The organism is Streptomyces sp. NPDC018045 (assembly GCF_044327445.1).
Lineage (GTDB): Bacteria > Actinomycetota > Actinomycetes > Streptomycetales > Streptomycetaceae > Streptomyces.
Genome location: NZ_JBIRFL010000006.1, coordinates 57,672 through 485,848, shown reverse-complemented (window position 1 = coordinate 485,848; position 428,177 = coordinate 57,672). Strand labels below are relative to the sequence as shown.

Annotated in this window: 304 protein-coding genes and 10 pseudogenes (1 of these 314 only partly in view); 141 read left to right on the top strand and 173 right to left on the bottom strand. The window is 73.2% G+C overall.

The window, feature by feature from the left end; genetic code table 11:
- Both ACH4EB_RS18015 and ACH4EB_RS18010 read right to left on the bottom strand, forming a co-directional pair.
- Nucleotides 1-182: pseudogene (locus ACH4EB_RS18015) on the bottom strand (DUF2236 domain-containing protein); the annotation flags it as partial.
- 288 nt (nt 183-470) lie between these two features.
- Nucleotides 471-1,700, bottom strand: a complete 1,230-nt coding sequence (locus tag ACH4EB_RS18010) for an oxygenase MpaB family protein (RefSeq protein WP_398348484.1) — start codon at nt 1,698-1,700, stop codon at nt 471-473.
- 138 nt (nt 1,701-1,838) lie between these two features.
- Between ACH4EB_RS18010 and ACH4EB_RS18005 the strand changes: the two genes are divergently transcribed.
- From ACH4EB_RS18005 to ACH4EB_RS17985, 5 genes and pseudogenes are all read left to right on the top strand, one after another.
- Nucleotides 1,839-2,522 (top strand): TetR/AcrR family transcriptional regulator, encoded by a 684-nt coding sequence (locus tag ACH4EB_RS18005; RefSeq protein ID WP_398348483.1) that lies wholly within the window; start codon nt 1,839-1,841, stop codon nt 2,520-2,522.
- A 335-nt stretch (nt 2,523-2,857) separates the two neighbouring features.
- A complete protein-coding gene (locus ACH4EB_RS18000; RefSeq protein WP_398348482.1) occupies nt 2,858-4,678 on the top strand; it encodes an AMP-dependent synthetase/ligase in 1,821 nt (606 codons plus the stop codon).
- Nucleotides 4,679-4,997: 319 nt separating this feature from the next.
- On the top strand, nt 4,998-5,618 hold the full coding sequence (locus tag ACH4EB_RS17995; RefSeq protein ID WP_398348481.1) for a TetR/AcrR family transcriptional regulator: 621 nt from the start codon (nt 4,998-5,000) through the stop codon (nt 5,616-5,618).
- A gap of 36 nt (nt 5,619-5,654) precedes the next feature.
- Nucleotides 5,655-6,250 (top strand): annotated as a pseudogene (locus ACH4EB_RS17990) (acyl-CoA dehydrogenase family protein).
- A 257-nt stretch (nt 6,251-6,507) separates the two neighbouring features.
- Nucleotides 6,508-6,628, top strand: a pseudogene (locus ACH4EB_RS17985) (VOC family protein); the annotation flags it as partial.
- A gap of 352 nt (nt 6,629-6,980) precedes the next feature.
- Here ACH4EB_RS17985 and ACH4EB_RS17980 read toward each other — a convergent pair.
- Nucleotides 6,981-8,405, bottom strand: a complete 1,425-nt coding sequence (locus tag ACH4EB_RS17980) for an amidase (protein ID WP_398348480.1) — start codon at nt 8,403-8,405, stop codon at nt 6,981-6,983.
- Nucleotides 8,406-8,625: 220 nt separating this feature from the next.
- Here ACH4EB_RS17980 and ACH4EB_RS17975 point away from each other — a divergent pair, with 220 nt between their 5' ends.
- Together ACH4EB_RS17975 and ACH4EB_RS17970 are read left to right on the top strand one after the other, a co-directional pair.
- Nucleotides 8,626-8,844 carry a hypothetical protein gene (locus ACH4EB_RS17975; protein ID WP_398348479.1) on the top strand — a complete coding sequence of 73 codons (219 nt, stop codon included), beginning with the start codon at nt 8,626-8,628 and terminating at the stop codon, nt 8,842-8,844.
- Between the two features lie 94 nt (nt 8,845-8,938).
- Entirely contained in the window at nt 8,939-9,478 is a 540-nt protein-coding gene (locus ACH4EB_RS17970) for a hypothetical protein (RefSeq protein WP_398348478.1), read from the top strand.
- Nucleotides 9,479-10,129: 651 nt separating this feature from the next.
- On the opposite strand, the pseudogene ACH4EB_RS17965 reads toward ACH4EB_RS17970, so the two are convergent.
- The 3 genes and pseudogenes from ACH4EB_RS17965 to ACH4EB_RS17955 form a co-directional block, all read right to left on the bottom strand.
- Nucleotides 10,130-10,879: pseudogene (locus ACH4EB_RS17965) on the bottom strand (MFS transporter); the annotation flags it as partial.
- 33 nt (nt 10,880-10,912) lie between these two features.
- A complete protein-coding gene (locus ACH4EB_RS17960; RefSeq protein ID WP_398348477.1) occupies nt 10,913-11,968 on the bottom strand; it encodes a YncE family protein in 1,056 nt (351 codons plus the stop codon).
- A complete protein-coding gene (locus ACH4EB_RS17955; protein WP_398348476.1) occupies nt 11,965-12,456 on the bottom strand; it encodes a VOC family protein in 492 nt (163 codons plus the stop codon). The genes ACH4EB_RS17960 and ACH4EB_RS17955 overlap by 4 nt, the downstream gene beginning before the upstream one ends.
- A gap of 107 nt (nt 12,457-12,563) precedes the next feature.
- On the opposite strand from ACH4EB_RS17955, the gene ACH4EB_RS17950 reads away from it, so the two are divergent.
- On the top strand, nt 12,564-13,469 hold the full coding sequence (locus ACH4EB_RS17950) for a LysR family transcriptional regulator (protein ID WP_398348475.1): 906 nt from the start codon (nt 12,564-12,566) through the stop codon (nt 13,467-13,469).
- A gap of 233 nt (nt 13,470-13,702) precedes the next feature.
- On the opposite strand, the pseudogene ACH4EB_RS17945 reads toward ACH4EB_RS17950, so the two are convergent.
- Together ACH4EB_RS17945 and ACH4EB_RS17940 are read right to left on the bottom strand one after the other, a co-directional pair.
- Nucleotides 13,703-14,119: pseudogene (locus tag ACH4EB_RS17945) on the bottom strand (SDR family NAD(P)-dependent oxidoreductase); the annotation flags it as partial.
- A gap of 77 nt (nt 14,120-14,196) precedes the next feature.
- On the bottom strand, nt 14,197-14,775 hold the full coding sequence (locus tag ACH4EB_RS17940; RefSeq protein WP_398348474.1) for a TetR/AcrR family transcriptional regulator: 579 nt from the start codon (nt 14,773-14,775) through the stop codon (nt 14,197-14,199).
- Nucleotides 14,776-15,075: 300 nt separating this feature from the next.
- Between ACH4EB_RS17940 and ACH4EB_RS17935 the strand changes: the two genes are divergently transcribed.
- The 4 genes from ACH4EB_RS17935 (at nt 15,076) to ACH4EB_RS17920 (ending at nt 21,229) form a co-directional block, all read left to right on the top strand.
- Nucleotides 15,076-17,139: a SpoIIE family protein phosphatase gene (locus ACH4EB_RS17935; RefSeq protein WP_398348473.1), complete on the top strand. Its 2,064-nt coding sequence runs from the start codon at nt 15,076-15,078 to the stop codon at nt 17,137-17,139.
- A gap of 162 nt (nt 17,140-17,301) precedes the next feature.
- Nucleotides 17,302-18,714: a glutamine synthetase family protein gene (locus ACH4EB_RS17930; protein ID WP_398348472.1), complete on the top strand. Its 1,413-nt coding sequence runs from the start codon at nt 17,302-17,304 to the stop codon at nt 18,712-18,714.
- Nucleotides 18,714-19,898 (top strand): amidohydrolase family protein, encoded by a 1,185-nt coding sequence (locus ACH4EB_RS17925; protein WP_398348471.1) that lies wholly within the window; start codon nt 18,714-18,716, stop codon nt 19,896-19,898. Before ACH4EB_RS17930 ends, ACH4EB_RS17925 begins: the two co-directional genes overlap by 1 nt.
- 50 nt (nt 19,899-19,948) lie before the next feature.
- Nucleotides 19,949-21,229 carry an MFS transporter gene (locus ACH4EB_RS17920; RefSeq protein WP_398348470.1) on the top strand — a complete coding sequence of 427 codons (1,281 nt, stop codon included), beginning with the start codon at nt 19,949-19,951 and terminating at the stop codon, nt 21,227-21,229.
- A gap of 46 nt (nt 21,230-21,275) precedes the next feature.
- On the opposite strand, the gene ACH4EB_RS17915 is transcribed toward ACH4EB_RS17920, so the two are convergent.
- From ACH4EB_RS17915 to ACH4EB_RS17905, 3 genes are all read right to left on the bottom strand, one after another.
- Nucleotides 21,276-23,654 (bottom strand): phosphoketolase, encoded by a 2,379-nt coding sequence (locus tag ACH4EB_RS17915; RefSeq protein WP_398348469.1) that lies wholly within the window; start codon nt 23,652-23,654, stop codon nt 21,276-21,278.
- 178 nt (nt 23,655-23,832) lie between these two features.
- Nucleotides 23,833-25,332 carry a M81 family metallopeptidase gene (locus tag ACH4EB_RS17910; protein WP_398348468.1) on the bottom strand — a complete coding sequence of 500 codons (1,500 nt, stop codon included), beginning with the start codon at nt 25,330-25,332 and terminating at the stop codon, nt 23,833-23,835.
- Nucleotides 25,333-25,440: 108 nt separating this feature from the next.
- Nucleotides 25,441-26,613 (bottom strand): ROK family protein, encoded by a 1,173-nt coding sequence (locus ACH4EB_RS17905; protein ID WP_398348467.1) that lies wholly within the window; start codon nt 26,611-26,613, stop codon nt 25,441-25,443.
- A gap of 268 nt (nt 26,614-26,881) precedes the next feature.
- Between ACH4EB_RS17905 and ACH4EB_RS17900 the strand changes: the two genes are divergently transcribed.
- From ACH4EB_RS17900 to ACH4EB_RS17885, 4 genes are read left to right on the top strand one after another with little or no spacing between them, the layout of a single operon-like run.
- Nucleotides 26,882-28,690 (top strand): peptide ABC transporter substrate-binding protein, encoded by a 1,809-nt coding sequence (locus ACH4EB_RS17900; RefSeq protein WP_398348466.1) that lies wholly within the window; start codon nt 26,882-26,884, stop codon nt 28,688-28,690.
- Nucleotides 28,687-29,637 carry an ABC transporter permease gene (locus tag ACH4EB_RS17895; protein WP_398348465.1) on the top strand — a complete coding sequence of 317 codons (951 nt, stop codon included), beginning with the start codon at nt 28,687-28,689 and terminating at the stop codon, nt 29,635-29,637. Before ACH4EB_RS17900 ends, ACH4EB_RS17895 begins: the two co-directional genes overlap by 4 nt.
- Entirely contained in the window at nt 29,634-30,560 is a 927-nt protein-coding gene (locus ACH4EB_RS17890) for an ABC transporter permease (protein ID WP_398348464.1), read from the top strand. Before ACH4EB_RS17895 ends, ACH4EB_RS17890 begins: the two co-directional genes overlap by 4 nt.
- 10 nt (nt 30,561-30,570) lie before the next feature.
- Nucleotides 30,571-32,862, top strand: coding sequence for a dipeptide ABC transporter ATP-binding protein (locus tag ACH4EB_RS17885; protein WP_398348463.1), 2,292 nt, complete (start codon nt 30,571-30,573; stop codon nt 32,860-32,862).
- On the opposite strand, the gene ACH4EB_RS17880 is transcribed toward ACH4EB_RS17885, so the two are convergent.
- Nucleotides 32,856-33,596, bottom strand: a complete 741-nt coding sequence (locus ACH4EB_RS17880) for a L,D-transpeptidase (protein WP_398348462.1) — start codon at nt 33,594-33,596, stop codon at nt 32,856-32,858. The two genes, ACH4EB_RS17885 and ACH4EB_RS17880, sit on opposite strands and share 7 nt — an antisense overlap.
- Before the next feature lie 683 nt (nt 33,597-34,279).
- Between ACH4EB_RS17880 and ACH4EB_RS17875 the strand changes: the two genes are divergently transcribed.
- Complete coding sequence (locus tag ACH4EB_RS17875) at nt 34,280-35,671, top strand: NADP-dependent succinic semialdehyde dehydrogenase (RefSeq protein ID WP_398348461.1); 1,392 nt, start codon at nt 34,280-34,282, stop codon at nt 35,669-35,671.
- A gap of 112 nt (nt 35,672-35,783) precedes the next feature.
- Here ACH4EB_RS17875 and ACH4EB_RS17870 read toward each other — a convergent pair whose 3' ends face one another.
- From ACH4EB_RS17870 to ACH4EB_RS17845, 6 genes are all read right to left on the bottom strand, one after another.
- On the bottom strand, nt 35,784-37,946 hold the full coding sequence (locus ACH4EB_RS17870; RefSeq protein WP_398348460.1) for a SpoIIE family protein phosphatase: 2,163 nt from the start codon (nt 37,944-37,946) through the stop codon (nt 35,784-35,786).
- A gap of 324 nt (nt 37,947-38,270) precedes the next feature.
- On the bottom strand, nt 38,271-39,515 hold the full coding sequence (locus tag ACH4EB_RS17865; protein WP_398348459.1) for a metallophosphoesterase: 1,245 nt from the start codon (nt 39,513-39,515) through the stop codon (nt 38,271-38,273).
- A gap of 102 nt (nt 39,516-39,617) precedes the next feature.
- A complete protein-coding gene (locus tag ACH4EB_RS17860) occupies nt 39,618-40,145 on the bottom strand; it encodes a DUF1990 family protein (RefSeq protein ID WP_398348458.1) in 528 nt (175 codons plus the stop codon).
- Nucleotides 40,142-41,041 carry a YndJ family protein gene (locus tag ACH4EB_RS17855; protein ID WP_398348457.1) on the bottom strand — a complete coding sequence of 300 codons (900 nt, stop codon included), beginning with the start codon at nt 41,039-41,041 and terminating at the stop codon, nt 40,142-40,144. The genes ACH4EB_RS17860 and ACH4EB_RS17855 overlap by 4 nt, the downstream gene beginning before the upstream one ends.
- A gap of 233 nt (nt 41,042-41,274) precedes the next feature.
- Nucleotides 41,275-42,069 (bottom strand): crotonase/enoyl-CoA hydratase family protein, encoded by a 795-nt coding sequence (locus ACH4EB_RS17850; protein ID WP_398348456.1) that lies wholly within the window; start codon nt 42,067-42,069, stop codon nt 41,275-41,277.
- A complete protein-coding gene (locus ACH4EB_RS17845) occupies nt 42,066-43,721 on the bottom strand; it encodes an acyl-CoA dehydrogenase family protein (protein WP_398348455.1) in 1,656 nt (551 codons plus the stop codon). Before ACH4EB_RS17845 ends, ACH4EB_RS17850 begins: the two co-directional genes overlap by 4 nt.
- A gap of 202 nt (nt 43,722-43,923) precedes the next feature.
- On the opposite strand from ACH4EB_RS17845, the pseudogene lspA reads away from it, so the two are divergent.
- Together lspA and ACH4EB_RS17835 are read left to right on the top strand one after the other, a co-directional pair.
- Nucleotides 43,924-44,457, top strand: a pseudogene (gene lspA, locus ACH4EB_RS17840) (signal peptidase II); the annotation flags it as partial.
- Between the two features lie 226 nt (nt 44,458-44,683).
- Nucleotides 44,684-45,475, top strand: coding sequence for a PaaX family transcriptional regulator C-terminal domain-containing protein (locus tag ACH4EB_RS17835; RefSeq protein ID WP_398348454.1), 792 nt, complete (start codon nt 44,684-44,686; stop codon nt 45,473-45,475).
- A 4-nt stretch (nt 45,476-45,479) separates the two neighbouring features.
- Here ACH4EB_RS17835 and ACH4EB_RS17830 read toward each other — a convergent pair whose 3' ends face one another.
- Nucleotides 45,480-46,343 (bottom strand): triphosphoribosyl-dephospho-CoA synthase, encoded by an 864-nt coding sequence (locus ACH4EB_RS17830; RefSeq protein WP_398348453.1) that lies wholly within the window; start codon nt 46,341-46,343, stop codon nt 45,480-45,482.
- A gap of 286 nt (nt 46,344-46,629) precedes the next feature.
- Between ACH4EB_RS17830 and ACH4EB_RS17825 the strand changes: the two genes are divergently transcribed.
- The 5 genes from ACH4EB_RS17825 to ACH4EB_RS17805 all read left to right on the top strand — a co-directional run bounded on the left by ACH4EB_RS17825 (nt 46,630) and on the right by ACH4EB_RS17805 (nt 52,641).
- Nucleotides 46,630-47,025, top strand: a complete 396-nt coding sequence (locus ACH4EB_RS17825) for a molybdopterin-binding protein (RefSeq protein WP_398348452.1) — start codon at nt 46,630-46,632, stop codon at nt 47,023-47,025.
- 38 nt (nt 47,026-47,063) lie between these two features.
- Entirely contained in the window at nt 47,064-47,852 is a 789-nt protein-coding gene (modA, locus tag ACH4EB_RS17820; RefSeq protein WP_398348451.1) for a molybdate ABC transporter substrate-binding protein, read from the top strand.
- 22 nt (nt 47,853-47,874) lie between these two features.
- A complete protein-coding gene (locus ACH4EB_RS17815; RefSeq protein ID WP_398348450.1) occupies nt 47,875-49,938 on the top strand; it encodes an ABC transporter permease in 2,064 nt (687 codons plus the stop codon).
- Between the two features lie 501 nt (nt 49,939-50,439).
- Nucleotides 50,440-51,189, top strand: coding sequence for a transglycosylase family protein (locus ACH4EB_RS17810; protein ID WP_398348449.1), 750 nt, complete (start codon nt 50,440-50,442; stop codon nt 51,187-51,189).
- Nucleotides 51,190-51,555: 366 nt separating this feature from the next.
- Complete coding sequence (locus ACH4EB_RS17805; protein WP_398348546.1) at nt 51,556-52,641, top strand: tetratricopeptide repeat protein; 1,086 nt, start codon at nt 51,556-51,558, stop codon at nt 52,639-52,641.
- Here ACH4EB_RS17805 and ACH4EB_RS17800 read toward each other — a convergent pair.
- Nucleotides 52,538-53,959 (bottom strand): lipase maturation factor family protein, encoded by a 1,422-nt coding sequence (locus ACH4EB_RS17800; RefSeq protein WP_398348448.1) that lies wholly within the window; start codon nt 53,957-53,959, stop codon nt 52,538-52,540. The genes ACH4EB_RS17805 and ACH4EB_RS17800 overlap by 104 nt on opposite strands.
- A 96-nt stretch (nt 53,960-54,055) precedes the next feature.
- Between ACH4EB_RS17800 and ACH4EB_RS17795 the strand changes: the two genes are divergently transcribed.
- Together ACH4EB_RS17795 and ACH4EB_RS17790 are read left to right on the top strand one after the other, a co-directional pair.
- Nucleotides 54,056-54,931, top strand: coding sequence for an Fpg/Nei family DNA glycosylase (locus ACH4EB_RS17795; RefSeq protein WP_398348447.1), 876 nt, complete (start codon nt 54,056-54,058; stop codon nt 54,929-54,931).
- Nucleotides 54,932-55,284: 353 nt separating this feature from the next.
- Nucleotides 55,285-55,455: a hypothetical protein gene (locus tag ACH4EB_RS17790; RefSeq protein ID WP_398348446.1), complete on the top strand. Its 171-nt coding sequence runs from the start codon at nt 55,285-55,287 to the stop codon at nt 55,453-55,455.
- A 90-nt stretch (nt 55,456-55,545) separates the two neighbouring features.
- On the opposite strand, the gene ACH4EB_RS17785 is transcribed toward ACH4EB_RS17790, so the two are convergent.
- Nucleotides 55,546-56,169 (bottom strand): TIGR03086 family metal-binding protein, encoded by a 624-nt coding sequence (locus ACH4EB_RS17785; RefSeq protein ID WP_398348445.1) that lies wholly within the window; start codon nt 56,167-56,169, stop codon nt 55,546-55,548.
- A 56-nt stretch (nt 56,170-56,225) separates the two neighbouring features.
- Nucleotides 56,226-58,088, bottom strand: a complete 1,863-nt coding sequence (locus tag ACH4EB_RS17780; RefSeq protein WP_398348444.1) for an alpha-L-fucosidase — start codon at nt 58,086-58,088, stop codon at nt 56,226-56,228.
- 382 nt (nt 58,089-58,470) lie between these two features.
- On the opposite strand from ACH4EB_RS17780, the gene ACH4EB_RS17775 reads away from it, so the two are divergent.
- Together ACH4EB_RS17775 and ACH4EB_RS17770 are read left to right on the top strand one after the other, a co-directional pair.
- Nucleotides 58,471-60,021, top strand: coding sequence for an AMP-binding protein (locus ACH4EB_RS17775; RefSeq protein WP_398348443.1), 1,551 nt, complete (start codon nt 58,471-58,473; stop codon nt 60,019-60,021).
- Nucleotides 60,022-60,191: 170 nt separating this feature from the next.
- Nucleotides 60,192-62,099, top strand: a complete 1,908-nt coding sequence (locus ACH4EB_RS17770; protein ID WP_398348442.1) for a protein-arginine deiminase domain-containing protein — start codon at nt 60,192-60,194, stop codon at nt 62,097-62,099.
- Nucleotides 62,100-62,427: 328 nt separating this feature from the next.
- Here ACH4EB_RS17770 and ACH4EB_RS17765 read toward each other — a convergent pair whose 3' ends face one another.
- From ACH4EB_RS17765 to ACH4EB_RS17750, 4 genes are all read right to left on the bottom strand, one after another.
- Complete coding sequence (locus ACH4EB_RS17765; RefSeq protein WP_398348441.1) at nt 62,428-63,441, bottom strand: zinc-dependent alcohol dehydrogenase family protein; 1,014 nt, start codon at nt 63,439-63,441, stop codon at nt 62,428-62,430.
- 71 nt (nt 63,442-63,512) lie between these two features.
- Complete coding sequence (locus ACH4EB_RS17760; protein WP_398348440.1) at nt 63,513-63,989, bottom strand: RpiB/LacA/LacB family sugar-phosphate isomerase; 477 nt, start codon at nt 63,987-63,989, stop codon at nt 63,513-63,515.
- A 10-nt stretch (nt 63,990-63,999) separates the two neighbouring features.
- Complete coding sequence (locus tag ACH4EB_RS17755) at nt 64,000-64,839, bottom strand: triose-phosphate isomerase family protein (protein WP_398348439.1); 840 nt, start codon at nt 64,837-64,839, stop codon at nt 64,000-64,002.
- A 121-nt stretch (nt 64,840-64,960) separates the two neighbouring features.
- On the bottom strand, nt 64,961-66,280 hold the full coding sequence (locus ACH4EB_RS17750) for an aldehyde dehydrogenase family protein (protein WP_398348438.1): 1,320 nt from the start codon (nt 66,278-66,280) through the stop codon (nt 64,961-64,963).
- 144 nt (nt 66,281-66,424) lie between these two features.
- Between ACH4EB_RS17750 and ACH4EB_RS17745 the strand changes: the two genes are divergently transcribed.
- The 3 genes from ACH4EB_RS17745 to ACH4EB_RS17735 all read left to right on the top strand — a co-directional run bounded on the left by ACH4EB_RS17745 (nt 66,425) and on the right by ACH4EB_RS17735 (nt 69,487).
- A complete protein-coding gene (locus ACH4EB_RS17745) occupies nt 66,425-66,853 on the top strand; it encodes a MarR family winged helix-turn-helix transcriptional regulator (RefSeq protein ID WP_398348437.1) in 429 nt (142 codons plus the stop codon).
- A 161-nt stretch (nt 66,854-67,014) separates the two neighbouring features.
- Entirely contained in the window at nt 67,015-69,138 is a 2,124-nt protein-coding gene (locus ACH4EB_RS17740; RefSeq protein WP_398348436.1) for a restriction endonuclease, read from the top strand.
- A 55-nt stretch (nt 69,139-69,193) separates the two neighbouring features.
- Nucleotides 69,194-69,487: a hypothetical protein gene (locus ACH4EB_RS17735; RefSeq protein WP_398348435.1), complete on the top strand. Its 294-nt coding sequence runs from the start codon at nt 69,194-69,196 to the stop codon at nt 69,485-69,487.
- A 3-nt stretch (nt 69,488-69,490) separates the two neighbouring features.
- On the opposite strand, the gene ACH4EB_RS17730 is transcribed toward ACH4EB_RS17735, so the two are convergent.
- The gene (locus ACH4EB_RS17730; RefSeq protein ID WP_398348434.1) at nt 69,491-70,438 is read right to left on the bottom strand and encodes an aminoglycoside phosphotransferase family protein; all 948 of its coding nucleotides are present in this window, start codon (nt 70,436-70,438) and stop codon (nt 69,491-69,493) included.
- Between the two features lie 163 nt (nt 70,439-70,601).
- Between ACH4EB_RS17730 and ACH4EB_RS17725 the strand changes: the two genes are divergently transcribed.
- From ACH4EB_RS17725 to ACH4EB_RS17690, 8 genes are all read left to right on the top strand, one after another.
- Nucleotides 70,602-71,780, top strand: coding sequence for a CapA family protein (locus ACH4EB_RS17725; protein ID WP_398348433.1), 1,179 nt, complete (start codon nt 70,602-70,604; stop codon nt 71,778-71,780).
- 187 nt (nt 71,781-71,967) lie between these two features.
- Nucleotides 71,968-72,621 (top strand): TetR/AcrR family transcriptional regulator, encoded by a 654-nt coding sequence (locus ACH4EB_RS17720; RefSeq protein ID WP_398348432.1) that lies wholly within the window; start codon nt 71,968-71,970, stop codon nt 72,619-72,621.
- Nucleotides 72,622-72,802: 181 nt separating this feature from the next.
- Entirely contained in the window at nt 72,803-74,044 is a 1,242-nt protein-coding gene (locus ACH4EB_RS17715; protein ID WP_398348431.1) for a cytochrome P450, read from the top strand.
- 43 nt (nt 74,045-74,087) lie between these two features.
- A complete protein-coding gene (locus tag ACH4EB_RS17710) occupies nt 74,088-74,282 on the top strand; it encodes a ferredoxin (RefSeq protein WP_030022493.1) in 195 nt (64 codons plus the stop codon).
- Nucleotides 74,279-75,556 carry an NAD(P)/FAD-dependent oxidoreductase gene (locus ACH4EB_RS17705; protein WP_398348430.1) on the top strand — a complete coding sequence of 426 codons (1,278 nt, stop codon included), beginning with the start codon at nt 74,279-74,281 and terminating at the stop codon, nt 75,554-75,556. Before ACH4EB_RS17710 ends, ACH4EB_RS17705 begins: the two co-directional genes overlap by 4 nt.
- 89 nt (nt 75,557-75,645) lie before the next feature.
- The gene (uvrA, locus tag ACH4EB_RS17700) at nt 75,646-78,072 is read left to right on the top strand and encodes an excinuclease ABC subunit UvrA (RefSeq protein ID WP_398348429.1); all 2,427 of its coding nucleotides are present in this window, start codon (nt 75,646-75,648) and stop codon (nt 78,070-78,072) included.
- 122 nt (nt 78,073-78,194) lie between these two features.
- Nucleotides 78,195-78,407, top strand: coding sequence for an EF-hand domain-containing protein (locus ACH4EB_RS17695; protein ID WP_398348428.1), 213 nt, complete (start codon nt 78,195-78,197; stop codon nt 78,405-78,407).
- A 585-nt stretch (nt 78,408-78,992) separates the two neighbouring features.
- Nucleotides 78,993-79,676: a transglycosylase SLT domain-containing protein gene (locus ACH4EB_RS17690; RefSeq protein WP_398348427.1), complete on the top strand. Its 684-nt coding sequence runs from the start codon at nt 78,993-78,995 to the stop codon at nt 79,674-79,676.
- A 142-nt stretch (nt 79,677-79,818) separates the two neighbouring features.
- Here the strand turns inward: ACH4EB_RS17690 and ACH4EB_RS17685 are convergent, their stop codons facing one another.
- Complete coding sequence (locus tag ACH4EB_RS17685; RefSeq protein WP_398348426.1) at nt 79,819-81,264, bottom strand: amino acid permease; 1,446 nt, start codon at nt 81,262-81,264, stop codon at nt 79,819-79,821.
- 189 nt (nt 81,265-81,453) lie between these two features.
- Here ACH4EB_RS17685 and ACH4EB_RS17680 point away from each other — a divergent pair, with 189 nt between their 5' ends.
- Nucleotides 81,454-81,675 (top strand): dodecin, encoded by a 222-nt coding sequence (locus tag ACH4EB_RS17680; protein WP_398348425.1) that lies wholly within the window; start codon nt 81,454-81,456, stop codon nt 81,673-81,675.
- A gap of 96 nt (nt 81,676-81,771) precedes the next feature.
- Here ACH4EB_RS17680 and ACH4EB_RS17675 read toward each other — a convergent pair whose 3' ends face one another.
- The 9 genes from ACH4EB_RS17675 to ACH4EB_RS17635 all read right to left on the bottom strand — a co-directional run bounded on the left by ACH4EB_RS17675 (nt 81,772) and on the right by ACH4EB_RS17635 (nt 92,389).
- Entirely contained in the window at nt 81,772-82,644 is an 873-nt protein-coding gene (locus tag ACH4EB_RS17675) for an ABC transporter permease (protein ID WP_398348424.1), read from the bottom strand.
- The gene (locus ACH4EB_RS17670) at nt 82,641-83,417 is read right to left on the bottom strand and encodes an ABC transporter ATP-binding protein (RefSeq protein ID WP_398348423.1); all 777 of its coding nucleotides are present in this window, start codon (nt 83,415-83,417) and stop codon (nt 82,641-82,643) included. The genes ACH4EB_RS17675 and ACH4EB_RS17670 overlap by 4 nt, the downstream gene beginning before the upstream one ends.
- Nucleotides 83,414-84,172 (bottom strand): PIG-L deacetylase family protein, encoded by a 759-nt coding sequence (locus tag ACH4EB_RS17665; protein ID WP_398348422.1) that lies wholly within the window; start codon nt 84,170-84,172, stop codon nt 83,414-83,416. The genes ACH4EB_RS17670 and ACH4EB_RS17665 overlap by 4 nt, the downstream gene beginning before the upstream one ends.
- Before the next feature lie 9 nt (nt 84,173-84,181).
- The gene (locus ACH4EB_RS17660; RefSeq protein WP_398348545.1) at nt 84,182-84,847 is read right to left on the bottom strand and encodes a papain-like cysteine peptidase; all 666 of its coding nucleotides are present in this window, start codon (nt 84,845-84,847) and stop codon (nt 84,182-84,184) included.
- Between the two features lie 89 nt (nt 84,848-84,936).
- The gene (locus ACH4EB_RS17655) at nt 84,937-86,454 is read right to left on the bottom strand and encodes a glycoside hydrolase family 3 protein (protein WP_398348421.1); all 1,518 of its coding nucleotides are present in this window, start codon (nt 86,452-86,454) and stop codon (nt 84,937-84,939) included.
- Between the two features lie 148 nt (nt 86,455-86,602).
- A complete protein-coding gene (locus tag ACH4EB_RS17650) occupies nt 86,603-87,811 on the bottom strand; it encodes a hypothetical protein (protein ID WP_398348420.1) in 1,209 nt (402 codons plus the stop codon).
- Nucleotides 87,812-88,151: 340 nt separating this feature from the next.
- Entirely contained in the window at nt 88,152-88,613 is a 462-nt protein-coding gene (locus ACH4EB_RS17645; RefSeq protein ID WP_398348419.1) for a universal stress protein, read from the bottom strand.
- 101 nt (nt 88,614-88,714) lie between these two features.
- Entirely contained in the window at nt 88,715-91,576 is a 2,862-nt protein-coding gene (locus ACH4EB_RS17640; RefSeq protein WP_398348418.1) for a peroxidase family protein, read from the bottom strand.
- Between the two features lie 129 nt (nt 91,577-91,705).
- Nucleotides 91,706-92,389 (bottom strand): PAS domain-containing protein, encoded by a 684-nt coding sequence (locus ACH4EB_RS17635; protein WP_398348417.1) that lies wholly within the window; start codon nt 92,387-92,389, stop codon nt 91,706-91,708.
- A gap of 105 nt (nt 92,390-92,494) precedes the next feature.
- On the opposite strand from ACH4EB_RS17635, the gene ACH4EB_RS17630 reads away from it, so the two are divergent.
- The gene (locus ACH4EB_RS17630) at nt 92,495-95,701 is read left to right on the top strand and encodes a bifunctional cytochrome P450/NADPH--P450 reductase (protein ID WP_398348416.1); all 3,207 of its coding nucleotides are present in this window, start codon (nt 92,495-92,497) and stop codon (nt 95,699-95,701) included.
- Between the two features lie 133 nt (nt 95,702-95,834).
- Nucleotides 95,835-97,010: an FAD-dependent monooxygenase gene (locus ACH4EB_RS17625; RefSeq protein ID WP_398348415.1), complete on the top strand. Its 1,176-nt coding sequence runs from the start codon at nt 95,835-95,837 to the stop codon at nt 97,008-97,010.
- Between the two features lie 90 nt (nt 97,011-97,100).
- On the opposite strand, the gene ACH4EB_RS17620 is transcribed toward ACH4EB_RS17625, so the two are convergent.
- The 8 genes from ACH4EB_RS17620 to ACH4EB_RS17585 form a co-directional block, all read right to left on the bottom strand.
- Complete coding sequence (locus ACH4EB_RS17620; RefSeq protein ID WP_398348414.1) at nt 97,101-97,841, bottom strand: SDR family oxidoreductase; 741 nt, start codon at nt 97,839-97,841, stop codon at nt 97,101-97,103.
- Between the two features lie 233 nt (nt 97,842-98,074).
- Nucleotides 98,075-98,842 carry an endonuclease/exonuclease/phosphatase family protein gene (locus ACH4EB_RS17615; protein WP_398348413.1) on the bottom strand — a complete coding sequence of 256 codons (768 nt, stop codon included), beginning with the start codon at nt 98,840-98,842 and terminating at the stop codon, nt 98,075-98,077.
- Nucleotides 98,843-99,081: 239 nt separating this feature from the next.
- Nucleotides 99,082-99,594, bottom strand: a complete 513-nt coding sequence (locus ACH4EB_RS17610) for a DUF2165 domain-containing protein (protein ID WP_398348412.1) — start codon at nt 99,592-99,594, stop codon at nt 99,082-99,084.
- Nucleotides 99,595-99,650: 56 nt separating this feature from the next.
- On the bottom strand, nt 99,651-101,510 hold the full coding sequence (gene glgX / locus ACH4EB_RS17605; RefSeq protein ID WP_398348411.1) for a glycogen debranching protein GlgX: 1,860 nt from the start codon (nt 101,508-101,510) through the stop codon (nt 99,651-99,653).
- A 151-nt stretch (nt 101,511-101,661) separates the two neighbouring features.
- Nucleotides 101,662-102,915 (bottom strand): hypothetical protein, encoded by a 1,254-nt coding sequence (locus ACH4EB_RS17600; RefSeq protein WP_398348410.1) that lies wholly within the window; start codon nt 102,913-102,915, stop codon nt 101,662-101,664.
- A 12-nt stretch (nt 102,916-102,927) separates the two neighbouring features.
- Nucleotides 102,928-104,058, bottom strand: a complete 1,131-nt coding sequence (locus ACH4EB_RS17595; RefSeq protein ID WP_398348409.1) for a cupin domain-containing protein — start codon at nt 104,056-104,058, stop codon at nt 102,928-102,930.
- Between the two features lies 1 nt (nt 104,059).
- On the bottom strand, nt 104,060-105,868 hold the full coding sequence (locus ACH4EB_RS17590) for a GMC oxidoreductase (RefSeq protein WP_398348408.1): 1,809 nt from the start codon (nt 105,866-105,868) through the stop codon (nt 104,060-104,062).
- 12 nt (nt 105,869-105,880) lie between these two features.
- Nucleotides 105,881-106,984, bottom strand: coding sequence for a gluconate 2-dehydrogenase subunit 3 family protein (locus ACH4EB_RS17585; RefSeq protein ID WP_398348407.1), 1,104 nt, complete (start codon nt 106,982-106,984; stop codon nt 105,881-105,883).
- Nucleotides 106,985-107,235: 251 nt separating this feature from the next.
- Here ACH4EB_RS17585 and ACH4EB_RS17580 point away from each other — a divergent pair, with 251 nt between their 5' ends.
- Nucleotides 107,236-108,831 carry an NAD(P)/FAD-dependent oxidoreductase gene (locus ACH4EB_RS17580; protein WP_398348406.1) on the top strand — a complete coding sequence of 532 codons (1,596 nt, stop codon included), beginning with the start codon at nt 107,236-107,238 and terminating at the stop codon, nt 108,829-108,831.
- Nucleotides 108,831-110,699: a transketolase gene (locus tag ACH4EB_RS17575; RefSeq protein WP_398348405.1), complete on the top strand. Its 1,869-nt coding sequence runs from the start codon at nt 108,831-108,833 to the stop codon at nt 110,697-110,699. Before ACH4EB_RS17580 ends, ACH4EB_RS17575 begins: the two co-directional genes overlap by 1 nt.
- A gap of 67 nt (nt 110,700-110,766) precedes the next feature.
- Here ACH4EB_RS17575 and ACH4EB_RS17570 read toward each other — a convergent pair whose 3' ends face one another.
- Nucleotides 110,767-111,411, bottom strand: a complete 645-nt coding sequence (locus ACH4EB_RS17570; protein ID WP_398348404.1) for an endonuclease — start codon at nt 111,409-111,411, stop codon at nt 110,767-110,769.
- A 233-nt stretch (nt 111,412-111,644) separates the two neighbouring features.
- On the opposite strand from ACH4EB_RS17570, the gene ACH4EB_RS17565 reads away from it, so the two are divergent.
- Complete coding sequence (locus tag ACH4EB_RS17565; RefSeq protein WP_398348403.1) at nt 111,645-112,679, top strand: phosphatidylinositol-specific phospholipase C domain-containing protein; 1,035 nt, start codon at nt 111,645-111,647, stop codon at nt 112,677-112,679.
- Here ACH4EB_RS17565 and ACH4EB_RS17560 read toward each other — a convergent pair.
- The 5 genes from ACH4EB_RS17560 to ACH4EB_RS17540 all read right to left on the bottom strand — a co-directional run bounded on the left by ACH4EB_RS17560 (nt 112,651) and on the right by ACH4EB_RS17540 (nt 117,937).
- Nucleotides 112,651-113,712 carry a trypsin-like serine peptidase gene (locus ACH4EB_RS17560; RefSeq protein ID WP_398348402.1) on the bottom strand — a complete coding sequence of 354 codons (1,062 nt, stop codon included), beginning with the start codon at nt 113,710-113,712 and terminating at the stop codon, nt 112,651-112,653. The two genes, ACH4EB_RS17565 and ACH4EB_RS17560, sit on opposite strands and share 29 nt — an antisense overlap.
- A 150-nt stretch (nt 113,713-113,862) precedes the next feature.
- Complete coding sequence (locus tag ACH4EB_RS17555) at nt 113,863-114,954, bottom strand: alpha/beta hydrolase (RefSeq protein ID WP_398348401.1); 1,092 nt, start codon at nt 114,952-114,954, stop codon at nt 113,863-113,865.
- Between the two features lie 59 nt (nt 114,955-115,013).
- Nucleotides 115,014-115,934 (bottom strand): phosphatidylinositol-specific phospholipase C domain-containing protein, encoded by a 921-nt coding sequence (locus tag ACH4EB_RS17550; protein WP_398348400.1) that lies wholly within the window; start codon nt 115,932-115,934, stop codon nt 115,014-115,016.
- 128 nt (nt 115,935-116,062) lie between these two features.
- Entirely contained in the window at nt 116,063-117,106 is a 1,044-nt protein-coding gene (locus ACH4EB_RS17545) for a phosphotransferase family protein (RefSeq protein WP_398348399.1), read from the bottom strand.
- 72 nt (nt 117,107-117,178) lie between these two features.
- On the bottom strand, nt 117,179-117,937 hold the full coding sequence (locus ACH4EB_RS17540; RefSeq protein WP_398348398.1) for a hypothetical protein: 759 nt from the start codon (nt 117,935-117,937) through the stop codon (nt 117,179-117,181).
- 1 nt (nt 117,938) lies between these two features.
- Here ACH4EB_RS17540 and ACH4EB_RS17535 point away from each other — a divergent pair, with 1 nt between their 5' ends.
- The 9 genes from ACH4EB_RS17535 (at nt 117,939) to ACH4EB_RS17495 (ending at nt 129,739) form a co-directional block, all read left to right on the top strand.
- The gene (locus tag ACH4EB_RS17535) at nt 117,939-118,094 is read left to right on the top strand and encodes a hypothetical protein (protein WP_398348397.1); all 156 of its coding nucleotides are present in this window, start codon (nt 117,939-117,941) and stop codon (nt 118,092-118,094) included.
- 610 nt (nt 118,095-118,704) lie between these two features.
- Nucleotides 118,705-120,009 carry a cytochrome P450 gene (locus tag ACH4EB_RS17530; RefSeq protein WP_398348396.1) on the top strand — a complete coding sequence of 435 codons (1,305 nt, stop codon included), beginning with the start codon at nt 118,705-118,707 and terminating at the stop codon, nt 120,007-120,009.
- 92 nt (nt 120,010-120,101) lie between these two features.
- Nucleotides 120,102-120,401, top strand: a complete 300-nt coding sequence (locus tag ACH4EB_RS17525; RefSeq protein ID WP_398348395.1) for an acyl-CoA thioesterase domain-containing protein — start codon at nt 120,102-120,104, stop codon at nt 120,399-120,401.
- Nucleotides 120,402-120,796: 395 nt separating this feature from the next.
- A complete protein-coding gene (locus ACH4EB_RS17520) occupies nt 120,797-122,392 on the top strand; it encodes an AbfB domain-containing protein (protein WP_398348394.1) in 1,596 nt (531 codons plus the stop codon).
- 65 nt (nt 122,393-122,457) lie between these two features.
- Nucleotides 122,458-123,003 (top strand): RICIN domain-containing protein, encoded by a 546-nt coding sequence (locus tag ACH4EB_RS17515; RefSeq protein ID WP_398348393.1) that lies wholly within the window; start codon nt 122,458-122,460, stop codon nt 123,001-123,003.
- Between the two features lie 64 nt (nt 123,004-123,067).
- On the top strand, nt 123,068-123,607 hold the full coding sequence (locus tag ACH4EB_RS17510; protein ID WP_398348392.1) for an RICIN domain-containing protein: 540 nt from the start codon (nt 123,068-123,070) through the stop codon (nt 123,605-123,607).
- Nucleotides 123,608-123,770: 163 nt separating this feature from the next.
- Nucleotides 123,771-124,883, top strand: coding sequence for an ALF repeat-containing protein (locus ACH4EB_RS17505; protein ID WP_398348391.1), 1,113 nt, complete (start codon nt 123,771-123,773; stop codon nt 124,881-124,883).
- 181 nt (nt 124,884-125,064) lie between these two features.
- Nucleotides 125,065-129,339: a polymorphic toxin-type HINT domain-containing protein gene (locus ACH4EB_RS17500; protein ID WP_398348390.1), complete on the top strand. Its 4,275-nt coding sequence runs from the start codon at nt 125,065-125,067 to the stop codon at nt 129,337-129,339.
- Between the two features lies 1 nt (nt 129,340).
- Nucleotides 129,341-129,739, top strand: a complete 399-nt coding sequence (locus tag ACH4EB_RS17495) for a hypothetical protein (RefSeq protein ID WP_398348389.1) — start codon at nt 129,341-129,343, stop codon at nt 129,737-129,739.
- A 197-nt stretch (nt 129,740-129,936) separates the two neighbouring features.
- Here ACH4EB_RS17495 and egtD read toward each other — a convergent pair whose 3' ends face one another.
- From egtD to egtA, 4 genes are all read right to left on the bottom strand, one after another.
- Nucleotides 129,937-130,899 (bottom strand): L-histidine N(alpha)-methyltransferase, encoded by a 963-nt coding sequence (gene egtD, locus ACH4EB_RS17490; RefSeq protein ID WP_398348388.1) that lies wholly within the window; start codon nt 130,897-130,899, stop codon nt 129,937-129,939.
- The gene (gene egtC, locus ACH4EB_RS17485; protein WP_398348387.1) at nt 130,896-131,651 is read right to left on the bottom strand and encodes an ergothioneine biosynthesis protein EgtC; all 756 of its coding nucleotides are present in this window, start codon (nt 131,649-131,651) and stop codon (nt 130,896-130,898) included. The genes egtD and egtC overlap by 4 nt, the downstream gene beginning before the upstream one ends.
- 61 nt (nt 131,652-131,712) lie before the next feature.
- Nucleotides 131,713-133,044, bottom strand: a complete 1,332-nt coding sequence (gene egtB / locus ACH4EB_RS17480) for an ergothioneine biosynthesis protein EgtB (protein ID WP_398348386.1) — start codon at nt 133,042-133,044, stop codon at nt 131,713-131,715.
- Nucleotides 133,041-134,438, bottom strand: coding sequence for an ergothioneine biosynthesis glutamate--cysteine ligase EgtA (gene egtA / locus ACH4EB_RS17475; RefSeq protein ID WP_398348385.1), 1,398 nt, complete (start codon nt 134,436-134,438; stop codon nt 133,041-133,043). The genes egtB and egtA overlap by 4 nt, the downstream gene beginning before the upstream one ends.
- Before the next feature lie 526 nt (nt 134,439-134,964).
- On the opposite strand from egtA, the gene ACH4EB_RS17470 reads away from it, so the two are divergent.
- Nucleotides 134,965-135,477 (top strand): hypothetical protein, encoded by a 513-nt coding sequence (locus tag ACH4EB_RS17470; protein WP_398348384.1) that lies wholly within the window; start codon nt 134,965-134,967, stop codon nt 135,475-135,477.
- 136 nt (nt 135,478-135,613) lie between these two features.
- Here the strand turns inward: ACH4EB_RS17470 and ACH4EB_RS17465 are convergent, their stop codons facing one another.
- A complete protein-coding gene (locus ACH4EB_RS17465; protein WP_398348383.1) occupies nt 135,614-136,222 on the bottom strand; it encodes a CGNR zinc finger domain-containing protein in 609 nt (202 codons plus the stop codon).
- 102 nt (nt 136,223-136,324) lie between these two features.
- Between ACH4EB_RS17465 and ACH4EB_RS17460 the strand changes: the two genes are divergently transcribed.
- Nucleotides 136,325-137,194 carry an alpha/beta fold hydrolase gene (locus ACH4EB_RS17460; protein WP_398348382.1) on the top strand — a complete coding sequence of 290 codons (870 nt, stop codon included), beginning with the start codon at nt 136,325-136,327 and terminating at the stop codon, nt 137,192-137,194.
- Between the two features lie 193 nt (nt 137,195-137,387).
- Here ACH4EB_RS17460 and ACH4EB_RS17455 read toward each other — a convergent pair whose 3' ends face one another.
- Nucleotides 137,388-138,167 (bottom strand): class I SAM-dependent methyltransferase, encoded by a 780-nt coding sequence (locus ACH4EB_RS17455; protein ID WP_398348381.1) that lies wholly within the window; start codon nt 138,165-138,167, stop codon nt 137,388-137,390.
- Nucleotides 138,168-138,554: 387 nt separating this feature from the next.
- On the opposite strand from ACH4EB_RS17455, the gene ACH4EB_RS17450 reads away from it, so the two are divergent.
- Nucleotides 138,555-139,682, top strand: a complete 1,128-nt coding sequence (locus ACH4EB_RS17450) for a selina-4(15),7(11)-diene synthase (RefSeq protein ID WP_398348380.1) — start codon at nt 138,555-138,557, stop codon at nt 139,680-139,682.
- A 4-nt stretch (nt 139,683-139,686) separates the two neighbouring features.
- Here ACH4EB_RS17450 and ACH4EB_RS17445 read toward each other — a convergent pair whose 3' ends face one another.
- Nucleotides 139,687-141,324: a phytoene desaturase family protein gene (locus ACH4EB_RS17445; protein ID WP_398348379.1), complete on the bottom strand. Its 1,638-nt coding sequence runs from the start codon at nt 141,322-141,324 to the stop codon at nt 139,687-139,689.
- Nucleotides 141,325-141,376: 52 nt separating this feature from the next.
- Complete coding sequence (locus ACH4EB_RS17440) at nt 141,377-141,832, bottom strand: SRPBCC family protein (RefSeq protein WP_398348378.1); 456 nt, start codon at nt 141,830-141,832, stop codon at nt 141,377-141,379.
- A gap of 208 nt (nt 141,833-142,040) precedes the next feature.
- Here ACH4EB_RS17440 and ACH4EB_RS17435 point away from each other — a divergent pair, with 208 nt between their 5' ends.
- Together ACH4EB_RS17435 and ACH4EB_RS17430 are read left to right on the top strand one after the other, a co-directional pair.
- Nucleotides 142,041-142,925, top strand: a complete 885-nt coding sequence (locus ACH4EB_RS17435) for a short-chain dehydrogenase/reductase (RefSeq protein WP_398348377.1) — start codon at nt 142,041-142,043, stop codon at nt 142,923-142,925.
- A 133-nt stretch (nt 142,926-143,058) separates the two neighbouring features.
- Nucleotides 143,059-144,231, top strand: coding sequence for a glycosyl hydrolase family 18 protein (locus tag ACH4EB_RS17430; RefSeq protein WP_398348376.1), 1,173 nt, complete (start codon nt 143,059-143,061; stop codon nt 144,229-144,231).
- Here the strand turns inward: ACH4EB_RS17430 and ACH4EB_RS17425 are convergent.
- Nucleotides 144,181-144,768: pseudogene (locus tag ACH4EB_RS17425) on the bottom strand (helix-turn-helix domain-containing protein); the annotation flags it as partial. The gene ACH4EB_RS17430 and the pseudogene ACH4EB_RS17425 overlap by 51 nt on opposite strands.
- 187 nt (nt 144,769-144,955) lie before the next feature.
- Between ACH4EB_RS17425 and ACH4EB_RS17420 the strand changes: the two are divergent.
- From ACH4EB_RS17420 to ACH4EB_RS17410, 3 genes are read left to right on the top strand one after another with little or no spacing between them, the layout of a single operon-like run.
- Nucleotides 144,956-145,951 (top strand): NADPH:quinone oxidoreductase family protein, encoded by a 996-nt coding sequence (locus ACH4EB_RS17420; RefSeq protein WP_398348375.1) that lies wholly within the window; start codon nt 144,956-144,958, stop codon nt 145,949-145,951.
- On the top strand, nt 145,951-147,165 hold the full coding sequence (locus ACH4EB_RS17415) for an acyl-CoA dehydrogenase family protein (protein WP_398348374.1): 1,215 nt from the start codon (nt 145,951-145,953) through the stop codon (nt 147,163-147,165). The genes ACH4EB_RS17420 and ACH4EB_RS17415 overlap by 1 nt, the downstream gene beginning before the upstream one ends.
- Nucleotides 147,162-148,325 (top strand): acyl-CoA dehydrogenase family protein, encoded by a 1,164-nt coding sequence (locus ACH4EB_RS17410; protein WP_398348373.1) that lies wholly within the window; start codon nt 147,162-147,164, stop codon nt 148,323-148,325. The genes ACH4EB_RS17415 and ACH4EB_RS17410 overlap by 4 nt, the downstream gene beginning before the upstream one ends.
- Before the next feature lie 196 nt (nt 148,326-148,521).
- Here ACH4EB_RS17410 and ACH4EB_RS17405 read toward each other — a convergent pair whose 3' ends face one another.
- Nucleotides 148,522-148,920 (bottom strand): hypothetical protein, encoded by a 399-nt coding sequence (locus tag ACH4EB_RS17405; RefSeq protein ID WP_398348372.1) that lies wholly within the window; start codon nt 148,918-148,920, stop codon nt 148,522-148,524.
- 243 nt (nt 148,921-149,163) lie between these two features.
- Here ACH4EB_RS17405 and ACH4EB_RS17400 point away from each other — a divergent pair, with 243 nt between their 5' ends.
- The 6 genes from ACH4EB_RS17400 (at nt 149,164) to ACH4EB_RS17375 (ending at nt 156,107) form a co-directional block, all read left to right on the top strand.
- The gene (locus ACH4EB_RS17400; RefSeq protein WP_398348371.1) at nt 149,164-150,546 is read left to right on the top strand and encodes a hypothetical protein; all 1,383 of its coding nucleotides are present in this window, start codon (nt 149,164-149,166) and stop codon (nt 150,544-150,546) included.
- Between the two features lie 230 nt (nt 150,547-150,776).
- Nucleotides 150,777-152,378 carry an ABC transporter substrate-binding protein gene (locus ACH4EB_RS17395; protein ID WP_398348370.1) on the top strand — a complete coding sequence of 534 codons (1,602 nt, stop codon included), beginning with the start codon at nt 150,777-150,779 and terminating at the stop codon, nt 152,376-152,378.
- Between the two features lie 29 nt (nt 152,379-152,407).
- Nucleotides 152,408-153,373: an ABC transporter permease gene (locus ACH4EB_RS17390; protein ID WP_398348369.1), complete on the top strand. Its 966-nt coding sequence runs from the start codon at nt 152,408-152,410 to the stop codon at nt 153,371-153,373.
- Nucleotides 153,366-154,352, top strand: coding sequence for an ABC transporter permease (locus ACH4EB_RS17385; protein WP_398348368.1), 987 nt, complete (start codon nt 153,366-153,368; stop codon nt 154,350-154,352). The genes ACH4EB_RS17390 and ACH4EB_RS17385 overlap by 8 nt, the downstream gene beginning before the upstream one ends.
- 110 nt (nt 154,353-154,462) lie before the next feature.
- Nucleotides 154,463-155,425 (top strand): ABC transporter ATP-binding protein, encoded by a 963-nt coding sequence (locus tag ACH4EB_RS17380; RefSeq protein ID WP_398348544.1) that lies wholly within the window; start codon nt 154,463-154,465, stop codon nt 155,423-155,425.
- Nucleotides 155,418-156,107 carry an ABC transporter ATP-binding protein gene (locus ACH4EB_RS17375; RefSeq protein ID WP_398348367.1) on the top strand — a complete coding sequence of 230 codons (690 nt, stop codon included), beginning with the start codon at nt 155,418-155,420 and terminating at the stop codon, nt 156,105-156,107. The genes ACH4EB_RS17380 and ACH4EB_RS17375 overlap by 8 nt, the downstream gene beginning before the upstream one ends.
- On the opposite strand, the gene ACH4EB_RS17370 is transcribed toward ACH4EB_RS17375, so the two are convergent.
- Nucleotides 156,092-157,633 carry a long-chain fatty acid--CoA ligase gene (locus ACH4EB_RS17370; RefSeq protein ID WP_398348543.1) on the bottom strand — a complete coding sequence of 514 codons (1,542 nt, stop codon included), beginning with the start codon at nt 157,631-157,633 and terminating at the stop codon, nt 156,092-156,094. The genes ACH4EB_RS17375 and ACH4EB_RS17370 overlap by 16 nt on opposite strands.
- Nucleotides 157,634-157,782: 149 nt before the next feature.
- Between ACH4EB_RS17370 and ACH4EB_RS17365 the strand changes: the two genes are divergently transcribed.
- From ACH4EB_RS17365 to ACH4EB_RS17350, 4 genes are all read left to right on the top strand, one after another.
- A complete protein-coding gene (locus ACH4EB_RS17365; protein ID WP_398348366.1) occupies nt 157,783-159,042 on the top strand; it encodes a cytochrome P450 in 1,260 nt (419 codons plus the stop codon).
- Nucleotides 159,042-160,106: a beta-ketoacyl-[acyl-carrier-protein] synthase family protein gene (locus ACH4EB_RS17360; protein ID WP_398348365.1), complete on the top strand. Its 1,065-nt coding sequence runs from the start codon at nt 159,042-159,044 to the stop codon at nt 160,104-160,106. Before ACH4EB_RS17365 ends, ACH4EB_RS17360 begins: the two co-directional genes overlap by 1 nt.
- 52 nt (nt 160,107-160,158) lie before the next feature.
- Entirely contained in the window at nt 160,159-160,704 is a 546-nt protein-coding gene (locus tag ACH4EB_RS17355; protein WP_398348364.1) for a hypothetical protein, read from the top strand.
- 109 nt (nt 160,705-160,813) lie between these two features.
- Nucleotides 160,814-162,301, top strand: a complete 1,488-nt coding sequence (locus tag ACH4EB_RS17350; protein WP_398348363.1) for an aromatic amino acid ammonia-lyase — start codon at nt 160,814-160,816, stop codon at nt 162,299-162,301.
- 63 nt (nt 162,302-162,364) lie between these two features.
- Here ACH4EB_RS17350 and ACH4EB_RS17345 read toward each other — a convergent pair whose 3' ends face one another.
- Nucleotides 162,365-163,144 carry a DeoR/GlpR family DNA-binding transcription regulator gene (locus ACH4EB_RS17345; RefSeq protein ID WP_398348542.1) on the bottom strand — a complete coding sequence of 260 codons (780 nt, stop codon included), beginning with the start codon at nt 163,142-163,144 and terminating at the stop codon, nt 162,365-162,367.
- A 276-nt stretch (nt 163,145-163,420) separates the two neighbouring features.
- On the opposite strand from ACH4EB_RS17345, the gene ACH4EB_RS17340 reads away from it, so the two are divergent.
- From ACH4EB_RS17340 to ACH4EB_RS17320, 5 genes are all read left to right on the top strand, one after another.
- Nucleotides 163,421-164,743, top strand: a complete 1,323-nt coding sequence (locus tag ACH4EB_RS17340) for an MFS transporter (RefSeq protein WP_398348362.1) — start codon at nt 163,421-163,423, stop codon at nt 164,741-164,743.
- A gap of 13 nt (nt 164,744-164,756) precedes the next feature.
- On the top strand, nt 164,757-166,358 hold the full coding sequence (locus tag ACH4EB_RS17335) for an FGGY family carbohydrate kinase (protein WP_398348361.1): 1,602 nt from the start codon (nt 164,757-164,759) through the stop codon (nt 166,356-166,358).
- Nucleotides 166,351-167,856 (top strand): FGGY-family carbohydrate kinase, encoded by a 1,506-nt coding sequence (locus ACH4EB_RS17330; protein WP_398348360.1) that lies wholly within the window; start codon nt 166,351-166,353, stop codon nt 167,854-167,856. The genes ACH4EB_RS17335 and ACH4EB_RS17330 overlap by 8 nt, the downstream gene beginning before the upstream one ends.
- The gene (locus tag ACH4EB_RS17325; protein ID WP_398348359.1) at nt 167,853-168,485 is read left to right on the top strand and encodes a histidine phosphatase family protein; all 633 of its coding nucleotides are present in this window, start codon (nt 167,853-167,855) and stop codon (nt 168,483-168,485) included. The genes ACH4EB_RS17330 and ACH4EB_RS17325 overlap by 4 nt, the downstream gene beginning before the upstream one ends.
- A 64-nt stretch (nt 168,486-168,549) precedes the next feature.
- On the top strand, nt 168,550-169,599 hold the full coding sequence (locus tag ACH4EB_RS17320) for a 2-hydroxyacid dehydrogenase (protein ID WP_398348358.1): 1,050 nt from the start codon (nt 168,550-168,552) through the stop codon (nt 169,597-169,599).
- A 75-nt stretch (nt 169,600-169,674) separates the two neighbouring features.
- Here the strand turns inward: ACH4EB_RS17320 and lysX are convergent, their stop codons facing one another.
- Nucleotides 169,675-172,992, bottom strand: coding sequence for a bifunctional lysylphosphatidylglycerol synthetase/lysine--tRNA ligase LysX (gene lysX / locus ACH4EB_RS17315; protein ID WP_398348357.1), 3,318 nt, complete (start codon nt 172,990-172,992; stop codon nt 169,675-169,677).
- The gene (locus tag ACH4EB_RS17310) at nt 172,989-174,230 is read right to left on the bottom strand and encodes an Ig-like domain-containing protein (RefSeq protein WP_398348356.1); all 1,242 of its coding nucleotides are present in this window, start codon (nt 174,228-174,230) and stop codon (nt 172,989-172,991) included. The genes lysX and ACH4EB_RS17310 overlap by 4 nt, the downstream gene beginning before the upstream one ends.
- A gap of 234 nt (nt 174,231-174,464) precedes the next feature.
- Here ACH4EB_RS17310 and ACH4EB_RS17305 point away from each other — a divergent pair, with 234 nt between their 5' ends.
- The 4 genes from ACH4EB_RS17305 to ACH4EB_RS17290 are packed head-to-tail and all read left to right on the top strand — an operon-like array spanning nt 174,465 to nt 177,835.
- Nucleotides 174,465-175,427 carry an ABC transporter substrate-binding protein gene (locus ACH4EB_RS17305; RefSeq protein WP_398348355.1) on the top strand — a complete coding sequence of 321 codons (963 nt, stop codon included), beginning with the start codon at nt 174,465-174,467 and terminating at the stop codon, nt 175,425-175,427.
- A gap of 29 nt (nt 175,428-175,456) precedes the next feature.
- Nucleotides 175,457-176,233 carry an ABC transporter permease gene (locus tag ACH4EB_RS17300; protein ID WP_398348541.1) on the top strand — a complete coding sequence of 259 codons (777 nt, stop codon included), beginning with the start codon at nt 175,457-175,459 and terminating at the stop codon, nt 176,231-176,233.
- Nucleotides 176,230-177,042 (top strand): ABC transporter permease, encoded by an 813-nt coding sequence (locus ACH4EB_RS17295; protein WP_398348354.1) that lies wholly within the window; start codon nt 176,230-176,232, stop codon nt 177,040-177,042. Before ACH4EB_RS17300 ends, ACH4EB_RS17295 begins: the two co-directional genes overlap by 4 nt.
- On the top strand, nt 177,035-177,835 hold the full coding sequence (locus tag ACH4EB_RS17290; RefSeq protein WP_398348353.1) for an ABC transporter ATP-binding protein: 801 nt from the start codon (nt 177,035-177,037) through the stop codon (nt 177,833-177,835). Before ACH4EB_RS17295 ends, ACH4EB_RS17290 begins: the two co-directional genes overlap by 8 nt.
- Nucleotides 177,836-177,902: 67 nt before the next feature.
- On the opposite strand, the gene ACH4EB_RS17285 is transcribed toward ACH4EB_RS17290, so the two are convergent.
- Nucleotides 177,903-178,652 carry a YwiC-like family protein gene (locus ACH4EB_RS17285; protein WP_398348352.1) on the bottom strand — a complete coding sequence of 250 codons (750 nt, stop codon included), beginning with the start codon at nt 178,650-178,652 and terminating at the stop codon, nt 177,903-177,905.
- A 282-nt stretch (nt 178,653-178,934) separates the two neighbouring features.
- On the opposite strand from ACH4EB_RS17285, the gene ACH4EB_RS17280 reads away from it, so the two are divergent.
- Nucleotides 178,935-179,129 carry a hypothetical protein gene (locus tag ACH4EB_RS17280; RefSeq protein WP_398348351.1) on the top strand — a complete coding sequence of 65 codons (195 nt, stop codon included), beginning with the start codon at nt 178,935-178,937 and terminating at the stop codon, nt 179,127-179,129.
- A 21-nt stretch (nt 179,130-179,150) separates the two neighbouring features.
- On the opposite strand, the gene ACH4EB_RS17275 is transcribed toward ACH4EB_RS17280, so the two are convergent.
- From ACH4EB_RS17275 to xylB, 6 genes are all read right to left on the bottom strand, one after another.
- Nucleotides 179,151-180,386 (bottom strand): phosphodiester glycosidase family protein, encoded by a 1,236-nt coding sequence (locus ACH4EB_RS17275; protein ID WP_398348350.1) that lies wholly within the window; start codon nt 180,384-180,386, stop codon nt 179,151-179,153.
- Between the two features lie 304 nt (nt 180,387-180,690).
- A complete protein-coding gene (locus ACH4EB_RS17270) occupies nt 180,691-181,233 on the bottom strand; it encodes a hypothetical protein (RefSeq protein ID WP_398348349.1) in 543 nt (180 codons plus the stop codon).
- A 708-nt stretch (nt 181,234-181,941) separates the two neighbouring features.
- Nucleotides 181,942-183,360 carry a family 2B encapsulin nanocompartment shell protein gene (locus tag ACH4EB_RS17265; RefSeq protein ID WP_398348348.1) on the bottom strand — a complete coding sequence of 473 codons (1,419 nt, stop codon included), beginning with the start codon at nt 183,358-183,360 and terminating at the stop codon, nt 181,942-181,944.
- 96 nt (nt 183,361-183,456) lie between these two features.
- Nucleotides 183,457-184,845: a family 2B encapsulin nanocompartment shell protein gene (locus ACH4EB_RS17260; RefSeq protein WP_398348347.1), complete on the bottom strand. Its 1,389-nt coding sequence runs from the start codon at nt 184,843-184,845 to the stop codon at nt 183,457-183,459.
- 397 nt (nt 184,846-185,242) lie between these two features.
- Nucleotides 185,243-185,554 carry a hypothetical protein gene (locus ACH4EB_RS17255; protein WP_398348346.1) on the bottom strand — a complete coding sequence of 104 codons (312 nt, stop codon included), beginning with the start codon at nt 185,552-185,554 and terminating at the stop codon, nt 185,243-185,245.
- Between the two features lie 196 nt (nt 185,555-185,750).
- The gene (xylB, locus tag ACH4EB_RS17250; RefSeq protein WP_398348345.1) at nt 185,751-187,214 is read right to left on the bottom strand and encodes a xylulokinase; all 1,464 of its coding nucleotides are present in this window, start codon (nt 187,212-187,214) and stop codon (nt 185,751-185,753) included.
- 146 nt (nt 187,215-187,360) lie between these two features.
- Between xylB and xylA the strand changes: the two genes are divergently transcribed.
- Nucleotides 187,361-188,524 (top strand): xylose isomerase, encoded by a 1,164-nt coding sequence (gene xylA, locus ACH4EB_RS17245; protein WP_398348344.1) that lies wholly within the window; start codon nt 187,361-187,363, stop codon nt 188,522-188,524.
- A gap of 52 nt (nt 188,525-188,576) precedes the next feature.
- Here xylA and ACH4EB_RS17240 read toward each other — a convergent pair whose 3' ends face one another.
- From ACH4EB_RS17240 to ACH4EB_RS17215, 6 genes are all read right to left on the bottom strand, one after another.
- Nucleotides 188,577-189,413 carry an amino acid ABC transporter ATP-binding protein gene (locus ACH4EB_RS17240; protein WP_398348343.1) on the bottom strand — a complete coding sequence of 279 codons (837 nt, stop codon included), beginning with the start codon at nt 189,411-189,413 and terminating at the stop codon, nt 188,577-188,579.
- Entirely contained in the window at nt 189,410-190,195 is a 786-nt protein-coding gene (locus tag ACH4EB_RS17235; RefSeq protein WP_398348342.1) for an amino acid ABC transporter permease, read from the bottom strand. The genes ACH4EB_RS17240 and ACH4EB_RS17235 overlap by 4 nt, the downstream gene beginning before the upstream one ends.
- Nucleotides 190,196-190,225: 30 nt before the next feature.
- Nucleotides 190,226-191,023 carry an ABC transporter substrate-binding protein gene (locus tag ACH4EB_RS17230; RefSeq protein WP_398348540.1) on the bottom strand — a complete coding sequence of 266 codons (798 nt, stop codon included), beginning with the start codon at nt 191,021-191,023 and terminating at the stop codon, nt 190,226-190,228.
- 175 nt (nt 191,024-191,198) lie between these two features.
- Entirely contained in the window at nt 191,199-192,122 is a 924-nt protein-coding gene (gene mmuM / locus ACH4EB_RS17225; protein WP_398348341.1) for a homocysteine S-methyltransferase, read from the bottom strand.
- Nucleotides 192,123-192,180: 58 nt separating this feature from the next.
- Entirely contained in the window at nt 192,181-193,059 is an 879-nt protein-coding gene (locus ACH4EB_RS17220) for a YceI family protein (protein ID WP_398348340.1), read from the bottom strand.
- Between the two features lie 110 nt (nt 193,060-193,169).
- Nucleotides 193,170-196,067, bottom strand: a complete 2,898-nt coding sequence (locus ACH4EB_RS17215) for a glycoside hydrolase family 2 TIM barrel-domain containing protein (RefSeq protein ID WP_398348539.1) — start codon at nt 196,065-196,067, stop codon at nt 193,170-193,172.
- 370 nt (nt 196,068-196,437) lie between these two features.
- On the opposite strand from ACH4EB_RS17215, the gene ACH4EB_RS17210 reads away from it, so the two are divergent.
- Nucleotides 196,438-196,671 carry a DUF6480 family protein gene (locus ACH4EB_RS17210; protein ID WP_398348339.1) on the top strand — a complete coding sequence of 78 codons (234 nt, stop codon included), beginning with the start codon at nt 196,438-196,440 and terminating at the stop codon, nt 196,669-196,671.
- 27 nt (nt 196,672-196,698) lie between these two features.
- Here the strand turns inward: ACH4EB_RS17210 and ACH4EB_RS17205 are convergent, their stop codons facing one another.
- The 3 genes from ACH4EB_RS17205 to ACH4EB_RS17195 form a co-directional block, all read right to left on the bottom strand.
- A complete protein-coding gene (locus ACH4EB_RS17205) occupies nt 196,699-197,076 on the bottom strand; it encodes a nuclear transport factor 2 family protein (RefSeq protein WP_398348338.1) in 378 nt (125 codons plus the stop codon).
- A gap of 154 nt (nt 197,077-197,230) precedes the next feature.
- Nucleotides 197,231-198,577, bottom strand: coding sequence for an SWF or SNF family helicase (locus ACH4EB_RS17200; RefSeq protein WP_398348538.1), 1,347 nt, complete (start codon nt 198,575-198,577; stop codon nt 197,231-197,233).
- Between the two features lie 14 nt (nt 198,578-198,591).
- Nucleotides 198,592-201,822 carry a DEAD/DEAH box helicase gene (locus ACH4EB_RS17195; protein WP_398348337.1) on the bottom strand — a complete coding sequence of 1,077 codons (3,231 nt, stop codon included), beginning with the start codon at nt 201,820-201,822 and terminating at the stop codon, nt 198,592-198,594.
- A 210-nt stretch (nt 201,823-202,032) separates the two neighbouring features.
- Here ACH4EB_RS17195 and ACH4EB_RS17190 point away from each other — a divergent pair, with 210 nt between their 5' ends.
- Entirely contained in the window at nt 202,033-202,215 is a 183-nt protein-coding gene (locus ACH4EB_RS17190) for a hypothetical protein (protein WP_398348336.1), read from the top strand.
- A gap of 124 nt (nt 202,216-202,339) precedes the next feature.
- Here ACH4EB_RS17190 and ACH4EB_RS17185 read toward each other — a convergent pair whose 3' ends face one another.
- Nucleotides 202,340-203,167 carry a hypothetical protein gene (locus ACH4EB_RS17185; RefSeq protein ID WP_398348335.1) on the bottom strand — a complete coding sequence of 276 codons (828 nt, stop codon included), beginning with the start codon at nt 203,165-203,167 and terminating at the stop codon, nt 202,340-202,342.
- Nucleotides 203,168-203,503: 336 nt separating this feature from the next.
- Nucleotides 203,504-203,848: a hypothetical protein gene (locus ACH4EB_RS17180; protein WP_398348334.1), complete on the bottom strand. Its 345-nt coding sequence runs from the start codon at nt 203,846-203,848 to the stop codon at nt 203,504-203,506.
- 92 nt (nt 203,849-203,940) lie between these two features.
- Here ACH4EB_RS17180 and ACH4EB_RS17175 point away from each other — a divergent pair, with 92 nt between their 5' ends.
- Nucleotides 203,941-204,816: an oxygenase MpaB family protein gene (locus ACH4EB_RS17175; RefSeq protein ID WP_398348333.1), complete on the top strand. Its 876-nt coding sequence runs from the start codon at nt 203,941-203,943 to the stop codon at nt 204,814-204,816.
- A 90-nt stretch (nt 204,817-204,906) separates the two neighbouring features.
- Here the strand turns inward: ACH4EB_RS17175 and ACH4EB_RS17170 are convergent, their stop codons facing one another.
- Nucleotides 204,907-205,539, bottom strand: a complete 633-nt coding sequence (locus ACH4EB_RS17170) for a methyltransferase domain-containing protein (RefSeq protein WP_398348332.1) — start codon at nt 205,537-205,539, stop codon at nt 204,907-204,909.
- A 64-nt stretch (nt 205,540-205,603) separates the two neighbouring features.
- Here ACH4EB_RS17170 and ACH4EB_RS17165 point away from each other — a divergent pair, with 64 nt between their 5' ends.
- Complete coding sequence (locus tag ACH4EB_RS17165) at nt 205,604-206,851, top strand: NosD domain-containing protein (protein ID WP_398348331.1); 1,248 nt, start codon at nt 205,604-205,606, stop codon at nt 206,849-206,851.
- 78 nt (nt 206,852-206,929) lie between these two features.
- Here ACH4EB_RS17165 and ACH4EB_RS17160 read toward each other — a convergent pair whose 3' ends face one another.
- Nucleotides 206,930-207,598: an O-methyltransferase gene (locus ACH4EB_RS17160; RefSeq protein WP_398348330.1), complete on the bottom strand. Its 669-nt coding sequence runs from the start codon at nt 207,596-207,598 to the stop codon at nt 206,930-206,932.
- Nucleotides 207,599-207,748: 150 nt separating this feature from the next.
- The gene (locus tag ACH4EB_RS17155; RefSeq protein WP_398348329.1) at nt 207,749-207,994 is read right to left on the bottom strand and encodes a hypothetical protein; all 246 of its coding nucleotides are present in this window, start codon (nt 207,992-207,994) and stop codon (nt 207,749-207,751) included.
- A 245-nt stretch (nt 207,995-208,239) separates the two neighbouring features.
- Between ACH4EB_RS17155 and ACH4EB_RS17150 the strand changes: the two genes are divergently transcribed.
- The gene (locus tag ACH4EB_RS17150) at nt 208,240-208,800 is read left to right on the top strand and encodes a GTP-binding protein (protein WP_398348537.1); all 561 of its coding nucleotides are present in this window, start codon (nt 208,240-208,242) and stop codon (nt 208,798-208,800) included.
- A gap of 61 nt (nt 208,801-208,861) precedes the next feature.
- On the opposite strand, the gene ACH4EB_RS17145 is transcribed toward ACH4EB_RS17150, so the two are convergent.
- On the bottom strand, nt 208,862-209,290 hold the full coding sequence (locus ACH4EB_RS17145) for a PPOX class F420-dependent oxidoreductase (protein ID WP_398348328.1): 429 nt from the start codon (nt 209,288-209,290) through the stop codon (nt 208,862-208,864).
- 142 nt (nt 209,291-209,432) lie between these two features.
- Between ACH4EB_RS17145 and ACH4EB_RS17140 the strand changes: the two genes are divergently transcribed.
- Entirely contained in the window at nt 209,433-209,840 is a 408-nt protein-coding gene (locus ACH4EB_RS17140) for a roadblock/LC7 domain-containing protein (RefSeq protein WP_398348327.1), read from the top strand.
- A gap of 114 nt (nt 209,841-209,954) precedes the next feature.
- Nucleotides 209,955-211,040: a DUF6397 family protein gene (locus ACH4EB_RS17135; protein WP_398348326.1), complete on the top strand. Its 1,086-nt coding sequence runs from the start codon at nt 209,955-209,957 to the stop codon at nt 211,038-211,040.
- 39 nt (nt 211,041-211,079) lie between these two features.
- On the opposite strand, the gene ACH4EB_RS17130 is transcribed toward ACH4EB_RS17135, so the two are convergent.
- Together ACH4EB_RS17130 and ACH4EB_RS17125 are read right to left on the bottom strand one after the other, a co-directional pair.
- Nucleotides 211,080-211,991 carry an acyl-CoA thioesterase gene (locus ACH4EB_RS17130; protein ID WP_398348325.1) on the bottom strand — a complete coding sequence of 304 codons (912 nt, stop codon included), beginning with the start codon at nt 211,989-211,991 and terminating at the stop codon, nt 211,080-211,082.
- A 73-nt stretch (nt 211,992-212,064) separates the two neighbouring features.
- A complete protein-coding gene (locus ACH4EB_RS17125) occupies nt 212,065-214,578 on the bottom strand; it encodes a DEAD/DEAH box helicase (protein WP_398348324.1) in 2,514 nt (837 codons plus the stop codon).
- A gap of 172 nt (nt 214,579-214,750) precedes the next feature.
- On the opposite strand from ACH4EB_RS17125, the gene ACH4EB_RS17120 reads away from it, so the two are divergent.
- Together ACH4EB_RS17120 and ACH4EB_RS17115 are read left to right on the top strand one after the other, a co-directional pair.
- Complete coding sequence (locus ACH4EB_RS17120; protein ID WP_398348323.1) at nt 214,751-215,542, top strand: metal-dependent hydrolase; 792 nt, start codon at nt 214,751-214,753, stop codon at nt 215,540-215,542.
- Between the two features lie 1,203 nt (nt 215,543-216,745).
- Nucleotides 216,746-218,290, top strand: coding sequence for an FG-GAP-like repeat-containing protein (locus ACH4EB_RS17115; RefSeq protein ID WP_398348322.1), 1,545 nt, complete (start codon nt 216,746-216,748; stop codon nt 218,288-218,290).
- Between the two features lie 300 nt (nt 218,291-218,590).
- Here ACH4EB_RS17115 and ACH4EB_RS17110 read toward each other — a convergent pair whose 3' ends face one another.
- Both ACH4EB_RS17110 and ACH4EB_RS17105 read right to left on the bottom strand, forming a co-directional pair.
- Nucleotides 218,591-220,372 (bottom strand): ABC transporter ATP-binding protein, encoded by a 1,782-nt coding sequence (locus ACH4EB_RS17110; RefSeq protein ID WP_398348321.1) that lies wholly within the window; start codon nt 220,370-220,372, stop codon nt 218,591-218,593.
- Nucleotides 220,369-222,207 carry an ABC transporter transmembrane domain-containing protein gene (locus ACH4EB_RS17105; protein ID WP_398348320.1) on the bottom strand — a complete coding sequence of 613 codons (1,839 nt, stop codon included), beginning with the start codon at nt 222,205-222,207 and terminating at the stop codon, nt 220,369-220,371. Before ACH4EB_RS17105 ends, ACH4EB_RS17110 begins: the two co-directional genes overlap by 4 nt.
- A 319-nt stretch (nt 222,208-222,526) precedes the next feature.
- Here ACH4EB_RS17105 and ACH4EB_RS17100 point away from each other — a divergent pair, with 319 nt between their 5' ends.
- The gene (locus ACH4EB_RS17100; RefSeq protein ID WP_398348319.1) at nt 222,527-223,207 is read left to right on the top strand and encodes a L,D-transpeptidase family protein; all 681 of its coding nucleotides are present in this window, start codon (nt 222,527-222,529) and stop codon (nt 223,205-223,207) included.
- A 189-nt stretch (nt 223,208-223,396) separates the two neighbouring features.
- Here ACH4EB_RS17100 and ACH4EB_RS17095 read toward each other — a convergent pair whose 3' ends face one another.
- The 3 genes from ACH4EB_RS17095 to ACH4EB_RS17085 form a co-directional block, all read right to left on the bottom strand.
- Nucleotides 223,397-224,872 carry a Gfo/Idh/MocA family protein gene (locus ACH4EB_RS17095; protein WP_398348318.1) on the bottom strand — a complete coding sequence of 492 codons (1,476 nt, stop codon included), beginning with the start codon at nt 224,870-224,872 and terminating at the stop codon, nt 223,397-223,399.
- A 255-nt stretch (nt 224,873-225,127) separates the two neighbouring features.
- The gene (locus tag ACH4EB_RS17090) at nt 225,128-228,085 is read right to left on the bottom strand and encodes an FAD-binding and (Fe-S)-binding domain-containing protein (protein WP_398348317.1); all 2,958 of its coding nucleotides are present in this window, start codon (nt 228,083-228,085) and stop codon (nt 225,128-225,130) included.
- A gap of 76 nt (nt 228,086-228,161) precedes the next feature.
- Entirely contained in the window at nt 228,162-228,623 is a 462-nt protein-coding gene (locus ACH4EB_RS17085; RefSeq protein WP_398348315.1) for a MarR family winged helix-turn-helix transcriptional regulator, read from the bottom strand.
- Between the two features lie 94 nt (nt 228,624-228,717).
- On the opposite strand from ACH4EB_RS17085, the gene ACH4EB_RS17080 reads away from it, so the two are divergent.
- The 4 genes from ACH4EB_RS17080 to ACH4EB_RS17065 all read left to right on the top strand — a co-directional run bounded on the left by ACH4EB_RS17080 (nt 228,718) and on the right by ACH4EB_RS17065 (nt 232,825).
- Complete coding sequence (locus ACH4EB_RS17080; protein ID WP_398348314.1) at nt 228,718-230,574, top strand: ABC transporter ATP-binding protein; 1,857 nt, start codon at nt 228,718-228,720, stop codon at nt 230,572-230,574.
- Nucleotides 230,575-230,615: 41 nt separating this feature from the next.
- On the top strand, nt 230,616-231,020 hold the full coding sequence (locus tag ACH4EB_RS17075) for a hypothetical protein (RefSeq protein WP_398348313.1): 405 nt from the start codon (nt 230,616-230,618) through the stop codon (nt 231,018-231,020).
- Between the two features lie 43 nt (nt 231,021-231,063).
- Nucleotides 231,064-231,486 carry an ASCH domain-containing protein gene (locus ACH4EB_RS17070; RefSeq protein ID WP_398348312.1) on the top strand — a complete coding sequence of 141 codons (423 nt, stop codon included), beginning with the start codon at nt 231,064-231,066 and terminating at the stop codon, nt 231,484-231,486.
- Nucleotides 231,487-231,835: 349 nt separating this feature from the next.
- Nucleotides 231,836-232,825 (top strand): hypothetical protein, encoded by a 990-nt coding sequence (locus ACH4EB_RS17065; protein WP_398348310.1) that lies wholly within the window; start codon nt 231,836-231,838, stop codon nt 232,823-232,825.
- Between the two features lie 31 nt (nt 232,826-232,856).
- On the opposite strand, the gene ACH4EB_RS17060 is transcribed toward ACH4EB_RS17065, so the two are convergent.
- The 4 genes from ACH4EB_RS17060 to ACH4EB_RS17045 all read right to left on the bottom strand — a co-directional run bounded on the left by ACH4EB_RS17060 (nt 232,857) and on the right by ACH4EB_RS17045 (nt 239,056).
- Nucleotides 232,857-236,039, bottom strand: coding sequence for a glycoside hydrolase family 2 TIM barrel-domain containing protein (locus ACH4EB_RS17060; protein ID WP_398348309.1), 3,183 nt, complete (start codon nt 236,037-236,039; stop codon nt 232,857-232,859).
- A 109-nt stretch (nt 236,040-236,148) separates the two neighbouring features.
- Complete coding sequence (locus ACH4EB_RS17055) at nt 236,149-236,793, bottom strand: lactate utilization protein C (protein ID WP_398348308.1); 645 nt, start codon at nt 236,791-236,793, stop codon at nt 236,149-236,151.
- The gene (locus tag ACH4EB_RS17050) at nt 236,790-238,265 is read right to left on the bottom strand and encodes a lactate utilization protein B (protein WP_398348307.1); all 1,476 of its coding nucleotides are present in this window, start codon (nt 238,263-238,265) and stop codon (nt 236,790-236,792) included. The genes ACH4EB_RS17055 and ACH4EB_RS17050 overlap by 4 nt, the downstream gene beginning before the upstream one ends.
- Complete coding sequence (locus ACH4EB_RS17045) at nt 238,262-239,056, bottom strand: (Fe-S)-binding protein (RefSeq protein WP_398348306.1); 795 nt, start codon at nt 239,054-239,056, stop codon at nt 238,262-238,264. Before ACH4EB_RS17045 ends, ACH4EB_RS17050 begins: the two co-directional genes overlap by 4 nt.
- A gap of 122 nt (nt 239,057-239,178) precedes the next feature.
- Between ACH4EB_RS17045 and ACH4EB_RS17040 the strand changes: the two genes are divergently transcribed.
- On the top strand, nt 239,179-240,495 hold the full coding sequence (locus tag ACH4EB_RS17040) for an MFS transporter (RefSeq protein ID WP_398348304.1): 1,317 nt from the start codon (nt 239,179-239,181) through the stop codon (nt 240,493-240,495).
- 66 nt (nt 240,496-240,561) lie between these two features.
- On the opposite strand, the gene ACH4EB_RS17035 is transcribed toward ACH4EB_RS17040, so the two are convergent.
- The 4 genes from ACH4EB_RS17035 to ACH4EB_RS17020 form a co-directional block, all read right to left on the bottom strand.
- Complete coding sequence (locus tag ACH4EB_RS17035; RefSeq protein WP_398348302.1) at nt 240,562-241,605, bottom strand: methyltransferase; 1,044 nt, start codon at nt 241,603-241,605, stop codon at nt 240,562-240,564.
- A gap of 205 nt (nt 241,606-241,810) precedes the next feature.
- The gene (locus ACH4EB_RS17030) at nt 241,811-242,266 is read right to left on the bottom strand and encodes a hypothetical protein (RefSeq protein ID WP_398348300.1); all 456 of its coding nucleotides are present in this window, start codon (nt 242,264-242,266) and stop codon (nt 241,811-241,813) included.
- 17 nt (nt 242,267-242,283) lie between these two features.
- Nucleotides 242,284-243,714: a DUF1996 domain-containing protein gene (locus ACH4EB_RS17025; protein ID WP_398348299.1), complete on the bottom strand. Its 1,431-nt coding sequence runs from the start codon at nt 243,712-243,714 to the stop codon at nt 242,284-242,286.
- 26 nt (nt 243,715-243,740) lie between these two features.
- On the bottom strand, nt 243,741-244,478 hold the full coding sequence (locus ACH4EB_RS17020) for a DUF4142 domain-containing protein (RefSeq protein ID WP_398348298.1): 738 nt from the start codon (nt 244,476-244,478) through the stop codon (nt 243,741-243,743).
- A 337-nt stretch (nt 244,479-244,815) separates the two neighbouring features.
- Between ACH4EB_RS17020 and ACH4EB_RS17015 the strand changes: the two genes are divergently transcribed.
- The gene (locus tag ACH4EB_RS17015) at nt 244,816-245,499 is read left to right on the top strand and encodes a hypothetical protein (protein ID WP_398348297.1); all 684 of its coding nucleotides are present in this window, start codon (nt 244,816-244,818) and stop codon (nt 245,497-245,499) included.
- Nucleotides 245,500-245,556: 57 nt separating this feature from the next.
- Here the strand turns inward: ACH4EB_RS17015 and ACH4EB_RS17010 are convergent, their stop codons facing one another.
- Nucleotides 245,557-246,900, bottom strand: coding sequence for a glutamate--cysteine ligase (locus ACH4EB_RS17010; protein ID WP_398348296.1), 1,344 nt, complete (start codon nt 246,898-246,900; stop codon nt 245,557-245,559).
- Between the two features lie 152 nt (nt 246,901-247,052).
- Between ACH4EB_RS17010 and ACH4EB_RS17005 the strand changes: the two genes are divergently transcribed.
- Nucleotides 247,053-248,660, top strand: a complete 1,608-nt coding sequence (locus ACH4EB_RS17005) for an amidase (RefSeq protein WP_398348294.1) — start codon at nt 247,053-247,055, stop codon at nt 248,658-248,660.
- A 340-nt stretch (nt 248,661-249,000) separates the two neighbouring features.
- Nucleotides 249,001-250,584: a hypothetical protein gene (locus ACH4EB_RS17000; RefSeq protein ID WP_398348293.1), complete on the top strand. Its 1,584-nt coding sequence runs from the start codon at nt 249,001-249,003 to the stop codon at nt 250,582-250,584.
- 66 nt (nt 250,585-250,650) lie between these two features.
- Here the strand turns inward: ACH4EB_RS17000 and ACH4EB_RS16995 are convergent, their stop codons facing one another.
- The 7 genes from ACH4EB_RS16995 to ACH4EB_RS16965 all read right to left on the bottom strand — a co-directional run bounded on the left by ACH4EB_RS16995 (nt 250,651) and on the right by ACH4EB_RS16965 (nt 259,856).
- Entirely contained in the window at nt 250,651-253,887 is a 3,237-nt protein-coding gene (locus ACH4EB_RS16995; protein WP_398348292.1) for an ATP-binding protein, read from the bottom strand.
- A 185-nt stretch (nt 253,888-254,072) separates the two neighbouring features.
- Nucleotides 254,073-255,158, bottom strand: a complete 1,086-nt coding sequence (locus ACH4EB_RS16990) for an NAD(P)-binding domain-containing protein (RefSeq protein WP_398348291.1) — start codon at nt 255,156-255,158, stop codon at nt 254,073-254,075.
- 53 nt (nt 255,159-255,211) lie between these two features.
- Nucleotides 255,212-256,417, bottom strand: coding sequence for an LLM class flavin-dependent oxidoreductase (locus ACH4EB_RS16985; protein WP_398348290.1), 1,206 nt, complete (start codon nt 256,415-256,417; stop codon nt 255,212-255,214).
- 5 nt (nt 256,418-256,422) lie between these two features.
- Nucleotides 256,423-257,535, bottom strand: coding sequence for an ABC transporter substrate-binding protein (locus ACH4EB_RS16980; protein WP_398348288.1), 1,113 nt, complete (start codon nt 257,533-257,535; stop codon nt 256,423-256,425).
- A 105-nt stretch (nt 257,536-257,640) separates the two neighbouring features.
- Nucleotides 257,641-258,336, bottom strand: a complete 696-nt coding sequence (locus ACH4EB_RS16975) for an ABC transporter ATP-binding protein (protein WP_398348536.1) — start codon at nt 258,334-258,336, stop codon at nt 257,641-257,643.
- Between the two features lie 209 nt (nt 258,337-258,545).
- Nucleotides 258,546-259,427, bottom strand: coding sequence for an ABC transporter permease (locus ACH4EB_RS16970; RefSeq protein ID WP_398348287.1), 882 nt, complete (start codon nt 259,425-259,427; stop codon nt 258,546-258,548).
- A gap of 345 nt (nt 259,428-259,772) precedes the next feature.
- Entirely contained in the window at nt 259,773-259,856 is an 84-nt protein-coding gene (locus ACH4EB_RS16965) for a putative leader peptide (RefSeq protein WP_398348535.1), read from the bottom strand.
- A gap of 136 nt (nt 259,857-259,992) precedes the next feature.
- Here ACH4EB_RS16965 and ACH4EB_RS16960 point away from each other — a divergent pair, with 136 nt between their 5' ends.
- A complete protein-coding gene (locus ACH4EB_RS16960; RefSeq protein WP_398348286.1) occupies nt 259,993-260,415 on the top strand; it encodes a secondary thiamine-phosphate synthase enzyme YjbQ in 423 nt (140 codons plus the stop codon).
- Between the two features lie 526 nt (nt 260,416-260,941).
- On the opposite strand, the gene ACH4EB_RS16955 is transcribed toward ACH4EB_RS16960, so the two are convergent.
- A complete protein-coding gene (locus ACH4EB_RS16955; RefSeq protein WP_398348285.1) occupies nt 260,942-261,484 on the bottom strand; it encodes an NUDIX hydrolase in 543 nt (180 codons plus the stop codon).
- Nucleotides 261,485-261,930: 446 nt separating this feature from the next.
- Here ACH4EB_RS16955 and ACH4EB_RS16950 point away from each other — a divergent pair, with 446 nt between their 5' ends.
- Complete coding sequence (locus ACH4EB_RS16950; protein WP_398348284.1) at nt 261,931-262,515, top strand: hypothetical protein; 585 nt, start codon at nt 261,931-261,933, stop codon at nt 262,513-262,515.
- A 46-nt stretch (nt 262,516-262,561) separates the two neighbouring features.
- On the opposite strand, the gene ACH4EB_RS16945 is transcribed toward ACH4EB_RS16950, so the two are convergent.
- Genes ACH4EB_RS16945 through ACH4EB_RS16935 form a run of 3 tightly spaced genes read right to left on the bottom strand, consistent with a single transcriptional unit; the run spans nt 262,562 to nt 267,452 of the window.
- Entirely contained in the window at nt 262,562-263,995 is a 1,434-nt protein-coding gene (locus tag ACH4EB_RS16945; RefSeq protein ID WP_398348283.1) for an MFS transporter, read from the bottom strand.
- Nucleotides 263,992-266,004 (bottom strand): PEP/pyruvate-binding domain-containing protein, encoded by a 2,013-nt coding sequence (locus tag ACH4EB_RS16940; protein WP_398348282.1) that lies wholly within the window; start codon nt 266,002-266,004, stop codon nt 263,992-263,994. The genes ACH4EB_RS16945 and ACH4EB_RS16940 overlap by 4 nt, the downstream gene beginning before the upstream one ends.
- Nucleotides 266,001-267,452, bottom strand: a complete 1,452-nt coding sequence (locus ACH4EB_RS16935) for an acetyl-CoA carboxylase biotin carboxylase subunit family protein (protein WP_398348281.1) — start codon at nt 267,450-267,452, stop codon at nt 266,001-266,003. The genes ACH4EB_RS16940 and ACH4EB_RS16935 overlap by 4 nt, the downstream gene beginning before the upstream one ends.
- Before the next feature lie 379 nt (nt 267,453-267,831).
- Between ACH4EB_RS16935 and ACH4EB_RS16930 the strand changes: the two genes are divergently transcribed.
- The 3 genes from ACH4EB_RS16930 (at nt 267,832) to ACH4EB_RS16920 (ending at nt 275,525) form a co-directional block, all read left to right on the top strand.
- The gene (locus tag ACH4EB_RS16930; protein ID WP_398348280.1) at nt 267,832-269,145 is read left to right on the top strand and encodes a PAS domain-containing protein; all 1,314 of its coding nucleotides are present in this window, start codon (nt 267,832-267,834) and stop codon (nt 269,143-269,145) included.
- A gap of 243 nt (nt 269,146-269,388) precedes the next feature.
- The gene (locus tag ACH4EB_RS16925) at nt 269,389-274,644 is read left to right on the top strand and encodes a caspase family protein (RefSeq protein ID WP_398348279.1); all 5,256 of its coding nucleotides are present in this window, start codon (nt 269,389-269,391) and stop codon (nt 274,642-274,644) included.
- Nucleotides 274,641-275,525, top strand: coding sequence for a hypothetical protein (locus tag ACH4EB_RS16920; protein WP_398348278.1), 885 nt, complete (start codon nt 274,641-274,643; stop codon nt 275,523-275,525). The genes ACH4EB_RS16925 and ACH4EB_RS16920 overlap by 4 nt, the downstream gene beginning before the upstream one ends.
- Nucleotides 275,526-275,546: 21 nt before the next feature.
- Here the strand turns inward: ACH4EB_RS16920 and ACH4EB_RS16915 are convergent, their stop codons facing one another.
- Nucleotides 275,547-277,892 (bottom strand): FUSC family protein, encoded by a 2,346-nt coding sequence (locus tag ACH4EB_RS16915; RefSeq protein ID WP_398348277.1) that lies wholly within the window; start codon nt 277,890-277,892, stop codon nt 275,547-275,549.
- A gap of 140 nt (nt 277,893-278,032) precedes the next feature.
- Between ACH4EB_RS16915 and ACH4EB_RS16910 the strand changes: the two genes are divergently transcribed.
- Entirely contained in the window at nt 278,033-278,827 is a 795-nt protein-coding gene (locus ACH4EB_RS16910; protein WP_398348276.1) for a SpcZ, read from the top strand.
- A gap of 58 nt (nt 278,828-278,885) precedes the next feature.
- Here ACH4EB_RS16910 and ACH4EB_RS16905 read toward each other — a convergent pair whose 3' ends face one another.
- From ACH4EB_RS16905 to ACH4EB_RS16885, 5 genes are all read right to left on the bottom strand, one after another.
- Nucleotides 278,886-279,758 carry a TauD/TfdA dioxygenase family protein gene (locus ACH4EB_RS16905; protein ID WP_398348275.1) on the bottom strand — a complete coding sequence of 291 codons (873 nt, stop codon included), beginning with the start codon at nt 279,756-279,758 and terminating at the stop codon, nt 278,886-278,888.
- A 97-nt stretch (nt 279,759-279,855) separates the two neighbouring features.
- Nucleotides 279,856-280,575 carry a hypothetical protein gene (locus ACH4EB_RS16900; RefSeq protein ID WP_398348273.1) on the bottom strand — a complete coding sequence of 240 codons (720 nt, stop codon included), beginning with the start codon at nt 280,573-280,575 and terminating at the stop codon, nt 279,856-279,858.
- Nucleotides 280,538-281,587, bottom strand: a complete 1,050-nt coding sequence (locus ACH4EB_RS16895; protein WP_398348272.1) for a GSCFA domain-containing protein — start codon at nt 281,585-281,587, stop codon at nt 280,538-280,540. Before ACH4EB_RS16895 ends, ACH4EB_RS16900 begins: the two co-directional genes overlap by 38 nt.
- A gap of 188 nt (nt 281,588-281,775) precedes the next feature.
- A complete protein-coding gene (locus ACH4EB_RS16890) occupies nt 281,776-291,192 on the bottom strand; it encodes an amino acid adenylation domain-containing protein (RefSeq protein ID WP_398348271.1) in 9,417 nt (3,138 codons plus the stop codon).
- Nucleotides 291,192-295,247: an amino acid adenylation domain-containing protein gene (locus ACH4EB_RS16885; protein WP_398348270.1), complete on the bottom strand. Its 4,056-nt coding sequence runs from the start codon at nt 295,245-295,247 to the stop codon at nt 291,192-291,194. Before ACH4EB_RS16885 ends, ACH4EB_RS16890 begins: the two co-directional genes overlap by 1 nt.
- A 744-nt stretch (nt 295,248-295,991) precedes the next feature.
- Between ACH4EB_RS16885 and ACH4EB_RS16880 the strand changes: the two genes are divergently transcribed.
- Entirely contained in the window at nt 295,992-299,030 is a 3,039-nt protein-coding gene (locus ACH4EB_RS16880; protein ID WP_398348269.1) for an amino acid adenylation domain-containing protein, read from the top strand.
- Nucleotides 299,031-299,041: 11 nt separating this feature from the next.
- Here the strand turns inward: ACH4EB_RS16880 and ACH4EB_RS16875 are convergent, their stop codons facing one another.
- Complete coding sequence (locus tag ACH4EB_RS16875) at nt 299,042-300,103, bottom strand: ATP-dependent DNA ligase (protein ID WP_398348268.1); 1,062 nt, start codon at nt 300,101-300,103, stop codon at nt 299,042-299,044.
- Between the two features lie 89 nt (nt 300,104-300,192).
- Here ACH4EB_RS16875 and ligD point away from each other — a divergent pair, with 89 nt between their 5' ends.
- Nucleotides 300,193-301,197, top strand: coding sequence for a non-homologous end-joining DNA ligase (gene ligD / locus ACH4EB_RS16870; protein WP_398348267.1), 1,005 nt, complete (start codon nt 300,193-300,195; stop codon nt 301,195-301,197).
- Between the two features lie 17 nt (nt 301,198-301,214).
- Here the strand turns inward: ligD and ACH4EB_RS16865 are convergent, their stop codons facing one another.
- The gene (locus ACH4EB_RS16865) at nt 301,215-302,084 is read right to left on the bottom strand and encodes an SDR family oxidoreductase (protein WP_398348266.1); all 870 of its coding nucleotides are present in this window, start codon (nt 302,082-302,084) and stop codon (nt 301,215-301,217) included.
- A gap of 637 nt (nt 302,085-302,721) precedes the next feature.
- Nucleotides 302,722-303,287 (bottom strand): annotated as a pseudogene (locus ACH4EB_RS16860) (AMP-binding protein); the annotation flags it as partial.
- 33 nt (nt 303,288-303,320) lie between these two features.
- On the opposite strand from ACH4EB_RS16860, the gene ACH4EB_RS16855 reads away from it, so the two are divergent.
- Nucleotides 303,321-303,695 (top strand): hypothetical protein, encoded by a 375-nt coding sequence (locus ACH4EB_RS16855; RefSeq protein ID WP_398348264.1) that lies wholly within the window; start codon nt 303,321-303,323, stop codon nt 303,693-303,695.
- On the opposite strand, the gene ACH4EB_RS16850 is transcribed toward ACH4EB_RS16855, so the two are convergent.
- The 4 genes from ACH4EB_RS16850 to ACH4EB_RS16835 all read right to left on the bottom strand — a co-directional run bounded on the left by ACH4EB_RS16850 (nt 303,646) and on the right by ACH4EB_RS16835 (nt 307,114).
- Nucleotides 303,646-304,305 (bottom strand): FadR/GntR family transcriptional regulator, encoded by a 660-nt coding sequence (locus tag ACH4EB_RS16850; protein WP_398348263.1) that lies wholly within the window; start codon nt 304,303-304,305, stop codon nt 303,646-303,648. The genes ACH4EB_RS16855 and ACH4EB_RS16850 overlap by 50 nt on opposite strands.
- Nucleotides 304,306-304,452: 147 nt before the next feature.
- On the bottom strand, nt 304,453-305,226 hold the full coding sequence (locus ACH4EB_RS16845; protein ID WP_398348261.1) for an HAD family hydrolase: 774 nt from the start codon (nt 305,224-305,226) through the stop codon (nt 304,453-304,455).
- Nucleotides 305,227-305,250: 24 nt separating this feature from the next.
- Nucleotides 305,251-305,730, bottom strand: coding sequence for an Lrp/AsnC family transcriptional regulator (locus ACH4EB_RS16840; RefSeq protein WP_398348260.1), 480 nt, complete (start codon nt 305,728-305,730; stop codon nt 305,251-305,253).
- 91 nt (nt 305,731-305,821) lie between these two features.
- Nucleotides 305,822-307,114 (bottom strand): YeeE/YedE family protein, encoded by a 1,293-nt coding sequence (locus tag ACH4EB_RS16835; RefSeq protein WP_398348258.1) that lies wholly within the window; start codon nt 307,112-307,114, stop codon nt 305,822-305,824.
- Between the two features lie 608 nt (nt 307,115-307,722).
- Here ACH4EB_RS16835 and ACH4EB_RS16830 point away from each other — a divergent pair.
- Nucleotides 307,723-309,234: an FUSC family protein gene (locus ACH4EB_RS16830; protein ID WP_398348534.1), complete on the top strand. Its 1,512-nt coding sequence runs from the start codon at nt 307,723-307,725 to the stop codon at nt 309,232-309,234.
- Nucleotides 309,235-309,397: 163 nt separating this feature from the next.
- Nucleotides 309,398-310,441, top strand: a complete 1,044-nt coding sequence (locus ACH4EB_RS16825) for a lactonase family protein (RefSeq protein ID WP_398348257.1) — start codon at nt 309,398-309,400, stop codon at nt 310,439-310,441.
- Between the two features lie 157 nt (nt 310,442-310,598).
- On the opposite strand, the gene ACH4EB_RS16820 is transcribed toward ACH4EB_RS16825, so the two are convergent.
- The 6 genes from ACH4EB_RS16820 to ACH4EB_RS16795 form a co-directional block, all read right to left on the bottom strand.
- Nucleotides 310,599-311,468 (bottom strand): sirohydrochlorin chelatase, encoded by an 870-nt coding sequence (locus tag ACH4EB_RS16820; protein WP_398348256.1) that lies wholly within the window; start codon nt 311,466-311,468, stop codon nt 310,599-310,601.
- Between the two features lie 632 nt (nt 311,469-312,100).
- Nucleotides 312,101-313,111: an N-acetylglucosamine kinase gene (locus tag ACH4EB_RS16815; RefSeq protein WP_398348255.1), complete on the bottom strand. Its 1,011-nt coding sequence runs from the start codon at nt 313,109-313,111 to the stop codon at nt 312,101-312,103.
- A complete protein-coding gene (locus ACH4EB_RS16810; protein ID WP_398348254.1) occupies nt 313,104-314,195 on the bottom strand; it encodes a phospholipid scramblase-related protein in 1,092 nt (363 codons plus the stop codon). The genes ACH4EB_RS16815 and ACH4EB_RS16810 overlap by 8 nt, the downstream gene beginning before the upstream one ends.
- 22 nt (nt 314,196-314,217) lie before the next feature.
- A complete protein-coding gene (locus tag ACH4EB_RS16805) occupies nt 314,218-314,895 on the bottom strand; it encodes a uracil-DNA glycosylase (RefSeq protein WP_398348253.1) in 678 nt (225 codons plus the stop codon).
- Nucleotides 314,896-315,109: 214 nt separating this feature from the next.
- Nucleotides 315,110-316,207, bottom strand: a complete 1,098-nt coding sequence (locus tag ACH4EB_RS16800; RefSeq protein WP_398348252.1) for a WD40/YVTN/BNR-like repeat-containing protein — start codon at nt 316,205-316,207, stop codon at nt 315,110-315,112.
- 256 nt (nt 316,208-316,463) lie between these two features.
- Nucleotides 316,464-316,733: a GlsB/YeaQ/YmgE family stress response membrane protein gene (locus tag ACH4EB_RS16795; protein ID WP_030019131.1), complete on the bottom strand. Its 270-nt coding sequence runs from the start codon at nt 316,731-316,733 to the stop codon at nt 316,464-316,466.
- A gap of 744 nt (nt 316,734-317,477) precedes the next feature.
- On the opposite strand from ACH4EB_RS16795, the gene ACH4EB_RS16790 reads away from it, so the two are divergent.
- Nucleotides 317,478-318,578 (top strand): NADH:flavin oxidoreductase/NADH oxidase, encoded by a 1,101-nt coding sequence (locus tag ACH4EB_RS16790; RefSeq protein ID WP_398348251.1) that lies wholly within the window; start codon nt 317,478-317,480, stop codon nt 318,576-318,578.
- Nucleotides 318,579-318,870: 292 nt separating this feature from the next.
- Nucleotides 318,871-320,316 carry a glyceraldehyde-3-phosphate dehydrogenase gene (locus ACH4EB_RS16785; RefSeq protein WP_398348250.1) on the top strand — a complete coding sequence of 482 codons (1,446 nt, stop codon included), beginning with the start codon at nt 318,871-318,873 and terminating at the stop codon, nt 320,314-320,316.
- 270 nt (nt 320,317-320,586) lie between these two features.
- Here ACH4EB_RS16785 and ACH4EB_RS16780 read toward each other — a convergent pair whose 3' ends face one another.
- The 4 genes from ACH4EB_RS16780 to ACH4EB_RS16765 all read right to left on the bottom strand — a co-directional run bounded on the left by ACH4EB_RS16780 (nt 320,587) and on the right by ACH4EB_RS16765 (nt 324,785).
- Complete coding sequence (locus tag ACH4EB_RS16780; protein ID WP_398348249.1) at nt 320,587-322,101, bottom strand: hypothetical protein; 1,515 nt, start codon at nt 322,099-322,101, stop codon at nt 320,587-320,589.
- Nucleotides 322,102-322,201: 100 nt separating this feature from the next.
- Nucleotides 322,202-323,581, bottom strand: a complete 1,380-nt coding sequence (locus ACH4EB_RS16775) for a hypothetical protein (protein ID WP_398348248.1) — start codon at nt 323,579-323,581, stop codon at nt 322,202-322,204.
- 31 nt (nt 323,582-323,612) lie between these two features.
- The gene (locus ACH4EB_RS16770; RefSeq protein ID WP_398348247.1) at nt 323,613-324,227 is read right to left on the bottom strand and encodes a hypothetical protein; all 615 of its coding nucleotides are present in this window, start codon (nt 324,225-324,227) and stop codon (nt 323,613-323,615) included.
- A gap of 399 nt (nt 324,228-324,626) precedes the next feature.
- Nucleotides 324,627-324,785, bottom strand: a complete 159-nt coding sequence (locus ACH4EB_RS16765) for a hypothetical protein (protein WP_398348246.1) — start codon at nt 324,783-324,785, stop codon at nt 324,627-324,629.
- 678 nt (nt 324,786-325,463) lie between these two features.
- Between ACH4EB_RS16765 and ACH4EB_RS16760 the strand changes: the two genes are divergently transcribed.
- Together ACH4EB_RS16760 and ACH4EB_RS16755 are read left to right on the top strand one after the other, a co-directional pair.
- Nucleotides 325,464-326,555, top strand: coding sequence for a glutamate--cysteine ligase (locus ACH4EB_RS16760; RefSeq protein ID WP_398348245.1), 1,092 nt, complete (start codon nt 325,464-325,466; stop codon nt 326,553-326,555).
- A 108-nt stretch (nt 326,556-326,663) separates the two neighbouring features.
- Nucleotides 326,664-327,266 (top strand): chemotaxis protein CheB, encoded by a 603-nt coding sequence (locus ACH4EB_RS16755; protein ID WP_398348244.1) that lies wholly within the window; start codon nt 326,664-326,666, stop codon nt 327,264-327,266.
- Nucleotides 327,267-327,473: 207 nt separating this feature from the next.
- On the opposite strand, the gene ACH4EB_RS16750 is transcribed toward ACH4EB_RS16755, so the two are convergent.
- From ACH4EB_RS16750 to ACH4EB_RS16730, 5 genes and pseudogenes are all read right to left on the bottom strand, one after another.
- Nucleotides 327,474-327,713 (bottom strand): chaplin, encoded by a 240-nt coding sequence (locus ACH4EB_RS16750; RefSeq protein ID WP_398348243.1) that lies wholly within the window; start codon nt 327,711-327,713, stop codon nt 327,474-327,476.
- Nucleotides 327,714-327,961: 248 nt separating this feature from the next.
- Nucleotides 327,962-328,999 carry a hypothetical protein gene (locus ACH4EB_RS16745; RefSeq protein ID WP_398348242.1) on the bottom strand — a complete coding sequence of 346 codons (1,038 nt, stop codon included), beginning with the start codon at nt 328,997-328,999 and terminating at the stop codon, nt 327,962-327,964.
- A 336-nt stretch (nt 329,000-329,335) separates the two neighbouring features.
- Nucleotides 329,336-331,003: pseudogene (locus ACH4EB_RS16740) on the bottom strand (glycosyl hydrolase); the annotation flags it as partial.
- A 1,022-nt stretch (nt 331,004-332,025) separates the two neighbouring features.
- Nucleotides 332,026-332,442: a cysteine/serine endopeptidase inhibitor gene (locus ACH4EB_RS16735; RefSeq protein ID WP_398348241.1), complete on the bottom strand. Its 417-nt coding sequence runs from the start codon at nt 332,440-332,442 to the stop codon at nt 332,026-332,028.
- A 494-nt stretch (nt 332,443-332,936) separates the two neighbouring features.
- Nucleotides 332,937-336,398, bottom strand: a complete 3,462-nt coding sequence (locus ACH4EB_RS16730; protein ID WP_398348240.1) for an ATP-binding protein — start codon at nt 336,396-336,398, stop codon at nt 332,937-332,939.
- A 442-nt stretch (nt 336,399-336,840) separates the two neighbouring features.
- On the opposite strand from ACH4EB_RS16730, the gene ACH4EB_RS16725 reads away from it, so the two are divergent.
- The 6 genes from ACH4EB_RS16725 (at nt 336,841) to ACH4EB_RS16700 (ending at nt 362,549) form a co-directional block, all read left to right on the top strand.
- The gene (locus tag ACH4EB_RS16725) at nt 336,841-337,719 is read left to right on the top strand and encodes an ACP S-malonyltransferase (RefSeq protein WP_398348239.1); all 879 of its coding nucleotides are present in this window, start codon (nt 336,841-336,843) and stop codon (nt 337,717-337,719) included.
- A 3-nt stretch (nt 337,720-337,722) separates the two neighbouring features.
- Nucleotides 337,723-338,013 (top strand): acyl carrier protein, encoded by a 291-nt coding sequence (locus ACH4EB_RS16720; protein ID WP_398348238.1) that lies wholly within the window; start codon nt 337,723-337,725, stop codon nt 338,011-338,013.
- Nucleotides 338,001-339,992 carry an asparagine synthase (glutamine-hydrolyzing) gene (gene asnB, locus ACH4EB_RS16715; protein WP_398348237.1) on the top strand — a complete coding sequence of 664 codons (1,992 nt, stop codon included), beginning with the start codon at nt 338,001-338,003 and terminating at the stop codon, nt 339,990-339,992. Before ACH4EB_RS16720 ends, asnB begins: the two co-directional genes overlap by 13 nt.
- The gene (locus ACH4EB_RS16710; protein WP_398348236.1) at nt 339,989-360,247 is read left to right on the top strand and encodes an SDR family NAD(P)-dependent oxidoreductase; all 20,259 of its coding nucleotides are present in this window, start codon (nt 339,989-339,991) and stop codon (nt 360,245-360,247) included. Before asnB ends, ACH4EB_RS16710 begins: the two co-directional genes overlap by 4 nt.
- Before the next feature lie 92 nt (nt 360,248-360,339).
- The gene (locus tag ACH4EB_RS16705; protein WP_398348235.1) at nt 360,340-361,008 is read left to right on the top strand and encodes a non-oxidative hydroxyarylic acid decarboxylases subunit B; all 669 of its coding nucleotides are present in this window, start codon (nt 360,340-360,342) and stop codon (nt 361,006-361,008) included.
- A gap of 71 nt (nt 361,009-361,079) precedes the next feature.
- Nucleotides 361,080-362,549 (top strand): UbiD family decarboxylase, encoded by a 1,470-nt coding sequence (locus ACH4EB_RS16700; protein ID WP_398348234.1) that lies wholly within the window; start codon nt 361,080-361,082, stop codon nt 362,547-362,549.
- A gap of 139 nt (nt 362,550-362,688) precedes the next feature.
- Here the strand turns inward: ACH4EB_RS16700 and ACH4EB_RS16695 are convergent, their stop codons facing one another.
- Nucleotides 362,689-366,006 carry an amino acid adenylation domain-containing protein gene (locus ACH4EB_RS16695; protein WP_398348232.1) on the bottom strand — a complete coding sequence of 1,106 codons (3,318 nt, stop codon included), beginning with the start codon at nt 366,004-366,006 and terminating at the stop codon, nt 362,689-362,691.
- 501 nt (nt 366,007-366,507) lie between these two features.
- Complete coding sequence (locus tag ACH4EB_RS16690) at nt 366,508-368,040, bottom strand: MFS transporter (protein ID WP_398348231.1); 1,533 nt, start codon at nt 368,038-368,040, stop codon at nt 366,508-366,510.
- Between the two features lie 140 nt (nt 368,041-368,180).
- Between ACH4EB_RS16690 and ACH4EB_RS16685 the strand changes: the two genes are divergently transcribed.
- Both ACH4EB_RS16685 and ACH4EB_RS16680 read left to right on the top strand, forming a co-directional pair.
- Nucleotides 368,181-369,041, top strand: coding sequence for a helix-turn-helix transcriptional regulator (locus tag ACH4EB_RS16685; RefSeq protein WP_398348230.1), 861 nt, complete (start codon nt 368,181-368,183; stop codon nt 369,039-369,041).
- Between the two features lie 95 nt (nt 369,042-369,136).
- Nucleotides 369,137-369,355 (top strand): hypothetical protein, encoded by a 219-nt coding sequence (locus tag ACH4EB_RS16680; RefSeq protein WP_398348229.1) that lies wholly within the window; start codon nt 369,137-369,139, stop codon nt 369,353-369,355.
- A 135-nt stretch (nt 369,356-369,490) separates the two neighbouring features.
- Here ACH4EB_RS16680 and ACH4EB_RS16675 read toward each other — a convergent pair whose 3' ends face one another.
- Both ACH4EB_RS16675 and ACH4EB_RS16670 read right to left on the bottom strand, forming a co-directional pair.
- Nucleotides 369,491-370,567, bottom strand: a complete 1,077-nt coding sequence (locus tag ACH4EB_RS16675) for a glutamate--cysteine ligase (protein WP_398348228.1) — start codon at nt 370,565-370,567, stop codon at nt 369,491-369,493.
- Between the two features lie 232 nt (nt 370,568-370,799).
- The gene (locus ACH4EB_RS16670; RefSeq protein WP_398348226.1) at nt 370,800-371,378 is read right to left on the bottom strand and encodes a hypothetical protein; all 579 of its coding nucleotides are present in this window, start codon (nt 371,376-371,378) and stop codon (nt 370,800-370,802) included.
- Between the two features lie 678 nt (nt 371,379-372,056).
- Here ACH4EB_RS16670 and ACH4EB_RS16665 point away from each other — a divergent pair.
- Nucleotides 372,057-372,869: an alpha/beta fold hydrolase gene (locus tag ACH4EB_RS16665; RefSeq protein WP_398348225.1), complete on the top strand. Its 813-nt coding sequence runs from the start codon at nt 372,057-372,059 to the stop codon at nt 372,867-372,869.
- Between the two features lie 246 nt (nt 372,870-373,115).
- Here the strand turns inward: ACH4EB_RS16665 and ACH4EB_RS16660 are convergent, their stop codons facing one another.
- From ACH4EB_RS16660 to ACH4EB_RS16625, 8 genes are all read right to left on the bottom strand, one after another.
- Complete coding sequence (locus ACH4EB_RS16660) at nt 373,116-374,675, bottom strand: AMP-binding protein (RefSeq protein ID WP_398348224.1); 1,560 nt, start codon at nt 374,673-374,675, stop codon at nt 373,116-373,118.
- A gap of 217 nt (nt 374,676-374,892) precedes the next feature.
- On the bottom strand, nt 374,893-375,591 hold the full coding sequence (locus ACH4EB_RS16655; protein WP_398348222.1) for a DUF305 domain-containing protein: 699 nt from the start codon (nt 375,589-375,591) through the stop codon (nt 374,893-374,895).
- A 192-nt stretch (nt 375,592-375,783) separates the two neighbouring features.
- A complete protein-coding gene (locus ACH4EB_RS16650; protein WP_398348221.1) occupies nt 375,784-376,458 on the bottom strand; it encodes a CBS domain-containing protein in 675 nt (224 codons plus the stop codon).
- 180 nt (nt 376,459-376,638) lie between these two features.
- A complete protein-coding gene (locus tag ACH4EB_RS16645; protein WP_398348533.1) occupies nt 376,639-377,037 on the bottom strand; it encodes a cyclic nucleotide-binding domain-containing protein in 399 nt (132 codons plus the stop codon).
- Nucleotides 377,038-377,275: 238 nt separating this feature from the next.
- The gene (locus tag ACH4EB_RS16640) at nt 377,276-378,871 is read right to left on the bottom strand and encodes an ABC transporter ATP-binding protein (RefSeq protein WP_398348219.1); all 1,596 of its coding nucleotides are present in this window, start codon (nt 378,869-378,871) and stop codon (nt 377,276-377,278) included.
- Nucleotides 378,872-378,930: 59 nt separating this feature from the next.
- Nucleotides 378,931-379,779, bottom strand: coding sequence for an ABC transporter permease (locus ACH4EB_RS16635; RefSeq protein ID WP_398348218.1), 849 nt, complete (start codon nt 379,777-379,779; stop codon nt 378,931-378,933).
- On the bottom strand, nt 379,776-380,786 hold the full coding sequence (locus ACH4EB_RS16630; protein ID WP_398348217.1) for an ABC transporter permease: 1,011 nt from the start codon (nt 380,784-380,786) through the stop codon (nt 379,776-379,778). Before ACH4EB_RS16630 ends, ACH4EB_RS16635 begins: the two co-directional genes overlap by 4 nt.
- Nucleotides 380,783-382,324, bottom strand: coding sequence for an ABC transporter substrate-binding protein (locus tag ACH4EB_RS16625; protein ID WP_398348216.1), 1,542 nt, complete (start codon nt 382,322-382,324; stop codon nt 380,783-380,785). The genes ACH4EB_RS16630 and ACH4EB_RS16625 overlap by 4 nt, the downstream gene beginning before the upstream one ends.
- Nucleotides 382,325-382,658: 334 nt before the next feature.
- Between ACH4EB_RS16625 and ACH4EB_RS16620 the strand changes: the two genes are divergently transcribed.
- The 5 genes from ACH4EB_RS16620 to ACH4EB_RS16600 all read left to right on the top strand — a co-directional run bounded on the left by ACH4EB_RS16620 (nt 382,659) and on the right by ACH4EB_RS16600 (nt 388,606).
- Nucleotides 382,659-383,654 (top strand): TauD/TfdA family dioxygenase, encoded by a 996-nt coding sequence (locus ACH4EB_RS16620; RefSeq protein ID WP_398348215.1) that lies wholly within the window; start codon nt 382,659-382,661, stop codon nt 383,652-383,654.
- 26 nt (nt 383,655-383,680) lie between these two features.
- Entirely contained in the window at nt 383,681-384,706 is a 1,026-nt protein-coding gene (locus tag ACH4EB_RS16615) for an ornithine cyclodeaminase family protein (RefSeq protein WP_398348214.1), read from the top strand.
- Nucleotides 384,697-386,079 (top strand): Y4yA family PLP-dependent enzyme, encoded by a 1,383-nt coding sequence (locus ACH4EB_RS16610; RefSeq protein ID WP_398348213.1) that lies wholly within the window; start codon nt 384,697-384,699, stop codon nt 386,077-386,079. The genes ACH4EB_RS16615 and ACH4EB_RS16610 overlap by 10 nt, the downstream gene beginning before the upstream one ends.
- A gap of 74 nt (nt 386,080-386,153) precedes the next feature.
- Nucleotides 386,154-387,182: a cysteine synthase family protein gene (locus tag ACH4EB_RS16605; protein ID WP_398348212.1), complete on the top strand. Its 1,029-nt coding sequence runs from the start codon at nt 386,154-386,156 to the stop codon at nt 387,180-387,182.
- An 8-nt stretch (nt 387,183-387,190) separates the two neighbouring features.
- The gene (locus tag ACH4EB_RS16600; RefSeq protein ID WP_398348211.1) at nt 387,191-388,606 is read left to right on the top strand and encodes an MATE family efflux transporter; all 1,416 of its coding nucleotides are present in this window, start codon (nt 387,191-387,193) and stop codon (nt 388,604-388,606) included.
- Between the two features lie 42 nt (nt 388,607-388,648).
- Here ACH4EB_RS16600 and ACH4EB_RS16595 read toward each other — a convergent pair whose 3' ends face one another.
- The 8 genes from ACH4EB_RS16595 to ACH4EB_RS16560 all read right to left on the bottom strand — a co-directional run bounded on the left by ACH4EB_RS16595 (nt 388,649) and on the right by ACH4EB_RS16560 (nt 402,819).
- Complete coding sequence (locus ACH4EB_RS16595) at nt 388,649-390,160, bottom strand: ABC transporter substrate-binding protein (RefSeq protein ID WP_398348209.1); 1,512 nt, start codon at nt 390,158-390,160, stop codon at nt 388,649-388,651.
- Nucleotides 390,161-390,167: 7 nt separating this feature from the next.
- Complete coding sequence (locus ACH4EB_RS16590) at nt 390,168-392,201, bottom strand: ATP-binding protein (protein WP_398348208.1); 2,034 nt, start codon at nt 392,199-392,201, stop codon at nt 390,168-390,170.
- Between the two features lie 221 nt (nt 392,202-392,422).
- The gene (locus ACH4EB_RS16585; protein ID WP_398348207.1) at nt 392,423-393,595 is read right to left on the bottom strand and encodes an FAD-dependent monooxygenase; all 1,173 of its coding nucleotides are present in this window, start codon (nt 393,593-393,595) and stop codon (nt 392,423-392,425) included.
- A gap of 9 nt (nt 393,596-393,604) precedes the next feature.
- Nucleotides 393,605-394,945, bottom strand: coding sequence for a class I adenylate-forming enzyme family protein (locus tag ACH4EB_RS16580; protein WP_398348206.1), 1,341 nt, complete (start codon nt 394,943-394,945; stop codon nt 393,605-393,607).
- Between the two features lie 70 nt (nt 394,946-395,015).
- A complete protein-coding gene (locus ACH4EB_RS16575; RefSeq protein WP_398348205.1) occupies nt 395,016-396,482 on the bottom strand; it encodes a 3-deoxy-7-phosphoheptulonate synthase in 1,467 nt (488 codons plus the stop codon).
- A 2-nt stretch (nt 396,483-396,484) separates the two neighbouring features.
- Nucleotides 396,485-397,678 carry a 3-deoxy-7-phosphoheptulonate synthase gene (locus ACH4EB_RS16570; protein ID WP_398348203.1) on the bottom strand — a complete coding sequence of 398 codons (1,194 nt, stop codon included), beginning with the start codon at nt 397,676-397,678 and terminating at the stop codon, nt 396,485-396,487.
- Between the two features lie 59 nt (nt 397,679-397,737).
- A complete protein-coding gene (locus ACH4EB_RS16565; protein WP_398348202.1) occupies nt 397,738-399,693 on the bottom strand; it encodes a multicopper oxidase family protein in 1,956 nt (651 codons plus the stop codon).
- 123 nt (nt 399,694-399,816) lie between these two features.
- Nucleotides 399,817-402,819, bottom strand: coding sequence for a helix-turn-helix transcriptional regulator (locus tag ACH4EB_RS16560; RefSeq protein WP_398348201.1), 3,003 nt, complete (start codon nt 402,817-402,819; stop codon nt 399,817-399,819).
- Between the two features lie 139 nt (nt 402,820-402,958).
- Between ACH4EB_RS16560 and ACH4EB_RS16555 the strand changes: the two genes are divergently transcribed.
- A complete protein-coding gene (locus ACH4EB_RS16555) occupies nt 402,959-404,071 on the top strand; it encodes an alpha/beta hydrolase (protein ID WP_398348200.1) in 1,113 nt (370 codons plus the stop codon).
- Nucleotides 404,072-404,131: 60 nt separating this feature from the next.
- Here ACH4EB_RS16555 and ACH4EB_RS16550 read toward each other — a convergent pair whose 3' ends face one another.
- A complete protein-coding gene (locus ACH4EB_RS16550; RefSeq protein ID WP_398348199.1) occupies nt 404,132-406,414 on the bottom strand; it encodes a GMC oxidoreductase in 2,283 nt (760 codons plus the stop codon).
- Between the two features lie 384 nt (nt 406,415-406,798).
- On the opposite strand from ACH4EB_RS16550, the gene ACH4EB_RS16545 reads away from it, so the two are divergent.
- The 4 genes from ACH4EB_RS16545 to ACH4EB_RS16530 all read left to right on the top strand — a co-directional run bounded on the left by ACH4EB_RS16545 (nt 406,799) and on the right by ACH4EB_RS16530 (nt 410,178).
- On the top strand, nt 406,799-407,215 hold the full coding sequence (locus tag ACH4EB_RS16545) for a CBS domain-containing protein (RefSeq protein ID WP_398348198.1): 417 nt from the start codon (nt 406,799-406,801) through the stop codon (nt 407,213-407,215).
- Between the two features lie 173 nt (nt 407,216-407,388).
- Nucleotides 407,389-407,871, top strand: a complete 483-nt coding sequence (locus ACH4EB_RS16540) for a VOC family protein (protein ID WP_398348196.1) — start codon at nt 407,389-407,391, stop codon at nt 407,869-407,871.
- Between the two features lie 201 nt (nt 407,872-408,072).
- Nucleotides 408,073-408,456 carry a DUF6479 family protein gene (locus ACH4EB_RS16535; RefSeq protein WP_398348195.1) on the top strand — a complete coding sequence of 128 codons (384 nt, stop codon included), beginning with the start codon at nt 408,073-408,075 and terminating at the stop codon, nt 408,454-408,456.
- Nucleotides 408,457-408,468: 12 nt separating this feature from the next.
- On the top strand, nt 408,469-410,178 hold the full coding sequence (locus tag ACH4EB_RS16530) for a cytochrome bc complex cytochrome b subunit (protein ID WP_398348194.1): 1,710 nt from the start codon (nt 408,469-408,471) through the stop codon (nt 410,176-410,178).
- A 118-nt stretch (nt 410,179-410,296) separates the two neighbouring features.
- Here the strand turns inward: ACH4EB_RS16530 and ACH4EB_RS16525 are convergent, their stop codons facing one another.
- The 4 genes from ACH4EB_RS16525 to ACH4EB_RS16510 form a co-directional block, all read right to left on the bottom strand.
- Nucleotides 410,297-410,683, bottom strand: a complete 387-nt coding sequence (locus ACH4EB_RS16525; protein ID WP_398348193.1) for a cytochrome c oxidase subunit 4 — start codon at nt 410,681-410,683, stop codon at nt 410,297-410,299.
- A complete protein-coding gene (gene ctaD, locus ACH4EB_RS16520; RefSeq protein WP_398348192.1) occupies nt 410,680-412,392 on the bottom strand; it encodes a cytochrome c oxidase subunit I in 1,713 nt (570 codons plus the stop codon). The genes ACH4EB_RS16525 and ctaD overlap by 4 nt, the downstream gene beginning before the upstream one ends.
- Before the next feature lie 251 nt (nt 412,393-412,643).
- Nucleotides 412,644-413,093, bottom strand: coding sequence for a hypothetical protein (locus ACH4EB_RS16515; protein WP_398348191.1), 450 nt, complete (start codon nt 413,091-413,093; stop codon nt 412,644-412,646).
- 70 nt (nt 413,094-413,163) lie between these two features.
- Nucleotides 413,164-413,526 (bottom strand): hypothetical protein, encoded by a 363-nt coding sequence (locus ACH4EB_RS16510; RefSeq protein ID WP_398348190.1) that lies wholly within the window; start codon nt 413,524-413,526, stop codon nt 413,164-413,166.
- A gap of 98 nt (nt 413,527-413,624) precedes the next feature.
- Here ACH4EB_RS16510 and ACH4EB_RS16505 point away from each other — a divergent pair, with 98 nt between their 5' ends.
- Together ACH4EB_RS16505 and ACH4EB_RS16500 are read left to right on the top strand one after the other, a co-directional pair.
- Nucleotides 413,625-414,449 (top strand): SDR family oxidoreductase, encoded by an 825-nt coding sequence (locus tag ACH4EB_RS16505; RefSeq protein WP_398348189.1) that lies wholly within the window; start codon nt 413,625-413,627, stop codon nt 414,447-414,449.
- A gap of 72 nt (nt 414,450-414,521) precedes the next feature.
- Entirely contained in the window at nt 414,522-415,874 is a 1,353-nt protein-coding gene (locus ACH4EB_RS16500) for a cytochrome P450 (RefSeq protein ID WP_398348188.1), read from the top strand.
- 9 nt (nt 415,875-415,883) lie between these two features.
- Here the strand turns inward: ACH4EB_RS16500 and ACH4EB_RS16495 are convergent, their stop codons facing one another.
- Both ACH4EB_RS16495 and ACH4EB_RS16490 read right to left on the bottom strand, forming a co-directional pair.
- Entirely contained in the window at nt 415,884-416,213 is a 330-nt protein-coding gene (locus ACH4EB_RS16495; protein ID WP_398348187.1) for a DUF6233 domain-containing protein, read from the bottom strand.
- 64 nt (nt 416,214-416,277) lie between these two features.
- Nucleotides 416,278-417,066 carry a hypothetical protein gene (locus tag ACH4EB_RS16490; protein ID WP_398348186.1) on the bottom strand — a complete coding sequence of 263 codons (789 nt, stop codon included), beginning with the start codon at nt 417,064-417,066 and terminating at the stop codon, nt 416,278-416,280.
- 385 nt (nt 417,067-417,451) lie between these two features.
- Here ACH4EB_RS16490 and ACH4EB_RS16485 point away from each other — a divergent pair, with 385 nt between their 5' ends.
- Nucleotides 417,452-417,820, top strand: coding sequence for an ArsR/SmtB family transcription factor (locus ACH4EB_RS16485; RefSeq protein ID WP_398348185.1), 369 nt, complete (start codon nt 417,452-417,454; stop codon nt 417,818-417,820).
- Between the two features lie 27 nt (nt 417,821-417,847).
- On the opposite strand, the gene ACH4EB_RS16480 is transcribed toward ACH4EB_RS16485, so the two are convergent.
- The 4 genes from ACH4EB_RS16480 to ACH4EB_RS16465 all read right to left on the bottom strand — a co-directional run bounded on the left by ACH4EB_RS16480 (nt 417,848) and on the right by ACH4EB_RS16465 (nt 425,026).
- Nucleotides 417,848-419,260: an FAD-dependent oxidoreductase gene (locus tag ACH4EB_RS16480; RefSeq protein ID WP_398348183.1), complete on the bottom strand. Its 1,413-nt coding sequence runs from the start codon at nt 419,258-419,260 to the stop codon at nt 417,848-417,850.
- 290 nt (nt 419,261-419,550) lie between these two features.
- A complete protein-coding gene (locus tag ACH4EB_RS16475; protein WP_398348182.1) occupies nt 419,551-420,240 on the bottom strand; it encodes a TetR/AcrR family transcriptional regulator in 690 nt (229 codons plus the stop codon).
- Between the two features lie 558 nt (nt 420,241-420,798).
- Nucleotides 420,799-423,705, bottom strand: a complete 2,907-nt coding sequence (locus ACH4EB_RS16470) for a hypothetical protein (protein WP_398348181.1) — start codon at nt 423,703-423,705, stop codon at nt 420,799-420,801.
- Nucleotides 423,611-425,026 carry a hypothetical protein gene (locus tag ACH4EB_RS16465; RefSeq protein WP_398348180.1) on the bottom strand — a complete coding sequence of 472 codons (1,416 nt, stop codon included), beginning with the start codon at nt 425,024-425,026 and terminating at the stop codon, nt 423,611-423,613. The genes ACH4EB_RS16470 and ACH4EB_RS16465 overlap by 95 nt, the downstream gene beginning before the upstream one ends.
- A gap of 2,263 nt (nt 425,027-427,289) precedes the next feature.
- On the opposite strand from ACH4EB_RS16465, the gene ACH4EB_RS16460 reads away from it, so the two are divergent.
- From ACH4EB_RS16460 to ACH4EB_RS16450, 3 genes and pseudogenes are all read left to right on the top strand, one after another.
- Nucleotides 427,290-427,661, top strand: a complete 372-nt coding sequence (locus ACH4EB_RS16460; protein WP_398348179.1) for a hypothetical protein — start codon at nt 427,290-427,292, stop codon at nt 427,659-427,661.
- Nucleotides 427,646-428,056: a hypothetical protein gene (locus ACH4EB_RS16455; RefSeq protein WP_398348178.1), complete on the top strand. Its 411-nt coding sequence runs from the start codon at nt 427,646-427,648 to the stop codon at nt 428,054-428,056. Before ACH4EB_RS16460 ends, ACH4EB_RS16455 begins: the two co-directional genes overlap by 16 nt.
- A gap of 15 nt (nt 428,057-428,071) precedes the next feature.
- Nucleotides 428,072-428,177 (top strand): annotated as a pseudogene (locus ACH4EB_RS16450) (TerD family protein) (its annotated part continues 269 nt past the right edge of the window); the annotation flags it as partial.

Sequence of the window (428,177 nt, the reverse complement as noted above, 5' to 3'; positions counted from 1 at the left end):
GGGTCGGCCTCCTCGTCCCAGACCCAGTCGGGGTCGAGGCCCGCTCCCTTGCCCGCCACCGAACCACTCGGCGCCCACGTCCACAGGGACCGAGCCTGAGCGGGCGATGCCGCTGCGAGTACTCCGAGCGCTCCCAGCGCTCCTCCCGCGGTCAACAGTCCGCGTCTGCTGAGTTCGTCCATTGCTCTGATCCTCCTTGAGTCCTGGTGGTGCGCACGGTTGGGAGGGCGGGAGAGCCGTGCCCATGGTCCGGCGGGGGTACGTGGGGAAGGCCTGGGGGCGAGGGCCGTCCCGCGGGCCTGCCGCGAGCGGTTCGTATGGCGGCAGGGCGGGGGCGATTCGCTGCCGGGTCCGGGACCGTACGGTTGGGCCATGCGTCGTCATGCCCCATGGCTCGCTCGACGTCGGTGCGCGCATCGCGTACGCCGGCCGACTGCCGGTGCGACAACGTTGCACGCGGGTGCTGCCCCTCAGGTGGGCCGGTTGGTCTCGGGAATCTCGATGTGCGTTCCCCGGCCCTTGGTGAGGTGGAACAGGATGTACTGGCGGGCCGCCTCGTCGATCACCCAGGCCAGCGGCGGTACGAGCGGCAGCGGTATCAGCTTCTCGCGGAAGGCGACCAGCTTCGGCCATGCGGTCGCGATCGCCTTTTCCCAGTACGGCTCGTGGGGGATGCCGTCCCAGTCGGCGACCTGGTCACCGACCAGGTACCGGGCGAGTGCGTTGACCAGAGGGCGATCGACACCGCCGGGGCTGGTCTGCTCGGCGAGCTGACGCAGCAGGACGTCGGTCAGTTCGACCCCTTCGGCGGTGGGGGCGAGGACGGGGTCGAGGACCTGCCGGGACTGGGCCTCGGCCTCGTCCCAGGTGGCGGGGGTGTACTCGTCGCGGATACCGAGCAGGTGAGCGGTCACCTGCCACAGGTGGAGGTAGCCCGTCGACTCGGCCGCCGTGATGGGTATCTTCCACTCCAGCATCTTCCGCATGGCGTAGGTGGGCAGACTGTGCCAGGTGACCAGCATGTCCGCCTGGCTGATGGGGATCGTCTGGCCGCCGCTGGTCTGGGACCAGGCCGGAGACCGCGGCAGCAGATGCCGTACGGCCGCGTGGACCAGGCGGGTCTTGACGGCCTGCACGATGACATCGCCGTCGGGCCGGTACGCGTTCAGGGCTCCGACGGCGAATCCCAGCAGACTCGTCTTGGCGACCCGGTCCTCCATGTCGGCGCCGCCCTTGGAGTGGTAGACGGCACGCGCTTCACGGGGAATGGCGGTGCTCAGCATGCCGCCGCCCACACCGTTGAGGAGGTTGAGGTAGATGCCCCTGGACTTGTTGAACCCGGCCGCGGTCTCCAGCTTGCGCCGGTCCGCCCAGGGCGGCAGTTGGCGTGCCTTCTCCATGAAGTCGCGCAGGTCCGCGGGGAGTCCGGGCGGCAGGGGCTGGTTGTTGCGGGTCCATTTCCGCAGTGCCTCGTTGACCTTGGGCACGTCGCCGCGTTGGATCACTGCGGCGAGCACCGGGTCGGCCTCCTCGTCCCAGACCCAGTCGGGGTCGAGGCCCGCTCCCTTGCCCGCCACCGAACCACTCGGCGCCCACGTCCACAGGGACCGAGCGCGGGCCGGTGACGCCAGACTCAGCGCCCCGAACGCCCCCAGAGCCCCACTCGCGCCCAGCACCCTGCGCCTGCTGAGTCCGTCCATCGCTTCGAACTCCTCTTCACGTCCGGTGGCCCCGCTGCCTCGGTTGGTACGATGAAACACCCGCTGCATCCTTGTTTCACCAGGGGAGCACACACGCGACGTGAACGCCAGGGGCTTCACGGAATCAGGGAGGCGATCGTGGAACCCGTCCTGTCGGCCCTCATGGGGCCAGCCGGCGCTCCGTCGGTGCTGGAGGTTGCTTTCACCGAGGCCGTCGAGGGTGCGGAGGGGGGCGACGAGGTGTCGGCGCGGCTGCTCGACGCCGCCTACGAGCAGTTCTGCCGCATGGGCATCAAGCGCTCGACCATGACGGACGTGGCGCGGCTGGCCGGTGTCTCCCGGATTACCGCCTACCGCCGGTTCGCCACCAAGGACCAGTTGGTCGAGCAGGTCGTACGGCGCGAGTTCCGGCGATACTTCGATCGCTTCATCGAGGACATCCGGGACGCCGAGACCATCGCCGACCGGGTCGTCCTGGGCTTCGCGACATCGTTGCGGACCATCCGCGACAACCGCCTCATCGGCGGTCTCCTGGCCGCCGAACCGGACGCCGTCGTGCCGTCCATGACCAGTGACGGGGGCCGCACACTGAGCGTGGTGCAGCAGTTCGTCGCCTCGCGACTGCGCCAGGAGCAGCGTGCCGGCACCATCGCCGCCCACGTGGAGGTGGACCTGGTGGCCGAGATGATGGTCCGTGTCTCCGCGTCCTTCCTGGTGATCCCCAGCCATGTGATCGACCTCGACGACGATGAGCAGGTGCGTACGGTGGCCCGGCGGTTTCTCGTACCGATGCTCGAACCGCCGCATCCACCTCACTCGTGACGGTCGCCCCTCCCCGGGCCCGGGTGTGGCGACGCGGCTCGTCGATCGGGTCCGGCACCCACCACTGGACCGGCTTGCCCGGTGCAGTGGTGGGTGCCGTGGAGGCATGCCTCGGTCACTGTCATGGGGACCAGTGAGAATCTTTATTGGCTATACGTCAACAGTGCCCAATACGGGCCATGGCGCTTGGGGCGCAGGCGAGTTGGGCAGCGGGGGCGGGCTCAGCGGCCACACCACACCACTCGCCGCGGCACCTATTGACCTGGAGCCAAGAGCGGTTCACTGTGGGGGCCGCTCAGGAATCCACTCACGGTTCGCGAGGAAGGGAGCCCGCCGTGGCCCCAGCAGAGCGGCTGCACGCGTCCGTCCAAGGGCTGACGATCGCCTCACTACTGCGCCGTAATGCCCGGCATCACGCTGACCGTCCGGCGCTGACCACGGGCATCGGTCCGGACGCCGGGACACTGTCCTGGGCGCAGCTCCGTGCGGAGGTGGCCGCGCTCACTCGCGGCCTTACAGCTCTCGGACTGAACCGGGGCGATCGCATGCTCATGGCGATGTCCGCGCGCGCGGAGCACTGGATCGCCGACTTGGCCGCCATTCATGTCGGTGCCCTGGCCTGCAGCACGTACGACACGCTGAGCACCGACCAGATCGGTGCCGTGGCCCGGCACAGCGCGGCTACCGTCCTCGTCCTGGAGGGCGAGGAGCAGGTGCGGCGCTGGCGGCCGGTACTGGACGGCCTGCCGAACCTGCGCGCCGTCGTCGTCCTCGACTGGGATGCCGCGCCCGCCGGCGACCCGCGTTTCGTCAGCTACACGGCCGTGCGCGGCGCGGCACCACCCGACGGCGCCCGGTTCGAGGAGCTGACGGATGCCGTCACCACCGACCAGCCGCTGACCCTCACCTACACCTCCGGCACCACCGGCGCCCCCAAGGGCGTGGTGCTGTCCCACCGCAACGTGATCCACGAATGCCTGATGCAGGACCAGCTCGTGACGCTCCCGGACCACCCGCGGTCGGTCGCGTACCTGCCACTGGCCCACGTGGCCGAGCGGGTCCTCGGCATCTACATGCCCATCTGCAACGCGGGCCACGTCACGATCTGTCCGCGGCCCGACCAACTCCTGCCCACACTCCTCGCGGTGCGCCCGCACGGCTTCTTCGGGGTGCCCCGGGTGTGGGAGAAACTCGCCGCCGGCCTGCGGGCGAGGCTCGCGGCACTGCCCGAAGACCAGGCCGCGGCCATGGCGCAGGCCCGGAAGACGGCTCTGGAGGTGTACCGGCTCCGCTCCGACGGCAAGGACATCCCGGCGGAACTGGCCGAGCCGCTGGCACAACTCGACGCGCACGTATTGCGTCCCCTCCGGGCCGCCGTCGGACTCGACGCATGCCGCCGGGTCTTCAGCGGCGCGGCACCGATCCCGACCGGCGTCCTGGAGTTCCTGGCCGGCGTGGGACTGCCGGTGTACGAGGTGTGGGGCCTGAGCGAGACCACCGGCGCCGCAACCGTCAGCACCCCTGAGGCGTTCGCGCTCGGCTCGGTCGGCCGGCCGGGGCCGGACATCGAGGTCAAGGAAGCCGACGACGGTGAATTGCTCGTCAGGGGACCGGTCGTGTTCCCCGGCTACCTGCAGGACGACGGCCGCATCGAGCCTGCGACCGACGCGGAAGGCTGGCTGCCCACCGGGGACATCGGGAGGGTCGATTCGCGGGGCCTCGTCACCGTCACCGACCGCAAGAAGGAGATCATCATCACCGACGGCGGGAAGAACATCGCTCCCACCAAGATCGAATCCCTGCTGCGGGCGCACCCCCTGGTCGCCCACGCCGTCGCCATCGGGGACCGGCGGCGCTACGTCACCGCCCTCCTGGTACTGGACGAAGACGGGGCCCCGCTGTGGGCGCGGGCGAACGGCATCACCGACGCCGCCGGCCTGGACGCGCTGGCCCGTCACCCGAAGGTGCTCGCTGCCCTCGACCAGGCCGTCGCCGAGGCGAACACGCTGCTCTCTCGCGCGGAGCAGGTCAAGAAGCACCGCGTCCTGGCGGGCCCGTGGACCGCCGAGACCGGTGAGCTGACACCGAAGCTGAGCCTTCGCCGCCGTGCCATAGACGCGGCGCACGCCGACACCATCGCGTCGATGTACACCTAGGCCCTGTCGTCGAGCTCCCGCCTGCCCCGCGACTCCCCAGCTACCGCTGGGGCGACCCCCAGCACGTACGTTCTCCCCCACGCCTGAACGGCGCGGGGGATCCCCACCGTTGTCGGGATCGTCCACGTAGACCCACTTCGAGGACGATCCTCCGCCGTGCGATCGGCTCGGCTTCCGGAGGACAGACGCAAAGAGCCGAGACGTAGCGAAGCGGAGTGCACCGGACACCGCGAGGCCTGCCCTCCGGGCCAGCGGCGGGAGGGTGACGACCGGGCCCGGGCCCGGTGGCCCGCCGCGATCACGGAAGGACGACCACCACATGCGCGTTCAGCGCCAAGCCCCGCGCCGCCGGATGGAGCCGAACGCCCGGCGGGCCGAGATTCTCGGTGTCGCACGGAGGCTGTTCGGGGCCAAGAGCTACAGCACGGTGTCCATCGCGGACATCGCGGCCGAGGCCGGCGTGGCCCGTGCCCTGATCAGCCACTATTTCGGCGGGAAGCGGCAGCTATACCTGGAGGTGGTCCGGCAGATGATGGTCGTGCCGGCGTCCGTCTCCGCGCGGCTGCCTCCGACCACCGCGGAGGAACGGGTGTCGATCTGCGTCGACCGGTGGCTCGAAGTCGTGGAGAGCAACCGCGAGATGTGGCTGTCGGCGATCGGCCTGGAAGCACTCGGCAACGATCCCGAAATCGACCGGATCATGCTCGAAGCCGACGAGATCGCCACCGATCGGGTCCTTGCGGCCGCCATGATGGCCGACGTCACCGACAGCCGGGAAAAACTCCGGGCGATGATCCGCGCGCACAGCAGCATGCTGAAGGCCGCCTCCCGCGAATGGCTGGTACGCGGCACCCTCAGCCGCAGCGACCTGCACGTCATGCTCACACGTACCGTGCTCCACCTGGTCGACACCGTATTTCCCGCCGTGCGGGACAAGTGACAACGCCGTCACTGCCCTTGCCGAGGAGGGAATTCCATGCCACGAGTCCTGCCGGACGAGCGCCGCGACCTGGCCAAGGCAATCGCCGACTTCTGCCGCCGCGAATGCGGGACCAAGGAACAGCGCGACAAGCTGACCGCCAACGGACAGGAACAGCACCACCAGAAGCTGTACGAGAAAATGGCAGAGCTGGGCTGGCTCGGCATCGCGATCCCGGAGGAATGCGGAGGCGCCGGACAAGGGATGACCGACCTCTGCCTGTTCCTTCAGAAGACCTCGTACGGGCCGGCGCCCACCAGCGGCTTCGGCACCTGTAGATCCGGGGCATCGACACCATGGGCGGCAAGGACGTGAACGACCTCTACTTCACCGACTGCTTCGTACCCGACTCCGCGGTCGTCGGCGTGCCCGGACAAGGCCGCGTGTTCGCCCGCGAAGCATCCATGGCCAAGCTCAAGTGCACCGAACTCGCCAAGCACGTCACCCTGGACGGCATGCAGATGATGGGCGGCTACGGGTACGCCACGGAATACGGAAGGGAAGCCCTGCTCCGTGAGACCGTCGTCTCCACGGTGTACGGCGGAACGAGCGAGATCCAGCGGGACATCATCGGCAAGACGTGGGGGCTGTAGGGGAGCGCGGTGCCGCCCTCACTCAGGCGACACTCTTGGCGCTCGTCGAGGAGAGGCGCCGTTCGCGGGCCGTCGGCGGGTCACGTCCTCGCTCGGGAGGGGCATTCTCCGTAGGTGCGGCCCCGGGGCGGCAGGCCGCCTGGGGAGACGAGGGCCGTGGCCGATGGCCTGTCCCTGATGAAGGGCAATTCCTCGGGACACCGGCATCGGTGGCCCACCTGGAAGTGAGCAGCCGAGCCCCCTGCTGTGGTGTGCCGATGTCAGCAATCAAGCATTTCCAAGTCACCTTCGACTGCGCGGAACCCCATCGCGTCGCTCTCTTTTGGTGCGAGGTGTCGGGGGTACGTCGTACCGCCGCCGGAGGGATTCGCTACGTGGGCCCACCCCCGGAAGAACGCCGGTCGGCACGGCAAACGCACGCGGCGCGAACTCTCTTTCCGTGGCCGGCGAGCAAGCCGCGTATTCCGATGAGCGGTTACGAGCGCCACGGGTTCCGGCATGAGGCGTCACGAGTTCCGGGCGGCCACACCCCCCGAGGCGCCCAACGGCCACACGCTGACTGCCATACCCATGCACCCCGATCCCACCGATCCTGCACATGACCGGTGCGAGCCCGCGGCACAACGGGGGACGAACCCAAAACTGTTCCTCGCTGTTTCTTCACCACCCGTTGCAGGTCCTGGGGGTCGGAGCCTGCCGTGCGCGGCCTGGCGGATCCGGGTGGGGTGGATCAGATGAGGTCGGGGCCGCGGCCACGTACGGGACTGGTCGTTTCGAGGGTGCCGGCCAGGTGCAGGAGGGTGGCTTCGTCGTACCAGCGGCTGACGAGCTGTACGCCGACCGGCAGGCCGGCGTGCGTGGTGCCGAACGGCAGGGCCAGCGCGGGCAGCCCGGTGAGATTGAAGGGAACGGTTGCCCGCATGATGCCGCGTGCCGCCACGGTCACACCGCCCGCCTCGAAGGTGCTTTGGGCGTGCGGTGGGGCGGGGATGGGGCATACGGGGCACAGCAGCGCGTCGTAGCGTTCGAAGTAGGCGCTGAACATCGCGCGAAGCCGTCGGACCTCCTGCTGCGCCGCGATCTGGTCGGCCGCTTCCACTTCCGGTGCGGCGAGCACGCGCTGCATGACGGTGCCCAGTTGGGCGGTGCGCCCGCCGACGGCACGGCGGAAGTACGGCACGATCTCGCCGGTGAAGAGCACCGCGCTCAGCAGGGTCGCGTCAAGGTCTTCCAGGCCGGCGGGCGCGGCCGGTTCCACGGCGCAGCCCAGGTCGCGCAATGCGTCGGCCGCGGCCGCCACGACGGCGGTCACCTGCCCGTCCACCGGGCCGAAGGCAGGCGAACTGGCCCAGCCCACCCGCAGTCCCGCGAGGCCTTGTGGCGTGCCGGTCGGGGCCGGCCGGGGAGGCGGTGTGGTGCGCCGGAGGTGACCGTCGATGCCATCGGGGCCGGCGAGCACCGTGAAGGCGGCGGCGATGTCGCGCACGCTGCGGGCCATGGGGCCCACATGCCAGTACCGGCGGGGCACTTCGGGCCAGTGGCCGGTGATGGGGACGTGGCCCCGGGTCGCTTTGAGCGCCACGATGCCGGTGTCATGAGCCGGGCCCCGCACCGAGATGGCGATGTCGCTGCCCAGCCCGAGCGGGGACATCGCCGCGGCGATCGCGGCGGACTCACCGCCGCTCGATCCGCCCGGCGTCCGGGCGGGGTCCCAGGGGTTGCGGGTGATGCCGACCAGCGGGTTGTCCGTCTCGGTCCAGTACGAGAACTCCGGCAGGTTGGTCTTGGCCAACGGGATGCCCCCGGCGGCCCGAAGCCGCGCCACCGCGGTCGCGTCCGCGTCCGCGACATGATCCTTGAACAGGACCGAGCCGCGGGTGCTCACCGCACCGGCCACGTCCAGCGAGTCCTTGACGGTGAACGGCACGCCGTGGAACGGCCCGAGGACCTCACCGGCGGCCACGGCCGCGTCCGCTGCTTCTGCCGCGGCGAGCGCCTGGTCGGCGAGTACCGTCACCATGGCGTTGACCTCCGGGTTGACGGCCTCGATCCGGCGCAGGTGCGCCTCGGCCACCTCGGCGGCGGACACCTGCCGGCTGCCGATCAGCTCGGCCAGCCCGGTCGCGTCCCACGTGCGGAGCTCGTTCTCGTCCATGGCTCCTCCTGGGGTGTCTTGCGTCGGCCGGGCGGGGCCGACCATCCGGCGGAATCCAGCCGACCTTACCGGGCAGCCTTGGCCGGCACGGCCGCCGCCCTTCCGCAGGAAGCCCCGCCCTCCCCCGGGCAGGCAGCGGAAAGGGCCCGAGGCCCGCGGCCGAAGCCCGCCCGGCCGGGCCATGCCCTCCCCACCGGAAGACCTCGGCGACCGGGACGCCGTGCTGATCGTGGTCGACACCGGCCCGGATTCAGGCGAGACGGCGTTCACGGCTCTGTACTATTCCTGGGCCAATGTGCCCGGTGTGGACGGCACCGCGCTCACGGTCCCGGCCTGCGGCCACATCGCCGGCGTCTGGGCCCGCACCGACGCCGAGCGCGGCGTCTTCAAAGTTGTGGGCCACGCTCCGCCACAGCATCATCGGTTTCCCCACCGGTGACCAGTTGGTGGGGAGCTGACTGACCGCCACAGACCACGGTCAGTGACCGACTTGCGGGCTGTGTGACTCGACCTGAATGGCAGACTCTTCGACTATGGCGGACAGCGGACTGTGGGTCGGCACCCTCACCGCGTTGACCGCGCTCGGAGCCGGCTACCTCACCGCGCGGGCGACCTTGCGCGCAGCGCTGGCCCAAGCCCGGACAACCACACGGGCGGAGGCCCTCCGTGAGCAGCGGGACCGGCGCCGGGCCGCCTATCGGGAGATGATGAGCTGCGCGCACGCGTTCTCAGCGGTCACGTGGCAGATCGATGACGTCGACGCGGCGCGCGACCGTCAGAGCAAGGATCGCCTCCTGACGCAGATGTACGAGCGCATCGGCCCGGCCATCGGGGACATGAACAGGGCCATGCATGAGGTCCGGCTCGACGGCCCTGCCGAGGTCGCCGCCGCGGCGGATCGCGTACGGAATACGGCCCGTCGCGTGCAACCCCTGCTCAAGGCACTCATCGGGGACGACGGTTCCGAGCGACGGGACGAATACGACGCTGCCTACCGGAATTTCCGGGAAGCCTACGTCACCTTCATCGGCCTGGCGCGGGAAGCGCTGGAGGTCAAGACTGAGGGCGGATAGCCCCCTCCTCCGCCGATCGGATGTGCGCGAGCCGAGCGAATCTCTGTCTGCCGCCAGTGCCGGCGCTGAGCGTGCGGAGGCCCAGAAGATGGAACGTTCGGTACGTACGCGGAGTGACACCGTAACTGGCCGTACGTGGGGCCGAAGTGGCCGCTGTCACCCAGATGGCGATGTCCAAGTCTCGCCTCTCCTGGCACGTTCGGACTGAGCTTTGGCCTGGGTGAGGCGAGGGGAGTGGGTGTGCGGTCGCGATGAGGTTGCCGCCGAAGGCCCGGTTTCCGCATCGGCAGGTAGCCGCGTCGGCGCAGTTCCTCCACTACGTGCTGCTTCAGCTTGCGCACGTCGGCTGTCGTCAGGTCGTCCGGCGCGGAGACCGCGGCGACTTGGACCGCTTCCTCGATGCCCCGTTGGAACACCTCCGGGTCGACCGAGCAGGGTGCCCCGTGCTCGGGTGACGTCGTGACCACGGGCGTCCCACTTGCCCCGGCGAGAACGTCCCGGCAGGCGCCGGGAACCCAGCCGAGCACGGGTTCGACCTTCCCGTACGTGGTGTCCCGGACGGGCCGGGCCAGCACCCCCGACCGCCCCGGCCACTCGTCGCGCCCCGTGGGGGCCTGGCATCCGACGTGTGTGACCCTTTCGGGGAAGGTGTCACAACAAGTCGGGTGCACTCTCCTGAACGGAATCCTCGGATGCCGGGTGATCCGGACCGCCGGCCGGGGCGGCGGCGTGCAGTGCCGCTTCGACTCGGCGGTTGCTGGTCATGGATGCCGTGACGGCCGTCATCGCCAGGAGAAGGACGGCGGCGGCGTAGAGCGGGGTACGGATGTCGTAGGTGGTGGCCAGCCAGCCGCCGAGGAAGGCCCCGAGGGGGGCGGCGCACATGGCCAGCATGCGGGAGGTGGAGGCGACCCGGCCCATGAGGTGGGGCGGGACGATCGCCTGCCGGAGGGAGGGGCCGAGCACCATCGTGGCGCCCATGCCGGCCCCGCAGACGGCGAGCGCCAGCCCGGCCACGTACGGGTTCGGGGCAGCGGCCAGGCCCAGGATGGCAAGCCCTTCGACGGCGGCTGTGCAGGTCAGTGCGGTGCCGGTGCCGAGTCTTCGGCCAAGGTAGGAGGCGATGCCCGCACCGAGCAGGCCCCCGGTGGCCTCCGCGGTGAGGAGCAGGCCGAAGCCGTAGGTGTCGATGCCGAGGCGGTCGTGCACGAAGAGGGCGAGGACGGTCTCCACAGCGAGGAAGGCGACGTTCCCGACCGCCGGGCGGAGCGCGAGCCCGAGCAGCAACCGGTCCCGGAAGACGTACGAGGCCCCGGCCCGCGCCTGCCGAAGCAGCGACTCGCGGACCTCTGGCGCGGGCCGGGGCATGCCGGGAAGCGACCGTACGAGCAGTGCGGAAAGCAGGTGAACCCACCATCGTGACCGGCCTGGACACTACGTTCGCCTGGGTGGGAGGTAGGCGATGCCGTGGGCGCCCTGCACATGCGCGGGGTCGCCGGGGTCGATGTCCAGGCGCCGCATGTGGGCGCCGGTGGCGAGGTCGACGATGTCGAGCGTTCCGTCGCGCAGGTTCGCGACGAACGCACGCGAGCTGTCGGGGGTGGTGCGGATGGTGAGCGGCACCTTGCCGACCTCGGTGGTGAAGCGGTGGCTGAGCACGCCGGGCTCGGTGCCTGGCTGGAAGACCTTGAGCAGGCCGCCGGCGGGAACGCCGGGTGCGCTGAAGCGGACGAGGCCGGTCAGGACCCGGCCGTCGGCTGTGACGTGCACCGGTGAGGCGGGGTGGTCCAGGGGCACCGTGTGCACGACCAGGTCGTGCGCGGTCTCGACCGCCTTCAGACAGGCCGGGTGCTGGTCGCCGTCCCCGCCGGTGTAGTTGACCATCGCGGCGGCCACGTAGACGAAGCGCCCGTCCGGGGAGAGGGCCAGTTCCTCCGTCCCGTACGGCATCGGGATCTGCCGGATGAGCTGTCCGCGTTCCAGTTCGATGACGGAGACGAACGGTGCCTCCTTGCCGGTGGTGTACGCCTTGGTCCCGTCCGGGGTGACGACAACCCAGTGGGGGCCCCTGGTGCCGACCTCGATCCGGCGGACCGGTTTGCGGGTGGCGGTGTCGATCCCGACGAGCGCGCCGCCACCGGCCGGACCGGCCTCGACGGTGACGTACAGGAGGCCGCCCCGGTGGTCCAGGGCGAGACCGTGCGGGGCCTGTTCGGGGTCGAGGGCGATGACGTCGACCAGGTCGCGGCGGTACGGGTCGATGACGGAGATCTCGTGAGCCTTGGTGCCGGGGGCGGTGTAGACGCCGGAGCGGTAGGTGTGCGAGACGTACAGCAGACCGCGTTCGGGGTCGGCGGCGATCTCGTGCGGCTGCGCGGCCACGGACAGGTCGCCGAGCGGCTCGTAGGTGTGGCCGTCGAAGAACCGCAGGGCCTGTCCGGTGGACGTCACCACCGCCAGCACCGGACGCCGGGGCGCGGCGGCACTCACTGGTTCTCCCCGGGGAAGTCGGCGCGGCGGAGGAACTCGATGACCTCGCCGTCCAGGCCGTAGACAAAGGCCATGCGGATCGTGACGTCGGGGCTTCCGTTCAGGCCGGTCTGGCGCAGGTCGGCGGGGGCCTGCATCTCGCGGGCGCCGTGCTGGAGGGCGTGGGCGTATGCCTTGTCCACGTCATCGGTGCGCAGGCAGATGTGCAGCAGCGCGTTGTGCGCGGCCCGCTGCTCATCCGTGGGAGCCGGGGCGGCGTGCGCGTGCCGGTCGGGGCCGCCGGGGACGGTGTCGGCCGGGGCGAACAGCTCCAGGAACGTGCCGTTGCCGGAGTCGAGGAACGCCGAGCGGGACACCACGCCGGGGGAGGTCCATTCGTAGGCGACGGTGAAGCCGAGCGCCTCACGGTAGAAGCGGACGGTGGCTTCGAAGTCGTGGGCGCGGATCGCGAAGTGGTCGAAGCCCCAGTGCAGGCGGGAGGTGCTCATGGCGGGGGTGGTTCCTTCCGGGGTTCGTTTCGGTGCGCCCTCCACGCTAGAAACACTCCGGACATAGGGCAAAGACGAAAACTCACACGAACCCATAGGCTCGACCTATGTCAGCGACTCTTCGGCAACTCGAATACCTCCTGGCCGTCGTCGAGACCGGCTCCATCACCGAGGCCGCCGCCCACCTGCACATCAGCCAGCCCACCCTGTCCCAGCAGCTCAAGGCCCTGGAAAAAACCGTCGGTACCCCGCTGCTCGAGCGCACCCCGCGCGGCGCCCACCTCACCCCCGCAGGCCGCGCGTTCCTGCCCGGTGCCCGTCACGCCCTCGCGGGAGCCGACCGCGCCACGGGGGCCGCACGGGCCGTCGCCGGAATGGTCCACGGCCAGTTGCACCTGGCCACGGTCCTGTCCGTCGCGATCGGCGTGGTCCCCTCCGTCCTGGCCGCCTGGCACAGGACACACCCACACGTCGATGTCGTCCTGCACGAGTACGGCGACCTCGACTCGTTCGCCGCGTCCCTCACCGGCGCCACCGCCGACGTCGCCCTCGGCCCCCTGCCCGACGGCTGGGACGGACCCCACTGCCCGCTGGGCGCCGAGGAGTTCGTGGCCATCGTCCCGCCCGGCGACCGGCTGGCCGGACGCCGCACCGTCCGCCTCACCGAATTCGCCGACCGCCGCTGGGTGCTGTACGGACCGTCACACGGCCTGTCCGCAGTCGTCAGCCAACTGTGCGCCGAGGCCGCCTTCACCCCGAGCGCCGCGATCCGCAGCACCCAGACCGCCGCCCTCCCCCGTCTCGTCGCCGCCGGGCTGGGCGTTGCCGTCGTTCCCGCCAACATCCTCACCCCCGACTTCCCCGGCACGGTGCTACGCCTGAACCCGCGCTACCGGCGCCCCTTGGATGTGTTTTCCCGCCCCGCCCCGCACCCGCTCATCAGCGAGTTCCTGACCATCGCCCAACACAGCGCGCGCCTGCACCCCGAGCACCTGGCAGAACCGCTCACCTGACACAGCCGCCGGCATCCCCGACATGGCGCCAGCGGTCGTCCCCCACGCGCCCGGCGCGGACTGCACAGTAGCGCCGGCTTCTTCCGGGTCGCACTGCTCTACCCCCCAGAGGCGGGGCCGGGGCGGTGCCTTCGTGCAGGAGATGGCCGCGGGGCAGCCGCGTATGGGGTGCGAGCCGGCTGCCACTGAGTTCCGCTCCCGGCTCAGAGCGTCTTGACCGTGCCGCCGTCGATGACGTGGTCGGCGCCCGTGATGTTGCCGGCGCGGCGTTCGATCAGGCTGGGCAGGGCAGCGCGGCTGGTGCGGACCGCGCTGAGCAGGTTGAGGTCGAAGATCCGGGTCCATTGGTTGTCGTCGGTGTCGAGGAAGCCGACGGGGTGCACGTCGTCCCCTGCGCCGACGTTGTTCACCAGCAGGTCGATACCGCCCAGCTCGGCGAAGGCGCTGTCCATGAGGGTGGTGATGCCTTCCGCGGTGCTCAGGTCGGCCGACACCGCGTGCGCGCCCGTTTCCTTCAGCTCGGGTGTGATCGTGCGGGCGACGCCGACGACCCGGACGCCTTCGTCCATGAGGGTCCTGACGGTGGCCAGTCCGATCCCTCGGCTGGCACCCGTGACGACAGCCGTCCTGGAGGTGAGCTTGAGGTCCACGACGCTCCTTTTTCTTGAACTTGAAGTACAAAATATGGGCAGCAAACACTTCCGGCAGGGCGCGTGCCGCGTTCCGGTCAGAGAGAATCGAGCGTCGCGTCGATCACGCGCGTGAGCCGATCCGGACCTTCTGAGACGCGCGCCATGAGCCGCAGCCCCACGACCGTGTTGAGGAGCAGGCTCCCCAAGGCCGCGGGATCGCGCTCGGACGGGATCTCCCCCGAGCGCTGCCCTTCCTCGATCAGCGCGCGGAAGGCCGCCTCGGTGCGGTCGAACATGCGCTGGACGAGTTCGGTCGCCGGCTCATCGACTCCGGCACGTTCCGCCGCCGTATTCACAGCCAGGCAACCCCGACGACTCGGATCGGCGAGGTCCGTCTCGGCGAGAAACGCCAGCGCCCTGCGCAGACGCGCCTTGACCGGGCCGGACTCCTCCAGCATCTCGATCAGAGCGAGGGCCTGACTGTCGCGATAGCGCCGGAGTGCCCGCTCGAACAGGGCGTGCTTGCTGCCGAAGGTGTTGTAGAGACTGCCCTTGCCGATACCGAGTGCCTCGACGAGATCTTGCGGGGTGGTTCCGGCGTACCCCTTCTGCCAGAACACCTCCATGGCCTGCTCGACGGCGACGTCCGGATCGAACTGCTTGGGCCTTCCCATGACCCCGACGCTAACATCATTTTTGACCTTGAGGTCAAGATTTGCCATCGGGACGCTGCGGAAACACCCCTCCGAGGCCCTCGTCATCCGAACCGCTCACGCCTACCAACAACCAACAACGCACCAGGTCACCCCCCGGGTGCACCAACAAGCGGGGTGGCGGGGGAGAGGTCGCCGAGTTCATGGGGTCGTGGTGCTGTGTCGGGTGCCGGCTGATGCGTGAGTCGGGTCCTGTCGGACCGCTCGGGCCCGGCCTCGCGGATCACCCGCGGGCCGGACAAATGTGGCAAAGTTGCGAGCATGGCTGACCGGGGCGCGAAGCGGCCGACCGTGTCGGTGCCGGACGACTGGCCCGCTCATCCGGACCTGACGCTGGCCCTCAACGGCATGGGCGGCTTCGACTGGGACCTCGACAGCGGCCGTATGCACATGGACGGATCCGCTCTGGAGGTCTTCGACCTGCCGCCGGAGGAGTACGACTCCGACCCGGCCACCCTGGCCTGCCGTCTGCCGCCCGACGAGGCGGCCCGCCTGGACAGCGTCGTCTCCCGGGCGCTGAGGGACGGCAGCGACTCCTACGGTGCCTACTTCCGCGTCCGGCTGCGGGACGGCACGGTGCGCTGGACCCACACCCAGGCCAGTATCCGCCGGGACGCGACCGGCAAGCCGCACCGCGTCATCGGCATCGTCCGGGACGCCGGCCAGGAGTACGCCCAGGCGGCGGAGCGGGCCCAGGCGCACGCGCGCAAGCTGCGCAACACCGGCCTCGTCGAGCGGACCACGGCGGCGCTGGCGCACGCCAGGACCGTCCGCGACGTGATCGGCGTGCTCGGCGACGACCAGGCCCTGACCCGGCTGGGCGCGCAGAACGTCATCGTCGGCCTGGTCGAGGCGGGCCGCATCCGGGTGATCCACGAAGGGCTGGAGGGCAGCTTCGTACCGCAGCACGAGGTGCTGCGGATCGAGGAGGAGTTCCCGATGAGCGAGGCGGTGCGCACCCTCCAGCCGTGTTTCATCCGCTCCCGCGCCGAGTTCGCCGAGCGCTACCCGGCGCTCTGGCCGCACCTCGAACGGATGGACTTCGGCTCCGCCGCGTATCTGCCGCTCATCGCGCAGGCCCGGCCGATCGGTGTGGTGGGGCTGTTCTACCGCTCGGAGAACCCGTTCGGCGTACAGGAGCGCAACCTGCTGCTGGCGCTCGGCTCCAGCGTCGCGCAGAGCCTGGCCCGCGCCATGCTCTACGACCAGGAGCACGACCTCGCCGAGGGGCTCCAGCAGGCCATGCTGCCGCGCCGCATTCCCGGCATCCCGGGCGCCCAGATCGCCGTTCGCTACCGTGCCGCCCGGATCGGCCGGGACATCGGCGGTGACTGGTACGACGTGATCCCGCTGCCCGAAGGCCGGGTCGCCGCGGTCATCGGCGACGTCCAGGGGCACGACACCCACGCCGCGACCGTCATGGGCCAACTGCGCATCGTGCTGCGCGCCTACGCCGCCGAGGGGCACCCGCCCGCCACCGTCATGGCCCGCGCCTCCGCCTTCCTCGGCGAACTGGACACCGACCGCTTCGCCACCTGCACGTACGCGGACGCCGACCTGGCCACCGGGACGGTACGGCTGGTGCGCGCCGGGCACATGGACCCGCTGCTGCGGCACGCCGAGGGCCTGTGCCGGCGGCTGGAGGTGGCCGGCGGCCTCCCGCTGGGCATAGCCACCGGCTTCCGCGACCTGGACTACCCCGTCACCACCGCCCACCTGGGCATCGGGGAGACCCTGGTGCTGTACACCGACGGGCTGGTGGAGCAGCCGGGCGTCGACATCGAGGACGGCGTACGGCACCTGGCCAGAGTGGTGCGCGACGGCCCGCAGGACGTCCAGCAACTGGCCGACCGGCTCTGCGACCTGGCCGCCGAGCAGAGCGGCGAGGACGACATGGCGATGCTGATCCTGCGGCGCGGCGGGGAGCCCGCCGCGCCGGCCGCCGGGCGGCTCCAGCAGCACGTCGCGCCCGACGACGCCCGGGGCCTGTCCGCCGCCCGCCACATGATCCGCGCCGCGGTACGGGCCTGGGGCGCCCGGGAGCGCGCCGAAGAGATCGAACTGGCCGCCGACGAGCTGATCACCAACGCGCTGCTGCACACCGACGGCGCGGCGGTGGTGACCGTACGGATGCCGCACGGCACCGACCGGCGGCTGCGGCTGGAGGTGGCCGACCGCTCCAGCGCGCTGCCGCGGCGCCGCGATGCCGACGAGTCCGCGATGTCGGGCCGCGGACTGCTCCTGGTGGAGAGGCTGTCGGATGTCTGGGGTGTGGAGCCGCGTGGCAACGGAAAGTGCGTATGGTGCGAGTTCGACTGTCCGTGACGGCAGGTCCGGCCCCCAGGGGCGGGACGGCCGTGCCCCGCTGACCGGCGGGGCCCATGGAACAACCGGCCCTCCATGGGGGCGCCGTGGCGCGGGCAGCGGGCAGGGGCACAGTTCGATCGGCCGCCGCGTGAGCGGCCTGGCGGAATGGGGACACGCGCTATGGAACCGGGGCCTGCGCAGCAGTGGGGCGACGCCCGCCGGACGGCGGCACGGCTGGACGCGGAGCATGTCCGCGCCATCGCCCTGACCTGGGTGGACAACGCGGGCATCGCCCGTACCAAGACCGTGCCGACGGCCCGGCTGGCGCCCGCCGTACAGCGCGGCGTCGGCATGTCACCGGTCTTCGACGTCTTCACCTCGGACGACGCGATCACCGCGTCCGCCCACCTGGGCGGGCCCGACGGAGACCTGCGGCTCTTCCCCGACTTGGAGCGGGTCACCGTGCTCGCCGCGCAGCCCGGCTGGGCCTGGGCGCCGGTCGACCGCTACGACCAGCTCGGCACGCCGCACCCCGGCTGCCAGCGGCGGTTCGCCCGCCGCATGGTGGACCGCGCCGCCGACGCCGGGCTGGTCCTGCGGATGGGCTTCGAGACGGAATGGGTGGTCACCCGCGCGCCGGGGGCCGACGGCGGCGGGCGCCCCGGCGGGCCGGCGGGCGCCCGCGAGGCCCTGGAGTACCCCTGCGCGGGCCCCGCCTACAGCATGACCCGGGTCGTGGAACTCTCCGACTACCTCCGGGACGTGGCCGAGGCGCTGGCCCTCCAGGACATCGACGTCCTCCAGATCCACCCCGAGTACGCGCCGGGACAGTTCGAGGTGTCCACCGCGTCGGCCGACCCGTTGCGCGCCGCCGACGACCTGATCCTCGTCCGCGAGACCGTACGGGCCGTCTCGCAGCGGCACGGCCTGCGGGCCAGCTTCGCGCCCTCGGTCGTCGCCGGCCAGGTCGGCAACGGCTGCCACCTCCACCTCAGCCTGCACCGCGGCGAACGCAGCCTGCACCGGGCGCCGGACGCCGAATGGGGCCTGGACCCCGACGCCGTACGGTTCCTCGGCGGCGTCCTGGAGGCGATGCCCGCCCTGCTCGCCGTCGGCTGCCCCTCGCCCGCGAGCTACCTGCGGCTGGGGCCGTCCGTGTGGGCCGGGGCCTACCGGTGCTGGGGCGTGGAGAACCGGGAGGCCGCGCTGCGGCTGGTCACCGGCGCCCCCGGTGACCCGGACGGCGGCCACGCCGAGATCAAGCCCTTCGACGCCGCCGCCAACCCGTACCTGGCGGTCGGCGCGGTGATCGCCGCCGGGCTGCACGGCCTGTCCACCGGCGCCGAACTGCCCCCGCCGGTCTCCGGCGACCCGGGGGTCCTGGGCGTCCGCGAGCGTGCCCGGCGCGGCATCGTCCGGCTGCCCTCCTCGCTGACCGAGGCCACCGACCGGCTGGCGGAGTCGACGGTGCTGCGGGAGGCGATGGGTGAGGTGCTGTACGGCGCCGTGGTCGCCGTACGCCGGGCCGAGGCGGCGCACTTCGCCGACAGCGAGCCCGACGAGATCGCCGCGGCGACCCGCTGGAGGTACTGATGGCCACGCCCCTCCCCGGCGACGACCCGGCCCTGGACCTGCCGCCGCTGGTCGACCAGCACTGCCACGGCGTGCTGCGCGGCGACCTGTCGGCCGCCGAGTTCGAGTCGTACCTGACCGAGTCGGACCGGCCCGCCGCCGCGGGCACCACCTTCTTCGACACCCAGACGGGCTTCGCCGTCCGCCGCTGGTGCCCGCCGCTGCTCGGCCTCGCGCCGCACTGCCCGCCCGGCGAGTACCTCGCCCGGCGGCGCGAACTGGGCGCGGCCGAGGTCCGGCGCCTGCTGCTGGGCGGCACCGGCATCGGCACGTACCTGGTGGACACCGGCCTGCCCGGCGACCTCACCGGGGCGCACGAGACGGCCGAGGCGGGCGGCGGCACCGGACACGAGATCGTCCGCCTGGAGACGCTGGCGGAACGGGTCGCGACAGGCGCACGGGCGGCGGGGGAGGCGGCGGGCGCGGCCGCCGAGGTGTTCGCGGCCGGGCTCTCCGACGCCGTACGGGACGCGGCCCGCACGGCCGCGGGCTTCAAGTCCGTCGCCGCCTATCGCCACGGGCTGGCCCTCGCCCCCGAACCGCCGCGGGAGGGCGAGGTGCTGGCCGCCGCCCGCGCCTGGCTCGCCACCGGCACCCGCCGGCTGACCGACCCCGTCCTGCTGCGCCACCTGCTGTGGCTCGCCACCGGCACCGGCCGCCCCCTGCAACTGCACACCGGCTTCGGCGACCCCGACCTGCGCCTGCACCACGCCGACCCGGCCCTGCTCACCGACTTCGCCCACGCCACCGCGGGCACCGGCACCGACCTGGTCCTGCTGCACTGCTACCCGTACCACCGCCAGGCCGCCTACCTGGCCCACGCCTTCCCGCACGTCCACGCCGACGTCGGCCTGGCCCTGGGGCACACCGGGCCGCGCGCGGCGGCCGTGCTGGCCGGGTTCCTGGAACTGGCCCCCTTCGGCAAACTCCTGTTCTCCACCGACGCCTACGGCCTGCCGGAGCTGTACACCGTCGGCAGCGCCGCCTTCCGTACGGCACTGGCGGAGGTGCTGACCGGCTGGGTCCGCTCGGGCGCCTGGTCGGCGCCGGACGCCGGCCGTGTCGCGGCGCTGATCGCGGCCGGCAACGCCCGCCGGGTCTACGGGCTTTCGGGCGGCCGACGGCCCCCCGGAGCAGCGTCCTGATCACGCCACCCCGGTAAGTGGTACGACCACCGATCGTGCTTTACTGCCCCGTGCCTCCTGCCATATCCGACCCCACGTCCCGCCCCCCGCTGTACGCCCGCGTCTTCGCCGACATCACCCCGCTGCGCACCTCCGCGCACTACCGCCGTCTGTGGTGCGGCAACACCGTCTCCTGGGTCGGCCAGCAGATGACCGCCCTCGCGGTCTCCCTCCAGGTGTACGCGCTGACCGGCTCCACCTTCGCGGTCGGCGTGGTCGGCCTGTGCTCCCTGGTCCCGCTGGTCGTCTTCGGGCTGTACGGCGGCGTCATCGCCGACACCGTCGACCGGCGCAAACTCGGCCTGTTCAGCGCGGTGGGCGCCACCGTGCTCTCCGTCGCGCTGGCCACCGCCGCGCTCCTGGACGTACGGCAGGTCTGGGTGCTCTACACGGTCGTCGCCCTCCAGGCGGTCTGCTTCGCGATGAACGCGCCGGCCCGCTCGTCGATGATCCCGCGCCTGCTGCCGCCCGAGCAGTTGCCCGCCGCCAACGCCCTCAGCTCGCTCACCAGCAACCTCGGGATGATGGGCGGCCCGATGCTCGGCGGCGTCTTCGTCGGCCTGTGGGGCTACCAGGCCGCCTACCTGATCGACGTCGGCTGCTTCACGGCCGCGCTGTACGCCATGTGGCGGCTGCCCGCCATGCGCCCCGACCACGACGACGACGGGCAGGCGCCGCGCCGGCCTTCCGTCCTGGAAGGGCTGCGCTTCCTGGCCACCCGGCCCAACCTGCGGATGACCTTCTTCGCCGACCTGGCGGCCATGGTGCTCGCCCAGCCCCGCGCGCTGTTCCCCGCCGTCGCCGTGCTCTGGTTCGGCGGCGACGCGAAGACGGTGGGGCTGCTCGTCGCGGCGCCCGCGGTCGGCGCGGTGCTCGGCGCGCTGTTCTCCGGGTGGCTCGGCGCGGTACGCCGGCACGGCCTGGCGATTCTCGTCTCGGTCGCCGCCTGGGGAGCGGCCGTCGCCTGCTTCGGCCTCACCCGCCACCTGTGGCTCGGCCTGTTCTTCCTCGCCGTCGCCGGCTGCGCCGACACCGTCTCGATGGTCTTCCGCGGCACCATGCTCCAGGCTGCCGCGCCGGACCGGATGCGCGGCCGCCTCCAGGGCGTGTTCATCGTCGTGGTCGCGGGCGGCCCCCGGCTCGGCGACTTCCTGGCCGGCTCGGCGGCCGACCTCGCCTCACCGGCCGTGGCGGTCGTCGGCGGGGGGCTCGCCTGTGTCGTGACGGTGCTGCTCCTGGCCCTGTGGCGGCGTGACTTCGCCCATTACGACGCCCGCGACCCGCGGCCCTGACGGGCGGGACCGGGGCGCGGACGGCCGCGCCCCGGACGGGCCCCCGCTACCGCCCGTCGCCCGGCCAGCTCCACTCCTCGACCTCCGGCAGGTCCGTGCCGTGCGCCCGGATCCAGGCGTGGTGGCGCTGCCGTACGTCCGCCATCGCCTGCCGTACCCCGGCGGCCCGTACGGCCAGCCCCGGCACCCGGTCGATGACGTCCATCACCAGTCGGTAGCGGTCCAGGTCGTTGGTGACCACCATGTCGAACGGCGTGGTCGTGGTGCCCATCTCCTTGTAGCCGCGCACGTGCAGGTTGGGGTGGACGGCCCGGCGGTAGGTGAGCCGGTGCACCAGCCACGGGTAGCCGTGGTACGCGAAGACCACCGGCACGTCGTGCGGCAGCAGCGCCTCGAACTCCCGGTCCGTCATGCCGTGCGGATGCTCCTCGTGGGGCTGCAGCCGGGTCATGTCGACGACGTTGACGACCCGTACGGCCAGCCCCGGCAGGTGGGTGCGCAGCAGGGACGCGGCGGCCAGCGTCTCCTGCGTCGGCACGTCACCCGCGCAGGCGAGCACCACGTCGGGGCGGGCGCCGGGCTGCTCGGTGCCCGCCCACTCCCAGATCCCGGCGCCGCGCGCGCAGTGCGACCGCGCCTGCTCGAAGTCCAGCCAGTCGAAGCACGGCTGCTTGCCCGCCACCACCACGTTGACCACGTCGCGGGTGCGCAGCACGTGGTCGGCCACGCACAGCAGGCTGTTGGCGTCCGGCGGGAGGTAGACCCGTACGGTGTGCGGATCCTTGTTGAGGATGTGGTCGACGAAGCCGGGGTCCTGGTGCGAGAAGCCGTTGTGGTCCTGGCGCCAGACGTGCGAGGTCAGCAGGTAGTTCAGGCCCGCGACGGAGCGCCGCCAGGGGATGTCGCGGGCCGACTGGAGCCATTTGACGTGCTGTGAGGCCATGCTCGACACGATGTGCGCGAACGCCTCGTACGAGGAGAACAGGCCGTGCCGGCCGGAGAGCACGTAGCCTTCCAGCCAGCCCTGGCACAGGTGCTCCGAGAGCACCTCCATCACGCGTCCGTGCCGTCCCAGATGCTCGTCGGTGGGTTCGGTTCTGGCCTGCCACGCCTTGTCGGTGGCGTCGTACACGTCCTGGAGGCGGTTGGAGGCCGTCTCGTCCGGGCCGAACAGCCGGAAGTCGCGGCTCCCGGCGGTCCGCTCCATCAGGTCGCGGAGCAGGCCGCCGAGGACGCGGGTCGGTTCGTGCATCCGGGTGCCGGGCCGGTCGACGGGCACCGCGTACTGCCCGGGGTCGGGCAGCGGCAGCGTACGCACGAGGCGGCCGCCGTTGGCGTGCGGGGAGGAGCCGAGCCGCCGGTCGCCGTGCGGCACGCAGGCCAGCACCCGCTCCACCGGCCGCCCCTCGCCGTCGAACAGCTCGTCCGGCGCGTACGACCGCAGCCAGCCTTCGAGCTGGCGCAGGTGGTCCGGGTTGTCCCGGACGCCGGAGAGCGGGACCTGGTGGGCGCGCCAGGTGCCCTCGACGGGCGCGCCGTCCACCTCGGCGGGCCCGGTCCAGCCCTTGGGGGTGCGCAGCACGATCATCGGCCAGCGGGGCCGGGACCGCTCTCCCGTGCCGCGGGCGGCGCGCTGGGCCCGGTGGATGCGGTGCAGCGCGGTGTCCATGGCGGCGGCCATGTCCCGGTGCACCTGCGCGGGGTCGGAGCCGGTGACGTACAGCGGCTCGTGTCCGTAGCCGCGCAGCAGCGCGTCCAGCTCGTCGTCGTCCAGCCGGGCGAGGACCGTCGGGTTGGCGATCTTGTAGCCGTTCAGGTGCAGGACCGGCAGGACGGCGCCGTCGTGCGCCGGGTCCAGGAACTTGTTGGCGTGCCAGGACGCGGCCAGCGGCCCGGTCTCCGCCTCGCCGTCCCCGATCACGCAGGTCACCAGCAGATCCGGGTTGTCCAGTGCGGCGCCGTAGGCGTGTGCGAGGGAGTAGCCCAGCTCGCCGCCCTCGTGGAACGAGCCCGGCACGTTCGGCGCCGCGTGGCTCGGCACCCCGCCGGGGAACGAGAACTGCGCGAACAGCCGGGCCATTCCGGCCGCGTCCCGCCCGACGTCCGGGTTCAGCTCCCCGTAGGTCCCCTCCAGCCAGGCCCCGGCGAAGACCGAGGGCCCGCCGTGCCCCGGGCCCCACACGCACACCGTTTCCTGCCCGTGGGTACTGATGACCCGGTTGACGTGGGTGTAGACGAGGTTGAGGCCGGGGCAGGTGCCCCAGTGGCCGAGCAGTCGCGGCTTGATGTGCTCGGGGCGCAGTTCCTCGGTGAGCAGCGGGTTGCCGGTCAGGTAGATCTGGCCGGCGGCGAGGTAGTTCAGCGCTCGCCAGTGGGCGTCGAGATCGAGCAGGTCGCTCTCGGTCAGCGGGGTCGGCGACTCCATCGGGGCCCTCCGTCGGGAAAGGTGATCAGGGAGCGCCTCTCCACCGTACGGGTCGTCATGCACCGGCGCCGCGCATATCGGCCGTACCGGTCAGTCGCGGTGCCCGTGCCGTCGCCGCCCGCCCGGGGGCCGGGCGCAGGCGCAACCGGAGGGGCCGTCCGGCCGCGCCGGGGCCCGCTCAGAGCAGGACCGGTGCCAGGCCGGGGTCCTCGAAGCCCTCGTCGTCGAACGGGTAGAGCGGGCGGGCCACCCGGTGGTGGCCCAGGCGCGGCAGGTCCTGGTCCACGCCGCCGGGGGTGAGGGCGAGCAGCCAGTCCGCGGCCAGGTCGTACAGCTCCGGCTCCAGGTAGCCGATCTTCACCACGACGATGTCGTACCCGGCCGGGTCGAGCGTGCCGAAGTCGGCACGGGTGTGGAAGGGCTTGCGCCGCTCGGTGAGGACGGCCGTCACACCGCCCCGGGTGACGGCGGCGGTACGGCCGCCACCGTCGTACGCCGGGTTGCCGCGCGGGGCCCCGGCGCCGGGCGCGTCCGGGTCTTCCAGGGCGGTCACCGTGCCGGTCAGCTCGTACGGCTCGGCGTGCGGTCCGGTACCGGCGCTGACGTGGCCACCGACCTTCAGGGTCACGCGCGCGCCCACCCCGGCGTCGAAGCAGGCGGCCACCGCCGCCGGGTCGGTGATGCCGGGGTGCAGCGCGGTGACCTTGCCGCTCGCCAGCTCCTCGTGCGCGAGCAGCCGGCCCAGCAGGTGGGCGAGGTCGCCCGCGCCGCCCGCGGTGGGATTGTCGCCGGAGTCGCTGATCAGGAAGGGGCGGGCGGTGGACGCGACGGCGCGGGCCACGCAGTCGTCGGCGTCACCGGTGGGGCCGGCGAAGACGAAGTCGCGGCGCATGTCCCAGTACTCCTGGGCCAGGCTCCGGGCCTGCTCCAGCGCCAGGTCCGGGTCGTCGCCGGTCACCACGACCGCGGCCCGGCAGCGCGGCTCGTCGGCCCAGGCGTAACCCACCCAGACCGCCGCGTCCACGATGCCGTCCAGCGCCTCGACCGAAGCGAGCCTGCCGTAGAGGGACTTGGCCGGTTCCAGGCGGGTGCTGGTCTTCTCCCCGGGCAGCAGGACCGGCACCTGCACCCAGGCGCGATGCGGACGGCCCTTGCCGGCGGCCAGCCGCCCGACCAGCTTGCGGGCGGCCCGCTCGCGCGTCTCCCAGGCGTCCTCGTGCGGGGCGAGCCGGTGCGCGGTGAGCAGGTCGAGGCGGTCGGCGAAGCGGCGGGAGACGTTGCCGTGCAGGTCCATGGCGGCGGAGACGAGGACGTCGGGGCCGAGCGCGGCCCGTACGGCGTCGGCGAGGTCCGCCTCGGCGTCGTCCAGGCCGACGACGCTCATGGCGCCGTGGATGTCGAGGACCATGCCGTCCAGCGGCCCGGCTTCCCGTATCCGGGTGACGAGTTCGGACATGATCCGGTCGTACGTCTCGCGCTCGACGGGCCCGCCGGGCAGCGCCACGGCGTGCACCAGGGGCACCCACTCCACCCCGTCCGCGAGGTCAGCGCCCGGCTGTGTCCAGGTGTAGCGGTCCAGCAGCGCGGCACCGCGGGTGACGCGGAAGTCGTCGTACACCGAGCGGTGCGGGCAGAACTGGCTGGACTCGATGGCCATACCGCCGATGGCGATGCGCATGTCGGTGGTGCACCTTCTTCCGTTGGGGATTCGCCGTACGGACGACGGGTGGGGGCCGGCGTACGGACGACGGGCGGGCGTTGGCGTACGGAACGACGGGGGAGCACGTCACGTACGGACGACGGGCAGGGCCGGCAGCCCCCCGTCGGCGGCCAGTTCGCGCAGCGCTGCGTGGCCGGCGCCGAGCAGTCCCGCGTCGGGGCCCCGGCTCGCGGCGACGATGGACAGCTCGCTGGTCGCCATCGGCAGACAGCGCTCGTACAGCATGCCGCGCACCGCCGCCACCAGGGGTTCCGCCGCGGCGAGCGCCCCGCCCAGCACCACGGCCTCCGGGTTGAAGAAGTTCACCACGACGGCCAGCACCGCGCCGATGTGCCGCCCGGCCTGCCGCACCAGAGTCGTCGTGTGCGGTTCGCCGTCCTCGACGAGACGCAGAATGTCGGTGGTGGAGTCCGCCTCGACGCCCCGGCCGCGCAGCGCGGCGGCGATCGCGGCGCCGCTGGCCACGGACTCCAGGCAGCCGATGTTGCCGCAGGAGCAGGGCCGGTCGGCGGCGGCGTCGACCCGTACGTGGCTGATGTCCCCGGCGCAGCCGCGGGCGCCCCGGTAGAGCCGGCCGTGGCTGATCACGCCGGAGCCGATGCCGCGGCCCGCCTTGACCACCACGAGGTGCCGCAGTCCCGGGTGGGCCGCCCGGTACTCGCCCAGGGCCAGCACGTTGGCGTCGTTGTCGACCAGGACGGGCAGGCCGGTCAGCTCGGCGAGCCGGTCGCGCAGCTCGTACAGATGCCAGCCCGGCATCCGGGACGGCGCGATCACCCGGCCCGACGCGGGGTCGACGGGGCCGGGAAAGCCGATGCCGGCACCGCACACGGTGCGCCCGGCCGCGCGCTGCCGGTCGGCCAGCGCGGTCAGCCGCTCGGCGAGCAGGCCGACGGCCGGTTCCGGGCCGGTCGTCAGGTCGAGGGCGCACTCGTCGATGTCGAAGCCGGTGCCGGTCAGGCCCACCGCGCCGGTACGGATGTGGTGGCTGCCCAGGTCGGCGGCGAGCGCCACGGTGCCGCCGTCCGGGACGCGCAGCAGCCGCGGGCGGCGCCCGCCGCGCGAGGCGCCCTCGCCGGACTCCGCCAGCAGCCCGGCGTCGACCAGCTCCTGGACGCGTGCGGAGACGGTGGAGGCGGCGAGTCCCAGCTCCCGTACGAGGTCGGCGCGTGAGCGGGCGGTGCCGGTCGCGACGAGTTCGAGGACGTGCGCGGCGGAGCCGGGCTCGGTGGCGGTCATGGCGGGGCCTCGGTGGCGGTCATGGCGGTGCCCTTCGGCGGTGAACGGCGGTGAACGGCGGTGAACGGCGGTGAACGGCGGTGAACAGGGTACGGCGGCAAGGCTGCGGGCGACTTCCCTTCTTTCTTCGCTCACCGAAGGAAGAAGGGGAACCAAGTGGCCCCCAGTCCACACCACTTGCCGACGTTCCGCCAGACCCTTGACTTCTTTTCGCGGCCGTCCGTACTTTTCTCGCACTCTTCACCGGCCGACCCTTTCCGGAGGCAGCATGGGCCCGCGCAGTACCCGCCGACGCGGGCCCGTGCACACCCTGCTCGGCGCGGTGACCGCGCTGCTGCTCGGGATGGCCACGCTCACCGCGTGCGGCCCGGCGGACGGCGCCGTCACCGAGGTCGGCCCCACCGGCGGCACCCGCGTCGAAGGCGGTACGGCCACCATGGCGCTGCCGCCCGCCGCCACCCCCAACTGGATCTTCCCGATCGGCACGGCCGGCTATCTGGCCTCGTACAACAACGCCGTACAGGGCCTGCTCTACCCACCGCTCTACACCCCCGGGAAGAAGGGCGCCGGGCTGACCATGGACAGCCCGCGCAACCTCGCCGAGCAGCCGCGCTACGGCGACGGCAACACCACCGTCACCGTCACGCTCAAGAAGGGCTACCGCTGGTCCGACGGCACGCCCGTCACCAGCCGCGACGTGCGGTTCTGGTACGACCTGATCAAGCACGACAAGGAGGAGTGGGCGGGCTGGTCGCCGGGTCTGCTGCCCGACAACGTCAAGACGTTCGAGACGCTGGACGATCACACCTTCCGGCTGCGCCTGGACCGCGCGTACAACCCCGTCTGGTTCACCGGCAACCAGCTCAAAGACTTCACCCCGCTGCCCAAACACGCCTGGGACCCGCACGACGAAGCCCCGAAAAAGGTCTTCGCGCGGCTGCTCCGACACGCCAAGCGGCTCTCGGAGTTCGCCACCGACCCGCTCTGGAAGACCGTCAGCGGACCCTGGCGCATCGAGAAGTGGACCACCTCGGGACAGGTCTCCCTGGTCCCCAACAAGCAGTACGGCGGCCCCGACACACCCCACCTCGACCGCGTCGTCCTCAAGCCCTTCACCACCGCCGACTCCGAATTCAACGTGCTGCGCGCCGGCGGTGTCGACTACGGCTACATCCCGCCGTCGGTCATGGAACGGTCGGCGCGCTTCAAGGAGCTGGGCTACCGCATCGACCCGTGGGAAGGCTGGGCGATCACTTACATCGTCCTCAACCTCAACCACCCCACCGCCGGGCCGCTCCTCCGCCAGACCTACCTGCGCCGCGCCCTTCAGCACCTCATCGACCAGAAAGCGATCTCCGACGTCGTCTGGCACGGCAGCGCGACACCCACCCGCGGCCCGGTGCCCGCCGGACAGATGGACCGCGACCCGTTCCCGTACGACCCGAAGAAGGCGGCAGCGCTGCTCGCCGCGCACGGCTGGCAGCGCACCGACGGCAGGCTGCGCTGCGCCCGCCCCGGCACCGGCCCGGACCGGTGCGGCAAGGACATTCCCGGCGGGCAGCCGCTGCGTCTGGAACTGCTCTCCCAGTCCGGCTCCACCGAGACGTCCAACACCATGCAGGAGGTCAAGTCCGCCATGGACAAGGCCGGCATCACCCTGGACATCCGGCAGCAACCGCTGAACACCGTCCTCGGCACCACCGTCCCCTGCGAGCGGACCGAACCGGTGTGCTCCGCCTGGCAGCTCGGCTTCTTCGGCACGCAGGGGAGCTGGTACTTCCCGACCGTGGCCAGCGGCGAGACGCTCTTCGCCACGGGGGCGCCCTCCAACATGGGCAACTGGTCCGACCCCGAGGCCGACCGGCTGATCAAGGCGACCGAGTACTCCGACGACCCCACCGCGCTGCGCGACTACGCCCGCTACACGGCCGGCCAGGTGCCCGTCCTGTGGACACCCAACCCGGCCTACCAGATCTCCGTCATCCGCAACGACCTGCGCGGCATCGACCAGAACCCCACCCTCAGCCTCGCGCCCCAGGACTGGTACTTCGTCAAGAAGGACGGAGCCGGCCGGTGATCCGCTTCCTGGTCACACGCGTCGCGCAGGCCGCCGTCGTCCTGCTGCTGGTCTCCGTCATCGTCTTCGTGCTGCTGCACCTGCTGCCCGGCGGACCGGCCCGCGCCATCCTCGGCGTCAAGGCCACCCCCGAAGCCATCACCCACTTCAACCACCAGCAGGGCTACGACCGTTCGCTGCCGCAGCAGTACGTGATGTACCTGGGGCGGCTGCTCACCGGCGACCTCGGCGAGTCCTACAAGCTCAACCGGACCGTCGCCGCCCTGCTCGGCGAACGCCTCCCGAAGACCGCGCTGCTGGCGGGCCTGTCGATCGCGCTCGCCGCCGTCCTGGCCGTACCGCTCGGCATCCTCCAGGCCGTACGCCGCGGCAAGGCCGCCGACCACCTGCTCACCGGCGCCGCCTTGCTCGCCTACGCCACCCCGGTCTTCTTCCTCGGCCTGGTCCTGGTCCTCCTCTTCAGCCAGCAGCTCCAGATCTTCCCGGCCGAGGCGCCGCAGGCCGACACGGTCGGCGGCCTGCTCGCCGACGCCCCGGCGCTCGTCCTGCCCGTGGTGACCACCGCGCTCGGCACCGTCGCCGCGTTCAGCCGCTACATGCGCTCGGCCGTACTGGACAACCTCGAAGAGGACTACGTACGCACCGCACGCGCCAAGGGCCAGTCGAACGCCCGCGTCATGGCCCGGCACGTGCTGCGCAACGCGCTGATCCCGCTCACCACCCTCCTCGGGCTCTACCTGCCCACCCTCTTCAGCGGCACCCTCGTCGTCGAGTCGATGTTCAACTACCCCGGCATGGGCCTGCTGTTCTGGAACGCCGCCCAGGGCTCGGACTTCCCCGTGCTGCTCGGCGTCACCCTGGTCGTCGGCGTGGCCACCGTGCTCGGCTCCCTGGTCACCGACATCGCCTACGCCGTACTCGATCCCCGCATCAGGAGCGTTACGTGACCGCACCCTCCTTGGGCGCGCCGGCGGGCGGCCCGGCGACCGCGGACGCCACGGGGCCCCGGACGGCGCCCGCTGCCGGCCCCGCCCGCCGTGTCCTCGCCGCCTTCGCCCGCGGCAAACTCGCCGTCACCGGCGCCGCCGTCCTCCTCGGCCTGCTGGCGCTGTGCTACCTCGGCCCACTGCTGTACCCCACCGACCAGACGCACACCGACCTGTCGCGGGCGAGCCTGCCGCCCGGCAGCCCCGGACACCTCCTCGGCACCACCGACCTCGGCCACGACATGCTCGGCAGGCTGATGTACGGCGGGCAGACCTCCCTCGAAGTCGGCCTCGCCGCCGGCCTGCTGGCCACCCTCTTCGGCACCGTGTACGGCGCGGTCGCGGGCTACTTCGGCGGCTGGGCGGACGCGGCCATGATGCGCGTCACCGACGCCGCGCTCGCCATCCCCGCACTGTTCCTGCTGGTCGTGGTCGCCGCCATCGTCACACCCAGCAAACCCGTACTCATCCTGATCATCGCCTCGGTCGCCTGGCTCTCCCCGGCCCGCCTCATCCGCGGCGAGGCGCTCGCCCTGCGCAGCCGCGACTACGTCCACGCCATGCGGCTGATGGGCGGCGGCGGGGGCCGGGCCGTCTTCCGGCACATCCTGCCCGGCGCCGTCGGCACCGTCATCGTCAACGCCACCTTCCAGATCGCCGACGCCATCCTCTACGTCGCCTACCTCTCCTTCCTGGGCCTGTCCATCCCGCCGCCGGCCGCCGACTGGGGCTCCATGCTGTCCGCCGGCATCACCTACACCCAGGTCGGCCACTGGTGGCTGATCTTCCCGCCCGGCCTCGCCATCGTCCTCGTCGTCGCCGCGTTCAACTGCGTCGGGGACGGCCTGCGGGACGCCTTCGACGTGCGCCTCCAGAAGAGCTGAGGAAGGGCCCATGACCGCCGACCCCCTGTCCGCGACCGCCCGCCCGCCGTCCCGGGCCGCCGCGCCGCTGCTCAGCGTCGAGGACCTGCACGTCGAGATCGGCGGCCGCGGCCGCACCGTGCACGCCCTGGACGGCGTGCACCTCGACCTGGCCCCCGGGGAGGCCCTCGGCATCGTGGGCGAATCCGGCTGCGGCAAGACCATGACGGCGCTGTCCGTCCTCGGACTGCTGCCGAAAGGCGGCCGCGTCACCGGGGGGCGCATCCTCTTCCGGGGCGGCGGGAGCGGCGGGAGTGACGGGAGCGGGGACGGCACCACCGATCTGGCCGCCGCGCCCGAACCCGTCCTGCGGGACGTCCGGGGCAACACCGTCGGCATGGTCTTCCAGGACCCGCTGACCTCTCTCAACCCGACCATGACCATCGGCGCCCAGGTCGCCGAACCCCTGCTGCTCCACCGCAAGACGACCCGGCGGGACGCGTGGGCGAAGGCCGAGGAGACCCTGCGGCTGGTCGGGATGCCGCAGCCCGCCGAGCGGATGAAGAACCACCCGCACCAGCTCAGCGGCGGGATGCGGCAGCGCGTCGCGATCGCCATGGCTTTGGTGTGCGAGCCCAGACTGCTGATCGCCGATGAACCGACCACCGCCCTCGACGTCACCACCCAGCACCAGATCCTGGAACTCATCGACGACCTGCGCGCCCGCCTCGGCATGGCCATGATCCTGGTCACCCATGACCTCGGCGTCATCGCCAAGCGGGTGGACCGGGTCGCGGTGATGTACGGCGGCAGGATCGCCGAACGCGCCGGCGCGCACCGCCTCTTCGCCGCCCCGCGGCACCGCTACACCCAGGCCCTGCTCGCCGCCCTCCCCGAACGCGCCACGGGCGAGCGGGCCACGCTCGCCACCATCCCGGGCCTGCCGCCCGCGCTCGTCACCCGCCCCACCGGCTGCCGCTTCGCGCCGCGCTGCGCCTTCGCGACCGACCGGTGCCGTACGGAGGAACCGTCCCTGCCGGGGGACGCGGCACACGCGTACGCGTGCTTCCACCCGGCGGGCGAGACGGCGGAGGAACGGGCGGACGGCCTCGCGCCCGGCACCACGGCGCCCGTGTCCGCCGCCGCGTCCGACAGGGCCGGCACCGCGTCCGATGGGCCTTCTCTCGCTCCCGCCGCCGTGCCCGGCGGGCCTGCCTTCGCTTCCGCTTCCGCACCCCACGGGACCGCCCCCACACCCGACGGGGCTGCCCCCGCCCCACCCGCCGACCGGGAAACCCTCCTCGACCTCACCGGTGTCACCAAGCACTACGCCCTGCGGGCCGGCCCCTTCGCCCGGCGCAAGAGGGCCGGGGAGGTCGGCGCCGTCGTCGGTGTCAGCCTCACCGTCACCCGGGGCGAGACCTTCGGCATCGTCGGTGAGTCCGGCTGCGGCAAGTCCACCCTGGGGCGGCTGGTCGTCGGCCTGGAACCGCCGACCGCCGGCACCATCCGCTTCGCGGGCCGCGACATCGCCACCCTGACCCGCCGCGGACTGCGCGCCCACCGCCGGGACGTGCAGTTGATGTTCCAGGACTCCTACGCCTCCATGGACCCCAGGATGCGCGTCGGCGCCATCCTGCGGGAGCCGCTGGCCATCCAGGGCATCGGCGACCGTGCCGCGCAACAGCGGCGCGTCGCCGCCCTGCTCGACGAGGTGGGCCTGCCGCGCGGCGCCGTGGACCGCCACCCGCACGAGTTCTCCGGCGGCCAGCGCCAGCGCCTCGGACTGGCCCGCGCGCTCGCCCTCGCCCCGTCCCTCGTCGTCGCCGACGAACCGGTCTCCGCGCTCGACGTCTCCGTACAGGCCCAGATCCTCAACCTGATGCGCGACCTGCAACGCGACAAGGGGCTGACGTACCTCTTCATCTCCCACGACCTGGCGGTGGTACGGCACCTCGCGGACACCGTCGGCGTCATGTACCTGGGCGAACTCGTGGAGACCGGGCCGGCCCGGGACGTCTTCGAACGCCCCCTGCACCCGTACACCCGGGGCCTCCTCGCCACCGTCAACGCGCCCGACCCGGCGGCCCCCGCCGCCGGCGCCCCGCTCACCGGCGAGACGCCCTCGGCCGTCGCCCCGCCGTCCGGCTGCCGCTTCCGCACCCGCTGCCCGGCGGCCCGCGCGCGCTGCGCGGAGCGTGCGCCCGAACCCACCGCGCCGGCCGGCCCCGGGCACCGGGTGGCCTGCCACTTCCCCCTCGTGGCAGCCCCCGGCCAGGCCCGGTCACCGGCGGGTGACGGCCGGGACACGGGCTCTCAGTAGCGGGTGAGGGCCGTACGGCCGGAATCCGTGCCGATCGCGATGTGCGGACGGGCGGCGGGCCGCACCCAGGACACGATGCGGCCCATCGCACGGGCCGGTACGGACACACAGCCCGCCGTCGCTCCCCGGCCGTTGACGTGCAGGAAGATGCCCGCGCCACGGCCCCGTACCGGGCGGTGGTAGTTGAAGCCGATGACGAGCGCCCGGCTGTACTGCACCGGATAGTCGGCGAGCCGTTCGGCCTCCTTCGCCGCGCAGTCCCGCGGGCGCGGCTCCACCCAGCGGTTGTAGGCGGACGAGCCGTTGTCCTGGCACCACCAGGAGGTGTCCCGTACCGGCCGGTACGGGACCTCCGTGCCGGGCGGGGCCTTGGCGAGGCCGAAGGCGAACGGCAGGTCGTACAGGCCGGTGGGGGTCGTCGCGGTGCCCTGCTCGCGCGAGTCGCCCTCGGCCAGCCCGTTCGCCCCGAAGCGCGCGGGCGCCGTACCCACCCGGTGCCAGCGGCTGCCGTGCCGCTGCCACCAGCTCACCGTGCCGGTCGTGGAGCGCGGATCGGCGGCCCGGGCCGTGATGAGCTGACTGCCGCCGCCGGTGTCGGCCAGCCGGGTGGGCAGCGGCTGCCCGGCCGCCGGGGCAGCGGCGGGGGAGCGGGACGCGGCCGGGGCGGAGGCGGGCAGCGTCAGCGCGAGCGCGGCCGCGCAGGCCACGGTCGCCAGGGTCCTCGCGGAGGTCATGAGCGCAATGTAGAGGGCCGGAGGCGGCGCGGCGCCGAACGAACCGGACAGCCACCCGAAGGAACGCGCCGGGGCGTGAGGCGGACGCGGCCGGCCTGCTCCGGTCGGTCCCGGCCCGGCGCGCCCGGGGTGGTGCCCGGCTGGTGACCGGCCGCGCGCCGGGTGACCGGTACGGCGGCCGGCCCGTGCGGCTCCGACCGGGGCGACCTCGGCCGCAATCCACCGCGCGGCAGTGCGATAGACCGGCGAAACCCGGGTACCGGGGCCGGAGAACCACATGCCGTCCGACCCAGGAGGTCTGCTGTGGAGCGGCAACCGACATCGCACCGTACGCGCGAGCCCGGGCAGGAGAACGAGCCCGTGCCGCCGACGCCCACGCCGTCCCCGGGGCCCGGCGGACCCGAGCCGGGGCCCGGCCCCGCGCCGGGGCCGACCCCCGGGCCGCCGGTGCCCGGGCCGCCCGACCCCACACCGCCGCCGCCCGCGCCGCAGCCGCCGACGCCCAGCCCCGACCCCATACCGCGGCCGCCGGGCCCCGACCCCGTCCCGGAGCCGTCACCGGCCCCCGGGCCGCTCACCTAGCCCGCTCGCCCGACCCGCGGCCGGCCCCGGCCACCGGGCCCGGCCGCCCGGCCCCGCCCCTTCGCCACGCCCGCCCATCACCCCACGGGAGGTGCATCCCCATGGCCATCGCCACGGTCGACCCGGCCACCGGTGAGACGCTGAAGACCTTCGACGCGCTCGACGCGAGCGGGATCGAGGACCGGCTCGCCCGGGCCGCGCGGGCCTTCCGCGACTACCGGACGACGACCTTCGCCGAACGCGGTGAACTGCTGCGCAACGCCGCCGGCCTGCTGGAGGCGGGCCGGGACGGCATCGCCCGCACCATGACCACCGAGATGGGCAAGCCGCTGGCGGCGGCCCGCGCGGAAGCCGCCAAATGCGCGAAGACGATGCGCTGGTACGCCGACCACGCCGAGGAACTCCTCGCCGACGAGAAGCCGGACGCCGGCGACGTCGAGGACGCGGGCGCGAGCCGCGCCTACGTCCGCTACCGGCCCCTGGGCACCGTGCTCGCCGTCATGCCGTGGAACTTCCCCCTCTGGCAGGTGATCCGCTTCGCCGCGCCCGCGCTGATGGCCGGCAACACCTGTCTGCTCAAGCACGCCTCCAACGTGCCGCAGACCGCGCTGTACGTGGAGGACCTGCTGCGCCGGGCCGGCTTCCCCGACGGCTGCTTCCAGACCCTGCTGATCGGTTCCGGCGCCATCGAGGACATCCTGCGCGACCGCCGGGTCGCCGCCGCGACGCTCACCGGCAGCGAGCCGGCCGGCCGCTCGGTGGCGGCCATCGCCGGTGACGAGATCAAGAAGACGGTGCTGGAACTGGGCGGCAGCGACCCGTACATCGTGCTGCCGTCCGCCGACCTCGACGCGGCCGTACGCACCGCCGTCACCGCCCGGGTGCAGAACAACGGGCAGTCCTGCATCGCCGCCAAACGCTTCATCGTGCACACCGACGTCTACGACGAGTTCGCGGTGCGCTTCACCGAGCGGATGGCCGCGCTGACCGTCGGCGACCCGATGGCGGAGACCACCGACGTCGGCCCGCTGGCCAGCGAACAGGGCCGCTCCGATCTGGAAGAACTGGTCGACGACGCGGTACGCCGGGGCGCCGCCGCGCTGTGCGGCGGCAAGCGCCCGGAGAAGCTGACCGCCGGCTGGTTCTACGAGCCGACCGTGCTGGCCGGGATCACCCCCGAGATGCGCATCCACAAGGAGGAGGCGTTCGGACCGGTCGCCACGCTCTACCGGGTCAACGACCTCGACGAGGCCATCGCCACCGCCAACGACACACCGTTCGGCCTCAGCTCCAACGCGTGGACCCGCGACGCGGCCGAACAGGACCGCCTCGTCCGCGACGTCGAAGCCGGCGGCCTCTTCTTCAACGGCATGACCGCCTCCCACCCCGCCCTCCCCTTCGGCGGCGTCAAACGCTCCGGCTACGGCCGCGAACTGGCCGGCCACGGCATCCGCGAATTCTGCAACGCGACCACGGTCTGGCACGGGGCGTAGGCCCCTTCGGGCCCGGCTTCCGCGCAGGCGTGGCGCGCGGCGACGTGGGTGGGGCGTGCGCGGCACCGCGGTCCGTACCGCCGGGGCACTCCGCACGGGGCGCGCCCCGTCGTCACTCCTCGCCCGGCAGGGCGAACTCGCACCAGAGGGCCTTGCCGCTGCCTCGCGGCTCCGCGCCCCAGGAGTCGGAGAGGGCTTCGACCATCATCAGGCCGCGGCCGGAGGTGGCGGTCTCGCCGGGGGTGCGGCGGCGGGGCCAGCGGCTGGAGCGGTCCTCGACCTCCAGCCGGACGCGGCGCCGGGCGCGGCCCCGCGCGCCGCTGGGCAGGAGTTCCACCGTCACCAGGGCCCCGCTGTCCGTGTGGGTCAGCGCGTTGGTGATGAGTTCGGTGGCGGCCACCTCGATGTCGTACGCGATCGAGCCCGCCCGCCACTGGTCCATCGTGCGCCGCAGCATCGCCCGTACCTCCGAGGCGCCGGACGGGTCCGCCTGGTGGACGTGGAGCCGGAAGCGCGGGGTGATGGTGGTGGTTCCGGCGGACGGGGCGCGGTGCAGCAGCACCAGGGCCATGTCGTCGTCGGATCCGGGGCGCGCCCACAGTTGGTCCGAGAGCTGGTCGGCCAGTGCCTCCAGTTCGGCGGGGCCGTTGCGCACCGCCGCGGCGAGTGCGTCGATTCCGGCCGTGATGTCCTGTCCGGGCTGCTCGACGAGGCCGTCGGTGCAGAGCAGGAGGGTGGAGTCGGGTTCCAGGAAGAGCTGGGTCTCGGGGAAGTGGTCCTGGCCGAACGCGGTGGCCAGCCCGAGCGGCAGCCCGCCGCGTACCGGATGCCAGTCGGTGTGGCCGGCCGCGTCCCAGACGAGCGGGCCCAGGTGCCCGGCCCGTGCCACGTGCAGCGCGCCGGATTCCAGGTCGGCCTGGACGTACGTACATGTCGCGAACCGTTCGGTCTCCAGCTCGGCGAGGAAGCGGGAGGCCCGGACGAGTACCGTTTCCGGGGAGTGCCCCTCGGTGGCGTAGGCGCGCAGCGCGATGCGGAGCTGGCCCATGACCGCCGCGGCGTGCGTGTCGTGGCCCTGGACGTCGCCCACGACGAGCCCGGTCCGGCCCTGGGGCAGCGGGATGACGTCGTACCAGTCGCCGCCGATGTCCCGCCCGGTGCTCGCCGCGTGGTAGCGGACGGTGACCTCGCCGCCGGCGATGTCGGGGACCCGGCGCGGCAGCATCGTGGCCTGCAGCCCGGTCGCGAACTCGCGTTCCTGGTCGAAGAGCATGGCCCGCTGGAGGGACTGGGCCACGACGCCGGCCAGCGCCAGGGCGAGGTTGCGGTCCTCCGCCGAGTGCTGCTTGGGCTCGGCGTTGAACAGGCCGAGCGCCGCGATGGCGCGGTCCTGCGCGACCAGCGGCAGGAAGACGGCGCTGCCCGAGGGGATCCGGTCCAGGTACGGGCGCAGCCGCGGGTAGCGGGCCATCAGTTCGCCGCGGGAGGACAGGAACGTGGCGCGGCGGGACAGCGCGGCGTCCGACAGCGGCAGGGTGTCGTCGAGCCGGGAGGCCATCATGTCCTCGGGTGTGGTGCCCGGCAGGCCGGTGATGGCGATGACCTCGAAGCGGTCGTTGTCGACCAGTCCGAGGATCAGCGCGTCGGCGCCGAAGCGCCGGGCGCCGCCCGTCCCGGTCAGGACCCGGGTCACGTCCGCGACCGACAGGGCCCGGGAGAGCGCCGCGGTGGTCTGCTGCACCATCGCGGTCTGCCGCTGGCGGTTCTCCTGGAGGGACCGCAGCAGCACGGAGTCGGCCATCTCCGTGCCGGCTTCCCGGACGAGACCGGCGACCCGGTACGGCCGGCCGTCCGCGTTCCGCAGGATGTGGCCCTGGGTGTGGGTCCACCGGGGCGTGCCGTCGCGGCAGTGGACACGGAAGTACGCGCCGTACGAGGGCGCCCCGTCCTGGACGGCCTGGGAGACGGCCGCGTCCAGCCGGTAGGCCTCCTCGGGCGGCAGCCGGGCGGCGAGCGTCGCGGGCTGCCCGTCGTACTCGTCCGGCCGCAGGTCGAAGACGTCCAGTGCGCACGGGTCCAGTGCCAGCGTGGCGCGGTCCAGGTCCCAGTCGAAGGTGCCGGTCCGGTTGAGGGCGAGCCGTTCGCGCAGGTCGAGGGGGTCGAGCGGGGCCGCCGAGGGGGCGCTGTCCGCCTCGGGGTCCGGTCCGGCGGCCGGGGGCGGTACGCCGCGGCGCGGGTCGTAGCGGCCGGGCGGCGTGGTGTTCCGTCCGGTCATGACCTGCCACGCTCCTGCCCCGGGACGGGAGCGGGATCACGGCTGCCGGACGGGACGGCGGGGCGGGGGCCGGGTGCCGATGGCGCGCCGGTCCCGGCTGCCCGCCAGGCAGTCGGGACCGGCGGCGCCGGGGCCACCACGCCCGCCGCTTCCCTTCGCGGCCCGCCGAAGGGGGACCATCGCAACCGGGAAGCGGCCATGCGCCCACAGTAGGACGGAGGTCCGGACCGCGCACTTTCAGTGGGGTGTGGGGAGTACGCGGACGGGGGCACGCGGAGCGTCGCCACGGCTTCGGCAGGCCGAGCCCGTCCTGCGGGAAGTGCGCTAACGTGCCCCTGCCGGCACCGCCGCCCCCACCGGCCGTGTCGTCCGTGTCCGGTGGGCGAGGCGGGCCTTTTGCGCCGCGATGTCCACCGTGTACGCGTCGATGGTCAGCGCCCCGGCCGAGACCTTCAGGACCATGAAGCCGTGCCGGGAGAAGTCCTGCCAGGCGGCCGGATGGGTGAAGTGGGCCGTGCCGTCGCCCGTCTTGGAGGCGGCGCCGCAGACGAGCTGCCGGGTGCCGCGGGTGCGGTCGGTGGGTTCCAGGATCTGGAGGGTGTGGTCGTGGCCCGACATGATCAGGTCGGCGCGGCCGCACACCACCTCCTCGTACAGCTCCTTGAGATGGACGCCGCTGGTGTAGTTCCCGATCACGAAGCCGTCGTACGCGCCGGCGCTGCCGTGCTTGCCGTTGTTCAGGTACGGGTGGTGGCCCAGGACGACCTTCCAGCGGGCGCGTGAGGTCCGCAGCGCGTCGTCCAGCCAGCGGCGCTGGTCGCGCATGTACGGGCCGTTCCACCAGTAGTGCGGGTCGGTCTGCGCGACGTAGGAGGCGACCGGGTTGGTGTCGAGCGCGAAGAACTCGACGAGCGGCTCGCCCCGGGCGCCGTCCGCCGGGAGAGCGACGCGGTAGTAGCGGCTCGGCATGTACCAGCGGCGGGACGTGGCGGCGTACGCGACCTCGCGGTCACCGCGCGACGGGTCGCCGCCGCTGCCGGGGATCAGCCCCGAGCAGTCATGGTTGCCCAGCACCATCAGCCACGGCACGTCGATTCCCGTGTTGGGCCGCTCGAACTTCTCCTGGAACTCCGAGTCGTCGGCGGACTCGGGGCCGTTCTCGTAGAGGTTGTCGCCGAGGCCGACCGCCAGCCCGGCGTGCTCGGCGCGGCAGATCTCCCGGGCCGCCGCCGCGACCGCGTACTGCTCCGCCTTGCCCGTCCCCGCGTCGCCGGTGACCAGGACGGCGTACTCGCCGGACGGGCCCGGCGCGGAGGGCAGTGGGAAGCGGTCCGCCCGGCCCGCCCGCGCGGCGGCGACGGCGGGCTGCGGCGCCCCGAACGGCAGCGCGGCCAGCGCCGCGCCCGCCACCGCTCCGCCCAGCAGCGTCCGCCGGGGCACCCCGCGGGCCGGGGCCGCGTCCGGCGTGTCGTCCGGTACGGCGGGGTCGGCGAGGCCGGGGCCGGCCGTCCGCGTCCACTGGTCCTCGGTCAGATCCGCCCGCGGCGGGATCAGCTCGTCGTCGCACATGGCTGGTTTCTCTCATGGGCGGCGGGGCAACTGGTGGCGGCGGGATGAACGACCCGTGGATTTATGGGGATGGCGGGGTGGCGGGGCCGCCGCGGGGCCGCGTCAGCGGCTCTCGTTCGCGAGCCGGCGCAGGACCCGCCCGCAGTGGCGCGCGTAGACCCGCTGGAACAGCGGCACGAGCGGGCCCGCCAGCCGCGTGTACCAGCGGCCCGGCCGGCTGAAGGCCGTCATGGTGAACCACACCGCGCCGTCGTCGCGCATCTCGACCACGAACGACTCCTCGCCGCGCTGCGGGTGGCCGGCCAGCGTGCCGTACGCGAAGCCGATGCGCTCGCTGTCGTACTCGCTCCACACCACCCGGCACGGTGCGAGCACCCGGGCCGGTCCGAGGCCCAGGGCGCATTCCACCAGCACGCCGGGCGCGGCTTCGGGGGCCGAGGCCCGGACCCGGACGCCCGCCGCGCGGTGCATCCGGAAGGTGGTGACCGCCTCACCCGCGGCTTCGAGGACGGCCCGGCCGTGCCCGAGGTGGGTTGCCTCGTGCAGATGGCCGTAGCCGGTGGGCAGCGGGTGGCGCCGGGTCGCGCCTTCCTGCGCGTAGTTGAAGGGGGCGGGGGTGGCGGGTGTCATGCCGGGGTGCCTGCTTCCTTGGTGGTGGGTGCGGGGGTGTGGGCGGGTGCGAGGTGGAGGGCGGGCGTACGGGGCGCGGCGGGTGGGCCGTCGAGGCGGCGCCAGGCGAGCAGCGCGCACAGGGCGAAACCGAGCGCGTTGCCCAGGCCGTGGGTGGCCGCCATCCATGCCAGTGTGGGGTGCGGGACGCCGGTTGCCTCGCCGAGCGCCCAGCTCAGGGCGAGCAGCATGGTGGCGACGAGGACGGCGGACGAGACGCCGAGCAGGGCCCGGGCGGTCCGGTCCGGCGTGGCGGTACGGACATCCCGCCAGGTGACCAGGGCGACCAGCCACATGCCGGTGGTCAGGACCACCGCGCCGGCCAGTTCGGCCCAGTCGTCGACGAAGTAGCCCGCCAGGACGAACAGCGTCCCGACGGGCACGCTGAGCGCGGCGAGCGGTCCCGCCCGGCCGGGGCGCGCGGCCCGGCAGACCAGCCCGGCGACCAGGGCGGCGGCGAACCCGGCGAAGTGGAAGTGCGGCACGGTCAGCGACAGGATTTGGAGGTCGAAGCCGAACAGCTCGTGGCCCGAGCGCTCGGCGACCAGGGCGGTCCCGGCGACGGCCGGGGTGACCAGGGCCGTCAGCGCCGCGATCTCACCCGGCGCGAGGCTGCGGGTGCGGGCCAGCCGGCGCGGTGCGTACAGCGCGAGGGCGAGGGTGGCCAGGGCATAGACGGTGGCCGGTGCCGTGGCGGCGAACCCGCGCGGCAGCCACAGTGCCGTCGCGCCCGCCGCTGCCGCCACCGGCCAGCAGCGCCGCAGCCACCGGGTCCCCGGTTCGTCGAGCAGCGCGAGCCCGGTCGGCACCACGACGAACATGCCGAGCGTGACGATGAGATGGACCAGTGCGGTCATGAGTCCCCCAGATCCGGCAGGCAGCCGGTTTGAACGCGTTCAACCCGTCACGCCAGACAGTACGTGACGGGTTGAACGTGTTCAACAAGCCCCTCGGGGAAGAGCGGGCGGCAGTCCACGGAGCCGTCCCCGGGGTCGGGTGTCGCCGTCACCGGGCGCGTCCGCGTACGGCACCGGAGGTGAAGTCCGCCGGGTCAGGGCGCGCGGCCCGGACGCAGCGCACCTCCCGCGCTCTACGGGTCCACCGACCCATGCCGCCCCGCCCCGGAAGCGAACCGCGCCGCGCCCTCCACCGCGTCGGTCAGCACACCCTGCCCGCACCGGAGTTCCGCGGCCATGGCGGCTTCTTCCGGCAGCCCTTCCTGGGCCAGGAGGGAGGCGCGGTCGCTGCGCAGGCACGCCTGCGGGAAGCGGGCGATGGCGGCGGCCAGCTCCTCGGCCTCGGCGCGGGCCCGGCCGGGTGGGACGACGCGGTTGGCCAGGCCCATGCCGAGGGCCTCGGCGGCGCCGACCGGCCGCCCGGTCAGCACCATGTCCAGGGCCCGGCCGGTGCCGACGACGCGGGGTAGCCGTACCGTACCGCCGTCGATCAGCGGTACGCCCCAGCGGCGGCAGAACACCCCGAAGACCGCGTCCTCCTCGGCGATCCGCAGGTCGCACCAGAGGGCCAGTTCCAGGCCGCCCGCCACCGCGTGGCCGCTGACCGCGGCGATCACCGGTTTGTCCAGTCGCATCCGGGTGGGGCCCATCGGCCCGTCGCCGTCCGCCGCGACCCGGTTGCCGCGTTCGGTGCCGACCGCCTTGAGGTCGGCGCCCGCACAGAACGTGCCGCCCTCGCCCCACAGGACCGCCGCGTACGCGTCGCCGTCCGCCGCGAAGGCACGGAAGGCGTCGGCCAGTTGGCGCGCCGTGGAGCCGTCCACGGCGTTGCGCGCCTCGGGCCGGCAGAGGATGACCGTGGTCACCGGGCCGGCGTGCTCGACGCGTACCGTGCGGGCCGGACCGCCGTCCGGGTCCCGGCCGGTCATCCGGCGGTCTCCGGGAGCACGGGCCGGGCCCGGTCGAGGATCGCCGTCAGGTCGGCGGTGGCGGGCAGCGTCCCGAAGGCGTTCCCCCACTCCCCGTCGAGCCGCGAGGCGCAGAACGCGTCCGCCACCGCCGGGTGGCCGTGCCGTACGAGCAGCGCGCCCTGGAAGGCGAGCGCCATCCGTTCGGCCAGCGTCCGGGCGGCGCGCTGGGCCCGCTCCGGATCGTCGAGCGTGCCGAGCATCTTGCGGATGCCCGCGACGGCGGCGTCCAGCCACCGGTCGGCGCCCGCGGACGCGTCCACCTCGGCGAAGTAGGCCTCCAGCGCGGCCGGTTCCTTGGCGAGGGCGCGCAGCACGTCCAGCGCGGCGACGTTGCCCGAGCCCTCCCAGATCGACAGCAGCGGCGCCTCCCGGTAGAGCCGCGGCATCCCCGACTCCTCCACGTACCCGTTGCCGCCCAGGCACTCCAGGGCCTCCGCCGCGTGCGCGCTGCCCCGCTTGCACACCCAGTACTTGCCGACGGCCAGTCCGAGCCGGCGCAGCGCGGCCTCGCCCGCGTCCCCGGTCTGTGCCCGGTCGACGGCGGTCGCCAGCCGCATCGCCAGTGTCGTCGCCGCCTCGGACTCGATCGCCAGGTCCGCCAGCACCGCCCGCATGAGCGGCTGTTCGGACAGCGCGCGGCCGAAGGCGTGGCGGTGCGCGGTGTGGTGCAGCGCCTGCCGCAGCCCGGCGCGCATTCCGGCCGCCGTGCCGATCACGCAGTCCAGCCGTGTCATGTTCACCATCTCGACGATGGTCCGCACGCCGCGCCCGGGTTCGCCGACCGGCCAGGCCACCGCCTCGTCGTACTCGATCTCGGAGGACGCGTTGGAGCGGTTGCCCAGCTTGTCCTTCAGGCGCATCAGCCGCATCCCGTTGCGGGCGCCGTCGGGCAGCACCCGCGGCAGCAGGAAGCAGCTCACCCCCTCGGGCGTCCGCGCCAGCGTCAGGAACACATCGCTCATCGGCGCCGAGGTGAACCACTTGTGACCGGTGAGGCGGTACGTGCCGTCGTCCGCCGGCACCGCCCGGGTCGTGTTGGCCCGGACGTCGGAGCCGCCCTGCTTCTCCGTCATCGACATGCCGGCGATCAGGCCCGCCTTGGACAGCGGGGGCCGCAGTCCGTAGTCGTACGTGCGGGCGGCCAGCAGCGGTTCGTACTGCTCCGCCAGCGCCGGTGCGGAGCGCAGCGCCGGGACGGCGGCGTACGTCATGGAGATCGGGCAGCCGTGCCCCGGCTCGGCCTGCGACCAGACGTAGAACTTGGCCGCGCGCACGAGGTGGGCACCGGGCCGGGCCTCGGCCCACGGGGCGGCGTGCAGCCCGTGCTTCACCGCCACGGCCATCAGCCGGTGCCAGGCGGGGTGGAACTCCACCTCGTCGATCCGGTGGCCGAAGCGGTCGTGGGTGCGCAGCCGGGGCGGCTGCTCCTCGGCCATCCTGGCCTGCTCCTGCACCGCTTCCGTCCCGGCGAGCGCGCCCAGCTCGCACACGTCCGGCGCGCCCCACCCGGCGTCCGCGCGGCGCAGCGCCTCCAGCAGGGCCGGGTCGTCCGCCGTGCTGAACCCGGTCAGCGGCGGCGCCTGATTCACGACTTCATGGGTGACGGTCATACCGTGGACGTTACAGAAGCCCGACAGGCGTGGGAAGAGTGTAATGGGGTGGGGGCGCGTGATCACCCTGGTCGGCCCCGGCGCCCGGCCCGCATAAGGTGGAGTGCCCGGACCGGGCGGGCGGGGGAACGGCCCGCGGCCGCGTCCGACGGGCACAGCGGGCCGGGGTGCGACCGGCCGACGGACTTCGAGGGGACAGCACGTGAGGGAACGGGGCCGGGCCACAGCGGCGCGCGGTGCGGACCACGAGGCGGGAGCCAGGGGCAGTCGGCGGGTGCCGCTGCTCCTGGCGGTGGCGTGCGCCGCCTACCTGATCGACCTGTGCAGCAAGCTGGCCGTGGTCGCGGAACTGGAGCACCGCGCCCCCGTCAAGGTGCTCGGCGACTGGCTGGAGCTGCGGGTGATGCGCAACTCCGGCGCGGCGTTCGGCATCGGCGAGGCGGCCACCATCGTGTTCACGGTCATCGCCGTGGCCGTCGCCGTGGTGATCGTCCGCCTGGCGCGCAGGCTCTACAGCGTCCCCTGGGCGATCGCGCTCGGCCTGCTGCTCGGCGGTGGGCTCGGCAACCTGACCGACCGCCTCTTCCGCACCCCCGGCCACTTCCGGGGCGCGGTGGTCGACTTCCTCCACGTACGCGGCTTCAGCGTCATGAACTTCGCCGACTGCGCGATCGTCTGCGGCGGCGTCCTGATCGTGCTGCTCTCCTTCCTCGGACGGGAGCTGGACAACAAGGACGAGCTGGAGACGGAGGACCGGGCCCGGGCCGAAGACAGGACCGGGGCCGAAGACGAGGCCGGGGCCGAGGGCATGACGGGGGAAGCGGCGGACGGCGAAGGCGTGGTGGCCCCGGCGGACCGTCCCGGTACGGCGCGCGACGGCATACCCCGGTGAGGGCCGCCCGCCCCGCCCGGCAGCAGGCGGCCGTCCCCGGCCCGCCGGGCACCTCCTAGGATTCCGGCCGATGGACCACGACACTTCCGTACGCGACGACACGCGGCACCTCGGACTGCGGCCGCTCACCGCCCGCTCCATCGTGCTCAGCACCCTCCTCGGTCACCACCCGCCCCGCCTCCCGGCACGCGCCCTGGTGCGCGTCGGCGAACTCTTCGGCATCGCCGAGGGCACCGTCCGCGTCGCGCTGTCCCGGATGGTCGCGGCCGGCGACCTCCAGCAGGACGACGGTACGTACGGACTCACCGCGCGGCTGCTGGAACGGCAGGCGCGCCAGGACGAGAGCCGCACGCCCCGCACCCGGCGCTGGGACGGCGGCTGGGAGATCGCCGTGGTCACCGCCGAAGCCCGCCCGGCCGCCGAACGCACCGCGCTGCGCCAGGCCATGGCGGAACTGCGCCTCGCCGCACTGCGCGAAGGCACCTGGCTGCGTCCCGGCAACCTGGAGCGCGCCCGCCCGGCGGTGGCCGCCCGGCAGTGCACCTGGCTGACCGGCGCCCCGGACGGCGACCCGGCGGAGCTGGCGCGCGGGCTGTGGGATCTGGACGGCTGGGCGGCGCGGGCCCGCGCGCTGCTGGCCGCGCTGGCCGGCGCCACGTCACCGGCCGGGCGCTTCACGGTCTCGGCCGCCGTGCTGCGGCACCTCCTCGCGGACCCGCTGCTGCCGGACGCCCTGCTGCCCACGGACTGGCCGGGCGCCGCACTGCGCCGCCGCTACGACTCCTTCGAGGCCGAGCTGCGCGATCTGCTGCGGCAGTACGTGACACCCGGCGGCGCGGCCCGAGGACCGGCGGTCTCCTGAGGCCTCAGCGGCCCTCGAAGAGGAAGTCCAGGAAGAGCGTCGCCGACAGCAGTGCCGCGCTGCCGCCCGCCGTGAGCCCGTTACGGGTCATCCGCGCGTCGAGCCGGACGAACGCCTTGCGCCCGCGCGAGGTGCCGAAACCGCCCGACGACAGCACGTCGCGCGCGTCCATCTGCACCGACAGCAGGCCCTGCGAGCCGCCGCGCTGCAGCAGCGTCGTGTCGTCGACCGTGGACAGCAGCGCGAGCAGCGCGTCCATCCGGGCCGTCACCTCGGAGGCGCCGGCCGCGCGGGACTGGCGCAGCGCGGGCAGGGCCACGCCCAGCACGTTCGGGAAGCCGGAGCGGGCCTGGCCGACGGCGCCGGGCACGCCGTAATACTGCCGGGCCCGGCCGCCGGGCGACCGGCTGGCCGCCGGGGCACCGCCGTCCGGCAGGCGGGCCAGGGTGGCCGCCGCCTCGCAGGTCTCCACGTCGGAACGACAGTTCGTCGCGGCGGCGCCGGCCACCAGCAGCCCCACGGACCACAGCGCGCCCCGCTTGCCGGGCGCGCCCGCCTGGAGGGCGCGCTGCTCACCGGCCCGGCCCAGCCGCCCGAGCTGTTCGCGCAGCCGCCGGTCCAGCGGCCGGCCGATGGCGGCCTCGGCCATGGAGGCGAAGGGGGCGTGCAGCAGCTCGGCGGCGTGCAGCGCGAGCGGGTCAGGCTTCGGGGCCAGCACCGTCTGCGCCGTGCAGGCGGCGACGGCGAGGTCGGCGAGCCGCAGGGGGAGGGGGCGGTCCGGCGAGGGATGCGGAACCGTGTGCAGCACGGGGCGCTCGTACGCCGGCGGCAGGTCGCCGCGCGCGGCCTCCGGTCGCAGCCTCTTCATGAGCGACCGGCCGCGGACCGCGGAACGGACTGAAGAAGTAGGAGTACCCATCGGTTCGCGCTCCCTCCGTGTTACGCAACGCCCTCCCGAACCCTCCCAGAAGAGTACGGCTTCACCCGTACGGCCGACGCTCCGCCCCCTGGTGTGTCCGGTCCGCGCCCGGCGCGCCGCGGGTCACCCGCGCCCCGGTCGGCCTTGGCGCTTCCTCCAACGCCCCTCGCACTTGCCAGGTGCTTTCTCACAGAGTTATTGCAGATGAGAGAGCATTTGCCATACGGTGCCGCACATGCAGTCCTACACGATCGGCCAGGCCGCACGCCTGCTCGGCGTCAGCCCCGACACGGCCCGCCGCTGGGCCGACGCCGGCAAGGTCCCCACCCACCGGGACGCATCCGGCCGCCGGCTGATCGACGGCCGTGACCTGGCCGCGTTCTCCACCGAACTCGCCAAGAACGGCAGCACGGAGGAGGGCACCTCCCACACCTCGGTCCGCAACGCCTTCCCCGGCATCGTCACGGCGATCAAGCTGGGCGACGTGGCGGCGCAGGTGGAGATCCAGGCCGGTCCGCACCGGCTGGTCTCCCTCCTGACCCGGGAAGCGGTGGAGGAACTCGGACTGGAGGTCGGCATGCGGGCCACCGCCCGCGTGAAGTCGACCAATGTCCATATCGACCGCGCCTGACGCGCGGCGTACCCCGCGTCCCCAAGGAGCCGATCCCGATGTCCCGCACCTTCGGCGTCACCCGCCGCCGTGCCGTCGCCGCGGCGCTGACCGTCGCCGTGCTCGCCCCGCTCGCCGCCGCCTGCGGCAGCGGTGACGACGCGTCCGAGGCGGGCGGGAAGACCACGCTCAAGGTCCTCGCCGCCGCGTCCCTGACCAACGTCTTCGCCAAGGCCGCCGACGCGTACCACAAGGAACACCCCGACGTGACGGTCACGTTCTCCTTCGCGGGCTCCCAGCAGCTCGCGGCCCAGGTCAACCAGGACTTCCCGGCCGACGCCCTGGTCACCGCGGACACCAGGACCATGGACGGGCTGCGCGGCAAGACCGGCACGCCGCAGGTCATCGCGAAGAACCGCCTGGTCATCGCCACCGCCGAGGGAAACCCCCGGCACATCACGGGGCTGCGGGACCTGGCCTCCACCAACAAGCTCAAGGTCGTGCTCGCCGCGCCCGCCGTACCCGTCGGCCGCTACAGCAAGAAGGTCCTGGACCGGCAGGACATCACGGTCCAGCCGGTCTCCCAGGAGCAGGACGTACGCGGCGTGCTGAGCAAGGTCGAGCTGGGCGAGGCGGACGCGGGCATCGTCTACGCCACCGACGCGATGACCGCGCCCGACAAGGTGGACGCCGTCCAGGTGCCGGACGAGCAGAACGCCATCGCCGAGTACCCGGCCGCCACGCTCAAGGTCTCGCGGCACGCCGAGGAGTCCGCTGCGTTCGTGAAGTGGCTCGGCGGCGCGCAGGCGCAGCGGATCCTGCGCGACGCGGGCTTCCAGAAGCCGTGACCGGACCACGACCCGGCACCTCATGAAGCGCGACCACCGCGACCACCGCGGCCTCCGGGCACCCCTGACCCTCGCGCTGCCCGCCGTCCTGGCGGTGGCGTTCCTGCTGGTGCCCATGGCGGGCATCCTCACCCGTACGTCCTGGCACGACCTCGGCACCCACCTGACCTCCGCCGACGTCACCGAGGCCCTGCGGATCTCCCTGGTGGTCTCCTTCTGGTCGCTGGGCCTGTCCCTGCTGCTCGGTGTGCCGCTCGCCTGGCTGCTGGCGCGCGTCGACTTCCCCGGCAAGGCCGTGGTGCGCTCCCTGGTGCTGCTGCCCATGGTGCTGCCGCCGACCGTCGGCGGTGTGGCGCTGCTCCTCGGCTTCGGGCGGCGCGGCCTGCTGGGCGGATGGCTGGAGAGCTGGTTCGGCGTACAACTGCCGTTCCACACCGCGGGCGCGGTGGTCGCCGCGACGTTCGTGTCGATGCCGTTCCTGGTCATCAGCCTCGAAGGCGCGCTGGCCGGGCTGCACCCGCGCTACGAGGAGACGGCCGCCTCGCTCGGCGCCGGGCCGCTGCGCGTCTTCGCTACCGTCACCCTCCCCATGGTCGCCCCCGGACTCGCCGCCGGAGCGGCCCTGACCTGGGCACGGGCGCTCGGCGAGTTCGGCGCGACGATCACCTTCGCGGGCAACCTGCCCGGCGCCACCCAGACCCTGCCCCTCCAGGTCTACCTGCTCCTCCAGGACAGCCCCGAGGCCGCCACCTCCGTCTCCCTCCTCCTGCTCGTCATCGCGACGGCCGTCCTGGTCGCACTGCGCGGCAGATGGGCGGGCGGGGGCGGCACGGTCCGGGGGCGCACGAGCGGCGCGGTGACGCGTACGGACGCGGACGGCGACGGAGCGCCGGATGCCGGCGGCACGTGGCCGGACCACATGACCGGCGCACCCACCGCCTCCGGCTCACCCGCCTCCCCGGGCCCGCCCACCGCCACCACCGCGTACGCCGAGGGCGCCGACGCGGCCCCCACCGCCCCCGACGGCCCCGACGACGGCTCCGGCCCCGCCCGGTGGCCGCTGCACGCGGACGTCACGGGCTTCAACCGGCTCACCCTCGACGCCGCCCCGGGCACCACCGTCGCCGTCGTCGGCCCCAACGGCGCGGGCAAGACCACCCTGTTGCGCGCCCTGCTCGGCCTCACCCCCCGGGCGCACGCCGTCCTGACGCTCGGAGCGCGGAACGTCACGGCCCTGCCGCCGCACCGCCGCGACGTCGCCTGGGTCCCGCAGGACGGGGCGCTCTTCCCCCACCTGACGGCCCTCGGCAACACGGCGTACGGGCTGCGCGCCCACGGCACCGGCCGTGCCGAGGCCCGCCGCGCGGCCCAGGTGTGGCTGGACCGGCTCGACGTCGGCCACCTCGCGCACCGCCGCCCCGCCCAGCTCTCCGGCGGCCAGGCCGGGCGGGTCGCCCTGGCCCGCGCGCTGGCCGCCCGCCCCCGCCTGCTGCTGCTCGACGAGCCGCTGGCCGCCCTCGACCAGAGCACCCGCGCGCACGTCCGGCACACCCTGCGCCGGCACCTGGCCGGCTTCGGCGGCGTCTGCCTGATGGTCACCCACGACCCGGTCGAAGCGGTCTCGCTCGCCGACCGCGTCCTGGTCCTGGAGGACGGGCGCGCGATCCAGGACGCCGCCCCCGTCGAGGTGACCCGGCACCCGCGCTCGCCGTGGGTGGCCCGGATGCTGGGCCGCAACGCGTGGCCGGGCACCGCCACCGGCGACGGGCTGCGGCTCGCGGGCGCCGGACGATTGGTGGCCGCCGACCCGCTGCCCGAGGGCACCGGTGCGCTGGCGGTCATCGGTCCCGAAGCGGTCTCCGTGCACCGGGCGCGCCCCTCCGGCAGCCCGCGCAACGTCTGGCCGGGGCGGGTACGGGAGATCACCGCGCTCGGCAGCCGGCTGCGGGTCCTGGTCGGGTCGCCGGAGGTACCCGACCTGGTCGGGGAGATCACCCCGCAGGCCGCGGCGGAACTCGGCCTGGCGGAGGGCAGCGAGGTCTGGGTGAGCGTGAAGGCGACCGAGGTGACCCTCGTCCCGATGTGAGCCCCGGGGCGCGGCCGCCGCCCTCCGTGCCGGCCCAAACCCGCCGTACGGATGGTGGCGTTGCGCCGCCCCTGGGGGTCCGTGCGCGGTGCGTGCGGACCCCCGCCGCGCGTGCCCCGGACCCCCCGAACGCGCTCCGACGGCACCCCCGGCTCGGACAAGCGCTCGATACGCCCGGGCAGGCCATGCGCTCCGTCCCCGGGGGTGCGCCCCTACCCGGCAGACGGGGGCGCCATGCGGAGCCGTCGGCCCCCGCTCCGGCGGTGCGGAGGCAGGCCGTACCGTCGAGGCGCTCCCGCGCGCTCTGCCGATGCCGTCCGTGACCGTGGTTGTCTCTTACTCGTCGAATTCATGACGGCTCGGAAAACGCACCGCAGGCACTCGGCGAAATCGCGGGGGAAAACCCCACGGAAAAGCCGGGAAGAGGCGGGCGCGAACGGAACGTCATGCATCCCCATGGCCGCCGGGAAACCGCGCGGTGAGCGACGGGAGCACAGGTCCATGGAATTTCCTCAGGGATCGGGAACGAGCGGACGCACAGAGGTCCGGGGGCGCGGGGCCCGGGGGGCGACGGCGGCAGCGGTCCTGCTGGCGGCCGGCGCGATGAACATGGCGGCAGAGGGGCCGGCCGAGGCCCGCAGCGGTGCCACGTGGGACCGCCTGGCCCAGTGCGAGAGCGGCGGCAACTGGCACGCCGACACGGGGAACGGGTACTCGGGCGGGCTGCAGTTCGCCCACTCCACCTGGCGTTCCTTCGGGGGCGGCAGGTACGCGACCCGGGCGGCGCGGGCGTCCAGGGTCCAGCAGATCAGGGTGGCGGAGCGGGTGCTGGCCCGCCAGGGCTGGGGCGCCTGGCCCGCCTGTTCCGCCCGGCTGGGCCTGCGCTCGTCCGGCGCGCGGCACGGCGCGCCGCAGACCGGAGCCCGGCAGCCGGCGCCGCGCGCCGAGGCACCGGCCCGCGCGAACGGCTCCGGCCGGTACCGCGAGCGGCCGCGCAGCCCCCGCTACCGCGACCAGCAGTACGGCAGCCGGTACGGCCACCACAAGCCGTACAAGCAGCGCGTCACCCGGCCGCAGCGGAAATCCGGCGGCCATGTCGTCAGGCCCGGGGAGACGGTCAGCGGGATCGCGGCCGCCCACGGCTGGGGCTGGCAGGAGTTCTACCGCCTGAACCGGCAGGTGATCGGCGGTAATCCGAACCTCATTCACCCGGGAATGCGGCTCGACGTCCGCCGGTCCGGCACCGGCTGACCGTACGGAACCGGGTCGGGTAATTCCTTCCCACCCTCCCGGGAATTCTCCGTGACGGAATTCCCATGGCACGGCGGTCCGGCTGGGGGCGGGCGGACCGCCGCGGGAAGCGGTGGGCACCGGCAGGCCGTCCGTGGCGCCGCGGACGGCCTGCGCCCGTGCGGGGCCGGGCGCTTCACGTGGCGTGCGTCCGGGCGGCCGGGTCCGCCGAAGGCCGGACCGCCCGTACACCGCGATGATGACGCGTCCCCCTCGCGTAGGACCGGAGGCATACGGCACGACCAATCCGTGGACGGATTCGCCGCACCCCCCTCCTTCCGTAGCTTCGTGATCAAGCACAGGCGCGACCAGGAGGCCACGGAAAACATGTACGGCAAGGCATTCGCCCCCGAGTACCAAGGCGAGCTGGGCGCGGCCCTGAACGTGAACTCGTCCTACGAGGACGTGCTCGCCACGGCCCGCCGCGCCCGGCGCGACGCCCGCACGGACCTGGAGCGCGCCCGGGCCGCACTCGCCGTCGCCGAGGCCGGCCGGCGCCTGGGGCGGGTGGACGACGCCCGCACGGCCTGGCGCGACAGTTACCGCAGCGCCCGCGCCGCCGGGGACCGCGGCGCGATGTCCTGGGCCCTGTGGAGCGGCGGCACGCTCGCCCGGCAGTGCGGCGCCCTCGCGCTGGCCCGCAGGCTGCTGGCCCTGGCCGTCACTCTCGCCGACGAGGGCGGCGACCGCCTCGCGCACGGCTACGCCCTCGCCGGACTCGCCGAGACCGGCCGGATACAGGGCGACTACGCCGCCGTCGCCGACCTGCACGAGCAACTCCTCGAACAGGCACGGGCGCACGGCGAGACCCGCCACATGGTGTGGGCGATGTCCGGCATCGCCCAGATGCACCGCAACACGGGCGGGTACGCCAAGGCCCTGGAGCTGTTCGAGGAGTCCGCGCGGATCGCCGCCGACGGCGACGACGCACGGGGCCGCGCCTGGTCGCTGCGCGGCGTGGCCGACGTGCTGTCCGTACAGGGCGCGACGGAGCGCGCCCTGGCCCTGCTCACCGAGGCCGAGACGATCTGCCGCACCATGGACCTCGCGAGCGCCCTCGCCTACAACCACAAGATGCGCGGCAACGTCCTCTTCCGGGCCGGGCGTTACGCCGAGGCCCGCGCGGTCTACGCCGGGGCGCTGCGCGAGTTCGAGGCCATGCGCGAGCCGCGCGGCACCGCCCTGTCCCGCCTCGGACTGGTCAAGTCGCGCTCCCGGCTCGGCGCCTCGCAGGACCGGACGCTCGCCGCACTGGACGAGCTGGAGCGCGACTTCGCACGGATCGGGCTGCGGCACGCCCGGGACATGGTCATCGCCTTCCGCGCGGAGCTGCTCCCGTCGGCGGCAGGAAGTCCCGCAGCTCCGTACGGTGCCACCACGCTCCGGTCTCCCGCAGTTCCCGCCACGTCGTGAAGCGGTACTGGAACAGCCGGGCCCGCACCAGCGCGGGCGGCGCGTCCGGGAACGGGTTGCGGCGCAGCAGCCGCAGCGTGTCGGGATCGTTCTCCAGCAGCCGCTCCACGAACGGCCCGAACCAGCTCCGCGCGTAGCCGGGGGAGAGCGCCGCGAACCACATCAGCCAATCGAGACGCAGGTGGTACGGCGCGTACTGGCGCGGCAGCCGCCGCACCCCGCCCGGCTTGCCCCGGAACTCGTACTCCCGCCACACCGTGTCCGGCGAGGCCACCGCCGAGTCCGTGCCCTCGATCACGATCTCCCGGCGTACGCGGGTGACGCTGCCGAAGGCCCCGTAGGAGTTGACCAGGTGCAGCGGGTCGAAGGAGGTGTTCATGAGCTGCTGCCGGGACAGCAGGTTGCGGACCGGACGGTAGCTGCGGAAGGCGACGAAGACCGTGAGGGCCACGGTCAGCACCGCGAACCAGACCGGGGGAGCGGCGGACGCGGACGCGCCGGTGCTCCGGGGGACGTCCACGGCGGACAGGGCCAGGGCGACGGTCAGCCAGTTCAGCCAGGCGAAGTTCCCGGACAGCACGAGCCACAGTTGCGTCACGGCGATGCCCAGCGCGGCCCAGGTGGCCACCGGCTGGGGCGTGAACAGCAGCACCGGCAGGCCCAGTTGCGCGACGTGGTTGGCGGCCGTCTCCACCCGGTGCAGCGGCTTGGGCAGCCGGTGGAAGAACCAGCTCAGCGGGCCCGGCATCGGCTGCGTCTCGTGGTGGTAGTACAGACAGGTCAGATCGCGCCAGCAGCGGTCTCCCCGCATCTTGATCAGACCGGCCCCGAACTCCACCCGGAACAGCAGCCAGCGCAGCAGCCACATCACGAGCACCGGCGGCGCCGTGTCGTCGTTGCCGAGGAAGACGGCCAGGAAGCCGGTCTCCAGCAGCAGCGACTCCCAGCCGAAGCTGTACCAGGTCTGTCCGACGTTGACGATCGAGAGGTACATCGCCCACAGCACCGCCCACATCGCCATCGCCGCCCCCAGCGGCACCGCGTCCGCCGCCCCGGCGGCCACGGCCGCGGCCAGCAGGGCCCCCGCCCAGGACCACAGGGCGAAGAACCGGTCCGAGTAGCGCCAGTGGAACACCGAGGGCGCCTTGCGGAACGGCGCCCGGCGCAGGAAGTCCGGCACCGGCGTCATCCCGCGCTCGCCCATCAGCGCCCGGAACTGCCGCGCCGCCGCCACGAACGCCACCAGATACAGCACGGCCAGCATCCGCTGGAACACCAGCCGCCCCAGCCATGCGTCGCTCTCCGTGAACCAGTCCACAGGACCATTGCTAGCACCGCGGGGGCACCCGGCCGCCCGTCCGGCACGCGGCGCGCACGAGATGTACCGGACCGCCGCACCGTGCAGGCTGGAGCCATGCCCGAACTGCCGGAAGTCGAAGCCCTGCGGGAATTCCTCGACGGGCACGCCGTCGGCCGCGTCCTGGCCGGCGCCCAGCCGACCGCCGTCAACGTGCTCAAGACGTACGACCCGCCGCTGACCGCCCTCGAAGGCGGTGCGGTCACGGCGGTGGCCCGGCACGGGAAGTTCCTGGACCTCACCGTCGGCGGGCTGCACCTGGTGATCCACCTGGCCCGCGCCGGCTGGCTGCGCTGGCAGGACGCCCTGCCCGACGCCCCGCCGCGCCCCGGCAAGGGCCCGCTGGCGCTGCGCGTCCGCCTGAGCGCGGAAGGGGCCGGGCCGGCGCCCGGCTTCGACCTCACGGAGGCCGGTACGCAAAAGCGGCTGGCCGTCTACTGCGTGACCGACCCCGCACAGGTCCCCGGCGTCGCCCGGCTCGGTCCCGACCCGCTCGCCGCGGACTTCACGGAGGAGGCCCTGGCGGCCCTGCTCAAGGGGGAGCGGCGGCAGATCAAGGGCGTACTGCGGGACCAGAGTGTGCTGGCCGGTATCGGCAACGCCTATTCCGACGAGATCCTGCACGTGGCCCGCATGTCCCCTTTCAAGGCCGCCGCCCGGCTCGGCCCCGAGGACACGGCCCGGCTCCACGCCGCCGTACGGGACACGCTGCGGGAGGCGGTGGAACGGTCCAGAGGAGTGGCGGCCGGGCAGCTCAAGAAGGAGAAGAAGAGCGGGCTGCGGGTGCACGGCCGGACCGGGCAGCCGTGCCCGGTCTGCGGTGACACCGTCCGCGAGGTCTCTTTCAGCGACTCGTCCCTCCAGTACTGCCCCACCTGCCAGACCGGGGGCAAGCTGCTGGCGGACCGGCGGATGTCCCGGCTGCTGAAGTAGCGGGACCCGGCCTCTGTAGGGCAGCGTGTACGGCAACCGGGTGAACGGCGGGCGGCAACCGGAAGGCGCCGGCCGGTGGGCGGGCGGGGCCGCGGGGCCCGCCGGAGGCGGTGCGGTGACCGGCCCGCGGGGCGAGCCGGAATCTAGGCATTCTCCCCGACTTGACTTCATATCCGGTAAATGTCGAGCGCGCGCCGGTCGCGGTCGCTAATCTGGTGAACGACGGACGACCTGTTCGGTAGATGCCAACACCCTTGGCCCGTCGCGGGAAGCGCCGCACACCCTGGCCGACATCCCGGTTTGTGCGAAGGCGCCACCGCGTCGGAAGTGTTCCCTCGATGAAGGAGTGCGTGGTGGCATTGGAAAACGCGCAACGCAAGCAGCCGCGGCCCAAGCCGGGCGAGCGGCCGGGTCGGATCAAGGAAGTCCGCAATCTGGAGGTCTGGGACCGCTGCGTCCCGGTCAGAATCGCCGGCTGCGACGACGACCCCACCGAGACCCACATCTTCCGCGGCATCGACTGACCGGGCCCGCCGTACCGGCCGACCGGTCCGCGGACCGCACCCGGCCCGCGGTCTCCGGCCGGCCGGCGCCGGGTCCGGCGTCGGCGGGCCTCACGGCCGGCGGCCCAGCAGGCACAGCAGCCGGGTGAGGTCGTCGGCGCCGGGAGGCGGCGGCAGCGGGTCGGCGAACATCGAGGTGCCGGCGAGTTCGTCCGCGTACGGCTCGACCTCCCGCAGTGCGGCGGCGGCCAGCTCCTGCGGCAGGTGCTCGTCGGCGCGGATCGCCCGTGACAGGTCCCAGGAGTGGACCACCGCGTCCAGCATCATCTGCGAGCAGTACGCGGCAGCCGTGCCGGGCCCTGACGACAGGTGCACCGTACGGTCCAGCGCGCCGGGTTCGGAGAACGCCGCGACCGCGGCCACCGCCGCCCGGTCCCAGGCGCCGGCCGGGTCGGCGCCGAGCTGGTCGCCGTCGTACGCGTCCCCGACCTCCTCGATCGTGGCACCGTCCCGCACCAGCCGGGGCACCCACAACTGCTCCACGGTCAGATGCCCGACCAGATCGCGTACCGACCACGCCTCGCACGGTGTCGGGTCGTCCCACTGGTCGTCGCGCACCCGGCGGACCCGGCTGCCGAACAGCGCGATGGCCTCGCCGTGCCGGCGCAGGATCTCGGCGTGATCAGCGGCCCCTTCCGTACCGGGACCGTTCCTGTCCTTTTCGTGTTGGCTCATGCTCACCGAGGATAGGAGCGGATACGGCGGCCACCCGGCGCGACGCACGGTCGCCCTCACGACGGATACAGCGCGCCGCGCGGCACGATCTGCTGTTCCTGGCCCGGACCGGACCACAGCAGCTTCATGTACGCCTCGCCGGTCCGCTCGGTGTGCTCGACGCGGAGCGCGTGCCGGTGCCCGGCGGTCAGGGCGACCGCCGCCCGGTCGGTGCGCGGCCCGTGCGGGCGGCTGCCGTCGATGACGAGCCGCCCGTCCACCCACACCCGTACGGTGTCGTCGGAGACGGTGGTGAGGGTGTACGTCTGGCTGTGGAGCGGCCGGATCGTGCCGGTCCAGCGGGTGCCGAAGTGGTCCGCCGGGATGCTCGCGGCGGGAGAGCCGTCGAAGCGGTAGGCCACGTTGACCACCGGGGCGATGGTGGTCACCGCGGGCGGGCCGGAGAAGCGGTCGTTCGCCCAGCTTTGCGCCGTCAGCCCGGTGCCGTGACCGGCGGGGGCGGCGGCCGGTGGCCGGACGGCGAGCCGGATGACGGTCGCCTCGGGTCCGGTGGGCGGGCCGGAGGGCGTGAGGTCGAAGCCGTCGCCCGCCGGGGTGACGGTGACCTTCCGTGAACTGCCCAGGACGCGCGCGGACATGATGCGCAATGGGGCCTTGGCGGTCAGGTGCAGGGACGTCCCGGCGGCGGGCCAGGCGGTGACGGACGCGTACAGGGCGTCGCCCTTGCGGGAGACCGTGCCCCACGACGGCTCGCCGACCAGCCCGGTGTGCCCGGCGCCGTACACGGCGTCGCCCTGCCCGTGAGCGGCCAGCCAGCGGCCCGTGGCGCGGAGCCGGTCCACGGACGGCTGCGGGATGCGGCCGTGCCGGTCCGGGCCCACGTTGAGGAGGTAGTTGCCGCCGCGCCCGGCGACGGCGAGGAGGTTGCGGACGACGGTGGCGGTGGACTTCCAGTGGGTGTCGTACCGGGCGTGGCCCCAGTGGTCGTTGAGCGTCATGCAGCTCTCCCAGAGCCGGCCCGCCACGGGCTCCGCGGGGATCTCCTGCTCGGGTGTGCCGTAGTCGCCGTCCACGACGCGCTTCTTGCCGACCCGATTGTTGACGATCAGGCCGGGGTCGAGGCGGTGCAGATACGCCTGGAGGTCGGCGCCGTCCCGCGGCGACCAGCGGTTGACGGGGCGGTCCGCGTCCCACTCGCCGTCGAACCACAGCAGCGCCGGGTCGTATCCGTCCACCAACTCCTTGAGCTGGGCGTACATCCGCTTCTTGTAGCGCGGGAAGGTCGCCGGGGAGGGGAAGTCGGGGTCGTGCCAGTCCCAGATCGAGTAGTAGAAGCCCAGCTTGACGCCCGCCGCGTCGGCGGCTTCCTTCAGCTCGGCCAGGATGTCGCGGTGCGGGTCGAAGGCGGAGTGGTCGCGCAGGTTCCACCGGTTCTGCCGGGTCGGCCACATCGCGTACCCGTCGTGGTGCTTGGCCGTGATGACGAGGTAGCGCTGGCCCGCCTCCTTGGCGGTCCTGACCACCGCTCTCGCGTCGAACGCCGCCGGGTCGAAGGTCGCGGCCTGCCGCTCGTACACATCGGTGGGGACGGCGCACTGCCGCTTGATCCACTCGGCGTTGCGGCAGACGGTGCCGTCGGGCCGGGTGTACTCGCCCTCCAGGTTCGAGTACGCGCCGAAGTGGATGAACATGCCGAAGCGGTCGTGGCGCCACCACGAGGTGCGCTCGGAGACGAAGGGGTCGTCGACGGCGTGGTTCGTGCCCGGCCCGCCGGCCTGGTGCCGGGCGGCGGGGCCGGGCCCGGGGGCCGCGGCGGCCGTGGCCGGGGTGCCGGCGCCGGTCAGCAGGGCGCCGAGCAGCGCGGTGGCCGCGCCCAGGGTGCCGAGGAGCCGGGCCGGTCCGGTGGTGCGGCTGCGCATCACATGCTCCTTTTCGGTCGGTCACCGGCCGGCCGGCCGCCCGCTCCAGCCGGACAGGTGCATGCCTGGTGTGCCATCCCGCATGGTGCAGCCGCCGCGGCCCCGCCGGAAGCCCTGCGACGGGCCGGACATCGGAGCTTCGCCCGGGAAACCCCGGCCGGATACGGAGGGTTGGCGGCTGTGCGGGCGGTATACCTCGGACCTCACACCGCCGGTGATCACCCGGCGGCGCGCCTCCGCTCTCCCGTGTGCCCCTTCCGCACCCCGCCGGATCCGCCCCCGCCGCCCTGTCCCGATTCCGTGCTGACAACCCGTCAGCACCCTGGCGGGCTGCCGGAACCGCCTGTTCAATGGGCGCGAGCCGCAACTGTCTGGAGGCTACATGGACGACGCCGTCCCGCCGCCCGCCATCCGCTGTGCCGGAGTGGAGCACAGCTACCCCGTGTTCCACGAACGGGCCGCCCGCATCGCCGCCGGGCTGCGCGCCCTGGGCGTCGAACCCGGGGAGCGGATCGCGATCGTGCTGCGCAACGAGCCCGCGCACCTGGAGATCGCCGCCGGGGCGGCCCGGCTGGGCGCCTCGGCCGTCCCCGTCAACTGGCACTTCCGGCACGACGAGCTGCGCCATGTGCTCGGCGACAGCGACAGCAAGGTCGTCTTCGCCCACACCGACCTGCTGCCGGGCGTCGCCGCCGCCCTGCCGGACCGGGCCCGCCTCATCGAGGTGCCGGTGCCCGCCGGCACCGCCGCCGCCTGCGGCTTCCCGCCCCCGCCGGTGACCGGCGAGCATCCCCTCCTGGACACCTGGCTGGCCGGCCACCCGCCGCTCGCCGGGGAAGCCGCCCGCCGGCCGTCCACCGTCATCTACAGCTCGGGCACCACCGGCAGGCCCAAGGGCGTACTGCGCGACCCGGTCGGCGAGGAGCAGCTCGCCGAGGCGGTGGCGAAGTTCTTCGAGTACTTCGCCGTGGAGCCCGGCGGCCGCACCCTGATCCCCGCACCGCTCTACCACGCCTCACCCAGCCAGCACGCCGTCCTCGCCCTCGCCGGCGGCCTGGACATCACCCTGATGCCGCGCTTCGACGCCGAGGAGTTCCTGCGGCTGGTCGAACGCCACCGCATCCAGCAGGCACAGGTGGTGCCGACGATGTTCGTACGGCTGCTGCGGCTGCCCAAGGAGGTCCGCGAGCGCTACGACCTGTCCTCGCTCACCTCGGTCGTGCACGCCGCCGCACCCTGCCCGCCGCACATCAAGCACGCCATGATCGACTGGCTGGGCCCGGTGCTGCGCGAGTACTACGGCGGCAGTGAAACCGGCGCCGTGACCTGGTGCGACAGTCAGGAATGGCTGGCGCACCCCGGCACGGTCGGCCGGGCCGAAGGGACCTGCTCGGTGGTGATCGTGGGCCCCGACGGCACCGAACTGCCCACCGGCCGGACCGGCGAGGTCTACATCAAGCCGTCCGACACCTGGCCGCAGTTCACCTATCTCGGCGACCCCGCCAAGCGCGCGGCGATGGACGCCGAGCGGATGCCCGGCTACGTCACGATCGGCGACATCGGCCACCTCGACGCCGACGGCTACCTCTACCTCAGCGACCGCCGCAACGACATGGTGATATCCGGCGGCGTCAACATCTACCCGGCGGAGATCGAGGGCTGTCTGCTCGTCCTCGACGGGCTGCGCGACGTGGCCGTCTTCGGCATCCCCGACGAGGAGTTCGGCGAAGTGCTCGCCGCGCACGTCGAGCGGGAGCCGGGCGCCGGGCTGACCGCCGAGGACGTACGCGCCCACGTCGCCGACCGGCTCGCCTCGTACAAGGTGCCCAAGGTCGTGGTCTTCGAGGACAGCCTGCCGCGCGACGAGTCGGGCAAGCTGTTCAAACGGCGGCTGCGCGCGCCGTACTGGGCCGGGCACGACCGCCCCATCTGACCTGCGCCGCGTCACGTCGCCGGCGGCGTCGCCGGGCCCCGGAACCGTACGCCGGTCCCGGACCCGGCCGCCTTGCCGCGATGGCCGAAAAGATCGCCACAGCGCAGGCAACCCGTGGCTCACGTGCGCCCTCTTCCCGGACAACCGGTCGGACCGAGAAGGGACGTAAGGTGAGTACGAGATCCAGACGCACCGCCGTGGCCGTGGCGCTGGTGGGTACGGTGCTCCTCCCCGCGGTGCCCGTCGCGGCGCAACCCGTCCCCGTACGAGCGGACTTACGGGCCGACGTCGACCGTGACGGCGTGGTCGACGTCACCGGCCTGTCGGACGAAGCCGGCGAGGAACGGTGGACACCGGACCGCGGAGCGGTGTTCCTGCCCAACATCGACGACGACGCCGAGCGGTGCCGCACCATCGGCCCCGACGGGAAGCCGCTGCCCGAAGCACAGCTCGACCGCTGCAACGACGCCTCGGACGAGAAGGTCGACGGCAAAGAGGACGAGAAGGACCTGGCGCGGCTGCGCACGGTTCCCGTGCCGAACGCCGCCGACGGGGCGACGGGCACCGTCCGCGTCACCTCGGGGGCACGCCAGGTGCGCCTGTTCCTCAAGCGCCCGGCGGGCTGGGAACCGGTCACCCCCGCCACCCGGCTGTCCGCCGCCGAACTCCGCGCGGGAGTCGAGCTGGGCCTGGAGGGCAAGGACGTCGTACGGGACCGCGCCCGGTGGGACGGCACCGCGCACGTCGACCTCACCGTCACGTCCGGCGGCACCCGCAGCAGCGACCGGGTGGCGCTCCGTGTGGCCCCGTTGCTGACCCACCATCACCTTCAGCGCGCACAAAGGCTGCTGGTGACGCGGTTGTCCGGAGGCGGCGCGTACGCGGCTGCGCAGCGCGAGTTCGTCCGGCAACTGGACGCGGAGGCCGCGCGGGCGGGCATCACCGAGCCGCCGGTGATGTTCACGAAGTATCCCGACGTCTGGGCCCAGGACTTCGTCGAGCCCGCGTACGCGAGCATGCCGGGACCCGGCGGCAGGCCGCGGTCCCTGCGCATCATGCTGCGCTCGGCCCAGGACCTCCGCGAAGCGGGCCGGCAGTTGTTCGAGAAGATGCGCGGCCCCGGCGTCGGCGTGGTGCAACTGTGGGGCGCCGAGCCCTCCGCGGACCCGTCGCTGGACTCCATGGGCAACCTGGAGACCATCCCTCCCTACACCCACCAGGGCAGGTCGTTCCCCGCCGGGCGCGTCATCATGGGCGAGCGGCAGGACAGCGGGGCCAAGCCGGCCGCGGCGATGCGCGAGCTGCTGGAGGCACAGGGCGCGCAGAGCCCGCTGCTGCTCGACACCTCGTGGCTGGCCGTGGGCCACGTCGACGAGTTCGTACAGTTCCTGCCCGCCGCCACCGGGCGCGGCTGGACGATCGGGGTCGCCGACCCCGAGGCGGGGATGAAGATCCTCCGGGCCGCCGCGGCCGCGGGCCACGGCGCGGAGCGGGTCTTCTCCGCACCCGACGCCCCCCGGTCGCCCGCGCCGAAGGAGACCATCGCGCAGGCGCTGGCGTCCGCGACGCTGCGGGCCGACAACGCCCTGGCCACCCGGCGCATCAAGGCCAACCTGGAGATCCTGCGGCGGGCCACCGGGGTGACCGACGCGGAGGTGGTGCGCGTCCCGGCCCTGTTCACCCGCGGCAGCGCGACCGACCAGGAAGGCGTACGGGTGCCGCGGCTCCAGCGGATGGGCGGCACGGACGCGCCACCGGCGGCAGCGCGCCACGGTCAGCGCCAGGGCCTCGGGGCCACGGCACGGAGCGCCGTGGAGACCGGCGCGTACCTTCCCGGCGCCGTCAACGGCGTGCTGCTGGGTCCGGACCGTTACCTCGCCCCCCGGCAGTGGGGCCCGGTCATCGACGGCAAGGACGTGTTCGCCGAAGCGGTGACGCGCGCCTACCGGCGTGCCGGGCTGCGGATCTCCTACATCGACGACTTCCACACGTACCACGCGGGCGGCGGCGAAGTGCACTGCGGGACCAACACCCTGCGCGACACCTCCCGCCCTTGGTGGACACCTCCGGCCGGCTGAGAACGGCGGTGGCGGGTCCTGCCCCCGGCCCGGACCCGCCACCGCGTGCCGTCACAGCCCACCGCATTTCGGCTTCCTCGCCGGCCTGGTGTCGGTCGACAACCCCACGTCGAGCGCCCTGCCCCGCGACCTGCTGGACCGGGACCCCGCAGGCCCGACCCTCCCTCAGGACCTCGCAGTGGGCGACTACTTCAGCGGGCGGACGAGCATCTTCCGAGGGGAGGCACGCCGAACGGGGGCCGGGGCCGGGGTTGGGGTTGGGGCCGTGTGAAGCGTGGCCGCCCGGAGACGTACGTCGGTGCCGCGGCGGTACTGGAGCGCTGCCCGCTCAGTCCACCGGCCCGTTCGGGACGATCTGGAGCTTGCGGCCGGTGCCCCGCTCGAAGGTCTTCAGCGCCTGGGCGTACTGGTCCAGCCCGAAGCGGTGCGTGATCATGGTTTCGCAGTCGATCACGCCCTTGCCCAGCATCTCGACCGCCCGGCCGTACGTGTGCAGGATCGCCATGCTGCCGACGACGCGGATCTCGTCGTTGTAGATCCGGAACGGCGAGAACCGTGCCATCTCCTGGTCGGGCGCGCAGCCGAACTGCTGGAACGTACCGCCGCGGATCGGCCGGGTCAGGCCGTCCTCGATGGCCCGTACGTTGCCGGTGCAGTCGGTGACCACCTGCCAGCCGAGCGGATGGCCGGCGGCCAGGTCGTCCGCGCTGGTGGCGACGGCGTCGGCGCCCAGTTGACGGGCGACCGCCAGCCGGTCCTCGTTGATGTCCACCACCGAGACCGAGGCGGCGCCGGCGCGCTGGGCGACCTGGAGGTAGAGCAGGCCCATGGTGCCCGCGCCGTAGATCAGGAAGTGGTCGCCCAGCTTGGGGCCGACGATGTCGAAGCCCCGCAGGATGGTGGAGAGCGGCTCGATCAGCGGGGCGTGCTCCAGCGCGACGCTCTCCGGCAGGCGGTGGCAGTTGCCGGCCGGGACCCTGACGTACTCGGCGGCGGCCCCGTCCATGGTGATGCCGATGGTGCCCCACTTCTCGCAGAGGTTGCCGTGGCCGATGGAACAGAAGTGGCACGTACCGCAGTAGACCGCCGGGTCCGCGGCGACGGCGTCGCCCTCGGCGAGACCGGTCACCGCCGCGCCCACCGCCACGACCTCGCCGGAGAACTCGTGCCCGGGGACGACCGGGTACCGCGTCGGCCCGAACTCGCCTGCCAGCATGTGCACATCGGTGCCGCACAGCCCGGCGGCGGTCACCTTGACGACCACGTCGTCCGGGCCGGGCACCGGGCCGGGGACCCGGTTGACGGACAGTTTGCCCGGCTCCTCGATGACAACTGCGCGCATGGTCGTGACCGCCTTTCGGAGGGGGAGGGGAGAGGGCGGAGGGCGCCCGGCCCGGGGTGCGGCACCGGCTCTCAGGCCGCGGGCACGCCCGGGGACGTCAGGTTGCGTGACTCGACCTGCTTGATCTTCTCCACCTTGGGCGCGGAACCGCCCCCGGCGAAGTCGGAGACCAGCCAGTGCTCCAGGCACACCAGCGCGGCCTCGATGCCCATGGTGCGGCTGCCGAAGCAGGCGATCTGCGCGTCGTTGGACTTGCGGGCGCGCTCCGCGCTGTAGCTGTCCGGGATCTGGGCGGCCCGTATGCCGGGCACCTTGTTGGCGGCGATGGCCATGCCGATGCCGGTGCCGCAGACCAGGACGGCGCGCTCGTGTTCGCCGCGCGCGACGCCGCGTGCGACCCGCTCCGCGACGTCCGGGTAGTCCTCGCCGTCGGCGGCACTCAGGTCGGTGACCCGGTGGCCGCGTTCGATGAGGTACGCGGCCATCGCGTCCTTCATGGCGGTCGCGGCGTCGTCGGCGCCGAGGGCGATGCGGTACGTGTCCTGCACGGTGAACTCCCTAGGGGCGAAGGTCGAGCGGGGCGGGCGCGGTGGCCGTGGCGACTTCTTCGAGGACCTGGCGCAGCCGGCCGGTGTCGTGCGCGAGCCGGCCCAGGAACAGGCCGTCGACGCTGCCGGCCAGCGGGCCGAAGGTGCCGGGCCCGGCGGCTCCGCCGTAGACGACCCGGCCCCGCACGCCGTGGTCGCGCAGACAGGTGCCGATGGCCGAGGCCACCGTCCGTACGTGCTGCGCGGGCGCCGGTTCGCGGGCGCCGATCGCCCGGACCGGCTCGTACGCGACGATCACCTCGCTGCCCGGCCCCGCGCCGCCGAGGGCGGCCCGTACCTGGATCAGTGTCTCCTCGACGGCGCGGGCGGGGCCGCCGTCGTGTCGCTCGCCCGCACAGATGACGGGCACCAGACCGGCCCGGACGGCGGCGCCGGTCTTGGCGGCCACGGTCTCGTCCGTCTCGCCGAAGTGGCGGCGCCGCTCCGCGTGCCCGACCTCGACGTACCGGGCGCCCGCTTCGACGAGCATGCCCGCGGAGACCTCACCGGTCCACGCGCCGGTCTCGGCCCAGTGCACGTCCTGGGCGCCGTACCCCACGCCGGTTCCGGCCAGCAGCTCCCGGGCGTCGGCGAGGGCGGGGAAGGCCGGCAGGACGAACAGGTCGACGGGCCGGGGCAGCGCCGCCAGGGCGCCCCGGAGGGCGGCCACGTCCGCGAGCCACTTCCGGGTCGCGGCCAGCCCGAAGTAGAGCTTCAGCGATACACCGACGACCGGGCGGCGGCCCGCTGCCGGGGGCCCGAAGGCCCCGGAGGACCGGGCCGCCATCGGCGTCGAGTTCTCAGGGATCACGTCGTTCATGATGCTTCAAACAAAAGCACATGTGAAGTTCTCAGATCAAGACGTTATGTTTCCCAGTCTCGCGAGATTTTTCTGGGGGCAGGTGGGGAGAGGTGGGGCTGGGGTGCGCCGGTCAGGCCAGGGGCTTGGACAGGACGGCCTTGCGGTGGCTGAACGTCTCGATCGAGTACCGGCCGTGGTAGCGGCCCATCCCGCTCTCACCGACGCCGCCGAACGGCAGGTCGGACACGGTCAGATGGGCGACCGGCAGGCCGAAGCCGAGGCCGCCCGAGGAGGTCTCCTCGGTCAACCGCCGCCGGGTCTCGGCGGATCGGGTGAACGCGTACAGCGCCAGCGGCTTGTCCCGGTCGTTGACGAAGGCGATGGCCGCGTCCAGGTCCTCGACCTCGACGATGGGCAGGATCGGCCCGAAGATCTCCTCCCGCATCACCGGGGCGTCGGGTGCCACACCGCCGAGCACGGTCGGCGCGATGTACTTGCGGCTCCGGTCGTGCGTACCGCCCACGACGGTGCGCCCCGAGCCGAGCAGGCCGGCCAGCCGGTCGAAGTGCCGCTCGTTGACGATACGGCTGTAGTTCGGCGCGGTGGCCGGGTCGTCGCCGTAGTGGGCGGTGACGGCGCGGGCGAGGGCGGGCTCCAGGCGGGCCGCCGTCCGCGGGTCGGTCAGGACGTAGTCCGGCGCCACGCAGGTCTGGCCCGCGTTGAGGAACTTGCCGGCCACCAGCCGTGCCGCGACCGCGTCGGCGTCCGTGTCCCGGTCCACGAAGGCGGGCGACTTGCCGCCCAGCTCCAGGGTGACCGGGGTCAGGTGCCTGGCCGCCGCGCCCATCACGATGCGGCCGACGGTGCCGTTGCCCGTGTAGAAGATGTGGTCGAAGCGCTGCTCCAGCAGGGCCGTCGTCTCCGGGACGGCGCCCTCGACCACCGCGACGGCGTCCGCGTCCAGGAAGCGGGGCAGCAGACGGGCCACGGCGGCGGAGGTGGCGGGCGCCAGCTCGCTGGGCTTGGCGACCACGCAGTTGCCGGACGCCAGGGCGCCCACCATGGGCGCGAGCAGGAGCTGCAGGGGGTAGTTCCAGGGCGCGATGACCAGGACGACGCCCAGCGGGTCGTACACCGTCCACGCCTCCGCGCCGCTCAGGTGGGGCGGTACCGGCGCGGGCTCGGGCCGCAGCCACTGCGCCAGGTGGTCGAGGGTGTGGTCGATCTCGCGCAGCGTGAAGTCGATCTCGGTGCGGTACGCCTCGGCCTCGCCCTTGCCCAGGTCCTCGTACAGGGCCGCGGCCAGGTCGGCGCCGTGCTCGGTGAGCAGGGCGCGCAGCCGCCGTAGCTGGTCGGCGCGCCACTCCGGGGAAGCGGTGCGGCCGGTGCGGAAGGTGGCGCGCAGTCGCGCGACCACGGCGTCCGGCTGCTCGGGGGTGCTGCTGGTCATGGTGTCTCCGATGCGTACGGGGTGGAGCGGGCCGGGTGGCGGGTGGTGAGGCCGCGCCCGGAGCTGGTCGCTTGACAAGGTCAAGCACTGTTCCATGTAAATACCAACGATTGCGTAAGTCAAGTAACCGGTTATCCTGGCCGCGTGTCCGACACCACCCGGCCCACCCCCGACGACCTCCTCCCGCCGTTCGCCCGCACGGTCCGCGGCTACTACGACGACCTCGCCGCCGCCGCGCTGCGGCACGGCCTGAGCACCGCGCAGGCCCGCGCGCTCATCGCCCTGGAGGAGCCGCTCTCGATGAGCGCGCTCGCCGGTCACCTCGTCTGCGACGCCTCGAACGCGACCCGGCTCATCGCCCGCATGCAGGAGCGCGGGCTCGTACGGCGCGAGGCCGCCCCCCGGGATCGCCGGAGCAAGGTGGTCACCGCCACCGAGGAGGGCCGGGCGCTCGCTCTGAGGGTGCGCGCCGACATGCACGCCGTGCGCGGCGCCCTCGAAGCGCTCACGCCCGAGGAACGCACCGCCCTGCTGCCCCTGCTGGAACGCCTGGGCGCGCTCCTCGGCCGCTGAGGTCCGGCACGTTGGGCAGTCCCGCCCCGGCGGGGGACGGCCCGTCGGGATCCCGCTAAAGTCGGATGAATACCCGCTGGTGGATGGGCCGGTGCGGGCTGTTCGGGGTGGGCTGCCGCAGGACGCGGGTCCGTGCGCCCCAGGGGAGGACGTAGATCCACATGAGTCGCCGCTCCAACGGATTGGTGGCCGTCTGGGCCGAGGCGCAGCGCCAGCAGCAGCGCCGCCAGGAGGCGCAGCGGCGGGCCGGCGAGCAGGCCCGCCGCGACCAGGAGCGGCAACAGCGCGACACCGAGCGCGCCATGGCCCGGATACAGCGCGAACGGCAGACCGCGTACCGGCAGCAGCGCGAGGCCGACGCCCGCCGCCGCACCGAGGAACTGGACGCGCGCATGGCCGAGTTGTCCGGCCTGCTGGCCGACGGCTGCCGGGCCCCGGCCTTCACCGCCGACGCGCTGCGCCGTCCCGAGTACGTCGAGGCGTTCGCGCCCGGCCGCCTCGCCGTGCCCGTACCGATGCCCGACCCGGCCGCCTACCAGCCGCAGGCCGCCGGCTGGAGCCTCGGCGGCGCCCGCCGCGCGCAGGCTCAGGAAGAGGCCCGGGCCCGCTACGAGCACGACTGGCACGCCGCCCGGGCGGCGGAGGCGCAGCGCCTGCGTCAACTGGAGGAGTACCGGCTCCAGTACGATCAGTGGGCCGCCGGTCGGCTGGCGGAGATCAGGAGCCACAACGCCGCGGTCGAGGAACTGCTGACGGGGTTGCGCGGCGGCGATCCCGGCGCGGTGGTGGAGTACTTCTCCGCCGCGCTGTACGCCGCCACCGGCCGCCCGGAGGGGTTCCCGCGCCGCCTGCACGCCGCGTACGACGCGGCGGCCCGCCGGCTCGTACTGGACTGGGAGCTGCCCGGCTTCGACATCGTGCCCGCGGCCAGGTCGGTGCGCTACCTGTACGCCGCCGACCAGGACAAGGACGTCGCCCGGCCGGCGGCCCAGCGGCGGGCGGCCTACCGCGACGTGCTGGCCCAGTCCGTCCTGCTGGTGGTGCGCGACCTGTTCGCGGCGGACCCGTACCGCACGCTCGACTCGGTGGTGGTCAACGGATTCGTCGACGACGTGGACCCGGCCACCGGGCGCCCCGCGCAGGTGTGCCTGGCCACCGTCACCGCCCCCAGGGACGCCTTCGAGGAACTGCACCTGGCGCAGGTCAGCGCGGTGGACTGTCTCACCGACGGGCTGGGCGGCCGGCTGTCGGCGCGCCCCGACCAGCGGGCCGCGGTCCGGCCGGCCCGGCAGCCGGGCGATGTCGGCGGCGGCGTGGTGACGCACGGCGGTACGGCGGAGCCCGACCTGTTCACCATGGACCCGATCGCCTTCGAGGGGCTGGTCGCCGAGCTGTTCCGCGCGATGGGCATGCAGGCCGTCACGACGCGGCGCTCCGGGGACGGCGGGGTGGACGTGGACGCGCTGGACTCCGACCCCATCCGGGGCGGCAAGATCATCGTGCAGGTGAAGCGCTACCGCAACACCGTGCCGCCGACCGCCGTGCGCGACCTGTTCGGCACCGTCCAGTCCGAGGGCGCCAACAAGGGCGTCCTGGTGACCACGTCCCGCTTCGGGCCCGGCGCGCACGCCTTCGCCAACGGCAAACCGCTGACGCTCGTCAGCGGTCCCGAGCTGGTCGGGCTGCTGGCCCGCCACGGTCTGCGCGGACGCCTCGGTGACGCCCCGGCCCCGGCCCAGCGGCAGGCGCCCGCCGGGGAGCGCGCCGAGCGGGCGCCGCGGACTCCGGAGGAGGACGGCGCCGCGGGCAGCATCCTCGGCATGAACTGGTCCGGCCGCGTCGCCCTGGACGTCTGCGCACTGGTCTGCCAGGGCAACCGCGTCCTGAGCGACGACCACTTCGTCTTCTACAACAACCCGCGCACCCCCGACGGCACGGTCCGCATGCTCTCCGGTTTCGCCCCCGACCGGGCCGCGATGCAGGTGGACTTCGAGGCGCTGCCCGCCACCGCCGACCGGCTCGTCCTGGTCGCCGCCATCGACCCGGAGGCCGACCCGCACGCCGACCTGTCCGGCTTCACCGACGCGCGCATCCGCCTCGTCGACGAATCCGGCGCCGAACAGGGCCGGTTGGAGGTCTCGGACGGCCGCGCCGGCGAGACCGCGCTGGTCCTCGGCTCGTTCCGCCGCCGCGCCAACGGCGACTGGGACTTCGTCATCGGCGGCAAGGGCTATGAGGGCGGCCTGGAGGCGCTGGTGCAGGAGCACGGAATCGAGGTCGCCTGAGCCCCCGGCAGCCCGGCACCCCGGCGCCACGGCCGCGCACTGCGACCACCCGTCGTTGCTGATGTCCTTGCTGCCCGGCAGCGTGCGCGTGGACGAGGAGGAGGCGGCCCGGCGTACGCCGCTGCTGGCCCGCCAACTCCTCCGCGTCCACCGGGTGCGCGTCCCGGCCGGGGTCGAAAATCCGGCGGATCGCCTGTACTGGCGCGTCCTCGACGCGCTCGGGTTCGCTCCGGACGCCGGGAAGGTCGGGGGGCCGTGGCGGGAGCTGGGGCGGGACGAGCTGACTCCGGGCGTGTTGCAGAGCAGCCTGGAGGGCTGCCTCCAGGTACTGTTCCGCCACTTCGGTTGAGCCTCACAGCCCTGCCAGCGCGGCCAGCACCGCCGCCACCTCCAGCTCCTCCGCGCCGTCCTCGATGGCGTCGTGGGCGGCGCACCACAGGGCGTTCTCCACGGTGCGGGCCGCCGCCCACGCCAGCAGCCGGGCCGGGTCCTCGCCGAGGGCGTCGGCCACCAGCGTGAAGCGTTCGCGCAGGACCGGGCGCGGGTCGTCGTACTCGAAGGGGTCGTCGATCTGCTCCAGCAGCGGCCAGGGGTCGTAACCGGGGTCGCCGACCATGGACTTGGGGTCGATGGCCAGCCACGGACGGCGTTGCGCGGAGAGCAGGTTGCCGGGGTTGAAATCGCCGTGCACCACGACCTCGCGGGTGGCGGTGGCGGGCAGTTCGCGCAGCAGCCGGGCGCCGAGCCGGACGAGGCCGGGGTCGTAGCCGGGCCGGATCCGGGCCATCCGGTCCTCGATCGTGCCGGCCCATTCGGCGCACACGTCGGCGACCCGCTCCAGTGCGCCGTCGGGCGGTGCGGGCACGGTCCACAGCTCGCGCAGTACGCCGGCGGCCAGCAGCAGCCGTTCGGCCGGGGGCAGTGGACTGCCGCCCAGTTCCGCGCCCGGTGTGCAGCGTTCGACCAGCAGCGCGTACCGCTCCCGGTCGTGGCGCAGCAGCCGTACGGCGCCGCTGCCGTCCCAGGCGCGCAGGGCCGTCGCCTCCCCGGCGGCCTCGCGGTGCGGCCAGGTCACCTTGAGCACCGCGGTGTCTCCGTCGGGGAGCTGCACGGGGGCGACCCATGAGCAGCTACCGCCGTGCAGGGGCGCGCCGAGCCGCAGGCCCCACTGCTCCTGGACGGCCCGGACGGTGGCGGGCAGCCGGTCCAGCCACGCGCGCCCGTCCGGGGTGCGGCCCACGGTGGCGTACACGGGCAGGTCGGCGGGGAACAGGTCGTCGCTCAGCGGGGCTCGTGCCATCCGGGCACCTTAGCCGGGTGGCGCGCGCCGGCCCGAACGGATTATGCGGCCTGTGCCGGTCCGCGCGAGCCGGTGCGCACCGGTCGGGCGGTGGCGTGGGACCAGCGGTGTCGCCAGGGTATTAATCGGTTTATCGACATGTTTGGGCTGTTATGCGTGTGGCATGAACCAGTACCGACCGTACGGCGCCGCCCTGCTCCTGATATCGCTGACCGTGGGCTGCGCGGCCCAGGAGGGCACCGGACGGACCGCGCGCCCCGCCTCCGGCCCTGGTGGCCGCGCGTCCGCCTCCGCGCCCGGCGCGCCGCAGCACTCCGTCCACCGGGCCTCCGCGGGCTTCACCCTCGCCGCGTCCGGGGACGTCATCGCCTCGTACCCGTCCGTGCTGGAGACGGCGCGCCAGGACGCCGGCGGCGACGGCTACGACTACCGGCCCATCCTCGCCGGGGTGAAGCCGGTGATCGAGGGGGCGGACCTGGCGATCTGCCATCTGGAGACGCCCTTCGGCCCCGACGGCGGGCCGTTCACCGGCTACCCGGCCTTCAAGGCGCCGCCCCAGGTGGCCGACGCGCTCAAGGCCACCGGCTACGACTCCTGCTCCACGGCCTCCAACCACACCCTCGACGACGGCGCCGAAGGCGTCCGGCGCACCCTCGACACGCTGGACCGGGCCGGGATCAAGCACACCGGCTCGGCCCGGGACGCCGCCGAGGCCGGCCGGCCCGCGCTGCTGAAGGCGCCCGGCGGGGCGCGCGTGGCCCAGTTGTCGTACACGTACGGCACCAACGGCGTCCCGCAGCCGAAGGGCAGACCGTGGACCGTCGGCCTCCTCGACGCCGGGAAGATCGTCGCGGACGCGCGGGCCGCCCGCCGGGCCGGGGCCGACGTCGTCGTGGTCAGCCCGCACTGGGGCACCGAGTACCGGACCGAGCCCGACGCGCAGCAGATCGAGGTCGCCGAGGCGCTCACCCGGGCGCGCACCCGCGGCCGGCCCGACATCGACCTCGTCATCGGGACCCACGCCCACACCCCGCAGCCGTACGAGAAGCTGAACGGCACCTGGGTCGTCTACGGGATGGGCGACCAGATCGCCGGGATCATGGAGAGCCCGCGCGGCAACTGGGGCACCATCGCCCGCTTCCGCTTCGAGCCGCCCGCGAAGGACGGGGAGCGCTGGCGGGTCACCAAGGCCGAGTACATCCCCCAGCTCTCCGCCCACGGGCCCCCGCTGCGCATGGTCAACCTCGCCGCCACCGGGGACCGCGCCGACGTACGGGACGGCATCCGCGAGGCCGTCCTCAGCCGGGGAGCGGAGGGCGCCGGGCTGACGATGGGCCGGTGACGGGCGCGCGGCCGGGCGCGTCGGGGCGGCGCCCGGGTGACGGCCGGGTACGGGAGCCTTCCGCGATGTGAAACCCTGAAGACCGGCCCGGACCGGTCGTGAGCACCACGGACGCGGGCACACCGGGCGGCTGCCCCGCCCGGCGGACGGTGACAGCGGCGTGCGACGCGGAAGGGGCGTGACAGCGGTGGGTGAGAGTGCGGCCGTACGGTCCCGCAATCCGCGCGGGCAGGGCGAGCGCCTGCGGGAGGAGCTGCTGCGCGCCACCGAGCGCCTCCTCGAAGAGGTCGGCAGCGAGGACGCCCTGTCGCTGCGCGCGGTGGCCCGCGCGGCGGGCGTCGCCGCCCCCAGCATCTACCGGCACTTCTCCGACAAGACCGAGCTGGTGTGGGCCGCGCTGGAGGTCAGCTACGAGCGGCTGCGGGCGGCGATGGCGGAGGCGTCGGCGGCGGCGGACACCGACGATCCGGTGGATCTGCTCCGCGCCCAACTGCGCGCGTACTGCCGCTACGCCGTCGACCACCCCGCCAAGTACCGCCTCCTGTACGAGACCCGGCAGACCCCGGTCGAACCGGAGCGGCTGGCCGGGCACCCGGCGGGGCGCCTGGTGCGGGGCCTGCACGACGCCCTCGCCGCGTGCGAGGCCGCCGGGTGGCGGGTGCGCGGCACCCGCGAGGAGGCGCCGTACGTGCTGTGGGCCGCGGTGCACGGCCGGGTCATGCTGTGGCAGGTCATGCCCAGCCGCAAGGACGCCGAGCGGCTGTACCGCTACGTGGACGAGATCCTGCACCTGCTGATGGAGCGGGACGGGCCGGCACCCGGAGCGGGCGAGAGCGTCTGAACCGGGCGCTTCGGGAGCGCCCCGGTCAATTCCGGCACCCCGTCGACGCGGCGTGCCGCACCCCGGACATCACCCCACCCCCACCGTCGCACCCGTGCATTACGCATGTAAGTTTACGGGCGTTAGGTGAACGTCCGACCCAGGGCGCACGCCCCTGCCCGCGTGCTCCCCAAGGAGCGACATGCCCCCCTCTCCCGCTTCTCCCGCCCCCGCCCCCGCGCCGGCCGCCGCGCCCCCGCTGCCCGTGCAGCCGCCGCAGGGCTGCCCGTTCGACCCGCCCGCCGAGTTCACGCGACTGCGCACCGAGGCACCGCTGTCGAAGATCTCGCTGCCGGACGGCACCGAAGCCTGGCTGGCCACCCGGTACGCCGACATCCGCGCCATCCTCGGCGACACCCGCTTCAGCTCCGACACCACCCGCCCCGGCTACCCGCTCAGCGGCATGACCGGCGGCGTCACCACCGAGCACCGCGGCTTCATCCGCATGGACCCGCCCGAGCACACCCGGCTGCGCCGCATGGTCACCCGGGAGTTCATGGTCAAGCGCGTCGAGGCGATGCGCCCCGAGATCCAGCGCCTGACCGACGAGCTGTGCGACGCCATGGAGCGGCGCGCGGGCCAGGACGTGGACCTCGTCGAGGCGCTGGCGCTGCCGGTGCCCTCCCTGGTCATCAGCCTGCTGCTCGGCGTCCCCTACGACGACCACGAGCTGTTCCAGCGGCTCACCGGCACCCTGCTGTCCCGTACGGTCGGCGACGCCGAGCGGGAGAGCGCGCGGCAGGAGCTGCGCACCTACCTGCACCAGCTCGTGAGCGCCAAGGAGGCGGCGCCCGGCGACGACATCCTCGGCCGCCTGATCACCGAGCAGCAGGTACCGGGCGAGATCACCCACGACGACGTGGTGGCCTTCGCCGCCCTGCTGCTCATCGCGGGCCACGAGACCACCGCCAACATGATCGGCCTGAGCGCGCTGACCCTGATGCGCGACCGGGAGACCGCGGACCGGCTGCGGGCCGAGCCGGGCCTGATCCGGGGCGCCGTCGAGGAGCTGCTGCGCTTCCACAGCATCATCCGCAACGGCCCGCGCCGCGCCGCCACCGAGGACATCGAGATCGGCGGGCAGCTCATCCGGGCCGGCGAGGGCGTCGTGGTGGCCGTACCGTCCGCCAACCGCGACCCGGAGGTCTTCGAGGACCCCGACGCGCTCGACGTGTGCCGCCCCAACGCCCAGCACCACGTCGCCTTCGGCTACGGCATCCACCAGTGCCTCGGCCAGGCCCTGGCCCGCGTCGAGCTCCAGGTCGTCATAGGCACTCTGCTGCGCCGCTTCCCCGGCCTGCGACCCGCGGTCCCGGTCGACGAGATCCCGTTCCGCAGCGACATGGCGATCTACGGATGCCACACCCTGCCCGTCACCTGGTGACCCCCCTTCTCCCCGCCCCACCTGCCCTCAGGAGCCACCTGCCATGAACATCACCCTCGACGCCGACAAGTGCTGCGCCGCCGGACAGTGCGTGCTGATCGCCCCCGACGTCTTCGACCAGCGTGACGAGGACGGCGTGGTCGTCCTCCTGGACGCCGCGCCGCCCGCCGACCAGCACGACATGGTCCGCGAGGCCGCCGCCATCTGCCCGGCCGCCGTGATCCAGGTGCACGAGTGAGCCCGCGCCGCATCGCCGTCGTGGGCGCCTCGGCGGCGGGCCTCGCCGCCGCCGAGGCCCTGCGCCGCTTCGGCTGGACCGGCACCCTGACCCTCGTCGGGGACGAGCCGCACCCGCCGTACGACCGGCCCCCGCTGTCCAAGCAGCTCCTCCAGGGCGCCTGGCAGCCCGACAAGCTGCACCTGCGCGCCGCCGAACAGCTCGACGCCCTCGGCCTCGACCTGCGGCTGGGCACCCGGGCGACCGGCCTGGACACCGCGGCCCGCACCCTCACCCTGGCCGGCGGCGAGCGGCTGGCCTGCGACGGCGTGATCGTCGCGACGGGCGTCGCCGCCCGCACCCTGCCGGCGGCGGCCGGTCTCGACGGTGTGCACACCCTGCGCACCCTGGACGACGCGCTCGCCCTCAAGGAGCGGCTGTCCGGCACGGGCCGGCGCCTCGTGGTCGTCGGCAACGGCGTACTGGGCTGCGAGGCCGCGGCCGTGGCACGCGAGCTGGGCCACGACGTCACGCTCGTCGGGCGCGAGGCGCTGCCGATGGCCCGCACCGTCGGGCCGCGGATCGGCGAACTGCTGGCGGCCGAGCACCGGGAGCGCGGCGTCGAGCTGCGCACCGCGGCCGTCGGCGGCTTCGAGGCGGACGGGGACGGGCCCGCGCGGCACGTGACCGCCGTACGGCTGGCCGACGGCACCCGGCTGCCCGCCGACACCGTCCTCGTCGCCATCGGCTCGGAACCCGCCGTCGGCTGGCTGCACGGCGCCCCGGACCTGGACACCACCGACGGGCTGCGCTGCGACGCGTACTGCGCGGCCGCGCCCGGCGTCTACGCCGCAGGTGACGTGGCCCGCTGGCAGCACCCGGTGCACGGGCGCCACCTGCGCGTCGAGCACCGCATGAACGCCACCGAGCAGGGCATGGCCGCCGCCCGCAATCTCCTCGCCGAGCTGGCGGAGACCCTGCCGGACGACGGGACCCTGGCGCCCGCCGCCGGCCGGGAGCGCCGCCCCTTCACACCGGTGCCGTACTTCTGGTCCGACCAGTACGGCCTGAAGCTCCAGGCGTACGGCGTGCTGCACGGCGCCGACCGGTCCGAGGCCACCGTCCTGGACCCGGACGCCAGGAAGGCCGTGGCCCTCTACGGGCGCGACGGACAGGCCACCGGCGTCCTGGCGATCGGAGTGCCGCCCCGCCAGGTCAGGGGCCTGCGGGCGCTGATCGCCACGCCCGCGCCCTGGGAAGAGGCCCGCGAAGGCGTACGGAACGCCCTCGCGTGACGGCCGCCGCGGGCCCGTCCCCGACCCCGACCCCGACCGTGGGGACGGGCCCGCGCGCCGCCGCCCGGCGGTGACCGATCATGGAAGGCATGACCGACTCGTACGTACGGGTGCGCGGCGCCCGTGAACACAACCTCCGCGGTGTCGACGTGGACATCCCGAGGGACACCGTCACGGTGTTCACCGGAGTGTCCGGCAGCGGCAAGTCCTCGCTCGCCTTCGGCACCGTCTACGCCGAGGCGCAGCGCCGCTACTTCGAGTCGGTGGCCCCCTACGCCCGCCGCCTGATCCACCAGGTCGGCGCCCCCAAGGTCGAGGACATCACCGGACTGCCGCCCGCCGTCGCCCTGGAGCAGCGGCGCTCGGCCCCCACCTCCCGCTCCTCCGTCGGCACCGTCACCACCCTCTCGAACACCCTGCGGATGCTGTTCTCGCGCGCCGGCACCTATCCCGAGGACGCGCCGGAGCGGCTGGACTCCGACGCCTTCTCGCCGAACACCGCGGCCGGCGCCTGCCCGGAGTGTCACGGGCTGGGCCGCGTCCACCGGGTCACCGAGGAGTCGCTGGTACCGGACCCGTCGCTGTCCGTACGCGACGGCGCCGTCGCCGCCTGGCCCGGCGCCTGGCAGGGCAAGAACCTGCGGGACGTGCTGGCCGCGCTCGGGTACGACATCGACAAGCCGTGGCGGGACCTGCCGGCCGCCGACCGGGACTGGATCCTGTTCACCGACGAGCAGCCCGTCGTCACCGTGCACCCGGTACGCGAGGCGGGCCGCATCCACCGCCCCTACCAGGGCCGGTACATGAGCGCCCGGCGCTACGTACTCCACACCTTCGCCGACTCCAAGAGCGAGACGCTGCGCCGGCGCGTCCAGCGCCATCTGGTCTCCGCGCCCTGCCCCGCCTGCGGCGGGCGGCGGCTGCGGGCGCGGGCGCTGGCCGTCACCTTCGCCGGCCACGACATCGCGGAGCTGTCCGGAATGCCGCTGAGCGGCCTGGCCCGGGTGCTGCGGCCCACGGCGGAGGCCGCGGACGACGGGGTGGCGCCGACCCTGGCCCGGGACCTCGTCGCCCGGATCGACGTCCTCACCGAGCTGGGCCTGGGCTACCTCGGCCTGGACCGGCCCGCCCCCACCCTGTCCTCCGGCGAACTCCAGCGGCTGCGGCTGGCCACCCAGCTCCGCTCCGGCCTCTTCGGCGTCGTGTATGTCCTGGACGAGCCCTCGGCGGGCCTCCACCCGGCGGACACCGAGGCGCTGCGCACCGTCCTCGGCCGCCTGAAGGAAGCGGGCAACACCCTCTTCGTCGTCGAACACGACATGGACGTGGTGCGGCACGCGGACTGGATCGTGGACGTCGGGCCCCGGGCGGGGGAGCACGGCGGGCGGGTCCTGCACAGCGGGCCCGTCGCGGACCTCGCCCAGGTCACCGAGTCCGCCACCCGCCGCTTCCTCTTCGACGACGCGCCGCCGGCCACGCGCCCGCCCCGCGAGCCCGTCGGGCAGCTCTCCCTGCACGGCGTCACCCTGCACAACCTGCGCGCGGTGGACGCCACCTTCCCGCTCGGCGTCTTCACGGCCGTCACCGGCGTCTCCGGGTCCGGCAAGTCCACGCTGGTCACCCGGGTCCTCGCGGACGCCGTCACGGACCACCTCGGCGCCGGCCCCGACGACGAGGACGAGGGGACCGGCGCGCGGGCACGGCTCGCCGGGGCCGCCGGCCTGGAGGCGGTCGGCCGGCTCGTCCGCGTCGACCAGAAGCCCATCGGCCGCACCCCGCGCTCCAACCTCGCCACCTACACCGGCCTCTTCGACGCCGTACGCAAGGTCTTCGCCGCCACCGACGAGGCCCGCGCCCGCGGCTACACGGCGGGCCGCTTCTCCTTCAACGTGGCGAGCGGACGCTGCGCGACCTGCCAGGGCGAGGGTTTCGTCGCCGTCGAGCTGCTCTTCCTGCCCGGTACGTACGCGCCCTGCACCGCCTGCCACGGCGCCCGCTACAACCCCGAGACCCTGGAGATCACCTACCGCGGCCGTACCGTCGCCGACGTGCTCGGCATGACGGTGGACGCCGCGGCGGACTTCCTCGGCGACGTACCGGCCGCCGCCCGCAGCCTGCGCACCCTCCAGGAGGTCGGCCTCGGCTACCTGCGCCTGGGGCAGCCCGCCACCGAGCTGTCCGGGGGCGAGGCCCAGCGCATCAAGCTGGCCACGGAACTCCAGCGCGCCCACCGCGGCCACACCCTCTACCTGCTGGACGAGCCCACCACCGGCCTGCACCCGGCCGACACCGAGGTGCTGCTGCGGCAACTGCACGGGCTGGTGGACGCGGGCAACACCGTCGTGGTCGTCGAGCACGACATGGGGGTGGTGGCGGGCGCCGACCACGTCATCGACCTGGGGCCGGGCGGCGGCGCGGCCGGCGGCCGCATCGTGGCCACCGGCACCCCGGCCGAGGTGGCGGCGGCGCCGGGCAGCCGTACGGCGACCTATTTGGCGCGCCGCACCGGGCGCTGAGCCGGACGCGAGGGCCCGGCGGGCTGGACGGGGCGGGCCGGGGCGGAGTCAACCCGATGGTGACAGTCGGTTAATGTACCCAGGTCAACTCAGTGGTACAGCGACTTCAAGGGGGCACTCCCGTGGCAGACATCGAGGCGGCCAAGGCGGCGTTCAACCGGTTCGACGCGGACGGGGACGGCCTGATCACCGTGGACGAGTACAAGCGGGCGATGGCGGAGATGGGGGACCCCTTCGTCACCGGGCCGGTCGCCGAGGCCCTCATCGCCTCCAAGGACGCCGACGCGGACGGCAGGCTCTCCTTCGAGGAGTTCCACTCGTCGCTGCGGGGCTGACCCTCCCGGGCGCCCGACGCCCGCACGGGCCGCACACGCGGCCGGCCGACCGGCCGGCCGCGTTTTTGATTCCGGAACACCTATTGCGCTCATAGATTTCCCCGATCAATCCCTTTTCCGGGTGACCGGCGCCACCTTCATGCGCGGTGCGCCGGTAAATGGTGACGGGGGCCACAAGGGTTTCCGTGCATGGACTGAAAAACGGGTTCCAGGGCCATTTCAAGCGGTTTTCGCCGAGGGGTCCGCCGGGCCCCGAACGTGACGCGCAGCACGGGACTTCGGTCCCTTACGGCCTTTCTTAGTAAACCGCCGCCGTGCCGCCGTGCCCCGCGCTCATGGACTGACCGGCGCCGAAAGACCTTCGCTACGTAAAGGGGCCGTAGCCGGGACCCGGTGAGCGACTATTGCTTTCCGATTTGAGCGTCGCTAATCATTGCTAAGGCGCCGGGTTGAAGCGTCGCGTAAATGCCTCAGGGCGGACGCGGACAAGAACTCGGTTCTGTGCCGCCAGTGGCTTCCTGCTCGTACCTCCCCGCCAATGGCTGCCGCCCGCCCATTTCAGTGATTGGAAGAGGATTTCCCCGCATGACCGCTCACACCCTGCTCCGCTCCGTCCGCATGAACAAGACCCACAAGCTCTCCGTAGCCGTGCTGGCCGCCGCCGGCGCGACCGCGGCCCTGACGGTCCCCGCCGCGACCGGTGACGCGCACGCCGCCACCGCCGCCGCCCCGGCCGCCGTCAAGCCGGTCTCCGCGAACGGTCAGCCCGCGGGTGCGAAGACCAAGGCCGCCGAGAAGCAGGCCGACGCCGCCAAGGGTGCGACGGGCACCGCCACCCTCGCCGACTCGGTGAAGGTCACCGCCGTGGCCGCCCAGGGCCACACGGCCAAGGAGGCCGCGAGCCGCGCCGCCGACCGCAAGCCGGTCGAGGCCCCCAAGCCGAAGTACGCCGACAACCTGGACGGCTGGATCAAGGAATCCCTGGCCATCATGAAGGAGAAGGGCATCCCCGGCAGCTACGAGGGCCTGCACCGCAACATCATGCGGGAGTCCAGCGGTAACCCGAACGTCGTCAACGACTGGGACATCAACGCCAAGAACGGCATCCCGTCCAAGGGCCTGCTCCAGGTCATCCAGCCGACGTTCGACCGCTACCACGTCGAGGGCACGGCCAACAACCTGACCGACCCGGTCGCCAACATCACGGCCGCCGCCAACTACGCCGCCCATCGCTACGGCTCCATGGACAACGTCAACTCGGCGTACTGAGCCCGATGAGCAGGCAGCCGCGGCGCACGGACCGCACTGCCCGGGACCACCCTCCCGGGCCGCGCGGGCCCCGGCCGCACGCTGACACGAGAGCGCCCCAGGACCACGGTCCCGGGGCGCTCCGTCGTGTCCGGGGCAGCGGTCACCGCCGCTCGTCGCGGCCCTCCGGCCCGGTGCTCTCCCGCTCCGCCCGCGCCAGCTCGGAGCGCCGGCAGGAGTACGCGAAGTAGATGACCAGGCCGACCAGGAGCCACACCGCGAAGCGCAGCCACGTCCGCCACTCCAGGAACGTGATCAGCCAGAGCGAGAAGACCACCCCGATCGCGGGCACCACCGGCATCCCCGGGGTACGGAACGTGCGCGGCAGGTCGGGCCGCTTGTACCGCAGCACGATCACCGAGACGCACACCACCACGAACGCCAGCAGGATGCCGATGTTGGTCAGCTCGGCGGCCTCCCCGATGGGCAGGAGGCCCGCGATGGCGGCCGAGGCGGCCCCCACGATCCAGGTCACCCGGGTCGGCACCTGCCGCCGCGGATGGGTCCTGGCGAACCACTTCGGCAGCAGCCCGTCGCGGCTCATCGAGAACCACACCCGCGTCGCACCCAGCATGAACGTGAACATCACGGTGAGGATGCCGATGATCGCGCCCACCGCGATCACATCGGCCAGGCCGCTCAGCCCCACCGACTTGAACGCCGTCGAGAAGCCGCTCTCCGGGTCGATGTCCCGGTGGTCCTGCATCCCGGTGAGCACCAGGCAGGCCAGCACGTACAGCACCATCGAGATCAGCAGCGAGTACAGGATCGCCTTCGGCATGTGGCGCTGGGCGTCCTTGGACTCCTCCGCCGCGGTGCTCATCGCGTCGTAGCCGAACACCGCGAAGAAGACCGTGGCCGCGCCCGTGAAGGCACCGCCGACACCGAAGGGGAAGAACGGCGTGTAGTTCCCCGTCTCGACATGGAAGAAGCCCACGCCGATGACCAGCAGCACGACCAGCACCTTCAGGCCCACGACGATCGTCTCGAAGCGTGCCGCGTTCCTGATGCCCAGCGTCAGCAGGTACGCGATCAGCAGGCACAGCGCCGCCGCGAACAGGTCCACCCGGTGCCCCGCCCCGGTCCCCGGCGCCCCCAGCATCCAGGCGGGCAGCCCCACCCCCAGCTCGCCGAGCAGGAAGCCGAAGTAGCCGGAGATGCCGATCGCGACCACCGCCACGATCGCCGTGTACTCCAGCAGCAGGTCCCAGCCGATGAACCAGCCCGCCAGCTCGCCCAGCACCGCGTAACCGTACGTGTACGCCGAGCCCGCCTTCGGGATGAGCCCCGCGAACTCGGCGTAGGAGAACGCGGCCGCCGCGCTGGCCACGCCCGCGACGAGGAACGACAGCAGCACCGCCGGCCCCGCCTTGCCGTTCGCGACGGTCCCGGCGAGCGTGAAGATGCCCGCCCCGATGATGCCGCCGACGCCGATGGCCGTCAGTTGCCACAGTCCCAGCGCCCGGTTGAGCTGCTCGCCCGACCCGCCTTCCGCCTCCCGGATGAGCCCGATCGGTTTACGCCGCCATACTCCCTGCCCCGCGCGCATCACCGCACCCCTTCCGCTCGTCGTCGCCCGACGGCCGGTCATCATGGCCCCTCGGAGGCGGCAGGGGAAGGCGACTGTCCGGCGGGGCGGAGTGGAACCGGTGAATCCGGGCACCCGGGCGTGCGGCGGTCCGTACGAGGCCGCGTACGGGCAGCCGGCACGGACACCGGCAGGACGAAGGGAGCGGACATGTCGAATCACACGTACCGGGTCACGGAGATCGTGGGCACCTCCCCGGAGGGCGTGGACGCCGCGATCCGCAACGGCGTCAAGCGGGCGGCACGCACGCTGCGCGGCCTTGACTGGTTCGAGGTCACACAGGTACGCGGCCACATCGTCGACGGGGAGATCGAGCACTACCAGGTCGGGCTGAAGGTCGGGTTCCGGCTGGAGGACTCCGAGGAGGGCTGACAGAACCTTGAGCGGCCGGGTGGGGGCCCACAGAGCCTGAGCGGCTGGGAGGGGCCCCGAATGGCGCGCCGTGGCGTGCCACCCGGGGCCCCGCCCTCAGGAGTACCGGGTCACCAGCCCGCGCCGCCGGAAGGCCGCCACCATACGGCCCAGGAAGAACAGGGCCAGGAGCAGCAGCGTCACGGTGCCCAGCGTGGCCACGGCCAGCTCGTGCCACGGCGTGGGCCCGCCCCCGGCCAGGGCCCGCCCGGCCGCGAAGACGTGGGTGGTGGGCAGCGCCTCGGCGACCGGCCGGAGCGCCGACGGCAGCGTCGAGACGGGGTAGAACACGCCGGACAGCGGCATCACCACCGAGAGCCCGCCCCAGACCAGTGCCTCCGCGCCGCTGCCGAAGCGCAGCACCAGACCCACCACCGCCAGGGCCACCGCCCAGCCGCACAGCAGGAGCAGCGCCGCGACGGGGATCAGCCCCAGGCCCAGGGACGTCACGTCGAAGGCGTACGCGCCGAAGGCCAGCGCGGCCACCGCGAGCGTGCTCAGCGCCGTACGGACCAGGGCGAACAGCCCCACCCCGGCCAGGTACTCCCAGCCCCGCAGCGGCGTGCTGAGCAGCCCGACCACATTGCGTGACCAGGTCTCCTCCAGAAAGCCGGTGGCCAGCGAGATCTGCGCCTGATGGACCAGATGCCACAGGACCGTGCCGCTGAGCAGGAAGACCGCGAAGGTGGGCGCGGCGCCCAGGTCCGCGCCGGTGTCCGCGCCCGGCTGCGTCCCGCCGCCCGTCGCCTTCGCGGCGAACAGGCCGATGGAGCCGTACAGCAGCGTGTCGACGACCGGCCACACCAGCACGTCGAAGATCCGGTGCGGGCTGCGGCGCAGCACCAGCCAGTGCCGGCGGGCGACGGCGCCGACCCGGTGCGCACTGGCCGCGGCGGGGCCGCGCAGGCCGGGTGTCTCGACGGCGCTCACGCGGCACCGGCCCCTTCCCGCTCCCGGTCGCGCTCCTCCGCGAGATGCAGGAAGACCCCTTCCAGGTCGTCCTGGGCGAACTGCCGCGCCACCTCCCGGGGCGTGCCGTCCGCGGTCACCCGTCCGGCCGCCAGGAAGACCACCCGTTCGCACAGCCGCTCCACCTCGACCATGTCGTGGCTCGTCACCAGCAGCGCGGTGCCGTGCCGGGCGCACAGGTCCAGCAGCCCGGTGCGGACCCGCAGGGCGATGTCCGGGTCCAGGGCCGCGGTGGGCTCGTCGAGGATCAGCAGCCGGGGGGTGTGCAGGGACGCCTTGGCGATGCCGACCAGGGTCCGCTGGCCGCTGGAGAGTTCGGTGCCGATCGCGGTGGCCAGATGGCCGATGCCGAAGTGGTCCAGGGCGCCCTCCACCGCCGCGCGCGGGGCGCGCAGCCCGTACAGGTCCGCGTACAACCGCAGGTACTCGCGCACCCGCAGGCGGTCGGGGAGCGGCAGATAACCGGCCGCGAAGCCGACGCCGCGCATGGCGGCCGGGCGTCCGGCGGGCAGCCGGTGGCCGAGGACGTGCACACTGCCGCCGTCCGGCGCGACCGCTCCCAGGCACATCAGCAGGGTGGTGGTCTTGCCCGCGCCGTTGGGGCCGAGCAGCCCGACCCGCTCGCCCTCGCGCACGGTCAGCCGCACGCCGTCGACGACCCGGCCGCGGCGGTACTCCTTGACCAGGTCGTGCGCCTCCAGGACGGGCTGCGGCGCGGCGCCGCGCGCGGTCATGCGACGGCCCCGGCCGGCTGCGGGCGGCGTACCGGCGACCAGACGCGCTCGGCGCGCAGCGGCCCGCCCCGGGCCAGCAGGCTGCCGTGGTCGGCGGCGAGCGGGGCGAGCTGCGAGGCGTAGCAGAGCACCGCCTCCCGCTTGCGGGCCCACTCCGCGTCGGTGAGGACGAGGTCGTGCGCGAGGTCGAGCCGGTAGCAAGTCAGCAGGTCCTGGTAGGCGACCCCGTAGGCCTTGCTGCCGCCGAGGGCGCGGTCGGTGTCCGGGGCGCCCCACTCGGGCAGGTGGCCGGTGTAGGGGAGGTCGGCGTACAGCAGCGGCGGCGGCGCGCCCAGGTCGTCGAGGACGCGCAGGGCGCGGTCGCGTACCCGCTCGTGGTCGGGCTGGTTGGTGCCGAGGGGCAGGAGGACGAGCGGGAACGGGTTCGGCAGGGCGCTCAGGAAGGCGTCCAGGCCGGTCAGTTCGTCCCCTGCGCCGTAGGGGCCGTCGGGGTGGTCCAGTACGGTCCGGTCCACGCCGAGCAGCGCGGCGGCCCGCGCGTCCTCGGCGAGCCGGGCGCGGTACGCCTCGGCGGCGGTGGAGAAGCCGCAGGTGCTGTCCCACCAGGAGACGGCGTGGTGCGCGGCGGGCGCGCCGCCGAACACGGTCACCACGGTGACCGGGCCCGGGAGCCGGGGGATCAGGCCCGCCAGGGAGAGGGCGGCGTCGTCGAAGTGCGGGGAGAGGATGACGGTGCGCGGCGGGGGAGGCGTCATGCGGGTTCCTTAGTGCTGGGGCGGTGCGGCGGGGGGCCTGGGGCCGGGCCCGGACGGGTCGTGGGGAGGCATGAGGACGGGGGTGAGGGCGGCGTCCCAGGCGGCGTCGTCGCCCTCCCAGCGGCCGGGGGCCGCGGCGACGGTGCCCCAGGTGATGCCGGGGCCGAGCGCGGCGGCGTCGGGCGGGGCGGTGCGGCGCAGCCAGTGCAGGCCGAAGCGGTGGCCCGGATGCTGCGCCGCGATCACCGCGCGCAGCCGGCGCAGGTCGGCGGCGGTCAGCTCGTCCCAGGCGTCGTGGTGGACGTACAGGACCCGGGCGGTGGATCCGGCGAGGTCCCGCCAGCGCCCGGCCAGGGCGGCGAACTTGGCTCGTACGCGGGGGAGTTGGGCGTCTATGTCCTGCTGGGTGAGGGGCGTCCCGGCGCCGGCCGCGGGGCGGAACTCGTGGTAGAAGCGGATGTCGGAGCCCCGGTCCAGGGCACACCGGCCCTCGTCGAACGGCTCGACCAGCCCGGGGCGCAGCACGGTGCGGAAGTCCTCCGCCACGGCTTCGACGACCGATGCGAAGTCGAGGTCCAGCCAGTCGAAGAAGTGGGCGCGGGTGACACCGGTGACGCGCCGGATCTGGTACGTGGACTCGCAGTGGTAGCCGAGGCCCACGCAGTGGTCGTACATGCCGGCCGCTCCCGGTCCGTACCCGGTCGCCGCCCCCGGGGCCGGGGCTCGGGGCGGGCCCGCCGCCCCGGCGCGGGTCAGGCCGGAGCTCATCGGCGCAGCGGGCCGTGCCAGGCACGGCCGGTCAGGTACTCCGCCGCCGCGGTGGCGTTGGCCAGTCCGGCGCCGCGGGTGAACAGCGTCGCGGGGGCGTCGGCGGGCAGCGGGCCGGCCGGGGCCAGGCCCATCTCCACGGTGACCAGGTCCGGGCGCCGGGACCGCAGCGCCCGGAGCAGCGCGCGCTGCCAGGGGTCGCGCTCCGCGTCCCGTACGACGACCGCGAGCAGACCACCGTCGGCCGGGGGAGGGACGACCGTGTCCGGATCGGTGCCCGGTTCCACGTCGGCGGAGAAAGCCGGCGCACCGAGGTCCCGGAGCGGGGCCGCCAGGCCCCACGGCGCCTCACCCGCCGCCATGTTGCCCTCGGCGGCCAGGCGTACGGTGTGCAGGCGCCGGCCGCCGGCGGCCCGGGGGACGCGGTGCGCGAGCAGGGCCCGGCGGGCGGCGACCAGGCCGACGGGCGCGCGGTGCCTGTCGGGCACGGGCGGCCCGCCGTCCGGCGCCCCGGCGCGTCTGGCCGGGTCGGCCCAGGCCCGCAGCGACGCGACCCGGCAGGCCGCCTCCGCCACCCGCTCCAGGGTCAGCGTGCCCCGGTCCAGCGCCTCCTGCACGGCGTCGTGGATCTCGGGCAGCAGCTTCTCCCCGTCGGTCGCGCCGAGCACCACGAGGTCCGCGCCGGCTGCCAGCGCGGTGACCGCCGCGCCGCCGTACCCCCAGCGCCGTACGACCGGTGCCATCTCCAGCGCGTCGGTCAGCACCACGCCCCGGTAGCCGAGCCGTTCGCGCAGCAGGCCGGTGACGATCCGCCGGCTCAGGGTCGCGGGCAGGCCGTCCAGCCGGGAGAGCCGGATGTGACCGGTCATCACGGCCTTGGCGCCGGCCGCGATCCCGGCGCGGAACGGCGGCAGGTCCACCGCGTCGAGGGACGCCGCGTCGCGGTCGATGTCCGGCAGTTCGGAGTGCGAGTCGGTACGGGTGTCGCCGTGCCCGGGGAAGTGTTTGACGGTGGCGGCGACGCCGCGCCCCTGCATCCCCTCGACGTACGCCGCGGTGTGCCGCGCCACGAGGTCCGGGCGGTCGCCGAAGGAGCGGACGCCGATGATGGGGTTGTCCGGGCGGGAGTTGACGTCCGCGCACGGGGCCAGGCAGAGGTTGACGCCCTCGGCCCGCAGGTCGCGGGCGATCGCCGCGCCCACCTCCCGCGTGAGCCCGGTGTCGTCGACCGCGCCGAGGGCGTGGCCGCCCGGGTAGACGCTGCCGCGGCGGTAGTCGAGCCGGGTCACGTCACCGCCCTCCTCGTCCAGCGCGATGAGCAGGTCCGGGCGGACCGCGCGGAGTGGGTCGGTGACCTCGTCGCGCAACGACCCGGCGCCTGCCGGGAAGTTGGTCCCGAACAGGCCGACGCCCGCCAGGCCCTCGTCCGCCGCGCGCAGGATCCAGTCGGCGGGCGAGCGGCCCGCGTAGGCGGGGAGCAGGCAGGCGTTGACCAGGGAGATGTCGGCGCGCATGGGGGCCTTCCGGTACGGGGAAAGGGGAATGCGGCGGCCCGGCGGACGGCCGGGCCGCGGCGGGTGGCGGCGCGGCGGGGAGCGAACGGCGAGCGGGGGCCGCCGGAGAAGGCGCGGCGGGCGGGCCCGCCGGAGAAGGTGTGGCGGGTCAGCCGCCGGTCCGGCGCAGGGCGAGCCCGACGCTGCCGCGCTTGCTCAGGTAGGCGCGGCCGCCGCAGACCGGCTCCACCCGGGGGGTGACGAGCGGGGTCTCCTCCACGGCCCGCCACACCGCGGACGCGGCGAGCCACGGCCGCAGCCGGGTCTCCAGGGCCTCCGGTTCCAGGGCGAGGAAGAGCAGGTCGGTGGGCAGGTCGTCGAGCAGTGCGAGGTCCTGGCCGTAGTAGAGCATTTCGATCAGCAGGTACGCGGCGCCCTCCGGACCTTCCTTGGCCAGCCCGGCGAGGTCTTCGGCGCCGACTTGTACGGTGCCGGTGTCCCACGGCGCGGCGTCGAGCCGGGCCCGGAAGCGCGGGTTGGGTTCGGTGGCGTACACGCAGAAGCCGTCCGCCGCGAGCCGGGACGTCAACGCGCCTTCACACGCGCCGACTTCCACCAGCGGTTTCCCGCCGGGCGGGCAGTGCCGCCGCACCCAGGCGGCGGTCGCGTCCAGGCGCCGGGCCTCGTACGGGGAGGTGGCGAACTCCCACGGGTCGGCGACGGCGGCGGCCTCGTCGCCCAGGCTGGCGAGCAGGGCGAAGAGCCGTTCGCGTTCGGTGGGGTCGGCGGCGAAGAACCGCTCGGCCGCCGGGATGCGGGGCGTCTGCACCATGAACTCGGGCGACGAGGTGGTGAGCAGCCCGGGGGCCGAGCGGTTGACGAAGTCCAGTTTGGCCGCGATCCGTTCGCGGTCGAGCGGGCGGTCGAGGTCGCTGACGAACTGGAGGTAAGGGGAGTACCCGACGGCGTGCCGCACGGTCAGCACCGGCGCGGCGGTGTCGCCGGCGGTGTCGCCGGTGGTGTCCGCCGGACCGGCACAGGCGATGGCGGTGTCCCGGCCGACGCGGCCCCGGCTGCGCCGGTTGTCGGCGGGGGAGTGGGTCCACACGCGGGCGGAGTGGCCGTCGGCGGCCCGGCGCACCAGGTCGGCGAGGGCGGCGGGGCCGGGCGAGGCGGCGTCCTCCTCGGCCGGCCGTACGTACGGCGCGAGCAGGGCGAGCCGTTCGGCCGGCGGCGTACCGGCGGGCAGCCGGAGGATGTCGCCGCGGTCGGCGAGGACCACGGCGGCCGGGCCGCCGCCGGGGTCGGGGTCGGTGAGGACGGAGAGGAAGTCGAGGACGGCGTCCTCGACCCGGAGTACGACCACGATTTCGATCATGGACCGGTCCCAGGGGCAGAGCTGGCGGGGGTGGCGAAGCGGGGTGCCGGCGCGGCGCGGTCCGCGCCGGAGCGCGCCGGACCGGACCGGCGGGGCGGTGCTGTGAGCAGGGCGGTGCGGGGTCCGTACGGCCGGTGCGCCGTACGGGAAGGACCCTAACCGCCCCCACCTTCGTGGTCCAGACCAATCTGGTTGACCCGTACATTCCGGCCAGCGTGGTGGCCGGAAAGCGCCGCTCTCCGGTGCGCGTGTACCCCTGAGCCACCACCCGGTCACGGCACGACCATCAGGCAGGCCACCTCCCGGCTACGGCGCAACCGTCAAGCGCGCCACCGCCCGCCTACGGCACGACCGTCACCGGCCAGCGCCCGGCCTTGACCAGCCGTACCGCCACCGAACCCATGATCCGGTGCCCGGCGGACTCCGACGCCCCCACCACCACGGCGTCGGCCGTCAGCTCGTCGGCCATCCGCACCATGCCCGTGTACGGGTCGCCGCGCAGCGTGTGGAACTCCCAGCGCAGGTCGTACGTGCCCTGCACCCGCTCCGTCGCCGCACGGATCTCCGCCATCAGCTCGTCGGCGACCTCGTCCGTCGCGTCCACGACCGGCGCCCCCATGGCCGCCCCGGCCGGCAGCACCGGCTGGACGTACACCAGGGCCAGCTTGGACCCCTGCCGGCGGGCCAGCCCCGCCGCGTAGGCGGCGGCGCGCCACGACGAGTCCGACCCGTCGACGCCGACGACGATGACCTTCGGGCCGTCCGTACCGCGCTCGAAGGGCGCGGGCGTGTTCTCCTCCACGTGAGGAGGTTATCGGGCGCCCTCCCGGCGCTTCCGGCAGGGCTGCGCGGGGCCTGCGCCGGGCCCCGCGCCCCACCGAGGACGCGGCGCGGCCGCGTCCCTCACGAACCCGCGCCGCCGTCGCGCCCCGGGAGCACCGGCCGCCACGGTGCGAAGGCGCTCGCCCCGCGCGGCAGCATCGCGGCCAGCTCCGGGCAGTGCCGCAGGATGACCGAGTTCATACCGCCGCGGGCGATCCAGTCCATGCCGAGCGGCGTGTACAGCTCCGGCCGGAAATCGACGGTCAGGAACCGGTCCGACTGGATGCGGCGGGTCGCCATCAGGATGAAGATCCGGAAGGCGGTGTCGCTGAAGCCGAAGCCCTTCGGCGGGTTCTCGGCGAACAGCCCCACCATCGTGTCGACCTCGTCGACGTTCCGGTAGACCTCCTTGAGCTGCGCGACGGTCTCCGGATCGGAGCTGATGTCCTCGAAGCGGCGCACCCGCGGCTTGCGCAGCCCGGCGCGGAAGTCGTTGTAGCGGGGCACCCCGCGCCTTCGGGTCCGTACGAGATCGACCACCGACAGGTCGATGATCTCGCCGTCCCGCTCGAAGCGGGTCAGCGCCTGCGGGTAGTTGTGCAGCGTGATCGCGCCCGGGTGGGCGATGCCGAGGGAGTACAGCGTGTCGGTCAGCCCGGTCTTGCGGGCCACCGCCTCGGCCGCCGTGCCCTGGATGTCGTCGAACGTAACGGTCTCCAGGCGCTGCCCGAAGCGGTGCTCGCGCAGTTCGTAGTCGTCCGGGATCAGCGGGTGCATCCGGTAGACGGTGACGAAGTCCTCGGTCAGGGAGTACGGCACCTTGTGGTGGTCCGGCAGCGTCTCGGGGATGCCGCGCAGGGCGTGCGCCTCGACCAGCCACAGCCCCAGCTTGCTCAGCCACTTGGCCGGCGGGCCCTGCCAGTTCGTCTTCAGGCCGATGTCGATGGCCTCGGTGGCCAGGATCGCCGGCGTCCACTCCACGGTGTGGATCTTCGCGATGAGTGCGGAGACGATCAGCCGGGCGGTGTGGTGGACCCGGTCCTGGCTCATGCCGGGATATTCGGCGTGCAGCGCGTCGCACAGCGCGTTGTGCTCCCGGGCGAAGAGCGTGTGCATCACGCTCAGGCCCAGCCACCAGTTCTCGCTGAAGCCGGTCAGCGGGATGCCGCCGGTGCCGACCGGCAGATGCCCGTCCTCCAGCCGCAGCTTGGCACCGTCCGGCTCGCGCAGGGAACGCGCGGTGGCCTCGTCGCCGCCGTACACCTCCGAGCCGTCCCACCACGGCGAGGTGGTGTTGGTGAACAGCAGCGGCGGCTCACCCGGTCGCTGCACGCCGATGTTCTCGGCGAACCGCATCACGTCCTCGGGCGGCCCGCCGGGCGTGTTGGTCCAGGCGCTGCCGGGCGGCATCGGGATCTCCACCGACCGCTCACCGGTCGGATACCGCCGGTGGTTGACCCAGTCGTGCACCTGGAACTGGATCCACGCCGCGGCGAGGACGTTCAGCGAGGACGCCGGCTGGAACGCCGTACGGTGCAGCAGCCGGCGCGCTGTCGTGACCGGGTTCGGGACGTGGTCCAGGTCCGGCCGGTACACCGGCCGCAGGTTGCGGCCGAAGGCGGAACCGATCGCGCCCATCCGGGGCTCCGACAGATCGGTGGACGAACCGTCGTACGTACGGGCCGTCCGCGCGCCCTCGTCCACCGTCTCCGGCACCGGCACGGCCCGCGGTGGTGCCTCCGGGACCTCGGTGTCGATGAGGTTGTGGCGGCGCAGCGCCTGCCGCAGCGCCACCAGGTTGAGCAGACTCAGGTTCAGCGGCAGCCGGTGCCAGGGCACGTACCGGTTCACGGCCCGGAAGGCGGCCCGCACAGGCCCGCCGATCACGGTGTTGCGCAGCGGCTCCTCCGTACGGAACCGGGTGCCGAGCCGGTGTCCGGCGCTCGCCCGGTACGCGGCCTTGCGCGCCCGGTTCAGATTGCCCAGCGGGCGGAACTCGTCCGTCGTGTGCCACGGGTTGAAGGCCAGTGCCTCCACCCGGCGGGCCGCGGAGCGGGCCTCGGCGGTGGTCACGTCCTGCCGCGGGATCGTCAGCCGCCCGACCGGGACGACCGGCGCGTCCGCCTCCCGCCACTGCGCGGCCCCGTCCTCGACGGGCGTGCGCTCCTCGCTCACATACCGCTGCACGCACAGCTCGAACTCGACGTCGGCCAGCGCCAGCCGCCCCGCCAGTTCGTGCCGCAGCAGGTCGGGGTCGTGCCGGTCGGGCCGCGGCGCGGGGGCGCCGCCCGGCGCGGGCCGCAGTTGGTAGCGGACCGGGCCCGCGTCGCCCCACATGACCGCGCCCCGGCTCCAGTACGTCTCCCGTGCCAGCGAACCGACCACGTGCCGGGTGGCGGCCCGCACGTTGCGGCGCATCCGTGCCGCCGTACCCCAGCCCACCGCCAGCGGCAGCTTCACCAGCAGCCCGAACGCCTTCTGCAAGGTGCTCCCGGCGCCCGCCATCGCCTTGGCGAAGGCCACGAACTCCCGCGCGTCCCGCGCGTGCGAGACCGGGAAGTTGGTCGCGAGGAGATCGTGGGTCTCCGCCGCCGAAACCTCCACCCGGACCGCGATGCCCCGCAGATCGGGCGTGATGTCCGGCTGCGCCGTACCGCTCGCGTTCGACAGCCGCACCACCGCGGGGTACTGCGCGCCCGGCTGCACGAACCCGGACGCCAGCGCGGCGGGCAGCTCCGCGTCGAACCGCAGCCGGGCGTTCTCCACCCCCAGCACCGCCTTGGCGTGGAAGGCCCGCTCGACACCGGGCGCCCTGCCGCTCCTGCGGTTCGCGAGCTGCACCCGCATCAGTTGCCGCGCCAGCTCCTCGAAGACCACCCGTTCCGCCTCCGGGCTGCCGCCCTCGTACCTCTCGTACTGCGTGTGACTCACGGTGTCGGCCATGGCAGGACACCCTCCGTACGGAAGAAGGGCGCCCGACGCTACTCGCCTCCCCGGCGGCCCGACAGGGTTCGTTCCGGGCGGATTCGTGGATCTTTGCGGCCTGATGCGGCCGGGTGCGGCCGGGCGGTCTCAGCCCTCCGGAGGCTCCGGCTCCGGCGCCTGCGCGGGCGCCGGCGGCCAGACGCCCGGAGCCAGGACGCCCAGGACGTACGCCTTGGCGACCAGGGCGGTGCGGCCCTGGACGCGCCAGCGGCGGGAGAGGCGGGTGAGGTGGTAGTTGACGCCGTCGACGGTGAGGCCCAGGTGGCTGCCGATGGCGGCAGTGGTGGCGCCCGAGGCGGCCAGCGCGAGGATGCGGGTCTCGACGGGGCCGGCCGCGCCACGGGCCGGGGCCGGGGCGGGCGGCGTGTCCGCGTGGACGCGGAGCAGCGCCAGCAGGGCGGGCGGCCGCACCGACGGGTCGCCGACCGGATCGACCGTCAACTCGCCCTCCCGCTCCATGCCGTCCGCGCCGGCCCGCCAGCGCACGCCGACCGGGTACCGGGACCGGCGGCCCAGGCGCAGCGCGTCGACCAGGCGGTCTATCTGCGCCTGGGAGCGGGGCCGGAAGAGGTCCAGCAGATTGCGGCCGCGCAGTTGTCCGGGCGCCGCGCCCCACTCGGCGGCCATCGCCGGGTTGGCGATCAGTACCTCGCCGTGCGCCTTGCACACCGCGATCGGCACCGGGATGCGGTCCAGCAGGATCAGGAAGTAGTTCCGCCACGGGCCCGCCTCGTACGGGCCCGCCGGGCCGTCCGCCGTCGCCTCGTCCATTGCTCCTTCTCCGGTCCGGCCGCAAGAGCGGACAGCGAAAAACCACTGCACAATCATGCAGTTACCCGGCGTCGCACGGTACACCGGGCGGGTCACGCTTGAGTCATGACCGAGACGATCCCGTTCGATACAGCCGACGGCGCGGTGCGCCCGACCGAGGAGGTGCCGGTCGTCGACCTGTCGGCCACCGGCCTCAGCTCCACCCCCCTCCAGCAGGCCATGGACCTGGCCCGCGAGCACGGCCCGGTGTACCGGCGGCGGCTGCACGGCCACGAGGCGATGTTCGTCTCCTCTCTGGAGCTGGTCACCGAGCTGGCCGACGAGGAGCGCTTCGCCAAGGGCGTCTCGGTCGCCCTGGAGAACGTCCGCGAGTTCGCCGGGGACGGCCTGTTCACCGCGTACAACGACGAACCGAACTGGGCCAAGGCGCACGACATCCTGATGCCGGCGTTCGCGCTCGGCTCGATGCGGACCTACCACCCGGCGATGCTGAAGGTGGCCCGCCGGGTCATCGGGAGCTGGGACCGGCGGGCGGCCGACGGGACGCCCGTGGACGTCCCCGACGACATGACCCGGATGACGCTGGACACCATCGGCCTGGCGGGCTTCGGCTTCGACTTCGAGTCGTTCTCCCGCGACACGCCGCACCCCTTCGTCGAGGCGATGGTCCGCTGCCTGGAGTGGAGCATGACCCGCCTGGGCCGCGAGCCGGACGGCGACCACGCCGAGCAGGACGCGGCCTTCCGGGCCGACGCCGACTACCTCGCGTCGGTCGTGGACGAGGTCATCGCCACCCGTACGGGCGAGGGCGGCGGCGCGGACGGGGCCGGCGACGACCTGCTCGCACTGATGCTCGGCGCTCCCCACCCCGCCGACGGCACCACGCTCGACCTGGCCAACATCCGCAACCAGGTCATCACCTTCCTCATCGCCGGCCACGAGACGACCTCCGGCGCCCTCTCCTTCGCCCTCCACCACCTGCTCAAGGACCCGGCCGCGCTGCGCCTGGCCCAGCGCGAGGCGGACGAGCTGTGGGGCGACGCGACCGACCCCGACCCGTCCTTCGAGGACATCGGGCGGCTGCCCTTCACCCGGCAGATCCTCAACGAGGCGCTGCGGCTGTGGCCCACCGCCGCCGCCTTCAGCCGCCAGGCCCGCACCGACACCCTCCTCGGCGGCCGCTACCCGGTGCGGGCGGGCCAGTTGGTCACCGTCCTGACCCCGATGCTGCACCGCGACCCGGTCTGGGGCGACAACCCGGAACTGTTCGACCCCACACGGTTCGCGCCGGAGGCCGAGGCGGCCCGCTCCCCGCATGCGTACAAGCCCTTCGGTACGGGCGAACGCGCCTGCATCGGGCGGCAGTTCGCGCTGCACGAGGCGACGATGCTGCTCGCCATGCTGGTGCACCGCTACCGCCTCGTCGACCACGCGGACTACCGGCTGCGCATCAAGGAGACCCTGACCCTCAAGCCGGACGGGTTCACACTCACCCTCGGCAGGCGCACGCCCGCCGACCGGGCGGCCCTGCGCGCCGCGCTCGCCGTACTGCCCGGCGGCGCGGCGGAACCGGACGGCACCGGGCCCGGTGCCGACGACGGCCTGCCCACGCGGGCCCGGCAGGGCACCGGCCTGCTGCTCCTGCACGGCACCAACTACGGCACCTGCCGCGACTTCGCCGAGCGCATCGCCGACGAGGCCACCGGCCTCGGCTTCACCACCGAGGTGGCCCCGCTGGACGCCGCGGCCGGCGCCCTCCCCACGGACCGCCCGGTCGTGTTCGTCACCGCCTCCTACAACGGCCGGCCGACGGACGACGCGGCGCGCTTCTTCGCCTGGCTCGACAGCGAGGAAGCCCGGGCCGAAGGCGTGCCGTACGCCGTCCTCGGCGTCGGCGACCGCAACTGGGCCGCCACCTACCAGCGCGTACCGACCCTGCTCGACGAGCGTCTCGCCGCCCTGGGCGCCGAGCGGCTGCTCCCGCGCGGCGAGGCCGACGCCTCGGGTGACCTGAACGGCGCCGTCAAGGCGTTCACGGCCGCGCTGCGCACCGAACTGCTGGTGCGCCACGGCGACCCGGCGAGCATCGGTGCCGATGCGGCGGGCGACGACACGGCCGCGTCGGACGCGTACACCGTCCGCGAGGTCACCGGCGGCCCCCTGGACGCGCTCGCCGACCGCCACGGCCTCCGGCCGATGACCGTCACCGAGGCCCGCGACCTCACCGCCCCCGGCCACCCCCGCGTCAAGCGCTTCCTGCGCCTCGCCCTGCCCGAGGGCGTCACCTACCGCACCGCCGACCACCTCGCCGTACTCCCCGCCAACGGCCCCGCGGCGGTCGACCGCGCGGCACGGGTCCTGGGCGTCGACCCCGACACCGTCCTCGACATCCGCGCGGGCGCGGGCCGCGCGGGCCGGGACACCCTCCCCGTCGACCGCCCCCTGACCGTACGGAACCTCCTCACCCATCACCTGGAACTCGGCGCCCGGCCCACCCCGGACCAGCGCGCCACGCTCGCCGCCCACAACCCCTGCCCGCCCGAGCGCGCCGCCCTCCAGGCGCTCACCGACGGCGACCCGCGCACCACCCTGGACCTCATCGAGGAGCACCCGGCGCTGCGCGGCGCACTGCCCTGGCCGGTGCTCCTGGACCTGCTGCCGGCCCTGCGCATCCGCCACTACTCCGTGTCGTCCTCGCCCGCCGCCGACCCGCGCCACGCCGACCTGATGGTGTCGCTGCTCCCCGGCGGCACCGGCTCCGGGCACCTGCACACGCTCCGGGCCGGTGACACCGTCCTGGCCCGCGTCCAGCCCTGCCGCGAGGCGTTCCGCCTCGACCCGGCCGACCCGGCGCCGGTGATCCTGGTCGCGGCCGGCACCGGCCTGGCCCCCTTCCGCGGCGCCGTCGCCGACCGGGTGGCCGCCGCCTCGGACGGCCGGCTCGCCCCCGCCCTCCTCTACTTCGGCTGTGACGACCCCGACGCCGACTACCTGCACGCCGACGAACTACGGGCCGCCGAGGCCTCCGGCGCGGTATCCCTGCGCCCGGCGTTCAGCACCCGGCCGGTGAACGACTGCCGCTACGTCCAGCACCGTATCGCCGCCGAGGCGGAGGAGGTGGGCGCCCTCCTGGACGCCGGGGCCCGGGTATACGTCTGCGGCGACGGCAACCGGATGGCACCAGGCGTACGGGCCGCCTTCCGCGACCTGTACGCGGCCCGTACCGGCGCCACGGACGACCAGGCCGAGCACTGGCTGCGCGACCTGACGGCGGCCGGGCGCTACGTGGAGGACGTGTACGTGGCGGGGTGACGCCCGGCGCCACGGCACCCGGCGGGAGCCGGCCCCGCGTCCGGGGTCTGGCTCCCGCCGCCGGCCGGCGGCAAGGTGGACGGAGGCGGGGCGGGTCTCCGCGCCGCGGCCGGCGATTCACCTGGGGAGCGCCATGACCAAGGCCCTGATCATCGGTGGTGGCATCGCGGGAGCGGTGACCGCGATGGCCCTGCGCGAAGCGGACATCGAGGCGGAGGTCTTCGAGGCGTACGAGGAAGGCGCCGACGACGTCGGCGCCTTCCTCGTCGTCTTCGCCAACGGCCTGGAGGCGCTGCGCGTCATCGGCGCCCACGGCCCGGTCGTGGCCCACTCCTTCCCCGCCGAGCGGCTGGAGTTCCTCAGCGGCACGGGCAAGCGGCTCGGCGGCAGCGCGCTCGCGGGCGCCGCCGGCGGGACGGACACGGGCCCCCGCACCCTCACCCGCGCCACCCTCTACCGCGTGCTGCACGACGAGGCGCGCCGCCGCGGGATCCACGTCCGGCACGGCAAGCGGCTGGTCGCCGCCGAGACCGTCGGCGACCGCCGGGTGGTGGCCGTCTTTGCGGACGGCAGCCGGGCCGAGGGCGACCTGCTGATCGGGGCGGACGGCATCCACTCGGTGGTCCGCAAGATGATCGACCCGGCGGCGCCCCGCCCCCGCTACACCGGCCAGTACACCGTCTGCGGCTACACCCGGGACGTGCGGCCGCCGTGCGCGCCCGCCACCTACACCATGATCTACGGCCGGCGGGCGTTCTTCGGCTGCACGGCGGCACCGGACGGCGAGGTGTGGTGGTTCGCCAACGTGCCGGGCCCCGAGCGGTCCCGGCGGGACCTGGCCGCCGTCACGGCCGGCCAGTGGCGGCAGCGCGTCACCGCGCTCCTCGACGGTGACCGCACCCCGGCCGCGGACATCGTCCGCGCCACCGGCGACCACATCGTCGGCTCCCACGCCTACGACCTCGCCACCACCCCGCGGTGGTACTCCGACACCATGGTGATCATCGGCGACGCGGCGCACGCCGCCGCGCCCAACGCCGCCCAGGGCGCCTCGATGGCCGTCGAGGACGGCGTCGTGCTCGCCACATGCCTGCGCGACCGGCACGAACCGCGGCGGGCCTTTGCCGCGTACGAGGAACTGCGCCGCGCCCGCGTGGAACGGGTGGTCGCCCACAGCGCGCGGATGGCCCGCCGGTCGGCGCCCGGGGCACTGCGGCGGGTGGTACGCGACGTGATGCTGCCGCGCAGCGTCGCCCGCGGCGGCGACGGCGCCGACACGTGGCTGACGGGTTACCGTGTCGAGTGGTGAGCGGGCGTGTCCGGCACGTGCGAGCCGGTCCGTGGTCACGGGTGCGGGCCAGGAGGCCTTTTCCCGTAGCGGGGACGGCGGTGTGCGCCTTCACCGCAGTGCGTACCCGCCGTCCGGATAGAGAGTCGAGCCCGTGGTGTAGCCGTTCGAGAAGAGGAAGAGCACCGCCTCGGCGATCTCGCCCTCCGTGCCGGCGCGCTGGAGCAGGTTCGCCTCGCGCCACGTGGCGGCGGCCGGTTCGCGGACCTCGGCCGGGCGCTGCGACCAGAGGTTGCCGTCGACCATGCCGGGCGAGACCACGTTGACGCGTACGGGGGCCAGTTCGACGGCGAGGCCGCGGCCGAGGCCCTCGATCGCGGCGTTGCAGGCGACGTAGGAAGGGGCGGCGCCGACGGGGCGGACGCTCGCGGCGCCGGACATCAGAACCACGGAGGCGTCGGGGGCCAGCAGCGGCGCGGCGTGTTTGACCGCGTAGTACTGGCCCCAGAACTTGGACTCGAACGCGCTCTCCGCGTCCTCGTCGCTCAACTCCAGCATGGGGCCGGTGCGGTAGGAGGCGGCCGGGGTGAAGAGGTGGTGTACCCGGTCCACGCCGTCGAAGTCGGTGAGGCCGGCGAAGAAGGCGATCAGGGACGCCTGGTCGGTGGTGTCCACCCGCCGCCAGTGTGCCGCGTCCCCCAGCTCCCCGGCGGCCGCGGCGAGTTTCTCCTCGCCGCGGCCGCCGAGGACGACGCGGGCTCCGGCGGCCACGACACGGCGGGCCACCTCCAGGCCGATGCCGGAGCCGCCGCCGAGGACGACGACGGTGCGGTCGGTGAAGTCGTGAGGCATGCTGGTGCTGGTCCTTTCGCGAACTGATCACGAAGCGTGATCAGTTGCGCCAACCGGCCGCCGGACGGGATCATTCCCGCGTCGTCCGCCTTTCTTCGGACGCCGCGCCCCGGGCGTCGCCGGTCACCGGGCCCCGGGCGTCGCCGGTCACCGGGCCCCGGGCGTCGCCGGTCACCGGGCCCCGGTCACCCGGGAGGGGCGCGCGGCCCGACGTCACTTGGGCCCGGGGCCGCTCACCACTGCACCGCCCAGTGGTCACTGCCCTTGTTCACCAGCACCTTGGCCTTCCACTTGGTGGTGACGACGTCGGAGACCAGGTAGTCCAGGATGCCGCCGCTCTGCTGGGTGGCCCTGTTCGGGGCGTAGACGCGAGCGGTGGAGGGGAGGGCGGAGTCCTGCTTCAGCTTGTCGGGGGCGCGGTTGTAGTCGCCGAGGACCGCCCAGGACCTGGCCTGGTTCTGCGAGGCGTACGCGGCGGCGTACTTCACGAGAGTCGCGGCGTCCCCGCCGCCCTTGGCGCTGGCGTGCAGGGAGCACAGCAGGGCGGCGTTGCCGGTGTCCTTCACACACAGCAGCGGCCGGTACTTGCCGGGGATCTCCACGACGCTGCCGGGGGCCGGGGCCCAGTCGGTGACCAGGCCCAGGTTCTTGGAGGTGTGCTTGAGGATGAAGAGGTGGCGGTACCTGGGGCGCGACTTGCTGCCCACGTTCCACTTGTACCCGGAGAGGTTGGGGCCGAGCTTCTGTTCGCGGCCCACGTTGGCGGGCGGCCGGGCGGAGACTTCCTGGAGCGCGACCACATTGCGGTTCTCGGCCAGGGTGCCCACGGCCGCCCACCGGGCGGCGGAACCCTGCACGTTCCACGTCGCCAGGGTGCGGTCCTCCGTCGCCGCCCGGGCCGGTTCCGGCAGCGCCACCAGCGCCGCCGCTGCCAGCATCGCGGCGGTCCCGGTCACCACCGCTCTTCTGCTCGGGTTCCGCTGTCCGACAGCACGGTTCATCGCCGTTTCCCTTTCCCGTCCCAGGGGCACCGGCGGCCGACGCGCGCCCGTGCCCCACCCGTATGCGTATCCGTACCGGCGCCCGGTGGCCGCGAAGGTCCCGGTCGCCCACGCAATGGATCGCCTGCGGCAGGGCTCCGTATGCCGCGCGGGCGACGGAATCATTCGAAAGGGTGTACGGAAATGGCGTCCCTACAGCATCACGCTCCCCCTGGCACGCGGAGGGGCGGTCCGCGTCCCTACCGCTCGTCCGGGCCCCGCAGTTGCACCACCACCAGCGCCACCCCTGCCGGCACGAAGTTGCGCGTGGCGGCCTCCAGGCCGTTCCAGCTCTTCGACTGCCACATGGCGAACCACTCGCCGCCGATCGCCATGAATCCGGCGCCGAAGAGCGACAGCACCATCAGCAGCCCGATGGTGCTCAGGCGTCGGCCGCCGGCGTACCCGGCGCCCCGGCGCAGCTCGCGCGCCCACAGCGCGGTCGCCGCGACCAGTACCAGTGCCGCGAGCGTCTCCCAGACGATGATCAGGACGTACGCGATGTTCTGGAGCGTGGGCGACTCGACGGCCCGCCACATCAGGTCCGGGTCCTTGAAGGTGGTGTCCATGGCCAGGACGTGCTGAACGAACGCCTGGTTGGTGCCGAAGTCGGTGATGTTGCCGAACGCGACGAGCGCCATGAGGAGCGCGACCGTGCCGGTGAGGACGGCCGCCGCGAGCGGCAGGGACGGGATCGGTCTGGTGGTGGGCATCCCCGGCCTCCCTGGCCTGCGGTGGAGTGCTGTCCCGGGGAACTCTACGGGCGTCGTCAACTGCCGGGCGGTTCCGCCGTCGCGACCAGGACGGTGCGCGCGGGCACGGTGCACACGTCACCCGTCCTCAGCGTGGCCGAGTGCGCCGGAGCGCCGTCCGGTGCCGTGGTGTCCAACACCACCGCGTAGACCGCGCCCGGCCGCCCCGGCACCGGGAAGTGCACCGCGTCCGCGCCGGAGTTGAGCAGCGCCAGGAGGTCGGTGTCCGGTGCCGCCGCGCGGTCCCCGGCGAGGAGGAAGGCCAGGAAGCGGGTGGCCGGGTCCTCCCAGCGCGCCGCGGTCATCGGGCGGCCGTCGCGGTCGTACCAGGCGATGTCGGGGGGCTCGCCCGCGCCGGTCAGGAAGCCGGTGCGCCGGAGCACCGGGTGCTCGCGCTGGAGAGCCACCGCGCGGCGTACGAAGTCGGTGAGCGGGGTGGGGGCCGACCAGTCGTACCAGCTCGTCGCGTTGTCCTGGCAGTAGGCGTTGTTGTTGCCGCCTTGGGTACGGCCGAGTTCATCGCCGCCGTACAGCATCGTGCAGCCCTGGGAGAGAAGCAGGGTGGCGAGCATGTTGCGGCGCTGGCGTTCGCGGACGGTGGTGATGGCCGGGTCGTCGGTCGGGCCCTCCATGCCGTGGTTGGCCGAACGGTTGTCGTCCGTGCCGTCCCGGTTGTTCTCGCCGTTGGCCTCGTTGTGCTTGCGCTCGTACGTCACCAGGTCCGTCAGCGTCATGCCGTCGTGGCAGGTGACGAAGTTGATGGAGGCGTCCGGGCCGCGCCGTTCGGGGGCGTACAGGTCGGCGGAGCCGGCGATCCGGCTCGCCAGGTCGCCGACGGCCGGGCGGCCCCGCCAGAAGTCGCGCACGGTGTCGCGGCAACGGTCGTTCCACTCGTTCCAGCCGGGCGGGAAGCGGCCCACCTGATAGCTGTCGGGCGCGCCGACGTCCCACGGCTCGGCGATGAGTTTGACGCGGCCGACGACCGGGTCCTGGTAGAGCAGGTCGAAGAAGGCGGCGAGGCGGTCGACGTAGCCGTACTGGCGGGCCAGGGTCGCGGCCAGGTCGAAGCGGAAGCCGTCCACGCGCATCTCGGTGACCCAGTAGCGCAGCGAGTCCATGATCAGGCGCAGCACCTCGGGCCGGCCCGCGTTGAGGGTGTTGCGGGTGCCGGTGGTGTCGACGTAGCGGGCCGGGTCGGCCGGGTCCAGGCGGTAGTAGATCTCGTTGGCCAGCCCGCGGAAGCACAGGGCCGGGTCGTCCGGCGGGCCTTCGGCGGTGTGGTTGTAGACGACGTCGAGGACGACTTCCAGGCCGGCCGCGTGCAGGGCCTTCACCATCGCCTTGAACTCGGTGAGCTGACCGCCTTCGTGGCCCGTCGAACTGTACGCGGCGTGCGGTGCGAAGAAGCCGATGGTGGAGTAGCCCCAGTAGTTGGTCAGGCCGCGGTCCAGGAGAAACGGTTCGGGCAGGAAGTGGTGCACCGGCATCAGTTCGACCGCGGTCACGCCGAGGCGGCTGAGATGTCCGGTGACGGCGGGGTGCGCCAGACCGGCGTAGGTGCCCCGGAGCGGCGGCGGCACGTCCGGGTGCCGTGCGGTCAGGCCCTTGACGTGTGTCTCGTACAGGATCGTTTGCGACCACGGGTGGCGCGGCGCCCGGTCGGCGCCCCAGTCGAACGCCGTGTCGGCGACCAGCGGCAGCAGCGTGCGCGCGCCCGTCGGCTCCAGGACCTTCGCGTACGGGTCCAGCAGCAGCCGGGACGGGTCGAAGCGCAGGCCGCGTCCGGGCGCGTACGGGCCGTGCGCGCGGTAGCCGTAGCCCTGGCCCGGCCGTACGCCCGGTACGTAGGTGTGCCAGATGTCGCAGTCCACGGCCATCGGACCCGCCGCTCGCCGCCCTCGTCGAGCAGGCACAGTTCCACGGAGCCGCCGTACGCGCCCGCCGAGGAGTACACGGCGAAGAAGGTTCCCGCGCCGTCCCAGTGGGCGCCGGGGCGGTACGGGTCACCGGGTGCCGGGGAAGTGGCCATCAGTCGTAACCGCCGAACATGAAGAGGGACGCCCGCTGGTCCGCGGGGTTCACCAGCCCGTGCAGATTGCCGCCCTTGAGCAGGGTGAGGTGGCCGGCGGGCAGCCGGCGGACCTCGAAGGAGCGCACCCGGCTGCCGGAGTCGGCCCAGTCGCCGACCACCATCAGCCCGTCGCCCTCCAGCATCAGGAAGACTTCCTGGTTGTCGCGGTGCCGGTGCAGGCCGATGCCGCAGGCCGGGTCGAGGACGTGCAGGTCCATGTAGGTGACGGCGAGGAACGGCTCCACGTCACCGCTCGCGTGGCCCTTGTTCCCGTACGCGTCGAAGTTGTACGGCTCCAGGGCGCGCCGCAGGTCGTTGCTGCCCGCCCAGCGGCCGTACTCGCTGAAGAGGGTGCGGTATTCGAGGAAGCCGACGCCGCCGTGCGGGTGGGGGCTGGTGCCGACGCCGAGGTAGTGGTTCCAGCCGCGGACCTTCATCTCGAAGCCCAGCCGCGCCGACCCGGACGGCGGGTCGGCCGCGCCGGCGCCGTCCGGGCTCGCGGTCCAGCGGATGTCGAGGTGGCAGGGCAGGACGGGGTGCATGGCGTGCCGCGGGGCTACCAGCCGCAGGTCCTGGTTGGTCATCTGGTCGCGGTGGAAGTCCTGGCCGAGGCCGGTGACGAGGTCCGGGCGCGGTTGCAGCAGCCCGGAGTCGAGGGCGGCGGTGCCGCGCGGGCCCAGCAGGTCGCGCAGTCCCTCACCGACCCGGCCCCACAGCTCGACGGTGTAGAAGTCGGTTTCCTCGTCGTACGGCACCCGGACCGGCTCCGGCCGGCTGCCCTGGACGGACAGCACACAGCCGATGGTGTCACCGAGCCGGCCCGCCTCGCGCCACAGCGCGGAGTCCGGACCGCCCCGGTAGGAGAGCTGGAGGAACGGACCGCGCCAGTCGCCGACCTCGGCCCAGCCGCGCACCGCCCGGGTGTCGGCGAGCGTGAAGTCGCGGACGTTCTGCTTCTGGAAGTCGCTCTTGTCGTCCTGCCGCACCGGGTCGAGCTGGTCCTGGTCGGGCGAGGCGGGCCCGTAGAGCTGGAGCGTGCGCAGCGGGAACAGGTGCTGGAGCGAGGCCGGTTCGTACAGTTCGCGTTCGGCGGCGAACCGGGTGCGCTCGACCAGGCCCAGCAGCTTCAGCAGCGGGTTGGCCTCCGCGTAGTCCGGCGGTTTGACCGGGTCGACGCGGAAGACCGAGTCGGTGTGCACGATCTTGGGCATCGCGGGACCGCCTCAGGTGGTGTGGTAGAGGAATGCGACGAACGTCAGCGGCTCGGTACCGGGGTTGCGGATGCCGTGTACGCCCCCGCTCTTGGTGTAGAGCACGCTGCCCGGCCGGACCGGCAGCTCACGGCACTTGACGGTGCCGATGCCGAAGACGGGCCGCTCGACCAGCGGATAGGCGCCGGTCGTCGGATCGTCGCCGTCGCTCAGGTACGCGGTTCCGGTGCCGGAGACGACGTAGTACAGCTCCTCCGAGCCGATGTGCCGGTGGGCGCCCTCCACCGCGCCCGGCGGCACCGTCACCTCGTGGAAGTACACCAGGTCACCGCCGAGTTCCCGCTGGAACAGCCAGCGGATCCGCACGATGTTGTCGTCCCGCCGGTCGGGGTCGCCCTCGTCGGTCATGGCGTTGCGGTAGGCGACCGGCTGGATCTGTGACGCGTCCGGGATGAAGAAGCCGCGCCGGAAGTCCAGCAGGTAGTTGCTGTCCGCGACGGTGTTGCGCGGGTCGCTGGGCTCCTGCGTACGCGGCTCCTGGTGGGAGCGGAGATACGCGTTGTCCCACTGCGGATTGCCCAGCCGCTGGCCCGTCGGGTACAGCACGCCGTCCTCGCGGAAGGCCATCGCGACCTCGGAGACCGAACCGAGCAGCGGGGAGAGCTGCGGCACCCGGGTGATCGGCGCGTCGCGGCCCATCAGCGGCAGCACCCGGTGGTCGTGCGCGGTGCCGTCCGGCGGCTCCAGCGTCTCCCAGATCTCCGCCGCGTACGCGCCGATCACCGGGTCCCAGTACAGGGTGACGAGCGCCTCGGCGGAGTCCGCCGGTTCCTCGCCGGTGACCTTCAGCCACGCCTTCGTCCGGGGGCCGAGCCGCCGGTTGAACTCCCTGGCCTGTTCCACGAGGCGGCTGCCGGAGTACTCGATGCGCAGCATCGGGCACAGCTTGGTGCCCCCGAGGAAGACGTCGCCCTTGATGGCGGTGCCGTCCGCCGAGCCGCGCACCTCGGCGACGTAGTAGCGGTAGCGGGAGGAGCGGGTGGCGTTGAGGTAGCGGGCGTGGTAGACCCGGTCCGGGTGGAAGACGACGCGGAAGATCTCGTTCTCGGGGTGGGTGTGGACCTCGTCGAAGCGGCTGTCCATGTCACGGCCTCCCGACCCTGTCCAGCAGCACGTCACCGACGCGGAAGGAGTTGGCCTCGATGGTCAGCGTCGGGTTGGCGCTCCCGGAGGTCGGCATGAACGCCCCGTCGGTGACGTAGAGGTTGTCGAAGTTCCAGGCCCGGCAGTCGGGGTCGAGCACCGAGTCCGCCGCGTCGGCGCCGAACCGGGCGCCCCCCAGCACGTGGTTGGCGATGCGTACCACCGAACCGCCCACCGACCCGGAGCTGACGTCGCGTACGTCCCCGCCGCGCACGAGGATCTGCCGGCACTGCTCGGCGAGGGTGTCCATCAGCGCCCGGTCGTGCGGATGCCAGGTCTTGATGATGTACGCGACCGGGCGGCCCCACTTGTCCTTGACGCTCGGGTGCAACTCGATGCGGTTCTCCCGCTGCGGCACCTGGTTGGCCATGAACGCCACGGACAGGCGCCGCCCGAAGTTGTCCTCCAGGTAGTCCTCGAAGCCGTTGCCGACGATGCCGGTGTCGTAGAGGTAGCCCTTCCACATGCCGTCCATGTCCATCGCGTGCCAGGTGCGGGCGAGGGAGAGGGGCAGGGCGCCGTCGGAGGTGTTGTTGTAGATCACGCCGCCCGCCCACAGGCCGTTGGCGCGAAACCACTCGGGCCGGGCGCAGTGGTCGGTGGCCCAGTCCGAGTCCAGCGTCCTGGACTTGTCCGCGCGGTCCGGGACGATGCCCTGCGCGCCGCCGAAGCAGTGCGTCAGGAAGTACCGTCCCAGCAGGCCGTTGGCGTTGACGCGCCGGTCGAAGGCCGGGTCGAGCAGCCCGGAGAGCTGGAGCAGCCGTACGGACTCGACCGCCGAGCAGGCCACGACGACGGTGCCGGCGGTGATGGCGCGCGGCCGGCCGCCGGGGTCGCGGTAGTGCACCTTCGTCACGCGCGGGCCGTCCGCCTCCAGGTGCGTGACGGTGCAGTTGGCCCGCAGGTCCAGCCCGCCGCTGCCCCGGGTGTCGCGCAATGGCGCCAGCAGCGAGACCCAGGTGTTGGACTTCAGGCCCAGCGGGTCGCCGTAGCGGTTGACGAAAGCGGTCTTGACGGTGTCGGTGTCGGCGGGCACCGTACGGCCGCTGGGCGCGTGGTCGCGGGTGATGACGGCGAGCGGCGTGCGGTAGCGGCGCATGCCGAGCGCGTCCATGCCGGCGGCCGCGTACGCGCTGAGGGGGCTGGGCTCCAGCGGCGGCTGGTAGTGGTCCCGGGACGGGACCTTGGCCTGGCCGTCCCAGGTCCCGTTGATCCCGACGAGTTCCTCGGCCCTGGTGTAGTACGGCTCCAGCTCGGCGTGGTCCAGCGGCCAGTCGCGGGCCTCCCGGCGCACGTCGCCGCCCGGGTCGTCGCGCAGGTCGTCGCGCGCGGCGTTGAGGGTGGCCAGCCGCAGGTCCTCGGGCGTGAAGCGGGGGGACACCCCGCCGTACAACTGGGTACCGCCGCCCACCACTTGGGCCGTGTAGCCCTCGATGGTGACCCGGTCCCGCCCGTCGCTGCCGCGGTAGACGTGCGGCTCGTCGTTCAGGTCCGGCTCCACATGGCTGGAGAAGTACGACTCACCGGTGTTGGCCACGCCCTGGACGGTGATGCGTTTCTCCGAGCCGGTGGCGAAGGACTCGTCGCGCTTGAAGTCCGACAGGCCGGTGGGGCTCTGCGCCTGGGTGCGCAGCAGCGGCCCCTTCTCCAGTACGACCACCCGGTGACCGGCCCGTACGAGCGTATGGGTGAGCGGCGCGCCGCCCGCGCCGCTGCCGATGACGACGACTTCGGCGCTCTCCCCGGCCATGCCGTCCTCCCCTCAGCCGCGGTAGTCGGCGCTGTGGCCCAGCGGCGGCTCCAGCGCCCGCCGCCAGTCGAAGAGTGTGGCGTCCCGCGCGTCCCGGAACCGGCTCTCCAGATACATCCAGCCCGCCGCACCGGAATTCCCGCCGTGTTTCGGGTGCGCGAACGCACCGGTTATCGCGTGCCGCCGCAGGAGCAGCAGGAAGAACCGCGGACTTCCGTAACGGGAGTAGTCCCAGCCGTCCACCTTTTCGGTTTCCATCTGCCGGTAGAGATCCGCGTACAGATCCGTGGGCGCGGCCGCCGGGTCGAGTCCGCCGAAACGGGACCGTACGATTTCCCCGATGATGGTGAGGCAGGTGTGGTAATCATCGGCATGGTGCTGTTCCTGGCGGGCGATCAGTTTGTCGATGTAGTTGACCGTGCCCACCTCGTCGTCCAGCACATAGGCCAGCGGGAATTCCTCGTCCCGGCGCGCGCGGTCCAGCGACTCGTACACCCCGCGGATCAGCCGCCGGTTCTCGTCGAGCCGGAAGGGCAGCAGATGGCACACCAGCCGGCCCAGCAGCTCGCGCTCGGCGCGGCTCAGCGACAGCGGCACCGTGCAGGCGTCGGTGAAGAAGCGGGACCACGGCTCGCCGTTGTCCAGGACGGTGCGCTGCGGGTTGACCGGGTCGAGCACATACGCCCCGTCCACCGCGAACTTGTACGTGTGGACCTGCCCCTTCGGGACGCGCACGGTGGTGGCGAAGAAGCCGGTCGGCTCGCCCGCGAACATCAGCGCACGCAGCGGCACCGGCGAGTGCAGCGGCCCGAAGGTGCCCAGTACGGCCACCGAGGAAGGGGAGGCGCGGCGGCCGTCGTAGACGAAGGTCACGTCGTTGTACGGATATGAACCGGCCGCCGACGCCCCGTCCCAGTGCGCGTCGACGACCGGGAAACGCCATGCCTCGCAGATCGCCGCCCGGCCGTCACCCGGCGCGTACTGCCCGAAATCATGACGCGCGTCCCGGCTTTCCCTGGCGAGGTATTTGGTGCAGTGATTGAGAATGTACTGATCGTCTTTCTCGATGACCTCGGTCTTCACCGCGCACACCCCCGAGACGTCTTGAGGTGCCATTGAACGTATTGCGCGCGACGGGGGTTGTCCACGCCGTCGGCAGCCACCCCGCACGGAGCCGTCGGACACCCGGGGACGCCGGGCCGGGCGCTGCCCGCCCTGCCGGACCGGGCGGTCCCGGTACATCTCCGGTATGCGATGGCCGAACGATCACCGGTACGCCGCCACTGGGCCGTACGGCGTACATACCCGCGCGGAATGCGGGCACCCGGGCCGATCAGGGCAGGACCCCGAGGTGAGAGGAGACGCAGATGGTGGCGGAGAGCCGGAACGGGCGACGGCCGCGCGTGGTGATCGTGGGGGCGGGCTTCGCCGGGTACGAATGCGCCCGCACGCTCGCGAAGAAGGCCCGCGGTGCCGCCGAGATCGTGCTGATCAACCCCAACGACTACTTCCTCTACCTGCCGTTGCTGCCCGAGGTCTCCGCCGGGATCCTGGAGCCGCGCCGGGTCTCGGTGTCGCTGACCGGCACCCTGCCGGACGTCCGCCTGGTCCTCGGCCAGGTCGGCGGCGTCGACCTGGCCGGCCGCCGGGTGGAGTACACCGACCCGGAGGGCCGCACCGGATCGCTCGGCTACGACCGCCTCGTCCTGACCGTCGGCAGCGTCAACAAGCTGCTGCCCATCCCGGGCGTCGCCGAGCACGCGCACGGCTTCCGCGGCATGCCCGAGGCGCTGTACCTGCGGGACCACATGACGCGCCAGATCGAGCTGGCGGGCGCCGCCGAGGACCCGGCCGAGCGGGCGGCCCGGATGACCTTCGTCGTGGTCGGCGCCGGTTACACCGGCACCGAAGTCGCCGCGCACGGCGTGACATTCACCCGGTCACTGGCGCACCGCAACGCCGGACTGCGCGGCGAGCCGCAGCCCCGCTGGATCCTGCTGGACCTGGCCGACCGGGTGCTGCCCGAACTGGATCACCGGCTGTCGCGCACCGCGCACCGGGTGCTCGGCAAACGCGGCGTCGAGATCCGTACCAAGACCTCCGTCAAGGAGGCCACCTCCGAGGGGGTGCTCCTGGACGACGGCACGTCCGTCGACACCCGGTCGCTGATCTGGTGTGTCGGCGTGCGGCCGGACCCGCTGGTCGAGTCGCTGGGCCTGCCCACCGAAAGGGGCCGGCTGTGCGTGGACGAGTTCCTCGCCGTACCCGGCCACCCGGAGGTGCTGGCCTGCGGCGACGCCGCCGCCGTACCGGACCTGACCCGGCCGGGCGAGACGACGCCGATGACCGCCCAGCACGCGCAGCGCCAGGGCAAGGTCGCGGCCCGCAACGTCGCCGCCTCCTACGGGCAGGGCGAGCCGCGCGCCTACAAGCACCACGACCTGGGCTTCATGGTCGACCTCGGCGGGGTGCAGGCCGCCGCCAACCCGCTGCACATCCCGCTGTCCGGCCCCGTCGCCAACGCCGTGACCCGCGGCTACCACCTGATGGCGATGCCCGGCAACCGCGTCCGGGTCGCCGCCGACTGGCTGCTGGACGCGGCACTGCCGCGCCAGGGCGTCCAGCTCGGCCTGGTGCGCTCCTGGTCGGTGCCGCTGGACACGGCGGCCCCCGAACTGGCCCGCGTGCCGGCCGACGGGCGTGCGGGGGAGCCCACGCGGGACGCGTCGGCGCGGCGGACGGCACCGGAGGAGACGGGAAAGCCGGGCAGGGCGGGCGGGACGGGCGGGACGGGCAAGAAGGGGAAGGCGGAAGGGACGAAAAAGCCGGGCAGGGCGGGGAAACCGGAAAAATCCGGGGAACCGGGGGGAACGGGGGGAGCGGGGGAGAAGACCGGCCCCGGGGACCGGCCCGAGGAGGCCGGGGAGCAGCCCGAGGGGCCCCGAAAAGCGGAAGGAACCTGATGACCACGCAGAACGCCCCGGACGCCGACGCCCGGTACGACCGGCTGCGCGAGCTGGCACAGCAGTTGCGCGTCGACTCCGTACGGGCCGCCGACGCCGCCGGCTCCGGCCACCCGACCTCCTCGATGTCCGCGGCCGACCTGGCCGCCGTCCTGCTCGACGCGCACCTGCGCTACGACTTCGACGACCCCGAGAACCCCGGCAACGACCACCTCGTATTCTCCAAGGGCCACGCCTCGCCCCTGGTGTACGCCATGGGCAAGGCGGCCGGGGCCCTCACCGACGAGCAGCTCCTGACCTTCCGCAAGAACGGCAGCCTCCTGGAGGGGCACCCCACCCCGCGTATCCCGTGGGTGGACGTGGCCACCGGCTCGCTCGGCCAGGGCCTGCCCATCGGCGTCGGCCTGGCCCTGGCGGGCCGCGACCTGGACCGGGTCCCGTACCGCGTGTGGGTGGTGTGCGGCGACAGCGAGATGGCCGAGGGCTCGATGTGGGAGGCGTTCGAGCACGCCGGGTACGAGAAGCTGGCGAACCTCACCGCGATCATCGACGTCAACCGGCTCGGTCAGCGCGGGGCCACCCGGCACGGCTGGGACCTGGACGCCTACGCGCGCCGCATCCGGTCCTTCGACTGGCACACCATCGAGGTGGACGGCCACGACGTGGCGGCCGTGGACCGCGCGTACGCCGAGGCGGCCGCCACCACCGGCCGGCCCACCGCGATCATCGCGAAGACCCGCAAGGGCCAGGGCGTGCGGGCCGTGGCCGACCAGGAAGGCAAGCACGGCAAGCCGCTGAAGGACGCCGCGGAGGCGGTCGAGGAACTGGGCGGCCTCCGTGACCTGCGGGTGACGGTGCGCCCACCGCGCGAGGCCGCGCCGCGCCCGCGGGCCGGCGGCGGCGCGCCCGAGCTGCCGGACTACAAGGTCGGCGACGCGGTCGCCACCCGCAACGCCTTCGGCGAGGCGCTCGCCGCGCTCGGCGCGGCCCGCGGCGACGTGGTCGCGCTGGACGGCGAGGTCGGCGACTCCACCCGCGCCCAGATGTTCGGCGACGCCCACCCCGACCGGTACTTCCAGTGCTACATCGCCGAGCAGCAGATGGTGGCCGCCGCGGTCGGCATGCAGGTACGCGGCTGGGTACCGTACGCCACCACCTTCGCCGCCTTCCTCAGCCGCGCCTACGACTTCGTGCGGATGGCCGCCGTCAGCCGGGCGGACCTCAACCTCGTCGGGTCGCACGCGGGCGTCGCCATCGGCGAGGACGGCCCCTCACAGATGGGCCTGGAGGACCTGGCCGCCTTCCGCGCGGTGCACGGCAGCACCGTGCTGTACCCCTGCGACGCCAACCAGGCGGCCCGTCTGACCGCCGCCATGGCCGACGCGAGCGGCATCCGCTACCTGCGGACGTCCCGCGGCGAGAGCCCCGTCATCTACGGGCCGGGGGAGGACTTCCCGATCGGCGGCAGCAAGACGCTGCGGGCCACTCCCGAGGACCGGGTCACCATCGTGGCAGCCGGGGTCACCGTCCACGAGGCGCTGACCGCCGCCGACACCCTGGCCGAGGAGGGCGTGCCCGCCCGCGTCATCGACCTGTACTCCCTCAAGCCGGTGGACCTGCCCACCCTGCGGGAGGCCGCCGAGGTCACCGGGCGGATCATCACCGTGGAGGACCACCACCCCGAGGGCGGCCTCGGCGACGCGGTGCTGGACGCCTTCACCGACGGCCGCCCGGTGCCGCGCCTGGCCCGGCTCGCGGTCCGCACCATGCCCGGGTCGGCGCCCCCGGCGGACCAGTTGCGGGCCGCCGGCATCGACGCCCAGGCCATCGCGGCGACGGCCCGGGGGCTGCTCACCGGGACGCCGTAGCACCCGGGCGGACACCGACGGCCCCGGTCCCGCCGCCGGACCGGGGCCGCGATGGCCTGGGCGTCGCTCATCCGGCCCCGCGGATCTCCTCCGCGCCCTTCTTGTCGAGCGCCGCGCGCACCAGCGCCGCCGCCAGTACGGCGGGCTCCGTCTTTCCCGCGGCCTTGAGCAGCGTGTCGGCCGAGGCCGGCAGCCCGACGCGCTCCGCGCCCTGGAGCGCCTTGGCGTCCAGATGCGGGGCGAGGCCGGGCCACACGGCCTGGGCCTCCCGCAGGAAGATGTCGACGCCGGCCGGCCCGAGACCGGGGATCTCGCGCAGCAGCTTGCGCAGCCGGTCCGTGTCGCCGTCCGCCGCGTCCCGTATCCGGCGCAGGTCGCCGCCGTAGGTGTCGAGCAACAGCTCGGCGCCGTTCCCCAGTTGGGTCGCGGTGCGTTCGTCGTAGCGGCGGTAGCCGCCCTCGCCGAGGGCGTCCACGCGCTGCTGCCAGGTCGCGTCCTTCATCCGCCGCGCGGTCCGCATCCCCGCCTTCGACAGCGCGCGGCTCGCCGCCACCGCGATACCGGCCTGGATGCGGGCGCTGAGCAGGCAGGAGAGGACCAGGAGCCGGTACAGCGGCTGCGGGGTGTCCTTCAGGCGGATGCCGGCCTCGTCGGCGTAGGTCCGGCCGTAGGTGTCCAGGAGCGCCCGGATCCGGGCGCGGTCGCCGCTCATGACCGCCCCCGGAACGCTGTGTCGTGCAGAGGTGTGTCCACGGTGTCCACGATGCCGTACATCTTCCTCACGTCCTGGTTTGCCGGTGCGGCGTGGCGTTTCCCGGCCCGCGTACCCACCCGGTGGCCGGACCACCCGTCAACTCCCGTACGCTGCTCCTTCGACCGGAGGGGCCGGTGATTCCGGAGCCACAGGGGGCGTCCGGGGGCCGGCGGAGGGAAAGCGGGGGACCGATGAGCAGGACACGGTGTGCGGGTACGGCGGCGGTCGCCGCCGCGCTGGTGCTGGCGGCGGGCGGCCCGGCCGGCGCGGCGCAGCCCGCCGGGTCGTACGGCGCCACCACGTCCGTCGGCGTCCACAACGCCTACGAGAAGGCCAAGTACCCTTACTTCGCCGACGCGTTGGACTCCGGAGCGGGCCTCCTCGAACTGGACGTGTGGACCAACGCGCTCGGCAAGTCCTGGCGGGTCTCGCACAGCAACCCGTTCGGCAACAACAGCAACTGCGTCAACGCCACCACCGCGGGCGAGCTGCGGACCAAGAAGCGTGACCAGGACCTCGGCGGCTGCCTCGCCGACATGAAGGCGTGGCACGACGCCCACCCCGGCCACCGGCCGGTCACGGTCAAGGTCGAGCTGAAGGACGGCTTCAACGACAAGGGCGGCCGGGGCCCGGCCGCCTTCGACGCGCTGGTCCGCTCCCGGCTGGGCGACGCGGTGTACGGGCCCGGCGACCTGGCCGCCGGCCACCGCGACCTCGACGAGGCCGTACGGGCCAACGGCTGGCCGGCCCGGTCCGCGCTGAACGGCACGTTCCTCTTCGAGCTCATACCGGGCACGGTCGAGGAGAACAACCCGCTCGACAAGCTGTGGACCGACCGCGAATACGCCACCCACCTGAAGAACCTCGCCGCCGAAGGCAGACTCGCGCGGTCCACCGCCTTCCCCGCGGTGCACGGCGCGGCGGCGGGCGACCCACGCACCCGGTATGGCGACGCGGCGCTGCGCCCGTGGTTCGTGGTCTTCGACGGTGACGCCGCGACGTACCTGAAGGACGGTATCGACACCGCCTGGTACGACAGCCGCCACTACCTGCTGATCATGACCGACGCGCACCGGGTGCCCCCGGTCATCGACGGCACCCGGCCCACCGAGGCCCAAGCGCGCGCCCGGGTGAACCAGCTCGCCGCCGTGCACGGCAGCATCGCGACCGCCGACTGGTACCCGCTGCCGCAGATCCTCAAGACCGTGGTGCCGCGCGGCGCGTAAGACGGACCGCGCCGCCTCGGACCGGTTCCCCGGCGGCGCGGCGGTAGAGGGCTGCGGTGTCCGGGCCGAACCAACTGCTGTACGAGGTCTCGTCGTCGCCGCCCTCGTCCAGGCCGCCGATGACGCCGGTCACCGTACCGAGGCCGGTGTCCGGGTCGACGCCGGTGAGCATCGGGCCGCCGCTGGTCCCGTTGGGAAAGCCGGCGCAGTCGAACCGAAGCTGGCCGGGGACCGCGGTCGTGGTGTTCCGGCAGCTCACCGGCGTCTCGCGGTCGTCGGGATAGCCGACGGCCCGGGTCGGCAGACCGGCCGGTGGCGAGAACCGGATCCGCTCGGCGCCGGTCAGCTCCTCGACGCGCCCGGTGCCGGACCCGGCGCCCTGCGGGCGGCGCACCCGCAGGAACGCCACGTCATGACCGTCGTCGCGGTCCTCGGCCCAGCGCGGGTCGATGTCGATACGGGACGGTACCCACACGCCGTACGGCAGGACACCGTCGTGGTAGCCGGGCGCGAAGACGAGGTTCGTGCGGAAGCCGCCGTCGTAGACGCAGTGCGCCGCGGTGACGACCAGGTCGCCGGCCGCGGAGTGCACCACACTCGCGGTGCAGTGGTGGTCGGCGTCGCCGTCGGCGCCGGGGGAGAAGAGCGGACCGATGGCGGGGGAGGCGGCTGCCGGGGCGGCCCGGAGGGGCCGCGAGACGGGCGGCTCGGCGGTCTTCCCGCGCTCGGTCGCGTCCGGGTGCGCTGTCGTGCGCACGGTGGCGCGCGGCGGTGCGGGGCGTTCGGTGTACGGGCCGGACAGCAGCGCGCCGGCAGCCGCGGCACCGTCGGCGGCCTCCTCGGTGTACGAGCCCGTGCCGGGATCGCCGGGGGCCAGATATCCGCCGTGCGCGAAGGCCCGCACGGCGAGCACCGTACCGGCGCAGGTCAGAGCGAGCGCGGCACACAGGCCGAGAGCGGTGGCCCGGCGGCGGACGCGCCGCCCGGTCGCTGCCGGCGGCAGCGGGGCGCCGTCGCGTTCGGTCGTTCTCACCTGCGGTGCGGCCCGTCCGTAGTGCGGCGTCACCGCGAGCACGGGGCCGGGGAGCCGGGGTGGATGTTCTGTCTCCGCGCGGGGAGCGCGAGGAGCACGCGGACAAATCATACGGGGCGGGCGAGAGCCGCGTTCGCCCGTGGCCCCGGCTCAGGCGCCGAGCGCGCTCATCAGCATCGGGAACGACGCCACCAGCTCACGCTCCCAGTACGGCCAGGTGTGCCCGCCCGCGGAGGCGCACACGGCCGCCGGGATGCCCAGCCGCGCCAGCTTGCCGCGCAGCTCCTGGTTCATCCCGTACACGGCACGCTCGACCGGGTCCTGGGTGCCGTGCACGGGCGGGTCGGTGCAGCGTGCGGGGGACGGTGGGGGCGGGCGGTCGCCGTCGCCCCACGACCAGCCCGGCCCGCCGTCGGTCGTCCCGTCCCCGTACGAGAGGTACAGCGGGGTGCCGCGCAGGGAGGCGGCCTGTTCCAGTGGGCTGTTGTGCTTCCACAGCCACTGCTGCCGCAGGTCGGCCGGGTCCTGGGTGCCGAAGGGGTAGCCGGGCTCGCCCCAGACCCGTTTCCAGTCGACGAGGCAGGTCAGCGCGCCCAGCTTGACGCCGTCCGGGCCGGAGAGGCCGCCGTCCGTCGACCGGTACAACGGGTGGACGGCGCCGCTGTACGAGGCGGCGGCGCGGAACAACCCGGGGCGCGCCGCGGTGAACTTCAGCGCGCCCAGCCCGCCCATCGACAGGCCCGCGACGGCGCGTGCCGTGCCCGCGCGGTAGTCACGCTCCAGCAGCGGCCGCAGCTCGTCGAGAAGGTAGGTCTCCCAGGCCGGGGAGCCCCACTTCCCGCCGTTGTACCAGTTGCTGTAACTGCTGCAACCGCTGGTCTCCGGCATGACGACGAGCACGTCGCGGGCGGCGGCCAACTGCTCGACATGGGTGTTGGCGGTCCAGTCCTTGTGGTTGCCGCCACCGCCGTGCAGCAGCCACAGCACCGGCCACGTACGGGAGGCGGTCTTCGACCAGCCCTTCGGCAGCAGCAGCCGCACCCACTTGACCGGCGCGTCGGTCTCGGGGGACGAGACCCCGAGGTCGAGCATGCGGTCGCCGACCGGCACCTCGGCCACGACGCGTGCCGGATCGCCCGCCGGGGCGGTGACCGGCCCGCCTGCCGCGTACGCGGGCCGGCCTGTCGCCGGAACGGTGAGCAGTGGCAGCAACAGGGCGAGCACCAGGCCCGCCCAGCCCACGCGCCGTGGCCGGCGGATGCGTGGGGAGCAGGGACGTGAGGTTCTTCGCGTCCGCATGGTCACCCGCCCGTGTTGTGCCGGATCAGCGTCTCGGCCAGGCCCGCCTCGTTGGGGAAGTCCATCGGGACGATGCCCAGCCCCGTCCAGTCGCGCGCCTCGGCGCCGTTCAGGAAGGCCTTCACCTTCGGGTTGAGCCGGTCCGCGTTGGAGCGCGGCGGCAGCAGGGCCGCGGTGCTCACATAGTTGATGAACAGCTTGCCCGGCTCCTTGACGGCCTTGCGGAACTGCCCTTCGACCAGCGGGTACTTGCGCAGCGGCTCGGCCATGTAGTCGTCCTGGACGTCGAAGACACCCGGATCGGCGTACCGCACTCCCGGCAGCCCGCCGGAATCGGCCAGCAGCACGACCTTCCCCCGGGCCTGCCCGAGAGTGGGCAGTGTGCCGTCCAGCCGGAACAGCGACCGCCAGCCCTTGCCGTCCAGATAGAGGTCGAAGATCCGCCGGAACTCCGCCGCGCTCTCCTCCGAGTACTCCTGCTTGACACGCATCAGCACGGTCTCCGACGGATGCGCCCGGAGGAACGCCCGGCACGCCACCAGCACGTCGCCGAACATCAGGTTCTGGTAGAAGGCGCCGTGGTGGATGGCGAAGGCCGAGTCGATGGCGCGGCAGCGTACGTCCAGGAAGCGGATGCCGCTGTCCAACTGCTGGGCGACGGTGGTGTTCTGGCAGGCGACCCAGGGGCCGCCGTACCGGGCCCCGGAATCGTGCGTGCCCGGTATGGAGAGCCGCCGCATCGGCGCGCTGTCCGGGAGGGCCGCCATCCAGTCCTGTACGGAGACGGCGCGCCGGGTGCGTGCGGCCGTGCGCCCGGCGGGCGCGGCACGCACCGCCGCGGCGGACGGCCCGCTCCCCACCCCTGCCAGCACTCCAGCGGCCGACACCGCTGCCGTCCCTTTCAGGAACCCCCGCCGGTCCATCCGCCCACCCCGCTCTCTCTGCTGTTCCGCCGCCTCTTGCGAACAGGTGATCGCAGCATCGAAGCACAGGACGCGCACGGTGAACAGGCGATGGCGGCAACGCGCGACGACTGCTGCCCGTACGGCCGTCAATCGTCCCGGGGGCGCTCGCGCGGCGGTGGCGCCAGGGCAGGCCAGCGGCTGAGCATCCGGGTGCGCATCGCCCCGGCGAGGCGGCCGAGGCCGTGCAGGTCGGCACGGCCGGCGGTGAGGCCGGCGACGACACCGAGCCGGTGCACGAGCCGCTGCCGCGCGGTGACCGTGCCCCACTCCCAGTCCTCCTCCGGGAGCCGGGCGAGGTGGTCGGCGGCCCCACGGTGCGCGCGCTGGACCAGCGCGTCGCCCCGGAGCAGCCAGCCCGCGCACGCGTCGACGAGATCGCCGGGCGGCGCGCCGCCGGTCGCCGCCTCCCAGGCCGCCCCGTACGCGGCTTCCGCCTCGCGCAGCAGCGTCCGGGGCGTGTCCGTGACGCACCAGCAGGTCGGGAACCCCATGCGCAGATAGGCGAGTTCGGTGAGGCCGTTGCCCAGGCAGGACTGCTCGAAGTCGATGAACCGGATGCCGTCCGGGGCGTGCAGGTCGTTGCCGGGGCAGGGGTCGCCGTGCAGCAGCGCGCCGCCGGGCGCGGTGCCGAGCCGCCGCGACAGGGCTTCCAGCTCGGCGCCCGTACCGTCCGGCACCGGCACCGCGAAGCGGCGGGCGAGGGCGAGGAAGGAGGCGATGTCCGCGTGGCCCGGGCCCGACCAGGCGGGCAGGGCCACGCCGTCCGCCGGTTCGGACGCGGTGGCCGCGTGCAGGCGGGCCAGCGCCGCCGCGTAGCCGACCACCCAGTCCGGCGCCGGCCGCCGGTGGGTGACGTGCTCCAGCACCAGCACGCGCGCACCCGGATCGGTGCCGAGCAGCCGCGGCACCACCGGCGGTGTCACCCGCGAGGCCAGCCGCAGCGCGGCCACCTCACGGGCGTACCGCTCATCGGCGTCCGCGCTCGCCACGGCCTGTTTGACCACCGCGGACGTACCGCCCAGGTCGACCCGCCACACCCGCGAGCGCGGACTGCTGCCCAGCCGCACCGCGTGGCGGGCCGGGCCGAGCCGGTTCCGCAGGGCTTGCGTGAACGGCAGTTCCATCGGCATGCGCGCATCGTCGCACGCGATGATCGCCGCCGTCACCGGATCAACGCACCGTACGCGGGCCGCCCGCCCCCCTCACAACCGTGGGAAGAGGTCCGTGAACGGTTCGGCGGAGGTGGTGATGCCCCGGCTGAACGGCGCGTCGAAGTCCCAGACCAGGAAGAGCAGAAAGGCGATCAGCGCGCTGAAGACGGCGGCCATCAGCAACTCACGGCCCGACCGGCGGATCTGGAGCGTGAAGATCAGCCCGATGGTGATCACGGCCCCGGTGATGAGCCCGAACCAGACCACCGGCGGCAGGGTCGCCTCGATGCTGTCCGCCCGCGCGTTACGGGCGTCGTCCGCCGCCGCGACCTGGTCCAGCAGCGGCTGGTACGACTGTTCCTCGTAACTGTCGCGCGGCCGGTAGTCGGTCACGTCGGCCCGCACCGTGCCCAGCAGCCGGGTGCCCCGCTCGGTGACCTGCCCCTGCTCGGCCATGGCCGGCCACTCCTTGTGGACGACGTGCGCGACATAGGCGCCGACATCCGCGCGGATGCGCTCCCGCGTGGCCTCCGGGTAGGCCCGGGCCCGCTCGCTGACCTCGTGCAGGGCCTGCGCCTCGGTCCGTACGGTGTCCTCGGCGGTGCCGCGGGCCTCCCAGACCCCGGCGATCGCGAGACCCAGGACGATCGCGTACACCACACCCACCATCATCGTCATGTACTCGATGACGTCCGGCGTCTCGGACGGGTCGTCGTCCTCGCCGATGCGGCGGTGCTTGAGGACCGTGATGGTCAGGACGACGGCGCAGACGGCGCCCATCGCGATGGTCAGTGCCAGCCATTCCGACACGGTGGCCTCCTACGAAGAACGGCGCCCGGAAGTACCGGACGAGCGGGACGAACGGGGACGCAGCGCGGCGGCCGCCAGTACGGCGGGCGCGGTGATCAGCAGCATGGTGGTGACGACCGAACGGCTGCTGTGCTGCTTGCGGGCCGACGGGACGTAGGAGCGCGGCAGATCGACCGACGGGCTCGGCGTCGGCGTGGATGTCGGCGTGGGCGTCGGCGTGGGACGCGGCGACGCGGGACGGCTGGACGGCGGAGGCGGCGCGGGCGCCGAAGGGTCGCTGCGGACCGGCTGGGCCGCGGCCTGTGTCGGTCCGGGCACGGCGGGAGCGGGCGGCCGGGGCTGAGGACGCGTCGGGGGGCGGGTAGGCGTGGGCCGGTGGGCCGGCGGCGGGGTGTATGTGGGCGTGGGGAACGGCGGCGTGGGGGAAGGCGGTGTGGGAGTGGGCCGGGGCGGCCTGGTGGGGCTGGGAGTGGGAGTCGGGGTGGGCGTGGTGCAGGGCCAGTGCCAGTCCGGCGGCATCGGCCAGCCGGTCGGCCCGTGCACCGGCTCGCGCACCCCCGCGCTCGCGCACGCGTCGGCGGGCCGCGCCGCGGCCGCGGGCGGCCGGGCCTGCGCGGAGCGCGGTGCGAGGAGCACCGCGAGGATCACCAACAGTGGTATCAAAAGCGCAGGTTGGACACTGCGGAAACGTTGCGAACCCTTCACGCCGTGATGGTGCGCAACGTGGGCCGCCATCAGCCGCCGAACGGGCCCGATTCCCCCGAACGATGGAATACCGTACGGTCGCCTGCGTGAGAACAGCCGAGGTGTTCACACCGCGGACGTACGCCACCGCGGTCCCGTACGACTTGTTCCGTCGGCTGCGGGCCAACCGGCCGGTGTGCTGGGTCGAGGAGCCCCCGGTCGGCGACTGGCCCGCCGGACCCGGCTACTGGGCCGTGCTGCGCCACGCCGACGTCAAACACGTCCTGCGCACTCCCGGGACCTACTCCTCGTACCTGGGCGCCACCCAGATCCGCGACCCCGACACCGAGGACGACCTCGCCTTCGTCCGGGCGATGATGCTCAACCAGGACCCGCCGGATCACGCGCGCATCCGGCGCGTCGTGGCCGCGGCCTTCACCCCGCGCGCCGTACGGGAGCTGGAACAGGTCATCGACGCGCGGGCAGGACACCTGGTGGCGGAGGTGGCACGGGCGGGCGAGGCGGACTTCGTCACCGTGGCCGGCGACCTCCCGGTCTGGACACTGGCCCATGTCATGGGCGTCCCGGAAGAGGACCGGCAGCTCCTCTTCGACTGGTCGAACCGCGTCATCGGCTACCAGGACGCCGCGTACGCCACGTCCGGCACCGCCGACCCCGCCCGGCTCAGCCCGATGGGCCGGGCCGCGCTACGGGAACGTCCCGCCCCCGCGGCCCGCCCGGGCGGCCGCCCGGTCAATCCCCGCTCCCGCCGCGCACTGGCCGACATGTTCGCGTACGCCCACGCGCTGGCCGAGCACCCGCGCCCCGGCACCGTCATGGCACACCTGCGGGAAGGCGGCCTGACCCGCGCCGAGTTCGAGAACACGTTCTTCCTCTTCGCCGTGGCCGGCAACGAAACCCTGCGCAACGGCATCCCGGGCGGCCTGCTCACCCTCCTCCAGCACCCGGACCAATTCGCCCGCCTGCGCCGCGAACCGCACCTGACCGACAGCGCGGTCGAGGAAATCCTGCGCTACTGGCCCCCGGTCATCGACTTCCGCCGCACCGCCACCCGCGACACCGAACTCGGCGGACAGACCATCCGGCGCGGCGAAAAGGTCGTCGTCTACCACGCCTCCGCCAACCGCGACGAAACCGTCTTCCCCGACCCCGACCACTTCGACATCACCCGCGCCCCGAACGACCACGTCAGCTTCGGCTTCGGCCCGCACTTCTGCCTGGGCAGCCATCTCGCCCGGCTCCAGATGCGAGCCGTACTGCGCCACGTGCTGGAACAGCTACCCGGCCTGGAACTCGCGGGGGAGCCGGTGCGGTTGGTCTCCAACTTCCAGAATGGGCTGCGCAGTCTGCCGGTGAGGGTGCGGTGAGCGAACGTACCGCGCACACCGTTGGTGCAACGCGTGTCCACCATCCGTGAAGAGCCATCGCCCGGCACGGCGGATGCCGGGAGTCAGTCCCCATGAGTGATCTTCGGCCGACTGAGCCGGAAGAGGAAAACCAGGCGTTCCACCGGAACCTCGGCGACGGCCGCTACGACAGCAGCGCCGCCACCGCGGGACCGTGGAGCGCCGGGACCCAGCACGCCGGCCCGCCCTCGGCCCTGCTGGGCCGGGCACTGGAGGAGGGCGGGGCCCGCGAAGGATTCCGTATCACACGGGTCACCGTCGACCTGCCGCGCCCGGTACCGTCGCGGAACTGCACGTCCAAGTACGCACCCTCCGCTCCGGTGCGCGCACAGAGCTGGTCGAAGGCGAACTGACCTCCAACGGCGACACGGTCATGCCGGCCCGAGCATGGCGGACAACCGCCGCCCAAGCCGACACCCCACCCCTCTGCCCGACGAACGAACCCCCTCCCCGGCTCGCAGGCGCCGCGGACGGGCGGCTCTTCGATGGGGTGGGGGACTGTGGGTGCGTCTTGCAGACGCTTCTGATCGCCGGTCGCTGACTGCTTGCTTGGAACCCGTCGGGCGCCTTTTCTTCCCCGAAGACCTGACCCGAAAACGGGTCAGGTTGTCTGGAACCGGCGAAAGCAGACAACTTTGGAAAGACTGATTTGACTCTTTTTAAGACAACATTAAGACTTCTCTGGCGTTCGTCGTGTACACATCCAGGTCGCCCATACGGGGGGCTAGAGGGGTTCTTGATCACAAAGATGCATAAGAGCGACACAAGCCTCACGCGTGCCGGTTCCGCCCGTGCCCGGCGCCTCGTCACGCACGGCATCATCACCGCCACGGCCCTGGCCGCCGTCACCGGCCTCGCCGCTCCGGCCGGCGCCTTCGCCGCTCCTTCGGGTGCGGTGAGGGCGGCGGATGTCATCCGCACCAGCGAGAAGGAGCGGGTCAACGCGGGATACAAGCTCGGTTTCGAGGTCACCACGGAGCAGCTCGGAATGAGCGACCGCGACTTCATCATCGTGCTGTGGGAGAAGGCCAAGGATGCCGGTGAGAAGCTGAGCGCCGTGCGCCAGGCCGCCGAGGAGGCCATGGCCAGCACCTCTGCCGACGACCACGCCTACTTCATCACCACCGGCATCGGTCAGGCACGCGAGGTCGACCGGAAGCGGGAGGAGGAGCGGGCGGCCGCCGACCGGATGGCGCGGACGATCAAGTCCCAAGCCCTGATCGCGGTCGGCATCCCCAATAGTCCCGACCTGCTTGCGCTCAGCGACGACAACTTCATCCGCGCGGTCATGAAGCACGACGCCGCCACGCCGGAGGTCAAGAAGGCCGCCTCCCTCGCTCTGGGCGAGAAGGACCCGGCCGTCTGGCACGAGTTCATCACCAACGGCGCTCGTGAGGCCCACGACCGCGACATGGAGAATGAGCGCAAGGAGCTGGAGCAGAAGAACCGGGAGGAGGCCCAGCGCCGCAAGGAGCTGAACGCCCGCAACAGTGCCGCCTCCCTGTTCAACATCGTGCCTTCTGAGGCCATGCTGAGCCTCAGCGACGACAACTTCATCCGTGAACTGATCCGCCTGACACCGGTCGACGCCCAGCGTTCCGAGCTCTTCGCCGCGGCCCAGAAGGCACTGAACAGCTCCGACGCGGCGGACTGGCAGGCATTCATCCACTCCGGCGCCGCCCACGCCTACAAGCGTGACGCGGACATCTACGCCAAGAAGATCGCCGAAAGGGAGCGCAACGAGGCCCTCGCGATCCAGGCCCGGGCCGCGAAGACCGGCGTGCGCCCCAACCTCGTCGCCGCGGCGGAGAAGGCGCTGCAGGGCAGCCCCGAGGACGTCTCCCGCTTCCTCTTGGAAGGCCAGTTCCGGGCCCTGCGGCAGTCCTTCCAGTCCGGCAGCTCGAAGCTGAGCGGCTGGTACATCCGCCAGTCCAGCGTCGACGGCGGCGACAGCTTCCTGACCCCGGTGAGCGCAAAGGGCAAGGAAGCCGACCGCGAGGACGCCACCTGGGTGGTCAAGGACGCGCTGGCCGGCGGGCCCGGCTGCTACTCTTTCGAGTCCGTGCGCAAGCCCGGTTTCTACCTGTCGTTGAAGGACGCCCGGGCGCGGATCGCTCCGAACGACGGCACCTCGCAGTTCGCCAAGGACGCTAGCTGGTGCGCGCGTAAGGGCCTGGCCAATTCCGGCACATCCTTCGAGTCCGTGTCCAACAAGGGGCACATGCTGCGGCAGTACAAGGGAGACATCTACGCGGCCGTCAAGGGCGGTAAGCGTGGTTTCGAGGCGGCCAAGGACTTCGAGCAGGACGCCACCTGGAACATCTCCACGCCGCTCGCGGGCTGACCGGCCCACCTGAACCATCCGACGTCACCGACGTCAACACTTTGCAAAGAAGAACGGAACACACGATGTCTCGGCCCATCCGCGCCGCGCTGGCCACGGCCGCCTGTCTCACCGCGCTCGTCGGCGGCGCGACCACCGCACACGCCGCCCCGGCCACGTCCGCCTCCGCCCCGGCCGCGGTGAAGCTCCAGGTCGCACACAGCGGCAAGTGCCTCACCATCGCCAACGGCAGCTTCCGCAACGGAGCCAACGCCGAGCAGTCGACCTGCGTCGACGGCCTCGACAACCAGGTCTTCGAGCTCGCTCCCGCCGGTGACGGAACCTTCGAGGTGCGGGCGAAGCACAGCGGCAAGTGCCTCGAAGTACGGGGTGGCGGCACCAAGGCGGGCGACAACGTCTGGCAGTGGTGGTGCGGCGAGGGCGATCACCAGCGCTGGCGGTTCCGCCTGGTCGAGGTCGCCAAGGAACTGTTCGAGCTGCGCCCCGAGCACGCGCCGAACCTCTGCCTGGAGGTCAAGCACAGCGAGATGGCCGACGGTATCAACGTCGCGCAGTGGAACTGTCACGGCGGCGACAACCAGCGCTGGCGCATCCTGCCGGTGACCGGCTGACGCGTCGCCTGCCGACCACATTCCCCTGAATGACGACAACACTGTGAAGAAAGAGAACCACACGATGGCACGGATCACCCGAGCCGCGCTGGCCACGGCCGGCATGGTCGCCGCGCTGGCCGGCGGCACGACGACCGCCCACGCGGCAGGCGCCGCTCCCGCCCCGGTCGTGGAGACCGTCCAGTTCCAGCTCGCCGCCACCGGCAAGTGCCTGGACGCCTCCCCTTACACGGCGGGGGACCAGATGAAGGTGCAGCAGCTTTCCTGCAACGGTGCCGACGCCCAGAAGTGGCGCGTCGTGCCCGCCGCGGAGTCCACCTTCGAGCTGCGCAACGTGGTGAGCGGACGCTGCCTCGAAGTGCGCCGGTCGCAGACCCAGTCCGGGGCCGAGGTCTGGCAGTGGCCCTGCAACGGCGGCAAGCAGCAGCGCTGGACGTTCGGTCTCCTGGACCCGATCAACAAGCTGTACGAGATCCGACCCACCCACACCGGCGACCAGTGCCTGGACATCGGCCACGCCCAGGACACCGAAGGTGCCGCGATCTGGCAGTGGAAGTGCAACCAGGGCATCGCCCAGCAGTGGCGCATCCTGCCGGTCAAGTGACCGACTGAGCCGTGCCGTTCGGGGCACGGCTGACACGGGCCGTGAAGGGGCAGCGCCGTGCCGGTCTGGCGGGGCGGTGCTGCCCTCACGTCCGCACTTTTTCACGTAACCGGCTGCAGCCGTGCCGCGCTGTCTGCCGCAATTCTTCTCCGAGGGGACTTGAGTGAGACGTCAGTGGTGGATCGCCCAGGCGTTGACGTGCAGCGTACTGGCCGGCGCGAGCGCCGTCGCGGGGACGGCATCGGCGTGGGCCGACGGCCCGGGCGGTGTTCCGGCAGCCCGGAGCGGGACCTTCGCTCAGGCCTCCGACGCGACCGCGCTCATGACCGCCGAGGCGGCTGAGAACGCCCGCAAGGAAGTGCGCCGTCTCGCGACGTCGCACCCGCTCGCGGAAGTCCGTGTGTCGGCCTGGAACGCCCTGCGGAGTGAAGATCCGGAGGCGATCGCGAAGTGGTTCGCCCCCGATGGCGGTTACGAATACGCCCGTGGCCGGGCTCGGACCACCAGGGCCCGCAACAAGGCATTCATCGAGCGGGTCATCCGTACGCACACCAAGAGCTATTCGCCCGAGGTGCGGGCCGCTGCGGAGCGGGCGCTGAAGGGCACCCCCGCCGAGCAGGCGACATTCGTCCGTACGGGATACGCCGAGGCCCAGAAGCACGACCGTGCCCAGCGCGAGGCTGACACCCAGCACAAGCAGGAAGTCGCCGAGGCCGAGCGTGAGGTCGTGCGCCGTCTCGCCGAGGACGACCCGGGCGAGCAGGTACGGACGGCGGCGCAGTGGGCGCTGCGGGCCGGTGCCACGGACGAGGACGTCGCGGAGTTCTTCGGCTACGGCTGGGTGTCCGGCGCCGCGCTGGACCTGGAGAGCCGCCGGTCGCGGATCGCGGACGCGGAAACGGTCCGCCACCACACCCTGACCCGTCTGATCCAGGAGGCCGCGGCGGCCGAGGAAGCCGTCAAGGGCGCCTCCGACGCGGCGAAGGCCAGGGCAGAAGCCGAACGGGCCTGGCAGGCTGTGGCCGAGCACGCCGACGCCGCACGCAAGGCGTGGCAGGCCGAGCGGGCTGCCGCCGAGACCCAGTCGGCGAACTGGCAGACCGTCGCCGAGCGGGCCAAGAACTCTGCCGACGGCATCTGGAAGAACATCAACGAGTCGGCCAAGTCCAACTGCGAAGCCTGGTCCAAGGAGCAGGCGGACGCCGCCGAATCGGCCGCCTTCTGGCAGAACATGTTCGACCGTGCCAAGGAAGGCGAGAGTCGAGCCAAGGGCTGACCGTCTTTTCCGCTTTTCTGTGCCGTCATCTCCGACTTTCCTGCTCCTGCCCTGCCCGGACGCCTCTTGCGTGTGGGCAGGGCAGGGCCCATTTCTGTATCCATTGACTAAGGGGGGTCTTCCCTTGATAGCCAGATTCCGGCCCAGAGCCGGACGGTCACGCATGGGCGTGACCGGAACCATGAGCAAGGCCGTTTCCGCGGTCGTCGCCATGGCGGTGCTGGGCACGACGGCGACCGAAGCCGTCGCCGCCATGCCCGCCAAACCCGCCGAGAAATCGTCGTTCGCCCAGGCGATGGCGACGCTCGACGCGGCTGCCGCATCGCTGCCGAAGCCCGGCGCCACGACGAAGGCGCCCGCGAATTCCGAGCTGGACCGGCTCAGCGCGGATCGCGACCGGCAACTCGTCGAAGACTTCGCGGAGTTCGACGAAGAAGAGGAAGTCCGCGAGGCCGCCAAGAAAGCCCTGGAGAGCGACGACCCGAACGCGATCCGGGAGTTCCTGGAGCACGGTGAGGCCGAGGCCCGCAAGCGTGCCAAGGACGAGAAGACCGATAACGACGCCGAGAACCGCAAGAAGATCGAGGCGATGCGCGGCACCGGCGGGCCGCACTTCAACGCCGAGGTCGAACGCGTCCTGGGCGCCAAGGCCACCGCCACGGACCGCGCGAACTTCCTGGCGTTCGGGGCGCAGATCGCGCGGGACCAGGACGCGAAGGACGAGAAGACCGCCAAGGAGCGCGCGGCCGAACTCCGTCGGCGCGTGGAGATGCTGGCCGACGCCGGCGGCCCGGAGGTGAAGGCGGCGGCCAAGGCCGCGCTCGCCACCGGCGACGACGCGGCCATCGCGGAGTTCCTGGACAAGGGCTACCTGGTCGCCGCGCGGAAGGACGCCGACAACCAGGCAGCCCACGAGAAGGCTCTGAAGGAGGCCCAGGAGGCTGCCGAAAAGCTCCGGGACCTGGCCCGCAAGGCCGCTCGCGCGGCCGAGGCCCGCACCAAGCTGATCGGCCACCACGGGGAAGCCCTCAAGGCCCTCAAGGACGCGTCCAACGCCATGACGTCGGCCGCCGCGGCCGCACGTGAGGCCGACCGGATGCTCTCGGCCGACCGTGCCGGCAAGCGCCTGTCCTCGTATGACAAGGTCAAGACCGAGGCGGCCCGCCAGGTGGAGTACGCCACCCACGCGGCCAAGGCCGCCCAGGTCGCGGCCGCCCAGGCCAAGATCCAGGCCGACGAGCTGGTGGACACCGGGCTGACCCACGGCACCGAGTGGTCCGAGGTCGCCTCCGGCATGGCGGCCGCCGCCGACGCGGCGGTCAAGGCGAGCGAGACCGCCCAGCACGCCGTGGACGCCACGGCCGCCGACGCCGCGGCGCTCAACTCCAAGAACGCGGCCGAGGCGCACGAGCAGCAGGCCAAGCAGTGGCGCGCCAACGCCGAGCAGCACGCCAAGGCGGCGGCTGCGATGGCCACGGCCGCCGAGAAGCAGGCCAAGGTCGCGGCCGACGCGGCCGCCCGGGCCAAGACGGCCCGTGTCGAGGCGGAGAAGGCCGAGGCGGAGGCGTGGGAGCACGCCAAGAAGACCCGTGCGGCCCGCCTCGAAGCCGAGCGGCAGGCGAAGATCGCTGCCGAGCAGCGTCAGATCGCCGAGCGCGAGCGGAAGCTGGCCGCCGAGGCCCGCGCCCGCGCCGAGAGCGAGCGCAACGCCGCCGCCGCGGCACGGGCTCGCGCGGAAGCCGAGGCCCGTACCGCCTCGGCACTGCGGGCACAGGCCCAGTCGGCCGCCGCCACCGCCGCCTCGGCGCGCGCGAGCGCGGCCGAGAAGGAAGGCATCGCCGCCAAGGCGGACGAGCGGGCCCGGGGTGATGAGCGGGCAGCTCACGAGGCCCGGGACAAGGCGTACCAGGCGGAGCAGAACCACCGGGCCAAGGAGGCCAAGGCCAAGGCCACCGAGGCGATCGCCGCCTCCGGCCGTGGCACCCTCAACGCCGCTGAAGCTCGGGCCGCTGCGGACGGCGCCCGCCAGGACGCCAACACCGCGGGCGCGGCTGCCGGTCAGGCACGCAGCGCCGCCGACGGCGCCAGCGGTGCGGCCGTACGTTCCCGTGCTGCCGCCACCGAAGCCGCCGGACACGCCGCCCGGGCCCGCGCCGCCGCTGCCGAGGCCGGGGCGCACGCCGCCAAGGCCAACGCCGCCGCCAACAAGGCCGAAGCCGCTGCCGCTGCCGCCAACGCCGCAGCCAACAAGGCCGAGTCCGAAGCCGCCCTCACGCACGCTGCGGCGCAGCGCGCCAACGCGGCGGCGGCCGAAGCCACTGCCCAGGAAGCTCGCGCGGGCATCGCTGCCCACGAGTCTGCCCGCCTGGCCGGGCTGGCCGCGATGGAGGCCAACAACGCCCTCCAGGCAGCCAACCGCACCAAGGAAGAGGCCGAAGGCGCGGTCCGCGAGGCTGCGATGGCCAGGCTCCAGGCCACCACCGCGGTGCACGCCTCCACAGCCGCCCGCTCCACCGCCGCCGGCATCGCCGACCCGGCCAACACCGCCATCGAGATGACCGCGCCCTTCACCGGCTCGGACGTCGACGCGGACTTCGCCACGCAGGTGGCCAAGGCCGCCCTGGAGACCGGCCAGGAGCAGGTCGAATCGGCCGAGGCCAAGGCCGTCGAGGCGCTCAAGGCCGCCAAGGCCGCCGAGGACGCCGCCAAGCGCGCCAACGCCCAGGTCGCACCGGCCTTCAAGGCCGCCGCCGACGCGGCGACTTCCGCGGCGAACGCCGCACGCTCGTCCGCCAACGCCATGAAGTCCGCCGCCCAGGCGGCAGACGACGGCGCCAAGGCCCGTGCCGCGGCAGCCAGCGCCAACAAGGCCGACGCCCAGGCCCAGGCCGACGCGAAGGCCGCCCGCCAGGCCGCCAACCAGGCCTACGCGGACGCCAAGGCAGCCCGCGACGCGGCCAACGCCGCCGAGGCCGAAGCAGCCCGCGCCCGCGGCGCCGCAGCCGAGGCCACGCAGCACGCCAACGCCGCTGCCGCCGCCGCTTCCAAGGCCGAACACGAGGCCTCGGTCGCCCAGAGCGCCGCCACCCAGGCCGAGAACGACGCAGCAGCCGCCAGCAAGCTGGCCGACTCCGCCGAACAGCACGCCAAGTCGGCAGAAGCGTCAGCTAAGAAGGCCAACCAGTACGCCCAAGAGGCGAAGGAATCCGCCGAGAAGGCGGAGGCTTACGAGCGCGAGCAGGAGCGCAAACGGCGCGAGGAGTCGCTGAAGGAGGAGAGCGCCAAGGGCGATGCCGAGAAGCTCACCGCGGGTGAGGAGGCAGCTCTCAAGGCTGCCGGCATCACGCCCGAAGAGCTCGCGGCAGCTCGTGAACTCGACGACAAGGGATTCCTCGGCTTCCTCAAGGAACACGGCGCCGAAATCCTGGTCTCCCTTCTTGGCCTCGACGACGTCAAGGCATGCTTCACCAAGGGAGACATCGAGGCCTGCGTCTGGACTCTCATCGGTGCGCTTCCCTGGAGCAAGGCTTTCCAGGCCATCAAGGAAGCCCCGGCGATCGGCAAGGCCATCTACCGGACCATCACGGGCATCGGCAAGTTCATTGAGGAGTCCGAAAAGGCGAAGAAGCTGATCCGCAAGAGCAAGGAGATCATCGAGAGGTTCCGTAAGGCGCCTTGTGTAAAGAAAAACAGTTTTACGCCGGAAACCCCTGTGGTGATGGCCGACGGCTCACGTAAGCAGATCAAGGACGTTCAGGCCGGCCAACAGGTTATCGCCACTGACCCGACAGTCGGCCGGACTGAGGCGCGAGCGGTCACTGATGTGATCGTCGGTGACGGCCGGAAGAACTTGGTCGAGGTGACTATCGAGACTGGCGGAGTGAAGGACTCCTTGGGAGTGGTCGATGCCACCGAGGGGCATCCGTTCTGGGTAGCCAGCCGGAGTCGCTGGATGGATGCCAAGAACCTCAAGGTGGGCGACCGGCTCCGTACCACTCACGGTGAACTCAAGAAGGTTGTGAGCGTCCGTACGTGGACCGAGCACCGTAGGGTCTACAATCTTTCCGTCGCGGGCATCCATACCTACTACGTGATGGCGGGCGGGACTTCCGTCCTCGTTCACAACAGTAGCTGTGGTCCCGAGGTTTACATCAATGATGCGCAGTTCGGCAAGAAGTGGGGTAAGCACGCTCAGGACTACAAGCTCAATCCCGGTGATCCTGCGGCCCGTCAGTGGTTCCGTGACAAGATCGCGGACGTCCGTAATGCCGCGGACGAGGTGCGGCAAGGTCCCTGGAACCCTGAGAGCGGAGGTGGGAATGACTACCTCTTCTATCGAAAGGGTAAAGACCTCCTGCTGGCGAAGAGTGATGGGGAGTTTGTCACCATGTTTCCCATGGAAGAGAAGCTGAACCGCTGGTTTGCGGAGGCGAAGCCCTATCAAGGGGGAGCTTGACATGAACCAGCCCCTGAGGGTCGGACAGAAGGTAAGGTCCGCGTTCGCGCTCGAGTACTTGGCCGGGGAGGATAACGCTGGTTCGCCTGTCGAAGGCGTCGAGTTCTTGATGGCTTCAGAGGGGTCCGTCCTTCTCTTCAGCGGTACGGATTGGACGCTGAGAACCTCGGAAGGTGGGTGGCCGAAACTGCCTGACTGGTGCTGGCCTGCCGAGTTGTGGAAGCGCAGCACGATCGAAGGGGTGGGAAGCCTGGGGTTCGACGAGATCGTCGGAGTGTCTGAGGTGCTCAACTCCGTTGGGGAGCTTAGTGGCCTTCGTCTGGAATTTCCCATGGCGTACCTGACGGTCAGGTCGGGTGAAGTGATGACATGGGACATCTCTCGTAAGGAACCGCGCTAGCGCGCATGACGTGATCAGCACATGGCAGAAGCCCTGGCGGAACATTTCCGGCAGGGCTTCTGCGTTATCACTGCTTGGTGCGCGTCCCGAATGGAAATTGACTGTGTCGGACGCTTGCGTTCTGATAGGCGTGCTTGTCGAGCAAGCGTGCATATGCGAGACGGTGCGCGCTGCACCGCCCTATACGCCTCCGCCACTTACCCTCGCACAGCCAACGAAACTCCGAACCTCCCCTCCCCATCAGTCCACCACCGGCTCATCTCAAACCCCGCAACCCCCAGTTCCTCCCGCACCCCTGCCTCCCGGAACTTCGCCGAGACTTCCGTCCGGATTTCCTCGCCCTCGGCGAACGGCACGGCCAAATCCAGCGCCGGGACCTTCACCGTCAGCTCCTTCCTCGCCCGCAGCCGCATCTCGATCCACTCGCGCTCCGCATTCCACAGCGCCACGTGTTGGAAGTCCTCCGGGTTGAAGTCGGCCCCCAGTTCGCGGTTGATGACGTTGAGGACGTTCTTGTTGAAGTCGGCGGTGACGCCGGTCGCGTCGTCGTAGGCGGCCACCAGCGTCGCCTCGTCCTTGACCAGGTCGGTGCCCAGGAGTATGGCGTCGCCGGGGGAGAGGAGGGCGTGGGCGGAGCGGAGGAAGGTGGTGCGTTCTTCTGGGAGGAGGTTGCCGATGGTGCCGCCCAGGAAGGCGAGTAGGCGGGGGCCTGGGGTGCCGGGGAGGGTGATGCCCTGTTGGAAGTCGGCTACGAGAGCGTGGACGGTCAGGGTCGGGTGGAGGGTCAGGAGGGTTTCGGCGGCGGAGGTGAGGGCGGATTCGCTGACATCGACCGGGACGTAGGTGTGCAGGTCGGTCAGGGCTTCGATGAGGTGGCGGGTTTTGTCGGAGGAGCCGGAGCCGAGTTCGATGAGGGTGCGGGCGCCGGTGGCCGTGGCGATGTCGGTGGAGTGGTTGATCAGGATTTCGCGTTCGGCGCGGGTGGGGTAGTAGTCCGGCAGGGTGGTGATCTCGTCGAAGAGTTCGCTGCCTCGGGCGTCGTAGAACCATTTGGGCGGGAGTTGCTTGGGGGTGCGAGTGAGGCCGTGGGCGACGTCGGCGCGGAGCGCGGCGGTGGTGGCGTCGGCGGGCAGGGTGCGGGTGACGGTGAGGGGACTCACGCGGCAGGCTCCTTGAGCGGGGTGAGGAGGACGTCGGTGGGCGTGGCCGCGAGCAGGGTGTACGGCGGGACCTCGGTCCAGTGGGGGGAGGCGTCGTACGGCTCGGAGGCGACGGTGGTGCTGCGGCCGGGTTCGGCGAGGTAATAGAGGGAGTCGCCCCAGGTGGTCGCGGCGATGGTGGCGCCGTCGGTGAGGAGCAGGTTCAGCCGGGCGCCGGGCGCGGCGGCGGACACCGCCGTGACGGTGTCGGCCAGTGCCTCGGCGGGGTCCATGCCGGCGCCGAGCCGGTAATGCACCAGTGCCCAGAGGAAGGCTGAGTCGCAGCGGGCCGGGAGGGAGAGGAGTCGTTGTGGGGGCAGGTCGGCGGCCAGGTTCGCCAGGGAGCCGGGCCAGCCCGGGACCGCGCCGTTGTGGCTGAAGAGCCAGGGGCCGTCGGCGAAGGGCGCGGCAGCCGCCTCCGCGTCCGCGCCGGCGAAGGTGGCGTCCCGTACCGCGGCGAGCAGCGCGGTGGTGCGCACCACCCGGCCCAGGTCCAGGATGCCGGGGTCGGCCCAGATGGGGCCGGCCCTGCGGTACCGGGCGGGCACCGGGTCGCCGGGTGCGTACCAGCCGACGCCGAAGCCGTCCGCGTTGACCGTGCCGCTGACTTGGCGGCGCGGTTCCCACGATTGCCGGTACAGGCTGTGCGGCGGCGCGGTGATCAGGGCGCTCAGAGGGACCTCCGGGCCCAGGTAGGCGAGGTGGCGGCACATCAGGGTCGCCTCCAGGAGGTGATGGGTCGCGCTGTCGGGGGCGGTGGAGGAGTCGGGGCCCTCATGCGCCCGCCGGGTCCGCGTCGCGGGCGGTGCGGAAGCCGGCGAAGATCTGGCGCCGTACCGGCAGGTCCCAGTTGCGGAAGGTGCCGCGGCAGGCGACCGGGTCGACGGCGAAGGAGCCGCCGCGCAGCACCTTGTACGGCCCGCCGAAGAAGACCTCCGAGTACTCGCGGTACGGGAACGCGGCGAAGCCGGGGTACGGGAGGAAGTCGCTCGACGTCCACTCCCAGACGTCGCCGATCAGTTGGCGTACGCCGAGGGGGGACCGGCCGTCCGGATAGCTGCCGACCGGAGCGGGGCGCAGGTGGCGTTGGCCCAGGTTGGCGTGGGTGGGGCCGGGGTCCTCGTCGCCCCACGGGTAGCGCCGGGAGCGGCCGCCGGCCGGGTCGTGCCGGGCGGCCTTCTCCCACTCCTCCTCGGTGGGCAGCCGCCGGCCCGCCCACCGCGCGTACGCGTCGGCCTCGTACCAGCTCACGTGCAGGACCGGTTCGTCCGGCGGCACCGGCTCGGTGACGCCGAAGCGGCGCCGCAGCCACTGCCCGCCCTCGCGCCGCCAGAACAGCGGCGCGTGCAGGCGGTGTCCGCGTACGTGGTCCCAGCCCTCGGCGGTCCACCAGTGCGGTTCGTCGTAGCCGCCGTCCTCGATGAAGTCGAGGTACGCGCCGTTGCTCACCGGGGTGGTGTCGATGTGGAAGGACGGCAGGAGGCGCCGGTGGGCGGGGCGTTCGTTGTCCAGGGCCCATGGCTCGGTGGAGGTGCCCATCGTGAACGGGCCGGCCGGTACGAGGACATCGGCGGGCAGGCTGTCGCCGGAGGTCACCGGCGGTTCGGGGGCCGTGAGCGCGGCCGGGCCGTGCCGCAGTTGGTGCGTGATGAGCATGGTCTCGTCGTGCTGCTGCTCGTGCTGCGCGATCATGCCGAACGCGAAGCCGGAGTCGAGCAGCGGTTCGCCGCGCAGCGGGCTGCGCTCCAGCACGTCCAGGACCCGGCTGCGTACGTCCGCCACGTAGCCGTGTGCTTCGGCGGGCGGCAGCAGGGGCAGGGACGGGCGCTCGGCACGCGGGTGCTCGAAGGCGTCGTACACGGAGTCGATGTCCGGGCGCAGCGCGTCCCGCTTGCCGACCGCGCGCAGCAGCCACTGCTCCTCCTGGTTGCCGATGTGCGCCAGGTCCCAGACCAGCGGCGACATCAGCGGGGAGTGCTGGGCGGTGAGGTCACGGTCGTCGACGCAGGTGGTCAGCAGGCGGGTCCGGTCACGCGCGGCGAGCAGGGCGCGCGCCGCGCGTTCCCGGAGCGACTCGGGGTCGCGGGACTCGGGAGCGTGGGTCACAGGCTGTCCTTCCCGGGAGTGAGCTGGTTCTCGTACGCGCCGTCCGCGATGGGTGCCGTACGCGCCGTGCCGCCGGGTGGCGCGGCTTCCGGCGGTGATCCGTCGGCGGGTTCAGGGGACGCGGTGACCGCCGTCCCGGCCGTCGCGAACTCCGCCGCGTAGGCCCCGTCGAGCAGGTCGTCCGCCGGGCAGCGGCCCCGGGCCACATAGCGTTCGGTGAACCGGGCGACCGCGTCGGTCACCGCGGCCGGGGCGCCCAGCCGGGGCAGCGCCTCCTGCGCGATGGTGAAGCAGGCCAGCGCGGCGGCCCGCAGCTCCGGGTCGGTCAGGGCGCCCCGGGTGGCGTGCCGCCACAGCGGGTTGCGCGGGGCCGGTCGCGAACCGGCCGTCTCGGCGAGGGGCTTGACCACGCGGTATGCGCTCTCGGCGGCCTCCGGGTCGTCGAAGAGCGCGGCCGTGACGGCCAGCGGCACGATCCAGCCGCCGTCCCCCGGCTGCGCGTCGATCATGCGCAGCTCCAGGTGCCCGCGCGGCCGCACGGGCGGGAAGAGCGTGGTGACGTGGTAGTCGAGGTCCTCCTCGGTGGGCGGGCGCGGTGTGCCCGTACGGACCCAGTCGCGGAAGGTCAGCCCTTCGGGCGCGTCCCACGGGCCGTCGTCGCTGCGGACGCACATCACGGGCGCGTCCAGGACGTAGTCGGCCCAGGCGGCCCGCGGGTCCGGGCCGTCGGGCGGGGCGAGGGTGCGGGCCGGGTCCATCTGGGACCACACCACCTGGCGGGTGGAGCGGTAGCCGGTCGGGCAGCCCTCGCTGACGGGCGAGTTGGCGAAGGCGGCGACCAGTACCGCGCCCAGCAGATGGGCCAGCCGCCAGCGGCGGCCGATCCCCAGTGGGCCGGGCTCCTCGTGCCCGGCGTCCAGGCAGACCTGCACGGACGCGGTGCCGCACATCATGGATCTGCCCGCGTGGCCCCAGCGGTCGAAGTACGCCTCCATGGCGTCGTAGCGGGGTTCGGTGAGTACCCGCCGTGGGGGGTGCCAGGGGTTGTGGCCGTGGCCCGCCATGCCGAGGCCCAGCTCCCGCACCGCGGGGCGTACCAGGGCCAGGTCGGCCGAGACGGCCTCGATGCACGCGGTGAGGGAGGTGGCGGGCAGCGAGCTGAGCTCTAGCTGTCCGCCGGGTTCGAAGGTGAGGGCCGAGCGCAGGGGGAGGGCGCGCAGTGCGGCGGCCGCTTCGCGGTGTCGTGCGGGGGCGACGGGACATCGGGGGTTGCGGGCGTCGTGGACGAGCCACTCGATCTCGACGCCGATGCGGCGGGGTGGTCCGGTCTTGAAGCAGATGCCACGCAGGTGGGCCTCCAGCTCCGCCTCCGTGACCGCCGGCCGTGCGGGCATGGGCTCCAACTCCTTCGGAATCGGGACGGGGGCGCCGTCCGACTGCGGAATTGCCGCCCCCCACCTAAGCGGGTGCGGGCGGTGCGCTCAAGGGCACATTCTCGTCGCCCCGGTGCCGGCGCGCGAGGGCACCGGCCGGGGGTGACGCGGGCCCGGTGCCGGTGCACCCGTTCCTGCCTGGGATTTTCCGGTGGTGCCCGCGATACGGAGGGTTCGTTTCTTTGTGCGAATTTGGTGGAAGGGTAGGTGAAGGGGGCGCCGGACGCGCCCGGGCCGGACGGCCCGGACCGCCGTTCCGGGCCGCGTGGGGTCGTCCGTGCGCGCCCATGCGGTGTCGGGGCGCGTCGTGGCCCGGCGCTCGGTGCCGTACGGCGCCGGACGGGCTCACGTACGATCCTCGGGGCCGCCCCCGGGCAACGCCGCCCCCGGGCAACGCCGCCCCCGGGCAACGCCGCCCACAGCGACGGCGGTCGGGCACCCACGGGACGAGGGGCGAGGGGGCAGGACGAGGGGACGGGAGCACGCGATGACAGGTTCGGGAAGCGGCGGCCGTGGCAAGGCGGCCCGGCCCCTGGCGGTCTTCGACCTGGACGGCACCCTCGCCGACACCGGACACCGCCAGCACTTCCTGGAGCGCCGGCCGCGCGACTGGAAGGGCTTCTTCGCCGCGGCACCGGACGACCCGCCGCTGGCGCCCGGCGTGGCACTGGCCCGGGAGAGCGCCGGGGAGTGCGAGATCGTCTACCTGACCGGCCGCCCCGAACGCTGCCGCCGCGACACGCTGGCCTGGCTCTCCCGGCACGCCCTGCCCGAGGGACGGCTGTACATGCGGCCGAACGAGGACCGGCGCCCCGCCCGGTACACCAAGCTGGAACTGCTGCGCCGCCTGGCGGGCGGCCGCGAGGTGCGCCACGTCGTCGACGACGACGAACTGGTCTGCGCCGCCTGCGAGCAAGCGGGCTATCCGGTCGTACGGGCCCGCTGGGCGGCCCCCTCCGCCGACCTGAGGGACGCCCAGGAGCGCGAGGGCCGCACCTGACGCATGCCGGTGGGCGGGGCGGAGCTGCTCATCCCGTCTACACCCCGCCCCTTCACCCCGCGAACCGGGCGCGCCGGGCCGCCTGGGCGCCGCGTTCGTCGCAGTCCGGTGCGGGCCACCACGGGAGCCCGCGCCGTCACCCACCGCCGTCCCGCCGGGGTGAACGCCCCGTCCGTGCCTGGTGGCGGCGGGCTTTCACGCGGTTGCCGCACCGTTCCATGGAGCACCAACGGCGGTTGTGCGCGGGCGAACGGTCGACGAAGCGCAGGGCACAGCCGTCCGCGCCGCAGACGCGTACCCGTAGCACGTCGGGCGACGGCAGCAGCGTCACCGCGTCCTGGGCGACCGGAGCGAGGCTCGCGGCCAGGTCGGCGGGTGCCGGGGCGGCCGCCATCGACATCACGAGCTTGCCGCCCACCACGTCCAGTTGAGGCGCGGGGGGTGGGAGAGCCGCTGCCGTCCTGTTGAGGAGACTCAGGTCGGCCGGGGCAGGGAGCGAGCCGCCCGCCGCCGCGAGCACCGCCCGGTCCACCGCGTCCCGCAGCCCTCGCGCCAGGGCGAGCGCCTCGGCGTCCTCCGACGCCGGACGGGCCGGTACGGACAGCCCGGCCCACTCCAGCCATCGCCGCAGGTCACTCGGTACGAGCAGGGTCTCGCGCGGGGTGCGCTGCCGGTCCCGCAGGGTGTTGACGAAGTCCAGGCATATCCGCCCGCCGTACCGGAGCCACGCGTCCTCGCTCGACATGCTTGCCAGCGTACTAACCCCCTGAGAGGGTTGGTACCGGCGCGGGCCGTACAGCGGTCCTGCCCGGAGACGGCTCGTGAACGGCGTGGAAGGGAACGGACGGTGGACGGTACGACCACGGGCGTGGCCCAGGTGGACGGCTTACGGCTGCACTACACCCGGGCGGGCTCCGGCCCGCTGGTGGTGCTGCTGCACGGCTGGCCGCAGACCTCCCGGTGCTGGTGGCCGGTCCTCGGCGAACTGGCCCGTGACCACACCGTCGTCGCGCCCGACCTGCGCGGCTACGGCCGCAGCGACAAGCCCACGACCGGCTACGACAAGCGGCGGATGGCCGCCGACATGGCAGGTCTCGTCGAGTCGCTGGGCTTTGAACGGGTTGCCGTCGTCGGGCACGACCGAGGCGCGCGGGTGGCCCACCGCTGGGCCCTGGACCGGCCCGAGCAGGTGGAGCGGATCGCCCTCCTGGACATCGTGCCGACGCGCGAGATGCTCCGCCGGATGGACGCCACGATCGCCGCCGGGTACTGGCACTGGTTCTTCCACCTCCAGCCCGACCTGCCGGAACGGCTGGTCGGCCCGGACGTCCGCGGTTATCTGGAGTACTTCTTCGAGCGGTGGACGTACAACCGGCACGCGCTGTCCGAGGAGGCCGTGGACGCGTACGTGGCGGCGTTCTCCCGCCCTGGCGCGCTGCGCGCGGGCTTCGACGACTATCGGGCCACGGAGGCCGACACCGCGCTGGACGACGCCGACTTCGCGGCGGGGCGGCTGCTGACCGTGCCCGTACTGGCCCTGTGGGGGTCGGTCGGCCTGCCCGCGCGGTTGCCGACGCTGGACATCTGGCGGGACTACGCCGCCAGCCCGGAGCAGGTGACCGGTGCGGAGATCGCCGACTGCGGTCACTTCATCGCGGAGGAGGCGCCCGAAGCGCTGCTCGCCCACCTGCGCGACTTCCTGCCGAAACCCACCTGACGGGCCGGCACTCGCGGAGCGGCCGTTCGTGGGGTCGGGCCGGGCCCGAAGATCCCGGGCTGCCCACATGCGGGGAGCGGGCCCACGCGCCGCGGCTCACCGCCCAACCCCACGTGCCGTAGCCCACCGCCCGCTCCACCCGCTGCGGCCCGCCGTTCGCCCCACGCGCCGCGGCTCACCGCCCGCCCCAGCCTCACGCCCGCCCCCCCCCGGCCGGCAGCGCGGCGTGCGGCAGGGCCAGCACCCCGTCCGGCCCCGCGAACTCCGCGCACCGCGCGTCGTACCGGCGCCTCATCTCCGCGATGGTCGCGGGCGGTCGGCCCACCACGACCTGGCCGGCCGACGCCACCCCGGCGGCGGGCCCGCTCCACCACGCGTCGGCGGTGGCCCGGTGTTCCCAGGTGAGCGTCGCGCAGCGGACGTCCGCGAGTCCGGCGTCGCGCAGCAGGCGGGCGAAGCCCTTTTCGGTACGGGGGAAGTCGCCCCCAGGGGCAAGCAGGGGCAAGCAGGGGCAAGCGGGGGCAAGCAGGGGCAAGCAGGGGCAAGCGGGGGCAAGCAGGGGCGGATGGGCCGGGCGCGTGACGCCCGCGGCGTGGATCGCGCGCCCCAGCAGGGCCTGGCCGGGTGCCGGTGGGGCCGCCCAGATGGAGAGCGCGATCCGGGCGCCCGGGCGTGCGGCCCGGCGCAGTTCGGCGAGTGCCGCGCGGGGGTTTCCGACGTGATTGAGCACGAAATTGCCCAGCACGGCGCCGAACCGGCCGTCGCCGAAGGGCAGCCGGGGCAGGGCGGCGACGCACACGTCCGCGTCCGGGACGGCCGAGGACACGCGGGCGGCCATGCCGGGGTCGGTGTCCACGGCCGTCACCGCGGCGCCCCGCGCGCCGGCGGCGCGGGCCGTCGTGCCGGGGCCGGTCCCGGCGTCGAGCACGCGCAGGCCGTGACACACGCCCGCCGCGTCGAGCAGCGCGGGCACCGGATGGGCGCAGAGCGCGGCGTAGCTTCGTACGCCTACGCCGCTGCCCGGCCGGCCCAGGCGCGGCGTTCGGCGTCGTCGAAGGCGGTGGAGTGCGGCATGGTCACACATCCTTTCCCCGGCCGGTGGCCGACGCCCTGTCAGGGAGCCCGGAATACCCGGGCGTACCGGCATCCTGCCGCTCGCCGGTGGTGCGGCACACCGGCGTCCGGACAGTGGCGAAGAAAACGGACGGTACCCCTCCGAAACTTGTCACGGGCACGAGGAGGCTATTGGATCAGGGGGCCGAGGTGCGTACCATGCGCCATAGTTGATCAATCAAAGACCGGCATGTCTGTTTCCCTGCCCGACCGAATGTGCCATGACGCTGCTGAGAGGTGGTCAGGAGTGGGACCCGAGCTGACCGTTCCGCCGACCTACTCGCCCATCCCGCCCGCCCGTCACCCCCGGCACAGGGAGATCGAAGCCCGGACGACCGCTTGGGCGAATCGTTTTTCCATAGGCTCCGACGAGCTGCGCGGACGCCTGGTCACCCACGGGATCGGCGGCTTCGCCGCCCGCATCCTGCCCGACGGCCGCGAGGAGGTCGTCTCCCTCCTCGCCGACTTCGTCCTCTGGCTCTTCGGCGTCGACGACGGCTACTGCGAGGAGAGCGACCTCGGCCACGACCCGGGCGCGCTGACCGGCGTGCTGCACCGGCTGCTGCGGGTCGCGCAGAATCCCGAGGCCCCCGTCCTGCCCGGCGACAGCCTCGCCGAGGGCCTTCGCGACCTCCGCCACCGCGTCTCCCGCCACGGCACCGCGGGGCAGGCCGCCCGCTGGATCGACGCCCTGCGCGAGTACTTCTTCTCCGTGGTGTGGGAGGCGTCCTACCGGCGCTCGGGCGCCGTGCCGAGCCTGCCCGACTACACCCTGATGCGCCTGTACGACGGGGCGACCTCGGTCGTCCTGCCGATGCTGGAGATGGGGCACGGCTACGAACTCCAGCCGCACGAGCGCGAGCACACGTCCGTGCGCGCCGCGGCCGAGATGGCCTCCTTCATCATCACCTGGGACAACGACATCTTCTCCCACCACAAGGAGAGCCGGGGTCCGGGCTACTACCTCAACGTGCTGCGCGTCCTGCAGAACGAGTACGGCATATCCCAGGACGAGGCCCTGACCACGGCGATAGCCCAGCGGGACCGGGTGCTGACGCTGTTCATGCGCCTGCGCGCGCACCTGGCACAGCAGGCCAGCCCGCAACTGCGCCAGTACCTGCACAATCTGGGTACGTTCATCCGCGGGTCCCAGGACTGGGGCATCACCTCCCTGCGCTACACCACCCCGGACGACCCGGCCCGGCTGCCCTCGGCGCTGCGCTCCACGCCCACCGACGACAGCCACGTGCCGCTGGGCATCCCCGTCATCTCCTGGTGGTGGGGACTAGTCCCGGCTCCCCACGCCCAAGCGCACGAAGCAGCAGCGGACGGCGGGGCGCGCACGCACGCGTGGGCGGCGCAGCCCGCCGGCTGACCGGTCACTCCGCCGGGTCGTCCGGACGCTCGCCCAGCCGGTTGCGGGCGGTCAGCGACCGCTGGAGACGGGTGAGCGCGCCGCTCGGCGACCGCCTGCGCAGCGCGGCGCGCGCCGCGTTGGCGCCGGGCGCGCCGTGCACGCCGCCGCCCGGATGCGCCCCGGCCGAGGCCAGGAAGAGGCCCTTGACCGGCGTCTCCGGGCGGCCGGTGCCCGGCACCGGGCGGAAGACGAGCTGCTGGTGCATGGCGGTCGTACCGCCGTTGATGGCGCCGCCGTGCAGATTGGCGTCGAGCGCCTGGAGCGTGGGCGGCGCGAGGATGCGGCGGGCTCGGACACGGGTCCGGAAGCCCGGCGCGTACCGCTCCACCTGCTCCTCCAGCCGGTCCGCCATCGCCTCCCGCTCGCCGCGGCTCCAGGTGCCGGTGATGCCGGCGCCCCCGGCGTCCGCACGGATGTCGTGCGGTACGTGGGTGTACGCCCAGGCCGACTCGGTGCCGGCCGGTGACCGGGTGGCGTCGGAGGTGGTCATCTGCCCGAAGAGGGCGAACGGCCGGTCGGGTACCCGGCCCGCCGCGAGCTGCGCGGCGAACCGTGTCAGTTCGTCGACGCCGTCGGCCAGGTGCACGGTGCCGGCCGTCGCCGCCTCCCGGGCGGTCCACGGCACCGGGCCGTCCAGCGCCCAGTCGACCTTGAACGTCGCGAAGTCCCACTCGAAGCGGCGCAGGTCCGCCAGCAGCCGGGTGGGCAGATGGCGGCTGTCGACCAGGTCGCCGTAGAGGGACGGTACGGAGACGTCGGCCAGTACGGCGCGGCCCGCCGGCACCGACTCGCCGCCCGCGGTACGCACCGCCACGGCGCGGCCCGCCCGTACGACGACCTCGGTCACGCGCTCGCCGCAGCGCAGCACACCGCCGCGCGCCTCCAGCCGTCGTACCAGGGCCGTGGTCAGCGCGCCCGCGCCGCCGACCGGCACGGGAAAGCCGTACGACTGGCCGAGCATGGTCATCAGCCACCCGAAGCCCCCGCTGCCCGCGGCCTCCGGTGCCAGGTCGGCGTGCAGGGCGTTGCCCGCGAGCAGCAGCCGGCCGCCCTCGCCGCCGAACTCCTCCTCGCCCAGGCGCCGTACGGGCAGCACGAACGTGCGGGCCAGCCGCAGGCCGCCCGCGCTGTGCAGCCGGGCGGCTAGCCGGGCCGTGGCCCGTACCGGTGGGAACGGTGTGAACAGGGCGCTCAGGATGTCGGGCCCCACCCGGTCCCAGATCGCGCAGAGCCGCTGCCAGGCGTCGCCGTCGCCGGAGGCGAAGCGGTCCAGTCCGTCGGCGGTGGCCGGCCGCCGGCGTTCCAGCACCGCGCACCGGCCGTCGGCCAGCGGATGCGCGAGGACCCGGGGCGCGTGGCTCCACCGCAGCCCGTGGTCGTCGAGGCGGAGCGCGGCGAGTACGGGCGAGGCGGCGGCCAGCGGATAGAAGGAGCTGCACAGGTCGCTGACGAAGTCGGGGTGGACGCCGCGGTCGCTGCGGACCGCGCCGCCCGCCTCGGGCTGCGCCTCCAGCACCTCCACGCTCCAGCCCGCGTCGGCCAGCAGATTGGCGGCCACCAGCCCGTTCGGGCCGGCGCCGATCACCACCGCGTCCGGCATCGCCGCTCCCTCCCGTCCGGGCCCGGGGCCCGGATGCCCGTGTACTGCGCCATCAGACCGCCTCGCTCGGCTGCCGCGGGCAGCTCTCCACGACCTTGGCGAGCCGGCTCAGCATGCTGCGGTGCCTGATCTGGAACAGCGCGTCCAGGACGGTGTTGTGCAGCACTCCGCCGGGCCCCTGTAGGGGGTGTTCGTCCACGATGACCAGGCTGTGGTCGCCCCAGGGGCGGATCTCGATCGCGATCCGCGCGGTGCCCAGCGCGCCGCTGTCCACCTCCAGCTCCAGTTCCCGTGGGGCTTCGCAGCGTCGGACGACGGTCCGGCCGGAGAGCGTCCACGGGCCCAGGCGCACGCTGTAGGAGAGTGCCGCCCCCAGCTCCGGCCAGTCGCCCTCACACGGCTGCGACCGGTAAGGACCGACCACCCAGTCCTGATACCGGCGGCCGTCGGCGAGCACCGCCCACACCGCGTCGGGATGTCTCTTGATCAACTGATGTCTTGCCGCCATGCGGCCTCCAACGTCGGGGGAACCGGTCGCCGGCGCGCGGCCGGCCCGGGCCGGTCCCTTCGCTCCGGCCCCGGGACTCGTATGGGTGCCCGCGAAGGCGCCGGCCACACCGGCCCGGTGCGCCGGGTCGTGCCGCCGCCGCGGCGTTACGTTGGACGGGCCGTTTCCGTACCGCCCGGGCACCGCACACGGACCGTGGAGGACCGACATGAGCCGCGACCTACCCCTGCGCGGACGCACCGCCGTGGTCACCGGCGCCGCACGCGGCCTGGGCGCGCACATGGCGTGTTCACTCGTACGGCGGGGAGCCGACGTGGCGCTGCTCGGCCTGGAGGAGGACGAGTTGGAGCGGGTCGCGGCCGGACTGCCGGGGCACGCCGCCCACTGGCCGGTGGACGTCACCGACCAGGACGCGATGGACCGCGCCGCCGCGCTCGTGGAACGCCGCTTCGGCCCGCCGTCCGTCGTCGTCGCCAACGCCGGGGTGGTGGCGGGCGGCCCCTTCCTCGACACCGACCCGGCCGTCTGGCGCCGCGTCGTCGAGGTGAATCTGATCGGCAGCGCGGTGACCGCCCGCGCCTTCCTGCCCGCGCTCCTGCGCACCCGGGGCTACTTCCTCCAGGTCGCCTCCCTGGCGGCCATCGGACCGGCGCCGATGCTGTCCGCGTACTGCGCCTCGAAGTCCGGTGCGGAGACGTTCGCGCAGGTGCTGCGCGCCGAGCTGGCCCACCGCGGGGTGGGGGTCGGCACCGCCTACCTGAGCTGGGCGGACACCGACATGGTCCGGGCCGCCGACCGCCGGACGGCGATGCGGGAGCTGCGCGCCCACCTGCCGTGGCCCGCGTCGAAGACCTACGACGCCGGGCCGGTGGCCGACCGTATGGTCCGGGGCGTCGAACGGCGGGCCGCCACGGTCTACGCACAGCCGTGGCTGCGTGCGGGCCAGGTGGCGCGCGCCGTCCTGCCGGGGATCGTGGCCGAGGGCTCCCGCCGCGCGTTCCTGCGCCTGGCCGGACGCGCCGACCTGACGGCGACCGGCCTGCTCGGGGCGGGCGGCCGGGCGGCGGAGGCCGCCGGTGACTCCCACCGCTGAGGCGTTCGGGTACGGCTCCGGACCGTCCGCGTACGGCGAAGGGGGAGCGCCCGGCCCGCCGCCGGGCGTGTCACAGCGGCCGTTCGGCGCAACCGGCGCGGCGGGCGTGCCGCACCCGGGACAAGCTCGGGGCATGGACCAAGCATCGGCTCCCCGGGCGCGGCTCGGGCTCGTGTTCCTGTTGACGGCGGCCGGGATCGCGGCCGTCCTGACCCCCGGCGCCGCGGCCCAGGACCACAGGGGCACCGTGGTCGCGCACCGGGCCCCCGCCACCGCGCCGCCCGCCCCTGCCGACAGCGGCTTCGACGACGACGCCGAGGAGCCGGGCGCCAAGGCCCCCTCCGCGGGCTCCGGCCGTACGGCCTCCGCGTGGCTGCCCTATTGGGGCGACACCCAGGGCGCCTACCGCGACGCCCTCCAGCACGCCGCGCACCTGCACACCGTCAGCCCGTTCTGGTACCGGGCCGCCTCCGCCACCACCATCAAGAGCCAGCCGGGCGCCGGGGACCGGCGGATCATCGCGGGCCTGCACCAGGCCGGTGTCAAGGTGGTGCCGACCGTCAACGAGTCCATGGACGCCACCGCGATGGCCGCCCTGCTGCACGACCGGGCCCGCCGCGGCGCGCACGTCGCGGCCCTCCTGCGGCTGGTGGCCTCCCGCGCGTACGACGGCATCGACCTCGACTACGAGAAGATGGCGACCACCGGGACCGCCCGGACACGGGAGCGGGTGCGCACCGGCTACGCCCGGTTCGCCGACGAACTGTGCGCCAAGCTGCACGCCAAGGGCAAGAGCTGTGTCATCACGGTCATGGCCCGCACCGGCACCTCCGGCAAGGCGTACGACTACGCGCGCCTCGGCAAGGCCGCCGACCGCGTCCGGATCATGGGCTACGACCTGCACTGGGCCGAGGGCTCCCCGGGCCCGCTGTCCTCGCTCGCCTGGTACGAGGAGTTCCTGCGGTACGCCACCCGCACCGTGCCGCGCGACAAGCTCGAAGTGGCCTTCCCCGGTTACGGCTGGGACTGGACCCAGGGCGTCAAGGCCCGCGCCAAGCATCTGACCTGGAAGGAGGCGGAGGCGCTGCGCCGCCGCAAGGGCGTCGCCTACCGCTTCGACACCAAGTCCGGTACGCCCCACTTCACGTACAAGGAGGGCCGGGCCGTGCACCACGTCTGGTACCAGGACGCGCGCGGTGTCGCCGCGCACCTGCCGCTGCTGAGGAAGTACGGCGTACGGAACACCGGGCTGTGGGCGCTCGGGTTCGAGGACCCGCGGTTCTGGAACGCGCTGCGCGGCGAGTAGCCGCAGCGCGGCCCCGGACGGGCTGCCGGCCCGCGCGGTGAACGTCAGCAAGACCTGCCCGGAGCCGTCCGGTGCGTGCAGCATCTCGAAGTCCAGCTCCGTGGCGCCCACCAGCGGGTGGTGGAAGCTCTTGACGCCGAAGCCGCAGCGACTGACCACGTGCCGCGACCAGAGCGCAATGAACTCCGCGTTTTGCACGACCAGTTCACCGATCAGCTCGGCGAGCTGCTGGTCGTCCGGGTGCTGTCCGGCCGCCATGCGCAGCGCGGCGACGGCCCGCCGGCTCTCCGCCTCGCGGTCCGGGGACCGTCACAGGGCGCGGGCGGGCGCGTCGAGGACGCCGTCCGAGGCGTTGTGGCTCTGACCCTGTTCGAGGCGTGTAGTACGCGACGCTGACGCCCGCCGTGTGTGCCGGCTCCTCGCGGCGCAGGCCCGGTACGCGGCGCCGGGCGCCGTGGAGACCAGACCGACGTCCTCCGGCTGGAGGCGGGCGCGGCGGGTCTGGAGGAAGTTTCCCGACTCGGCGGGTGTATCCATGCGGCCAGTGTCGTCCACCGGGGCGTGGTGTGCCTGGCCCTGTCGGTGTCAGGCTGCGGGCGGCCGGCTGGTACCGGGCCGTGGGCGATCGGCTGTTCCCTCAGGGATACCGACCGCTTAGTATGCCGAGGGTCGCGGGGTCCGGCATCCCGCGCTCCCGGCGTACCCGAGGTCTGTGGAGGCACCAGTGAAGGCATGGCGCGTACACGAGAACGGCGAGCCTCGCGAGGTGATGCGGCTGGAAGAAGTGCCGGACCCGCGGCCCGGGCCGGGACAGTTGCTGCTGAGGGTGCGGGCCGCCAACGTCAACTTCCCCGACGCGCTGCTGTGCCGCGGGCAGTACCAGGTACGTCCGCCGTTCCCCTTCACACCGGGTGTGGAGATCTGCGGCGAGGTGCTCGCCGCAGGCGAGGGGGCGCCCGCCGGGACGGGCGCCCGGGTGCTGGCCCAACCCCCCGTGCCGGACGGTGGCTTCGCCGACCTGGCCGTGGTGGACGCGGCGACGGTCCGCCCCGCCCCGGACGCCCTGGACGACGCGGAGGCCGCCGCGCTGCACATCGGCTACCAGACCGGCTGGTTCGGCCTGCACCGCCGGGCCCGCCTCCAGCCCGGCGAGACGCTGCTCGTGCACGCCGCGGCGGGCGGGGTCGGCAGCGCCGCCGTACAGCTCGGCAAGGCCGCGGGGGCACGGGTCATCGGGGTGGTGGGCGGCTCCGGCAAGGCGGCCGTCGCCCGCGAACTGGGCTGCGACGTGGTGCTGGACCGGCGCACCGACGACCTCGTGGCCGCCGTCAAGGAGGCCACCGGCGGCCGGGGCGCGGACGTGGTCTACGACCCGGTGGGCGGCGACGCGTACGCCAAGTCCGTCAAGTGCGTGGCCTTCGAGGGCCGGATCGTGGTCGTCGGATTCGCCAGCGGGGCCGTGCCGGCCCCCGGCCTCAACCACGCGCTCGTGAAGAACTACACGATCCTCGGCCTGCACTGGGGCCTGTACAACACCAAGGACCCGGCCGCGGTCGACGCCTGTCACGAGGAACTGTCCAAGCTGGCCGCTCAGGGCGTCATCCGGCCGCTGATCGGCGGCCGCGTACCGCTGTCCGGCGCGGCCGAGGCGGTGCAGCGGGTCTTCGACGGCACCACCACCGGCCGCCTCGTCGTCGTGCCCGGCCTGGAGGACGCGTGATGACCGAAGTGACCACGGACGCCGGAAACCTCGACGCCGACGGGCTGCGCCGCCGCGCCGCCGCCCTGCTCGAAGCCCACCCGCCGGCCCGTACCGACCCGCTCGACTTCCTGCGGGCCCGCTTCGACGCCGGGCTGGCCTGGGTGCACTTCCCCCGGGGCCTCGGCGGGCTCGACGCGCCGCGCGCGTGGCAAGCCGTCGTGGACGCCGAGTTGGAGGCGGCGGGCGCGCCGGACAACGACCCGCGCCGCATCGGCATCGGCCTGGGCATGGCCGCCCCCACCATCCTCCGCTTCGGCACGGACGAGCAGAAGAAGCGCTTCCTGCGGCCGCTGTGGACCGGCGAAGAGGTGTGGTGCCAGTTGTTCAGCGAGCCCGGCGCCGGGTCGGACCTGGCCGCGCTCGCCACCCGTGCCGTACGCGACGGGAACGGCACCGACTGGGTGGTGGACGGCCAGAAGGTCTGGACGTCCAGCGCCCACCAGGCCCGCTGGGCGATCCTCATCGCCCGTACGGACCCCGGGCTGCCCAAGCACCGCGGCATCACCTATTTCGTGTGCGACATGACCGCCCCCGGCGTCGACGTACGGCCGCTGCGGCAGATCACCGGCGAGGCCGAGTTCAACGAGGTCTTCCTGACGGGCGTGCGGATTCCCGACGCGCACCGCCTCGGCGAGGTGGGGGACGGCTGGCAGGTCGCCCGCACCACCCTGATGAACGAGCGGGTGGCGATCGGCGGCGCCCGCCTGCCGCGCGAGGGCGGCATGATCGGCGTCGCCGCGCAGGCCTGGCGCGAGCGCCCCGAGGCGCGCACCCACGACCTCCACCAGCGGCTGCTCGGCCTGTGGGTGGACGCCGAGGTGGCCCGCCTGACGGGGGAGCGGCTGCGCCAGCAGCTCGCCAAGGGCGCGCCGGGCCCGGAAGGCAGCGGCATGAAGCTGGCGTTCGCCCGGCTGGCCCAGCAGATCAGTGGCTGGGAGGTGGAGTTCCTGGGCGAGGACGGACTGGAATACGACGACTGGACGCTGCGCCGCCCCGAGGGCGTGGACTTCACCGGACGCCAGGCCGGTTATCGCTACCTGCGGGCCAAGGGCAACTCCATCGAGGGCGGCACCTCCGAGGTGCTGCTGAACATCGTCGCCGAACGCGTCCTGGGGCTGCCGCCCGAGCCGCGTACCGACAAGGACGTCGCCTGGAAGGACCTCCCCCGATGACCGCTCCCACCGAACCGGCCCCCGCACAGCCCGCCGCCGCCCCCGATCTCCTCTACTCCGAGCCCGAGGACGACCTGCGCGCCGCCGTCCGCTCGCTGCTCGGCGACCGCGGCGGCCCGGTCGCCGTCCTCGCGGACCTGGAGAGCGGCCGGACGCACGACACCGGGCTGTGGCGCTCGCTGGCCACGGACATGGGCACGGCCGGGCTGCTGGTCCCGGAGAAGCTCGGCGGGCAGGGCGCGAGCGCCCGGGAGGCCGCCGTCGTCCTGGAGGAACTGGGCCGCTCGGTGGCTCCCGTGCCGTACCTGACCAGCGCGGTACTGGCCGTGACGGCGCTGCTCGGCTGCGCGACGGACCGCCCGGAAGTGGCCGCGCCGCTCGCCGCGCTCGCCGCAGGGCGGAGCGTCGGTGTGCTCGCCGTGCCCCTGCCGACGGCTCCCGGCGCGCTGCCGGAGCCGGCCGTGCGGGCCGACGCGGACGGCGCGCTGAGCGGCGTGGTGACCGGCGTCGCGGACGCCGCCGCGGCGGACGTGCTGCTCGTGCCGGCCGACGGCCCGCAGGGATACGCACTGTACGCCGTGGACGGGACGGCCGACGGCGTCCGGACCGAGCGCGCCACCCCGCTCGACCTGACCCGCGTCCCGGCCCGGATCACCTTCGACCGGGCCGCCGGGCGGCTGCTGGCCGGGCAGGACACGGCCCGTGCGGCGGTGGCCGGGGCACTGCTGGCGGGGGCGGGGCTGCTCGCCTCCGAACAGCTCGGCATCGCCGAATGGTGCCTGGCCGAAACGGTCGGATACACCGCACAGCGCACCCAGTTCGGCCGCCCCGTCGGCTCGTTCCAGGCGCTGAAGCACCGGATGGCCGCGCTCTGGCTGGAGGTCGCCTCGGCCCGTGCGGCGGCCCGCAACGCCGCCGACGCGCTGGCCACGGGAAGCCCGGACGCGCGGGTGGCGGTGGCGGTCGCGCAGGCGTACTGCGCGCCCGTCGCGGTGCGCGCGGCCGAGGAGTGCATCCAGTTGCACGGTGGCATCGGCATGACCTGGGAGCACCCCGCGCACCTGTTCCTCAAGCGCGCCAAGAGCGACGAGATCGCCCTGGGCACGCCGGGCCGGCACCGCGCGGCACTCGCGGAGCTGGTGGACATCCCGGCTCCGTAGCCGCGTCGGCGCCCGGGTTCCCCGCCCCGTACAGGCCGGTTCGTACCGGTCCGTACGGGGTGCCGTCGTGCGCGGCCGTGGCGGCTGGCCGGGCCCCGCCCGGTGGCACCCCTGCGTCTGCCCGAGGCGCCGTCGTGGCCCCGCCCCGGCCTTCCCCCGCCCATCCGTCGGCACCCGGCCGCACGCGGGCGGCCGTCTACCCGAGGAGGCTCAGGGGGCCGCTGACGTCGCTCTCCGTGCCGTCCTGGGTCGTCACCTCGATCGTGTACGCGGTGCCCGGCGGCACCGTGGGCAGCGTCGCCAGGGCCTCCCCGGCGCTCTTGCCGCCCGCCTTGGGCGCCACCAGCGACAGCCGGTCGTGCCCTCCGGACGGCGTGCGGGCGCTCAGCCAGACGTCCACCTCCTTGCCGGTCGTGTTCGACCACTGGACGAGGAGGCTCCCCGCCACTTTCGCGCTGGAGCCGGCGGCCGGGGTCGTGACCTTCACGGCCGGGCCGGCGGCGGACGGGGCGGTGGCCGGGCCGACCGCGAGGGCGGTCGCCGCGGCGGCGGTGGCGGCTCCGACGGCCATGCCCTTGGCCTTCGCCGTGCGCATGATGACCTCCGTGGTGTCGGGGGGTGGTCGGGCGAAGCCTCCCCGCGCGGCGAGATCGTCACCGGTGCCGGGGCGACGGCCACCTCACCGGGGGTCTCGGAGCGGACGGGGCGCCGCGGCTGTACGACACTGTGTCCGCGGTCCGCGCGGGGCGGTGCCCCGGTACGCGGATGCCGGGAGCACGCCCCGGCCCGTTACGCAACCGTTATGACTGGAAAGTGCGGTTCGGGTAGCGTCGTACTCATGAAGATCGCACCCCGTCGCCCCGCGGCCTCCGGGACGGCGCCCGGCCGGCGCCCGCAGGCCGGCCCGGCGTTCCTGCTGGCCGCCGTCCTCCTGGCGGTGCTCACCGCCGTGGCGCCCGGCGCGCGGGCCGCCGACGGGCTCGACGAGGCGGCGGACGCCCTGAAGAAGGGCCCGGTGTACGTGGACCCGCGGGCGTCCGGCGAGCTGTCGTCCGCCGACGCGGACGCCCTCGCCAAGAAGATCAAGGACTCCGGGAAGCCGGTCTTCGTCGCGGTGCTGCCCGAGGCCGCCGAGTACCGGCCCGGCACGCTCCTCAAGGACCTGCGGACCAAGACCGGCGTCAGCGGCGTCTACGCCGTCGAACTCGGCGACCGGTTCAACGCCGCCGCCGACAGCCGGGTGATGTCGTACAACTCCGTACGCAACCTCGTCGGCGCGGTCCAGCGCTCCGGCTACGGCACCACCAAGGAGCGCCTGAACAGCTTCGTGGACACCGCGACCCGGCAGGCGTCCGGCCACGAGCCCGCCTCCTGGGGCGGCGACGGCGCCGGTGTCAGCACCGGCGCGCTCGTCGGCCTGGGAGCGCTGGCGGTGGTCGGCGGCGGTGGCGCCTACGCGCTGCACCGCCGCAACAAGAAGCAGCGGGCCGAGGAGGAACGGGCCGCGCTGGAACAGCTCCGCGTCGTGGTGGACGAGGACATCACCGCCTTCGGCGAGGAACTGGACCGGCTCGACTTCAGCCCCGGCGAGCCCGGCGCCGACGACGCGATGCGCGCCGACTACAGCCACGCGCTGGACGCGTACGAGAACGCCAAGACGGCGATGGGCCGCGCCGAGCGCCCCGGCGACGTCGAGCAGGTCACCAAGGCCCTGGAGGACGGCCGGTTCGCGCTGGCCACCCTGGCCGCGCGGCGCGCGGGCGAGCCGCTGCCGGAACGCCGGGTGCCGTGCTTCTTCGACCCGCGGCACGGGCCGTCCGTCGCGGACGCTGAGTGGGCGCCGAACGGCGCGGCGCCGCGCACGGTCCCGGTCTGCGCCGCCGACCGGGCGCGCCTGGAGGACGGTCAGGAGCCGATGGCCCGCACGGTGCAGACCGAGTACGGGCAGCGTCCGTACTGGGACGCGGGGCCCGCGTACGGCCCCTGGGCGGGCGGCTACTTCGGCGGCGGCATGCTGCCGGGCCTCCTCGTGGGAACCATGCTCGGCAGCGTCCTGATGAGCCCGTCCGCCTACGCCTCCGACTTCGGCGGCCAGCAGGGGGCCGAGGGCGGTGACGTCTCCGGCGCGGACTTCAACCCGGACGACTTCTCCGGCGGCTTCGGCGGAGACGGCGGCGGGGGCTTCGACGGCGGCGGGGGCTTCGGCGGCGGGGACTGGTGACGGCGCCGGGGCGGGGCACGGTCACCGGCTGAGAGCATGGGCCCGGGACGCGGGCGCCCGGCCGGGGCGCGGGCATCGGCCCTGTCGGCTTCGGCTGCCCGCACCCGTTTCGCGCCCGAAGCGGCGCGGCATACGCGGGGAGCCGGGGCCGCCTTTCCTCCCGCGCTCTCTCATGTTGTTTAATTGCCTGCACTTTGCAACAACATACGGTCTTCAGTAGGGGAGTGGGCATGACGTCCCGGTCGATACGCTCAGCGGCCGCCGCGGCACTGGCGGGAACCATGGCGTTCGGGGTGGCGGCCTGCTCGACGCCCACCGGCGGCAAGGGCGGCGGCACGGCCGGTGCCGAGGACTCCGCCGTGGTCGGCATCGCCTACGAACCGGAGACACTGAGCCCGCTGCTCGGCTACGGCAAGGACGGCAACTCCAAGATCTTCGACGGGCTGCTCACCCACGACGCGGACATGGAGCTGAAGCCCGCGCTGGCCGCGAAGCTGCCCGAGGTCTCCGACGACGGCAAGACCTGGACCTACACGCTGCGCGACGGCGTCACCTTCAGCGACGGCAAGCCCTTCACCGCCGACGACGTGGTCTTCACCTACGAGACCATCCTCGACGAGAAGACCAACAACGCTTCCAAGGCCGAGCTGGACGCCCTGGAGAAGGTCGAGAAGAAGGACGCCCGCACCGTCGTCTTCCACCTCAAGTACCCGTACGCGCCGTTCGCCGAGCGCACCGTCCTGCCGATCGCCCCCCGGCACATCGCGGGCAAGCAGGACGTGAACACCGGGTCCTTCACCACGCACCCGGTCGGCACCGGCCCCTACATCCTCACCAACTGGTCCAAGGGCGAGAAGCTCTCCTTCAAGGCCAACCCGCACTACTGGGGCGGCGCGCCCAAGGTGAAGAACTTCACCATGGCGATCATCAAGGACGACGACGTCCGCGCCACCCGGCTGCGCTCCGGCGACCTCGACGGCGCCATCCTGCCGCCCAACCTCGCCGCCACCTTCAAGTCCGACCAGGACAAGAAGACCCTGTCGGCCAAGACCTTCGACTACCGCAACGTCACCCTCCCCACCGCCAACAAGGTCACCGGGGACCCGGCCGTACGCCGCGCCCTGGACGTCGCGGTGGACCGCAAGGCCATGGTCGACGGCATCCTCGACGGCGCCGGCAAGCCCGCCTACGGACCCGTACCGACCGACAGCCCCTGGTTCGCCAAGGGCACCGAGCGCACCCACGACCTGAAGAAGGCCGAGCGGATCCTCGACGACGCCGGCTGGAAGAAGGGCGACGGCGGCATCCGCGCCAAGGACGGACAGCCGGCCTCCTTCAAGCTCTGGTACCTCGCCGGCGACAAGCTGCGCCAGGAGCACGCGCTCGCCTTCGCCTCCGACGCCAAGAAGGCCGGCATCGAGGTGAAGGTCGAGTCCGGCCCCTGGGAGGCCATCGAGCCGAACATGAAGACCGACGCGGTCCTCGCCGGCGGCGGCAGCCCCGCCGACCCCGACTTCGACCAGTACCTGCTGCTGCACTCCTCGCTCGCCGGCGACGGTTTCAACAACATGTCGCGCTACGACAACCCCGAGGTCGACAAGGCGCTGGTGGACGCCCGCCGCACCGACGACAAGGCCGCGCGCAAGGCCGGCTACGACACCGTGCAGCGCGAACTCGCCGACGACCCGGCGTACATCTTCCTCACCCACATCGACCACCTCTACGTGGTCAAGGACCGGTGGAAGGACCTCACCACCCAGGTCGAGCCGCACGACCACGGCCTGGCCTCCGGCCCGTGGTGGAACGTAGAGGACTGGCAGCCCGCCAAGTGAGCCGCCGCGCACCGCTTCCCTGGGGGCCGATGGCGCGGATGACGGGACGGCGGGCCCTGTTCGCCGTGCCCGTCCTGCTCGCCGTCACCCTCGGCGTGTTCGCCGTCGCGGCCGCCGCGCCCTTCGACCCCGTCCGGGCGTACGCGGGCACCGCCGGGCTCACCGCCTCCCAGGAGAACCTGGACCAGATCCGGCACAACCTCGGTGTCGACCAGCCGCTGCTCGGCCGCTGGTGGCACTGGCTGACCGGCGCGCTCACCGGTGACCTCGGCGACTCCGCCACGCTGCGCGCGCCCGTCTCGCAGGTCATCGGCGAACGGATCGGCTGGTCGGTGCTGCTGTGCGCCCTGGCGTTCGTGCTCGCGATCCTGGCGGGCACGCTGCTGGGCGTGCTGGCGGCCCGGCGGCCCGGCTCGCTGCTCGACCGCGCCGTCACCTCCGCCGCGTACACCCTGGAGGCCGCCCCGCCGTTCTGGCTCGGGCTGCTGGCCGTCTGGCTGTTCGCGCTCCGGCTCGGCGTGCTGCCGGCCGGCGGGCTGACCGACACCGGCAGCGAGGTCGCCACGGCCGGGCAGGTCGCCCGGCACGTCGTCCTCCCGGCGCTGGTGCTCGCCGTCTCGCAGCTCCCGTGGTTCGTGCTGTACGTACGGCAGGGCGTCGGCGACGCCCTGGAGGAGGATCCGGTGCGCGGCGCGCGGGCGCGCGGCCTGAGCGAGCGCACCGTCCTGTTCCAGCACGCCCTGCGCTCCGGGCTGCTGCCGGTCCTCACCCTGGTCGGCTCCCGGGTACCGGAACTGATCACCGGGGCGCTGCTGGTGGAGTCCGTCTTCAGTTGGCCGGGCATCGCCGCCGCCACCGTCGACGCGGCGACGAGCGTGGACTTCCCGCTGCTGACCGCGCTCACGGTGCTCGCCACGATTGCCGTACTGATCGGCAACCTGCTCTCCGACCTGTTGTACGGACTCGCCGATCCGAGGGTGGGATTCGATGGCTGAGACGGTGAAGACACCACGGACGACGGGGGCTCCCGGGGCCGACCGGGCTTCCGGGCGCACCGGGGCGGCCCCCGGGGGCGCCGGACCCGCCGGGGGCCCGGACGCGGGTGGCCGGACCGGCTGGCACCAGCGCCCCGCGCGGCACGGCGGCCGCGGCACCCGCACTTTCCGCGTCCGCACCTCCGCCGTCCTGGTGGCGGTCATCATCCTCGCCGTCGTCGTCGTGCCCCTCCTGGTCCCGCTGGACCGGCAGGCCGTCGACCTCGCCGCCAAACTCCGGGCGCCTTCCCCCGCCCATCCCTTCGGCACCGACGAGGTGGGCCGCGACCTGCTGCTGCGCTGCGTGTACGGGCTGCGCGTCTCGCTGCTCGTCGGCGTGGTCGCGGCGCTCGCCGCCACCGTCATCGGCACCGCGGTCGGCGCCCTGGCCGGGGCGCTCGGCGGCTGGGCGGACCGCGGCGTGATGCGCGTGGTGGACCTGTTCTCCTCCGTGCCGCACCTGCTGCTCGGCATCTTCATCGTGGCGATGTTCCGGCCCGGCGTCTGGCCCGTGATCATCTCGGTGGCGCTGACCCACTGGCTGTCCACCGCCCGGATCGTGCGGGCCGAGGTGCTCTCCCTCCGCTCCCGCCCGTACATCGACGCGGCCGTCTCCGGCGGCGCGTCACGGCTGCGGGTCGCCGTCCGCCACCTGCTGCCGGGCGTGCTGCCGCAGGCCGGGCTCGCCGCCGTGCTGATGGTCCCGCACGCCATCTGGCACGAGTCCGCGCTGTCCTTCCTGGGCCTCGGACTGCCCGCCCACGAGGCGAGCCTCGGCAACATGGTCAACAGCGCGCGCAGCTCGCTGCTGGCGGGCGACTGGTGGCCGACCCTCTTCCCCGGCCTGTTCATCATCGTCCCGACGCTCGCCGTCGCGGGCCTGGCCGGTGCCTGGCGCGAACGCATCAACCCGCGCCGCCGATCGGAGCTGATGCTGTGACCCCGCCGCCCGCACCGTCCCCGCCGTCCACGGCGGCGGCACCGCCCGTGCCGGCCACCCGGGCCCCGGCCCCCGTCCTCTCCGTACAGGGCCTGTCCGTACGCTTCCGGATGCGCGGCGGACGGCACGTCGCCGCCGTCACCGACGCGTCCTTCGACCTCGCGCCCGGCCAGTGCCTCGCGCTCGTCGGCGAGAGCGGCTGCGGCAAGTCCGTTCTGGCCTCCGCGCTGCTCGGCCTCCTCCCCGGCAACGCGCAGACCGCCGGCACCGCACACCTCGACGGCGTCGAACTCCTCACCGCCTCCGAACGCGAACTGTCCCGCTCGGTACGCGGCCGCCGCATCGGCCTGGTTCCCCAGAGCCCCGCCGCCCACCTCACCCCCGTACGCACCGTACGGTCACAGCTCGAAGAGACCGTCCGCGAGCTCACGGACACCCCCAAGCGCGCCCTGCGGGCCGCCGCCGAGCGCGCCGCCGAACGCGCCGCCTTTCCCGTCGGCCACCTCGACCGGCACCCGCACGAACTCTCCGGCGGCCTCGCGCAGCGCGCCGCGACCGCCCTCGCGCTGGTCGGCGACGCCCCGCTGCTCCTCGCCGACGAACCGACGACCGGCCTGGACCGCGACCTGGTGGACCGTACGGTCGACGAACTGCGCCGCCACATCGACGCGCCGGACGACATCCGAGGCACCGGACGGGCCCTGCTGATGATCACCCACGACCTGGCGGCGGCCGAACGCATCGCCGACCGGGTGGCCGTCATGTACGCGGGCCGGATCGTGGAACTCGCCGACGCGACGGACTTCTTCGGCTCTCCCGGACCGCGGCACCCCTACGCCCGCGGCCTGCTCGACGCCCTCCCCGACCGCGCCTTCACCCCCATCCCCGGCATGCCGCCGGAACTGGGGGACCTCCCGCCGGGCTGCGCCTTCGCCGCCCGCTGCGACCGGGACACGGACCTCTGCACGACCACCGCGCCCGCACTCACCGACGGCACCGCCTGCCATCACCCACGGGAGGCCGCCGCGGCCGCCGGCCCCCAGGCCGCACCCGAGGGGGCAGCCGGTGCTTGAACTCCGCTCGATCACCGCGGGGTACGACCGCGCCCGGCCCGTCGTACGCGATGTCTGCCTGCGCATCGAGGCCGGTACGGCCGTGGGCCTGCTCGGCCCCAGCGGCTGCGGCAAGTCGACACTGGCCCGGGTGGCCGCACTCCTGCACCGCCCGGACTCCGGCACCGTCGTCCTCGACGGCGAGCCCGTCGGCGGCTACCGCCACCGGGCCACCCGCGCCCAGCGCACCGCGTACGGCGTCGTCTTCCAGCAGCCCCGTCTGTCCGCCGACCCCCGACTGCGCCTCGCCGACCTGATCACCGAGCCCCTGCGAGCCACCGGCCGCCGCACCGAGGCCCCCGGCCGGCTGGCCGAACTGGCCCCCACCGTCGGCCTGGGCCCCGACCTGCTGGCCCGGCGCCCCCACGAGGTCAGCGACGGCCAGCTCCAACGCGCCTGCCTGGCCCGCGCCCTGATCCTCCGCCCCCGCTGGCTCATCTGTGACGAGATGACCGCCATGCTCGACGCCTCCACGACAGCCGCGCTGGTGACCGTCGTGGAGGACTACCGTCGCGCGTCGGGCGCCGGACTGCTGGCGGTCGGCCATGACCGCGCCCTGCTGGAGCGGTGGTGCGACCGGACGGTGGGGTGGGAGGAGTTGGGGGACGGGGCCGCGGGGACGGCCGGTCAGGCTGAGCCGTAGCGGGCCTTGATGTGCCGGCGTGCGGTCTTGCCCGTGCCGGAGCGGGGGAGGTCCGGTGCGAGCACGGCGGAGCGGGGGATCTTGTAGCGGGCCAGGCGGCCGTTGAGGGAGGCGAGGACCTCGGCCGGGTCGAGGACCGCGCCCGGCGCCGCCACCAGGACCGCGCGGCCCACTTCGCCCCATTCGGGGTCGGGCACCGGGATCACGGCGCACTCGGCGACGCCCGGGTGGGCCAGCAGCGCGTGTTCGACCTCGGCCGGGTAGATGTTCTCACCGCCCGAGATGATCACTTCTTTGATGCGGTCGATGATGGTCACTCCGCCGTCGGCGTCGATGCGCGCGGCGTCGCCCGTGCGCAGCCAGCCGTCCGAGAGGGCTGCCGCGCTCTCGCGCGGCCGGTTCCAGTAGCCGGTCATGACATGCGGGCCGCGGACGAGGAGTTCGCCGGTTTCACCGGGGCCGGAGGCGGGGCCCGTCCCGGTGGGGCCGCCCGCGTCGGGGGGCACGACGCGCACGTCGGTGAACAGGTGCGGCACACCGGCGAATCCCGGCCCGCCGCCGGTGTGCCCCGGGTGCGTCAGCAGGACGCCCGGCGCCGCCTCCGTCAGGCCGTACCCCTGGCGCAGCGTGATCCCCCGCTGTTCGTACACGGCCGGCAGGTCCTCGGGCACCGGCGCGCCGCCGCACACCAGCGTGCGCAGGGACGACAGATCGGCATGCGGCCAGCGGGGGTGGGCGGCGATCCGGCGGTACATCGTGGGGACGCCGAAGAGGGAGGTGACGCGGTGTCGCTCGACGGCATCGAGCGCCGCGCCCGCGTCGAAGGTCTCCATCAGTACGCAGGTGCCGCCCTTCAGCAGCACCGGCAGGGCCTGCATGCCCAGCGCCGCGGCGTGGTGGAGCGGCGCGGCGACCAGGGCGACCTCATCGGCCGTCAGGTCCTCGTCGATCAGGACGTTGACGGCGTTCCACGTGAGGTTGGCGTGGGTGAGTACGGCGCCTTTGGGGTGGCCGGTGGTGCCGGAGGTGTAGAGGATGAGGCAGGGGTCGTCGGCCGCCACGGGCTCGTCGGCCGCCAGGGGCTCGTCGGCCGGCCCGGCCGAGGGGGTCGCGTGGTCCGCCGGGCGGGGCTCACGCAGGGGCGTCGGCTCGACGACGGGTACGCCGCCGACGTCTGCCGGAGCGCCGGGGGAGGGGCCGCAGCGCAGCAGTACCCGGGCGCCGCAGTCCGTCAGTTGGTAGGTCAGCTCGGGAGCGGTGAGCCGTACGCTGAACGGGACGAACACCGCGCCCAGCAGGCCGGCGGCGAACAGGGACGTGAGGAACTCGGGCCGGTTGGGGCCGAGGAAGCCGACCCGGTCGCCCTTGCGCACACCGTGCTGCCGCAGGGCGTGGGCGATGTGGGTGGCGTGTTCGTACAGACCGGCGTAGCTCAGGCGCCGCCCGTCGTCGTGGACCAGCGCCGTGCGGTGCGGTGTGCGCCGCGCCCGCCGCGCGGCCCAGGCGCCGATGCCTTCGTCATACATGTGCTGCTGCCCCTGTCCGGTGTCCGGTGTCCGGTCGGCCATGGTGTGCCTGGCGGTGCGTCACCCGTTCGAGGGGACGCGTAGTGCCATGTTATTACTACTGGTAATGTGTTTGTGACTGTTGGTAATCGACGTGTGGGGAGGCTGGGGTGGCCGCTGGTCCCGGTACGGCACTTCTGATGGACGCGCGGGTCCGCCACAGCCCCGAGGCCGAGCGCATCGACACCCGCGGCGAGCCCCCGGTGTGGCGCGCGGAGCTGCCCGACGGCTCCGCCGCCTGGGTCGCGAGCGGGTACGACGCCGCGCGCCGGGTGCTGACGGACACCGGCTTCGCCAAACCGGCCGTCCGGGGTGGCGAGCGCTGGACGCGCTACCTCGGCTTCACCGGACCGCAGGTCACCGACAGCATCGTCCGCAGCATGCTCAACACCGACGGCGACCTCCACCGTCGGCTGCGGGAGCTGGGCGCGTCGGCGTTCACACCCGAGCGCGTACGGGCCTGTGTCGACCGTGCCGAGGGCGTGGCGGAGGAGTTGCTGGACGCGATCGCCGGGCGCGGCCGGGCCGACCTGGTCCGCGAGTTCGCCCATCCGTTCGGCGTCCGGGCGATCACCGGCCTGCTGGGATATCCGGCCGACTTCGTCCGCCGAGCGCTGGAGCTCCGCCGCTGGGGGCCGTCCCCGCTGTTCGACCCCCCGGGTTCACCGGACCGCGAGCAGTACGCGGCCGACCGGGAAGCGATGAGCGAGCTGCTGCACGACCTCGTGGCCTTCCGGCGGGGCAGCCCCGGGGACGACCCCGTCAGCGCGATGATCGCGCACGCCGACGCCACCGGCCTCGACGAAGGGCAGCTCACCTCCACCCTCTTCCTGCTGCTCGTCTCCGCCTACGAGCCCGTCGCCGACTTCCTCACGTCGAGCCTCTACACGCTCTGGCACCGCCCCGACCTCCTCGCCGATCCCGCCCGGGTCGTCGAAGGTCTCGACGAACTGCTGCGCTACACCTCCCCGCTGGCGGCCACCATGCCGCGCTTCGCCCTGCGGCCCACCGAGCTGTACGGCGCGGAGCTGGAAACCGGCGACGCGGTGATCGTGCACATCGCCCTCGCCAACCGCGACCCGCGGCGGTTCGCCGACCCCAACCGCCTCGATCTGGCCCGGGACTCCGGCCAGGACCTCGTCTTCGCCCACGGCCCGCACTTCTGCCTGGGCAGCGGCTTCGCCCTCGGGCTGTGCCGCACCGCCCTCGGCGCCGTACTCCACCGGCTGCCCGGCCTCGCCGCCGCCCAGCCGCTCGACACACTGCCCTGGCAGCGCGGCTCGACCGGCGGCATCACCCACCTGCACGTCACCGCCGGCCTGACGGCGCTGCCCGTCACCTTCCAGCCCCGGCACGCGGTGGTGTCCTGATGGCCCGCGTCACCGGCCTGTCGGTGCTCACCGCGTACGGCCACGGCCCGGACGCCCTCTGGCAGGGCCTGACCTCCGGGATCCCGGCCACCTCCCCGGTCACCCGCTTCGACACCGCGCGCCACCGGGCCCGCCACGCCGCCACCCTCCCCGGCACACCCGATCTGTACGCCGAACTGGAACAGCTCATCGGTGAAGCGTGCGACCAGGCCGAACTGTCGCCCGCCGACCGGGCCGCCACGCCGCTCGTGCTCGCCCTGCACGCCGGCCCGGACACGGCTGCCCTGGCCGTGGAACTGGCGGGCGCCTGCGGCCTGCGTGAGGTGCTCACCGTCCACACCGCCGCCTGCGCCGCCTCCAACACCGCCGTCGCCGAGGCGGCCCACCTCATCGGGACCACCGCCGAGCGGCGGGCCGTCGTGGCCGGCGGCAGCTTCGTGGACGCGAGCATGTTCGCCGCCTTCGACAGTGCGGGCATCCTCGCCCCGGACGGCGTCTGCCGCCCCTTCAGCGCCGGCCGCGAGGGCCCGGTGCTGGGCGACGGCGCCGCCGCCGTGGTCCTCGAACGCACCGGCACCGCACCGCCGTGGGCGGCCGTCCGCGGCTGGGGCAACGCCGGCGAGGCCCACCATGTCTGCCGCCCCCACCCCGACGGCCGGGGCCCCGCGGCGGCCGTCGCCACCGCACTGCGCCGGGCCGAGGTCACCGGCGACCGGATCGGCTATGTCAACGCCCACGCGACCGCCACCCCCGCCTTCGACGCGGGCGAGGCCGCCGCCATCGTCAGCGCGCTCTCCCCGCACGGCGCGCGGGCCCCCGTCAGCTCCACCAAGGCCCTGCACGGCCACTGCCTGGAAGCCTCGGGACTGGTCGAACTGGCCGTCTGCGCCCTCGCCTTCCGCCACGGGGAACTGCCCGTCAACGCCAACCACCTCGCCCCGGACGAGGACTGCCCCCTCGACCTCGTGCTCGAACGGGGCCGCGCACCGGGATCCCGCTACGCGCTCAGCCTCAACAGCGGCTTCGGCGGCGTCTGCACGGCCCTCCTCCTGGCGATGCCGTAGCCGCCGCCTCAGCCATGCCGGAACCCCTGACCGCCCCGTACCGCACGACGTCATGAGTGCGGAAAAGCCTCATGAGGACGCCATGGAACTGATCGTCGAGACCCGCGCCCAATGGCCGCCGCCGGACGACCCGGCGGCCCGCCTGCCGGACGTTCCGCGCTTCGACACCTCCGCCTTCGCCCCCCTGCTCGTGGCCGTCGGCGAACGCTGTCTCACCGACCGGTACGGCTCACCGCCGCTGCCCCCGGCGCTCGGCCCGCGCACCGCGCTCGTCCTCGCGGCCACCCGCGGCGACGTGGTGACGCAGGCCGCCATCGACGCCGCGGTGGCCGGGCAGCGGCAGGTGCCCAAACCCCTGCTGTTCCAGAACGTGCCGTCCACGGCGCTCGGCCACCTGAGCACCGTATGGGGCCTGACCGGCCCCCTCATCGCCACGCTCGCCATCGGCGGCCTCCTGGACGCGGCCCGCACCACCGCCGCTCGGGTCATCGCCACGGGCGACGCCGACCAGGTCCTGGCCATCGCCGCCGACCCCGGCGACAGCCCGCAGGCGCCCGGCACGGCATGGGCCCACCTGTTCACGGCCGGGCGGCGCTGACCGCCCGTACCGGCCGCACCGGGACCGGCCGCCCGCCGTGCCCCGACCGTCACCGTGGCCGCGGCTCTCCCGCCCGCGCCTCCACCGTCACCCCCACTCAAGGAAAGCGATGCCCTCGAACTTGCGGCCCCCCACGGCCGAGCTGCGGTTCCCCTCGGTCCTGACCCCCGAGACGCTCGAATCCGCCGCCGGGCCCGTCACCGTACGGCTCGACGACGCCTCCCGCGCCGCCGTCGCCCGCTGCCACGACTACCTCCACACCTGCGTCGGCGAGGGACGCGAGGTCTACGGAACCACCACCGGTTTCGGCCCCCTCGTCGTCTACGCGGGCCAGGACGAGGGCGTCGACCAGTGCGAGAACGTGCTCTGCCACCTCGAAGTCGGCCAGGGCCCCGACCTGGACCCGCCGGTGGCCCGGGCCACCCTGCTCGCCCGCCTGTGGAGCCTGGCCAGGGGCCGCTCCGGCGTGGCGCCCGCCGCCGTGGACGCCCTGGTGGCGATGCTCGGCACGTCCTTCGCGCCGGTGATGCCCGAGTACGGGTCGGTCGGCGCCAGCGGTGACCTCGCGCCCCTGGCCCACGCCCTCAGGTCCCTCCAGGGGCGCGGTGACGCCTACATCGGCACCACCCGTATGCCCGCCGGCAAGGCCCTGGCCGAGGCCGGGCTGCAGCCCGTGGAGCTCACCGGCAGGGACGCGCTCGGCATGGTCAACGGCACCTCCGTGACCGCCGCCGGAGCCGGCCTCGCGCTCGCCCAACTGCACCGCTCGGTGGCCGCCGGCACCGCGCTGACCGCCCTGCTCGCCGGCGTCCTCGGCTGCCGCCCCGACTTCACCGCCCCCGAGATCTTCGAGGCCCTGGGCCACGAGGACACCGCCGAGCGCGCCGCCGACCTGCGCGAACGGCTCACCGGCCATGAACCGAGCGGCACCCGCGCCCTCCAGGAGCCCTACACCTTGCGCTGCGCGCCGCACATCCTCGGTGCCGCGGCGACCAGTCTGCGCCACGCCCGCCAGGTCGTCACCGACGACCTCAACGGCATCAGCGACAACCCCCTGTTCTTCCCCGAGCGTGATCTCGTCGCCCACGGCGGCAACTTCTTCGGCCAGCAGGTCGCCTTCGTCGCCGACCTGCTGTCCATCACCGCGGCCCAGCTCGCCAACCTCGCCGAACGCCAGCTCGACCTGCTGATCGACCCACGGCGTAACGGCGGCCTCAACCCGATGCTCGCCGAGGACCCGGGCCGCGACCACGGCGTGCAGGGCATCCAGCTCGCCGCGACATCCCTGGTGGTGGCGATGCGCCGGGCCGCCACCCCCGCCGCCATGCAGAGCGTCCCCACCAACTGGCACAACCAGGACATCGTCCCGTTCGGCACCCAGGCCGCGTTCACCGCGCTCCGGCAGGCCAGGACGCTGCGCCTGCTGCACGGCTCGCTCGCCGTCGCCCTGCGCCAGGCCGTCCGCGTCGGCACGCGGCGCCCCGCCGCCGACGCCTGCGTCCGGCTCCTGGACGCCCTGGAACCGACCGTGTCGCCGGACCGGCCATGGGCCGTGTCGGTCCGGGACGCCGCCGATGTGCTCGACCGCGCCTGTTGACCGACGCGGCAGCGGCCGCTCCCCGGCGGACCGCCGCCCCGGCAGGCCCGCCGGCCCGTGAGGTCAGGGCCGCGGCACCACCATCACCTCGGTGCCCCGCGCCCGCACGGCCCGGATCTCGGCCGCCGGCAGCCCGTCGTCCACGATCAGCAGGTCGAAGTCGGTCAGCGGCGCCAGCGCGTACAGCCCGCCCTTGGTGAACTTGGTGTGGTCGGCGACCAGCACCCGCCGCGCCGCGCTCTCCATCATCGCCCGCTTGACCTGAACCGTCTCCGGTGAGGTGTGGTAGCAGCGGCCGTTGGTGACGGCGGTGGTGGACAGGAAGAGCACATCGGCGCGGAAGGCCCGTGCCGCGTCCGCCGTGTGCAGGCCCATGAACGCGTCGTACGCCGGGAAGTAGGCGCCGCCCAGCGTGATCAGCGAGATGCCGGGCTCCTTGGCGAGCGTGGTGACGGCCGGCAGCGAGTTGGTGATGACGGTCAGCGGCGCGTGCCCGGCGAACCGGTGCGCCAGCAGCAGACAGGTGGTGCTGTCGTCGAGCATGACGGTCTGGCCGGGCACCAGCAGCGTCGCCGCGGCCCGCGCCAGGGCCTGCTTGACCGGTGCCATGACCGCCATCCGGTCGGCCACGCTCCCGTGGAACTGCGCCGACGGCAGGCCGGTGGCCCCGCCGCGCACCTTGCGCAGCCAGCCCTGCGCCTGGAGGGCGTCGAGGTCGCGGTGGGCGGTCATCAGGCTGACCCCGTACTCCTCGGCGAGGTCCGAGGTGCGCACGAAGCCGCGGGCGATGACGGTGTCCCGCACGCGGCGGCGCCGCTCCTCCTGGGCTTCGAGCCGGTCCATGGTGCTCACATCCTGTGCCGTACGGGCGCGCGTGGCGCGTGGCGCACACCGTACGCCGTGTGAATTCGCCGCGTTATGTTCGCACGGATTTCACGCGGCGCGCGCGGCGGACGCGGTCCCCTCCGGCAGCTCCGGCCGGACACAACACGGCAGGCCACCGGCCTGGTGCGAAGATTTCCGGCCACCATTGACGCTGGTTTCGGCCGGACTGTTGCATCGGCTCCGTCCACTCCGCAGGCCCTGCCGCCGCCTGCCGCCGTAGAAAGGGGAGATTCGATGACGAACCCTCTCCCGCGTTCGCCGATCACACGGGCGATCACCCGCCTGGGCATCCCGCCGACCCTTGCCCCGGGCTATCTGGGCCTGCTGCTGTTCATGATCGGGGACGGGGTCGAGTCCGGCTATCTCTCGCCGTACCTGACCGACCAGGGTGTCCCTCAGCCCCGGGTGGCGCTGCTGTTCACCGTCTACGGCGTCGCGGCCGGCCTCGCCGCCTGGCTCTCCGGCGTACTGTCCGAGCTGTGCGGCCCGCGCCGCGTCATGTGGGCCGGCCTCGCCATCTGGGGCGCCTTCCAGGTCGTCTTCCTCGCCGCGGCCCTCCCGCTGGGCAGCTACCCCCTGATGATGCTGGGCTACGGGCTGCGCGGCCTGGGCTATCCGCTGTTCGCGTACGGGTTCCTCGTCTGGATCGCCGGGGCCGTGCCGCGGGCCCGGCTCGGCACCGCCATGGGATGGTTCTGGTTCGCCTTCACCGGCGGCCTGCCCACCCTCGGTTCGCTCGTCGCGGGCGGCCTCATTCCGCACATCGGCGCGTACGCCACCCTGTGGGCCGCCCTCGGCCTGGTCGCCGCCGGGGGCCTGATCGCCCTGCTGCCGGTCCGCGACGACCGCGGCGGCAGGCGGCCGCGCAGCGAGGGCGACAGCCCGCTGGCCACCCTCACGGGCAGCGTCACGATCCTGTGGCGCAACCCCCGGGTCGGCACCGGCGCCCTCGTACGGACCATCAACACGGCCTCGCAGTTCGGGTTCTTCGTCATCCTGCCGGTGCACTTCACCCGGACCGTCGGCTTCACCCTCACCCAGTGGCTGCACCTGCTCAGCGCGATGTTCGCGACCAACATCGTCGCGAATCTGCTGTGCGGCATGATCGGTGACCGCTTCGGCTGGCGCCGCACCATCGCCTGGTGCGGCGGCGCGGGCTGCACGCTCAGCACCCTGCTGCTGTTCTACGTACCGCAGGCCGCGGGCGCCCACTTCGGCCTCGCCCTGGTGGTCGCCGCGTTCTACGGCGCTACGCTGGCAGGGTACGTCCCGATATCGGCGCTGATGCCCTCGTTGGAGCCGCGGCACCAGGGCCAGGCGCTGGCGGCGCTCAACCTGGGAGCCGGCGCCAGCACCTTCGTCGGACCGGCCGTCGTCGCGGTCTTCGCCGGGCCGCTCGGCGTCGAAGGGGTGGTCTGGATCTTCGCGGGAATGTACGCGGTCAGTACCGTGCTCACCGTCTTCCTGAAGCTGCCGGACGAGCCGGGCGCCGCGCCGGCGGGAGCGGCCGGCCCGGCGCCCGCGGCCGCCGCGCCGTCCGCCTCGGCCCCGGCGTGAGAGGACGCTCCTGATGTCCGTACTGACCATCGACGTCGGCACCACGATGATCAAGTCCGTGGTCTTCGACGACCGGGGAAGCGAGATCGCGGTCTCCCGGCTCGCCACCGAAGTGCTGCGCCCCCACCCGGGCCGGGCCGAACAGGACATGGACGCCGTCTGGAACGCCGTTGTCTTCACCGTCCGCAACGCCCTGTCCGAATTCGCCGGCCGCCCCGGCCCCGCCGACCCCGTCTGGCTGGTCTCCTTCACCGCCCAGGGCGACGGCGCCTGGCTCGTCGACGAGCGTGGCCGCCCCACCGGACCCGCGATCCTGTGGTCCGACGGCCGGGCGGGCGACCTCGTCGGCCGGTGGCAGCAAGACGGCGTCCTGGAAGCGGCCTTCCGCCGCAACGGCTCGCTGACCTGCGCCGGCATGCCCAACGCGATCTTCGCGTGGCTGGCCCGGCACGACCCGGACCGCCTCGCCCGCTCGCACACCTCGCTCACCGCAGCCGGCTGGCTCTTCCTGCGGCTGACCGGCGTCACAGCCGTCGACGAGTCGGACGCCTCGGCGCCCTTCCTCGACCACGCCACCGGCGCGTACGACCCGCACCTCCTCGACCTCTTCGGCCTCACCGGACTCGAACGGCTGCTGCCCACGGTGCTGGGCGAGCACGAGCGGATCGCCGAGATGACCTCCGAGGCGGCCGGTCAACTGGGGCTGCCCGCCGGCCTCCCGGTCGTGATGGCCCCGTACGACATCGCCGCCACCGCGCGCGGCGTCGGCGTGGTCAACCCCGGCCAGGCGTGCGGCATCCTCGGCACCACCCTGTGCACCGAGATCGTCCGTACGGCCGTGGACACCACCGGCGAACCGTCCGGCATCACCATCGCCTACCGCGGTCGGGAGCGCGTCCTGCGCGCCTTCCCGACCCTCAACGGCGCCGAGGTGCTCGGCTGGGCCGCGCGCACCCTGCACCTGTCCGGGCCGCCGGAACTGGCGCGGCTGGCCTTCGAGTCCGAGCCGGGGGCGCGCGGCCTGATGTTCCTGCCGTACCTCTCCCCGGCGGGCGAGCGGGCCCCGTTCCTCGACGCGCACGCCCGCGGCGGGTTCTGGGGCCTGTCCCTGGAACACACCCGCGCCGACATGGCCCGCGCGGTCTTCGACGGCCTCTCGCTCGTGCTGCGCGACTCGCTGACCGCCTCCCGCACCCACGTCAGCGAACTGCGGCTGTGCGGCGGCGGCGCCAACAGCGACGCGTGGTGCGCGCTCATCGCGGACGCGACGGGGGCGCCGACCGCCCGCTCCGGCGACACCGAACTCGGCGCCAAGGGCGCCTTCCTCACCGGCCTGGTGCTGTCCGGCGCCGAGTCCAGCATGCACAGCGCCGCCACCAAGTACGTCCGTATGCGCACCAGTTGGGAGCCGGACCCGGAGCGCACCGTCCAGTACGCGGAGCTGTACGAGGACTTCCTGCACTGGCGCGCCCTCGCCCGCGAGGCGGGCTGGCGCCCCGGGGCCGGCCGGAGCGCACACCGCGCCGCCCAGGTCACCGACCGGCCGCCGGCCCTGTCACACCCGATACCCGCACCCCCCGAGCCCCCCGCCCAAGGAGCCCCGCACCGTGTCTGACGCCCTGACCGCCGACGCCGTCTGGCTCGGTCTCGACCTCGGTACGCAGAGCGCCCGCTGTGTCGCCGTCGACGGGACCGGCCGGCTGCTCGCCGCCGCCTCCCGGCCGCTGACGAGCCACCGCGACGGCAGGCGCCACGAGCAGCGGCCCGAGCAGTGGTGGAGCGCGCTGTCCGCCGCCTGCCGCGAGGCCCTCGCCGGGACCGACCCGGCCCGGGTACGCGGGCTGGCCCTCGACGCCACCTCCGGCACGGTCCTGCTCGCCGACGCCGACGGCACCCCGCTCACCCCCGGCCTCATGTACGACGACGGACGCGCCGCCGAACAGGCCGAGGCCGTCAACGAGGCCGGGGGAGCGGTGTGGCAGGAACTCGGTTACCGCACCATGCAGCCCTCCTGGGCGCTGCCCAAACTGCTCTGGCTGCTCCGCCGGGACCCCGGCCGCGGCGACCGGGCCCGGCTGCTGCACCAGCCCGACCTCATCACCTGGCGGCTGACCGGCCACCAGGTCCCGTCCGACGCCAGCCACGCCCTCAAGACCGGCTACCACCTCGCCGACGAACGCTGGCCGTCCGCGGAACTCACCCGGCTCGGCGTGCCCGAGCGCGTCCTGCCGCAGGTCGTACGGCCCGGAACCGTCCTCGGCACGGTCTGCGCGGCCGCGGCCGAGGCCACCGGCATCCCCGAAGGCACCACCGTCGTCGCCGGGATGACCGACGGCTGCGCCGCCCAGATCGGCGCCGGCGCGCTCGCTCCCGGCGCCTGGAACACGGTGCTCGGCACCACCCTCGTCCTCAAGGGCACCAGCCCGCACCTGATCCGCGACCCGCACGGCGTCGTCTACTGCCACCGCGGACCGGACGGCAACTGGCTGCCCGGCGGCGCCTCCAGCTCCGGCGCGGGCATCATCGCCCGGCACTTCACCCCCGAGAACGGCGACGACCTCGACGCGCTCACCGCGCAGGCGGAACGCGACGGCCGGAACTGGGACGCGGTCACCTACCCCCTCGTCTCGTCGGGCGGTGAACGCTTCCCCTTCCGCGCGCCCGGCGCCGAGCCCTTCACCCTCGGCGACGTGCCCACCCGCGCCCAGGAGTTCCACGCCTGCCTGCTCGGCGTCGCCTGCGTCGAACGCCTCTGCTTCGACTACCTGGACCACCTCGGCGCCCCCGTCGACGGGCCGCTCACCTTCACCGGCGGCGGCGCCCGCAACGCCTACTGGTCACAGCTCCGCGCCGACCTGCTCGGACGCCCCGTCCACCTGCCCGAACAGGCCGAAGGCGCCCTCGGCATGGCCGTGCTCGCCGCCACCTCCGGCGGCGTCGCCCTCCAGGAGGCCGCCGCCGCCATGGTCCGCACCGGCGCGCCGGTCACCCCCGACCCGGCCCGTACCGCCCGCCTGCTCCCCGCCTACCTCCGCTTCCTCGACGAACTGACCCGCCGTGGCTGGCTCGACCAGACCGTGGCCGACCACGCCCGCAGGAGGGCCGCACCGTGACCGACTTCATCCTCGTACGCCACGGCGAGACCGAGTGGCACGCCGAGAACCGGTACGCCGGACTCACCGACGTGGCGCTGACCGGACGCGGTGAGGAACAGGCGGCGGCCCTCGCCGACTGGGCCGCCACCGCCCGCCTGGACGCCGTCTGGTGCTCCCCGCTGTCCCGCGCCCGCCGCACCGCCGCGCCCGCCGCCGCGGCCTGCGGCCTGACCCCGCACGTCGACGAACGCCTCTACGAGGTGGACTTCGGCCGCGGTGAGGGCCTGACCAGGGCCGAGATGCGCCGGCGCTTCCCGGAGGAGCTGGCGGCGTTCCTCGCCGACCCGGTCGGCCACCACCTGCCCGGCGGTGAGGACCCCCGCGCCGCCGCCCGGCGCGCCGCCGACTGTCTGGCCGGCATCGAACGCGCCCACCCGGACGGCCGGGTCCTGATCGTCGCCCACTCCACCCTCCTCCGGGTCCTGCTCTGCCATCTGCTGGGCATCCCGCTCGCCGACTACCGGCGGGTCTTCCCGCGGCTCCTCAACGGCGCGCTGACCGAAGTGCGCCTCCGCGACGGCCAGGCCGCGCTGCTGCGCCTCAACGCCCCGGCCACGCCCGCCCCGGCCACCGCACCCCGGCACTGACCCGCCCCGACGCCATACCCCCATGCCATACCCCGACGCCGTACACCTCAGGAGAAAGACCCCCATGAGCAGCCCCACCGTCCTCGCCGCCGGCAACCACTTCATCCTCCCGAGCCTGCTCACCGAGGCGGTCCGCGAGGCCACCGGCGGCGCGGTGACCGCCGCGGAGATCCGGGAGCTGCGACTGCCCTGGCCGCACACCCCGCTCGGCAAGGTCGCCGAGGTCGACGAGGCGTCCGGTACGGAGGACCAGCTCATCGAGGCGCTCCAGGGCGTCCGGATCTGCGTCACCGAACACGCGGCGCTCACCGAGCGCATCCTCGCCCACTGCCCCGACCTGGAACTGTTCTGCGTCGGCCGCGGCGGCCCGGTCAACGCCAACCTGGCAGCCGCCACCCGGCACGGCGTCGCCGTCTGCTACGCGCCCGGCCGCAACGCCACCGCCACCGCCGAACACACCCTCACCCTCCTCCTCGCGGCCGCCCGCGGCGTCGGCGACACCCACACCGACCTGCGCCAGGGTGTGTGGCGCGGCGACTACTACGACTACGACAAGTGCGGCATCGAGATCGAGGGCACCACGGTCGGCCTGATCGGGTACGGGGCGATCGGCAGCCGCGTCGCCAAGGTGCTGGCCGCCATGGGCGCGCACGTCCTCGTCCACGACCCGTACGCGGCCCCCGGGGCGTCGGCCGGCGTCGCCGAGCAGATCGGCCTGGACGAGCTGCTGAACCGCTCCCGCATCGTCTCCCTGCACGCCCGTCTCACCGAGGAGACCCGCGGCATGATCGGCCGCGCGCAGCTCGCCGCCATGCCGCCCGGCTCCGTACTGGTCAACTGCGCGCGCGGCGCCCTCGTGGACTACGACGCGGTCTGCGACGCGCTGGAGACCGGACAGCTCCGGGGGGCCGGCTTCGACGTCTTCCCCGAGGAGCCGGTCCCCTCGGGGTCCCGTCTGCTGTCCGCGCCCGGCGTCGTCCTCACCCCGCACATCGCGGGCGGCAGCCGCCAGGTCGCGCACAAGGCGGCCCGCACCGTCGCCGCCGAGACCGCCCGCTTCCTGCGCGGCGAGCCGCTCGCACACTGCGCCAACCCGGCGGTGCTGGGCGGCTGACCCGCGCCTTTCCGGTACGACGGAGGGCCGCCCCCGGCAGGGGACGGCCCTCTCGTGCGTGTCGGCGTGCTGCACCTACCGGCGCCGTACCAGCGGGAACGGCAGTGTCTCGCGGATCGACAGGCCGGTGAGGAACATGACGAGGCGGTCCACGCCGATGCCCAGGCCGCCGGTCGGCGGCATCGCGTATTCGAGGGCCTGGAGGAAGTCCTCGTCCAGCTCCATGGCCTCCGGGTCGCCGCCCGCCGCCAGCAGCGACTGGGCGGTCAGCCGCCGCCGCTGCTCGACCGGGTCGGTCAGCTCCGAGTAGGCCGTACCCAGCTCCGTACCGAAGGCGACCAGGTCCCAGCGCTCGGCGAGCCGCGGGTCCTTGCGGTGCTGGCGGGTCAGCGGCGAGACATCGGTGGGGAAGTCCTTGTAGAAGGTGGGCAGCGTGGTCTTCTCCTCGACCAGCCGCTCGTACATCTCCAGGACGATGTCCCCGCGGCCCATCTCCGGCTTGACCGGCACCTGCGCACCGTTGCACAGGCGGCGCAGCGCGTCCGGCTCCGTGTCCGCGTCGACCTCCTCGCCCAGGGCTTCGGAGATCGCGCCGTAGACCGTCTTGACCGGCCAGATGCCCGAGATGTCGTGCTCGACGAGCTGGCCGTTCGCGTCCGCCTTGCGGGCGGTGGCGCTGCCGAACGCGGCGACCGCCGCGCCCTGGATCAGCTCCCGCGTCAGATCGAGCATCACGTCGTAGTCGGCGAACGCCTGGTACGCCTCCAGCATCGTGAACTCGGGGTTGTGCTTGTAGGAGATGCCCTCGTTGCGGAACGTGCGTCCCATCTCGAAGACCTTCTCCATACCGCCCACGCACAGCCGCTTGAGGTACAGCTCGGGCGCGATACGCAGATACAGGTCGAGGTCGTAGGCGTTGATGTGGGTCTGGAACGGACGCGCGTTGGCGCCGCCGTGGATCTGCTGGAGCATCGGTGTCTCGACCTCCAGGTAGCCGCGCTCGATCAGCCCCTGGCGCAGCGCCTGCACCGCGGTGCTGCGCGCCCGCAGGTTGTCCCGCGAGTCCGGCGAGACGACCAGGTCCACGTAGCGCTGGCGGACCTTGGCCTCCGGGTCGGACAGACCACGCCGCTTGTCGGGCAGCGGGCGCAGGCACTTGGCCGTCAGCCGCCAGTGGGTCACGAAGACCGTCAGCTCGCCGCGGTCGCTCGCGCCGACCTCGCCCTCGGCCTCGATGTGGTCACCCAGGTCGATGTCGTCGGCGAACCGCGCCAGCTCCTCGGCGCCGGTGCCCTCGCGGGTCAGCGCGACCTGGAGGTCACCCGACCAGTCGCGCAGCACGGCGAACAGCACACCGCCGTGGTCGCGGGTGAGCAGCACCCGGCCGGCGATCCGGACGACCTTGCCGGTGTGCGTACCGGACTCCAGATCCGGGTGCTCGTCGCGGACGTCACCGAGCGTGTGGGTGCGCTGCACACCGACCGGGTACGGGTCGGTGCCCTCCTCGCGCAGCCGCTCCAGCTTGCGGTGCCGCACCCGGACCTGCTCCGGCAGCGCCGCCAGCTCCCGCTCGCGCAGCTCCTGCGCGGTGGCCGGCGGCTTCTCCACCAGGCCCAGTTCGTCCAGGGAGGGCAGGTTGGCGGTGCTGGCCGGGGTCATCACCCGCTTCTTGCGGCCCTTGCCCCACAGCTTGCCCAGGCTCGGTACGGCCACGAAGCCCTCGGCGATGCCGGAGGCCAGGCCGATGCGGGCCAGGGCGCCGGTGTCCGCGTAGCACAGGAAGCGGGGGTACCACTCGGGGGCGTACTTCGCGTTGGAGCGGTACAGCGCTTCGAGCTGCCACCACTTGGAGAAGAACAGCAGCAGCTTGCGCCAGACCTTAAGGATCGGTCCCGCGCCGATGCGGGCGCCCTCCTCGAAGGCGGACCGGAAGACCGCGAAGTTCAGCGAGACGCGGCGCACGCCGAGCGCCCCGGCGTGCGCGCAGAGCTGGGCGACCATGTACTCCATCACGCCGTTGGGCGCGCTGCGGTCGCGGCGCATCACGTCCAGCGAGATGCCGTCCTTGCCCCACGGCACGAACGACAGCAGGGCGATCATGTTGCCGTCGCCGTCGAACGCCTCGGCCAGCAGGCAGTCCCCGTCCTCGGGGTCACCGAGCCGGTCCAGCGCCATCGAGAAGCCACGCTCGGTCTCGGTGTCGCGCCAGGCGTCCGCCCGGTGGATGACTTCCTGCATCTCCTCGTCGGACAGCTCCGAGTGCCGGCGGACCCGGAAGGCGGCGCCGGAGCGCTCCACGCGGTTGACGGCCTGGCGGGTCACCCGCATCTCGCGGCCCTCCAGGTCGAACTCCTTGACGTGCAGGATCGCCTCGTCACCGAGCTGCAGCGCACTCAGGCCGCTGCGCGCGAACGCCTTGGCGCCGTCCTCGCTGGCGCCCATGACGGCGGGCTGCCAGCCGTAGCGCCCGGCGACCTTCAGCCACTCCTCGATGGCCGGGCCCCACGCCTCCCGGTCACCGACCGGGTCACCGCTGGCCAGGCAGACGCCGGCCTCCACGCGGTAGGTGACGGCGGCCTTGCCGCTGGGGGAGAACACCACGGCCTTGTCGCGGCGGGTGGCGAAGTAGCCGAGCGAGTCCCGGCCGCCGTAGCGGGCCAGCAGGGCCCGGATACGGGTCTCCTCGTCACCGTGCAGCGCGGCCTCCATGCGCTGCGACCGGAAGAGCGTCAGGGCCGCGTTGAGCAGCGCCACCGCGCCGAACAGACCGAGCAGGAAGATCACCCAGTGCGGCGGGTGGCCTTCGAACTGCCGGCCGCTGAGCAGACCGCCGCAGACCCGGTCGGCCGCCCACAGGAGGCGGCTGTCGGCGCCGTGCTCCAGGCTGCCCGGGAAGAGCGAGACCAGGCCCCAGCCGACGAGGATCGCCACCAGCAGGCCGGCGGCCAGCACACCGGCGGCGCGCCAGAACGCGCCGCGGCGGGTGATCGCGTAGAACTCGCGGTGCGCGACCAGCAGCAGTACCAGCGCGGCCGCGCACAGCACCAGGGAGAAGCAGTACTCCCGGTAGCCGTCGATCACGAGGACCGCGTCCGTCAGCGTCACCAGCACCATGTAGACGACGGCGAACCACAGCGCGACCCGTTTGCGCGCGGTCATGGCCGCGGCCAGCAGGAAGAGGAAGACCGCGTACGCGAGGTTCGGCTCGACGACGATGGTCAGGGTGTCCAGCCATTGGATGACCGGTTTCAGGGCGCGTCGCAGCGGCCCGATCAACGCCGTGACGGCGCAGAACAGCCCCAGAAGGCTGAAAAAGATGGCGAAGCCGTTGGGCACGCGGCGGCGAATACGCGCCCACGCCGTTATTTGGTCCTGGTCCTGCACGGTGCTCATTCCGTCACACTAGGCTCTGTAAGGGGTTCGCTGCTCGATGGGAGGGCGCTCTTCTTCTGCCACTGGGGCCAGTCGACCATCCAGTCCCCGAGTCCGTTGTTCTCGGCCGCCCTCCCCCGTACGGAGGAGCCGGTGACTTCGAACGGGTCGCCGACGCGGACCTTGGAGTAGAGCCAGTCGGCGTCGGCGTCGGTCAGCCCGATGCAGCCGGAACTGTCGTTCACCCGGCCCACCTTGTCGGCGTTCCATGGCGCCGCGTGCGCGTAGGTGCCGGAGCTGGTGAGCTTCATGGCGTCGCGGACCGTCTTCTCGTACGCGTCGCCCAGCCCCACGGTCCCGGAGTTCATGGTGATCGTGCCCTCCTTCGCCATGAGCGGGAAGACGCCGGTCCAGGTGGAGTGCCGGGCGTCCGGCTTGCCGGCGGAGAAGGGGATGTCCTTCACCTCCTTTCCGTTCTCGGTGAACGTCAGGTGCTTGCTGTCCAGATCGACCTTGACCACATGGCCGGCGCCGATGGTGAAGTTCAGGTCGTAGTCCTTGGCGAAGTAGCGGCCGCCGCCGGAGTCCACGCCGTTCAGGCCGGCGCGCAGCCCCACCTTGGTGCCCGGCTTCCAGTACTCCTTCGGCCGCCAGTCCACCCGGTCCTTGCCGGAGAAGTCCTTGATCCAGCCCCAGGCGCCGGTCGTGCCGTTGTCGGTGGTCACCTTCAGGTGCCTCTCCACGGCGGCCTTGTCGGTCACCGGGAAGTCGAAGGTGATCGAGACGGGCTGGGCCACGCCGACGGTGGCGCCCTGCGAGCCGGGGCTCAGCGCGAGCTTGTTCAGCTTGTCCGCCCGGGCGGTGGTCAGCGACTCCTTGACCGTGTTCGTGCCGCCCCGCGCGTTCCTGGCCTCCGCGGCGACCGAGTACCTGGTGTCCGGCACGGTCGGCTCGTGGGAGATCCACACCCGGCCGCCGTCGCCCAGCCCGCCGGGCAGCCGACGGCCCTTCGGGTCGGTCACGACGACCTTGGTCAGGCTGCCGCCGTCCGCGCTGACCTGGAGTTTGTCCCCCGCCCGCACCGTCTTCACCCCGTTCGCCGCGCTCAGCGACACCCGCACCGGAGCGCCCTTGGACGCGGACGCCGCGGGGCCTCCGCAGGCGGTCAGCGCACCGACGCCGAGCAACGGCACCAGGGCCAGCGCGGCCCGCGCGCGGCGGGGTGTGCGACGGCGGCGCGAAGCGGGGGCAGGGCTCATCTAGGGGCTTTCCATGCAGCGGTCCGGCGGATGTCGGCCGCTAAGACGCGAACCACCTGCATTTCGTTGCGGTGCGTGACGTGATCCACGCCACGTCGCGCCACCCGCCGCGTGGCACCCGCGCGGCGGCGTGGTCCGTGCTCCGCGTCCCCGGTGCGCTGCCTCGCCGGCTCCCTCCCGACCCGTTGCCCACGCACCGTTGACGACGCCACCGCCCGCCCCTACGGTTCCCGCGTGTATCGCTTTCGGGCCGCCGCGGCGGCAGCAGCAGCACTCCTCCTCACTCTCTCGGCGTGTGGGAACGACGGTTCCGGGTCGGGCGGCGACGGGCCGGACAGCATCGAGATCGGCGCGCTCTCCATCGTCGACACCGCACCGGTCCACCTGGCCCGGTCCCACGGCTTCTTCGCCAAGCAGGGCATCGACGCGAAGATCACGCCCGTCCAGGGCGGCGCGTACAGTTCCTCCGGTGTCGTCAGCGGCCAGTTCGACTTCGGCTTCAGCAACACCACCACCCTGCTCACCGCCCGTGAACAGGGGCTGCCCCTGAAGGCGGTGGCCGGCGGCGTGGCCTCCACCGGGCAGACCGGACCCGGCAAGGACTACAGTGCCGTCCTCGTGCCCAAGGGCAGCGCCATCAAGTCGGCCAAGGACCTGCCCGGCCACCGGATCGCCGTCAACCAGTTGAAGAACATCGGCGACACCACCATCCGCGCCGCCGTGCGCCGGGCCGGCGGGGACCCGGAGAAACTCGAATTCATCGAGATCCCGCTCACCGACATGCCCGCCGCCCTCGCCGCCGGGCGGGTGGACGCCATCTGGACCGTGGAACCCTTCCAGACCCAGGCCAAGGACCAGGGCGCCCACGAGGTGTGCTGGCCCTTCGCCGAAGCCACCGACGACCTCACCGTCGCCATGTACTTCACCAGCGAGAAACTGCTCCGCGAGAAACCGGACCTGGTCAAGCGCTTCACCACCGCCGTCGACCAGGCCCTGGCCCACGCCCGCGCCCATCCCGAGGCGGTACGCGAGGAGCTCGGCAAGTACACCAGGATCCCGCCCGCGGTCATCCGGCGGATCGTGCTGCCGAAGTGGCCCACCGCGATCAACCGCGCGTCCGTGCAGGCCATCGCCGACTTCGCCCGCAAGGACGGGGTCCTCGAACGGCCCGCCGACGTCGGTGCGCTGCTGCCGTGACCCGCCGAGGGGCGCGCGCCGGGGCGCCGATGAGCGCGCCGCGCGCCGCCGGGCTCGGACTCCTGGGCCTGGCGTGCCTCTTCGCCGTCGCCGAGGCGGTGCCCCGGCTCGGCCTCGTCGACCCGCGCCACCTGCCGCCCGCCACCGCCATCCTGCGCCGCCTGGCCGCCGAACTGGGCGACGCGACCCTGTGGACCGCGCTCGGCGAGACCCTGCGCTCCTGGGCACTCGGCCTCGCCATCGCCGGCTGCCTGGCCGTCGCCCTCGGCGTGCTCATCGACGCCGTACCGGGACTGCGCGCCGCCACCGCCTCCACCATCGAGTTCCTGCGCCCCATCCCCTCCGTGGCGCTGATCCCGCTGGCCACCCTCCTCTTCGGCGCCGAGACCGGCTCCACCCTCCTCCTCGTCGTCTACGCCTCCTTCTGGCAGGTGCTCATCCAGGTGCTGTACGGCGTGGCCGACGTCGACCCGGTCGCCCGGGAGACCGCCCGCAGCTACCGCCTCGGCCGCTGGGCCCGCCTGCGCCACCTCATGTGGCCGACGGCCCTGCCGTACGTCATGACCGGCGTGCGGCTGGCCGCGGCGGTGGCGTTCATCCTCGCCGTCACCGCCGAACTGGTCATCGGCAGCCCGGGGCTGGGGCTGCGCATCCAGCTCGCCCAGTCCGGTGGCGCGGTCACCGAGGTCTACGCGCTGATCGTGCTGGCCGGGCTGGTCGGGGTCACCGTGAACGCGGCGGTACGCGCCGTGGAGCGCCGGGTGCTGGCCTGGCACCCGTCCGTACGGGGCGAGGTGGCGCGATGAGCGCGGCGCGCGGGCGGCCCGCCGGGCGGCCGCGGCGGGTGGGCCTGCGCCTGCTGCGCGTCCTGGGCCTGCCGGTGTTGCTGATCCTCGGCTGGTGGGCCTACAGCTCCGCGAGCCCCACCTTCTACCTGCCGACGCCCGGCCGGGTCGCCACCGCCTTCGCCGACGTGTGGTTCTCGGCCCGGATCACCGAGGACGTCCTGCCCAGCGTGGGGCGGCTGCTCACCGGCTATGTCCTCGCGGGCCTGCTCGGCGTCGGCCTCGGCGTCGCCGTCGGCTCCTCGCGCGCCCTGCGGGCCGCCGCCGAACCCGTACTGGAGTTCTTCCGTGCCGTACCGCCGCCCGTCCTCGTCCCCCTCATCATGCTGCTCGCCGGACTGGACACCGCGATGAAGGTGCTGGTGATCGTCTCGGGCTGTGTGTGGCCGGTGCTGCTCAACACCGTCGAAGGCGTACGCGCCGTGGACGAGGTGCTGGACGACACCGGCCGCTGCTTCGGGCTGCGCGGGGCCGCCCGGCTGCGCCACCTCGTCCTGCCCGCCGCGAGCCCGCAGATCATGGCGGGCCTGCGGCAGGCCCTGTCGATCGGCATCATCCTGATGGTCATCGGGGAGATGTTCGCCAGCACCTCCGGCCTCGGCCACACCGTCGTCCTCTTCCAGCGCGGCTTCGCCATCCCGGAGATGTGGAGCGGCATCGTCGTCCTCGGACTGCTCGGCTTCGGCCTCTCGCTCGCCTTCCGGGCCGCCGAACGCCGCATACTGGCCTGGCACTTGGCGGGCGGCGAGGAGCGGGGACGACATGCTTGAGATCACCGGCCTGGGCAAGGTGTACGAGGGGCGCGGCGGCGTCGAGGCGCTACGGAAGATCGACTTCCGGGTGGCCGACGGCGACCTGGTGTGCGTCGTGGGCCCCTCCGGCTGCGGCAAGACGACCCTGCTCAAGTGCCTGGCCGGACTGCTGACACCGACGGCGGGCGAGGTACGGGTCGCGGGCCGCCGCGTCACCGGCCCGCCGCCGGGCATGGCCGTCGTCTTCCAGGAGTACGGGCGCAGCCTCTTCCCCTGGATGACCGTGCGCAAGAACGTCGAACTCCCGCTGCGCGAGAAGAAGGTCCCCGCGCCGCGCCGCCGCGCACTGGTCGACGAGGCGCTGTCCGCGGTCGGCCTGGCCGGTGCGGCGGCGGCCCACCCGTGGCAGCTCTCCGGCGGCATGCAGCAGCGCGTCGCCATCGCCCGCGCCATCGCGTACGAGCCCCAGGTGCTCCTCATGGACGAGCCGTTCGCCGCCGTGGACGCGCAGACCCGGGCGGAGCTGGAGGACCTGCTGCTCACCCTGTGGCGCCGACTCGGCGTGACGACGTTGCTGGTCACCCACGACATCGACGAGGCGGTCTATCTGGGGCGGCGGGTGATCGTGCTGTCCTCGGCGCCCACCGTCGTCCAGGAGGACCTTCCGGTCGACCTGCCGTCCGCCCGCGACCAGATCACCACCCGCTCCGCCCCGCGCTTCGCCGAGCTGCGCGCCCACGTCTACGCCCAGATCAAGCACGCGAAGAACGGCGTGGCGGAAGGGGAGCCCCCGGCCCGGAAGGCGGAGTGACGCGGACCGCGGCCCCTCAGCAGGGGTGTACGGAGGGCCGCAGACGAGTCAGGAGTTGTACGGAGGGCTAGACGAGGAAGGCCAACAGCAGCACCGAGCACAGCACCTCCACGGCGCCGACCACCGCGATCCGCGCACTGCGCGCCGGGAGCGCCACCGCCCGCACGAAGTACAGCCCGAACGGCACCGCCAGCCACGGGTCCAGCGGAACGGCGGCCACCACCGCGAGCCCGTGGTACACCGCCGACGCCACCCGGAAGGTCTCGCTGCCGCGCTCGCGAATCATCGTCTTCACATGGAGAACGGTCCCGGTGAAATACAGCAGACAGGCCGCGGCGGCCCGCCAGGCGTCGGAGTCGAGGGTGCCGCTGCCCAGCCGGTACGAGACGAGCAGCATTCCGCAGGCGGGCACCACCGCCGCGATTCCGTTGACCGTTGCGCGCTCCGCATTGCGATACGCGTAACCGAGATTCACCGCGAAGAACGGCGCCGCGCACCATGCCGCGAGCAGCAGCCAGGGACGCGCCACCGCGAGCGGTACGGCGCATACGGCGAAAGCCGCACCGAATCCGGTGAGCGGCGCGAGATGGCGGCGCGGTGCCCGCGGATTGCGGGAGGCGCGCCGCAGCCGCAGGTATTGCTGGGTGTGGAATGCCGTGCAATAGGCCAGCAGCCACGCGGGCAGCAGGACGGCGTGCCACCCGTCGAACCCGGCCCGCAGCGCACCCGCCAGGAAGGGCACGACCAGCATGGCCCAGGCGCCGTGCTGGTTCGGTATCCAGCGGCGCAGTGCGCGCCGCCCCCGTGAAGTGCTCATCCCCCGAAGATAGGGGGTGGACAGGCCGGTTCGGGCGGCCGAAGGTCCGGGACCAAGGTCCCGCGCGGCCGGTGTGCCCGTTTTCCCGTACGGACCGCACGACCGGCGGCCTTCATCCCCTCGACCCGGAACGGGAAAAGCGGCCGGTGATACCCGCGCCTGCCGGTGACCCGTAGTGATCACCTGTATGGCGCACCCGCGAAGACGCGGGGAAAGGGGCGAAATAGGCCACACTGGCGGCCGTTGTCGTCCGTTGGGGCGGCGGGGTGAGGAGGTTCTGTCGTGGCCGTTTCGATCTCGGTCGTCGTGCTGCTCGTCGTGCTGACCGTCGTTTTCCTGCGCAGCGGACGGCTGAAATTCACGCACGCCCTCGTCTGTATGCTGCTCGGTTTCTACCTGGCGGGCAGCAGCCTGGCACCGGATATCCACAACGGGTTGTCCGGCGCCGCGGACGTGGTCAGCAGCGTCCGGCCCTGAGCCGGCCCCGGCCCCCGGGGCTCACCCCCGCGCGAACACGCCGATCGCGTTCGGAACCGGCCGTTCCGCGCCCGCGGAGGGGTGATTGCGCACGGTCGCCCCGGGGCTGCCCGGCTCGCGCGTGACGAGCGTGGAGGAACCGCCGCCGTCCAGATTGACCGCGTCCCGGGCGCCCAGCCGGTCCATCAGGTCGGCCAGCTCGCGTACCGTCATCCCCGCCCGCCCCGGCGCGCCGTCCAGCGCCAGCAGCAACAGCCGGCGCCCGCCCGCGCCGACGCCGGCGGAGGTCCGTACGGCCGGGGTGACGGCGTCCAGGCCGGCCAGCGGCTCGTCGCCGCGCACGATGGGGTGGCCGCCGACGGCGAAGCGCAGCGGCGCGGGCCGTCTCCCGACCAGGGCGTGGCCGACCCGGACCCGGTCGCCGAGGTGCAGTTTGCGCAGGTGCCGGGCGCCCTCCTCCCGGCCGACCAGCGTCGTCGTCCCGCGGGGGATGCCGCCCCGGCCGGGCACCTGCGCGGTCTTCGTCACCCGGCCCTGCCGGACCGTGACCTCGTACGTCTCCGTGCTGCACGGTGCGGCCCGGTCGGTGTCCGTGCCGCAGGTCGACCGGACGCGCGAGGTGGGCCCCCACCGGGAGGTGAACGCGCCGATGCCGTTGACCGGCAGTGCGTACTGGTTCAGGCCCCTCAGGGGAAGCGCGGTCCCGGCGGCCACCACGGCACCGCGCAGGGCCAGCCGGTCCAGCCGCGCGCGGCGGTCGAAGCCCACGCCGATGACGTCCTTGGTGTCCGTACCGGGCGGCAGGGCGGGGCCGAAGCGCTGTCCGTCGGGCACCGCCGCCTTCAGGTGCCGTCCGGAGGCGATGGCCGGGCCGACGGGGGCGCCGGTCGCCTCCACGCCGGGGTGCTGGGTCTCGGTGATGTTGAAGAAGTCCGCGTTGACGGCGGCCACCGCGCGCCGCGCGTCGGCCAGCTCGGAGACCGGGGCCCGCGCGCCGACCACGCCGGGGTACAGCAGGTCCACCGCGACCCGCCGGTCGGTCAGATCCACCGTCAGCAGGTGGCCGTGCGCGGAGCCCCGGCCCACCACGACATCGAAGGCGCTGTACGTCACGCCCGGCGCGACGCGGACCGCGCGCCCCAGGCGCGGGGCACCGGCGTCCGCGGTGGCCCCGGAGGCCGCCCCGCTGCCGGCCAGTACGCTCCAGACCGTCAGCGCCGTCAGTACCGCCCGTGCACGAACGAATCGGTGCTTCACGATTCCCCCAGACGTCGCGGTAACGGTCCCATGGGTACGAGGAGCCCACTATGGCCCGGAGGTGCCGGAAAGCCGTACAACCGCCGTACGGTCGTCGTGTCGCCCCCGTCACCGGATACCGGATCGGGCCGGCCGGCACCCCGGACACGGGAACCGCCCCTCCGTCCCAGGGGCGTGGCCACGGCCCTGGACCGGAGGAGCGGGAAGCTGATGGGGACGGAACGCGTACGGGGGGCCGCGCCGGTGCGGTGCCGGTGGGGACAGGCGGTCCGGCCGCGCGGACGCGCGAGTGGTGCGGCCGGCGTCAGGCCTGCGCGCCCGCCGGGGGAGTGGTCGGGCAGATCACGCGGGTGGCGGGGGTGAAGAAGGTGCCGTCCTTGGCGGGCTGGCCACCGGCGAACTCCGTGTAGATGTACGAGTAGAAGGCGACGTCGGGGTAGCCGCAGGAGGAGTCGGCGCCGATGGTGTAGGTCATGGTGACCGTGCGGGTGGCACCGGGGGCGATCGGCACGGCGTACGCGGCGCCCGCGCCCGGGGTGCAGGTCACGCCGGGATCGGCGGTACAGGTCTTCCAACTGTACTTCAGGCCGCTCGCGGAGGAGGTCTCCCACGTGGGCTGGAACGACTGCCACACGAACCGCACATCGGCGGTGCCGGTGTTGGTGAACTTCATGGTCACGGTCACGTCGGAGCCGGGGGTGGCCTGCGCCTTGTCCACGGTGAAGGCGAGCGTCGGGGTGTCGGCGGCGGACGCCGGGGAGGCGCCGGCCAGGCCGAGGACGGAGACGACGAGGGCGAGGAGAGCGGCGAAGCCGGCCCTGCTGAATCTGCTCATTGTTCTGCGCATGACCAGGGAGCGTAAGGCGTGATCCGCTCTTTGGGGCGGTTCCGGGAGAACCTGTTTTTTCGACCGAAAAGCTCTGGCCACCCCCAAAAGGCGTAGGGGCGGCCGGAATTGCGCGAAGCGGCCGGATTCGAGCCCGAAGGGAACGGGCGCGTACGGTCGTCGCCGACTGCGGACGCGTTGCCCGGCGGGCCGTTGAGGGGCCGGGTGGACGGCGCCGCCGTGCGCCTCGCCGGGACGTGGTCGGCGGGGCCGAGGGCCACAGGTGAACTCCCAGGACAGAGCAGGTGGAGTGCCACTCCTGCCGGGACGTGGGCGCAGGGCGGGCGGCGCGGAAGCCCGGTGGCAGGGCCGGGCGGGTGAGGCGGTGTGGAGCGGCCCGCCGCCGGTGTCCGGGTGCGGCCACCACCGGGGCGCTGTGGGCCGGACGGCTGTCACCTGTGCGTACCGGTGAGGCGCGATACGTGTTCCGGCGTCCCGGGGGCCCTTGCGGCCTGGCGTAAAGCCGCCGCACCGGCGGTCACGCGCCTGCGGACTTCCGCCGACGCCCGGACAAAGTACCCGCCGGAACGCGTGCTTCGACGTGGCGGGACGGCTCGCGGGTGCGGATTCGCGTGCGGCCCGCCGGGCACCACCGCGGGACGGCGTCGTCACCGTACGGTGACGACGCCCGGCCGCGCGGCCGCCCGCCTTCCGGGCCCGGACGGACCGCTAGTGCCCGATCTCCACGTCCTCCAGGACGCCCAGCGCGTCCGGCACCAGGACGGCCGCCGAATAGTAGGCACTGACCAGGTAGTTGATGACCGCCTGCTCGTTGATGTTCATGAAGCGGACCGACAGGCCCGGCTGGTACTCGTCGGGAATGCCCGTCTGGTGCAGGCCCACCACACCCTGGTTCTCCTCGCCGACGCGCAGGGCGATGACCGAGCTGGTCTGGTCGGGGTTGATCGGGATCTTGTTGCAGGGCAGCAGCGGGATGCCGCGCCAGGCCCGTACGGCCGTACCGCCGATCTCCGCGCCGGTCGGATAGATGCCGCGGGCGTTCCACTCCCGGCCGATCGCCGCGATGGTGCGCGGATGCGCCAGCAGGTACTGGGTCTTGCGGCGCCGTGAGAGCAGCTCGTCCAGGTCGTCGGGGGTGGGCGGGCCGCTGCGGGTGTGGATGCGCTGCTTGAGGTCGGCGTTGTGCAGCAGGCCGAACTCGCGGTTGTTGACCATCTCGTACTCCTGGCGCTCGCGGAGCGCCTCGATGGTCAGCCGCAACTGCTGGTCCAGTTGGTTCATCGGGTCGTTGTAGAGGTCGGCGACCCGGGTGTGAATCTTCAACACGGTCTGCGCGACGCTCAGTTCGTACTCGCGCGGCGCCAGTTCGTAGTCGACGAAGGTGCCCGGCAGGGCCGGCTCGCCGACATGGCCCGAGGTCACATCGATGGCCGCCTCGCCGTGCTTGTTCTGCGGCGGGACCTGGGCCGAGCGGTAGCGGTCCAGGTGCTCGCGCAGGGCGGGGGAGCGGTCCGCGAGCTGTTCGTACTCGGCGCGGGGAAGCGTCAGGACGGTCACCCGCGTCACGGCCCGTACGGAGTGCTCCCAGGTCGCGTCCGGCGCCAGCAGCGCCGCCTCGCCCAGGTGGTCGCCGTCCGCGAGGACGCCCAGCACCGTTTCGTCGCCGTACTTGCCGGTGCCGACCCGGTTCAGCTTGCCGTGCGCGATCAGGATGACCCGGTCGGCCGGTGTGCCCTGCTCGACCAGGACGTCACCGGGCGCGTGCTCCTCCTGGACGAACCGGCCGGCCAGCGCCTCCAGCGCCGACGGGTCGTCGAAGTCGCGCAGCGCCGGCAGCTCCCGCAGCTCCGCGGGGATGACCCGGACGTCGGAACCGGTGTTGGTGAACTCGACCCGGCCGTCCCCGAGGGTGTGGGTCAGCCGCCGGTTGACGCGGTACGTACCGCCGGAGACCTGGGTCCAGGGCAGCACGCGCAGCAGCCAGCGGGAGGAGATCCCCTGCATCTGCGGCACGGTCTTGGTCGTGGTGGCCAGGTTGCGTGCCGCGGCTGTCGCCAGGCTCGTGCGCGCCTGGTCGGTGTCCGGAGGGGTGCCGGGTCCGGACGTCGGGTCCGCCGATGTGGTCATGGAGGGCTTCACCTGTTCCTGTCGGTCGTTCGGCGTCGTGCGTCATTTCTCGGCAAACGGTTCTTCACGTGTCTGCCATGGCGGAAATGGTGGGATTCATTGGCCGGTCTGTACGTCTTCCAGAATTCCCAGGGCGTCCGGTACGAGGATCGCGGTGGAGTAGTAGGCACTCACCAGGTAGTTGGCGATCGCCTGGTCGTTGACCCCCATGAAACGGACCGAGAGGCCCGGTTCGTATTCGTCGGGAATTCCCGTCTGGTGCAGGCCGACGACACCCTGCTTCTCCTCGCCGGTGCGCATCACCACGAAGGAGCTGGTGCCGTCGGCGGCGACCGGGATCTTGTTGCACGGGAAGATGGGCACGCCGCGCCAGGAGGGCAGCGAGTGCCCCATGAAGTCGACCGCCGTCGGGTACAGGCCGCGGGCGCTGCACTGGCGGCCGAAGGCGGAGATCGCCTTGGGGTGGGCGAGCAGGAAGGTGGGGTCCTTCCACACCGTCGCGAGGAGTTCGTCCAGGTCGTCGGGGGTGGGCGGGCCGCTGCGGGTGCGGACGCGCTGGGTGAGGTCGGCGCTGTGCAGCAGGCCGAACTCGCGGTTGTTGACCATCTCGTGTTCCTGGCGTTCGCGCAGCGCCTGGATGGTCAGCCGCAACTGCTCCTCGACCTGGTTCATGGGGTCGCTGTACAGGTCGCCGACCCGGGTGTGCGCCCGCAGGACCGTTTGCGCGACGCTCAGCTCGTACTCGCGCGGCGCCAGTTCGTAGTCGACGAAGGTGCCGGGCACGCGGGCCTCGCCGTGGTGGCCGGAGGCGACCTCGATGGCCGACTCGCCGCTGGCGTTGCGCGGCGGCGCGGTGCTCGCGCCGGCCGCCGCGAGGTGTTCGCGCAGCGCCTGCGAGCGGTCCGTGATCTCCTGTGCGGCCTGCCGGGGCAGTGCCATGACGGTCACCCGCGTCACCGCGCGGTAGGTGTACTCCCAGGAGGCGGCGGGGTCGGTGAGCAGCCCGTCGCCGAGGTGGTCGCCCCCGGCCAGCGCCCCCAGGACCGTTTCGGCACCGTACTTGCCGGCGCCGATCCGGTCGACCCGGCCGTGCGCGATCAGCACCAGGCGGTCGGCCGGTGTGCCCGCCTCGGCGAGTACGTCGCCGGGCGCGTACTCGTGCTGGACGAAGCGCTCGCCGAGGGCGCCGAGCACCTCGCTGTCGGTGAAGTCGCGCAGCGCGGGCAGTTCGCGGAGTTCGTCGGGGATGATCGATACTTCGGTGCCGGAGACGGCGAAGTCGACCCGGCCGTCGCCGACGGTGTAGGTCAGCCGCCGGTTGACGCGGTAGGTGCCGCCGGAGACCTGCACCCAGGGCAGCAGCCGCAGCAGCCAGCGCGAGGTGATGCCCTGCATCTGCGGCACGGTCTTGGTGGTCGTGGCCAGATTGCGTGCCGCGGCCGTCGTCAGACTGGAATTCCGCGTCTCGCCCCCGGGGCCGTTCATTGTCTCGTCCGCTACCGTCACGGCTTCGCCACCAATCTAGGGAAGTTGAGAATCGGACGGCGGCCGGATCCACGGCCGTTCCGTGAGACGAGGTCCGTGCCGCTCGCCGCACTGAACATAGACGTGTTGTTTTAATCTGGGCAATCACTCAAAAGAGTGGCATAAAAAATAATTGAGATGGACAGGTTTAGTGGAATCCATCGATGGAAAGAGTGCCGTGGTGATTCCGTCCGGCGGCAGCCGAAGGCGCGGCGGCGACGGAAAGCCCATGATATGACGGAGCGGCTCGATCCCCGGCGGGCCGCCGGTCGAGGCCGGCCGCCCGGTGGACGGCCTCGGCCCGAGCAGCGCGGTGATTCCGTACGCGATACGGGCCCGTCGGCCGCCGGACGCGGCCTCAGCCCGTGGCGTCCGGCCGGGCGGCGCCGAGCGGCCCGTACATCTCGGCGAACGCCATGTCGGCGCACCGGCCCAGGCTCGTCAGCAGCCCGGCGGCGTTCTCCTGGGGCGTCCCGGGGGACCCGGGCGCCGCCGGGTCCGCGTACTCCTCCAGCACCAGATAGGCGCCGGGCTCGGGAAGCGTGAACCAGCGGTAGGTCGGGCCGACCGGCTCCGGACCGGCCGCCTCGTGCAGAGCGGTGGCACTCCGCTCGGTGCCGTCCTGCCGGCGGTCGCGGACGTCGAACCGGGCACGAACAAAGATGCTCATGCCCGGCACCCCATCACAACTCCCGCGCTCGCGGTACGGCCGCGTCCGAATCCGTTTTCCGGATGCGGATTTCCGGCAGCCGCTTCCCGGGCCGGGAATATGCCGCGGTCAGGGACCTGAGGCGGAGGCTCCCCGGTTCGGGGCCCGGAGGCGGGAGCCGCCGACGGCCGGTCCCCGAGGCGGATGCCGCCGGTGCTCAGGCCCCCAGCAGCGGCCCGCCCGCCGCGAGTGTCTGCGTCAGCCGCTCCCGTGCCGCCGTGTCGCACGGCACCGCCGCGTACTCGGCGCCGCGCGCCGTCCCCCACCGCCGCGCCACCGCCGCCGGATCCTCGCCCAGCAGCAGCCCCGCCGCCTGCGCCGCCGCGCCCAGCGCGACCAGCTCGCGGGCCTCCGGCACCACCACCGGCCGCCCCGAGAGGCGGCGCACGGTGTCCCGCCACGCGGCCCCGCGCGCTCCGCCGCCGATCAGCAGCAGCGGCGCGTCGGCCGGCACGTCCTCGTCCACGATCCGGTCCAGCGCCTGGAGCAGCGCGAACATCGCGCCGTCGTACGCCGCCTGGAGCACCTGGCCGGGCGTCGTGTCGTGCCGCAGACCGTGCAGCAGCCCGGACGCCTGCGGCAGGTGGGGCGTGCGCTCGCCGTCGAGGAAGGGCAGCAGCACCGCCGACCCGCCGGGCTCGACGGCCTCCCGGTCCAGGCCCAGCAGGGCGGCGATCCGGTCCACGGCCAGCGTGCAGTTCAGGGTGCAGGCCAGCGGCAGCCAGTCGCCGCGCGCGTCGGCGAAACCGGCGACCGTGCCCGTCGGATCGCCGGCCGGGCGCCGGGTGGACACCGCGTAGACCGTGCCCGAGGTCCCCAGGCTCAGTACGGGCTGCCCGGGGCGCAGCCCGAGCCCCAGCGCCGCCGCCATGTTGTCGCCGGTGCCCGCGGCGACCAGCGCGCCCCGCGGCAGCGGCAGTTCACCGGCCCGCACGGTGCCCGCCGCCTCGCCCGGCACCGCGACCCGCGGCAGCGCCTTCGGGTCCAGTCCGATGTGCCCGAGGATCTCCTCGTCGTACGCCTCCTCGGCAGGCGACCACCAGCCGGTTCCCGAGGCGTCGCCCCGGTCGGTGACCGCCTCGCCGCCGAGGCGCTCGGTGAGATAGTCGTGCGGCAGCCGTACTGCCGCCGTCGCGTCGGCCGCCGCGGGCTCGTTCTCCCGCAGCCACGCCCACTTCGTCACGGTGAACGTCGGCAGCGGCACGCTGCCCACCCGCCGCGCCCACGCCCGCGGCCCGCCGTGCTCCGCCAGCAGCCGCCGCTGCTGGGGCGCGGACCGTACGTCGTTCCACAGCAGCGCCGGACGCACCGGCCGGCCCGCCGCGTCGAGGGTCACCAGGCCGTGCTGCTGGCCCCCGACGGACACGGCCGCCGCCTGCCGCGCGGCGTCACCGCACTGGCCCAGCGCCTCGCCGAGCGCCCGCCACCACTGCTCGGGGTCGCTCTCCTTGCCTGCGCCGCCAGGATCCGTACCACCCGCGGACGAACCGCCGGTGACCATGTGCGGAGCCTGGCCGCGGGCCACGATCTCGCCGGTCGCGGCGTCCACCACGAGCGCCTTGGTGGACTGGGTGGAGCTGTCCACGCCGACGACGAGCGGTCCCGCTGCCTGTGTGCCCATCACGTTCTCCCTCTTCGCACCGCGGGACGCCCCGCAGGATGCCGGGCACCGTGCCTGTCGCGGGGTTTCCCCGGCGTGCTGCCGCATATTAGTTTGGCCCCGCCGTAATGTGTGCGGTGCCATGACGCAGTGGCCGAGGAGCCGCGATGAGCTACCAGCCCGTGCCCGAGGACAGATTCAGCTTCGGCCTCTGGACGGTCGGCTGGCAGGGCCGCGACCCCTTCGGGGACGCCACCCGCCGCCCGCTGGACCCGGTCGAGACCGTCCACCGGCTGGCGGAACTCGGCGCGTACGGCGTCACCTTCCACGACGACGACCTGGTCCCCTTCGGCTCCGGCGACATCGCGCGCGAGGCGGCGGTCAAGCGCTTCCGCCAGGCCCTGGACGCCACCGGCCTGACCGTGCCCATGGCCACGACCAACCTTTTCACCCACCCCGTCTTCAAGGACGGCGCGTTCACCGCCAACGACCGCGACATCCGGCGTTACGCGCTGCGCAAGACCCTGCGCACCATCGACCTCGCGGCCGAGCTGGGCGCCCGTACGTACGTGGCGTGGGGCGGGCGCGAGGGCGCGGAGTCCGGCGCGGCCAAGGACGTGCGCGCGGCCCTGGACCGGATGCGGGAGGCATTCGACCTGCTCGGCCAGTATGTCGTCGAACAGGGCTACGACCTGCGGTTCGCCATCGAGCCGAAGCCCAACGAGCCACGTGGCGACATCCTGCTGCCCACCGTCGGCCACGCGCTCGCGTTCATCGAACGGCTGGAGCGGCCCGAACTGTACGGCGTCAATCCGGAGGTCGGCCACGAGCAGATGGCCGGCCTCAACGTGCCGCACGGCGTCGCCCAGGCCCTGTGGGCCGGCAAGCTCTTCCACATCGACCTGAACGGCCAGTCCGGCGTCAAGTACGACCAGGACCTGCGCTTCGGCGCCGGAGACCTGCGGGCCGCCTTCTGGCTGGTGGACCTGCTGGAGACGGCGGGTTACGAGGGCCCCCGGCACTTCGACTTCAAACCAGCGCGTACCGAGGACCCGGACGGGGTGTGGGCCTCGGCGGCCGGCTGTATGCGCACCTACCTGATCCTCAAGGAGCGCGCCGCGGCCTTCCGCGCCGATCCGGCCGTCCAGGAGGCGCTGCGCGCTTCCCGGCTGGACGAGCTGGCCCGCCCCACCGCCGAGGACGGGCCGGCCGGCCTGCTCGCGGACCGTACGGCGTACGAATCGTTCGACGTGGCAGCGGCCGCCGCCCGCGGCATGGCGTTCGAGCGGCTCGACCAGCTCGCCATGGACCATCTGCTGCGGGCGCGCTGACCCGTCCGGCCGAACAGCCCGCGCGGGAAGCGGATCTCCTCCGTCCGCTCGGTCATGGCGCGGGCCGCTCCTGCGGCGGCGGCTCCGTCTCGGGCACCTCGCTGATCCCGGCGGCCGCCGGGTCGAGCACCCGGGCCAGGAACGTCCGGGTCCGCTCGTGCTGCGGAGCGGACACCACCCGCTCCGGCGGCCCCTCCTCGACGATGACCCCGCCGTCCATGAACACCACCCGGTCGGCGACCTCCCGGGCGAAGCTCATCTCGTGGGTGACGACCAGCATCGTCATCCCGTCCTGGGCGAGCGAGCGCATCACCGCCAGGACGTCGCCCACCAGCTCCGGGTCGAGCGCCGAGGTCGGCTCGTCGAAGAGCATCAACTCCGGCTCCATGGACAGCGCGCGGGCGATGGCCACCCGCTGCTGCTGGCCGCCCGAGAGCTGCGCCGGGTACGCGGTCTCCTTGTCGCTCAGGCCCACCCGCGCGAGATTGGCGCGCGCGCCCCGTTCCGCCGCCGTCCGGCCGCGGCGCAGCACCCGCCGCTGGGCGATCGTCAGATTCTCCAGGACGGTCAGGTGCGGGAAGAGGTTGAACGACTGGAAGACCATCCCGATACGGCGCCGGACCCGGTCGATGTCCACGTCCGGGTCGGTGACCTCGGTGCCCGCCACGGTGACCCGGCCCGCGGTCGGCTCCTCCAGCAGGTTCACGCAGCGCAGCAGCGTCGACTTGCCCGACCCCGAGGGGCCGATGACGCACACCACCTCGCCGCGCTCCACGGAGAAGTCGATGCCCTTGAGGACCTCCAGCGCGCCGAAGGACTTGTGCAGCCCTTCGACCTCGATCGCCCGTCCTGCCGTCGCCGGCTTCCGTTCGGTGCGCACGGCGCTCACCTCGCCTTCGCGGTACGGGCCTCCAGCCGCCGGACCAACTGGCCCAGGGGGAGGGTGATGACGAGGTAGAGCAGGCCGGCGACGAGGATCGGCGTCAGGCTCTTGTGCTCGTTGAGGGCGTCCCGCCCGAAGTTGGCCAGCTCGAACTGGCCGAGCGACAGACCGAGCAGGTAGACCAGCGAGGAGTCCTTGGTGAGCAGGATCAGCTCGTTGGTCAGCGGTGGCAGGACGATCCGGAACGCCTGCGGTATGACGATCGAACGCATCGCGCGGCCCGGCGACATGCCCAGCGAACGCGCCGCCTCCGTCTGCCCCTTGGGTACGGCCTGGATGCCCGCCCGGATGGTCTCCGCCATGTACGCGGCGCCGACCAGGCCGAGCGAGAGCATCACGGTGATGTTCATGTCGAGCGCGACCTCGAAGGCGAGCGGCACGCCGAAGCCCAGCGCGATGAACACCAGCAGGGCCGGCACCCCGCGGAAGAACTCGATGTAGGTGACCGCGAGCCAGCGGTACGGCGGCACCTGCGACAGCCGCATCAGCGCCAGCACCAGTCCGAGCCCCAGGCCGAACCCGAAGCCGAGCAGGGTGTAGAGGACGGTGTTGACCAGCGCGGTGGTGATGATCTCGGGGAACAGCGCCTTGGCGACCGCGACGTCGAAGAACGCGTGGCGCAGCGTTCCCCAGTCGGCGACCAGGGCGAGGACGAGCACGGCGGCGGCCAGTACGGCGTACTGCGCGCCGCGCAGGAGGCGGGCCCTCCGGCGTCGGGACAGGGGCATCGGTGTCGGCTCCTCATGCTGGCCGCGGAATCAGCCCTGCTGGGGCGTGGTGCCGAACCACTTCTTGTAGATCCGGTCGTAACTGCCGTCGGCACGGGCCTTCTTGAGCACCTCGTTGATCTTCTCGCGCAGCGCGTCGTTGCCGGTGCGCACCCCGATCCCGTAGTGCTCGCCGGTGTCGAACTCCGCGGTCACCGCCGTGTCCGGGTTCTGCTTGACGTAGTCGAACAGCACTCCGTTGTCGTTGATGCCCGCGTCCACCTGCCCGGATTTCACGGCGGTGAGCAGCAGCCCCAGGTCCTCGAACTCGACCAGCTCGACGCCCGCGCCGTGCTTCTTGGCGTACTCGGCGCCGGTGGTGGCCTTCTGGTAGCCCAGCTTCCCGCCCTTGAGGTCCTCGATCTTCTTGTAGGGCTTGCCCTTCTTGGTGATGAGCGCCTGGGTGGCGTTGAAGTACGGGTCGGAGAAGTCCATGACCTTGTCGCGCTTGGCGTTGATGGTCATGCCCGCGGCGGCCAGGTCGCACTTGCGGATGGCGAAGTCCTGGCCGGTCTCGATGCCCTCGAAGGGCGTGTTGACGATCTCCTGCGGCACCTTCAGTTCCTTGGCGACCAGGTCGACCAGGTCCACGTCGAACCCGACGATCTTGCCTTCCTTCTTCACCTGGAACGGCGCGTACGGCAGGTGGGTGCAGGTCTTGAGCGTGCCGGGAGTCACGAGCTGGACACCCGAGGCCGACTTCCCGTCGGACGCTTCGCCCGACTTCGTGCTGGTGCAGCCCGCGGTGAGCAGGGCGGCGGCCGCGACGAGGGCGGCCGTGGCGGACATCGAGGAGCGAACGGACACGGGTCCTCCGGATCAGGATGCGGCCCAACCCTCACCGTTCGAAGGTGAGTTGGCTGCATCCTGCCACCGGCCAGGGCCGATGTCGCCGCCGCCGGTGTTGCGACCGGGTAACGACCGGTCCCGTTCGATGCCGCCACGGCGCCGTGCGCGGCGCGAATCAGCCGGTCAGCTCCCGTGCCAGCGCCGCCACCGCGTCCGGCCCCACCCGGCAGCAGCCGCCGACGAGCCGGGCCCCCGCGGCGGTCCACGCCGCGACCCGGTCCGCGCTGAAGGCGGGCGTACCGCGCCAGGCGCGTGCCCGCGCGTCCCAGCGCTCACCGCTGTTCGGGTAGACGACCACCGGCTTGCCGGCCGCGCGGGCCGCCACCGCCACCGCCCGGTCGGCGTCCTCGGGAGTGCAGCAGTTCACGCCCACCGCGACCACCTCCGGGACATCCGCGGCGAGCGCGAAGGCGTCCACCAGCGGCTGCCCGGCCCGGGTGCGGTCCCCGGCCGCGCTGAAGGACAGCCAGGCGGGCACCCCGAGGCCGCGCACCGCCCGCAGCAGGGCCCGCGCCTCGTCCGTGTCCGGCACCGTCTCCAGCGCCAGTACGTCGGGTCCGGCCGCGGCCAGCACCTCCAGCCGCGGCCGGTGGAACCGCTCCAGTTCGGCCACCGGCACCCCGTAGGCGCCCCGGTACTCGGAGCCGTCCGCCAGCATCGCGCCGTACGGGCCGGCCGACGCGGCGACGTACAGCGGCCCCGCCGCGCCGGCCGCCGTCGCCTGCCGCGCCGCCTCGCGCGCCAGCTCCACACTGCGCCGCAGCAGTCCGGCGGCCTCCGCCTCCCCGATGCCCCGCGCGGCGAACCCTTCGAAGGTCGCCTGGTAGCTGGCGGTGATCGCCACCCGCGCCCCCGCCTCGTAGTACGCGCGGTGCGCCGCGACCACGGCGGCGGGGTCCTCGGCGAGCAGCCGCGCCGACCACAGCGCGTCGCCGAGGTCGTGCCCGGCGGACTGGAGTTGGTTGGACAGCCCGCCGTCCAGGACGAGCGGGCCCGCGGCCAGGGCGGCGGCGAACGAGGGGGCGGCTGAGGTGTTCATGGCGCCCAGCCTCTCACCCGGGCCCGCCCGCACGCTGCCCTGTGCGCGGCCGCCCGGGTCACTCCGCCTGGACGGCCTGGATGTCCAGCTCGACCCGGATCGTGGCGCCGATGGCCGCGATGCCGCGCGCGAGCATCTTGCGCCAGTCGAGGGTGAAGTCCTCCCGGTGCAGTTCGGTCACCGCGCTGCACGCGGTCCGCGTCTCACCGCCCATGCCGGTGCCGAGGCCCAGGTAGCGGGTGTCCAACTGCACCGACCGGCTGACGCCGTGCAGGTGCAGCACCCCCTGCACGGCCCAGCGGGCGCCGCCCTTGTGCACGAACCGCTCGCCGGTGAACTGCAGGTACGGGTAGCGCGCCGCGTCCAGGAACTCCGCCGAGCGCAGATGGTCGTCGCGCATCTTCACACCCGAGTCGATGCTCGCCGCGTCGATCGTCACCTCCACCCGCGAGTCCCGCATGTCCGGCGCGATCCACAGGCCGCCCTCGAAGTGGTTGAACCGGCCGTGGATCTCGGCCAGTCCGATGTGCCGGGCGGTGAAGCGGATGGACGAGTGGTCGGGGTCCAGCCGCCACTGTCCCGGCGTGGGCATCGGCGGCGCCGGGGCCGGTTCCAGCTCCACCGTGCGCGGCACGGTCCGCTCGCCCTCGGTCACCAGGCTGTCGAACCGCTCCGGACGGAAGCCGTCGCAGGTGATGACCACGTGGTAAGCGGCGGGGGCCAGCGTCGCGGTGAACCTGCCGTTGGGATCCGTCTGGCCGCGCGTGACCTCGGCGCCGCCGGTGTCGCGCACCGATATCCCGGCCCGTGCCATCGGCAGCCCGACGGGGTCCTGGACGCTGAGGTCCAGCGCCCCGGCACCGCGCGGGATCGGGGCCGGGGCAGGGGCACTGCGGGCGGAGCGGTCACGAAGGCGGGTGAGGATGGCGAGCGCCATGACAGGACGGGGCCTCTCGGTCAGTTGTGTCGAAAAAGGTGCATCTCCATCCTGTCATTGCTTTGGACCGCTGAGGACGACGGCTGTCAATACCCGGTGAAACGTGAAATTCATCGCACCGGGCACAAGGTGAGGGCGAACCGGGCGGGCGCCACCGTCAGCTCGTACCGCGGCAGCACCCCGGGGCCGCAGGAAGCGCTGCCGATGCCGTGTTGGGCGTGGTCGAGGTGGAGCCAGATCCCGTCGCCCGGGGTGAGGTCGGTGGTGTGCCGCGCGGCGTCCAGCAGCTCGCTCGACCAGCGGCGCGCGGAGAACCAGAAGGACGGCTCGCCCTCGACGCGCAGGGCCGAGCCGTCAGCGCGGGACAGCTCCGCCCACCGCACGTCCGCCCGTGCCCCGTTCTCCTGCGGCCGCACGTACGGCGTCTGCAGCGCGTCCACCGGCATGCGCCACAGCCCCGTGCGGGCCGCCGCCCTCGTGTCCGGATACGCCTCGCCCGGGCCGCCGCCGTACCACCGTGCCGTCGAGAGGCTGCCGCACACGCCCAGCCGCACGCCGAGCCGGGGCAGCGGGCAGGGCCAGTCGCCGTACGGCCGGACCGACACCTCCAGCCGCAGCCGCCCGGCGTCGGCGGTCCAGCGGTAGTCCGTGTCGAGCGCGAGGTCCGTACCGGCCGGCGCGACCCGGGTCCGCACCACCACCGCGTCGCGGTCGCACTCCAGGGACGCCAGCCGGTGCCGCATGCGGTGCAGACCGATGCGGCGCCACTGTTCGGCGCGGTGCGGGCCCGGCTGCCAGGGCGCGCCCTCGTCGTTGTCGGTCGGCGCCCGCCACACGTCCAGCCGGGGGCCCGTCAGTTGGCAGCCGTCGAGATACCGGAGCACACCGGTGGTGGCGTCGAAGGCGCCCGGGCCGAGGAGGATGAGGTTGCCCTCGCCGCGCCGGGGAGACGCGCCCGGGACGGCCGGGCGCGGCACGGGGCGCGGCGGCGCGGCGGGTAGCTGTCCCCAGGCGACCTCGTGGCCGGCCGCGGCCCACGCGGTGTCCTCGGCCAGTAACGCCCGCACCGTCCACAGAGCCTCGCGGCCGCGCCGCCCGGCGGGCTCCGGGGGCAGCGCCACCTCGGCGTGCGCGCCGGGGGCGAGCGGTGGCACGGCCAGCGGCCCTTCGGCGAGCACTTCGCCCTCGGCCTCGTAGGACCAGCGGAACGCCAGGTGGCGGAGGCCGGCGAAGTCGTGCAGGTTGGTGATCCGGACCGCGCCCGGGCCGCCGTTCCGCTCGCCGCCCTCCTTGCCCGTGCCGCCGATCCGTACCGGTTCGACGACCTTCTTGAACTCGGCCAGCCCGGGTGACGGCACCCGGTCGGGGAAGACCAGCCCGTCGCAGACGAAGTTGCCGTCGTGCAGCTCCTCGCCGAAGTCGCCCCCGTACGCGTGGAACACCTCGCCGTGCGGCGTGCGCTGCCGCAGCCCGTGGTCGATCCACTCCCAGACGAAGCCGCCCTGGCAGCGCTCGTACGTCTCGAAGAGCCGCTGGTACTCGCTCAGCCCGCCGGGCCCGTTGCCCATCGCGTGTGCGTACTCGCACAGGAGGAACGGCAGGGCGCGGCGCCGGGCGTCCGCCGCCGGATCGGCGAGCGGCTCCTCCTCCCGCCGGCCGATCCGTTCGACCTCGGCGTGGTCCGCGTACATCCGGGAGTGGACGTCGGTGTCGGCACAGGACGGGTCGCCCTCGTAGTGCAGCGGGCGGGACGGGTCGCGGTCGCGTGCCCAGGCGGCCATGGCGGACAGGCCGCGGCCGGTGCCGCACTCGTTGCCCAGCGACCACATGATCACGCTGGGGTGGTTCTTGTCCCGCTCGACCATCCGGCGCATACGGTCCAGCAGCGCCGGGGTCCACGCGGCGTCGTCCACCGGGTTGCCCCGCCAGCCCTGCTGGTGGAAGCCGTGCGTCTCCAGGTCGCACTCCTCGACGACCCACAGGCCCAGCTCGTCACAGAGGTCGAGGAAGGCGGGGTGCGGCGGGTAGTGGCTCGTACGGACGGCGTTGACGTTGTGCTGTTTCATCAGCAGCACGTCGCGGCGCATCGCCTCGGGGCCCAGCGCACGGCCGTACCGCGGATCGAACTCGTGCCGGTTGACGCCGCGGAACAGGACGCGGCGCCCGTTGACCTTCAGCAGGCCGTCCTCGACGCGAACGGTACGGAAGCCGACGCGCAGCGGAACGCGCTCGCCGGGCGTGCGCAGTTCGGCGTCGTACAGATGCGGCACCTCGGCCGTCCACGGGGTGACCGGCACCGACGCGCTCTCTCCTGTCGCCAGGTCCAGGCCGAGCGCGGGGACGGTGACCCGGCCGGCCGGCGCGCAGTCCACCCGGAGGGTGCCCAGGCCGGTGCGGTGGTCGTACGAGGCGTGCACGAAGTGGTCCAGGACGGCGCCCGAGGGGCGGTGGTGCAGCGTGACGTCCCGGAAGACGCCGGGCAGCCACCACTGGTCCTGGTCCTCCAGATAACTGCCCGAGGACCACTGGTGGACGCGGACCGCGAGCACGTTGCGGCGCGCCCGCAGCAGGTGGCCCACCTCGAACTCGTGCGGCAACCGGCTGCCCTTGAAATGCCCCAGCTCCCTTCCGTTGAGCCATACCCGGGCACAGGACTCCACACCTTCGAAACGCAGCAGGGCGGGCCCGGGTTCCCACCGCTCCGGGAGGTCGAAGGTGTGCCGGTGGTCCCCTGTCGGGTTCTCGTCGGGCAGCCGCGGCGGGTCGACGGGGAACGGATAGCGGGTGTTGGTGTAGGCGGGCGCGCCGTGGCCCATGAGGACCCAGTGGCCCGGTACGCGCAGGTCGCACCAGTCCGTGTCGTCGAAGTCCGGCCGGGCGAAGGAGGTGTCCGCGGAGCGGGCGGTCGGCAGGAGCCGGAAGCGCCACGCCCCGTGCAGCGACATCCGCCGCGCGTCCGAGCGGGCGAACCAGGCACGCGGCGGCCGGCAGCCCCGGCCGGGGGACACGTCCTCGTGGTAGGGGAGGCGCCGTGGTGGGCGGGGGACGGGCGGGGCAGCCCCGCGGTGGGAGGAGGCGGTGGCGTGCCGTACGGGGGCGGTGTGCTCGGCGTCGGACGCGGTACGGGGGCCGACGTGCTCGGCGTCGGACAGGGGCAAGGGTCCTCCTCGCTGCGGGGACACGGCAGGGGCGTGGGGGATCACGCCAGCGAACCACGCGGCGCGGCGCGCCGCGACCACATACGGGTGATTGACCGCTGAAGCATTCGCTCCGCGCCGCACATGCCCCCGAGCGTCCCCGTTCGTGCCGGGGGAGGGTGGCGCGCGCGGGATCCGGATCGGCCGGTGAGAACCGGCCGTCCCCGGGCACTCAGGCAGCATGAACGATTCACCGAAGAACCCGGACCCGGTGCCGGAGCACACCGCCGGCCTGGAGCCCGGCGGCGGTGTGCCGCCGGGCGAGACACCGCCCGCCGAGGGCAGCACCCCGGACGCCGGGCCCCAGGACACCCACAACCCCACCCGCGGCTGGGCCAAGGGCCCGGTGCTGGCGCTCGCCGTCGTGGTGATCCTCGTCGCCGCCTTCTTCATCGCCCGCATCTGGGGCGTGTAGCCACCCGGACCGGGGACGGGCAGACGCTCAGCAAGGCTTGCGCAACGGCCCCGTGTAGTCGCGGAACAGCAGGATCCGGCCGTCCCGGATGCGGCACACCTGCACCGAGCGGCCCTCGAACGCCTCGCCACGCCCCACGCCCTTGGCGAGCATCTCCGCGACGACCACCTCCGGGTCCTCGGTGCGGTGGACGGCGAGCGTTTCGAGCGCGTCGACGCGCAACGCGGACATCGCCGCCCGCGCGAACGCGCGGATCGCCTCCCGGCCCTCGATACGGTCCGGCACGTCCGGGCCCGCGAACGGCAGCTCGATCACACCGTCCGGCGCGAACAGCTCCGCGAAGGCGTCCGCGTCCTGCCCGGTGACCGCGGCGCACCGCCGTTCGAGGACGTCCAGGGGGCTCACAGCAGGCACGGTGCCTCCGATCGGCCGCACGCCGGGCCGGCGCGGCGTGCGCGCCGGCCTCTGACGCGGAGCAGAGTAGCGCCGCCCCGCACGGGCAGTCAGCCCACGCGGCACGGGCGGCGGCCCGCCGCATCCGGACCCGGCCGCCCACCGGCTAACCGCCCTCCTCGTCACCACCACCTCGGACAGCCGTGAGAGCCGCTACGAGGGCCGACGCGGGGTCCTCGGCCGCCGGTCCCGCGGGCACCCACTGCCCGCGCTCCTTCAGATACGGCCACCACCGGCCGTCCCGCCCGTATCTGAGCTGGGCGCCGCCGCCGACCACGGTCCAGCGGTTGCGGTCGTGGCGCAGCCGTGGCCGCGGCTCGCCGTCCTCCCAGGCGGTGGCGAGCTGGGCCGTGGCCCGGGCGAGAGCCGCCGGTTCCGCGGTCCACTCCTCCTCCAGGGCCGCGAGCGCCGGCGCGCCGCCGTACTCCCACGCCCGTACGGCCAGGGCCAGCGCCTTGGCCGTACGTCCGGAACCGGACGCCAGGCGTGCCGCGACCCGGGGGCCCGGACCGGCCGCCGCCAGCCGTACGGCGTCCTGCGCGCGGGTCAGCGCAGCCTGCGGGGGCGCGTCGGCGTGGCCGGGGGCCAGCGCGTCGGCCAGCAGCCGCTGGGCGCGCGCTGCCGTGGCGCCCACCAGGAACTCCAGCGCCGCCGCGTCCACGCCGGGCGCCGGAGCCGTCCCCCCTCCGAGGACGGGCGCGGCGCCCGGCTCGTCCACGGCCGGCGGGGGCGGCGGCAGCGGCGGCAGGATGTCACGGGCCGCGTACGCCTCCGCCGCAGGTATGCCCTCGGCTGCCGCCTCCACCACGGACCCGCCGGACGCGAACTGCTCAGCGGCTTGCCGTGCGCGTGAGACGGTGCGGGCCTGGAGGTCGTCCAGCAACTCCTGTTCGCCCCGCCCGCGCATCAGCAGCAGCACGAAAGGGTCCTCGTCCAGCAAGCGCGCCGTCTGGTGGCAGAGCGCGGCAGTGTGGGAACAGTGATCCCACGCCCCGCATCCGCACTCCGCCTCCAGGTCACCGATACCGGGAAGCAGGTCGATGCCGGCGGCGGCCGCGTCCTCCACCAGGTGCGGCGGCATGTCGTGGTCCAGCAGCGCCGCGATGTGCCCGGCCCGGTCCGCGACCAGGTCCAGGAAGCGGTCCCAGTCCGCCGCGCTCAGCTCGTGGAGCAGCACGTCGCAGCGGTACGGCGTACCATCACGGCCCTGGACGACCGCGGTGATCCGGCCCGGCCGTACGGAGACCGCGCCCACCGCGCCCGCCCGCGCGTACTGGCGGCCCTGCTTGACCTGCCGGCCGTCCAGCGCGCTGTCCGCCAGCGCCTTCAGCCAGGCCAGCCCCCACCAGGTCCGCGCGAAGGCATGGCCGCGCGCGGGCGGCAGGGCGGCGAAGACGCGCTCCCGGGCCGGTGCCGGCCGGTACGCGTCCTCTTGGCGGACGTTCTCCCGCATGTCGGTCCGCTCGCTCATCGCTCGCTCCCCCGCAGTGCCACCAGGTCCGCCAGCTCGGCGTCGGTGAGTTCGGTCAGCGCGGCCTCGCCGGAGCCGAGCACCGCGTCCGCCAGCCGCTGTTTGCGCGCGAGCAGGCCGGCGATCCGGTCCTCGACCGTGCCCTCGGTGATCATCCGGTGGACCTGCACCGGCCGGGTCTGGCCGATGCGGTACGCGCGGTCGGTGGCCTGCGCCTCGACCGCCGGATTCCACCAGCGGTCGAAATGCACGACATGGGCGGCCCTGGTCAGATTCAGACCCGTACCCGCCGCCTTCAGCGACAGCAGGAACACCGGCACGTCGCCCTCCTGGAAGCGGCGCACCATCTCCTCGCGCCGCGCGACCGGTGTGCCGCCGTGCAGCAACTGTGCGGGCACACCGCGCCCCGCCAGGTGCGTTTCCAGCAGCCGCGCCATCCGCACGTACTGCGTGAACACCAGCACGCCCGCGTCCTCGGCGAGGATCGTCTCCAACAGCTCGTCCAGCAGCTCCAGCTTCCCGGAACGGCCCGCGATCAGCGGCCGCTCCTCCTTGAGGAACTGCGCCGGGTGGTTGCAGATCTGCTTGAGCGAGGTCAGCAGCTTGACGACCAGGCCGCGGCGCGCGAGGCCGCCCGCCTCCGCGATCTCGCCGAGCCCCTCGCGCACCGTCGCCTCGTACAGCCCGGCCTGCTCCTTGGTCAGTGCCACCGCCCGGTCGGTCTCCGTCTTCGGCGGCAGTTCGGGTGCGATCCCCGGGTCGGACTTGCGGCGGCGCAGCAGGAAAGGGCGGACGAGCCGGGCCAGCCGGTCGGCGGCGGCCGGGTCCGTACCGCCTTCGACGGCCGTGGCGTAGCGCTCGCGGAAGCGGCCCAGCGGGCCGAGCAGGCCCGGCGTGGTCCAGTCGAGAATGGCCCACAGTTCGGACAGGTTGTTCTCGACCGGTGTGCCGGTGAGCGCCACCCGGGCGCCCGCCGGAAGGGTGCGCAGCGTCCTGGCCGTTGCCGAGAACGGGTTCTTGACGTGCTGCGCCTCGTCGGCGACGACCAGGCCCCAGCGGGTCGCCGCGAGCTTCGCCGCGTCCAGCCGCATCGTGCCGTACGTGGTGAGCACGAACGCGCCGTCCTCCAGGCCGGCGAGACTGCGCCGGTCCGCGTGGAAGCGGCGCACCGGGGTGCCGGGCGCGAACCTCTCGATCTCGCGCTGCCAGTTGCCCATCAGGGAGGTCGGGCAGACGACGAGCGTGGGACCGGCGGAGGCGGGGTCGCTCTGCCGGTGCAGGTGCAGGGCGATGAGGGTGATGGTCTTGCCCAGGCCCATGTCGTCGGCGAGACAGCCGCCGAGGCCGAGCGAGGTCATGCGGTGCAGCCAGTCGAGGCCGCGTAGCTGGTAGTCGCGGAGGGTGGCGGTGAGGGCCGCGGGCTGGGCGATGGGGGGTTCGGGGGCGGGTGGTCCGGCGTCCCCTCCCGGTCCATCGGCCTCCGGTACGGGCTCTGTGGAGGCGCCCGGTTGGGACGTGCCGGGTATGGACGCGCCCGGTAGGGACATGCCGGGCACCGACGCGCCCGGTGCGGCGCCGTCCGGTGCCGTGAGCCGGTCGCGGAGGCGGGCCAGCCAGCCGGACGCCTGCACCTCCACGCGCTCGCCGTCCGCCGACTCGGCGGTCCCGGTGAGCGCCGCGCCGAGTGCGTCGATGGGCCGCACCGTGCGGTCCGCGCGCTCCCGGGCCGCCCGCAGGGCCTCCGGATCGACGAGAACCCACTGGTCACGCAGCCGTACGAGCGGACGTCCCGCCTCGGCCAGCCGGTCCAGCTCCGCCCTGCTGATCTCCTGGCCGCCGACGGCGAAACGCCAACTGAACGAGAGCAGCGCGTCGGCGGAGAGGAAGGACGGTACGCCGGATGCCGCCCGGCCCTGACCGGGGGCATCGTCATCCCGGCTGCCCGGTGCCGTACGCGGCGCGCCGTCCTGGCCGCTGTTCCGGTCGCCGTCCTGACCGCCGTCCTGGTCGGGTGGCCCCACCACCGCCCGCGTGCTGAGCCCGCGAACCAGGTCCCGGGGCCAGTGCACCCGCACGCCCGCGGCGGCCAGTGCCCGGGCGGCCGGGCCGAGCAGCTCGGCGACCTCCTCGTCGGCGAGCTCCACCGCGTCCGGTACGGCGGCGGACAGCAGGGGCGTGAGCGGCGCCCAGGCAGCGGCGGCGCGGCGCAGCGTGCGCAAGGTGTCCATCCGGGCCCGCGGGCCGAACGACTGCCCCATGGGGGAGGTGCCCGCCCACACCTCGGACACGTCGGCGACCAGGGCGGGGTCGGTGAGGTCGTGCAGTTGGAGCACGGCGGTGAACCCGGCGCGGCCGGTGGCGGCGGCCCCGGCCGCGCCGGTGTCCGTACCGGGCAGCCCGGCGACCTCGACACGCAGGGAGAGCCGTACGCCCGCGTCGTGCCCGGCCGCCACGTCGGCCGCCCAGTCGCGCTGTTCCGGAATGTGCTGCGGCTCGGGCGCGGCGAACACCGGCCCGCCGGTGACCAGGGCGGCGGCGGGGGAGCGGGGCAGCACGTCCGCCACCGCGTCCAGGAAGTCCCGTACCAGGCGCTCCGGTTCCGGCAGCAGTACGGGGCCGGGGCCGGTGGTGTCGGCGAGCGGGACGGCGTGCGCCTGCGGCGGGAGGGCCGCGGCCAAGGCGCGCAGCCGCTCGACATCGGCGGGGTCGAGCGGGCCCACGCGCCACGCGTCGTGGCCGCGACGGCTCACTCCGGGCAGCAGCCGCCCGCGGGCGGCGAGTTGCAGCGCCAGTACGGCGGCGGCACCCCAGCAGGCCGTTGCCGGGTCGGCCGTACGGGCCGTACGGGCGCGGGTGAGGACGGGGAGGGCGTCGGCTACGGGCAGCACGACGGCCGGTACGTCGATGAGGTCGACGCCCTCCTTGCCCTCCTTGCCCCCCTTGCCCTCCTTGTCCCCCTTGCTCTCCTTCTTGCCGCCACCGTGGTGGGCTTCGGTGACCGGGACGGCCACGGTCAGCGGCTGCGTCGGCCAGCCGGCCCCGAACCCCTCGCCGCCCGCCGTACCGTCCGGGCCCCGGACGTCCGGGTGCCCGTCGTCCGGATGCCGGCCGTCCGGACGCCAGAACGCGACCCGTCCCGCGCGGGGCGGGTCGGCGGGCAGGAAGACCGCTGCCCAGCGCGCGGGCGTGGACGGGGGAGCGGATGGTGCCGCGGGAAGAAGTGCCACGTGCAGCGAACTCCTCAAGTTTGACTACTGGCGACCGGAGCGCCCGAGGGTACAGCACGAACGGGAGTGGTGCCGACTTCCGCCGTGGCGGCCGTGGCGGCCGGACGATCTGTCGGCACGGACTGTCGGCACGGATGGAACCCGTGGGGCCGAAAAGGCGTTCAATGGGATACAGAGAGCGCGGCAACCGCCGCGGAAGGGACGTGAAGAATGTCCACGAACGCAAAGGTCGCCATCGGTGGCGTGGCGGTGGGAGTGATCCTGCTGTGGCTGCTGCCGTTCTGGGCGGCGCTGCTGGTCATGGTCGGTGTGCCGGCCGTGGCGTATCTGACGCTGGACCCCTCGCAGCGGCGCAGGCTGCGCCGGGTGACCCGCAAGGAGATAGGGCGCTGACCAGGTAGCCGGTCTCCGGCCGCCCGGCGGCGGGAGCCGGGCGGGCCGCGACGACGTCCCCGTCAGCGGACCCGTGGGCGGCCGGCCCACGGGTGGGGCGCCGCCACGGTCCACGGGCGAGTGGTCAGGCCGGCCGGACCGCCAGCGCTTCCAGGGCCCGCAGCAGACCCGGCAGTTCGGGCCCGCGTCCCACCGGCAGGATCTCGCCCGGCTGCTCGTCCAGGAGGACGAACGCGATGTCGTCGGTGCGGGCCACCATGCTCCATCCCGGCCCGTCCACGCGGAGCGTACGGGCCTCACCGGCGGCGAAGGACGAGCGGACGCGCCCCGGCGGAGGGGGATCCGTCACGTAACCGCGTGCCTCGGCCAGCGCCCGCCGCACCCCGGCGTGCGGCTGGGCACCCGGCGCGACGAACGTGACCCCGTCCTCGACCTGTTCACGCCAGGCCGCCCACCGCAGCGCGATCTCGTCCGCGCCCAGCCTCCGCTGGGCCGGTCCCCACCGCGCGGCGTCCGGCGGCCTGAGCACGGCCGGACCGCCCGCTTCCGGCTCCGGGTCGTGCGGCGCGGGCACCCCCGGTGCCGCGACGGCGAGCGCGAGCGGCCAGCCGGGCAGCGCTTCGACCACGCTGCCCTCGTCGGGTGAGAGGTCGTACTCCACCCCGCAGTCCCAGGCCGCGACGGCGCACGCCACGAGCGAGACGTCGTCCGTCACCACCGTCCAGCGCGCACCCAGCCCGTCCTGGCCGAGGACCAGGCCGTACCCCTCCTCGTACGGTTCGAGGCCGAGCCCGGCGCACACCTCCGGATAGTCGTCGCCGAGCACGCTCGGGAACTGCGCGGGCGTCAGCAGCACCGCCGTCAGCACGAGCAACTGATCGTCGTCGCCGCTCCCGGCCGTGGCCCCCTCGGCGTTGCCGGCCGTGGACGTACCGGCGCTCTCGGTCGTCACCCGGGCCTCCCCATCCGATGCGCTCTGACCCGCCCGGCCCCGGCCCGCGGCCACCGGCCCCGGTCCCCGGGCCCGCCCGCGCCGGACCGGAACCGGCCCGATCGTTCCGATCAGTCGTCGGCGCACCTTAGTTGGCCGGGCAGCCGGTTGTCACCAGCCCTACGCCACGGCCCCGGCTCTTCCCGCCGCGCCCGTGATCACCCGACACCCCGCCCCGCGTCCGCCCGACACCCCGTCCCGCCCGACACCCCGTCCCGCCCGGCGCCCCGCCCCATGCCGCCCGTCGCTCCCGGGCTCACGCCCCCGTCGTCCTCTCCGAGCCCCCTCCCCGGGCCCTCACGCAACCGGCAGGTTGAGCAGATCACGGGCCACCGTCCGCGGTGACTCCCCGCGCTCCCGGGCGAGCGCGATCACCGCCCGGCAGGCCAGCTCGTTGATGCCGAAGGCGAGCGCCTCGGGGGAGACCCATTCCGCCGTCTCGGCGCTGCGCTCGTCGTCCTCCTCGGCGCACGCCGCCACATGGGCCGCCGCGGCCTCGAAGATGTTGTGCCGCCCCTTCGCCTTCGCCCCGGGCGCCCGGGGCTCGTCGCTGCCCGGCCCGTACACCGCTGTGCGGACACGGGCGAAGAAGTCCCGAAGACCACGGAACACTCCGGAGATGCCACCCAAGAATCCGGTCATCGTGTCCCCCATTCCCGGTTCCCGTTCCGGTCGTTCCAGTGTGCCCGGGGCGCTTACGATGAGAACGTCGACGACGAAAGGGCGGGTACGCGGTGCGGCGATTTGACTGGCTCAAGGAGATCCAGCGGCTGGACCCGGAACGGGACTTCCTGCGTATCCACCGCATCACCACGACGTACGAATTCCCGTGGGACGTCGCACGCGCCCTGGAGCTGGCGCTCTACCGCACCTACGCCGTTCCCAGCATCGGCCGGCTGCTGGCCGAAACCGCCGAGCTGACCGACCGTACGCAAAAGCGCTACGACGACACCGCGCTCCTCCTGGACGCGGTGACGGAGCACGGCTTCGACACCGAGGACGGCCGGACCGCGATCCGCCGCATCAACCAGATGCACCGCAGTTACGACATCACCAACGACGACATGCGGTACGTCCTGTGCACCTTCGTGGTGGTCCCCGCGCGATGGCTGGATCAGTACGGGTGGCGGCGGCTGAGCGGGCACGAGAAGCACGCCTCGGCCGTCTACTACCGCACCCTCGGGCGCCACATGGGCATCAGCGGCATCCCGCAGAACTTCCAGGAGTTCGAGCGCTGCCTGGACGACTACGAGCACGCGCACTTCGGCTGGGACGAGGGCGGGCGCCGGGTCTCCGACGCCACGCTCGGCCTGATGGCGGGCTGGTACGGCCCGCTGGCCCCGGTGGTGCGCGGCGCGAGCAAGGCCCTGCTGGACGACACCCTGCTGGACACCTTCCGCTACGAGCGCCCCAGGCCGGCCGTCCGTGCGGCGGTGCGCGGCGCGCTGCGGCTGCGCGCCAGGTCCGTCCGTCTGCTCCCGCCGCGTCGGCGCCCGCACTACGCCCGTCAGAACCCCGAGATCAAGGGCTACCCGAACGGCTACACCATCGCCGGCCTCGGCACGTTCCCCCAGGGGCGCCCCACGGGCGGCTGTCCCGTGCCGCACTGAGACGTCCGTCGGACCGGCCCTGTCGGAGTCGCGGGCTCCGCGCCCCGGAGGCCTGGCGCCGGCCGCGCGGCCCCGAGCGCCGGGCGCGTCTCAAGCGCCCTGACGCACGGCCGTCACCAGATAACGGGCGTCCTCGTCCACGTAACGCACCATGTCCCACCCGGAACGCGCCAGCAGCGGCCGCAGGCTGGGCTCGGCCCGTACGTCGTCGGGGGCGATCCGGCGACCTTTCCGCGCCGCCAGCGCGGCGCGCCCGACCGGGTGGAACAGCGCCAGTCGCCCTCCGGGCCGTACGACCCTGGCGAGTTCCGCGAGGCCCGCACCGGGATCGGCCAGATGGGACAGCAGCGCGGCGGCGAAGACCGCGTCGAGCGCGGCGTCCGGCAGCGGGAGCCGCTGCACGTCGGCGAGCACCAGGGAGGCCAGACGCCCACGTCCGGCCCGTACGGCCGCCGCCAGCATCTCGGGCGTCAGGTCGGCGCCCAGCACCGTACCGCCGGCCCCGACGGCGGCCCGCAGGGCAGGTAGCGCCCTTCCCGTGCCGCAGCCCGCGTCCAGCACCCGGTCACCGGCACACAGCTCCATCGCCGCGACGCCCGCCTGATAGGCGGGACCGTCGTCGGGGAACCGCGCGTCCCAGTCGTGCGCCCGGGAGCCGAAGAACTCCCGCACGTCATGCGCCTGACCGGTGTCCGCGGGGACCTTGGCGGTGTCGTCGTTCATGCGGCAACTCTAGATGTCGCCGATCGCCCCGGGCCCCGGCCCGCGGACGAGGGCAGGGGCCGCGGTGGTTGGCAGCGCAACTGTTTCCTTTCGATGTCTTACGTTTCCGGCCGCCCGGCGCAATCATGCAGGCATGACGGACACGGGGAAGTGGAATTTCGTCGACCATTTCGGTGCCGATCCCAAGGGCCTCGTCGATGCGGCGGCTCTCCTGCAGAACGCGGTGACCACCATCTGTGACGCCGGCGGCGGAACCCTGGTGATTCCTCCCGGGCGTTACCGGATGCACAGCACGGGCACGGTGGTACCGGATTCGGGGAACCTGACCGTGATCGCCCACGGCGCCCATATTTTCCGCAGCGACACCTCCACCATCGACACGCTGTGGGGCGGTGGTTTCTCCCACGACGGCTACCGCGGCGCGTCCGACATCAGCATCCGTGGCGGCCTGTGGGACGGCGGTGCGAACAACCCGCTGCCGCTGGACATGTTCGCCTTCTGTTCCGCTGAGAACATTCTCTACGAGGACCTGGTGGTCGAGAACATTCCGGACTGGCACGCGATCGAGTTCCACGGCATCCGCAACGGCACGGCGCGCAACTGCGTCTTCCGGCGGTTCAAGGCCAGCACGCCGACCCGGTTCTTCTCCGAGGCGATCGAGGTCCAGGAGGCGCCGGACGGCACGCACAGCACCAACATCGTCGTGGACGGCTGCTCGGCCGACGGGTACGGAGCCCTGGTCGGCACGCACACGGCCACCTTCCCCGGCCGTTTCCACGACGGCCTGCGGGTGGTGAACAACAGGATCACCAACGCCAGGAACTATGCCGTACGCGCACACAACTGGCGCCACGCGGTCATCGCGAACAACATCATGGAGGACTGCAACAGCGGAATTCAGGTGCAGATGGACCCTTCCGCGCGGTATCAGTCGTGGTTCTGGTCGCAGACCGAGGACATCGTCATCGCGCACAATGTCCTGACGCACATGGGACTGGAGAAACAGCCGGGTCAGGGGCCCCGTTACGCCACCATCGGCGTGTATGGAATGTCGGACACGCCGATGGAGAACGTCGTCGTGACGGGCAACATCATCCGTGACTGGGCCAGTTCCCACGGCATCGCACTGCAATACGTCCACGAGGCCGTGGTCACCGGAAACGTCGTGAAGTACAGCCGGGGCGGCGACGGAACCGCGATACTGTTCACCTCCTGCTCCGGCGGAACGGCCACGGGAAACAACGTCCGTTACGCCGGTTCGGGGGTAGTCGGCGCCGAAGTCTCCGCCGGAAACAGGATCAGTCTGCGGTGAGCCCGGTGAGCCCGGTGAGCCCGGTGAGCCCGGTGAGCCCGGTGAACATGGTGGACACGGTGGCCGCGGCGCATGCGGTCAGCCGGTCACCCGGGCCAGCGAGAACCCGTCGTAACCCTTGCTGCCCACGGTCTGCACCGCGGTGGCGGTCAGTTTCGGATTCCCGGCGATGAGTTCCAGGAACCGGCGGATGCCGCGGATCGAGGGATCCGTGCTGCCGGCGTCGGCGACGTCCCCGCCGCGTACGACGTTGTCGCCGATGATCAGGCTGCCGGGGCGGGTGAGTTCGAGGACCCGCTCCAGGTAGTGCGGGTTGTTCGGCTTGTCCGCGTCGATGAAGACCAGGTCGAACGGTTCGGCGCGCTCGTCGACGAGCCGTGCGAGGCTGTCGAGCGCCGGGGCGACGCGGACCTCGGTACGCTCCGCGAGCCCGGCGCGCACCAGGTTCGCGCGGGCCACGGCGGCGTACGCGGCGTTGGCCTCTAGGGAGATCAGGCGGCCGTCGGCGGGCAGGGCGCGGCCGAGCCAGATGGTGCTGTAGCCACCGAGCGTGCCGATCTCCAGAATGCGCCGGGCGCCCTGAATCCGGGCGAGGAGGTGGAGCAGCTTGCCCTGGGTGGGGGTGACGTTGATGCGGGGGAGGCCGGCCGCTTCGCTGTCGCGCAGCGCTGCGTGCAGCGCTTCGTCGGCCGGGGCGAGCAAGGAGTTGAAGTAGTCGTCGACAGTGTTCCACTGCTGCTGAGACATGCGGTCCCTTCGCCTACCTAGTTAGGTGTGCTAACCAAACTAGCAGGGGGCGGGGCGTACGTCTGTTGGAGTGACGTCCGCGCGGAACGCCGATGCCGACCCCGGACCCCGGACCCAGGTCCGCGGTCCCCGGCCCCCGGTCCCCGGCCCTCAGGTCCGGTGTCCCCGCTCGTGCAGCGGCGTGAGGTGGTCGCACAGTTCGCACCGCGGCGCGTCGCGGGCGGCCCTGATGCCGAGCAGCGGCTCACCGCAGATGGCGACGAGCGGCCGAACGGTCGACTCGCGCGGATGGCAGATGCGGCAGACGTTGTGCCAGGGACCTGCCTCGTTGTCCCCCGCGGCGGGAACGGCCGCGATGTCCGCGCCGGTGCCGGTGGCCTCATGAGTGGACATCATCAGCCTTCTTTCTCGCGCCCCGCCGGTACGTGGGCCGACCGGTGGCGCGGGCCTTCCCGCTGGTGGCGCCCGACCGGACCGTGGCCGGGGCCTACTCCCGAAGCGTACGAACTTGTCAACTCCGTGCCACGCTGTGTAGCGAAAGGAGTACGGTCCTCGCCATGGTTTTCGAGTCGCACGACGACCTCCACGAGGCACCCTCACCGCCTGCCGCCGGGTACGCAAACACCCCCGACGACAGTGTGATGGCTCTGAAAATCCTGGTGGCGGGCGGATTCGGGGTCGGCAAGACGACTCTGGTCGGCGCCGTGAGCGAGATCCGGCCGCTGCGTACGGAGGAGTCGCTGAGCCCGGCGGGCGCGGCGCTGGACGACGCCCGGGACGTCGTGCGCAAGCCCACGACCACCGTGGCGATGGACTTCGGCCGCATCACCATCAGGGCCGGGCTGTCCCTGTACCTCTTCGGGGCACCGGGGCAGGACCGTTTCTGGTTCCTGTGGGACGACCTGGCGCAGGGCGCGCTGGGTGCCGTCGTGCTGGCCGACACCCGCAGGCTGGAGGACTGCTTCCCGGCCGTGGACTACTTCGAGAACCGCGAGATCCCCTTCCTGGTGGCCGTCAACTGCTTCGCCGAGGCGCGCGCCTACGGGGCCGGCGAGGTGGCGCGCGCACTCGACCTGGATCGCGGCACCCCGGTGGTGCTGTGCGACGCGCGGGACCGCGACTCGGGGAAGGAAGTGCTGATACGGCTGGTCGAGCACGCCGGGCGGGTGCACACCGCCCGGCTGCTGGACTCGGTGGGGTGAGCGCGCGCCCACGACCGGCACGTTCCGCCGGGCCTCGCCGCCGGAGCACGGTCCGCGGGCATCAGCCGGCGAGGTCGGCGACGGCGACGACCTTGCTGATCCGGACCCGTACGAGCAGTTCACCCGGGACGCCGTTGCGCGCCCCGTACTCCTCGGCGCGCTCCTCGCCCATGTAGCGGGCCGCGATGCGGGTGGCCCAGGCGCGCACCTCGGCAAGCGCGTCGACGATCTCGGCCCGGCCCTCCACGACCGCGAAGCTGAACGGCGGCCGGTCGTCGTCCACGCAGAGCGCGACGCGGCCGTCGCGGGCGAGGTTGCGCCCCTTGACCGTGTCGGCGCCGGTGTTGAAGACTAGGTCGTCGCCGTCCAGCAGGAACCACACCGGTGCGATGTGCGGGCTGCCGTCGGCCCGTACGGTCGAGAGCTTGCCCGTGCGGGTGCCCTCGGAGAGGAAACTCTGCCACTCGTCCCTGCTCATTTTGCGTGCCATACCGCCATCCTGCGCCATGCGACGCGAGCGGGCCGTGCTGCCGCACCGAGCGCGTCCGGCCCGGCCGGGCCGCTTGCCCGGACGGCACAGGTGGTCCAGGCTTGCACGGCAGTTGCCCACGGGGACACGGGGAGGAAACGGAATGGCACCGAGCAGCGGACTCGACTGGCTGCTGGACGACCTGACCGAACGGATCGACCAGGTGCGGCACGCCCTGGTGCTGTCCAACGACGGGCTCGTGACGAGCGCGAGCGAGCGGCTGGCGCGGGAGGACGCCGAGCACCTGGCGGCGGTCGCCGCGGGGCTGCACAGCCTCGCCAAGGGCTCCGGTCGGCACTTCGAGGCCGGGCGGGTGCGGCAGACGATGGTCGAGTTCGACGACGGCGTGCTGTTCGTGACGGCGGCGGGGGACGGTAGCTGCCTGTGCGTACTGGCGGGGCCCGAGGCCGACATGGGACAAATCGCCTACGAAATGGCGCTGTTGGTCAACCGTGTGGGGGAACACCTGGGGGTCGCGGCGCGGCGACCGGAGAGTTGTCCACAGCGCTGAAGCCGGGGGTTGACCGACTGTCGCACCCCATCGCTATCGTCGTCACTGTCGGTAACGGACCGGCCGGGATCCGCTCCGGATCCCGCGACGGAAGCAATGACGGGGGAGTGCGACATGACGGTGATGTGCGACGGACGGCAGGGGCTCGCGACGCTCGCGGCGGAACAGTCGCCGACCACGGGAGAGGCGCTCGCATCAGGGCGCGCGGCCAGCGAACTTGGGTTGCGGTACGGCGAGTTCGAGCTGGCAGTCCAGTTGGGGGAAATCCGGACCCTCCCGCCGGATCCCGAAGCGCGGCCCGGTCCGGCCGGCCCGTGGGGGCGGCGCCGGGTGTCGGCGGAAGAAATCCGACGGCTGCGCGCCGAAGAGGGCTTTCCCGGTACGCTGCGTGAGCGCCTCCGGACGGCCGGCACGGCCGAGGCCGCCGAACTGCTCGGCATCGGCGCGGGCCGTTTCCTCCGGCTGGCCCGCGCGGGCTGCTTCGCCCCGGCCCGCTTCTACGTGAACCGCTACGGTGCCTTGGTCTGGCTCTACCTCGCGACGGAGCTGACGGATTTCGCCGCCCGCGAGCCGGAGCTGCTGCGGGGCAACATCCCCGCGGTGCTCCGCGTCGTGCTCGACGGCGGACACGACTGGCGCGGCCGGAAGTGGCGCAGCCGCCGGGTCGCCCACCTGATGGGCCAGGCGACGGACGGGTGGGAGTCGGCGGCGGTGATCGCGGCGGTACTGCCACCGGAAGAACTGGCCTCGGTCGTCGAAGACCCTCTGGAACGTTCGGTGCTCCGACGCCTGCGTCCTTCCCTGACCCCGCCCGGCGCGGGCCCGGCGGCCAGAGAGGCGGTGGAGCGGGTGACGACCGCGGAAGAGTTCGACGAGGTCCTCTGGTACCGAGTGAACCTCAACCGCTCCCTCGACCGAGCCCGCCACCACCAGTCAGCCACCACCCGCCTACGCCACTCCTCCCCGGCCGGCACCACACCGTCCGGCACCACCTCACCGAGGCCCATGCCCCCCAGCACCGCCCCACCCGGCACCATCCGGCCCAGCGTCGTCCGACCGAAGTCCTCCGAAAGCGCGCCCTTCCGCCTTCCCGCGGTCCCGGCAGCCCCCGCGTCGAAGCGACCCCGATCGCCCATCCCGGTGCACGACCCGCGGTCGGCATCCCGTGGGACAGGAGGCGTTGCGCTGCCCGAGTGGTGAGGCACCGAGCCTGCCGCCGTCCGGAGGTGACCGAGGCGTCTACGCCCCCGACCCCTCCCCGTACGGGCGTTCCAGGCTGTGGTTCTTGGTGTGGGGGCGCAGGAGGCCTTCCTGGACCACGGAGACGAGGAGGTTGCCGGCGCGGTCGTAGATGCGGCCGCGGGCGAGGCCGCGGCCGCCGGTGGCGATGGGGGACTCCTGGTCGTAGAGGAACCACTCGTCCGCGCGGAAGGGGCGGTGGAACCACATCGCGTGGTCGAGGGAGGCCATGTCGAAGCCGCGCGGGCCCCAGAGCGGCTCGATCGGGATGCGGACGGCGTCCAGCAGGGTCATGTCGCTGGCGTAGGTCAGCGCGCAGGTGTGAATCAGCGGGTCCTCACCCAGGGGGCCGACGGCGCGCATCCAGACCGCGCTGCGCGGCTCCGCGCCCTCGATCTCCTCCGGCTTCCAGCGGAGCCGGTCGACATAGCGGATGTCGAAGGGCTGCCGGCGGGCCATCCGCTCCAGCGCCTCGGGCAACCCGCCCAGGTGCTCGCGCACCTCGTCCGCGACGGTCGGCAGCTCCTCGGGGGCGGGGACCACACGGCGCATCGGCAACTGATGTTCGAAGCCCGGTTCGGGCTGGTGGAAGGAGGCGGTGAGATTGAAGATCGTACGTCCCTGCTGGACGGCGACCACCCGGCGCGTGGTGAAGGAGCGGCCGTCCCGCACCCGCTCCACCTGGTACACGATCGGCACCCCGGGCCGTCCCGGGCGCAGGAAGTACGCGTGCAGCGAGTGCACGGGCCGGTCGCCCTCCGTGGTCCGCCCGGCCGCGACCAGCGCCTGTCCGGCCACCTGCCCGCCGAAGACGCGCTGGAGGCTTTCCCGCGGGCTGCGGCCGCGGAAGATGTTCACCTCGATCTGCTCCAGATCCAGCAGATCCACCAGGCGCTCGGCGGGATTGGTCATGGCCGTACGTCCTCCGTCGGGTGTGTCGACGCCCTTGCGGGGTGGTGCGCCCCGCGCAGGGCGCACCACCCGGTCACATCTGGCCCACGGCGGTGACGCGCACGATCGCGCGCCCCTCCTCGTCGGAGGCCGCCAGGTCCACCTCCGCGGAGATGCCCCAGTCGTGATCACCGGCAGGGTCGGCGAAAGTCTGCCGTACCTTCCACAGGCCGTGCTCGGGTTCCTCCTGAATCTGCAACAGCTTGGGGCCGCGCGCATCCGGACCGGTGCCCAGCTCGTCGTACTCGTCCCAGTACGCGTCCATCGCCTCGCCCCAGGCGTCCGCGTCCCAGCCGGAGTCGGCATCCATCTCGCCGAGCTCCTCGACCTTGTCCAGCGCCGCCAGCTCGACCCGCCGGAACAGGGCGTTGCGGACCAGCACCCGGAAGGCGCGCGCGTTCGCGGTGACCGGTTTGACCTGGTCCGCCCGCTCGGCGGCCTCCTCGGCCGTCTCCTCCTCCGGGTTGGCCAACTGCTCCCACTCGTCCAGCAGGCTGGAGTCCACCTGGCGGACCATCTCGCCCAGCCAGGCGATGATGTCCTCGAAGTCCTCGGACTTCAGATCGTCCGGCACGGTGTGGTCGAGCGCCTTGTACGCGCTCGCCAGGTAGCGCAGGACGATGCCCTCGGTGCGGGCCAGCTCGTAGAACGAGGTGAACTCGGTGAAGGTCATCGCGCGCTCGTACATGTCGCGGATGACCGACTTCGGCGACAGCGGGTGGTCACCGACCCACGGGTGGCTCTTGCGGTAGAGGTTGTACGCGTGCGAGAGCAGCTCCTCCAGCGGCTTGGGGTACTCGATGTCCATGAGGCGCTCCATGCGGTCCTCGTACTCGACGCCGTCGGCCTTCATCTGGGCCACCGCCTCGCCCTTGGCCTTGTTCTGCTGGGCCGCGAGGATCTGCCGTGGGTCGTCGAGGGTGGACTCCACTACCGAGACCATGTCCAGCGCGTAGGAGGGCGACTCCGGGTCCAGCAGGTCGAACGCCGCCAGCGCGAAGGTGGACAGCGGCTGGTTGAGCGCGAAGTCCTGCTGGAGGTCGACGGTCAGGCGCACGATCCGCCCCTCCGCGTCCGGCGCGTCGAGACGCTCGACGATTCCGCCGTCCAGCAGCGAGCGGTAGATCGCGATGGCGCGGCGGATGTGCCGCAGTTGGTTGCGGCGCGGCTCGTGGTTGTCCTCCAGCAGCTTGCGCATCGCCTCGAAGGCGTTGCCGGGCCGGGCGATCACCGACAGCAGCATGGCGTGGGTGACCCGGAAGCGGGAGGTCAGCGGCTCCGGCTCGGAGGCGATCAGCTTCTCGAAGGTGTTCTGGCCCCAGTTGACGAAGCCCTCCGGTGCCTTCTTGCGGACGACCTTGCGGCGCTTCTTGGGATCGTCGCCGGCCTTGGCGAGCGCCTTCTCGTTCTCCACGACGTGCTCGGGCGCCTGGGCGACGACGAAGCCGGCGGTGTCGAAGCCGGCCCGCCCCGCGCGGCCCGCGATCTGGTGGAACTCCCGGGCCCGCAGCGTGCGGACCCGCGTCCCGTCGTACTTGGTCAGTGCGGTGAACAGCACGGTCCGGATGGGGACGTTGACGCCGACCCCCAGCGTGTCCGTACCGCAGATGACCTTCAGCAGACCCGCCTGGGCGAGCTTCTCGACCAGCCGGCGGTACTTGGGCAGCATGCCGGCGTGGTGGACGCCGATACCGTGCCGGACATAGCGGGACAGATTGCGTCCGAACTTGGTCGTGAAGCGGAAGTTGCCGATGAGCGCCGCGATCTCGTCCTTCTCGGCGCGGGTGCACATGTTGATGCTCATCAGCGCCTGCGCCCGCTCCACGGCCGCGGCCTGCGTGAAGTGCACGATGTAGACCGGGGCCTGCCGCGTCTCCAGCAGTTCGGTCAAGGTCTCCGTCATCGGCGTCGTCCGGTATTCGTACGACAGCGGCACGGGCCGGGTCGAGGAGCGCACCACCGCCGTCGGCTTGCCGGTGCGCCGGGTCAGGTCCTCCTCGAACCGCGACATGTCGCCGAGCGTCGCCGACATCAGCACGAACTGCGCCTGCGGCAGTTCCAGCAGCGGGATCTGCCAGGCCCAGCCGCGGTCCGGCTCGGCGTAGAAGTGGAACTCGTCCATGACGACCTGGCCGATGTCGGCGTCCTTGCCGTCCCGCAGCGCTATGGAGGCGAGCACCTCGGCGGTACAGCAGATCACCGGCGCGTCCGCGTTGACGGAGGCGTCGCCGGTGAGCATGCCCACGTTCTCGGTGCCGAAGAGCTTGCACAGGTCGAAGAACTTCTCCGACACCAGTGCCTTGATCGGCGCGGTGTAGAAGGTCACCTCGTCACGGGCCAGCGCGCTGAAGTGCGCGCCCGCCGCGACCAGGCTCTTTCCCGAGCCGGTGGGGGTGGACAGGATGACGTTCGCCCCCGAGACCACCTCGATCAGCGCCTCCTCCTGGGCAGGGTAGAGCGCGATGCCCTGCTGTTCGGCCCAGCTCGAAAAGGCTTCGAAGAGGGCATCGGGGTCGGCGTCGTTCGGGAGATGATCGATGAGGGTCACGCCCCCATACTGCCTTCCTCTGGTCCGGATCGGACAACCGGCGGGTCGGACCTAGATCATCTGACGCTACGCTGTGTCGCCGGCCCGGCGTCAGAGAACCGGGTGACGAGCCCTGTGTCCCGCACGCCGGATGCCGGGTTCGTGTCCAGCCAATCCGGGATGGGGAACGACCATGATGGGACCGGCGCACTCGCTGTCCGGCGCCGCCGCCTGGCTGGGGGTGGGTGCGGCGACGGCGGCCGCGGGGTACCCGATGCCCTGGCCGGTGCTCGTCGTCGGCGCGCTGATCTGTGCCGGAGCGGCGCTCGCCCCCGACCTGGACCACAAGTCGGCCACGATATCGCGCGCCTTCGGGCCGCTCTCGCGGGCGGTGTGCGGCGTCGTCGACAACATCTCGCACGCGGTCTACAAGGCCACGAAGATGCGCGGCGACTCGCACCGCAACGGCGGACACCGTACCCTCACGCATACGTGGGTGTGGGCGGTCCTGGTCGGCGGCGGGATGTCCCTCCTGGCGGTGCAGGGCGGCCGCTGGGCGGTGCTCGGCATCCTCTTCGTCCACATGGTGCTGGCGATCGAGGGGCTGCTGTGGCGGGCCGCGCGGGTCTCCAGCGATGTCCTGGTGTGGCTGCTGGGTGCCGCGACGGCCTGGATCCTCGCCGGCGTCCTGGACCAGCCGGGCAACGGGGCGGGCTGGCTGTTCACCGAGCCCGGCCAGGAATATCTGTGGCTGGGCCTGCCGATCGTGCTGGGCGCGCTGGTCCACGACATCGGCGACGCGCTGACCGTCTCGGGCTGCCCGATCCTGTGGCCCATCCCGATCGGCCGCAAGCGCTGGTACCCGCTCGGCCCGCCGAAGGCCATGCGGTTCCGCGCCGGAAGCTGGGTGGAGCTGAAGGTGCTGATGCCCGCGTTCATGCTGCTGGGCGGTATCGGGGGGCTCGGGGCGATGGGCTACCTCTGACCGACGCCGGTCCGGTGCTCGTATCGGTGGTGTCGCCGACGCCCGGACCGGCCTGGGGGCGCCACCGCCAGGCGCTACCCGTCGGCCCGGCCCGGACCGGTTCGCCTGGTGTGCCCCGGTTCGCCCCGTGCCGTCCCTGCCTGCCCCGCCCTGTCGCGGTCTGACCCGGACCGGTTCGCCCCGTCCCGGCCCTTCGGTGTCATGGCCCGGGTCGAGTCTGTACGGTCCGGGAACCAGGAGGCGCTCCGTGAGCACACTCTCCGGCGGATTCCGGATCGGGGCGACGCTCCTCGAAGAGTTGCGGGGCGGTGACGGTCGGATCGCGCCTTTGCGGTGGGCGGTACTGCCTCGGGAGGGCGGCCGTGCAATTCCGGATCGGTGCACGGTGCACGGTGCGCTCGGTGTCCGGAAGCATGAGTGCTGGGGCTTGAACCGCAACGCGGGCGCGGGCCGAATAGAGCCACTGACCGTCGGTCCGACGGGTTGGAAGCGGATTCGGGTCATCGGCTGACCGGTACACGTTGGCAGCCTTTCGGAGTGCCACGCCGAGACCATCCCGGGGATTCTTCGTTCGCCCTGACCGGCAATTAAGGTTTCCTGCCCGGGAACCCAGGCTTGAGGGGATGCGGGCTACCGGCTGCGGGCTATCGGCTGCGGGTTGCCGCCTGCGGGAAGGTCGCGTCTATCGCGTATCACGGTCGATGCGTGCACTTGCCTAAGTCGGTGAACGATCCAGCCGGAACAGGGCGGCAGCAGATCCTTCTCCCGGCCGCACGCGTGACTTCAAGAGCCGCTGCCGATAAACCTATTGGCCTTCATGGGGCGCCGATACGCACTCCAAGGGAGCAATACCTCGCATCGCGCGGCCCGTGACAGTTATTCCCGTGCCTGTGGCTGTGCGATGTTTGAGACCGCGGGAAAAGGAGTGGCGGTTGCGTGCTGTCGTGGTCATCGACGGTCGCTGTTCGGCCGAGAAAGGCATGGCTCTTCGCGCGTCGTGATCGCCTTCGTGTGCGGGCGGTGTTCCTTGCCCGCCGACAGGTCCGAAAACGAAAGCCACCTGAGCCCGGCCCATCCAGGCCCAGGCCCAGGCCCAGGCCCGCCCAAGCCGGACCCGCAGATGTGCCCCTCCTCCGCCACCCTGGCTCCGCGCCCTGCTGTGCCAGGGCCCCACTCGTCCCTGGACAGAACTGAAAGGACGTCATGTCTTCCAGACGCTCCCGTGCCCGTCTCGCCGTGGGGATACCCGCTGCCGCCATGGTCGCAGGGATGCTGGCCGCGGGGCCCGCCGACGCTGTCGTGGGTCCTGCTGCCAAGGACGGTGCCCAGGCGTTCACCGCGAAGCTGGACATCGGCGGCAAGCGCAATTGCTCGGCGGCGCTCGTCGACGAGCGGTGGCTGGTCACCGCCGCCAGTTGTTTCGCCGACAACCCCGCGCAGAATCCGCAGGTGCCTGCCGGGGCGCCCAAGATGAAGACCACCGCGATCGTGGGGCGCGCCGATCTGTCGAGCGACGACGGGGGCACGGTCACGACCATTGAGGAACTCGTCCCGCGTGGCGACCGTGACCTGGTCATGGCCAGACTGGCCAAGCCGGTCACCGGCATCGCGCCCGTCGATGTCACGGCCGAGGGGCCGCTGCCGGACGAGGACGTTTTCGTCAGCGGCTATGGCCGTACCAAGGACGCGTGGGTACCCGACCGCCTGCACTACGGGCGCTTCGCCACGGAGCCCCTGAAGGACACCACCGTCACCATCGCGGGCAAGGACGACGGGGCGGCCGTGTGCGAGGGGGACGCCGGAGCGCCCGTATGGCGTGAGAAGGGCGGCCGTTACCAGCTCGTCGGGGTCAACAGCCGGTCGTGGTTCAAAGGCTGCTTCGGTCACGAGGACGAAACCCGCGACGGCGCCGTCGCGTCCCGTACGGACGACATCGCCGACTGGATCCAGACGGTGCGGCTGACCACGAAGATCGCGGATGTCAGCGATGTGATCGCGGCCGCCGACTTCGACGGCGACGGCCGCACCGACATCGCGGCCGTCCTGAACGACGGCAACCTGCACGCCTTCACCACCAAGCCGGACGGCACCCTGCGGTACGGCCGCGAGCTGTGGGCCCACGACGGCACCTGGAAGGGTTACCGGCAGATCATCGGAGGTGACTTCAACGGTGACGGCAACGCCGACCTGATCGCTCTCCGGGGCGACGGACAGCTCTTCCTCCACACCGGGTCAGCCGACGGCACCCTGAACCCGCGCCGCCCCCTGTGGCACGACACCTCCTGGAGAAAGATGAGGCACATCGTGCGCTTCCGTGCCGGCGCCTCCGGCCGTGACGGGCTGGCCGCGGTGTGGGGTGACGGCTCGCTGCACGCCTACACCACCCTTCCCGACGGCACCCTCGACAGCGCCCGGCGCGACCTGTGGCACGACAAGACCTGGGACGGCATGAAGCGCCTGGCCACCGGCGACTTCGACGGCGACGGCCGGGACGACATCGCCGGGGTCGCCTACGACGGCGGGCTGCGCCTCTACAGCGGGAACGCCCAGGGCACCGTCACCCGCGGCCCCGACCTCTGGCACGACAAGACGTGGGGCGCCATGCGCTCCGTCCTGGGCGGTGACTTTGACGGTGACGGCAAGACCGACATCGCCGCCCACCGCGCCAACGGAGACCTGCGCCTCTACACCGGCGACGGCAAGGGCCCACTGACCACCGGCCCCCTCATGTGGTCCGCCACTTCCTGACCGACCGCCCCCCTGACCGACCCCTTGGCCGACCGTCCCCCTGACCGCCCCCTTGACCGACTGCCCCTCCTGGTCGACCGCCCCTGGCACACGGCCCGCGGCACGCACGGTGGCGAGAGGCGTCCACCGTGCGCGCCCCGGGCGCACCCTGGCTGCGTCATGGACCGCACGAAAAGCGGAGCGTGGCGGGCGGGCCACCCGCCGGCCCCGCCCGCCACCACGTCACCGAGCCGGCCCCCGGCCCGCCGTTCTCACCCTCTCCCGGAACGGGCCGTTCCGCCCGCTCCCCGAACGGCGCCGCTACCCGTGCCAGGACCGCCACAGCGCCGCATACGCGCCGTCCGCGGCGACCAGGTCGTGGTGGCTGCCGAGTTCGCTGATCCGGCCCTCCTCGACCACCGCGATCACGTCCGCGTCGTGCGCGGTGTGCAGCCGGTGTGCGATCGCCACGACCGTACGGCCGTCCAGGACCCGGCCCAGCGAGCGTTCCAGGTGCCGGGCCGCGCGGGGGTCCAGCAGCGAGGTCGCCTCGTCGAGGACGAGGGTGTGCGGGTCGGCGAGCACCAGCCGGGCCAGGGCGATCTGCTGGGCCTGGGCCGGGGTGAGGGCGTGGCCGCCCGAGCCGACCTCGGTGTCCAGGCCCGCCTCCAGGGCCCGTGCCCAGTCGTCCGCGTCGACCGCGCCGAGCGCGGCCCACAGTTCGGCGTCCTCGGCGTCCGTACGGGCCAGCAGGAGGTTGTCGCGCAGTGATCCGACGAAGACGTGGTGCTCCTGGTTGACCAGCGCGACATGCTCGCGCACCCGCTCCGCGGGCATCCGGGACAGTTCGGCGCCGCCGAGCGTGATCTCGCCGGTGCGCGGGGCGTAGATCCCGGCGAGCAGCCGCCCGAGTGTCGACTTGCCCGCGCCGGACGGCCCGACCAGCGCCATCCGCGTCCCCGGGCGTACCCGAAGCGACACGTCGTGCAGGACGTCGACCCCCGCGCGGTAGCCGAACCGCACGTCGTCCGCCCGCACGTCCCGGCCCGACGGCCGGGCCCGCTCGTCGGTGGCTTCCGGCTCGATCTCCCGTACGCCCACCAGGCGCGCGATGGAGACCTGGGCGATCTGGAGTTCGTCGTACCAGCGCAGGATCATCGACACGGGCTCGCTCATCATCTGCGCGAGCAGCGCCCCCGTCGTCAACTGGCCGGGTGTGAGCCAGCCGCGCAGTACGAACAGGCCGCCGAGCAGCAGCACCGAAGCCAGGATCAGCACATGCGTCACGTTGACGACCGGGAAGAGCACCGAGCGGAGGTAGAGCGTGTACCGCTCCCACCGGGTCCACTCCAGGACCCGGCGTTCGGACAGCCTGATGCGCCGCTCGCCGAGCCGGTGTGCCTCGATGGTGCGGCCCGCGTCCACCGACTCGGTCAGCGCGGCCGAGACCGCGGCGTACCCGGCCGCCTCGGCGCGATAGGCCCGCGGGGCCCGTTTGAAGTACCAGCGGCAGCCGACGAGCAGCACGGGCAGGCCGACGAGGACCGACAGCGCCAGCGGGGGCGCGGTGACGGTCATGCCGCCGAGCAGCAGCGCGATCCAGACCACGCCGATCGACAACTGCGGCACGGCCTCGCGCATCGCGTTGGACAGCCGGTCGATGTCCGTCGTGATGCGGGACAGCAGGTCACCGGTCCCGGCCCGCTCCAGGACGCCCGGCGGCAGGGCCACGGACCGGACGAGGAAGTCCTCGCGCAGGTCGGCCAGCATCTGTTCGCCGAGCATCGCGCCGCGCAGCCGTACCAGGCGTACGAACACGGTCTGGACGGCCAGCGCGAGGACGAACAGGCCGATGACGCGCGTCAGGTGGAGATCGCGGGCGCCGTCGCCCAGCTCCTCCACCAGTCCGCCCAGCAGGTACGGGCCGACCATGGAGGCGACCACGGCGACGGCGTTCACGGTCACCAGCAGGGCGAAGGCCCGCCGGTGTCGGCGGATCAGCCCGCCCACGTAGGCGCGGACGGTCGCGGGCGAGCCGACCGGCAGGGTCGTGGCCGTCCGCGGGGCGTCCGGATCGTACTCCGGTGGCGCCAGGCCGATCATGCGCTCTCCTCGATCTGGTCGGTGCTGCCGGTACGGGCGAAGGGGCGGCCGGACGGGACCCGGCCCGCCGGGGCAGCGGCCTCCGGCCCGTCGTCCTCGTCGGTCTCACGGGTGACCACGGCGCGGTACGCCGGGTCGGTGCGCAGCAGTTCGCGGTGGGTGCCGCTGCCCGCGACCCGGTCCGCGTCGAGGAAGACCACGCGTTCGGCGCGGTCCAGCAGCAGCGGGCTGGAGGTCAGGACCACGGTCGTGCGGCCCGCGCGCAGGGCGCGCAGCCCGTCCGCGATCCGGGCCTCGGTGTGCGAGTCGACGGCGCTGGTCGGCTCGTCCAGGATGAGCACCTCGGGGTCGGTGACCAGCGACCTGGCCAGCGCCAGCCGCTGCCGCTGTCCGCCCGACAGGGACCGGCCGCGCTCGGTGATGTGGGTGCGCATCGGGTCGCCGGAGTTGTCGGCCGAGCCCTGCGCCAGCGCGGTCAGCACGTCGCCGCACTGCGCCGCCGCCAGCGCGTCCTCGGCCCGTACGGATCCGGAGGACGGGACGTCCAGCAACTCGCCGAGCGTCCCGGAGAGCAGGACCGGGTCCTTGTCCTGGACGAGGACGGCGCCCCGGGCGGCCGCGCGCGGTACGTCGTCCAGAGCGGTGCCGCCCAGCAGGACCGACGGGGTGCCTTCCGGCGCGTCGGCGGGGTGGCCGCCGAGCCGGTCGGCGAGCCGCCCCGCCGCGTCCGGGTCGCCGCACACCACGGCGGTGAGCCGCCCGCTCGGCGCGCACACTCCGGTGACCGGGTCGTACAGGTCGCCGCCGAGTGTTTCGGGCCCGGTGATCCGTCCGTCGGCGGGGCGGCTCAGCGCCAGGACGCGCGCGGTGCGCTGGGCCGAGGGCTTGGAGAAGGAGTAGGCCATAGCGATCTCTTCGAAGTGCCTCAAGGGGTAGAGCAGGAAGGTCACCGCGCTGTAGACGGTGACCAGTTCGCCGACCCGTACCCGGCCGTCGAGCGCGAGCCCGGTCCCGTACCAGACCACGGCGATCAGGAGCAGCCCCGGCAGGACGACCTGGACGGCGGAGATCATGGACCACATGCGGGCGCTGCGCACGGCGGCCCGGCGGACGTCCTGGGACGCGCGCCGGTAGCGGTCGAGGAAGAGTTCCTCGCCGCCGATGCCGCGCAGGACGCGCAGGCCCGCGACGGTGTCGGAGGCCAGTTCGGTGGCCCGGCCCGCCTTCTCGCGCTGTTCGTCGGCGCGGCGGGTGGCGGGCGGCAGCAGCGGCAGTACGGCCAGTGCCAGTACGGGCACGCCGACGGTCACCACCACGCCCAGCGCCGGCTGGTAGACCACCAGGGCCACGCAGACGCCCACGGAGGTCAGCGCCGCGGCCCCGAACCGGGAGACGGCCTCGACGAACCAGCCGATCTTCTCCAGGTCGCCGGTGCTCACGGCGACCACCTCGCCGGCCGCGACCCGCCGGGTCATGGCGGACCCCAGCTCCGTGGTCTTGCGGGCCAGCAGTTGCTGGAGGCGGGCCACCGAGGTGATCCAGTTGGTGATCGCGGCGCGGTGCAGCATCACGTCGCCGACCGCGACCAGGGCGCCGAGCAGCAGCAACAGCCCGCCCGCGAGCAGCAGTCCGGATCCGGAACGGTCCACGACGGCCTGCACCGCGAGCCCCACCGGGATGGGGAAGGACGCCACGCCACCGGTGTGCACCAGCCCCCAGCACAACGCCTTGGTCTGTCCGCCGAGCTGCTGCCGGTAGAGCCACCGGAGCAGGCGGCCGCCGGAGCGGACGTCCGGGACTCCTGGATCGGCATGAGGAAGATCGCGAATGTGCATGATGTCCAAAGTTCGGTTCGGATGACGGCGGTTCGGGGCCACGGACGGCCGGGTGGCCGGAAAGCCGGTGTCCGGCGGCCGGCCCGTGATCGTGGTGGGGACGGTGCCGGGCGCCGTACGGGCGCGCGGGCGGGAGGAAGGACGCGGCTTCGGAGAGCCATGGAAGACTGGCGCGTCACGGCGTCCTGGTTCAACCGGTTTTCCGCGCGGGGCGCACACAACGGGCCGCCGCCGGACGGTCCGTACGCGCCGTCCGGATGCGACCATGGGAGTCATGCGAACTGCGTGCTGCATGGTACGAAGGGCGACGCCGGCCACGATGGTACTGGTCCTGCTGGCAGGCTGCGGCGCGAGCGGCGGACCGGCGGAGGACGAAGGAAAGAGCCGCGGCGACCGCACCGCCGAGGCCACCGGATACACGAAGCACATCCCGGGCGTGGGCGCGAAGCTCCGCTCGCGCATCCCCAAGGACTCCCGGCAGGTCGTGGCGGTGTACGGGAAGGGCGCCGACTCGCCCGACGCCACGCTGGCCCTGTACACGAAGGCGGCCCGGGGCTGGAAGCGCACCGCGACCTGGCCCGCGCACAACGGCAGGAAGGGCTGGACCACCGACCACCACGAGGACGATCTGCGCAGCCCGGTCGGTGTCTTCGGGCTCTCCGACGCGGGCGGCGTGCTGCCCGACCCGGGAGCGAAGCTGCCGTACACCCACTCGTCGGCCTTCACCCCGCCCCCGTACTGGGAGAAGAAGACCCGGCACGACTTCGACCATGTCATCGCGATCGACTACAACCGCCTCAAGGGCACCACGCCCCTGGACCCGACCCGGCCGCAGGGGCGGAAGAAGGGCGGCGGCATCTGGCTGCACCTGGACCACGGCAGCGGCACGTCCGGCTGCGTGAGCATCCCGAAGGCGGGCATGGTCGCGCTGCTGCGCACGCTCGATCCGCGGTGGCACCCCGTCGTGGTCATGGGGGACACCGGGCACCTCGCGGCCTGAACCGCGCCCGACGCCAGGGGCGAACCGGCGCCCGGACGGTCCGCACGACGCCGGGGCCGGACCGGAGCCGCACGGACCGTATGGGGCCAGGGGCGAACCGGGGCCGCACGGGCCGCATGGGGCCGGGGCCGGACGGGCCGCGCGGTGCCGGGGCCGGATGGGGCATCAGTCCCGCCCGGCCCCGTCCCGTCACTCCGTCGGCTTCGGGGAGTCGACCCCCTGCCGCGGCTTGCGCCACAGCCCCCGGGTGAAGTCCGGGATCTCCTGCGGCTCGCCCTTCGCCCTGATCGAGGCGTGGCTCAGCGGCACCGGCGCGCTCCAGACCGCCGCGTCGTACACGTCGAAGTCCGGTACGAGCCCGAGGTGGAAGCACTGCATGAGCCGGTACAGCATGATGTAGTCCATGCCGCCGTGGCCGCCGGGCGGGTCGGCGTGCTCCTTCCACAGCCAGTGGTCCCACTCCGCGTACCGGCTGAAGTCCCCCCACTGGTCGTCGCTCTGGTCGGGCTCGATGTAGATCCGCTCCGGGTAGTCCTCGAAGACGCCCTTGGTGCCGCCGAGGCTGTTGATGCGGCTGTACGGGTGCGGCGTGGACACGTCGTGCTCCAGCCGCAGCACCCTGCCCTTGGCGGTCTGGATGAGGCTGAAGGTGCGGTCGCTGTTGATGTACGTCTCCCGCCGGCTCGGGTCGCCCGGCGGCATGTGCTCCTCGCGGTACTCGGCGAGCCCCAGCGCGGGCGTGCCGAAGCTGGATATCCGGACCACTCGGTCGCCCCGGTTGACGTCCATGTAGTTGGCGATCGGCCCGAAGCCGTGGGTGGGGTAGAGGTCGCCGCGCAGCCGGGTGTGCCACAGCCGCCGCCACGGGCCCTCGTAGTACGTCGGGTCGAACATCAACTGACGCAGGTCGTGGTTGTACGCGCCGGCGGCGTGCAGCAGCCTGCCGAAGCGGCCCGCGTGCGCCATCCGCAGGACGCGCATCTCGTTGCGGCCGTAGCAGCAGTTCTCCACCTGCATACAGTGGCGGCGGGTGCGTTCGGAGAGGTCGACCAGGTCCCAGAGTTCGTCCAGGCGCATGGCCACCGGGCATTCCACACCGGCGTGCTTGCCGCCCAGCAGCGCAGCCTTGGCCATCTCGAAGTGCCAGTCCCACGGGGTGGCGATGTAGACGAAGTCGAGGTCGCCGCGCTCGCAGAGGTTCTCGAAGTCGTGGTCGCCCTTGGTGTAGACGGCCGGTGCGGGCTGTCCGGCCGCGGTGACCAGCCGCACCGCTCGCGCCGCCTTGTCCTTGACGGGGTCGCAGACCGCCACCACCCGCACGCCCGGGATGGCGAGGTAGAGGGGCAGCATGGCCATGCCGCGGTTGCCCAGGCCGATGATGCCGATCCGTACCGTGCCGCGTCTTTCGAACGGTACGCCGATCATGGTCTTGTGCCGGCCCTTGGGAGCCGCCGCCTCCCCGGCGGCCGTCGCCGCCGCGCCCTGCCCCGCGCCGGCCGCGGCGGCGCTGCCCGTGCCCAGCCCGCCGATGCCGAGGCCGGCTCCCGCCGCTCCGGCGGTCCACAGAACGGAGCGCCGCGTGGGTCCGGTTCCTTCGGGGCCGTGGCCCGTCTCCTGGCCGTCGTGCTCGTGGGGCTCGTGGCGCTGCGATGGTGCCTCGTTCATCGGTCCTCCAAAAGAACGGATGGTGCGTGGCGGAAGCGTGAACCTCGCTGAGGACCTTGGCGGTTGTGCGGCTCGATGCACAAGAGGGCCGCCGGGGCTGATCTTTTGTGCGGAGGGCCAGGGACTGCCTGGTACGGACCGGGGCGGCGGGGAGTCCGTTTCTTGCGCAAGCCGACGGAAACCCTTGCGACGGCTCTTGGCGGGCCAACCGGCGGACCATCACCCTCCGGCGGCCCTCACTCCACCGTCAAACCCTCACCCCTCCGGCCGCGTCGCCCGCTCCAGGGCGAGCAGCGCCGAGTAGTACCCCCGGCCGCCGGTCGCGTGGTCCATCCCCACCTCGCACATCCGGTTCGCCGACAGGTGCGCGTCGAACTGCCGGGACGTCACCTCCGCCGCCTCCTTGGCGGTCGCCGCCTCCGTCAGCTCCTTGTGCAGCATGCCGCGGTCGCCCGCGAAGGCGCAGCAGCCCGCGTCGTCCGGGACCACCACCTCCGTCGCGCACGCCTCGGCGACCGCGCGCAACTGTGCCTCGTCGCCCAGGTGCCGCATGGAGCACGTCGGGTGGAGCACGGCGGAACCGACCGTGCGCAGCACCTCCAGGTGCGGCAGCAGCTCCTCGGCGGCCCACACCACCGAGTCGACGACGGTCAGCTCGGCGTGCAGCTCCCGGTTGTCCGGGGTGAGGTACGGCACGACCTCGTGGGCGAGGCCGAGCGTGCACGAGGAGGCGTCCACGACCAGCGGCAGCCGCCCGCCCGCCGTCCAGCCCCACGCGGCCTCGACGATGCGGTTGGCCATCACCGCGTTGCCCTCGTCGTACCCCTTGGAGTGCCAGATGGTGGCGCAGCAGGTGCCCGTCACGTCGTCCGGGACCCACACCGGCTTGCCCGCGCGCCGGGACACCGCCACGACCGCCTCGGGCAGGGACGGCCCGTCGAAGCCGTCCGGTTCGCCGAAGATGCGGTTCACACAGGCCGGGTAGTAGACCGCGGCGGCGCCCACCCGCCGGGTGGCGGGCAGGTCGCGGGCCGCCGCGCCGGGGATCCGCGGCAGCCACTCCGGTACGAGATCGGGGCGTACGGCCTTGCGCGCGGCGCCCGTCAGGGATTGCAGCAGCCGGTCGGCGCGCCCCGCACCGATCCGGTCACCGATCTTCGCGGCGGCGGCCACCGCCAGCCGCGCCGACCGCTCGACCGTCGTGAAGTGCCGGGCGGTCAGCGCCGCCGCGCGTTCTTCCCCGGGGGAGTGGCGACGGTGCCGGAACTCCTTCATCATCGCGCCGGTGTCGATGCCGACCGGGCAGGCCAGCTTGCAGGTCGAGTCGCCCGCGCAGGTGTCCACCGCGTCGTAGCCGTACGCGTCCAGCAGGGCGCCGGTGACCGGCGAGGCCGGGGCCTGGCGCATCATCTCGCGGCGCAGCACGATGCGCTGGCGCGGTGTCGTGGTGAGGTCCTGGCTGGGGCAGGTCGGTTCGCAGAAGCCGCATTCGATGCAGGGATCGGCGACCGCCTCGACCCGCGGAATGGTCTTCAGGCCGCGCAGGTGCGCCTTCGGGTCGCGGTCGAGCAGGACGCGTGGGGCCAGGATGCCGTGCGGGTCCACGGTCTGCTTGACGCGCCACATCAGCTCGGTGGCGCGTGGCCCCCATTCCAGCTCCAGGAACGGGGCGATGTTGCGGCCGGTGGCGTGCTCGGCCTTCAGGGAGCCGTCGAAGCGCTCGACGGTCAGCGTGCAGAACGCGTCCATGAAGGCCGCGTAGCGCTCCACGTCCGCGGGCCGGGCGGCGTCGAAGGCGAGCAGGAAGTGCAGGTTGCCGTGGGCCGCGTGGCCCGCCACCGCCGCGTCGAAGCCGTGCCGGTCCTGGAGTTCGAGCAGCGCCGTGCACGCCTCGGCGAGCCGGGACGGCGGTACGGCGAAGTCCTCGGTGATCAGTGTCGTACCGGACGGGCGGGAGCCGCCGACCGCGGTGACGAACGCCTTGCGGGCCTTCCAGTACCCGGCGATCACCCCGGCGTCCCGGGTGAACGCGTTGGTGACGGACGCGACCGGGGCGACCAGCTCCAGCCCTGCCAGCACCTTCCGCGCGGCCTCCTCCTGCGCCGCCCGCGCCGTCTCGTCGGGGGCGCGGAACTCGACCAGCAGCGCGGTGGTCGTCTTCGGCAGCTCCGCCCAGTCGGCCGGCACCCCGGACACGCTCACCGAGGCGCGCAGCGTGTTGCCGTCCATCAGCTCGACGGCGATCGCGCCCGCCTCGGTGAACAGCGGCACGGCGGCCGCCGCGGCGCTCAGCGTCGGGAAGAACAGCAGGGCGGTGGAGGTGCAGCGGTTCAGCGGCAGCGTCTCGAAGACGGTCTCGGCGATGAAGCCGAGGGTGCCCTCGGAGCCCACCGCCAGCCCGCGCAGGATCTGGACGGGGGTGGCGCCGTCCAGGAAGGCGTCCAGGCGGTAGCCGTTGGTGTTCTTGATCTCGTACTTGGCGCGGATCCGGGCCACCAGCTCCCGGTCCGCCTCGATCTCCGCCTTCAGCGCCAGCAGCCCCGCGCACAGGGCGGGCTCGGCGTGCGCCAGCTCCTCGTCCGCGGCCGGGTCGCCGGTGTCCACGATCGTCCCGGAGGGCAGGACGAGGGTGACCGAGGCGAGCGTCCGGTAGGAGTTGCGGGTGGTGCCCGCCGTCATGCCGGAGGCGTTGTTGGCCACCACGCCGCCGAGCGTGCAGGCGATGGCGCTGGCCGGGTCCGGGCCGAGGATCCGGCCGTACCGGGCGAGCGCGGCGTTGGCCCGGACGACCGTGGTGCCGGGCCGGATCCGGGCCCGGGCGCCGTCGTCCAGCACCTCGACGCCCGCCCAGTGCCGGCGTACGTCCACGAGGATGTCCTCGCCCTGGGCCTGGCCGTTGAGCGAGGTTCCGGCGGCCCGGAAGACGACGTCGCGGCCCTTGCCGTGCGCGTAGGAGAAGACCGCGGAGATGTCGTCGATGTCCTCGGCCAGGACGACGACCTGCGGCACGAAGCGGTACGGGCTCGCGTCGGAGGCGTACCGGACCAGGTCGGAGACGCTGTGCAGCACCTTGTCCGGGCCGAGCAGTGCCGTCAGGTCGTCGCGCAGCCGCTCCGGCGTGCCGGCTGCCCGCCGGTCGGTCACCCGGTCGTGGTACGGGCCTTCGGTGGCGGCCGGCCGCAGGGTCCCGGGCTTCGGTTCCAGCAGGGGCATGACGACTCTCCTCCGGTCTGCGCGGGCTCGCTCCGGCGGCGCTCCGGCGCCCGGCGCGGCCGCCCGGTCCAGTGTTTCAGCAGCGTGCGGCGGCTCCGTCCACCAGGGTGGACAACAGGCCGCCGAGCACGTCCCGCTGTTCGGCGGTCAGTGGCGCCAGGATGTCCTGTGCGGCGGCCCGGCGCGCGCTGCGCAACGCGCGCAGCGTCGAGCGGCCGGTGTCGGTGAGTTCGATCCGTACGACGCGGCGGTTGGCGGGGTCGGGCACCCGGCGGACCGCGTCCTTCGCCTCCAGCGCGTCGACCAGTGTCGTCACGGCCCGCGGGACGACCTCCAGGCGGGCGGCCAGGTCGGCCATACGGGGCGGTGTCCCGTCGCGGTAGTGGTCCACGATGCGCAGCAGCCGGGTCTGCGCGGGGGTCAGCGCGATGTCGAGGGTCTCCAGGTGCCGTTTCTGCGCGCGGTGCATCCGGCGGGTGAGCCGCACCAACTGCTCCGCCAGGTCGGGGTCGGTGGTGGCCGGGTCGGGGGAGGACATGGCCGGAGGATATCAGGACCACGCTCATTGTGAGTATAGGTAACGATTGGTTATGCTCGGCGGGACCCGACACCCGAACCCTCCGAAGGAGCCCATGCGCCCCGACGAACCCGAGTGGACCCCGCCGCCCCGGGACCCGGCCCAGCCGGCCCAGGTGCGGCGCATCCTCGCCCTCTTCCGCCCCTACCGCGGCCGGCTGGCCACGGTGGGCCTGCTCGTGGCCGCCTCCTCCCTGGTCTCGGTCGCCTCCCCCTTCCTGCTCCGCGCCGTCCTGGACGTGGCGATCCCCCGGGGCCGGACCGGCCTGCTGACCCTGCTCGCCGCCGGCATGATCGTCACTGCCGTGCTGACCAGCGTCTTCGGCGTCCTGCAGACCCTGATATCGACCACCGTCGGCCAGCGCGTCATGCACGACCTGCGCACCGCCGTCTACGCCAAGCTCCAGCGGATGCCGCTGGCGTTCTTCACCCGCACCCGCACCGGCGAGGTGCAGTCCCGCATCGCCAACGACATCGGCGGCATGCAGGCCACCGTCACCTCCACCGCGACCTCCCTGGTCTCCAACCTCACCTCCGTGGTCGCCACCGTCGTCGCCATGCTCGCCCTCGACTGGCGGCTGACCCTGGTCTCCCTGCTGCTGCTCCCGCTCTTCGTCTGGATCAGCCGCCGGGTCGGCAACGAACGCAAGAGGATCACCACCGCGCGGCAGAAGCAGATGGCCGCGATGTCCGCGATGGTCACCGAGTCGCTGTCGGTCAGCGGCATCCTGCTCGGCCGCACGATGGGCCGCGCCGACTCCCTCACGGCGAACTTCGCCACCGAGTCCGAGCGGCTGGTCGGCCTGGAGGTCCGCGCCAACATGGCCGGACGCTGGCGGATGGCCACCATCGGCATCGTCATGGCCGCCATGCCCGCCGTCATCTACTGGTCGGCCGGACTCGTCCTCCAGCTCGGCGGCCCGGCCTTCTCCATCGGCACCCTCGTCGCCTTCGTCACCCTCCAGCAGGGCCTGCTGCGCCCCACCGTCTCGCTGCTGTCCACCGGCGTGCAGATGCAGACCTCCGTCGCGCTCTTCCAGCGCATCTTCGAATACCTCGACCTGCCGGTGGCCATCACCGAACCGGCCCACCCGGTACGCCTGGCCGAGCCGCGCGGCGAGGTCCGCTTCGAGCACGTGACGTTCGCGTACGACGACCCGGAGCGCGAGACCGGCGCCGCGCCCGCCCCGGCGACCCTGCGCGACATCGACCTGACCGTCCCGGCCGGCAGCAGCCTGGCCGTCGTCGGCCCGACCGGCAGCGGCAAGAGCACCCTGAGCTACCTGGTGCCGCGGCTGTACGACGTGACGGCGGGCCGGGTCACCCTGGACGGCACCGACGTGCGCGACCTGGACTTCGACTCGCTCGCCCGGGCCGTCGGCGTGGTCTCCCAGGAGACCTACCTCTTCCACGCCTCCGTCGCCGACAACCTCCGCTTCGCCAAGCCGGACGCCACCGACGAGGAACTGGAGGCCGCCGCCCGCGCGGCACAGATCCACGACCACATCGCGGGCCTCCCGGACGGCTACGCCACCCTCGTGGGCGAACGCGGCCACCGCTTCTCCGGCGGCGAGAAGCAGCGGCTGGCCCTCGCCCGGACCATCCTGCGCGACCCGCCCGTCCTCGTCCTCGACGAGGCCACCAGCGCGCTGGACACCCGGACGGAACACGCGGTGCAGCAGGCCGTCGACGCGCTCTCCAAGGGCCGTACGACGATCACCATCGCGCACCGCCTGTCCACCGTCCGCGACGCCGACCAGATCGTCGTCCTCGACGCGGGCCGGATCGCCGAACGCGGCACCCACGACGAACTCCTCGCCGCCGGCGGCCGCTACGCGGGCCTGGTGAAGCGTGACGCACACCTCGCCCCCAACGGTGATCAGCCCCTGTCCGCCGACCTGACCCGCGGGTGAGGTCGGCCCCGACCGCACCGGACCGGCCCGGGGAGCGCCCTGTGGCAGCCGCCGACCGCACCGCGGACCGTTCCGCCCTGACGCCGGCCCGGATGCCCGGCGGCATGGGGGCGCTCCACTTCCTCGCCCCCGGGCCGTTCGACGCGATCGTGCCCCGCGCGCTGCCGGGCACCGCCCGCACCTGGACGTACGTCAGCGGCGCCGCGGAACTCGCCGCGGTCGCCCTGCCGCGCACCCGCCGGGCCGGCGCACTGGCCGCCGCCGGCCTGTTCGCCGCCGTCTTCCCCGCCAACATCAAGATGGTCCGCGACTGGCGCCACCGCCCCGCGCCCCTCAAGGCCGTCGCCTACGGCCGCCTGCCGCTCCAACTGCCCATGAAGGTCCGGACCCTGCACGCGGCACGCGCCGCCCGCCCGGCAGCCGGAAGGCGGCACGACCGCCCCTGAAAAGCGCGGGTGCCCCGCGCGGAGCGCCTCTAGGGTGAGCCGTATGCCCTCCCACCAAGACCTGCCCGCCTTCGAGTTCGCCTTTCCGGGCCCGTTGCGGGACCGGCTCGTCGCCGCCGTTCTCTCCGGCGCCAAGACCACCACGACGGGCCTGCTGGCGGACTACGAGCGCGCGGGCGACCCGCTGCCGCGCACCGGCGAGCGCTACCGGGTCCCCGACTCCGACGGCCGCCCCGTCGCCGTCATCGAGGTGACGGAGGTACGGGTGCTGCGGCTGGCCGACGTGGACCTGCGGCACGCCGTGGACGAGGGCGAGGGCAACGCGACCGTGGCCGACTGGCGGGCCGATCACGAGAGCTTCTGGCACGGCCCGGAGATGCGCGAGGCCCTCGGCGACCCGGAGTTCCGCGTCGACGACGACACCCAGGTCGTGACCGAGCGCTTCCGGGTCGTCGAGCGCCTGTAGGCGACGGGCGCCACCGACGGCTCGGCCGCGTCGCTCCGGACCTCGTCGCCCGCCGTGATCCGGACGGTCTCGGCCCCCCGGCGAAGGTCAGCCGGCGGGGGGCACCCAGCCCTCTGGGGTGCGTACGCGTCGGGTGCCTACCAACGGCAGGGTCCGGCCGCGGCCAGGACCGGCCCGTCCGGTGGTCGGAATTGGCGCAATCTTGATCATGAGCGACCGGACAGCATGCCGAGTGGCGTTTCACCCGGTCGGACCCGGCAAGGCGAACGGCACACCCACCGGACATCACCCAGGCCCCGATACCCCCACCGACCCCCCACCCTCACCCTCACGGACACACGGAGGCGACGTGCTCGACAGCGCATCCGAACTGGGCCGCCGCAGCGCCCTGGCCGCCACCGCGGCGGCCGGCCTCGGCCTCCTCACCGCCTGCGCGGAAACGGCGGACAGCGACGCGGCACCCCGCGACGCGGCACCGCCCCGGACCTCGGGTACCCCTGGCGGCCGGACCGCCACCCCCTCGCCGAAGCCGGCCAAGAAGCGCCCCCAGCTTCCGCGCGGCGGCCGGGAACTGTTCCCCCGGCACCGGCTCACCGGCTACTGCGGACTGCCCGGAGCCGCCGCGCTCGGCCGCCTCGGCACCGGAGACCCGGACGAGCGCGCCCGCGAGATCGAGAAACTCGCGCAGACCTACGCCACCGACCGCGAGCCGCTGCCCGTCCTGGAACTGCTGGCGGTGGTGGCCAACTCCAGCGCGGGCCCCGACGGGACCTATCGCTCCCGTACCTCCGCCGACACCATCCGCCGCTTCCACGAAGCGGCCCGCAGACACCGCGCGCTGCTGCTCCTGAACATCCAGCCGGGCCGCGCCTCGGCCCTGGGCGAGGTCAAGGCGCTGCGCGAGTGGCTGGTGCACCCGGACGTGGGCATCGCCCTGGACCCCGAGTGGGAGATGGGCCCCGGCGAGAAGCCGGGCGACACCTACGGGAGCACCGACGGCGGCGAACTCACCGGCATCGCCCGCTACCTCTCCGGCCTGGTCCGCGAGCACGAGCTGCCCGAGAAGGCCTTCGTCTTCCACCAGGTGGCGACGTCGGTGGTCGAGGACCAGCACGCCTTCCGGCCGCAGCCCGGCGTCGCCGCCATCAAGTGCGCCGACGGCATCGGCTCCCCCGGGCTGAAGCGCGGCACCTGGCAGGACCTCGTCAGGAACCTGCCCCACGGGATGCACACCGGCTTCAAGCTCTTCTACGACGAGGACACCCAGGGCAGCCGTCTGATGACCCACAAGGAGGTCCTGGCGCTGCGGCCACAGCCCGAGTACGTCATGTACGAATAGGGTGCCCCCACCGGAGCGGGGGCACCGGGGGTCACACCGGCCGCAGCCGGTACGCGTAGCTGTAGACCCGGTCGGCGTGCAGCAGGTACTTCTCCAGCGGCGGCGCGCCCCACGAGTCGTTCCCGCCGACACCCATCTGCCGGTGGTTGACGCCGAGCACCGTCTCGGGGCGCCGCTTCAGCTCGTACGGATGCTCGTGCCGCTCGCTCTCCAGGTCGGACGGCGCTTGGTGCAGGGCGCTCAGCTCCAGCAGCGGCGCGCCGTCGCCCGGCTCCGCGCGGACGGCCAGCCCCGTACCGTCGCGGCCGGTGAGCGAGGCGCTGCGCACGTCGGTCACGTTGCCGGTCTGCTGGGGCCGGACGTAGTTGCCGAACTGGGCGTCGACACTGGTGCGGTAGCGGCCGACGAAGGCCGCGGTGTGCCGGTCCCAGTAGTTCTCGTGCGGTCCGCGCCCGTGCCAGGCGAAGGTCTCCAGCCCGGCCGGGACGGTCAGCAGCGCGCCCACCACGGGCAGGTCGGGCAGCCCGGCGCCCGGCGTCAGGGTGTGCCGTATCCGCACCTCGCCGTCGCCGCGTACGGTGAAGACGGTGTTCCACCGGGAGGCGGCGGGACTGGTGGGCAGGGTGGCCGAGACCTCGATGGTCACCTCGGAGGCGGACGGCTGTGCGGCTTTCACCTGTGTCACGGTCCGTTCGGCGCCTGCCGCGCGCCAGGTGCGCAGGGTGGTGTGCGCGCCCCGGCCGATGTCGTTGTCGGTGGGCCCGCGCCAGAAGTTGGGCACCGGCCCGGCGGTCAGCAGTGCCCGGCCGCGGTGGCGGTAGGCGGTCAGGGTGCCGCTCGCCTTGTCGAGGACGAGTTCGAGGTCGCGGCCGCCGACTGTGACGGAGCGGTCCGACTCGGTGAGTTCCAGGGGCGGCAGCCCGGCGGGGGAGGGGTCGGTGGGCGCGGGGGTGTGCCAGGGGAGCGCGAGCTGTTCGGCGGCGACGCTGTGGCCCGCGTCCGCCCACCGGGTGGCCTGCCGCAGTACGAAGGACAGGTTCAGCCAGTACTCGGCGCCCGGGGCGGGCCGTTCGGGTCGAGTGAAGGGAATCCGTACGGTTGCTTCCCGGCCCGGCGCGGCCTCCGGCGCGGGGAGCGTGCCGTGCTGGACGCGTTCGCCGTCGCGGGTGACCTCCCAGCGCAGCTCGTAAGCGTCCAGCCTCAGGAAGAGCTGCCGGTTGGTGATCCGTACCGTGCCGGCGGCGAGGTCCGCGGCGGCCGCCCGGACGGTCTGGTAGACCTTCTTGACCTCGTGGACGGCCGGGTGCGGCGTGCGGTCGGCGGCGACGATGCCGTTGCAACTGAAGTTCCAGTCGGTGGGGTAGCCGGGGTGCCAGTCGCCGCCGTAGGACAGGTATGTGCGGTGCGGGTCGCCGGGGACCGGAAGGCGGATGGCCTGGTCGACGAAGTCCCAGATGAAGCCGCCGTGCAGGTTGGGGTAGCGCTCGAAGACGTCCCAGTACTCCTGGAAGTTGCCGGTGCTGTTGCCCATGGAGTGCGCGTACTCGCACAGGATGAACGGTTTGGGGTTGCCGGACTTCCCGTAGCGCTCCACCTCGTCCGGCGTGCTGTACATCCGGCTCTCGATGTCGGCGACCGCGTTCATGCCCTCGTAGTGCAGCGGCCGGGACGGGTCGCGGCGGCGCGTCCAGTCGGCCATTGCCACGAAGTTGAGGCCCTGGCCCGCCTCGTTGCCCAGTGACCACACCACGACCGACGGGTGGTTCTTGTCCCGTTCGACCATCGACCGCATCCGGTCCAGGCAGGCGCCCGTCCACGCCGGCAGGCTGCCGGGCAGCCAGTCGCGTACCCCGTGCGACTCCAGGTTGGCCTCGCCGACGACGTACAGGCCGTACTCGTCGCACAGCTCCAGCCAGCGCTGGTCGGCGGGGTAGTGGGAGGTGCGGACGGCGTTGATGTTGTGCTGCTTCATGATGCGGATGTCCTGGAGCATCCGCTCCTCGGGGACGGCCTGCCCGCGGTCGGGGTCGGTCTCGTGCCGGTTGACGCCGCGGAAGACGACGGGCCGGCCGTTGACGGTGAGCTTGCCGGGCCCGTACGCGACGGAGCGGAAGCCGACCCGGGTGCTCTGGACGTCGACGGTGCGGCCCGCCGGGTCGGTGAGGGTCAGGACGAGCCGGTAGAGGTGCGGGGCCTCGGCGGACCACAGGTCCGGGGCCCGGACGGTGGCCTGCGGCGCGACCGTGGCGTCCTGCCCGGCGGTGAAGCGGACCGTCGCGGTCAGCGGTGCGGGCAGCGCCGGCCGCCCCCGCCCGTCGTACAGCTCCGCTCTGAGCCGGTGTTCGCCCGCCGCTGCCGCGCCCCGGTTGCGTACCGTGGCGGCGACGGTCAGCTCCGCGTCGCGGCAGGCGGCGTCCAGGCCGGTGCGGACGTGCAGGTCCTGGAGGTGCACCGGCGCGATGGAGTACAGGTACACGTCGCGGAAGATCCCGGACAGGTCGATCATGTCCTGATCCTCCAGCCAACTGCCGTCGGACCACCGGTAGACCTCGACGGCCAGCACGTTCGGGCCGGGACGCAGCCGCTCGGTGATGTCGAACTCGGCCGGGGTGTAGCTGTCCTCGCTGTAGCCGACCCGCTCGCCGTTGACCCACACGAAGAACGCCGACTTCACGCCCTGAAAGGAGAGCAGGGTGCGGCGGCCGTCCCAGTCACCGGGCACGGTGAAGGCGCGCCGGTAGGAGCCGACGGGGTTGAAGCCGTGCGGGACGTGCGGTGGCCGCGGGTCCTCGTAACCGATCCACGGGTACTTGACGTTGAGGTAGATCGGCTCCGGATAGCCCTCGATCTCCCAGTTGGAGGGCACGGTGATGTGGTCCCAGCCGCTGTCGTCGTACTGCGGCGCGAAGAAGTCGCGGGGCCGCTCGTCGGGGTTCTTCGACCAGTGGAAGCGCCAACTGCCGTTGAGCGAACGGTAGTACGGGGACGCGTCGAACCTTCCGGTACGCGCCGCCCGGACGTCTCCGTAGGGGACGAGGCGGGCACGGGCCGGTTCCCGGTTGACCTGGAAGACCCGTGGGGCGGCGTCCCACTCGGTGCCGGGGGCGGCAGCGGTGGCGGCGAAGGAGCGTTTCCGGGCGCAGAACGCTGCCCACCCGGCCAGCGCGGCGCCGGTGGCGAGGAACGACCGGCGGTTGATGCGGCGTACGTTCATGAGACAGCTCCGAACGTAAGGCAACAGGAAGCGTCAGGGTCGAACACATGCGGTGCACAGCACAAGACTTCCGCACGCCACTTCCCGCCCCGGGCACCGGCCCCGCCCGTCACTCCGAGAGCAGCACGACCTCCAGCTTCCGCGGCCCGTGCACTCCCTCGACCCGGTCCAGCTCGATGTCACTGGTCGCCGACGGACCCGAGATCCACGTCAGTGGCCGCGTCGGGTCCAGGCGTTCGAGCGCCTGCGGCACCGAGCCGACGACCTGGTCGGGTACGCGCACGACACAGATGTGGTGATCGGGGACGAGCGTGATCCGGCGGCGCCCCTGGTCGGGCGAGCCGTCCAGCACGATCGTCCCGGTCTCGGCGACGGCCACCGCGCAGCCGGTGACGACACTGTCCACCGCGTCCAGTTCCCGCGCGGTGCCCGCCGCCCGGTCCTCGACACGGGTGGGACCGGCGGCGGCCGTCCACCACGGCTCCAGACCCGGCGGTACGAGCACCCGCCGCGCACCGTGCTCGTCCAGCAGGCGCGTGATCAGCGTCGCCAGGCCGTCCGCGTCGCTGTGGTGCACCAGGGCCCGGTACTCCGCGAGGTTCTCCGCCAGCAGCGCCACGGTCTCCTCGGCCGTACGGGAGCCGTGCTCGCGCAGGTAGTCGCGCGCCACCGGCGAGTCCTCCGGCCGCTCCTCGCGCGGTACGTCCGCCAGCGCCCGGCGCACCCGCGCCAGCACCACATCACGGCTGCTCACTTCTCCCGCTCCTCTCCACGCGTACGCCGCCACCAGTCCCGGAAGGACTCGGCCGGTACCGGCGGCAGGTCCCGGGTGTCCGACCAGGCGCGCCCCGGGCCCGGCAGCCGGCGCGGATGCAGCCGCCGGGTGCGGGCCGCCAGCCGCTGCCCCGTACGCAGCACCCCCGGGTGGTCGAACGCGAACCCCGCCGCGCGCATCGCGGCACGCTCCGCGGCATGGCCCTTGGCCGGTTTGACGACGGTCTTCACGCCGCGCCGCGTCACCCGGCCGCCCTGCACCACCCGCTCCCGCAGATGCACCAGCACCTCCGGGATGTCGATGGCCACCGGGCACACCTCGTAGCAGGCGCCGCACAGCGACGACGCGTACGGCAGCGAGGCGTCCAGCGCGCTCTCCGTACCGCGCAGTTGCGGGGTGAGGATCGCGCCGATCGGACCGGGGTAGGCCGAGCCGTACGCGTGCCCGCCGGCCCGCTCGTACACCGGGCACACGTTCAGGCAGGCCGAACAGCGGATGCAGCGCAGCGCCTGACGGCCGACCGGGTCGGCGAGGGTGTCGGTACGCCCGTTGTCCAGCAGCACGAGGTGGAAGGTGCGCGGGCCGTCCCCGTCCGTCGTGCCGGTCCACATCGAGGTGTACGGGTTCATCCGCTCGGCGGTCGAGGACCGGGGCAGGAGCTGGAGGAAGATCTCCAGGTCCTGCCAGGTCGGCACCACCTTCTCGATGCCGACGACGGAGATCAGCGTCTCCGGGAGGGTCAGGCACATCCGGCCGTTGCCCTCGGACTCCACGACCACCAGCGTGCCGGTGTCGGCCACCATGAAGTTGGCGCCCGAGACGCCGACCTTCGCGGTCAGGAACTTCTCGCGCAGGTGCAGCCGCGCCGCCTCCGCCAGCTCGGCCGGCTCGTCCGAGAGCCCGTCCGGCGCCGGGCGGCCCCAACGGCCCATCCGCTCGCGGAAGATGTCCCGGATCTCGCCCCGGTTGCGGTGGATCGCGGGCACCAGGATGTGCGACGGCAGATCGTCGCCGAGCTGCACGATCAGCTCCGCCAGGTCCGTCTCGTACGCGCTGATGCCCGCCTCGGCAAGCGCCCGGTTCAGCCCGATCTCCTGGGTCGCCATCGACTTGACCTTGACGACCTCGCGCTCGCCGGTCTCCCGTACCAGCCGGGCGACGATGGCGTTGGCCTCGGCGGCGTCCGCCGCCCAGTGCACCTGCCCGCCGGCGGCCGTCACCGACTCCTCAAGCCGCTCCAGGTAGTGGTCGAGGTGGCGCAGCGTACGGTCCTTGACGGCGGCGCCCGCCGCCCGCAGCCGCGCCCAGTCGGCCAGTTCCCCCACCGCCTTGGCCCGTTTGTCGCGGATGGTGTGGGTGGCGTGGCGCAGATTGCCGCGCAGCCGTGCGTCCTGGGCGGAGGACGCGGCGGCCGCGGGGAACGCGGGCATGCCGAGGTACGTACCGTTCACCGTGGGCTCCCTTCCGAGGCGGCGGCGCCGGCCGGCTGCCGTGCGTCGGCCTCCGTGGCGGCCAGGATCTCCGCGATGTGCACCGGCCGGGCCGCCGCGCCCTGCCGCCGGAGCGTGCCGCCGATGTGCAGCAGGCAGGAATTGTCGACCGTGCAGACCGCCTCCGCGCCCGTCTCCCGGATCGCCCGGGCCTTGTCGGCGCCCATCGCGGCCGACACCGCCGGGTTCTTCACCGCGAAGGTGCCGCCGAATCCGCAGCATTCCTCGGCGCCCGGCAGCTCCCGCAGCTCCAGCCCCCGTACGTGCTCCAGCAGCCGGCGCGGCCGGTCGCCCAGGCCCAGCATCCGCAGGCCGTGGCAGGTGGGGTGGTAGGTGACGGTGTGCGGGTAGTACGCGCCCACGTCCGTCACCTTCAGCACATCGACCAGGAACTCGGTCAGTTCGTACGTCTTCGGCACGGCGCGCCCCGCGGCCCGCGTCAGTTCCCGCCCGTCGCGTCCCTCGGCCGCGGCCTTCGCCGCGATCCGCGGGTAGTTGTCCCGCACCATCGCCGCGCACGAACCGGAGGGGGTGACCACGTAGTCGTAGTCGGCGAAGGCCCGGTCGAAGCGGCGCACCAGCGGCTCCGTCAGATGCCGGTAACCGGTGTTGAACTGCGGCTGGCCACAGCAACTCTGCTCCTCGGGGAATCCCACCTCGACCCCGAGGCGTTCCAGCAGTGTGATCACTGCCCGGCCGGTATCCGGGTAGAGCGTGTCGTTGACGCAGGTGACGAACAGTGCTACGCGCACGTTGCCATCTCCTTTCGGCTGCCGTGACCGCTGGCGGCGGGCCGCCTCACCGGTACATGATCACCTGTCGGCTCATCCTGCCCCAGTGGCGGGCGAAGGAGAAGGACCCGGAGCGGAGGACCATGACACGTGCGGAACAGGCCGAGGACGTGACGGAGGCGGGGGCACCGGACGGCGCGCCGCGGAAGGTGTCGCAGGCGCGGCAGCTCGCCGCGGCATCGGTCGGCAACGCCGTGGAGTGGTACGACTGGTACGCGTACTCCTTTCTGGCCGTCTACATCGCCGACCGGGTCTTCCCCCGGGGCACCGGCAACTCGCTGGTGCCGCTGCTGTCCACCTTCGCGGTGTTCGCGGTGGGCTTCTTCATGCGCCCGGTCGGCGGACTGCTGATGGGCGCCGTCGCCGACCGCCGGGGCCGCCGGACCGCGCTGACCCTGACCATCCTCCTGATGGGCGGCGGCAGCCTGCTCGTCGCGGTCACCCCCACCTACGCGGCCGCCGGCGTGTTCGCGCCGGTCGTGCTGGTCGTCGCCCGGCTGGTGCAGGGGCTCTCCGTGGGCGGTGAGTTCGCCGCGTCCACAACCTTCCTCGTGGAGTCGGCCGGGCCCGGCCGGCGCGGGCTGTTCTCCAGCTTCCAGTACGTCTCCACCACTGCCGGCCAACTGCTGGCGTCCGGCACCGCCGCCCTGCTGGCGAGCGTGCTGACCGACGGTCAGATGGGGCAGTGGGGCTGGCGCGTGGTCTTCCTGCTCGGCGCGGTGTTCAGCCTGCTCGGCCTGTGGATCCGCAGCGGGGCCCGCGAGACGCGCAGCGAGGAGCAGCGCGCCGCCGCCCGGCCCGGCCTCTTCGAGGCGCTGCGCCGTCACCCGCGCCAGTCCCTGCTGATCTGCGGCATCACCGCCGGCGGCACCCTCGCGTACTACACCTGGACCACCTACCTGCCCACGTACGCGCAGGTCAACGCGGGCTTCGACAAGAGCGAGGCGCTCACCGCCGGCACCCTGTCGCTGCTGTTCTTCGCGCTGCTCCAGCCGCTCGGCGGGCTCCTGTCGGACCGCGTCGGCCGCAAGCCGCTGCTGCTCGGCTTCGCGCTGGGCTTCGCGGTGCTCGCCGTACCGCTGCTGCACCTGGTGACCGACGCGTTCTGGTCGCTGCTGCTGGTGCAGTGCGCGGGCATGGTGCTGCTGACCGGGTACACCGCGGTGGCCGCCGCCGTGAACGCCGAGGTCTTCCCGGCACGTGTACGCGCCGCGGGCATCGGCTTTCCGTACTCGCTGACCGTGGCCCTCTTCGGCGGCACCGCGCCGTACGTGGGCACCTGGTTCAAGCAGGCCGGGCACCCGGATCTGTTCCCCTGGTACGTGTCCGCCCTCTGCCTGGTCTCCTTCGTCGTCTACCTGACCCTGCCGGAGACCGCCAAGCAGAAGCTGGACACCTGAGAGGGGCGTGCGCACGGGCCGTGCGCTCACCGCGAACGGCCCGCACACCGCGTCACCCCCGGAGCGTCACTTGCGGGCGACGATCGCCGCGTTGGCGCCGGGCGCCTCGAACGGCACCTTGCGGATCTCGGTGAACCCGGCGTCGGTCAGCCAGGAGCCGTACTCCGCCGCCGTGTAGTTGCGGCCGCCCTCGGTCTCGACCAGCATGTTCAGGCTCATCAGGGCGGCCGGGGCGGGCCCGGTCAGATCGTCGTCGACCATCAGCTCGCTGATCACCAGCGTCCCGCCGGGCGACAGCGCCGCACAGCACTTGTCCAGCAGCATGCGGTTGGTGTCCTCGTCCCAGTCGTGCAGGATCATCGACAGCACGATGATGTCGTGCCCGCCGGGCAGATCGGGCTCGGCGAGGAAGTCGCCGGGGTGGGTGCCGATCCGGTCGTCGAGCCCGGCGTCGGCGATGTTGCGTTCCGCGACCGGGCACACCTTCGGCAAGTCGTACACCGTCGCCTTCAGCCCCGGGTGCCGCCGGCACAGCTCGATGGCGTACGCGCCGGAGCCGCCGCCCACGTCCAGCAGCCGCGCCCCGGCGGTCAGGTCCACCACCTCGCCGAGCCGCTGCGCGGTCCACGACGACAGCGCGTGCATCGCCTCCCAGAAGACGGACAGCAGCCCCGGGTCCTCGGTGTCGAACAGGTGCGGCTGCTTGTCGGGGTCCCAGGTGGTGGGCCGGTTGGTGCGCACGGCCTCGTCGAGCCGGCCCCAGCCGGGATACAGCCGCTGGTCCAGCATCCGCAGCCAGCCGCTGAAGCGGTACGGGCGGCCCGGCACCAGATACGCGTCGGCCAGCGGCGAGTTGACGAAGCGGCCGTCCCCCCGGCGCTTGAGCAGGTCCAGCGCCGCGCAGCCGGTCAGCAGCATCCCCGCCGGCCGTACGCCGATCTCCAGTTCCTCGGCGCACTCCTCGACCGTGCCGCCACCCAGCCGGTCGAGCAGGCCGAACAGGCCCAGCTCGTCGGCGGTGGCCAGCGTCTTGAACGCCCAGAACCCGGTGGCTAACTGCATCAGCGGCAGCGGGGACGCAGTCGGCGCGACGGGGTGCGGGGATGCCATGGAATGCCTCCAGCGGTCGGATCGAAACGGGGGTGATACGGGGACGTACGGGGATCGCACGAAGGTTTACGGACGCGAACATACGTCCGCGCCCGTGATCACTACCACCGCCGGGAGGCTGTCACACACGGAAGACGGGCACCGCGGAACGGTGCCCGTCTTCCGGCCGTGTCAGAGCAGGAGCCGCGTCGGGAGAGCGGCCGCGTCAGGGCGCGTGGCCGTGTCCGCCACCCGACTCGACGGCGCCGCCCAGAGTGGCCTGGAGTGGCGCCAGCGCGCTCCGGGAAGGGCCGGTGACCGACCAGCGGGTGCCGACGAGGTAGGTGCCCCCGTACGCCTTGGCCTCGGTGAGCCAGGCGCGTTTCTTGGCGTCGCTGCTGAAGGTCAGGATGCGGAAGACGCCGGCGCCGGTGGTGCAGCCGCCTTCCCGCAGTTCCTGGGCGTCGATGATGACGTCGGCGCGGCAGCCGAGGGCGGCGGCGATGCGTGCCATGGACGCCGGCGGGCCGGGCGTGGCGGCCGCGCCGGGGGAGGGGGCGGCGTGCGCGGGGTGCCGGGCGGCCGGCGCCGGACCGCCGTTCACATGGCCGGTCACGACGATGGCGCAGGACAGGCCGCCCGCCGCCAGCAGGGGCAGCGCCGGTCCGGACGGAAGCCTCATGCCGTACGTTCCCCCTTTCACCGGCAGTCGCGGCCGGAATTGATGCATTCCACGGCTGTACGCATCAGGCGCCGCGGCATCAGGTTGATGAAGTCGCCGTGATCCGTCACCGGGTTGTGCAACTGGTCGGGGAAACTGTCCACCGCGTACAGCGTGTTCGGCGCGATGGTGTAGGTCAGCCGCTGTACCAGCCGGGGAACGGCCCGGAAACCGTTGCGGCACCGCCCGTTCCCGTCCGGGAAGACCATGTGCGTACGGTGATTGGCGCTGTCGATGTTGCGTCCGTCCCAGCAACTGGGAAATACCAGCGAACGGACGACATCGCTGCCCCGCGGGCAGATCGGGTACTTGTCCCGCACCTGCCGGTCCTCGAATCCGGTGCAGCTCCACGAAGCCTTGGCCTGGGCCGGGCCATTCGTCAGCGCTTTCGCGTCACCGGTGAGACTGCGCAGGAAAGGCGGCATGGCGGTCACCTTTTCCGTCCCGTTCGCGTCGAACGTCAAGGACACCTCGGCGGGACGCAGAATCGTGCCCACATTGCCGTCCTGCCCGCCGCCGGGCGCGTCGGCGTCACGCTCCCGTCCGTTGTCCCGCAGCCGCAGCACCGGCCAGTAATAGGTGGACCGGTCGCCGTTGCCGCAGGTCGTGCCCGCCGCGGCCAGTTCGTTGTCGGAGGCGAAGGCGTCCGTCTCCAGATTGCCGACGTAATCGTGCAGGTGGTGGGCTCCGTTGCGCACGCCCGGCGCCACGATCAGGTTGTCCGGATTGTTGTGGCCGTTCTCGTTGCGCCCGCATTCCGAGCGGAAGGAACCGCCCTGTCCGCTCTGGTTTCCCCCGCCCGGGGTATTCGGCCGTACGGTGGTGATGTCGACGAAGTCGTCGCGGAACGGGCCGTTGTCCGCGCTGCTTCCGTCCCGCGAGCCACGGGGGGCGTTCGGCGCGGCGACGGTCTTCGCCGTCGTCCGGCACGCGCTCAGCCGGTCGAGCGCCCCGGGGCTTCCGCCCGCCTGGCGCAGGGCGTCCGTGATGCGCCCGATGGTGGCCCTGCGGTCCCGCTCCAGCGCGCTCAGCACCCGGCCCCGCGTACCGGGATCGGCCGACCAGCGCTGGAACGCCCGGGCGGTCTGGGCCTCCAGCCGCCCGAGGTTGCGATTCACCTCGGGGGCCGCTTCCGCCGGGAGGCTGCGCAGGTGCTGCCCCACGTCCGGGCAACTGATCGTGCGGCCGGACGCCGCGCCCGCTGTCCCGCCCGCCGCTCCCCCTGCCGCGGCGTCCCCGCCACCGGCTCCACCGGTGCCCGCCAGCGCCTGGGCGGCGATCACCGCCGTACCGCCGCACGCGGCCAGCGCCGTGACGATCAGCGCTCCGCTCCGCTTCGACAGGCGTGTCCTCTTGTGCGGAGGGTGCGGAGGGTGCGGACGCGCCGGTATGTGCTGCTGCCGTTTCATGTCATCACTTCGCTTCACTTCGCGGTTCACCGGTCGTGCGGAACGCGGTCCTGCTGGGCGGGCGGCGCCACCGTAGCCGTGCCGGACCCGCCGGGCACCGGCCCGCCGTCGAGTGCACCGAAGTCGACCAGTCCGGTCTGTTCGAGGGCCGTGATGTGATCGAGGACGACGGTATTGGCACGGGTGGCCAGGTCCCGGATCACGGAATTACGGGTATTCGCCCGTACTTGGGCGACAAGGGAGAACACCTTGCCGTGTGCGCGGCGCGCCAGATTCGCGAACAGCCGCTCATAGGCGTCCCCTTCGGCCGCGTCGAGCTGGGCGAGCCACCCCCGCTGTTCGGGAGTCGGCTGCCCGGGGAGGGTGATGGCCAGCGTGCGGGCCGCGTCGGCAGCGCGCTGGTTGAGATCGGTGTGCCCTTCCGTCAAGTGCCGCCCCGCGTGCCGGACGGCCTGCCGTTTTCCGCGTTGCCATGCCTGCCGGCCCGCGGGAAGTTCCCACAGCCCGGCCTGCCGTACCTTTCTGACGAATTCCCGGTCGAGCGGTGACAGCGGGCCCGACGGTGTGTTCCACACTCCGAGCCCGTCGTCCTGCGCGGCGGGAGCGGGACCGTCCGCGGCGCTGCCGCTGCCCGCGAACAACTGCACCGGCAGCAAAATGGCCACCGCCGTGAGGGAAAGTCCGGCGATGACCAGCCCGGTTCCCACCGAGAACCGCGACCGGACACCGCCGATCACCGAATGCCGCCGTCCGACACTGCGCACAGAGCCCTCCTTTTCCGGGGGACGGGAAAGGGGACGCTATTGCGGCGCCGGGCCGCCTCCGCCGTGTTGGCGCCAACCGGACAAAGAACCGCCACGGCGCCCTCCGCTTGCTAGGGTGCCGGGCCGCGCCGGTCGGCACGGGGGTGCCGACCCGTATCCCTTTACGCCCTCGCGGCCCGTGAAGCCCAGGGCGACACGCCGCTGAATGTCGGCGATCGGGTGATTTGGCGGCGCGAGCGTCACCACCGGCAGCGGAGCGTCAATACCTTCAGCAAACACAGCAACGCTGCCGGTCAGCCGCGACCGACCGGCAGCCGTACGTGAAGGAGACGTCCCCATGTCCGCACCGCGCCGCCTGCTGACCACGGCCTGTGTGACCGCGCTCGCCCTCACCGCGCCACTGGGCGGCGGTCTCTCAGTGGCCGCCACCCCGGACAGCCCGCGCCCGGTGCCCGCACCCCAGGGGGACCTGACCCGGGTGGGCAAGGGCAGCGGCGACTTCTGCCTGGCGCCGGAGGCCGGCCGCGCGCTCGCCAGGGCGCACGTACGGCTGAACGCCGTCCGCCCGGCCCGGCTGACCGGCCCCCGTGACCGGCGGTGCGTCACCGCGCCGATCACCGGCGGCACCTTCAACCGAAGTCTGTCCAAGGGCGAGCTGCACTTCGACGGCGGCTTCGAGTTCACCCGCGGCGGCCGCTATCTGCGGGTCAACCACCTGAAGGCGGACTTCGCCACCGGGCGGGTCTCCGGGGACGTCCGGGGCGCCCGGCCCGCCAGGGCGGCGTTCCTGGCGTTCACCCTGGACCGCAAGAACGTCCGGGTCGGCGCCGGCAAGGTCACGGCGCGCGTCACCTTCACCCTGACCAGCCAGGGCGCCGCGTCCTTCAAGAGCGCCTTCGGCGCCGCGCCGGTCAAGGCGGGCGAGCGGCTCTTCGAGGGCACCGGCACGGCGGACGTCCGGCTGCCGCACCCGACCCACGCCCTCCGCCCGGCCCGTACGACGCTCGACGTCCACCAGTGACGCGCCGCGGCTCCTGACCGCCGGCCGGGGGCGGGCCCCGCAGCCCGTCCGGGACGCTCACGGCTCGCCCTGGCACGGCGTCCGCTCTCCTCGCTCGTGGCGGGAGGCCGTGGGTGCCGGCGGACGACCGTCACCGTCCGGGTGGGCCGTGACGCCGTCGACCACGCCCCTTCCGATGCTCCCCGTTCGCGGCCGGGCCGCGAACGGGGACGGCCCGGCGTTGGCCGGTGTGGTGGTGGCGATGAGGTGATCGACGACGTCCGGCAGGGCGGCACGGCTCCGGTAGGCGGCGCGCTGCCGGTCGGCGCCGCTGCCGCCGGCGCGCAGCCGTGCCCACGCCGTGCGGACGAACTCCAGGTCGCCGTGGTGGTGCAGGGCGGGACGGATCCAGGAGAGCAGTTGTTCGAGGCGGGTGACGGCGGGCACCAGGCGGCTGGAGGGCAGATCGACGCTCTGGCCCGCCAGGCCGTCCCGTGCGGCCCGCCAGCAGGCCGCACGCAGGATCTCCGGCCCCGGACGCGGGGCCGGCTCCCCGGCGTCGACGGCCGCCAGGGCTGTCGCGGCCGACGCCTTGACGACCGCGGCGAGCAGCGCGGTCTCGTCGGCGGTGGGGACGGCGTCGGCGGCGCGGATCTCCAGCGTCGGCACATGGCTGGAGGGCCTGATGTCCCAGTACAGACCGCCACGGTCCATGATGGCGCCGGTGTCGATGAGGCGGCCGACCACGTCGTCGAAGTGGGCGGGCGACTCGATGTAGGGCGGCGGCCCGGCGGCCGGCCAGCGGGCCCAGGCCATCGTGCGCCAACTGGCATAACCGGTGTCCCCGCCCTGCCAGTACGGGGAGTTGGCCGTCAGCGCGACGAGGGACGGCAGCCAGCAGCGCAGATGGTTGCCGACCTGGAGGGCCCGGGCCCGGTCCGGGATGCCGATGTGGACATGGCAGCCGCAGATGGCCTGCTCGTCGTCGAGCGCCCGGAACGTCGCCACGCTCCGGTCGTACCGCGCGCTCCGGGAGAAGGGCGGCGGGTCGGGCCGCCCGAGGACCGGGGACCCGCTGGAGACGATGCACAGGCCCCGCCGCCCGGCGGCGCGGGCGGCGGCGGCCCGCAGCGAGCGGATCTGCTCGCCGAGTTCCCCGACCGTGGCGTGCGGTTCGGTACGTGCCTCCACCTGGTGACGCGTCAGTTCGGTGCCGAACCGGTCGCCGAGCCCGGAGGCGGACGCCGCCTGGGCCGCCACCTCCGGCCCGTACGGCACAGGCTCCCGGCTCACCGGATCGACCAGCAGGTACTCCTCCTCGACCCCCACGGTCGGCCCGGCCGGCCCCGCGGCGCGGCCCCGCTCGCGGGAGACACCGGCGCGGTCTTCGGCTGGTCTCGCGTCATCCGGCTCTGTGCCCATGGTGACCATGCTGTCACGTGGCGCAGCCGCGCCCGGTGCCGCAGCGGTGCGGTTTCGGCCGCGGCCCGGGCATGGCGGGCGCCGCGCCGGCCCGTTGCCACGCGAGGCTCCGCTCTTGCGCCGTGAGTGCCCCGTGTAGTCCGCTGTCCTCCATGGTGAAGCGGAGCATTGCCACACTGATCGCCGTTCTGGCCACCGGTTCCCTGGCCACGGGCATACCGAATCCACGCGCCGAAGCCGCCGAGCCCGGAGCGGGCGGTCCGCCGCCGTTCGCCGGGTCGTCCCCGGTGCCGGGCATCGACCTCGACACCGTGACGATCCCGGAGTTGCAGACCCGGATGGCGAACGGGTCACTGACCGCCTCGGCGCTGACCCGGGCCTACCTGCGCCGGATCGAGACCGTCGATCCCACGGTCAACGCGGTCCTGCGCACCGACCCCACGGCCCTGCGCCAGGCGGCCGCCAGCGACGCCAGACACCGGCGCGGCGTCACCCTCGGCCCGCTGGACGGCATCCCCGTCCTGCTCAAGGACAATGTGAACACCCGCGACATGCCCACCACGGCAGGCTCGCTGGCCCTGGCCGGCAGCCCGCCGGCCACCGACGCCACCCTCGTCACGCGGCTCCGGAAGGCGGGCGCGGTGATCCTGGGCAAGACGAACCTCTCGGAGTGGGCGAACTTCCGCTCGACCAAACCGACGTCCGGCTGGTCGGCGGTCGGCGGCCAGACCCACAATCCGTACGTCCTGGACCGCAACCCGTGCGGCTCGTCCTCCGGTTCGGCCGCCGCGCTCGCCGCGTCGCTGGCGCAGGTGGCGATCGGCACCGAGACGGACGGCTCCATCGTGTGCCCGGCCGGGATGAACGGCGTGGTCGGGCACAAACCCAGCCTCGGCCTGGTCAGCGGGTCCGGCGTGGTGCCGATCTCCGCCGAGCAGGACGCCGCGGGGCCCATGGCACGCAACGTCACCGACGCCGCGCTCACCCTCTCCGTGATCGGCGGCGGGGCCGGCGAGCGCCGCGAGGACGCCACCCGCGCACTCGCGGAGGTGGCGCAGCGGCAGCCCGGCGCACTGCGCGGCAAGCGGATCGGCCTGTGGCGGCTTCCCTCGCTCGGCGCGGAGGTGGACGCCGTGATGTCCCGTGCGGCGGCGAAGCTGCGCAAGGCCGGGGCCGAGGTCGTCGAGGTGACGCCCCCGTACCAGAAGCGGCTCGCCGAACTCGAATTCCCGGCGCTGCTCAGCGAGTTCCACCGGGACATCGACGCGTACCTCGCCACCCGCGAGGGGCCGCGCGACCTCGCCGAACTCATCGAGTTCAACCGCACCCACCCGGCCGAACGCACCTGCTTCGCCGGTCAGGAACTGTTCGAGCAGGCCCGCACCGCGCCCCCCACCACCGACCCGAAGTACCGGGCCATGCGCGCCGAACTGAAGGACCTCTCGCGGCGGTCCATCGACGAGACGCTGGCCGCCCACCGCCTGGACGCCATCGCCGCGCCGACGAACCCGCCCGCGTGGACGACCGACTGCGCGCGGGGCGACAACGACGTGATCCCGTCCTCCACCCCCGCGGCCGTGGCCGGCTACCCCTCGCTCTCCGTCCCCGCCGGAACGGTGCGCGAACTGCCCGTCGGTCTGCTCCTCACCGCCGGAAACCACCAGGACGCCGAGCTGCTGGCGGTGGGGGCCGCGGTGGAACGCCGCCTGGACGCGTGGCGGGCACCGCGCTACTTGCCGACACTGGGCGACACCCGATAGCCGCCTCGCCGGCCCCCGACCACGACCGCCCGTGCGCACCGGCCCGGGCGGTGACGGCCGCCTCGCCCCGGGCACCCGGTGGGGGCGGGACGCTAACCCGCTGATGCCGACGACCTAACGGGCGGCTAACGCTCACCTAACGGCGACAGCAGGTCCGACCGAGACACCCTGGGAAGCCCTGCCAAGCCACCGCACCCTCCAGTCCCCGGCCTACGCGAGTCCGGCCCCAGTGCCATGCCCCCCGAGGCCGCGTGATCGCGTCTGGCATCTGCCAGTTCGCATCACGCGCCTCAAGGGCAGAGCCGCTTCACGGGGAGGCGGCCAGGCCCGGGGAGCGCCCATGGCACCGACCACACCCGACTTCGGCCCGCGCATCGACCCCTACGCACCGTACGACCCGCAGCGCGACTGCGACCCCACGGCCAAACCCGGCGTCGCCGGCTTCCGCGACCTGGTGCTGGCCGCCTACGCGGGCACGCGGGACCTGGGCATCAGCCGGTCCTGCGGCAGCGGCGGTCAGAGCGAGCACAAGGAAGGCCGGGCCTGGGACTGGGGTGTCGAGGTCAACGGCCAGGCCCACCTCGCCGACGACCTGATCAACTGGCTGCACGCCACCGACCGGCACGGCAACCCGCACGCGCTGGTCCGCCGCTTCGGCATCATGTACATGATCTGGAACCGCCGTATCTGGATGGCGAACCGTCCCGACGCCGGCTGGCAGCCGTACCGGGGCAGCAATCCCCACACCAACCACATCCACTTCAGCTTCTCCTGGCCCGGTGCCCGTAAGGAGACGAGCTGGTGGACGGGTGCGGCGCCCCGGCCGAACCCCCGGGTGAGCGTGGGGATTCCGTCGGTGGTGGACACCGGCTCCGGGATGGTCGTCTTCGGGGTCGACCCGTCCGGCGGGGTCATCCACCGCTGGCAGAACGCTCCCGGTGGCGCCTGGTCGGCCTGGATTCCGCTGGGGCGGCCCGCGCGGCGTGCGGTGGGCCGCCCCTGGGCTCTGGTGGGCCGTTACGGCAGGCTCGTCGTCTTCGTACGGGGTGACGACGGTGCCCTGTGGCACACCTGGCAGTCGGAGGCGGGGGAGTGGGCGCCGGATTGGGTGACGCTGGGCGGCCGGCCGGCGAGTGACCCGGCGGTCGTGCTGAGCCCGAACGGCGCGCTGTCGGTCTTCGCCCGTGACCCGGGCGGCCGGGTCACGCACACCTGGCAGCGCGGTGCCGAGCAGGGTTATGCCTGGAATGACACCTGGGTGGACATGGAGGGCTCGGTGCGCGGCCGTCCCACCGTTCTTGTGGGGCGTGATGGTGGGATGGTGCTGTTCGCGCGCGGCGCCGACGATGGCCTGCATCATCGCTGGCAGACGGGTACGGGCGGGCCGTGGTCGGCCTGGACACCCCTCCACGGCCGGCCGGCGAGTGACCCGGCGGTCGTGCTGAGCCCGAACGGCGCGCTGTCGGTCTTCGCCCGTGACCCGGGCGGCCGGGTCACGCACACCTGGCAGCGCGGTGCCGAGCAGGGTTATGCCTGGAATGACACCTGGGTGGACATGGAGGGCTCGGTGCGCGGCCGTCCCACCGTTCTTGTGGGGCGTGATGGTGGGATGGTGCTGTTCGCGCGCGGCGCCGACGATGGCCTGCATCATCGCTGGCAGACGGGTACGGGCGGGCCGTGGTCCGCCTGGACCCCCCTCCACGGCCGCCTCACCCACGACCCGGCCGTGGTCCTCAACCCCCACGGCTCCCTCTCGGTCTTCGGGCGTGACCCCAACGGCCGCGTCACCCACACCTGGCAGCGCGGACCCGAGCAAGGGCACGCCTGGAACGACACCTGGGCCGACATGGAAGGCAGCCTGGCCGACGAACCTCCCGAGACCGCCGCCGAAACCACCCGGACCCCCACCCCCACATCGGCGTAGACGCCGGCCACACAGCCGTACGGTCACCCCGCGCACACGGGGGCGCGGGGCGGCCGTACGGCGTTTTCACAGGTGCCAGCGCGCGTCGTGGTCCGGTGCGTAGCGGCACATCGCGCCGGTGGACACGGTGGCCCGCAGGTGGGCCGCGAGTTCGGGGTGGTGTTCCGTCAGGCGGCGCAAGGTGTCGCGGATGCGGGCCGTCACGTTCTTGCGGGCGCGGTCGGTCTCGTCGCCCAGGCGGCGGGGGCGGCCGGCGAGGCCGGCGGCGGTACGGAGCTCGGTGAGGAGGGCTTGCCGCTCATGGTCGTACTGCGCGGCGGTGCGGTCGTCGCCGCGGCAGACCGCCCTGTCGATCTCCTCGTCGAGCCTGTCCAGGCGCCGCCGGTAACGGGCCTTCGCCTCATCGTCCAGGACCGCGTCGCTTCCGAGGGCGCCCGCCGCCGCGGCCAGGGGCGCGCTGTCCGGGCACAGCAGGCGGGTGGCCGGGACGTCCTGGCCGGGGCGGGCGAGCAGCGTGTGCAGGTCTGCCAGTCCTTTGGCGTCGGGCACGTGGGCGGTGCGGCCCGCGTAACGGAGCCGCCACACGGCCCCGTTGCGTACGAATTCCCGCTCGGGTGGCGCGGCGTGCGCGCGAGGGGCGGGGGCGGGGCGGAGGCTGCGCGCCCGGTCGGCGAAGTGTGTCATGCCCAGTTCGCGGGCCTCGGCCTCGGCGTCGCGCAGGAGCGCGGTGGCCCGGTCCTCGTCGTCGCGGCCCGCGCGGGCGAGGAGCGCGCGGGCCAGTTCCGTACGGGCGCGAACCGACCAGGGGCGGCCGTGGAGCCGGTCGGCGGACCGCCGGGCGGCGTCGAGGTCCCGTACCGCCGCCTCCCACCGTTCCTCGGCAGCGTGCAGCAGGCCCGTCCACAGGGCCGCCGGGCCGCTGATGTCCCACCCGAACAGCGAGACCAGCCACTGGCCCCGGTAGGGCTCCAAGGCGGCGCGTGCCTGTGCGCAGCACGCCGGGTCCCGGGACGCGGCCGCGCTCTGCGCCCGCAGCCGGACCCGTAGCGGGGCGATGGCGCGTTCCAGCACGCTGTCGTCCGGCGGGCCGTCCCCGGGCCAAGGCACCGGGCCGATCGCGGCGGTGTCCTGTTCACATGCGGTGATGCTCGCCAGGAGTTGGGCGTACAGGTGGTCCTGTCCGGGCATCGCGCGATGGGCCTGTTCCGCTTCCGGGAAGCGGCCCTGGAGGAGGGCCAGCGCCCAGCGGTGGTGGCCGATGAAGTACTGGTAGTAGTTGGCGTGGGTGCCGCTGAGGGCCAGCGTCTGGGCGAGCAGGTCGCCGGCCTCGGGGAAGCGGCCCATGAACGCGTACACGACGCTGCGGTCGATGACCGAGATCATCCTGGTCCGGGGCAGCCCGCAGGCGTCCGCGCCGGCCACCATGGCGTAGAACTGCCGCAGAAAGCCGGGGTCGTCCAGTTCGAGCAGGGCGACCCAGCGCATGGACGCCGCCAGATGCTCCATCCAGACGTCGGCCCGGCGGCGGGACACCTCCATCAGTTCCCCGGCGACATGGACCCGCTGCGCCGCCGTGCGCGGCCCCCACACCGCGTGCAGGCGCGCCCACAGACCCAGGTGCAGGGCATCGTCGTCCCCGGCGGCGCGGGCGGCCGCCACGACACGGCGGGCCACCTCCTCGACCGGGCCCGCGTCGGGTACGGCCGGTTCCCCGGCTGTGCGGCGAGGCCCGGGAACCAGTACGCGGTGTGCCGCACGCAGCGCCCGGGACTTGAGTCCCGTCGTGTCGCCCCGGCCGTCCGCGTGGTGCAGCGTGAGCGCCACACGGCCCACCAGCTCGGCGTCGCCCGTGCCGGACGCCAGCGTGGCGGCGTCCTCGTACACCAGCCAGGAGCGTTCGTGCTCGCCGAGGAGCTGGAGTTCGGCGCCGAGGTCGAGGGCGAGCCGTACGTGGCGGCGCGGATCGCCGGTCCCGAGCCGTTCCAGCGCGCGCCGGTAGTGCCCGACCGCCTCCTCGCTCGCCAGCCTGCTGACCGCGTGCCGGGCCGCGGCCACCAGAAGGTCCACCGCCTCACCGGCGTCGAGTTCGGGGCCGGCGAAGTAGGCGTGCCGGGCGAGGTCGGTGGGCCGCGCGCGGTCTCCGGCGCCGGCCGTGTCCCGCACGGCACGTACGGCGGCGGCGTGGAGGTGGCGGCGCCGGTCCTCCGCCAGCCCGTCGTACAGCGTCTCCCGTACGAGGTCGTGGGTGAAGACGTACGCGTCGGCCGCCGACGGTTCCAGCAGCCCGGCCGCGGCGGCCTCCGCGAGCGGCCCGGCGGCGAGGTGTTCCGGCGACCCGGCCGTGCGGGCCAGCGTTGCCCGCTCGAAGCGGCGGCCCAGCACGGCGGCCGCCTCCAGCAGCCGTACGGTGGGGTCGCCGAGCAGCGACAGCCGCCGGTGCACCACGGCGCGGACGCCGGGCGCGACGGCGACCAGGGACTGACCGGCGGTCACGGGCCGGTCGTCGGCGGCGGACCGGCCGGCGGACCACAGGCGGGCCGTCTCCTCCACGAAGTACGGGTTGCCGCCGGTGCGTTCGTACACCGAGGCGGCCGTGGCGGCGTCGGGCCGGGTGCCGGACGTACGGGTCACCAGCTCCTCGACCTGCGGCGGGGTCAGGCCCGTCAACGCGAGCGTGGTGGCCTTCGCCGCCAGTCGCGGCAGCAACGGCCGCAGGGGGTGGTCGGGCCGCTGCACCTCCACGTCGCGGTACGTCCCGATCACGAGCAGCCGCTCGAACCAGGCGTGCTGCGCCGTGAATTCCAGCAGACTCAGCGACGCGGCGTCCGCCCAGTGCAGATCCTCCAGCACCACGGTCACCGGACGGTTCCGCGACACGACGGTCAGCAGCGTCGTCACCGCGTCGAACAGCTCGAAGCGCAGCGCGTCCCCGGCGCCCGTGCCCTCGCCCAGCAGAACGGAGAGGGCACCACCGGCCGCCGTCACCGCCTCCTCCCACTCCCCGGCGGTCACGCCATGCCGCACACTCCGCACGGCCTGCGTCCACGGCCAGAAACCGGGCGTGCCGTCGGAGTCCCAGCAGGCCCCGTGCACCACCAGCGTGTCGCCGCGCTCCCGCGCCCCGTCCACCACGCCGCGCACCAGGGACGTCTTGCCGATGCCCGCCTCGCCCGTGACCAGCACCAGCCCGCCGTGACTGGTACGCGCCCGCTCCAGGCGGGACCGCAGCATCCGTACGCTGTGCTCCCGCCCGATCAGCGCGCTCTCCATGCGTTCGTCCTCCCGGGCGTGGGCGCGCGGCACGCCCGCATGCCAGTCATCACAGCGTGTGGCTCCGCTGCCTTGATAGCCGCAGGCCGGGAGGTTGCGTGGCGATACGCGCCGAAGTCACCTTCCCGGGTGCACGCGCACACGAGCCGGTGCGGCCACCGCCGGTGCGGCCTCCGCCGGCGCGGCCGAGGGCCTGCCGTCGCAGCGATTCCGGCGCGTCAGGCAGCCGGCACCCGCTCGGTTCCCAGGAGCTGCTTGATGTCGCGTACGGCGGCGCGTCCGGCGCGGTTGGCCCCGATGGTGCTGGCGGAGGGGCCGTAGCCGACGAGGTGGATACGGGGGTCCCGGACGGCGCGCGTTCCGTCCAGGCGGATGCCGCCGCCGGGCTCGCGCAGCTTGAGGGGCGCCAGGTGGTCGATGGCGGCGCGGAAGCCGGTGGCGTACAGGATCGTGTCCGCCTCGACGCTGCGGCCGTCGGACCAGATCGCGCCGGTCCCGGTGAGGCGGTCGAACAGCGGCAGTCGCTCCAGCACGCCGCGTTCGCGCGCCTGTCGCATCGTCTCGGTCATCGGCAGTCCCGTCACGGAGACCACGCTCTGCGGCGGCAGCCCCGCCCGGACCCGTTCCTCGACGCGCGCGACGGCGGCCCGGCCCTGCTGTTCGTCGAACGGGCCCTCGCGGAAGAGCGGCGGGCGGCGTGTCACCCAGGTCGTCGCGGCGGCGACCTCGGCGATCTCCAGCAACTGCTGGACGGCCGAAGTCCCGCCACCGACGACGAGCACGCGCTGCCCCGCGAAGTCCTGCGGCCCGCGGTACGCGGAGCTGTGCAGTTGCCGGCCGCGGAAGACCTCCTGCCCGGGGAAGCGCGGCCAGAAGGGCCGGTCCCAGGTGCCGGTCGCGTTCACCAGGGCCCGGGCGGCGTACGTCCCTTCCGACGTCTCCAGCAGGAGCCGCCCGGCCGCGCCGTCACGTACCGCCCGGACATCCACCGGCCGGTGCACCCGCAGCCCGAAGGTGCGCTCGTAGGTGCCGAAGTACGCGCCGATCACCTCGGCGGACGGCCGGTCCGGATCGGCGCCGGTCAGCTCCATGCCGGGCAGCGCGTGCAGGCCGTGGACCTTCGCGTACGTCAGGGTGGGCCAGCGGAACTGCCACGCGCCGCCCGGCCGCGGCGCGTGGTCCAGCACGACGAAGTCCCGGTCCGGCTCGTATCCCGCCCGCCGCAGGTGGAAGGCGGCGGCCAGACCGGCCTGCCCGGCCCCGGCCACCACGACCTCGGTCTCCCGCACCCCGATATGGTTCATGCTTCTACCAACCAGGGTGAGGGCCGGAATCTTCCTGCCCTCGGCGGCGCCCCTCAGCGGCCTCCGGCGACCAGCAGCGGCGCCCCGCCCGGCGCGGAGGCCGGGCGCCCGTTGGCCGCCGGAACGCCGGACAGGGGGGAGGGCCCGGCAGGCAGCAGCCCCCGGGCGGCCAGCTCGGGCCGTACGCCCTCACCGAACCAGTACGCCTCCTCCAGATGCGGGTAGCCGGACAGCACGAAGTGCTCGATGCCCAGAGAGTGGTACTCCTCGATCCGATCGGCCACCTCCGCATGGCTGCCGACCAGCGCCGTTCCCGCACCGCCGCGCACCAGGCCCACCCCGGCCCACAGGTTCGGGGAGATCTCCAGCTTGTCGCGCGAGCCGCCGTGCAGCGCCAGCATCCGCTGCTGGCCCACCGACTCGCTCCTGCCCAGCGCCTGCTGCGCGGCGGCCACGGTGTCCGGGTCCAGATCGCCGAGCAGCCGGTCCGCCGTGGCCCACGCCTCCTTCGCGGAGTCGCGCGAGACGGTGTGCAGCCGGATGCCGAAACGGACCGTACGGCCTTCCCGAGCGGCGAGGCCCGCGATCCAGTCGATCTTCTGCTTGACCTGCTCGGGAGGCTCGCCCCAGGTGAGGTACACATCGACGTTACGGGCGGCGACCGGCCCGGCGGCCGCCGACGAACCGCCGAAGAAGATCTCCGGGAGCGGGTCCGGCGGCAGCGCGGTCAGGCCGCCCTCCACCTGATAGTGCTCGCCGTGGAAGTCGAACGGGGCGCCGCCCCACACGCCCCGTACCACCTGGAGAAACTCATCCGTACGGGCATATCGCCGGTCGTGGTCCAGCGCGTCACCGAAGCGCCGCTGCTCGGTGGAGTCCCCGCCGGTCACCACGTTCAGCAGCAGTCGGCCGCCGGAGATCCGCTGGTACGTGGCGGCCATCTGCGCCGCCAGCACCGGCGAGATCACCCCGGGCCGGAAGGCCACCAGGAACTTCAGCCGGTCGGTGACCTGGGTGAGGGCCGTCGTGGTCAGCCAGGCGTCCTCGCACCACGTCCCCGTCGGCGTGAGGACCGCCTCGAAGCCCAGGTGCTCGGCGGCCCTGGCGATCTGCGCCAGATAGCCGATGTCCGGCGCCCGCACGCCGCTGACCGGGGTGATGCGGTCGCGCCGGACGCCGCCGTCGGTGTACGCGTGCCGGTCGACGAGGGTGCGCCCGTCGCCGCCGGTCGGCAGGAACCAATGAAGATGTACGGTCACGGTGTTCAGCCGGCCTTTCCTGGAGAGCCATGGGTACGCGGCGCCGTGCTCGAAGGCGGCAGGCTGCCGTTGAAACGGGTGTCGACGAAGGACGAGAAGTCGAAGCGGCCGGGGATCAGCCCGAGCGCCGCGAAGGTGTCGGCGATCTGCTGCTCGGAGGCGACGGCGGGCCGGTCCAGAGCCACCGTCACCGCCGTGGCCCGCGTCCGTTCGGCCGCCGCCAGCGCCACGTCCCGGGGCAGGCCGGTCTCCTCGGCCCACGCCTTCGCCCAGACGTCCGGATGCCGGTACACCCAGTCCTGCGCACGCCGCAGTCGGTCCAGGTAGTCCTTCAGCGCCGCCGACTTCTTCCCGTCCTCCAGGGCGGCGGGTGCGGCAACCTGGAAACTGAGGCCGTTGACGACCCCTTCACCGGTGGTCAGGATTCGGGCGTCCGTCTGGGCGAGGGCCTGCGAGGTGTACGGGTCCCACACCGCCCAGGCATCCACCCTGCCGCGGCTGAACGCGGCCAGCGCGTCGGCCGGCTGGAGGCGGTTCAGCGTCACGTCCTTCGGCGTCAGCCCGGCCTTCTTCAGGGAAGCGATGATCTGGTAATGCGCGGAACTGCCCTGCGCCACCGCGATCGACTTCCCCTTGAGCTGCGCCGGCCGGGTGATCGGCGAGTCCTTCTTCACCAGGACCGCCTCACCCGCGGCCGAGCCGTGCGTCGCCGCGATCACCTTGAACTTCGAGTTCGCCGCCGCGGCGAAGACGGGCGGCGTGTTGCCGACCCCGCCGACATCCACGGCCCCGGCGTTGACCGCCTCCAGCAGCGGCGGCCCGGAGGAGAAGGTCGACCACCGAATGCGGTAGGGGAGGTCCTTCAGCTCCCCGGCGGCCCGCAGTACGGTCTCGGAACCGCCTTTCTGGTCACCGACGTTCAGGGTCACCGAGCCCTTGCCGTCGGTCCCGGCAGGGGTCCCGCCCCCACCGCCCGAACCGCTCGCCCGGGAAGCCCCACCGCACGCGGCGAGGGACAGGAGGAGGGGGAGGAGCAGGAGGGAGAGCAGCGGGGTGGCGGGGGAGCGGCGGCGCGGGACGGGTGGGTGCGGTGGACGTGATCGACTACGTGGGTTCATGCGAGGTCCGTTTCGTACTCGTACGCAACAGCGTCGATGGCCTGGCTTCCGGACGGGGGACGGGAGACACGATGAGCAGGTGAGCCACGGAACGGGTGACCGCACTCAGACGGCGGCTCCCTCCCCGCCCAGCACGCCCAGGCGGTCCAGCAACCGGGTGCGCAGGGCCGCGAACCCGGGGTTGGTGATGTCACGCGGGCGGGGCAGACCGATCTCGGTCTCGTACGCGATCACGCCGTTCTCCATCACCAGCGCACGGTCGGCCAGCAGCAGGGCCTCGTCCACGTCATGCGTGACGAGCAGCACCGCGCAGCCGCGCTCCTGCCACAGATCGGCCACCAGCTTCTGCGCCTTGATGCGCGTCAGCGCGTCCAGCGCGCCGAACGGCTCGTCCAACAGCAGCAGGTCGGGCTCCCGCACCAGCGCGCGGGCCAGCGAAGCGCGCTGCGCCTCGCCCCCCGACAGCGTCTTCGGCCACGCGTCCGCCCGATGCCCCAGCCCCACCTCTCCCAACGCCCTTTCAGCCACGCCGCGTTCGGGCTTGCCCGGCAGCCCGAGCAGCACATTGCGCCACACCCGCTTCCACGGCATCAGCCGCGGCGCCTGGAAGGCGACGGCCTTGCGCCGCGGCACCAGCACCCGGCCCTCGACCTCCCGGTCCAGCCCGGCCAGCACCCGCAACAGCGTCGACTTGCCGCAACCGCTGCGCCCGAGCAGCGCGACGAACTCCCCCGGCACCACGTCCAGCCGCAGCCCCTCGATGACGGCCCGGCCACCGAAGGCCCGCCGGAGCCCCCGCACCCGTACGGCAGCGTTCCCCTTGGCTTCACCCTTGCCGCCGTACGGCTCCGCTCCCTGATCCGCCGCTGATTCCCTCACTGATTCCTTCAGTGATTCCGTCACCGCTTCACCGCCAATCCCACCATCGATTCCGCCGTCAACCCCGCCGTCGATGCCGCCATGGATCCCGCCACGGGACTCGCCGTGGATCCCGCCGTGCCATTGCTTCGTCACTGGCCGGTGAACGTCGGCCGCCATTGCAGCAGCAGCCTTTCGAGCGTGCGGACGATGAAGTCGGCGAGCAGCCCGAGGGCCGCGTACACCACCAGGCAGACCACGATCACATCGGTACGGAAGAACTCTCTGGCCTGGTTCATCAGAAACCCGAGCCCGTCGTCGGCGTTGACCTGCTCGCCGAATACCAGCGCCAGCCAGGCGGTGGCGAGCGAATAACGCAGCCCCGTCATGGCGCCCGGCAACGCACCGGGCAGAACGACGTGCCGGACCAGCCCCCAGCGCCCGAGCCCCAACGAACTGCCGGCCTCCACCAATTGCGCATCCACCCCGCGAATCCCGGCATACACATTCAGATACAGGTGGAAAGCCACGCCGAGCGCAATCAACGCGATCTTCGGCGCCTCACCGATGCCCAGCCAGATGATGAACAGTGGAATGACACCCACCCACGGCACCGACCGCAGCATCTGTACGACGGGATCGACGAGATCCTCGCCCAGCCGCGACAGCCCGGACGTGAGAGCCAAAGCCACACCGGCGACCACCCCCACGGCCAGCCCGACGGCGACGCGTTGCAGCGACACGAACATCGCCGACGGCAACGTCCCGTCGGACACCAGCGTCCCCGCCGTCTGCGCGATGGTCCCCGGCGAGGCGAGAATGTCGCTCTCCAGCACTCCGCTCGCGCTCAGTGCCTGCCACAACGCGAGCAGAAACACCGGCACCACGGCCCGGCGCAGCCACCGCGGCGCGCTCCGGCGCCGGGCCGACACCGGTATCACGGGCACGAGTTCGGGGCCGCTACGTGCCCCGGCCACCGGCCGCCCGACGCTTGGCGGCGCGACGCCCGGCGGCGCGGCCTGGTCAACAGTCATGAACACTCCAACTCAAGAGCAGCGGCACGCCCCACCCATGCCGCGGCCACACGGCTGTACGGCCGCACGGCTGTACGGCAGCGCAGTACGCGCCACGGCCGCACCGAACCGGACGTACGGAGGGACGTACGGAGAGAAGACGCTTGGAGAGAAGACGCACGGAGGGAAAGAGACGCGCAAGGAATCACGAAGAACACATCAACGCGAAGAGCATGAGGAACACGCCGAACCACGCGGCCCCGGCGCCGGAAAACACAAGAAAAACCGCCGCTCGATCAGCGGCATGCAGGGCGTCGGCGATATGGAGAACGCCGACGAGGCGTCGGCGTCAGCGGCGCGACACCATCAGCGACCGCGGCGACACGCGGAGGACGCCACTCGCAGCAGGTCGATGTGACCGCGCGTGGTGAGCCGAGCTGACGTAGACATGCCGCAGAACGTAGCGGCGCCCCGGACGGCGGGTCAAACACCATCTCACCCGCTGGACCATTGTTGCGGGGGCATTGCGCCTACAGCGGACGCGTATCTGCACGGATCAGAGCGCCACCCGTACGAAAATGGACCCATGAGTACCGCATTCACGACCCGGACCCTGGACCTGACCACCGGCACCAAGGAAACCGTCGCCGACATCACCGACGACTGCGCCGCCTTCCTCCGCGACGTCGCCGACGGCGCCTCCGGTCTTCTCAACGTCTTCGTCCCGCATGCCACCGCCGGCATCGCCATCATCGAAACCGGCGCCGGCAGCGACGACGACCTGCTTGCCGCCCTCGGCGACCTCCTGCCCGCCGACGACCGCTGGCGCCACCAACACGGCTACCGCGGCCACGGCCGCGACCACGTCCTCCCCGCCGTCGTCCCGCCACACGCCACCCTGCCCGTCGTCGACGGCCGCCTGGCACTGGGGACGTGGCAGTCGGTGTGCTTCGTGGACACGAACAGGGACAACCCCGACCGTGAGGTTCGACTGAGCTTCCTGGGCTGACAAGGACCGTCCTGGGTGCGCCACCGACTCTCCTTGCGCTGTGTACGCGTCGGAGAACCCAGCCGGAGAATCCGTACGGCCACGACAGCCCGTGGGACCTGATCGGCCGGGTGGCACGGTCCACGACCGTCAGCCGGCAGCCCCGGACCGGCCGGGCGATCCGATACTGCCCGGCCCGCCCGGTCCCTCCGCCGCCGCCCGGTTACCGGCAGCAGGTGGCCGCGTAGGGGTACGGTGCGGCAGCCGCGTGGACGTGTGGTCGTTTCGTGGCCTACGCCGTAGTCGATCCGGTCGAAGTCCTTGCTGGTGACGTGCATCAGTGGTGCATAGGACGTGGCCGTCAGGCGGGCATACGGTGTGGCGCGGCCCGCCTCGGTGGTGCCGGCGTAGAGGTTCGTCCCGCCGGTCATGGGCCGGATCACCGAGGTGGTGCCCGGCGCACCGGATGAGCACCGTGCCGCCCGCGACCGCGAGCGGCACGGCCCGGCGTGGTGACTGCGGGACATCGTGCCAGGCCGGTCCCCCGTCAGTCCCGCGGCGCCGGGTGCTGCTCCAGGTACCGGGTGTACCGCTCCAGCCCGGCCCGTCCGTCCGGTACGAACGGCCAGTCCGGGTCGGACAGGCGTGCCGTCAGTTCCTCCCAGGACATCCACCAGCCCTCGGCGACCTCGCTCGCCTGGTGCACCACCGGGCCGTGCCGGTCCGGGGCGTACTCGGCCTCGTAGACGCAGGCCAGGTAGTTGGTGTCGGCGTCGGCGTACCAGTAGCGGAAGCAGGGGCGCACCCGGCAGCCGCGGACGCCGAGTTCCTCCGTCACCTCCCGCTCGGCGGCCTCGTCCGGATCCTCCCCGGCGGCCACCACGCCGCCGGCCCAGGCGTCGTGCATGCCCGGGTAGACGTCCTTGGTGTCGGTGCGGCGGTGTACGTACACCCGGCCCGCCGTGTCGCGCAGCAGCACCTGCGTCGCGCAGTGCGGCAGGTTCTCGGCGCGTACCCTGCTGCGGGGCGCCGAGCCGACCACACGGCCGCTCAGATCCCCCTCGGCATAGAGGGCCACGATTTCCTCCATCCCCTTCACCTTCCTCTCGTACCGTGCCGGATCGGAACCTCCACCCCTCCCTACCAGCCACCGGCCTGCTCCGCATTCTCCTGGGCCGCACCGCCTACCGCGGAGCCGGATGTAGATCGCGGCGACGGCGGGAGCCGGCGGCCCCGGGCTTTCCGTGGTGGGCGGTGGGGGCCGTGGTGTGCCGAGAGCCGCAGGGGCGAGTGGGGCGCGCTGTTCAGGGGTATGGCGGGAAGCAGTGGTGACGGGGGAGCTTTTCCTTGCAGGCAAGGGGCCGTAGGGGCACTTCGCGAACCTGTCTGTCACGCCCCCGGCAAGCGGTGCAGCCGTGTGCCGCGTCGAAGAGAAAGGCGCCGAACGCCATGCAGAGATCCTCTTTTCGCGGTTTCATCCGTACCGGCCGAACCGGACGTACCGGCCGTACCGGCGTTGTGGTGTCGTGCGCCGCCGTGGCGTCGGTCATGCTGGGTACGGCGGCCAGTGCGGCCGTGCCCGCGGACGTGTCGCACGACAGCCCGGTCGGGGCGCGGACACCTTCGGCGCGCGGCTGTGCCATCGTCTACTTCGACCTGGGCGAGACCCTGGTGCACACGGCCGAGGACTCCAGCATCGGCTACCTGCCGGGCGCGGCCGCTTATCTGCGCACATTGCGGGAGCGGAACATCAAGGTCGGGCTGCTCACCAACGTACCGTCCTCGTGGGGCGAGACGGACGCCGAGCGTGCCGCCGCCCTGAAGAAGGAGGTCGACAGCGCCTGGAAGGGGCCCGTTCCCTTCGCCTGGGAGGACTTCGGCGACCGTATCCTCACTCCGCGCACCGAGGCGGAGCGCAAGCCGGCGCCCGCCCTCTGGAAGCGCGCCAAGGCCGAGGCGCACGGCTGCCGCCTCGTCTACGAGACCGAGAACGCCAAGGAGACCCGCGTCGCGGCCTCGCTCGGGTACGTGGCCTACCGGACCGGGCAGCCCTTCCGCCCCGCCTATCTCCCGGCCCGAGTGATCGAGTGCCTGGCATACGGCGCTCGCCCGCACGCCTGAACGGCTCCCGCCCTCGCCCCGGGGAGGGCGCGGGCGGGAACTCGTCCTACACGACGGCCTTGAACCACGCGTTCGTTGCCGGGGGCGCTGCCCCGCCCGCGCCCGACGCCCCGGGTGCCGTCGACGGGGGGCCCGGATCCGCTGCCGCTTCCGGGTTCGGCCGGTCAGCCGGCCCCCGGGGCGCGGGGCCCTCCGCCGACCCGTCGGTACGGTGCCGCACCTTCTTGCTGCGCAGGACCAGTTGGAAGACGCCGAGCAGCACCGCGGTCGCCAGGGCACTGTGCCAGAGCAGGGCGTCCAGGCGCCCGGCGGAGAGGTAGGCGCCCACGGCGACGGCCGCCAGTGCGCACACCGCGCGGTCCACGATCGACTCGACCGACAGCAGCGTCGCTCGCGGGGCGCCGGCCGGCACGGCGTCGTTGACCAACTTGCGCTGGATCGGGTAGGCGAAGCCGGCGGCAGCGGCGAACACACAGAGCAGGGTGACGACCACCCAGGGCCCGCCGAGAGTGATGCCCGCCAGCGTGCCCGCGAGGGCGAGGCTGAGGACGGAGACCCAGGCCACCGGCGTCAGACGGCGGCCGAGCCACTGGGGGCGCGCCGAACCCACGGCCTCCGCCACCGTCATGGCGGCGAGCACCCCGCCGTGCGCGGACTCGCCGATGCCGTGGTCGAGCAGGATCGGCTGGAAGAGGTTGACCTGGCAGATCCTGGACAGGGTGAACACGGCCACGCCCTGCACCATCACCAGGGCCAGCCACGGCGAGGAGGCGATGCAGCGCAGCGCGGCCTTCGCGTCGCCCAGCGACGTACTGCGCCCACCCCTCGCTGCCCGGGCCTTTCCGGTCCGGACCGACGAGGCCGAACCGCCTGCCCCGACGGAGGCGGCTGAGCGGGGCAGAGCCACGGCGCACAGCAGGGAACCCGCCGCGCTCACGGCGCTCAGGACGTACGGGGCGGGATGGGCGAGGGCCATCAGCGGCCCGACCAGGGGCCAGCACAGCACTTTCGCGGCCAGTCCGAGCGCCCGGGCCGTGCCCTCCGCCTTCAGGTAGTGCTCCTCGCACCGCTCGGCGCGCAGTCCTTCGTACAGGTAGGCGCTGGCCGCTCCCGAGGTGAGCGAGCGGCCGGCGGCGATGGCGAGGAAGTGCACGAGGAAACCGGCGTACGAGGAGCTGACCACCGGGGCGAGGTTCGCCGCCGTCATCACGACGGCGCCGGCCCGCAGGCAGTTGCGGGTGCCGATACGGTCGGCGATCAGCCCGGTCGGGATCTCGAAGAGGCAGAAGGCCACGTAGTAGATGCTCTGGATACCGAAGATCTGCCCGTCGGTGAGTCCGGCGGCCTTCTGGTAGGCGTAGAACACCGGCATCCACCACAGCAGGTTGAACAGAAGCTGGAAGCCGTAGTTGAGCCGGATGATGCGGCGGGCGGTGCCGGTCAGGGTTGTGGCCGCGGGGCGCGGGAGGCGGGGGCTCACAGCGCGTAGGGGCGGATCTGGACCAGGCGGAAGTCACCCTGGTCGGTCAGCAGCCACTCGATGTCCAGCGGGTCGCCCACCTCGGGTGCGCTGAAGTGGGACTGCAGCAGGCGGCCGGTCAGGGACAGGTCCGCGAGCCGGGCCCGCGTGGCGGCGGGCAGTCCCTCGCTCCAGGAGCCGAGGGCGACGGTACGCCCGCCGCCCTCGACGGTGTTGTAGAGGTACTGCTGCGGCAGGACCTCTCCCTCGACGACCTGTTCGGGTGATCCCGGTGAACAGTTGAGGTAGACGTTGCGGAAGTCCTCGCGCCGGGTGGGGTTGCAGGTCACCAGGACGCCGCCGAGCGCGGCGGGGACGTACTCCTGGATGATCACGCCCATGTACGTGTCGTCCAGGGATATGCCCACCTGGTGGCGCAGCCGCACGCTGCGCGGCGAGAGCAGGGAGCCCCACACCTGCCGTACGGCGTCGAGGAGTTCGCCGGTGCCGCGGACGGTGGTGACGGAGTCGTAGACACCGGCCGCGGAGAAACCCGGGAGGTCTTCGGCGTTGGAGGAGGAGCGCACCACGAGGCGGCCGCCCGCGGCGAGCGGGGCGGGGAAGGCCCGGGTGATCTCCCCGGTGACGGAGTCGGGCATCGGGGTGTGCCGGATCAGATGCTGGATCTGGAGGCACAGCGAGTCGAGTACGTCGGTGGCGTCGAGTTCGAGCGCCATCTTCAGCTTGCCGATGCCCTGCTGGAGTGCGGGGGAGGAGGTGAGGAAGCGGTGCAGGAGGGAGAACGGCAGGGCGACGCCCTCGGGGGCCCGGACGGTGCCGGCCACGAAGGAGGCCGCGGCCGCGCGGAGTTCCGCGGCGGAGGGCGCGCGCAGGCCGAGCCGGACCGCGAGGTGCCCGTACAGGTTCTCGCGCGGTGGGCGGGGACGGCCGTAGAACGCGGTGAGATCGGCCGTACGGCTGTCGAGCACGTGGTGCAGCTCGCCGAGGTTGGCCGCCTTGGTGCCGTAACGGTCACGGTCGGCGCTGCGCAGCCGGTGCAGGGAGAGTACGGGCGCGTCCTCCAGAAGCGGCGGTTCGAGCCGGATGCGCTGCTGATGCCAGGCCGGGGCCCGCAGCTCGGGAGCCTGTGCCAGCCGCTCCAGGGTGATCTCGTCCTCGCGGACCCGGTAGCGGACCCAGGCGCCGTCCAAGCCGTCCTTCTCGACGAGCTGTTCCAGGTCGCGGACGATCGCGTTGGGGATGCCCCACCCGGAGGCGAGGACGTTGGTGTGGGACAGCGGGGTGATGGGCGCGGTGTTGATGAATCCGGCCACTCGCTGCACGTTGTCCGGCAGGCAGGGCATGGCGACGATGTCCGACCAGCCGAGCCCGCCGGCCGCCGTCTCGTACTCCGCCAAGGTCCGGAAACAACGCAGCCGGCCCATGGCGTCCCCGAGGTTGAGCGGGGTGCGTGTCCTGGTGCCGAAGAGTTCGTGACCGAGGATGCGCGGCACCCGCTGCTCGCTGACCGCGGTCAGCTCCTCCTCCTGACCGTGGTTGGCGGGTTTGAGCAGGAGCGGCAGCCTGCCGTCGACGCGCTCCCGGACGAAGGCGTAGAAGAACTCCAGCAACTCCCCGTGCATGGTGTCGGCCTCGGTCGTCTCCAGCACGAGGAAGGTGCGCTCGCGGCCCTCCGTGTCCTCGTCGGTGTGCAGGGACAGCACCCCGAGCAGGAAGCGGCGCCCGGGGTCCATGTAGACGGAGGCGTTGAACTCGTCCAGGTCGGCGTCGAGGTCGGCGAGATCCATGCCGAGGACACGGGTGGCGACGTAGTTGACGTGGAAGGGGTGTGCGGCCGTGTCGAGCAGGTGCCAGGTGGCCTCGGCGCGGTCGACGACGACCTTGAGGTACGGGTGTCCGGCCAGGACCCCGGACAGTGTGCGGAACAGCGGCAGCGAAAGGTTCTCGCCGACGACCGTGCGGTCGGCCGCGAGATCAGGGACGTCGCTGGGGAGCTGAGTGGCGCTCATGCGGGGACTCCCTCGGACTGGCCGGCCGGACGGACTCGCGGGCGGGCAGGGGGCACGGACGGTGATGCCGAGGACACGGGCTTCGGCGCGGCGGCCACGGCGGGCGGCAGCACGGTGGGCAGCGCGTCCACCAGGGTCGTGAAGTCGCGGAGCACGGTGCGCGCGTCGGCGGCGAAGAGCAGGCACAGGGCCGCCATCGTGTTGGCCCCGCCGGCGGGGTCGTAGACCGGCACGCTGCTGCCGTCGGGCAGGGAACTCTCCGGTACGACCGAGAGGGTGCTGCCCTCGCTCAGCGCGACGGCCTCCTTCACCACGGGGAAGTCCCACAGCCTGCGGTCCCGCCATGCCTCACCGTGGCCGTCCACCGCGAGGACGACGAGGGAACCCGCGGCGCCCCGTGCCTGCTCCGGGCCGAGGACCCGCTCGGGCCAGGCGACCGGGCGGCCCAGAAGGTGGTCGACGAGCATGCCGACGAGGTCGAGCCGGAACACCTCCTCGATCTGCGGCACGGTCATCGCGCCGCCGAACCGGGCGGCCGTCTCGATCAGCCACATGCGCCCGCCGGCACCGAGTTTGATCTCGGTGTGGGTGCCGCAGTCACGCAGGCCGAGGGCGTCCACGGCCTCCCGGGCGAGGGCCACGACGCGGTCCTGGAGGTCCGCGGGAAGCAACGCGGGGGTGATGCCGGCGCGCTCGGTGAACGGCTCCACCGTCGGCATCCGGCCGCTGACGCAGACCGGCCGGAACACGCCGCCGGTCACCACGCCCTCGACGCTGACGTAGTCGCCCCAGCCGGGCTCGTCGAACCAGCCCGCGGTGTCACCGGTCACGATCTCCTCGACCACGAAGTGTCCCGCTGCCTCGGCCACATGGAGTTCGGCGTAGCCCAGCCGGGCGGACCGGGCCATGGTCTCGCGCGAGCGCCGCCAGGCGGTGTCGGCCTCCTGCGGGGAGCCGATGATCTGATGGGCGGTGGAACCGGCGCTCCAGGCCGCCTTCAACAGCAGGGGAGCGGCCAGGGCGGTGACGGCCTCGTGGAGGTCCGCCCGCGTGGCGACAGGGCGGAACGCGGGTTGCGGCAGGCCGTGCCGATGCCAGGTTCGCCGCATCATCCGCTTGTCACGGGCGAGCGCGGCGGCGTCTCCCGCCCCGGCGAGGCCGAGCGCCGCACATGCCTCGGCGACGGCCACGACCGCGTACTCGGAGAAGGTGAGAACCGCCTCCGCACCGACGGCTTCGGCTCGCGAGACGATCAGCGAGACCAGGTCGGACCGCTCCGCGCCGGTGGGCGTCACGACCGAGGCGCACAGCTTTCCCGCGGACGCGGCGACCGCGGACGGAAGCGCGCTGAGCGCCAGCAGGTGCACGTCCGCCCTCGCGGCTGCCCGGGACAGGACATGTCCGAGCGGCGGACCGCCCTTGGCGTGCACCAACAGCACCGTGCTCACTGAAGTTCGTCTCCCATCGTCTGTCTGTCCGAGGTGTCGAGCAGGGGCTCGGCCCCGCCGCCTGGCCGCCCGGCCCGGCGTCGCCCCCGTACCGCGACCGGGGTACACGGCGACGCAACCCGCGTAGAACACGGCGGGTAACTGGCGGCATACATAAGGGAACCAGACGGCGGGTGCCACAAGTGCCACCGGAGACCGCCGCCAATCAGGCAAATGCCAAAGTCGCGGACATCGTTCGAGTGAAGACGAAGGATCCGGGCTGCCGGGGCAAGCCGCGCCGGGGACGCGCTCACGCGTCGCGGTCGGCCGAGAACCGAGCATGGGCGGGCCCCGCACGGGATAGGCATCGCCATGTCACTTCCCGCCGCCCGGTGGGGGCATGGACGGAAAGGCCGTCGTGGACGATCCCGGTCTCAGAGCACTGCTGGACCACCTTCCCGTGTCCTGGTGGGAGGCCGACGAGCAGTGGCGCGTCACGGAGCGGGGCGGCGGGGCCTTCCCCGACCTTCCCACCACGCAGCGCTTCCTGGACCGCGTGCGCCAAGAGACGTCCGCTCCGGGACGCTCCCTCCAAAACGGTCACTGCCTGGTCGAGTTCGACGGCCGGACCTTCACCGTGCGATGGCCCCTGGGGGAGAGCCGGGACCAGGGCTTCACTCGCGGGCTCGCGATGGAGGCCGGTGCGCAGCCCGCGACCGGCCACCGGTACGCAGCCTTCGCGGAGTTCGCCGACTTCGCGCCGGTCGCGGCCTTCATCCGCGACCACGACGGCCGCTACCTGTGGGCCAACCATTCCTACGCGCACCTCTACGGCACCACGCCGGACCGCGTCGTCGGCAGCCGTATCGAGGACCTCGACACCCCCGCCGACGCCGCCCAGTTCCGGGCCCTGGACCAGCAGATCCTCAACCGCGGCAAGCCGGTCCGCCACCACCTGCGCTATCACCGTTCCGACGGCAGTACGGGGCAGGCGGCCGGCCACCGGTTCCCGGTCCAGGAGAACGGCCGGACCTGCGTGGCCGGGATCTATGTCGACATCACCGAGCACGCCCGCGCGATGAGCCAGCGCCGGGAGGCCGAGGAGAACCTGCGAGCGCTGCGTGACCACAGCGGCCTGCCGTGCGCGCTGCTCTCGGTCAACGGCCGTATCGAACAGGCGGGTACGGCCACCGCCGAACTGTTCCGGACCCGCCTGTCCGACCTCGTCGGCCGCCGCGCCCACACCCTGCTCGCCGCCACGGCCGACCTCCGCCCGCTGCGCCTCGCGTGGGAGGGCCTGATAACCCGCCGCATCAGACGGGTGGAGACCTCCGCCGTACTCCTCGACACCGAGGGACGCCAGCGCCGCGCGCAACTCCACCTGACCACGGTGAGCGGACCCGTCGGCCGCGTCGCACACGTGTGGGCCGTCGTCACCCACCAGAGCATCGCCCACGAGGCCCACCCCCCGCTCACCGCCGCACAGGTCCGCATCCTGTCCCTCCTCGCCGGGGGCAGCACCAACGGCGAGATCGCCACCTCGCTGAACCTCTCCCGGCAAGCGGTCGACTACCACCTCAGCCGACTCCGGACCCTCTTGGACGCCGCGACCAGACCCGCCCTCGTCGCCCGCGCCTACGTCCTCGGCATCCTGGCCCCCCGAGCCTGGCCTCCGCGTCCGGCGACGATGCGTCATCCCATGGGTTCTTCTTGAGGGGTATCGGGGCGCCGGTTACTCGTGCCTACTGCTCGGGGGTTTCCGTGACCGCATCGTGTCCACGGCCAGTGAGAAGAGAGGGCTGATACGTGGCGCAGGCCGGCGGCCCTCGTCGGTCTGTACCGGTGTACCAGGGGAAACGCCGGCGCTAGTGTTCACATCCGGGCCGTCGCGTCGCGCGTGTCGTGGCGGGGCGGTTCGGCGACCGTGGAAATCGCAGGGGACGGCGGTGGAGTGGGCGTGGGGCGGCGGTTTTTCATCGCGGTGGGGAGCGGGCGCTACTGCAACTTACCGGAGGAGGAACAACTCCCGGGCGTGGCGGCGGACATCGCGGCGATGACGGAGATGCTGGAGGGGTTCGGGTACCGGCATGTGCTCTCCGGGCTGGGGGAGTACGACGGTGCTGAACAGATCCGCCGGAAGCTGAGTCACTGGTCCAGGGACTCCGAGCTGACGACGGACGACGTCGTCGTGCTGTACTTCGCCGGTCATGGTGCGGTGGAGGACCGGGGGCGTCACTACCTGCTGTGCTGGGACTCCCGGGACGACGATCTGGCCGCGACGGCGCTGGCCACCGAGGACGTGGTGCGGATCCTCTGTCACGGGTCGCTCCGCCAGCTCCTGGTCATTCTGGACACGTGTGCGGGCGGGGCAGGTGCGGCGGAGGGCGCGGGGGTCGCGCTGCAGAGCATTGCTTACCGGCAGAGTGGGGGTGACACCTCGACCGGGCTGTGGTTTCTGGCGTCCGCCCGCCGTAAGGACGTCGCCCAGGACGGAAGATTCGTATCCGCTTTCCGGACGGCTGTGGAGACGACCACCGGCCGTACGGGGCAGCGGCAGCAGTACCTGGACCTCACCGAGTTGCTCAAGGCGGTCAATGAGCGCCTCGACGCCGACGGCCGGGGGCAGCGCGCGGAGCTGGCCAGCGGGCTGGTCACCGGGCTGGCGCCGTTCGTGCCGAACAGCGGATTCCGGGAAGATCTGCCCCCGGTCGGTACGGATCTGGAGATTCAACGCAGAGTGGCGAGCCGTGATCTCACGGAGCACTTCGGCCCCCGGTCGCGGGGCGTCGAGTTCGAGTCGGAGCAGGGGCTCTACTTCAGCGGACGGGTACGGGTGCTGTCGCATCTCGTCCAGTGGCTCACCGCGGTCGACGGGGACGGCCGCGGCCGGGTCGTCACGGGAAGCCCCGGATGCGGCAAATCCGCGGTGCTGGGCAGGGTGGTCGCGCTATCCGACAGTCTCTACCGCGACCGGCTGGACCTCTCAGGAGTCGACCTGGCGACGGTCGTGCCCGAAGGATGCGTGACCGCTGCCGTACACGCGCGGCACAAGCGTCTGGAAGAGGTGGTCGACAGGATCGCCCAGGCACTGGGGGCGGAAACCGGCGGTACGGCGGCTCTCCTCCAGGAACTCACCCGGCGGGGGCGGCAGGGGGCGCCGGTCGTCATCGTGGTCGATGCCGTGGACGAGGCCGGTTCTGACACCGCCGCGGACGCGGGCGGGCACGGCGAACCGCGCAGGATCACCCGTGAACTGCTGCGCCCCATGTCGGAGATCCCCGGTATACGGCTGCTCGTGGGTACCCGCCACGAGCTGGTCACCAGCCTGGGCCCCACCTTCACGGTGCTCGACCTGGACGACCCCGCCTTCCGGGCCGACGAGAACGACGTGGCCGGCTATGTGACGAAGGTGCTGCTGGCAGCCGAGGAGCCCGGTGTACCGACCCCTTATCGTGAGCGGCAGGAGCTGGCCCGGACCGTCGCCCGAGAGGTGGCGAGCCGGGCCGCCGGCGTCTACCTCTACGCGAGGACCACGGCTCGGACCCTGCGGTCGGACAGTGCCGCGGTGGATGTGGCGAACCCGGGCTGGGCCGATGAACTGCCCAGCGAGATCGGGGAGGCTTTCGACGACTACCTCGCACGCTTCGGCCCCGATGAACCCCGGGTCCGGCGGATGCTGCTGTCACTGGCCTTCTCCGAGGGCAAAGGGCTGCCTCGTGGACGTATCTGGACCACGCTGACCTCCGCCATATCGGGTGTGACCTGCACCGAGGAGGACATTGCCTGGGTGCTCGACGTGGCCGAGGCATACGTCGCGGAGGTGACAGACGACGACCGGCGTTCGGCCTACCGCCTGTACCACAAGGCGCTGGCCGAGCACTTGCGGAAAACTGCCGACCGGCCCGCGGAGGAGGTCCAGCGGGCCATCGTCGATGCCCTAACAGCCACGGTGCCGCCGTCGCCCGACGGGACGTCACCGGACTGGTTCGCGGCTCCGCCCTACGTACGGCAGCACCTGGCCACCCACGCGGAGGCCGCCGGGAGACTCATCACGCTGATCAAGGACCCCGGTTTCCTGCTCGCCAGTGAGTCGCTGGCGCTGCTGCGCGCCCTGGTGTCCGTATCGGTGGACGAGGCGGCCGACGGCCCGCGGCGTATCCGCAGTTCCTACGAGCAGATCGCCCACCGGATGGCGCCCAGCCGCGCCCTGAGCCATCGCGCCGCCGACCTCCAGCTCTCGGCACGGCGCTGCGGGGCGAACGGGATCGCCGACCGCATCGACGGCCTCGGCGTGTCACTGCCCTGGTCCGCGCGATGGGCCTGGTGGTCGGCCAGCGGGACGCACCGGCTGCTCAACGGGCATACGGCGTGGGTCGACTGTGTGGCCGTCGGCGCGCTCGACGGCCGCCCCATCGCGGTGACCGGCGGGCGCGGCAGCGACCGGACCGCTCGCGTGTGGGACCTGACCACGCAGCAGCAGATCGGTGAGCCGCTCGCCGTCGGCATCGGCGTCAGCGCGGTCGCGGTCGGTGACATCGGCGACTACACGGTCGCTCTGACCGGAGGTGTGGACGGCAGCGTGGAGATCTGGGACCTGTCGGCCGGGCAGAAGTACGGAGAAGGGCTGGCGGGCCACACCAACACCGTCATGGACATCGCCATCGGCGGCATCGACGGCTGCCCGGTCGCCCTCACGGCGAGCGCTGACGGCACCGCGCGCCTGTGGAACCTGTCGACCCGACGGCAGTTGGGCCGGGACCTGACAGCACACAAGCGCACGGTGCACTCCGCCGCGCTGGGAGAGATCGACGGCCGTCCCGTCGCTCTCACCGGAGGCGCGGACAAGCGGGCGTACGTCTGGGACCTGACGGGTCTGCTGAGCGGCGTCGAGCCGGAGCCCGACGGCGGCTGGCTCACCGGCCACACCGATGAGATCACCGCCGTGGCGATGGGGCGGCGGGACGGGTGCGCGGTGGCGCTGCTCGGTGACAACAGCGGCATGGTCACGCTGTGGGACCTGGTGGAACGCCGGCAGATCGGGGAGCCGGTGGCGGCACATGTGCACTTCACGCGCGGCGGTGTGACCTCGGTCGCCGGCGGGGTGCTCAACGGCATTCCGGTGGCGCTCACCAGCGGCAGGGACGAGGCCAAACTCTGGGACCTGCGCACTCTCCGGCAGCTCGCCCATCCCTTGCGGGGGCACGTCGGCCAGATCACCGACAGCGCGCTGGCCGACCGCCCTGAGGGCCCGATGGCTGTGACGGCGGGCACGGACCGGATGGCCCGTATCTGGGACCTGACGGCCGACCAGCCGGCCGGCAGCCACACGCGCCGGGTACTGGCGCTGGCCTTCACCGAGCAGCGCGGCCGGCCACTGGTGATCACGGGTAGCGAGGACGGCACGGCCCGGGTGTGGGACCTGCGCACCCGGGAACAGGTGGGCAGACCGATGGAAGGCCACGCGGGCACCGTGAATTCGGTGGCCCTGGGACCACTGAACGGACGCCTGCTGGCTGTGACGGGCGGATCGGACAGCACGATACGGCTGTGGGACGCCATGCGGGGCGTACCACTGGGTCCGCCACTCGAAGGCCACACCAACAGCGTGAGCTGCCTCGGCCTGACCACTGTGGCGGGCCGGACCGTGCTGGTCAGCGGTAGCGGCGATGGAACCTTGCGCGTGTGGGACGCGATGACGCACCGGCCGCTGCTCGGACCGCTCAGCGGGCACATCGGTTCCGTGGCCTACCTGACCGTACGGCAATGTGGCCGCGGGATCGAGATCGCCGTCGCCACCTCCCTCGACCACGCCTACGTGTGGGAGGTCACCGACACGGCCGGGGAACTGTCCGCGACGCTGCGGCACCACCTCAGTGCCGAGAGCCGGAAGGATACGGTGTTCACCATTGGCGCGGCCTTCCTCGGAGCCCGGCCGGTGGTGTTGTCCACGAATGTGGGAAACACCGTTCGCCTGCACGACATCAGCACGGGCGCACTGATCGGCACGCCTTTCGCGGGCCATGTGAGCACCGTGTGGTCGGCCGTCCTGGGGCGCGTCGGTACGCGCTACGCCGTGGCTTCGATGAGCTCCGACAACACGGTTCGGATGTGGGACCCGGAAACCGGTGGTGCGCTGGGGGCACCGCTCGTCGGCCAGGTGGCCAGTGTCCGATACCGGACGGTACCCGGGCTCCTCTTCGGCCGCAACGGCGGGAGACCGATGGGCATCACTGCCTTCTTTCATGAGGTGCGGGTGTGGGACCTGGTCACGATGCAGCCTGTGGACGAGCCGCTGTGCGGTGGACAGATGGCGCTGAAGGCGGTCGCCATCAGCGATACCTCACCTGGACACAGCGTCGTCACCGGGGCCGACAACGGCACGGTACGGGTACATGCCTTGGAGGATGGCCGCGCCACGGCTCCGCACCTCACCTCTGCTCGCCCCCTGTCGTCCATGGCGACTGCCGATGTGGGCGGCGCATGCCTCATGGTCAGGTGTGACTACACAGCCATGGAGGTCTGGAACGTGAGTAGCCGCGAGCTTCTGTGGGAGCAGCCAGGACGCTGGGAGCTCGCGCGTATCCATCCGCTGGCTGACCGCACGTTGGTCGTGGCCGCTTCCCAGGACCGGTCCCTCCACATCTGGGACCTGACGACCAGGGCGCCCGTATGTGACCCCATGGGCGGTCACAGCGCGCGTGTACTGGACATGCGGACCGCCACGATTTCCGGGCAGCAACTCGCCGCCAGCGCCTCGCTCGACGGCACGGTCCGGCTGTGGGACCTCCGTACGGGCGAGCCGTTCGGAGCGGCTCTGAAGGAACACCCGTCGGGAGCACAGGCCGTGGAGATCGGTCACGTCGACGGACGTGACGTGGTGCTGACGGGAGCCGGCGACGGACGACTGCGGATGTGGGAACTCGCCACCGGGCGCGCATTGCCGGTCGACATCGAGCGTTCCCCGGGCGCGCTCACCACCGTACGGCTGTCCACCTTCCATGATCGGCCCACCGCCATAGTGGCCGACAGCTTCGGTCTAGTGAGGCTCTGGGACCTGGTCACCTCTGTCTGTGTCGCCGAGGCCGACCTGGGAGACGGCATCAACGACCTCGCCATGACCGACGACGGGCGGGTGTGTTTCGCCACGGACATGGGCTTGGTGGCGCTGTCCTTCCTCGGTGCGGCAGATGGTGGGACGGGTGAGCCCGCATGAGCCGCATCGTCCTGGTGCACGGCATCGGCCAGCAGGTGAGCGGCGGTCGGACGCTGGTCGAGAGCTGGTATCCGTGCCTCGCCGACGGCCTCGCCCTCCATGGTGTCCAGGTGGACCGTGCGGAGGTGGACATGACGTTCTACGGGGACCTCTTCCGCCCCGCCGGGCACCGCGGCGTCGGCCTGCCGGATCTGGACGCCTCCGATGTGACCGATGACGTGGAACGGGAGATCCTGCTGGCGTGGTGGCAACAGGCCGCCCGGCAGGAGGAGGGTGTCGCCGGGCCGGCCGACCGTACGCGGCTGAGAACCCCGTACATCGTCCAGCGTGCCTTGAACGCCCTCAGCCACTCCTCCTTCTTCGCCGGGCTGAGCGAGCGACTGATGATTTCCAGTGTCCGCCAGGTGCGGCGCTACCTCACGGAACCGGCGGTACGCCGGGAGGTGCAGAGCCGTATGACCGCGGTGGTGACCGACCGGACCGAGGTGGTCGTGGCCCACTCACTCGGCTCGGTCGTGGCCTACGAGTGGCTGTGCGCCCATGCTGAGCGGCGTGACATCACACTGGTGACCTTGGGCTCTCCGCTCGCGGTCCGGAACATCGTCTTCGACCGGCTGCAGCCCGCCCCGGTGCGGGGGCGGGCCCAGTGGCCGGGCGGTGTGGGCACCTGGTGGAACATCGCCGACCGCGGCGATGTCGTCGCCCTCGTGAAGGCCCTGGGGCCGGCCTTCGGCGATCGGATCGAGGACTGTCTCGTCCACAACGGCGCCAAGGCGCACGACGTCCGGCCGTATCTGACGGCGCGGGAGACCGGGGAGGCCGTCGTCACCGGTCTGGGAGGCGGAGGCGACGGCTCGCGGGGAGGCTCCGGGCGCCGCTGACCCGTGAGCCGCCCAGTGGCTTCAGGCCCGCGCGGACGCGGAGCCGCGGCGGTCGGCGCTCTTGCCCTTCGGCTCCGGGCGCCCCGCCACCGGTACGTCCAGGGGGCGGGCGAGGCCTGAGACGCCCTCGTCGAGGCGTTGGAGGTGGCGCAGAACGCGGTAGGTGACCGTGCCGGGGTTCGGGGCGCCGGAGCCGTCGGATTCGAGGAGGGAGATGATGGTGGCGCCGGAGCTGACCTTGGCGTCGGTCCGGTCGCCGCGCAGGTGGGCGGTGATGGTCTCGATGTTGTGGGCGATGCGGCGGCCGACGCGTTCCAGGCGGGGGTCGGCGGCGATGGTCTTGCTGTAGGGGAGCAGTTCGGCGGTGGCTGCCAGGGAGCGGGCGTGGTAGGCGCTGGTCTCCAGGAGGGCGACGAGGTAGCGGACGGTCTGGCGGCGTACGCGGAGCGGGCTGATGGGGTGGGTCAGCGGGCGGGTGGAGGCGCGCAGTTCGTCCAGGGCGGTGTCCAGGTCGCGGGACAGGCCCAGCAGGTCGGTGGCGGGGCCGCCGCTGAGCTGGTCGACGGCGGCGGAGACGACCTCGTCCAGTTTGGTCAGGACGGTGCCGAGGAGGTCGTCGGTGCGCCGGTCGGTGTGGACGGGCAGGACGACGGCCGCGGCGATGATCCCGCAGGCGGCACCGAGGGCGGTCTCCTCGATGCGCAGGATGAGGACGTCGAGGCTGTAGGTGTTCAGGAGGGTGTAGAGCAGGCCGAGCATCGCCGTGACGAAGAAGGACATCAGGGCGTAGGACAGGGGCGCCGTGAAGAACATGGCAAAGACGAAGAGGAGGATCAGCGCGAACGCCGTCCAGGTGTGGTTGCCGACCAGGCCGGCGAGCCCGACGCCCGCGACCACGCCGAGGACCGTACCGAGCAGCCGCCGGTAGCCCTTGATGATGACCTCGCCGGTGGAGGCGGTGTTCAGGAAGACGACCCAGCAGGTCAGCACGGCCCAGTACCAGCGCTGGGCGGACAGGAACTCGCCGCCGATGATGGCGAGCGTGGAGCCCACCGCGATCTGGAACGCGGCCCGGGTGGTGGGGCGCCGCAGGCCCTTGGCGTCGTCCTCCTCCTCGGGCTCCGCGCCGCCGGCCAGCGCGACGTCCTCGGCGTCGAACTCCTCGCGGGAGCGGGTCGTCGCGGGCGTGTCGTCGGACTCGTCCTGCGGGCCGTCCAGCGCGAGCCGCAGGCCCAGTACGGAGCGGGCGGCCTCGCCGATGCCGCGGAAGACGTCCTGGACGGCGATCGAGGCGCGCGGCAGGTTGTCCTCGTCGCGGTAGCCGAGCAGCCGGTTGCGTACGTGGGCGACGGCCGTGCCGGGCTGGTCGGCCGCGCCCCGGGACACCAGCAGGTGCAGGGCGTTGAGGTCGCGGCGCAGGGTGACGGTCGCGGCGTCCTCGGCCGGCATCTCGTTCTTGGCCGTGGGCAGGGGCGCCTGCGGCAGGTGGAGGGTGAGGGTGTCCGCGCGCTCGGCGGTGCGCGCGTTGAGCAGCAGGACGCCCAGCCGTTCGGTGGCGATCTCGGCGTCCGCGATACGGCGTTGCAGCAGCGCGGCGCCGGCCGCGTCGCGGGTGCCGTCCTCCAGTCGGCCCTGGATCATCAGGGCCGACTCGTGCAGCCGCGCGGTGTGCCGCCGCAGGTCGTCGAGGACCTTGTCGAGCTGGTCGGGGCGGGCGTCCAGCAGCTCGATGTGGGTGGCGACGAGCTGGGCGACCCGGGCCCGGAAGGCGCCGCGCAGCCACCGCAGGATGCGCTGCGGTGTCTCCGGTACGACGGTGAAGCGGACGACGGCGCTGCACACGAAGGCGACGGCCAGGGTCAGCGCCAGCACGGGCAGGGCGGAGACGGTGGCGCCGACGAACAGGGAGACGAAGTAGGTCTGGAAGCCGATCAGGCCCAGCGCGGTCCCGCGGTCGCCGAACCGGCGGCAGTAGACGGCGCCGAAGATGAGGGCGACGAAGAAGATGTCGCCCGCGATGACCTGGCTGTGCAGCAGCGCGCCGAGGGAGATCGCGGCGAGCGCCACCGGCAGGCCGAGCGCGAGGGTGACCGCCTGGCCGCGTACCTGCTTCTCCTTGATCGCGAAGGTGGCGACCATCGCCGTCATGGCGCCGGCGACCAGGTGCGTGACGTCGGTGCCGAGGACGGCGAGGACGACGAGGGTGAGCGCGATCGCCGCCACCGTCCGCAGTCCCGCCATCAGCCGCAGCAGCCCCGGGTCGGACGCCGCGAATCGGTCCCACACGCCGGTCAGGCTCCGTCGTATCACTGCCCCCACGCTGCCGTACTCTCCCGTCCCTGCCGCGAACTGCCAACGCTTCAGCATCCCATGACCAGAAATTGTCCGGCGTCCGCTGCCGGTGGATGCCCGGTGTTTGTTTCCGGGTTGTGACGGACCGTGGAGAAAGTGACAGCCGTGCTCCGGGATACGGTAAAGGCCCCCTGCGAAGGTAAGAGGAGAGGCTGATGAGCTCGTCCCCGGTCGCCGCTGAGGCGTTTTCGTGTTTTCTCGCGCGGCTGGCGGCCGGTGGGGCCGGTGCGGGCGGTGACGGCCCGGGTGACGGGGGTGGTCCGGAGGCGCCCGGGTGGCTGACGCAGATGGCGGCGGCGCTGTTCGACGGGCAGGACGCCGACGCGGCCGAGGGCTGGGCGCGGCGGGTGCACGGGGCGCTGGAGCGCCTTGCGGGGCAGGTCACGCTGGGTGTGGCGCACGATTGGCAGGTGCGTACGGCGCTGCCGGCGGTGGAGACGGCGAGCATCCGGCGAGGTGGTACGGGCGCGGCGCCGGCGGCCCTGCGCGCGGTGCACGAGCGGGCGCTGGCGGGGGAGCGGGTCACGGAGAGCGAGTGGGCCGCGGCGCTGGAACCGGCGTTGCGGGAGATTTACCGGCTCGCTTATGCCTATGCCGACGCCTTCGCCACGGCGGCGGCCAATGCCCGGGCTTATGCGGCGGCCAATGATTACGGCGAGGAGAAGACCGCGGAGTTCGCGGAGTATTACGCGAAGCTCAACACCGGTGCCAATGCACGGTCGTTCGCCGACGCCCACGCACTCGCCAATTCCCGGGCGCTGGCGGCGGCGTACGCGGGGGAGGACGCACGGGCCGCCGCCGACGCGTACTTGGGCGCGTACGTGAACGCCTGTGCCCTGGCCGAAGCCAACCGGGAGGTGGCCGACGGGCAGGAGGACGAGCGGCGGCGGCAGGCGTACGGGCGGCTCGCGGACGGGCTGGCGGACAGCCTGACGAGGGCGGCGGCCTGAGCCGTAACGGTTCTCCGCCCCGGGGTGCCGGACCCCGGGGCGGACGCCGCCGCGCGCGTCACGCCCGAGGGCGGCTCCCCTTGATCGCGACCCGCCGCCCGTAGCGCGTCTGCGGGTAGTAGTCCCAGGTCGCGTGGTGCTGTAGGCAGCGGTTGTCCCAGAAGACCAGCGTCCCGGGCGCCCAGCGGACCCGGCAGTTCAGCAGCGGCGTCCGGGCGATGTGGTCGAAGAGCATGGCGAGCACCGCTTTGCTCTCGTCGCGGGAGAGCTGCGGGATGTGCGAGGTGTAGGCGCCGTTGACGAACAGCAGTTGGCGGCCGGTCTCAGGATGGCGGACCACGACGGGGTGTTCGTTGACGGGGACGGTGTAGTCGGCGGGTGGGGTCTGGCCCTGCCAGGGGAGGATGCCGTCGTGGACGGCGGTCAGCCCGTCGAGGAACTCCCGCATGGCCGGGGACAGCAGCTCGTACGCCAGGTGCATGTTGGCGAAGAGGGTGTCGCCGCCGCTGCCGCCCTCCGGGACGCGCAGGATGTGGAGCATCGAGCCGAGCGAGGGCTCCTCGTCGGCGGTGCCGTCGGCGTGCCAGCCGTTGCCGGCCACGGCGCGCGACTCCTTGGTGGTGCTGATCTCCAGGACGTACGGGTCGGCGTCCTCGGCCGCGGCCGCCACCGGGTGCAGCTCGCCGAAGTGTCCGGCCAGCCGTTTGTGGTCCTCGGGCGTCAGCGTCTGGTCGCGGAAGACCAGCACGTGGTGGGCGAGGAAGGCGCGCCGCAGCTCGTCCACCTGGCCGGGGCCGAGCTCCTGCGACAGGTCGAGGCCGGAGATCTCGGCACCCGTGAGCGGGGTGATCGGGTCCACCGAGATCGTGTCGTAGACCTCGGGCTTCCTGGTCGTGACGCGTTCGACTGCGTCCAGTGCGTACTGCTCCATTGCGCCCCTCCTGGGGTGGTGCGGGTGGTACGGGTGGATCGGGGAACGGGGGAAACCGGCGGGACGGGGGACGGGGGACGGGGGACCGGGACGGGTGTCAGAGCCCCCGGGCCAGCAGGTCGGCCAGGATGATCCGGCCGAAGGCGAGGTTGCCGTGGATCGCGTCGTTGGGTTCGCAGAGTTCGGGGCGCTGGCGTCCCGCCGCGTCGGTGACGCGCTCGCGCAGGTCCACGACCTCCACCCCGAGTGCGGTGACGGCGCGCCGTACGACGTCCTGTGCCGCCATGAAGACGTCCGGGTCGGACAGGCCCGGCACCCGCTGCGGCGGCATCACGGCCAAGACGCGCAGGCCCAGGCCGCGGGCGTGCTCGTAGAAGACGAGCGCGTCGCGGACCGTCGCGCGGACCAGGTCGTCGAAGAGCCGGCTCGCCAGGAAGTCCGGTGCGAAGCCGCCGCCGCGTACCCGGTAGATCAGCCAGTTCTCGGTGGTCGCGACGAAGTGGGCGCTGAAGCCGAAGGTGCACACCAGCGGGACGGTCAGCTCCCCGAGGCCCGCGATGCCCAGTTCGTCCAGGAAGCGGCGGTAGTACGTGTCCGCCTCGGGCTTGCGGAAGGTGACATCGGTGCCGCGCAGGTCGAAGAAGCCGGCGTTGAAGTCGCGGCCCGCGCCGATCGGTCCGCCGCTGAACGGGATGCCGGCCGCCTTCGCCGCCCGGCCGACGGGCCCGGCGTGCGAGTCGCCGAGCAGCAGGAACCGGGCGGGGGCGGCGGGCCCCGGCTCAGCCCTGGTGGTAGTAGTCGAGTACGGCGTCGTCACACCAGAAGTCCTCTCCGGTCGTGGGCTGGGCGGGGACGGCGGCGGGACGCGGCTGCTCGGCCGGCACCCGGGCGAGCGCGTCGAAGAACTGGCGCATCACGAAGGCGACGCCGTCCGGCGTGACCGTGCGCAGGTTCGGCTCGAAGAATCCGGCCCTGAACGGGAAGCCGGTGACGATCTCGTACGCGGGGAAGTAGTCGACGTACTCGTGGTCCTGGGCGAGCTGCCCGGCCACGGCGCGCAGCACGGACTTCGAGTACGTGGTGGCGGTCAGGGCGTGGCCGCCGGTGGCGGTCGCGGTCAGCGGGACCGGCGAGACGGTCAGCAGCACGCGCAGGCCCGGGTTGGCGGCGCGGGCCAGTTCGATGGCGTGCGACAGGTCGCGGTGCACCTCGGCGAAGGTGAAGTTGTGGAACGCGTACCGTCCGGCGTCGAAGGTGCCGCGTACCGTGCCGGGGCAGACCGGCTGGACGGTGCCGTTTTCGCGGTCCAGCCACGCCTCGGTCAGGCCCAGCGTGAAGATGAAGCAGTCCGCCTCGGCAACCGCGCCGCGCAGCGCCGCGAGCGTCGTCCCGCGGGCGGCCCGTACCGCGTCGGCCGAGGGGTGTCCCGCCGGGTCGACCGACGGGCGGAACGGGTCGTACCAGCGGCCGCCCTCGGCCCAGACCTCGTCGGGCGGCGTGGTCTCGCCGTGTGCCCAGGACAGCCACTGCCGCAGTGTCGCGGCGGTGTAGATGTTGCCGGTACGGAAGGAGAAGACGCCGTAGTGGCGGGCCCGCCGCTCCTCCTCGGACAGACCGGGCGGTGCCGGTTCGGCGTCCCGCCAGTTCATGCCGCGTTCGAGCAGGGCGCGGCCGATGTGCCGGGCGAAGCAGGAACCGGCGGTGAGGACGGTGTCGTCCTGGCCGACGGCGAACTTGGGGGTCCACAGTCCGCCGATGTCCGCCGGGTCCGGTTCGGCCACGGCGGAGCGCCAGAACGAGCGCGGCGGCAGGGATTGGTACGGGTTCATGGTGGTGGCCTCGGCTCGGTGGGCGAGCGGTCGCAGGGGGTCGGGTGGGGCGGAAGTGGCAGGAGGGGCGAAGGCGCCGGGACTGCCCGGAGCCCCGGGGGCGCCGGGGGCGCGAGGGGTTTCGGGTGCACCAGTGGCGTCCGGGCCCTCCGTGGCGCCCGGGACGTGCCCTCCTGTCGGGTACGGCATCAGTCGCCCCCGGGCCCCGCCGGCGCGGCGGCGTCGACCGCGTCCGCCACGGCCTGGACGTACGGGGGCCGGACGATGCCGTAGTGCGTGGTGTCCAGGCTCTGCCAGTTGCGCAGGTCCGGCAGCCGTTCCCGCCACCTGAGCTGCTGTGACTCCGGCGAGCCCAGGTTCGGCAGCCCGTCCACCGGCCGGTTGGCCAGCCACAGGCGGCTGGGGGTGCCGGACAGCCGGGGCACTTCGTGGCGCGCCATGCCCGCCACGTTGGCCCGGCAGCAGCGTGCCAGCCGCTCGGCGTACGCCTGGGCCTCCCGGCTCGCCGGTGCCCCCGTGCCGCCCTGTCCCAGCTCGTGTGCGAAGACCGCGTCGAGCTGTGTCTCGTCGTACGCCCTGAAGTGCGGCGCGGCGTCCGGCGGCGGCGGGTCGAGCAGGTGGAGCGCGGCGGCCGGGTGACCTGCCGCTTCCGCTTCGGCCGCCATCGCCTGCGCCACCCACGCGCCGAAGGACCAGCCGGCGAGCTGCCGCCGCCAGGCGGTGTGCGGGAAGCGGGCCTGGAGGGCGGCGTGGTAGCGGCGGGCGCGTTCGGTCAGGGACCAGGCCGGCAGGTCGGGCCGGCGCAGCCCGGGGTCGGCGATCAGGCAGACGGTGAGGCGCGGGTCGACTGCCGTCACCAGCGCCCGGTACGCCTGGATGTCACCGCCGACCGGGTGGACCAGGCAGAGCAGGTCACGGCCGGTGCCCTGCTGCCAGACCTCCAGCACCACCGGGTCGTCGTCGGCCTGGCCGGGGGCCGCGTACGGGCCTGCCGGCTCGGCCGCCCCGGACGTCCCGGTCCCCACGGACGCCTCGGTCCCCGGAGCCGCGCCGACCTTCGCCAGGACCTCGTTCAGGCTGACCTGGTGGCTGAGCTGGGACAGCTCCAGGCCGACGCCGAACTGCTCCTCGACCTTGCCGATCAGGTCGAGCATGGTCAGGGAGTCGGCGCCCTGGTCGTAGAGCGAGGCGTCCCGGTCGAGTGCGTCCAGGCCGAGCCAGCGGCCGAGCCAGTCGGCGAGTTCGGCGGCGGCCGTCTCGGACGCGGAGGGCGGGGCGGCGCCGGTCTCGGCGGGTGCGTGCGCCGGGGCCGCGTAGAACGCGCGGGCCTGATCGACGGGGGTCGTCGAGACCAGCAGGTGCGGAAGCTGCAACCGCAAGGCGCGCGCGAAGAGTTCCTGGCCCTCCTTGACCGCCAGGCCGACGGCGAGGTGTGCCTGGTGGCGGGCGTCCGCCCGCAGGGCGTCCCGCGCCATGCCGACCTCGCTCCAGATGTCCCAGTCGATGCCGATCCGCAGGGTCGTCTCGGCCGCGTCGGCCCGGTGGCGGGCGAAGCCGTCCAGCAGGCCGTTGGCGGCGGCGTAGTCGAACTGGCCGATGCCGCCGAACAGCGCCGCCATCGACGAGCAGTACGCGGCGAAGGCCGGCCGGTGGCGCTCGATCAGCCGCTCGACCAGGAGGGCGCCGTGCAGTTTGGCGGCCATGGCCTGCCGCATCGCCGGGGCGTCGCGCCGGGCGAGCAGGCCGCCGGCCGCCGTGCCCACGGCGTGCACGACACCGTCGATCCGGTGGGTGAGGCCGTCGAGCCGGGCGAGGACCGTGTCCGGTGGTGTCGTGGCGAGGTCGGCCGCGACGAGTTCGACGCGGTCCGCCCACGAGGACAGTTCGGCGGGCAGGTGCGGCTGCCGGGACAGCAGGATCACCCGGCTGTCGGACCGGGCCAGCAGCCAGGCCGCGAGGCTGCTGCCGATGCCGCCGGTACCGCCGAGGATCAGGTACGTGCCCGGCTCGTCCGGCAGTGCGGAAGGCAGCGTCGGTGCGGGCGCGGGCACCGGCAGCAGCGCCGGCTGCCACCAGTACCCCTGCCGCAGCGCCAGCCGCCTGGGCAGCGCGTCCGCGTCGTCGTCCGGCACCGGCATCGAGGCGAGCTGTGGCGCCCAGTCGGCGAGATCGCGGCCGGGCAGGTCCAGCCAGCGGCTGTCGACGGCGCACTCCTGCGCCGGTACTTCACAGGCACCCGCCAGCAGGCCCGACTCCGGCCGTTGTACGGGCCCTTCGACCGGCTGGGCCCCGTACGAGAGCCACCAGGGCCGCAGCAGCGCCGCCTGCGGGGTTCCGGCGACGGCTTGCAGCAGGGCGGCGGGCGTGTCGAGGCACGCCCAGCGGGCCTGCGCCAGGGCGTCCTCGTCCACCGGGCCGCCGACCGCCAGCGGCAGCGCGTGCAGCCAGTCGACGCCGGCCTCGCCCGGGTCGCCCAGCGCGTCGAGCAGGTGCCGCAGCGAGGCCGGGTCGGCCGGGTCCACCTCGTACGCGTCGTCCGCCAGGCGGGCGAACGCACCGGCCGCGCTGACCCGCACCACCCGGGACCGGACCGCCTCGAAGGGACGCAGCGCCCCGGGCGGCAGCGGCTCGGCCGTCATGACCACCAGCAGCCCGCCGGGGGTGCGCGGCGCGGGGGCCTGGGCGGCGCGGCTCCGCCGCACCCAGTGCGGCTGGTGCAGCCAGGCGGTGTCCGGGAGCCGCTGGGGGAGCGGTTCCGCGGTGACCCGGTCCGCGGTGCCGTCCGGGTCCGGCGCGGCGCGCCGGAAGTCGTACTCCGCCAGCTCGAACGCCGGGGGCGGGAAGTCCCACGGGGCCTGTGCCGGACCGGCGGGCCAGCGGACCGCCCGGCCTTGCCGCCAGGCTTCGGCCAGTTCCTCGGGGGAACGGCCCTCGGCCGGCAGCGCTTCCTCGGTCGCGTCCGCGCCGACCGGTGCCGGGCCGGTGTCCGCGACCGTACGCAGCCACGCCACCGCACTCGCCGCGTCCGCGCAGACCGCCGCGGCCCGCCACCGGCGGCCGGGCCGCCCTGCCTGGAGGTGGCGCAGCACCCGGCCGTACTCCTCGGGCCGGGTCCGGAGGAAGTCGGCGATGCGTGCGGCATCGGCGCGCAGCCCGGCCTCGCTGCTGCTGGACAGCGGCAGGCACGGCACGGCGTCGGCAGCCTCCGCCCGCTCACCGGCCTCCAGGACGAGATGGGCGTTGGTGCCACCGATGCCGAAGCTGCTGACGGCCGCCACCCGGGGCCGCCCTTCGGGCCAGGGCCGTGCCTCGGTCGGTATGAGGAACGGCGCGGAGTCGGTGCCGATCTGCGGGTTGAGCCGGTGGAAGTCGACGTTGGGCGGGATCACGCCGTGGTGGACCGCCAGGGCGGCCCGTACCAGGCCGACCACGCCCGCGGCGGCGCCGAGGTGCCCGATCTGGCTCTTCACCGAGGCCAGCGCGCAGTGGCCGGGCCCGTCCAGGTCGAACGCCTGGCGCAGGGCGCCGACCTCGACCGGGTCGCCCAGCGTGGTGCCGGTGCCGTGCGCCTCGACGTAGCCGAGGTCGGCGCCGGTCCGGCCGCTGCGGCGCAGCGCGGCGCGGATCACCTCGCGCTGCCCGGCGAGCGAGGGCGCGCTGTAACTGAGCTTGGCGGAACCGTCGTTGTTCAGCGCCGAGCCGGTGACCACCGCGTACACGGTGTCGCCGGCCTGCCGCGCCAGCCGCAGCGGCTTGAGCACCACCACGCCGACACCGCTGGCGCCGATGGTACCGCTGGCGTCGTCGCTGAACGGACGGCAGTGCCCGTCCTTGGAGAAGATGTGCTGTGGCCGGTAGCGGTAGCCGTCGGCGAGCAGCGTGTCGACCAGGACGCCGCCGGCCAGCATCACGTCGGCGTCGCCCTGCCGCAGCAGACCGGCGGCGACGTGCACCGCCACGAGTGAACTGGCGCAGGCCGCCTGCACGGTGAAGGCCGGGCCCGACAGGTCGAGGTGGTAGGCGACCTTGGTGGTGAGGAAGTCCTTGTCGTGGTGGAGCGCCATCTGGAAGCCGTCCGGCACATACGCCGGGTCCGCCTCGCGCAGGATGGACCGGTAGTACGTGTTCTCGCCGCAGCCCGCGACGATGCCGACGCGTTGCCCGGCCGGGTCGGTGATGCCCGCGTGGGCCATGGCCTGCACCGAACTCATCAGCAGGTGGCGCTGTTGCGGATCCATCAGCCGGGCTTCCTGGCGGCTGATGCCGAAGTGGTCCGGGTCGAAGTCCAGCAGGCCGGACATCTGGCTGCGGGCGCCGACCAGGCCGTCGGCGGCGTCGAAGTGCTCGATGCCGCGCTCGCCGTGGCGCACCAGGTCCCAGAAGGCGCCGAGGTCGTCGGCGCCGGGCAGCCGTACGGCCATGCCGACGACGGCGATCGGATCGTCGGCCACGCCGGGCGACGGCGTGTCCCGGCCCACCGCCACCCGCGCCGCCGGTCCTGGCGGGCCCGCCAGGAACCGTGCCAGCCGCCGGACCGTGACGTGCTCGAACAGATCGGGGACGGCGAACGACAGGCCGGGCTCGGCGGTGCACCGCAGGTGGAAGCGCATCAGGTCGAGGCTGGACGCCCCCGCGTCGAAGAACCGCTCGTCCGGGCCGACCGGCACGCCGACCACCTCCTCGAACAGCTCCGTGAGCCGCGCCTCGGCCGGCGACAGGGCCACTGCCGTGGCCGTGCCGCGCGGGCGCAGCTCCTCGCCCGGCGCGGTCAGCGCCCGGCGGCGGTCCAGCTTGCCGCTCGGGGTGAGCGGGAGGGACGGGAGCCGCCGGAAACGGTCGATCCGTACGTACGGAGGCAGCAGCGGCGCCAGATGGGCGGCCAGGTCCCGCGGTGTGGGCGACGCGTCGCGGCACTGGAGGCAGGCCACCAGCCGGTCGCCGTCGCGCACCACGACGGCGTTGACGACGCCCGGGTGCTGCACCAGCGCCGCCTCGACCTGTCCCAGTTCCAGCCGGTGGCCGCTCAGCTTGACCTGCTGGTCGTCGCGGCCCAGGTAGTGCAGCAGCCCGTCCCGGTCGAAGCGGGCCAGGTCGCCGCTGCGGTAGAAGGTGCCGAGGCCGGGCAGGTCGACGAAGCGGGACGCGTTGAGCGCCGCGTCACCGAGGTAGCAGGGCGCGGCCATCGGGCCGCCGATCAGCAGCCGCCCGGGGCAGCCCGGCGGTACGGGCGCGTCGGCCTCGTCGACGACCCGCAGCCACGCGTGGGCGACGGGCCTGCCGATGGCCGGGCGCTCCGGCCACCGCGCCGGGTCGCCGTCCAGGCGGAGGCTGCTGACCACATGGGTCTCGGTCGGCCCGTAGTGGTTGAACAGCCGCGCGCCGGGCAGCCCGGCGAACCAGCGGCGGATCGCGTCCGTGCACAGCAACTGCTCGCCCGCGGTGACCACCTCGCGCAGCCGGGACGGGAAGCGGCCCAGCCGGACGCCGTGCTCGGCCAGCAGGTGCAGCGCGACGTACGGCATGAAGACGCGCTCGACGCCGGCCGTTTCGAGCTGCTCCAGCAGGGCCGGTGCGTCCTGCCGCCAGCCGGGCCGTACGAGATGCAGCCGGCCGCCGCCGCACAGCGTGCCGAAGATCTCCTGGAAGGACACGTCGAAGGAGAGCATGGAGAACTGCTGGGTGACCGCGCCGCCGGCCAGACCACCGGCCTCGGCCTGCCACTGCAACAGGTTGCACAGCGTACGGTCCGGCACCTGCACGCCCTTGGGGGTGCCGGTGGAGCCGGAGGTGAACAGCGTGTAGAGCGGCCGCCGTCCGTCGTGGGGCGGCTCGTCGCACCCGGGCGGTTCCGGGGTGACGGCAGGCAGGGTGACCGGGTGGCGCGGCAGGTTTTCCGGAGCGATCGCGTCGACCGCGGCCGTACCGTCCGGCGGCACCAGGACACAGAGCGGCCGCACCTGGTCGAGAATCTGCCGCAGCAGCGCGGGCGGGTAGGACGGGTCGAGCGGCACGATGGTGAGGTTGAGCCGGGCCAGCGCCAGCAGCGCCACGACGTGTTCGGCCGAGGGCTCGAAGTGGAGCGCGACGCAGCGCGGCCGGCTGTCGTCCTCCGGGGGCAGCGGGTGGGACGCCCGCAGTTCGGCGGCCAGCGCGACCGCGTGCGCGCGGAGTTCGGCGTAGGTCAGGGTACGGCCGTCGGTGACCAGCGCGGGGGCGTCGGGGGTCAGCGCGGCCTGGCGGGCGAAGCCCTCGGCGACCGTACGGAAGGCCGGGGGAGTCGCGGCGCCGCGGCCGGGGTCGGGCAGGCCGCTACGGTACGGGCCCACCAACTCGGCGAGCGTGGCCGTGCCGCCCTCGGCCAGGGCGTCCAGCCCCTGCCGGAACAGGCCGGACAGGGCCGCCACCTCGGCGGCGTCGAAGTGGTCGGCGGCGTACTCCCACAGGCAGTCGAAGCCCGCCTCGTGCTCGACCACGGACAGCGTCAGCGGGCACTTCGCCTCGGCGGGCACCGGCCACTCGGGGCGGGAGGCGCAGCCGGGCAGCGCCAGCGCGCCGAAATCGGTGTTCTCCAGGACGAAGAGGAAGTCGAACGGCGTGCCGCCGGCGCGGTTCCGCCGGTCGGCCAGGACATCGGCCAGCGCCACGTCCTGGTGGTCCAACACCTCCTGTACGGCGGCCCCCTGGCGCAGAAGCTGCGCGCGCAACCGCTCACCGGGCGCGAGGTCCAGCGGGAGCAGCACGGTGTTGGCGAACATGCCGACGCTGTCCTCGAAAGCCTGCACCGGCCGGTTGGCCACCGGCCCGGCGATCCGCGGCCGCGAGCGGCCGGTCACGCCGTACAGGCTCCAGGCGAACACGCCCAGCAACACCTGGAAGCGGGTGAGCCCCAGCTCGGCGCAGAGCCTGTCGAGTGCCGCGCGGCGGCCCGGGTCGAGTGGGGCGCGCAGCAGCCGCCCGTTGGCACGGGGCCGGGGGCGGGCGGGCTCCAGCGGAGCCGTCTCCTCGTCGTCCAGCCTGCTCAAGCGCTTGTGCAGCGCGGCGCGTTGCGCCCGGTAGGCGTCGGTCCCGAACCACTCGGCCTGCCATCCCGCGTAGTCGAGCGGGGTCGGCGCCACGGCGGGCTGCGCCGTCCCGGTGCCGTTCCGCCCGGCCGCGTAGCCGTCCGACAGCTCACGGAACAGGACGTTGAGCGACCAGCCGTCGACCGCGATGTGGTGCAGGTGCAGCAGCAGGACGCCGCCTCCGGGCCGCGCCAGGCAGGTCGCTCGCAGCAGGCGCGGGCGGGCGAGGTCGAAGGGGACGGCGAAGAGGCGGTCGGCGGCGGGGCGCCAGTCGGGTTCCGCGGCCACCGGCGCGTCGGACCCGGCCCGTGTGCCGCCCTCCGGTGTGGTGAACCCGGTCCCGACGCCGGTCTCGGGTACGGCGGACCCAGCCCGTACGCCGGTACCAGGTACGTCGGTCCCGGGTACGTCGATCCCGGTCCGCACGCCGGTGACGGCGCCGGACGCCGTCAGCGTCTCCGGCGCCACCCACGGGTCGTACGCCTCGCCCACCGCCTGCCGCAGCCCCTCCGGCGTGGCCTCGAAGGCCGTACGGAGCGCCGGGTGGCGCACGACCAGCCGGCGCAGGGCCTCCCGCAGGGCCGCGATGTCGATCTCGCCGTCCAGCCGGAAGGCCAGCGGGACGTCGTACGCGCAGGACCGTGGGTCCTGCTGTTGCAGGAGCCACAGTCGCTGCTGCTCGGAGGTGGCGGGCGCGGAGCGGGCGCCGGAGGGCGCGGCCGGCTCCGGGTACGGGGAATTCGCCCCGGAGCGGGCCTCTGCGACGGCGGCGGCGAGCTGCGCGAAGTCGCCCCGCAGTACGGCCGCCTGGGGCAGTTCGCAGCCCCACAGCCGTCGCACCTCGAAGCGCAGCCGCAGCGCCTTGAGCGAGTCGCCGCCGTTGGCGATCCAGCGGTCACCCGGCCGCAGGCCCGATACGCCGAGCACCCGGCCCACCAGCTCCAGGACCTCACGCTGCCAGGGGGTGGCGGCCGCATCCGCCGCCGACTCCGGGCGCTGCCAGGGGCGGTCGTCACGACGCGACAGTGCCGTTCCGTCGATCTTGCCGTTGGCGTTGAGCGGCAGTTCGTCCACCAGGAAGACGTGGTGCGGGCGCATGTAGGCCGGCAGACCGGCCGCCAGGTGCCGGTCGAAGGCGTCGAACGACAGCTCGTCGCCGAGCACCAGGTAGGCCAGCAGCTCGTTGACGCCGTGCGCGTCGCGGCGGGTGCGCACATGGGCCTGGCGCACCGCCGGGTGGGCCTCGATCTGCCGCTCCAGCTCGCCCGGCTCGATGCGGAAGCCCCGCACCTTGACCTGGCGGTCGGCGCGGCCCACGTAGGTGAGCAGGCCGTGGGCGTCCCGGCGCACGAGGTCGCCGGTGCGGTAGTGGCGGGCCTCGCCGCCGTCGTGCCAGGGCAGGCGGACGAAGCGGCGCGCGGTCTCGTCGGGCAGGTTGCGGTAGCCCACCGCCAGTGCCTCACCCGACAGGTACAGTTCGGCCGTCTCGCCGGGCTCGGCCGGTCGTGCGCCGTCGTCGGCCACCACCAGGGCGCCGGTGCCCGGCAGGGCCTGCCCGATGGGCACCACGTCCGCGGCGAAGTCGCGGGGGATGGGGTGGCAGAGGGCGAAGGTGGTGGCCTCGGTGGGGCCGTAGATGTTGTGGAGCCGGGTGGTGCTCGTGGGGTTGTCGCGGTACCAGCGGCGCACCAGGGCGGCGTTGAGCTGCTCACCGCCGACGAGCACCTGGCCGACGCCGGAGAAGCAGTCCGGCACCTTGTCGGCGACCGCGTTGAACAGCGCCGTGGTGATGAACATCGTGTCGACGCGCGCCCGCCGCAGCGCGGCGGTCAGCAGGTGCGGCGTCTGCACCTCCTCGTCGCCGAGGATCACGCAGCAGCCGCCGGTCAGCAGCGGCACCCACACTTCGAAACTCAGCGCGTCGAAGGCGGGGTTGGCCAGGCAGGCGTAGCGCGTGCCCACGTCCGGCCGGATGTACCCCGGGCGCGCGAGCCGCAGGATCCCGGCGTCCCGTACTTCGACGCCCTTGGGCCGGCCGGTGGTCCCCGAGGTGTAGAACACGAAGGACGCGGGCGCGGCGGCGGGGAGCGGCAGCGGGGCCTCGTCGTCGGCCGGGCCGGCGGCGAGCAGCCCGGCCACCGGGAGGGCCCGTATGTCCTCGGGCAGCCCGTCGGGTGCCGTCCCGCCGTGGATCAGTGTCCCGCAGGCGGAGTCCGTCAGGATGTGGCGCCGCCGCCCGGGCGGGCTCAGCCGGTCGAGCGGCACGACCACGGCGCCCAGCCGCAGGATGCCGAGCATCGTACAGACCAGTTGCCACGAGCGCGGCAGACAGACCGCCACCGCCTGGCCGGAACGGACGCCGTGGCGGCGCAGGGACCGGGCGACGGCGGCACTGGCGGTGTCGAGTCCGGCGTAGTCCAGATGCCGGTCGCCGTCCACGACGGCGACGGCGGCCGGTCTGCGGCGGGCCTGCGCGAGCACGCGGCCGGCCAGCCCGGGGGAGGCCGGGAGCCCGGCCGCAACGGTCGATTCGGGTTCCATCATCACTCCTGCGCCTGGGCTGACTCGGCTTCCGGCCCGGTGGGCTGCGACGGCCCGGAGGCCGGGGCACCGGGGAGCGGAGGAGGGACGGCCGGAGCGCCCGGCGGCGAGGCGGCCGGGAAGCGGGCCAGCTCGGCTTCGATCAGCGCGGCCACCCGCAGCACCTCGGTGCTCTCCAGCATCTCCCAGTGGTCGCAGTACGCCGGTTCCACCACGAAGTCACCCTTCGCGCGGCGCTGCCAGAAGTCCCGTACCCCCTGGAGGAGGGGCGTTTCGCCGCCGTCCTCGACGGCCTGGACCAGGACCGTGCGGGCCGTCGTCGGCGGAGCGTGGTAGGCGCCCGCGGTCTGCCGGTTGTGGTTGTAGACGCGGAAGTACTGGTCGATCTGCTCGTCGTCGATGCCGGGGTACATGCCGTTGAACTTGACCAGCTTGTCCCGGAACTCGGCCATCTCCACCGGCGCCGTCGCGGCGCGGTCGGCCGGCTCGTCCGAGCCCTGGGTGTCGAGCAGGACCACGCTGACGTCCTCGCGGCCGGACTCCGCCAGCAGACGCCCCATCTCGTGGGCGACCAGACCGCCGTACGAGAGGCCGGTGAGCACCAGCGGGCCGGCCGGCAGCGGCTCGACGAGCTTCAGGTAGGCCTCGGCCATCGCCTCCACCGTCGGCAGGAACGTCTCGCCGGGGTTCACTCCGGGCGACTGGATGCCGTGGACGCCGCACGACTCCGGCAGCGCCTTGGCCAGCGGCAGATAGCAGAAGGCGGTGCCACCGGCCGGATGGACGCAGATCACCCGCTGCCGCCCGTCACCCGCGCGGAACTCGATCAGATTGCTGTCCGGCCGCCCCGATGCGCCGCGCCGCAGCCGCCCGCCCAGCGCCTCGATGGTCGGATGCAGCATGAGGTCGCGCACCGGCAGCGTCTCGCCGAACTCCTCGCGGACGGCGTGCGCCAGCTTGATGGCGGAGATCGACGTGCCGCCGATGTCGAAGAAGCTGTCCCGGACGCCGATCTCGGACCGGACCAGCACCCGCTGCCATATCCGGTACAGCGCCAGCTCGATGTGGTCGCGGGGGCTGGCCAGGTTGACCTGTACGGGGCCGCCGGCTCGTGCCCGGTCCAGCAGGGCCGCGCGGTCCGGCTTGCCGTTGGGGGTACGCGGCAGGCGCGGCAACTCGACGAAGAGCGCCGGGATCATGTAACCGGGCAGGCGGCGCGCCAGCGTGGCGCGCCAGGTGTCGGGCTGCTCGGGCGCGGCGTCACCCCGGCCGAGGAAGGCCACCAGGCGCGCCTGGCCGGCCGCGTCCCGGTCCGCCAGCACCACCGCCTCGCGCACGCCGGGCCCGTCGAGCAGCGCCGCCTCGACCTCGCCCGGCTCGATGCGGAAACCGCGCAGCTTGACCTGGTGGTCGCGGCGGCCGACGTACTCCGCGTTCCCGTCCGGCAGCCGCCGGGCCAGGTCGCCGGTGCGGTACATCCGCTCACCGGGCGCGAAGGGGTCCGGCACGAAGCGTTCGGCGGTCAGGCCCGGGCGGCCGACGTAGCCGCGGGCCAGGCCCGCGCCGCCGATGTAGACCTCGCCGGTCACCCCGGCGGGCACCGGCGCCAGGCGGTCGTCGAGCAGCCGGACCCGGGTGCCGTCCAGGGGGCGGCCGACCGGGCACGGCCGGGGAAGCGGGAGCGGTTCGGTGTAGCCGGTGCTGAAGACCGTGGTCTCGGTGGGGCCGTAGCCGTTGAGCAGGCGCAGCTCCGGCAGGAACTCCCGCATCCGGTGCAGGGCCTGCTCCGGCACGGGCTCCACACCCGTCAGCAGCCGGCGCAGCGACAGGCCCGCCAGCCGCTCCTCGGGCGCCTCGTCGATCCACGTGATGAAGGCGGGCGGCAGGAACGCCTGGGCGATGCGGTGGGTGCGCAGCCACTCCATCAACGCCTCGGGGTCCGCGCGGAGTTCCCCGGGCACCGGGTGCAGGGTCCCGCCGGTGGTGAGCGGCAGCAGGATCTCGAACACCGAGCAGTCGAAGCCGATGCCCGACCACAGGGAGGCGGCTTCGCCCGCCCCGGCGTCGAACCGTGCCAGCCAGTGGTCGAAGAGGGCGGCAACGTTGCCATGTGTGGCGGCGACGCCCTTGGGCCGGCCGGTGGAGCCCGAAGTGAAGATCACGTAGGCGAGCCGGTCGGGGTGCGGGGCGATGCCGGGCGCGTCGTCCCGCCGCCCCTCCGCCTCGACGGCGGCCTGTGACTCCCGGCCGTCCGACGGTACGGCCGCGTCGCTCAGTACGAGCGCGGGCGCGGCGTCCTCCACCATGCGGGCCAGCCGCTCCGCGGGCAGATCGGGGTCGAGCGGCAGATACGCGGCACCGGCCTTGAGGATGCCGAGGATGCCCACCACCAGAGCGGCGGAACGCCCGGCGTGCAGCCCGACGACCTGGTCCGGGCGCACGCCGCGGGAGATCAGGGCGTGGGCGAGCCGGTTGGCGCGCCGCTCCAGCGTGGCGTAGTCGAGCTGTTCACCGTCGCACACCAGGGCCGTACGGTCGGGCCGCTCGCGTACCCGGCTCTCGAAACGCTCGACCGGGCCGGGCCGTGGCCCGGTGCGGCCGGTCGCGTCCCAGTCGGCCACCAGGTGCCGCCGCTCCGGCTCGTCGAGCAGCGCCAGGGCGTCGGCGGCCTCGGCGGGGTCCGCGGCCATCTGCGCCAGTACGTGCCGCAGACAACGGCCGTACCTTTCCACGGTTTCCGCGTCGAACAGCGCACTGGCGTAATCCAGGCTGCCGACGATACGGCCGTCCTCTTCCGCCAGGGACAGCGTCAGGTCGAACTTCGCGACGTCGTACGGCGAATCCAGCGACGTCACCTCGATATCCGGCAGCGACAACTCGCCTGCTTCGCTGTTCTGCCACGCGAACATGGTCTGGAACAGCGGGGTGTGGGCCGGGCTGCGGGACGGATTGACGAGCTCCACCACCTGCTCCCACGGCAGGTCCTGGTTTTCCAGCGCCTTCAGGGCGACGCCGCGTACCCGCTTGAGCAGTTCGGCCACCGTCGGGCCGCCGGAAAGGTCGATGCGCAGGGCCAGCGTATTGACGAAAAAGCCGATCAGACCCTCCAGTTCGGCCCTCCGGCGATTGGCCACCGGTGTGCCGATCACCACATCGGTCTGGCCCGACAGTCGGGAGAGGACCAGGGACCAGCCCGTCAGCAAGGTCATGAACAAGGTGCTGCCGTTGCGCCGGCCGACGTCCTTGAGGGCGGCGGTCAATTCCGCGTCGAATTCCAGGCGCAGCTTTCCGCCGTGGTAGTCCTGTTCGGCCGGGCGCGGCCGGTCGGTCGGCAGTTCCAGCAGGGCGGGAGCCCCGTCCAGCGCCTTCTTCCAGTGGGCGGCCTGTTTGGCCGGCACACCGTCGGCGAGCCACTTGCGCTGCCACGCGGCGTAATCGGCGTACTGCACCGGCAAGGGCGGCAGCGGGTTATCCCCACCGTCGCGGAAAGCGGTGTAGAGCGCGGCGACTTCCCGTGTGAGTACCGTCATCGACCAACCGTCGGAGGCGATGTGATGCGCGGTCAGCAGGAGGACGTGGTGGTCGGCGGCCAGCACCACCAGACGCCCGCGGATCAGTGGGCCGCCGGCCAGGTCGAACGGTGCCGTGGCCTCCTCCCGCTGGAGAGCGGCGAGCCGCGTCCCGGCGTCGGTCGCGCCGTCGGACTCGGTCAGATCGTGCACGCGCAGGGCAAATCCCACGTCCGCCGGGTCGATCTGCTGGACGGGCTCGCCCGCCACGGCGACCAGGCGCGTGCGCAGCACTTCGTGACGGGCCACCAAGGCGTCCAGCGCGCGGGTCAGCGCCGCCCGGTCCAGTGGTCCGCGCAGCCGGAACGCCTGCGGCATGTGGTACGCCTCGCCGGCGCCCCGCAGGTGCGCCAGAAACCACAGCCGCTGCTGCGCGAAAGACAGCGCCAGTGGTCCGGTACGGCAGGTCAGCGGCTCAACAGCGGTCTGCTTCCGCGTCGTCCGGGGGTGTTCGGAAGTCGATGCGCGGAACGTTTGGTTCGCCGGCAAAACTGGCTCTTCTTCTCTGCGAGGAGGTCTTTTCGTGCGGACGGCCGAATGCCTGCCGCCGGCCGGCCCGAATACCGATCGGTAAGGGGGCGAAGAGGGGTGGTCGGCGGTATCGGTTCGGGCGCCGCGCAGGCCGCTGCGGACAGCATGGCGGAACTCGCGGATCCGGCCCGCCGTGCGGGTCGCTCGGAGTTCGCGCATGCGGGCCGGAAGGGCTCGACGTGGGCGGAAACCCGGGGGTGAGGGGTACTGCGGTGCTGTTTTCGTCGCGGCGGTGAGGGCGGGCAAAGCCATCGGGACTTCCGTCGGGAAGCGCCGGTCACCCGGCCGATCGGAACGGGCCGGCCCACCACCTCAAGTGACCATGGTGCGCACTCGCTTTCCGGGCCGCAGGTCGTACGGCCCCGTGCACACGGCGCCGCCGATTCGGGTGCCGTGCTGGACGCTTTGTAACCCGCAGATGATCGAACAGTGGTGCGGAGTGTGTCAATGGTCGTTTCTTCCCCGTTTGGCGCGGACTCCGGTCCGGCCCACGGGGGCGCGGCAGCCTGAACGGCCCGGTGACACGGCCCAGATGGAGTGTGCCGGGACGGGCTGCGGGACCATGGCAAACTCCACGGAAATCTTGCAGGAAGCGCCGAAGATCGCGCAGAAAGTTGCATATCCGCATCGGAGTGAGGCAGATTGAGAGCGCTTCCAACGGCGGGGGTCACCCTCGGCCGCAGTGCTGAAGAAAGCTGTCCGATGTCCGACGTTGCAGCAAGCCCGCGCTCCTCGGTCCAGGCCCGCCCGGAACCCCGCCCCGCCTCGGCAGCGCAGCGCGGCATCTGGTTCAACGAACAGCTCGACGACTGCGGCGCCGTGCACCACGTGCCCTTCACCCTGCACTTCGACGGCGCGCTCGACACCGCCGCGCTGCGCCGTGCGTGCGAGGCCGTCCTGCGCAGGCACCCCGCCCTCACCAGCGCCGTCGAGAACCGCGACGGCGTCCCCCACCTCGTACCGGCCCCGTCCCGGCCCGAGTTGGTGACCGGGCGCGCGGGCGAGGACGCCACCCGGCAGCACATCCTGGCGCCGTTCGACCTGGCCGAAGGCCCGCTGTGCCGCCTGGTGCTGCAGATCGCCGGCCCCCGCGAACACCGGCTGCTGGTGGTCGCCCACCACCTCGTCTTCGACGGGCACTCCATGGAGCTGTTCGCCGCCGACCTCGCCGCGCACTACGGGGCGGAGACCGGGCACGGCACCCCCGTACCCCCGCGGCCCGCGCCCGCCGAACCGGCTTCCGACGAGGACGCGCGGATCGCCGCCAAACTGCCCGCCGCCCGCGACCACTGGGCCCGGCACCCGCTCGGCGACGACGACCTGGTGCTCCCCGGACTCGACCGGCCCGCCCACGGGGTGGGCCCCGGCGCCTCCGTGGAGTTCCGCCTCCCCGAGGACCTGCGGGACCGGCTCGGACCCCTCGCGGAAGGCATCGGGGTGACCCGCTTCGAGCTGGTCGTCGCCTCCCTGCACGCCCTCCTGTTCCGCTACGGCAACGGCGCACCGGTCACCGCCCTCGACCTCGGCACCCGCACCCCGCAGCAGCTCGGTCACATCGGCGTCCACGTCAACGAACTCCCCTTCGGCTCCGCGCCGGACCCCGCCCTGACGTTCGCGGACTTCGCCCGCGCGACCCGGGCCGGCCTGCGCGAGCTGTACCGCGTACGGGAAGTGCCGCTCGGCCGCGTCGGGGTCGGCGTCAGGCCGGGGGTCGCCCTCGCGCCGGTCTCCCTGACGTACCGGCGCCCGGGCCCCGCCCCGGAGTTCCCCGGGCTCACCGTGACGGCGGACTGGACCCCCTCCAACCACACCGCCCGCAACGCCCTGCGCATCGAACTGGTCGACGGACCCGACGGTTTCGACGTCCTGCTCCAGTACCCGCCGCAGGCCCTGGCGCGCGAGCACGCCGAGAGCGTGGCGCGGCACTGGCTGACCCTCCTGCGCCACACCGCGGCCCACCCGGACACGCCCCTGGCCGGCCTGCCGCTCCTCGACGAGGACGAACGCGACCGGCTGCTGACCCGCGTCAACGACACGGCCGTGGCCCACCCGGCCCGGACCGTCCCCGAGCTGATCGCGGAACAGGCGGCCCGCACCCCCGACGCCGTCGCCGTCGTCCACGCGGACCGTGGCCTGACGTACGCGGAACTGGACGCCGGCGCGGAACGCCTCGCCGCCCGCCTACGCGACAAGGGCATCGGGAAGGGCGCGCTCGTCGCCGTACGGGCGAGCCGTTCCGAACGGCTTCTGGTCGGCCTGCTCGGCGTCCTCAAGGCCGGCGCGGCCTACATACCCCTGGACGCCGCCTATCCGCCGGAGCGCATCGAGTTCGTCCTCAAGGACGCCGGTGCGGCGTACGAACTGGGCGACACCGATCTCCTGGCCGACGACCTCGTGCCCGGGGACGGGCAGCAGGCCCCGGGCGCGCCGGTTCCCCCGGCTCCCGCGCCCGGCGACCTCGCCTACGTCATCTACACCTCGGGCTCCACCGGCCGCCCCAAGGGCGTACAGATCGAGCACCGTTCCCTCACGAACCTGCTGCTGGCGCTGCGCGGACCGCTCGGCTCCGGCCCCGGCCACCGCTGGCTTGCGCTGACCTCCGTCTCGTTCGACATCTCCGGCCTGGAACTCTTCCTCCCGCTGGTCACGGGCGGCACGGTGGTGGTGGCGGGCGCGGGCGACACGCGTGACGGCGCGGCCCTGACGGAGCTGATCGCCCGGCACGGGATCACCCACGTGCAGGCGACACCGACCGGCTGGGCGATGCTCGTCGACCACGGTTTCGACGCGCCCGCCGTCACCGCGCTCGTGGGCGGTGAGGCCCTGCCGCCCCCGCTCGCGCAGCGCCTGCGCCCGCGCGTCGGCCGGCTGCTGAACGTCTACGGCCCGACCGAGACGACGATCTGGTCGACGTACGACGAGATCGGCCCGGAAGCCGGCCCGGTGACGATCGGCCGGCCGCTGGCCAACACCCGGGTGTACGCGCTCGACGAGCGCCTGGCGCCCGTCCCGGCGGGCCTGCCCGGCGACCTCTACATCGCCGGGGACGGCCTCGCCCGCGGCTACGTCGGCCGGCCGGAGCTGGACAGCGAACGCTTCGTGCCCGATCCGTACGGCCCGCCCGGCAGCCGGATGTACCGCACCGGCGACCGGGTGCGGCACCGTGGTGACGGCCGCCTGGAGTTCCTCGGCCGCACCGACGACCAGATCAAACTGCGCGGCCACCGCATCGAACTCGGCGAGATCGAGTCCCGGCTGCTCGCGCTGGACGGCGTGCACCGGGCCGCCGCCGCGGTGCGGGACGGCCGGCTCGTCGGCTACCACGTCGGCGCGGCGGACACCGGGCACCTGCGGCGGGAACTGGCGGCCGCGCTGCCCCCGTACATGGTGCCGGAGGTCTTCGTCGCCCTCGACGCGCTGCCCGCCACGCCGAACGGCAAGCTGGACCGGGCCGCGCTGCCCGCGCCGCCCGAGGACGCCACCGTGCGGCCGCCGGCGGCCGACAGCCCCCTGGAAGCGGTACGGGAGATCTGGCGCGAGGTCTTCGGTCTGCCCGAACTCACCGACACCGATGACCTCTTCGACCTCGGCGGCCACTCCATCACCATGACCCAGATCTCGACCCGGATCCTCGACCGGCTCGGCGTCGAGGTGCCGCTGTCCGCGTACTTCGACGCGCCGACCGTCGAGGGCATCGCGGCCGTGGTCGCCGCGTTGCGGGAGGAAGAGGAAGAGGAGTAGGGCGCCGGGCGTCACGCCCCGAGGACCTCCGACAGGTTGTAGCGGACCGGCTCCTCCAGTTGGGCGTACGTGCACGACGCCGGGTCGCGGTCGGGGCGCCAGCGCCGGAACTGCGCGGTGTGCCGGAAACGGTCGCCCTGCATGTGGTCGTAGGCGACCTCCACCACACGTTCCGGGCGCAACGGCACCCAGGACAGGTCCTTCTTGCCCGTCCACCGGCTGGGGCCGCCGGGCAGCCGGCCCGCCGCCTGCGCCTCCTGGCTGGTCCACTCCTCCCATGGATGGCCCGCGACGGACTCCATCCGCAGCGGCGCCAGCTCCGCCATCAGTTCCTGGCGCCGGCGCATGGGGAAGGACGCGCAGACGCCGACGTGCTGGAGCCGGCCCCCGGCGTCGTACAGCCCCAGCAGCAGGGACCCCACGACCGGGCCGCTCTTGTGCGGGCGCAGGCCCGCCACGACACAGTCGGCCGTCCGCTCGTGCTTCGTCTTGACCATCACCCGCCGGCCCGGCCGGTACGGCATGCCGGGCGGCTTCGCGACGATCCCGTCCAGCCCGGCCCCCTCGAACTGTTCGAACCATCCCCGGGCCACTTCGACGTCGTCGGTGACGGGAGCGGTGAAGACCGGGTCGGCGGCCTCGCGCAGCGCCGTCGTCAGCGCGGCCCTGCGGTCCCGCTGCGGTACGGACATCAGCGACTCGTCACCCAGCGCCAGCAGGTCGAACGCGACGAAGGACGCCGGTGTCACTTCCGCCAGATGGCGTACCCGGGACGGGGCGGGGTGGATGCGCTCCAGCAGGGCGTCGAAGTCCAGCCGCCCCTCGCGGGCGATGACGATCTCGCCGTCCAGCACACAGCGCGGCGGCAGCTCCGTGCGCAGGGCCTCGGCCAGCTCGGGGAAATAGCGGGTGAGGGACTTGCCCGAACGGCTGCCCAGCTCGACCTCGGCACCGTCGCGGAAGACGATGGCCCGGAAGCCGTCCCACTTGGCTTCGTACTGTATGCCGGGCGGGATCTCCGGGGCGGCCTTGGCCAGCATCGGCTCCACCGGGGGCATCACGGGAAGATCCATGCAGGCGATTGTGCGGCGGGGCGCGCGGCCGGGCGGGGGTACGCGCCCGCCGACGGGCGGCGCCTGCCCGTACGGCCTAGCGTGGGTGCATGGCAGAGTCGCTGGAGCTGGTCGCGGGCGGGCGGACGGTCCGGGTGTCGCACCCGGACAAGGTCTACTTCCCGCAGCGCGGCTTCACCAAGGCCGATGTCGTCCGCTACTACCAGAGCGTCGGTGACGGCATCCTGCGCGCCCTCAAGGACCGGCCCACCACCCTGGAGCGCTACCCCGACGGCGTGGAAGGCGAATCGTTCTTCCAGAAGCGGGCGCCGAAGAACCTCCCCGACTGGATCCCCACCGGCCGGATCTCCTTCCCCAGCGGCCGGTACGCCGACGAGATCTGCCCCACCGAGCCCGCCGCCGTCCTGTGGGCGGCCAACCTCGGCTGTCTGACCTTCCACCCCTGGCCGGTCCGCCGGGGCGACACCGAGCACCCGGACGAGCTGCGCATCGACCTCGACCCGCAGCCGGGCACCGGCTACGCGGACGCGGTACGGGCCGCCCTCGGCCTGCGCGACGTCCTGGACGGCCTCGGCCTCACCGGCTGGCCCAAGACCTCCGGCGGCCGCGGCCTGCACGTCTTCGTGCCCATCGCGCCCGACTGGACCTTCACCCAGGTCCGCCGCTCGGCCATCGCGGTGGCCCGGGAACTGGAGCGGCGCGACCCGGAACGGATCACCACCTCCTGGTGGAAGGAGGAGCGTGGCGCCAAGATCTTCGTGGACTACAACCAGACCGCGCGGGACCGCACGATCGCCAGCGCCTACTCCGTACGCCCCTTCCCGCACGCGCCGGTCTCCGCGCCCCTGCGCTGGGCGGAACTGGCCGACGCCGTACCGGAGGACTTCGACCTCGGCACCATGCCCGCCCGCTTCGCCGAACTGGGCGACCTGCACGCCACCATGGACCGGCACCCCTGCCGCCTGGAGGCCGCGCTGGAACTCGCCGACCGCGACGAGCGCGAGCACGGGCTCGGTGACCTCCCGTACCCGCCGGAGCACCCGAAGATGAAGGGCGAACCGAAGCGGGTGCAGCCGAGCCGCGCGAAGAAGTGACGGGCGCCGGGGCTCGGTCACAGCAGGTGCCGCGTCCGAAGGTCCGCCACGTACTTGGTGATCAGGTCCTGTGACAGGTGGGGGGTGTCGTTCTCTTCGGTGAGGGCTGCGGCCCGTACCGCCGCGCGGAATCGGTGCGCCGGAAGGGCCGAACCGGGCAGGGGGTCCTCCGGCTCCGCGAAGGCGTGCAGCAGGGGAAGCAGCGAGTGCTGCCGCCGGCGTTCGGGCAGGCCGCGCATGGCGGTCTCGAAGCGGCCGAGCCACTCGTCGTGGTCGTGGATGCGCGTCAACGGGTGGCCGGCGGCCGCCGGCCAGTCGACGAACGTGTCGAGTGAGATTCCGTCCTCGTGCGGGTTCACGACGTTGCAGGTCCGGTACCCCTCCCGTGCGCGGTCGCCCAGGGCGGCGATGGCCTGCGCCGTGAAGTCCACGGGGAGCCCGTCGTAGTGCCCGCCGGCGTCACCGGTGCCCCGCACGTAGAAACTGCCCGGGGCGATTCCCGTCGCCAGCAGGCTCACCATGAGGCGGGTGAAGATGTCGGGGAGGTTGAGCTGACCCCGGTAGCGGGTGTGCGCGAGGATCAGGTTCGAGCGGAACACGGCGACCGGCAGGCCGAACGTGTCGTGCGCCGCGCGCAGCAGCACCTCGCCCGCCCACTCGCTGGCCCCGTAGCCGTTCGCGTAACCGCTGTCGAAGGCCGCGTCGAGCCGTGCCCGGGCCAGTTCGTCGGTGCCACCACGGAGCACGCACACCAGCGTGCCGCCGCGCTCCGCGACGCGCTCCAGCCATTCGCGGCACAGGAAGCGGCCGAGGTAGCCGTTGGCGCCGGTCAGCAGGACGGTTCGGGCCTCGGGCAGCGGACCGGCCGGCCGGTCGGTCTGCTTCATGGTCTCCGTGCCGAGGAACGCGGTCGGCGTCAGGTCGCGCGCCAGGAGCCGCGTCGCCCCCGGGCCGTGGACGCCGTCGGCGGTCGGGCGGTGGTGTCCCGACGCCCGTGCGTTCCCCGTAGCGCTTCGTCAGCGCGGGGCGCAGCAGCTTGCGCACTCCGGAGAGCAGCCCGTTCTCCCGGCTGAACGGCTCGGTCTCGATGAGGAAGTCCCGTGGGATCTCGTACGGGTTGAGGCCCGCCTCGGTGGCGAGGCGTTGCAGGGACTCGCGCAGGGTTGCCCGGAGGCTCCGGGTGTCCTCGCCGGCGCGGTCGAGCGCGTCCTGGGTGGGCACGATGACCGCGAGCAGGTAGGCGCGAGCGCTGTTGCCGTACACGAAGACCTGCCGGACGGCCGGACTGCCGGCGAAGAGGGCCTCCAGGCGGGAAACGGCCACGAACTCGCCCTGGGACAGCTTGAGGACGTTGGTACGGCGGTCGACGTACACCAGCTCGTCGGGACCGGCGCGGGCCATGATGTCGCCCGTGTGGTAGAAGCCGTCCTCGTCGAAGACCTGGGCGGTGGCATCCGGCCGCCGGAAGTAGCCGGGGATGAGCCGGTCGGACTTGATCAGAAGTTCGCCCCTGGGGTGCGGCGAGTCGGTCCGGAAGTACCCCAGCTCGGGCACATCCGCCAGTTTGTGGTCGGTCACCGGCGGGCGCAGCACCCGGCCGTCGAGCCAGACGATTCCGGCTTCCGTCGACCCGTAACCGTCCAGCACCCTGACGTGCAGGCGGCTCTCGACGAACGCCCTCATCTCCGCGCTCAGCGGGGCCGAGGCGCTGACGGCCCACAGGAGGCGGCCGCCCAGGGCCTTCTCCCGCAGCTCCTCCCGCACGTTGGTCGCGACCTCGGCCGCATCGCCTCCCGTCCCCGTGCCGTGCCGACGGGTCAACTCGCTCCGGTAGCCCTGGAAGAGCATGTCGCAGATGCGCGGCACCATGATGGACTCGGTGGGGCGGGCCAGGGAGAGGTCCTCGAAGAGCGTCGACAGATCGCCCGACGCCACGAAGTAGGCGATGCCCCCTTGGCGAGCGTGCTGAACAGCGCACCCCGCCCCATCATGTGGCTCAGGGGCATGTAGTTGAGCACGATGGACGGCCGTACCACCTGATCGGGAACGAAGTCGACCCAGAACCGCGTGACCAGACGCTCGGTGTACATGGCGCCCTGGGGGGCGCCGGTGCTGCCCGAGGTGTGGATCAGCGTGTTGAGCGGCCGGGTCTGCCGCTTGCCGACCTCGTGGCCACGGTGATGGAGGGGTACGCGGACCGCCCCGCCCTGGGCGAGCGGGCCACCGAGCCGGCCACCGACCCGGACACCGGCCGCACCACGCTGCGCCTGCTGGCACGGTTCGACACGCTCACCTACGGCGAACTGTGGGACCGCGTCGGCGCGGAGACCTCCGAATGGCGGCACCACCCCGTCCCGGGCCGGGCATGTGGCCGGTCGGCGACGGGGCCGGCAGCCGTCGAGAACGTCGCGGTGGAGCAACGGCGGGGCGGTGATGACAACCGCGGACTCACGGCTCTTCCGCCGCCCGTGGCGCCTCGGGCTCGTGGTCGCGGGTGAGCTGGACGATCGCCGCCGCCGCGGCGCGGGCGCCGCTCTCGTCCCGGGCCTCGATCGCGTCGACGAGTCGCCGGTGCAGGCCGGCGTGCTCCTCGGCGTCGGCGGCGTCCCAGGGCAGGCCCCCGAGGGCGGAGGCGAGGGCCGTGCCGAGGCAGTCGTACACCTCGATCAGGAGGTCGTTCCCGCTCGCCCGGACGACGGCCCGGTGGAACAGCGCGTCGACACGCGTGGCCGCGGCCCGGTCCTCGCCGGCGCAGGCCGCGTCGGCGTCGGCCAACAGCTCTTTGAGTTGGCGCAGATGGTCCTCGCTGCGCCGCAGGGCAGCGGCCCCCGAGGCGTACTCCTCAAGGACGGTGCGCAGTTCGAGGACGTTGTTCCGCTGCGCGGAGCTCGCTCGCCGCACCATGACCGACTGGAGCTCACTCGACGCGCGGACGTAGGTGCCGTCCCCGACCCGGGCTTCCAGCAGGCCCAGGTGCACGAGCGCGCCGAGCGCCTCCCGCAGTGTGCTGCGTCCGACGCCGAGTTCCTCGACGAGGGCCTGCTCCGGCGGGATGCGTGTCCCCACGGGCCAGCCGCCCGCTTCGATGTGTGAGCGGAGGCTGTCCACGAGCTGCGCGGACAGGCTGGCCGACCTCCGCGGTGTGCTGATGCGTTCCAGGGAGGGAGCATATGTTCAAACGTCAGACATGTGAACATCGTAGGGGTGGCCGGTTCGGGAAACCTGCGATCCGACCCCCGGCCACCCGGCAAGGACCTAGCGGTCCCGCCGGTCCCGGCCCCCGTCCCGCGTGACCCACCGGTACGCCGCGTCCGCCGTGAATTCCTCCTGCCCGCCCGGGAAGAACAGTCCGGCGCTGCCGAAGGCCGGGTCCGTCGCCGTCTTCGGTACGTACGGGATCGCCACGCACCGCATCCCCGCCCGGCGCGCCGCCTCGGCGCCGGGCGGCGCGTCCTCCAGCACCACACACGTCTCCGGCTCCGCGCCCAGCCTGTCGGCCGCCTCCAGGAAGACGTCGGGCGCGGGCTTGCCGTGCGCGACCTCCTCGGCGGAGACCAGGACCGTCAGCCACGCGTCCAGACCGGTGGCCGCGAGCACCGTCTCGATCGCGGCCCGCGAGGAGCCGGACGCCACCGCCAGCGGGTGCCCGGCCGAGTGCAGCCGCTCCACGAACGTCCGCATCTCGGGGAAGACCTCGGTGTGCGCCCGCGCCAGTTCCAGGTATGCGCGGTTCTTGCCGGCCAGCAGCTCGTCGAGGGGCGCGTCGATGCCGTACTCCCGCTTGAGCATCTCCAGCGTCTCGCGGGTGCCGATGCCGATGAAGCGGGTGTGGTGCTCCCAGGTGAAGTCCGTGACGCCGTACCGGGCGAGCACCCTGCGTCCCGCCTGGTAGTAGTTCGGCTCGCTGTCCACGAGCGTGCCGTCCAGGTCGAAGATGACGGGCGCGGGGGGAGTGGCGGGGGCGGCCGGGTCCGGCGGGGCCGGGCGGCCGTGCGGAGCGGGGTCCGGGGAAGTGCTGAAAATGCTCATGGAACCAGCATGTCAAGGCGCGTCTCAGCGCGGCCTGGCGGTACCGCCCACCGCCTCGACCAGCGGCAGCATCCGGTGCGGCACCCGCTCCCGCAGGGCCACCTCGGTCCGCGTACGGACCACGCCCGACATCTTGATCAGCCGCTGGATCACGTCCTCCAGGTGGGCCGCGTCCCGTGCGACCACCCGGGTCAGCAGGTCACCGCCGCCGGTCGTCGAGAACGCCTCGATGATTTCCGGCACTTCGGCCAGCTCCTCGGCGACGTCCTCCAGATGCCCCTGGGTGACCTCGATGTGCACGAACGCGAGTACGGGGTGGCCGAGCGCGGCGGGCGACAGACGCGGCCCGTACGCGGTGATCACCCCGTCCCGCTCCAGCCGGTCCAGCCGCGCCTGAACGGTGCCCCGGGCGATGCCGAGGATACGGGCGTACTCCCGCACGCTGGTGCGCGGCTGCTCCAGGAGCAGCCGCAGGATCTTCGCGTCGAGCGTGTCCACGGCCATGGGCCGACGGCCTCCTCGGGAACGGTGCGGGGCCCGACGACTGTACCAACGGCCCACCCGCCGGCCGGCTGCCCCGGAGGAGTCACCAGCGTCAGCAGACACCGTCCCCCGGCTTCGGATTGGCCAGCCGGAAGACCGGCCGCAGCTTCAGGCCCGCCCAGGTGCCGAGCAGCGCCGTCGCGCCCCAGATCCACCCGTGCAGGCTGCCGGAGGCGATACCGGCGAGGTAGGCGCCGATGTTGCAGCCGCCCGCCAGCCGGGCGCCGACCCCCATCAGCACGCCGCCCGCGACCGCCGCGACCGCGGTGCGCCAGGGAGTGCCCCGGTGCAGGGCCCAGGTGCCGCCCAGCGCGGCGGCGACCGCCGCGCCGATCATGATGCCGATGTCGGTGAGGCTGGTCCGGTCGGCCAGCACGGGGCCGGACAGCGCGTGCGCGTTCGCCGGCTTCTGCCAGTACGACCAGGTCTCCGGATGCCCGCCGAGCGCACTCACCAGCTTCGCGCCCCACAGGCTGAACGCGCTGGTCACGCCCCAGGCCCCGCCGGACACGAGGAGCACGCCGCCGCCCAGCGCCGCCAGCACCGCGGCGCCTGCGGCCAGCGGCCACGAGCCGCGCAGGACCCGGGCGGCCGCGGTCTTCGCCGACGGCACCGGACCGGTCGGCGGCGGGGTGCGGCGTGCCTGGACCGCGCGGCTGACGGCCACCACGGCGGCCAGCGCCAGGATGGTGACGGCCCACGAACCGAACCAGCCGATGTGGTCGGCGAACACGACGGGCTCGTACGCCGGCAGGTCCTTCCACAGGTCGAACTGCCAGGCGGCCAGGGTGGAACCCGCGATGAAGCCGCCCAGGGTCAGCACGATGGAGGTCTGCCCCGAGCCCACCGCGAACAGCGTGCCGGAGGCACAGGCGCCACCGAGCTGCATACCGACGGCGAACACGAACGAGCCGAGGAGCAGCCCCACACCGAGCGGCCCGCCGGACGGCTCGGGCGCCGATCCGAACAGTCCGGTACCGGTGCCGATGACCAGGGCGAACAGGGTGGCCGTCGTGCCCAGCAGGAGTGCGTGGGCACGCAGCCCGGCCCCGTTGCCCACGGCGACGAGCTGCCGCCACGCCGAGGTGAACCCGAACCGCGAGTGGAACAGGGCCACCCCCAGGCCCAGCCCGAGCAACAGCAGGACGCCGGGCTTCGCGCCGTACGAGGCGAAGACATGACCCGTCAGCGCCACGGCGAGCAGCAGGCCGACGGCGAGCGGCAGACGGCGTACGGGCGGGGCCGGGGGAGCGGCGGGCCGGGGCCGGGAAGTGGGGGAGGGGGCGAGCAGGGCCGCGGTGGGGCGGGGGGCTCCGACGAGCGGATCCGGGGGAGCTGTGGTCACAGCGGGCTCCGTGAGGGTGAGCGGTGAGCCGGGCGGCGTCGGCAGGGCGCGGCGCGGTGGGGCCCGGGGCCGCCGAACGCGCACGTCACCCCGGGAACGCCGGGGCGGGAGAGGGGGAGTCGCGGACGCGGGAGCCGTGCGGTACGGCGCGGGCGTCGGGTTCAGCGGGGACAGAGCCCGTCGTCGACGCACCAGGCCGAGTTCGCGAAGAGCGCGAGACAGAGGAGGCGTGCGGGTGCGGACATGACGTCGAGAGTAATGCGTGGGAGACGCGCGCGGTCAGGGTGTTCCGGCATGCGGACGCAAGAATGAGACAGGGGCTCCGAGAGGGCGGGACGAGGGCCCATGAGGGTGCCGGTGCGAGCAGCCGAGTGCAGGTACACGCCAATGGCCACGTTCTGGCTCAGCGTCTCGCGGTCGCGTTGTGCCAATGGCTCAGTGAATTCGTGCACTGTTGAGCCAACAGTAGTGTTGATGTTGTCATAGGCGAGTCGATGGCGCTGCGGATCTCCGCGGCGCCTTTTTGATGCCGAAACGCACCGCGGGACCGAGGCACACAGCCGGAGCGCGGAGCGGACAACAGGAAGGAACGCAAAGGGGTGGAAACCGTGTTGAAGACGGTGTTCGTGGCGCCGGACCCGGGGCGGCTGCGGCTGCGCAGCGCCGCGCGGGCCGTCGTGGGTGTCGCACTGGCGGTGGCCGTGTGCGCCGCCGTCGGCCACTCGCTGACCGGTGCCGTGGTGGGCGGGGTCGCCGCGTTGCTCGCCCTCTTCACCGTCGCGGACACCACGGTCCGCGGCCAGATGGTCTCCACCGCGCTGCTGCCGCTGGTCGGCTTCCCCGTCCTCGCCGTAGCGGCGATGCTGCACGACTACCCGCTGGTACGGGACGCGGTCCTCCTCGCCACCGTCGGCGTGGGCGTCTACGCCCGCCGGTGGGGCCCGCGCGGCAACGCCCTCGGCATCTTCGCGTTCATGTCCTTCTTCGAGGCACAGTTCCTGCGCACGGTGCCCGAACAGCTTCCGGAGCTGTACGCCGCCACCGCGCTCGCGCTGCTCGCCTGCTCGGCCGTCCGCTTCGGACTGTGGTGCTACGAACGCCGTACGCCGCCGCCCGCCGTCCCCGCGCTCCCCGGCGGCAAGGGGCTCGCCCGCGCGACGACCCGCCAGGCGCTCCAGGCGACGGCCGGCGGAGCCATCGCCCTGCTCGCGGGGCACCTGCTCTCCCACGAGCGCTGGTACTGGGCCGTCGGCGCCCTGTGGTGGATCTTCGTCAACACCGCTTCGCGCGGCGAGACCGTGGTCCGCGGCTTCCGCCGGATGCTCGGCACCCTCCTGGGCATCCCCGCCGGCCTGCTGATCGCCGTGCCGCTGCACGGCGCCGTGGTGCCCACCGCCGCCCTCCTCGCCGTCTGCGTCTTCTCGATCTTCTACGCGTCGCCGGTCTCGTACACCTGGAACATGCTCGCGGTGACCCTGATGGTCGGCCTGCTGTACGGGCTGCTGGGCGTCCTGGACCCCGGGCTGCTCGCGCTGCGCCTGGCGGAGACCGGCGTCGGCGCGCTCAGCGCGATGCTGGCCGTCCTGGTCGTGCTGCCCGTCACCACGCACGCCACGACGGACGCCTGGGTCCAGCGCGCCCTGCGCTGCGTACACCACTGCACCGCCGAGGCCGCGGCACGCATCGCGGGCACGGACAGCGCCGACCCGGCCCCGCTCGTCGCCGAGCTGGAAGTGCTGCTCCGCCGGGTACGGCTGTCCCTCGCCCCGCTGGTGCATCCGCTGGCCCCGATGCGCGCCCGCAAGGAACGGGCCCGGCAGGTGCTGGCGCTGCTGGACGACTGCGCCCGCGAGGTCCGCGGGCTGGCGTCCATCGCCGCCGACCCGGTGGCGTCGCACGACGCGCGGCTGACCGCCGCCTGCCAGCGCGTGGAGGCCGCCGTCGAGGCGCTCACCACACCGCAGCAGGCGCGCGAGTTCACGGCCGCCGCCGCGGCCGCCGTCCCGCACGCGCCCGCCCTGGAGCCGGCGCTCGCACACCTCCACGGCCTGGAGCGCGCCCTGGCCGAACTGGCCGCGCCGCTGCGCGGTGCCCCGCGCTCACCGCTGGCCGACGCCTGACGGCCACCGCCCCGGCAGAAGCGGATGCGCGTACGGGGCGGCCGTGACGGCCCGCCCGTGTGCGGGGTCCCGCGCCCGGCGCCGGGACCCCGCCGGCCTGTTAGCGTCGGCGCCTACACCTCCGTACGACACGCGGGGCGGACGAAGGGCAGGCGGAGCGCCGATGAGTACGACAGACAGCGGTCAGCGGGCGTACATCGGGTCGTTCACCTCGGCGGGCGGGCGCGGCATCGTCACGGCCGCGGTCGACGCGCGGACGGGCGCCCTGACCCCACTGCACGCCACGGACGAGGTACCCGATCCGAGCTACCTCGCCCCCACGCCCGACGGGCGGCACCTCTACGCGGTGAGCGAGACGTCCGACGGCGCGGCCGCCGCGTTCACCCTCACGGAGAACGGCCCGGTGCCGCTCGGCGTCCCCGTACCGGTGCGCGGCGCGGGGCCCACCCACCTCACCCTCTGGGCCGGACACCTGCTGACCGCCAACTACACCTCCGGCAGCGTCAGCGCGCTGCCCGTGCGGGCCGACGGCACCCTCGCGGAGCCGGCCGCCGTGCTCCGGCACGAGGGCGGTGGCCCGCACCCCGGCCGTCAGGAGGGCCCGCACGCGCACGCCGTACTGCCCGACCCCTCCGGCCGCCGGTTGCTCAGCGTCGACCTGGGCACCGATTCCGTACGCGTCTGCGAACTCGCCCCGGCGACCGGGGTTCCCGCCGTCCGGCACGAGGTACGGCTGCGTCCGGGCAGCGGGCCCCGGCACCTCGCCTTCCACCCGCGCGGCGACCACGCGTACGTCATCAACGAACTGTCCTCCACCGTCACACCCTGCCGCTGGGACGCCGCCACCGGCACCCTCACCCCGCTGGCCGAGACGGCGATCGTCCCCCCGGGCACCGACGACAACCACCCCTCCGAGCTGGTCGTCTCACCCGACGGCCGGTTCGCCTGGGCGGCGAACCGGGGCCACGACAGCATCTCGGTCCTGGCCGTCGACCCGTCGGGAGAGAACCTCTCCCTCGTCACCACCGTGCCGTGCGGCGGACACTGGCCGCGCGACCTGGCGCTGCACCCGGGAGGGCGGCACCTCTACGCCGCCAACGAGCGCTCGGGGGACGTGACGTGGTTCTCCGTCGACACCGCGACCGGGGTGCCGGAGGCCGGCGGCTCGATCGAGGTCCCGGCCGCTTCCTGCGTGGTCTTCGCCTGACACGGCTGCCGCCCCGCCGGGCTGCGCGTCCTGGCCGTACGGACGGCCTGGAGGGCCGGTCCGGAAAGCCTGAAGGGCCGCTCCCGGCGGAGGGAGCGGCCCTTGCGTGCAAGAGCGGCGACGGCCCGCAGGGCGAGCCCGCCGCCGCTCCCGGAGGTCACCGTACCGGCGCGTGCTGCCCCGCCGACTGCAGCGTGATGCCCAGCGCCGACGCGTAGTTCGACAGCACCAGGCGGCCGACCGTTCCGTACGCGCCCAGGGGCTCCGCCGCCGAGCAGCCCGCCTCCGCTGCCGCCGCCCCCACCAGGCCGTCGGCGATCTCGGGACCGATCAGGTACGGGGCCAGGGCCAACTGCCGCGAGCCCGAGGAACGCAGCTCATCGGCCGTACGGGCGATGGCGCCCGCCTCGTCCAGCGCGGCGGCCATCACCGGCACGGCCAGGCGGGCGGAGAGCAGCATGCCGGTGATCCCGGCGGCCTGTACCGCCTCGTCGCCGCCGACGGTGGCGAGGATGATGCCGTCCGCGGCCGTCGCGACCGTGAACAGGCGCGCCCGGTCGGCGCGGGCCAGACCGGCTTCGGACAGGCGTACGTGCAGGGCCTCGGCGAGCAGCGGGTGCGGGCCGAGCACATCGGTCAGCTCGGCGGCCGAACCGCTGTTCATGATGGCCTGGCGTATACGGCGCAGCAGCGCGCTGTCCGGTCCGGCCAGCAGCGGTACGACCATCGCGGGCGGACCCTGCTGCTCGGGCTGCGAGCCGTCGCCCGTGCGCGCCTTGTGCTCCCGGGCGGCCTGGGCGAGCACGGTCTCCAGCGCCGGGTACTCCTCGTCGTCACCGTCCACGTAGCCGACCCGGGCGTCGAGGCCGGGCAGCTCGGAACGGGCGATGCTGGTCACCTCCGCCGCCAGGCCGCGCGCGGCGGCACCGGGGGTGCCGGGCACGGCGAGGACCAGGGCGGGCGCGCCCTCGGGCGCGGCGACGGGTTCCGGTCGGCGGTGCCGACCGGACTGCCGGGGACGCGGCATTCGTACAGGCAGGCCGGATGCGGCGCCCGAGCTCGGAGAAACTTCGTCGAAATGGGGCGAGCCGGGTGCGGGCCCAGTGGGGGAACTCATGGCGTCGCATGTTAATGCCTCGGGGGTCCCCCGCGCGGCGGGAGGGCTCGGTCGGGAGGTATCCGTCCCGAATTGTCCCGCGCGCCGTATCAGCAGGTCAGAGCCCGAATCGAGCGTCGGTGCGAGCCGCCGGACGCCCGGGGCGGGCGGCGCCGGGCCGCCGCTCCGGCCCGTGCCTCGCGGTGGCGGGACCCGCCGCCCCGCGGCCGTCCGCGGGGACGCCGGAACGCTGCGTCGCACATCCGCGACGACTTACGGAATTTACGGCTATACGACCATCGCGGCTGACCCCGGGGAGCGGTCGCCGCGTGCGTACGTCGGCAGGCGCCCGGGCCGCACGCCACGCCTCGCGGGCGTACGCCGACGGTCGGATCGCCGGGTGCCGCCCGGTGGCCCCGCTGACGGCTTCAGACCAAGTGGCCCCGCCGACTCTTCGGGCCCAGCGGCCCCGCCGGCTGCTTGAGACCCAGTGACCCAGCCGACTGCTTCAGCCCCCAGGGCCGCGTCGGCGCCCTCACTCGTGCGGCGCCGTACCCCCACCGCTACCGCGTGACCCGCAGCAACTTCCCGTCCGTGGGCAGCAACAGCCGGTCGGTGGCCAGCGCGGCGGCGACACGCAGCGCCCCGCCCAGAGGGCCGGCCTCCGCTTCGACCCGACAGGCGTGCGGCAGCAGCTCGCTGAACGCGTCGCGCAGCGGTGTCAGCAAGGGCTCGCCCAGTTTCAGGAGGCCCCCGGTGAAGGCCACCACGCTCCCCGCCGTCGAGGGGCAGACAGCCGCCGCCGCCTCCGCCAGATGCCGCGCAGCCCTGCCCAGGATCCCGGCCGCCACGGAGTCGTACCCGGCGCAGGCGGCGACCTCGGGCGCGAACGACGCCAGCACGGCAGTCCGGTCGGCGCGCGGGTACAGCGTGCCGGGCAGCTCGGCCGCCGGACCGAACAGCGCCTCCATACGGGCCAGCAGCTCGGCCGAACCACCCGCCCGTCCGTCGTGCGCGCGCAACGCCGCCTCCAGCCCGGCCCTGCCGATCCAGGCGCCGCTGCCGCAGTCTCCCAGCAGGTGCCCCCAGCCGTCGGCGCGGCGCCAGCCGCCGGCCGGGGTGAGGTCCGTGCCCATCGCGATGACGCCGGTACCGGCGGCCACGACGGCGCCCGGCGTCTGGCCGAGCGCCCCGGCGTACGCGGTCACGGCGTCCGCGGCCAGCGCGAGACGCCGTACGCCGAACGCCTCGGCCAGCGCCCCGGGCAACTCGGCACGCAGCTCCGTGCCGAGCGTCGCCATGCCCGCGGCGCCGACGCACACGGCGTCGAACCGCCGGACGCCGGTGTCCCGCATCAGGTCCTGCGCCGCCGGCACGAGCTGCTTGAGCAGGTGGTGGGCGTCCATCCCGTTCGGGCCGGTGCCGATCGGCTCCTGAGAGGCGTACGAGGTGAGCGGCCGCGCGTCCCCGTCGTCCGCGCGGGCGACGGCGATCCGCAGGCCGGAGCCGCCCGAGTCCACGCCGAGGACATGGCCGGGCGCCGGGCCTGCCGCACCGTTCCCGGACTCAGCCAAACCCGCGCGCGTCCTGTTTGAGGGCGGTGTCCACGGTCAGCGCCGTGGCGACGACCAGGCTCCGCAGCGGCTCGGGCAACTGGACGTGGATCTGCAGGACGTAGTTGTCCGCCGTGGTGAACATCGTCTTGGCCAGGCCCTCCCAGGTCTTGGTGATCCGGGCGACCTCGGTGTCGGTGTGGTCGACGATCGCGAAGTTCCAGGCGCGCCAGTTCTCCGCCTTGATGGCGCCGATCTGCTGCCCGCCCGCCATCATCGCGAAATTGATCTTTCCGATGGCGTTCTGCTGCACGATCTCGCCGACCGGCTGCCCGTCGGGCCGCTCCACCAGCACCTTCGACTTGATGAACTTCGCGGGGCGCGTCAGCGCGAGCTGCGGCTGCCCGTACGCGTCCCGGATCTCCAGCCGGTGGGTCATGTACTGGTCGAGGCTGGAGACGAACCGCAGCACCTTCTTCGCGGTGCTCTGGCCGACCTGGACGACCGTACCGAGGGTGTTGCCGTGCTGGTCGAAGACGCTGTACTCGTTCGTCACCTCGATCAGCTTGGCCTTCTGGTTCACCACCAGGACCGGTTCGGTGAACAGCGTCCCACTGCCCTGGGCGGTGGGGGCGACGCCGGCCTGCTGCTGCACCTGGTACTGCACCTGCCCCGGGTGGCCGCCCGGCTGCCCGTACGCCGGCTGCGCCCCCGGCGCGGGCTGCCCGCCCGGCATCTGCTGACCGGGCTGCGGCGCGTACTGCTGAGGCATCGGCTGCCCGGCACCCTGCTGCTGGGGCGCGTACCCCTGCCCGGGATCCTGTGGGCCGGGTCCCGGCCGGCCGTACGGCTGTCCGCCCTGCTGAGGGGCGCTCTGCTGTCCGGCCTTCACGTACGCCGACTGCGGGGCTTGCTGCTGTGCGTGGTGCTGCTGGTCCTGCTGCGGCGACTGCTGGGCCGCCTGCTGCGCGGCCGATGGCTGCGCCTGGGCCTGGTGGCCCGGGTGCGTGTGCTCGGTCCACCGGGACCCGTCCCACCAGCGCAGCCGGTCGGGCGTGCCCTGCGGGTCGGCGTACCAACCCGCAGGGATGTTCGCGTTCGTCATGCGGGCACACTATCCCGCACGGTCAGGGCAGTCTCCAGTCCACCGGCTGCGCGCCCTGCCGCACCAGCAGGTCGTTGGTCCGGCTGAACGGGCGCGAGCCGAAGAAGCCCCGGTCGGCGGACATGGGGGAGGGGTGCGAGGACTCCACCGAGGGGAGGTCGCCGAGCAGCGGCCGCAGGTTGCGCGCGTCGCGGCCCCACAGCACCGACACCATCGGGCGGCCCCGCGCCACCAGCGCCCGGATGGCCTGCTCCGTCACCTCCTCCCAGCCCTTGCCCCGGTGCGCCGCCGGCTTGCGCGGCGCCGTCGTCAGAGCCCTGTTCAGCAGCAGGACGCCCTGCCGGGTCCACGGCGTGAGATCACCGTTGGACGGCCGCGGCAGCCCGAGGTCCGCGGCCATCTCGCGATAGATGTTCTCCAGGCTCCCGGGCAGCGGGCGGACATCCGGCGCGACGGAGAAACTCAGCCCCACCGCGTGTCCGGGAGTCGGATACGGGTCCTGCCCGACGATGAGCACCCGGACGTCGTCGAAGGGCTGTTGGAAGGCGCGCAGCACATTGCTGCCCGCGGGGAGGTAGGTACGTCCCGCGGCGATCTCCGCCCGCAGGAACTCGCCCATTCTGGCGATCTGCCCGGCAACCGGCTCAAGTGCCTTGGCCCAGCCAGGTTCGACGATTTCATGAAGAGGTCGTGCAGCCACGCACGTCACCCTACTGGCCGCAGGGTGATCCTCTTCAACCGATGGCCTGATCCGTTGCCCGGTCCAGCCGCCCGCACCCCATCTCCCGCTCCTTCCTCCGCCCGCGCCCGCCCCCTTCGCTCCCTCTCCCGCATCGCTCACCTGACAGCCACTCACCTCACCCCCTCCCCCCCTCCCCCCTCATCCCCTTCACCTCACCCCGGCTCCCGCCGGTTCACGCGACGGCGGCTGCCCGTACGCACAGCACGTCCGGCAGGTGGGAGGCGAGCTGCTGCCAACTGTCGCCGTCGTCCGCGCTGGCGAAGACCTCCCCGTTGCGGTTGCCGAAGTAGACCCCCGCCGGGTCGGTGTCGTCGACGCACAGCGCGTCCCTGAGCACCGTGCCGTAGTGGTCTTCCTGGGGCAGGCCGTCGCTGAGCGCCTCCCAACTCCCACCGGCGTCCTCGGTGCGGTACACCCGGCACCGGTGCTCCGCCGGGACGCGGTCGATGTCCGCGGTGATGGGGAAGACGTACGCGACGTCCGCCCGGCGAGGGTGGGCGGCCGTCGCGAACCCGAAGTCGGAGGGAAGTCCGCCGCCGATGTCGGTCCACTTGGCGCCCGCGTCGTCGCTCCGGTAGACGCCCCAGTGGTTCTGCAGATAGAGCCGGTCCCGGTTCACGGGGTCCTGCGCGATCTTGTGCACGCACTGCCCGAACTCCGGGTCGGGGTCCGGCAGGAACACGGCCTTCACGCCGCTGTTCGACGGAGACCAGGTCCGGCCGCCGTCCTTCGTGCGGAACACGCCGGCGGCGGACACCGCGACCGTCACCGCGTCCGCGTCCCGCGGATCCGTGATCACCGTGTGCACCGCCAGGCCGCCACCGCCGGGCACCCACTGCTCGCGGGTCGGGTGGTCCCACAGGGAACGGACCAGCTCGAACGTCTCGCCGCCGTCCTCCGAGCGGAACAGCCCGCCGGGCTCCGTCCCGGCGTACACCACGTCGGGTGCGGCCGGTCCGGCCGGGTGGAGCTGCCACACCCGCTCCAGCGAAGTCCCCGTGTCCGGCGGGTACTTGACGGGGGGACGAGACGGCTCCCGCCAGGTCTCGCCGAGGTCGTCGGAGTGGAAGACCGAGGGACCCCAGTGCGCGCTGTCCGCGCCGGCCAGCACCCGGGGTGTCGGGCGGCGGGTGTCGATGCCGATCGAATACACCGCCTGCGCGGCGAAGTGCGGGCCGCTCAGCTCCCAGTCACCGTGCCGCCGCCGGCCGATGAAGAGCCCCTTGCGCGTGCCCACCGCGAGTAGTACGTCTGCCTTGCCCGATGCCATGTCGAACACCTCCGGGACGCCGTTGTCTCAGGTATCGCTCAGTCTGCACCCGACCACTGACAACGGCCCTTCGGCACCGCATTCCCGCAGGTCAGAACGTATGTGCTGGGAATGCCACGCCCGGCGGGAAAGGGCCCCGGTCGCCGCCCCGGGGCGTCATCGCGGGTCACCCGGGCCGCCGCCCCGGGCCCACGGGATCCCACGCACAATGCCGGCCCCCCGTATCCGGGGGGCCGGCATTGTGCGTCGTGCCGCGTCAGTGCCGTTGGTTACGGCCGATGGTCACGCGGTAGATCACCAGGACGATCACCGAGCCGATGATGGCCGCGATCCACGTCGAGAGGTGGAAGAAGCCGTTGATCGACTCCACCCCGAAGATCACCTTGCCGAGCCAGCCGCCCAGCAGACCGCCGACGATGCCGATCAGCATGGTGACGAGGCATCCACCCGGGTCCTTGCCCGGCATCAGCGCCTTCGCGATCGCACCTGCCAGCAACCCGATCAGGATCCACGCGATGATTCCCATGGCAGCTCACCTCGTTCACAAATAAGATCAAAACGCTTCGACTCTGGTGTATCCCGCTTTTGCGGATCGAAACACTGCAAGCGCATCGGTTCTGTGTGCGGCACCGTGTGGTCGATGCCGCGCGTGGCCATGTGCGCGCTCTCCTCGGGGTGCCACGCTGCGTCGCGATGCAGGACGGAGGTACCGCTGCGGGTGTCCGCTACGGCCGGATTTCAACGGTCGCGTGGTCTGCGGGGGCTGCTCGCTGATGCCCGGTTCCCGCCTTGCGGCCACCCCGCGCGGGTGCTCTCCCGGGGCGTCGAAAATCGCTCGTACGCGAAGGGCCGGGGCCCCTATCGTGAGCCAGTCGGTCCAGAGTGATGCTCCGGGCCGAACGGCCGGTCGCGGCGGTACGGGGGTGCGTCGCGAGCCGGGCGGCACGGCGGCGGACGGCGTCGCCGGTGCCGCGGTGCGGTGACGAGGCGCGGGGCCGGATCCATCGGGGGCCGGCCCCGTTTCCGTACGTCGAAGAGGGTGCACGCCACGCCGTTGTCGCGGGGCCCTTCCGCGCGCCGCTCAGACAGCCGACGGGCCGAGCCGCCCCGCCGCCCCCGCCTGCGCCCCTCACGCGTCGCCCGCCGCTCCGCCCCGCGCCTGCCCGCCCGGGGCGAAGTACGAGAACCTTCGTAGTTTGACAAGCCCCGTACTACGAGGGCTATCGTACGAAGCGTCCAGCAGAAGCAACCCCACACGCGGGAGTCCGTCGTGAGCGCACTGTTCGAACCCCTCACCCTCCGGTCGCTGACCATCCCCAACCGCATATGGATGGCCCCCATGTGCATGTACTCGGCGGCGCCGGACGGCCCGGAGCAGGGCGTGCCCAACGACTGGCACTTCCAGCACCTGGCCTCGCGCGCCGTCGGCGGTACGGGACTGATCCTGACCGAGGCGACGGCGGTGAGCCCGGAGGGGCGCATCAGCCCGTACGACCTGGGGCTCTGGAACGACAAGCAGACCGCCGCGTTCCGCCGGATCACCGACTTCCTGAAGGCGCACGGCTCCGTCCCGGGCATCCAGATCGCCCATGCGGGACGCAAGGCCTCGACCGAGCGTACGTGGGTGGACCGTGGCGCCCCGATCGCCCCGGGTGAGGGGCACGGGTGGCAGCCGCTGGGGCCGAGCCCGCTGGCGTTCGACGAGGCTTCCGCCGAGCCGGTCGAGCTGTCCGTCGAGGAGATCCAGGAGATCGTCGGGCAGTTCGCCGCGACGGCGCGGCGGGCGCTGGAGGCCGGCTTCGAGGTCGCGGAGATCCACGGTGCGCACGGCTACCTGATCAACGAGTTCCTCTCGCCGTACACCAACCGGCGCACGGACGAGTACGGCGGCTCGTACGAGAACCGCACCCGGTTCGCGCTGGAGGTCGTGGACGCGGTGCGCGCCGTGTGGCCCGAGGAGCTGCCGGTGTTCTTCCGGATCTCGGCGACGGACTGGCTTACCGAGAACGCGGACGACGAGCGCGAGGGCTGGACCGCCGACGACACGGTGCGCTTCGCCGCCGACCTGAAGGCGCACGGGGTGGACCTGCTGGACACCTCCACCGGCGGCAACGCCCCCGGTGCGAAGATCGCGGTGGGCCCCGGCTACCAGGTGCCCTTCGCCGAGCGGGTCAAGAAGGAGACCGGGCTGCCGGTCGGCGCGGTGGGCCTGATCACCGAGGCCCAGCAGGCCGAGAAGATCATCGTGGACGGCCAGGCGGACGCCGCCCTCATCGGCCGCGAGCTGCTGCGCGACCCGTACTTCGCCCGTAACGCGGCCCGCGAACTCGGCGCCGACCTCCACATCCCCCACCCGTACCACCGCTCCTGAAGCGCGAGAGCGTGCCGTGCCGGGCCGCCCGGCACGGCACGCTCGTGCGGTACGGCGCCGATCCGCCGGGTCCTGCCGGGTCGCCGTGACGTGGCGGAAGCAGAGGGAGGTACCGGGCCGAAGGTGCCTGTCAGGCGCCCAAATCCACTGATAATGCTCATCGTTCGGGTCGGGTTGTCATGCGCGCGACATAGCCGTTCGCGGTGCGACCACCCCGCATCCGACTCCCCGTGAACAACGAAAGAGCGGTGGGGTTACCATCTGAGCACCGCCTAGCTCGAAAGATGGACCTGTGACTGTCAACGAGGACTCGTTCACAAACTGGAAGAACCGCGAGGAGATCGCGGAGTCGATGATCCCGATCATCGGGAAGCTGCACCGGGAGCGGGACGTCACGGTCCTGCTCCACAGCCGCTCCCTGGTGAACAAGTCGGTGGTCAGCATCCTCAAGACCCACCGATTCGCCCGGCAGATCGCCGGCGAGGAGCTCTCGGTCACCGAGACGCTGCCGTTCCTCCAGGCCCTCGCCGCGCTCGACCTCGGCCCTTCCCAGATCGACATCGGCATGCTCGCCGCGACCTACCGGGCCGACGACCGCGGTCTGTCGGTGGCGGAGTTCACCGCCGAGGCCGTCGCCGGTGCCACCGGCGAGAACAAGATCGAGCGCCGCGCCCCGCGTGACGTGGTCCTCTACGGGTTCGGCCGTATCGGCCGCCTCGTCGCCCGCCTGCTCATAGAGAAGGCCGGGTCCGGCAACGGCCTGCGGCTGCGCGCCATCGTCGTCCGCGGGGGCGGCGACCAGGACATCGTCAAGCGCGCCTCGCTGCTGCGCCGCGACTCGATCCACGGCCAGTTCCAGGGCACGATCACCGTCGACGAGGCGAACAGCACGATCGTCGCCAACGGCAACGAGATCAAGGTGATCTACTCCGACGACCCGACGTCGGTGGACTACACGGCGTACGGCATCAAGGACGCCATCCTCGTCGACAACACGGGCAAGTGGCGGGACCGCGAGGGACTGTCGAAGCACCTGCGCCCCGGTATCGCCAAGGTCGTCCTGACCGCGCCGGGCAAGGGCGACGTCCCGAACGTCGTGCACGGCGTCAACCACGACATGATCAAGCCGGACGAGACGATCCTGTCCTGCGCGTCCTGCACCACCAACGCGATCGTCCCGCCGCTGAAGGCGATGGCGGATGAGTACGGCGTGCTGCGCGGACACGTGGAGACCGTCCACTCGTTCACCAACGACCAGAACCTGCTGGACAACTACCACAACTCCGACCGCCGCGGTCGCTCCGCACCGCTCAACATGGTCATCACCGAAACCGGTGCCGCGTCCGCCGTCGCCAAGGCGCTGCCCGACCTGAACGCGAAGATCACCGGCAGCTCGATCCGCGTACCGGTGCCGGATGTCTCGATCGCGATCCTCAGCCTGCGACTGGAGCGCGAGACCACCCGCCAGGAGGTCCTCGACTACCTCCGCAACGTGTCGCTGACCTCACCGCTCAAGCGCCAGATCGACTTCATCAGCGCCCCCGACGCGGTGTCCAGCGACTTCATCGGCTCGCGCCACGCCTCGATCGTCGACGCCGGCGCCACCAAGGTCGACGGCGACAACGCGATCCTCTACCTCTGGTACGACAACGAGTTCGGCTACTCCTGCCAGGTCATCCGCGTCGTCCAGCACGTCTCCGGGGTGGAGTACCCGACGTACCCGGCCCCCGTGGTCTGATCCCGGTCCAGGATCCGCGTCTGCGCTGTCACTGAAGGCGCTTCGTGGACAAGGGATCGGCACCTCCACGAGCGCGTCGACAACGACTGCATTCCGTAGTGGTCACCGATGGGGCGGGGCTCCTTCGATCTCCTCTGGAGGAATCCGCTCCGCGTGCTCGACTGCCGGGGCGCTCCGCAACCAGCTCGGGCAAGACTGCTGCCTGCCATGAGGCAGCAGTCTTGCTTGGCGTCCCTCCTCCTCGGGCGGGATTGCTTGGGCGGTGAAGCTCTACGGTCGGGTCACCTCGATGGCGTGGAGGTTGCGCAGCTCGCCGTCACCGGCGTCTTGCCGAGACGGGTAGAGCAGTTGCACGGCCACGGTGAGCGGTGAGCCGGGTTCGATGGTGTGGGTGTCGTCCGGAGTGGCGATGACAACGGATCCCTCGGTGCCGTCTTCGGTCACCACGTACCACTGCGTCTGTTGGGAGTTGATGCGGGTCCCCGCCGGTACGTCGAAGGAGATCTCCCACCCCACCACCCGCTGTTCTCGGGCGGCCAGCGTGAGGTCATAGCTGATGACCCACCCCGTCGCGTCCTCGGGCCACGACTGGCCCCACTGCCCGACGATCACAGGGGTGGTACTGATCCGGGGCAGTGCGACTTCGGTGGTGACCGAGCCGGAGTGCTGCTCGGCCGTATTGGCGCGTGTCAGCGACTCGATCAGGCCGGTGCACAGGAGAGGGCCCTCGAATGCCGGGGCGATGGTGCCGGCCAGGTTGATCACCGCCTTGCTGCCCTTGGGCAGGGCGATCGGCAGGCGCAGGCCGTCCTGGACCGAACCGTTACCGCAGACGGCTCCGTTCTCAGGTTGGCAGGTCAGCTCCAGATCGGTCAGCTCTGCCGGGATGGTGCCCTCCATGACGGCGTCAGGGGCGTCGTTGGGGCCGAGGTTCTGCACGCTGACGCTGTAGAAGACCCGTTGTCCCGCCTTGGCCGCCTGCGGGCCGCTCATCTCCAGCGGAATGTTCGCGGGTAGGGCCACCGTGAGGTTCCTGATCCGGTGGGCTGCGGTGGCGCTGCCCGTGCCGGCCGCGAAGCCCAGTTTGAACGTCTCGGGCATCCGCGTCTGCCCGGGGGCATGGGCGAGGTCGAAGTCGTCGATCAGCAGGGTGCCGTTCGGGTTGGCCTTGTCGGCATGCCGTACGGTCAGCCTGCCGTCGACGATGGACACTTGGATGTGGGCGCCGGCTTCCCATGGGGCGTGGAACCCGCCGGGCGCCTGGACGCCGGTGAGCCAGCGGAACCCTTCCCGCTCGCTGCCGGAGCCGCGTACTCCGACGGTGCGGGGGAGCGATTTCGCGGGGCCTCCCGGCCCGGCCAACGGTGAGGCGAAGTTCCCGAGGTTGTCGAAACCGATGCCCACGTACCCGGCCGTGACCCCGGGGGCGACGATCTTGCCCACGTCGGACTTGGTGACGGAGTAGCCCAGCGCTCCGCCCAGGCCGCCGGGCCCGGTCGTGTACGCGCCGTCGATCACGTAGACGCTGAAGCCATCGCCGAGTTCGGCGCCGCCCTCGCAGGAGTAGTCGAAGTCGATGGTGACGCCGAGCGTCGAGGAGAACGGCTGGTCGAGGAAGGCCGTCCCGGCCCGGGAGCGTTCGTCGGGGGTGAGCTCCAGGCCGCCGCCGTTCAGCCGCGCGCTGCCCTGGAGCCGCCAGTGCGGGTCGGTCACAGTGTCCTGGGTGAACGATTCGACGATCGGGAACTGCACTTCCTGTGCGGCCGCGGACACGTGCGTCGTCATCGGGAACCCTCCTTTGGGCCGGACTGCCATGGTCGGTGGAATGGTGGCCTGGTCCGGTGGGGTTTACGCGTACCGGCCGAACGAACACACAGGGGCAGGCTCAGGCGAAGACTTTGGCGAAGGTGGCGAGCGACACTTTTCCGGCTCGTTTGGAGATATTGCCGACGACCTTCCACTCGCCCACCGTTTCGAGGGTGCCGAGGGTGAGGTCGGTACCGGTCGCCGCCTTGTCGGCGGTCGCGCTGCCCTCTCCGGTCGACAGAGCGACGGCGGTGGGAATCTGGGTGGCCATCGACACCGACCCCTGGATCACCTTGCCCGCCACCACTCCCTGCTGGGTGGTCGCACCGACGTACCGGGCCGCCTTGGCGCCCAGGTACCTGGAGATGGCCCCGGCCTCGGCCGCCGCGGCACCACCCGTGGCCGCCAGGAAGGCCCGGCCACCGGACCGGGCGGCTACGCCCACCTTCCCCACCGACCGCATGCTGACCGCACCCGTGCGCAGGCCCTTGACGACCGCGCCGAACGCGGGAACGGCCCCGATCACATCCGTGACCAGCTCGGCGAAGGTCCCGGCGTCCCAGTCGCCCTCGATGACCGCGGCCACAGTGTGCGCGCTGAGCGCGCCGACCGCGGTGACCACGGCGATCGGCCCGCAGATCGGGGTCAGGACGGGGATCAGCGCGAGGACGCCGGTCACGGCGGAGACCACGCCGAGGACGTCGCCCAGGATTCCCCAGAAGCTGCCGTCGCTCTTCTCGGCGGCGGCCTTTTCCGCGGCGGCGGCCTTCAGGTATTCGAATTCCCTGCCGCGCGTCGTGATGATCCGGGTGAATTCCCGGTCGAGGAGGAGACTCTGGAGCTGGTACTCGGCCTCGACGGCGAGCACGGTGTCGATGAGTTCACGTAGCTCGTCATCGGGGATGCGGTCGGGACCGTACCCCTGGTCGAGGAAGCGCCAGATCTCGCACGCGAACCTGATGCCGGCCTTGCCCAGGGAATGGGATTCCAGAGGCCGGGCGACCTCGGGGTCGTGGAAGTCGATCACACTGCCGCGGGGCACGATCCTGGCCCGCAAGTACTCCCGCTGACGAGCACTGGCCGCCTTCATGAGTGCCTCGGTCCGCTCCCCGGACGCCTTCGCCAGCGAGTCGGTGTACTTCCGAAGCCGCTTTCGGCTCTCGTCGGAGGAGTCCCGGAGCGCACCGAGCTGTGCGTCCAGCCGTTCCAGGGCGCTGACGATCCGGTCCTCCTGGTAGAGGTACATCCGGATGAGCTGCTCGATGCGGTAGCGGTCCTCGTCGCGCAGGGCCTTGGGGTCCCAGCCCCAGATCCTCAGCGAATCACCCTCGGACGAGGTGTACATGTTGAGCTCGGAGTGCACCGCCGCCACGATCAGATCATGACGGCCGGGGTCGAAGCCCAACTCCCTCATCGGGAAATGTCCGTTGCCTTCGGCGACCGTGTACAGAGCTTTCATGGCTACCGCTCCTCTCGGGATGGGCCCGGGCTCAGGCGACGGCAATGGTCTTGCAGACCTGGCCGATGATTTCGACGCAGTCGTCCCACTCGGCGATGTTCTCCGTGGCGATGGCGAAGTCCGCCATCGCCAGCCGCCCCGGGACGGGGACGAAGACATGGAGCTGGCGCACGACGGTCGGACCGCCACCGGCGTTGAGCAGGTTCACCGGCCGGGGCACCTTGCTCTCCTCGGTGAGCAGCACGGCAGACCCCGTCGGCAGCTTCACCACACCCACCTCGGCGTCCGGGTAGATCGCGCCCATCGTGCGGGCGAGGCGGTGCACGGTGTCCTCGTTGGACAGTTCGCTGGGCCGGGCGGTGACCGAGAGCAACATCGAGCTGAGAGGCTTTCCCGGTTCCTCCTCGGTCGGCCCGGACAGCAGGATGCCCGCGTAGACCGCCCCCGCCGCGGCGAGCATCTCGTACATCGCCTGCTGGGAAACGATCGCGTGGGCGATCTCGTCATCCGTCGGCCGGGGGTCCAGGCCGGTGAGGTCGGCGATGAGCCTGTCGGTGTGGGTTTCGGCCGTCACCGTGAAGTCGATGTCCCGGAACATCTCGGGAACGGAGAAGCTGAGCGGCAGGTCAATGGTGGCTTCGGACATGATGCGTCACAAGCCCTTCCCTGGCTGATGGGGCTCGCCATCCTGTAGGTCAGCCATCTCATGGGACAAGATCGCGTATTCGAACCCACGTATGCCGCTGGCCGGATCCATACGCCGGCAGCGCACCACGTACAGCACCAGGCACCAGACGACACCGTACGGCCCAGCCGAGCCGGACCGAAAGGCCGGAATCCGCTCCCACGAACGGCGCACGAGCCGGACCCTGCGCTTGCCCCTCATCCGTGTCCCACGAGCACGCCGGTCGCGTCTCTACACAGCCGGCGAACCCCGGTCAGCGCAATCGGCGATCAGCCGGACCATGGAACCTCACCCACTGTCACGAACCTGACCGAGGAGGAACCACCGCTCGTCAACGAACGACCCAGCCGCCCGCTGCCGCTACCAGCGGCCTTCGCCGTACCGGCGGCGCAGCTCGCTGATCTCCTGATCGTCGCGAGCGGACAGGGACCGTGTGCGCCGTACGCCGGCTTCTATGACGAAGAGCACGAGCCCGCCGACGAGCACCGAGGCGAGCAGCAACACCACCACGTATTCCACGTACGTCTCCTACCCGGCGCCCGCGGTGCTGCAACAGGCCGGGCGTCCCGAACAGGCCGGATGTCCGCGCGGGCATCCGGCCTGTTCGGGACGGGACCGGCCCGGCGATCACGGTGGGACGTGGAAGGAATACGCGTAACCGCAGGCGTCGCACGCGAAGCGGCCGTTCAGTCCGTCGTTGGCCGTCTGACAGCGCGGGCACGGTGCGGTGGTGAAGTATTCCGGCCACCGCCCGGCCGCGTCCCCGGTACCCGCGCTGCCCGGCCTTGGTTCCGCCTCTGTCATCCGGACGCTCCACAGTTGCACGACCATCCGCCGTCCGGTCCCTGGATTACCTGAGCACCACACCTGCTGCAATACATGACAGCTCCTCGACCCGCACCACAGCACCCCGCGCTCAGATCGAGTACACCTATCTCAACATCGCCACGCCGTTATTCAGAAAATGTCCGGAAACAGCGTGGCGTACCGGGTGCGGGGGCGGCGCACGGCCCCCTGGAGCACATCGCGGCACAGACAGTCCCACCGGAGGGCGCACGGTGGAGCCCGCCTTCTGGAAGGACGGGCCGCTTTCGGCCACGCCCGACGTCGCGTGGAGCCGCGAAGGTCACGGGGCGTGATCGCCCCCGGGCCGGGGTACGCGAGCGACATCCCGTTGGCGGAGAAAGGGCGGACGACGTGCGCAGTGTGGGTGTGGAGGAGGAGCTGCTGCTGGTGGACGCGCGGACCGGGGAGCCACGTGCCCTGTCCGCGGCGGTCCTCGCGGCGGCCTCGCGGGACCCGCTGGGCCACGAGGAGGTCTTCGAGAGCGAGCTGCACCGGCAGCAGCTCGAATTCGCCACCCGGCCGCAGACGGAGATGGGCGACCTGGCCAAGGAGGTCCGGCGGTGGCGGGCGGAGGCGGCGCGCCACGCCGAGGGAATGGCCGCGTCGGTGGCCGCGCTGGCCACCTCGCCGCTGGAGGTGAGCCCGGCCATCGGCAACGACGAGCGCCACCAGTGGCTCGCGGAACACTTCGGCCTCACCGCCCAGGAACAGCTCACGTGCGGCTGTCACATCCATGTCTCGGTGGATTCCGACGAGGAGGGCGTGGCCGTACTGGACCGGATGCGGCCCTGGCTGTCCGTCCTGCTGGCGATGAGCGCGAACTCGCCGTTCTGGCAGGGCGAGGACAGCCGGTACAGCAGCTACCGCAACCGGGTGTGGGGTCGCTGGCCGTCGGCCGGCCCGGTCGAGGTGTTCGGCTCCGCCGACCGCTACCACGAGCAGATCGGCGACATGACGGCCAGCGGCGTGCTGAAGGACGAGGGCATGGTCTACTTCGACGCGCGCCTGTCCCACTCGTACCCCACCGTCGAGACCCGGGTCGCCGACGTGTGCCTGGACCCGTCCACCACCGTGCTGCTGGCCACCTTGACCCGTGGCCTGGTGGAGACGTCGGTACGGCAGTGGCACGACGGCGTCCCGCCCACCCGCCACACCGTCGCGCTGCTGCGCCTGGCGGCGTGGCGGGCCGCCCGGTCGGGGCTGGAGGGCGAACTCATCCACCCCGTCACGATGCGTCCGGCCCCGGCCGAGGCCGTCGTACGGGCCCTGTTCGACCACGTACGCGACGCCCTGGAGGACAGCAGCGACCTCATGCCCGCGCAGGAGGCGCTGGCCACCCTGCTGAAGACGGGTAACGGTGCCCGCGTGCAGCGGGAGCTGCTGCGCGGCACGGGCAGCCTGCGGGGCGTGGTCACCGAGTGCGTACGCCGCACGCTCGACTGATACGGGCGGAGGTGGCCGCAGGCCCCGGGAGGCCGTGCTGTGCCGGCCGGGGGCGGGGTCGCGCGCGGCGCCGGCGGGCACTCGGGCCTCGTTCGGCGCTAGTGCCGTATGGCAGCGGGGCTGACCATCGACGAGAGCTGCGCCGTGGTGGCCATCGCCGCCTCGGCCGGGGGCGTGTTCGCGCCGCTGGAGCTGTTCGGCTCCTTCACCGCGGGCCCGCCGATGCCGACGCTGGTCGTGCAGCATCTCAGCCCGCGGCACCGCACATTGCTCGACACGACCGTCCAGCGGCGTACGCGGGTGCCGATCGCGCTGGCCCGGGACGGCGAGGAGGTCGAGGCCGGGCGGGTCTGTCTGGCACCGCCCGACCGGCATCTGCTCATCGGTCCGGGCGGGACCCTGGAGCTGTCCGACGCGGAACGGGTGAACCGGGTCAGGCCCGCGGCGGACCGGTTGTTCACCTCGGTGGCCGGGATCTACGGGGACCGCGCCTGGGCCTTCGTGCTCAGCGGAACCGGCCGCGACGGTGCGGTGGGTGCCCGGGCCGTCAAGGACCGTGGCGGCACCGTCGTGGTCCGGGACCCGGACTCCGCCGACCACTCCGGCATGCCCCGGGCCACGCTGGAGTTCAGCGCCGTGGACCATGTGCTGTCCCTGCACGACATCGAGTCGATGATTCGCGCGTCCGCCCGTCCCGGTGAACAGACCTGAGGTCGACGAGCGGACGTCCGGCCCGACGTGGTGTGCCGGTGGCAGGTGTCGGGCAGGGGGCGGCGCGCTGCGGCGGGTGGGGCATGTCGTTGCGGAGTGTCGATGTCCCCCGGCACACCACAAGGGTGCGGGGCGGCTGTGGAGCCGCCCCGCACCGGGCATCACACGCCGGTCCGCCGGGAGCGGTGGCGCTTCAGTCGGTCAACGTCACTTGTTGACGCAGGTGTTGCCGAAGGTCGGGTTGAGCAGCCCGACGACGTTGATGCTGTTGCCGCAGACGTTGACCGGCACGTGGACCGGGACCTGCACGGTGTTGCCGGAGACGACGCCCGGCGAGTTCAGCGCCGCGCCCTGGGCTCCGGAGTCGGCAGTCGCGAGGCTCGCGCCGCCCAGGATGATGGCGCAGGTTCCCGCGGCGGCGACGGCAGTCTTGATGGCACGCGACATGGAATGTTGCTCCTCGTACATTGAGAAAAAGGACAGGCGGCCTGGCGGGGACGCGAGGTGCCCGCCGCCACGGCTGGCGGGCCGCCGACACCAATCAACCCGATGCGGCGCCGTTTGTCGCGAGAAACGGATGGTGTTCACTCTATTTAGGGTGAATCGAATCAGCGTATTATTTCTCCTGGTCAGGGGCGGTTCGCCGGCCACCGGGGGGCGGGCGGCCGTCCTCGCGCCGGCCGCCCGCCCCGCCGTCAGTCGCAGCGTCCGGCCGGACGGTTCCGCGTGACGAGGTCGGTGTAGCCGGTCGTCCCGTCCAGCCACACCACCTGCCGGCCGCCCGGCATGGCGGGCCACGCCTGCTCGCCGCGGTTGCAGGACACCCGGCTCCGCCGACTGCCGTCGGGCGAGAACTGCCACAGCTTGGACAGCGTCTCGTTGCGGTACACGGTGTCGGGCGTCGAAGCGGCGACGGTCACCGCCTCGTCGGTGGCCGCGAGTTCGGAGGCGCGCAGGGCGTCCGGGCACGTCCCGCCTCCGGCGCGCCGGCCGCCGTGCCGGTCCGCGGCGTACGGAACGTCTTGATCCCGCTGTACTGGAGCACCGGGTACCCGGCCCGCGCGTCGACGTAGACCTCGTGCAGCACCGGCATGCCGGTGACCGGGTGGGCGCCCCGCACGGTCACCTGCCGGGTGAGGACGCCCGCGCCGCGCGGGATGACGACCAGCCCGCGGCCGGTGCCGGTCGGCGGCTGCGCGTCGGGCCGGGGCAACCGCTCGGCCAGGAGCTGGTCGGTGGCCCCGGCGCTCGCGGTCGACCGCCCGCTCGACCGCGAGCGCCGGGGCCGCCTCGGGGTCCACGCCGGTCTTCAGCCCGGTGAAGTACTTGCCGAAGGCGCCGGTGACGACCCGCTCGCCGCCCTGGTGCTCCATCCGCACCACGTACTGCCCGCCCAGGACGTCCACGCCCCGGTGCCTCTGCTGGAGCCGTACGGTCTCGTGGCCGCCCGCGTCCACGGTCTGTACGGGCCGCAGGTCACGCCCGGGATCACCGATGTGGTAGCGGGCCTCCTTCGCCGCGAGGTGCCCGCGCGCCGCGTCGGCCGGACTGCCCGTCGCCGCGGCCGGTTCCCGGACGCCCTCCACCAGCGCCGGGGTGGCGGTGCGCTGCCCCGGCACCACCTCACCGGGCCCGGGCGGTGCCCCCGCGGACGCCGCCCCGGCGGGCACCGCCGCAACCATCGGTGCGGCGACGCCCAACAGCGCCGCCGCACCGGTCGGTCCCTTCCGCACACCAGCCGCTCCACGCGGCCCGCGTAACCCGCTCGGACCCTCCGGTCTCTCCGGACCCTCCGGTCTCTTCAGGGGCGCTCTTCCTCCACACGCTCCGCGTTCACGCAAGGTGACCTCTCCGTCCTCTGCCACACGCCCGGCAGCCGTCACTGATGTGGACGGGGCCATGCAAGCGGCCACCTGTTCACCCCGACAACAACCCCGACGAGTCGGTGGACGACTTCCGGGCGCGGGGCGGGGGAGGGCCGGGGCCGGTGTCCGCCGTGAGTGGAGCACGGTGCGCGGACCGCGTCCGAGGGGGCCTGGCCGATCGGGCGGTGGGGACGGTGCGGTCCGTCAGTCCACGATGATCCTGAAGGTGGACGTGGTGTTGCGGATGTTCTCAGCGTTGTCGCGGAGGGTCAGGCGGTGGAACGCCGCCTGACCCACGGCCGGGCCCTGTCCGGGCAGTTCGTTGGCCCAGACGGCGAAGCCGGACTTGTGGTCGTACGCGTCGCCGCTCTTCTTCGCGCCGGTGATGGTCACGTCGCTCAGCTCCGTGTCCTGGACGGGGTTCAGCGGCCGCTGGCCGACGTAGTCCGTCTGGAACATGATGCCGTGGTACGTCGGGTCGGTGATCTCGGCGCCCTTCACCCGGATCGCGCGGAAGGGTTTGGACGCCGAGTGGAGCCAGATCCCGGGGAAGGTCTGGCCGTTCCAGAAGTGGCCGCCCGCGCGCTCGATCCGGAGGCGCTCGAACGTGGTCTGCCCGGGGCCGAAGCCGTTCATCGGGAGGTTGAAGTCCAGCGACGAGATGGTCACGCCGGAGTAGACCAGGGTGTCCGTGACGCGGATGTTGCGGAAGGTGTTGAGCTGGCCGCCGTACACGGCCAGGCCGGCGGCGCGCCAGGTGAGTTTGGAGGTGAGGTCCTCGTAGACGTTGTGCGTCTGCTCGCCGCCGCCGGAGTCGAGCGCGGAGAACAGGGCGAAGGAGTCGTCACCGGTGGCCCGCGCTTCGCTGTTGGCCACCAGGTTGTCGCTGGAACCGTTGGTCATGTTGAGGCCGTCGGCGAAGGTGTTGCGGATGCGGTTGTTCCTGAGCGTCATCCGGTCGGTGTTGGCGCCCCAGTAGAGACAGACCATGTGCTCGGCCCAGATGTTCTCGATGGTGATGCCGGAGACGTTCTGGAAGTCGAAGACCTTGCCGGGCCCGTCGATGCGCGAGGTGTAGTCGCCGAAGTACGCGAAGCCCGCGAACGTCGAGCCGTTGGCGCCGTTGTCCGCGCGGAAGCCGACATCGGTGTTCTGCCGGCCGGCGGGGGCGTGGAAGCGGGTGAACCACGGGCCGGCGCCGATCACCTTCACCGGCTTGAGGTAGACCTGGAACTTGCCGGCCGTCTCGTAGTCGCCCGGCGGCAGATAGACGCCCTGGATCTTCCCCGTGGCGTCCATCCGGGCCTTGTCCAGCGCGTTCTGCACGTCCTGGTGCCCGAACCCGGCCGGTGTCACGAACGCCCGCGGGTCCGGGTTCGGCGTCGCGACCGCCTTCTCGAAGTCGACGAAGTCGATCGCGTACGAGGAGGGGTTGTCGGCGTCCTTCTGGAGCCGGATCCTGCTGCCCGCCGGCACGGTGCAGCCGAGGTCGAGGTGCGCCTCGTCGTAGATGTGCCGGGCCGGGCCCGCACCCGGGTCGTTCACCGGGGCCGCCTCGGAGCCGTACAGCCAGGCGTACCTGGACGTCAGGTCGAGGGGCTTGGCCTTCTGGCCGTCCACGTACACGTTCAGCTTCGCGTTCGTCCCGCCGCCGCCCGGTGCGTCCGGGATCGAGAAGCGGGTGACCAGGGTGCTGGTCGCCACCGGGGTGGTGAACTCCACGTACTGGCCGGTCCCGTCGAGGGTCACGGCCCTGCGCCCGGACGCCTCGCCCGCCAGGTCGCCGATCGTGCGGTTGGGGCCGACCACCCGCGCCCCGCCGCCGGTGGTGCCGGTCTCCGCCTCGACGGTGGTGTACGGCATGGTGGCGCCGGTCGCGGCCTTGGCCCCGGTGTGCCGGGGGCGCGGCGCGGGCTTTTCCCGGGGCACGGTGAACGCGGCGTGCGACGAGCCCGGGCCGGCCGCCACGGTGCGGGTGGCCGTACGGCTGTCGGGGGACTGGTTGCCCGCCGCGTCCCGGGCCCGCACGGTGTACGCGGTCTTCAGCGGCGTGCCGCCGGGCGCCGTGACGTCCGTCCAGCGTGCCGCCGTCGCGGGCAGTCCGGCGCGCAGTCGGCCGTCGGCGTAGATGTCGTAGCCGGCGGCGCCGGGGGTGCGCTGCCAGCTCAGGGTCGCGCCGTTCAGCCGTGTGCCGGGTGGGACCGGCGGGGGAGTGGTGTCGCCCGAGGCCGCGCCGTACACGGCCAGTTCACCGACCCGGTGCGCGCCGACGACGCGCACGTGGCGCAGTGGGGTGCCGCCCAGGGGCAGTGTGATCTCGCCCTTGCGGGCCCGGGTGTCGGACAGGTCGACGAAGTCGCGGCCGTTGACCGAGCCCTGGAGCCGGACCTGCTGTGCCGCGCCGGGGAGATCGAGCGTGACCCGGTCCAGCCGGCGGGTCGCGCCGAGGTCGGCCCGTAGCCAGCGGCCGGCGCTGCCCTTCGCGTACGAGGCGGGGTCGCCGTCGTGCGCGCGGGCGGCTCCGTCTCCGCTGAGGCGGGCCGGGAGGGGGACGGCGCTCCCGCCGGTCGCCTCGCTGCCCGGCGCGCTGTCCGGCACGGGAACGGCGGAGGCCGGCTGCCCGCCGGCGAGCAGCAGTCCGGTGCCGAGGACGGCGGCCAGTGCGGATCGCCGGGTTCTACCGCGTGGGGTGGTGCGGTTCGGGGTGCGTTGTGTGGTGGCCATGACATTCCCTTCGGCCGGGCCCAGGTCGAAACCTCGCGAGCCGTTCGCGTGGTCGCCAAAGCGTGCAGCGGGTCCGACGACGGGCGCGGCGGTGGGAGAGCGCCGGGGGCCGTCGGACCCGCTCCGCCGCGGCCGCCGTCGTCACCTCGGGACGGCCGGCCGCGGCCGGTTCAGCGGACGAACTTCCAGCTCACCCGCTCGACCATGTCGGTGCCCGCGGGCACCAGCTTGCGGAAGGCCGCCTGGCTGAGGTCGATGTGGGTCGACGCGCAGGAGGGGCACTTGTCCCTGACCGGCACGGTGATGGTCCTGCCGTTGTACGTGACCTGCACCTGGACGCCGGAACAGAGCGGGTCGTTGTTCGGGTTGGGCGAGGTCCACCAGGAGGCGGAGACGGCGACCAGGTCCTGCGCGGTGGGGTCGATGTACGTGCCGCAGGCGCCGTAGCCCTTGTCGTTGTAGTAGGTCATCTTGCCGTTCATGGTCTGACCGATCGGCACGGCGTGGGCCGTTCCGGTGCCGAGGGCGATGCCGGTGGCGGCGGCCACGGCGCAGACCGTCGTTCTCCAGCGTCGGGATATACGCATGTTGTCTCCTTCGTCCGGGCGTGTCCGGGTGCGTTCCAGGGGTCTCTCGGGCGGCCGCCGTTGCCGGGCGGCAGGGCGCCCGGCGTTGCGCAACGGCGGGGAGCGGCCGGCGTAGTGCTGTCGCCGATGCGCGCGCCTGGTGCACCCGGCGCGCGGGCTCCAGAGGCGACGGCCCACGGAGCACTCCCGAGCACATGAGTGCCATGGACCACGCTCGTCTCACAACCCCCAATGGGCGCTGATGTCCTGAAGTCGTGGATATGTACGGCGTGTTTGGCCCGGAACGGACGGTACGCGTCCGGTGCCGGAGCCGGCGGGCTGCCGGGGTCCGGGCCCGGGGACCGCGCGCCGTTTCTGTGCTCGTGCGACGATCGCCGCATCGACTTCGCCCCGGCCCCGACGGCACGGCGTTCGCCGAGTCAGCGGCAGGCCGGGGCCGCCCGGACGGTGCCTGCGAACGATCGTGAGTGGCGGGTCACCTTCGGGGACGGCTCCTAGAGGGCGAGGTCGGTCAGGTGGTGGCCCAGGAGGGTGTGCAGGAGGGGGGTGGTGGGGAGGGAGGGGTGGAGGTAGACGTGCTCGCGGCGGTGTTCGATGACGGCGAGCATCTTGCGGAGGGTGGCAGCGGCGTCGTCGCGGTGGCCGACGTGGTGCTGGGCCTGGGCGAGCAGGCCGAGGTGCAGGGGGAGCCGCAGGTGGGAACGGGAGGGGCGGAGTTCGGCGAGGGAGGCGTGCATCAGGGCGAGGCCCTCGTCGCCGTGGCCCAGGTGGGTCAGGGACCAGCCCTCGGTCAGGCGCAGCATCGCCGTCCAGTACAGGAGCCCGTGTTCCTCCGCCAGCCGCGCCCCTTCGGTGGCGGAGGAGTGCGCCGTGTCGGCGTCGCCTTCCCAGGCGGCGAGGACCGTGTCCACGTACAGGGCGAAGGCCCGGTCGGAGGGCCTGCTCTCGTACGCCGTCAGGCTCTGCAACTGGCAGCGGCGGGAGTTCGCCGTGTCGCGGTCGCCCAGGATCCAGTGGGTGAAGGCGTCGTAGGAACGGCAGGAGACGCGGGGGTCGTGCTGGAACGTACGGGCCAGGGCGCGGCCCTCGCGGGCGAAACGATCCGCCAGCCCGACGCTGCGCTCCAGCTCCGCGAGCGCCTCCGGCAGGCGACCGCGTACGTGCAGCGCCACGCCCTTGCCGTACGCCGCGCCGAGCAGGGCCACCGGATGGCGCGTACGGTTGCCGATGTCCCGCAGCAGCCGGGAGTACTCGCGGGACTCGTCGTAGCGGCCGGTGACCAGGAACGCCGAGCACAGCGCCCACAGCACCGACGGGTCCTCCGGCGCGCGGGTCACCGTCCCCAGGGCGCGGCCCCGGCTGAGCGCCGCCTCCGCCTCGGCGTCACCGTAGCCGCGGACCGTGGCCAGCAACTGCCCGAGCTGGATGTACAGACGCTGCTCCAGCGCGCGGGCCGACGCGTCGTCACGGGGCAGCAGACCGGCCAGGTGCACGGCCCGCCGCAGCCACGTCTCGACCTTCTCGTACGCCAGGTGCTGTTCGGCCTGTTCGGCGGCGCGTAACAGCCGGGGGAGGGCCTGCCGGGCGGGCAGCGCGTCCTGGGCGTGCCAGGTGTGGTGGGCCAGGCGTTCGGACTCCTCGTCGTCCGCCTGCCCGCCGTCGCGCGCGGAGAGCGACTCGGCCACCCGGGCGTGCAGCCGGTGGCGTTCGTCGCGCGCGAGGACGTCGACGAGCGTCTCGCGGACCAGCGCGTGCACGAAGTGCAGCCGCCCGGGGTGGTGCGGGTCCTCGCCCAGCAGGCCCGCCCGGATCGCCGCCTCCAGGGAGGGGGCGACCGGTTCGTCCTCGGTGGCGGTGCGGTGCAGCAGATCCGTGTCGATCTCGGTGCCGATGACGGCGCACAGCCGCAGCACCCGCAGGGCGGACTCCGGCAGGGCGGCGAACCGCTGGCGCAGCGCCTCGCGCACCCCGGTCGGCACCTGCGACAGCAGGACGTCGGTGGCGTCCGCGTCGTGCAGCCGCCGCACGTCGCCGAGCAGCGACAGAAGCTGCATGACGAAGTACGGGTTGCCCTTGCTGCGCTGGTGCAGCGCCTCGACGACGTCCGCGCCGACACCGCGCCCGGCCTGCGCCTCCACCAGGGACGCGACGGCGCCACGGGACAGGCCGTCGAGCCGCAGCGTCTCGGTCCTGGGGCCCCGGGAGAGGTCGGCCAGCACCCGGCGGATCGTGGCGTCGGAGTCGGCCTCGAAGTCCCGGGCGGTCAGCACGATGCTGATCCGGTTCCCCTGACGTCGGGTGCCGAGCAGCCGCAGCAGGTCGAGGGAGGCGGCGTCGGCCCAGTGCAGGTCCTCCAGGAGCAGGATCAGCGGGTGTTCGGCGGCGAGCGCGAGCAGCACCTCGCACACCGCGTCGTGGGTCAGGAACCGCGCCTGGGCCCAGTCGTCCTCGTGGCCCTGCCCGCCGGGACCGGCCGACCGCTCGGGCATCACCGGGGCGAGCAGGGTGTCGAAGGGCGCGGTGGCGGTGCGGAAGGCGTCCGGCCGGGTGGCCGACAGGTGGCGCAGCACCTGCGACCACAGCCAGTACGGCGGTACGCCCTCGCCGGGGAAGCAGTGGCTCCAGACCACGTCGAGCGTGTCGTCGGCGGCTTCCAGCGCCGGGGCGAGTTCCGTCAGCAGTCGCGTCTTGCCGACTCCGGCGGCGCCGAGCACGCAGGCCACGTGCCCGTGGCCGGTGGCCGCGCCGGCCGACGCGGTGACCAGGCGGCGCAGTTCCTGGTCCCGCCCGGTGAACGGCCAGGGCGCCGGGGGCGCTTCGGCGCTGCCCGAGCAGTCCTCCGGGGCGGTTGCCGCCCGTCCGGCGCCGCGCACGCGCCGCGTGGTCGCCGCCCGCGCGCCCCTGGCCGGTCCGGACACCGTCGTACTCCGGTCCGGTGCTCCCGCGCCGGAGCCCCGGACGGACCGGTGGGCCCCGGTGGGACAGACGGGCGCGGCCGCGGCTTCCTGCGGACGCGTGGCGGCGTCCGCCGCCGGGGGCCGGGGCGAGCCGGGAGCGTCCGGGGTGCCGCGCGCGTCGTCTACGGCCGCAGCGGGTGCGGGGCGGGTCGCGGGCCGGCCGTCGTCCAGCTCCTGCCGGAGGATGGCGGTGTGCACCCGCTGGAGTTCGACGGCGGTGTCCACGCCGAACTCCTCCACCAGGTGGCAGCGCGTCCGCTCGTACACCTCCAGCGCCTCGGCCTGCCGTCCCAGGCGGGACAGCGCCGTCATCAGGTGCCCGACGAGGCGTTCCCGGGTCGGGTGGTGGCGTACCTCCAGGCCCAGGTCGGCCGCCACCTCCTCGGCCGCCCCGAGCGCGAGCCGGGCCTCCGCGCAGGCCTCCAGCGCGGTGAGCCGGACCTGCTCCAGGCGGGCCGTCTCGTCGGACAGCGGCGGCTGGGCGCCGAACTCCGTGTAGGGGGAGCCGCGCCACAGGTCCAGGGCATCGGTGAGCCGGTCGCGGGCGCCGCGCGGGTCACGCCGGTCCAGGAACTGCCGCCCGTCGGCGACCATCCGCTCGAAACGGAACGCGTCGACCTGTTCCGGGGCGAGCTGGAGCACATACCCGGGCGCCTGGTAGCGCAGGACGGACGAGGTGCCCTGGCCGGCTGCCGGGGCGAGCACCCGGCGCAGATGGGAGAGGTGGCTCTGGAGGGTGGCGACGGGGTGCCGGGGCGGCCCCTCGCACCAGAGCTCCTCGATGAGCAGTTCGGTGGGGACGACTCTGCCCAGTCGTATGAGGAGCAGGGCCAGCAGGGCCCGCCGCCGTGGCGGGCCGAGGGGGAGGTCCTCGCCGTCGAGCCCGGCCGACATCGGGCCGAGGACGCGCAGTACGGGCTCGGGGGCGGCCGGCCGGGGCCCGGCGGGGCCCGCGGTTTCCGGCAGGGGTGTGGGGGGCGGGGTGTGGGGTGCGCGCATGTCGGTCCCAATCGTTCTCACGCCGGCGGCTGTGCAAGGGGGGACGTGCCGGACCGTAACCGGGTCCATCCGGAAAGTGATCATGGCATATGTGGCGGGACGATCAAAGATCGGCAACCGGCCATCGGCAAGCGTTCGGCAAGCGGAACGACAAGGAAGCGGGATGCCGCGACGAGGTGGCCGGCAAGCGTGCGCCAGCGTCCGGACCAGGGGGCCGCAAGGGGGCTGACGCACGATGGCGCCGACCGCCCGACGGTCCGGCCGACCACCGTCGCCGGGCCCGGGCGGGTGCATCGCACCGAACCGGCAACCACCTCGCGAACAGGGACGACATGCACACAGAAGGCCACGACAGCAGCGCCGGCCACCGCCCGGCGCACCGCGGCACGGACAGCACCGGGCGCCCGGCCGCCCACCGGCCCGCGACCGCCTGAGGGGTGCCGTGCGCTTCGCGATCCTCTTCCCCGGCCAGGGGGCGCAGTTCCGCGGCATGGGTGCGGACGTCTTCGGGCGGTATCCCGGTCTCACCCGGTTCGCCTGCGACCTCCTGGAATACGATCTCGTCGCGCTGTGCCGCGACGACCCGGACGGGCTGCTTTCGCAGACGCAGTACACCCAGCCCGCGCTCTACACCGTCAACGCGCTGCACACCTTCGAACGGGAGCGGCGCGAGGACCGGCCGGCCGACTGCTATCTCGGGCACAGTCTCGGTGAATACAACGCCCTTCTGGCGGCGGGCGCGTTCGATTTCGAAACGGGTCTCAGACTCGTCAAGAAACGCGGCGAACTCATGGCCGCGGCGTCCGGCGGCGGAATGACCGCCGTCCTGGACACCTCCGCCCCACGGCTGGCCGAGATCCTCGCGCAGGACGGCATCGACGGAGTCGACGTGGCGGGCTACAACACCGACGAGCAGATCGTCGTGGCCGGTCCAGCCGGGCTGCTCGACTCCGTCCACGACGCGCTGCGACGCCGGGAGATCCGCTTCGCCCCGCTCCGGGTCAGCGCACCCTTCCACTCCCGCTACATGGCGTCGGCCCGCGCCGAATTCCAGGAATTCCTGCGGAAATTCACCTTCGCCGACCCGGACCCGGACGTCATTGCCAACGTCACCGGCCGGCCCTACGAAAAGGGCGCCATCGTCGCCACGCTGAGCGCGCAACTGGTCGAACCGGTGCGCTGGTCGGACAGCGTCCGCCACCTCCTTTCCACCGACCCCGCAACGGAATGCGAAGAAATCGGCGGAAAGTCGCTGCTGCGCATGGTGGAAAAAATCCGGGCCGCCGCCACCCCGCCCGCCCCACTCGGAATCAGGACCTGAGACATGGACACCACACAGAAGATCCAGCAGTTCATCGAAGAGCGATTCCTCGTCGAATTCGGCGGCGAGGTGACGGCCGAGACGGACCTCTTCAAGGCGGGGGTCATCGACTCGTTCGGCTACATCCAGCTCATGTCCTTCATCGAGGACGAGTTCGCGCTGCGGATCTCGGACGACGATCTTCTCGCCGACGTCTTCGTGTCGCTCGCGGACCTCGACGCCTTCGTCGGCGGCGTGGCCGAAAAGCGCGCCCGGGCCGGTGCCGAACGAGGAGGCGTACCGTGTGCGGACTAGCCGGATTCATCGCCCCTTCGCTGCCGGCCGACGACGTGCCCGGGGTCATCACCTCGATGCTGACGCACATCCGGCACCGCGGCCCGGACGAGGCGGGCTACTACCTCGACGACGGCGTCACGATGGGAGCGGTGCGCCTGTCGATCGTCGGGCTCGCCACCGGCGCGCAGCCCATGGCGGACCCCGCCGAGCGGTACTGGATCTGCTTCAACGGTGAACTGTACAACCACGTCGAACTGCGCGAGGAACTGCGCCGGCTCGGCAGGCCGTTTCGCACCGACTCCGACACCGAGGTGGTGCTCCAGGCGTGGATCCAGTGGGGCGAGGCCTGCCTGCCGCGCTTCAACGGCGCCTTCGCCCTGGCGATCCGCGACACGCTCACCGGCGAACTCCACCTCGCCCGTGACCGGTACGGCAAGCGCCCGCTGTTCTACACCGACCACGGCGACGCGTTCCTCTTCGCGTCGGAGATGAAGGCGTTCCACGCCTTCCCGGGGTTCGGCTTCGCACTCGACCCGCGCGAGCTGACCTCGGTGTACGCCCTGTGGACCCCGCTGCCCGACCGCACCCCGTTCCAGGGCATCCGCCAACTGCCGCTCGGCGGTGTGCTGACCGTCCGCGGCGACCGACGCAGCCTGCGCACGTACGAGGAGCTGCGGGTCGACGCGCCCGCGTTCACCGGCTCGGAGGCCGAGGCGGTCGCCCACGTACGCGAAACGCTGCGCGGCAGCGTCGAGCTGCGCCTGCGCAGCGATGTCGAGGTCGGCGTCTACCTCAGCGGCGGCCTCGACTCGTCCATCGTCACGAAACTGGCCACCGACCTCTCGCCCCACCCGGTGCGCACCTTCTCCGTCCAGTTCGAGGAGGCGTCGTTCGACGAGTCGGACAGCCAGCGGGTGGTGGCCGAGCACCTCGGGACGCGGCACTCCGCCATCTGCGTCACCGGCGCGGACATCGCCGAGAGCTTCGAGTCGGCGGTGTATCACGCCGAGGTCCCGGCGTTCCGCACCGCGTTCGTGCCGATGTACCTGCTGTCGCGCCACGTGCGCGACGCCGGGATCAAGACGGTCCTCAGCGGTGAGGGCGCCGACGAGGCGTTCCTCGGCTACTCGCTCTTCCGCGAGACGCTGCTGCGCGCTTCCTGGAACGACCTGGACGAGGACGAGAGGCAGCGCAAACTCGCGAGCCTCTACCCGGAGCTGGACCATTTCGGCCCCGCGCACCGCAAACACCTCACGGGCCTGTTCCGTCAGTTCTCCACCGAAAGCCTGCCGGGGCTCTTCTCCCACGAACTCCGTTACCAGAACGGCCGGTTCGCGGTACGGCTGCTCAAGGACCGCGACGAGCCGTTCGCGGACCTCCTCGCCATGCTGCGCGCGGACCCCGGATACGCGGCGCTGTCGCCGGTGCAGAAGGCGCAGTGGCTCGAATACAAGACGCTGCTGGCCGGCTACCTCCTGTCGACGCAGGGGGAGCGCATGAGCCTGGCACACAGCGTCGAGAACCGCTGCCCGTTCCTCGATCCCGCCGTCGTCCGCGCGGCCGCTTCGGTGAACCTGCGCTTCGACGACGGATTCCAGGAGAAGGCGATCCTCAAGAAGGCGTTCCGCGGTGAACTGCCGGAGTCGAGCCTGACCCGCCCCAAACAGCCTTATCGCGCGCCGGGCGCCGCCGTGTTCAAGAAACAGCGCCCCGAATACCTCGACCTGGTGCTCTCCGACGCGGAGTTGGACAAACTCGACTGCGTGGAGCCCGCCTTCGCCAGAAAACTCGTCAACAAGATCATGACCACCCCCGACGAGCAGATCAGCACCAAAGAGGACCAGGCGTTCGTCTACCTGCTCTCGACCGCCGTCCTCAACCAGCAGTTCGTCCTCAACCGGGAAAGGCACATGGGCACCCCATCCGAAGCCGGACTGGCCTTGCGCACGACCGTCGACCACCGCCGCGCGGGGCTGAGCGCCGGAGGAATACGATGAGCAAACCCCAGCCCCCGCACCCGGACGATGTGGCGATCATCGGCCTCGCCCTCCGCTTTCCGGGCTCGGAGAACCTGCCCGAGCTGTTCGGCCACCTCGCCGCGGGCCGGTCGCTGATTTCCGAGGTGCCGCCCGAACGGTGGTCCAAGGAACGCTATTTCGGCGAGCCGAAGAGCGGCACCGACCGCACCAGCAGCGTCTGGGGCGGCTTCATCGAGCACGCCGACCGCTTCGACGCGTCGTTCTTCAACATCTCGCCGCGCGAAGCCGAGAGCATGGACCCGCAGCAGCGGTTCGCGCTGGAACTCGCCTGGCAGGCCATCGAGGACGCCGGATACCGCGCGAGCACCTTCGCGGGCACGAAGACCGGCGTCTTCATGGGCGTCTGCCACGCCGACTACGCGGAACTCATGGAGCGCGAAAAGGCGCCCACCGACGTGTACTTCCCCACCGGCACCGCGTATTCGGTCATCGCCAACCGCGTCTCGTACTTCTTCGACTTCCAGGGCCCGAGCATCACCAACGACACCGCCTGCTCCAGCTCGCTGGTCTCGGTCTACGAAGCGGTCTCCGCGCTGCGCAACGGCGAGTGCGGCCTCGCCCTGGCCGGCGGCGTCAACCTGATCTGGTCGCCGAAGCACTTCGTCGCCTTCAGCCAGGCGAGCATGCTCTCCCGCACCGGCCGCTCCCGCGCCTTCGACCAGGACGCCGACGGGTACGTACGGGGCGAGGGCGGCGCGGTCCTCGTGCTGAAGCCCCTCGCCCGGGCCCTGGCGGACGGCGACCAGGTGCACGCCGTGATCAGGGGCATCGCCACCAACCACGGCGGGCGGACCAGCTCCCTGACGGTCACCAACCCGGCCGCGCAGGCGGACCTCGTCGAAGGGCTCTACAAGAGCGCCGGCATCCGCCCCGACTCGGTGACATACATCGAGGCGCACGGGCCGGGGACCCCGGTCGGCGACCCGATCGAGGTGATAGCCCTCAAGCGGGCGTTCCGCAACCTGCACACCGCGTACGGCACCGAGGCGCGGCCGGAGAGCTGCGGCATCGGGTCGGTCAAGACCAACATCGGGCACCTCGAAGGCGCCGCGGGCGTCGCCGGGATGGTCAAGGTGATCGGTGCCCTCGCCTGCCGGACGCTGCCCGCGACGGTCAACTTCACGCGGCAGAACAAGCTGATCAAGCTCGACGGCAGCCCGTTCCGCATCGTGCGCGACACCCAGCCCTGGGACGCGCCGCCACCCGGCCCCGACGGTGGCCCCGCGCCGCGCCGCGCGGGCGTCAGCTCCTTCGGCTTCGGCGGCACCAACGCACACGTGGTGCTGGAGGAGTACCTCCCCGCCGCCGACGGCGAACCGGCCGCCGAGCCCGCCGGTCCGCACCTCGTACCGCTCTCCGCGAAGACCCCGGACCGGCTGCGCGCCGTGGCCCGCGCCCTCCTCGACCACCTGCGCACACCTGCGGCCGAGGACGACCCCACCGCCGCGCTGCGCCCCGCGCAGCGGCTCGCCGACATCGCGTACACCCTGCAGACCGGCCGCGAAACGATGGCCGCGCGCGTCGCGTTCCTGGTGAGCGACCGCACCGAACTGGCCGCGTCCCTCGACGCCTTCCTGGACGGCACGCTCGCCGACTCCGCGGTGCACACCGGCGCCGGGACGACGGCCGACGCCGCGGCCGGGCTCCTGGACGCCGCGGCACGCTGGGCCGAGGGAGGCCCCGACGAGGACTGGGCGGCACGGTACGCCGCGCGGGACGAGGAGGCCCGTCCGCGCCGCGTACGGCTGCCCGTCTACCCCTTCGCCCGCGAACGCCACTGGTTCCGCGGCCCCACGGAGGACTCCGCACCGGACACCCGGCCGGGCACGGACGCCGCCCTGCACCCGCTCCTGCACCGCAACACCTCCAGCCTCTTCGAGCAGCGCTACACCTCCGCCTTCACGGGTCAGGAGCCCTTTCTCGCGTCCCACCGGATACGCGGCGCCCGCGTCCTGCCCGCCGCCGCGTACGTGGAGATGGTCCGCGCGGCGGTGGCGGCGGCCGTGGGGCACGGCGACGGGCCGGGCCCGGCCGTCCGCCTGCGCGACATCGCGTGGCTGCGCCCGCTGACCGTGGCCGACACCCCCGCCGAGGTGCACGTGGGGCTCTTCCCCGAGGAGGACGACGGCGGCACCGTCTCGCTCACGGTGTACACCGGCCCGTCGGCACTCGACCCGTCGGCCGAGGTCCACTGCTGGGCCACCGCGGAGGCGGCCGCCCCCGAGGAGCCGCCGGCCCTCGACCTCGACGCGCTGCGCGCGGCCTGTCCCACCCCGCACGAGCCGGCCGACGCGTACGCCGCACTGCGCGACCAGGGCCTGGAGTACGGCCCCGGGATGCGCGGCATGGCCGAACTCCGGCTGGGCGACGCGGAACTCCTCGCCCGCGTCGAACCGTCGGAGTCCGACGGCGAGGGCGCCGGGCACGTCCTGCCGCCCAGCGTGCTGGACGCCGCCCTCCAGGCCACGCTGGTCCTGATGGCGCACACCGCGTCCGGCCCGGCCGAAGGACCGGCGATGCCCTTCACGCTGGACCGGGTGGACATCTACCGCCCCTGTGTCTCCGGCACCTGGGCCTGGGTACGGCGCGGCGGCGACGGCACCGCCGACCTGTTCGACATCGACCTGTGCGACGCCGAGGGTGTCGTCGGCGCGCGCCTGCGAGGGCTGGTGCAGCGCACGGCCCCGTCCGGCGACGTGCCCGCGCCGTCCGACGCCCCGGCCGTCGAGGGCGCCGGGCCGCGCGTCGTCACCGGCACCTGCCGCTGGACGGACGCGCCGCCCGCCACCGACGGGCCCGGCACCACCACGGTGCACGGTTTCCTCGCGGGACGGGCCGCCGGTCACGCCACCGCCACCGCGAGCGCCGCCGGATGTTCGGTGACCGCGCTGCCCGCCGTCACCGCCGACCGGGTCGCCGACGGCGTGGACGCCGTGCTCGGCCTCCTCGTCGAACGGCTGCGGGAGGTCCTCGGCGCCAAGCCGGACCACGCCCACCGCTTCGTCGTCCTGGTCGACGACCGGGTGCCCCGGCACTTCCACGCGCCGCTCACCGGCCTCTTCAGGACCGTGGCCCTGGAGAATCCGCTCGTCGGCGGCCGCCTGGTACGCGTCGCCGGACTCGACACCGCGACGCCCGAGCGGATCGCCCGCCTCCTCGCCGAGGAAGGCGCCGACCCGTACGACGCCTGCGAACTCCGGCACACCGAGGACGGGGACGGGGCCCGCCAGGAGTGGCGGCCCGTGGACGTCGCACTCGGCGACGGGCCGGCCGTGCCGCCGCTGAAGGAAGGCGGCGTCTACTGGGTGACGGGCGGCCTGGGCGGTCTGGGGCAGCACCTGGCGCGGTACTTCGCGCGGCACCCCGGCGTCACCGTCGTGCTGAGCGGCAGGGCGGAGCCGTCGGAAACGGGCGACGCGGCGCTCGCCGCGCTGCGCGAAGCGGGCGTCGACGCGCACTACATGGCCGCCGATGTCACCCGCGAGGACGAGGTGCGGCGCGCCGTCCGCGCCATCACCGGCGAGCACGGCCGGCTCGACGGCGTCGTGCACGCGGCGGGAGTCCTGCGCGACGCGTACCTGCTGCACAAGGACGCCGCCGACGTCCCCCTGGTGACGGCGCCCAAGGTACGCGGGACGCTGCATCTCGACGCCGCGACCCGCGACCTCGCGCTCGACTTCTTCGTCGTGTTCTCCTCCGTGGCGGGTGTGTACGGGAACTCCGGCCAGGGCGACTACGCCGCGGCCAACGCCTTCCTGGACGCCTTCGCGCACCACCGGCAGGCCCTCGTCGGCGTCGGGGAGCGCTCGGGCCGTACCGCCGCCGTGAGCTGGCCCCTGTGGGCCGACGGCGGCATGACGGCCGACGCCGTGACGCGCGCGACGATGCGGGCGGAACGCGGCTGGGAGCCCCTGCCGACCGAGGACGGCTTGCGCGTCCTGGGCCGCGTCCTGGACGACGGCGCGCCGGCCCACGTCGTCGTCGCCTTCGGGGCCGATGCCACCGTCGCCCCCGAGCGCCGCCTGCCCGCCGCCGACCCGGCGCCGGCCACGTCCGGCGCGTCCGGGACCGCGCCGGAGTTCGGCGACGCCGAGCTGCTGGAACGTACCGCCGACCTGCTCAAGCACCACCTGGGCGAGGTGCTCCACCACGATCCGGCGGCGATGGACGCGGCGGTCGATCTCGTCGAGTACGGGATCGACTCGCTCAGCATCCTGGAGATGACCGCGCGCCTCGAAGCGCTCTTCGGCAGGCTCCCGAAAACGGTCTTCTTCGAGTACCTCACGATCGAAGGCGTCGCCGGGTACTTCGCCGAATCGCACCGCGACAAGCTCCTGGCCGTACTGGGCGCGGCGGACGCGGACGGGCCGGACCGGGGGGCGGCGGACCCGAAGACTGCGGACCCGAAGACTGCGGACCCGATGGCGGCGGAGGCCGCACCGGCCGGCCGGCCGGCCGCCCCGCGCGCACGGTTCGCGCGTACCGCCCCGGCCCGTGCCGGCTCCACCCGGCCCGCCGCGCCCGCGCGCGGGGACCGCCACGACATCGCCGTCATCGGCATCTCGGGCACCTACCCCGGCGCGGACACGCTCGACGAGCTGTGGACGCTGCTCGAAGAAGGCCGCCACACCTTCGAAGAGGTCCCGCGCGACCGCTGGGACCACGACGCGATCTACAGCCCCGACCGCGGCGTCCCCGGCAAGAGCGCCATCCGCACCGGCACGTTCCTGCGCGACATCGACCGGTTCGACCCGCGCTACTTCCGCATCTCCAAGCGCGACGCGGAACTGATGTCCCCGGAGGTCCGCCTCTTCCTCCAGACCGGTGTGGAGGCGCTGGAGGACGCCGGGTACTCACGCGAGACCCTCCAGCGGCAGTACGACGGCGACGTGGGCGTGCTCGTCGGCGCCATGAGCAACCACTACGGGCTGCACGGCTTCCAGAACAGCCTGCTGCGCGGCTCACCGGCCAGCGGCAGCTACACCGGGACGCTGCCCAACATGCTGTCGTACTTCTACGGGTTCACCGGCCCGTCGATCTTCCTCGACACGATGTGCTCCGGCTCGTCCACCTGCGTGCACCAGGCCGTCCAGATGCTGCGGGCCGGCGAGTGCCGGATGGCCGTCGCCGGCGGCGTCAACCTGCTCCTGCACCCGTACAACCTCGTCACCTCCTCGCACGAGCACTTCACCACCGCCACCTCCGAGGTGATCCGCAGCTTCGGGCTCGGCGCGGACGGCACGATCCTCGGCGAGGGCGTCGGCGCCGTCGTCCTCAAACCGCTCGCCGACGCCGAACGCGACGGCGACCACGTGTACGGCGTCATCAAGGGCACCGCCCTGTCCAACGCGGGCGCCCGCAACGGCTTCACCGTCCCCAGCCCGCGCGCCCAGGCCCGCGCGATCGAGAAGGCGGTCGGGGACGCGGGCATCGACGCCCGCACCGTCAGCTACGTCGAAGGGCACGGCTCGGGCACCTCACTCGGCGACCCCATCGAGGTCAGGGCACTGACCACCGCCTTCCGCAAGCACACGGAGGACTCCGGGTTCTGTGCCCTCGGCTCGGTCAAGTCCAACATGGGGCACCTGCTGCACGCGGCCGGCATGATCGGCCTCGCGAAGGTGCTCCTCCAACTGGACCGGCGCACCCTCGTCCCGTCGCTGCACAGCGCGGAACTCAACCCCGACATCGACTTCTCCGGCACGCCCTTCCGCGTGCAGCGGGAACTCACCCCCTGGGAGCCGGCGGTCACCGAGGACGGCGGACGCACCGTCGTCCACCCGCGGCGCGCCGGGCTCACATCCATCGGCGCGGGCGGCATGAACTCGCACATCATCATCGAGGAGTACGTCCCGGACGCCGCCGCGGGCCCGTACGCCACCACCGACGGCCGCGACGAACTCCTCGTCTTCTCCGCGATGACCGACACCGCGCTGGAGTCGTCCCTCGCCCGCTTCCGTACGTACCTGGAGCGGGCCGACCCGGCCGAACTGCCGTCGATCGCCCACACCCTGAGGGTCGGGAAGAACGAACTGCCGCGCCGCTGGGCCTTTCTCGCCAAGGACCTCCAGGGCGCCCTGCGGGCCGTCGAACGCCGGCTCGCGGGGGACCACGACCTGGCAGCGGCCCTCGCGAGCGACGACCCGCGCGCCGCGGACGCCCGCGAACTGGCGACGGCGTGGGCCGGCGGCAAGAGCGTCGACTGGACCCGGCTCACCGGATCGCGCCGGCTGCGGCGCGTCCCGCTGCCCGCCTACCCGTTCGAGCGGGTGCGGTGCTGGGTGCCGCAGGAGGACGGCGCGCCGTCCGTGCTCGCGCCGCTCGCGCTGCGCGACAAGCTCCACCCCTTCCTCGGCCGCAACGAGTCCGACCTCGACGGGCTGCGGTACGGCCTCGACGTGCACCTGGACGACCTGAGCGACTACGGCTACGAGCAGGACAAGAAGCGCCGCGTCGTGCCCACCTTCGCCATCGACATGGCGCTCGCCGCGGCGAAGGTCTCCGGCTTCGCGGCCGACCCGCTGATCCGCGGACTGCGGCTGCCCGCCCCGGTCGCGTGGGACACCACCGAGCGGCTGGTCACGACGCTCATCGAGCCCGCGGGCGAGGGCGCGGCGACCGGCGCGGTGTTCGCGCAGGACGCGTCGGGCGCCCGTACGCTCGTCGCCGCCTTCGAGGCGTACGACGGGGACGAGGCGGACCCGCCGACGCGGCGCGCCGACCGGGACACGTCCCCCGCCGGGCCGCGCGACGGCGCCGTGCGGGTGCTCGGCGCGGACGAGGTCCGGGCGGAGTTCGCCGACGGCGGGCTCGTCCACCCGGCGCTGCTCTGCGGCGTCGCGGGCGCCCACTGGCTGCCCGACGGCCGGCTCGTCCTGGACGTCACCACGCCGGAACTGCGGCGTGACACCGTACGGCGCAACGTCACCCTCGCCCCGCACGTCCTCGCGGCGGTCTCCCAGGGCCTGCGGCTCGACGCGAAACACCGCGGCCTGCCGCACTGGCAGGAGACACGGCCGCACCGGATCGAGGACGTGCGCGTCCTCGGCGCGGCGGGCGACGGCGAGGTGGCGCAGGTCGTCCTCGTGCCGGGCCCCGCGTCCGCCGGTGACCGGCCGTTCGAGGGCACGGTCCGGCTGCTGGACGGGAACGGCGGGACGCTCGCGGAACTCGCGGGCGTCAGGTGTGACGGGCAGGGCGCGGGCGCGGACGGCACCTCCGTGGCGCCCCTGCCGCGGGCGCAGCGCGGACCGCGCGAGACCGCGGGGGAGGGAGGCAACGGAGCGCCCGCGACAGCGGACACGGGTGCGGAGACGGCCGCCGACGGCGTCATCGCGTTCGTCGTCGATGAGCTGCGGTCCCTGGCGTCCGGCATCCTCAAGTACGAGCCCGCGGAACTGGACGCCCACACCGGCTTCGACGCCTTCGGCTTCGACTCGATCTCCTTCGTCACCTTCGCCCGGCTCATCGGGGAACGGTTCGGCGCCGAGGTGACTCCCGCCGCGTTCTTCGACGTCAACACCTTCGACGCGCTGGCCCGGCACCTCGTCGCGGAGTCCGGGGAGCCCGTACGGGCCGCGTACGAGCGGTCGCGGAGCGCGGCGGCGGCACCCACCGGGGCGGTCGCCGACACCTCCGGTCCGGAGGCCGCCGCGCGTCCCGCACCGGCACCCGACGCCGCTCCCGCTCCCGCGAGGGCCGCGGACCCGTCGCAGCCCATCGCCGTCATCGGCGCCGCCGGCCGCTTCCCCGGCGCGCCCGACCTCGACACCTACTGGGCCAACCTCGTCGCGGGCCGGGACTCGGTCACCGCCTTCCCCGTCGACCGCTACGACGCGACGTACCGGCGCATCGCCGAGGCCGCCGACTTCCCCCGGCACGCGGGTGTCCTGGACGACGTGGACGCCTTCGACGCGGAGTTCTTCCGTGTCTACCCGCGTGAGGCGGAGCTGATGGACCCGCAGCACCGCCTCGCCCTCGAAACGGTCTGGAGCGCCCTGGAGGACAGCGCCTACACGCCCGCCGACCTGCCCAGGAACACCGGTGTGTTCCTCGGCGTCTCGGGCAACGACTACGCGACGCTGCTCACCACCCACGGGGTGGAGCCGGACGCGTTCACCTCGACGGGCAACGCGCACTCGATGCTCGCCAACCGCATCTCGTACGTGCTCGACCTGCGCGGGCCCAGCGAACCGGTCGACACCGCCTGCTCCAGCTCGCTGGTCGCCGTGCACCGGGCCATCGAGTCCATCCGGTCGGGCGCCTGCGAGGCGGCCGTGGCCGGCGGGGTCAACCTGCTGCTCAGTGTGGACACGTTCGTCAGCGCGCACCGCGCCGGGATGCTGAGCCCGGACGGCCGCTGCAAGACCTTCGCGAGCGACGCGGACGGGTACGTGCGCGGTGAGGGCGTCGGCGCCGTGGTGCTCAAGCCGCTGGCCGCGGCCGAACGCGACGGCGACGCGATCCTCGCGGTGCTGCGCGGCAGCGCGGAGAACCACGGCGGCCGGGCCAACTCGCTGACCGCCCCGAACGCCGACGCCCAGGCCGAACTGGTCACCGCGGCGATGCGCGGCACCGACCCCGACACCATCGGCTACATCGAGGCCCACGGCACGGGCACCGCGCTCGGCGACCCCGTCGAAGTACGGGCCCTGCGCACCGCCTTCCGCCGGCTGGGCGCCACCTCCCGGGCCGCCTGCGGGCTCGGTTCGGTCAAGACCAACATCGGACACCTGGAGGCGGCCGCCGGGATCGCGGGCCTGCTGAAGGTCGTCCTCGCGATGCGGCACGGCGTCCTCCCGGCGACGCTGCACTGCCGCGAGATCAACCCGTACATCGAACTCGACGACGGCCCGTTCCACATCGTGCGGGAGAACGAGCCGTGGCCGCGCCCGCGCGCGGGCGACGGCCGGCCGTCGCCCCGGCGGGCGGGTGTGAGCAGCTTCGGCTTCGGCGGTGCCAACTGCCATGTCGTGGTGGAGGAATACGTGCAGGACGATGCCGGTACCGAGGCCCCGGAGGCCAGTGAGACAGTGGATGCCACAGAAACCACGGACGTGATCGTGCCGCTCTCGGCACGGACCCGGCCCCGGCTGACCGAGGTCGCGGGACACCTGCTCGCCCACCTCGAAGGCCCCGAGCCCGCCGCCCTCCGCTCGGTCGCCTGGACCCTCCAGGCAGGGCGCCAGGCGATGGCCGAACGGGTCGGCTGGGTGGTCCGCTCGCGCGAGGAACTCATCCGGAAGCTGCGGGAGTTCGTCGCGAGCGGTGAACGGCCGACGGGCGAGGCGGCACGCAGCCAGGTACTGGCGCGCTGGATCGAGGGCGAGGCCGTCGACTGGCGCGCGCTGTACGGACCGCGCGTACCGAAGCGGGCCCACCTGCCCACGTACCCGTTCGCCCGCGGCCGCTACTGGATCCCGGGGACGCGTTCCGAGCACACCTCTGAGATCGGCGTCCATGAGAAGGGCGCTTCTGAGCACGGCACTCCCGAGATCAGCACCTCTGCGAGCGACCCCGCGATCGGTACGTCGCTCCTGGTGCCCCGGTGGACCCCGCGCCCCGTACCCGTGGCCGGTCGCGGCGGCAGCGACCATCGTGTCGTGATCCTGTGCGGAGCACTCGCCTCCGCGCGCGGCGCCGTCGAGCGGCGCGTACCCGGTGTGCGCTGCTTCACCGTCGAGTCCGCCAAGCAGCGCTTGGACAGCCGCTTCACCGATGTCTCGCGGCAGGTCTTCGAGATCGTCCGCGGCCTCGTCGCCGACGCACCCGGCGGCAGCACCCTCGTCCAGGTCGTGACGCCGGCGGACGGTGCCGACACGGTCAACCTGGCGCTCGCCGGACTGCTCCGTACGGCCTCCCTCGAACACGCCCGTACGACAGGCCAGTTGATCGCCTTCGGCGGCGTCCGCACGGACGAGGCGGTGGCCGCCGCCGTCGTGGAGAACGCCCGGGACACGGACGTGGACCTGATCCGTCACGAGGGCGACGAGCGCTCCGTACGGACCTGGCACACGGCAGCGCCCCCGGCGGACGCGGCGGGCCCGCCGTGGCGCGCGGGCGGCGGATACCTGATCACCGGCGGCGCGGGCGGGATCGGCGCGGCCGTGGCCCGCCGCATCGCCCGGGACGTCGAACACCCGGTGCTCGTCCTCGTCGGCAGGTCGCCGCGGGACGCCCGGATCGAAGCGCTCCTGGGCGAACTGCGGGCCGCCGGTGCGCTCGCCCGCTACGAGTGCGCGGACGTCTCGCGGTGGGAGGAGGTGCGCCACCTCCTGGCCCGGGTCCGGGACGGTGCCGGCGAACTCTCCGGGGTCGTGCACGCCGCCGGTGTCCTCCGTGACGCCTCGCTGGCCGACAAGACGGCCGAGGACTGGGACGAGGTGCTCGCGCCGAAGGCCGACGGCCTGGTCCACCTCGACCGGGCCACCCGGCACGACCCGCTCGACTTCTTCCTCACCTTCTCCTCGGGCGCCGCGGTCACCGGCAACCCGGGCCAGGCGGACTACGCCACGGCCAACGCCTTCCTCGACGCGTTCGCCGCGCTCCGCACCGCGCGGGTCGCGGCGGGGGAGCGGGCGGGCCGCACCCTGTCCGTCGCCTGGCCGCTGTGGAAGGACGGCGGGATGACCGTCGACGAGGGCACGCTCGCCTACCTGTGGCGCAGCCGTGGCCTGGCGCCCATGGAGACGGCCGACGGGCTCGCCGCCCTCACCCGCGCCTGGCGGCTGGGCGAGGAGCAGGTGTGGGTGTACCACGGCGACGCGGCACGGGTACCGGCCGCTTCGGGCCGCCCGCGGGCACAACGGCCCGCGCCGCCGACCGCCTCGGCGCCCCCGGCGGGGCGCCTGGCTCGGGAGACCCTGCGCCTGCTGGTCGCCCTCTTCGCCCGCGTCACCAAACTCCCCGTGTCGGCCGTGGACGCCGACGAGGAACTGGGCGCGATGGGGCTCGACTCGATCCTGATCGTCCAGTTGAACAAGGAGCTGGCAGCCGTGTTCGAGGACGTCCCGACGACCGTCTTCTACGAGTTCCCGACCCTGCGCGCGATCGCCGGGCACCTGGCCGCCGAGCACCCGGCGGACGCCCGCGCGTGGACCGGCGAACCGGCGGCCACCGCGCCGGAGCCGTCCCCCGGCACGGCGGCGGACCGTATCCCTGCCGCGTACGCCGCTCCCGCGTCCGGTGCCCCCGCCGACGGGGACCGCGAGCCCATCGCGATCATCGGTGTCAGCGGCCGCTATCCCCAGGCCGCCGACCTCGCCGAGTTCTGGGAGAACCTGAAGGCCGGGCGGGACTGTGTCGGTGAGATACCGGCCGACCGCTGGCCGCTGGACGGCTTCTTCGAGCCGAACCGTGCGAAGGCGGTCGCGACCGGGCGCAGCTACAGCAAGTGGGGCGGCTTCCTCGACGACTTCGCCGCGTTCGACCCGCTGCACTTCCGGATCGCGCCGCGTGACGCCTACGCCATGGACCCGCAGGAGCGGCTGTTCCTCCAGGCGGCGTGGCAGGTGTTCGAGGACGCCGGGTACTCCCGCGAGGAGATCGCGCGCCGGCACGGCAAGCGCGTCGGGGTGTTCGCCGGGGTCACCAAGACCGGCCACGCACGGCACGGCGCGGGGCGCCTCCCCTCGGGGGAGACCGTCGTCCCCGCGCTGTCCTTCGCCTCGCTCAGCGCCCGTACGTCGTACGTCCTGGACCTGTGCGGGCCGAGCCTGACCATCGACACCATGTGCTCGGCGTCGCTCACCGCGGTCCACGAGGCGTGCGAACACCTGTACCGGGGCGACTGCGAGATGGCCGTCGCCGGCGGCGTGAACCTGTACCTCCACCCGCTCGACTACATCGAACTGTGCCGCTCCACCATGCTGTCCACGGACGCCCGCTGCCGCAGCTTCGGCCGTGGCGGGGACGGATTCGTCCCGGGCGAGGGCGTCGGCTGCGTCCTGCTCAAGCCGCTCTCGCACGCCCTCGCCGACGGCGACCCCGTCCGCGCGGTCATCCGGGGTACGAGCATCAACCACGGCGGGCGGTCCAACGGCTACACGGTGCCCAGCCCCACGGCCCAGGCGGAACTGCTGCGCGACGCGCTGACGCGGGCCGGCGTCGCGGCGCGCGACGTGAGCTGCGTCGAGGCGCACGGCACCGGAACCGAACTGGGCGACCCGGTCGAGATCAAGGGCCTGACCAGCGCCTTCGAACAGGACACGGCGGACCGGCAGTTCTGTGCGATCGGCTCGGTGAAGTCGGCGATCGGGCACCTGGAGGCCGCGGCGGGCATCGCCGGGCTCACCAAGGCGGTGCTCCAGCTCCAGCACCGGCAGCTCGCGCCGAGCCTGCACGCCGAGGAACCCAACCCGAACATCGCCTTCGAGAAGACGCCGTTCTTCGTGCAGCGCGAGCTGACGCCGTGGGAGACGGCCGGGGGCCCGCGGATCGCGGCGGTCTCCTCGTTCGGCGCGGGCGGCTCCAACGCCCACGTCATCGTGGAGGAGTTCGGCGAGCGGCACGGCGCCGGACGCACGCGGACCGCGACCGCCGGCCGCGACCAGCTCTTCGTGCTGTCCGCCCGTACCTCCGAGCACCTACGGCGCTCCGCCGAACGCCTGGCGGCCCACCTCGGCAGCGCCGGCGGTGCGGACACCGACCCGGCCGACCTCGCCTTCACCCTCCAGACGGGCCGCGAGGCCATGACCGAACGTCTCGCGGTGGTCGCGGCCTCGACACGGGACCTGCGGAGCGCCTTGCTCGCCCACCTCGGCGGCGAGGACCCGGCGCCGGGCGTCCACCGGGGCACCGCCGGGCGCGTACCCGGTGCCCTCGCGGAACTCGCCGCCGACGACGACCTCCAGGAACTGCTGGTCGAACGCTGGGTGCGGGCCGGGAAACTGGACAAGCTGGCCGCGCTCTGGACCGGCGGGGTACCGCTCGACTGGCGCGTGCTGCACGGGCCGGACACGCCCCGGCGGGTCGCTCTGCCGACGTACCCGTTCGCGCGGGACCGCTACTGGATCGCGGACCTCGACCCGGTGCGCGAAGAGACCGGGGAGCACCGGCCGGCCGCACAGCCACCGGCCGCCGTGGCCGCACCACCGGCCGCTGAGCCGGTGACCTCCGAGCGGGCGGCCTCCGAACCGCCGATCCCCGAACCGGTGGCCTCGGAGCCGATGGTCGCCGCGCCGGTGGCCGCGGCCCCCGTGATCCCCGCACCGCCGGCCGCCCCGGCGCCCGCCGAGCCGCTGGACGAGCGCGTCGCCCGCGTGGTGCGGGAGAAGCTGGCGCGGGCCCTCGCCATGGAGGAGGACGAGATCGACGGCGCGCTCGCCTTCGCCGACTACGGGGTCGACTCCATCCTGGGCGTCCGTCTCGTCCATGAACTCAACGAAGCACTCGCCCTGGACCTGTCGACGAGCGTGATCTACGACCACAGCTCCGCCGACCGGCTCACCGCCCACCTGCTGGCCGCCCACCGCGACACCATCACCTTCACCGGGATCCCGGCAGCGGCCGGCACCGCCTCCGTCTCCACCGGCCGGCCCGCCACCGCGGCACGCTCCCGGGCCGACGGCTCCGCCGCCTCCGATCCCCGGCCGCCGATCGCCGTCGTGGGCATGAGCGGCCGCTTCGCCGGCTCCGACACGCTGGACGAGCTCTGGGACCACCTCGTCGACGGCGACGAACTCGTCACCGAAGCCACCCGCTGGGACCTCGGCGGCGCCGGCTCGGGGCGCTGCACCCGGGGCGGCTTCCTCGACCGTATCGACGCGTTCGACCCGCTGTTCTTCAACATCTCGGGCGTCGAGGCCGCCACCATGGACCCGCAGCAGCGGCTCCTGCTGGAGGAGTCGTGGAAGGCCCTGGAGGACGCCGGGTACGCGGGCCGGCAGATGAGCGAACGCCGCTGCGGGGTCTACGTCGGCTGCTGGAACGGCGACTACGCCCAACTGATCGGCGCCGACGCCCCCGCCCAGGCGTTCTGGGGCAACACCGCCTCCTTCATCCCCAGCCGCGTGTCGTACTTCCTCAACCTCAAGGGCCCGGCCGTCGCCGTCGACACCTCGTGCTCCAGCTCGCTCGTCGCGCTCGACCTCGCGTGCAAGGACCTCTGGTCGGGCGAGACGTCGATGGCCCTGGCGGGAGGCGTCTTCGTGCAGTCCACGCCGCGCCTGTACGAGCTGGCCGGCCGCGCCAACATGCTCTCGCCGACCGGGCGCTGCCACACCTTCGACCACCGCGCGGACGGCTTCGTACCGGGCGAGGGTGTCGGCGTCCTGGTCCTCAAGCGGCTCGACGACGCGCTCGCCGACGGTGACCACGTGCACGGCGTGATCCGCGGCTGCGGCACCAACCACGACGGCGCGACCAACGGCATCACCGCCCCCAGCTCCGTCTCGCAGGAGAGCCTGCTGCGCGAGGTGTACGACGGCTTCGGCATCGACGCCGGGCACATCCAGCTCGTCGAGGCGCACGGCACCGGGACCAAGCTCGGCGACCCCATCGAGTTCGGCGCGCTGAGCCGCGCGTTCCGGGCGAGCACCGACAAGACCGGCTACTGCGCGCTCGGTTCGCTCAAGACCAACCTGGGGCACACCCAGTTCGCGGCGGGCGTGGCCGGCGTACTGAAGATCCTGCTCGCGCTGAAGCACCGGCAGATCCCCGCCTCGCTGCACTTCGAGATGGCGAACGAGGCCGTCCCGCTCGACGGCAGCCCCTTCTACCTCAGCACCCGCACGCACGCGTGGCAGGCCCTGCCCGGCGTCCCGCGTTGCGGTGCCGTCAGCTCCTTCGGGGCCAGCGGCACCAATGCCCACGTCGTCATCGAGGAGGCTCCGCCCGTACCGCGCTCGCGGCCGCGCCCGCGGGTCCCGGCCCATCTCGTCGTGCTGTCCGCGCACTCCCGCGGCCAACTGGCCGAGCAGCTCACGCGCCTGGCGGCGCACTGCCGCCGCGAGCCGACGCTGGACTGCGGCGACCTCGCCCACACCCTCGTCGTCGGCCGGGAGCACTTCGCCCACCGCTTCGCCTGTGTCGTACGCGACCGCGACGAGCTGCTGCGGGTCCTGGACGCGGGGCTCGACGGGCCGCACGCGCACACGAGCGGCTCGGGCGCTTTCGGTGACGACCCGACGGTGTCGGCCGAACGTGGCGCGGCGAGCCTGCGCGATTGCGCGCCGGGCGCGCCGGGCCGTGCGGACTCCGCGTTCGTGGCCGACCTGACGACTCTCGCCGAGTGCTACGTACAGGGTCACGCCCTCGACTACGGCGCGCTGTTCGCGCCCGGCGCCCACCTGCGCGTACCCCTGCCGACGTACCCGTTCGCCCAGGAGAGCCACTGGGCGACGGACACGCCGCCCAGCCGCGCGCAAGCGCCCCGGCCGGTGGCTGCGCGGCCCGTTGACCCCGCCCCGGCACAATCGATGGCCGGCGAGCCGTCGCCGGTGCCCGGCACGGCCGGCGCGGTGCGCGCCGAAACGGTCCTGACCGGCGAGGAACCGTTCCTCCGCGACCATCTGGTCGGCGGCCGGCGGATCCTGCCGGGCGTCGCCCACCTGGAGATGGCCCGCGAGACGGCCCGGCACGCACTCGGCGCCGACACCACGACCCCGCTGCGGATGCGGGACATCACCTGGGTCCAGCCGCTCGCCGTCGACGGCCCGCCCACCGAGGCCGCGGTCCTGGTCACCCCGGTGGACGAGGACACCGTCTCCTTCCGCGTCACATCCGGAACCGCCGACCCCGCCGTCTGCTCCGAAGGACGCGTCAGCCGCTCCGGTGCACCGCGCCCGGCCCGTACGGACCTCGCGGCGCTCCGCGCGCTCTGCCCGACGCCGGTGTCCGCGGAGCGCATCGGCGCGGCGCTGGTGGCGATGGGCATCACCCACGGTCCTTCGCTGCGCGCGGTCCGCGCGGCGTACGCCGGCGACGGCCTGGTCCTCGCCGAACTGCACGTGCCCGACGCCGCCGACCGGCCCGCCACGCCGTACGTCCTGCACCCGGCGCTGATGGACTCCGCCGTACAGGCGTCGATCGCCCTGCAACTGGCCGGGGGAGAGGCGTCCCGCGAGACGGTGGTGCCGTTCGCACTGGAGCAGTTGGAGCTGTTCGCGCCCTGCACGGACTCCATGTGGGCCGTCGTCCGGGTCGCCGGCGGCGGCGCGGCGAGCGCCCTCAGCAAGCTCGACATCGACCTCCTCGACACCGACGGGGCGGTGTGCGTCCGGATGACCGGCTACACCTCGCGCCGGGTCAAGGAACCGCTGCCGTCCCTGTTCGCCCCCGTGTGGGAACCGCTGTTCGGCACGGTGCCGGACGGCGGCGCGGAGACGGCCGTCCCGTCCCGCGCAGACCGGGTCCTGGTCGTCGGTGGCACGGCCGCCCAGCGCGCCTCGGTCGCCCTCCGGCACCCGCGCGCCACGGCCTGGCCCCTGGCCCCCTCCGCACCGCTCGACGAGGTCACCTCGTTCCTCGCGGCCGCCGGGCCCGTCGACCACCTCCTGTGGCTCGCGCCCGACACCGCACTCGAACCCACCGACGCGGCCGGCTTCGTGGCCGCGCAGGAGGACGGCGTCATCGCGGCCTTCCGCATGATCAAGGCCCTGATCCGTACGGACCACGACGCCCGCCCGCTCGGCATCACCCTCGTCACCCGGCACGGCCTGGCCACCCACGCCGGCGAGGACATCCGCCCGGCCCACACGGGCCTGCACGGCCTGTTCGGCTCGCTCGGCCGCGAATACACCAACTGGACGGTCCGGCGCGTCGACCTCGACGGGCCCGCCGACGCCGCGGACGAGGCGGGCGCCTGGCTCGCCGGCCTCGCGGCGCTCCCGGCCCACTCCCAGGGCGACACCTGGGCGCGGCGCGCGGGCCAGTGGCTCGTCCGGCGCTGGACCCCGTGCGACGCCGGGCCGACGCCGGCCGTCCCGTACCGCGAAGGCGGCGTGTACGTCGTGCTCGGCGGCGCCGGCGGCGTGGGCACCGCGTGGACCCAGCACCTGGTCGAACGGTACGGCGCCCACGTCATCTGGATCGGACGCAGCCCGCACGACGCGACGGTGGACGCCAAGCTGCGGGCCGTCCACGGCCGCGGCGACGTGCGCTACCTCTGCGCCGACGCCGCCGACCCCGCGGCGCTGCGCCGCGCCCACGCCGAGATCAAGGCCCGCCACCCGCAGATCCACGGCGTCGTGCAGGCGGCCCTCGTACTGCGCGACCAGAGCTTTGCCAAGATGGACGAGACCGCCCTGCGGACGAGCCTGTCCGCCAAGGTCGGTGTGAGCGCCGCCATGGCCGAGGTGTTCGACGGCGAACCCCTCGACTTCGCGGTCTTCTTCTCCTCGGTCCAGTCCTTCACGACCGCCGCGGGGCAGGGCAACTACGCGGCCGGCTGCACCTTCGCCGACGCCTACGCCCACCGGCTGTCCCGGCACTGGAGCTGCCCGGTCAAGGTGATGAACTGGGGCTGGTGGGGCAGCCTGGGCAGCGCGTCCTCCGACTACCACCGGCGGCGCATGACCAACTGGGGCTTCGCCTCGATCGAGCCGCCGGAGGCCATGGCCGCGCTCGGCACGCTCCTCGGCGGCCCGCAGCCGCAGATCAGCTTCACCAAGCTGACCCGGCTCGACGCCCTGGAGGCCGTCGACCCCGCCACCCGCACCACGGTGTACGGGCGCTCCCCGGACGCCCGCGTGACGGTCGGCGCGGCGGACGACCCGGCGGGTGACGCCGCGAACCTGCGCGCGGTGGCCGACTGGCGGCGCACCGAGCGCGACCCGCTGCTTGCCCGGATGCTCCGCGGCCACCTCGAAGCGCTCGGCGTCGTCGGCCCGGACACCCCGGCCCCCGGCGAGGTCACCCGCGACGACGCCGCCCGGCGCGGCCGGCCCGCCGGCATCCTCGACCGCTACACGACCTGGCTCGAACACGCCCTGCGCGTCCTGCCCGACACCGCCCCGCCGCTCGCCACGCTCATGCGCGAGTGGGACGACCGCCGCGCCGCCTGGTCGGCCGACTCCGACAAGAAGGCCGAACTGGAGCTGGTCGACGCCACCCTGCGGGCCCTGCCGGACATCCTGACCGGCCGGACCCGGCCCACCGACATCCTCTTCCCGCGCGGCTCCGTCGAACTGGTCGAAGGCTGCTACCGCGACAACCGGGTGGCCGACACCTACAACCGCGCCCTGGCCGGCGCCGCCGTCGGCATCGTCGCGCAGCGGCTGCGCCAGAACCCGGGAGCGCGCCTGCGCATCCTGGAGATCGGCGCCGGCACGGGCGGCACGAGCGCGGGCCTGTTCGCCGCGCTGCGCCCGTACCGGGACCACATCGAGACCTACACCTACACCGACCTGTCCAAGGCGTTCCTCAACCACGCGCGGACCGCGTACGGACCCGACGCGCCCTACCTCTCCTGCACCCGCTTCGACGCCGAACAGCCGCTCGCCGGGCAGGGGATCGAGGCCGGCAGCTACGACCTGGTCATCGCCGCCAACGTGCTGCACGCCACCCGCGACACCCGCAACACCCTGCGCAACGCCAAGGCCGCCCTGCGTGACGGCGGCTGGCTCCTGCTGAACGAACTGGTGGCGTTCGACGTCTTCAGCCACCTCACGTTCGGCCTGCTGGAAGGCTGGTGGCTGTTCGAGGACGCGCCGCTGCGCATCCCCGGCTCGCCCGCGCTGTCCCCCGAGAGCTGGCGCGATGTACTGCACGGCGAGGGGTTCCCGGAAGTCGTCTTCGTCCTGCCGCAGGCCCGTCAGCTCGGGCAGCAGATCATCGCCGCCGAGAGCGACGGGATCGCCCGGCAGCGGGTGGCGGATGCCGGGCCGGTGCCCGCCGGACCGGTGGCCACCGGGCCCGTGCCGGCCGTCCCCGCCTCCACCGGCCCCGTCCCCGCCGAGCCGCCGCGGACGGCACCGCCCGTCGCACCGCCGGTCACCGTGGTCACCGCCCCCGAACCGGTCCGCACGGAGCCGGCGCGCCCCGCCGCACCGGCCCCCGCCCGCACCGAGGCCGACCGCACCGCCACGCTGACCGCCTACCTCCGCGACAAGGCCGCCGAGACCCTCGGGGTGCCCGCGGAGCGGATCGACGCCGCCCAGCCCCTCAGCACGTACGGCATGGACTCGATCCTCGTCCTGCAACTGACCAACGCGCTCCGCGAGGACCTCGGCGAGGTCTCCTCCACGCTGCTGTTCGACGCCGAGTCCGTGGACCAGTTGTGCGACCACTTCCGCACCGCCTCGGCCGACCGCGTGGACGCGCTGGTCGCCCGGCTGCGGCCGGAAACGGCGGCGGACGGCGCCGGGCCCGCCCCCGCCGGACCGGCCGAACCGGTTCCGGCCGCACCGGCCGCACCGGCCGCACCCGCTCGGGAAGCCGCCCCCGCCGCGCTCTCCGTCAGCGCCCTCTTCCAGGCGGCGTCGGGCAGCGGCGGTCTGAAGCAGGGCAGTGAGCTGCTGACCGCGGCGGCCCGGCTGCGGCCGCGGTTCACCGACGCCTCCGGCCACGAGCCGGAGATCCTGCGGCTCGCGGACGGCGCGGAGCAGCCCGCGCTGGTGTGCCTGCCGTCCCTCATCGCCCCCACGGGCCCGTACCAGTACGTGAAGTTCGCCGCGGCGCTCCGGGGCCGGCGTGAGGTGTGGACGGCCGCCCAGCCCGGCTACGGGGCCGGGGACGCGCTGCCGCAGACGCCGGACGCGGCGGCCGCCGCGCAGGCCGACGCGCTGCTCCGGCGGTTCGCCGGACGGCCGTTCGCCCTCGCGGCGTACTCCTCCGGGGCCTGGCCGGCCCACGAGGTCGTACGGCGCCTGGAGGCGGCGGGCAGCCCGCCGGCCGCCCTGGTCCTGCTCGACTCGCCCGGCTCGACCGGCGACACGGACCTGACCGGCGAGACCCTGTGCCACCGGATGGCCGGGATCTCGCGCCTGCTGCTCGACCGCTTCCCCCAACTGCCGCTGGACGACGACCAGCTCACCGCGATGGCCTGGTACGCCGAGCTGCTGGACGGCTGGCGGCCGGGGCCGGTGGCCACACCGACCCTCTTCGTGGCCGCCCGCACCCCCGTCGGCCAACTGCTCGGAGCCGGCCGCCGGCCCACGTGGGAAGCGGCGCACGCCCGCGTGGAGGTGACCGGGGACCACTTCTCGATGCTCGACGAGCACGCGGAGACGACCGCGCTCGCCGTCCACCAGTGGCTCACCGAGCACCTGCGGTGACACCGGACCGCACGCCGGGCCGGCCCGGACACCCTCCGGGCCGGCCCCGGCCCCCGCACGACACAGCACCCGCACACGAACGAGAGGTAGACATGGCGGACATGACCGGCGGCGGCAGCGCCGCCCCGGCGCGGCTGGTGATCGGCATCACCGGAGCGACGGGCGCCGTGCTCGGCGTACGGCTGCTGGAGCGGCTGCGCGCGCACGGCGGCGTTCAGACGCATCTGGTGATCAGCCGCTGGGCGCGCAGCACCATCGAGTGGGAGACGTCGATGAGCGTGCGCGAGGTCAGCGCGCTCGCCGACGTCACGCACAGCCCGGAGGACCAGGGCGCGGCGATCTCCTCCGGTTCCTTCCGGGCCGACGGCATGGTGATCGTCCCGTGCAGCATGAAGACGCTGGCCGCGATCCGCATGGGTTACGCCGACGGCCTGATCGCCCGCGCCGCCGACGTCACCCTCAAGGAGCGCCGCAAGCTGGTGCTGGTGCCGAGGGAGGCGCCGCTCAGCGAGATCCACCTGGAGAACATGCTCACGCTGGCCCGCATGGGCGCGGTGATGCTGCCGCCGGTGCCCGCCTTCTACCAGCACCCGGCCACGGTCGACGACATCGTCGACCACACCGTCACCCGCGTCCTCGATCAGTTCGGCATCGACACGCCCAAGGCGTACCGCTGGAACGGGATGCACGCGGCCCGGCAGCAGGCCAGGGGCACGGAGGAGCACCACGCGGCCCCGGTGCCCGTCCCCGGCCTCTCCTGAGGGCCCCCTCGCCCCCCGCCCCGTCCCCCCGCCCCGTCTTCCCACCACCGACAAAGGATGAGCAGCCGCCCATGAAGCACCTCACCAGCCTCCGCGACTATCTCGACGCCCTGGCCGAACTCGACGACCTGCGTGTGATCGACGACGAGGTGGACCCCGAACTGGAGATCGGCGCGATCGCCCGGTACGCCACCGAGCACCGGGCCCCGGCCCACCTGCTCACCCGCATCCGCGGCTGCCGGCCCGGATTCCGGGTCCTCGCCGCGCCCGCCGCCCTGAGCAGCCGGCCGGCAGCGCCCTACGCACGGCTCGCACTCTCCCTGGGCCTGGACCCGGACACGCCGCCGCGGGAGCTGATGGACGGCCTGGTCGCCGCGCAGGCGGCGCCTCCCGTGCCGCCCGTCACGCTGTCCTCGGGCCCGTGCCAGGAGAACGTCCTGCTCGGCTCCGACATCGACCTGACCCGACTGCCGTTCCCGCTGCTCCACCAGGGAGACGGCGGCCGGTACGCCAACACCGTCGGCACGTTCGTGCTGCGCAGCCCGGACCGCGCGTGGACCAACTGGGGCATCGCCCGCGCCATGCTGCACGACGCGCGCCGCATCGTCGCCTTCACCGGATCGCCCCAGCACATCGGCGTCATCGACGACATGTGGCGGGCGCGCGGCGAGCGCACGCCCTTCGCGCTGGTCCTGGGCGCCGAGCCCGCTGTCCCCCTCGTGTCGACCATGTCCCTGCCGGAGCACGTCGACGAAGCGGCCTACCTGGGCGCCTACTTCGGCCACCCGATCGAGGTCGTACGGTGCAAGACCGTCGACCTCGAAGTGCCCGCCACCGCCGAGATCGTCATCGAGGGCTACATCGACCACGACGAGCTGCTGCCGGAGGGCCCGATGGGCGAGTTCGCCGGTTACGTACCCGAGGGGAGCTGGTCGCTGCCCGCCTATCACGTCACCGCGGTCACCCACCGGAACGACCCCGTCATGCCGGTGGTGTGCGCGGGCAAGCCCGTGGACGAGGACCACACCCTGATCGGTCTGACCCATTCGGCCCGCTGGACCCACTACCTGCGCGAGGCCGGCATCCCGGTGGCCGCCGCCTGGATGATCCCGGAGACCGCCGTGCACGTGCTGGCCGTCACCGTCGACCGGGACTGGCGTGAGCGTACGTCGTTCACGTCGTCGCAGGAGCTGTGCCGGGCGGTCGGCGAGGCCGTCGACGCCTTCCCGCACGGCGGCTGGTGGGTCACCCGGATCATGGTCCTGGACAGCGACATCGACCCGACCGACGTCCGCGACGTGCTGTGGGGCTTCGCGACCCGCTCCCACCCCACCGACGGCATCCACGTTCTGCCCGACACCGCGATCATGCACCTGATGGTCTGCTACCACGAGAAGGAACGCGCCGCGGGCACCGGACCGACCGTCGTCTTCGACTGCGTCCGCGAGGACGAGTTGCGCAGCACGGCGTTCGCCGACAACTACCCGGCGGACGTACAGCGCCGCACCCTCGAACTCCTGGCGGGCGCACGGCCGTTGTGAGCACCCCGGCGCGGGCCGCGCGGCCGCCCGGCACTCCTTCGGCGGCCCGCGCGCGGCACCGCGAGCCGCGGATTCCGCTCCGGCAGCACCTTGCGCTCACCGGAGCTCCGCCGGCGCCGCCGAGGCCCGGGCCGGGGCGTCACCGGGTGCCGTCGCGGGGGAGCGGCGGCGGCAGAAACCCGCTGGAGCGGAAGAAGGCGAGGTAGCGGTCGAGGAGGGCGGCGTCGGTGGGCGGGCAGCGCAGCCCACTGCCCCGCAGGCCCCGCTCGGTGTTCGCGCGTCCGAGCCGTGGGAAGACGTCGTCGAGGTACATCTCCTTGACACTGATGTCGGACTTGTTGCTGCGGTCCACGCAGAGCGAGACGAACGGGGCCGTGGGGCTGCTGGGGTTCCGCGCCACATGCCGCACCAGCTCCGCCACCCACGCGTCGTACGGCAGTTCGCGGATGTCGTAGCCCGCCGCCCGCATCCGGGCCAGCATGTCGGCGAGGCGGGCCGGGCGGGGATTGGTGAGGTGGTACGTGCGGCCGTCGGCCGGCCGGCGCGTCGCCAGGTGCACCACGGCGGCGGCCAGGTGGTCGACCGGCACGAAGTCCAGCGGCAGCGGCACGTCGGGCGCCACGCCCGTCTCCGCGATGACGCGGAACAGCGAGCTGATGGCCGTCTCGGTGTTGCAGATGCCGGTGTGCTCCTCGCCGGTGACCTCGTACGGCCGGTGCACCGCCACCGGCAGCCCCGCCTCCGCCGCCTCCATGAGCATCCGCTCGGCCACCCACTTGCTCTCCGCGTACCCCATGGTCAGGTGGTCGGCGTGGGCCGGCGGCGTATCCTCGTCCACCTGCCGCACCCCGGCGGTGCCGAAGCCCGCCAGCACCGCGATGGTGGACAGGAAGTGCAGCGGGACGCGCCGCCCGGCGGCCAGCCGGATCAACTCCCGGGTGCCGTCGACGTTGGCCGGGCGCAGCGCGGCGTACGGATACAGGAAGTTGACGTGCGCCCCGGCGTGCAGGATCAGGTCGGCGGACCGGCCCAGCCGCCCGAACCACTTCGCGGACAGGCCCAGCCGCGGGGCGGTCAGATCGGCCGGAAAGCAGGTCAGGCGCTGCTCGTACGGGGTGGTGTCGAGGCCGTACCGGGCGGCGTTGGAACACACCCGGCGCCGTGCGTGCGCCGTGTCCCGGGCCCGTACGGGGCACAGCAGCTCGGCGCGGGTGACCCGGGCGAGCCGGTCGAGCAGGAAGGCGCCCACGAAGCCGGTGGCCCCGGTGACCAGGACCCGCGCCGGGTCGCGCCACCGGGGCGCGGGGCCGCGTTCCGGCGGGAACCGCAGGCCGAGGCGGGCCTCGCGCAGGAAGTCCGCCTCCGAGGCGGGCGCGGCGCCGGCCCGGTGCCCGGCGCGGCCGTCGTCCCGCAGCGCCCGGTCCACCGCCGCCGCGTACGCGCCGAGCGTCGGTGCCCGCAGCAGACTGCGGACGAGGAAGGTGCCGTGTGCCGCGTCCATGCCCAGCGCGGTCATCGTCCGGGTGGTCACCTCGGCGGTGAGCAGCGAGTCGCCGCCGAGGGCGAAGAAGTCGTCGTCGGGCGTGGGGCGGACGCGCAGGATGTGCTCCCAGACGTCGGCGAGCACGCTCAACAGGCCGGAACCGTCCCCGCACGCGCCGCTCCCCGCCGCCGCACCCGGTTCGCGCACGCGCCGTTGCCCGTTTGCGTTCGCGTCGCCGTTCCCGTTCGCATCCGTTTGCCCCGAGGATCCCGAGGACCCCGAGGACCCCGAGGACTCGGACGGGTACGGACCGGTGCCGTCCCACCGGGCCCCGGCGCGTACGGAAGCCGGCGCGCGTGCCTCGTCACGGGCCGCGGGCACCACCGTCCGCGCGAGCAGGGCGCGCCGGTCGACCTTGCCCGCGCCGGTGACCGGGAAGCGGTCCAGGACATGGATGCGTGCCGGAACGGCGGGCGCGGGCAGCCAGGACGCCAGGTACGCGCGCACCCGCTCGGCCGGGACCCGCCCGCCGGGGCGCGCCGGCGTCACGAAGGCCACCGGCTGGGCACGCGCCCCCTCCCCGTCGACCTCGACGGCGGCCTCCGCGACGGCCTCGTGCGCGCGCAGCCGAGTCTCGATCTCGTCCAGCTCCACACGGAAGCCCCGCAGTTTGACCTGCCGGTCCTGGCGTCCCCGGTACTCCAGGACCCCGTCCGGCCGCCACCGGGCGCGGTCGCCCGTACGGTACAGGCGACCGCCGGGCCGGGGGCCGAACGGGTCGTCGAGGAAGCGCTCGGCGGTCAGCGCCGGGTCGTTGAGGTACCCGAGGGCGATACCGTCGCCCCCGACGAGCAGCTCGCCCTCCTCGCCCGGCCCGGCGGGCGTGCCGTCGTCGCGGAGCACGTGGCAGGTCGAGTTGGGAAAAGGGCGCCCGATGGGCACGGTGGCCGCGTCGGCGGGCAGGTCACGCACGACGTACGCGCTGGAGACGACGCTGTTCTCGGTGGGCCCGTAGAAGTTGACGAGGGTGATGCCGGGGCACGCGGACAGCACGCGGCGGCACAGCCGGGGATCGAGCGCCTCGCCGCCCGCCGAGACGAACCGCAGGCTCCGCAGCGCCTGCGGCCGGGTGCGGGCCACGTGGTGCAGCACCCCCGCGGTCAGGAAGGCCACCGCGACGCCCTCGTCGCGCAGCAGCCGCTCCAGCGCGTCCACGGACAGCAACTGCTCCCGCTCGGCGACGACGAGGCAGGCCCCGGACAGCAGCGCCGTCCAGATCTCGATCGTCGAGGCGTCGGAGGAGCAACTGTAGGCGTGCAGCACCCGCTCGCCGGGCTTCGGAGGCGACAGCCAGGAGCCGGAGGCGGCCAGGCGCACGACGCCCCGGTGCGGGACCGCCACCGGCTTCGGGCGGCCGGTCGAGCCGGAGGTGAACATCACGTAGGCGCAGTCCTCCGGGGCGACGGCCACACCCGGCGGTGCGGGGGCGCCGGTCGTCGCGTCCGGTTCCCGTGCCGGTGCGGTGAGTTCGCCGTCGACGCAGGCCCGCAGCCTGCGTACCCGGGACGTACTGCCCGGCAGGGAGACGGCGACCCGTACGTCGGCCTCCTCGGCCATGGCGCGCAACCGCGCGGGCGGGTACGCGTCGTCCAACGGCACGTACGCCGCGCCGCACTTGACGATGGCCAGGAACGCCACCAGCGCCTCGGGGCACCGGCCGCCCAACACGCCCACGGAGCTGCCGGAACGCACACCGGCGGACAGCAGTCGCCGGGCCAGGGCGTCGGAGTGCCGGCTCAGCTCGCCGTAGGTCAGGGTGCGGTCGCCGTGCCGGACGGCGGGCGCGTCGGGCGCGGCCAGCGCCCGTTCCTCGAACAGCTCGTGCAGGCAGCGGTCGCGCGGATACGGCGTCGCCGTGTCGTTCCACGGCGCGTGCCGGTCCGGCCGGCCGGGCGCCTGGGAGGGTCGCAGCATGGTCAATACCTCGGAACGGTCGAAGTGGCCGGAAAGCCGGGCGGAAGGGATCCAGGCGGACGGCCTTGGCGGAACCGGACGGCCCGGGTCGGCTGAACGCGGTGGCGAAGAAGGCGAAGCCGGCGCGGGGCCCGGGAACGGCCGGGCCGGTGCGGCGCGGGGCGCCGTCGAGAGAGCGTCCGGCCCGGCCCCGTGCCCGCGTCCGGCTCAGGTACCCGGTTCCCGCGCGGCACGGAGGGCCCGGGCCGGGCACCCGTGTCGCCATGTCCCCCGTGCCACCCGGAAAAGCGGGTGCACTAGGCAGTTACCCAGCAATCCGATGCCGCTCTTCACTCGTGTGGATGATGCGGAACGTTCTGGTTGCAAACACGATCCTTTTCACGAGCGGTGTACCACCGACCGCGCCGCCGTGCGCCCCGCGGCGAGGGCGACCCGACCCCGACGAGGGGTTTGCGGGCGGAGCCGGGTGCGTACTGCGACGGGATCCTCCCACCGGGCGGGTCAGCGACGGCCGGAGCGGGCGGCGACCCGGCTGCGCCGGCTCTCGCCCCCGGCGGGGAGGAACCGCAGCAGGATCGCCACGGCCACCGCCAGGGTCAGGCTGAAGACCAGGGCGGCGGCCAGAGCGTGCCCGTACGCGCCCGGGTCATGGCGTGCGGCGCCGCCCAGCGTGCCGTAGAAGATGACGCCGACGGCCGCGACACCGACCGAACCACCCACCTGCTGCCCGGTCGACAGGACCCCCGAGGCCATCCCGATCTCCGCCGGACGCACGCGTGCGAGCACCGCGTTCAGCAGCGGAGTGACCAGCACGCCGGTGCCCGTACCGATCACCAGCAGCGGTACGACGAGGGCCCCGGCCGTCAGCGCGGCCCCGGCGTGGAGGACGACGGCGATCGCGGCCGCGTGGCCGAGAGCGAGGACGGCGGCCCCGGCCCGCAGCAGCCGCCGCCCGTGGTGCGCCAGCCGCCCGGCGACGACGCTGCCCGCGAAGAAGGCGGCCGCGAAGGGCAGATAGAACAGGCCGGCGGCCAGAGTGTCCAGGCCCAGCCCGTCCTGCAGGGTGATGGACAGGACCAGGAAGAAGGAGTTGATGCCGAAGTACGCGAGGAGGACCAGCACCATCCCGACGGCGAAGGCACGCTCGCGCAGCAGGCCCAGCCGTACGAGAGGCGAGCCGCCCCGCGCCTCGACGCGGCGTTCGACGCGGACGAAGCCGACGAGGGCGAGCGCTCCGGCGGCCGGGCTGAGCCAGGACCACACGGGCCAGCCGGCCTCGCGGCCCTCGACCAGCGGCACGACGAGGAGGAAGAGCGCGGGCGTCAGGACGGCCGTGCCCGCCAGGTCGAGGCGGCGGCCCTCCGGGGCCCGTGACTCGGGGACCAGAACGGCCGCGAGCACCAGCGTGAGCAGGCCGACGGGTACGTTCACCCAGAAGACGGGCCGCCACGACGTGCCGAAGAGGTCGGCGGAGACGAGCACACCGCCGAGGAGCTGCCCGGCCACCCCCGCCGTGCCGATGACCGCGCCGAGCACGCCGAACGCCCGCGCCCGCCGCTCCGGCGGCAGCAGCACCTGGATCGTCGAGAAGACCTGCGGGGACAGCACGGCGGCGCCGAGCCCCTGGACGAGCCGGGCGCCGATCAGCGCGCCGGCGCCGGGTGCGGCCGCACAGGCCACCGAAGCGAGCGTGAACAGGGCCATCCCGATCAGAAAGCACCGCTTGCGGCCGATCAGGTCGCCGAGACGGGCCCCCGTGATCAGGACGACGGCGTAGCTGAGCTGGTAACCGGCGAGGACGAGCTGGATGTCCGCGTCCGACGCGTGCAGGTCCCGCTGGATGGCGGGTGTGGCCACGAGCACGATGAACGTGTCCAGGACGGCCACGAAGACGCCGATGAGGACGACGGACAGGGCCCGCCAGGGGGAGGGAACGGGGGGCGCGGAGGCGGTGAACGGCCCGGACTGCCCGGGTGTGGTGCGAGAGGCGCGGCTGCCGTCGCCGGAGCCGGCCGGTGGTTCGGTGTGCTTCATGCCTGTGACCCTGGTCCGGTCACCGAGGGCGGTACAGAGGCCACTTATGCTGGTGGTCGCGGTACCCCCTTGCGTCCCGGAACGCGGAACACCGGGGACGGGCCGGTGGACCACACGGGACGGACGGGGAACGGACGGGAATGGACGGGCGCGACGCGACGCGGGCGGAACCGGAGGCGACGGCGGCCCGGGAGCGGCGCCGGGTGCTGGCCGCGTTCCTCCGCTCCCGCCGCGCACGTGTCGCGCCCGCCGACGCCGGCCTCCCGGCGGGCCCCCGCCGCCGTACGCCCGGCCTGCGCCGCGAGGAGGTCGCGACCCTCTCGGGTGTCAGCGTCACGTGGTACACCTGGCTCGAACAGGCCAGGGACATCACCGTCAGCCGCCAGGTGCTGCACAGCCTGGCCCGGGTGCTGCGCCTGACCCCGGCCGAGGTCCGCCACCTGTTCGCGCTGGCGGGGCAGCCGCTGCCCGAACCCGAGCCGGCGCGGGCCGGCGCCGGGCCGCTGCAACGGCTGGTGGACGCGCTCGACCCGTATCCGGCCTATGTGGTCGCGGCCAACTGGGACCTGCTGGTGTGGAACCGTGCCGAGGCGGGCCTGATCGGCGACCCGGCCCGCTGGAGCGGCCCCGGGCGCAATCTGCTCCGCCTGGTGTTCACCGAGCCCCGCGTCCGTACGCTGCTGGCCGACTGGCCCGATCAGGCCCGTACGCTGCTGGAGCAGTACCGCGCCAGCGCCGACCGGCACCCCGGTGACCCGGCGTTCACCCGCCTGACCGCCGACCTGCGCGACCGGAGCGAGGAATTCCGCACCTGGTGGGACACCCACGACATCGCGGAGTTCCGTCCGGCCCGCCGTGTCTTCGACCACCCGCGCCTGGGGCGGCTGACCTTCGACTACACCAAGCTCACACCGGTCGGCACGCCCGGCGTCACCCTGGTCTCCTGTCTGCCGGCCGACGACGGGACCGCCGGGAAGCTGGCGGAGCTGGGAGTGGAGTGACGGCCGTCGGCCGTCACTCCGCCGCGCCCGCGCCCTCCGCCCACTCCTTGCTCAGCCGAGACCACTCGGGTGCCCAGGGCGGGGGAGGAGACGGCGTGGCGCCGGAAGGCGTCTTCCTCGGTGACGCCGTGCACCGCTTCCGTGTTCGCCGCGAGATGGCACAACAGGCCGCGGTCGACGGGCTTGCGGCCGAGGCGGCTGAGGTGAAGGCAGAGGTGGTTCACCACCAGCCGGAAGGAGGCGAACCAGTGGTCGTCGCGGAGGAAGTCCGCATGGCCGTGGTCGGTCCGGCAGGAGCCGGTGGAAGCCGCTGAGCTGCCGGGCCGGCAGCCGAGGGACCCGGCCGCCGCCGCCGAGCATCAGCTCGCCGGACTCCGGCAGCGGGTACGCGATGTGCTGGTACCGGCGTACGGCCGGGGCCCGACGTGCGCCCGCACGCCGTACATCCGTCACAGCGTCGTACGCCGTACGCACTCCTCTACCACCGCCCGCAGGCTGCCCGTACGGCGCAGTCGCTCCCGCTGGATGTGCGCTCCGTTGCCGCGGCCCATCAGGGTGTCCAGGCGCTCCTTGGCGAGCCCCAGGTCACCGGTGTCCTCCAGTGCCTCGCTGACGTGGTCGAGCAGGGCGCGGACCACGGCATCGGCGGGGGCCGGGGTCCAGGTGAGCGGATGGACCAGGCGGCCGGAGAGCCCGGACCGGCCGGCCCGCCAGGTCGCCAGCCGCAGCAGGCCGATCCCGGCGGGGTCCGCGGGCTCGCCCGCGCGCCACGCGCGGGCCGCCGTCTCCACGAGCCCGCGGGTCAGGGCGGCGAGCAGCACCGTGTCGTCGGACTGCAGACAGACATCGGCCACCCTGATCTCCACGGTGGGGTAGTGCCGGGACAGCCGGGCGTCGAAGTAGATCATGCCCTCGTCGAGCAGGGTTTCGGTCGCGAGCAACTCCCGTACCCGCCGGTGGTAGTTCTCCGCGCTGCCGAACAGCTCCACCGGCCCGGACGACGGCCAACGGCCCCACACCCGGCTCCGGTAACTGCTGTAACGGGTTTCGTCGCCTTGCCAGAAGGGCGAGTTGGCGCTCAGGGCCAGTAGCGTCGGCAGCCACGGGCGGATGCGGTCCAGCACGGCCACGCCCTCGTCGTCCGACTCGACGGACACGTGGATGTGGCAGCCGCAGGAGAGCTGTTCCTGAGCGGTGCGGCCGAACTCCCGCTCCAGCCGCTGGTAGCGCTCGTCGAAGTTGAGGGACGGTACGACCGGCAGCGGCGAGGTGGCCAGGGCCACCAGCTCCGTACCGGCCCGGCGGGCCTGCCGCGCCGCTTCGCCGCGCCAGTGCGCGACCTCCGCGGCCAGGTCCTCCATCAGCAGCCGGGGCCGGGTCGCGATCTCCAACTGCTCGCGGTGCAGTTCCTTGTCCAGGGTGGAGTCGTCCGGAGTCGAGGCCAGTACGGTCCCGGAGACAGCTCGCGGCTTTCCTGAGTGCGGGTCCACCAGGAGAAGCTCTTCTTCCACTCCCACGCTCCGCATACGACAGCCTCTCTCGACCGGCGACGGTCAGCAGGACGGCTTTTTCGTGTCTGCTGACATGGGAAACGCTCGCGCGGCACGGCACAAGGGGTCGGGCGGCCACGGAGTGGCGCGATGAGCCCGTGCGGTGCCACGGGCCCGGGCGAGCGGGTTCCGGTGCCGGAGCGGGACGGCAGGCGTCGTGCGGGAGGTGAGCCCCGGTGGCCGGCCGGCCACCGGGGCGGTGGTGGGATCAGGCCTGGGCCCGGTGGATCTTCCAGTCGGCGACGCTGGAGCTGCGGTTGTAGTAGGCGTTGGTGCACAGGTCGTACTTGGCGCCGGTGAGCGAGCTGGTGTGGTTGGTCTCCAGGAAACCGCCGTTGTCGTCGTAGAGGTTCCAGAGGTGGAGCACGTCGCCGATGCGGACGTTCCGGTCGGCGGGGCTGGAGGTCTGGGCGAAGATCCGCCAGCGGCCGGTGCCGGCGGCGCGGTCCCTCGACTGGGAGGTGGACACGTCGTACTTGGCTCCGGCGTCCTGCTGTTCCTTCCTGGCGTGGCCGTTGGTGTCGAGGTAGCCGCCGTCGCCGCCGTAGAGGTTGCGCAGGTGAACCACATCGCCGCTGGCCACGGGCTGGCCGGTGGCCTTGCCGGTGGCGGAGAGGATCTCCCAGGTGCCGGTGCCCTTGCCGCGGGTGGGGGTGTCGGCGGTCGCGACCTGGTACTTCGCACCCGAGGCGCTGCTGTGGCTGTTGGTGTCCAGGTAGCCGCCCTGCCAGCCGTTGTAGCCGTTCTGCAGGTGGATCTGATCGCCGTACTTGAGCTCGTTCGCCATCAGGCTTCCCCTTCGTCGCGGACGGGAGCGCGGACCACGGCCGGGCAGGGCCGCCGGACCGCACCCGATGGAGGTATAGCTCATCCTGGAGAGGAGAGGGGTATTACGGACCAATTGCGCGAGCTTGTCCAAAAGCCGACCGCGCCGCTTCCAGTCACGCACCGGACGCAGCCGGTCTCGTCCGTCCGGCACGTACCCGCACGTCGGCGCCGGCTCGACGCTGCCGGTGGCTGGCCGTTCCTGGTCCGACGAGCCGGCTGTCGAGGTACCGGTGGGGCCGCTGGGGGTGGTGCGGTGGGCGGGAGGCCGTGGTGAGCGGGTCCGTGTCGCCCTGGGCGCGGGCTGGCCGAAAAGGCGGCGGCCCGTTGGCAGGCGGGGCCGTGGCCGTACGGCTGGGGCACCGTGAGCGTCACGGTGCGGTTTGGCGCGGCCCGGTGCTGCGCGGCCCGGTGCGGTCCGGTGTGGGTTTGCCACGGTCGTGAGCGGTCATTCGATGCCCCCGGGGCCGCTGCCGGTGAACCGCTTCGCCCGCCTGGCCGGCTTCCGAGCGACCGGCTTCCGAGCGGCCGTTGCGTCCAAGTGACGCTGCGGGGCGGGTTGGACATCGTCGTGGCCGGGCCGGAGCTGCTCTGATGGAAGGACGCGTCACGGGGCGGACGAGGGGGCGGGGGCGGGCCCATGCCGATGGTGTCAACCAACGGGATCAGTCTGCGGTACGAGGAGTACGGTGCCGGGGAGCCGGTCGTGATGGTCACGGGGACCGGCGCGCCGGGGCGGGTGTGGCGCGCGCACCAGGTGCCCGCCCTGACCGCTGCCGGGTACCGGGTGATCACCTTCGACCACCGGGGCATCCCGCCGGACGGCCGTGCCGGGCAGCCCTTCACCCTCGACGACATGGTGGCGGACCTCGCCGGTCTCATCGCCCACGTCAGCTCGGGGCCCTGCCATGTCGTGGGCTTCTCGCTGGGCTCGGTCGTCGTCCAGGAACTCCTCGTGGCCCGCCCGGAACTCGTCCGCAGGGCCGTGCTGATGGCCGCCATCGGCCGGGCGGACACGCTGATCCGCGCCATGGCGGCGGCCGAGATCGACCTGTGCGACAGCGGGGCCGCGCTCCCGCCCCGGTACGCGGCCTACGTCCAGGCGTTGCAGTACCTGTCGGGGGAGACGCTCGGCGATCCGGAGCGGCTCCGGGGCTGGCTGGACGTGTTCGAGATGACGGCGACGGTCGGCTCGGCCGGAATGCGCGGCCAATTGGGCCTTCAGGTGATCGACGACCGGCGGTCCGCGTACCGGGAGATCCGGTGTCCGTGTCTGGTCGTCGGATTCGCTGACGACCGGGTCGCCCGCCCGCACCTGGCCGAGGAAGTGGCCGGGTGCATTCCCGGTGGCAGGTATACGGAGATCGCCGGGTGCGGCCATTTCGGGTACCTGGAAAAGCCCGGGCCGGTGAATTCCGCGATCATCGGTTTCCTCGCGGAAGCGGAGCGCTGAAAGGGCGTCAATTTCGGCGGAGGCTTCCCGGCCTCGGGCTGACTCTTCTTGCCGGGCTCATTCCCGGGCGCGGCGGTTTTCCGGCCCGGACGGGTTCCCCGGGCATGACGGATTCCCGGACCCGTGCGGATTCCCGGACCTGGACGGTTCCCGGCCGCCCGACCGCCCCGACCGCCCCGGCCGCCCCGGCCGCCCCGGCCGCCCGGCTGACGGCGGCCGGGACCCGGTGCGGCCCGCACCGTCCGGTCACGCGCCGAGGGTGGCCCGGATGCGCTTCTTGTCGGGCTTGCCGACGGGCGTCAGCGGGATCTCGGTGACCAGGTGCAGCCCGGTGGGCGCGTACATCTCGCCCTTGTGACGGCTGACGAAGTCCCGCAGTTGCGCCGGGTCCAGTGGGCGTTCCGGCGCGGGGACGACCGCGACGTGCACCTCTTCGCCGGCGTCCGCGCGGCGTACACCGAACGCCGCGCAGTGGGCGACGGCGGGGTGGGTGAGCAGCAGGTCCTCCAGCTCGCTGGTGTAGACGTGGCCGCCCACCACGATGATCATGTCCTTGAGCCGGTCGACGATGTACAGGTAGCCCTCGTGGTCGAGGTAGCCCATGTCGCCGGTGTGCACCCACCCGTCGCGCAGGACTTCCGCGGTGAGTCCGGGCTGCTTCCAGTAGCCGGTCATGGCCTGGCCGGAGCGGACCCGGATCTCGCCCACCGCGCCGACGGGTACGGGGTCGCCCTGCTCGTCGTGGATGGCGATCTCGACGCCGGGGATCACCCGGCCGACCGTGGCCTGCCCTTCCCGGGGCATGTCCCGGTGCTCGTCCGGGCCGATGACGGTGATGTGGCCCGCCTCGGACTGGCCGTAGCCGCCGAACAGCACCGCGCCGAAGGTCTCGTGTGCCTGCCGCAGCCGCGTCGGCGAGGCGGCGCAGCCGCCGTAGCTGATCCGCTGGACGCTGGACAGGTCGGTGCCGGCCAGCCCGGGGTGGTCGAGCAGGCGGTAGATCAGCGGGGGCAGCAGCCACAGGTGGGTGATGCGCTCGCGCTCGACGGCGGCGAGCACCTCGCCGGGATCGAAGGAGCGCTGGAGGACCACGGAGCCGCCGGCCAGGAAGGTGGCGTCGGCGATGTTGCCGGCCACGTGGGCGAGGGTGGTGCAGGCCAGGAAGCGGGGTGGCGCACCGGCGCCGATGGAACCGAAGGCGAGCATGTCCCGGTAGGGGCCGTGGGGCATGCGGACGCCCTTGGGGACGCCGGTGGTGCCGCCGGTGTGGCGTATGCACCAGTCGTCCTCGGGGCGTGCCGCGCTCCGTACGGGGCGCGGATCGTGCCGTGCGGCGCGCGCCAGCAGGTCCTGGCCGTGCGGGCCGGGGCCGAAGGAGAGGACGTACGGGGGGCGGGCGTGGGCCAGCAGGCTCTCGGCGGCGTCCGGCAGGTCCGGGTCGACGAGCAGCAGCGCGGTGTCCACGCTCTCCGCGATGTGGGCGAGCGTCTCGGGGGCCATGCCCTGGTACAGGAAGACGGCCCGGGCACCGAGCAGGTTGGCGGCGTACCGTGCGCCGAGGGCCTCCGGCCGGTTCCCGGAGAGCAGGGACACGGTGCTGCCGCGCCCGATCCCCCAGCCGGACAGTTCCCGCGCGATGCGGTACACGCTGTCGCGGAACGCGCCGGCGGTGACCTCGCGGCCGTCCGCCGTGGTGACGACGGGGCGGTCCGGATTTTCCGCCAGGACATCGAGAATGGCTTCGACGTAGGTGCGGAAGTCGTTCGTCGGCGGATTCACCTCTGCGGCCGTGGTTTCGGTGGTCATGAAATATGTCTCCCTACCGATGTAGGCGATTACTACTTCTCGGTAAGCTAACAACTGGTTGCCGTATGAAGGTGTCCTGCCGATGAACAGCGTGTGATGTCTGAAAAGGGTCTGGCGCGGCATGCTTGCCCATGCATGCCGCGCCGATCATCCGTGACCGCCGCTTTCCGGCGCGCCGAATACTCGGGGCCGAGGGGCGCGTACCGGTGCCGCCCGATCAGTGGTGCGACGCCCGGTCGCGGATCTCCTTGAGCTGCGCCACCTGCGCCGACTGGCTCCGGACGATGGCGTCGGCGAGCCGCTTGGCGTCCTCGTTCCGGCCGAGCCTGCGCTCGGTGCGCGCCATCTGGATCGCGCCCTCGTGATGCCCGATCATCAACTCGGCGAACTTCCGGTCGAAGGCGGCTCCCTCGGCGTCCTTGAGGTCGGCCATGTCCTGGCCGGACACCATTCCGTCCATGTCCGACTCGTCCCGCCCGACCTGCCCGTGGTCCATGCCGTGCGGGCTGTGCTCGGCGGAGGGGGACCCCGGATCGCCGGACCCGGTCGCGGCCGCCTCCGGCTCACCCCAGGACCGCAACCACCCGCGCATGGTGGCGATCTCGGCTTTCTGGTCCTTCGCGATCGCCGCGGCCAGCTCCTTGACCTCCTGGTCAGCGGCGCGCGCACCGGCCGGCTCCGCCATCTCCACGGCCTGCCGGTGGTGCGGGATCATCCGCTGCACGAAGCGCGCGTCCGCGTCGTTGTAACTCTTCTCCGCCGGAGCCCCCGAGCCGCTACGGGACGCCGCGGCACCACTTTCCTTCCGCGCCCCGCCCCCGTCCCCGCTTCCGCAGGCCGCCAGGGCCAGCGCCCCGGCGACAACGGCACCGGCCAGTGCGATACGGCGACGGACACGTCGCTCACCACCCTGCATGATTCGCCCACCTCGATCTCTCTCCGCGCGGAGCACACCTCCGCGCGCGTCGGGCCTACGTCCGCATTACCGACGCGTACACGAGATCCGAAGCGCACGAGGGCGCGGCACGCCGCGAAGTGATGAGGGGGCCGGTCGCGCGGTTGACCGGAGGGGATGGGGCGGGCGGCCCGCGCCGCCCGCCCCGCTCTCTCAGGGGTGGCCGTCGGCGCCCCTGAGCTGCATGTCGACGTCGACCACCCCTTCGACGGCCCGGGCCAGGCGGGCCGCCACCGGTATGAGGGAGGTGTCGGTGACGGTGCCGGCGAGGGTCACGATGCCCTGGGAGACCTCGACGGTGAGGTGCTGCCGTCGGGAGGCGAAGAGCTGGCCGACGACCGTGTGGCGGACCTCCTCGGCGATGTCCTCGTCCTCGCGGAGGAAGACCTTGAGCAGGTCGCTGCGGCTGACGACCCCTTCGAGCCTGCCGAAGACATCCACCACCGGCATCCGTTTGATGCGGTACCAGGCCATGGTGCGCGCGGCCTGCGCGAGGCCGGCGTCCGCGTGCACGGTGACGGCGGGGGCCGTCATCAGCTCGTCGGCCGTCACACCGCCGGACTTGATCAGGGCGTCCAGTACGCGCATCTGCTCGATGCGCGAGGGGGTGTGGTCGCGGAACTCCTCCTTGGGCAGCAAGTCGGCCTCGGACACCACACCGACCACCCGCCCCTCCCCTTCGACGACGGGCAGGGCGCTGACCTTCCACTGCTCCATCGTGCGGACGATCTCCTTGAACGGGGCGGTGCGGCCGATACTGATCACGGTGCGGGTCATCACGTCGCCGACGGTGCGGGGGCTGCTCCCTGACGTCACGGGCTCCTGCATCACGGACTCCTTCAGCGCGGGCTCCTCCCCCCAGGGTTGTGCATCAGGGGCCCGTGCACCACACACCCGCCCACCGCGCCGGAGGCCGGGGCCGGCGGTGTGAGGAGGATCCGCCGGCCCCGGCGGCGCAAACCTGTGTCCGGGCCGCGGAGCGCCCGGCCGGAGCCCGGACACAGGTGGTCATCGCACGCCGCTCCCGTACGGCCCGTAGAGGTCGAGCAGCCGGGTGCGCGCACACCGCAGCCGGTCCCCGATCACCGCGGAGTACCGGAGCACCAGCGCGTGCCCGAGCGCGGGGTCCGCGTGGCACAGCGCCCGTACCTCTTCCGCGTCGAACTCCCAGGCCCGTACGGGGCTCAGCGTCTCCGCGCCCAGGTGCCAGGTGTACGGCGGGAACAGCCAGGACCAGCCCAGCAGGTCGCCGGGGTGCAGGGTCTCGACGACCGCGGCCCGGCGGCCCGGCACCCGCATGTCGAGCTGGACCGCTCCGGTACGCAGAATCCAGAAGCGGTCGGCCTTGCGGTCCTCCTCGAAGATCCGTGTCGCGGCCGGGAAGGAGACCTCCCGGGCCCGCGCCATCAGCCGCTCACGGTGTTCCGCCGGCAGCGCGCCGAGCCGTCCGGTCGTCGTCCTCACCGCTCCACCTCCGCTTCCGCGCGGTACCGGCACGGCGCCCACGGCCGTACCGGACGGGCCCCGCGCCCGGTGCCTCTCGGGCCGGGGTCCCCATGGGTCCAGGATCGGCTGCCGGGGGAGCGCTCCGGCACGGGCCGGACAGCCCTTTCACCGGGCCGAACAGCCCTGCCCGGCCGGGCGGCTACGCCGAAGTGGCGCCTTCGCGGCGGGCCGCGGGCCGGACGACCCGCCCGGCGTGCAGGAGGTGGACCGTGTCGGTGTAGGCGGCGACCAGGTCGAGTTCATGGCTGACGAGGACGAGCGTGAGCCGGCGCTCGGCGCGCAGGCGGGTGAGCAGGTCCAGGACCGCCGTGGCGGTCGCCGGGTCGAGGGCGGAGGTGACCTCGTCGCACAGGAGGAGGTCCGGTTCGGTGGCCAGGGCGCGGGCTATGGAGGCGCGTTGGCGCTGGCCGCCGGAGAGTTCGTGGGGGTAGCGGTGGGCGAAGCCGCGGGGGAGACCGACGGCGTCCAGGAGGCTGCCGACCCGTTCGGGCATCTCCGGCGGGGTGACGACGCGGTGGAGCCGGAGCGGGCGGGTGAGCGTCGCGCCTACGGTGCGGGAGGGGTTGAGGGCACCCAGGGGGTTCTGCGGGACGAACTGGATGCGCCGCTGCTGGTCGCGGCTGCGCTTACGGGCGTTCGCGGGCAGCGGCCGGCCGTTCCAGGTCAGCGTTCCGGCCCGGGGGACTTGAAGACCGGCGAGCGTCCGCAGCAGGGTCGTCTTGCCGCAGCCGGAAGGGCCGGTGATGCCGGTGGCGGAGCCGGCGGGGATGTGGAGGCCGGCGCCCTCCAGCGCGTGGTGGGTGTGGCCCCGGTGGCTGAAGGCGACGTGCAGGTGCTCGGCGTGCAGGCCTTCGGGGGCGGCGGAGGGGCCCCCGGCCGGTGCGGGGGTGCCCGCGGCCGGTGCGGGGGTGCCCGCGGTCCGGCTCGGTGGGCGGCCCTGGGCGGGGAGCGCCGCGGCGGCGGGCGCGTACGGAGCCGTCGCGGCTTCCCGCGCGTGGGAGTGGGAAGCCGCCCCGGTCTCCCGTGCGTCGGGAGTCGTCGTCCCGGCCTCCCGGGCGTACGGAGCCGTCCCGGCCGCCAGGGCCACGACCGAGTCGGCGCAGGTCTCGACGGCGCGCGGATCGTGGCTGGCCATGATGACGGCGAGACCGTGGTCGGCGGCGAGCCGGCGCAGGAGCGCGGTGATGTCGTCGCGCAGTCCGGCGTCGAGGCCGGCGGTGGGCTCGTCCAGGAGCAGCACGTCGGGACGCCGGGCCAGCGCGCGGGCCAGCGCGAGCCGGCGCTGCTGGCCGCCGGACAGGGCACCGGGCCGGTGGTGGGCGAGGGGCGCGGGCAGACGGCACTCGGCCATGACCCGGGCCACGGCCTCGGGCGAGGGATCGGCGGCCAGCTCGGTGATCAGACGGCGGGCCGTCATCCGGGGGTTGAGGGCGGAGCCCGGGTCCTGGCCGACGTAGGCGACGTGCCGGCGGCGCAGGGTGCGCAGCGCGCCGGGCGCGAGGGCGAGCACGTCCCGGCCGAGCACCTCGACGCTGCCGGAGGTGACGCGCGCGCCCTGCGGAAGCTCGCCGGTCACGGCGCGCAGCAGGGTCGTCTTGCCGGAGCCGGACGGGCCGGTGAGGGCGGTGATCCGGCCGCCGCGCAGAGCGAGGCCGGTGCGGCGCAGGAGTACGGGGCCGGTGGCGAGGCCGATTTCCAGGTCGGTGACGGTGACGGTCGGCGGCGAGTCGGTCAAGGCGGTGTCCTGGGGGAGGGGGCGCGGGCGTGGGGCGGCCGGGGGCGGAGCCGGAGTCTTCACTGCAGGGCGGCCCGGCGTGCGGTGGCGGGTGCCAGGGTGCCGGCGGCGAGGTTGACGCTGATCGCGAGCAGGCCGATGGCGAGGCCGGGCGCGACCACCGCCCACGGGTTGAGGAGGATGCCGGGGCCGTTCTCCCGGATCATCAGGGCCCAGTCGGCCTCCGGCGGGCGGGGGCCGAGCTGGAGGAAGCCGGCCATGGAGATGACGTAGACCGCGTCGACGAAGCGCAGGCCGAACAGGGCGAGGACGGTGGCGCGCAGATTGGGCAGGATCTCGCGCAGCGCCAGGTACCCCGGGCGTTCGCCGCTCGCGACGGCGGCTTCGACGAACCCGGTGGCGGCGACCGGCGCGGCCGCGCCGGCGACGATCCGTACCGCGTACGGGGTTCCCAGGACGACGGCCGCCACGGTGATCGCGAGGCGGCCGCCGCCCGGCCAGGCCAGGGCGAGCAGCATGATGCCCAGTACCGGCGGGAGGAGGATCGCGGTGTCCGCCGCGCGCTCGACCAGCCGCCCCAGCCGCGGGCTGAGGACGGCGAAGCAGCCGAGCAGGGCCGCCAGGAAGGTGACCACGACGGCCACCACGAGCGCGCTGCCGATCAGCGCGCTGCCGCCGTTCAGGAGGCGACTGAGCACGTCGCGGCCGAGCTGGTCCCCGCCGAGCGGCGCGCCGCCCGCGCCCGCCTCGCCGTACGGGGCGGTGACCGGCTTGTCGACCGGGTGCGCGGCGAGCAGCGGGCCCGCCAGGGCCACCAGGACGAGCAGTACGGCCGGGACGACGGGAGCCAGGGCCCGCGGCCGGAGACGGCGGACGCGGGGCCGGGCGGATATCGCGGCGGTGCTCATGGGCGGGCTCCCAGGGTGCGGGCGCGTGCCAGGTCGGCCAGCAGGAGGACGACGGTGATCAGGGCGGCCGAGCAGGCGACGACGGCCGCGATGACCGGCGTGTCCCGGTCGGCGACGGCCCCGGCCAGCACCGTGCCGACGCCGGGGTAGTTGAAGAGCGTCTCGACGACGACCGTGCCGCCGAGCAGCATGCCGGTGGACGTGGCGACGCCGGTGGCGATGGCGGGCCAGGCGCCCGGCAGCGCGTGCCGGAGCAGCACCTGCCGGGCGGGCAGGCCGTCCAGACGGGCCGCCTCGACGTGCGGGGCGGCGGCCTGGTCGGCGAGGGCGCCGCGGACGATACGGGTGTTCCAGCCGGTCTGCGGAACGGTCAGGGCGAGCACCGGCATCACCAGCATGGACCAGGTGGCGGGGGCGCCGCCGGCGCCGGTGACGGTGGCGGCGGGCAGCCACCCGGTCCACAGCGACAGCACCAGCAACAGGCCGACGGCGACCACGAATTCGGGCAGTGCGAAGGCGGCGGTGGAGGTGAGGTCCACGGCCCGGTCCACCGGCCCCTTCGGGCGGGCGGCGGCCCAGACGCCCAGGGCCAGCGAGCCGAGGACGGTCAGGGCGAAGGCGGTGCCGCCGAGCAGGACGGTGTTGGGCAGCGGCGCCGCGAGCAGGTCGCCGACGCGCTCACCGCGGGCCGAGGTGCCGAGGTCGCCGGTGGGCAGCGCGGTGATCCAGTCCCAAAAGCGCTCCCACACCGGCCGGTCCAGGCCGAGCAGCCGGCGGCGCGCGGCGACGCCCGCCGCGCCCTCGCCCCGCTCCGAGGTGGCCGTGGCCGCGTCGCCCGGCAGCAGTTCGATCGCGGCGAAGACCAGCGCGAGCAGCACCACCAGCAGCAGGACGCGCTGGGCCAGGAGGGCCACCGCCCGCGCGGCCAGGGCGCCGGCCCGCCGCGCGGCGGACTCCGGTACCGGCCGGGCGGTGGCCCCGGCGGGCCGGGTACCGGTCCGCGTCACGGGGCGAGCCAGACGTTTTCGAGCTGGACGCGTCCGTAGCCGGGCAGTTTCGGCAGGCCGCGCACCTTCGGCGCGGCCAGGTCGATGCCGTCCGCCATGCCCCACAGCAGGTAGCCGGACCGGTCGTGCTCGATGCGCTGGAGGTCGCGCAGGGCGGCGGTACGGGCGGTGCGGTCGGCGGTGGCCATGACCTTGCGGTACGCGGCGTCGAACGCCTGGTCCGACCAGTCGGCCTCGTTCTGCCCGGCCCCGGTGGTCAGGGTCTTGGAGGCGAAGAACACCACCGAGTCGTTGGTGCCCCAGTAGTTGGTGTAGAAGTCGCCCTTGAGCCAGGTCTTCTGGTAGAAGGCGCCGGACTCCTGTTTGACGACCTCGATCTTGACGCCTGCCTCGCGGGCCTGGGAGGCGAAGAGGGTGGCGGACTCGGCGAGCCCGGCGACGTCCTCGGTGGTGACGAGCTGGTACGTACGGGAGAAGTCGAACCGGGCGTCGGTCAGCAGTCGCTTGGCCCCGGCCAGGTCGCGCTTGCGCTGCGGGATGTCCTTGGCGTACGCGGGATCGCCGGTGCCGAGGATGTCGTTGGCGACGGTTCCGTACCCGGACAGCACCTGCCGGACCATGGCTTCGCGGTCCACCAGCAGCTTCATCGCCTCGCGGACCCGCGGGTCGGCGAACGGGCCGTCGGAGGCGCGCATCACGATGGGCATGGCCATGTCGTCGGGGCGCCGGACGACGCGGATGTCCTGACGAGCCCTGGCCGTACGGGCGGCCACGGCGCCGACGTTGGAGGCCACGTCGATCTGGCCGGACAGCATCGCGTTCGCCATCGCCTGCGGGCTCTGGAACATGGTGACCTCGATGGCGTCGAGGTGCACCGCGCCGCCGTGCCAGCGCGTGTTGCGCAGCAGCCGGGCGTTGCCGCCGCGGTACCAGTCCAGCTTGAAGGGGCCCGTCCCCGGGGCCTGGGGTATCTCCTGGTCGGGGGTGTCCTTCTGGAGGATGAACGTCGACAGCCGGGTGAGCAGCGGGAGTTCGGCGTTGGCGTAGTCGGAGACGAGGACGACGGTGCGCTTTCCGTCGGCGGTGATGCGGTCCGCCGCGACGCCGGGCAGCCGGGCCGCCCCGGACGGGGTGCCGCGCAGGCGCCGCAGCGACCAGACCACGTCGTCGGCGGTGACCGGGGCCCCGTCGTGGAAGGCGGCGTCCTCGGCGATCGTGAAGCGCCAGGTCCTCAGGTCCTTCGAGGGGGTGAAGGCGGAGGCGAGGCGGCCGACGGTGTTGTTTTTGTCGCCCGGCGCCGTCAGCGTGTCGTACACGAGGGCGATGACGAGGTAGTCGCTCTCGTTGCCCTGGGTCCCGTGCGGGTCGCGGGTGATCGCCGAGGGGCGGCCCAGGGCGCCGATGCGCAGGGTGCCGCCCTGCCGCGGGGAGCCGCCGGCGGCGGGTGTCGTGCCGTTGCCGCCGCCGCACGCCGCGAGCAGCGCGGCCGCGCCCAAGCCCCCGCCGGCCCACAGCACTTGCCGCCTGTTGAAGTTCACGCTGCCTCGCTCTGTTCGGTCGGTCACTTAGGGTTGCCTACCCTAAGGACAGTCGCCCCCGCAAGGGTGCTCGGTGTCGAGTGCGCCTGTGCGCCGGTGCCAACTGAGCTTTTACGGGCGCGAGTTGCGTGAAGCCGGGCATGTGCGACAAAGCAAAGTGAGGTTTGCCTAACCTAACTTCGATGGGTAGCGTCGTCACTGTCCGCTGGACCCCGAACCCCGGGTGGCAGCCAAGGCCGCCCCTGCCCCGGGCCGTCGAGCACACCGCGCCCTAGTCCGCGCGGCGTCGCACCGGACCCGATTCCCCACCCCCAACGGAACGGACTGCCTCGACATGACCACGGGAGCCGCACCCGTCCGCCAGCTCGACCCCGCCGACGCCACCACCCTGCGCCGCACCGCCGAGAACATCCTCGCCGCGACCGGCACCCCCGCCGCCACGCCGCACCTCCTCGCCCACGTCGCGGAGTCCGCCGCCGCACTGCCCGGCACGGTCCGCCACCACCTGCGCCCGGTCGACACCGACGACGGCCTGTTCGTGCTGCGCGGCCTGCACGTCGACGACGCCGAACTGGGCCCCACCCCCGCCGGCTGGGCCGCCGCCGGCGACAGCGGCGCCGTGCACGACGTGGTCCTGCTGCTGCTCGCCACCGCCATGGGCAACCCCATCGCCTGGGAAGGCCAGCAGGACGGCCGCTTCGTGCACAACATCGTCCCGGCCCCCGGCCACGAGACCGAACAGACCGGCGCCAGCAGCACCGTGCTGCTCAGCCCGCACACCGAGGACGCCTTCCACCCCGGCCGCGCCCACCTGCTCATGCTGAGCTGCATGCGCAACCACGACCGCATCGCCACCACGGCGGCCAGCATCCGCCACGTACGGCTCGACGCGGCCGACATCGAGCTGCTGAGCCGGCCCCTGCTGCCGATCCTGCCCGACGCCGCGTACACCGATGCCCGTGCCTTCGACGGCGGCCGGCCGCCCGCGGTCCCCACCCTCTTCCGGGCGGACGACGGCCCGACCCTGCGCTTCGACCCCGCCTACACACCGCTCGACGACGCGAGCCCCGCCCACCGGGCCGCCTACGGACGGCTGTCGGACGAACTCGCCCGCGTCTCGGGCGCCGTGCGCCTCGCCCCGGGCGAGGTGCTCGTCGTCGACAACGACCTGGTGGTACACGGCCGGGTGCCCTTCCAGGCCCGCTACGACGGCACCGACCGCTGGCTCAAGCGTGCTTCCGTCCGTGTCCCCGCGCGCCGTACACGCCCCCTGGCCGAGCGGTCCGAGCACGGTTACGGTCAGGCCGCCGTCGAAGCCCACGCCGCATGACAGCCCGCATCTCCCCGAGGACGGACATGACCGACAGCACCGTGGCCGCCGACACCGGTCCCATAGCCGCCGACGACCGGTCCCTGCGCATCCTGGCCACCAGCGACCTGGCGGACCTGCACATCGCCCTGTCCGACGTCGTGGCCACCGTCGAAGGCGCCTACCGCACCCTCGCCACCGGCGGCTCCGACAACCCGCGCAAACTCACCGTCAAGCCCGCCGACGGCCACTCCGTCGCGTACGCGATGCTCGGCCGGGACGGCGCCCGCGACATCGTGGCCGTCAAGACCTCGTACAAGCACGGCCTCGACCGGGACCGCGGGAACCAGCACTACTACACGACGCTGACGCTCTACGACGACGTCACCGGCCTGCCGGTCGCGCTGATGGACTGCGGCCGCGTCGGCTCGCTGCGCACCCCGGCCGCCTCCGCCCTGCTGGCCCGCGAGTGCGCCCCGCCCGGCGCGCGCGGTGCCCTGGTCATCGGCACCGGCACCCAGGGCCGCCTGGCCCTCCCGTTCCTGCTGACGACGCTGCCGGACCTGGAGCGCCTGATGCTGTCCGGCACCCACCCCGAGGGCATCGCGGCGGTACGCGCGGAGCTGCGGGCCCACTTCCCGGACCGGGACGTGGAGATCGTCACCGACCTGCGGGCCGCGGCGGGCGACGCCGACGTGCTCGTGGCGACCGCCGGCGGCCACACCACGGCGGCCGTCGAGGCCGACTGGCTCAAACCCGGCGCGCTGGCCGTCCTCGTGGGGCACGGCCTGGCGCCCTCGACCCTGCACCGCGCCGACCGGGTCGTGGCCACCAGCGAGGCGCAGATGAAGGTCACCGGCACCGACATGGCCGACGAAGCCGGCCGGTTCCCCGCCGTGGACGCCGAGTTCCCGGCCGTCCTGGCCGGCACCGCCACCGGACGCGGCACCGCGCAGGAACGTGTCTTCGCCTACAACAGCGGGCTGGTCGTCACCGACATCGCCCTCGGCCACCGCTTCGCCCAACTCGCCCTCGACCAGGGGCTGGGAACGCGGGTGGCGCTGTGGCGGTGACCGGCCCGCACCCCGTGGACGTACCGACGCTGCCCGCCCACCTCGACCCCGACACCGACCGGGTCCTGGACAGCGGCCTGCCGCACGAACTGTCCTACGCCTTCGACGGCCCCTTCCACTTCCTGCTCCCGCACCGCTTCGACGCCAACCTCACCGCCTTCCGCACCGCCCTCGACGACGCCGGGGTGGCCGGGCGCGTGTACTACGCGAAGAAGGCCAACAAGGCCGCCGTCTGGGCGGAACGCTGCGCCGCACACGGAGCGGGCGTGGACGTCGCGAGCGTCCCGGAGCTGCGCGAAGCCCTCGGACACGGCGTACGCGGCGAGCACATCGTCGTCACCGGACCGGCCAAGAGCGACGCGCTGCTGCGCCTGGCCGCCCTCCAGGGCTGCCTGGTCGCCGTCGACGCCCTCGACGAACTCGACCTGCTCGTCACCCTCGCCCTGACCGGTACCGCCCGCCCGGCCCGCCTGCTGCTGCGCCGCCTGCCCCCCGGGCAGCCGCACAGCCGCTTCGGGATGACGGCAGCCGAGCTGGACACCGCGCTGGATCGGTGCGTACGGGCCGGGGACGCCGTACGGATGGAGGGCTTCAGCTTCCACCTGTCCGGATACGCCGTCCGGCCGCGCGCCGACCTCGCCGGGGAACTCGTCGGCCATTGCCTGCGCGCGCGGGAACTGGGCCTGCGGGCCGACCGGATCAGCATCGGCGGCGGCTTCGCCGTCGACTACAGCGGCGCGCGCCACTGGCAGACGTTCCTCGCCGCGCAGCGCCCCGACCACTACCACGCGCACAAGACGTTCGACGCCGACGGCTTCTACCCGTACCACTCGCCCGTCGCCGGGGCCGACGCCCTGCGCGCCGTCCTCGACACCGTCCCCGCGGGCGGCCGCACCCGCCTGGCGGACCGGCTCAGGGAGACCGGCACGCTCCTGATGGCGGAGCCCGGCCGGGCCCTGCTCGACGGCGCCGGCGCGTCCGTCTTCCGCGTCCAGGGTGTCAAGGAACGCGACGGCTACCGGATCCTCACGGTCGACGGCACCAGCTTGAGCCTCTCCGAGCAGTGGTTCAACAGCGAGTATCTGCCCGACCCGTACCTGGTCACCCCGGACGGGCGGGTACGGGGGGACGCCGTGCACCCCGCGTGCGTCGGCGGCGCCACCTGCCTGGAGACGGACCTGCTCACCTGGCGCAAGATCCCGTTCCCCGCCCGGCCCCGCGTCGGTGACCTGCTGGTCTACCCGAACACCGCCGGATACCAGATGGATTCGAACGAGTCCCCGTTCCACGACCTGCCGCTGCCGCCCAAGGTCGTCGTGGACCGGCTGGGCGACCGGCCGCGCTGGCGCCTCGACCGGCGCCCCGCCCGCTGAGGCCGGCCACCGGCCCGCGCCGCCCGGCTTCGTACGACCCCTGTGACCAGCCTTACCTGCCCAGGAGCCGCCCCGTGAACGAGGCCCTCGCACGCCCCGCCGTGGTCTCCCGCCTGTCCGACCTCATCGGCTGCACCCCGCTGTTCGAGCTGTGCCGCACCGAGACGGGCAGCCGCCTGCTGCTCAAGCTGGAGATGTTCAACCCGACCGGCACCGCCAAGATCCGCATGGCCCGCCAGATGGTCCTGGACGCCGAGGCACGCGGCGACCTGCGGCCCGGCGGGCGCATCATCGAGTCCACCTCCGGCAACACCGGCCTGGGCCTGGCCGTCATCGCCGCCGAACGCGGCCACACCTTCACCGCCGTCGTCGACCACCACGCCTGCACCGACAAACTGCGGGCCATGAAAGCCCTGGGCGCCGAACTCGTGCACGCCGTCGACGACGGCTCCGACGAGCTGGCCACCGCCGCCCGCGAGGAGCTGGCCGAGGAGCTGGCCCGCGGCCAGGACAACACCGTCTTCACCGAACAGCACAACAACCCCAGCAACGGCGTCGGCTACTTCCCCGTCGCCCACGAACTCCACCAGGCCCTCGACGGGCGGATCGATGTCCTGATCGGCGCGGTGGGCACCGGCGGCGCCCTCTGCGGCACCACCCGCGAACTACGCACCCTCGTCCCCGGATGCCGGACGGTCGGCGTCGAACCCAAAGGGTCCATCGCCTTCGGCGGCCCCGCCCACGGCTACCACCAGTCCGGCACCGGCACGCCCGAGGGCGCCGAGATCGGCGCGCTCGTCGACTTCACCCTGATCGACGAGGGGGTGAAGGTCGGCGACGCCGAGGCGTTCGCCACCGCCCGCGCCGTCGCCCGCGCCACCGGACTGCTCATCGGCGGCTCCGCGGGCGGCGTCGTCCACGAGGCCCTGGCCCGGCTCCCCGCCGCCCCGCCCGGCACCACCATGGTCGCGTTGGTCAACGACGGTGGTGAGAAGTACCTGGACACCGTCTTCGACGACGACTGGATGCGCGCCCGCGCTCTCCTCGACCGCGACCTGGAACGCGAAGTCGACGAAACGCTCACCAAACTCCGCAGGATGTGACCCCGCCCATGCAGTTGACCACGCTCCTCCGCGACAGCCGCGCCCTGGCCGCCCTCGCCGTCCCCCTCGTCCTGACCCAGCTCGCGCAGGTCGCCCTGACGACCACCGACACCGTCATGATGGGGATGCTCGGCACGGCCGACCTGGCGGCGGGCGGGCTGGCCATCGTCATCTTCAACCAACTGCGCACCATGGGCGTCGGCCTCCTGACCTCCATCGGCAACGGGATCGCCGCCGCCGCGGCGCGCGAGGAGACGGCGCGGGAGCGACCGGACACCGACCCGCGGCAGGGGGACGCCGAGATCCGTACGATCCTCCGCGCCGGCCTGGCCGTGGCGACCCTCGCCGGGCTGGCGGGCGCCGCCCTCATGCTGCTCATCGGCCAGGCACTCACCTGGCTCGGCCAGGACGCGGACGTCGTGGAGCGCGCGCGGACGATGCTGCTCGCCCTCGCGCCGGGCCTGCTGCCGTGCCTGTGGTTCCAGGCCGTCCGCCAGTTCACCGTGGGGATGCGGCGCCCGCAGGCGCTGCTGCGCATCACCGTCGTATCCGTCGCCGTCAACGCCGCGCTCAACTGGGGACTGATCCACGGCACCTGGGGGCTGCCCGAACTGGGCCTGCCCGGCGTCGGGGTGGCCACCACGCTCGTGTACTTCCTGTCCTTCGCGGCGCTGTACGCCTCCGCGAAGCGTGACCCCGTGCTCGGCCCCCACCTCGGCCTGAACATCGCCGGGGCCGACCGCGCCGCGGTCGTCCGCATCGTCCGGCTCGGTGTGCCCATTGCCGCGACCTACGGGTCCGAGGCCGGATTCTTCTCCGTCACGGCCCTGATGGCCGGCTCGTTCGGCAGCGCGGCCCTGGCCGCGCACACCGCCGTCAACCAGCTCGTCTACATCGTCTTCCAGGTCGCTGTCGGCCTGTCCCACGCCGCGTCCGTCAACGTCAGCCGCGAGCTGGCCCTCGGCCGTACCGACACCGCGCTGCGCATCAAGAACACCGCACTGGCCTGCGCGGGCGCCGTCATGGCCGTCGTCGCGCTCGGCTACGCCACCCTGCCCCGGCTCGTCCTCAGCCCGTTCTTCGACACCGGCGGGACCCGGGACACCGAAGCCGTCTCCATCGCCACCCACCTGCTGCTCGTCGTCATGGTCCTGCAGTTCTTCGACTGCGCCCAGAACATCGGCGTCGGCCTGCTGCGGGGCCTGGACGACACCGCGAGCGGCTTCCGCATCACCCTCATCGGATACTGGGCCGTCGGTCTGCCCGCCGCCTGGCTCCTGGGCTACGCCGCCGGGCTCCACACCCTCGGCATCTGGCTCGGCCTCCTCACCGGCCTCGCCACCACCGCCGTCCTGCTGCTGCGCCGCTTCGGCGCGAGCCTGCGCGCCAGGACACCCACCCCGCGGACCGTACGGACGGCGTGAACGGCCCCGCGCGGCGGGCGGGAAGCCGGGGCAGGCGGGGCGTCACGGCCACACCACCTTGCGGAAGGCGTACGAGCCGTCCGGCTTCAGCTCCACCAGCGCCAGCGGCTTGCCCTCCGGGTCGCCGTGGTCGTCGAAGCGGATCGGCCCGCTGACCCCGTACACCGGCTCGCTGCCGCCGATCTGGAGCAGCATCTGGCGGGTGCTGCCGGTGGTGACCGGGCCGCTGCCCTGCCGGCCCGCGCCGTTGCGGATGGCCACTCCCAGGGTGAGCACCGTGTCGTGGCCCATCATGGCCTGCCCGTCGGCGAGTTCGGCGTCCGTACGGCGGATCTCCTGCCGGTAGGCGTCGCGGAACTGCGGCAGCGGGTTGTCGGCGCCGGGGTAGGCGTCCGTCCACTGGTCGGGGTGGGCCAGCACGGTGTGGTGGACGGTCAGCCGGCTGCGCTCCCACACCTTGCGGAACGCCTGGCGCGCCTCGTGACTCTCCGGCACGTCGAAGACACCCACCACGTCGTCCCCGGTGACCACCGTGGTCGGGCAGCGCCGGCCGGCGGCGGCCATCGCCTCGATGAAGACGCGCAGCGCCCGCCCCCGGCCCGCGAAGTACACGGCGTCCGGCGGGTCGGCGCACACCCGGTCGGCGAGCGAGGAGAAGGCGTTGGCGGTGGCGGGGTCGGCCGAACTGTAGGCCAGCCCGAGGTCGGTGACCTTCAGCCCGTGGCGCGCGGCGGCCGAGGCGAAACTGTGGTGCAGGGACGTGCTGTAGGTGTCCTGCTCGCTGCGGTCCTTCAGGGTCGTCACCCGGTACGGGCGCCGCTGCCCGGGGCGCTGTTGCAGGGCACGCAGGTAGCGCACCGCGGCCGACGCCTGGTCGGAGTTGGTCGCCGCCACCCGCCAGAAGCCGGTCTGCCCCGGCCGGTTGATGGCGTCGGCGGTCACGGTCGAACCCATCATGGGGATCCTGGCCTCCCGCAGGGCGTCGATCGCCTGCTGGGTGGTCCGGCGGCTCTGCCCGAGGCCCGCCACGGCGACCAGGTGCTGATCCCCGTCCTTCATCTCCTTGAGCTGGTCCACCAGCGGCTTCCACTGCGCGGAGCCGGCACCGCTGTTCGCCAGCAGCAGCTTGACCTGCGGCGAATCGCCGCGTCCGCCGCGCCGCGGGTCGTTCAGTTCGAGCTGGGCCAGGTAGGCCCCCTCCAGCTCCCGGCGTATGCTGTCGCGCCCCCGGTCGCCGGTGCCCGGCGTCATCGGCTGGAGGTAGGCCACCGACACCCAGGGCTTGCCGGACCGCGCCACCCGCCGGTTCTCGGCGAGGATCTGCCGGGAGATGTCCCGCAGCGCGGCGTCGAACACGTACGAGCCGTCGGTGACGCCCACGCACTCGTCCTGCGGCCCCTGTTCGCGCACTCCGTCGGCACACCGTACGAACGCCGTGTCGTACACCCAGTACCCGCCCACGCCCAGGGCGCCCGCGACGGCCACGGCGACGGAGGCCCGCAGCCACTTGCGGGGCCGCGGCCGCGGGGCCGTGAGCTGGTCCTCGTCACTCATCCGACGGTCACCAGGGTTTCCTCTCGTAGGCGGCCGCCCGCTGCCACAGCACGTCGTGGTCCGTCTCGTCGCTCAGCCGGCCGCTCAGGGTCTGCAGTGCATCGACAATCTTCGGGTACAGCTCGGCCTCCGGATCGCCCAACGGGTCGGACCACAGCGCCGCGTAGGGATCGGACGCCGGGTGGGTGGTGATCCACCCGGCGACCAGCAGGCGGGTGACCATCAGCCGGTCGGGCGGGCTCGGCGCCCGCGCGAGCCGGTGCTGGAACTCCGCGCCCGCCGAGCGGGCCGCCGCGTCCGCCTCCCAGCGGCGCGGCGCGCGCTGGATCCAGGACAGTTCCGCGCACCACGCCCGAGCCGAACCACCGCCCTCGCACACGTCGAGGAAGCGGTCGTGCAGATAGTCCGCGGTGCCCTGGACGTCGCCGCCCGCCAGCCGGTGGTAGGCGCCGACCCGTCCCGACTCCGCCGCGTCCCGCAGGATCTCGTGCGTACGGTCCCACGGCGCGCGGCCGTCGGCGGATGCCGCGGCCAGCGACAGCCTGCCCAGCAGCAGCCTGCGGACCAGGTCCGGGAGCGCGCTGTGCGGCTGCCCGTCGAAGGTGATCCGTTCGGCGTGCCGGTCGTCGTGGGCCAGCTCCCGCAGGAGCCGCGGCGGGGAGTCGGCCTGCCGCCACAGGTCGGTGGCGCTCGCGGCCTGCCCGAGGGTCACGGCGGCGGCCGCGCGGGGCAGCGCCCCCTCGACCAGCTCCCGCGGCAGGTCCTGGAGAAGCAGGTCCAGCAGCTCGTCCGCGACGGAGTGCGGCCCTTCGGGCGCCAGCACCATGCGCAGCCGCCGCCCGCACGGCACCTCCGGCGCGAAGTCCTCCAGCGCGTCCAGCACCGCGCGGGTGGCGGCGGGGTGCCCGCGCGTCAGCTCGTGGACCGTACGGCCCAGCCAGGCCACCGGATGCGTGCGGCCCGCCAGCGCCGTCTGGGGCATCCGCTTCACGTACGGGCCGGCCTGCTCCTGCACCTCGGCCCGGTCCAGCCGGCGCAACTGCGCCACCTCCAGGCGGGCGCCGCCACCGGGCCGGGCCACGGTCCGCGGCACGAACGACTCCGGCCCGTCCTCCTGCTCCGGCGGCTGCCAGCACGACAGGTAGCCGCCGAGCTGCTGGGGCCCCTGCTCCAACTGCCGCAGCACGTCCGGCGCGCGGCGCGCGCCCGCCACGACCACCAGCGGGTCCGGACGCTCCGGCCCGGCGGCCCGCGCCTCGACCAGCGCCTGGAGGAACGCGTCGCCCAGCTCGCTGTCGGCGTTGTCCAGCAGCACCAGGCAGCGCAGGGTGCGGGTACGGTCGCCGCCGTGCCGGGTGTACGCGCCCTGGAGGTCGGCGAGGAACGCCTGGAGCAGCACCGACTCGGCGCGCTCCCGCTGGGCCGCCGTGCCGTGCCGGAAGTGCTGGTTCAGCTCGACGAGGGCGTCCGCCGGGACCTGCGGCCGGGAGCCGCCGTGCGGCACCCGGCCCAGCCGCCGGTGCACGCCCCACCAGACCCGGACCCGCTGCCAGCCCTGTATCAGCGGCACGACCGCCGCCGACCAGCCGGGCAGCCCCATGGGCACGCCGACCGAGGCCACCAGCTCCCGCAGCACCGCCAGGGAGTGGTCCTCCGCCCGGCCCGTCCGCAGCGCCTCGCGCATCTGGCCCAGCGCGGCGTCCCGGCTCTCCGGGTCGGCCTCGGCGGACAGGGCCATCAGCAGGACGGCGAAGGACGGCAGGGCCAGTGGCGGGTAGTCCGGGCGGCGGGCGTTGAGCTGGAAGGCGATACGGGCCAGTACGTCGACGGGGTGGTGCGCTCCGTCGTCGAGCGCCGCGAGGTCCAGGGCGGCCAGCGGGGCCCGGCGGCCCCAGGTCTCCAGCCGGCCCGCCAGCGCCGTCTTGCCGCTGCCGCGGGGGCCGAGCAGGAGCAGAACGGGGTGCCGGGTGTGCTCACCGCGGTCCCGGACGAGCCGCTGACCGATGAACTCCCGGATCATCAGATCACGTCGGGACTGCACCGTGCCCCCTCGTGGTCACCGTCGTGAGTGACCAGGATGCAGCAAAAGGGGGCGTGCGCAAGGCGGTTCGGGACCAGAGGTGACCACTGTGCCGTATGAGGCCGGTGAGGTGCGGCGGGGCGTACTTTCCGCGCCGTACGCGGGAGGATCGTGCGACACGGGCCCCAGGGGCGGCCCCTGGGGGTGTCTCGACGGCGTCCCCGGGGCGTACCGGCACCGCCTCAGTAACGGCTCCCGGGAATGCCGGCGTCGCGCGGGCCGTACGGCGCCGAGTCGAGCCAGCGCCCGGCGCGGCGGGAGCGGGGGGCCGCGATGGCCGCCAGACGCTGGGCCGTCCGGCGCCAGGGGGTGCGGGCGGTGAGGTGGGCCAGGGCACGCCCGGCCGCCTGACGGTTGAGCAGGGCGGCCCGGTGCCGGGCGGCCGCGAAGCCGGGCACGTCGCCGGTGGCCAGGGCGGCCGCGGCCGCCGCCGCGTCGGCGATGCCCGAATTCAGGCCCCGCGCCCCGAAGGGGGCGAAGAGGTGCCCCGCCTCCCCGGCGAGCAGCACCCGCCCGTGCGGGTCGGTGAGACCGTCGGCCACCACCTGCTGGAAACGGTAGTGCGAGGACCAGGTCACGGCGCAGCCGTGCCCGTCCGGCAGCAGGCCGGGCAGCCAGTCCGCCGCGGCCCCGGCCAGCGCCTCCGGGTCGTCGTCCGGGCGGCACTGGACGTCCACCCGCAGTCCGCCGCGGAACGGCACGGTCAGCACGTTGCGCCCGGCCATGCGTGGGTCCCGGTAGTGGAACGCCCGCTCCTGCGGCAGCGGGTGCCCGGGGTCGTCGGCGACGTCGAGCACGAGGAACGCGTGCGGGGAGCGGGGCCCGCGCAGCCGTACGCCGACGGCCCGGCGCACGGCCGACCGCGCCCCGTCACAGCCGACGGCGTACCCGACGCGGTGCTCGGCCTGCGGCGTGCGCACCCGTACGCCGTCGGGCGAGGAGGCGAGCCCGGTGACCGGGGTGCCCCAGTGGATCTCCGCGCCGGCGCGGTGGCAGGCCGCGCGCAGCAGTTCCTCCATGACGGGCTGCGGGAGGCTGGAGAACGGCGCGCGGTCCACCGGGGGCGGGGTGTACGTGCGGCGGTGGATCTCCCGGCCCTCGAACGAGGTGCATCGGGCGCCCCAGACCAGTCCGTTGCGGACCAGCTCGGTGCCGAGTGCCGGGTCGGCGGCGGCGAGCGTGGCCAGCGACTGCCGGTGCAGGAAGATCGCCCGGCTGCCGGGCCGCGGCGCGTCCTGTGCCGCTGCCTCCAGCACGGTGACGGCCAGGCCGCGGGCCCGCAGCAGCAGCGCCGTGGCCAGCCCGACCGGGCCCGCGCCCACGACGAGGACGGGGGGTGTCGTGATGGTGTCCATGACGGCCTCCTAACGGGGCAGCCGGCCGCGCGCGACCTTGCCGCCCGCGGTGGTGGGGAGTTCGGGCAGGAACGTCGTACGGCGGGGGATCTTGTACGGGGCCAGGTGCGCCCGGCAGTGGGCGAGGATCGCGGCCTCGTCGGCCGCCCCGTCGTCGGCGGTCGCGATCCAGGCCTGCGGGGACTCGCCGCGTACCGCGTCCGGCATGGCGGTGACGGCGACCGCGGCCACGGCCGGGTGGCCGGCGATCACCCGCTCCACCTCGGCCGGGTAGACGGTGTAACCGCCGCACAGGATCACGTCCTTGAGGCGGTCCAGGACGGTGACGCCGCCGTCGTCCGTCACCCGGCCGACGTCCCCGGTGCGCAGCTCGCCGCCGGGTGTCAGGACCCGTGCGGTGGCCTCGGGGGCGCCGAGGTAGCCAGGGGTGACGAAGGGGCCGCGTACCAGCAGTTCACCGTCCTGGCCCGTACGGACCCCGGCGCCCGGCACGGGCGGGCCCGCGGTGCCCGGGTGGCGGGGGTCGTCGGCGGGGGTGAGCGAGGCCAGACCGGCGAGTTCGGTCATGCCCCAGCCCTCGGCGAAGACGGCGCCGGACCGTTCCTGCCAGGCGCGGGCGAGCTGTTCCCCGGCGGGCTGGCCCGCGGAGAGCGAACAGCGCACCGACTCCAGCGGCAGCCCCGCGTGGGCCAGCAGCCGCCGGTACATCGTCGGCACCCCGGCCAGCACGGTGGGGCGGTGCCGGCGCAGTGCCTCGGCGACCGCCTCCTCGGTGAAGCGGCCGAGGAGGACGAGGGTGGCCCCGGCGGACAGCGCGGCGTTCAGGACGTTGGTGCCGTAGGTGTGGGCCAGCGGCAGCGGACTGAGCACCGTGTCCCCGGGCCCCAGCGCGAGGCGCCGGGCGATGTTCTCGCCACCGAGCCGCACCGCGCGCCGGGTCTGGAGCGCCCCTTTGGGTCGCCCGGTGGTGCCGGAGGTGTAGGCGATGGTCCCGACGCCGGAGAGATCGGTGGGGCAGCGGGGCGGGGCCGAGGGGCCGGGTGGCGGCGGACCGGGTCCCGCGGTGGTCAGGACGAGCACGGCGCCGCTGTCGGCGGCGGCGTGCCGGATCTCGTCCGGCGCGGAAGCGGCGTTCAGCGGGACGCCCACGGCGCCCAGTTCCGCCAGCGCCAGGTAATCCGTGATCCACTGGCGGCCGTTGGGGCGGCAGAGCACCGCCCGGTCGCCGGGGCGCAGTCCCGCCGCGCCGAGTTCGGTGGCCCGGTGGGTGACCTTGTCGCGCAGCGCGCGGCGGGTGAGGGGGCCCTGCTCGTCGATGAGGGCGATGTCGGTGTGGTGTCGGCGTGACATGAGAGGCTCGCTTTCCTGAGGCGTACGGACGGTGCGTACGGAAGGTGGGGACGGGGGCGGAGGCGGCGGATCAGGCCGCGGGCCGCCAGGCGGCAGCGGCGGTGTGGACCGTCCGCAGCACCTCGGCCGGTGTACGGCCGCTCTCGTCGAGCAGCAGGCCGCCGGGGCGGCTGCCCACCGAGGCGTGGGTGTCGAAGAACGTGTCGACCTCGGCCGCCGCCGTGGCCCCGCCGGGCCGGGGTGCGCAGACCCAGGTCACCGGGGTGCCGGTGGAGGCCACGGCCTCGATCAGCGCGGGCAGTTCGGCCACGATCCGGTCCGGGGCGAGCCGTACGGCCAGCAGGAGCCGTCCGGGTGTCCGCTCCGGGTTGAGCGCCGCACAGCGCGCGGCGACCTCACGGGGGTGGCGGCCCGGCCGGGGGCAGAGCCCGACCACGGTGCCGGGCGGTGGCACCCGGTCGCCGTCGGCCGTCCACCCGACCTGCCCGACGACGGCCGGCGGGCAGGCGTCCAGGAACGTCATGAGCTGCGGGAAGTCCTCCAGCCAGGCGGGGGAGCGGGCCGCGGCCCGGTACTCCTCGGCGACCCACCGCGCCTCGCGCGGCAGCACGCCGGGCGCGGGGTGCCCGCCGGTGACGACGGCGACGGGCACACCGGCCACGTAGTGGACCAGTCCGGCGGCCACCGTCGTCAGTGCTCCGGTCGCATGGCGCCCGAGGTGCAGCAGGAACGCTTCGCCACCCACTGTCGGAGCCAGCGCCGGACACGGGTCCGGTACGGGGGGCCCGGCGCGCCCGATCTCCTCGGTGAGCGGACGCGGACGGCCCGCCAGGCGCTGCCGGGCCGGCGGGGACGGGACGACGACCGGCTGCGGCCGGACCGGAGCCGGCTCCGGGCCCGGCTCCGGGTCCCCGCGCCCGTCGCTCTCCAGGCCGGCGGGCACCAGCCGCGGGTTGAAGAGTTCGCGGATGAACAGCCAGGGCCGCTCACCGTCGAGCACCACATAGGACTTGAACACGGCGGGCCGGACCCGGCCGCCCTGTTCCCACCCGGCCACGCCGACCTCCACCAGCCGCCGGCTGCGCATCGCGCCGGCGGCCCGCAGGCCGTAACCGATCGGCGTACGGCCGCTGGTGAGGCACGCGGCCAGCGCCGGGTCGTCGGGGACCAGCCCGACGACGGTGTTGAGCGAGACGGGTGTCAGCGCGGCGTCGGCCAGCGCGGAGCGGCGTACCAGGACCTGTTCGTCGCGGCCCAGGCTCAGGCAGCGGCGGGCCAGCGCGTCCTGCGCGGCGGCGGGCGCGGTGCCCTGGTGCAGGACGCGCAGCCGCAGGGGGGTGGCGAGCGCGGACTCCAGCAGGGTGGTGGTGAGCCCGTCGCTGGCGAGCAGCATCCGGGTCAGCGGGCTGCTGAACCGGGCGACGTCCCCGAGGTCGAAGGGCCGTGGCGCCGGCCGGTCCGGGGCCCGGTCGCCGGCGCCGGCACAGCCGTCCGGCATGTGGCGGTCGGTACTGGGATAGCGCAGCGGGGTGAACACGGTCAGGTCCTTTCCATGAGGGCGGCGGAATCGGGGTCCGCCACCCGGCGGGGGTGGGGGCAGGCGGCGCGGCGGCGGGCGCGTGCCGCGCCGGCCAGCTCCCGCAGGAGCTGGGCGGTGCCGCTCCAGCCGATGCACGCGTCGGTGACGCTCTGTCCGAAGACCAGCTCACGGCCGGCCCCGGAGTCCTGGCGGCCGGGCACGAGGAAGCTCTCCAGGAGCAGGCCGCGCACCGTGGTGTCGCCGTCGGCGATCCGCACCGCGAGGTCTTCGGCGACCGCGTGCTGCCGATCGTGCTGCTTGCCGCTGTTGCCGTGGCTGGCGTCCACCACGACACGGGCGGGCAGCCCGGCCGTGGCGAGCAGCTCCGCCGCCCGGCGGACGTGTGCGGCACCGTAGTTGGGGCCCTCCGCGCCGCCGCGCAGGACGACGTGGCAGTCCGGGTTGCCGCTGGTGCGCAGCAGGGACACCGGTCCGGCGCCGGACGCGCCGAGGAAGGTGTGCGGTGCGGCCGCGGCCCGTACGGCGTCGACCGCGACCTGGACCGAGCCGTCCGTGCCGTTCTTGACGCCGACGGGCATCGGCAGGCCGCTGGCCAGGTCCCGGTGCACCTGGCTCGCCGCCGTACGGGCCCCGATGGAGCCCCAGGCGACGACGTCGGACAGGTACGCCGGGGTGGCCGGGTTGACCCATTCGCAGCCCACCGGCAGCCCGGACTCGGCGATGTCGAGCATCAGGGACCGGGCTTCGGCCAGGCCGCGGCCGAGGTCGGCGCCGCCGTCCAGGCCGGGGTCGCCGACCAGGCCGGGCCAGCCGAGGCAGGTGCGCGGCTTCTCGACGTAGACCCGCATCACGACGAGCAGGTCGTCCGCCAGCCGGTCCGCCGCGTCCCGCAGCCGGGACGCGTAGTCGAGGGCGGCCGCCCGGTCGTGCACGGAGCACGGCCCGACGATGACGAGCAGCCGGTCGTCCCGGCCGTCGAGGATCCGCACGATGTCGTGCCGGGCGGTCATGACGGTGTGCGCCGCGTGGTAGGTGAGCGGCAGCCGTTCACACAGTTGCGCCGGGCTCTCCACCGGCAGGACGCGGGTCTGGCCGCCGGTGGGGCGGATCCGGCGTCCGTCGCGGTGACGGATGCGTGGCGTGTCCGGGGTGTGGGCCGGGGCGCCGGTCGGGGTGTCGGTCGGGGTGGTCATGGTGGTTCGCTCCTTCGGGGCGGTGCGGGCGGTGTCCTGGGGCGGGCGGGGCAGGGCAGTCATGTCTGGTGCCCTCCGTGGCCCCCGTGGCCGCCGCCCCCGTGCATCGCGGGGTGCATGTCCATCACCGGTCCGGGCATGACCGTGAACGGCCGCATCATCGCCTCGTCCTCGTGTTCGAGGATGTGGCAGTGGTACATGTAGCGGCCCGAGCCGCCGTCGAACTGCCCCAGGACGGAGACCAGTTGGCCGGATCCGGCGGGCGCCGGCGTGGTGTCGCCGACCCGTACGGTGTCCTTCCAGCCGAGGTCGGCGCCGGTGATGGGCAGCTCCGTGGTGAAGGTGACGGGGGTGACGGTGCCGTGCCCGCGCGGCGTGCCGTCGCCGTGGTACAGCCGCTGGAAACCGCGGCCGTCGTAGTTCTGCCGCCGGGTCTCCTGGAAGCGGATCAGGTGGATGTGGAAGGGGTGTACGGGACCGCCCAGGTTCAGCACGTTCCACTGCTCCCAGCCGCCTTCGCGCGCCATGATCGTGGTGGTGTCGTTGAACATCTCGGCGACCCGGCGCAGCGTCAGCAGGGGCTGTCCCGGCCGCTGCACCTGCACGATGCCGTCGCTGGGGATCTCCACCGACGAGGCGTCCTCGACGGTCTCCATCTCCCACATCATCGGCATTCCGGTCGCGGCGGGCGGGGTCAGTACGATCCACCGGTGCTCGTGGTCGGGAGCGGTGGCGTGGCTCAGCCGTACGTAGGACGGGCTGATGCGGCCGGGCAGGGTGAACGGGTCGTCCGCCGCCTCGTCCGCGACCCGGAACTGCAGCACCTCGGGCGAGGGCGCCGGGCCGGGCGGGTTGGTGGCGGTGTCGGCCCAGTGGACGCGCATCCCCCGCAGTACGGAGAAGTCGGCCAGCACGTCGGCGCGTTCGCCGGGGGCCAGGGTCAGGCCCTGTTCCGGCAGCGGCTCCGGCTCGGGCAGCAGCCCGCTGTCCGTACCGATCTGGTGGAAGGCGCGGGCGACCAGTTCCGGGTCGACCGGCGTGCCGTCCTCGTGGCACAGGCGCAGGGTGTAGAACCGCGCGTTGGAGCCGTTGACCATCCGGAAGCGGTACCAGCGCGCGGCCACCTCCAGGTGCGGCTGGACGACGCCGTTGACGACGTTGTACGGGCCGAAGAACGGCCGGGGCACGTCCTGGGCGTCCCGCAGGACCTTGTGCATCAGCACACCGGTCGGGCGGCCCTTCCAGTCGGTGTCCACGTTGCGGTCGCACAGCACGAGCGGGATTTCGCGGGCGCCGTCCGGCAGGCCGAGCGCCGTCTCCTCGTCGTCCCGTATCCAGTACATGCCGGCCAGGCCCGTCATCACGTTCAGCGCGGTGATGTTCATGGCGTGGTCGTGGTACCAGAGGGTGCAGGACGCCTGGTCGTTGCGGTACTCGGCGAGCTGGGTCTCGCCCGGCGGCACCGCGTTGTCGGTCCAGCCGTCGTTGACGCCGCTGGTCCGCGCGCCGTGCAGGTGCACCACCGTCCACGGCGGCAGCGCGCCCACCTTGCGGTCGAAGGTGTCGGACGCCGGGTCGTAACCGGGGCGCATGATGTTCGCCGGCACCCGCGTCTCCACCTTGATCAAGGGGTACGGGCCGCTCAGCCCGTTGTCCCAGGACACCCGCAGCCGGGTGCCGCGCCGCACCTCGACGGTCGGCCCGGGGACCTGGCCCTCGTACGCCCACATGAGCGACGGGGGAAGTTGCGAGTGCAACGGGATGGTGACGGGGCGGGTCCGTATGGTCAGCTCGGCGCGGCCGGTCTCCGGGTCGGGTTCCGGCCGCAGGACCGGCGGGATCCGCAGCGGGTCCACGAACGGTTCCAGGGGCGGGACCTCGGGGACGGCCGGGGTCTGCGGGGCGGCCGGGGGCTCCGGAGCGGTGGCCGGAGGAGCCGGCTGCGTCAGCAGGGCCGGTTCGGCCGGCTCGGTGACGGTGGCCGCCGGTGCGGGGGTTTCGATGAGCTCGGGCATCTCGGGACTCTTTTCCGGGCGGTGGGAAGGTTGACTTCTTCACCGTGCGCCTCGGCAGACCCCCGCCACATCGGGGAAAACACCTGTCCCACTACTGAGCCGGTACGGACCCGGCGGGCCCCGCTACTGAGCCCCGGACGCCCCGGACGCCCCGGAACCCCCGGAACCCGGCTCCCGCACCTCCGCCAGCTTCCCCGCCACCGCCGCCCGCGACGACACCCCGAGCTTCGCGAAGACGTGCGCCACATGCGTCTCCACCGTCCGCGGGCTCAGGAACAGCCGCTCCGCGATCCGCTGGTTGCTGAACCCCTGCCGCACCAGCTCGGCCACCTCCGCCTCCCGCCGCGACAGCCGCCCGTCCGCCGGCGTACGGGCCGCCCGCCCGGCCCGTACGCCCAGCCGCCGCTGCTCGCGTACGGTCCGCGCGTGCAGCCCGAGCGCCCCGCACGCGCCGAACACCTCCGCCGCCCGCGCCAGCTCCGCACGCGCCGCGGACTTCTGCCCGCAGCGGGCGTGCGCGGTACCGGCCCGCAGCCACGCCCGCGCCGCGGACAGCCGCTCGCCCGTCCCCTCGAACAGCTCCGCCGCCCGGACCGCGCCGCGGGCCGCCGCGGCCGGGTCGTCCTCCTGCTCGGCGTGCGCCCGCGCCAGCACCGCGTGCCCCGAGCCCGTACCGCCGCCCGGAACCGCCGCGGCCCGCTTCGCCCAGTCCGCCGCCGCCGCGGACCGGCCGCGCTCGGCCTCCGCGTCGGCCATCGCCTCGCAGCACACCAGCAGACAACTGCGCTCCAGCAGCGGGGCGACGAACGCGTCGCACGCGTCCAGCACCTGCGCCGCGCCCGCGTCCACCTCCTGGAGCCCCACCAGGGCCAGTCCCCGGCCGACGGCACCGAGCAGCGCCCACCACTCCCGGCGGCCGTCCGCGTGCCGGATCGCCTCGTCGGCGAGGGCCAGCGCGGCGGCGTGGTCACCCGTCCAGCGGACCATCAGCGACTTGACGGCCAGCGCCAGGGCCACGCACTCGTCGGAGCCGAGCAGCCGCGCGGCGTCCACCGCGTCCTCGGCCCGGTCCACCGCCTCCGCCAGCCGCCCCGTCCGCCCGTACGTGAACGCCTGCGCGGTCAGGATCCAGGGCGACAGGTAGCTCTGCCCGGTGGCGTTGGCGATGGCAAGGCTCCGCTCGACCACCCGGGCGGCCTGCGGCAGCCGGCCCATCATCGCGTCGATCCAGCACAGGAAGGACAGCGACTCCAGCCACGGGGCCAGCGCGGCGTCGGTGGCCTCTTCCGTCAGCCGTTCGGCCTTGGCGGCGAGGCCGTGCGCGGCGTCCAGGTCGCCCGCGCCGTAGGCACAGCCGAGCCGGAGCACCACGAGCGGCACCCAGTCGTCGGGCGCGCCGCCGGCCGCCTCGGCGCCGCCGCCGGGCCGGGACAGTACGGCGGTCAGCCGGTCCAACTGCTCGGCGGCGGCCGGGAAGTCGGCGCGGATCAGACTGTCGCCGATGAGCTGGAGGTGGAGCGGGACGGCGTCCGCCGCGTGTTCCGGCGGCACCCGGCCCAGCTCGGAGCGGAGCAGGGCGCGGCCTTCCGCCTGCCGGTTGAGCAGCCGTTCGAGGATGGCGCAGAACCGGGCGGCGCGGGCCCGCTGCGCCCAGGCGTCCGGCGGCAGCAGCCGCAGCACCTCCAGCGCGGTGTCGCGGCCCTGGACGAGCCGCCCGCCGACGCCCTGGAGCCGGGCCAGCTCGACGAGCAGGGAGAGCCGGTCGGGCGCGGGCCCGGTGGCCGTGCCGCCGGGTTTCTCGGGGAGCAGGTCCAGGGCGGTGCGCAGCCACTGGGCGGCGGTCGCGGGGGACTGGTACGCGGTCGCGCGGGCCGCCTCGACGAGCACGCCGACGGACAGCAGGTCGCCGAAGCGCGCCGAGCGGGCGATGTGGCGGGCCCGGGTGACGGTGGGCGCGTCGCGCTCGTCCAGGGCGGCGGCCACGCGGGCGTGCGCGGCGACCCGCCAGCCCGCGCCGGACGAGGCGTACGCGAGGTGCCGGACGACGGGGTGGCGGAAGCGGAAGCGCCCCGGGGTCGGCGCGCAGCGCACCACGTCCCGTACGGCCAGCTCGTCGAGGGCCGCCAGTGCCTCGGCCTCGGTCGTCGGCGCGGCGACGGCCACCATGCCCGGCTCGAACTCGTCCCCGAGCGTGGCGGCGGCCTGGGCGGCCAGCCGCGCGTCGTCGGGGAGCGCGGCCAGTTCGGCGGCGAGTGCCTCGCGTACCGCGCTCGGCAGCAGGTCGTCGTCGGCGGCCGGCGCGGCGCTCTCGACGGGGCTGCCCGCGGGCGCGGCGGCGGCCGGCGCGGAGCGGGCCAGCGCCTCCAGGTAGAGCGGATTGCCACCGCTGGCCTCGTACAGCGCGCGGCGGCGCCGGGCGCCCACGGAAGGCCCGAGGAACTCCCCGGCCTCCCTGAGGGTGAGCGGCGCGACCTCGATACGGGTGCGCAGGCCCGGCGCGGCGTCGGCGAGGGCCGCGGTCAGCCGGGGGCCCGCCTGGCGGGTGCGGTAGGTGACGGCGAGCAGGAGGGGGCCGCGCGGCGGGTGCCGGGCGAGGTGGGAGAGCAGCTCGACCGAGCCCTCGTCGGCCCAGTGCACGTCGTCCAGCAGGACCGCGAGGCCGCCGGGGCCGGCGAGGGCCTCCAGCAGGAGGCGTACGGCGCGGTGCACGCGGTAGCGGTTGAGGCCGGTGCTCGGGGCCGCCGCGGGGCCCGGCAGCGGCCGGTCGGCCGACAGGGCGGGGAAGACGTCGGCGAGCAGCCGTGCGCTCTCCGGGTCCAGGGCCGCGCGCACCTGCTCGGCCCGGCTCTCCACCTCGTCGTCCAGGGCGTCCACGGCCAGCGAGAGGGGGACGTCGTTCTCGTACTCGGTGCCCCGGCCGCGCAGCACGGTCAGGCCGTGCCGCAGTGCGGCGGCGGCGGTTTCGCCGAGGAGTCTGGTCTTGCCCGCCCCCGGGTCCCCGGTCAGTTCGACGAGCCGGAACTCGCCCGCGGCGGCCCGTTCCGCCTCCGTCCCGAGGAGCCGTACGACCTCCGTACGGCCGACGAGTGCGCGGTTGCCGTGGAGCGGTACGGAGCTGTCGGGCATCGGGCGGGCCGGTTTCGTCGGGGTGGGCCGGGGGGATGGACGGGTGAACGGCGGAGGACGCCCCAATGGAATATTTTGGTCTATAGAGACAGTTCGGGCAATTTCTCGGGGTGTGGGGGCTGAGGAGGGCCAGGGCCGTATGCAGCGCCGCATCCCCCTGTTCACCAGTGAAGGCGTCCGGGACGCCGAGGTCACCGTGCACCCGTTCGCGGCCGGTGACGGGCTGGGCCTGACCCTGACCCGCTACCGCCGCGCGCCGGCCGCCGACCCCGCACCGGCCGACGCGGTACTGCTCGTGCACGGCCTGACCACATCGAGCGACATGTTCGTCATGCCCGAGCACGAGGACCTCACCACCTACCTGCTCGACCACGGCTACCGCGACGTCTGGGCCCTCGACCACCGGATGAGCAACCGCTTCCCGTACGACATGGCCGCCCACCGCTTCACTCTCGACGACGTCGCCCTGCACGACTTCCCCGCCGCGTTCGCCGAGATCCGGGCGCACATCGGCCCGGCCGCCCGGCTGCACGTGATCGCGCACTGCCTGGGCGGGGTGACCTTCGCGATGAGCCTGGCCGCCGGTCTCGTCACCGGCGTGACCAGCGCGGTCATCAACAGCTCCGCCCTGGTCCTGCGGCCGCCCCGGTGGTCCCGCTGCAAGCTGGCCGTCGTCCCCGGCCTGACCGAGTACGTGCTCGGCCTGCCCTACCTCAACCCCGCCTGGCCGCAGGACGCCCCGTTCACCCGCGGCCGCATGATCGCCCGCCTGGTGTCGCTCTTCCATCCCGAATGCCGGGTGCCCTCGTGCCACATGGTGAGCGCGATGTGGGGCTCCGGGCGGCCCGCGCTGTACCACCACGACCTGATGTCACCGGTCACCCACGAGCGCGTGGCGGACCTGTTCGGAGCCACCGGCATGCACTACTACCGGCACATCCGGGCCATCGTCCGGGCCGGCCGCGCCGTCAAGTACCGGCCCGGCGACCCGGCCTACCGCGAGCTGCCCGACGACTACCTGGAGGCGGCGGCCGGGCTGACCACCCCGCTCCTGCTGACCACCGGCGACCGCAACCGCGTCATGGCCGACTCCAACCCCGCCTGCCAGCGCGAACTCGCGGCCCGCGCGCCCGGCGTGTCCCGGCTGCACCTCTTCCCGGGCTACGGCCACCAGGACGTGTTCATGGGCCGGGACAGCGCACGCGACGTCTTCCCGCACCTGACCGCCTTCCTGGACGAGCACGCGCGGTGAAAGCCTCCGCCCGGCCCCGGCCGGGCACCCGGCCCGAGCGGCCGCGCCCCGGCGGAACCGCTACCGCCGCCCCGGCCCGTACACGCCCCACAGCTCCCCGGCGAAGAACTCCCCGAACCGGGCGAGCGCGGCGAGCGGAGCGGGCCCCGTCGCGCGCATGGAGGCCAGTTGCCGGACGAAGTCCAGGCGGCCCACGCGCACCACACCGGAACAGAGCGGCGCCTGCGCGGGCTCCTCGCCCGGCGCATGCCGCCCATGGTGGATCTCGACCGCCAGGGTGGTGGTGTCCGCCCACAGGTCGGGCCCCGGATCGTCGCCGACCTCCTTGCGGCCGGTGAGCGTCAGCGGGCGGTCCCGCGGCCCGTCCAGAAGCAGGTGGTAGAGCATCCGCCGGCGCCCGGGCAGCCCGCTCGGCACGAACAGGTTGAACCAGCCCTCCCGTACGGACAGCCGGCCGCCCAGCGGATCGCAGTCCACCGCGCCGCGCACGGCGGCCCGGTGGTCCGGCGAGTCGATGAAGGCGTCCACGTCGTCGACGGTGACGGTCAGGTGCAGCACCAGCCCCGGCCCGTCGGCCAGCGCACCCCGCATGACCTCGGCGAACGTCAGGGCCGTGGCAGGCGCCGGAGCGGGCCGGCGCACCCGCCGGGGAGGACGGTCCTCCAGCAGCCGGGTGCTCAGCCGGTCCGCCAGCGCCGCGATGGTCAGCGACGGGTTCACCCCGACCGGCCCCGGCAGCGCCGCCCCGTCCGCCACGTACAGGCGCGGGTGGCCGAACACCTCGCCGTACGGGTCGCAGACGGCCTCCTCCGGGCGGTCGCCGAGCGGCGCGCCGCCCACCGGGTGGACGGTGACGACCCGCCGCCACCACCAGATCGGATTGTCCAGGTGCCCCGCTTCCATCGCGTCGGCGAGCTGCCGCATCGTGGCGCGCACGCCCTCGTAGTACGCCCGGCTCGTGGCGGTGGTCCACCGGACGTCCAGCCGGCCGTCCCGCAGCCCCATCACCCCGTCCGGTACGTCCCGGCCCACGCCCAGCAGCGGCAGCACCCCGGGAAAGCCCCTGCCGGGCCCGAGCAGGGCGGCGATCTCGCCGGAGAGGTTGCTGTCCGGCGCGCCGAGGGCACGGTCCAGCGCGAGGCCTGCGGCGAACGCCGCCAGCCGCCCGGCGCCCCCGGCGAGCCGCACGCCCTCCGCGAGCCAGTTCAGGAAGCCGGGGTAACCGCCGTCCTGGACGATGTGCCCGCGCCCCGTACCCCCGTCCGCCTCGCCCACCACGCCGGTGATCACCGGCCCCCGGTCCGGCGGCGGCACCGGTCTGCCCCGCCGGCCGTACAGGAAGGTCAGCAGGTCGCCGTTGCCGCAGAACCGGGTGCCCAGCGCCGGACCCAGACCGGGCAGCCGCGCCCGGTTGGCCAGCAGCAGGTGGACCGTGCCGTACGTGCCCGCCGCCAGCACCAGCCGGTCGCAGTCGATGAAGTGCCGCGGCAGGTCGGCGGTGCGCGCCGGGCGCCCGGCGCCCTCCACGTCGTGCACGACGTATCCGACGCGGTAACCGCTGCCCAGCGGCTCCACCGTGACGGCCTGGTGCCCGGTCCGCAGCTCGGCGCCGTGGTGGCGCGCGGCGGACAGATACGTGTGGTCGAGGGTGTTCTTCGCGCCGTTGTTGCAGCCCAGGTCGCACTCGCCGGTGAGCGCGCAGGTACCGCGCGGCACGCCGTGGAGGTTGCCGTACGGCTCGTCCGCGAGCGGCAGCCCGGGGCCGGGCGGCGCGCCGGGGCGGGGGGCGAAGCTGACCGCGAGGGGCGCCGGCGACCACGGCAGCCCCGCCCGCCCGGCCGCCTCCCGCAGCGCCCGCGTCTTCGGTGTCCGGGCGTACGGCTCGGTGTCCACCGGGTACGGGACCGGGCGCAGTACCGACTCGACCGCGTCGTAGTGCGGATCGAGGTCCGCGCGCGTCAGCGGCCAGGACTCGTGGCCGCCGCCGGGCAGTTCCTCCCGTGGCACGAACCAGTGCGGATCCTTGCGGAGCAGCACGTTGGCGTAGATCAGCGAGCCGCCGCCCAGCCCGCTGGAGACGAGGGAGTCGCAGCCCCGGAACCGCCAGACGTCGAACAGGCCGTACAGCCCCTCGCTCGGGTCCCACAGGGCCCGCCCCAGCTCCACCGGCGTCCGGGGAAAGCTCCCCGGCGGGTACGCCCGGCCGCGCTCCAGGACGACGACGGACAGACCCGCCTCCGCCAGCCGGTACGCCGCCACCGCTCCGCCGAAACCGGACCCGACGACCAGCGCGCCGACCCGTTCGGGGTGCCCCGTCCCGCTCCTCGGCGACGTCTCGGCCACGATCCGTCCTCCAGCTCGGCGGCGGCCGCGCGGACCGCGGCGGCCGGCCCTCCCCAGTAGAGCAACGGTCCGCCGCCCGCACATCCGGAAACCGGCGCGGCCGGACGACCGGGCCCTCCCGCGGGCACCTGCCCCGGCTGCCCGGCCGAACTCTCGCCCCGGGCCGCGCCGGGGCCCGCTCCCGGGCCTTCCCGGCGGCCGGATGCGGCCTGCGGGGGGGGGGGGGGGCAGTATCCGGCCCGATCCCGCCGGTCCGACGTTAGCGATCCGAACAGCGGGGAACGCGTGTGCTGGCGACCGGAGCCGGGATGTCCAGACCGCCCCACGAGCGGTTTTCCGGCCGCGGTCACGCACCCGGTACATCTCACGAAGGAAGGCGGAACCATGCCTGCTGCACGCGACATCATGACTCCCGGGGCCGAGTGCGTCGGTGCCGAGGAGAGCGTCCTCGACGCGGCCCGCAAGCTCACCGACCTCGGCGTCGGCGCGGTCCCGATCTGCGGTACGGACGACCGGCTCAAGGGCGTCCTGACGGACCGGGACATCGTCGTCAAGGTCCTGGGCCAGGGCAAGGACCCCGCACGGACCAAGGCCGGCGAGCTGGCCCAGGGCGAGGCGGTGACGATCGGCGCCGACGACGGCGCCGAGGAGATCCTCGCGACCATGGCCCGGCACAAGGTCCGGCGCCTGCCGGTGATCGACGGCCACCGCCTGGTCGGCATGGTCGCGCTGGCCGACGTCGCCCGCGCGCTGCCCGACTCGAAGGCCGGCGACCTCCTCGAAGCCCTCTCCACCGACTGAGGCCCGGCCCGCGCCCGAGGGAGTGCGTCCGCGCCGGACCGTAGGCACGATGGAGGAGGCGGCGTGGGCGTACGTCCGTAAAACACCGTGCACTCCGGTTCGAACACGGGTCCGGTTCTGGTGCTGTCTCCGCCGTACGGGTATACACAGGCCCACACGACGGGAGGCACACCATGTCCAACGACGGTTTCACGACCTGTCTGTGGTTCGACGGCCAGGCCGAGGAAGCGGCACACCACTACCTGTCCATCTTCAAGAACTCCCGGCTCGGCGACCTCGTCCGCTACAGCGAGGCCGGGCCGGGGACACCCGGAGAGGTGATGGCGGTCGAGTTCGTCCTCAACGGCCAGAAGTTCATGGGCCTCAACGGCGGCCCGGAGTTCCGGTTCAGCGAAGCCGTGTCGTTCCAGGTCCGCTGCGCGGACCAGGAAGAGGTCGATTACCACTGGGAGAAGCTCACCGACGGCGGCGAGGAGGGCCCCTGCGGCTGGCTGAAGGACAAGTACGGCGTGTCCTGGCAGGTCTTCCCTTCGGAACTCCTCGAACTGGTCAGCGACCCCGACCCGGAGAAGGCGAAGCGGACCACCGAGGCGATGCACCGCATGAAGAAGATGGACCTCGCCGCCCTCCGCAAGGCGCACGCGGGCGAGCGGTAAGGCGCGGGCGTCGGGGTACGGGCGGTTCGTCCGCGCCCCGCGCCCTGTACCCGCGGTCCGGGCGGCTCGTCCGCGCCCCGCGCCCGCGGCCCCGGCGGCCCGTCCGTACCCGCCGTGTCACGGCACGGACGGGCCGTCGGCGCGCCACCCGTTCGGCGGCGCCTTTGGTGCCGAACCGGGGCCGACGGGTAAGCAGCCTCCATGTCTTACGATGTGCCCCCGCCGGCCGCGCCCCTGCCGGTCGAAGCGCCGACGGCCGCCTCCCACCTGGTCATCGGCATCGGCCCCCTCATCGCGGGCATCGTCGTCGTGCTCCTGCTGATCGGAGCCGTGGTGTACGGCTACCGGCGCCGCGCGCGCAACAAGGACCGCCCGCCGCGCGCCCACGCACGGCCCCGGACGACCAGGAAGGCGGCCAGGAACGGCACCTCGGCGCGGGAGACCGACGGGGTGTCCCGGGACAGCCACGACGGGAAGCCGGCGTCCGGCGTCGACGACATGGGCCGGTACGGCACCCGCCCGGGGAACTCGGACGAACCGCCGCCGTGGGACGAGGGGAAGAGCGGCTCGTTCGGCAACGGCTGACGGCCGCGGCCCATGGTGTTCCGCAGGCGGCAGACACCGGCGCGGCCCCGTACCGGCGGCCTGGCGCGCACCGGCTTCGAGGCGCTCGACCGCCGCCTGCCGCTGGCCGAAGGCGCCAGATCCCTGCTGCGCAAGGCGTTCCCGGACCACTGGTCGTTCCTGCTCGGCGAACTCGCGCTCTACAGCTTCCTCGTCCTCGTCCTCACCGGCACCTACCTGACCCTGTTCTTCGACCCGGTGACCGCGCAGACCGTCTACCACGGCCGGCACACCCCGCTGTCCGGGCTGCCCATGTCGCACGCGTACTCCTCCACGCTGCGCATCAGCTTCGACATCCGGGGCGGGCTGCTGATCCGGCAGATCCACCACTGGGCCGCGCTGGTCTTCGTCGCCGCCATCGGCGTCCACCTGCTCCGGGTGTTCTTCACCGGCGCCTTCCGCAGGCCCAGAGAGGTCAACTGGACCATCGGCGTGACGCTGTTCATGCTGGCGATGCTGGAGGGGTTCGCCGGCTACTCGCTGCCCGACGACTCGCTGTCCGGCACCGGCCTGCGCACCGCGCACACCATCGTGATGTCGATCCCGCTCGTCGGCACCTACCTGAGCTTCTTCCTGTGGGGCGGCGCGTTCCCGGGCACGGATCTCGTCAACCGCCTGTACGGCGCGCACATCCTCCTCGTCCCGGGTGTCCTGGTCGCGCTGATCACGGCCCATCTGATCCTGGTCGTCCACCTCAAGCACACGCAGTGGAGCACCCGGGGCCGCACCAACCGCAACGTCGTCGGCCGCCCGATGTACCCGCACTTCACCGCGAAGTCCGCCGGCCTGTTCTTCATGACGGCGGGCATCCTGACGCTGCTCGGCGCACTGGCCCAGATCAACCCCGTGTGGGAGTACGGCCCGTACCGGGCGGACCAGGTCGCCACCGGCGCGCAGCCCGACTGGTACGTGGGCTTCCTGGAGGGCGCGCTGCGCCTCATGCCGCCGTGGGAGAGCGACGTCCTGGGCCACACGGTCCTGTGGAGCGTCCTGGTCCCGGCGGTGATCCTGCCCGGCCTGCTCTTCCTCGTCCTGTACCTCTACCCGTTCTGCGAGGCGTGGCTGGCCCGGGACGGGCAGGAACACCACCTGTGCGACCGGCCGCGGAACCGGCCCACGCGGACGGGCCTCGGCGTCGCCGGCGTCGTCTGCTACGCCGTCCTCCTCGCGGCCGGCGGCAACGATGTGATCGCCTTCGGCTTCGGCGTCTCGGTGAACGCCCTGACCTGGTTCTTCCGTATCGCCTTCGTGGTGGCCCCGGTGCTCGCGTTCCTGCTCACCAAGCGGATCTGCCTCGCCCTCCAGAGCGAGGACCGCGACGCGCTGGTGGAGGGGGCGGAGACGGGCGAGGTGACGCAGGACATGAGCGGCGGACTTGACGAGGGGCGCCGGGGGCTGACCGCCGACCACCGGTACCGGCTGCTCGTACGCGATGTCCCCGCACCGCTCCCGCCGCCCGCGGACCCGGCCCGCCTGGCGCGGCGGCAGCGGCTGCGGCTGGCGCTGAGCACCTGGTACCACCGTGACCGGGTCGAACTGCCGGTCACCGCCGAGCAGCGGGCCCGCATCGCCGAGCGCACGGCCGGCCCGGACCACCGCCCGGACGGACCGGACGGTCCGGACGGTCCGGACTGCTCGGACGGTGACGGACAGGGGAAGGGAGCCTCCCGCCGGGGCGGCTGACACCGTTGCCGTACGGATGCCCTCGCGCACTCCCGTGCGGATGCCCTCGCGCACTCCCGTGCGGATTCCCTCGCGTGTTCCCGTACGGATGCCGCCACGCCTCCCCGTACCGAACCCCTCACGAACGCCCGGCGAACTCCATCGCCATGCCGGCCACCCCCGCCACCAGCAGGCCGACCCCGATGACGAACAGCCACAGGCCGAAGACGACGCCCAGCGCGGTCAGGGCCACCGCCAGGCCGGCCAGCGGCGGATAGCCGCTGCGCGGCGGGAAGAACCCGAGCCCGCCGGCCCGCTCGCGCACCTCCGCCTCCTGGTGGTCCTCCGGCCGCGCCCCGCGTTTACGGTGATTGACGGTGCAGAAGCCGCACACGAGGAGCGCCATCAGACAGGAGACGGCCAGCGCCGCCGTACCGGCCGGTTCCCGCGACCACAGCCCGTACCCGAGACCGGTCACGAGGAAGAACCCCGCCACACCGGCGAAGAGGAACGCCTCGGTCTTCATGGGTGGCGCTCCCGGTGCGGATCGGGGGTCGGCCCGGCTCCGCCGCGCTGCGGAGCGGGCAGCCGCAGCGCCTCGGGGTGGTGCAGGTCGAAAGCGGGGGAGTCGGACCGTACCCGGGGCAGCGCGTGGAAGTTGTGCCGGGGCGGCGGACAGGATGTCGCCCACTCCAGCGACCTGCCGTACCCCCACGGATCGTCCACCGTCACCTTCGGCGCCCAGCGCGCCGTGCGCCACACGTTGTACAGGAACGGCAGCGTGGAAAGCCCCAGCAGGAACGCGCCGACGGAGGAGACCGTGTTCAGTACGGTGAATCCGTCGGCGGCCAGATAGTCGGCGTAACGCCGGGGCATACCGCTCGAACCGAGCCAGTGCTGCACCAGGAACGTCACCTGGAAACCGGTGAACAGCGACCAGAAATGCGTTCTGCCCAGCCGCTCGTCGAGCATCCGGCCCGTCAGCTTCGGCCACCAGAAGTAGAAGCCGCCGAACATCGCGAAGACCACCGTCCCGAACAGCACGTAGTGCAGGTGCGCGACGATGAAGTACGAGTCGGTGACGTGGAAGTCCAGCGGCGGTGACGCGATCAGCACACCGCTCAGGCCGCCGAGCAGAAAGGTGACCAGGAATCCGCCCGCCCACAGCATCGGCGTCTCGAACGACACGCTGCCCCGCCACATCGTGCCGATCCAGTTGAAGAACTTCACGCCTGTCGGCGCCGCGATCAGAAAGGACATCAGGGAGAAGAACGGCAGCAGCACCGCACCCGTGGCGAACATGTGGTGCGCCCACACGGTCGCCGAGAGCATGGTGATGGCGATGGTCGCGCCCACCATGCCGAGGTAGCCGAACACCGGCTTGCGGCTGAACACCGGGACGATCTCGGTGATCACGCCGAAGAACGGCAGGGCGACGATATAGACCTCCGGATGCCCGAAGAACCAGAACAGGTGCTGCCACAGGACCGCTCCGCCGTAGGCGGGATCGTAGACATGCGCGCCGAACTTCCGGTCCGCCTCCAGGGCGAGCAGCGCGGCCGTCAGTACGGGGAACGCCAGCAGCGCCAGGACGGAGGTGAACAGCACGTTCCAGGTGAAGATCGGCATGCGGAACATGGTCATGCCAGGGGCGCGCAGGCACATGATGGTGGCGATGAAGTTGACCGCGCCCAGCGTGGTGCTCAGGCCCGACACCACCAGTCCCATGGTCCACAGATCGCCGCCGGCCCCCGGAGTGCGGACGGCGCCGTTGAGCGGCGCGTAGGCGAACCATCCGAACGACGCGGCGCCCTGCGGGGTGAGGAACCCCGAGACCACGATCAGGCCGCCGAAGAGGTAGAGCCAGTACGTGAGGGCGTTCAGGCGCGGAAAGGCCACGTCGGGAGCGCCGATCTGGAGCGGCATCACCGCGTTCGCGAACCCGGCGAACAGGGGGGTCGCGAACAGCAGCATCATGATCGTGCCGTGGATGGTGAAGAACTGGTTGTACTGCTCGTTGCTGACGAGCTGCAGCCCGGGCCGGGCCAGTTCGGCGCGCATCACCATCGCCAGCGCGCCCGCCAGCAGGAAGAAACCGAAGGCGGTGACGAGATAGAGGTTGCCGATCACCTTGTGGTCGGTGGTGGTCAGCCAGCGGCGCACCGCGCGGCCCACCGTGTCGCGGGGCGTCGCGCCGGCCTCCGTACGCGGGCCCTGCCGAACGTCGATGACCATGAACCTCCGCCCGTCCCGCACCGGGGTCCGGCGCGGGCACGCCGACACGTACCGCCGGACACGCGCGCACCGGGCCGGCGCGCGGCCGCCGACCGGCACCCGACAGCCTGGCACCAGCGGTGGCCGGATCGGCGGTGCCCACGGTGCGGGGCGGGCCGCCGCCACCCGGAAGGGTGCACCACCGGGGCCCTCGCGCCGGGGGAGACCCGGCGCGAGGGGCGGTCGGCCCGGTCCGGAAGCGCAGCCGCGGCTCAGGCCCGGCGTGTCTCCTCGGCGGTCGCCGGGCCGCGGCGCAGGGACAGCAGCCGCAACCGCCCCAGCAGGCCCGACCCGCTGCCGGCAGCCCCCGCCGGCTCCGCCGCGGGGGCGGAAACGGGGCGGGGAACCTTGGACGGGGCGGGCGTGTGGTGCCGGGAAGATTCGCGCTTCGGACCGGAGTCGTGGTCCGGGCCAGCACTGTGGTCGTGGCCAGGGCTGAGGTCCGAGCCGGGGTGATGGTCCGCAGCCGGTCCGTGGCCGGGGCCGGAGCCGTGGTCCGGTCCGAACTCGCGGTTCGGTCCGGACTCGCTCTCGGGCCCGTGCTCGCGCTTCGGACCGGTCCGGTGTCCCGGGTGTGTCCCGGGCTTCGGCTCGGTTTCGTACGGGGCGTAGCTCAGGGCGCGCAGATAGCCTTCCAGCGCGCGTTGGGGATCGACGGGCATGACACACCTCTCCTGTGATCGCTGCTGCCTGGTGCGGGAGCGCCCCGCAGACGCGGGAGCGCGGTCCCGGTCAGCAGCGCAGGACGGTGTGGCGCGCGCGGTCGCCCGCGGCGTCGCGTACGCCCGGGCGCAGCTCGGCCCAGCGGGTGAGGAGCCGGGCGAGGCGCCCGGCCTGGCACGGCAGGGACGGCGTGCGGGCCCGGGACGTGGGGGAGCGGTCGGTACGTCCGCCCCGGGACGTCCGGGACGCGGCGGCCTGGGGGAGGCTGTCGTCGGACACCGGCTCGACCGACATGGCGGCGGCCTCGGAAGGCCCGGCGCCTCGTTCGAGGGCCGCCGACGCCGAACCGCACAGGGCGATCAGCACGGCGATCAGCACCAGGACACCGGTCCGCACCACGGACCGGTGGACCCGGCAGCCCCCTCGGTTCATGCACAAAGGGTAGTCATTCCGCTACTGTCTGCGCATGTCGTCGAACGGGTGAGTTTGCTGCCGCGCAAGCCGGTCGCCACCCGCGGAAAGGAGCCCCCATGGCAGGCGGCCAACGCGTTCTCATCACCGGCGCCGGCTCCGGCTTCGGCCGAGACGCCGCCCTGCGTCTCGCCGGACGCGGGCACCACGTCATCGCGGCGGCCGAGAACCGCCCGCAGATGACCGCGCTGATCGAGGAGGCGGACCGGCAAGGTGTCGAACTCCAGGTGGAGAACCTGGACGTCACCAACGCGCTGCACCGCCGCCAGGCGCACACCTGGGACGTGGACGTGCTGTTCAACAATGCCGCCGTCGGGGAAATGGGTCCGCTGTCCGAAATTCCCCTGGAACTGTTCCGGCAGGTCTTCGAGGTGAATGTGTTCGGCCATCTCGCGCTGGCGCAGGGGTTCGCCCGGCAGATGGTGGAACGCGGCAGCGGCCGTATCGTCTGGCTGTCGTCCATCGCGGGCCTGACGACCAATCCGTATCTCGGCCCGTACTGTGCGTCCAAGTACGCCATCGAGTCGATCGCCCAGGCGATGCACGACGAACTCAAGCCGCTGGGCGTCCAGGTGTGCACCATCAACCCGGGACCGTACCGGACGGGCTTCAACGACCGGATGGGCGACGCGCTGCGCGTCTGGTTCGACCGGGAGAAATCCTTCAGCGCCGAGCACTTCACCACGGATCTCGGCGTCGAGGTCCGGCTCGCCGACGATTACCGCGCGATGACCGGGGAGAGCCAGCAGGACCCCGAGGAAATCGTCGAACTCTTCGTGAAGGTCGCGGAGGAGGAATCCGGCCTCTTCCGCAATTTCCTCCCGGCGGACCGCGTCGAAGAGGTGAAGCGGCAGCAGGCCGCGATCTGGGACCTCCGCCGCTGAAGCCCCGCCCGGCTCCGCCGCCGGGCAGCCGCCGGGGCCCATCGCCGCACCACGCCTGGAGGAGCCGTACCCGTGCAGACCGTCCCGCTCCGTCCCGTCCCCGGCCCCCGTGGCCTGCCGTGGCTCGGGAACCTGCCCGCCTTCGGCAGGGACCCCCTCGCCTTCATGGCCCGGCTGCGGGACGAGTACGGCGACGCCGTGACGTGGTCCCTCGGGCCGTGGCGCAGCCTGTTCCTCTCCCACCCCCGGCACATCGCCGAGTTCCTCGGGGCCAGGGAGCACGCCTATGACGTCCTGGAGGTCGGCTGGGCCTTCCAGCGGATCACCGGCAAGAGCGTCGTCCGCAGCTCGGGTGCCGACTGGCGCCGCAAGCGCGGCCTCGTCCAGCCGGCCGTCCGCCCGCGCCAGGTGCGCCACCACGCCCGGACCATGGTCGACTGCGCCCTCGCGGCGGCCGGCCGCTGGCGCGAGGGTCAACGCGTCGACGTGCACCGGGAGATGATGCTGCTCACCCAGCGCATCGTGCTCCGTACGCTGTTCGGCAACGACCTCGGGGACCGGACCCGGGCGCTCGGCGCGGCGATGGCGGTGGCCGAGCAGGTGATGGCCGCCGAGCTGCGCGGCATCGGCCTCTTCCTGCCGGACTGGGTGCGGACGCCTTCCCGGCGGCGCCTGCTGGCCGCCGTCGCCACCATCGACGCCGAGGTGCACCGGCTGATCGGCGCACGGCGGAACGGAAGGAGGGCGGACGGCGACGACCTGCTGGCCCGGCTCCTCGAAGCCGCCGACGAGGACGGGCGGCCGCTGTCCGCCAGGGAGGTCCGCGACGAGGCGGTGACGCTCTGGACGGCCGGCCACGAAACGACCTCCACCGCGCTGACGTGGATCTGGCACCTGCTGTCGCGGTCGCCGGCGGCGCGGGCGCGGCTGGACGACGAACTGGACCGCGTCCTGGGCGGCCGGCCGCCCACCGTCGACGACTACGAACAGCTCGCCTGGACCCGGCAGATCGTCAAGGAGGCCCTGCGGATCTACCCGCCGGCCTGGGTGATCCCCGCCGTGGCGCGGACGGGGGCCGTCCTGGGCGGCAGGAGCGTGCCCGCCGGTACGGCGGTGTGGTGCAGCCAGTGGACGACCCACCGCGACCCGCGCTGGTTCCCCGACCCGACGGCGTTCCGCCCCGAACGCTGGGACGCCGACGCCCCGGACGTCATCCCCGACCACGCCTGGTTCCCGTTCGGCGGCGGCCCGCGCGGCTGTATCGGCGCCCGGTTCGCACAGGTGGAGGCGGCGCTGCTGCTGGCCACCCTGGCGCAGCGCTTCCACCTGGACGACATGCCGGCCCAGGTGCCTCACCGGATCGGCATCCTCATCCAGCCGGCCGTGCCGCTGATCGCCACGCTCCGGGCCCGCCCGGGTCCGTGAGGCGCTCCTTCAGCCGAGAATCCCCAGCTCGGTGTCCGGACGGCAGCCGAAACACGCCTCCACGCCCTGCCCCAGGGCGTCGGCCGCCTGCGCACGGCTGATGGCCCGGCCACGGGCCTGGCCGCAGCCGCCGACGTGGACCCGGACGGGGCGCCCGTCGCGGCCCCCGAGGCGTTCGGTCTCCAGCAGCCAGTCGGGCCGCGGCGGCCGGATCGGGGCGGGGCGGTCGCGCTCCGCCTGTTCGAGGTGCTGGATACGGGACCGGACGGCGGCGAGCTGTAGGCGCAGCCATGTCTCCAGGGTGCGGAGGCGCGGCAGGTCGGGGGGCAGTTCGCTCACACGTTCGAGTCTATCCGTACGGGCCTGTCCGGGCCCGGGGGTCCCCGGCTCCCGGTGGCCCGGGTCAGCCCGTCGCGTCGCGGCCGGTGACGGCGGACGCGGGGGGCAGGGGAGCGGCCCGGGCCGGAGCCCGGCAGGCCACCGCGGCGCACACCAGCGCGGCCGCGATGCCGCCCAGGTGGGCGCGGCTGGAGAGGGTGGAGGTCAGCGCGCACTCCAGCGAGAAGGTCAGCACCGTACCCACGATCAGCACGGAGGCCCGGCAGGCCCAGCCGGTGCAGATCAGCAGCCCCACCACGGCCGCGGACGGGCCGGTGTCGGCCAGCGCGGCCTCGGCCGGGGAGACCGCCAGCGGGTGGCCCGGGCCGAGGGAGAGCAGGAAACGCGCGAAGAACGTCGCCGCGGCCGTGACGGTCAGGGACACGGTCGCCGTGCGCAGGGTCCCGAGGACGCACTCGGCCACCCCGAAGATCACGACCACCTGGGCGAGCGCGCCCCACCAGGGGAGCCCCGGGGCCGGCGCGAACAGCGACAGCGGCAGCCGCAGCAACACCAAGGGGACCGGGACGTCGGCCCGCACCCCGGCGAGCGACCAGACCAGCCGCTCGCCGGCGTCCGTCAGCGCGAGGGCGTGGAAGGTGACCACGAGGACCGCGGAGGCCGCCGTCACGGGGACCGCGGCCAGGCGGCGACGGCGCAGCGCGGCCCAGGTCGGTCCGGCGACGCGGTGCCACTGCGCCAGGAGGGCGCGGCCGGCGCGTGCCGACAGGCCGGGCGCCGGGCGGGAAGCGCGCCGTCCCCGGCCCGGCAGCCCCCGTTCCCCGCGCGGAAGGGGCCACCACGCGCCGGTCACCGGCCGGTCCTGTTCTTCATCGCGCCTCCGACACGAACCGGCGACCGGGTCGCGGTCCAGCGATCGTGATCAGTCGATACTCCATGCGTACGTCACTTGCGCCTCACGCGTACCTCACAGGTACCTCACTCGTCCCCGTCGCGGACCCCACGGCCCGCCGGTCGCGGCCGGTTCACTCTTTCGCCACGGGTGCCCCGCCGGGCCGAGGGCATGTCGGCTTCCCGGCGACTGACGGCACGTCAGCCCGCCGGCTCCGGCGGAGGCGGCCCGTCGTGGCCCGGGCACCCGGCTCCAATCCGGCGAGGATGTCAAAATACGACGTCCCTCGTACAATGATGATTCCCGGCTGAGACCGACCGCCCGGAGCCGACTTCCAGGAGCCGCCATGACGACCACCACGACGACATCAGCCGACCGGCCCGGTGCCCGCGTCCTGGACCACCCGGACCGTTCGGCGATCCGTCTCGAAGACGTACTGCACGCGCTCGCCGACCCGATCCGGCTGCGGATCGTACGCCGCCTGGCGGCCGCCCAGGGTGAACTGTCCTGCACGGTCATCGAGCTGCCGGTCAGCAAGTCCACCTGTACGCACCACTACCGCGTCCTGCGCGAGCACGGTGTCATCAGCCAGATCTACCGCGGCACCGCCAAGATGAACGTGCTGCGCCGCGCGGACCTGGACGCGCTGTTCCCCGGCCTGATCGAACGGGTCCTGGAAGCGGCGGAACGCCAGGACGAACGCCTCGGCGCATAACGACGCCCGGGCCCGGCGCCCCACCGCTCAGCGGGCCCCGCCGCCGCTTCCGCCCCCGGCCCCGTCGCCGGCCGCGGCCAGCAGCTCCGGCCAGTCCGCGATCTTCACGGTGGTCCGTCCCAGCCCCCGGCCGAGCGCCGCCTCCGCCGCCTCGATACCCAGCCAGCCCTGCCAGGGGACCGGCCGCTGTCCGGCCCGCCGCAGCGCGGCCACCGGATCGTCCGGCAGCGGCTCGCGCGCCAACACGTCCGCGTCCGCCAGCAGTGCGGCGGCGGTCTGCTTCGCGCACGGCCGGTTCGTGCCGATCACCCCGGTCGGCCCCCGTTTGATCCACCCCGCCACGTACTCGCCGGGGCAGGGCACCCCCGCCCGCAGCACCCGCCCCTCCACGTGCGGCACCGTCCCGGTCGCCGGGTCGAACGGCAGGCCCGGCTGCGGCGTGCCCTTGTACCCGACCGAGCGCAGGACGAGCTGCGCCGCGATCTCCTCGTACCGCCCGGTCCCCGTGACCCCGCCCAGCCCGTCCGGAACCGTCCGCTCGAACCGCACCCCCCGCACCCCCGTCTCCGCGTCACCGACCACCTCGACCGGCCGGAGGAAGAACCGCAGCCGGATCCGGCGCCGCCGCCCTCCGCGCTCTCCCGGCTCTCCGCCCGTTCCGCCCGTTCCGCCCGTCCCCCCGGCCCAGCCGCGCAGCACCTCCACGTTGCGCCGGTTGACCGCGGGCAGCCCCGAGGGATCGCCGTACGCCGGGTCGAGTGCCAGCTCCTCGGGCTGTACGACCACGTCGGCGCCCGGAAGCGCGCCCAGCTCGCGCAGTTCCTTGGTGGTGAACTTGGCCTGCGACGGCCCCCGCCGCCCCACCATCCACACGTCCTCCACCCGGCTCTCCGCGAGCGCGCCGAGTGCCGCCTGCGGCACGTCCGTGCCCGTCAGCTCGTCGGCCCCGCGGGCGAGAATCCGCGCCACGTCCACCGCGACATTGCCGACGCCGATCACCACCGCCGACCGCGCGGCCAGCGGCAGGTGGCGGTCCACCGCGTCCGGGTGCGCGCTGTACCAGGAGACGAAGGCGGTGGCGGAGTGGCTGCCGGGCAGGTCCTCACCAGGGATGCCCAGGTGGCGGTCGGTGGCGGCCCCCACGCAGTACACCACCGCGTGGAACATGCGCCGCAGCTCGCGCGGGCCGAGGCCGTCGGCCCCCACGTCGACATTGCCGACGAAGTGCACCCGCGGGTGCTCCAGCACCGTACGGAGGTTGCCCTGCAGCGACTTGATCTTCTCGTGGTCGGGCGCGACCCCATAGCGGACCAGCCCGTACGGGCACGGCAGCCGGTCGAGCACATACACCTCGACATCCGGCACGGCATCCTGCCCGACCAGCGCCTGAGCGGTGTAGACGCCACTGGGTCCCGAACCGATCACTGCGACACGAAGCACGGAAGGCCCCTTCCCGCGGAGTACTTCCAGAATCGCACCGGTGGGGCGCGTGCGGGAGGTGCCTTGCCGGTGTTGCCCCGCGAAGTGGCCAACAGGCCGACGAGGGTGAAGCTCGCGCGCGCATCGCGCTTCACCCACCCGAGCGATTCCCGCTCGGCACGAACTCCGGCGCCCCATCCGTCCGTACGCGCCCCGATGCCCTGCCCCTCCGTACGGAGCCCTGGGCCCCACCCCTCCGTACGCGCTCCGGTCTTGGCCCCGGCATTCCCCGCCGTACGCGCTCCGGAGCCCTACCCCTCCGTGGCGGCGCCCTTCGGCCCCGGTACCGGCGGCGGGTCCTGCAACGGAGGCGGGCCTTCCAGCGGTGGCTCCGGCCCCTCACCGGGCGGGGTGCCCAGCTCCCAGTCCAGCCCGTACCGCTGGAACAGTTCGGCCCGCAGCCGCGCGGCCGGCATCGGTGCCCCCGGCAGCAACACCGCCACCACCGACCCCATCAGCAACGCCCGCAACAGCCGGTAGTCCGTGTCGGCGTCCTCGGTGCCGTACCGCTCCACCGTGTCCCGCAGCAAGAACGCCAGCCGCTGCTGCTCGGGACACTGGATGAAACCTTCCGCCGTCAGAATCCCGGCCATGTGCGTACGCATCAGCAACGGGCGTTCCCGCGCCAGCCCCAGGATCGCGTCGATGGCCCGCGCCAGCCGCTCCCGGCCCGCGTCCTCGCCCTCCGGCACCGGCTCACGCTCCAGCGCCGCCTGCAACGAGTGGTGCATCAGCCGGTGCACGGCCGACTGGAGCAACTGCCGTTTCCCGGGGAAGTAGTACGAAATCAGCCCACGCGCCGACCCGGCACGGCAGGCGATGTCCCCGAGCGTCGTCGCCTCGTACCCGCGCTCGTCCACCAGCTCGACGGTCGCCTGCAACAAGCGCTCCCGGGAACGCCGCCGCAACTCTTCATTGACCGAGGGGCTGCGGGGGGACATGCTGTTAACTCCTGCGTTGACTGGCTGAGAGCCAATATACTCAGCAGGTCTCCGGATGTCCGCCCCGACGCGGCCAGGACTCCGGCCGACCTGCCTGAGTCGGGCGACGCGGGGGATCGTCCGACTCAGGCGGGGGTGATGTCGGACACACCCCCTGTGGCCAGCATTTTTGCAGGTCGCAGAGGGTGTGACGGGTCGGGGCGGATGTGCAAGTCCGATCACCTCTGGCCGTCTTCGGTCGTACTGATGCTGACTTTCCTGACGGCGCGTCAGGTCTGCAATGGTTACGCTCCGTGCCTGCCGTGAGAGGGCACACTCTGAGGGCCGGGGATGTCCGTGAGGCCGAAAGCGGCTGGCGAGAGGGGAACGACTCCCTCCGTCTCCATCCGAAGGAAGCGACTGCCGGCCGCTTACGAGTTTCTTGCACCCGCTTGCCAACCTTCACACGTCGGCAAGCGGGCGCAGGTTCCGCAGCGGAACTGCTATGTCGCGGGTTCTGCACGAAGGAGGGGCACTGCCGAGATTCGTCAGGGGTGACGATCTTCGGTACGTAACTGCCTACGAATCGTCGCGATGCCATGAGGGAGTGCGATTGTAGAAGGGCTGCAGGGCGGCGATCTGCCCGTCTTGAGTGCGGTGGCGTGCCCGGGAGCGCATCAGGCGGCCGGGGTGGCTGTTGTGGAAGCTGTTGCTGCGCATGAGATCCTTGCCGATGAGGTCGATCCAGACAATGGCCATTTCGTGCTCTTTCAGCCATTGGTCCAGCCAGGCCCGGTCGATGGTGAGTTCGTTCTGTCCTGCGCCGAATACATGGCGTACGGCGGCGATCGGATGGCCGTGGATGTCACGCCAGGTGGCCTTGTCGTCCCAGCTCAGGTTGCCGGGCGCCGGACCGAAGAGGATCGGCGAGGGGGCGATCAGGGAGACGCGGTCGATGGGGGAGTACTCGTATTCGCCGAGGAGGTCGACCGTGGTCGCGATCGTGGGGACGCTGAAGGGCTCTCCGTACTCGTATGCGTGAATGTGCGCTTCGGCTGCGTAGTGTTCTCCGAAGGGGTATTCGCCCACGAAGCCGTCTCTGTAGCTTGTTCCGCCCACACGGCTGATTTCATCGGCCAGGTCTTTGGCCGCCAACTCCGTCAGGAGGGCATCCAGGTCGGACTTCTTGACGAAAAGGGAGACCAAGTGGGCCCACACGGTGGGATTGTCTGCGTCCTGCTCGTTCTCTCGCCGCCAGTCGTAGTTGCCGGCCAAAATCACCTGCGGCCCGGTGCTCCCGGTGAACTCGACCGGCGGGTCAGGGAGTGTGGTGTCGTCGGCGATCCAGGCTTCGGGTGAGGACGCCTGGTCGAAGTCGACCCAGTTGTACTGCGGTACGTGGGGCTGAGGCGGGCCAGCGGCATCGGGTTGGGCGTCGCAGACGGTGGGGTCCATCTGGCGCAGGCGGGTCGATTGGGGACCGGGCGTGGCGGGCTCCGGGGGAGACCAGCGATCGCGCGCGGGGGAGACGTGATCATTGATCTGGCCGAGCAGTCGGGCGAAAGCGATCCACTGGTACTTTTTGCCGATGCGTTCGATCCAACTCGGCTTGCTGCGGCCGCTGCCGTAGGTCTGCAGGACGTGCTGGTCGAAGGGAGCGTGTAGGTCGGGCAAATACCCGAGCTCCACGGCGTCCACGAGAACGCGACGCGCCACATCCTCGTGGACGATGCCAGGCCGGTCCCGCAGCGTCGACTCGACGATGTAGGTCGAGAAGTCGTCGGCCGTACAACTGAAGTGGAGCTTGGGGTAGTCACGGGACTCCCGAAATTTCGCTACATCGTCCGGCGCCGGCCAGGCGATGGGCCAGGTGCTCGGGTAGGGAGGCCGCACGCGGGTCAGGCCCACGCAGACAGGGAGCGCGCCACGTTCGGCTGCGGCTTCGACGATACGCCGGCCCTCATCGTGTAGGGCCGCGTTCAGTGGTGGCTCATCGGCGAACAGCACGTTCCATACGGCCTGTGCGGCAGCCTTCCACTGGTCGGCCGAGCCGGAGCGCAGCAACGCGGTGTAGGCGGCATAGCAGGCTCGCTCAGTGATCCAGTCGTCGACGACGTTGAGGAACTGTTCGAGCAACTCGGGTACCAGCTCCGGACAAGTGATCAGCAACCGTGCGGCCCCGAGGGTGGCGTCGTCGCGGACGCGTCGGTCGGGGCAGCCGGTGCACCACAGGATCGCCACGGCCCACAGTCGGCAAGTATTTACTCCGATACGGCTGATATCCCGGTCCCGGGCCCATGTGATCAGCCGGTGCGCGGCTCCGCCGCCCTCCTTCGTAGCGTGCAGCCACGGAGCGAGGAAGGCATCGACTGCTGCCATCGAACGGGCGGACAGCAACGTGTCGAGATAGTCGGCGTTGAGAGGGTGACCAGAGCGGGGCGCCAGCCGGAACAGCGTGTCCATGGCTTCGTGGAAAGTTTCCGGTCTGCGGAGGGCGGAGTCGACACAACCGATCGTGACCCTGGTGATAGTCGACTGCGAACGCCATGGAAGGCCGGCCACGATCGCTGCGACGGCCTGACGCTCGCCGACTTGGTCACGGAATTCGGTGAGTTCCATCCCGCGCTGTCCCAAGACCACGGAGAGTGCTTCCAACAGCCCCGGGTCGGGTTCGGTGTCCAGCCCCACCAATTGGCGCAGCGGGCCCGTGGCGAGTGCTTGGCGTATGTGTTCACGGTCTTGGAGGTCAGACATCGCGGCGGCAACCACGAGATGCTGCCCGAGCCGTTCGAAGGCCATCGCGACGACGTTGCGTTTCGGCCCGGTGGCGGCCGGGTCGACGTCTTCGGCGAGCAGTCCTTCTCCCAGCAGAGCTTCGAGGAGGGACCTGTCGGTGGTACGCCCGGGCCAGATGTCCTGCAGAAGTACGTGCGCGCTCGCGCGGTTCATCCAGGGTTGTGTTCCGCTGCCCAGCCGTTCGGCGATGGCGTGCATCGCCTGATGCACCACCTGGTCGGTGACGGGGGCGTTCAGCTCGTTACTGATGCGGCGATTGACCTGGTCCAGCAGGAGGTCCGCGAGTTCGTCGAGGCCGATGGTGGCGTCTTCCAGTGAAAGGCGTCCCTGCTCTTTGAAAGCTTCGCACAACAGGCGCAGGAAGAGCGGACTGCTGAACTCCGACTGAACGGGAGGCGAGGCCGGCGGCTCCAGGCGGTATAAGTCGGCGTACTCCCGAAGCGCGTCATACTCCACGCCGTGGAAGCCACGGTGCACGATCTCCGGAAGGACCAACTCGTCCGGTAGCACTTGGGCACGGTAGTGCGAACGGAAGGTGAGTACGACGCGCAGATGCTCAAAGCGGTTGACCTTGGTGATCAGCGTGTCGAGTTCGTCACGCCAGATGGTCCGCGGCCGTGACTCGTTGAGCGCGTCGACCACGGCAGCCGGCGCTGCGGCCTGCCTGGTCCAGAAGGGCCAGTACATCATGGCCGCTGAGGTCTGTGGGCAGGCTGAAGAGCGCCCGCAATTGCTCGAGGATGGGCTCGTCCCGAAAATGACGCCCGTGGAGAAGTACGCTCGGACGTCCGGCGCGCAGCCGCTGAGCGACGTAGTCCAGCGTGACGAACGTCTTGCCCATGCCGGCGGGGCTGGTCACCACGATGGCGCGTGCTGTTCGGAGGCGTCCTGTCGGGCCCGTCACCCGATCGGTCAGTTCAGCCAGAAAAGTGTTCAGTTCGCGCAGTGCGCCCACGGTGGCAGCGGGAAACGAGCCCATGTACTCGGCGTTCCGCTGCCGCCATGAGGGAGTGTCCCAGCCGGATGGGTGCGCGGTGTCCAACCGCGCCTCCTCGGCCGTCGCTGCCTGAGAAGCCACTGCCTGGAGTGAGGCAAGCGACGCTTCCAGCGCAGCTGCGGTCGATTCGGACGGGCTTTCTTGCCATTGCACCAGCGCGTCAACCAACTCTGCGCCGAGCGCGCGTTCTGTGGGCGAACCAGTCCCCGCGCCTTCCTTTTCTTTCCTTCTGCCGGAAGCGGCGCTTTCAAGCCTGCGGCTGAGCTTCCGCAAGCGGGAGATGTCGGCGGAGGTCTGTTGGGACCATTCTTCGTCGGCGCACAGGGCTGCCAGGGCATGCCGGGTCGTCGGGATACTCACGTTCAGCTCCGGCACGTACCGGGGACGCGCTGCTGCGATGGCTTCCTTCAAGCGGTCTTCCCACCATTGCGCGGCGAGAGTTTCGACCTCGAACCAGAACCGGGACCGCACACCGGTGGTGTCGATCCTCTTGAACCGGGTGATCAGGTGCGTAGCCCACTCGACCTCGAAAATCACCGACATATCCCGGTCGGCGGCCATCTGCTTCCAGGTATCGAGCCAGCCCCCGGTGTCGTACACTTTCTCGTGCAGCGATTTCTTCTCACGGCGAGGAGGCTTGGTGCCGAGGCGGGACTGCGAGGTTCCTCGTCTGACGGTGGGGCCGGTGGGGTCGACCGGAATGGCGATGGTGTACTTCGTGAGCTTCGGGTGGACATCGAGCGCGGCTGACACTGATTTGTCGAGCTGCTGCTTGTCGACGGCGTCTCCGGACACCCAGAACTTGGCCTGCCAGCCGTGCTCCGTGCCGTCCGGCAGAACCCAGAAGCACTCGACCCCACCGTCCCCGCCGACGCCGTGCAGACTTACGAAGCGGGCCCCATCGGCAGGACAGCCCTCCGCTGCGAGCTCGCAGACGAACTGCTCGAAGCCGGACCGCTGTCCCTCGGCCCCGAGCGGCCGGAGCCGGGACAATTCCATCTCAGGCAGCGTCATCGCTCCCCCTACTGTGAACGCTTCCTTGCGTACGTCATTATCCCCAGCAGCCACTCGTTGATCGCCTTCCTGTTCTTGTTCGCTCCGAGCCAGTGGCGTTCGGTAAGAGCTTGGGGCTGCCCCACACTTCGGCTGCGCCGCGGTGGGGGCGGCACGCTGGTTCTTCGAGCCGAGCGGCCGCCCGAGTCATGGCCGGGAGGTGCGTGTGCAGGCGTCGCGGTAGGGCTACGGAGACGAGGGAGGCGGTGAAGTCACGTGGGGGGGCGGACGCGACAGCAGTTTCGTGGTCATCGCGGGCCCTCTTTCGAGCGCGTTCGGCAGCGCCGAGGATGTGGTTGGGCGGCCAGGGAGGCTACGCGGCTGCCGGGCGCTTCACGCCAGTTGTGTGATGGTGGGTCCGGATTCGGTGATGCGGAGCGGGTGTCGCCGCAGCGCGGCAGCCGCTGTGCAGCGCCAGCCGGAAGGTGGCCTCCTCAGTGCGTTGGCCGCGGCGTGTGTTCGATGTACCGGCTCGGACATGTTCGAAGAAGCGCAGATGACCGCCCGGTTATAGGACTCTCGGGGGGGGCCGCCCGTTGGTCGGTCACGGAGTGCAGGCTCAGTCGGACGGGCGCCGCATCCGCGAAGACCAGCAGATTCTTCGTCTGCTGGTGGTAAACGGCGTCCACCGCTTCTGAGCTGCAGAGATGGCTGGAAATGCTAGGCAGCACCCCGTGTTGGACCGCCCCTGTCCCGGATCTTGCTCGGTGCTGACAGGGGCACCGGTCCCACATGGCACATGTCGTAGAAGCCGTCCAGGGGCGTCCACGTGGTCCAGGGTGAGCGGGTATGTCCAGGTTGGGACTTGCGGTGCGAGAGTGGCTACGGGATTGGTGGCACCCCCGTGACACCTGGGACACTTCTGCCGCCGTGCTCCGACGGGGATTCTGTGTAGACGGGGACCTGATGCGAAGACGCCCCGCTGGCTTGCTCCGGCGGGGCGTCTTCGTGCAATTGGTCAAGACGGGTTGGGGCTTGCGCTGGAGGCTCCGTTGTGCTCTGGCTCGCCGCTCTCGAGTGCCCGGAGGGCCGAGGCGGTGACGACGCGGGCGGTGCGGCCCATCGGCAGCACGGGGCAGGGGAATTCCCCGCGGCGAACAAAATCGTAGCTCTTCGAGCTCGACAAGCCGAACGCCGGGGCAGCGTCCTCGACGCTTGCGGTTCCACTCCAGGCGGCGCGGATGTGCTCGGGGCTGAACGGGCCGTGGTGTGTTTCGCCGGTCTGGCTGGGCATTCCTGTCGGCAGTGCCTTTCGGGTTTGGTTGCTTCCGGGCGGTGGGTAAGCGGGGGCGCGGTGGACTACCAATAGTCCGAGGAATCACCGGTTCTGGTAACCGGCCTTTGGTTGATACTCTGCTCTGCTCGGCGGCAGGGGCGAGCCGCGGTGAGCCCAATCGGCGCCAGTTTTCCGGTTAGGGGCGTCGGCGTTGTCTCTACGTGTTTCCGGTTACTCATCATGTGGAGTGCGTGGCGATTCTGGAGCCGGTGGCTAAGGGGCCCTGACCTGCGGCTTTGTGTGTGCGCATTATGTGCCGTGTGGGCGTTACGGGCGATGTCTTGACGCTCGTAACGCTCATTTATCGCTTTTCCTGATGGAGAGTCAGGCAACATCTTGGGCTGGTCAGGCCCTGTCAGGGCGGCAAGTAACGACGGGGCTCCGAGGGTGCGCGAGGCTCTGTGCGGATGCTGCTTCCTGGCAAGCGGCCCGTCGCGCGTGCCGCGCGAAGGCCCAGGAACTAATCGGATGGCACGGCCATGGCTCGCCAACTCGGACTCGCCGGGATGTGACGCGGTGGAGGTCCTGGCCGTGCCGTAACCGGAGGGTGCAGCGCCCGGTGGGGACGAAGTTGTCGTTGAAGTCCGCTGTGACGCCGGCAGCGTCATCATGGTGGAGTGGATCACAACTTCAGCGCGCTAAGCCCCGGGGGCTTCGAGCATCTGTCGCAAGCGCTGGCGCAAGCGGCCCTGGGCCCGGGTGTCTCCGTCTTCGGCACGCTGGCCCTCAATCGCCTGGTCGGGCCCGCGACGCTCGATCTCAAACTCGGCACTCTCGCCGAGCACTACGGGTGCGCCAGGAGAGGGCCCACGACGCGCAGGATGAGGGTTTGGCCCTGCCGCTCCTGGATCACCCGCCCCACCAGGACTACAAGCCGTATGTCCCCAAGGCGCCCTGCGTGTACCGGAATCCGGGCCGTTTCGCGCCGGGCGGGCCTTGACGCAGGGCATGAAGGTCGCCATGACCGGGGACACCCCGGTCTCCCGTGAGGAACTGGTCGCCCGGTCGGTGGCGGCCGGGCTGAACACGCTGACGTCGGTCAGTGGCCAGACCAGCGTCGTCGTCACCGGCGACCCCGTTGCCGGATCTGCCAAGCTGAAGCGCGCCGCGAACGAGGGCGCTCCGCTCGTGGATGAGCCTGCGTATCTGCGGCTATTGAGCGGTGTGCAGTCGGCCAGGCCAAGGGCGCTGCACGGCAGCATCGCGCGGTCGAGGCGCCCGCGGGCGCGCCCACTGTACTGCCTGCGCCGACGCCGAGTATACCGGCATAGCGGACTGCTGCACCGACCACATCCGCTGCTACGGTGGACCAGTCGCTGACCGGGAGCAGGGTTCTGGCCCTGGGCGGTATCCATGAAGAGGCCGCCGAGGCACGTGCGCGTGCTGTCACCCTTGGCGCCTCTGCGGCGGTCAGCCTCTCCGCCAGCGTGTCCGGCGTCGTCGTGCTGCCCGGCGGTGAAGCGGACCGCCGTATGAGTCGCACCGCCACGCCCGGCCTCAGTGTGCACGACGCCGACTGGCTGCTCCTCGCACCCACGCCTGTGTCGGGAAGGAGCGGGGCCGGTAACCAGCTGGACACGGCAGTGGTATTGGTCCCAGGCGCCGTCATCGACCTGTTCGACACCGGCACGGCCTGGGCGGTGGCCGCGACGTGGCGTCAGCAGACCGTCTGTGACATGGACGCTGTCGCTTTCGCGGTCGGCGCTCGGGAATAGGTAGCAGGAGACGGGGACTTCATTTTCTATGGAGCCCCTGAGCATCCGAACGGCACCCTGGGGCTTGCCATGGATGGTCCGACGGAACAGGCCGTCACCGCCGACCTGGAGTGTCTGCCCC

Excerpts from the sequence above, each read along its gene's own strand:
- ACH4EB_RS18010 (WP_398348484.1), bottom strand. The coding sequence starts at position 1,700 with ATGGACGGACTCAGCAGGCGCAGGGTGCTGGGCGCGAGTGGGGCTCTG.
- ACH4EB_RS17995 (WP_398348481.1), top strand. The coding sequence starts at position 4,998 with ATGCGCGTTCAGCGCCAAGCCCCGCGCCGCCGGATGGAGCCGAACGCC.
- ACH4EB_RS17980 (WP_398348480.1), bottom strand. The coding sequence starts at position 8,405 with ATGGACGAGAACGAGCTCCGCACGTGGGACGCGACCGGGCTGGCCGAG.
- ACH4EB_RS17970 (WP_398348478.1), top strand. The coding sequence starts at position 8,939 with ATGGCGGACAGCGGACTGTGGGTCGGCACCCTCACCGCGTTGACCGCG.
- ACH4EB_RS17955 (WP_398348476.1), bottom strand. The coding sequence starts at position 12,456 with ATGAGCACCTCCCGCCTGCACTGGGGCTTCGACCACTTCGCGATCCGC.
- ACH4EB_RS17950 (WP_398348475.1), top strand. The coding sequence starts at position 12,564 with ATGTCAGCGACTCTTCGGCAACTCGAATACCTCCTGGCCGTCGTCGAG.
- ACH4EB_RS17940 (WP_398348474.1), bottom strand. The coding sequence starts at position 14,775 with ATGGGAAGGCCCAAGCAGTTCGATCCGGACGTCGCCGTCGAGCAGGCC.
- ACH4EB_RS17935 (WP_398348473.1), top strand. The coding sequence starts at position 15,076 with ATGGCTGACCGGGGCGCGAAGCGGCCGACCGTGTCGGTGCCGGACGAC.
- ACH4EB_RS17930 (WP_398348472.1), top strand. The coding sequence starts at position 17,302 with ATGGAACCGGGGCCTGCGCAGCAGTGGGGCGACGCCCGCCGGACGGCG.
- ACH4EB_RS17925 (WP_398348471.1), top strand. The coding sequence starts at position 18,714 with ATGGCCACGCCCCTCCCCGGCGACGACCCGGCCCTGGACCTGCCGCCG.
- ACH4EB_RS17915 (WP_398348469.1), bottom strand. The coding sequence starts at position 23,654 with ATGGAGTCGCCGACCCCGCTGACCGAGAGCGACCTGCTCGATCTCGAC.
- ACH4EB_RS17910 (WP_398348468.1), bottom strand. The coding sequence starts at position 25,332 with ATGCGCATCGCCATCGGCGGTATGGCCATCGAGTCCAGCCAGTTCTGC.
- ACH4EB_RS17905 (WP_398348467.1), bottom strand. The coding sequence starts at position 26,613 with ATGACCGCCACCGAGCCCGGCTCCGCCGCGCACGTCCTCGAACTCGTC.
- ACH4EB_RS17900 (WP_398348466.1), top strand. The coding sequence starts at position 26,882 with ATGGGCCCGCGCAGTACCCGCCGACGCGGGCCCGTGCACACCCTGCTC.
- ACH4EB_RS17885 (WP_398348463.1), top strand. The coding sequence starts at position 30,571 with ATGACCGCCGACCCCCTGTCCGCGACCGCCCGCCCGCCGTCCCGGGCC.
- ACH4EB_RS17880 (WP_398348462.1), bottom strand. The coding sequence starts at position 33,596 with ATGACCTCCGCGAGGACCCTGGCGACCGTGGCCTGCGCGGCCGCGCTC.
- ACH4EB_RS17875 (WP_398348461.1), top strand. The coding sequence starts at position 34,280 with ATGGCCATCGCCACGGTCGACCCGGCCACCGGTGAGACGCTGAAGACC.
- ACH4EB_RS17870 (WP_398348460.1), bottom strand. The coding sequence starts at position 37,946 with ATGACCGGACGGAACACCACGCCGCCCGGCCGCTACGACCCGCGCCGC.
- ACH4EB_RS17865 (WP_398348459.1), bottom strand. The coding sequence starts at position 39,515 with ATGTGCGACGACGAGCTGATCCCGCCGCGGGCGGATCTGACCGAGGAC.
- ACH4EB_RS17860 (WP_398348458.1), bottom strand. The coding sequence starts at position 40,145 with ATGACACCCGCCACCCCCGCCCCCTTCAACTACGCGCAGGAAGGCGCG.
- ACH4EB_RS17855 (WP_398348457.1), bottom strand. The coding sequence starts at position 41,041 with ATGACCGCACTGGTCCATCTCATCGTCACGCTCGGCATGTTCGTCGTG.
- ACH4EB_RS17850 (WP_398348456.1), bottom strand. The coding sequence starts at position 42,069 with ATGACCGGCCGGGACCCGGACGGCGGTCCGGCCCGCACGGTACGCGTC.
- ACH4EB_RS17845 (WP_398348455.1), bottom strand. The coding sequence starts at position 43,721 with ATGACCGTCACCCATGAAGTCGTGAATCAGGCGCCGCCGCTGACCGGG.
- ACH4EB_RS17835 (WP_398348454.1), top strand. The coding sequence starts at position 44,684 with ATGGACCACGACACTTCCGTACGCGACGACACGCGGCACCTCGGACTG.
- ACH4EB_RS17830 (WP_398348453.1), bottom strand. The coding sequence starts at position 46,343 with ATGAAGAGGCTGCGACCGGAGGCCGCGCGCGGCGACCTGCCGCCGGCG.
- ACH4EB_RS17825 (WP_398348452.1), top strand. The coding sequence starts at position 46,630 with ATGCAGTCCTACACGATCGGCCAGGCCGCACGCCTGCTCGGCGTCAGC.
- modA (WP_398348451.1), top strand. The coding sequence starts at position 47,064 with ATGTCCCGCACCTTCGGCGTCACCCGCCGCCGTGCCGTCGCCGCGGCG.
- ACH4EB_RS17815 (WP_398348450.1), top strand. The coding sequence starts at position 47,875 with ATGAAGCGCGACCACCGCGACCACCGCGGCCTCCGGGCACCCCTGACC.
- ACH4EB_RS17810 (WP_398348449.1), top strand. The coding sequence starts at position 50,440 with ATGGAATTTCCTCAGGGATCGGGAACGAGCGGACGCACAGAGGTCCGG.
- ACH4EB_RS17805 (WP_398348546.1), top strand. The coding sequence starts at position 51,556 with ATGTACGGCAAGGCATTCGCCCCCGAGTACCAAGGCGAGCTGGGCGCG.
- ACH4EB_RS17795 (WP_398348447.1), top strand. The coding sequence starts at position 54,056 with ATGCCCGAACTGCCGGAAGTCGAAGCCCTGCGGGAATTCCTCGACGGG.
- ACH4EB_RS17785 (WP_398348445.1), bottom strand. The coding sequence starts at position 56,169 with ATGAGCCAACACGAAAAGGACAGGAACGGTCCCGGTACGGAAGGGGCC.
- ACH4EB_RS17780 (WP_398348444.1), bottom strand. The coding sequence starts at position 58,088 with ATGCGCAGCCGCACCACCGGACCGGCCCGGCTCCTCGGCACCCTGGGC.
- ACH4EB_RS17775 (WP_398348443.1), top strand. The coding sequence starts at position 58,471 with ATGGACGACGCCGTCCCGCCGCCCGCCATCCGCTGTGCCGGAGTGGAG.
- ACH4EB_RS17765 (WP_398348441.1), bottom strand. The coding sequence starts at position 63,441 with ATGCGCGCAGTTGTCATCGAGGAGCCGGGCAAACTGTCCGTCAACCGG.
- ACH4EB_RS17750 (WP_398348438.1), bottom strand. The coding sequence starts at position 66,280 with ATGACCAGCAGCACCCCCGAGCAGCCGGACGCCGTGGTCGCGCGACTG.
- ACH4EB_RS17740 (WP_398348436.1), top strand. The coding sequence starts at position 67,015 with ATGAGTCGCCGCTCCAACGGATTGGTGGCCGTCTGGGCCGAGGCGCAG.
- ACH4EB_RS17730 (WP_398348434.1), bottom strand. The coding sequence starts at position 70,438 with ATGGCACGAGCCCCGCTGAGCGACGACCTGTTCCCCGCCGACCTGCCC.
- ACH4EB_RS17725 (WP_398348433.1), top strand. The coding sequence starts at position 70,602 with ATGAACCAGTACCGACCGTACGGCGCCGCCCTGCTCCTGATATCGCTG.
- ACH4EB_RS17715 (WP_398348431.1), top strand. The coding sequence starts at position 72,803 with ATGCCCCCCTCTCCCGCTTCTCCCGCCCCCGCCCCCGCGCCGGCCGCC.
- ACH4EB_RS17710 (WP_030022493.1), top strand. The coding sequence starts at position 74,088 with ATGAACATCACCCTCGACGCCGACAAGTGCTGCGCCGCCGGACAGTGC.
- uvrA (WP_398348429.1), top strand. The coding sequence starts at position 75,646 with ATGACCGACTCGTACGTACGGGTGCGCGGCGCCCGTGAACACAACCTC.
- ACH4EB_RS17690 (WP_398348427.1), top strand. The coding sequence starts at position 78,993 with ATGACCGCTCACACCCTGCTCCGCTCCGTCCGCATGAACAAGACCCAC.
- ACH4EB_RS17685 (WP_398348426.1), bottom strand. The coding sequence starts at position 81,264 with ATGCGCGCGGGGCAGGGAGTATGGCGGCGTAAACCGATCGGGCTCATC.
- ACH4EB_RS17680 (WP_398348425.1), top strand. The coding sequence starts at position 81,454 with ATGTCGAATCACACGTACCGGGTCACGGAGATCGTGGGCACCTCCCCG.
- ACH4EB_RS17670 (WP_398348423.1), bottom strand. The coding sequence starts at position 83,417 with ATGACCGCGCGCGGCGCCGCGCCGCAGCCCGTCCTGGAGGCGCACGAC.
- ACH4EB_RS17665 (WP_398348422.1), bottom strand. The coding sequence starts at position 84,172 with ATGACGCCTCCCCCGCCGCGCACCGTCATCCTCTCCCCGCACTTCGAC.
- ACH4EB_RS17660 (WP_398348545.1), bottom strand. The coding sequence starts at position 84,847 with ATGTACGACCACTGCGTGGGCCTCGGCTACCACTGCGAGTCCACGTAC.
- ACH4EB_RS17655 (WP_398348421.1), bottom strand. The coding sequence starts at position 86,454 with ATGCGCGCCGACATCTCCCTGGTCAACGCCTGCCTGCTCCCCGCCTAC.
- ACH4EB_RS17650 (WP_398348420.1), bottom strand. The coding sequence starts at position 87,811 with ATGATCGAAATCGTGGTCGTACTCCGGGTCGAGGACGCCGTCCTCGAC.
- ACH4EB_RS17640 (WP_398348418.1), bottom strand. The coding sequence starts at position 91,576 with ATGGCCGACACCGTGAGTCACACGCAGTACGAGAGGTACGAGGGCGGC.
- ACH4EB_RS17635 (WP_398348417.1), bottom strand. The coding sequence starts at position 92,389 with ATGGACGAGGCGACGGCGGACGGCCCGGCGGGCCCGTACGAGGCGGGC.
- ACH4EB_RS17630 (WP_398348416.1), top strand. The coding sequence starts at position 92,495 with ATGACCGAGACGATCCCGTTCGATACAGCCGACGGCGCGGTGCGCCCG.
- ACH4EB_RS17625 (WP_398348415.1), top strand. The coding sequence starts at position 95,835 with ATGACCAAGGCCCTGATCATCGGTGGTGGCATCGCGGGAGCGGTGACC.
- ACH4EB_RS17620 (WP_398348414.1), bottom strand. The coding sequence starts at position 97,841 with ATGCCTCACGACTTCACCGACCGCACCGTCGTCGTCCTCGGCGGCGGC.
- ACH4EB_RS17615 (WP_398348413.1), bottom strand. The coding sequence starts at position 98,842 with ATGAACCGTGCTGTCGGACAGCGGAACCCGAGCAGAAGAGCGGTGGTG.
- ACH4EB_RS17610 (WP_398348412.1), bottom strand. The coding sequence starts at position 99,594 with ATGCCCACCACCAGACCGATCCCGTCCCTGCCGCTCGCGGCGGCCGTC.
- glgX (WP_398348411.1), bottom strand. The coding sequence starts at position 101,510 with ATGGCCGTGGACTGCGACATCTGGCACACCTACGTACCGGGCGTACGG.
- ACH4EB_RS17600 (WP_398348410.1), bottom strand. The coding sequence starts at position 102,915 with ATGCCCAAGATCGTGCACACCGACTCGGTCTTCCGCGTCGACCCGGTC.
- ACH4EB_RS17595 (WP_398348409.1), bottom strand. The coding sequence starts at position 104,058 with ATGGACAGCCGCTTCGACGAGGTCCACACCCACCCCGAGAACGAGATC.
- ACH4EB_RS17590 (WP_398348408.1), bottom strand. The coding sequence starts at position 105,868 with ATGGCCGGGGAGAGCGCCGAAGTCGTCGTCATCGGCAGCGGCGCGGGC.
- ACH4EB_RS17585 (WP_398348407.1), bottom strand. The coding sequence starts at position 106,984 with ATGGCACCTCAAGACGTCTCGGGGGTGTGCGCGGTGAAGACCGAGGTC.
- ACH4EB_RS17580 (WP_398348406.1), top strand. The coding sequence starts at position 107,236 with ATGGTGGCGGAGAGCCGGAACGGGCGACGGCCGCGCGTGGTGATCGTG.
- ACH4EB_RS17575 (WP_398348405.1), top strand. The coding sequence starts at position 108,831 with ATGACCACGCAGAACGCCCCGGACGCCGACGCCCGGTACGACCGGCTG.
- ACH4EB_RS17570 (WP_398348404.1), bottom strand. The coding sequence starts at position 111,411 with ATGAGCGGCGACCGCGCCCGGATCCGGGCGCTCCTGGACACCTACGGC.
- ACH4EB_RS17565 (WP_398348403.1), top strand. The coding sequence starts at position 111,645 with ATGAGCAGGACACGGTGTGCGGGTACGGCGGCGGTCGCCGCCGCGCTG.
- ACH4EB_RS17550 (WP_398348400.1), bottom strand. The coding sequence starts at position 115,934 with ATGGACCGGCGGGGGTTCCTGAAAGGGACGGCAGCGGTGTCGGCCGCT.
- ACH4EB_RS17545 (WP_398348399.1), bottom strand. The coding sequence starts at position 117,106 with ATGCCGATGGAACTGCCGTTCACGCAAGCCCTGCGGAACCGGCTCGGC.
- ACH4EB_RS17530 (WP_398348396.1), top strand. The coding sequence starts at position 118,705 with ATGGAATACCGTACGGTCGCCTGCGTGAGAACAGCCGAGGTGTTCACA.
- ACH4EB_RS17525 (WP_398348395.1), top strand. The coding sequence starts at position 120,102 with ATGAGTGATCTTCGGCCGACTGAGCCGGAAGAGGAAAACCAGGCGTTC.
- ACH4EB_RS17520 (WP_398348394.1), top strand. The coding sequence starts at position 120,797 with ATGCATAAGAGCGACACAAGCCTCACGCGTGCCGGTTCCGCCCGTGCC.
- ACH4EB_RS17515 (WP_398348393.1), top strand. The coding sequence starts at position 122,458 with ATGTCTCGGCCCATCCGCGCCGCGCTGGCCACGGCCGCCTGTCTCACC.
- ACH4EB_RS17510 (WP_398348392.1), top strand. The coding sequence starts at position 123,068 with ATGGCACGGATCACCCGAGCCGCGCTGGCCACGGCCGGCATGGTCGCC.
- ACH4EB_RS17500 (WP_398348390.1), top strand. The coding sequence starts at position 125,065 with ATGAGCAAGGCCGTTTCCGCGGTCGTCGCCATGGCGGTGCTGGGCACG.
- ACH4EB_RS17495 (WP_398348389.1), top strand. The coding sequence starts at position 129,341 with ATGAACCAGCCCCTGAGGGTCGGACAGAAGGTAAGGTCCGCGTTCGCG.
- egtC (WP_398348387.1), bottom strand. The coding sequence starts at position 131,651 with ATGTGCCGCCACCTCGCCTACCTGGGCCCGGAGGTCCCTCTGAGCGCC.
- egtA (WP_398348385.1), bottom strand. The coding sequence starts at position 134,438 with ATGCCCGCACGGCCGGCGGTCACGGAGGCGGAGCTGGAGGCCCACCTG.
- ACH4EB_RS17470 (WP_398348384.1), top strand. The coding sequence starts at position 134,965 with ATGACAGGTTCGGGAAGCGGCGGCCGTGGCAAGGCGGCCCGGCCCCTG.
- ACH4EB_RS17465 (WP_398348383.1), bottom strand. The coding sequence starts at position 136,222 with ATGTCGAGCGAGGACGCGTGGCTCCGGTACGGCGGGCGGATATGCCTG.
- ACH4EB_RS17445 (WP_398348379.1), bottom strand. The coding sequence starts at position 141,324 with ATGCCGGACGCGGTGGTGATCGGCGCCGGCCCGAACGGGCTGGTGGCC.
- ACH4EB_RS17440 (WP_398348378.1), bottom strand. The coding sequence starts at position 141,832 with ATGGCGGCAAGACATCAGTTGATCAAGAGACATCCCGACGCGGTGTGG.
- ACH4EB_RS17435 (WP_398348377.1), top strand. The coding sequence starts at position 142,041 with ATGAGCCGCGACCTACCCCTGCGCGGACGCACCGCCGTGGTCACCGGC.
- ACH4EB_RS17430 (WP_398348376.1), top strand. The coding sequence starts at position 143,059 with ATGGACCAAGCATCGGCTCCCCGGGCGCGGCTCGGGCTCGTGTTCCTG.
- ACH4EB_RS17415 (WP_398348374.1), top strand. The coding sequence starts at position 145,951 with ATGACCGAAGTGACCACGGACGCCGGAAACCTCGACGCCGACGGGCTG.
- ACH4EB_RS17410 (WP_398348373.1), top strand. The coding sequence starts at position 147,162 with ATGACCGCTCCCACCGAACCGGCCCCCGCACAGCCCGCCGCCGCCCCC.
- ACH4EB_RS17405 (WP_398348372.1), bottom strand. The coding sequence starts at position 148,920 with ATGCGCACGGCGAAGGCCAAGGGCATGGCCGTCGGAGCCGCCACCGCC.
- ACH4EB_RS17400 (WP_398348371.1), top strand. The coding sequence starts at position 149,164 with ATGAAGATCGCACCCCGTCGCCCCGCGGCCTCCGGGACGGCGCCCGGC.
- ACH4EB_RS17395 (WP_398348370.1), top strand. The coding sequence starts at position 150,777 with ATGACGTCCCGGTCGATACGCTCAGCGGCCGCCGCGGCACTGGCGGGA.
- ACH4EB_RS17390 (WP_398348369.1), top strand. The coding sequence starts at position 152,408 with ATGGCGCGGATGACGGGACGGCGGGCCCTGTTCGCCGTGCCCGTCCTG.
- ACH4EB_RS17385 (WP_398348368.1), top strand. The coding sequence starts at position 153,366 with ATGGCTGAGACGGTGAAGACACCACGGACGACGGGGGCTCCCGGGGCC.
- ACH4EB_RS17380 (WP_398348544.1), top strand. The coding sequence starts at position 154,463 with ATGCGCGGCGGACGGCACGTCGCCGCCGTCACCGACGCGTCCTTCGAC.
- ACH4EB_RS17370 (WP_398348543.1), bottom strand. The coding sequence starts at position 157,633 with ATGTATGACGAAGGCATCGGCGCCTGGGCCGCGCGGCGGGCGCGGCGC.
- ACH4EB_RS17360 (WP_398348365.1), top strand. The coding sequence starts at position 159,042 with ATGGCCCGCGTCACCGGCCTGTCGGTGCTCACCGCGTACGGCCACGGC.
- ACH4EB_RS17355 (WP_398348364.1), top strand. The coding sequence starts at position 160,159 with ATGAGTGCGGAAAAGCCTCATGAGGACGCCATGGAACTGATCGTCGAG.
- ACH4EB_RS17350 (WP_398348363.1), top strand. The coding sequence starts at position 160,814 with ATGCCCTCGAACTTGCGGCCCCCCACGGCCGAGCTGCGGTTCCCCTCG.
- ACH4EB_RS17345 (WP_398348542.1), bottom strand. The coding sequence starts at position 163,144 with ATGGACCGGCTCGAAGCCCAGGAGGAGCGGCGCCGCCGCGTGCGGGAC.
- ACH4EB_RS17340 (WP_398348362.1), top strand. The coding sequence starts at position 163,421 with ATGACGAACCCTCTCCCGCGTTCGCCGATCACACGGGCGATCACCCGC.
- ACH4EB_RS17335 (WP_398348361.1), top strand. The coding sequence starts at position 164,757 with ATGTCCGTACTGACCATCGACGTCGGCACCACGATGATCAAGTCCGTG.
- ACH4EB_RS17320 (WP_398348358.1), top strand. The coding sequence starts at position 168,550 with ATGAGCAGCCCCACCGTCCTCGCCGCCGGCAACCACTTCATCCTCCCG.
- lysX (WP_398348357.1), bottom strand. The coding sequence starts at position 172,992 with ATGAGCACCGTGCAGGACCAGGACCAAATAACGGCGTGGGCGCGTATT.
- ACH4EB_RS17310 (WP_398348356.1), bottom strand. The coding sequence starts at position 174,230 with ATGAGCCCTGCCCCCGCTTCGCGCCGCCGTCGCACACCCCGCCGCGCG.
- ACH4EB_RS17300 (WP_398348541.1), top strand. The coding sequence starts at position 175,457 with ATGAGCGCGCCGCGCGCCGCCGGGCTCGGACTCCTGGGCCTGGCGTGC.
- ACH4EB_RS17295 (WP_398348354.1), top strand. The coding sequence starts at position 176,230 with ATGAGCGCGGCGCGCGGGCGGCCCGCCGGGCGGCCGCGGCGGGTGGGC.
- ACH4EB_RS17290 (WP_398348353.1), top strand. The coding sequence starts at position 177,035 with ATGCTTGAGATCACCGGCCTGGGCAAGGTGTACGAGGGGCGCGGCGGC.
- ACH4EB_RS17285 (WP_398348352.1), bottom strand. The coding sequence starts at position 178,652 with ATGAGCACTTCACGGGGGCGGCGCGCACTGCGCCGCTGGATACCGAAC.
- ACH4EB_RS17270 (WP_398348349.1), bottom strand. The coding sequence starts at position 181,233 with ATGCGCAGAACAATGAGCAGATTCAGCAGGGCCGGCTTCGCCGCTCTC.
- ACH4EB_RS17265 (WP_398348348.1), bottom strand. The coding sequence starts at position 183,360 with ATGACCACATCGGCGGACCCGACGTCCGGACCCGGCACCCCTCCGGAC.
- ACH4EB_RS17260 (WP_398348347.1), bottom strand. The coding sequence starts at position 184,845 with ATGAACGGCCCCGGGGGCGAGACGCGGAATTCCAGTCTGACGACGGCC.
- ACH4EB_RS17255 (WP_398348346.1), bottom strand. The coding sequence starts at position 185,554 with ATGAGCATCTTTGTTCGTGCCCGGTTCGACGTCCGCGACCGCCGGCAG.
- xylB (WP_398348345.1), bottom strand. The coding sequence starts at position 187,214 with ATGGGCACACAGGCAGCGGGACCGCTCGTCGTCGGCGTGGACAGCTCC.
- xylA (WP_398348344.1), top strand. The coding sequence starts at position 187,361 with ATGAGCTACCAGCCCGTGCCCGAGGACAGATTCAGCTTCGGCCTCTGG.
- ACH4EB_RS17235 (WP_398348342.1), bottom strand. The coding sequence starts at position 190,195 with ATGCCCCTGTCCCGACGCCGGAGGGCCCGCCTCCTGCGCGGCGCGCAG.
- ACH4EB_RS17230 (WP_398348540.1), bottom strand. The coding sequence starts at position 191,023 with ATGTCCGCCACGGCCGCCCTCGTCGCGGCCGCCGCCCTGCTCACCGCG.
- mmuM (WP_398348341.1), bottom strand. The coding sequence starts at position 192,122 with ATGAACACCTCAGCCGCCCCCTCGTTCGCCGCCGCCCTGGCCGCGGGC.
- ACH4EB_RS17220 (WP_398348340.1), bottom strand. The coding sequence starts at position 193,059 with ATGGCGCTCGCCATCCTCACCCGCCTTCGTGACCGCTCCGCCCGCAGT.
- ACH4EB_RS17210 (WP_398348339.1), top strand. The coding sequence starts at position 196,438 with ATGAACGATTCACCGAAGAACCCGGACCCGGTGCCGGAGCACACCGCC.
- ACH4EB_RS17200 (WP_398348538.1), bottom strand. The coding sequence starts at position 198,577 with ATGCGGGAGAACGTCCGCCAAGAGGACGCGTACCGGCCGGCACCGGCC.
- ACH4EB_RS17190 (WP_398348336.1), top strand. The coding sequence starts at position 202,033 with ATGTCCACGAACGCAAAGGTCGCCATCGGTGGCGTGGCGGTGGGAGTG.
- ACH4EB_RS17180 (WP_398348334.1), bottom strand. The coding sequence starts at position 203,848 with ATGACCGGATTCTTGGGTGGCATCTCCGGAGTGTTCCGTGGTCTTCGG.
- ACH4EB_RS17170 (WP_398348332.1), bottom strand. The coding sequence starts at position 205,539 with ATGAACGACGACACCGCCAAGGTCCCCGCGGACACCGGTCAGGCGCAT.
- ACH4EB_RS17160 (WP_398348330.1), bottom strand. The coding sequence starts at position 207,598 with ATGTCTCAGCAGCAGTGGAACACTGTCGACGACTACTTCAACTCCTTG.
- ACH4EB_RS17155 (WP_398348329.1), bottom strand. The coding sequence starts at position 207,994 with ATGATGTCCACTCATGAGGCCACCGGCACCGGCGCGGACATCGCGGCC.
- ACH4EB_RS17150 (WP_398348537.1), top strand. The coding sequence starts at position 208,240 with ATGGCTCTGAAAATCCTGGTGGCGGGCGGATTCGGGGTCGGCAAGACG.
- ACH4EB_RS17145 (WP_398348328.1), bottom strand. The coding sequence starts at position 209,290 with ATGGCACGCAAAATGAGCAGGGACGAGTGGCAGAGTTTCCTCTCCGAG.
- ACH4EB_RS17140 (WP_398348327.1), top strand. The coding sequence starts at position 209,433 with ATGGCACCGAGCAGCGGACTCGACTGGCTGCTGGACGACCTGACCGAA.
- ACH4EB_RS17135 (WP_398348326.1), top strand. The coding sequence starts at position 209,955 with ATGACGGTGATGTGCGACGGACGGCAGGGGCTCGCGACGCTCGCGGCG.
- ACH4EB_RS17130 (WP_398348325.1), bottom strand. The coding sequence starts at position 211,991 with ATGACCAATCCCGCCGAGCGCCTGGTGGATCTGCTGGATCTGGAGCAG.
- ACH4EB_RS17120 (WP_398348323.1), top strand. The coding sequence starts at position 214,751 with ATGATGGGACCGGCGCACTCGCTGTCCGGCGCCGCCGCCTGGCTGGGG.
- ACH4EB_RS17115 (WP_398348322.1), top strand. The coding sequence starts at position 216,746 with ATGTCTTCCAGACGCTCCCGTGCCCGTCTCGCCGTGGGGATACCCGCT.
- ACH4EB_RS17110 (WP_398348321.1), bottom strand. The coding sequence starts at position 220,372 with ATGATCGGCCTGGCGCCACCGGAGTACGATCCGGACGCCCCGCGGACG.
- ACH4EB_RS17105 (WP_398348320.1), bottom strand. The coding sequence starts at position 222,207 with ATGCACATTCGCGATCTTCCTCATGCCGATCCAGGAGTCCCGGACGTC.
- ACH4EB_RS17100 (WP_398348319.1), top strand. The coding sequence starts at position 222,527 with ATGGTACTGGTCCTGCTGGCAGGCTGCGGCGCGAGCGGCGGACCGGCG.
- ACH4EB_RS17095 (WP_398348318.1), bottom strand. The coding sequence starts at position 224,872 with ATGAACGAGGCACCATCGCAGCGCCACGAGCCCCACGAGCACGACGGC.
- ACH4EB_RS17090 (WP_398348317.1), bottom strand. The coding sequence starts at position 228,085 with ATGCCCCTGCTGGAACCGAAGCCCGGGACCCTGCGGCCGGCCGCCACC.
- ACH4EB_RS17085 (WP_398348315.1), bottom strand. The coding sequence starts at position 228,623 with ATGTCCTCCCCCGACCCGGCCACCACCGACCCCGACCTGGCGGAGCAG.
- ACH4EB_RS17080 (WP_398348314.1), top strand. The coding sequence starts at position 228,718 with ATGCGCCCCGACGAACCCGAGTGGACCCCGCCGCCCCGGGACCCGGCC.
- ACH4EB_RS17070 (WP_398348312.1), top strand. The coding sequence starts at position 231,064 with ATGCCCTCCCACCAAGACCTGCCCGCCTTCGAGTTCGCCTTTCCGGGC.
- ACH4EB_RS17060 (WP_398348309.1), bottom strand. The coding sequence starts at position 236,039 with ATGAACGTACGCCGCATCAACCGCCGGTCGTTCCTCGCCACCGGCGCC.
- ACH4EB_RS17040 (WP_398348304.1), top strand. The coding sequence starts at position 239,179 with ATGACACGTGCGGAACAGGCCGAGGACGTGACGGAGGCGGGGGCACCG.
- ACH4EB_RS17035 (WP_398348302.1), bottom strand. The coding sequence starts at position 241,605 with ATGGCATCCCCGCACCCCGTCGCGCCGACTGCGTCCCCGCTGCCGCTG.
- ACH4EB_RS17030 (WP_398348300.1), bottom strand. The coding sequence starts at position 242,266 with ATGAGGCTTCCGTCCGGACCGGCGCTGCCCCTGCTGGCGGCGGGCGGC.
- ACH4EB_RS17025 (WP_398348299.1), bottom strand. The coding sequence starts at position 243,714 with ATGAAACGGCAGCAGCACATACCGGCGCGTCCGCACCCTCCGCACCCT.
- ACH4EB_RS17015 (WP_398348297.1), top strand. The coding sequence starts at position 244,816 with ATGTCCGCACCGCGCCGCCTGCTGACCACGGCCTGTGTGACCGCGCTC.
- ACH4EB_RS17010 (WP_398348296.1), bottom strand. The coding sequence starts at position 246,900 with ATGGGCACAGAGCCGGATGACGCGAGACCAGCCGAAGACCGCGCCGGT.
- ACH4EB_RS17005 (WP_398348294.1), top strand. The coding sequence starts at position 247,053 with ATGGTGAAGCGGAGCATTGCCACACTGATCGCCGTTCTGGCCACCGGT.
- ACH4EB_RS17000 (WP_398348293.1), top strand. The coding sequence starts at position 249,001 with ATGGCACCGACCACACCCGACTTCGGCCCGCGCATCGACCCCTACGCA.
- ACH4EB_RS16990 (WP_398348291.1), bottom strand. The coding sequence starts at position 255,158 with ATGAACCATATCGGGGTGCGGGAGACCGAGGTCGTGGTGGCCGGGGCC.
- ACH4EB_RS16980 (WP_398348288.1), bottom strand. The coding sequence starts at position 257,535 with ATGAACCCACGTAGTCGATCACGTCCACCGCACCCACCCGTCCCGCGC.
- ACH4EB_RS16970 (WP_398348287.1), bottom strand. The coding sequence starts at position 259,427 with ATGACTGTTGACCAGGCCGCGCCGCCGGGCGTCGCGCCGCCAAGCGTC.
- ACH4EB_RS16965 (WP_398348535.1), bottom strand. The coding sequence starts at position 259,856 with ATGTCTACGTCAGCTCGGCTCACCACGCGCGGTCACATCGACCTGCTG.
- ACH4EB_RS16960 (WP_398348286.1), top strand. The coding sequence starts at position 259,993 with ATGAGTACCGCATTCACGACCCGGACCCTGGACCTGACCACCGGCACC.
- ACH4EB_RS16955 (WP_398348285.1), bottom strand. The coding sequence starts at position 261,484 with ATGGAGGAAATCGTGGCCCTCTATGCCGAGGGGGATCTGAGCGGCCGT.
- ACH4EB_RS16940 (WP_398348282.1), bottom strand. The coding sequence starts at position 266,004 with ATGAGCGCCACTCAGCTCCCCAGCGACGTCCCTGATCTCGCGGCCGAC.
- ACH4EB_RS16930 (WP_398348280.1), top strand. The coding sequence starts at position 267,832 with ATGGACGGAAAGGCCGTCGTGGACGATCCCGGTCTCAGAGCACTGCTG.
- ACH4EB_RS16920 (WP_398348278.1), top strand. The coding sequence starts at position 274,641 with ATGAGCCGCATCGTCCTGGTGCACGGCATCGGCCAGCAGGTGAGCGGC.
- ACH4EB_RS16915 (WP_398348277.1), bottom strand. The coding sequence starts at position 277,892 with ATGCTGAAGCGTTGGCAGTTCGCGGCAGGGACGGGAGAGTACGGCAGC.
- ACH4EB_RS16910 (WP_398348276.1), top strand. The coding sequence starts at position 278,033 with ATGAGCTCGTCCCCGGTCGCCGCTGAGGCGTTTTCGTGTTTTCTCGCG.
- ACH4EB_RS16905 (WP_398348275.1), bottom strand. The coding sequence starts at position 279,758 with ATGGAGCAGTACGCACTGGACGCAGTCGAACGCGTCACGACCAGGAAG.
- ACH4EB_RS16895 (WP_398348272.1), bottom strand. The coding sequence starts at position 281,587 with ATGAACCCGTACCAATCCCTGCCGCCGCGCTCGTTCTGGCGCTCCGCC.
- ACH4EB_RS16890 (WP_398348271.1), bottom strand. The coding sequence starts at position 291,192 with ATGATGGAACCCGAATCGACCGTTGCGGCCGGGCTCCCGGCCTCCCCC.
- ACH4EB_RS16880 (WP_398348269.1), top strand. The coding sequence starts at position 295,992 with ATGTCCGACGTTGCAGCAAGCCCGCGCTCCTCGGTCCAGGCCCGCCCG.
- ACH4EB_RS16875 (WP_398348268.1), bottom strand. The coding sequence starts at position 300,103 with ATGGATCTTCCCGTGATGCCCCCGGTGGAGCCGATGCTGGCCAAGGCC.
- ligD (WP_398348267.1), top strand. The coding sequence starts at position 300,193 with ATGGCAGAGTCGCTGGAGCTGGTCGCGGGCGGGCGGACGGTCCGGGTG.
- ACH4EB_RS16865 (WP_398348266.1), bottom strand. The coding sequence starts at position 302,084 with ATGAAGCAGACCGACCGGCCGGCCGGTCCGCTGCCCGAGGCCCGAACC.
- ACH4EB_RS16845 (WP_398348261.1), bottom strand. The coding sequence starts at position 305,226 with ATGAGCATTTTCAGCACTTCCCCGGACCCCGCTCCGCACGGCCGCCCG.
- ACH4EB_RS16840 (WP_398348260.1), bottom strand. The coding sequence starts at position 305,730 with ATGGCCGTGGACACGCTCGACGCGAAGATCCTGCGGCTGCTCCTGGAG.
- ACH4EB_RS16825 (WP_398348257.1), top strand. The coding sequence starts at position 309,398 with ATGAGTACGACAGACAGCGGTCAGCGGGCGTACATCGGGTCGTTCACC.
- ACH4EB_RS16820 (WP_398348256.1), bottom strand. The coding sequence starts at position 311,468 with ATGCCGCGTCCCCGGCAGTCCGGTCGGCACCGCCGACCGGAACCCGTC.
- ACH4EB_RS16810 (WP_398348254.1), bottom strand. The coding sequence starts at position 314,195 with ATGACGAACGCGAACATCCCTGCGGGTTGGTACGCCGACCCGCAGGGC.
- ACH4EB_RS16800 (WP_398348252.1), bottom strand. The coding sequence starts at position 316,207 with ATGGCATCGGGCAAGGCAGACGTACTACTCGCGGTGGGCACGCGCAAG.
- ACH4EB_RS16795 (WP_030019131.1), bottom strand. The coding sequence starts at position 316,733 with ATGGGAATCATCGCGTGGATCCTGATCGGGTTGCTGGCAGGTGCGATC.
- ACH4EB_RS16780 (WP_398348249.1), bottom strand. The coding sequence starts at position 322,101 with ATGACGACGCACGTGTCCGCGGCCGCACAGGAAGTGCAGTTCCCGATC.
- ACH4EB_RS16775 (WP_398348248.1), bottom strand. The coding sequence starts at position 323,581 with ATGAAAGCTCTGTACACGGTCGCCGAAGGCAACGGACATTTCCCGATG.
- ACH4EB_RS16770 (WP_398348247.1), bottom strand. The coding sequence starts at position 324,227 with ATGTCCGAAGCCACCATTGACCTGCCGCTCAGCTTCTCCGTTCCCGAG.
- ACH4EB_RS16755 (WP_398348244.1), top strand. The coding sequence starts at position 326,664 with ATGGCAGCGGGGCTGACCATCGACGAGAGCTGCGCCGTGGTGGCCATC.
- ACH4EB_RS16750 (WP_398348243.1), bottom strand. The coding sequence starts at position 327,713 with ATGTCGCGTGCCATCAAGACTGCCGTCGCCGCCGCGGGAACCTGCGCC.
- ACH4EB_RS16735 (WP_398348241.1), bottom strand. The coding sequence starts at position 332,442 with ATGCGTATATCCCGACGCTGGAGAACGACGGTCTGCGCCGTGGCCGCC.
- ACH4EB_RS16730 (WP_398348240.1), bottom strand. The coding sequence starts at position 336,398 with ATGCGCGCACCCCACACCCCGCCCCCCACACCCCTGCCGGAAACCGCG.
- ACH4EB_RS16720 (WP_398348238.1), top strand. The coding sequence starts at position 337,723 with ATGGACACCACACAGAAGATCCAGCAGTTCATCGAAGAGCGATTCCTC.
- ACH4EB_RS16710 (WP_398348236.1), top strand. The coding sequence starts at position 339,989 with ATGAGCAAACCCCAGCCCCCGCACCCGGACGATGTGGCGATCATCGGC.
- ACH4EB_RS16705 (WP_398348235.1), top strand. The coding sequence starts at position 360,340 with ATGGCGGACATGACCGGCGGCGGCAGCGCCGCCCCGGCGCGGCTGGTG.
- ACH4EB_RS16700 (WP_398348234.1), top strand. The coding sequence starts at position 361,080 with ATGAAGCACCTCACCAGCCTCCGCGACTATCTCGACGCCCTGGCCGAA.
- ACH4EB_RS16695 (WP_398348232.1), bottom strand. The coding sequence starts at position 366,006 with ATGCTGCGACCCTCCCAGGCGCCCGGCCGGCCGGACCGGCACGCGCCG.
- ACH4EB_RS16690 (WP_398348231.1), bottom strand. The coding sequence starts at position 368,040 with ATGAAGCACACCGAACCACCGGCCGGCTCCGGCGACGGCAGCCGCGCC.
- ACH4EB_RS16685 (WP_398348230.1), top strand. The coding sequence starts at position 368,181 with ATGGACGGGCGCGACGCGACGCGGGCGGAACCGGAGGCGACGGCGGCC.
- ACH4EB_RS16675 (WP_398348228.1), bottom strand. The coding sequence starts at position 370,567 with ATGCGGAGCGTGGGAGTGGAAGAAGAGCTTCTCCTGGTGGACCCGCAC.
- ACH4EB_RS16670 (WP_398348226.1), bottom strand. The coding sequence starts at position 371,378 with ATGGCGAACGAGCTCAAGTACGGCGATCAGATCCACCTGCAGAACGGC.
- ACH4EB_RS16665 (WP_398348225.1), top strand. The coding sequence starts at position 372,057 with ATGCCGATGGTGTCAACCAACGGGATCAGTCTGCGGTACGAGGAGTAC.
- ACH4EB_RS16660 (WP_398348224.1), bottom strand. The coding sequence starts at position 374,675 with ATGACCACCGAAACCACGGCCGCAGAGGTGAATCCGCCGACGAACGAC.
- ACH4EB_RS16655 (WP_398348222.1), bottom strand. The coding sequence starts at position 375,591 with ATGCAGGGTGGTGAGCGACGTGTCCGTCGCCGTATCGCACTGGCCGGT.
- ACH4EB_RS16650 (WP_398348221.1), bottom strand. The coding sequence starts at position 376,458 with ATGCAGGAGCCCGTGACGTCAGGGAGCAGCCCCCGCACCGTCGGCGAC.
- ACH4EB_RS16645 (WP_398348533.1), bottom strand. The coding sequence starts at position 377,037 with ATGGCGCGGGCCCGGGAGGTCTCCTTCCCGGCCGCGACACGGATCTTC.
- ACH4EB_RS16635 (WP_398348218.1), bottom strand. The coding sequence starts at position 379,779 with ATGAGCACCGCCGCGATATCCGCCCGGCCCCGCGTCCGCCGTCTCCGG.
- ACH4EB_RS16620 (WP_398348215.1), top strand. The coding sequence starts at position 382,659 with ATGACCACGGGAGCCGCACCCGTCCGCCAGCTCGACCCCGCCGACGCC.
- ACH4EB_RS16615 (WP_398348214.1), top strand. The coding sequence starts at position 383,681 with ATGACCGACAGCACCGTGGCCGCCGACACCGGTCCCATAGCCGCCGAC.
- ACH4EB_RS16600 (WP_398348211.1), top strand. The coding sequence starts at position 387,191 with ATGCAGTTGACCACGCTCCTCCGCGACAGCCGCGCCCTGGCCGCCCTC.
- ACH4EB_RS16595 (WP_398348209.1), bottom strand. The coding sequence starts at position 390,160 with ATGAGTGACGAGGACCAGCTCACGGCCCCGCGGCCGCGGCCCCGCAAG.
- ACH4EB_RS16585 (WP_398348207.1), bottom strand. The coding sequence starts at position 393,595 with ATGGACACCATCACGACACCCCCCGTCCTCGTCGTGGGCGCGGGCCCG.
- ACH4EB_RS16580 (WP_398348206.1), bottom strand. The coding sequence starts at position 394,945 with ATGTCACGCCGACACCACACCGACATCGCCCTCATCGACGAGCAGGGC.
- ACH4EB_RS16570 (WP_398348203.1), bottom strand. The coding sequence starts at position 397,678 with ATGACCACCCCGACCGACACCCCGACCGGCGCCCCGGCCCACACCCCG.
- ACH4EB_RS16565 (WP_398348202.1), bottom strand. The coding sequence starts at position 399,693 with ATGCCCGAGCTCATCGAAACCCCCGCACCGGCGGCCACCGTCACCGAG.
- ACH4EB_RS16560 (WP_398348201.1), bottom strand. The coding sequence starts at position 402,819 with ATGCCCGACAGCTCCGTACCGCTCCACGGCAACCGCGCACTCGTCGGC.
- ACH4EB_RS16555 (WP_398348200.1), top strand. The coding sequence starts at position 402,959 with ATGCAGCGCCGCATCCCCCTGTTCACCAGTGAAGGCGTCCGGGACGCC.
- ACH4EB_RS16545 (WP_398348198.1), top strand. The coding sequence starts at position 406,799 with ATGCCTGCTGCACGCGACATCATGACTCCCGGGGCCGAGTGCGTCGGT.
- ACH4EB_RS16540 (WP_398348196.1), top strand. The coding sequence starts at position 407,389 with ATGTCCAACGACGGTTTCACGACCTGTCTGTGGTTCGACGGCCAGGCC.
- ACH4EB_RS16535 (WP_398348195.1), top strand. The coding sequence starts at position 408,073 with ATGTCTTACGATGTGCCCCCGCCGGCCGCGCCCCTGCCGGTCGAAGCG.
- ACH4EB_RS16530 (WP_398348194.1), top strand. The coding sequence starts at position 408,469 with ATGGTGTTCCGCAGGCGGCAGACACCGGCGCGGCCCCGTACCGGCGGC.
- ACH4EB_RS16525 (WP_398348193.1), bottom strand. The coding sequence starts at position 410,683 with ATGAAGACCGAGGCGTTCCTCTTCGCCGGTGTGGCGGGGTTCTTCCTC.
- ctaD (WP_398348192.1), bottom strand. The coding sequence starts at position 412,392 with ATGGTCATCGACGTTCGGCAGGGCCCGCGTACGGAGGCCGGCGCGACG.
- ACH4EB_RS16515 (WP_398348191.1), bottom strand. The coding sequence starts at position 413,093 with ATGCCCGTCGATCCCCAACGCGCGCTGGAAGGCTATCTGCGCGCCCTG.
- ACH4EB_RS16510 (WP_398348190.1), bottom strand. The coding sequence starts at position 413,526 with ATGAACCGAGGGGGCTGCCGGGTCCACCGGTCCGTGGTGCGGACCGGT.
- ACH4EB_RS16505 (WP_398348189.1), top strand. The coding sequence starts at position 413,625 with ATGGCAGGCGGCCAACGCGTTCTCATCACCGGCGCCGGCTCCGGCTTC.
- ACH4EB_RS16485 (WP_398348185.1), top strand. The coding sequence starts at position 417,452 with ATGACGACCACCACGACGACATCAGCCGACCGGCCCGGTGCCCGCGTC.
- ACH4EB_RS16475 (WP_398348182.1), bottom strand. The coding sequence starts at position 420,240 with ATGTCCCCCCGCAGCCCCTCGGTCAATGAAGAGTTGCGGCGGCGTTCC.
- ACH4EB_RS16470 (WP_398348181.1), bottom strand. The coding sequence starts at position 423,705 with ATGATGTACTGGCCCTTCTGGACCAGGCAGGCCGCAGCGCCGGCTGCC.
- ACH4EB_RS16465 (WP_398348180.1), bottom strand. The coding sequence starts at position 425,026 with ATGACGCTGCCTGAGATGGAATTGTCCCGGCTCCGGCCGCTCGGGGCC.
- ACH4EB_RS16460 (WP_398348179.1), top strand. The coding sequence starts at position 427,290 with ATGAAGGTCGCCATGACCGGGGACACCCCGGTCTCCCGTGAGGAACTG.